This is a genomic window from Nitrosospira sp. TNL200 (genome assembly GCF_055386305.1).
This window is the reverse complement of record NZ_AP041003.1, coordinates 2,817,419-3,278,791: the sequence shown is the minus strand read 5'-3', so window position 1 is coordinate 3,278,791 and position 461,373 is coordinate 2,817,419. Positions and strand designations below refer to the sequence as shown.

General features: G+C 55.1%; 404 protein-coding genes, 6 tRNA genes, 3 rRNA genes, 8 pseudogenes and 1 riboswitch (2 of these 422 only partly in view). Of the genes and pseudogenes, 217 read left to right on the top strand and 204 right to left on the bottom strand.

The features are described from left to right. The 3 genes in view from ftsX to ftsY are tightly spaced (at most 54 nt apart) and all read right to left on the bottom strand, a layout consistent with a single transcriptional unit that may run on beyond the window. Positions 1–432: the 5' portion of a permease-like cell division protein FtsX gene (gene ftsX, locus ACZ5CE_RS14865; RefSeq protein WP_464575675.1), read on the bottom strand. The gene continues 477 nt to the left of window position 1, outside the view; the window shows 432 of its 909 coding nt (coding positions 1–432); the start codon lies at positions 430–432; the stop codon falls past the left edge of the window. After that, on the bottom strand, positions 429–1,082 hold the full coding sequence (gene ftsE, locus ACZ5CE_RS14860) for a cell division ATP-binding protein FtsE (protein WP_464575674.1): 654 nt from the start codon (positions 1,080–1,082) through the stop codon (positions 429–431). The genes ftsX and ftsE overlap by 4 nt, the downstream gene beginning before the upstream one ends. Positions 1,083–1,136: 54 nt before the next feature. Continuing rightward, entirely contained in the window at positions 1,137–2,132 is a 996-nt protein-coding gene (ftsY, locus tag ACZ5CE_RS14855) for a signal recognition particle-docking protein FtsY (RefSeq protein ID WP_464575672.1), read from the bottom strand. 334 nt (positions 2,133–2,466) lie between these two features. On the opposite strand from ftsY, the gene ACZ5CE_RS14850 reads away from it, so the two are divergent. The 5 genes from ACZ5CE_RS14850 (at position 2,467) to ACZ5CE_RS14830 (ending at position 6,761) form a co-directional block, all read left to right on the top strand. Further along, positions 2,467–3,879 (top strand): M16 family metallopeptidase, encoded by a 1,413-nt coding sequence (locus ACZ5CE_RS14850; RefSeq protein WP_464575671.1) that lies wholly within the window; start codon positions 2,467–2,469, stop codon positions 3,877–3,879. 138 nt (positions 3,880–4,017) lie between these two features. After that, a complete protein-coding gene (locus ACZ5CE_RS14845; protein WP_464575670.1) occupies positions 4,018–5,376 on the top strand; it encodes a M16 family metallopeptidase in 1,359 nt (452 codons plus the stop codon). Positions 5,377–5,454: 78 nt separating this feature from the next. Next, positions 5,455–6,003 (top strand): 16S rRNA (guanine(966)-N(2))-methyltransferase RsmD, encoded by a 549-nt coding sequence (gene rsmD, locus ACZ5CE_RS14840; RefSeq protein ID WP_464575669.1) that lies wholly within the window; start codon positions 5,455–5,457, stop codon positions 6,001–6,003. After that, complete coding sequence (gene coaD / locus ACZ5CE_RS14835) at positions 5,996–6,499, top strand: pantetheine-phosphate adenylyltransferase (RefSeq protein ID WP_464575667.1); 504 nt, start codon at positions 5,996–5,998, stop codon at positions 6,497–6,499. Before rsmD ends, coaD begins: the two co-directional genes overlap by 8 nt. Positions 6,500–6,509: 10 nt before the next feature. After that, positions 6,510–6,761 (top strand): YfhL family 4Fe-4S dicluster ferredoxin, encoded by a 252-nt coding sequence (locus ACZ5CE_RS14830; protein WP_464575666.1) that lies wholly within the window; start codon positions 6,510–6,512, stop codon positions 6,759–6,761. Between the two features lie 36 nt (positions 6,762–6,797). Here the strand turns inward: ACZ5CE_RS14830 and ACZ5CE_RS14825 are convergent, their stop codons facing one another. The 4 genes from ACZ5CE_RS14825 to ACZ5CE_RS14810 form a co-directional block, all read right to left on the bottom strand. Then, complete coding sequence (locus ACZ5CE_RS14825; protein ID WP_464575665.1) at positions 6,798–7,553, bottom strand: YggS family pyridoxal phosphate-dependent enzyme; 756 nt, start codon at positions 7,551–7,553, stop codon at positions 6,798–6,800. Between the two features lie 118 nt (positions 7,554–7,671). Beyond that, the gene (dnaE, locus tag ACZ5CE_RS14820; protein ID WP_464575664.1) at positions 7,672–11,220 is read right to left on the bottom strand and encodes a DNA polymerase III subunit alpha; all 3,549 of its coding nucleotides are present in this window, start codon (positions 11,218–11,220) and stop codon (positions 7,672–7,674) included. 257 nt (positions 11,221–11,477) lie between these two features. Further along, positions 11,478–13,004 (bottom strand): YifB family Mg chelatase-like AAA ATPase, encoded by a 1,527-nt coding sequence (locus ACZ5CE_RS14815; RefSeq protein WP_464575663.1) that lies wholly within the window; start codon positions 13,002–13,004, stop codon positions 11,478–11,480. A gap of 121 nt (positions 13,005–13,125) precedes the next feature. Further along, entirely contained in the window at positions 13,126–13,482 is a 357-nt protein-coding gene (locus ACZ5CE_RS14810) for an accessory factor UbiK family protein (RefSeq protein ID WP_464575662.1), read from the bottom strand. 127 nt (positions 13,483–13,609) lie between these two features. Between ACZ5CE_RS14810 and ACZ5CE_RS14805 the strand changes: the two genes are divergently transcribed. The 11 genes from ACZ5CE_RS14805 (at position 13,610) to ACZ5CE_RS14755 (ending at position 24,807) form a co-directional block, all read left to right on the top strand. Further along, on the top strand, positions 13,610–14,611 hold the full coding sequence (locus ACZ5CE_RS14805) for an aminoglycoside phosphotransferase family protein (protein ID WP_464575661.1): 1,002 nt from the start codon (positions 13,610–13,612) through the stop codon (positions 14,609–14,611). After that, entirely contained in the window at positions 14,595–15,356 is a 762-nt protein-coding gene (murU, locus tag ACZ5CE_RS14800) for an N-acetylmuramate alpha-1-phosphate uridylyltransferase MurU (protein WP_464575660.1), read from the top strand. Before ACZ5CE_RS14805 ends, murU begins: the two co-directional genes overlap by 17 nt. Before the next feature lie 200 nt (positions 15,357–15,556). Then, positions 15,557–16,876: an aminopeptidase P N-terminal domain-containing protein gene (locus ACZ5CE_RS14795; protein WP_464575659.1), complete on the top strand. Its 1,320-nt coding sequence runs from the start codon at positions 15,557–15,559 to the stop codon at positions 16,874–16,876. Positions 16,877–16,880: 4 nt separating this feature from the next. Further along, a complete protein-coding gene (locus ACZ5CE_RS14790) occupies positions 16,881–17,288 on the top strand; it encodes a hypothetical protein (protein WP_464575658.1) in 408 nt (135 codons plus the stop codon). Positions 17,289–17,405: 117 nt separating this feature from the next. Next, a complete protein-coding gene (locus ACZ5CE_RS14785; protein ID WP_464575657.1) occupies positions 17,406–18,719 on the top strand; it encodes an FAD-dependent monooxygenase in 1,314 nt (437 codons plus the stop codon). A 518-nt stretch (positions 18,720–19,237) separates the two neighbouring features. Further along, complete coding sequence (dusB, locus tag ACZ5CE_RS14780; protein ID WP_464575656.1) at positions 19,238–20,251, top strand: tRNA dihydrouridine synthase DusB; 1,014 nt, start codon at positions 19,238–19,240, stop codon at positions 20,249–20,251. Beyond that, positions 20,248–20,490, top strand: coding sequence for a helix-turn-helix domain-containing protein (locus tag ACZ5CE_RS14775; RefSeq protein WP_464575655.1), 243 nt, complete (start codon positions 20,248–20,250; stop codon positions 20,488–20,490). Before dusB ends, ACZ5CE_RS14775 begins: the two co-directional genes overlap by 4 nt. Positions 20,491–20,594: 104 nt before the next feature. Then, on the top strand, positions 20,595–22,184 hold the full coding sequence (gene purH, locus ACZ5CE_RS14770) for a bifunctional phosphoribosylaminoimidazolecarboxamide formyltransferase/IMP cyclohydrolase (protein ID WP_464575654.1): 1,590 nt from the start codon (positions 20,595–20,597) through the stop codon (positions 22,182–22,184). A gap of 189 nt (positions 22,185–22,373) precedes the next feature. Continuing rightward, positions 22,374–23,687, top strand: coding sequence for a phosphoribosylamine--glycine ligase (gene purD, locus ACZ5CE_RS14765; protein ID WP_464575653.1), 1,314 nt, complete (start codon positions 22,374–22,376; stop codon positions 23,685–23,687). A gap of 25 nt (positions 23,688–23,712) precedes the next feature. Next, positions 23,713–24,612 (top strand): oxygen-dependent coproporphyrinogen oxidase, encoded by a 900-nt coding sequence (gene hemF, locus ACZ5CE_RS14760; protein WP_464575652.1) that lies wholly within the window; start codon positions 23,713–23,715, stop codon positions 24,610–24,612. A 119-nt stretch (positions 24,613–24,731) separates the two neighbouring features. After that, positions 24,732–24,807: transfer RNA gene (locus tag ACZ5CE_RS14755), tRNA-Ala, on the top strand. Between the two features lie 675 nt (positions 24,808–25,482). On the opposite strand, the gene ACZ5CE_RS14750 is transcribed toward ACZ5CE_RS14755, so the two are convergent. Then, the gene (locus ACZ5CE_RS14750; protein WP_464575651.1) at positions 25,483–25,719 is read right to left on the bottom strand and encodes a hypothetical protein; all 237 of its coding nucleotides are present in this window, start codon (positions 25,717–25,719) and stop codon (positions 25,483–25,485) included. An 850-nt stretch (positions 25,720–26,569) separates the two neighbouring features. Here ACZ5CE_RS14750 and ACZ5CE_RS14745 point away from each other — a divergent pair. The 6 genes and pseudogenes from ACZ5CE_RS14745 to ACZ5CE_RS14720 form a co-directional block, all read left to right on the top strand. After that, positions 26,570–26,716 (top strand): hypothetical protein, encoded by a 147-nt coding sequence (locus ACZ5CE_RS14745; protein WP_464575650.1) that lies wholly within the window; start codon positions 26,570–26,572, stop codon positions 26,714–26,716. A gap of 195 nt (positions 26,717–26,911) precedes the next feature. After that, on the top strand, positions 26,912–27,175 hold the full coding sequence (locus ACZ5CE_RS14740) for a hypothetical protein (RefSeq protein WP_464575649.1): 264 nt from the start codon (positions 26,912–26,914) through the stop codon (positions 27,173–27,175). A 636-nt stretch (positions 27,176–27,811) separates the two neighbouring features. Next, a complete protein-coding gene (locus tag ACZ5CE_RS14735; RefSeq protein WP_464575648.1) occupies positions 27,812–28,039 on the top strand; it encodes a hypothetical protein in 228 nt (75 codons plus the stop codon). A 636-nt stretch (positions 28,040–28,675) separates the two neighbouring features. After that, positions 28,676–28,783, top strand: a pseudogene (locus tag ACZ5CE_RS14730) (HPP family protein); the annotation flags it as partial. Positions 28,784–28,793: 10 nt separating this feature from the next. Next, positions 28,794–29,189 carry an HPP family protein gene (locus ACZ5CE_RS14725; RefSeq protein WP_464575647.1) on the top strand — a complete coding sequence of 132 codons (396 nt, stop codon included), beginning with the start codon at positions 28,794–28,796 and terminating at the stop codon, positions 29,187–29,189. 191 nt (positions 29,190–29,380) lie between these two features. Then, a pseudogene (locus ACZ5CE_RS14720) lies at positions 29,381–30,085 on the top strand (IS256 family transposase); the annotation flags it as partial. On the opposite strand, the gene ACZ5CE_RS14715 reads toward ACZ5CE_RS14720, so the two are convergent. From ACZ5CE_RS14715 to ACZ5CE_RS14705, 3 genes are read right to left on the bottom strand one after another with little or no spacing between them, the layout of a single operon-like run. Beyond that, positions 30,057–30,299 carry a hypothetical protein gene (locus ACZ5CE_RS14715; RefSeq protein ID WP_464575646.1) on the bottom strand — a complete coding sequence of 81 codons (243 nt, stop codon included), beginning with the start codon at positions 30,297–30,299 and terminating at the stop codon, positions 30,057–30,059. The pseudogene ACZ5CE_RS14720 and the gene ACZ5CE_RS14715 overlap by 29 nt on opposite strands. Further along, positions 30,296–30,937, bottom strand: coding sequence for an IS21 family transposase (istA, locus tag ACZ5CE_RS14710; protein WP_464575645.1), 642 nt, complete (start codon positions 30,935–30,937; stop codon positions 30,296–30,298). Before istA ends, ACZ5CE_RS14715 begins: the two co-directional genes overlap by 4 nt. Continuing rightward, positions 30,831–31,301: a helix-turn-helix domain-containing protein gene (locus ACZ5CE_RS14705; protein ID WP_464575644.1), complete on the bottom strand. Its 471-nt coding sequence runs from the start codon at positions 31,299–31,301 to the stop codon at positions 30,831–30,833. Before ACZ5CE_RS14705 ends, istA begins: the two co-directional genes overlap by 107 nt. 298 nt (positions 31,302–31,599) lie before the next feature. On the opposite strand from ACZ5CE_RS14705, the gene ACZ5CE_RS14700 reads away from it, so the two are divergent. The 6 genes from ACZ5CE_RS14700 to ACZ5CE_RS14675 all read left to right on the top strand — a co-directional run bounded on the left by ACZ5CE_RS14700 (position 31,600) and on the right by ACZ5CE_RS14675 (position 36,199). Beyond that, positions 31,600–32,652 carry an IS630 family transposase gene (locus ACZ5CE_RS14700; protein ID WP_464575643.1) on the top strand — a complete coding sequence of 351 codons (1,053 nt, stop codon included), beginning with the start codon at positions 31,600–31,602 and terminating at the stop codon, positions 32,650–32,652. A 14-nt stretch (positions 32,653–32,666) separates the two neighbouring features. Then, positions 32,667–32,927 (top strand): hypothetical protein, encoded by a 261-nt coding sequence (locus tag ACZ5CE_RS14695; protein ID WP_464575642.1) that lies wholly within the window; start codon positions 32,667–32,669, stop codon positions 32,925–32,927. A 583-nt stretch (positions 32,928–33,510) separates the two neighbouring features. Next, positions 33,511–33,693 (top strand): hypothetical protein, encoded by a 183-nt coding sequence (locus tag ACZ5CE_RS14690; protein WP_464575641.1) that lies wholly within the window; start codon positions 33,511–33,513, stop codon positions 33,691–33,693. A 527-nt stretch (positions 33,694–34,220) separates the two neighbouring features. Continuing rightward, positions 34,221–34,811 (top strand): Lcl C-terminal domain-containing protein, encoded by a 591-nt coding sequence (locus ACZ5CE_RS14685; RefSeq protein ID WP_464575640.1) that lies wholly within the window; start codon positions 34,221–34,223, stop codon positions 34,809–34,811. A gap of 380 nt (positions 34,812–35,191) precedes the next feature. Then, a complete protein-coding gene (trbK, locus tag ACZ5CE_RS14680; protein WP_464575639.1) occupies positions 35,192–35,389 on the top strand; it encodes an entry exclusion lipoprotein TrbK in 198 nt (65 codons plus the stop codon). 618 nt (positions 35,390–36,007) lie between these two features. Then, positions 36,008–36,199, top strand: a complete 192-nt coding sequence (locus ACZ5CE_RS14675) for a hypothetical protein (RefSeq protein ID WP_464575638.1) — start codon at positions 36,008–36,010, stop codon at positions 36,197–36,199. A gap of 110 nt (positions 36,200–36,309) precedes the next feature. Here the strand turns inward: ACZ5CE_RS14675 and ACZ5CE_RS14670 are convergent, their stop codons facing one another. The 4 genes from ACZ5CE_RS14670 to ACZ5CE_RS14655 all read right to left on the bottom strand — a co-directional run bounded on the left by ACZ5CE_RS14670 (position 36,310) and on the right by ACZ5CE_RS14655 (position 40,294). Continuing rightward, positions 36,310–36,858 carry a TlpA family protein disulfide reductase gene (locus ACZ5CE_RS14670; protein ID WP_464575636.1) on the bottom strand — a complete coding sequence of 183 codons (549 nt, stop codon included), beginning with the start codon at positions 36,856–36,858 and terminating at the stop codon, positions 36,310–36,312. A 109-nt stretch (positions 36,859–36,967) separates the two neighbouring features. Then, positions 36,968–38,968, bottom strand: coding sequence for a protein-disulfide reductase DsbD (dsbD, locus tag ACZ5CE_RS14665; protein ID WP_464575635.1), 2,001 nt, complete (start codon positions 38,966–38,968; stop codon positions 36,968–36,970). Continuing rightward, complete coding sequence (gene cutA / locus ACZ5CE_RS14660) at positions 38,961–39,302, bottom strand: divalent-cation tolerance protein CutA (protein WP_464577546.1); 342 nt, start codon at positions 39,300–39,302, stop codon at positions 38,961–38,963. Before cutA ends, dsbD begins: the two co-directional genes overlap by 8 nt. Positions 39,303–39,346: 44 nt before the next feature. Further along, positions 39,347–40,294, bottom strand: a complete 948-nt coding sequence (locus ACZ5CE_RS14655; RefSeq protein ID WP_464575634.1) for an NAD-dependent epimerase/dehydratase family protein — start codon at positions 40,292–40,294, stop codon at positions 39,347–39,349. 33 nt (positions 40,295–40,327) lie between these two features. Here ACZ5CE_RS14655 and ACZ5CE_RS14650 point away from each other — a divergent pair, with 33 nt between their 5' ends. Then, the gene (locus tag ACZ5CE_RS14650) at positions 40,328–41,413 is read left to right on the top strand and encodes a CDP-6-deoxy-delta-3,4-glucoseen reductase (protein WP_464575633.1); all 1,086 of its coding nucleotides are present in this window, start codon (positions 40,328–40,330) and stop codon (positions 41,411–41,413) included. A 49-nt stretch (positions 41,414–41,462) separates the two neighbouring features. Here ACZ5CE_RS14650 and ACZ5CE_RS14645 read toward each other — a convergent pair whose 3' ends face one another. From ACZ5CE_RS14645 to hemC, 4 genes are read right to left on the bottom strand one after another with little or no spacing between them, the layout of a single operon-like run. Then, positions 41,463–42,683, bottom strand: a complete 1,221-nt coding sequence (locus ACZ5CE_RS14645) for a heme biosynthesis HemY N-terminal domain-containing protein (protein ID WP_464575632.1) — start codon at positions 42,681–42,683, stop codon at positions 41,463–41,465. Between the two features lies 1 nt (position 42,684). Further along, on the bottom strand, positions 42,685–43,734 hold the full coding sequence (locus tag ACZ5CE_RS14640; RefSeq protein ID WP_464575630.1) for a uroporphyrinogen-III C-methyltransferase: 1,050 nt from the start codon (positions 43,732–43,734) through the stop codon (positions 42,685–42,687). Continuing rightward, complete coding sequence (locus tag ACZ5CE_RS14635) at positions 43,727–44,548, bottom strand: uroporphyrinogen-III synthase (protein WP_464575629.1); 822 nt, start codon at positions 44,546–44,548, stop codon at positions 43,727–43,729. Before ACZ5CE_RS14635 ends, ACZ5CE_RS14640 begins: the two co-directional genes overlap by 8 nt. Continuing rightward, positions 44,545–45,510: a hydroxymethylbilane synthase gene (gene hemC, locus ACZ5CE_RS14630; RefSeq protein ID WP_464575628.1), complete on the bottom strand. Its 966-nt coding sequence runs from the start codon at positions 45,508–45,510 to the stop codon at positions 44,545–44,547. Before hemC ends, ACZ5CE_RS14635 begins: the two co-directional genes overlap by 4 nt. Before the next feature lie 122 nt (positions 45,511–45,632). On the opposite strand from hemC, the gene ppc reads away from it, so the two are divergent. The 9 genes from ppc (at position 45,633) to ACZ5CE_RS14585 (ending at position 56,093) form a co-directional block, all read left to right on the top strand. Further along, on the top strand, positions 45,633–48,464 hold the full coding sequence (gene ppc, locus ACZ5CE_RS14625) for a phosphoenolpyruvate carboxylase (protein WP_464575627.1): 2,832 nt from the start codon (positions 45,633–45,635) through the stop codon (positions 48,462–48,464). Between the two features lie 57 nt (positions 48,465–48,521). After that, on the top strand, positions 48,522–49,901 hold the full coding sequence (gene miaB, locus ACZ5CE_RS14620; RefSeq protein WP_464575626.1) for a tRNA (N6-isopentenyl adenosine(37)-C2)-methylthiotransferase MiaB: 1,380 nt from the start codon (positions 48,522–48,524) through the stop codon (positions 49,899–49,901). 141 nt (positions 49,902–50,042) lie between these two features. Continuing rightward, complete coding sequence (locus tag ACZ5CE_RS14615; RefSeq protein ID WP_464575625.1) at positions 50,043–51,089, top strand: PhoH family protein; 1,047 nt, start codon at positions 50,043–50,045, stop codon at positions 51,087–51,089. Further along, positions 51,064–51,609 carry an rRNA maturation RNase YbeY gene (ybeY, locus tag ACZ5CE_RS14610; protein ID WP_464575624.1) on the top strand — a complete coding sequence of 182 codons (546 nt, stop codon included), beginning with the start codon at positions 51,064–51,066 and terminating at the stop codon, positions 51,607–51,609. Before ACZ5CE_RS14615 ends, ybeY begins: the two co-directional genes overlap by 26 nt. A gap of 278 nt (positions 51,610–51,887) precedes the next feature. After that, entirely contained in the window at positions 51,888–52,748 is an 861-nt protein-coding gene (locus ACZ5CE_RS14605) for an HlyC/CorC family transporter (RefSeq protein WP_464575623.1), read from the top strand. Between the two features lie 90 nt (positions 52,749–52,838). Continuing rightward, the gene (locus ACZ5CE_RS14600) at positions 52,839–53,294 is read left to right on the top strand and encodes an inorganic diphosphatase (RefSeq protein WP_464575622.1); all 456 of its coding nucleotides are present in this window, start codon (positions 52,839–52,841) and stop codon (positions 53,292–53,294) included. A 149-nt stretch (positions 53,295–53,443) separates the two neighbouring features. Further along, entirely contained in the window at positions 53,444–55,336 is a 1,893-nt protein-coding gene (locus ACZ5CE_RS14595) for an ATP-binding cassette domain-containing protein (RefSeq protein ID WP_464577544.1), read from the top strand. 77 nt (positions 55,337–55,413) lie between these two features. Beyond that, on the top strand, positions 55,414–55,740 hold the full coding sequence (locus ACZ5CE_RS14590) for a c-type cytochrome (RefSeq protein WP_464575621.1): 327 nt from the start codon (positions 55,414–55,416) through the stop codon (positions 55,738–55,740). 26 nt (positions 55,741–55,766) lie between these two features. Further along, positions 55,767–56,093 (top strand): c-type cytochrome, encoded by a 327-nt coding sequence (locus tag ACZ5CE_RS14585; RefSeq protein WP_464575620.1) that lies wholly within the window; start codon positions 55,767–55,769, stop codon positions 56,091–56,093. Between the two features lie 110 nt (positions 56,094–56,203). Here ACZ5CE_RS14585 and ACZ5CE_RS14580 read toward each other — a convergent pair whose 3' ends face one another. Genes ACZ5CE_RS14580 through ACZ5CE_RS14565 form a run of 4 tightly spaced genes read right to left on the bottom strand, consistent with a single transcriptional unit; the run spans position 56,204 to position 59,135 of the window. Further along, the gene (locus ACZ5CE_RS14580) at positions 56,204–56,638 is read right to left on the bottom strand and encodes a DUF1841 family protein (protein ID WP_464575619.1); all 435 of its coding nucleotides are present in this window, start codon (positions 56,636–56,638) and stop codon (positions 56,204–56,206) included. Further along, positions 56,639–57,310, bottom strand: coding sequence for an endonuclease III (nth, locus tag ACZ5CE_RS14575; protein WP_464575618.1), 672 nt, complete (start codon positions 57,308–57,310; stop codon positions 56,639–56,641). It lies immediately after the preceding gene. Between the two features lie 29 nt (positions 57,311–57,339). Continuing rightward, positions 57,340–58,083: an RnfABCDGE type electron transport complex subunit B gene (locus ACZ5CE_RS14570; RefSeq protein WP_464575617.1), complete on the bottom strand. Its 744-nt coding sequence runs from the start codon at positions 58,081–58,083 to the stop codon at positions 57,340–57,342. Then, positions 58,080–59,135, bottom strand: coding sequence for a quinone-dependent dihydroorotate dehydrogenase (locus ACZ5CE_RS14565; protein ID WP_464575616.1), 1,056 nt, complete (start codon positions 59,133–59,135; stop codon positions 58,080–58,082). Before ACZ5CE_RS14565 ends, ACZ5CE_RS14570 begins: the two co-directional genes overlap by 4 nt. 141 nt (positions 59,136–59,276) lie before the next feature. Between ACZ5CE_RS14565 and ACZ5CE_RS14560 the strand changes: the two genes are divergently transcribed. Next, positions 59,277–60,212 (top strand): tetratricopeptide repeat protein, encoded by a 936-nt coding sequence (locus ACZ5CE_RS14560; protein WP_464575615.1) that lies wholly within the window; start codon positions 59,277–59,279, stop codon positions 60,210–60,212. Positions 60,213–60,267: 55 nt separating this feature from the next. Here the strand turns inward: ACZ5CE_RS14560 and ACZ5CE_RS14555 are convergent, their stop codons facing one another. The 16 genes from ACZ5CE_RS14555 to thiO form a co-directional block, all read right to left on the bottom strand. Next, positions 60,268–61,020 (bottom strand): arginyltransferase, encoded by a 753-nt coding sequence (locus ACZ5CE_RS14555; RefSeq protein ID WP_464575614.1) that lies wholly within the window; start codon positions 61,018–61,020, stop codon positions 60,268–60,270. Continuing rightward, complete coding sequence (aat, locus tag ACZ5CE_RS14550; protein ID WP_464575613.1) at positions 61,004–61,702, bottom strand: leucyl/phenylalanyl-tRNA--protein transferase; 699 nt, start codon at positions 61,700–61,702, stop codon at positions 61,004–61,006. The genes ACZ5CE_RS14555 and aat overlap by 17 nt, the downstream gene beginning before the upstream one ends. Before the next feature lie 13 nt (positions 61,703–61,715). Beyond that, the gene (gene queC, locus ACZ5CE_RS14545; RefSeq protein WP_464575612.1) at positions 61,716–62,390 is read right to left on the bottom strand and encodes a 7-cyano-7-deazaguanine synthase QueC; all 675 of its coding nucleotides are present in this window, start codon (positions 62,388–62,390) and stop codon (positions 61,716–61,718) included. A 77-nt stretch (positions 62,391–62,467) separates the two neighbouring features. Continuing rightward, the gene (gene queE / locus ACZ5CE_RS14540; protein ID WP_464575611.1) at positions 62,468–63,124 is read right to left on the bottom strand and encodes a 7-carboxy-7-deazaguanine synthase QueE; all 657 of its coding nucleotides are present in this window, start codon (positions 63,122–63,124) and stop codon (positions 62,468–62,470) included. Between the two features lie 102 nt (positions 63,125–63,226). Beyond that, a complete protein-coding gene (ybgF, locus tag ACZ5CE_RS14535; RefSeq protein WP_464575609.1) occupies positions 63,227–64,093 on the bottom strand; it encodes a tol-pal system protein YbgF in 867 nt (288 codons plus the stop codon). Positions 64,094–64,096: 3 nt separating this feature from the next. Continuing rightward, positions 64,097–64,615: a peptidoglycan-associated lipoprotein Pal gene (gene pal / locus ACZ5CE_RS14530; RefSeq protein ID WP_464575608.1), complete on the bottom strand. Its 519-nt coding sequence runs from the start codon at positions 64,613–64,615 to the stop codon at positions 64,097–64,099. Between the two features lie 40 nt (positions 64,616–64,655). Further along, positions 64,656–65,954, bottom strand: coding sequence for a Tol-Pal system beta propeller repeat protein TolB (gene tolB / locus ACZ5CE_RS14525; RefSeq protein ID WP_464575607.1), 1,299 nt, complete (start codon positions 65,952–65,954; stop codon positions 64,656–64,658). A 49-nt stretch (positions 65,955–66,003) separates the two neighbouring features. Further along, on the bottom strand, positions 66,004–66,876 hold the full coding sequence (locus tag ACZ5CE_RS14520) for an energy transducer TonB (protein ID WP_464575605.1): 873 nt from the start codon (positions 66,874–66,876) through the stop codon (positions 66,004–66,006). 26 nt (positions 66,877–66,902) lie between these two features. After that, positions 66,903–67,319, bottom strand: coding sequence for a protein TolR (gene tolR / locus ACZ5CE_RS14515; protein ID WP_464577543.1), 417 nt, complete (start codon positions 67,317–67,319; stop codon positions 66,903–66,905). 69 nt (positions 67,320–67,388) lie between these two features. Further along, positions 67,389–68,075 (bottom strand): protein TolQ, encoded by a 687-nt coding sequence (gene tolQ / locus ACZ5CE_RS14510; RefSeq protein ID WP_464575604.1) that lies wholly within the window; start codon positions 68,073–68,075, stop codon positions 67,389–67,391. Next, positions 68,072–68,512, bottom strand: a complete 441-nt coding sequence (gene ybgC, locus ACZ5CE_RS14505; RefSeq protein ID WP_464575603.1) for a tol-pal system-associated acyl-CoA thioesterase — start codon at positions 68,510–68,512, stop codon at positions 68,072–68,074. Before ybgC ends, tolQ begins: the two co-directional genes overlap by 4 nt. Before the next feature lie 91 nt (positions 68,513–68,603). Continuing rightward, positions 68,604–69,668 carry a Holliday junction branch migration DNA helicase RuvB gene (gene ruvB / locus ACZ5CE_RS14500; RefSeq protein WP_464575602.1) on the bottom strand — a complete coding sequence of 355 codons (1,065 nt, stop codon included), beginning with the start codon at positions 69,666–69,668 and terminating at the stop codon, positions 68,604–68,606. 149 nt (positions 69,669–69,817) lie between these two features. Further along, a complete protein-coding gene (gene ruvA, locus ACZ5CE_RS14495; protein ID WP_464575601.1) occupies positions 69,818–70,420 on the bottom strand; it encodes a Holliday junction branch migration protein RuvA in 603 nt (200 codons plus the stop codon). Continuing rightward, entirely contained in the window at positions 70,417–70,935 is a 519-nt protein-coding gene (ruvC, locus tag ACZ5CE_RS14490; protein ID WP_464577541.1) for a crossover junction endodeoxyribonuclease RuvC, read from the bottom strand. Before ruvC ends, ruvA begins: the two co-directional genes overlap by 4 nt. A gap of 54 nt (positions 70,936–70,989) precedes the next feature. Next, a complete protein-coding gene (locus ACZ5CE_RS14485; protein WP_464575600.1) occupies positions 70,990–71,715 on the bottom strand; it encodes a YebC/PmpR family DNA-binding transcriptional regulator in 726 nt (241 codons plus the stop codon). A gap of 142 nt (positions 71,716–71,857) precedes the next feature. After that, entirely contained in the window at positions 71,858–72,979 is a 1,122-nt protein-coding gene (gene thiO, locus ACZ5CE_RS14480; protein WP_464575599.1) for a glycine oxidase ThiO, read from the bottom strand. 148 nt (positions 72,980–73,127) lie between these two features. Between thiO and ACZ5CE_RS14475 the strand changes: the two genes are divergently transcribed. The 7 genes and pseudogenes from ACZ5CE_RS14475 (at position 73,128) to ACZ5CE_RS14445 (ending at position 80,038) form a co-directional block, all read left to right on the top strand. Next, positions 73,128–73,203: transfer RNA gene (locus tag ACZ5CE_RS14475), tRNA-Lys, on the top strand. 222 nt (positions 73,204–73,425) lie between these two features. Further along, positions 73,426–73,722, top strand: coding sequence for a type I restriction-modification system subunit M N-terminal domain-containing protein (locus ACZ5CE_RS14470; protein ID WP_464575598.1), 297 nt, complete (start codon positions 73,426–73,428; stop codon positions 73,720–73,722). After that, positions 73,710–73,805 (top strand): annotated as a pseudogene (locus ACZ5CE_RS14465) (hypothetical protein); the annotation flags it as partial. The gene ACZ5CE_RS14470 and the pseudogene ACZ5CE_RS14465, both read left to right, overlap by 13 nt. Further along, entirely contained in the window at positions 73,806–75,059 is a 1,254-nt protein-coding gene (locus tag ACZ5CE_RS14460) for an HsdM family class I SAM-dependent methyltransferase (RefSeq protein ID WP_464577539.1), read from the top strand. After that, positions 75,056–76,252: a restriction endonuclease subunit S gene (locus ACZ5CE_RS14455; RefSeq protein WP_464575597.1), complete on the top strand. Its 1,197-nt coding sequence runs from the start codon at positions 75,056–75,058 to the stop codon at positions 76,250–76,252. Before ACZ5CE_RS14460 ends, ACZ5CE_RS14455 begins: the two co-directional genes overlap by 4 nt. Positions 76,253–76,255: 3 nt before the next feature. Continuing rightward, a complete protein-coding gene (locus tag ACZ5CE_RS14450) occupies positions 76,256–79,474 on the top strand; it encodes a type I restriction endonuclease subunit R (protein WP_464575596.1) in 3,219 nt (1,072 codons plus the stop codon). A gap of 99 nt (positions 79,475–79,573) precedes the next feature. Beyond that, positions 79,574–80,038 carry a hypothetical protein gene (locus tag ACZ5CE_RS14445; RefSeq protein WP_464575595.1) on the top strand — a complete coding sequence of 155 codons (465 nt, stop codon included), beginning with the start codon at positions 79,574–79,576 and terminating at the stop codon, positions 80,036–80,038. A gap of 219 nt (positions 80,039–80,257) precedes the next feature. Here the strand turns inward: ACZ5CE_RS14445 and ACZ5CE_RS14440 are convergent, their stop codons facing one another. The 3 genes from ACZ5CE_RS14440 to ACZ5CE_RS14430 all read right to left on the bottom strand — a co-directional run bounded on the left by ACZ5CE_RS14440 (position 80,258) and on the right by ACZ5CE_RS14430 (position 82,366). Then, positions 80,258–80,611, bottom strand: coding sequence for an HVO_A0114 family putative DNA-binding protein (locus ACZ5CE_RS14440; RefSeq protein ID WP_464575594.1), 354 nt, complete (start codon positions 80,609–80,611; stop codon positions 80,258–80,260). A gap of 106 nt (positions 80,612–80,717) precedes the next feature. Beyond that, on the bottom strand, positions 80,718–81,176 hold the full coding sequence (locus tag ACZ5CE_RS14435) for a hypothetical protein (RefSeq protein WP_464575593.1): 459 nt from the start codon (positions 81,174–81,176) through the stop codon (positions 80,718–80,720). A gap of 212 nt (positions 81,177–81,388) precedes the next feature. Continuing rightward, a complete protein-coding gene (locus ACZ5CE_RS14430; protein WP_464575592.1) occupies positions 81,389–82,366 on the bottom strand; it encodes a sulfite exporter TauE/SafE family protein in 978 nt (325 codons plus the stop codon). Positions 82,367–82,598: 232 nt separating this feature from the next. Between ACZ5CE_RS14430 and ACZ5CE_RS14425 the strand changes: the two genes are divergently transcribed. Both ACZ5CE_RS14425 and ACZ5CE_RS14420 read left to right on the top strand, forming a co-directional pair. Further along, positions 82,599–82,976: a DUF2784 domain-containing protein gene (locus ACZ5CE_RS14425; protein ID WP_464575591.1), complete on the top strand. Its 378-nt coding sequence runs from the start codon at positions 82,599–82,601 to the stop codon at positions 82,974–82,976. Between the two features lie 165 nt (positions 82,977–83,141). Next, entirely contained in the window at positions 83,142–86,312 is a 3,171-nt protein-coding gene (locus ACZ5CE_RS14420; protein WP_464575590.1) for a DUF748 domain-containing protein, read from the top strand. A gap of 421 nt (positions 86,313–86,733) precedes the next feature. Here the strand turns inward: ACZ5CE_RS14420 and ACZ5CE_RS14415 are convergent, their stop codons facing one another. After that, on the bottom strand, positions 86,734–88,455 hold the full coding sequence (locus tag ACZ5CE_RS14415) for an OprO/OprP family phosphate-selective porin (RefSeq protein ID WP_464575589.1): 1,722 nt from the start codon (positions 88,453–88,455) through the stop codon (positions 86,734–86,736). A 319-nt stretch (positions 88,456–88,774) separates the two neighbouring features. On the opposite strand from ACZ5CE_RS14415, the gene ACZ5CE_RS14410 reads away from it, so the two are divergent. From ACZ5CE_RS14410 to ACZ5CE_RS14320, 19 genes are all read left to right on the top strand, one after another. Continuing rightward, complete coding sequence (locus ACZ5CE_RS14410; protein ID WP_464575588.1) at positions 88,775–89,032, top strand: DUF2024 family protein; 258 nt, start codon at positions 88,775–88,777, stop codon at positions 89,030–89,032. Positions 89,033–89,310: 278 nt separating this feature from the next. After that, a complete protein-coding gene (locus ACZ5CE_RS14405) occupies positions 89,311–89,967 on the top strand; it encodes a S1 family peptidase (RefSeq protein ID WP_464575587.1) in 657 nt (218 codons plus the stop codon). A gap of 250 nt (positions 89,968–90,217) precedes the next feature. Continuing rightward, a complete protein-coding gene (locus tag ACZ5CE_RS14400; protein WP_464575585.1) occupies positions 90,218–90,700 on the top strand; it encodes a response regulator in 483 nt (160 codons plus the stop codon). A 39-nt stretch (positions 90,701–90,739) separates the two neighbouring features. Continuing rightward, positions 90,740–91,405, top strand: a complete 666-nt coding sequence (locus tag ACZ5CE_RS14395; protein ID WP_464575584.1) for a response regulator transcription factor — start codon at positions 90,740–90,742, stop codon at positions 91,403–91,405. Positions 91,406–92,171: 766 nt separating this feature from the next. After that, positions 92,172–93,569, top strand: a complete 1,398-nt coding sequence (locus tag ACZ5CE_RS14390) for a TIGR03013 family XrtA/PEP-CTERM system glycosyltransferase (protein WP_464575583.1) — start codon at positions 92,172–92,174, stop codon at positions 93,567–93,569. A gap of 16 nt (positions 93,570–93,585) precedes the next feature. Beyond that, the gene (gene prsK, locus ACZ5CE_RS14385) at positions 93,586–95,673 is read left to right on the top strand and encodes an XrtA/PEP-CTERM system histidine kinase PrsK (RefSeq protein ID WP_464575582.1); all 2,088 of its coding nucleotides are present in this window, start codon (positions 93,586–93,588) and stop codon (positions 95,671–95,673) included. Positions 95,674–96,025: 352 nt separating this feature from the next. Continuing rightward, positions 96,026–97,378, top strand: coding sequence for a PEP-CTERM-box response regulator transcription factor (gene prsR, locus ACZ5CE_RS14380; RefSeq protein WP_464575581.1), 1,353 nt, complete (start codon positions 96,026–96,028; stop codon positions 97,376–97,378). 58 nt (positions 97,379–97,436) lie between these two features. Beyond that, positions 97,437–99,020: an acyl-CoA ligase (AMP-forming), exosortase A system-associated gene (locus ACZ5CE_RS14375; RefSeq protein ID WP_464575580.1), complete on the top strand. Its 1,584-nt coding sequence runs from the start codon at positions 97,437–97,439 to the stop codon at positions 99,018–99,020. Then, entirely contained in the window at positions 99,017–100,252 is a 1,236-nt protein-coding gene (locus ACZ5CE_RS14370) for a pyridoxal-dependent decarboxylase, exosortase A system-associated (protein ID WP_464575579.1), read from the top strand. The genes ACZ5CE_RS14375 and ACZ5CE_RS14370 overlap by 4 nt, the downstream gene beginning before the upstream one ends. A gap of 138 nt (positions 100,253–100,390) precedes the next feature. Then, complete coding sequence (locus ACZ5CE_RS14365; protein ID WP_464575578.1) at positions 100,391–102,256, top strand: asparagine synthetase B family protein; 1,866 nt, start codon at positions 100,391–100,393, stop codon at positions 102,254–102,256. Positions 102,257–102,403: 147 nt separating this feature from the next. Then, positions 102,404–103,087, top strand: coding sequence for a TVP38/TMEM64 family protein (locus ACZ5CE_RS14360; protein ID WP_464575577.1), 684 nt, complete (start codon positions 102,404–102,406; stop codon positions 103,085–103,087). 459 nt (positions 103,088–103,546) lie between these two features. Next, the gene (nirK, locus tag ACZ5CE_RS14355; protein WP_464575576.1) at positions 103,547–104,647 is read left to right on the top strand and encodes a copper-containing nitrite reductase; all 1,101 of its coding nucleotides are present in this window, start codon (positions 103,547–103,549) and stop codon (positions 104,645–104,647) included. A 438-nt stretch (positions 104,648–105,085) separates the two neighbouring features. Continuing rightward, complete coding sequence (locus tag ACZ5CE_RS14350; RefSeq protein ID WP_464574883.1) at positions 105,086–106,810, top strand: multiheme c-type cytochrome; 1,725 nt, start codon at positions 105,086–105,088, stop codon at positions 106,808–106,810. A gap of 3 nt (positions 106,811–106,813) precedes the next feature. Then, positions 106,814–107,917: a hydroxylamine oxidation protein HaoB gene (gene haoB / locus ACZ5CE_RS14345; protein ID WP_464574882.1), complete on the top strand. Its 1,104-nt coding sequence runs from the start codon at positions 106,814–106,816 to the stop codon at positions 107,915–107,917. A gap of 388 nt (positions 107,918–108,305) precedes the next feature. Then, a complete protein-coding gene (gene cycA, locus ACZ5CE_RS14340) occupies positions 108,306–109,013 on the top strand; it encodes a cytochrome c-550 CycA (protein ID WP_464574881.1) in 708 nt (235 codons plus the stop codon). Further along, positions 109,013–109,609: a NapC/NirT family cytochrome c gene (locus ACZ5CE_RS14335; RefSeq protein ID WP_464574880.1), complete on the top strand. Its 597-nt coding sequence runs from the start codon at positions 109,013–109,015 to the stop codon at positions 109,607–109,609. The genes cycA and ACZ5CE_RS14335 overlap by 1 nt, the downstream gene beginning before the upstream one ends. A gap of 237 nt (positions 109,610–109,846) precedes the next feature. Beyond that, positions 109,847–110,647, top strand: coding sequence for a hypothetical protein (locus ACZ5CE_RS14330; RefSeq protein WP_464575575.1), 801 nt, complete (start codon positions 109,847–109,849; stop codon positions 110,645–110,647). 280 nt (positions 110,648–110,927) lie between these two features. After that, positions 110,928–112,481 (top strand): DEAD/DEAH box helicase, encoded by a 1,554-nt coding sequence (locus tag ACZ5CE_RS14325; protein ID WP_464575574.1) that lies wholly within the window; start codon positions 110,928–110,930, stop codon positions 112,479–112,481. A 55-nt stretch (positions 112,482–112,536) separates the two neighbouring features. Next, complete coding sequence (locus ACZ5CE_RS14320) at positions 112,537–113,103, top strand: cob(I)yrinic acid a,c-diamide adenosyltransferase (protein ID WP_464575573.1); 567 nt, start codon at positions 112,537–112,539, stop codon at positions 113,101–113,103. 10 nt (positions 113,104–113,113) lie between these two features. Here ACZ5CE_RS14320 and lspA read toward each other — a convergent pair whose 3' ends face one another. From lspA to ACZ5CE_RS14305, 3 genes are read right to left on the bottom strand one after another with little or no spacing between them, the layout of a single operon-like run. Further along, a complete protein-coding gene (lspA, locus tag ACZ5CE_RS14315; RefSeq protein WP_464575572.1) occupies positions 113,114–113,605 on the bottom strand; it encodes a signal peptidase II in 492 nt (163 codons plus the stop codon). A 33-nt stretch (positions 113,606–113,638) separates the two neighbouring features. Next, the gene (gene ileS, locus ACZ5CE_RS14310; protein WP_464575571.1) at positions 113,639–116,479 is read right to left on the bottom strand and encodes an isoleucine--tRNA ligase; all 2,841 of its coding nucleotides are present in this window, start codon (positions 116,477–116,479) and stop codon (positions 113,639–113,641) included. A 14-nt stretch (positions 116,480–116,493) separates the two neighbouring features. Further along, positions 116,494–117,480: a bifunctional riboflavin kinase/FAD synthetase gene (locus ACZ5CE_RS14305; RefSeq protein WP_464575570.1), complete on the bottom strand. Its 987-nt coding sequence runs from the start codon at positions 117,478–117,480 to the stop codon at positions 116,494–116,496. A gap of 480 nt (positions 117,481–117,960) precedes the next feature. Between ACZ5CE_RS14305 and ACZ5CE_RS14300 the strand changes: the two genes are divergently transcribed. The 3 genes from ACZ5CE_RS14300 to ACZ5CE_RS14290 all read left to right on the top strand — a co-directional run bounded on the left by ACZ5CE_RS14300 (position 117,961) and on the right by ACZ5CE_RS14290 (position 119,365). Next, positions 117,961–118,036, top strand: a tRNA-Phe gene (locus ACZ5CE_RS14300). A gap of 194 nt (positions 118,037–118,230) precedes the next feature. Beyond that, on the top strand, positions 118,231–119,145 hold the full coding sequence (locus ACZ5CE_RS14295; protein ID WP_464575569.1) for an NAD(P)/FAD-dependent oxidoreductase: 915 nt from the start codon (positions 118,231–118,233) through the stop codon (positions 119,143–119,145). 16 nt (positions 119,146–119,161) lie between these two features. Then, on the top strand, positions 119,162–119,365 hold the full coding sequence (locus ACZ5CE_RS14290) for a winged helix-turn-helix transcriptional regulator (protein WP_464575568.1): 204 nt from the start codon (positions 119,162–119,164) through the stop codon (positions 119,363–119,365). Positions 119,366–119,386: 21 nt separating this feature from the next. On the opposite strand, the gene ACZ5CE_RS14285 is transcribed toward ACZ5CE_RS14290, so the two are convergent. From ACZ5CE_RS14285 to ACZ5CE_RS14245, 9 genes and pseudogenes are all read right to left on the bottom strand, one after another. Next, on the bottom strand, positions 119,387–119,806 hold the full coding sequence (locus ACZ5CE_RS14285) for a nuclear transport factor 2 family protein (protein ID WP_464575567.1): 420 nt from the start codon (positions 119,804–119,806) through the stop codon (positions 119,387–119,389). 166 nt (positions 119,807–119,972) lie between these two features. Then, complete coding sequence (locus ACZ5CE_RS14280) at positions 119,973–120,473, bottom strand: sensor histidine kinase (RefSeq protein WP_464575566.1); 501 nt, start codon at positions 120,471–120,473, stop codon at positions 119,973–119,975. Then, a pseudogene (locus ACZ5CE_RS14275) lies at positions 120,427–121,254 on the bottom strand (IS3 family transposase); the annotation flags it as partial. The pseudogene ACZ5CE_RS14275 and the gene ACZ5CE_RS14280, both read right to left, overlap by 47 nt. After that, positions 121,255–121,515 (bottom strand): hypothetical protein, encoded by a 261-nt coding sequence (locus ACZ5CE_RS14270; protein WP_464577566.1) that lies wholly within the window; start codon positions 121,513–121,515, stop codon positions 121,255–121,257. 18 nt (positions 121,516–121,533) lie between these two features. Further along, positions 121,534–121,608 (bottom strand): annotated as a pseudogene (locus ACZ5CE_RS14265) (hypothetical protein); the annotation flags it as partial. Beyond that, positions 121,580–122,545, bottom strand: a complete 966-nt coding sequence (locus ACZ5CE_RS14260; protein ID WP_464575565.1) for an IS110 family transposase — start codon at positions 122,543–122,545, stop codon at positions 121,580–121,582. The pseudogene ACZ5CE_RS14265 and the gene ACZ5CE_RS14260, both read right to left, overlap by 29 nt. 239 nt (positions 122,546–122,784) lie before the next feature. Next, positions 122,785–123,045, bottom strand: a pseudogene (locus ACZ5CE_RS14255) (transposase); the annotation flags it as partial. 184 nt (positions 123,046–123,229) lie between these two features. Further along, positions 123,230–125,233, bottom strand: coding sequence for a bifunctional metallophosphatase/5'-nucleotidase (locus tag ACZ5CE_RS14250; protein WP_464575564.1), 2,004 nt, complete (start codon positions 125,231–125,233; stop codon positions 123,230–123,232). A 142-nt stretch (positions 125,234–125,375) separates the two neighbouring features. Continuing rightward, complete coding sequence (locus tag ACZ5CE_RS14245; RefSeq protein ID WP_464575563.1) at positions 125,376–126,734, bottom strand: esterase-like activity of phytase family protein; 1,359 nt, start codon at positions 126,732–126,734, stop codon at positions 125,376–125,378. Between ACZ5CE_RS14245 and ACZ5CE_RS14240 the strand changes: the two genes are divergently transcribed. From ACZ5CE_RS14240 to yut, 10 genes are all read left to right on the top strand, one after another. After that, a complete protein-coding gene (locus tag ACZ5CE_RS14240; RefSeq protein ID WP_464575562.1) occupies positions 126,733–126,921 on the top strand; it encodes a hypothetical protein in 189 nt (62 codons plus the stop codon). The genes ACZ5CE_RS14245 and ACZ5CE_RS14240 overlap by 2 nt on opposite strands. A 341-nt stretch (positions 126,922–127,262) precedes the next feature. Then, entirely contained in the window at positions 127,263–128,567 is a 1,305-nt protein-coding gene (locus ACZ5CE_RS14235; protein ID WP_464575561.1) for a hypothetical protein, read from the top strand. 224 nt (positions 128,568–128,791) lie between these two features. Further along, the gene (locus ACZ5CE_RS14230) at positions 128,792–129,646 is read left to right on the top strand and encodes an urease accessory protein UreD (RefSeq protein ID WP_464575560.1); all 855 of its coding nucleotides are present in this window, start codon (positions 128,792–128,794) and stop codon (positions 129,644–129,646) included. A 107-nt stretch (positions 129,647–129,753) separates the two neighbouring features. Further along, positions 129,754–130,056, top strand: coding sequence for an urease subunit gamma (ureA, locus tag ACZ5CE_RS14225; protein ID WP_464575559.1), 303 nt, complete (start codon positions 129,754–129,756; stop codon positions 130,054–130,056). 14 nt (positions 130,057–130,070) lie between these two features. After that, positions 130,071–130,394, top strand: a complete 324-nt coding sequence (locus ACZ5CE_RS14220; RefSeq protein ID WP_464575558.1) for an urease subunit beta — start codon at positions 130,071–130,073, stop codon at positions 130,392–130,394. Between the two features lie 39 nt (positions 130,395–130,433). Continuing rightward, a complete protein-coding gene (gene ureC / locus ACZ5CE_RS14215) occupies positions 130,434–132,140 on the top strand; it encodes an urease subunit alpha (RefSeq protein ID WP_464575557.1) in 1,707 nt (568 codons plus the stop codon). Positions 132,141–132,149: 9 nt separating this feature from the next. Further along, a complete protein-coding gene (ureE, locus tag ACZ5CE_RS14210) occupies positions 132,150–132,680 on the top strand; it encodes an urease accessory protein UreE (RefSeq protein WP_464575556.1) in 531 nt (176 codons plus the stop codon). Positions 132,681–132,697: 17 nt separating this feature from the next. Further along, the gene (locus ACZ5CE_RS14205) at positions 132,698–133,375 is read left to right on the top strand and encodes an urease accessory protein UreF (protein ID WP_464575555.1); all 678 of its coding nucleotides are present in this window, start codon (positions 132,698–132,700) and stop codon (positions 133,373–133,375) included. 35 nt (positions 133,376–133,410) lie between these two features. Next, complete coding sequence (gene ureG / locus ACZ5CE_RS14200) at positions 133,411–134,055, top strand: urease accessory protein UreG (RefSeq protein ID WP_464575554.1); 645 nt, start codon at positions 133,411–133,413, stop codon at positions 134,053–134,055. Positions 134,056–134,175: 120 nt separating this feature from the next. Beyond that, positions 134,176–135,132 (top strand): urea transporter, encoded by a 957-nt coding sequence (gene yut / locus ACZ5CE_RS14195; RefSeq protein WP_464575553.1) that lies wholly within the window; start codon positions 134,176–134,178, stop codon positions 135,130–135,132. 94 nt (positions 135,133–135,226) lie between these two features. On the opposite strand, the gene ACZ5CE_RS14190 is transcribed toward yut, so the two are convergent. Then, a complete protein-coding gene (locus ACZ5CE_RS14190; RefSeq protein WP_464575552.1) occupies positions 135,227–135,940 on the bottom strand; it encodes a response regulator in 714 nt (237 codons plus the stop codon). A 48-nt stretch (positions 135,941–135,988) separates the two neighbouring features. Then, a complete protein-coding gene (locus tag ACZ5CE_RS14185) occupies positions 135,989–137,995 on the bottom strand; it encodes a HAMP domain-containing protein (RefSeq protein WP_464575551.1) in 2,007 nt (668 codons plus the stop codon). A gap of 193 nt (positions 137,996–138,188) precedes the next feature. Here ACZ5CE_RS14185 and ACZ5CE_RS14180 point away from each other — a divergent pair, with 193 nt between their 5' ends. The 5 genes from ACZ5CE_RS14180 to grxD all read left to right on the top strand — a co-directional run bounded on the left by ACZ5CE_RS14180 (position 138,189) and on the right by grxD (position 142,681). Continuing rightward, a complete protein-coding gene (locus ACZ5CE_RS14180; protein ID WP_464575550.1) occupies positions 138,189–138,653 on the top strand; it encodes an NUDIX hydrolase in 465 nt (154 codons plus the stop codon). A 282-nt stretch (positions 138,654–138,935) separates the two neighbouring features. Then, a complete protein-coding gene (gene hemA, locus ACZ5CE_RS14175) occupies positions 138,936–140,189 on the top strand; it encodes a glutamyl-tRNA reductase (protein WP_464575549.1) in 1,254 nt (417 codons plus the stop codon). Next, positions 140,186–141,262 (top strand): peptide chain release factor 1, encoded by a 1,077-nt coding sequence (prfA, locus tag ACZ5CE_RS14170; protein ID WP_464575548.1) that lies wholly within the window; start codon positions 140,186–140,188, stop codon positions 141,260–141,262. Before hemA ends, prfA begins: the two co-directional genes overlap by 4 nt. Before the next feature lie 122 nt (positions 141,263–141,384). Then, entirely contained in the window at positions 141,385–142,260 is an 876-nt protein-coding gene (gene prmC / locus ACZ5CE_RS14165; RefSeq protein ID WP_464575547.1) for a peptide chain release factor N(5)-glutamine methyltransferase, read from the top strand. Between the two features lie 112 nt (positions 142,261–142,372). Then, positions 142,373–142,681, top strand: a complete 309-nt coding sequence (grxD, locus tag ACZ5CE_RS14160) for a Grx4 family monothiol glutaredoxin (protein WP_464575546.1) — start codon at positions 142,373–142,375, stop codon at positions 142,679–142,681. A gap of 114 nt (positions 142,682–142,795) precedes the next feature. On the opposite strand, the gene ACZ5CE_RS14155 is transcribed toward grxD, so the two are convergent. After that, positions 142,796–143,218 (bottom strand): YqaA family protein, encoded by a 423-nt coding sequence (locus ACZ5CE_RS14155; protein WP_464575545.1) that lies wholly within the window; start codon positions 143,216–143,218, stop codon positions 142,796–142,798. 189 nt (positions 143,219–143,407) lie between these two features. On the opposite strand from ACZ5CE_RS14155, the gene ACZ5CE_RS14150 reads away from it, so the two are divergent. After that, positions 143,408–144,151 (top strand): 4-aminobenzoate synthase, encoded by a 744-nt coding sequence (locus ACZ5CE_RS14150; protein WP_464575544.1) that lies wholly within the window; start codon positions 143,408–143,410, stop codon positions 144,149–144,151. A 91-nt stretch (positions 144,152–144,242) separates the two neighbouring features. Here the strand turns inward: ACZ5CE_RS14150 and ACZ5CE_RS14145 are convergent, their stop codons facing one another. Further along, complete coding sequence (locus tag ACZ5CE_RS14145) at positions 144,243–145,157, bottom strand: LysR family transcriptional regulator (RefSeq protein WP_464575543.1); 915 nt, start codon at positions 145,155–145,157, stop codon at positions 144,243–144,245. Between the two features lie 116 nt (positions 145,158–145,273). On the opposite strand from ACZ5CE_RS14145, the gene metE reads away from it, so the two are divergent. Next, positions 145,274–147,613: a 5-methyltetrahydropteroyltriglutamate--homocysteine S-methyltransferase gene (gene metE, locus ACZ5CE_RS14140; protein ID WP_464575542.1), complete on the top strand. Its 2,340-nt coding sequence runs from the start codon at positions 145,274–145,276 to the stop codon at positions 147,611–147,613. Here the strand turns inward: metE and ACZ5CE_RS14135 are convergent. The 3 genes from ACZ5CE_RS14135 to ACZ5CE_RS14125 form a co-directional block, all read right to left on the bottom strand. After that, positions 147,599–150,208 (bottom strand): [protein-PII] uridylyltransferase, encoded by a 2,610-nt coding sequence (locus ACZ5CE_RS14135; RefSeq protein ID WP_464575541.1) that lies wholly within the window; start codon positions 150,206–150,208, stop codon positions 147,599–147,601. The two genes, metE and ACZ5CE_RS14135, sit on opposite strands and share 15 nt — an antisense overlap. Positions 150,209–150,295: 87 nt before the next feature. Next, positions 150,296–151,096, bottom strand: coding sequence for a type I methionyl aminopeptidase (map, locus tag ACZ5CE_RS14130; protein WP_464575540.1), 801 nt, complete (start codon positions 151,094–151,096; stop codon positions 150,296–150,298). A gap of 356 nt (positions 151,097–151,452) precedes the next feature. Next, on the bottom strand, positions 151,453–152,070 hold the full coding sequence (locus tag ACZ5CE_RS14125; protein ID WP_464575539.1) for a hypothetical protein: 618 nt from the start codon (positions 152,068–152,070) through the stop codon (positions 151,453–151,455). Between the two features lie 89 nt (positions 152,071–152,159). On the opposite strand from ACZ5CE_RS14125, the gene ACZ5CE_RS14120 reads away from it, so the two are divergent. Continuing rightward, positions 152,160–152,819: a c-type cytochrome gene (locus ACZ5CE_RS14120; protein ID WP_464575538.1), complete on the top strand. Its 660-nt coding sequence runs from the start codon at positions 152,160–152,162 to the stop codon at positions 152,817–152,819. 294 nt (positions 152,820–153,113) lie between these two features. Here the strand turns inward: ACZ5CE_RS14120 and hemL are convergent, their stop codons facing one another. The 3 genes from hemL to thiD are packed head-to-tail and all read right to left on the bottom strand — an operon-like array spanning position 153,114 to position 155,891. Beyond that, on the bottom strand, positions 153,114–154,397 hold the full coding sequence (gene hemL, locus ACZ5CE_RS14115) for a glutamate-1-semialdehyde 2,1-aminomutase (RefSeq protein ID WP_464577538.1): 1,284 nt from the start codon (positions 154,395–154,397) through the stop codon (positions 153,114–153,116). Between the two features lies 1 nt (position 154,398). Further along, the gene (gene thiE / locus ACZ5CE_RS14110; protein ID WP_464575537.1) at positions 154,399–155,052 is read right to left on the bottom strand and encodes a thiamine phosphate synthase; all 654 of its coding nucleotides are present in this window, start codon (positions 155,050–155,052) and stop codon (positions 154,399–154,401) included. Continuing rightward, positions 155,049–155,891 carry a bifunctional hydroxymethylpyrimidine kinase/phosphomethylpyrimidine kinase gene (thiD, locus tag ACZ5CE_RS14105; protein WP_464575536.1) on the bottom strand — a complete coding sequence of 281 codons (843 nt, stop codon included), beginning with the start codon at positions 155,889–155,891 and terminating at the stop codon, positions 155,049–155,051. The genes thiE and thiD overlap by 4 nt, the downstream gene beginning before the upstream one ends. 44 nt (positions 155,892–155,935) lie before the next feature. On the opposite strand from thiD, the gene ACZ5CE_RS14100 reads away from it, so the two are divergent. Both ACZ5CE_RS14100 and gloA read left to right on the top strand, forming a co-directional pair. Next, a complete protein-coding gene (locus tag ACZ5CE_RS14100) occupies positions 155,936–156,124 on the top strand; it encodes a rubredoxin (protein WP_464575535.1) in 189 nt (62 codons plus the stop codon). Next, on the top strand, positions 156,125–156,514 hold the full coding sequence (gene gloA, locus ACZ5CE_RS14095) for a lactoylglutathione lyase (RefSeq protein ID WP_464575534.1): 390 nt from the start codon (positions 156,125–156,127) through the stop codon (positions 156,512–156,514). On the opposite strand, the gene ACZ5CE_RS14090 is transcribed toward gloA, so the two are convergent. From ACZ5CE_RS14090 to purM, 4 genes are all read right to left on the bottom strand, one after another. After that, positions 156,511–157,770 carry an RsmB/NOP family class I SAM-dependent RNA methyltransferase gene (locus tag ACZ5CE_RS14090; RefSeq protein ID WP_464575533.1) on the bottom strand — a complete coding sequence of 420 codons (1,260 nt, stop codon included), beginning with the start codon at positions 157,768–157,770 and terminating at the stop codon, positions 156,511–156,513. The two genes, gloA and ACZ5CE_RS14090, sit on opposite strands and share 4 nt — an antisense overlap. A gap of 245 nt (positions 157,771–158,015) precedes the next feature. Further along, complete coding sequence (locus ACZ5CE_RS14085; RefSeq protein WP_464575532.1) at positions 158,016–158,771, bottom strand: DUF3108 domain-containing protein; 756 nt, start codon at positions 158,769–158,771, stop codon at positions 158,016–158,018. After that, a complete protein-coding gene (gene purN, locus ACZ5CE_RS14080; protein ID WP_464577536.1) occupies positions 158,768–159,406 on the bottom strand; it encodes a phosphoribosylglycinamide formyltransferase in 639 nt (212 codons plus the stop codon). Before purN ends, ACZ5CE_RS14085 begins: the two co-directional genes overlap by 4 nt. Positions 159,407–159,435: 29 nt before the next feature. Continuing rightward, complete coding sequence (gene purM, locus ACZ5CE_RS14075) at positions 159,436–160,494, bottom strand: phosphoribosylformylglycinamidine cyclo-ligase (protein WP_464575531.1); 1,059 nt, start codon at positions 160,492–160,494, stop codon at positions 159,436–159,438. Between the two features lie 138 nt (positions 160,495–160,632). Here purM and hda point away from each other — a divergent pair, with 138 nt between their 5' ends. The 4 genes from hda to ACZ5CE_RS14055 all read left to right on the top strand — a co-directional run bounded on the left by hda (position 160,633) and on the right by ACZ5CE_RS14055 (position 164,407). After that, on the top strand, positions 160,633–161,310 hold the full coding sequence (hda, locus tag ACZ5CE_RS14070) for a DnaA regulatory inactivator Hda (protein WP_464575530.1): 678 nt from the start codon (positions 160,633–160,635) through the stop codon (positions 161,308–161,310). Further along, a complete protein-coding gene (locus tag ACZ5CE_RS14065) occupies positions 161,307–161,969 on the top strand; it encodes a histidinol-phosphatase (protein WP_464575529.1) in 663 nt (220 codons plus the stop codon). The genes hda and ACZ5CE_RS14065 overlap by 4 nt, the downstream gene beginning before the upstream one ends. A gap of 161 nt (positions 161,970–162,130) precedes the next feature. After that, positions 162,131–163,093: a FecCD family ABC transporter permease gene (locus tag ACZ5CE_RS14060; RefSeq protein WP_464575528.1), complete on the top strand. Its 963-nt coding sequence runs from the start codon at positions 162,131–162,133 to the stop codon at positions 163,091–163,093. Between the two features lie 108 nt (positions 163,094–163,201). Continuing rightward, positions 163,202–164,407: a BaiN/RdsA family NAD(P)/FAD-dependent oxidoreductase gene (locus tag ACZ5CE_RS14055; protein WP_464575527.1), complete on the top strand. Its 1,206-nt coding sequence runs from the start codon at positions 163,202–163,204 to the stop codon at positions 164,405–164,407. Positions 164,408–164,434: 27 nt separating this feature from the next. Here the strand turns inward: ACZ5CE_RS14055 and hslU are convergent, their stop codons facing one another. The 6 genes from hslU to dapF all read right to left on the bottom strand — a co-directional run bounded on the left by hslU (position 164,435) and on the right by dapF (position 170,585). Continuing rightward, positions 164,435–165,766: an ATP-dependent protease ATPase subunit HslU gene (hslU, locus tag ACZ5CE_RS14050; RefSeq protein ID WP_464575526.1), complete on the bottom strand. Its 1,332-nt coding sequence runs from the start codon at positions 165,764–165,766 to the stop codon at positions 164,435–164,437. Between the two features lie 765 nt (positions 165,767–166,531). After that, positions 166,532–167,158 carry a small metal-binding protein SmbP gene (smbP, locus tag ACZ5CE_RS14045; protein ID WP_464575525.1) on the bottom strand — a complete coding sequence of 209 codons (627 nt, stop codon included), beginning with the start codon at positions 167,156–167,158 and terminating at the stop codon, positions 166,532–166,534. A 335-nt stretch (positions 167,159–167,493) separates the two neighbouring features. Then, complete coding sequence (gene hslV / locus ACZ5CE_RS14040; RefSeq protein ID WP_464575524.1) at positions 167,494–168,027, bottom strand: ATP-dependent protease subunit HslV; 534 nt, start codon at positions 168,025–168,027, stop codon at positions 167,494–167,496. Positions 168,028–168,134: 107 nt separating this feature from the next. Beyond that, the gene (xerC, locus tag ACZ5CE_RS14035; protein WP_464575523.1) at positions 168,135–169,064 is read right to left on the bottom strand and encodes a tyrosine recombinase XerC; all 930 of its coding nucleotides are present in this window, start codon (positions 169,062–169,064) and stop codon (positions 168,135–168,137) included. Between the two features lie 37 nt (positions 169,065–169,101). Continuing rightward, on the bottom strand, positions 169,102–169,761 hold the full coding sequence (locus ACZ5CE_RS14030) for a DUF484 family protein (protein ID WP_464575522.1): 660 nt from the start codon (positions 169,759–169,761) through the stop codon (positions 169,102–169,104). Next, positions 169,758–170,585: a diaminopimelate epimerase gene (gene dapF, locus ACZ5CE_RS14025; RefSeq protein WP_464575521.1), complete on the bottom strand. Its 828-nt coding sequence runs from the start codon at positions 170,583–170,585 to the stop codon at positions 169,758–169,760. Before dapF ends, ACZ5CE_RS14030 begins: the two co-directional genes overlap by 4 nt. A gap of 332 nt (positions 170,586–170,917) precedes the next feature. Between dapF and metK the strand changes: the two genes are divergently transcribed. The 3 genes from metK to metF all read left to right on the top strand — a co-directional run bounded on the left by metK (position 170,918) and on the right by metF (position 174,678). Then, positions 170,918–172,102, top strand: a complete 1,185-nt coding sequence (gene metK, locus ACZ5CE_RS14020; RefSeq protein ID WP_464575520.1) for a methionine adenosyltransferase — start codon at positions 170,918–170,920, stop codon at positions 172,100–172,102. A 40-nt stretch (positions 172,103–172,142) separates the two neighbouring features. Then, positions 172,143–172,221, top strand: a riboswitch (S-adenosyl-L-homocysteine riboswitch). Positions 172,222–172,236: 15 nt separating this feature from the next. Further along, positions 172,237–173,694 carry an adenosylhomocysteinase gene (gene ahcY / locus ACZ5CE_RS14015; protein ID WP_464575519.1) on the top strand — a complete coding sequence of 486 codons (1,458 nt, stop codon included), beginning with the start codon at positions 172,237–172,239 and terminating at the stop codon, positions 173,692–173,694. A 138-nt stretch (positions 173,695–173,832) separates the two neighbouring features. Then, on the top strand, positions 173,833–174,678 hold the full coding sequence (gene metF / locus ACZ5CE_RS14010; RefSeq protein WP_464575518.1) for a methylenetetrahydrofolate reductase [NAD(P)H]: 846 nt from the start codon (positions 173,833–173,835) through the stop codon (positions 174,676–174,678). A 122-nt stretch (positions 174,679–174,800) separates the two neighbouring features. Here the strand turns inward: metF and ACZ5CE_RS14005 are convergent, their stop codons facing one another. The 7 genes from ACZ5CE_RS14005 to ACZ5CE_RS13975 all read right to left on the bottom strand — a co-directional run bounded on the left by ACZ5CE_RS14005 (position 174,801) and on the right by ACZ5CE_RS13975 (position 182,808). Next, positions 174,801–176,045, bottom strand: coding sequence for a pyridoxal-phosphate-dependent aminotransferase family protein (locus ACZ5CE_RS14005; RefSeq protein ID WP_464575517.1), 1,245 nt, complete (start codon positions 176,043–176,045; stop codon positions 174,801–174,803). A gap of 150 nt (positions 176,046–176,195) precedes the next feature. Then, on the bottom strand, positions 176,196–177,206 hold the full coding sequence (locus ACZ5CE_RS14000) for a septal ring lytic transglycosylase RlpA family protein (RefSeq protein WP_464575516.1): 1,011 nt from the start codon (positions 177,204–177,206) through the stop codon (positions 176,196–176,198). Then, positions 177,203–178,303, bottom strand: a complete 1,101-nt coding sequence (rodA, locus tag ACZ5CE_RS13995; RefSeq protein WP_464575515.1) for a rod shape-determining protein RodA — start codon at positions 178,301–178,303, stop codon at positions 177,203–177,205. The genes ACZ5CE_RS14000 and rodA overlap by 4 nt, the downstream gene beginning before the upstream one ends. After that, positions 178,296–180,212, bottom strand: coding sequence for a penicillin-binding protein 2 (gene mrdA, locus ACZ5CE_RS13990; RefSeq protein ID WP_464575514.1), 1,917 nt, complete (start codon positions 180,210–180,212; stop codon positions 178,296–178,298). The genes rodA and mrdA overlap by 8 nt, the downstream gene beginning before the upstream one ends. Next, positions 180,209–180,733: a rod shape-determining protein MreD gene (gene mreD / locus ACZ5CE_RS13985; protein ID WP_464575513.1), complete on the bottom strand. Its 525-nt coding sequence runs from the start codon at positions 180,731–180,733 to the stop codon at positions 180,209–180,211. Before mreD ends, mrdA begins: the two co-directional genes overlap by 4 nt. Continuing rightward, positions 180,720–181,622: a rod shape-determining protein MreC gene (mreC, locus tag ACZ5CE_RS13980; RefSeq protein WP_464575512.1), complete on the bottom strand. Its 903-nt coding sequence runs from the start codon at positions 181,620–181,622 to the stop codon at positions 180,720–180,722. The genes mreD and mreC overlap by 14 nt, the downstream gene beginning before the upstream one ends. A 127-nt stretch (positions 181,623–181,749) precedes the next feature. Further along, positions 181,750–182,808 carry a rod shape-determining protein gene (locus ACZ5CE_RS13975; RefSeq protein ID WP_464575511.1) on the bottom strand — a complete coding sequence of 353 codons (1,059 nt, stop codon included), beginning with the start codon at positions 182,806–182,808 and terminating at the stop codon, positions 181,750–181,752. Positions 182,809–182,926: 118 nt separating this feature from the next. Here ACZ5CE_RS13975 and gatC point away from each other — a divergent pair, with 118 nt between their 5' ends. From gatC to gatB, 3 genes are all read left to right on the top strand, one after another. Next, positions 182,927–183,214 (top strand): Asp-tRNA(Asn)/Glu-tRNA(Gln) amidotransferase subunit GatC, encoded by a 288-nt coding sequence (gene gatC / locus ACZ5CE_RS13970; RefSeq protein ID WP_464575510.1) that lies wholly within the window; start codon positions 182,927–182,929, stop codon positions 183,212–183,214. A gap of 59 nt (positions 183,215–183,273) precedes the next feature. Continuing rightward, on the top strand, positions 183,274–184,728 hold the full coding sequence (gene gatA / locus ACZ5CE_RS13965; protein WP_464575509.1) for an Asp-tRNA(Asn)/Glu-tRNA(Gln) amidotransferase subunit GatA: 1,455 nt from the start codon (positions 183,274–183,276) through the stop codon (positions 184,726–184,728). Positions 184,729–184,811: 83 nt separating this feature from the next. Continuing rightward, the gene (gene gatB, locus ACZ5CE_RS13960; RefSeq protein WP_464575508.1) at positions 184,812–186,326 is read left to right on the top strand and encodes an Asp-tRNA(Asn)/Glu-tRNA(Gln) amidotransferase subunit GatB; all 1,515 of its coding nucleotides are present in this window, start codon (positions 184,812–184,814) and stop codon (positions 186,324–186,326) included. Positions 186,327–186,340: 14 nt separating this feature from the next. On the opposite strand, the gene ACZ5CE_RS13955 is transcribed toward gatB, so the two are convergent. Next, positions 186,341–186,514, bottom strand: a complete 174-nt coding sequence (locus tag ACZ5CE_RS13955; RefSeq protein WP_464575507.1) for a hypothetical protein — start codon at positions 186,512–186,514, stop codon at positions 186,341–186,343. A gap of 190 nt (positions 186,515–186,704) precedes the next feature. Continuing rightward, the gene (locus ACZ5CE_RS13950; protein ID WP_464575506.1) at positions 186,705–187,448 is read right to left on the bottom strand and encodes a pteridine reductase; all 744 of its coding nucleotides are present in this window, start codon (positions 187,446–187,448) and stop codon (positions 186,705–186,707) included. 54 nt (positions 187,449–187,502) lie between these two features. Between ACZ5CE_RS13950 and ACZ5CE_RS13945 the strand changes: the two genes are divergently transcribed. The 4 genes from ACZ5CE_RS13945 to ACZ5CE_RS13930 all read left to right on the top strand — a co-directional run bounded on the left by ACZ5CE_RS13945 (position 187,503) and on the right by ACZ5CE_RS13930 (position 190,464). Then, positions 187,503–188,687, top strand: coding sequence for a class I SAM-dependent methyltransferase (locus ACZ5CE_RS13945; protein WP_464575505.1), 1,185 nt, complete (start codon positions 187,503–187,505; stop codon positions 188,685–188,687). A gap of 431 nt (positions 188,688–189,118) precedes the next feature. Then, positions 189,119–189,472: a hypothetical protein gene (locus tag ACZ5CE_RS13940; protein ID WP_464575504.1), complete on the top strand. Its 354-nt coding sequence runs from the start codon at positions 189,119–189,121 to the stop codon at positions 189,470–189,472. Between the two features lie 2 nt (positions 189,473–189,474). Further along, positions 189,475–189,885, top strand: coding sequence for a hypothetical protein (locus ACZ5CE_RS13935; RefSeq protein ID WP_464575503.1), 411 nt, complete (start codon positions 189,475–189,477; stop codon positions 189,883–189,885). A gap of 144 nt (positions 189,886–190,029) precedes the next feature. Beyond that, positions 190,030–190,464, top strand: a complete 435-nt coding sequence (locus tag ACZ5CE_RS13930) for a CBS domain-containing protein (RefSeq protein WP_464575502.1) — start codon at positions 190,030–190,032, stop codon at positions 190,462–190,464. A 48-nt stretch (positions 190,465–190,512) separates the two neighbouring features. On the opposite strand, the gene ACZ5CE_RS13925 is transcribed toward ACZ5CE_RS13930, so the two are convergent. Continuing rightward, positions 190,513–191,079, bottom strand: a complete 567-nt coding sequence (locus ACZ5CE_RS13925) for a TMEM165/GDT1 family protein (RefSeq protein ID WP_464575501.1) — start codon at positions 191,077–191,079, stop codon at positions 190,513–190,515. A 297-nt stretch (positions 191,080–191,376) separates the two neighbouring features. Between ACZ5CE_RS13925 and ACZ5CE_RS13920 the strand changes: the two genes are divergently transcribed. Further along, on the top strand, positions 191,377–192,753 hold the full coding sequence (locus ACZ5CE_RS13920) for a (Fe-S)-binding protein (protein ID WP_464575500.1): 1,377 nt from the start codon (positions 191,377–191,379) through the stop codon (positions 192,751–192,753). Positions 192,754–192,893: 140 nt separating this feature from the next. Next, positions 192,894–193,520 carry a 2-polyprenyl-3-methyl-6-methoxy-1,4-benzoquinone monooxygenase gene (gene coq7 / locus ACZ5CE_RS13915; protein WP_464577535.1) on the top strand — a complete coding sequence of 209 codons (627 nt, stop codon included), beginning with the start codon at positions 192,894–192,896 and terminating at the stop codon, positions 193,518–193,520. On the opposite strand, the gene ACZ5CE_RS13910 is transcribed toward coq7, so the two are convergent. The 5 genes from ACZ5CE_RS13910 to ilvD form a co-directional block, all read right to left on the bottom strand. Further along, positions 193,508–193,966, bottom strand: a complete 459-nt coding sequence (locus tag ACZ5CE_RS13910; RefSeq protein ID WP_464575499.1) for an OsmC family protein — start codon at positions 193,964–193,966, stop codon at positions 193,508–193,510. The genes coq7 and ACZ5CE_RS13910 overlap by 13 nt on opposite strands. 357 nt (positions 193,967–194,323) lie before the next feature. Next, a complete protein-coding gene (locus ACZ5CE_RS13905; protein ID WP_464575498.1) occupies positions 194,324–195,109 on the bottom strand; it encodes a YdcF family protein in 786 nt (261 codons plus the stop codon). Between the two features lie 164 nt (positions 195,110–195,273). After that, the gene (locus tag ACZ5CE_RS13900; protein WP_464575497.1) at positions 195,274–195,585 is read right to left on the bottom strand and encodes a c-type cytochrome; all 312 of its coding nucleotides are present in this window, start codon (positions 195,583–195,585) and stop codon (positions 195,274–195,276) included. A gap of 17 nt (positions 195,586–195,602) precedes the next feature. Further along, entirely contained in the window at positions 195,603–197,708 is a 2,106-nt protein-coding gene (locus ACZ5CE_RS13895) for a thioredoxin domain-containing protein (protein ID WP_464575496.1), read from the bottom strand. Between the two features lie 3 nt (positions 197,709–197,711). Further along, on the bottom strand, positions 197,712–199,412 hold the full coding sequence (ilvD, locus tag ACZ5CE_RS13890; protein ID WP_464575495.1) for a dihydroxy-acid dehydratase: 1,701 nt from the start codon (positions 199,410–199,412) through the stop codon (positions 197,712–197,714). A 177-nt stretch (positions 199,413–199,589) separates the two neighbouring features. Between ilvD and lgt the strand changes: the two genes are divergently transcribed. From lgt to ACZ5CE_RS13860, 6 genes are all read left to right on the top strand, one after another. After that, positions 199,590–200,471, top strand: a complete 882-nt coding sequence (gene lgt, locus ACZ5CE_RS13885) for a prolipoprotein diacylglyceryl transferase (RefSeq protein ID WP_464575494.1) — start codon at positions 199,590–199,592, stop codon at positions 200,469–200,471. 13 nt (positions 200,472–200,484) lie between these two features. After that, positions 200,485–201,093, top strand: a complete 609-nt coding sequence (locus tag ACZ5CE_RS13880) for a class I SAM-dependent methyltransferase (protein WP_464575493.1) — start codon at positions 200,485–200,487, stop codon at positions 201,091–201,093. 80 nt (positions 201,094–201,173) lie between these two features. Continuing rightward, positions 201,174–201,866, top strand: a complete 693-nt coding sequence (locus ACZ5CE_RS13875; RefSeq protein WP_464575492.1) for an SRPBCC family protein — start codon at positions 201,174–201,176, stop codon at positions 201,864–201,866. A gap of 399 nt (positions 201,867–202,265) precedes the next feature. After that, positions 202,266–202,601, top strand: a complete 336-nt coding sequence (locus ACZ5CE_RS13870; protein WP_464575491.1) for a YnfA family protein — start codon at positions 202,266–202,268, stop codon at positions 202,599–202,601. 153 nt (positions 202,602–202,754) lie between these two features. Beyond that, positions 202,755–203,108, top strand: a complete 354-nt coding sequence (locus ACZ5CE_RS13865; RefSeq protein WP_464575490.1) for a DUF4156 domain-containing protein — start codon at positions 202,755–202,757, stop codon at positions 203,106–203,108. A gap of 557 nt (positions 203,109–203,665) precedes the next feature. Next, a complete protein-coding gene (locus ACZ5CE_RS13860; protein ID WP_464575489.1) occupies positions 203,666–204,034 on the top strand; it encodes a thiol-disulfide oxidoreductase DCC family protein in 369 nt (122 codons plus the stop codon). Positions 204,035–204,127: 93 nt separating this feature from the next. Here the strand turns inward: ACZ5CE_RS13860 and pyrC are convergent, their stop codons facing one another. Further along, a complete protein-coding gene (pyrC, locus tag ACZ5CE_RS13855) occupies positions 204,128–205,165 on the bottom strand; it encodes a dihydroorotase (RefSeq protein ID WP_464575488.1) in 1,038 nt (345 codons plus the stop codon). Between the two features lie 10 nt (positions 205,166–205,175). Next, a complete protein-coding gene (locus ACZ5CE_RS13850) occupies positions 205,176–206,354 on the bottom strand; it encodes an NAD(P)/FAD-dependent oxidoreductase (RefSeq protein WP_464575487.1) in 1,179 nt (392 codons plus the stop codon). Between the two features lie 293 nt (positions 206,355–206,647). Between ACZ5CE_RS13850 and ACZ5CE_RS13845 the strand changes: the two genes are divergently transcribed. The 9 genes from ACZ5CE_RS13845 to rng all read left to right on the top strand — a co-directional run bounded on the left by ACZ5CE_RS13845 (position 206,648) and on the right by rng (position 216,336). Continuing rightward, positions 206,648–207,313 carry a hypothetical protein gene (locus tag ACZ5CE_RS13845; RefSeq protein ID WP_464575486.1) on the top strand — a complete coding sequence of 222 codons (666 nt, stop codon included), beginning with the start codon at positions 206,648–206,650 and terminating at the stop codon, positions 207,311–207,313. 13 nt (positions 207,314–207,326) lie between these two features. Continuing rightward, a complete protein-coding gene (gene folD, locus ACZ5CE_RS13840; RefSeq protein ID WP_464575485.1) occupies positions 207,327–208,193 on the top strand; it encodes a bifunctional methylenetetrahydrofolate dehydrogenase/methenyltetrahydrofolate cyclohydrolase FolD in 867 nt (288 codons plus the stop codon). A 42-nt stretch (positions 208,194–208,235) separates the two neighbouring features. Continuing rightward, positions 208,236–210,905, top strand: coding sequence for a pyruvate dehydrogenase (acetyl-transferring), homodimeric type (gene aceE, locus ACZ5CE_RS13835; protein ID WP_464575484.1), 2,670 nt, complete (start codon positions 208,236–208,238; stop codon positions 210,903–210,905). A 158-nt stretch (positions 210,906–211,063) separates the two neighbouring features. Beyond that, positions 211,064–212,482, top strand: coding sequence for a dihydrolipoyllysine-residue acetyltransferase (locus ACZ5CE_RS13830; protein WP_464575483.1), 1,419 nt, complete (start codon positions 211,064–211,066; stop codon positions 212,480–212,482). Between the two features lie 96 nt (positions 212,483–212,578). Beyond that, entirely contained in the window at positions 212,579–213,253 is a 675-nt protein-coding gene (gene nadD / locus ACZ5CE_RS13825) for a nicotinate-nucleotide adenylyltransferase (RefSeq protein ID WP_464575482.1), read from the top strand. After that, entirely contained in the window at positions 213,250–213,723 is a 474-nt protein-coding gene (gene rsfS, locus ACZ5CE_RS13820; protein ID WP_464575481.1) for a ribosome silencing factor, read from the top strand. The genes nadD and rsfS overlap by 4 nt, the downstream gene beginning before the upstream one ends. A gap of 4 nt (positions 213,724–213,727) precedes the next feature. Continuing rightward, complete coding sequence (rlmH, locus tag ACZ5CE_RS13815; protein ID WP_464575480.1) at positions 213,728–214,195, top strand: 23S rRNA (pseudouridine(1915)-N(3))-methyltransferase RlmH; 468 nt, start codon at positions 213,728–213,730, stop codon at positions 214,193–214,195. Positions 214,196–214,219: 24 nt separating this feature from the next. After that, positions 214,220–214,843 (top strand): Maf family protein, encoded by a 624-nt coding sequence (locus ACZ5CE_RS13810; protein ID WP_464575479.1) that lies wholly within the window; start codon positions 214,220–214,222, stop codon positions 214,841–214,843. Positions 214,844–214,884: 41 nt separating this feature from the next. Continuing rightward, positions 214,885–216,336, top strand: coding sequence for a ribonuclease G (gene rng, locus ACZ5CE_RS13805; protein WP_464575478.1), 1,452 nt, complete (start codon positions 214,885–214,887; stop codon positions 216,334–216,336). 26 nt (positions 216,337–216,362) lie between these two features. On the opposite strand, the gene ACZ5CE_RS13800 is transcribed toward rng, so the two are convergent. The 3 genes from ACZ5CE_RS13800 to ACZ5CE_RS13790 all read right to left on the bottom strand — a co-directional run bounded on the left by ACZ5CE_RS13800 (position 216,363) and on the right by ACZ5CE_RS13790 (position 220,316). Continuing rightward, complete coding sequence (locus ACZ5CE_RS13800; RefSeq protein WP_464575477.1) at positions 216,363–217,574, bottom strand: ammonium transporter; 1,212 nt, start codon at positions 217,572–217,574, stop codon at positions 216,363–216,365. 565 nt (positions 217,575–218,139) lie between these two features. Continuing rightward, positions 218,140–218,874, bottom strand: a complete 735-nt coding sequence (locus tag ACZ5CE_RS13795) for a PEP-CTERM/exosortase system-associated acyltransferase (protein ID WP_464575476.1) — start codon at positions 218,872–218,874, stop codon at positions 218,140–218,142. 689 nt (positions 218,875–219,563) lie between these two features. Continuing rightward, the gene (locus ACZ5CE_RS13790; RefSeq protein WP_464575475.1) at positions 219,564–220,316 is read right to left on the bottom strand and encodes an outer membrane lipoprotein-sorting protein; all 753 of its coding nucleotides are present in this window, start codon (positions 220,314–220,316) and stop codon (positions 219,564–219,566) included. A 55-nt stretch (positions 220,317–220,371) separates the two neighbouring features. Here ACZ5CE_RS13790 and ACZ5CE_RS13785 point away from each other — a divergent pair, with 55 nt between their 5' ends. Further along, positions 220,372–221,100, top strand: a complete 729-nt coding sequence (locus ACZ5CE_RS13785) for an ABC transporter ATP-binding protein (protein WP_464575474.1) — start codon at positions 220,372–220,374, stop codon at positions 221,098–221,100. A 244-nt stretch (positions 221,101–221,344) separates the two neighbouring features. Next, complete coding sequence (locus ACZ5CE_RS13780) at positions 221,345–222,745, top strand: DUF1302 family protein (RefSeq protein ID WP_464575473.1); 1,401 nt, start codon at positions 221,345–221,347, stop codon at positions 222,743–222,745. Between the two features lie 55 nt (positions 222,746–222,800). Here the strand turns inward: ACZ5CE_RS13780 and ACZ5CE_RS13775 are convergent, their stop codons facing one another. Both ACZ5CE_RS13775 and ACZ5CE_RS13770 read right to left on the bottom strand, forming a co-directional pair. After that, entirely contained in the window at positions 222,801–224,012 is a 1,212-nt protein-coding gene (locus ACZ5CE_RS13775) for an ABC transporter permease (RefSeq protein ID WP_464575472.1), read from the bottom strand. Positions 224,013–224,024: 12 nt separating this feature from the next. After that, complete coding sequence (locus ACZ5CE_RS13770) at positions 224,025–225,251, bottom strand: ABC transporter permease (protein ID WP_464575471.1); 1,227 nt, start codon at positions 225,249–225,251, stop codon at positions 224,025–224,027. A gap of 300 nt (positions 225,252–225,551) precedes the next feature. On the opposite strand from ACZ5CE_RS13770, the gene ACZ5CE_RS13765 reads away from it, so the two are divergent. The 6 genes from ACZ5CE_RS13765 to ACZ5CE_RS13740 all read left to right on the top strand — a co-directional run bounded on the left by ACZ5CE_RS13765 (position 225,552) and on the right by ACZ5CE_RS13740 (position 233,129). After that, complete coding sequence (locus ACZ5CE_RS13765; RefSeq protein ID WP_464575470.1) at positions 225,552–226,622, top strand: adenine nucleotide alpha hydrolase family protein; 1,071 nt, start codon at positions 225,552–225,554, stop codon at positions 226,620–226,622. Positions 226,623–226,672: 50 nt separating this feature from the next. Beyond that, positions 226,673–228,508, top strand: coding sequence for an AMP-dependent synthetase/ligase (locus ACZ5CE_RS13760; protein ID WP_464575469.1), 1,836 nt, complete (start codon positions 226,673–226,675; stop codon positions 228,506–228,508). Beyond that, complete coding sequence (locus ACZ5CE_RS13755) at positions 228,505–229,626, top strand: SDR family oxidoreductase (RefSeq protein WP_464575468.1); 1,122 nt, start codon at positions 228,505–228,507, stop codon at positions 229,624–229,626. The genes ACZ5CE_RS13760 and ACZ5CE_RS13755 overlap by 4 nt, the downstream gene beginning before the upstream one ends. A 242-nt stretch (positions 229,627–229,868) precedes the next feature. Beyond that, entirely contained in the window at positions 229,869–230,708 is an 840-nt protein-coding gene (locus ACZ5CE_RS13750) for a PEP-CTERM sorting domain-containing protein (protein ID WP_464575467.1), read from the top strand. A gap of 285 nt (positions 230,709–230,993) precedes the next feature. Next, the gene (locus ACZ5CE_RS13745) at positions 230,994–231,842 is read left to right on the top strand and encodes a PEP-CTERM sorting domain-containing protein (protein WP_464575466.1); all 849 of its coding nucleotides are present in this window, start codon (positions 230,994–230,996) and stop codon (positions 231,840–231,842) included. A 408-nt stretch (positions 231,843–232,250) separates the two neighbouring features. Further along, complete coding sequence (locus ACZ5CE_RS13740; protein WP_464575465.1) at positions 232,251–233,129, top strand: class I SAM-dependent methyltransferase; 879 nt, start codon at positions 232,251–232,253, stop codon at positions 233,127–233,129. Between the two features lie 137 nt (positions 233,130–233,266). Here the strand turns inward: ACZ5CE_RS13740 and ACZ5CE_RS13735 are convergent, their stop codons facing one another. Next, entirely contained in the window at positions 233,267–234,067 is an 801-nt protein-coding gene (locus tag ACZ5CE_RS13735) for an N-acyl amino acid synthase FeeM domain-containing protein (protein ID WP_464575464.1), read from the bottom strand. Positions 234,068–234,737: 670 nt separating this feature from the next. On the opposite strand from ACZ5CE_RS13735, the gene ACZ5CE_RS13730 reads away from it, so the two are divergent. Next, positions 234,738–234,926: a hypothetical protein gene (locus ACZ5CE_RS13730; RefSeq protein ID WP_464575463.1), complete on the top strand. Its 189-nt coding sequence runs from the start codon at positions 234,738–234,740 to the stop codon at positions 234,924–234,926. A gap of 67 nt (positions 234,927–234,993) precedes the next feature. Beyond that, positions 234,994–235,248, top strand: a complete 255-nt coding sequence (locus tag ACZ5CE_RS13725) for a hypothetical protein (RefSeq protein WP_464575462.1) — start codon at positions 234,994–234,996, stop codon at positions 235,246–235,248. Here ACZ5CE_RS13725 and prsT read toward each other — a convergent pair. The 3 genes from prsT to ACZ5CE_RS13710 form a co-directional block, all read right to left on the bottom strand. Beyond that, positions 235,232–238,099 (bottom strand): XrtA/PEP-CTERM system TPR-repeat protein PrsT, encoded by a 2,868-nt coding sequence (gene prsT / locus ACZ5CE_RS13720; RefSeq protein WP_464575461.1) that lies wholly within the window; start codon positions 238,097–238,099, stop codon positions 235,232–235,234. The two genes, ACZ5CE_RS13725 and prsT, sit on opposite strands and share 17 nt — an antisense overlap. Positions 238,100–238,314: 215 nt before the next feature. Continuing rightward, positions 238,315–239,097: an inositol monophosphatase family protein gene (locus ACZ5CE_RS13715; protein ID WP_464575460.1), complete on the bottom strand. Its 783-nt coding sequence runs from the start codon at positions 239,095–239,097 to the stop codon at positions 238,315–238,317. Between the two features lie 3 nt (positions 239,098–239,100). Beyond that, a complete protein-coding gene (locus ACZ5CE_RS13710; RefSeq protein ID WP_464575459.1) occupies positions 239,101–239,658 on the bottom strand; it encodes a thioredoxin family protein in 558 nt (185 codons plus the stop codon). 182 nt (positions 239,659–239,840) lie between these two features. Here ACZ5CE_RS13710 and ACZ5CE_RS13705 point away from each other — a divergent pair, with 182 nt between their 5' ends. The 6 genes from ACZ5CE_RS13705 (at position 239,841) to ACZ5CE_RS13680 (ending at position 247,708) form a co-directional block, all read left to right on the top strand. Next, positions 239,841–240,641, top strand: coding sequence for a 16S rRNA (uracil(1498)-N(3))-methyltransferase (locus tag ACZ5CE_RS13705; protein WP_464577534.1), 801 nt, complete (start codon positions 239,841–239,843; stop codon positions 240,639–240,641). 93 nt (positions 240,642–240,734) lie between these two features. Then, entirely contained in the window at positions 240,735–242,075 is a 1,341-nt protein-coding gene (gene argA / locus ACZ5CE_RS13700) for an amino-acid N-acetyltransferase (RefSeq protein WP_464575458.1), read from the top strand. A 130-nt stretch (positions 242,076–242,205) separates the two neighbouring features. Continuing rightward, positions 242,206–242,478, top strand: coding sequence for an oxidative damage protection protein (locus ACZ5CE_RS13695; protein ID WP_464575457.1), 273 nt, complete (start codon positions 242,206–242,208; stop codon positions 242,476–242,478). Positions 242,479–242,577: 99 nt separating this feature from the next. Continuing rightward, positions 242,578–244,659, top strand: a complete 2,082-nt coding sequence (ppk1, locus tag ACZ5CE_RS13690; protein WP_464575456.1) for a polyphosphate kinase 1 — start codon at positions 242,578–242,580, stop codon at positions 244,657–244,659. Positions 244,660–244,985: 326 nt separating this feature from the next. Then, positions 244,986–245,969, top strand: a complete 984-nt coding sequence (locus ACZ5CE_RS13685) for an IS5 family transposase (protein WP_464574943.1) — start codon at positions 244,986–244,988, stop codon at positions 245,967–245,969. 188 nt (positions 245,970–246,157) lie between these two features. Then, positions 246,158–247,708, top strand: coding sequence for a CYTH and CHAD domain-containing protein (locus ACZ5CE_RS13680; protein ID WP_464575455.1), 1,551 nt, complete (start codon positions 246,158–246,160; stop codon positions 247,706–247,708). A 117-nt stretch (positions 247,709–247,825) separates the two neighbouring features. Here the strand turns inward: ACZ5CE_RS13680 and fba are convergent, their stop codons facing one another. From fba to def, 11 genes are all read right to left on the bottom strand, one after another. Then, positions 247,826–248,890, bottom strand: coding sequence for a class II fructose-bisphosphate aldolase (gene fba / locus ACZ5CE_RS13675; RefSeq protein WP_464575454.1), 1,065 nt, complete (start codon positions 248,888–248,890; stop codon positions 247,826–247,828). A gap of 90 nt (positions 248,891–248,980) precedes the next feature. Further along, positions 248,981–250,435: a pyruvate kinase gene (pyk, locus tag ACZ5CE_RS13670; protein WP_464577533.1), complete on the bottom strand. Its 1,455-nt coding sequence runs from the start codon at positions 250,433–250,435 to the stop codon at positions 248,981–248,983. A 44-nt stretch (positions 250,436–250,479) separates the two neighbouring features. Further along, positions 250,480–251,658: a phosphoglycerate kinase gene (locus ACZ5CE_RS13665; protein ID WP_464575453.1), complete on the bottom strand. Its 1,179-nt coding sequence runs from the start codon at positions 251,656–251,658 to the stop codon at positions 250,480–250,482. 136 nt (positions 251,659–251,794) lie between these two features. Then, positions 251,795–252,793: a type I glyceraldehyde-3-phosphate dehydrogenase gene (gene gap, locus ACZ5CE_RS13660; protein WP_464575452.1), complete on the bottom strand. Its 999-nt coding sequence runs from the start codon at positions 252,791–252,793 to the stop codon at positions 251,795–251,797. Between the two features lie 69 nt (positions 252,794–252,862). Continuing rightward, complete coding sequence (gene tkt, locus ACZ5CE_RS13655; RefSeq protein ID WP_464575451.1) at positions 252,863–254,878, bottom strand: transketolase; 2,016 nt, start codon at positions 254,876–254,878, stop codon at positions 252,863–252,865. A 298-nt stretch (positions 254,879–255,176) separates the two neighbouring features. Beyond that, positions 255,177–256,427: a sigma-54-dependent transcriptional regulator gene (locus tag ACZ5CE_RS13650; RefSeq protein WP_464575450.1), complete on the bottom strand. Its 1,251-nt coding sequence runs from the start codon at positions 256,425–256,427 to the stop codon at positions 255,177–255,179. Positions 256,428–256,541: 114 nt separating this feature from the next. After that, the gene (locus ACZ5CE_RS13645) at positions 256,542–258,710 is read right to left on the bottom strand and encodes a sensor histidine kinase (protein WP_464575449.1); all 2,169 of its coding nucleotides are present in this window, start codon (positions 258,708–258,710) and stop codon (positions 256,542–256,544) included. Continuing rightward, positions 258,707–259,243 carry a DUF4390 domain-containing protein gene (locus tag ACZ5CE_RS13640; protein WP_464575448.1) on the bottom strand — a complete coding sequence of 179 codons (537 nt, stop codon included), beginning with the start codon at positions 259,241–259,243 and terminating at the stop codon, positions 258,707–258,709. The genes ACZ5CE_RS13645 and ACZ5CE_RS13640 overlap by 4 nt, the downstream gene beginning before the upstream one ends. 61 nt (positions 259,244–259,304) lie before the next feature. Then, positions 259,305–260,591: a 16S rRNA (cytosine(967)-C(5))-methyltransferase RsmB gene (rsmB, locus tag ACZ5CE_RS13635; RefSeq protein WP_464575447.1), complete on the bottom strand. Its 1,287-nt coding sequence runs from the start codon at positions 260,589–260,591 to the stop codon at positions 259,305–259,307. Further along, complete coding sequence (gene fmt / locus ACZ5CE_RS13630; RefSeq protein ID WP_464575446.1) at positions 260,570–261,535, bottom strand: methionyl-tRNA formyltransferase; 966 nt, start codon at positions 261,533–261,535, stop codon at positions 260,570–260,572. Before fmt ends, rsmB begins: the two co-directional genes overlap by 22 nt. A gap of 120 nt (positions 261,536–261,655) precedes the next feature. After that, a complete protein-coding gene (gene def / locus ACZ5CE_RS13625) occupies positions 261,656–262,159 on the bottom strand; it encodes a peptide deformylase (protein ID WP_464575445.1) in 504 nt (167 codons plus the stop codon). Positions 262,160–262,763: 604 nt separating this feature from the next. Here def and dprA point away from each other — a divergent pair. Both dprA and ACZ5CE_RS13615 read left to right on the top strand, forming a co-directional pair. After that, positions 262,764–263,855: a DNA-processing protein DprA gene (dprA, locus tag ACZ5CE_RS13620; protein WP_464575444.1), complete on the top strand. Its 1,092-nt coding sequence runs from the start codon at positions 262,764–262,766 to the stop codon at positions 263,853–263,855. A gap of 228 nt (positions 263,856–264,083) precedes the next feature. Continuing rightward, positions 264,084–266,615: a DNA topoisomerase III gene (locus tag ACZ5CE_RS13615; RefSeq protein ID WP_464575443.1), complete on the top strand. Its 2,532-nt coding sequence runs from the start codon at positions 264,084–264,086 to the stop codon at positions 266,613–266,615. Between the two features lie 96 nt (positions 266,616–266,711). On the opposite strand, the gene ACZ5CE_RS13610 is transcribed toward ACZ5CE_RS13615, so the two are convergent. From ACZ5CE_RS13610 to ACZ5CE_RS13600, 3 genes are all read right to left on the bottom strand, one after another. After that, complete coding sequence (locus tag ACZ5CE_RS13610; protein WP_464575442.1) at positions 266,712–266,966, bottom strand: acyl carrier protein; 255 nt, start codon at positions 266,964–266,966, stop codon at positions 266,712–266,714. A gap of 15 nt (positions 266,967–266,981) precedes the next feature. Beyond that, a complete protein-coding gene (gene fabF / locus ACZ5CE_RS13605; RefSeq protein WP_464575441.1) occupies positions 266,982–268,202 on the bottom strand; it encodes a beta-ketoacyl-ACP synthase II in 1,221 nt (406 codons plus the stop codon). A 179-nt stretch (positions 268,203–268,381) separates the two neighbouring features. Continuing rightward, a complete protein-coding gene (locus ACZ5CE_RS13600; protein WP_464575440.1) occupies positions 268,382–268,636 on the bottom strand; it encodes a hypothetical protein in 255 nt (84 codons plus the stop codon). Positions 268,637–269,207: 571 nt separating this feature from the next. On the opposite strand from ACZ5CE_RS13600, the gene ACZ5CE_RS13595 reads away from it, so the two are divergent. The 6 genes from ACZ5CE_RS13595 (at position 269,208) to ACZ5CE_RS13570 (ending at position 275,567) form a co-directional block, all read left to right on the top strand. Beyond that, entirely contained in the window at positions 269,208–270,365 is a 1,158-nt protein-coding gene (locus ACZ5CE_RS13595) for an N-acetyltransferase (protein WP_464575439.1), read from the top strand. A gap of 19 nt (positions 270,366–270,384) precedes the next feature. Next, complete coding sequence (locus tag ACZ5CE_RS13590; protein ID WP_464575438.1) at positions 270,385–271,227, top strand: nucleotidyltransferase family protein; 843 nt, start codon at positions 270,385–270,387, stop codon at positions 271,225–271,227. Continuing rightward, the gene (gene lptG, locus ACZ5CE_RS13585) at positions 271,214–272,278 is read left to right on the top strand and encodes an LPS export ABC transporter permease LptG (protein WP_464575437.1); all 1,065 of its coding nucleotides are present in this window, start codon (positions 271,214–271,216) and stop codon (positions 272,276–272,278) included. The genes ACZ5CE_RS13590 and lptG overlap by 14 nt, the downstream gene beginning before the upstream one ends. Positions 272,279–272,359: 81 nt before the next feature. Further along, entirely contained in the window at positions 272,360–273,571 is a 1,212-nt protein-coding gene (locus ACZ5CE_RS13580; RefSeq protein WP_464575436.1) for a CDP-alcohol phosphatidyltransferase family protein, read from the top strand. A 58-nt stretch (positions 273,572–273,629) separates the two neighbouring features. Further along, positions 273,630–274,580 carry a diacylglycerol kinase family protein gene (locus ACZ5CE_RS13575; protein ID WP_464575435.1) on the top strand — a complete coding sequence of 317 codons (951 nt, stop codon included), beginning with the start codon at positions 273,630–273,632 and terminating at the stop codon, positions 274,578–274,580. Between the two features lie 3 nt (positions 274,581–274,583). Beyond that, the gene (locus tag ACZ5CE_RS13570; RefSeq protein ID WP_464575434.1) at positions 274,584–275,567 is read left to right on the top strand and encodes a hypothetical protein; all 984 of its coding nucleotides are present in this window, start codon (positions 274,584–274,586) and stop codon (positions 275,565–275,567) included. Between the two features lie 18 nt (positions 275,568–275,585). On the opposite strand, the gene ACZ5CE_RS13565 is transcribed toward ACZ5CE_RS13570, so the two are convergent. The 11 genes from ACZ5CE_RS13565 to ACZ5CE_RS13515 all read right to left on the bottom strand — a co-directional run bounded on the left by ACZ5CE_RS13565 (position 275,586) and on the right by ACZ5CE_RS13515 (position 285,870). After that, a complete protein-coding gene (locus tag ACZ5CE_RS13565; protein ID WP_464575433.1) occupies positions 275,586–276,719 on the bottom strand; it encodes an HAD-IIIA family hydrolase in 1,134 nt (377 codons plus the stop codon). Continuing rightward, positions 276,719–276,952, bottom strand: a complete 234-nt coding sequence (locus ACZ5CE_RS13560; RefSeq protein ID WP_464575432.1) for a hypothetical protein — start codon at positions 276,950–276,952, stop codon at positions 276,719–276,721. The genes ACZ5CE_RS13565 and ACZ5CE_RS13560 overlap by 1 nt, the downstream gene beginning before the upstream one ends. After that, positions 276,949–278,058, bottom strand: a complete 1,110-nt coding sequence (locus ACZ5CE_RS13555) for a phospholipase D-like domain-containing protein (RefSeq protein WP_464575431.1) — start codon at positions 278,056–278,058, stop codon at positions 276,949–276,951. Before ACZ5CE_RS13555 ends, ACZ5CE_RS13560 begins: the two co-directional genes overlap by 4 nt. Beyond that, a complete protein-coding gene (locus ACZ5CE_RS13550) occupies positions 278,037–279,386 on the bottom strand; it encodes a hypothetical protein (protein WP_464575430.1) in 1,350 nt (449 codons plus the stop codon). Before ACZ5CE_RS13550 ends, ACZ5CE_RS13555 begins: the two co-directional genes overlap by 22 nt. 523 nt (positions 279,387–279,909) lie before the next feature. Then, positions 279,910–280,629: a 2,3-bisphosphoglycerate-dependent phosphoglycerate mutase gene (locus tag ACZ5CE_RS13545; protein ID WP_464575429.1), complete on the bottom strand. Its 720-nt coding sequence runs from the start codon at positions 280,627–280,629 to the stop codon at positions 279,910–279,912. A gap of 266 nt (positions 280,630–280,895) precedes the next feature. Continuing rightward, positions 280,896–281,255, bottom strand: coding sequence for an HIT family protein (locus tag ACZ5CE_RS13540; RefSeq protein WP_464575428.1), 360 nt, complete (start codon positions 281,253–281,255; stop codon positions 280,896–280,898). Between the two features lie 161 nt (positions 281,256–281,416). Then, positions 281,417–282,310 carry an N-acetylneuraminate synthase family protein gene (locus ACZ5CE_RS13535; protein WP_464575427.1) on the bottom strand — a complete coding sequence of 298 codons (894 nt, stop codon included), beginning with the start codon at positions 282,308–282,310 and terminating at the stop codon, positions 281,417–281,419. Then, positions 282,307–283,143 carry an SDR family oxidoreductase gene (locus ACZ5CE_RS13530; protein WP_464575426.1) on the bottom strand — a complete coding sequence of 279 codons (837 nt, stop codon included), beginning with the start codon at positions 283,141–283,143 and terminating at the stop codon, positions 282,307–282,309. The genes ACZ5CE_RS13535 and ACZ5CE_RS13530 overlap by 4 nt, the downstream gene beginning before the upstream one ends. Next, positions 283,140–284,156 carry a Gfo/Idh/MocA family protein gene (locus ACZ5CE_RS13525; RefSeq protein WP_464575425.1) on the bottom strand — a complete coding sequence of 339 codons (1,017 nt, stop codon included), beginning with the start codon at positions 284,154–284,156 and terminating at the stop codon, positions 283,140–283,142. The genes ACZ5CE_RS13530 and ACZ5CE_RS13525 overlap by 4 nt, the downstream gene beginning before the upstream one ends. Then, positions 284,123–284,839: an acylneuraminate cytidylyltransferase family protein gene (locus tag ACZ5CE_RS13520; RefSeq protein WP_464575424.1), complete on the bottom strand. Its 717-nt coding sequence runs from the start codon at positions 284,837–284,839 to the stop codon at positions 284,123–284,125. The genes ACZ5CE_RS13525 and ACZ5CE_RS13520 overlap by 34 nt, the downstream gene beginning before the upstream one ends. A 236-nt stretch (positions 284,840–285,075) precedes the next feature. Next, positions 285,076–285,870 carry a phosphocholine cytidylyltransferase family protein gene (locus tag ACZ5CE_RS13515; protein ID WP_464577532.1) on the bottom strand — a complete coding sequence of 265 codons (795 nt, stop codon included), beginning with the start codon at positions 285,868–285,870 and terminating at the stop codon, positions 285,076–285,078. Positions 285,871–286,745: 875 nt separating this feature from the next. On the opposite strand from ACZ5CE_RS13515, the gene ACZ5CE_RS13510 reads away from it, so the two are divergent. Continuing rightward, the gene (locus tag ACZ5CE_RS13510) at positions 286,746–287,699 is read left to right on the top strand and encodes a Kdo hydroxylase family protein (protein ID WP_464575423.1); all 954 of its coding nucleotides are present in this window, start codon (positions 286,746–286,748) and stop codon (positions 287,697–287,699) included. Positions 287,700–287,842: 143 nt separating this feature from the next. Here ACZ5CE_RS13510 and ACZ5CE_RS13505 read toward each other — a convergent pair whose 3' ends face one another. Continuing rightward, entirely contained in the window at positions 287,843–290,446 is a 2,604-nt protein-coding gene (locus ACZ5CE_RS13505; protein ID WP_464575422.1) for a glycosyltransferase family 39 protein, read from the bottom strand. A gap of 422 nt (positions 290,447–290,868) precedes the next feature. Between ACZ5CE_RS13505 and ACZ5CE_RS13500 the strand changes: the two genes are divergently transcribed. Continuing rightward, positions 290,869–292,197 carry a sugar-transfer associated ATP-grasp domain-containing protein gene (locus ACZ5CE_RS13500; RefSeq protein ID WP_464575421.1) on the top strand — a complete coding sequence of 443 codons (1,329 nt, stop codon included), beginning with the start codon at positions 290,869–290,871 and terminating at the stop codon, positions 292,195–292,197. Between the two features lie 174 nt (positions 292,198–292,371). Here ACZ5CE_RS13500 and ACZ5CE_RS13495 read toward each other — a convergent pair whose 3' ends face one another. The 5 genes from ACZ5CE_RS13495 to ACZ5CE_RS13475 all read right to left on the bottom strand — a co-directional run bounded on the left by ACZ5CE_RS13495 (position 292,372) and on the right by ACZ5CE_RS13475 (position 296,564). Next, positions 292,372–293,010 carry an HAD family hydrolase gene (locus ACZ5CE_RS13495; protein WP_464575420.1) on the bottom strand — a complete coding sequence of 213 codons (639 nt, stop codon included), beginning with the start codon at positions 293,008–293,010 and terminating at the stop codon, positions 292,372–292,374. Further along, a complete protein-coding gene (locus tag ACZ5CE_RS13490) occupies positions 293,007–293,936 on the bottom strand; it encodes an NAD-dependent epimerase/dehydratase family protein (RefSeq protein ID WP_464575419.1) in 930 nt (309 codons plus the stop codon). Before ACZ5CE_RS13490 ends, ACZ5CE_RS13495 begins: the two co-directional genes overlap by 4 nt. Positions 293,937–294,055: 119 nt before the next feature. Next, a complete protein-coding gene (locus ACZ5CE_RS13485; RefSeq protein WP_464575418.1) occupies positions 294,056–294,994 on the bottom strand; it encodes a phosphoglycerate dehydrogenase in 939 nt (312 codons plus the stop codon). Continuing rightward, entirely contained in the window at positions 294,991–295,752 is a 762-nt protein-coding gene (locus ACZ5CE_RS13480) for an HpcH/HpaI aldolase family protein (protein WP_464575417.1), read from the bottom strand. Before ACZ5CE_RS13480 ends, ACZ5CE_RS13485 begins: the two co-directional genes overlap by 4 nt. A 53-nt stretch (positions 295,753–295,805) precedes the next feature. After that, positions 295,806–296,564, bottom strand: a complete 759-nt coding sequence (locus ACZ5CE_RS13475) for a 3-deoxy-manno-octulosonate cytidylyltransferase (protein ID WP_464575416.1) — start codon at positions 296,562–296,564, stop codon at positions 295,806–295,808. 342 nt (positions 296,565–296,906) lie between these two features. On the opposite strand from ACZ5CE_RS13475, the gene ACZ5CE_RS13470 reads away from it, so the two are divergent. From ACZ5CE_RS13470 to ACZ5CE_RS13460, 3 genes are all read left to right on the top strand, one after another. Continuing rightward, positions 296,907–298,226, top strand: coding sequence for a hypothetical protein (locus tag ACZ5CE_RS13470; protein WP_464575415.1), 1,320 nt, complete (start codon positions 296,907–296,909; stop codon positions 298,224–298,226). Positions 298,227–298,268: 42 nt separating this feature from the next. Then, entirely contained in the window at positions 298,269–299,282 is a 1,014-nt protein-coding gene (locus ACZ5CE_RS13465) for a glycosyltransferase family 2 protein (protein WP_464575414.1), read from the top strand. Between the two features lie 72 nt (positions 299,283–299,354). Beyond that, positions 299,355–300,119, top strand: coding sequence for a 3',5'-cyclic-nucleotide phosphodiesterase (locus tag ACZ5CE_RS13460; protein WP_464575413.1), 765 nt, complete (start codon positions 299,355–299,357; stop codon positions 300,117–300,119). Between the two features lie 183 nt (positions 300,120–300,302). On the opposite strand, the gene corA is transcribed toward ACZ5CE_RS13460, so the two are convergent. The 4 genes from corA to rpiA form a co-directional block, all read right to left on the bottom strand. Continuing rightward, complete coding sequence (gene corA / locus ACZ5CE_RS13455) at positions 300,303–301,373, bottom strand: magnesium/cobalt transporter CorA (RefSeq protein ID WP_464575412.1); 1,071 nt, start codon at positions 301,371–301,373, stop codon at positions 300,303–300,305. A 4-nt stretch (positions 301,374–301,377) separates the two neighbouring features. Continuing rightward, complete coding sequence (gene ppx, locus ACZ5CE_RS13450) at positions 301,378–302,934, bottom strand: exopolyphosphatase (protein ID WP_464575411.1); 1,557 nt, start codon at positions 302,932–302,934, stop codon at positions 301,378–301,380. Positions 302,935–302,970: 36 nt separating this feature from the next. Then, the gene (phoU, locus tag ACZ5CE_RS13445) at positions 302,971–303,678 is read right to left on the bottom strand and encodes a phosphate signaling complex protein PhoU (protein WP_464575410.1); all 708 of its coding nucleotides are present in this window, start codon (positions 303,676–303,678) and stop codon (positions 302,971–302,973) included. Between the two features lie 78 nt (positions 303,679–303,756). Further along, the gene (gene rpiA, locus ACZ5CE_RS13440; protein ID WP_464575409.1) at positions 303,757–304,416 is read right to left on the bottom strand and encodes a ribose-5-phosphate isomerase RpiA; all 660 of its coding nucleotides are present in this window, start codon (positions 304,414–304,416) and stop codon (positions 303,757–303,759) included. 127 nt (positions 304,417–304,543) lie between these two features. On the opposite strand from rpiA, the gene ilvA reads away from it, so the two are divergent. From ilvA to ACZ5CE_RS13415, 5 genes are all read left to right on the top strand, one after another. Next, a complete protein-coding gene (gene ilvA, locus ACZ5CE_RS13435; RefSeq protein ID WP_464575408.1) occupies positions 304,544–306,055 on the top strand; it encodes a threonine ammonia-lyase, biosynthetic in 1,512 nt (503 codons plus the stop codon). 58 nt (positions 306,056–306,113) lie between these two features. Then, positions 306,114–307,439: a porin gene (locus ACZ5CE_RS13430; RefSeq protein WP_464575407.1), complete on the top strand. Its 1,326-nt coding sequence runs from the start codon at positions 306,114–306,116 to the stop codon at positions 307,437–307,439. Between the two features lie 177 nt (positions 307,440–307,616). After that, the gene (locus ACZ5CE_RS13425; protein ID WP_464575406.1) at positions 307,617–308,954 is read left to right on the top strand and encodes a porin; all 1,338 of its coding nucleotides are present in this window, start codon (positions 307,617–307,619) and stop codon (positions 308,952–308,954) included. Positions 308,955–309,224: 270 nt separating this feature from the next. Continuing rightward, entirely contained in the window at positions 309,225–309,854 is a 630-nt protein-coding gene (locus tag ACZ5CE_RS13420) for a helix-turn-helix transcriptional regulator (RefSeq protein ID WP_464575405.1), read from the top strand. Positions 309,855–310,354: 500 nt separating this feature from the next. Then, a complete protein-coding gene (locus tag ACZ5CE_RS13415; RefSeq protein WP_464575404.1) occupies positions 310,355–311,668 on the top strand; it encodes a porin in 1,314 nt (437 codons plus the stop codon). 37 nt (positions 311,669–311,705) lie between these two features. On the opposite strand, the gene ACZ5CE_RS13410 is transcribed toward ACZ5CE_RS13415, so the two are convergent. The 10 genes from ACZ5CE_RS13410 to ACZ5CE_RS13365 form a co-directional block, all read right to left on the bottom strand. Continuing rightward, positions 311,706–312,155 (bottom strand): GNAT family N-acetyltransferase, encoded by a 450-nt coding sequence (locus tag ACZ5CE_RS13410; RefSeq protein WP_464575403.1) that lies wholly within the window; start codon positions 312,153–312,155, stop codon positions 311,706–311,708. A gap of 7 nt (positions 312,156–312,162) precedes the next feature. Continuing rightward, a complete protein-coding gene (locus ACZ5CE_RS13405) occupies positions 312,163–313,470 on the bottom strand; it encodes an adenylosuccinate synthase (RefSeq protein ID WP_464575402.1) in 1,308 nt (435 codons plus the stop codon). Positions 313,471–313,843: 373 nt separating this feature from the next. After that, positions 313,844–315,010, bottom strand: coding sequence for an ATP phosphoribosyltransferase regulatory subunit (locus tag ACZ5CE_RS13400; RefSeq protein WP_464575401.1), 1,167 nt, complete (start codon positions 315,008–315,010; stop codon positions 313,844–313,846). Between the two features lie 44 nt (positions 315,011–315,054). After that, entirely contained in the window at positions 315,055–315,222 is a 168-nt protein-coding gene (locus tag ACZ5CE_RS13395; RefSeq protein ID WP_464575400.1) for a DUF2065 domain-containing protein, read from the bottom strand. Between the two features lie 119 nt (positions 315,223–315,341). Further along, entirely contained in the window at positions 315,342–316,220 is an 879-nt protein-coding gene (gene hflC, locus ACZ5CE_RS13390; protein WP_464575399.1) for a protease modulator HflC, read from the bottom strand. Then, positions 316,221–317,414: an FtsH protease activity modulator HflK gene (gene hflK, locus ACZ5CE_RS13385; protein WP_464575398.1), complete on the bottom strand. Its 1,194-nt coding sequence runs from the start codon at positions 317,412–317,414 to the stop codon at positions 316,221–316,223. 130 nt (positions 317,415–317,544) lie between these two features. After that, a complete protein-coding gene (gene hflX / locus ACZ5CE_RS13380) occupies positions 317,545–318,690 on the bottom strand; it encodes a GTPase HflX (RefSeq protein ID WP_464575397.1) in 1,146 nt (381 codons plus the stop codon). After that, positions 318,683–318,928 carry an RNA chaperone Hfq gene (hfq, locus tag ACZ5CE_RS13375; RefSeq protein ID WP_464575396.1) on the bottom strand — a complete coding sequence of 82 codons (246 nt, stop codon included), beginning with the start codon at positions 318,926–318,928 and terminating at the stop codon, positions 318,683–318,685. The genes hflX and hfq overlap by 8 nt, the downstream gene beginning before the upstream one ends. Positions 318,929–319,215: 287 nt before the next feature. After that, the gene (locus tag ACZ5CE_RS13370; protein ID WP_464575395.1) at positions 319,216–320,211 is read right to left on the bottom strand and encodes a cytochrome-c peroxidase; all 996 of its coding nucleotides are present in this window, start codon (positions 320,209–320,211) and stop codon (positions 319,216–319,218) included. A 316-nt stretch (positions 320,212–320,527) separates the two neighbouring features. Then, complete coding sequence (locus tag ACZ5CE_RS13365; RefSeq protein WP_464575394.1) at positions 320,528–321,085, bottom strand: RNA pyrophosphohydrolase; 558 nt, start codon at positions 321,083–321,085, stop codon at positions 320,528–320,530. A 764-nt stretch (positions 321,086–321,849) separates the two neighbouring features. On the opposite strand from ACZ5CE_RS13365, the gene ACZ5CE_RS13360 reads away from it, so the two are divergent. Further along, positions 321,850–323,556, top strand: coding sequence for a proline--tRNA ligase (locus tag ACZ5CE_RS13360; RefSeq protein ID WP_464575393.1), 1,707 nt, complete (start codon positions 321,850–321,852; stop codon positions 323,554–323,556). A 61-nt stretch (positions 323,557–323,617) separates the two neighbouring features. Here ACZ5CE_RS13360 and ACZ5CE_RS13355 read toward each other — a convergent pair whose 3' ends face one another. The 3 genes from ACZ5CE_RS13355 to ACZ5CE_RS13345 form a co-directional block, all read right to left on the bottom strand. Then, positions 323,618–324,127, bottom strand: coding sequence for a TlpA family protein disulfide reductase (locus ACZ5CE_RS13355; protein ID WP_464575392.1), 510 nt, complete (start codon positions 324,125–324,127; stop codon positions 323,618–323,620). Positions 324,128–324,132: 5 nt separating this feature from the next. Beyond that, positions 324,133–325,437 (bottom strand): YihY family inner membrane protein, encoded by a 1,305-nt coding sequence (locus tag ACZ5CE_RS13350; protein WP_464575391.1) that lies wholly within the window; start codon positions 325,435–325,437, stop codon positions 324,133–324,135. Between the two features lie 209 nt (positions 325,438–325,646). Next, positions 325,647–327,179: a 2-isopropylmalate synthase gene (locus ACZ5CE_RS13345; protein WP_464575390.1), complete on the bottom strand. Its 1,533-nt coding sequence runs from the start codon at positions 327,177–327,179 to the stop codon at positions 325,647–325,649. A 388-nt stretch (positions 327,180–327,567) separates the two neighbouring features. Here ACZ5CE_RS13345 and ACZ5CE_RS13340 point away from each other — a divergent pair, with 388 nt between their 5' ends. Further along, positions 327,568–328,128, top strand: coding sequence for an SCO family protein (locus tag ACZ5CE_RS13340; protein WP_464575389.1), 561 nt, complete (start codon positions 327,568–327,570; stop codon positions 328,126–328,128). A 64-nt stretch (positions 328,129–328,192) separates the two neighbouring features. Further along, positions 328,193–329,014 (top strand): cytochrome c oxidase assembly protein, encoded by an 822-nt coding sequence (locus tag ACZ5CE_RS13335; RefSeq protein WP_464575388.1) that lies wholly within the window; start codon positions 328,193–328,195, stop codon positions 329,012–329,014. Between the two features lie 64 nt (positions 329,015–329,078). Here the strand turns inward: ACZ5CE_RS13335 and ACZ5CE_RS13330 are convergent, their stop codons facing one another. The 19 genes from ACZ5CE_RS13330 to fur form a co-directional block, all read right to left on the bottom strand. Beyond that, positions 329,079–330,365, bottom strand: coding sequence for a c-type cytochrome (locus ACZ5CE_RS13330; RefSeq protein ID WP_464575387.1), 1,287 nt, complete (start codon positions 330,363–330,365; stop codon positions 329,079–329,081). Positions 330,366–330,389: 24 nt separating this feature from the next. Then, complete coding sequence (locus tag ACZ5CE_RS13325; protein ID WP_464575386.1) at positions 330,390–330,773, bottom strand: hypothetical protein; 384 nt, start codon at positions 330,771–330,773, stop codon at positions 330,390–330,392. A 70-nt stretch (positions 330,774–330,843) separates the two neighbouring features. Further along, entirely contained in the window at positions 330,844–331,443 is a 600-nt protein-coding gene (locus ACZ5CE_RS13320) for a cytochrome c oxidase subunit 3 (RefSeq protein WP_464575385.1), read from the bottom strand. Then, positions 331,436–333,430 (bottom strand): cytochrome c oxidase subunit I, encoded by a 1,995-nt coding sequence (gene ctaD, locus ACZ5CE_RS13315; RefSeq protein WP_464575384.1) that lies wholly within the window; start codon positions 333,428–333,430, stop codon positions 331,436–331,438. The genes ACZ5CE_RS13320 and ctaD overlap by 8 nt, the downstream gene beginning before the upstream one ends. A gap of 10 nt (positions 333,431–333,440) precedes the next feature. Further along, positions 333,441–334,508: a cytochrome c oxidase subunit II gene (gene coxB, locus ACZ5CE_RS13310; protein ID WP_464575383.1), complete on the bottom strand. Its 1,068-nt coding sequence runs from the start codon at positions 334,506–334,508 to the stop codon at positions 333,441–333,443. Positions 334,509–334,542: 34 nt separating this feature from the next. After that, positions 334,543–336,309 (bottom strand): thiamine pyrophosphate-requiring protein, encoded by a 1,767-nt coding sequence (locus ACZ5CE_RS13305; RefSeq protein WP_464575382.1) that lies wholly within the window; start codon positions 336,307–336,309, stop codon positions 334,543–334,545. Between the two features lie 495 nt (positions 336,310–336,804). Beyond that, positions 336,805–338,442, bottom strand: coding sequence for a hypothetical protein (locus ACZ5CE_RS13300; protein ID WP_464575381.1), 1,638 nt, complete (start codon positions 338,440–338,442; stop codon positions 336,805–336,807). A gap of 548 nt (positions 338,443–338,990) precedes the next feature. Next, entirely contained in the window at positions 338,991–339,389 is a 399-nt protein-coding gene (locus ACZ5CE_RS13295) for a hypothetical protein (protein ID WP_464575380.1), read from the bottom strand. A gap of 15 nt (positions 339,390–339,404) precedes the next feature. Then, positions 339,405–339,791 carry a hypothetical protein gene (locus tag ACZ5CE_RS13290; RefSeq protein WP_464575379.1) on the bottom strand — a complete coding sequence of 129 codons (387 nt, stop codon included), beginning with the start codon at positions 339,789–339,791 and terminating at the stop codon, positions 339,405–339,407. A gap of 409 nt (positions 339,792–340,200) precedes the next feature. Then, the gene (locus ACZ5CE_RS13285; protein WP_464575378.1) at positions 340,201–341,079 is read right to left on the bottom strand and encodes a carbonic anhydrase family protein; all 879 of its coding nucleotides are present in this window, start codon (positions 341,077–341,079) and stop codon (positions 340,201–340,203) included. 273 nt (positions 341,080–341,352) lie between these two features. After that, on the bottom strand, positions 341,353–342,759 hold the full coding sequence (gene zwf / locus ACZ5CE_RS13280) for a glucose-6-phosphate dehydrogenase (RefSeq protein WP_464575377.1): 1,407 nt from the start codon (positions 342,757–342,759) through the stop codon (positions 341,353–341,355). Beyond that, a complete protein-coding gene (gnd, locus tag ACZ5CE_RS13275; protein WP_464575376.1) occupies positions 342,759–343,775 on the bottom strand; it encodes a phosphogluconate dehydrogenase (NAD(+)-dependent, decarboxylating) in 1,017 nt (338 codons plus the stop codon). Before gnd ends, zwf begins: the two co-directional genes overlap by 1 nt. Before the next feature lie 138 nt (positions 343,776–343,913). Further along, on the bottom strand, positions 343,914–345,593 hold the full coding sequence (pgm, locus tag ACZ5CE_RS13270) for a phosphoglucomutase (alpha-D-glucose-1,6-bisphosphate-dependent) (RefSeq protein ID WP_464575375.1): 1,680 nt from the start codon (positions 345,591–345,593) through the stop codon (positions 343,914–343,916). Between the two features lie 173 nt (positions 345,594–345,766). Continuing rightward, on the bottom strand, positions 345,767–347,443 hold the full coding sequence (gene pgi / locus ACZ5CE_RS13265; protein ID WP_464575374.1) for a glucose-6-phosphate isomerase: 1,677 nt from the start codon (positions 347,441–347,443) through the stop codon (positions 345,767–345,769). Positions 347,444–347,803: 360 nt separating this feature from the next. Further along, positions 347,804–348,571 carry a CDP-diacylglycerol--serine O-phosphatidyltransferase gene (gene pssA / locus ACZ5CE_RS13260; protein WP_464575373.1) on the bottom strand — a complete coding sequence of 256 codons (768 nt, stop codon included), beginning with the start codon at positions 348,569–348,571 and terminating at the stop codon, positions 347,804–347,806. Positions 348,572–348,750: 179 nt separating this feature from the next. Further along, positions 348,751–349,767, bottom strand: coding sequence for a ketol-acid reductoisomerase (gene ilvC / locus ACZ5CE_RS13255; protein WP_464575372.1), 1,017 nt, complete (start codon positions 349,765–349,767; stop codon positions 348,751–348,753). Positions 349,768–349,850: 83 nt separating this feature from the next. Beyond that, entirely contained in the window at positions 349,851–350,342 is a 492-nt protein-coding gene (gene ilvN, locus ACZ5CE_RS13250) for an acetolactate synthase small subunit (protein ID WP_464575371.1), read from the bottom strand. Positions 350,343–350,344: 2 nt separating this feature from the next. Further along, positions 350,345–352,048, bottom strand: a complete 1,704-nt coding sequence (locus tag ACZ5CE_RS13245) for an acetolactate synthase 3 catalytic subunit (protein WP_464575370.1) — start codon at positions 352,046–352,048, stop codon at positions 350,345–350,347. 333 nt (positions 352,049–352,381) lie between these two features. After that, positions 352,382–352,837: a ferric iron uptake transcriptional regulator gene (fur, locus tag ACZ5CE_RS13240; protein ID WP_464575369.1), complete on the bottom strand. Its 456-nt coding sequence runs from the start codon at positions 352,835–352,837 to the stop codon at positions 352,382–352,384. Positions 352,838–353,360: 523 nt separating this feature from the next. Here fur and ACZ5CE_RS13235 point away from each other — a divergent pair. The 5 genes from ACZ5CE_RS13235 to greA all read left to right on the top strand — a co-directional run bounded on the left by ACZ5CE_RS13235 (position 353,361) and on the right by greA (position 360,120). Continuing rightward, the gene (locus ACZ5CE_RS13235; RefSeq protein ID WP_464575368.1) at positions 353,361–354,068 is read left to right on the top strand and encodes an outer membrane protein assembly factor BamE; all 708 of its coding nucleotides are present in this window, start codon (positions 353,361–353,363) and stop codon (positions 354,066–354,068) included. A gap of 53 nt (positions 354,069–354,121) precedes the next feature. Continuing rightward, positions 354,122–354,928 carry a 4-hydroxy-tetrahydrodipicolinate reductase gene (gene dapB, locus ACZ5CE_RS13230; RefSeq protein ID WP_464577531.1) on the top strand — a complete coding sequence of 269 codons (807 nt, stop codon included), beginning with the start codon at positions 354,122–354,124 and terminating at the stop codon, positions 354,926–354,928. A gap of 158 nt (positions 354,929–355,086) precedes the next feature. Next, complete coding sequence (gene carA, locus ACZ5CE_RS13225) at positions 355,087–356,232, top strand: glutamine-hydrolyzing carbamoyl-phosphate synthase small subunit (protein ID WP_464575367.1); 1,146 nt, start codon at positions 355,087–355,089, stop codon at positions 356,230–356,232. A 46-nt stretch (positions 356,233–356,278) separates the two neighbouring features. Beyond that, the gene (carB, locus tag ACZ5CE_RS13220; RefSeq protein ID WP_464575366.1) at positions 356,279–359,617 is read left to right on the top strand and encodes a carbamoyl-phosphate synthase large subunit; all 3,339 of its coding nucleotides are present in this window, start codon (positions 356,279–356,281) and stop codon (positions 359,615–359,617) included. A gap of 26 nt (positions 359,618–359,643) precedes the next feature. Beyond that, positions 359,644–360,120, top strand: coding sequence for a transcription elongation factor GreA (greA, locus tag ACZ5CE_RS13215; RefSeq protein WP_464575365.1), 477 nt, complete (start codon positions 359,644–359,646; stop codon positions 360,118–360,120). On the opposite strand, the gene ACZ5CE_RS13210 is transcribed toward greA, so the two are convergent. After that, complete coding sequence (locus ACZ5CE_RS13210) at positions 360,107–360,481, bottom strand: YhbY family RNA-binding protein (protein WP_464575364.1); 375 nt, start codon at positions 360,479–360,481, stop codon at positions 360,107–360,109. The genes greA and ACZ5CE_RS13210 overlap by 14 nt on opposite strands. A 30-nt stretch (positions 360,482–360,511) precedes the next feature. Between ACZ5CE_RS13210 and ACZ5CE_RS13205 the strand changes: the two genes are divergently transcribed. From ACZ5CE_RS13205 to ACZ5CE_RS13075, 27 genes are all read left to right on the top strand, one after another. Beyond that, positions 360,512–361,132 (top strand): RlmE family RNA methyltransferase, encoded by a 621-nt coding sequence (locus tag ACZ5CE_RS13205; protein ID WP_464575363.1) that lies wholly within the window; start codon positions 360,512–360,514, stop codon positions 361,130–361,132. 154 nt (positions 361,133–361,286) lie between these two features. Continuing rightward, positions 361,287–363,182 (top strand): ATP-dependent zinc metalloprotease FtsH, encoded by a 1,896-nt coding sequence (ftsH, locus tag ACZ5CE_RS13200; RefSeq protein ID WP_464575362.1) that lies wholly within the window; start codon positions 361,287–361,289, stop codon positions 363,180–363,182. A gap of 155 nt (positions 363,183–363,337) precedes the next feature. Then, positions 363,338–364,120 carry a dihydropteroate synthase gene (gene folP / locus ACZ5CE_RS13195; RefSeq protein WP_464575361.1) on the top strand — a complete coding sequence of 261 codons (783 nt, stop codon included), beginning with the start codon at positions 363,338–363,340 and terminating at the stop codon, positions 364,118–364,120. A gap of 502 nt (positions 364,121–364,622) precedes the next feature. Next, on the top strand, positions 364,623–366,005 hold the full coding sequence (gene glmM, locus ACZ5CE_RS13190; RefSeq protein WP_464575360.1) for a phosphoglucosamine mutase: 1,383 nt from the start codon (positions 364,623–364,625) through the stop codon (positions 366,003–366,005). A gap of 206 nt (positions 366,006–366,211) precedes the next feature. Then, positions 366,212–367,213 (top strand): PstS family phosphate ABC transporter substrate-binding protein, encoded by a 1,002-nt coding sequence (locus tag ACZ5CE_RS13185; RefSeq protein WP_464575359.1) that lies wholly within the window; start codon positions 366,212–366,214, stop codon positions 367,211–367,213. A 524-nt stretch (positions 367,214–367,737) separates the two neighbouring features. Next, positions 367,738–369,654 (top strand): threonine--tRNA ligase, encoded by a 1,917-nt coding sequence (thrS, locus tag ACZ5CE_RS13180; protein ID WP_464575358.1) that lies wholly within the window; start codon positions 367,738–367,740, stop codon positions 369,652–369,654. Beyond that, the gene (infC, locus tag ACZ5CE_RS13175; RefSeq protein WP_464577529.1) at positions 369,630–370,274 is read left to right on the top strand and encodes a translation initiation factor IF-3; all 645 of its coding nucleotides are present in this window, start codon (positions 369,630–369,632) and stop codon (positions 370,272–370,274) included. The genes thrS and infC overlap by 25 nt, the downstream gene beginning before the upstream one ends. A 243-nt stretch (positions 370,275–370,517) precedes the next feature. Further along, positions 370,518–370,715 (top strand): 50S ribosomal protein L35, encoded by a 198-nt coding sequence (gene rpmI, locus ACZ5CE_RS13170; RefSeq protein WP_464575357.1) that lies wholly within the window; start codon positions 370,518–370,520, stop codon positions 370,713–370,715. Positions 370,716–370,727: 12 nt separating this feature from the next. Further along, on the top strand, positions 370,728–371,087 hold the full coding sequence (gene rplT / locus ACZ5CE_RS13165; RefSeq protein WP_464575356.1) for a 50S ribosomal protein L20: 360 nt from the start codon (positions 370,728–370,730) through the stop codon (positions 371,085–371,087). 99 nt (positions 371,088–371,186) lie between these two features. Beyond that, positions 371,187–372,215, top strand: a complete 1,029-nt coding sequence (pheS, locus tag ACZ5CE_RS13160) for a phenylalanine--tRNA ligase subunit alpha (protein ID WP_464575355.1) — start codon at positions 371,187–371,189, stop codon at positions 372,213–372,215. Between the two features lie 150 nt (positions 372,216–372,365). Next, entirely contained in the window at positions 372,366–374,747 is a 2,382-nt protein-coding gene (gene pheT / locus ACZ5CE_RS13155; RefSeq protein WP_464575354.1) for a phenylalanine--tRNA ligase subunit beta, read from the top strand. A gap of 119 nt (positions 374,748–374,866) precedes the next feature. Continuing rightward, positions 374,867–375,172: an integration host factor subunit alpha gene (locus tag ACZ5CE_RS13150; RefSeq protein ID WP_464575353.1), complete on the top strand. Its 306-nt coding sequence runs from the start codon at positions 374,867–374,869 to the stop codon at positions 375,170–375,172. Beyond that, entirely contained in the window at positions 375,153–375,530 is a 378-nt protein-coding gene (locus tag ACZ5CE_RS13145) for a MerR family transcriptional regulator (RefSeq protein WP_464575352.1), read from the top strand. The genes ACZ5CE_RS13150 and ACZ5CE_RS13145 overlap by 20 nt, the downstream gene beginning before the upstream one ends. Before the next feature lie 214 nt (positions 375,531–375,744). Then, positions 375,745–375,821 (top strand) — tRNA-Pro (locus ACZ5CE_RS13140). Positions 375,822–375,936: 115 nt separating this feature from the next. Then, entirely contained in the window at positions 375,937–376,677 is a 741-nt protein-coding gene (gene surE, locus ACZ5CE_RS13135) for a 5'/3'-nucleotidase SurE (protein WP_464575351.1), read from the top strand. Positions 376,678–376,733: 56 nt separating this feature from the next. Beyond that, the gene (locus tag ACZ5CE_RS13130) at positions 376,734–377,396 is read left to right on the top strand and encodes a protein-L-isoaspartate(D-aspartate) O-methyltransferase (protein WP_464575350.1); all 663 of its coding nucleotides are present in this window, start codon (positions 376,734–376,736) and stop codon (positions 377,394–377,396) included. An 87-nt stretch (positions 377,397–377,483) separates the two neighbouring features. After that, positions 377,484–378,599, top strand: a complete 1,116-nt coding sequence (locus ACZ5CE_RS13125) for a peptidoglycan DD-metalloendopeptidase family protein (protein ID WP_464575349.1) — start codon at positions 377,484–377,486, stop codon at positions 378,597–378,599. Next, positions 378,596–379,564 carry an RNA polymerase sigma factor RpoS gene (gene rpoS / locus ACZ5CE_RS13120; RefSeq protein WP_464575348.1) on the top strand — a complete coding sequence of 323 codons (969 nt, stop codon included), beginning with the start codon at positions 378,596–378,598 and terminating at the stop codon, positions 379,562–379,564. The genes ACZ5CE_RS13125 and rpoS overlap by 4 nt, the downstream gene beginning before the upstream one ends. 204 nt (positions 379,565–379,768) lie before the next feature. Beyond that, the gene (locus ACZ5CE_RS13115; protein ID WP_464577528.1) at positions 379,769–380,194 is read left to right on the top strand and encodes a group III truncated hemoglobin; all 426 of its coding nucleotides are present in this window, start codon (positions 379,769–379,771) and stop codon (positions 380,192–380,194) included. 568 nt (positions 380,195–380,762) lie between these two features. Further along, on the top strand, positions 380,763–381,380 hold the full coding sequence (locus ACZ5CE_RS13110) for a superoxide dismutase (protein WP_464575347.1): 618 nt from the start codon (positions 380,763–380,765) through the stop codon (positions 381,378–381,380). A gap of 31 nt (positions 381,381–381,411) precedes the next feature. Further along, entirely contained in the window at positions 381,412–382,617 is a 1,206-nt protein-coding gene (gene tyrS / locus ACZ5CE_RS13105; RefSeq protein WP_464575346.1) for a tyrosine--tRNA ligase, read from the top strand. Positions 382,618–382,893: 276 nt separating this feature from the next. Continuing rightward, positions 382,894–384,429: ribosomal RNA gene (locus ACZ5CE_RS13100) — 16S ribosomal RNA — on the top strand. Positions 384,430–384,558: 129 nt separating this feature from the next. Next, positions 384,559–384,635 (top strand) — tRNA-Ile (locus ACZ5CE_RS13095). Between the two features lie 6 nt (positions 384,636–384,641). Further along, positions 384,642–384,717: transfer RNA gene (locus ACZ5CE_RS13090), tRNA-Ala, on the top strand. A 388-nt stretch (positions 384,718–385,105) separates the two neighbouring features. Further along, positions 385,106–387,995, top strand: a 23S ribosomal RNA gene (locus tag ACZ5CE_RS13085). Between the two features lie 129 nt (positions 387,996–388,124). Continuing rightward, positions 388,125–388,237, top strand: a 5S ribosomal RNA gene (gene rrf, locus ACZ5CE_RS13080). The 16S, 23S and 5S rRNA genes sit together here with 2 tRNA genes alongside, the layout of an rRNA operon. Before the next feature lie 219 nt (positions 388,238–388,456). Further along, positions 388,457–388,927: a quinol oxidase gene (locus ACZ5CE_RS13075; RefSeq protein ID WP_464575345.1), complete on the top strand. Its 471-nt coding sequence runs from the start codon at positions 388,457–388,459 to the stop codon at positions 388,925–388,927. 21 nt (positions 388,928–388,948) lie between these two features. Here the strand turns inward: ACZ5CE_RS13075 and ACZ5CE_RS13070 are convergent, their stop codons facing one another. From ACZ5CE_RS13070 to ACZ5CE_RS13040, 7 genes are all read right to left on the bottom strand, one after another. Beyond that, positions 388,949–390,022, bottom strand: a complete 1,074-nt coding sequence (locus ACZ5CE_RS13070; protein ID WP_464575344.1) for a sulfate/molybdate ABC transporter ATP-binding protein — start codon at positions 390,020–390,022, stop codon at positions 388,949–388,951. Continuing rightward, positions 390,012–390,887: a sulfate ABC transporter permease subunit CysW gene (gene cysW, locus ACZ5CE_RS13065; protein WP_464575343.1), complete on the bottom strand. Its 876-nt coding sequence runs from the start codon at positions 390,885–390,887 to the stop codon at positions 390,012–390,014. Before cysW ends, ACZ5CE_RS13070 begins: the two co-directional genes overlap by 11 nt. A 19-nt stretch (positions 390,888–390,906) precedes the next feature. Then, positions 390,907–391,737: a sulfate ABC transporter permease subunit CysT gene (gene cysT, locus ACZ5CE_RS13060; RefSeq protein WP_464575342.1), complete on the bottom strand. Its 831-nt coding sequence runs from the start codon at positions 391,735–391,737 to the stop codon at positions 390,907–390,909. Then, a complete protein-coding gene (locus ACZ5CE_RS13055) occupies positions 391,734–392,618 on the bottom strand; it encodes an EAL domain-containing protein (protein ID WP_464575341.1) in 885 nt (294 codons plus the stop codon). Before ACZ5CE_RS13055 ends, cysT begins: the two co-directional genes overlap by 4 nt. A gap of 54 nt (positions 392,619–392,672) precedes the next feature. Beyond that, on the bottom strand, positions 392,673–393,671 hold the full coding sequence (locus ACZ5CE_RS13050; protein WP_464575340.1) for a sulfate ABC transporter substrate-binding protein: 999 nt from the start codon (positions 393,669–393,671) through the stop codon (positions 392,673–392,675). Between the two features lie 45 nt (positions 393,672–393,716). After that, positions 393,717–395,408, bottom strand: a complete 1,692-nt coding sequence (locus ACZ5CE_RS13045; protein ID WP_464575339.1) for an alginate export family protein — start codon at positions 395,406–395,408, stop codon at positions 393,717–393,719. A gap of 164 nt (positions 395,409–395,572) precedes the next feature. Then, the gene (locus tag ACZ5CE_RS13040; RefSeq protein ID WP_464575338.1) at positions 395,573–395,800 is read right to left on the bottom strand and encodes a YezD family protein; all 228 of its coding nucleotides are present in this window, start codon (positions 395,798–395,800) and stop codon (positions 395,573–395,575) included. Positions 395,801–396,117: 317 nt separating this feature from the next. Between ACZ5CE_RS13040 and ttcA the strand changes: the two genes are divergently transcribed. The 11 genes from ttcA to lpdA all read left to right on the top strand — a co-directional run bounded on the left by ttcA (position 396,118) and on the right by lpdA (position 412,973). Next, positions 396,118–396,996 (top strand): tRNA 2-thiocytidine(32) synthetase TtcA, encoded by an 879-nt coding sequence (gene ttcA / locus ACZ5CE_RS13035; protein WP_464577526.1) that lies wholly within the window; start codon positions 396,118–396,120, stop codon positions 396,994–396,996. Between the two features lie 244 nt (positions 396,997–397,240). Next, entirely contained in the window at positions 397,241–398,602 is a 1,362-nt protein-coding gene (locus tag ACZ5CE_RS13030) for a DegQ family serine endoprotease (RefSeq protein ID WP_464575337.1), read from the top strand. A 246-nt stretch (positions 398,603–398,848) separates the two neighbouring features. After that, complete coding sequence (leuS, locus tag ACZ5CE_RS13025) at positions 398,849–401,464, top strand: leucine--tRNA ligase (protein WP_464575336.1); 2,616 nt, start codon at positions 398,849–398,851, stop codon at positions 401,462–401,464. Between the two features lie 37 nt (positions 401,465–401,501). Beyond that, entirely contained in the window at positions 401,502–401,990 is a 489-nt protein-coding gene (locus ACZ5CE_RS13020) for an LPS-assembly lipoprotein LptE (protein ID WP_464575335.1), read from the top strand. 266 nt (positions 401,991–402,256) lie between these two features. Continuing rightward, positions 402,257–403,267, top strand: coding sequence for a DNA polymerase III subunit delta (gene holA, locus ACZ5CE_RS13015; RefSeq protein ID WP_464575334.1), 1,011 nt, complete (start codon positions 402,257–402,259; stop codon positions 403,265–403,267). A gap of 228 nt (positions 403,268–403,495) precedes the next feature. Then, positions 403,496–404,761 carry a glutamate-5-semialdehyde dehydrogenase gene (locus tag ACZ5CE_RS13010; protein ID WP_464575333.1) on the top strand — a complete coding sequence of 422 codons (1,266 nt, stop codon included), beginning with the start codon at positions 403,496–403,498 and terminating at the stop codon, positions 404,759–404,761. 256 nt (positions 404,762–405,017) lie between these two features. Further along, entirely contained in the window at positions 405,018–406,319 is a 1,302-nt protein-coding gene (locus tag ACZ5CE_RS13005; RefSeq protein WP_464575332.1) for a hypothetical protein, read from the top strand. A gap of 17 nt (positions 406,320–406,336) precedes the next feature. After that, complete coding sequence (locus ACZ5CE_RS13000) at positions 406,337–407,056, top strand: hypothetical protein (protein ID WP_464575331.1); 720 nt, start codon at positions 406,337–406,339, stop codon at positions 407,054–407,056. Continuing rightward, positions 407,056–409,857, top strand: coding sequence for an ATP-binding protein (locus tag ACZ5CE_RS12995; protein ID WP_464575330.1), 2,802 nt, complete (start codon positions 407,056–407,058; stop codon positions 409,855–409,857). The genes ACZ5CE_RS13000 and ACZ5CE_RS12995 overlap by 1 nt, the downstream gene beginning before the upstream one ends. Beyond that, positions 409,850–411,082, top strand: a complete 1,233-nt coding sequence (locus tag ACZ5CE_RS12990) for a toprim domain-containing protein (protein ID WP_464575329.1) — start codon at positions 409,850–409,852, stop codon at positions 411,080–411,082. Before ACZ5CE_RS12995 ends, ACZ5CE_RS12990 begins: the two co-directional genes overlap by 8 nt. A gap of 43 nt (positions 411,083–411,125) precedes the next feature. Beyond that, complete coding sequence (gene lpdA, locus ACZ5CE_RS12985) at positions 411,126–412,973, top strand: dihydrolipoyl dehydrogenase (RefSeq protein ID WP_464575328.1); 1,848 nt, start codon at positions 411,126–411,128, stop codon at positions 412,971–412,973. 65 nt (positions 412,974–413,038) lie between these two features. On the opposite strand, the gene ACZ5CE_RS12980 is transcribed toward lpdA, so the two are convergent. The 6 genes from ACZ5CE_RS12980 to ACZ5CE_RS12955 form a co-directional block, all read right to left on the bottom strand. Beyond that, a complete protein-coding gene (locus ACZ5CE_RS12980; protein ID WP_464575327.1) occupies positions 413,039–413,689 on the bottom strand; it encodes a lytic transglycosylase domain-containing protein in 651 nt (216 codons plus the stop codon). Between the two features lie 146 nt (positions 413,690–413,835). Next, a complete protein-coding gene (locus tag ACZ5CE_RS12975) occupies positions 413,836–414,393 on the bottom strand; it encodes a c-type cytochrome (RefSeq protein ID WP_464575326.1) in 558 nt (185 codons plus the stop codon). 318 nt (positions 414,394–414,711) lie between these two features. Further along, positions 414,712–415,485, bottom strand: a complete 774-nt coding sequence (rsmA, locus tag ACZ5CE_RS12970; protein ID WP_464577524.1) for a 16S rRNA (adenine(1518)-N(6)/adenine(1519)-N(6))-dimethyltransferase RsmA — start codon at positions 415,483–415,485, stop codon at positions 414,712–414,714. 45 nt (positions 415,486–415,530) lie between these two features. Continuing rightward, complete coding sequence (gene pdxA, locus ACZ5CE_RS12965) at positions 415,531–416,511, bottom strand: 4-hydroxythreonine-4-phosphate dehydrogenase PdxA (RefSeq protein WP_464575325.1); 981 nt, start codon at positions 416,509–416,511, stop codon at positions 415,531–415,533. Positions 416,512–416,618: 107 nt separating this feature from the next. Next, a complete protein-coding gene (locus ACZ5CE_RS12960) occupies positions 416,619–417,941 on the bottom strand; it encodes a peptidylprolyl isomerase (protein WP_464577522.1) in 1,323 nt (440 codons plus the stop codon). Between the two features lie 81 nt (positions 417,942–418,022). After that, complete coding sequence (locus tag ACZ5CE_RS12955; protein ID WP_464575324.1) at positions 418,023–420,668, bottom strand: LPS-assembly protein LptD; 2,646 nt, start codon at positions 420,666–420,668, stop codon at positions 418,023–418,025. A gap of 760 nt (positions 420,669–421,428) precedes the next feature. Here ACZ5CE_RS12955 and mpl point away from each other — a divergent pair. Then, positions 421,429–422,790 carry a UDP-N-acetylmuramate:L-alanyl-gamma-D-glutamyl-meso-diaminopimelate ligase gene (gene mpl, locus ACZ5CE_RS12950; protein WP_464575323.1) on the top strand — a complete coding sequence of 454 codons (1,362 nt, stop codon included), beginning with the start codon at positions 421,429–421,431 and terminating at the stop codon, positions 422,788–422,790. A gap of 87 nt (positions 422,791–422,877) precedes the next feature. Here the strand turns inward: mpl and ACZ5CE_RS12945 are convergent, their stop codons facing one another. After that, entirely contained in the window at positions 422,878–423,399 is a 522-nt protein-coding gene (locus tag ACZ5CE_RS12945) for a DUF3617 domain-containing protein (protein ID WP_464575322.1), read from the bottom strand. Positions 423,400–423,588: 189 nt separating this feature from the next. On the opposite strand from ACZ5CE_RS12945, the gene ACZ5CE_RS12940 reads away from it, so the two are divergent. Next, the gene (locus tag ACZ5CE_RS12940) at positions 423,589–424,263 is read left to right on the top strand and encodes an ankyrin repeat domain-containing protein (RefSeq protein WP_464575321.1); all 675 of its coding nucleotides are present in this window, start codon (positions 423,589–423,591) and stop codon (positions 424,261–424,263) included. A 146-nt stretch (positions 424,264–424,409) separates the two neighbouring features. On the opposite strand, the gene ACZ5CE_RS12935 is transcribed toward ACZ5CE_RS12940, so the two are convergent. Continuing rightward, a complete protein-coding gene (locus ACZ5CE_RS12935; protein WP_464575320.1) occupies positions 424,410–425,681 on the bottom strand; it encodes a cytochrome P450 in 1,272 nt (423 codons plus the stop codon). A gap of 63 nt (positions 425,682–425,744) precedes the next feature. Further along, positions 425,745–427,895 carry a di-heme-cytochrome C peroxidase gene (locus ACZ5CE_RS12930; protein ID WP_464575319.1) on the bottom strand — a complete coding sequence of 717 codons (2,151 nt, stop codon included), beginning with the start codon at positions 427,893–427,895 and terminating at the stop codon, positions 425,745–425,747. A 175-nt stretch (positions 427,896–428,070) separates the two neighbouring features. Between ACZ5CE_RS12930 and ACZ5CE_RS12925 the strand changes: the two genes are divergently transcribed. From ACZ5CE_RS12925 to mgtE, 5 genes are all read left to right on the top strand, one after another. Next, a complete protein-coding gene (locus tag ACZ5CE_RS12925; RefSeq protein ID WP_464575318.1) occupies positions 428,071–429,924 on the top strand; it encodes a ribonuclease catalytic domain-containing protein in 1,854 nt (617 codons plus the stop codon). Positions 429,925–430,054: 130 nt separating this feature from the next. Then, on the top strand, positions 430,055–430,942 hold the full coding sequence (locus ACZ5CE_RS12920) for an energy transducer TonB (protein ID WP_464575317.1): 888 nt from the start codon (positions 430,055–430,057) through the stop codon (positions 430,940–430,942). Between the two features lie 29 nt (positions 430,943–430,971). After that, positions 430,972–431,811 (top strand): shikimate dehydrogenase, encoded by an 840-nt coding sequence (gene aroE / locus ACZ5CE_RS12915; RefSeq protein WP_464575316.1) that lies wholly within the window; start codon positions 430,972–430,974, stop codon positions 431,809–431,811. 3 nt (positions 431,812–431,814) lie between these two features. Next, on the top strand, positions 431,815–432,513 hold the full coding sequence (mtgA, locus tag ACZ5CE_RS12910) for a monofunctional biosynthetic peptidoglycan transglycosylase (protein WP_464575315.1): 699 nt from the start codon (positions 431,815–431,817) through the stop codon (positions 432,511–432,513). A gap of 134 nt (positions 432,514–432,647) precedes the next feature. Then, entirely contained in the window at positions 432,648–434,090 is a 1,443-nt protein-coding gene (mgtE, locus tag ACZ5CE_RS12905; RefSeq protein ID WP_464575314.1) for a magnesium transporter, read from the top strand. Between the two features lie 70 nt (positions 434,091–434,160). Here mgtE and lysA read toward each other — a convergent pair whose 3' ends face one another. The 9 genes from lysA to ACZ5CE_RS12860 all read right to left on the bottom strand — a co-directional run bounded on the left by lysA (position 434,161) and on the right by ACZ5CE_RS12860 (position 444,041). Further along, on the bottom strand, positions 434,161–435,414 hold the full coding sequence (gene lysA, locus ACZ5CE_RS12900) for a diaminopimelate decarboxylase (RefSeq protein WP_464575313.1): 1,254 nt from the start codon (positions 435,412–435,414) through the stop codon (positions 434,161–434,163). Further along, positions 435,411–435,530, bottom strand: a complete 120-nt coding sequence (gene lptM, locus ACZ5CE_RS12895; RefSeq protein ID WP_464575312.1) for an LPS translocon maturation chaperone LptM — start codon at positions 435,528–435,530, stop codon at positions 435,411–435,413. Before lptM ends, lysA begins: the two co-directional genes overlap by 4 nt. Positions 435,531–435,661: 131 nt before the next feature. Continuing rightward, positions 435,662–436,378: a M48 family metallopeptidase gene (locus tag ACZ5CE_RS12890; protein WP_464575311.1), complete on the bottom strand. Its 717-nt coding sequence runs from the start codon at positions 436,376–436,378 to the stop codon at positions 435,662–435,664. Positions 436,379–436,414: 36 nt separating this feature from the next. After that, positions 436,415–437,152, bottom strand: coding sequence for a lysophospholipid acyltransferase family protein (locus tag ACZ5CE_RS12885; RefSeq protein WP_464575310.1), 738 nt, complete (start codon positions 437,150–437,152; stop codon positions 436,415–436,417). Between the two features lie 276 nt (positions 437,153–437,428). Then, complete coding sequence (gmhB, locus tag ACZ5CE_RS12880) at positions 437,429–437,962, bottom strand: D-glycero-beta-D-manno-heptose 1,7-bisphosphate 7-phosphatase (RefSeq protein WP_464575309.1); 534 nt, start codon at positions 437,960–437,962, stop codon at positions 437,429–437,431. A gap of 1 nt (position 437,963) precedes the next feature. After that, positions 437,964–440,150: a glycine--tRNA ligase subunit beta gene (gene glyS / locus ACZ5CE_RS12875; protein WP_464575308.1), complete on the bottom strand. Its 2,187-nt coding sequence runs from the start codon at positions 440,148–440,150 to the stop codon at positions 437,964–437,966. Beyond that, positions 440,147–441,052, bottom strand: coding sequence for a glycine--tRNA ligase subunit alpha (gene glyQ / locus ACZ5CE_RS12870; protein WP_464577520.1), 906 nt, complete (start codon positions 441,050–441,052; stop codon positions 440,147–440,149). The genes glyS and glyQ overlap by 4 nt, the downstream gene beginning before the upstream one ends. A gap of 40 nt (positions 441,053–441,092) precedes the next feature. Continuing rightward, positions 441,093–442,586 (bottom strand): apolipoprotein N-acyltransferase, encoded by a 1,494-nt coding sequence (gene lnt, locus ACZ5CE_RS12865; RefSeq protein ID WP_464577519.1) that lies wholly within the window; start codon positions 442,584–442,586, stop codon positions 441,093–441,095. 294 nt (positions 442,587–442,880) lie between these two features. Further along, entirely contained in the window at positions 442,881–444,041 is a 1,161-nt protein-coding gene (locus ACZ5CE_RS12860; RefSeq protein ID WP_464575307.1) for a sensor histidine kinase, read from the bottom strand. 276 nt (positions 444,042–444,317) lie between these two features. Between ACZ5CE_RS12860 and ACZ5CE_RS12855 the strand changes: the two genes are divergently transcribed. Beyond that, positions 444,318–445,634 (top strand): peptidoglycan DD-metalloendopeptidase family protein, encoded by a 1,317-nt coding sequence (locus ACZ5CE_RS12855; protein WP_464575306.1) that lies wholly within the window; start codon positions 444,318–444,320, stop codon positions 445,632–445,634. Positions 445,635–445,775: 141 nt separating this feature from the next. After that, positions 445,776–446,879, top strand: coding sequence for an anhydro-N-acetylmuramic acid kinase (locus tag ACZ5CE_RS12850; RefSeq protein WP_464575305.1), 1,104 nt, complete (start codon positions 445,776–445,778; stop codon positions 446,877–446,879). A gap of 60 nt (positions 446,880–446,939) precedes the next feature. Here the strand turns inward: ACZ5CE_RS12850 and erpA are convergent, their stop codons facing one another. Genes erpA through ACZ5CE_RS12835 form a run of 3 tightly spaced genes read right to left on the bottom strand, consistent with a single transcriptional unit; the run spans position 446,940 to position 448,530 of the window. Beyond that, positions 446,940–447,308: an iron-sulfur cluster insertion protein ErpA gene (gene erpA / locus ACZ5CE_RS12845; protein ID WP_464575304.1), complete on the bottom strand. Its 369-nt coding sequence runs from the start codon at positions 447,306–447,308 to the stop codon at positions 446,940–446,942. Positions 447,309–447,354: 46 nt separating this feature from the next. After that, the gene (locus ACZ5CE_RS12840; protein ID WP_464575303.1) at positions 447,355–447,768 is read right to left on the bottom strand and encodes a bactofilin family protein; all 414 of its coding nucleotides are present in this window, start codon (positions 447,766–447,768) and stop codon (positions 447,355–447,357) included. A 12-nt stretch (positions 447,769–447,780) separates the two neighbouring features. Next, positions 447,781–448,530: a DUF6776 family protein gene (locus tag ACZ5CE_RS12835; RefSeq protein ID WP_464575302.1), complete on the bottom strand. Its 750-nt coding sequence runs from the start codon at positions 448,528–448,530 to the stop codon at positions 447,781–447,783. A gap of 289 nt (positions 448,531–448,819) precedes the next feature. Here ACZ5CE_RS12835 and ACZ5CE_RS12830 point away from each other — a divergent pair. Together ACZ5CE_RS12830 and ACZ5CE_RS12825 are read left to right on the top strand one after the other, a co-directional pair. Next, positions 448,820–449,095, top strand: a pseudogene (locus ACZ5CE_RS12830) (leucine zipper domain-containing protein); the annotation flags it as partial. A 6-nt stretch (positions 449,096–449,101) separates the two neighbouring features. Beyond that, positions 449,102–449,359 (top strand): annotated as a pseudogene (locus ACZ5CE_RS12825) (integrase core domain-containing protein); the annotation flags it as partial. On the opposite strand, the gene argC reads toward ACZ5CE_RS12825, so the two are convergent. The 3 genes from argC to rplM form a co-directional block, all read right to left on the bottom strand. Continuing rightward, positions 449,356–450,384 (bottom strand): N-acetyl-gamma-glutamyl-phosphate reductase, encoded by a 1,029-nt coding sequence (gene argC / locus ACZ5CE_RS12820; protein ID WP_464575301.1) that lies wholly within the window; start codon positions 450,382–450,384, stop codon positions 449,356–449,358. The pseudogene ACZ5CE_RS12825 and the gene argC overlap by 4 nt on opposite strands. Before the next feature lie 139 nt (positions 450,385–450,523). After that, the gene (rpsI, locus tag ACZ5CE_RS12815) at positions 450,524–450,916 is read right to left on the bottom strand and encodes a 30S ribosomal protein S9 (protein ID WP_464575300.1); all 393 of its coding nucleotides are present in this window, start codon (positions 450,914–450,916) and stop codon (positions 450,524–450,526) included. 3 nt (positions 450,917–450,919) lie between these two features. Next, positions 450,920–451,354 carry a 50S ribosomal protein L13 gene (gene rplM / locus ACZ5CE_RS12810; RefSeq protein WP_464575299.1) on the bottom strand — a complete coding sequence of 145 codons (435 nt, stop codon included), beginning with the start codon at positions 451,352–451,354 and terminating at the stop codon, positions 450,920–450,922. A 376-nt stretch (positions 451,355–451,730) separates the two neighbouring features. Between rplM and ACZ5CE_RS12805 the strand changes: the two genes are divergently transcribed. Beyond that, positions 451,731–452,603 (top strand): phosphoribulokinase, encoded by an 873-nt coding sequence (locus tag ACZ5CE_RS12805; protein ID WP_464575298.1) that lies wholly within the window; start codon positions 451,731–451,733, stop codon positions 452,601–452,603. 149 nt (positions 452,604–452,752) lie between these two features. Further along, positions 452,753–454,999 (top strand): UvrD-helicase domain-containing protein, encoded by a 2,247-nt coding sequence (locus ACZ5CE_RS12800; protein WP_464575297.1) that lies wholly within the window; start codon positions 452,753–452,755, stop codon positions 454,997–454,999. A 35-nt stretch (positions 455,000–455,034) separates the two neighbouring features. Here ACZ5CE_RS12800 and ACZ5CE_RS12795 read toward each other — a convergent pair whose 3' ends face one another. From ACZ5CE_RS12795 to ACZ5CE_RS12780, 4 genes are all read right to left on the bottom strand, one after another. Then, the gene (locus tag ACZ5CE_RS12795; RefSeq protein WP_464575296.1) at positions 455,035–455,757 is read right to left on the bottom strand and encodes a BPSS1780 family membrane protein; all 723 of its coding nucleotides are present in this window, start codon (positions 455,755–455,757) and stop codon (positions 455,035–455,037) included. Between the two features lie 54 nt (positions 455,758–455,811). Then, the gene (locus ACZ5CE_RS12790) at positions 455,812–456,762 is read right to left on the bottom strand and encodes a homoserine kinase (protein ID WP_464575294.1); all 951 of its coding nucleotides are present in this window, start codon (positions 456,760–456,762) and stop codon (positions 455,812–455,814) included. Between the two features lie 76 nt (positions 456,763–456,838). Next, positions 456,839–457,237 (bottom strand): DUF2782 domain-containing protein, encoded by a 399-nt coding sequence (locus ACZ5CE_RS12785; RefSeq protein WP_464575293.1) that lies wholly within the window; start codon positions 457,235–457,237, stop codon positions 456,839–456,841. Between the two features lie 21 nt (positions 457,238–457,258). Beyond that, entirely contained in the window at positions 457,259–457,987 is a 729-nt protein-coding gene (locus tag ACZ5CE_RS12780; RefSeq protein WP_464575292.1) for an LOG family protein, read from the bottom strand. 18 nt (positions 457,988–458,005) lie between these two features. Here ACZ5CE_RS12780 and polA point away from each other — a divergent pair, with 18 nt between their 5' ends. The 3 genes from polA to rimM all read left to right on the top strand — a co-directional run. Further along, positions 458,006–460,738 carry a DNA polymerase I gene (polA, locus tag ACZ5CE_RS12775; protein WP_464575290.1) on the top strand — a complete coding sequence of 911 codons (2,733 nt, stop codon included), beginning with the start codon at positions 458,006–458,008 and terminating at the stop codon, positions 460,736–460,738. 165 nt (positions 460,739–460,903) lie between these two features. Further along, the gene (gene rpsP, locus ACZ5CE_RS12770; RefSeq protein ID WP_464575289.1) at positions 460,904–461,167 is read left to right on the top strand and encodes a 30S ribosomal protein S16; all 264 of its coding nucleotides are present in this window, start codon (positions 460,904–460,906) and stop codon (positions 461,165–461,167) included. A gap of 31 nt (positions 461,168–461,198) precedes the next feature. After that, positions 461,199–461,373, top strand: the beginning of a protein-coding gene (gene rimM, locus ACZ5CE_RS12765) for a ribosome maturation factor RimM (protein ID WP_464575288.1). 341 nt of this gene lie beyond the right edge of the window; only the first 175 of its 516 coding nucleotides appear in the window; it begins with the start codon at positions 461,199–461,201; its stop codon lies beyond the right edge, outside the window.

Here is a 461,373-nt window from a genome sequence, read left to right as displayed (position 1 = left end):
CTCCGCTTGCAACTCGTCCAGCTGATAGGATGGAACGCTGCTTGCCGTAATCACGAAAGCATCCGGCAGCGGATTCTGTTCAAAGCTTTTCGCAATATCCGCCAACCCAGTGCTCTGTCCAAACTCCTGTAGCGCATTTTCCTTCGAAATGAACTGGATGGTAGTGATGCCTGCATGGTGTTCCAGTCGCGATTTCACGTCCATTACCGCTTCTTCGCTTGTATTCAGTTTCAGGAAAAGACTCAGCTGGGGGGTGGTCGAAAATTGGCCGGCCACTGCCTCAAGATTCTCCAGCATCCCATAAATACCGGCGGGTAAGCTGAAGGCGATTCCTATGACGCTGATGCTGAGCAGGCTGCCTAGCGGCGACATCAGCAAGCGTTTCAGCGCCAGCACGAAGGCCTCGAAATGATGAGAAAGCCAGACGCTCACGTCGCCAGCTCGCCTTGGCGAAGCGTAAAAACCCGTTGCTGGGCGTTCCCGAGCAATTCGCTGTCATGAGTGGCGATCAACACCGTCACTCCCACTTGGTTGAATGATTTGAACATATCCATTATGTCTCTCGCATAATCGGCATCCAGGTTGCTGGTAGGCTCGTCGGCTATCAGGATGGAGGGCCGGCTGACGATGGCGCGGGCCACGCACAGCCGTTGCTGTTCTCCCCCGGAAAGCGTGATCGGGCGCGCCTTCTCCTTGTCCAGCAACCGGACTTTGTCGAGTGCGGCGCGCACTCGTGCGGCCGATGAGCGGGCATCAAACCCGCTTATCTGCAAGGGCAGCAAAACATTGTCGAATACGCTGCGGTCGAACAGAATCTTCTGGTCTTGAAAGACCAGGCCGAGATTACGCCTGAGGAACGGAATTGCCCCGCTTCGCAGCGTGCCGACATTCTGGCCGTTGACGATGATACTGCCGGAAGTAGGGCGTTCGATAGCTGCAATGAGCTTCAGCAGCGTTGTTTTTCCCGCCCCGGAATGTCCGGTTATCAGTGCCATTTCTCCAGACTCGAGCGCAAAGCTTATATTCTTGAGTGCGTCGAAACCGTTGGGGTAGCGCTTATGAACCTGGCTAAAGCTAATCATCGAGTGTTACCGTCTCGAACAGTCTCATTTCAAGCGCCTGGCCCGTTCCACAGTTCAATCGAACAATGCCTGGACAAATTCAGTTGCCACAAACGGCCTCAGGTCATCCATGTCTTCGCCCACGCCGATGAAGCGAATCGGCAACAGGCTCTTCTGCTCGCGTTGTTTCGCGATGGCGGCGATGACGCCCCCCCTGGCCGTGCCATCGAGCTTGGTGATGACGAGGCCGGTAAGATCGAGTGCATCATCGAAAGCCTGAACCTGGTTAACTGCATTTTGACCCGTGTTGGCGTCGAGCACCAGCAGCACCTCGTGCGGCGCGCCCGGGCAGGCTTTGCCGATCACGCGTTTTACTTTTTTGATTTCTTCCATGAGATGAAGCTGGGTTGCGAGCCGCCCAGCGGTATCCGCCAGCACGATATCTACCCCGCGCGCCTTTGCCGCATTGATAGCGTCGAAGATGACCGCTGCCGGATCTCCCTTCTGCTGGCCGCTGTTTTCCTGGGCGATCACGGCAATATCGTTGCGCTCGCCCCAGGCTATCAGTTGTTCGCGCGCAGCGGCGCGAAAAGTGTCTCCCGCTGCCAGCAGCACGGATTTTCCCTGCGCCCGGAAATAGTGGGCGAGCTTGCCGATGGAAGTCGTTTTTCCTGCTCCGTTCACGCCTGTGAGCATGATGATGAAGGGCTTGGCTGTGCTGGTATCAAGCGGCTGGGCCAGAGGCTCGATCAGATTGACCAGCGCCTGCTGCAACGCGGATCTGAGTTGTGCGGCATCGGTCAGCCCATCGCGCCTGACCTGTCTCTTCAAGTCCTCGAGCAGCCAGCTGGTGGCATTCACGCCGACATCCGATACGAGCAATATCGTTTCCAGCTCCTCATAAAGCGCCTCATCTATCCTGCCGCTGCCAAACAGAGCGGTAACCTGCTTGCCAAACTGGTTCCGGGTCCGGGAAAGCCCCTGCCTGACACGTGCAGCCCAGCCGCCTGTGCCTGCTTCGACAGGTGGGGCGGAACCGGTGTTATTTTTGGATTTAAAGAAACTCGGCATTCTGGTAGGCTGTCGACAATTGGGGATTTCTGGATAATCCTGCTCTGCGAAACAATGATTTTGTTGATTTTGCCGGAGGGATGCGTCAAGGGATGACACGAACGACCGGCTCTCTTTCCCAGGAACCCGGCAAGACCGTTACCCGCAAAACCTTGTCCCTTTGTCCCTTTGCCCCTCGGGTTGCTGATAAAATCAGACTCGCTCCGATTTTACCAGCAAGACGCTCTGCCGAGGACGTATTCAGAATTCCTTGGCTGGTGGCCATGGGAGATTCATGCAGAAGATGCGGTTGATCCGAATTTTATGCCGTTTGCCCCGATTCAGGTTATTTAAAATGCCAAACTATTTATTCGCCATTTCGCTTTCTCCCGTCATTCGAACAGTTGCGGCGGGCGCCGTTTTTCTCGGCTGCCTGGCTGCGCCCGACGCATTTGCCACGACTCATGAGTACATGCTCGGCAATGGGCTCAAGCTGATCGTAAAGGAAGATCACCGTTCGCCCGTGGTAATTTCCCAGATCTGGTACAAGGCGGGCAGCGTCGACGAGTTGAATGGTACTACTGGCGTGGCCCATGTGCTGGAGCATATGATGTTCAAGGGAACGCGCAAAGTCCCGGGCGGGGAATTCTCGAAACGCATTGCCGCGGCGGGCGGCCGGGACAATGCGTTCACCAGCCGCGACTACACGGCCTATTTCCAGCAACTGCAGAAATCCCGATTGCCGCTGGCGATGGAACTGGAGTCGGACCGGATGCGTAACCTGGTTCTGACGAAGGAAGAATTCTCGAAGGAGATCCGGGTAGTGATGGAGGAGCGCAGATTGCGGACCGACGATCAGCCGCGTGCCCTGGTGCATGAAAAAATGGCCGCGACTTCTTTCCAGGCTCATCCGTATCGCCGTCCCGTAATCGGCTGGATGGATGATCTGGAAAATATGACAGTTCGCGACGCCAGGGAATGGTATGACCGCTGGTATTCTCCGAATAACGCCGTACTGGTGGTGGTGGGCGACGTGAGTGGGAAAGAGGTTTTCAGACTGGCGCAAAAATACTACGGCCATATCAAGTCACATCCGGTATCGTCCTTGAAAGAACGCAAACCGCAAAAGGAGCCGCCGCAGATCGGGATAAAGCGGCTTACGGTAAAGGCTCCCGCCAAGCTACCCTATATCGCGATGGGTTATCACGCGCCCGTATTGCGGGATCCGGCTGCCGACTGGGAGCCTTATGCGCTGGAAATGCTGGCAGGTGTGCTGGATGGCAATGAATCTGCCCGGCTTAATAAGGAACTGGTGCGCGAGCGGCAGGTCGCGAACTCGGCAGGAGCAGGTTACGACTCTACGGCGCGCGGCCCCGGCATGTTTTATCTCGACGGGACGCCCAGCGAGGGCAAAACGGTTGGTGATCTGGAAACAGCCTTGCGCGGGGAGGTGGAAAAACTCATCCGCGAAGGGGTGACTGAAGAAGAACTCGCCCGAGTGAAAGCGCAGGTCGTGGCTGGTCATGTATTTCAGCTCGACTCCATGTTTTACCAGGCCATGCAGATCGGCCAGCTGGAGAGCATAGGCATGTCCCACCGGGATGTGGATACCATGCTGAAAAAGTTGCAGGCCGTAACCGCCGAACAGGTGCGTGAGGTCGCAAAAAAGTACCTTAAGGATGACAGTCTGACAGTCGCCGTACTGGATCCTCAGCCGCTGGATCAGAAAGCGCCGTTTGCTGTTCCGCCCGGCGGCTTGCGGCATTGAGCCACGCGGTTCACCATTCCATATTGCTTCAAGCCTCTTTCCATGTGCCGCAGGCGCAGGCCTGCCTGGCGGAGATTTATTCAGCTCTTTCTTGCAAGCGTTTTTCATCGACTTGCCCAGTCATCCGGAGAAGTTTCAATGCATAGGCTACGCTACCTGTTTGTTCTCTTGTCAGGAATCTGCTTTCAATCGGCATTCGCAGCCCTGCCTATTCAGCACTGGCAGGCGGCTTCCGGCGCCCAGGTCTATTTCGTGGAAAGCCGGGACCTGCCAATACTGGATGTCAGCGTGGATTTCAATGCGGGTAGCAGCACCGACAGTGTGGACAAATCGGGCCGGGCGGGTTTGACGCTATACCTGCTCAGTCTCGGAGCGGGAGGCTTGTCTGAAGACCAGATTGCCAAGGCGGCGGCCGATGTCGGCGCCCAGCTTGGGGCGCATTTCGACCAGGACAGGGCTGGCATAACCCTGCGTACCCTGAGTAGCGCCCGCGAACGCACCCAAGCGCTGGATATATTGGGGCGTGTCGTCCAGAAGCCGGAATTCGTGCCGGACATTTTGCAACGGGAAAAAGCAAGAATCATTGCGGGGCTGCAAGAATCTGATACCAAGCCGGAGGTCATTGCAGACCGTGCCCTGATGAAAATGCTCTACGGTGACCATCCGTACGGGTTGCGCGGCTCGGGAGAGGTGGAGACTGTCAGTCAGATACAGCGCGAGGATCTGCTCGACTTTTACCGTTCCCATTACCTGGCGTCCGGAGCGGTAGTTTCGATAATGGGTGATGTAAGTCGTGCGGAGGCCATCGCCATTGCCGAATCACTGACAGATCAACTGCCCCAGGGTATCCAGGGCAGGTCGGTAAATGAAGTGCCGCCGGTGCAGAATCCGGTACCAGGGGCCAAAATGATTGCCCATCCTGCGACGCAAAGCCATATTCTCCTTGGCTATCCGGGCCTTCGCCGCCACGATCCGGACTATTTTCCATTGCTCGTCGGCAATCACATATTGGGAGGCGGAGGGTTCACATCCCGGCTGATGGAAGAGATCCGCCAGAAGCGTGGACTGGCGTATAGTGTCCATAGTCATTTCTCGCCACTCAGGGAAAGGGGACCGTTTGAAATTGGCTTGCAAACCAGGAAAGAGCAATCCGAAGACGCGCTGGCGCTGACACGGAAGGTGCTGGCCGATTTCGTGGCGAACGGCCCGACACAAAAGGAGCTTGCCGAGGCCAAGCAGAATATCATCGGCAGTTTTCCCTTACGCATTGACAGTAACAAGAAAATAATAGGATATCTCGCATTGATCGGGTTTTATGACCTGCCCCTGACCTACCTCGACGATTATCTTAAAGCCGTGAGCGCAGTGACTGCCGGGCAGGTCAAGGATGCCTTCCAGCGCCGCATCGATCCCAAAGGGATGGTCAGTGTTGTCGTGGGAGCGCCGGAGAAGAAACAGCAGGAGTCTCTCAAGACAGACAGAAGCGATGCAAAATGAGGTTTTGAGAAATGCATAACTGCGCGCAGATATACCGGCGGCGGCTTTCGCTATCTATTTTTTAAAATTACATCGTTTTTGATAAAAAACAGAGTTCGTATCATTGGCGGCATATGGCGCAGCCGCATCATCACTTTTGCGGACAAGCCCCATTTGCGCCCTACGCCCGACCGTGTACGCGAGACCGTATTCAACTGGCTGGGGCAGGACCTGAGCGGAATGCATTGCCTCGATCTTTTCGCGGGAAGCGGCGCCATGGGCGTGGAAGCAGCATCGCGCGGCGCGGAATGCGTAACACTGGTGGAACCGGATCCTGCGGTACTGAAAATGCTCAGGGCCAACCTCGACAAATTGGGAGCGGATCAGATACGGCTGGTGCCCATGGATGCGCTAGGTTTTCTCAAATCCAATCGGGAACGGTTCGATATTGTTTTTGTCGATCCCCCTTACCAGCTTGGGCTGGTGCCCGAACTGATGGCCCAACTTCCCCTGCATCTTTCGAGGGAAGGAGTGGTCTATGCGGAAAGCGCTCAATTCATCGAACCACCATTGAACTGGACAGTTTGGCGCAAGGGCCGCGCGGGCAAGGTGTGCTATCAATTATTGAAACTCGAAAGAAATGGATAAAGCGATCTATCCCGGCACGTTTGATCCCATTACCCGAGGGCATGAGGATCTGATACGCCGGGCTTCCCGTTTATTCGACCCGGTGGTGGTCGCGGTGGCGACGAGCAGCGACAAGAAGCCTTTTTTCAGCCAGGAAGATCGCGTGCGCATGGTGCAGCAAGTCGTGGCGGATTGCCCTAATGTGGAAGTAGTAGGTTTTTCCGGTTTGTTGATGGAATTTTCCCGGCGGCAGAATGCGAAGGTCATCTTGCGGGGGCTGCGAGCGGTGTCGGACTTTGAATATGAATTTCAGATGGCCGGGATGAATCGCAGCATGTATCCGGATGTGGAAACCGTATTCCTGACTCCATCCGAGCAGTACATGTTCATTTCGGCGAGCATCGTGCGCGAAATTTCCTTCCTGGGAGGGAATGTGGACAAGTTCGTGCACCCGCTCATAGCGGCGGAGCTGCGTTCAAAAATGGAAGTCCACGGATTTCCCCGGGATCGGGGTTGACGGATTTGATATGGCGCTGATCATCACCGACGAATGTATCAACTGCGACGTTTGCGAGCAGGAATGCCCTAACGGCGCCATTTCGCAGGGCGAGGAGATTTATGTGATCGCACCCGCACTGTGTACTGAATGCGTGGGTCATCATGAGACATCCCAGTGCGTGGAGGTGTGTCCGGTGGACTGCATCATCCTTGACCGGGGCAATATCGAAACCAGAGAGGAGTTGTATCAGAAATACCTAAGCTTGACGACTATCGATTGACGATGGACGAATCGACCGATAGTCGGGCCTTGGGGATCAGCCAGGAGTTCCCTTGTCGAAATTTTGCTGCTGTGCGGCGAGTTCTTCCGGAATAGGATAACGCCTGGGTCCGAAAATAGCGGTACCCACGCGAACCGTGGTTGCCCCCTCCTCGATGGCGATATCCAGGTCTTCCGACATGCCCATCGAGATCGTATCGAGATCATAGCCTTCCCGCTTCAGTTGGTCATACGCTTCCCGGAGCATGCGAAACTGGTTCCGCTGCAGGGCAGTGGCTTTGGTGAGTTCGGGGATCGCCATCACGCCTCGCAGTTTGAGGTGGGGCAGCTTCACGATGTATGCGGCCAGATCCGAAACATCCTCGGGCGCCACACCGCTTTTGCTGTCCTCGCCGCTTACATTTACCTGGAGGCATACCTGAAGCGGCGGCAGCGATTCGGGTCTGTCTTTCGACAAGCGGTCGGCGATTTTTTTCCTGTCCACGCTATGGACCCAGGCGAAATTCTCCGAGATACGTTTTGTTTTATTGCTCTGTATGGGGCCGATGAAATGCCATTCGATAGGCAGGTCGCGCAGCGCCTCGATTTTCACCAACGCTTCCTGGAGATAGTTTTCGCCAAAAATGGTTTGTCCTGCTGCAAAGGCTTCCCGCAGACACTCCGCGGGATTCGTTTTGCTCGCGGCTAAAAGCGTGATCGTCTCCGGCCGCCTGCCTGCTTTTCCCGCGATGCTTTCGATGCGCGCCCTGACTTTCTGCAGGCCCAACGCTATAGTTGTCGTGTTTGGTTCCATATTGACTTCAGTTCAAGGTTTCGCTCCCCTTCCCGAGATAACAATGGCATATAAGGGAAACAAGCATAGTAGAGCTACTTGCCTTTATGGTCAAGAAAAGGCGGTTTTTAAATCCGGTTTAGTAATTTATCTCGATATTTCCGGCAGTGAAGTGAGCCTCGAGCGATTGAATCAGGCTCTCCTCCAGGATCACGCACCATGCCTCGCCCAATTCCAGTTCGCATCGGGCATGGTGGTTGCGATAAGCTACCCATACCGGGCAGTATTGTTCAGTAGTGTTGCCGTGGCCGCCGGGGACGGCCCGGCGGGTGTTGCCGCCTCTGCGATACGGTGCAAGTATTTCTTTCAGCGCAGCTCCGCTGGATGAGCCATTGCAGTATAGCTTTATATTTTTAGCATAACGGGAACGGGCAGTATCGAAATCATACAACCGTTCCGCGGAAATGCGAAGTTCTCCGCTTTCGTCGTCGCCCATCCTGTTGCTCACCTTCGCCTCTACCAGCAGCAATTGGTCCTCCTTTACCCAATTGCGCGCAGACTCGAATAATTCACTATACGCCACTACCTCGATACGTGCGCTGCCGTCGTCCAGTACGATCACGCCCATTCTGCCGCGCCGCGTCATCTGGGTACGGACGGAATAGACAATGCCTGCAAGAAGCTGCGGCTCCCGCTGGGGATTCAGCCGATCCAGCCGCGTACGCACGAAATTTTTCAATTCCTCGGCATGGGCGGTGAATGGATGCCCGCTCAAATAAAATCCCAGGGCCATTTTTTCGTTTTTGAGTTTTTCCTTCTCTGCCCAGGCGGGGACGTTTATCAGGTGCAGTTGTTCGGCCGAGTTGCCGCCACCGCCGAACAGGCTTACCTGGTTGGCCGCGCGGGCCACCTGCTCCGCGGCTTCGAGCGCAACTCCCACCGATGCCAGCAGTCCGGCGCGGTGCGGGTTCAAGGAGTCGAAGGCGCCTGCGCGAATGAGCGATTCCACTACTCTCCGATTGACGATACGCTTGTCCACCCGAAGACAGAAATCGAACAAATCGGTATAGAGCCCACTCTGTTCGCGTGCTTGCAGGATGGCCGCGATGGCCGATTCCCCCGTTCCTTTGACGGCTCCCAGACCATATCGTATGGTTTTTTCGTCCATGGGCAAAAAGCGGTAGCCGGATAAATTGATGTCCGGCGGAAGAATGATGAGCCCGTTCGCCAGGCTATCCTCGAAAAACGCGTGCACCTTGTCGGTGTCATCCATGTCGGCGGACAAGGTTGCAGCCATGAATTCCGACGGGTGATGGGTCTTGAGATAGGCTGTCTGGAAAGCAATCAATGCGTAGGCTGCCGCATGGGATTTGTTGAATCCATACCCCGCGAATTTCTCCATCAGATTGAACAGTTCTGCCGCATCATCGCGTGCCAGGCCATTTTTTATCGCACCCGCCACGAAAATGTCACGTTGCTGCGCCATCTCCTCGACCTTCTTTTTGCCCATTGCGCGGCGGAGCAGGTCGGCACTGCCGAGACTGTATCCGCCAATGACCTGCGCAATCTGCATCACTTGTTCCTGATAAATCATCACCCCATAGGTAGGCTCAAGTATGGGCCGCAAGCGCGGATCCATATACTCCACGCGCTTACCGTGTTTGCGTTCCACAAATTCTGGAATGAGCGCCATGGGTCCCGGACGATACAGCGCCACCAGGGCAATGATGTCCTCGAAACGGTCCGGCCTGGCCTTTTGCAGCAGATCCTTCATGCCGCGAGACTCGAACTGGAATATTCCCACGGCGTTGCCCTGGCGTAGCAGAGCATAGGTTGCCGGGTCATCCAGTGGCAGGTTTTCCAGGGAAAAACAAGCCCAGCCCCGGGCGTCCGGCTCGCTGGTTTGCTGGTTCTTTTCCCCGGCCGCCAGCACCGCCGATCCCGTTTTGCGCTGCCTGATATATCTGACCGCCCAGTCGAGTATGGTCAACGTTCGCAAACCGAGAAAATCAAATTTAACCAGGCCAATTTTCTCCACATCATCCTTGTCGAGCTGGCTTATCACCGAGTCGCCGGCATCGGTGCAGTAAACCGGGCAGAAATCGGTAATTTTTCCAGACGCGATCAGCACGCCACCCGCATGCATGCCCACGTTTCGCGTAAGCCCTTCCAGGCGCTCCGCGAGTTCGAGCAGATTGCGGACTTCTTCTTCCTCTTGCGCGCGCAGATTCAGTTGCGGTTCTTCGGCGCGCGCTTTTTTTAACGTCATGCCAAGCTCGAACGGGACCAGTTTCGCCAGTTGGTCCACAAAGTTGTATGGCAGGTCGAGCACTCTTCCGACATCGCGCACCACCGCTTTGGCAGCCATGGTGCCGAATGTCGCGATCTGGGAGACGCTTTCTGCGCCATATTTTTGTTTTACATATCCGATCACTTGCTCACGGCCATCCTGGCAGAAGTCGATATCGAAATCCGGCATGGAAATACGCTCGGGATTGAGAAAGCGCTCGAACAGCAAATCGTAGCGGAGCGGATCGAGATCCGTTATCCCCAGGGAAAAAGCGACGAGCGAGCCAGCGCCGGAGCCGCGGCCGGGACCCACGGGGACGCCATTTTTTTTAGCCCAGTTGATGAAATCCGCCACGATAAGAAAGTAGCCAGCGAAGCCCATCTGCACTATGGTGCTGGTTTCGAATTCCAGCCGCGCCCGATACTTGGGCATCTCCGCATAGCGCATGGCGCCATCTGGAAACAGCGCATTCATTCTTATTTCGAGTCCGGTCTCCGCCTGCTCGCGCAAATAATGCTCCAGGCTCTCCTGGTTGGGCGTGGGAAACAGCGGCAGGCGGTTGACGCCTAATTCAAGGGTGAGATTGCAACGTTTTGCAAGTTCGACAGTATTGACCAGCGCGGAGGGGATATCGGCAAACAGCTCTTCCATTTCCGCCTGCGTTTTGAAATACTGCTGCACCGTGCAGCTTTGGGGGCGGCGCCGATCGCCCAGGACATAACCCTCAGCGATGCATACCCGTGCTTCATGCGCCCTGTAATCTTCGGAATTCAAAAACTGTATCGGGTGGGTGGCAATTACCGGCAGGTCCAGCGTAGAAGCCAGCATGAGGGAGCGCTGCACGAGTGTTTCCGCATTCGCATTTCCTGCTCGCTGGATCTCCATGTAAAAACGATCGGGAAAAAGGCGTTCCCATTCTGTTGCAAGCATGCTTGCCTGGGCAGAGGCGTTCTGTATCAGCGACAGGCCGATATCTCCGGTATCTCCGCCCGATAACGCGATCAATCCACTCGTTCCCTCTTCGTTACCGTGGAACCACCCCTTTCTTATTTCCGCTCTTCCCCGATGCTGGTTTTCCCGGTAGGCTCGCGACAGAAGGCGGCATAATCGCAAATAGCCAGCATAGGATTGGCATAGCAGCAGGATGCGCGTCGGCTTGTCGCGATCCGCCTCATTGCTGATCCACGCGTCGCAGCCGATTATTGGCTTTACTCCCTCGGCGCGCGCCTCCTGGTAAAACTTTACCAGCCCGAAAAGATTGGAAAGATCGGTCAGTGCCAGCGCCGGCATGCCATCCGCAGCCGCTTTGGCGACGGCCTCCTCCACGCGCACGATTCCATCCGTGATGGAATACTCGCTATGCAACCGAAAATGAACGAATGTGGGAGATGCGGGCATGCTGCACAAATGCGGCGTCGATCGGGAGTTACATCGGAAACGGATTTACTGCTGCTTACCAGTCAATTCGCGGTATCCAGCTCATGGACATGGATGAAGCCAATTTTACATCAATCCCCGCCTTTCCTCTCCCCTGGTCCGATCAATTGAGAGGCTGCCGCACGCTGCCAAAGGTGGAAGGTGGGAGGAATGTGGCTGATATCCACGTGCCGCTTCGAGGCGTCCGGGATCGGTATTTCTCTTGCCCTCCAAGGGGTTCAATGCCGGTCCAGCTTGCGATATTGCACTGCTTCCGCGATGTGATTGCTCGTTATGTGGTCGCTCTCAGCCAGATCGGCAATTGTCCGGGCCAATTTCAGAATGCGATGGTAGGCGCGGCCAGACAAATTCAGGCGGCTGATGGCCAGCTTCAACAGGTTTTCGCCTGGCAAATCAGGAACGCAATATTTATCCATTTCTTTGACTGCCAGCCGCGAATTGGCCTTGCCTTGCCGTTCCAGTTGCTTTTGATAGCCTTTTTCGACACGCTGCCTTATCCGCGAGCTTGGTTCGCCATCCGATTGGCGCATGATGTCTTCCTGCGGCGCGGCTGGCACCTCGATCTGGATATCGATCCGATCCAGCAACGGGCCGGAAATTTTTCCGCGGTAGCGGGCCACCTGATCGGGAGTGCAACGGCATTTTCCGTTATGGTGTCCCAGATAACCGCAGGGACAAGGGTTCATGGCCGCGATCAACTGGAACCGTGCAGGAAAATCGGCTTGCCTTGCGGCACGCGATATCGTTATATGCCCTGATTCAAGCGGTTCCCGCAGCACTTCCAGAACCTTGCGATCGAATTCGGGCAGTTCATCGAGAAACAGCACGCCATTCATCGCTAGGGAAATCTCGCCCGGACGGGGATTGCTGCCGCCTCCCACCAATGCGACAGCGGATGCCGTGTGATGGGGTGAACGATAGGGACGGCGCCTCCAGGCTGCGATATCGAAGCTGCCGTTGCTCAACGATTGCATTGCGGCTGATTCCAGGGCTTCTTCTTCGGTCATCGATGGCAGGATGCCAGGAAGCCGCGCCGCCAGCATCGATTTTCCGGTACCGGGTGGCCCTATCATCAGCACGCTATGATTGCCTGCAGCCGCAATTTCCAATGCGCGCTTGGCATGCGGTTGACCCTTGACCTCCTCCATGTCGAGATAATGCGGCTCCTCCTGGCCGGCGATCGGCGCCCCTGCTGTTTCATCTCCAGAGGTGCTGCCATAACGCTCCAGTGGCGTGCGGCCAGCGAGATGGGTGCAAATCTGCAATAGCGATGTCGCGGGATATACTGCTGCTTCCCTGACAAGCGCCGCTTCCGCGGCATTTTGCCGAGGCAGCACAAAACTTCGGCCTGAGCGCGATGCGCCATATGTCATTGCCAGCGCGCCCCGGATTGCCCGCAATTCTCCTGTGAGAGCAAGCTCTCCCGCCCACTCGTATTCGCCCAGCTTATCGGAAGGAATCTGGCCGGTAGCCGCAAGAATCCCCAAGGCAATGGGAAGATCGAATCTCCCGCTTTCCTTTGGTAAATCGGCGGGAGCGAGATTGACCGTTATGCGCCGGGATGGAAACTCGAACTGTGCGTTCTGGATGGCTGCCCGCACCCTGTCCTTGCTTTCCTTCACTTCCGTTTCCGGCAGTCCGACGATGGTAAAGCCGGGCAGGCCGTTTGCGATATGCGCTTCCACCGTAACCAATGGCGAATCCATGCCCGAGATGGCGCGGCTATAAAGTATCGCTAGCGGCATTCAGGCAAATTCCCGCCAATCAGCGGCGGCATGCGGTTTCGCCTGGCGGTAAGCCGGGATGAAGCCGGGCCTGCGGTATTTTTCCGGCACCGTTAGAAACGATCCTTTGTGTCGAAGCCCACTATTCTGATTCTGAAAGGTCGTCCAGGTTTTCCGCCGAATTCGAGAACCCGGCTTTCTTTGCGGTTCTCCGTTGCCTCGCCGACGTCTCCGCCGGAGCTGTTTCTGAATGCAGCTTGTCAGAACGCGCTTCTGTCTCCAATTCCGTAACACGCGTTTCCAATTCGGTCAATTTTTCGCGGGTGCGTTTGAGCACTTCCTGCTGAACATCGAATTCCTCCCGCGTGACCAGGTCAAGTTTCATGAATATTCCCGAGAGCATCACGCGCAGGTTTTTTTCCGCATCCTTGACCGGGCTCTGCGCCAGGAATTCATTGACCTTGGTTACCACTTCGTCCAATACTTTTTGGTTTAGCATGATTTTCTCCATGATGTCACTCTGCCGCGCCTTCTGCCCGAGAGACTCTGCATCTGCAGCAGGATAAGAGGCGCTATCCGCGTGCTAAAATCTCATACTTCCCGCAATTAAGCAATCAGCCAACATTATGGACCGTTTGCATCTCCTGGAAAACTGGATCAGCCGGCAGTTCCCGGAAAAGCGCTTCACCCTTGCGACGGCCTCGGCGGATGCCAGCTTTCGCCGTTATTTTCGTGCCACCTTCGAGGATGGCACCCTGATTGCAATGGATGCCCCGCCTCAGCATGAGGACTGCGGCCCTTTCCTGCATGTGGCTGGACTGTTCTCCGCGGCGGGCTTGCATGTGCCGGAGATAGTGGCGCAGGATCCGGTCCAGGGTTTCCTGCTTCTCTCCGACCTGGGACGCCTTACTTATCTTCAGGCCATGGATGACCCGGATTCGGCAGATCGTTTGTACCGCGATGCCATTGCAGCGTTGCTGAAAATGCAAATGGCAAGCCGGCCCGGCGTGCTGCCGGAATATGATGAAGCGCTGCTGCTCAGGGAACTGCGCGTGTTCCCTGAGTGGTACATGACCAGGCATCTGAAGGCAACCCTCGATGCAAGCCAGAAAACCGGGCTTGACCAGGTTTTTGCGCAGATTGTGCAACGCTGCCTGGCCCAGCCGAAAGTCTTTGTGCACCGGGACTACCATTCGCGCAACCTGATGGTTGCCATCCCCAATCCCGGCGTTATCGATTTCCAGGACGCGGTTTACGGCCCCATTACCTACGATCTGGTATCCCTGTTCAAGGATGCCTATATCCGGTGGGAGGAGGAGCGCATCCTGGACTGGCTTATCCGTTATTGGGAACAAGCCAGGGCCATGAGCCTGCCCGTTCCCGCGGATTTTGCCGGGTTTTACCAGGACTTCGAGTGGATGGGAGTGCAACGCCACGTCAAGATCCTGGGAGTATTCGCACGCCTGTGGCATCGCGATGGCAAGGAAGGCTATCTCCGGGATATCCCCCTGGTGCTGGAATATCTGCGCAAGACCTGCAGCCGCTATCCGGAGCTCACCCCTTTGCTCGCGCTGCTGGACAGGCTGGAAGAAAATCCCCTTGAAGAAAGAATTGGCTATACTTTCTAAAGCCGCGCCATTCAGGGCCATGATCCTTGCTGCCGGACGTGGCGAACGGATGCGGCCCCTGACTGATGCCTTGCCCAAACCATTGCTGCGCGCGGGTTCCCGGCCGTTGATCGAATATCATGTGGAAAAACTTGCGCGAGCGGGCTTCGCCGGGATCATTATCAATCATGCCCATCTTGGCCACATGATAGAGGTGGCCCTGGGCAGCGGCGAGCGCTACGGCATCCCCATCCGTTATTCTCCCGAACCTGCAGCGCTTGAAACCGCCGGGGGTATCGCGCAGGCACTGCGGTTATTGGAAGACGGAATTCCAGATGACAGGAAAGGACAGCCGTTTCTGGCGGTCAATGCGGACATTTATTGTGAACTCGATTTCCTGGAGCTGCTGCCTGTCCTGCATCGGATGCAGGTCGAGCCGGAAGATGATCTTGCTTATCTGGTGTTGGTGGACAACCCTTCGCATCATCCGGACGGAGATTTTGCTCTCGATGCTGGCAGAGTTGTTCCACGGAGTAGCGAGGGCGGCGAAATGCTGACCTTCAGCGGCATAGGGATATATCGCCCGCAGTTTTTCAGGGAAGTGGCGCCCGGTTCGGTAGCAAAGCTGGCGCCGCTATTGCGAAAAGGCATAGCGGCGGGGAAAGTGGGGGGCAAGCACTATCGGGGAATCTGGGTCGATGTCGGCACGCCCGAACGCCTGCGTGCGCTCGATTTGAAGCTTGGCGCCGCTCCAGCGCAACTTTAGCGAACGCTTGCAGTATAGCGAGGCGAGCTTTCGATCCCCTGGAGTGCCGCTGAGATTGGGCTCTCCCTTCGTTGGGCCATGACGAAAACTCTTGAACTGATAGGCGGTCACAAACAGGGATAGGTATGAGCGAAAATAAGCAGATCTGGACGACTATGCGCGCTTTGCTTTATCCGTAAAATCCTGCAAAAATCATTATTATGATTCCGGTAAAAACTTTTGCCGCAAGACGCCGCAGCATCGCCTCCCGCATGCAGGGCGTTGCCATCCTTCCCACCGCGCGGGAACAGGTGCGAAATCGGGATGCCCACTTTCCCTATCGTTTCGACAGTTATTTTTACTATCTGACCGGCTTTCGCGAGCCGGAAGCCGTGCTGGTAATAGTGGCGGACCCTGGCAACGAGGATAAGACGAGGCATATCCTGTTTTGCCGCGACAAGGACCCGGAGCGCGAAATATGGGAAGGTTTTCGTTATGGCCCAGAGGCCGCAGGGGAAGCATTCGGGTTTGACGAGGCATACTCCATTATCAAGCTGGAAGAAATGATGCCGCGGCTGCTTGCCGACCAGCCTGCCGTGTATTGTACCCTGGGGCAGGATGCCTCCTGGGATACGAGGTTGACCGGATGGGTGAACAGGGTGCGCGAGCAGGCGCGAAGTGGCGTCACGGCGCCTGCCCAAATCCGCGACATCCGGCTTCTGCTGGACGAAATGCGCTTGTTCAAAGGTGCCGAAGAACTCGAAGTCATGCGCGGCGCTGCGGAAATATCCTGTGGCGCTCACCGCCGCGCCATGCTCAAAACCGGTCCTGGCATGGGTGAATATGAAATCGAAGCCGAGCTGCTTTACGAATTTCGACGCAGGGGCGCGCAATCCCCCGCATACACCTCCATCGTGGCGGGTGGCGCCAATGCCTGCGTACTGCACTATGTCGAGAATAATGCCCGCCTGAAGGATGGCGAACTCCTGTTGATCGATGCAGGGTGTGAGCTGGATGGCTACGCATCGGATATCACGCGCACCTTTCCCGTGAACGGAACATTCAGCGCGCCGCAAAGAGACCTGTATGAGGTGGTGCTGGCCGCGCAGGAGGCGGCGATAGCGGCGGTGCGTCCGGACAATCACTGGAATGTTCCGCACGAGGCGGCGCTGCAGATATTGGCGCAGGGATTCATCGATCTGGGTTTATGCCAGGGCAGCGTCGACGGTGTCATACAGTCGGAAGATTACAAGCGTTTCTATATGCACCGCACGGGCCATTGGCTGGGCCTGGACGTGCATGACGCGGGGGAATACAAGCAAAACGGAACGTGGCGCGCGTTGCAGCCGGGAATGACCTTGACCGTGGAGCCCGGTTGCTACGTTCGGCCTTCGGAGAATGTCCCTGCGCATTTCTGGAATATCGGTGTGCGCATCGAGGATGACGTCGCGGTAACAAGGACCGGATGCGAGGTATTGACCTCCGCCGCGCCCAAGAGCGTTGCGCAAATCGAGGAGTTGATGCGAAACCGGGAGGCATGATCCCATGGACGAGAAAAACAGGATAATCATCAGGCGCATATCTCGAAACGAACAGACAGGCATTCCTGAAGAGAAGATCATGCGGGTTGCCCCCGTGGGTTGGGCTGGCCGATGGGCACTGTATCTGGTCCTTATTCCGGTGTTCATCCTTCTGGCGATTTTAGGCGTTTTCTTTTTTACCGCGTTTTTTGCGTTGTTCGCGGTAGCGGCTGCCGGGCTTGCGCTGCGTCTATGGTGGCTGCGCCGCAAGCTGCGTGAATCCCTGGAGGGGCGAGAGGGCCGTGTATCGGAGAAAGGGATATCGGAGGGAGACTATGTCGTGATCGAGGATGCGCAAATTATCGAAGAAAGTAGTGGGACAGACAAGACATCGGGAGCAGCTGGTGGGAAGGATAGGGACGTTGGAAAATAATCGGATCAATACCTGCGCAGGAACAAGGAAGGGGAAGGGCAGGGAAGATCAACTGTCGGACGCATTGTTGATATCACCACCGGTGCGGGAGGTGTGCTGAAGCCGCCAGGAAATCAAATGACCATCGATATCACGGATACCAGCGATACCGGCGCTCGGCACGACTATGACTTGATCATCGTTGGCGGCGGCCCCGTCGGCATGGCGCTGGCCCTTGCCTTGCGGGGTAGCGGCGTGTCCGTGCTGTTGCTGGAAGCGCGGGGATTGTCCGGGAAAACCGAGGATTCCCGGCCATTGGCGCTATCCCATGGCAGCCGGCTCATCCTGCAGCGCCTGGGCGTATGGCAGGGATTGCCCGAAGTCACTCCTATCACCACCATTCATATTTCCAATCGCGGCGGTTTTGGACGAACCATACTTGCCGCCGCGGATATGGGCGTGCCTGCCCTGGGCTATGTCCTGAATCACCATGACGTCTTCCGCGCCATGCACAAGGCGCTTCGAAATTCCGGCACCACTTATCTGACAGGAGCGCAGGTGGTACGCCTGGAAACCCTTGCGGAAGTGGCATCGGTCGAATTCCAGCACGAAGGTCGCACAAAAAAGGCATCGGCAGGGTTGCTGGTCCTGGCGGATGGGGGCCGTCTTATCGAGCAAATAGAAGGCGTGACCCAACATGTGCATGATTATGGGCAATGGGCTGTAGTGGCTCGCGTCAAAAGCGAGCACCTTCCAGCGTTCGCCAATGCTTCTCCCGAGGATCCCGCCTATGCCGCAGCCGGGGACGAGCCCGGATTAGAGCGCGCCAAAGGCGCTCGCCGGCCTGGAAAGCGTATTCATCCCCATCCCCAGCCGGGCGTGGCTTACGAGCGCTTCACTCCCGATGGCCCGGTAGCGTTGCTGCCATCCGGCGAATATTTTGCATTGGTGTGGACAGTTTCTCCTTCCCTGGCGCAGGAAATCCTGGGCCTTGACGATGCGGCTTTCCTGATACGGCTGCACACCCATTTCGGGGATCGCCTCGGCAAATTCATTGAAACCGGGAAGCGAGCCGGTTTTCCTCTAGCGCTCAAGTATGCAAGCCCGGTCACGGCCTGCCGGAGCGTTCTCATAGGCAACGCCGCACAAACCTTGCACCCGGTCGCAGGGCAGGGGTTCAACCTGGGGTTGCGCGACGCCTGGGAACTGGCCGACGAAATCATTGCGGCTTCCCCCGAGGCCGGTACCCCCGCGATGCTGGCGAGATATCGGGAAAAGCGCCGTGTGGATAGCAATGTGGGCCGTATTTTTACCGATTCGCTGGTCAAGCTTTTCTCCAACGACGACCCTCTTCTGAGCAGCATGCGCAGCCTGGGGTTGAGCGCACTGGATTGCCTCCCTCAGGCCAAGCGCTTCGTCGCCAGGAGAATGATGTTCGGTGCGAGGGGTTAGGGAAACGCTGAGCAAATCTCCGCTCGCGCGGCGGCGGCTTCGCAGGATGGCATGCGCAAAAGGCAGCGGCGCGGCTGACTGGACTGCGATGGTTGGAGCAGTCTCTTCCAGAGGAAGATGCAGCCCTGCAGCGGGCGGTAAGCGCCCAACGATATCCTTGGTCTACATAAGGATATTTATGCTTTACGCATCTGCGCCAGCTTCTTCCTTTTTGTTTCCTGTTGAATTTTGTGCTGCTCCTTTGCTGTCCTGCTCCTGGCTTCTTGTGCCAAATCCCCTGGGTTGGCGCGACTTTCCGGCCGTAACGAATAGCCTTGTCGTCGCATTCATGGCGGCGATGGTTCACGCGCCTTCCGTCTTCCTGTAAAATGAAATAATGTCCTTGAGGTTTATAAGGATACTGCTTTACGCATCCGTGCCGGTTTCTTCTTCTCTGTTTCCTGTTAAACTTTAAGGCTTCTCCTTTGCTCCCGGCTCCTTGTGCTGGGGCTGGCGCAACTTTCCGGCGGCAACCCATCATGCAGATCGGTTCTCATATTCTCAAGAATAATCTTATCGTCGCACCCATGGCGGGGGTCACCGACCGCCCGTTTCGCCAGTTGTGCAAGAGCATGGGGGCGGGCATGGCCGTGTCGGAAATGGTATCCAGCAACTCCTTGTTGTGGGGTTCCGAAAAGACTCGTCGCCGCGCCAACCATGAGGGAGAGGTAGACCCGATCTCGGTGCAGATCGCTGGTGCTGATCCGGTGATGATGGCGGAAGCCGCCCGCTACAATGTCGCGCAGGGGGCGCAGATCATCGATATCAATATGGGATGCCCCGCCAAGAAGATTTGCAACGTGATGGCCGGATCCGCATTGTTGCAGGATGAGCCGCTGGTGGGAAAAATACTGGATGCCGTGGTCGGAGCGGTCGAGGTGCCGGTCACGCTCAAGATCCGCACCGGCTGGGACAAGCAGCATAAAAATGCGCTCGCCGTCGCACATATTGCCGAGAGCGCGGGAATCCAGGCGCTCGCCATACACGGACGCACGCGCGCTTGCGCCTATACCGGCCATGCCGAGTATGACACTATCGCCATGGTAAAAGCCGCCATCAACATACCAGTTGTCGCTAATGGCGACATCAATACGCCGGAGCAGGCGAGGCGGATACTTGACTATACGGGAGCCGACGCGGTGATGATCGGCCGGGCAGCGCAGGGGCGGCCCTGGATATTTCGCGAGATCAGCCACTATCTGGAGACCGGCAAACATATCCCGTTACCGGAAGTAGCCGAGATTCACCGTGTTCTCATCGATCATTTGCACGACCTGTATGAATTTTACGGTGAATACTCCGGAGTGCGGATCGCCCGCAAGCACATCTCCTGGTATACGAAGGGTCTGGTCGGCTCCGCCGTATTCCGCCATCAGATGAATCAGTTGCAAAGCGCGGAGCAGCAATTGGCGGCGGTTGACGAATTTTTCCACACGCTTGCCGCTTACGGACGCAGATTGGTCTATGCTGAGTCTGAGGAGCTGGTCGCATGAGCATAATCAATGAAAATAAAATCGCTCGCTGTGTGCGCAGCGCGGTGGAGGAGTATTTCAACGATCTGGATGGCGAAAAGCCCCATGCCATCCACGAGATGGTGATGTGCAGCGTGGAAAAACCGTTGATCGAGATGCTCATGCAGCAGGCCGGCGGCAACCAGACGCGCGCTGCGGAGTTGCTGGGCATTAACCGCAACACGCTTCGCAACAAGATAAAGCAGTACAAGATCAAATAGCAGGGCCGATAGCGGGCCGCGGCCGGACTTTTCAGCCCTGACGGCAGCGGTGGCCATTTCTGTTTACAATCGCTGCAATCCCAACTAAATAAAAAGAACATTCCATGAGCATCAAGCAGGCCCTGATAAGCGTTTCAGACAAAACCGGCATAGTTGAATTCGCGCATGCATTGCGCAAGCTGGGAATCGCCATTCTTTCGACTGGAGGAACGGCCGGATTGCTGAAAAACGCCGGCATCGAGGTTACCGAAGTCAGCAATTACACCGGTTTTCCCGAGATGCTTGACGGACGCGTAAAAACTCTCCACCCTAAAATACACGCCGGCATTCTTGCGCGAAAAGATGTGCCCGAGCACGAGGCAGCGATGGAGAAGGCGGGCATTCCCGCCATCGATCTCGTCATAGTGAACCTCTATCCCTTCAGCCAGACCGTGGCCCGGCCGGACTGCACCTTGCAAGAGGCAATCGAAAATATCGATATAGGGGGCCCGGCCATGGTGCGGGCCGCAGCAAAAAACTATGGAAGCGTTACGGTAGTGACCGATCCCCAGGATTATGCGCCGCTGCTCGTGGAAATAAAATTGGGAGGCGAGGTCAGCGAGGCCTTCCGCTTTCGCCTGGCCTGCAAGGCATTTTCGCATACCGCTGCCTACGATGGCGCGATCAGCAACTATCTCACTTCGCTTGGCGTATCCAGCCCGAAGGGCGGCGCGGATGGTCAGAGTCAAGCCATGCGCCAGACCTTCCCTGGACGGTTCAACCTCAATTTCGATATCGCGCAGCCCCTGCGTTACGGCGAGAATCCCCACCAGAAAGCGGCTTTTTACCGGGATCTGCAACCCGTGGCGGGTGGCCTCGCCAGCTATGCCCAGTTGCAGGGCAAGGAACTGTCATACAACAACATCGCCGATGCCGACGCAGCCTGGGAATGCGTCAAGACCTTCGACGAGCCCGCCTGCGTTATTATCAAGCACGCGAATCCCTGCGGCGTTGCAGTAGCGGATTCTCTCCTTGCAGCTTACAAGCGGGCTTTTGCCACCGATCCGACTTCCGCGTTTGGTGGCATCATCGCCTTCAATCGTCAACTGGATGGTGCCGCCGCCGAGGCCGTCGCGGCACAATTTGTCGAAGTGGTCATCGCCCCCGAATTAACCGATGGCGCGCGCGAGGTCTTCGCGCGCAAGACCAATGTCCGCGTACTGACGGTACCGTTCGAGACGGGCCATAACGCCTTTGACTTCAAGCGGGTGGGCGGAGGCATGCTGGTACAAACGCCAGACAGTCTCAATATCGATGCCGCCGAGCTGAAAGTGGCGACCAAGGCGCGGCCGACGCCGCAGCAGTTGCAGGATTTGCTGTTTGCCTGGCGGGTGGCGAAATTCGTCAAGTCCAATGCCATTGTGTTTTGTGCCAATGGCCGTACGCTCGGCGTGGGGGCGGGGCAAATGAGCCGGGTGGACAGCGCGCGCATTGCCTCGATCAAGGCCAGGAACGCGGGACTGGCTCTGGACGGTTCGACAGTGGCGTCGGATGCCTTTTTTCCGTTTCGTGACGGCCTGGATGTGGTCGTGGAAGCAGGGGCAAGGGCGGTGATCCAGCCTGGCGGCAGCGTGCGCGACGCGGAAGTGATCGCTGCCGCGGATGAGCAGGGCGTTGCCATGGTATTGACCGGCGTAAGGCATTTTCGGCATTGAATACCTGGCTGGCCGACTATTTCAGTCCAATGATTTCATCAACTCGCATTGCACGGCTTACGCATGAGTTATCATATCCCCGGCTTCATCAAGCCGAGGCTCATTGTACCCATCCGGGAATAAGACGCAAGATGGGAGACAAAGCTGATAGGGCAGGCGTAATCCGAATTCGAATCTCGATATCCTGATATGAAACTACTTGTAATTGGCGGCGGCGGCAGGGAGCATGCCTTGGCATGGAAGCTACTCCGCTCATCCCGCGGCCCCGCCCTTCCTACGGTCTTCGTGGCGCCCGGAAACGCGGGGACGGCGCTGGACGAAGACCTGGAAAATGTCCCGCTCACCGGAATTCCGGAACTGGTCGAGTTTGCCAGGAAAGAATCGGTCGCGTTTACTGTCGTCGGACCCGAAGCGCCCCTGGCGGATGGCATCGTGGATGCGTTTCACGCCGCCGGCCTCAAGATTTTCGGCCCTACCCGGCAGGCCGCGCAACTGGAAACATCCAAGGAGTTTGCCAAGGCCTTCATGCAGCGGCATGGCATTCCCACCGCGGCTTACGCGAGCTTCGATTCCCCTGATGAAGCGCATCGCTACGTGGATGAAAAAGGCGCACCCATCGTCGTCAAGGCGGATGGCCTGGCTGCAGGCAAGGGTGTGGTGGTGGCCATGACGCTGGAAGAGGCCCATGCCGCGGTGGACGCAATGCTCGTGAAAACATCGGCGGGAAAGGCGGCCGCCCGCATTGTGATCGAAGAGTTCCTGGAAGGCGAGGAGATCAGCTTTATCGTCATGGCCGATGGCCGGCATGTGCTGCCGCTGGCAACCAGCCAGGACCACAAACGCCTGAAAGAAGGCGACCAGGGGCCCAATACGGGCGGAATGGGCGCTTATTCTCCCGCGCCGGCGATAAGTCCCATGCTGCATGCCAAAATAATGCGGGAAGTCATTCATGCCGCCATGGCCGGCATGGAACAGGAAGGGATTCCCTTTACCGGTTTTCTGTACGCCGGGTTGATGATCCTGCCTGATGGCGGCATCCGGGTGCTCGAGTTCAATTGCCGCATGGGCGATCCGGAAGCCGAGGTCATCCTGCTGCGCCTGAAAAGCAACCTGATCACCCTGATGGAGCACGCGATAGGCGGCACGCTTGACAAAGTGGAAGCGGAGTGGGACCGGCGCACTGCTTTGGGCGTAGTCATGGCTGCGCACGACTATCCCGGCACGCCGCGCAGGGGCGACGTGATCCACGGCCTGCCCGATCTTCCCCAAATGCCCGTATCGGAGAAGGACTTCCACGTATTCCACGCGGGAACTGCCTTGGGTGGTGAAAACGGCAAGGAAATCGTCACTGCCGGCGGGCGGGTATTATGCATCACCGCGCTGGCGGATGGCGTCAGGATGGCGCAGCGCCGCGCATACGAAATCGCCGAGCATATCCATTTCGACGGCTGTCAGATGCGGCGCGATATCGGACACCGCGCTATCAATCAATCGCGCAAGTAATCGGACCAGGGGCGGACTGCAATCCATGAATGCAGCGGAACAGGCCAGGGAATTTTTTACTGGACTTCAGGCCCGGATCGTCCAGCGGCTGGAAGAAGTGGATGGAGCGCGGTTCCGCCGGGATGAATGGGAGCGGCCCGAAGGCGGTGGCGGATTGAGCTGCGTGATGGAAGAAGGCAACGTGCTGGAGCGCGGTGGGGTGAATTACTCCCATGTGTTCGGCGGCGGCCTGCCGGCTTCCGCTACCGCAGCCCGGCCCGAGTTATCCGGCCGCTCGTTCGAGGCGATGGGCGTATCGCTGGTGCTGCATCCGCGCAATCCCTACGCCCCCACAGTGCACTTGAACGTGCGCTTCCTGGAGGCGCGCAAGGAAGGCGCCGAGCCGGTATGGTGGTTTGGCGGCGGAATGGACCTGACTCCCTACTACGGCTTCGAAGAAGACGCCGTACATTTCCACCAGGCCTGCAAGGAGGCTCTGTCTCCTTTCGGGGAGGATTATCATCCGCGCTTCAAGAAGTGGTGCGACCAGTATTTTTACCTCAAGCACCGCAAGGAGCCGCGCGGCATTGGCGGCATTTTCTTCGATGATCTCAGCAAGCCGGATTTCGATACCTGCTTCAGCCTGACGAAAAGTGTCGGCGATCATTTCCTGGATGCCTACGTGCCTATCCTGGAACGGCGCCTGGTCATTCCTTATGGCGAGCGGGAACGCGACTTCCAGGCATACCGGCGCGGCCGCTATGTGGAATTCAATCTGGTGTGGGATCGGGGCACCTTATTTGGCCTGCAATCAGGAGGGCGCACCGAGTCCATCCTGATGTCCCTTCCCCCTATCGTGAAATGGCGCTACGACTGGAAGCCGGAACCGGGAAAGCCGGAAGAGAGACTTTATACGGACTTTCTGACAGGCAGAGACTGGGTGTGACGAGATTCGGTCTATTTCATGCGATGGTTAATCTTTGAGGCAGGAGTAAAAACCACCTGTTGCCTGCCGCGTCATATGATGGCATCGCTTTTTGATATAAAATACGCCAGAAATCAACCGGGGACGTAGCTCAGTTGGGAGAGCGTCGCGTTCGCAATGCGAAGGTCGGGAGTTCGATCCTCCTCGTCTCCACCAACTCACTGTTTCAAGAAGTTCCGAGGCGTCCAATCTCCTCTTCTTTCTTCAATAAAATCAAAGTAATTAACTGGCTTTTCGTCCCAGCAAGTCCTAAGCCGTCCCGTTGCAGCCTGCTCCCGATTGGGATATAAATCCGGGGTACATGGTGCACCCCTGAAGTCATAACGAACAGGAACGGCAAGACTGAATGGTCATTCAGCGTTCCATGAGAACGGGGGGTGGGCAAATCTTTGGGGAAGCGTGCTTGGACACCGTGCTGGGTCCCACGCAGACAAAAAATTCCCTATTTGAAAAGTTTCAGCAAATGGCAGCTGGGTAATCTCGGAATGAGCCCTGCAGATCGGTCTAAGGTGACCGTTATCAAGCGCGGTGGAGAGAATCCTTATATGAGTTTGGGTAGGACGTTCATAGACCCCCGGCATCATTGGAGGGCGGGATAAAGAATAGGTTGCTCCACCTCATTCACGTCTATGCGGGCCAAAAACTCATTCCTTTGATTACTCCCGCCCGTTTTCCCGACCGGTTGCAATCCTCTTCCTCGTTTCGCGCCATTCATCTTATGGGGTTTGCACATGAGGCACCCAGCCCTGGCATTCTTGGGTTTTCCGCGTTTATGGTTCATAAATGGTTCATGACCGTTCCTGCCTTGAAACCCGCCTAACCAGCGGATTTTTATTGAGCGCCCGGCTTCGCAATATCACTCGTTGAGTTTAGATTGCCACCGTAAGGCGCGACCCCGAGGCATGGCCCGGACTGCTTTGCCCAATAAACCTTGGGTTCAGGCCATCCCTTCAGTTGTTCTTCGAACAGATACGGATCAAGTTCTTTGCTTGAGGATTCATAAATACCGTCCGTGACGCGAACGAGCGATCCATCCGCGTTGCGGATGTAGGGTACTAATTGGCCCATGACGAATACCTCCAAAAAGATGGGAAAGGCACGTATTAGGGGGAGAAGGGAGCAAATATTATAAGCGAGGCTTTACAATATTTGTGTCAAGGGAGTGTAAAAGTTTTATCGATACCCTGCTTCAGAGCAGGATTTTTATTGCGTGTCAGAGGAAAAATTGACGAGCGCCAGGCCGGTACTGTCGCCATGTTCTTTTTCCCAGAAGACTTTAGTTTCTGGCCATCCGACTAGAGTTTGTTCGTAAACGTAGGGCTCAATCAAGGAGTAGTTACGGAGAATTATGCGGCTATTACGTGTAATCACGCCTTTGGCGCGAACGTAAAGAACGTATGAAGTCATATTCCCCCCTTTAAATTCTGAAAAAGCTTTTGTTATTTTATTTATTAAAAATTAAACATACTTATATTGGATATTTTTATCGGTGCGATAGCGCTCTTAGCCGCAGGTTTCAGCGGTGGCTGGGGCTCTAGTTATTAAGGATGTCCTTTAATATCCTTGTATCAGATTTATAGAAATCAGTAGCTTATAGCTAAATTGGTCGTTGGTATTTTTGTGCCGGATTAATAATTCACGGAAAGCTACCCTCGAATCGCGTAATTCCATCCTTGATACTGCCAACAGCAACAGCGCTACCGACATCGAAGGTGTGAAGTCCGCTGTCGGGGTAATCACACGGGCCGTAGAAGAGCGGGAAAAGGCAAGGCAGCAGATTACGACTACCTGGCCGTGCAAGCTGACCCCATTCCGTGTTCAGGCCGGCAATATGGAACACCTGGGATTCGGTGGATGGCGGTACGATGAATGACTGTGATGCGACGGTCTATGTTGCCACCACCAACGATGATCCGGCATGCTGGTATATGGCGAATGGATGTCTTTCATGGTTGCGAACCTGACCTGCAGGGCGATGAAGTTCAAGATCAGGCTGGAGAGCGGAAGCACCACCAATAACCTCGATGTGTCAGTGCTGATGGTGCATGTCAAGGAGGCGATGTAGTAACGCGCTCGTCCTCTGGGATGCCCAAGCGGCCTCTTGTCTCTCCCGCTCCATCTGCACCATAGAAGTACACTCCTATTAGGTACGGAAGCGAACCGCTTTTCGCGTACCATTGATGGCATGTATACCCTGGGCATCCAGGAAGAGTCATCGAAGGATTTGATACGGAGATTGGCATTGATAATCGGGGGATACATGAAACGGAATAAACGGAAGAGCGATACTCCATCCGACGAGCCGGAACGGAGGGAAAGTGAGCGGCGGGAAACATCCGATAGAAGAAAAACTCCCCGTAATTATGGTACACCCTGGACAGAGGAACAAATTCAGCTATTGAAGGATTTGCTTAGCCGGGAAGCCCCTCTAAGGCAGCTCGAGCAGATACTTGGCCGCACTCCATCCGATATAGAGGACAAGGCAAAAGAAATCGGTGACCATGATAAGAAAGTTGAGCACTGACGTGACCGAGCCCGAACCCTCCCTATTCAGAGCGCCGACCTAGATTGAACTGCTGGCGTGCAGCGGTTCAAAAGAGTGAAGGGAGCAAAGCGAGAGCGAAATAAAGGAAATCGAAGATTAACCTTATCTATCGTTTCTTCGATGTACTTTAGTCCAATGGGAATCTCATTAATGTCACGCGACAATTTCAGGGCGTACACGGCAGCGTTTGATGCCGCAGTCCTGGAATTGAAAGATGGGGAAGGAATACCGCAATCATGGCTCCCCTTGGACGGAGGAGCAGATTAAATTATTGATCAACCTACTCAGTCAAGGAATGCCTCTTCGACAGATTTCCCAAATACTGGGGCGAACGTCCTCTGCTGTTGGGACAAAGGCAAAACAGATCAAAAGTCCTCATAAGAAAGCTGGGTGATAATCCCATACTCTACCTTCCTTCCCAGATACCGATCCCCTTGGTACTCATCCCACCGCGGGAGATCTCTTTAAACCCGCTTCGGTGCGTTTTATAATAGTCCTATCGAGAGCTTTAACCGGATGCTATTGAGAAACGAAAACTAGAGACAACAAAGGTAGTTGCGAGGATATAAAATGCCTTTACATACGCTCTGAGAAGCATTCATTGGAGGTTTTTTAATGAATTCCCCGACTACTGACGATCTCATCAAAAGTTTTAATGAGATTCATGGCATTGCTAGAGAAATTCTTAAACTTAGAACATCGCCCAAAATGCGCGAGAAAGCTGCCAAGTTACAGGCGTTGACCGCTGTTGCAGAACAACTTACCGTACAGATTCGAAGAGATAATGCAGAGCTACAGAAACGGGTCAAGGAATTAGAAGCGGAATTAGAGCAGCTTCAATAAATTAGACATGGAATTATTCTAGTTTCTAATTAAAAACAAGTTAGCTGTCTTTTATATGCTACTATTGCTAACTTCTGTTTTAAAAATATATTTAGCTATTTCCTGATAGGAATCTGCTTGCAGACACGATGAAATTATCTTTTAAACAAAAACTGAAAAACTGGTATAAAGGAAACTCCGTTCCATATAAAAATTTACCCGACAGTCAAATCTTTTTGAGTGGTCTAACCCGTCAGAGGCATTGGACCGCTCGCAGCGCCAAATCGGTATTTTTGTTTTGTCGTGCAGACTGGAGGTGGATAACAATGTTTCTCCTTGGAACTTCTAGTCTTGTCCTTGCTAGATTCTTTTGAAAACCACCTATAAATTCCCTACTCAGTTAGCTTTTTAGCAGAATACTGACCTACCCCAGACTCAAAAGGCATAACCTTAGATCATCTCTGCTGTATCGCTCAACCAATATCCGATTGGTTCTGAAGGTCATTATCCCAGCGCCTGCTCACTAACGGCCAGCTTGCAGTAACCTCGAGATCAGCTCCAATATCACCGTCAAAAAATATACCCCTTACCTCCCCCGCCCTCGCCCGAGGGCTTTTTTTGCTTGCCAGGTTGCTTGGTTTCGATACCATAGACCTCATGCATCGTTCTCCTATAATTCGCTTATTATGGTGCGCGCTGGGCGCCGCGGTGGGCATTGGTTTGGCGCTATTTCTATCCTCTCCACCAGCCTCACCGCTTTTCTTCGCCTCACTCGGTGGTTCCGCAGTCTTCTTGTTCGGTCTTACCCGCGCTCCCGCAGCCGCAGCCCCGCGCCCTGCTCGGAGGGCACCTCGGTGGCGCTCTCATTGGCATTGCCTGCTATCAGCTCTTCGGCGATGCGCTGTGGGTTTACATATTGGCTCAGGTTTTAGTCTTGTGGTACATGCTTTTCACCGGAACTGTACATCCTCCCGCGGGAGCCAATCCCATTATCATGATCCACGGCCACTGCAACATTCTGGCGCTTTGGGAGCCCGTTCTCGTCGGCGTGCTGAGCCTTGCCTCGGTGGCAGCTATATGGAGCCGCCTCTATCCCGGCCTCTCGCATTATCCTGTTGCCTGGCTCGACCGATCTCCTCCCTCCTTGTTTTGGGGTGGATGGGATAAGTAAACACCAAGCCCCGCTTCGGCGGGTTTTTGTTGTCGATCCTTGATGTAAGCTCGACAGGAGTAGGATTTCGAATGTCCTACCAAAGAGCTAGATTGAGTCCGTAAACTGCTGTAAATAATTGGTGGGTGCCACCGCTTTGGCTTGGTAAATTGACGGTTCTGAGACGTTGATCAACCGAAGGGGAAGAAGCGATGGCTGGATACGATGTTAGCGTGGGCAAGGAATTGTTGCCAGGATTGTTGAGTGGGCAAGACGGACTGGCGAAGCTGGTGGAAGCGGTGCTCAATCAGATACTGGAGGCGCAGGTGACGGAGAGTCTGGGTGCGGACCGACACGAACGCTCGGAAGAGCGACAAGGTTATCGGAACGGGTATCGGCCGCGCACTCTCTTTACCCGTATTGGGCCGGTGACGCTGCAAGTACCGCAGACACGGGATGGAAGTTTTTCGACGGACATTTTCAAGCGCTACCAGAGGAGCGAGCAAGCTTTCGTATTGGCGTTGATGGAGATGGTGGTACAAGGCGTCTCCACCCGGAAGGTATCAGCCATCACAGAAGAATTGTGTGGTGCGAGTTTTTCCAAATCCACGGTCAGCGCTCTGTGTGCCGGGCTGGATGGACGGGTGCGCGCTTTCAACGAACGGCGCCTGGAAGGGGAATACCCGTTTGTCCTGGTTGATGCCTTGTTCATCAAGAGCCGGGAAGAGGATCGAGTGGTCCATCGGGCCGCACTGGTTGTTTCAGGCATCCGTGCTGATGGCCACCGCGAGATACTTGGCGTAAAGATTGGTGACACCGAGAACTTCGCCACCTGGGACGAGACCTTCCGCTGGCTCAAGAGCCGCGGGCTCCAAGGGGTGGTATTCGTCATCTCAGATAGTCATGGCGGGCTGACGTAAGCGATTGCCAGGCACTTTCAAGGCGCGAGCTGGCAACGCTGCCAGGTGCAAGGCGAGCATCGTTCTCAACGTTCAGGATCTTCTCCAGGAAATCTCCATGGCTGTTATCCTGAGCTGCCGCCCATTGCGCGATGGCCGGCCATTCGCTTCCCATGCGATCGAGCTTGAGTACGTTATACAACATGGCAATTCGTTCCTGCCGCAGGTTCATGCTTGAGCTTCCAGCAAGGTGTTATAAACCGACAGGGGATGCTGCAGGCTCTCAACGGGTATCGGCTGCGAATGCCTGGGGCTAACAGGGGCAATGGGTTGGTTTGGCTGAGGCAATGGCAGTAGAGCAGCGCGCTCAACAGTCATGCGCCGGTCCGGGCATTCTCCCGTGGTGCCATGGATGCGGCTGTTACCCCCGCTAACCAACGCCCGACATGCGCATTGGCCGCTTCTACATCCAGACGCAGCCCCATCTGTCGCAGCCAATGGCACACAGAAGCTGCCCTTCAGATAACCGTTGAAGCGTTCAACCTTGCCCTTGGTCCTGGCTCGATAGGGACGGCATAGGCGCGGGGTAAAACCATAGGTATCGGCCAGTGCCAGCATCTTTCCATGCCAGCGGTGTCGGCCTTCTCCATAAGCATCTCGCTCGATCACAACTGTTCCAGCATTATCAAACAAGACATGCTCGGGAACGCCACCAAAATATCCAAATGCCAGCTCAAGACAGGCGCACAGCGTATCGGCGCGTTCATTGCTGGTAAAGCAGACCCAACTGGCCCGGCTGTAACCCAATGTGGCGACAAATGCCAATAAGGGATCGCGGCCACGGCGAATGTGCGTGAAGTCGGCCTGCATCTGTTTGCCAGGCGCCGTCTCGAATCGAACCCACCGGCTCCGGCTCCGCGTGTCGATAGGGACTGAGAAAGTCCTTAAGCCCGGTTATTCCGCCAGGATAGCCACGCTCTCTTATCTCTCGAAGCAACACTACCGCCGGAATCCAGTGCGGCCGTGCCGCATGGATACGTTCCTGCAAATAATCCTTGTACGGATCAAGCTTGGTGAGACGCGCCAGCCTCGGTCCATACCGCACAGCAGCAGCCTCTCGAACATAACGCCGGACCGTATTGCGCGAGCAACCAAGCTCACGCGCCATCTCCCGAATTCCAGCACCTCGCCGCAGCAATACCTTGATTTCCACTGCTTCCTCCTGAGTCAACATAATCGGTAGCCAAAAAGCCACCATATTCGCCCAGGTGGGTCAGTTTTACTTCGGCTCAGTGGGTCAGTATTACACCGGCGCTAACATATACGGGCCAGAAACTCATTTTTCTGATTACTTGCTCCCGTTTTGCCGACAGGCTGCAGTCCCTTGTATCGTTTGGCGCCATTCATCTTATGCGGTTTGCATAATAGGCATCCCACTCTGACCGCTCCTTTTCTTGCTTCTTCTCGCGGGTGGTGGAGTAAGTCATTATTAATCAGGACCTTAAATAAGCTGGCTATGGTAACATTAAGGGATGGAAAAGATCGATGCACGGAAGTTGACAGTATCTGGTCGGGAAGTATTGAGGAGGATGGTTGTCCGGTTGCGCAAGCAGTCTGGAATGCCTGTGAAGGAATTGGCCGAGATAGCTGGCGTTCATTACCGGACGGTGGAAGACTGGCTTTTGCGAGCACGCCGAGAAGGCGAAGCCAGTTTTGGGGAGAAGGTGCGCGGGCGGCCTGTTGGGACCTGCCGCAAACTGAAGATGGCCGATGAGGTCTGGTTACGCGAGCAGATCATTGGGCAGACGCCGCTGCAAATGCAATTGCCTTTTGCGCTGTGGACCCGATTTGCGATCAAGACGCTGATTCAGGAGAGATTCGGAGTGCAGATGCAGGACAGATTGGTGGGGAAATACCTGAAACGCTGGGGATTCACGCCGCAGCACCCAGTCAAACGTGCCCTGGAGCAAGACCCGGCCAAGGTCGATATCTGGTTGAAACAGACCTATCCCAATCTCCTGGCGCGTGCCAGGGCACAAGGCGCGATCGTCCTCTGGGGCGATGAGACGGCGGTGAAGGAAGACGCCAACTGGGTTCGTGGTTACGCGCCACGAGGCCAGACGCCTGTTTTGAAGACACCGGCTCGCTGGCAGAAGCTCTCCATGATTTCGGCCATTTCGGCGCGTGGCGAAATGGCCTTCAGAATCATGGAAGGCACGATCAATACCGAGCGTTTCATTGAGTTTCTGGAGGCGTTGATTCAGGATGCCGCGAACAAGCACAAGATCTTCCTTGTCGTCGACAACTTGCGCGTACATCATGCCAGCAAAGTCAGGGAATGGCTTTGCGGGAAGGAAGCGCAGATCGAACTGGTCTTTCTGCCGCCTTACGCTCCGGAGTCGAACCCGGATGAATATCTCAACCGCGATTTCAAGACTGCGCTGCGCACCGGCCCGATCAGCCGCAACACCGATGAACTACTGGAGAAGGCCCTGTCTTTCATGAAGCGCATCGAAAGCTTGCCAAACCACGTCATGGCTTACTTCAGACATCCTGCCGCTGCTCATGCAGCCCATGGTATTTAAGGGCCGGGTTAATAATGAATAAACTCACCATTTTTTCCGTATCCATTTATCTCGCACTATCCAGCCCTATGGCCGCACAGTCAGCCGAAAAAGCAATGTATGTGGGCAACGGTCGATATGTTGGGGAAGGCAGGTCTGTTGAAGATGCGCAGTTGCGCCAGCGTAGCGGTGAGTATTCAGAGCGTGAAAGGGACAGACAGGAAAATGAGCGACGATATGAACACTCTGAACGTAGGGAGCGTGACTATGATTATCGGGATCGGCTTGATGAGTAGTAATAACCAAGCCTAGAAATGGCCTTTCAAATAATATAAAAGCCGTTTTTTAATAGATAGGAAATATTCTGGCTATAATGACTTATAAAAGTCTTCTTCGCCTTATCGGCCATTAACGCACGTTCGGGCGAAGTCGTATAAGCAACATGACAGCATGTTGCGGAACGTAGAAGGAAAACTGACAATAACGTTCACAGGCGGAGTTGACCCAAAAGGGTTGCTGTAGCCGGGCCAGCGAGGAATATAGTAATCGGCTGACCTTCAGGTTGCTATATGTCCGACACAAAATACGGCGGGCTGAAGGAGTTCCTGGAGAAAAGATTTCTTAGGACTGTTGGCAACTAACCCATTTTTTTAGATTGTTAGGGGTAGTTATGCCAGCTCCCTAAGAAAGTTATAAATTAAAACAATTATAAAGAATAACCATCAATCAAGCTCAATGAAGAGTCCTCAGCAATCTTTTAACCCTTAAAACGAAATCTACAAAATCCAAATAGTTATCAACCTTTTACCATTTTGATACCAAAAAAGTGAATTGCAAAACGAAACACACAATACGCTTCTGGCAAATCAGGGGAAATAAATGACGGTAAAAGAACTGATAGAAGAATTAGCCAAGTTTGATCAAAAACAAGATGTGTTTGTTTCTCACGGCGAGGTAACTGAAGTAATACTCGTTAATCATCCAGGACATCCGAAGAATGGATATGTTTTTCTTGTCACGGATAGTGAAGACGAAGCAGTAATGAGAAAACTTTATAGCTGAGACTCTATCCCTGTAGCTACTTCCTTCTAGGGATTCGAACTCACTTCAAGCCCATCGTTAGACAGTTTTTATGGAAGCCCTACCTAACGATCATGGTAGTTGCACCACCCCTGAAGATGAAAGAGACTTTGGGGTGGAAGGCTGGGGGTAGAGGTCGTGATAGTTTTTGGCGGCTTGACCCCGTACCTAACGTGACCCGCCGGGCTGATTCGCACCCCGCATTGCTTCCATAGAGAAGTGATCCGATTTGTTTGGACAGAAATTTGTGTTTGTTAAGTGGTGCTTTGCAAAAATAGGGTTATCCAACCCGCTTCGGCGGGTTTTTTATTGGCTCCTGTTCCCATCTCGTGGCAAGCAGCCGGCTATTTCTTCTTGAAGAGAGTGTATGGACTGTTAGTGCTACAGCAATCGGAATAATAGTGCGAGCTGGTTAGTCCGTATTGGTTCTTGTATTATTATACCGTGCGCGACTGGTTCTGATAGAGCTAGAGCGAGCACACCCTATCAATCAATTCAGGAGTAAAACAATGAATAAGCAAATTGTCTCCAGAAAACTTCTTGCCACCGTAATATTAGCTGCCGGATTTGTTTGTACTTCTACTGCACAAGCTGCCTTAGAAGATCTTGGCAATGGGGTCATCAAGGATACTGATCTTGGTATCGTTTGGCTCGCAGATGCAAATTATTCGAAAACATCCGGATACAATACCAACGGAGTTATGAATTGGAACGCAGCAAATACTTGGGTGGACCAACTGAATACAGGAGGGCATAGCGACTGGCGCCTTCCTACGACGAGTGAGTTTTCGCATTTGTTCTACGATGAGTTGGGCGGTGTAGTAAATAACAATATTTATGATACCCATACCAATGCGAGCTTCGCCCTGTTTAGCAATATCCAGGCTTCTGGAGGTTATTGGACTGCAACACCCACCGGCGATGCAACTACACGCTCCACGTTTTATTTTGATAGTGGATCTGGCTTCGATCAAAATATGAGTTTCGGCCATTATGCAATGGCAGTGGCAGTCATTCCTGAACCCGAAACCTACGCCATGCTGCTGGCCGGACTAGGTCTGGTTGGTCTTATTGCGCGCCGGAAAAAGCAAATGGCTTAATAAGCATTTAGTTGTATGGAATATTTGCCCGGAGCGGCTCGGTCGCTACCGGGCTATTTTATTATCTAAAAAACATGGATTTAAAGATCGGGGCGATGACTCTGCCTTCACGGCGGTGCGCCAGAACCACGACACCTGCGCATTGCCCGGCACCGCACAGTTCGCTGATGATCAAGTCGCGCAAGGCAGGCCCAAGCCGTACCAGATGCCGGGATGTGGGTGGCACAACAACATCAACCAGGCAAAGTGTCGTGACTGACAGCTCCTGATGAGGTATCCTTCGGGATATCGGTAAGTTACGCTAGGCTAGGCAACCACCCGTTGTTGCACTGGAACTTGAATCCACGCGCTATTGATAATTTGTAAAGAGGAAGAATTTAATGAGTTCCAAACATATTGTATTTATTGTTGCTCTTGGTGCCATTTTGACTGGTTGTGGCGGTGGCGGCGGCGGAGCTCCTGAAGCAAATGCAACGAATTGTTCTGGCGCGGGAATGCAGGCGGTGCTTCCAACTATCACTAACGAAGCCGAGCGGCAGGCATTTATTGATAAATGCCAATCCATTGCCGGAAAATAAAGCTGGGTAGCCGGGTACAACTGACCTGCGCTAATGTATAGCAGTCGCGATCTCATCTGACAGAGGTTCCCGTTTGATAGGTGCAGTTGTCAGATCAGATTCAACCTGAATCCGGCGGTTGTAGCGAACTCACCATATAGGTGAACGTCAAAATGAGTGGTCGACTGCCGGACTCCAGGCCTCCTTTGCGCCGTTCAATGTTTGTATAGGCATTCGGCCGCAACCCGTCTTTCCCTGATGGGTGCGGTCTTGCTCAGTTTCTTTCCCTTTCCACTCGACAACCTGATTGGGGTGCGCTCTCAAATTGCTGCCCCAGTTCGGCCAGAATCTTGTCTCCCGCCAAGGCCGCTAATGCAACCCGCGCTTTGAACGCCGCTGGGCGCGTCCGCCTCGTCATCCATCCCATCTTCCACTCCATATCAAAGCCCCCGCAGCGAATATCAAAAGGCGGCAGATCCTCCATTTATCCGGCACGTCCAAATTTCCGGGACCAGTTTCGTCGACACCCTCAATTGAAAATAAATTAAAGAAAAAGCCTATATTGCCGTAGATTTTCCTAAGGCAATAGACGTAATAGGCCAGCCCGAGGCACAGTCGAACGCTATCAAAGGAGGATGAATGGCAGCAATTACCGTTATGTATTACGACACCTATAGCAAAATAGCGGACGACATGATCAGGTCAAGAAGGCCCGCCACGTATGAGGCCATCATTGAACATGTCAAGGGAATCCCGATACCCGAAACAGAGCTGCAAGTGGATGATGCCTGGCTGGACCAGAATGGATTTCTTAAACAGGGCTATCTTTGAGAGGGATGCGCGCCAGTGCAATAACGGAAACGTCTATTGAGGCAGGATATATTTCCTGGTCTTGCGAGGCGTTTGTTCGTACGGTATTCAGTCCTATTCGATTGTCTTCGTCACAACAGCGGCCCCACGATGCCTTCCAGCTTGTCCTTGCTGAGGCGTCCCAGTTTTGTGCCGACGATGGTGCCGCTACGGTCGATGACGACAGTAAAAGGTAGCGCGCCCTGCTTGTTTCCCGCGGCATCCGCCAGGGACATGGCGTTCATATCCCCCACGAGCACCGGATAGTTGATCCCAATGTCCTTGCTGAATGCAGCCGCGCGTTCGGGCTGGTCGATGGCGATGCCGATGAACACCAGCCCGCGGTCCCTGAACTTGTTCTGAAGCTCAATGAATTCCGGAATTTCCGCCCGGCAAGGCTCGCACCAGCTCGCCCAGAAATTGACCACCATGACCTGGTCGCGCCATTGGGAGATGGCTTGGCTTTTTCCTTCGAGATCGGGCAACGTGGCCGAGATGATGGCCGCCGCGCCCTTGCTTGCGACATCCGCCGATACCGGCGGGACGCTGCTCTTGGAGAGATGGCCGCGCAATAAAAAGCCGGCAGTGATGGCAAGCAGCGCCGTTGCTATGAATAACGTTATCTGTTGCGATTTCGTCATTTCGTGCCCCTGAAAAAGTTACCCGGATCGACGATCGCCCACGCAGCCCATTTCAAGCGGGCATAACCTGCGATGCGGATGGGATTGTCAAACGAGGAATCGGGATTCTCTATATCAGCACGGCATTGAGTATGTTGATAAAACGCTCCGTGTTCTGGAACCCGATAAGCCGGATATTGGGAATGTCGCGCCCTGCCCGGTCGATGAAAAGAATGCCGGGCGGGCCGAACAGCTTGAAGCGCTTGAGCAACGCCAAATCGGCCGGCGTACCGGCAGTCACGTCCACCTGCAACAGCACCACGTCTTTCAACCGCGACTGCACCTTGGGATCGGTAAAGGTGAATCGCTCCATTTCCTTGCACGAAATGCACCAGTCCGCGTAAAAATCCACCATGACGTACTTATCGCGCGACTGGGCGATGCGCTGATCGAGCTCGGCCACCGTCCTGACTCTTTGAAATTCGAGGTGCTGGCCCTGCGCGGCGCGGGTTCCATCCACCTCGGCATTTATCCCGGCAATGCTTATTTTGGAAAGCGGCTGCAGGATATCCCGGCTGCCTGACAGCACACCGATCAGCAGCGCGACGCCGACCAGCAGTGCGATTATCCCGATGCCTTTCATGAATTTCCGGAATCCCGACGCGTCGAATTTCAGCGGATCGACGGCATGAAGATAAATCGCGGAAACGATCAGCAGGGCCGACCACAGCAGCATGTGCGCCACGGCGGGGATCACTGGCGAGATCAGCCAGATTGCGACTCCGAGCAGAAGCACTCCGAAGAACTGTTTCACCGCCTCCATCCAGGGCCCCGCCTTGGGCAGCAGCGCGCCGGCGGAAGCGCCGAGTAGAAGCAGCGGCACGCCCATGCCCAGCGCCATGACGAACAACGCCGAGCCTCCCAGCAGCACATCCCGCGTCTGGCTGATATAGAGCAGGGCTCCGGCCAGCGGGGCCGCGACGCACGGCCCGACGATCAGCGCCGACAAGGCGCCCATGCCGAATACCCCGGTCAAATGGCCGCCCCTCAGTTGCCCGGATTCAGCAGTAAGCTTGCTCTGGAAAAAAGTGGGAAGCTGCAGTTCATAGAAGCCGAACATCGAAAAAGCCAGGGTCACGAAGATCAGCGCAAATGCGCCCAGCACCCAGGCATTCTGCAATGCGGCGGCCAGCATCGCGCCGGAAAGGCCCGCCGCCACGCCCGCTATCGCATAGGTTATCGCCATCCCCATGACATAGGCCAGGGACAGGATGAATCCTCGGCCGCGGGTGATATGCTCGCCACGGTTGGCGATGATGCCGGACAAAATAGGGAACATCGGGAATACGCAGGGGGTGAACGAGAGCAGCAGGCCGATGCCGAAGAAGCCTGTCAGGATCATCCAGAAGTCACCGCTCTCGAACATGCGCTCGATCTTGAGCGATTCGGTCTCGATGGCGGGACCGGCGGGAGAAGTCTGGAACAGTTCGTCAGCGGAGCCCGGCTTGCCTGTCCCACCCGCCGGAAAAGTCCCAGGCGCGGCAACCGCATTGCCGCTGACCGCATTGGCCATCACCCCCGCCGCGGCTTTCGCCATGGGGAGCGTCAGCTCCACGACCTTGCTGATAGGCGCATAGCATACGCCTATCGGCTCGTTGCACCCCTGGTAAGTCGCCACCAGCGTCAATTTTTCCGCTGCCGGCGTCCCGCGCTTGAGCGCGATGCGCGCTTCGAAGGGCTTGTGGAAGACTTCGACCTGGCCGAATGTCACGTCGCTCTTCGGCGTGCCCGCGGGCATCGATATGTTTTCGACCGATGTTCCGGAAGCCGGATCTTCCGCGGATTCCCTGGGTTTGAACGCAACTTTGTCCCTGTACAGGTAATAGTCTTTCGCCGGCGTGAACTGGGCGACCAGCGTGTTGCCGTCCTGTACCCGCACCGTCATCTTGAACGCCTGGTCCGGAGGCAGCAGTTCCTGCTCGGTCTGGTCCAGGCTCGAACCGAGTTTCTGCAATTCGGACAGAAATCCGAACGAGCCCTTATCCCCGGGTTCGGCGAGCGCGTGCGGGGCCAAAAAAACGAGCAGCAGCAGGAAGTATCGAATCGGGCGCATGGAAATTGTGTCAGTCATCTTTGATAGGCGCTGCTGTTGCCGCCGTTTCGGCGGCTATCCATTTCAAATAGGCGGGCAAGCCACTGCTGATTGGGACAGCAATGACTTCGGGGAGTTCGTACGGGTGTTCCGACTTTATCAACTGCTCCACGGCCGCGTAATGCCGAGCCAGCGTTTTAATGAATAGCGGCACTTCGCTGGCGGTTTCGCTTTTGTCGTGCCACCAGTAAACCGATACGCAGTCCGCAAGCACATTGACGCAAGCCGCCAGCCGCGCTTCGACCAGCTTCTGCGCCAGCGCCAGGGCTTGAGTCCTGTCCGGAAGGTTGGTGATAACGAGTATATGCTCCACGGTATAAGCGCCTTCGCTAGCCCGGCTGGTAAAAATAGCGAATTTTACCCGCTTTCCGCGCCGGTTGCTGCGCACTCCGCAATACCGTCCTCCACCGTCGGATAGCGCAGGTTGACATGCAATTCGCGCTTCATGCGGTGATTCGCCAATCGCCGCGATTCCCGCATGAAGGAAAGCAGGCTCGGCGATATGCATTCCTCGGCCTGGGTGCGGGTGATGCGGGGCGGATGAGGCAAGCCGAATTTGTCCGCTATCAGGTCGAAATATTCGCCCATTTTCAGCTCAGAGTCATCGGAAGCGTGATAAACACGACCAGGGAGGGCATGGCGCAGCGCGGCAGCGAGAATCCGCGCGAGATCGTCGGCATGGATATGATTGGTATAGCTGTCCACTTCCGGCAGCAGCGCCGGCGTTCCGGCTCGCACCCGCTCCAGCGGGATGCGATCGCAGGCGTAGATCCCGGGCACGCGAAAGACCGAAACCTTCACCCCATTTCTTCGCCCCCAGTGGCGCAACTGCCTTTCCGCATCGACTCGTCGCAACGCGCGTCCGGTTTGTGGATTGGTTTCGCGGGTTTCCTCGATCAGCGCCCCGTGGCAGTCGCCGTACACACCGCTGGTACTGATGTAGACAAGCTGATGTGGTAACATTGCCGACTTTGCGTTCGCGCGGGTCGCATGTTCCCCATGCGCCGTCAGCGCTGCCAGCAGGTTGGCCGTGCGCGTGTCCCGCTTGCCGTGTGCGGGCGGAGGCGCCAGGTGCAAAACTGCACGAGCCACCCCTGCGAGTTTGCGCAGGCTTTGCCGCCGGTCCAGGTCTCCGGCCACCGGAATGATGCCGTGCGAACGCAACAAGGCGCGGTTGTCGGAGCGCCTGCACAGGCCGAGCAGTCTATAGCGCGCACGCAACAATGCGGCTGCGCGGAAAGCGATATCACCACAGCCGACGATCAGTAGCGTTGGTTTCGTTGCTCTCTTTTTATTTGTAGCCATTTTTGGTTGCTCAGCTTGTCGTATTGTCCTTCAATGCCATACCAAATTACCATCAATCCGAGCAATCACGTCTTTATTGCCGAGTCCGGAGAAACGGTCCTGCAGGCCGCACTTCGCGAAGGCTTTGCGCTTCCTTACGGCTGCCGTAATGGCGCATGCGGAACCTGCAAGGGGAAAATCATACAGGGAACGGTCGATTTCGGCAGCCACAATGAAGATACGCTTACGGAAATGGAAAAGCGGGCAGGAATGGCCTTGTTTTGCTGTGCTACGCCATTATCGGATCTGGTAATCGAAAGCCGTGAAATCGGTGCAATGAAGGATATCAAGATCAAGACCCTGCCTTGCCGCGTGCATAAGCTGGAGCGGGTGGCGCCCGGCGTGATGATTATTTCCCTGAAATTGCCGGCCAGCGAAAGGCTGCAATTTCTTCCGGGACAATACATTGACATCCTGATGAAGGATGGCAAGCGCAGGAGCTTCTCCCTGGCTAACGCGCCGCACGATGACGAGCTGCTGCAATTGCACGTGCGCAATTATCCTGGCGGCACGTTTGCCGAGCACGTATTCACCCGCATGAAGGAGAAGGATATCCTGCGTTTCGAAGGACCGCTCGGCACCTTTTTCCTGCACGAGGATTCCGACAAGCCCATCATTTTCGTAGCTAGCGGCACCGGGTTCGCACCAGTCAAAAGCATCCTCGATCATGCGTTCTACATAAGAAACATCCAGGGCAGCGAGCGGCAGATGGTTCTTTACTGGGGCAACCGCACCAGGGCGGACATGTACATGCCGGAGCTGCCAGGATTATGGCAGCAGGAGCACGACAATTTCACGTTTATCCCGGTGCTGTCCGAAGCGTTGCCCGCGGATGACTGGAACGGAAGGACAGGATTGGTGCACGCGGCGGTGATGCAGGATTTCGATTCCCTTGCCGGATACCAGGTTTATGCGTGCGGGGCGCCAGGAATGGTGGAAGCGGCCCACCGGGATTTCACCCGTCATCGGGGGCTGCCGGAAGAAGAGTTTTTTTCCGATGCGTTTACGGTATCTTCCGGTTCTACCACCCGTTCTTTCGATACATCCGGCGAACCCCCAGAAGTAGGGCTGCAAAAGTAGCGCTTCCCTAGCGTACCGGTACCGTCTCGCTGGCTGCCACCTTCGTCTGTTATTCACTGCCGCCTCCGCCGGCGACCTCGAGCCTGCGCAATGCAAGCTCCAGCCCTTTGCCATAATGATCCCTGGCGAGCTCGGACTGGCCGATTTTCTGGTTCAGTTGCGCCAGTGCCAGGTGGGCGGGGTGGCTGGGTTCGACTGACAGGCTCGCTTCCAGGTAGCTTTGCGCTTTGCCCCACAATTCGCTGTGCACGCACAACTTGCCAAGCGCGAGCAGCAGACTGGCGTCATTGGGATGGGATTTCAGCCAGCTCTCGGCGCGTTCGATCTGCCTGATCGCATCATTTCCCAGACATTCTGCATACAATCCCGCCAGTTCCGAATCCCATTGCCTGTCCAGGCTTTGCTCGATGATCTGATGCGCTGCTGCGCAATCTCCTATGGACAGGCAGGCACGGACAGCAGTGGCGGCCACCCGGACATCCTTCTTATCGGATGACGACATGTTTCTCCAATATTCCTTCAAGGTTTCCGGGTTCAGCACCTTGTTCCTGATATTTTCTATGTGGGCATGGCGCCGCAATTGCTCGATTACCGTCTTGTCCAGCGCATTGCGCTGCTCCAGCTGCTTGAGCAGGTCCAGCACGGCATACCAGTTTCCGGATAATTGCTGCGCCTTCAATTCCAGCCGCAAGGCGGCGGTATGCAGCGGTGCCCCCGTGGAGCGCAGCGAGTTCAGTATTTTCAATGCTTCCCCGGCGTGCTGTTCGTCCAGCAGCATCTCTGCCTGGGTTATCAGCCGCACGGTGACTTCCCTGGGTGCGAATCCTTCCGCTTTTGACAGAAACTCGTCGCGTTGCGGATATTTTCTCAGCTCGTGCGCGGAGCGGGCTCCCACCAGAGCATTGATCGTGCTGACGCGTGGCGATTCCTCCAGCTCGAGAGCCGCGGCGGCCGTTTTTTCGGCTTTGGCGTAGCGCCCTTCAAAAAAGGCCTTCAGGCCGTCCAGCATCATCCTGCGTGCCTTCTCCCGGCGCCGGCGCACGCGAAATTCACGCACTTCGGCGGGTATCCCCAGGATGATGGCGATGAGCCGCACGAAGAAATAGCCGATAAGAATGGTGGCGAGCAGCAGCACGACCATGAGATTGAGCGAGATTTCCACCCGGTAAGGCGGGGCTACCATCAGTACATAGCCGTTGTTGTACTTGGCGGCGATGGTAACGGCCACCGCCACGGCGGATAGCGCCAGCAGCCAGAGTACCGCCTTCATGCTACTTTCCCTTATCCCTGGCTAACCGGTATTTGCGGATGGCATCGAGGCTGGCCGAAATAAGAGGCAGCTCCACGCCCACGTCGCTGTCGCGCAATTCCCGCAATGTCTCGAGCATGCTGGAGACCGCCTCCGAACGGGTATCAAAATACCGGTCGGTCCAGTTGAGAGATGCTTCGATATCCGCCTTGAAGCTGGCCGGGTTGCGCGCCAGCAAGGCGTTCCGCGCCGATAGCAGGCGCAGCCGCAGATTTTCGCGGAGGAAGTACGCTTGCGAGGGCGGCAGAAGCGCAATATCGGGCTTGTTCATGTTCTGCACGCGAACCAGCTGTTTCATATCCTCCCATACTTCGCGGATCAATCGCAGCCATGTGCTTTCGGTGTCCGGTCTGTCCGGAGAAGGTTTTGGTTCCTCGGGCCGAAGCTCCAAGGCCAGCGGCAGCTTGTCGATTTCCCTTGCGAGGCTGTCCAGGCGCAGGCTGATCCCCACTGTATCGACGTACGGAGCGGTTTTCAAAAGATCCATGTCCAGAGACAGAATCTTGCGTACGGGGGTCAGTTGGGGGCGCTCGATGCGCTGCAGGCGGACATCGGCTTCCTGCAGGGCGATCAACGCCGCCTTGACGTTGTTCGCCAGTTGCAGTTGCTGGTTGGCTATGAGCAGCAGCTGCTCGACCTCTTCCAGAGTTACTTCGTCGCGGCTTTTCGTCAGTTCCTGATAGAGCGCTTCCAGGGCCAGTTGCTCGCTTTGAGATTCGGACAGCTTCGCGTCGAGCGCCCCTACTTTCGACTCCATCCTGCGTCCCGCTTCAGACGCCTCGCCCGCAAGGTAGCGCGATTCCTTGCTGAACGTCTCCGCCTCCGCCAGCCGTTTGGCGAGCTCATGCTGCAATTCGGAAATCTGGCTCCGGTTGTCATACCATTGCCAGGCCATGGCTGCAGCGAAGATCGCAGCCAGGATCAGTACTGGGACAATATCCTTGGGCCATTCCCTTCGCGATGCTGCTGTGGTTGTATCGCCTTTCTGGATATTCGCGCCCATGTCACTCATGCTTTTGCTGAAACGCAAGGCTTGCCTTGCCCTTTCCAGGGGACCGAAAATAGTCCAGCAAGCCCTGCAGCAGACCTTCATCACCCATTTCCGTGAGAATCACTTGCACAACTCCCAGCGTTCGCGCAGTCTGGGCTATGCGCTCGTGAGGCGCGAATAGCGGTGTTGCGGTCAACCAGGCTCTGCCGGATTCATCGAGCATCTCGAACAGGTTACGCAATCCTTCGCTGCTGGTGATGGTTATGCCGCCGATTTTCATTTTTTTCCAGCTTTTCAGCGACTGGACGACATCGGCATCAGGCCTGGCGCGACGGTAACAGGATACGTATTCGAGAATGGCGCCCCGCTTTTTCAGCGTTTCGCCCAGCAGCTCGCGGCCGCCCTCCCCACGAAAAATCACCACGCGCTTGCCTTCGACTTGCCGCAATTCTGCCATATCCAGCAAGGCTTCGCTGTCAAAACGCACTGTCGGCGCAATGACGGATTCCATGCCAAATTTTTTCAGCGCCTTCACCGTGCCCTGGCCAACCGCCGCTATCTTCAATGCCGGCGGCAAGGATTGCGGTGTTCCCTTTGCAACGATCAGGCTCATTGCCTTATCGACCGCGTTTGGGCTGACGAATACCGCGAGATGGAACTCATGCAGCCGGCCGATCAGGCTTAGCAATGGTTGCCGATCTTCCAGATCCTGGATCTCCAGGACAGGAAACAGAACAGGATTTCCTCCCTCGGCACGTATCTTTTCCGACAGCCTTGCCGCCTGGTGTTGCGGGCGCGTGACGAGGATATTGATTCCGGCGAGGGCATCCGTCACGGATGGCTCACGGATTCGGCTCTCCCAGGCCCGAGCGCGGCCAGAATCTCTTCTGCTCCGCGGACTTTCAGATTTCGGGCCAGTTGCGAACCGATAGCCGCGCCCAATTCAGGCTCGCCCCTTAATTCATCGCTGATCATGCATTTTCCGTCCTGGCTGCCAACAAACCCGCGCAGACGCAATATTCCATCGATTATTTCGGCAAAGCCCCCCAGCGGCACCTGGCAGCTTCCCCCCAGGGCGCGGCTCATGGATCGTTCCGCTTCCACGCATTGCGCCGTTTCGAGGTGATGCAGCGGCTGCACCAGGCTGATCAGGTCGGGCCGGTCTGTGCGGCATTCTATTCCCAATGCGCCCTGGCCTACCGCCGGCAAGCTTATTTCCGCATCGAGCAGGGCGGTTATGCGGTTCTCCAGTCCCAACCGCTTCAGCCCCGCCGCAGCCAGGATAATGGCGGCGAATTGTCCTTCATCCAGCTTGCGCAGCCGGGTTTGCACATTGCCACGCAGGGGCCGCACTTCCAGGCGCGGATACAGGGCTCGAAGCTGGCTTTCGCGGCGCAAGCTCGAAGTTCCCACCAGGCTGCCCGCGGGAAGCGCGTCGAGGCTCCGGTATTCGTTTGAAACGAATGCATCCCTGGGGTCTTCACGCTCATGGATGGCGGCCAGGGAAAACCCGTCCGGCATATCCATGGGAACATCCTTCATCGAATGCACCGCGATGTCGGCGCGCCTGTCTTCCAGCGCCTGCTCCAGTTCCTTGATGAACAGGCCCTTGCCTCCAATTTTGGAAAGCGACATGTCGAGTATCTGATCTCCGCGGGTGGTCATGCCCAATATGCTGAATTCCGTTTGCGGGTATAATTCCGATAGCCGCTCGCGGATAAAATTCGCCTGCCATAAGGCGAGCAGGCTTTCCCGCGTGGCGATAACCACTTTCGCTGGTATGGATGAATTGGGCATTATCATGAAGTCGAGAAATTTAAGGAATTACTTCTGATGTCGATTTTAGCATGGCAGACCCCAGCCCGGACTGAGGCGCATTTCGCGTCTGGCGGCGTGAGCCTTGCCAGGGAGCGTTCATTATGACGCTCCTTGCGCCCAGAAACACAGCTTTCGATAAAAATCACGTCGACGACAAGGATAAGGACAGACCGGTAAAGGATGATCCGCTGCGCGAGGATATCCGACTCCTGGGGCGCATGCTGGGCGATACTTTGCGCGAACAGGAGGGCGAGCCCACGTTCGACCTGGTTGAAACCATCCGCCAGACCGCGATCCGGTTCCGGCGCGAGCAGGATCCCAGGGCGCGGCAAGAACTGGACATGATACTGAACCAGTTGAGCAACAAGGCGACTGTCGCAGTGGTCCGCGCTTTCAGCCATTTCTCGCAACTTTCCAATATCGCCGAGGATATGCACCACAACCGGCGGCGCCGTACCCATCTGCGCGCCGGATCGCCGCCTCAGGCAGGCAGCATCGCCCTGGCATTCGACCAGGTATTCTCCAGCGGCGCCGGCGGCGCCGCCCTGGCCGGTTTCTTTGCAAAAGCGGTTGTGTCGCCGGTGCTGACAGCCCATCCCACCGAAGTGCAGCGTAAAAGCATTCTCGATTGCCAGTTGACCATCGCGCATCTGCTGAACGAACGAGATCGCATGGAGTTGACCCCGGACGAGTTGCGCAATAACGAAGAAGGTTTGCGCTGCGCCATCCAGATACTCTGGCAGACGCGCATGCTGCGGCCGGAGCGCCTCTCGGTATATGACGAAATCAAGAACGGGCTGGCGTACTACCGCTATACCTTTCTTTCAGAAGTGCCGCGGCTTTACGCCGAAATCGAAGACTTGCTCGAACGGCGGATGGGTGCGGCCGCGCCGTGTATCCCCGCATTTTTACGCATAGGGAGCTGGATAGGCGGCGACCGCGACGGCAATCCTTTTGTCACCCATGAAGTCATGCTGAATGCGGCGGAACGTCAATCCGCGCTCGCGTTGGACTTCTACATGGGCGAAGTACACCAGATTGGCCGAAGATTGAGCCTCACCGAACGTCTTGTCGATGTGGATGACCAGTTGGCCGTCATGGCTGAAGCATCGCCTGACCGCGCGCCCAGCCGCGCCGATGAACCCTACCGGCGCGCACTGATCGGCATCTATGCCCGTCTTGCCGCAACCAGCCAGGAACTGGGCCATGTAATCAGGCAGCGGCGCCCGGTAGGACCCTCGTTGCCCTATTCGGAAAGCGGCGAATTCATCCAGGAACTCGATATTCTTATCCGTTCGCTCACGCAACATAAATCGGAGTTGCTGGCTCGGGGTTATTTACGCCATCTGCGGCGCGCGGTGGAGGTGTTCGGCTTCCACCTGGCGCCGCTGGATATGCGCCAGCATAGCAACGTGCATGAGCAGGTTGTCTCGGAATTGTTCAGGTATGCCCTGCACCGGGATGATTATGGCGCATTGAGCGAAGCGGAACGGATGCAGTGGCTGCTGACCGAGATCAGCAGTATTCGTCCTCTGCGCTCGCCCTTCGTCGATTATTCCGCCATCGTGCAGAGCGAAATGAGCATATTGCAAACGGCGGCGGAAATACATCGCCGTTTTGGCCGGGCCGCGTTGCCAAATTACATCATCTCCAAGACCGACGGTATTTCGGACATGCTGGAGGTGGCGTTGCTGTTGAAGGAAGTGGGCCTCCTGCTGCCAGGCGATACGCCGCGTCTCCATGTCAACATCATCCCATTGTTCGAAACGATTGCGGACCTGCGCAAGTGTGGCCAGGTAATGGATGAGCTTTTTTCGATCCCTTATTACCGCCAGCTCCTGGATTCGCGCGGCAATGTCCAGGAAGTCATGCTGGGTTATTCCGACAGTAACAAGGATGGCGGCTTTCTTGCCGCGAACTGGGAGCTCTACAAAGCCGAAACCGAGTTGACCAAAGTTTTTGCAAAGCACAAGGTGGCGTTGCGGTTGTTCCATGGACGCGGCGGCACGGTGGGGCGTGGCGGCGGCCCAAGTTATCAGGGCATACTGGCCCAGCCTCCCGGCAGCGTCAACGGGCAGATACGCATCACTGAGCAGGGCGAAGTCATTGGCAGCAAATATGCGGACCCGGAGATCGGGCGGCGCAACCTGGAAACGCTTGTGGCGGCCACGGTCGAAGCCACCTTGTTGGGCCATGACCCACTCGGCGAGCGTGCCGCCGATTATCACCAGACCATGGAGACGCTGGCATGCGATGCCCTCTCGGCTTATCGCAATCTCGTCTATGAAACGCCTGGATTCAAGCAGTATTTTCAGGAGTCGACTCCCATAAGGGAAATCGCCGGCCTGAATATAGGCAGCCGGCCACCTTCACGCAAGCAGTCCGATGAGATAGAAGACCTCCGCGCCATTCCCTGGGTATTCAGCTGGAGCGTTAACCGCGCCATGATCCCAGGATGGTACGGTTTTGGCACGGCCGTGGAAAAATTTGTGGAGCAATCTGCGGAGTGCGAGGGCAAAAATGCGAGAGGCCTTGAATTTCTACAGGAAATGCACCGCAACTGGCCGTTCATGCAGACCTTGTTATCCAACATGGACATGGTTCTCGCAAAAACAGACATGGGAATTGCCTCGCGCTATGCCGAACTGGTTACCGATGTCCGGCTGCGCAACGATATTTTTGGGCGTATTCAGGCGGAGTGGGACCGCAGCGTGAAATGGTTATTCGCGGTGACAGGACACACCGAGCTGCTGCAGGATAATCCCACGCTGGCTCGCAGCATACGCAACCGCACGCCCTATATCGACCCGCTCAATCATTTGCAAGTCGAATTGCTGCGCCGCTATCGTTCCGGCGATACCGCCGATACCGTAAAACGCGCAATACAGCTCACCATCAACGGCGTGGCGGCGGGACTGAGAAACAGCGGGTAGCCGAAAGCATTGTCATCCAAATATCAATGCCACTTGCCAGGCGACAGGGACAGGATCGTGAGCAAGAAACTTTATATCAAGACTTTTGGCTGCCAGATGAACGAGTACGATTCCGCCAAGATGGCGGACGTGCTGCACGCGGCTCAGGGAATGGAAAAAACGGATGACCCGGCGAATGCGGACGTGATCCTGTTCAATACCTGCTCGGTACGGGACAAGGCGCAGGAAAAAGTATTCCACGACCTGGGGCGCATCAGGCATTTGAAAAAGCTCAATCCTGATCTGCTCATCGGCGTGGGTGGCTGTGTGGCCAGCCAGGAGGGCGCCGAAATCGTGAAGCGCGCGCCCTATGTCGATCTGGTATTCGGCCCCCAAACCCTGCACCGTCTGCCGCAACTGATTTCGGAACGCAGAATTTCCGGGCAGCCGCAAGTCGATATATCCTTTCCGGAAATCGAAAAATTCGACCATTTGCCTCCTGCCCGCGTCGAAGGCGTCACCGCTTTTGTGTCCATCATGGAAGGATGCAGCAAATATTGCAGCTTCTGCGTGGTGCCTTACACCCGTGGCGAGGAAATGTCGCGTTCGCTGGTGGACGTGCTGGAAGAAATAGCGGAACTGGCAAGCCAGGGCGTAAGAGAAGTGACCCTGCTGGGACAGAACGTCAATGCGTATCGCGGCGCCATGGAAGGCGTGGATGGAGCGGACGAAGGCACGGTTGCGGATCTGGCGCTCCTGCTCGAATGCATCCATGAGATGCCGGGAATCGAGCGCATCCGTTACACCACGTCTCACCCGAAGGAATTCACATCCCGGCTCATCGACACTTATGCCAGATTGCCGAAGCTGGTGAGCCACGTTCACCTGCCGGTCCAGTCAGGTTCCGACCGGATACTGGCCGCAATGAAGCGCGGCTATACGACGCTGGAATATAAGTCCATCATACGCCGTCTCCGGGCCGCACGGCCGGATATTTCCATTACTTCCGACTTCATTATCGGTTTTCCCGGGGAGACCGAGGCCGACTTTGAAGCAACCATGAAATTGATCGAGTCTGTCGGTTTCGATGGTTCTTTCAGTTTCATCTACAGTCCTCGTCCCGGAACCCCTGCGGCGGGCCTGCCCGATGACTGTCCGTACGAGGTGAAACTCGAGCGGCTGCATAAATTGCAGGAGCGTGTCGACAAGCAGGCCCAGGTCATCAGCCAGGCCATGGCTGGATCGATACAGCGCGTGATCGTGGAGGGTGTTTCCAGAAGAAATGCGGAGGAACTGACCGGGCGTACCGATAATAACCGCGTGGTCAATTTCGCTGGCTCCAAAGCCTGCGTCGGACATTTCATGGACGTGAAGATCACCGCTGCGCTTGCTCACACCCTGCGGGGCGAAATCGTGGATGGCGAAAACCGGCAGGTATCCGTATCGGCTGGCGGCTGATATCCCGCGATCCTGCCACTGGCCATGGTATCGACGCGCTACTCCCAACTCCTTCATGGCTCCCGCAGCTATATGGATTACCATGCCGCCGGTATTTTCATTGCTGTGCCGGCATGAAAGCACTTTCCTGGATGCGTTTCCTTGCAAAGTGATCCAGCCACTGCCAGAATTGAGAATCTTACCACCACTCCCAACGTTCCATTGAAATCCAGGCCAGTAGAACTTTCATTGACTCCCGTCGATAACCAGCGTCTTGCAAACCTGTGCGGGGTACTGGACGAAAACCTGAGGCAGATAGAAACGGTGCTGGATGTCACCATAGTAAGGCGAGGAGAGCATTTCAGCTTGCATGGCAAGATTGCCAACGCCTCTCTGGCGGCGGAAACACTGAAGAACTTTTATGATCAGGCTCAGCATCCGCTGGGCATCGAGGAAGTTCAATTGGGGCTCATCGAAGCCATGCGGCCTCATTCCGCGAAAGAGGGGGCTCGCATTGCGGTTCTTCCAGCAGAAGCGGCGCCGCTGCTCATCACTCGCCGCAGCGATCTGCGGGGCCGCACGCCGCTGCAAACTCAATATCTGCAGCAGATCCAGACTCACGACATCACATTTGCCGTCGGCCCGGCCGGCACGGGGAAGACATACCTTGCCGTTGCCAGTGCGGTCGATGCCTTGGAGCGCGACAATGTGGCGCGCATCGTGCTGGTGCGTCCGGCGGTAGAAGCGGGAGAGCGTCTCGGCTTTCTCCCGGGAGACATGGTGCAGAAAGTGGATCCCTATTTGCGCCCGCTATACGACGCCCTTTACGATTTGATGGGGTTCGATAAAACCAGCAAGCAGTTCGAACGCAGCGCGATCGAAATTGCCCCGCTCGCGTTCATGCGCGGCCGCACGCTGAACCAGTCTTTCATTATTCTCGATGAGGCGCAGAACACCACGCCAGAGCAGATGAAAATGTTCCTCACCCGTATCGGCTTCGGCTCCAAGGCCGTGGTGACAGGCGACATCACCCAGATCGATCTGGCGAAGCACCAGAAAAGCGGGCTGATAGAAGCCCGGCAGGTCCTGGAAAAAGTGCGTGGCATCGCTTTTACCCACTTCGGCGCGGAGGATGTGGTGCGGCATCCCCTGGTTCAACGGATTGTCAATGCCTACGAAACGTATGAAAAATCTTCCAGGGGGAATTGAGCCGGCCGGAAAAAGCAACGGCAGCACGGGAGGGGTCGAGCTCAACATACAACGCGCGACCCGCGCCCCTGGCATTCCCTCCAACGAGGAGTTTCGCAAATGGATCGGCGCAGTCCTGCCAAAGGATACAAGGGATGTGGAAATCGGGTTGCGGATAGTGAATGAATCCGAGGGCCGGCGGCTGAATCGTGAATTTCGCCATAAGGATTACGCGACCAACGTACTGACTTTCGTTTATGACGACTCACCGGCCCTGGCTGGCGACATCGTGCTTTGTGCCAGCGTGATAAAAAACGAGGCGGCTCGGCAATGCAAGGATCTTGCCGCGCACTATGCTCATCTTACGATCCATGGGATATTGCATCTTCAAGGTTTTGATCATGACGTCGATGAGAGGGCGGAGGTGATGGAGCGGCTGGAGATGGAGATTCTTGCCGGGCTGGGGTACAAAAATCCATATGAAACATCGATCTCCGCCGCAGATGAGGGTTCTGGCGGGAATGGAGCGTGTCAAGCATGATCCTGAATCCGGCAGTCGACCGCTCATTTCCAGTTTGGAATTATGATTCATAAAGATTTTCCGCGGTACTCGACATTGACCTGTATGGTGAGTTCGCTACAGGGCGGATTGTGCGATTTTTGGGGCACATGGCTGCGTTGCAACTTCCTGGAAGCCATTGCGTGTCGTTGCGCCTTGCCCCGCACTCCGGAAACCGTACTTCCATCCTGTCCAACCGCCGGATTCAGGATGATTCGCAGCAAACCTTTCTTTCTTGTAAACGGAACCAACTGACCTACATGGAAGAACCTCCCAAACCGGGCTGGCTGGAACGAGTCAGCACTTTGCTGCTTCGGGAACCCGGCGATCGTGAGCAACTTGTGGCGCTGCTGCACTCTGCTTTCGAACGCAACCTGTTTGATTCCGACGCGCTCAGCATGATAGAGGGGGTCATACAGGTATCCGAAATGCAAGCGCGCGATATCATGATCCCGCGCTCGCAAATGGATGTAATCGACATCAGCGAAACGCCGGACAAGTTCATTCCGTTCGTCATCGAGAAGGCGCACTCGCGCTTTCCGGTTACCGAAAATGACAGAAACAACGTCATAGGGATACTTCTGGCAAAAGACCTGCTGCGGTTTTATGCGGGGGAGGAAGAGTTCGATGTGCGGGAAATGCTGCGGCCTGTGGTATTCATCCCGGAGTCGAAGCGCCTCAATGTATTACTCAAGGATTTCCGCAGTAACCGCAATCACATCGCCATCGTGGTGGACGAGTATGGAGGCGTAGCCGGGCTGGTAACCATAGAAGACGTGCTGGAGCAGATAGTCGGCGATATTGAGGATGAACATGATTTCGACGAGATCGATGACAACATCGTCCAGGAACCGGGGGGCCAGTGCCGTATCAAGGCGGTTACGGAAATAGCGGATTTCAACGAAAAGCTCGGATCATCGTTGAGCGATGAAGATTACGATACGATCGGCGGCCTGGTGCTGCACAGCTTTGGGCGACTCCCCAAAAGGGGAGAGTCGGTCGTCGTGGGCTCATTCAAGTTCACCGTATTGCGAGCGGATAGCCGCAGGCTGTATACCTTGCAGGTAGAGCCGAACATGGAGCAGACGCCTGTCGAGCCGGACCTGAAACAGGAAGAGTGAGTGTGCAGGTCAATTTACGAAGTGCGTCCATGAATCGCAATGAATCCATATAGTTTCGCGCCCCTAAAAGAGTTCCCATTGGAACCTCCAATGGTAGAGGTGATAGTGGAGATTCCGCGAGGGAGCTTCCTGAAGCGCGGATCTTCAGGCAGAGTGGATTTTGTTTCACCCCTGCCCTGTCCTTTCAACTATGGATCGGTCCCGGACTATATCGGACTGGAAGGCGATCTGCTCGATGCGCTGATACTGGGCCCGCGGCTGCCTGCAGGTACGCGCAAGCGCGTCAGGGTATGGGGTGCCGTGACTTTCGTCGACCGCGGCATGGCCGATGACAAGCTCATCTGTTGCGATTATTTTCCCGATGCCGCGCAGCGGGAAGCCGTGCTGCGTTTTTTTCGCTTCTACGCAAAGTGCAAGGGCATGCTGAATATCTGGCGCGGACGGCCGGGGCGCAATGCCTGCGAAGGCTGGTGCGAGGCAGCCGAGGCACTGGGACGGGCAAAGCCGCGCGACCATTCATGGCGGGGACCGCCGCTCGATTATTAGCGGAAGGCGGCGGATTACCTGCATGATGAAAAAGGAGTCTTTCCAAGGAACGGGATGCGTGGCAGAATTGCGCCCCCTCATTACATCAAGTCAGCATTGCCATGCCTCTTCTCACTGCAGAAAAGATTTCCCTCTCCTTTGGGCATCACATGCTTCTGGATCAGCTCAGCCTGCAGCTCGACTCAGGCGAGCGCGTCGGTCTTATCGGCAGGAACGGCGGCGGAAAATCGAGCTTGCTGCGTATTCTGGCTGGCGAAATCCAGCCCGATGACGGCCGGGTCTGGCGTACTCCCGGTCTCAAGCTGGCATATGTGTCGCAAGAACCGGAGCTGGATGCGTCTCTTACCGTATTTCAGGAAGTCTCCAAAGGGTTGGGTGCCATCAGCCAGCTTCTGGTGGATTACCATGAAACTTCGCATCTGCTGAGTGATGGCGCAACGGATACGGAAGTGCTCCTTGCGCGGCTCGAGGACTTGCAGACCGGACTGGAAGCCCAGGATGGCTGGCGGATGCAGGCGATGGTCGAGACGGCGATCGACAAGCTGGCACTTTCCGCGGACGTCTTGGTGGGGCAGTTATCCGGTGGGTTGCGAAAACGGGTTGCCCTGGCCCGCGCGCTGGTGATGACCCCCCAGGTATTGCTGCTCGATGAGCCGACCAACCATCTTGATTTTTCATCCATAGAGTGGCTGGAGGCATTGCTCGGGGATTTTGTGGGAAGCGTCCTGTTCGTTACCCACGACCGGCGCTTCGTCAGCAACGTGGCTACGCGCATCGTTGAACTGGACCGGGGCAGATTAACCGGTTTTCCTGGAAACTTTGCCGAATACCAGCGCCGGAAAATGGAACTGTTGGAGATCGAGGCTGTACACAATCAAAAATTCGACAAAGTTCTGGCACAGGAAGAGGTGTGGATCAGAAAGGGCGTACAAGCCCGGTGTACTCGCAACGAGGGCAGGGTGCGAAGATTGGAAACGCTCCGGCTGGAGCGTGCGGCGCGGCGCGAGCGTTCGGGAACGGTCAATCTCAGCGTGGATGAGGGCGTGCGGTCGGGACAAATGGTAGCCGAACTGGCCCATGTCAGCAGGAATTACGGTACAAGGAAAGTGATAGAGAATTTTTCCTGCCGCATTCTCCGAGGGGATCGGGTCGGATTACTGGGACCGAATGGGGCTGGAAAATCCACGCTGCTCAAGCTGATACTGGGAGAGTTGCAGCCTGATTCCGGCGAAATCAAGCACGGCACCAAGCTCGCGGTAGCCTATTTTGACCAGATGCGGGAGCAATTGAACGAGGAATCGACGCTGGTGGATACCATAAGCCAGGGCTCGGATTTTATCGACATCGGCAAGACAAGAAAGCATGTCATAAGCTATCTGGAAGATTTTCTGTTCTCGCCGGAGCGCGCGCGTTCGCCCGTCAAGTCGCTGTCCGGCGGCGAGCGGAACCGGCTTCTGCTTGCGCGGCTGTTCACTCGTCCGGCCAATGTGCTCGTTCTGGACGAGCCGACCAACGACCTGGATGTGGAAACGCTGGAACTGCTCGAAGCGTTGTTGCAGACTTACTCCGGCACCTTGTTTCTGGTGAGTCACGATCGGGAGTTTCTCGACAACGTGGTCACCCAGGTGATCGCATTTGAAGGAGCCGGGGTATTGCGCGAATATGTGGGGGGTTATGAAGACTGGGTAAGGGCACGAGATCTTTCACGGGTTGCGGTGGCAGTTCCGCCAGAACAGGCCAGATTGTCTTCTTCCCCTGTCGACAGAAAGCGAAAATCCGAAACTCGCAGCAAGCTGGGTTACAGCGAAGCGCGCGAACTCGAGGAATTACCGGGCCGGATCGAGTTGCTTGAACGCGAGCAGGCCGAAGTAATGCGGCAATTGTGTTCCTCCGAAATTTACCGTGATCGCCCGGATGAGGCCCGGACGCTTCAGGCTCGAAGTGCCGCCATTGAAGAAGATCTCATGGGTTGCCTTTTGCGGTGGGAGGAATTGGGGGCAAAAAGCGCAGAGAGCGGCAGAAAGTGCAGCGATAAGTTCTAAAAACCCTACTCGTTTAATCGTTGACCCGGAATGACACATCGTTTAGAGTCGCTCTTTTTGAAAAGAGGGCACTAACGATGAAAAGACCAGCAATAATAAATTTATTTGTGTGGGGCCTGCTTCTGGCGATGGCCGGCGCCGCTCAAGCCGCTGGCGATGCGGCAGCGGGGAAGCAGAAAAATGCCATGTGTGTTGGCTGTCATGGTATCGAGGGATACCGGACATCCTACCCCAGCGTATACAAGGTTCCCAGACTTGGCGGCCAGCATGCCGAATATATCGTCAAGGCGCTGCAAGCATATAAAACCGACGCCCGCAGTCATCCGAGCATGAAAGGGATAGCTGCCTCCCTGTCTGAAAAAGACATGGAAGACCTGGCCGCTTATTACTCTGGCGGTAACTAATTTTATCTATTGCGCAAGGGACATCCATGAAAAATCTGTTGATCACCGCCGTGAGCGGTGCATTGTTGTTGATTTCCAGCCAGGGTATGGCAGGCAACATCGAAGCGGGGAAGAAAAAAGCGGCTGAAGTCTGCGCGGCTTGCCACGGCGCCGATGGCAATAGTCCCGCCCCGGCGTTTCCCAAGCTTGCCGGACAACATGCCAGCTATCTGGAAAAGACCTTGAACGAATATAAGTCGGGAGCGAGGAAAGACCCTGTGATGGCTGGAATGGCTGCTGCGTTGAGCAAGGAAGACATCGAAAATGTATCCGCCTATTTCGCCAGCCAGTCCGGTTTGAAAACCAAGTATTGATTGGCTAGGCGGCTGCAAAGCCTGCCCGGTCACATGCAGGATCGGTGCGGGATAACGCTGGATCGACTTACGGAACCTTCACTCATTCCGGTCGATCCGGTTTGCTCCCTTCACTGATCGAGCTTGCTGCGATCCAGGCAATCGAAATAAATCGAAGCATCCATTCCGGATGCGCTTCTCTGAGCTTGCCAGATCATTTCTGCCAGACATTCCATGATCTGGTGCGCCGTTGTATGCTCGTCTCCTGTTTTTCTCAACAGGTGTTCGAAACGCTCGCAGATTCCTGCCGGCTGGTCTATGGAAAGCTGCTCCTTGATCGCCATATGCATGCCCATGTGTAGAAAAGGATTGGTGTCGCCCATCTCGGGCAGGTAATCCTTGTGCTGATAACGCTCCGGATCATCGAGCATGGCATGATATTCCGGATGCATTAAAATGACCTGGAGCGCCACATCTTCCATGCCGGTGAGCATTTCGCGCCGCCGGTATTTTCGCCAGGAATCGAAGAAGAATTGACGCGCCTCTTCTCTTGATGGATTAAACATTCAGGCTGTCGAATGCTGGAGGGGGTTTTCTGGCGGAAGTGCGAAATTCTTTTCCTTGAATTCGCACAGATCATTGATGAAGCAAATGGCGCATTCCGGCTTCCTCGCCTTGCAGATATAACGCCCGTGCAAAATAAGCCAGTGATGCGCATCATGCCGGAACTGCATTGGAACATGCTTCAAGAGCTTCAATTCCACTTCCAGGACGGTTTTTCCCGGGGCGATCCCGGTGCGGTTCGAGACCCGGAAGATATGGGTGTCCACCGCGATGGTGGGTTCTCCAAACGCCGTGTTCAGGATGACATTTGCCGTTTTACGCCCAACTCCGGGAAGTCTTTCCAGTTCGTCTCTTTTCCGAGGTACCTGGCTCCCATGGTTTTCGATCAACAGCCGGCACGTGGCCAGGATATTTTTTGCCTTGGTTTTATATAGCCCTATAGTCTTGATGGCTTCCTGTAGATCCGCTTCGCCCAGCGCGAGTATTTTTTCCGGGGTATTGGCGCGCTTGAACAGCTTTCGCGTAGCGAGATTCACGCTCTTGTCGGTTGCTTGCGCTGAAAGGATTACCGCGATCAGGAGCTCGAAAGGCGAGCTATACTCCAGTTCCGTAGTGGGGTGAGGATTGGCTGCCTTGAACCGTGTAAAGATCTCGCGGCGTATGGTGGAGTTCATGAGGAAGCGATTATTCGAAGGGATGCTATTTATGATTGATTCTTTTCCACAGCCTGAATCCGGCATGCCTTCGCGCGCGCAAGCGCAGCCTCTATGGCTGCCCGTTTGATATCCGCGGCCGCTACAGCGATTTCCGGTGAGGAGGTATTGCCGGATTCTGGAGAGCCTGTCGTCATCGCCAGTTTTTCCTCCCGTTCCATTTTTTCACGTGTTAATCTTCGCAGCCTGGACCGGTAGCGCATCCGCGCGCGCTCCGAAGCTTTCATTTCTTCCTCTTGCAGAGCGGAAATGGAAGGAGCAGCGGCAGAAGAGAGCTGCCGCGCCGGATTCACGGCGTGAGTGTCGCCGGGATGGGGAATCGCGCTGGCAGGAATCATGCTGATGCAATTGACCGGGCACGGTGGGATACATAGCTCACAGCCAGTACATTCTGCCGAGATAACCGTATGGGCCAGCTTGGCGGCACCCACGATGGCATCGACCGGACACGCTGTCATGCACAGCGTGCAGCCTATGCATGCATCCTCGTCGATGAACGCGATTGCTTTCGGCTTGGTAATCCCATGCGCAGTGTTCAGCGGAAGCGGGCTTACTCCCAGCAATTGCGCCAGTTTACGGATACCCTGTTCGCCACCGGGAGGACACTGATTGATCGGGGCGCGTCCTTTCGCGATAGCGGCGGCATAGGGTTCGCAGCCATCGAAGCCGCACTGGCGGCACTGCGTTTGCGGCAGTATGGCGTCGATTTCCGCTATTAACAGATCCTGTTTCATGCTGATCTCTCGTGCAGATCCGCCCTTGGCTCATTCATATCCAGTGCGCGCAGCGAACACGCAATTTCGCTCACCAACCTTGGCCCTCTGTAAATAAGGCCGCTATAAATCTGTACCAGGCTTGCTCCCGCCTCGATTTTCTCATTCGCGTCTGCCGCACACATGATGCCTCCCGCGGCAATAATCGGCAGCGCATCCTGCAGCACCTCACGCAAGCGGTGGACAGTAGCGGTGGCCTGCTGCCGAAGGGGCGCCCCGCTCAGTCCGCCCGCCTCGCCCCCATGGGGCAGCGACTCCACGCCTCGCCGCGATAGTGTCGTGTTGGTGGCGATCACCCCGTCGATCTCGTGCTTCATCAATAACGCCCCCATGGCGTCTATCTGCCGCATTTCGAGGTCGGGGGCGATTTTGATCACGAGAGGAGTATACTTGCCGTGCTCGTCGGCCAGTCTTTGCTGGCTCGATTTCAACGCATGCAGAAGGCGATCCAGTTCCTCGCCGTTTTGCAGCTCCCGAAGGTGGGGCGTGTTGGGAGAGGAAATATTGACCGTGATGTAATTCGCATCGCGGTAAGCCTTGCGCAGGCAGATCAGATAGTCTTCCGCAGCCTGTGCTATCGGTGTATCGAAGTTTTTCCCAATATTAATGCCCAAGATGCCGGAATAATTCGCGCGCCTGGCATTCGCCAGAAGATTATCGATGCCCTGGTTATTGAAACCCATGCGGTTGATGATGGCCTTGGCCCGCGGGATGCGAAACAAGCGCGGTTTTGGATTCCCCGGCTGGGCGCGGGGAGTAACCGTCCCAATCTCGATGAACCCGAAGCCGAGCTCCCCAAGCGCTTCTATGTGTTCGCCGTCCTTGTCCAGTCCGGCGGCCATGCCTACCGGATTGGGAAAGACAAGGCCCATGAGATTTTGAGGGTGGTCTGGTATCCGGGAATAAGCAGGGAACCCCCGGCGATAAGCCTGCTCCAACAGCTGGAAAGTCACCCAATGGCTGGCTTCGGGTTCAAGAGCAAACAATAATGGGCGCAGGAGAGAGTAGAGCATGGCGTTATTTTAACTCCGGGCGTTCCTTGCGAGAACTCATTTGGAAATTTCCAGACGCCTGCTCCTTGCTTCCGGGTGGCACTTGTGCTGTTGTCGCAAGCCATTTACCATCGCTGCGTTGCTCGTAGAGAGAGATTTCTCATGAAGTTGGCCAGCTTTTCTTTCCTGCTGTTCCTTTTCTCGTGGGCCGGACACGTTCACGCATTGAATGAATGGGAGAAGCTCAATCAGAAAACCGAATCGCTCTATCAACAGGGCAACTATCCGGCAGCGGTGGAAGCAGCCTTGCAAGCCCTGCAAATAGCAGAGCAAACGCTTACTCCTGATCATGCCGATCTGGCCACCAGCCTGAATAGCCTGGGCATGTTATATAGCGCGCAAGGCAGGTATGGCCAGGCTGAGCCGCTCCTGACCCGGGCACTCGGTATTTTCGAGAAGTCTGCCGGCGAGGAAAGCCCCGAGATGGCGGCAACCCTGAATAATCTCGGAGCGCTGCACAAGAACCAGGGCCAGTACGCGAAGGCGGAAACGTTTTACAAGCGCGGGCTCGACATTGATGAAAAAGCGCTCGGGCCGGAGCATCCCGACGTAGCGATAAGCCTCAATAATCTGGCGCAGCTATACCAGGCGCAACAAAAATACGCGAATGCCGAGCCGCTGCTTCAGCGCGCGATGGGAATCATGGAAAAGACACTGGGTCCGGAGCATCTCAGCACCATCATGATCATGAATAATCTTGCTTTGCTGCATGGCGCGCAGAAACAGTATGACCAGGCCGAACCGTTGTTCAAGCGGGTTTTTGTGGTTTCCAAGAAGACTCTCGGGCCGGATCATCCCTACGTGGCCCTGAGCCTGAACAACCTGGCGGGGATATATAAGGACCAGGGTAAATATCCCTACGCCGAACCGCTTTTCAAGCGCGCGCTGATAATCTCCGAAAAATCCCTTGGTCCCGATCATCCCAGCGTTGCAACAGGACTCGAAAATCTGGCGCAGTTGTACCGCGAGATAGGTCACGCCAAAAAGGCGGAGCCCCTGGACAAGCGTGCTGCCGAGATACGGGCGATGAAGCGGTAACTATCCGCAGATAGCACGGATAGCCCGACCGGCGACATCGAGTTTCGCGTCCCGGCTAATCCGGCTCGTTCTTATAGCCGGTATCGTCCGGCAACGGCAGCCATTGCCCGTCCATCAAGCCTTGCAGCGGTCCGAATCTCGCCTTATATGCCATTTTCCGGCTGTTCTTGATCCAGTAGCCGAGATAAAGATAGGGCAGGCCCAGCGCACGGCACAAATTTACCTGCCAGAGGATGTTATAGGTCCCATAACTTGCCTGCGGCATGTCGGGATCAAAAAATGTATACACGGAGGATACGCCGTCCGACAATTTATCGATGATGCTGATCATGCGCAGGTGCCGGTTTTCGTGAAACTCGATCAGCTTCGAATCGACATTGCTCGGCAGCAGGAAGTGCCGGTATTGCTCGCGGCTGTCGCGATCCATGCCGCCGCCGCTATGCCGTTTGGCCTGGTAGCGCAGATAGAGCGCGTAATGCTCGGGGTGATAATACAGATCGTGCTGCGTGGCGGTCAAATACTGATGCCGATTCCAGGAGCGGCGTTGCGTACGCCTGAGAACCATCTCATCCACCACGAGCCGCACCGGTACGCAAGCGCGGCAATCGTCGCAATAAGGCCGGTAGGTAAATGCCCCGCTCCGGCGGAACCCGGCCTGGACCAGTTCACCATATACGCTGGTATCGATCAGATGGCTAGGCGTCGCCACCTGGGAACGCGCTAATCGCTCGGGCAAATAGCTGCACGGATAAGACGCCGTCGTATAAAACTGCAGCACCGATGAAGGAATATCATTCAGCTGGCTCATTATCGAAACACCATTTTTCCGCCCGGGCCGGATAGTTTACCAATTCTTTCAGCCGTTGACTAAATTCCTCTCGCGCTATTTCCGTCGCTCCAAGCGAGGCGAGATGGGCAGTTTTCATCTGGCAGTCGATCATGCCAAAGCCCCATCGTTGCAATTGTCGAGCCAGGTGCACCAGGGCTATCTTGGAGGTGTCTGGCACGCGGGAAAACATGGATTCCCCGAAAAATGCCCGTCCCTGCGCAATTCCGTACAGCCCTCCGGCAAGTTCGCCGCCGATCCAGATTTCAACAGAATGCGCACTCCCCATTTCATGCAGCGTGGAATACGCTGAAACCATCTCCGGGTGAATCCAGGTCCCCACCTGCTTCCGCCGGGGCGCGCCGCATGCCTCCATTACCTCCCTGAAGGCACTGTCGACACGAACTTCATATCCGCCTTTCGTCAAAATTTTTCGCAAAGACCGGGATATCTTGATTTGATCCGGAAACAGCACCATGCGCGGGTCAGGACTCCACCATAACACCGGTTCGCCACTGTTGAACCATGGGAAAATTCCCGAGCGATAAGCTTCGATCAACCGTTGGGGAGAAAGATCCCCGCCGGCGGCAAGAAGCCCGTTAGGCTCTCTCAATGCCGCGTGGAGCGGCGGAAAGCGGGATGCGGGATCGAGCCAGGGAATCATGTCGCGCGACAGGCTATGTCTTATAGCGTGTCACGTCCGGCACGCCAGCCGACTCGAAGCCTGCTCGGCGCAGCCTGCAGGAATCGCATACGCCGCACGCAAGCCCGGATTCATCCGCCTGGTAACAGGAAACGGTCATGCTGTAATCCAGGCCTAGCAGCATGCCTTGGCGAATAATCTCGGCTTTCGGCAGGTTGATCAGCGGAGCATGTATTTTCAACCTGGCGCCATCAATCGCTGCTTTCGTCGCCAGATTCGCCATTTGCTCGAAGGCTGCGATATATCCAGGACGGCAATCCGGGTAGCCCGAATAATCCACGGCGTTCACGCCGATGAAAATATCGTGGCTTTGCAGCGTTTCCGCCCAGGCCAGCGCAATAGACAACATGATGGTGTTGCGCGCGGGCACATAAGTGGCCGGAATGCCTGCATCCGCTCCTTCCACCGGTATGGCGGCCGACTTGTCGGTCAGCGCCGATCCGCCGAATGCGCTCAGATCCACCTTGATGATCTTGTGATCCCGAATCCCGATAGCTTGGGCAAGTTTACGGGCTGCCGCCAGTTCGGAATCGTGCCGCTGGCCGTAATCGATGCTCAATGCGTGGCATTCATAATTCCTGCCGCGAGCGATGGCCAGCGTCGTGGCGGAATCCAGCCCGCCGGATAGAAGCACCACCGCTTTCATCATGATGTCATTGCACTGATACATCAGTCAAGGAAGCGTTGAATCTGGAAAATGGAAAGATGGGTCTGCGCTGCTACTCATCAACGTCCCCGTGCTTCCCCCCATATCAATTTATGCAATTGCAACTGCATGCGCACCGGCAGCCGGTCGCGCAATATCCATCCCGCCAGCGCTTCGCGGGAGAGAACCTCATGCACGGGTGAAAACAGGACGGGACAAATCTGATCGAGCCGGCTGGTGCGCAATGTCTCGACCGCCCATAGATAATCCGCTTCATTGCACAATACAAATTTGACTTCGTCATGCGAAGTCAGATAATCGAGATTGGACCACCGGTTTTTTCCAGCCTCGCCCGACCCTGGGGTTTTTATGTCGAGAATTTTTGAAACACGCTTGTCCACGCCCGCTACATCGATCGCTCCGCTCGTTTCGAGCGATACCGAATAACCCGCATCGCACAATGCCCTGAGCAGATCCAGGCATTCCTTTTGCGCCAGAGGCTCCCCGCCGGTGACGGTGACATGGTGAGCTGCATAGCCGGCAACCTCCGTAATGATGGCTAAGATCGATAAGCGGCTGCCGCCGTGAAAAGCGTACTCGGTATCGCAATAGCCGCACCGCAAGGGGCACCCCGTAAGGCGGATGAACACCGTGGGCAACCCTACCCGGCTGGTTTCCCCTTGCAGGGAGAAGAAAATCTCGCTGATACGCAAAGTTCCTGAAACGGAAGATTGCATGGGTTCAAATGGCGGGGCTGAAGAAATGGCTGTTTGCTATTCTAGATCGGAGAACAAGGAATCCACACTCATTTTTCTGGAGGCTTGCCTCGATTATCTCGGCTATCTTCTGTTGGCTAGCCGCTGCCTGGCTCTTCCCGCCGCGTCGCTGCCCGGATATCGGGCAATGAGCGCATCCAGAGTTTTTTTTGCCCCCGCCTTGTTATTCATTTCCTGCTGGCTGCTGGCAATGTTGAGCATGGCATCCGGAGCCTTGGAGCTGTCGGGAAAGATTTTGATCAGTTTTTCCTGCGTGCTGATAGCGCTCCTGAAGTCACGCAGGGCATAATAGGAATTGCCGATCCAGTAATGGGCGCTGGGAGCGAAGCTGGACCCGGGATAGTTTTTTATAAACTGGTTGAAATGGGAAATGGCTTCCTTATATTTGCCTATCTTGAATAAATCATATGCAGCGTCATAGGCGCGGCTGTCACCGCCATCGGAAGCCGGGGGAATGGATATCGGCGCTGCCGCAGAAGGGGCGGGCGTCTGCGCCTCCGGAACCTCATCCGGTTCGGAAGTGCCGGCGGCTTCGCTTGCATAGTGAGGCGAAGCCGCAGATCCGGATGCCACAGGCTCCTCCCGACGCTCCATCCGCCTCAGCCGGGTATCCAGATCGATATAAAAATCCTTCTGCCGTTTCTGGATGGAATCGTTTTCATTGCTCAGCACTTCGATCTGGCCCTGCAGCCTGTTCAGATCGACGCGAAGGCCTTCAATCTGATTTTGCAGTTCCAGCGCGGGTTGGTCGGCGAGCGCGCCTTCCACTTTTACCGTGCGCGCTTCCAGGGCCTGCGCCTGGTTTCGCATTTCCGTGATCACCTGTTGCTGGGCGGCGATCAGTCTGCGCGCTTCCTCGTCATCGAACATGCCGGCGTAGCTTGCGCTACTGCCAACCACCAGCACCAACCAGAAAGCACGCAATTGCATGGCTTACTCGCCCTGATAGCGTATATCTGCACGCCGGTTTTCGGCCCAGGAAGACTCATCGTGGCCGGTTGCCCTGGGTTTTTCCTCGCCCAGGCTCACGGACTCGATCTGTGTTTCCCGCGCGCCGGACAACGTCAAGGCATGCTTCACGGCATCGGCCCGGCGCTGCCCCAGGGCGAGGTTATACTCGCGGCTGCCGCGTTCGTCGGTGTTGCCCTGCAATAGTACCCTGGCGTTGGAATTGTCGCGCAAATATTGGGCATGGGCCACAACCAGGGATCTGTATTCGTCTTTCACGACGTAGCTGTCGAAATCAAAATAAACGCTGCGCCTGGACAGGATATTATTCGGATCGGTCAGAGGATTGAGAGAGGGAGACGTTGTTGTTCCCGCACTGCTGCTGCCGCTTTCTGCGGGCGCGGCACCGACCGATTTGTCTTCTACCTCGGCGGATGGCTTGGTGGTCTGGCTGGCGCATGCCGACAATAAACTGATCAATAGCACGCCAAGGAATTTCTTCATGTTTGTTCCTTTAGAATGTTGGCAAAAAAAGTATCCGGATTTATCGCAGTTTTGGCAAAGGCCCCCACGCGGGTTCCCTTACATCGCCCGTCTGGGTAGAAAGTTGTTGTCTCGTTCTGCCGTCACTTGATACAGCTGATAATATACCACGGCCCCCTACTTCAGTTGCATAAAGGATCATTTTGCCGTTGGGGGCATAACTGGGCGATTCGTCAAATTGCGAATCGGTAAGCAGTTGCACCTGGTTGGTTGCCAGATCCTGTATCGCGACGTTGAATCTGCCGCCACTGCGATGGATGAAGGTGAAGCGTTTGCCGTCGGGGCTGTAATGCGGGCTCACGTTATAGCTGCCCTCGAAAGTGAGGCGCTCCGCCGTGCGGGAAGTCTGCCCGGATACCGGCATGCGATAGATCTGCGGCGTGCCGCCGCGGTCGGATGTAAAAATGATATGTTTCCCATCCGGAGAAAAACTGGGTTCCGTATCGATTCCGGGACTCTGGGTAAGTCTTTGCAGGCCTCCCCCGTCGCTATTGACGAGAAAGATCTGCGAACCTCCCATCAGAGAAAGCACGACAGCAAGTTTTTTCCCGTCGGGCGACCATGCGGGGGCGCTGTTGCTGCCCCTGAAGTTGGCAACTGCCTTGCGCGTGCGCGTGGCAAGTGTTTGCACATAGACCACGGGCTTCCTGTTCTCGAAAGATACATAGGCGAGTTGTGTTCCGTCCGGCGACCATGAGGGAGAGATGATCGGCTCGGTGTATTCGATTACGGACTGGGCATTGAAGCCATCCGCGTCTGCCACCTGAAGCGCATATTTCTTTCCCTGCTTCACAATATAGGCTATGCGGGTGCTGAACACGCCCACGTCGCCGGTCAGCTTTTCATAGATCATATCGGCGATGCGGTGGGCCGCCGCCCGCAATTGCCCGGCAGGCACCGTTTCGCTATAGCTGGCCAGTCGCGCCTGCCTTGCCACGTCCAGCAGGGTGATGCGTATGGCCACTTGTCCACCGGGAAGGGCGACAGTGCTGCCGATAACCAGCGCACCGGCACCGCGGCCGATCCAGTCCGGGTACGACACCTGGGTAGGCTCGTGCGGCGTCAGGCCGGTGGTATCGACCAGCCGGAACAGGCCGCTGCGCTGCAAATCGGCGGCCACAACCGGAGTAACGCCTTGCGCCAGCTTTTCTTCCGCGGCGAAAGGAACGATGGCGATAGGAATCTGCGTTGCGCCTCCTCCAAAAATCTCGATATCGAGCGCAGCCTGCAAGGGGGACGAACTGATCAGCCAGAAGAGCAGGGCAAGAGCTTGGGGAAAGCGGCGCGGATGAATCCACATGGACATAATTCTCGGCAAATTTCGCAGAATATACTGGAGATTATAACAGTCATTCACGATAATGCACCCTCAGGTTCAAGTTGCGGAATTTCGGAAACAACGCGGGATCGGGCGGTACGGGCAGGGGTTTGGACAAAAAAATCGCCCGCTCCACGGCCTCGTCGAAACCAGCATGGCCGCTGCTACTGCGTAATCTCGCATCGAGAATATCCCCGCCCGGAAGCAGGGTCACATCAAATTCCGCAACGGGATTCCCCGGCAGATCAGGCGGCATGATGATGTTTCTCTTGATCTTGGCGAGAATCCTGGCCTTGTATTCGGCTATCTCGCTGGACAGCCGCGACTGGGCGGCTGCCTGCGCCTGCAGCTTTTCCTCTGCTTCCTCTTCCCGCCTCAGCCGCTCTACCTCGGCGGCTACTCTTGCTTGCTGCTCCTTCGCTTTCAGCTCTTTCTCTTCCTTTTCCTTTTGCGCCCTGAGCTCCTTCTCTATCCGCTCCTTCTGATCTTTCTCCGCGAACTGCCTGGTTTCCGGGGACTTCTTTTCCACCGGCTTGGGTTTCTCGATTTTTTCCTCGACCGCGATCTCCGGTTTTGGAGGCGGCGGAGGCGGGGGAGCCTCTTTTACCTGGGGCGGCGGTTCAGCCGGCTTGGGCGCGGGCGGCGGCGGCACGGGTTTGGCAGGCGGCTGGACAGGCGGAACGGGCCGGGGAGGCGGAGCGGGCTGAGGGCGCGGAGCAGGCTGGGGGGGCGGAGGCAGGCTGCTCCATAAATCGACCATCATATTTTCGGGCGGATAAGTCCTCCAGTTAAAACCGAAGATCAGAAACCCCAGGAAAAGCAAATGCACCAGCACCGCCAGGATGCCAGCCGGCACCAATCCTGGTTCGACATGCGAAGGATCTCGCAGCGCAGCGGCTCTCATTTTGTCTTCATATGAGGCGTGCGCCTTTATTTTGGTCTGGCCAGCAGCCCTACCTTCTTCACCTGCTGCTGTTGCAGTACATCCATCACGTTTATTACTTCCTCATATTTCACATCCTTGTCCGCCGCAATGACGACCGGCTGTTCCGCATTTTGCGACTGTTTGCGCTTGATCGCCTCGACCAGCTCCTTGCGGTCGATCTTTTGTTCGCCCTCCGTGCCGGAACGGTCATGCAACGTGAGGCTGCCGTTTGCCTTGATCACGATTTCGAGCGGTGCTACCGGCGGCGCCAGGGACTTGCCGATCTGCGGCAATTCAATCTGGCCGGGGGTGATCAGCGGTGCGGTTATCATGAAGATCACGAGCAGCACCAGCATGACGTCGATATAGGGAACGACGTTGATTTCGTTTATCAGGCGGCGTTTGGCGCGTCGCTCAGCCATGGCGCCCTTCCCTGCTTTCATCGCTTTGACTATCCAGGGAATATCCTTCCAGTGAAATCATCTTCATTTTCATCCGGTCGCCTGGCGCTGCAGTACGTTGGACAATTCCTCCATGAAGCTTTCGAAGCGCGTGGCCAGGCGGTCTATGCTGTTGGCGTAGCGGTTATAGGCAATCACCGCCGGTATTGCCGCGAACAGCCCCATGGCGGTGGCGATCAACGCCTCGGCAATTCCCGGCGCGACGTGGGCAATGGTGGCCTGGTTCACGTTGGAGAGGCCGCGGAAAGAATTCATGATCCCCCATACGGTCCCGAACAACCCGATATAAGGACTGACCGACCCCACCGTGGCAAGAAAGGAAAGATGCGATTCGAGGTTGTCCATCTCGCGCTGGTATGTCGCGCGCATGGCCCGGCGGGTGCCGTCCATCACCGTGCTGATATCCATGCCCGGCTGGCGTTTGTGCTTGATGAATTCCCGGAAACCCGCTTCAAAAATTCGTTCCATGCTTCCCGCCGTATGGCGGGAAGCGGCAGCGCTTTGATACAGCGCGTTGAGATCCGGCCCCTTCCAGAAAATGTTTTCAAACTCGTCGCTCTGCCGTATCGCCTGCCTGATCACGAACAGCTTGCGAAAGATATACCACCACGACAGAAAGGATGTCAGCAGCAGCAGCAGCATCACCAGCTGCACCGGCAGGCTTGCGCTGCCGATGAGGTGGAACAGGGACAAGTCCTGTATGATGGTCGCGTTCATGGATGCTTTCCAATGGCATGGCCGATCTGGTGGCGCAGCGGCACGGGAAAGCTGGCGGGCTTGAGGCTTTCCGTCCCCACGCAAACTGCATGGACTGTTGCGCGGGCAAGTACGATGGAGTCCCGCAGCACTTGCTGCGCGAACGCTATCCGGCTTCTGCCCAATTCGACAGGCTGGACCGAGACATGCAGCAGATCGTCCAGCACGGCTGGTTTGAAGTATTCAATATCGAGCGAACGTATCATGAAAATTACCTTGTAAGTTTGAATCAGGGAATGAATATCAAACCCCAGCTCCCGCAACCACTCGTAGCGCGCACGCTCCAGGAAATCGAGATAGGTTGAATGATAAACCACTCCACCCGCATCGGTGTCCTGATAATACACCCGTACGGGCAGCGTAAAAATTGTGCCGGGGGGAGAGCTGGGCGAATCCATTTTTATTATTTTTAATGTTTTCGATTACGAAGGGCTAATCAGGGAAGCGCTTCCCTGGGTTGGCATGCCGGATATCGGAGTCTCAGTGGTTTCAGTGGCTTTCTTCCCATAATTCCCGGCTCAGGTCCGCGTTCAGTCCGCCGAGGCCGTTTTTTGGAAGCGGCAGGCCAAAATGCTGATAACTGACGGAGGTTGCCATTCGCCCGCGCGGCGTGCGTTTCAGGTAACCCTGCTGGATCAGGTAGGGTTCCAGCACGTCTTCGATGGTTCCTCGCTCCTCGCTGATGGCTGCGGCAAGATTATCCACGCCTACGGGGCCGCCGCCGAATTTTTCCAGTACCGCAAGCAGCAGCTTTCTGTCCATTACATCGAGGCCGAGTATATCCACATCCAGCATGATGAGTGCATCATCCGCTACAGGACGGGTGATGCGCCCATCGGCTTTGACTTCGGCGAAATCCCGCACCCGCCGCAGCAGGCGGTTGACTATGCGGGGAGTGCCGCGAGAGCGGCGGGCAATCTCCATTGCCCCGTCCGGGCTGATTTCCGCATTCAACAGGCCGGCGGATCGGGTAACGATCCGGGTCAGCTCTTCCACCGAATAGAATTCGAGCCGCGAGATGATGCCGAAGCGATCCCGCAACGGATTGGTGAGCATTCCCGCGCGCGTGGTAGCCCCCACCAGGGTGAACGGCGGCAGATCGAGCTTGACCGAGCGCGCAGCCGGGCCTTCGCCTATCATGATATCCAGCTGATAGTCCTCCAGCGCCGGGTAAAGAATCTCCTCCACCACGGGGGACAGGCGATGGATCTCGTCTATGAACAGGACATCGTTGGGTTCGAGGTTGGTCAGCAGCGCGGCCAGGTCGCCCGGGCGCTCCAATACCGGCCCGGAGGTATGGCGCAGGCTGACACCCATCTCGCGGGCTATGATGTGGGCGAGCGTCGTCTTGCCCAAACCGGGCGGACCGAACAGCAGCACATGATCCAGCGCTTCCCTTCGGCGCCGTGCGGCTTCAATGAAGATCTGCAGCTGGCCGCGAATTTTTTCCTGGCCGACATATTCGTCCAGGTGCTGGGGACGCAAGGCACGCTCCAGCTCTTCTTCCTTGAAAGAAACTGGCGTGGAGGTGATTAATCGATCGGTTTCAATCATTCAGTAATGCGCCACTCTCCTATGACAGCATGACGGTACGTGCCAATATGCAAACGTGCAAACGTACAAAAGCAAGGAGCGGCGGGTCGCAAGCAAATGAGCGGGAACTTTTGACTGTTTCTCAGCCTGTTTGCCTGTTTGCATGGTTCTTATTTGTCCACCTTGTCCCTGGACAGAAGCTTCAACGCCTGGCGGATGCCGTCGGATACCGCAATATCGGGGGCGAGTTGCCTGACAGCCCAGTTTGCCTCCCGGTCATTATACCCCAGGGACAACAGCGCATTCAGCACATCGCTGCCGCCTCTTGCATCCGGCGTGGCACCCGCAGCGTTCGCTATGCCGGTCAGCGGCAGGTTGAGCTTGTCGCGCAATTCCAGCAGCAGGCGCTCCGCTGTTTTTTTTCCTATGCCCGGGATTCTGACGAGGCGCGCGCTATCCTGGGAAGTCACCGCATGGTGCAGGTCCGAAACGCTCAAGCCGGACAATAGAGCAAGAGCGGTTCTTGCCCCTACTCCGGAGATTTTCACAAGTTGGCGAAAGGCCTGCCGCTCTGCATCGGTTGCAAACCCGAAAAGCAGATGCGCATCCTCGCGCACCACCAGATGGGTATGCAGCATCACCTGCGCACCGACGGCGGGCAGGTTGTAGAAGGTGCTCATCGGCACGTCCACCTCGTACCCCACCCCCTGCACGTCGATCAGGACCAGCGGCGGGAGTTTTTCCAGAAGCTTGCCGGTAATCCTGCCGATCATACCAGCCGTCCCCGCTTCATGCGGTAGCCAGCGGTGGAAATCCCGCCCAGCCCCAGTCCCCCGTGAGCGTGGCAGATGGCGCAGGCAAGCGCATCCGCGGCATCCGCGCTGGGGTTTCCGGCAAGCTGCAATAGCCTTCTGACCATTTCCTGCACCTGTTCCTTTCTTGCATGGCCCCTGCCCACCACCGCCTGCTTGATCTGCAGCGCCGTATATTCGGCGACAACGAGATTGTTCAGGACAGCGGTGCAAACCGCGGCGCCGCGCGCCTGCCCCAGCATGAGCGTGGATTTCGGATTGACATTGACGAATACCTGCTCCACGGCGACCTGGTCGGGGCGATGTTCGGTAATCACCTCGTTCAGGTGATCCATGATGGATTTCAGGCGCAGCGGCAACTCGCCATCCACGGTCTTGATGCATCCGCTGCTGATGTATGTCAGCTTGCCGCCGTTGATTTCGATGACTCCGAAGCCGGTGATGCGCAGGCCAGGGTCTATGCCAAGGATGCGGATTTTCCTGCCCTTCTCGTCTTTCCCATCTTTCCTGTTTCGGGTGTCCCGAAAAAGCTATTCATCGATTACCGCGGTAGTGTAAACCTCTTGCACATCGTCTATATTTTCCAGCGCATCCAGCAATTTTTGCATTTTTGCCGCTTCGTCTCCCGCGAGGAGCGTTTCGCTAGCCGGTTTCATTGTTACTTCGCCCAATTCCGCCTTGAAGCCGGCCTTGTCCAGCGCAGCCCTGATTTCGACAAACTCATATGGTGCCGTAATCACTTCAATGCTTTTGTCGTTATTGGTGACGATGTCCTCCGCGCCTGCTTCCAGCGCTGCCTCCATCAATTTGTTTTCATCCGTTCCCGGGGGAAACAGCAACTGGCCGCAATGCTTGAACAGGAAGGCCACCGAGCCATCGGTCCCCAGATTGCCGCCATACTTGGTGAATGCGTGGCGCACATCCGCGACCGTCCGCACCCGGTTGTCGGTCATGCAGTCGACCAGCACCGCCGCCCCGGCAATTCCGTAGCCCTCGTAGCGCACTTCCTCATAATTCACCCCTTCAAGGTCTCCGCTGCCCCGCTTGATCGCCCGTTCGACGTTGTCCTTGGGCATGTTTTGCTCGTAGGCCTTGTCCACCGCCAGCCGCAACCGGGGGTTGCTGTAGGGATCGCCGCCACCCATCCGGGCAGCCACGGTAATTTCCTTGATGAGCCGGGTGAAAATCTTCCCCCGTTTCGCATCCTGCGCCGCTTTTTTGTGCTTGATATTAGCCCACTTGCTATGACCAGCCATGATGCCTTTGTCCTTTACTTTGCTCTCTATTAAGGTAGTGCAATGGTATCATCCTGTCTCTGCAGGATAAAGCCGCAGGATGAAGCCTGCGGTGGTAGTGCTCGCTGCGGCCGCATCGAAATGATGCAGAGAGCAACGATGTTCACGCGGGCCATCTGTATGGCATGACATCCAGCGGCTGGGGCTGGCCAAGTATCATGTTGCCCAGAATAAGAGCGCTGCCGGGCGCCATGGTCACCCCATAGCGATAATGGCCGCTGTTGAGATAAAGGTTTCCGATATCCGGGTGGCGATCGATGACGGGAATATTACCGGGTGAGCCCGGACGCAATCCTGCCCAGTGACTTGCCAGCGTGTCCTCCGCCAGGGCGGCCAGAAGCGCATGCGCTTTTGCCAGCAGCGCCTCCCTGGCTTCACTGGTAGCCTCCCTGTTGAAGCCGGCCTCCTCCACTGTGCTGCCGGCGAGAATGTGACCGTCCCGGCGCGGTATCAGGTAAAAATCCTCCCGCTCCCGCAGCACGATAGGCGAAAGCATGCCGGGCGGCAGCTTGAACAGCAGAATCTGTCCGCGCACCGGCCGGATTTCGAGCTTCGATCCATATTCCCGCAGAAGCTGGCGGCTCCAGGCGCCAGCGGTGACGATGTAGCAGGCCGCGCTGTATTCATCGCCGCCGCTGGTGCGTATCGACCGAACCCGTCCACGCTCCACCTTCCAGTCCGTCACCTCCGTATTTTCGATGATGGCGGCGCCGTCCGAGCGCGTGATGGATGCGATGAGCGCTTGCAGCAGGCGGGGATTGCGCACCTGGCTGGTTTCGGGCAGCCAGAGCGCTTCTTCGTTGCACGCGAGCGCTGGCGCAATTTCATGAGAGCGCACCCTTTGCAGGGCAAGCGCGTGGCGCGCGCACCAGGCTTCAGCGCTGTCGCGCTGATAGCGGGCTTCGTCATGTTCTGGCGGCAGCGTGGAAGAATCGGGCAGCACCAGCATGCCACTGGCCTGGTATTCGGGATCGATCCCGGTCTGTTGCCGTAGCGTTTCGATGAATCCGGGATAGAGCTTGTTGCTTAACTGCGTGAGGCGGGTTACCGGTTCGGTATAATTCCAGGGCAGCAGCGGCGAGAGTATGCCGGCACCCGCCCATGACGCTTCGCGTCCGCAATGGCCGCGCTCCAGTATGGTTACCGCCATCTCCGATTGCAGCAGCCGGTGGGCCGCCGCCAGCCCGGCGATTCCTCCCCCTATCACAATGGCATCTGTATTCAAACTGAACGCCCATCAGCAGTCGATTAAATTCGGGATTCTGGGGCTAAACCTGCTTTGGAGCAATGCGATGGCGGGAAATACCTGATCGGAATGACTTTGATATCGGGGGATGAGCCGGTATAATGCGTGTCCCTCCGGGTATCCTCTTGGGCCGTTAGCTCAGCCGGTAGAGCAGCGGACTTTTAATCCGTTGGTCGGCAGTTCGAATCTGCCACGGCCTACCAGAAAATCAAGCAGTCAAGAGAGATATTCCTGTAACTCATTTTTGATAGCGGGAGAAATATAGCCGGTTTGTAACCGTGTAACCGCTATTTTAATAAAGACGGAAATAGCCTTGCGGCCGTCCCTACCCGCTTTATTTCCACCTTGCCGGCCTCGCTCTTCGGCCGCTTGATTAACCAGACCTCGCTCGGCTACCGGATCAACCGCAGCATGAGTGTTTGACGATGCGTTGGATAGCCCCTACCGAAAAGGACTCCGCTTCCATCTCGCTCGAAAAGCGCTTGTGGGATGCCGCGGACCAGTTCCGCGCCAATTCCGGTCTCAAGGCGCAGGAATATTCCGGCCCCATTCTCGGCCTCATCTTCCTGCGCTTTGCCGAAGTCCGCTTCACTCTCCAGCGCAGCAGGCTGAAGCTGCCGGCGCATCATCACGACGCGGCAACCGGGTCGATGAACCTGCCGCCTACCACGCCGAAGGCGTCCTCTACCTCGTCCCCGAAGCGCGCTTCGATTATCTGCTGACATTGCCCGAGACTGCCGATATCGGCGCCAGGGTCAATGGCGCGATGCGCGAGATCGAGAAGCACAACCCGCAGCTCGCCGGGGTGCTGCCCAAGACCTACAACCTGTTCACCAGCACCCTGCTCAAGGAGCTGCTGAAGAAGGTGTCCGAAATTCCGGCCAGCGTCGATTTCGACACCTTCGGCCGCATCTATGAATATTTCCTGGGCCAGTTCGCCCGTACCGAAGGGCAGAAGGGTGGCGAGTTCTATACGCCGGGCAGCATCGTCAGGCTGCTGACTGAGGTGGTCGAACCCTTCCACGGCCGTATTCTCGACCCCGCCTGCGGCTCCGGCGGCATGTTCGTGCAGTCGGCGCGCTTCGTCGCCGAGCACCAGAAGAATCCCGCTGCCGAACTCGCCATCTGCGGCGTGGAAAAGACCGACGAAACCGGCCGCCTGTGCCGCCTCAACCTCGCCGTGCATGGGCTGGAGGGCGACATCCGCCACGGCGGCAACGTCAACAGCTACTACGACGACCCGCACGCCGCCACCGGGCAGTTCGACTTCGTCCTCGCCAATCCGCCCTTCAACGTCAACGCGGTGGACAAGGAACGGTTGAAGGACATGGTCGGTCATGATATTTACGGTAATGCCCGTCGCTTTCCCTTCGGCCTGCCGCGCACCGGCAACGCCAACTACTTGTGGATTCAGCTCTTCTATTCGGCGCTCAACTCAACAGGCCGCGCCGGCTTCGTCATGGCCAATTCCGCGTCGGATGCCCGCTCCTCCGAGCAGGAACTGCGGCGGAAGCTGATCGAAGCGCGGGCGGTGGATGTGATGGTCGCCGTCGGCCCCAACATGTTCTACACCGTGACGCTGCCCTGCACGCTGTGGTTCCTCGACAAAGGCAAAGCCAAGACCAAGCGCGCCGACACCGTGCTTTTCATCGACGCCCGCCACATCTACCGGCAAATCGACCGCGCGCACCGCGACTGGACGCCGGCGCAGATCGGTTTCGTCGCCAACCTGGTGCGCCTCTATCGCGGCGAGGCGCTCGACACAAGAGTCGGTACTGGCGAGACGACAGCCAAGCTCAGGGAAGTCTTTGGTGACACGTCGGCCTATCGTGACGTGCCCGGATTATGCAAGGCCGCGACGCTCGCCGACATCGAAGCCCAGGGCTGGTCGCTCAACCCTGGACGCTACGTTGGCGTTGCGGCGGGTGAAGATGTCAGCGACGAGGACTTCAAGGAGCAGCTCGAAACCCTGAATGAGGAACTGGAGTCGCTGAACGCCCAGGCGCGGGAACTGGAGCAGACGATCGCCGTGAATGTGGCGGGGATTTTGAGCGCATGATGATGGGAAGCTGGAGAGAAACCACCCTTGGTGAAGTATGCGACGAAGTAAAGGGGATCATTCAAACCGGCCCGTTTGGATCGCAACTCCATCAGTCAGACTATTCGACGGTTGGAATTCCCGTCGTGATGCCGAAAGACATTATAGAAGGGCGAATAGCCGTTGACACTGTTGCACGCGTTTCGTCTGAGCACGTCGAACGCTTGTATCGGCACAAGCTGCGCAGTGGAGACATCGTCTATGGGCGACGTGGAGATATAGGTCGCCAAGCGCTCGTTAGACCGGAGCAGGCAGGCTGGATGTGCGGTACAGGTTGCCTACGTCTGAGCCTTGGTGACGAAATTCTTGATCCATTTTTTCTCCACTATTACCTCCGACAAGACGACGTGGTGGACTGGATAACAAATCAAGCGGTTGGTGCAACGATGCCCAATCTGAACACTGGAATTCTCCGCAGTGTGCCAGTGAGATTTCCCCCGCTCCCCGTCCAGCAACGCATCGCGGGCCTCCTGTCGGCCTACGATGAACTCATTGAGAACTGCCAGCGGCGGATCAAGATTCTGGAGTCGATGGCCCGCGCCCTCTACCGTGAGTGGTTCGTCCACTTCCGCTTCCCCGGCCACAAAAACCATCCCCGCGTCGCTTCCTCCCTAGGTGAGATTCCGCAGGGGTGGGAGGTGAAGACAGTTAAGGATATTCTCCTCAGGCGACCCGCCGGTACAATGTATCGTGAGGCCGATTTGAACCCGGAAGGCCTCGTTCCGGTTATCGACCAATCCACGAACGAGCTACTTGGCTTTCATGACAACGCACCAGACCATCAAGCGTCTCCAGCATTGCCAATGGCGATCTTTGGTGACCATACTTGCAAAATGCAGCTTCTAATCGAACCATTTTCCGTTGGGCCTAATGTCGTACCTTTCTTGGCGAGTCAAAAAATGCCGACTGCCTATGTTTTCTACGCCGTGTCCAGCCTGGTACAGACTCAGGAATACAAACGACATTGGATACCACTTACCGCCAAGGAAGTTGTTATCGCTGACCAAGTAACTGCGCAGCGATTCGCCTCACTAATTCAGCCAATGTTGGTAGCACAGGAGACGCACAGAAAAGCAATTCGAAACCTTCGCCGCACTCGCGACCTCCTGCTGCCGCGCCTGCTTTCTGGTCAGATCAAGGTCGAGGCTGCCTGAAGCATGAGCGCCCACGCCTACTCCGAAGACCAGCTCGTCGAGCAACCCGCCATCAACCTGCTTGCCTCGCTGGGTTGGAAGACGATGTCGACGCAGGAAGAAACTTTCGGAGTGGGCGGCAACTCAGTTGCCACACTCGGGCGCGAGACCAGGGGCGAGGTGGTGCTGGTGGAGCGCCTGCGTGCGGCGCTTTGCAAATTCAACCCCTCGCTGCCGCCGGAAGCGCTTAGTAATGCCGTTGATGAACTCGCCCGCGACCGCTCGGCGATGAGCCTGGAGGCCGCCAACCGCGAGGTCTATCGGCTGCTCAAGGAAGGCATCACGGTGTCGGTTCCCGACAGCAAACACGGCGGCCAGAAGATCGAACGCCTGCGCGTGGTGGATTGGGAGCACCCGGAGAACAACGACTTTCTGCTGATCAGCCAGTTGAGCATCGTCGGCAGCCTTTATACCTGTCGGCCCGACCTGGTCGGCTTCGTCAATGGCCTGCCCTGGGTGGTGATCGAACTCAAGAAGCCCGGCGTGCCGGCACGGGCCGCCTTTGACGAGAACCTCACGCACTACAGGCAGCAGATTCCGGCGCTGTTCTGGAGCAATGCGCTGCTCATTGCCAGCAACGGCACCGACAGCCGCGTCGGCTCGCTTACCGCCGACTGGGGGCGCTGGGTCGAATGGAAGCGCATCGAGCGCGAAGATGAGCCGCGCCGCGTGTCACTGGAAGTGATGCTGCGCGGCACTTGCGACCCCACCCGCCTGCTCGACCTGGTCGAGAACTTCACGCTGTTCTCTGAACACAAGGCGGATTTGGTCAAGATTCTCGGCCAGAATCACCAGTTCCTCGGCGTCAACAACGCCATCGCCTCGATGCTCGAAGCCCGCAAGCTGGGCCACGGGCGCGGCGGCGTGTTCTGGCAGACCCAGGGCAGCGGCAAGAGCTTTTCGATGGTGTTTTTCGCGCAGAAGGTGCTTCGCAAGCTTGCGGGCAACTGGACGTTTGTGATTGTCACCGACCGCGTCGAGCTGGATGATCAAATCGCCAGGACCTTCAAGGCCACAGGCGCGGTTTCGGAGGCTGAAGGCGATGACTGCCACGCCGCCAGCGGCGCGCACCTGCGCGAGCTGTTGCGGGGAAATCACCGCTATGTCTTTACGCTCGTGCACAAATTCCAGACGCAGGAACTACTCTCCGGCCGTTCGGATGTAATCGTGCTCACCGACGAAGCGCATCGCAGCCAGTACGATACGCTGGCACTGAACATGCGCGCCGCCTTGCCCAGGGCGCTGTTCCTGGCTTTTACCGGTACGCCATTGATTGCGGGGGAAGAACGCACCAGGGAAGTCTTCGGCGACTACGTCTCCATCTACGACTTTCAGCAGTCGGTCGAAGACGGGGCCACCGTGCCGCTATTCTATGAGAACCGCACGCCGGAATTGCAGCTCGTCAATCCCGACCTGAACGATGACATTTACCGCGTGATCGAGGATGCCGAACTCGACGCCGAGCAGGAAGCCAAGCTGGAGAAGGCACTGGGGCGGCAATACCACCTCATCACCCGCGACGACCGGCTGGAAACCGTGGCTCAGGATATTGTGCGTCACTTCCTGGGACGCGGATTTATCGGCAAGGCGATGGTAGTGTCGATCGACAAGGCCACCGCGCTGCGCATGCACGACAAGGTGAAAGCGCATTGGGCAGCGGAAACGGCGCGGGCGCAGAAGGAACTGGGCGAACTGCATTACCGGCCTCACCCGGCCGGACATGGCATGATGCCCGAGCAGGCGCGACGCGACCTGCGCATGGCCGAACTGAGACAGCGGCTGGAGGTGCTGACCAGCACTGACATGGCGGTGATCGTTTCGCCGGGGCAGAACGAGATCCAGCAGATGCAGAAGCTGGGCCTCGACATCGAGCCGCACCGCAAGCGCATGAATCTGTCGTTTTCCTCGGGGCAGCCGGGGCTGGACGAGAAATTCAAGGATGTGGATGACCCGCTGCGCCTGGTTTTTGTCTGCGCCATGTGGCTGACTGGTTTCGACGCGCCGAGCTGCTCGACGGTGTATCTCGACAAGCCGATGCGCAACCACACGCTGATGCAGACCATTGCCCGCGCCAACCGCGTCTTCCCCGGCAAGCACAGCGGCGTGATCGTCGATTACGCCAATGTCTTCGTCTCGCTGGAAAAGGCGCTGGCGATCTACGGGGCAGGCAAGGACGGGAAAAGCCCGGTCAGGAACAAGCAGCAACTGGTGGAGGAACTGCGCGAGTCGGTGGCGGATGCGACTGCCTTCTGCGCCGCTCATGGCGTGATATTGGCCGACATCGAGGCCACGCCAAACGGTGGTATGGAGCGCCTGTCGCGCATCGAGGACGGCATGAACGCACTGATCTCGCCGGACCCGCTGCGTCGCGACTTCTTTGCCCATGAGCGGCTGGTGAGCACACTCTACCGCGCCGTGAAGCCTGATCCTTCAGCATTGGAATTCGCGGGCAAAGTCGCCTGCCTCTCCGCGCTCGCCGATGCCATCCGCGCCAAACTGAACCCGAACCAGCCCAATATCTCCCAGGTGATGGGGCAGATCAACCGCCTGCTCGACGAGTCGATCACCGGCCACGAAATCCGCCAGCAGGGCCCGCCAGCGCTCGACCTTTCCAGGATCAACTTCGAGGCATTGGCCAGACGCTTCGAGAAATCCAGGCACAAAAACACCGACCTCGAAGTGCTCAAGGCAGCGATCCGTTCCCAACTGGAAAAGATGATCCAGTTGAACCGTACCCGTGCCGATTTCGCCGAGAAGTTCGAAGCATTGATCGAAGGCTACAATGCCGGCAGTGCGACCATCGAGGCGCTGTACAACGAACTGCTGAAGCTGAGCAATAGTCTGAACGACGAGCAGCAACGGCATGTGCGCGAAAATATGTCCGAAGAGGAGTTGGTCATTTTTGACATCCTGACTCGACCTGCACCTGAGCTGTCCGGCGAGGAACGCGCCGAGGTAAAGAAGGTCGCGCGGGACTTGTTGACGAAGCTGAAGGGGCTGCTCGTTCTCAACTGGCGGCAGAAATCAACGGCACGCTCGCAACTCAAGCTGACCATTGAAGATACACTCGACTCCGGCCTGCCGCGCGCCTATACCCCGGAATTGTACAACCAGAAGTGCTCGGCAGTGTTCGAGCATGTGTATGAAAGCTACCCTGAGCGGAATGCAGGGGTGTATACGTGATTCAGGTGCGCACCGCCGTGTCAGCAACGCTTTCCTTTATCCAAGCTGAGCCTCGGTCTTTAGTCGTACGAGGATTCGAATTGCAGACAGGAGTATCCAATGAAGCATCGCTATGTAGCCGCGCACCCGTTGGAAAACCCCGAAGTGGTTATCAATCTCTGGGCCTATTCCGATGAATACGGCACCATACTGCGCCTGGCCGGCAAGACCTATGTCATGCAGGGGACCGATAGCGAGAAGCTAGCATTGCTTCGCCAACTCGCGGTAACCGATTTTCTCTCTGCCAGTTGGCATAAAGTGCCTGCGAATTTCACCATCCAGCACGCCGAATTTGGCGAGATTAAGGAGGCGGCACAAGCATCGATGATCAGCGACCCGCATTACCACGAATACCTGTTCGGCCCGTTGATCGAAACGCTGGCGCAGTCGATTCCCGAACAGGCTCGCAACGTAAACGGCGAGTACCAGAAATTTCGGCTGGAACTGCCGGAAGCCCCGCTCTTCGTATCGACCATGGTAATGGAGTATGAAGACGGAACGCTGGTACCCATGGTATCAGCGTAACCCCTGGCCCAACTCATCGAAGACGTACTGCCTTCTGATCCAGGCGGTCGAGCCTCTCGGCCATGCGCGGCCATGACGTATTGATGGAAGCGTGATATTTGCCGTTCATTGCTGCGGTTCTACTCCAATCTGGGTGTACTGTGATGCAGTCACTTCCCTTCTTCATACTATGCTCGAGCAATTCTTCCAAGCAGACACACTGGACAATTAAGCTCCAATTTATTGAGCGGTCAATATTTGGAACTCGGTGGCGTTGACGATGGGGCGCACACGCCGGTTCTCGCGCCGCATTTCCACAATTCCATAATGGGACATGGTCTTCAGAGTACGGGAAAGATTGCCTGGCTTTCGTCCGGTAATCGCTGCAAGACCGGCAATCGATTCGGGTTGAGATTTTTGGATAACAGCAAGCAAGGCACGATTTTCATCACTCAAGACCTCGGCAAGCGATTTCATCGAGGCAAACCAAACCTTCGGTTCACCTGGCCTGGATTTGTACGCGCCTTTTGCTATCGCCAGCATGCGTTCCCGGATTTTTTCCTGAGGCATGATGCCAATCACAATTCTTTTCATAGCTTTATTTCCTAAAGACTCAACGGCAACCCATGCGGCCGCTGGTTTTGGGGATTAGGAATGGTCAGAGTTTTAGACTTGAAATCGACTTGTTCCCATGCGTGAATTATTTCACTCTATATCCGCACGCCTTCGTGATCTTCCACGAATATTCCCGCGTATGGTCGGACGGCAATAGCATGGAAAGCGAGCCCGTGCTGTTGGGCTTCACTGCCAGAGGCAAATCGTACTCGCGGCCGGTTTCGGAACTGGCAGGGATCAGCTTTCCTCCTCGCGTAACAAGCACGGTTACTTGCGTCACAGTATATTCGGCATTGGCATTATGAAGGGTCCCGCTGAAAATCCCGTACCCGAATCCGCCACGCGCATCAAGCCTGGCGAGTGCGCCAGGAGGCAGTGGCATGCTATCGGGCTCGTTCCCCGACAGTTTTTTGGGACAGGAATGTTTGCCGGTGTCGCCGGCGGAGTTATCCTGAGCAGGAAAACTGGCGGCATTTACATGGGTGGCTGTCAGCGATATGAGCAGCGGGGACGCCAGAAGGACGGGGAACATGATGACTTGCATAATGACCGATCCTGCTCCCGCTGGAGAAAGGGTTAAACCTGAAAAGGAATGTAAGGCTGAGAACCCATTTTCTCGCAATGGCTCGGCCATATCAAGGAATGGGAGGATTCAAACTTTGGACATACCGCCGGGCGTGAGGGAAACGCGATCCATGTGATGTGGAAAGGGTTTAATGCGGAAGGAATAAAACGGCGGAATAAATCAGAGGATATCTATGTGCCGATGGCGCGGTATAGATTGTAGAGGCTGATGAGGGTGATGAGGGTTCCTACCAGTATGAGCAAGGTTTTGGCATGCAATTTCTTGCACAGCACCGCGGCAAAGGGTGCCGCGAACAAACCGCCGAAGACCAGTCCCACGATGATGGGCCACGTATTGGTTTCCATCAGCAGGGTAAAAACCGTCGCGCCTGCAAGCGTCAGGAAGAACTCGGCGAAATTTACCGAGCCGATCGTGGTGCGGGGATCGTTACCCGAACCGACGAGGGTCGAAGTCACCACCGGTCCCCAGCCCCCGCCTCCTGCCGCATCGACGAATCCGCCAAACAGCGCGAGCTTTCCGACATGTTTGGGGGCATTTTTCCGAAGGCGCAGCGGGCGGAACGCTTTGCTGAGGATGTAAATTCCCAGCATTAAAAGATAAGCGGAGATATAGGGTTTGAATGCGGCGCCGTCGACCTGCGTCACCAGAATGGCGCCCAGTATGCCCCCCAGGATGCCCGGCACAAGCAACCTGACAAACAGATCCTTGTTGACGTTGCCGAACTTGGCGTGGGAGATGCCGGATACGCCTGTCGTGAAAATCTCCGCAATATGCACGCTGGCGCTGGCCACACCAGGGCTGGCGCCTGTTGCCAGCAAAAAGGTGGTAGCGGTGACCCCATAGGCCATACCCAGTGCGCCATCCACCACCTGGGCAAGAAATCCTACCAGAACTGCGCTCCAGAACACTTTTCCGCTGATCGTTTCCCCAATGATCTGCCAACTGCCAGACCAGTTATTCGATAGAAAGAAACGGGCGGCGAGAAACAGGACCAGGACAATCAGAACAAGGCCGGCAAACCACATTGCGGCATGCAGCAGCGGATGGGTTCCGGGGTGGGACACGGGTTCCTCGACAGGTGGAAGCCCCAGTTCCTGATGTTCCGCGTTGATCGGGTTTTGTGTCAGGTCCAGATTGCGAATTTTCATATATATTTACCCGCTCGTTGCGGGCAAACTATACCGGCAACTTGATGCATCCAGAAATAACTGAATAGAATATGGATATTCTTTTCCACTTTTTGCGGAAAAATCCCTTCCGTGAAAGCCGATTTCGGCTGAAAGGCGTTGTCGCCTTTTCCCTTATATCGGACTAATTCGCCGCAACTGGAGCCCGATTTTCCCTCCCCTGCGAATATAGGGGACGAGATCGTGTGACCTCATGCTTCTCGCCGATATCATACTCATCATCCATTTTCTGTTCGTGCTATTCGTCGTGGGAAGCGTGCCGGCTATCTGGATCGGGGCACGGCTGGGATGGCGCTTCGTGCGCAATATCCGGTTCAGGCTGGTTCATCTCGGCGCTATCCTGTTTGTATCTCTCGAATCGCTCGCCGGCATGGTATGCCCTCTCACCCTGCTGGAGGATTCGCTGCGGCGTACGCCGGCAGATACCAGCTTCATCCAGCGCTGGCTGCATCATATTCTTTTTTATGATGTTCCCGAAGGAGTACTGACCGTGCTTTATGTGATGTTTGCGATCCTGGTGGCCGTTACCTTCAAATTCGTTCCTCCGTCGCGCCATCGGCGCGCCGGCTGATTTACGGGAATCCCATCTCCATATTGACCAGCCCTGATGCTGAGCGTAGAGTCTGAAGTCAGAATGAAGTCATAAAAAGTCGCCGGCTATCGCGATAAAATCCTCGCCATGCGGCACTGAGTTGTAACATCATTTCGAAATCACGGCAGGAGTTAAATCGAGATCATGTCTCTGGCATCATTTTTCCGCCGAATGAATACCCGCCAGCGTCTGCTTGCCGCGCTCGGCATTCTTGCCATAGTCATTGCCCTGTTTGGCCTGCTTGGCTATTTCTGGCTGCCGGGATATGCAAAAGGCAAAGTGGAAACATTGCTGTCGGAGACGTTGCACCGGCCCGTCACCGTTCAGGCAATCGAAATTCAACCCTTTACCCTGGAACTGACCATCCGCGGGTTTCGCATAGGCGAAAGGCCAGACAGCGCGGATGCCGGCAAGGCATTGTTCTCCGTCGGCGAGCTGTATACTGATTTGAGCAGCGCATCCATTTTCAAGCGCGCACCGGTGATCAGCGTCCTGTCGATAAAAGAGCCGGCTATCCGCCTGGTACGCGAAGGCGAGCAGCGCTTCAACATCACCGATCTGGTGGAAGAACTCATGAACCGTCCCGAGAAACCGGACGACGGGACCAAATCCCTGTTTTCCGTGAGCAACATTACGATTTCCGGCGGCCGTTTCGAATTCCTCGACCGGCTCAAAAAGAGCCAACAGGAGATTTCCGACATTCGTCTCGGAGTGCCCTTCGTCGCCAACTTCGAAAATGACCAGGAAACCTGGGTGGAACCGCATTTCAGCGCCAAGGTGAACGGTGCGGCGCTTGATCTCAACGGCAAGGTGCGTCCCTTTACCCGGAATCGGGAAGCCACGCTCGAGCTCAAGTTAAACGATATCGACCTGATGCGGATAGACGAGTATTCGCCTATTCCCGTGGGCATCCGGCTGCGTTCCGGGCGCTTCGATAGCGACCTGTCCCTGGTCTTTACCCAGGCCGATGGGGAACCGCCTGGGATGGTTCTGACAGGCAGTACTGCATTACGTGGACTGCAAGTAGAAAACGGGGCGGTGGAAGTGCCTTATACCGCGAAACTCGATCGGCTCGACGTCAAGTTGACTGAAGTCAATTTGAGTAGCCAGAAGGCTTCGCGCGCGGGATTGACGCTGAGCGATCTCGCATTGGTACGCGAAACCGAATCGGAACCGGTGCTCCATTTGCCAAAGCTGGGGGTGGATGAAATCACGGTTGATCCGGGGCAGCGCAGCGCCACTATCGGTACGGTAACGCTCGATGGATTCAAGGCATCGATGCGCCGCGAAAAGGATGGACGGATCGACATTGCCAAACTTTTCGCGCCATCGCAGGCCAAGACTAAAACACCGGCAGAGCCGGAGGCCGCCCCCGCCAATACGGAGACGATTCCCGCAAAAGCGGAGGCCGGCAAGCCATGGACGACACGGCTCCACAGCGTGAAGCTGGCGGGGGCGGCTTTACGCTACGAGGATGCGACGTTGGCGGGGGTTGCTCCCATGGTGGTCGATCCGCTGGATCTAACCGTCAGCGATATCGACCTCGCTGGCGCCACCCCGCTCAACCTGATTCTAAAGGCAGCGGTGAATAAAAAAGGCAGTCTCGAAACAGAGGGTACGCTGGGTTGGGCGCCGCTGGCTGTCGATCTCGCCATCAACGCAAAGGAGCTCGAGCTTGTTTCGTTGCAAGGCTGGGCTGGCGATCGATTGAATGTCTTGCTGACGCGAGGGGCCGCCTCCTTCAAGGGCAAGGTCAAAGCGGATGGAACGCCTTTGAAGGTGGCGGTGAATGGCGAGAGCCGGTTTACCAATTTCAATGTCATCGACAAGGTTAGCGCATCGGATCTTCTGCGCTGGCGAAGTCTTGATGTCAGTGGCATCGAGTTTGTTAACGAGCCGCTGCGAGTGGATATCAATTCGGTCGCGATTGCCGATTTCTTTGCGTTTGTCGTCCTCACTCCCGAGGGGCAGCTCAACCTGAAAGATATCGTCAAGCAGGACAAGGATGCATCATCGCCAGGGACTGCATCGGCGGCGCCGGCGATGTCTGGGGAAAAAACCGCTGCTGCCACGCCACCTGTCGCCGCTGGGGCCTCTTCTCCGCCTCCCCCCCAGCAGGCGGGCAAACCCCAGCCGGTTCGCATAGGCCGCGTCGTGCTGCAGGGGGGCAATGTCAACTTCAATGATCGATTCATCAAGCCCAATTATCGGGCAAACCTGACCGGTCTTGCCGGACGTGTGGGTCCGCTGGATCCCAAAAAACCGGGGGAAATAGATATTCGCGGGATGGTGGACAAAACTGCTCCCCTGAAAATCGATGGCAAGGTCGATACCATGGGGAAAGAAGTCTATCTCGACATCACCGCATCGGCGAAGGGCATCGATATGCCTACCTTCAGTCCTTATTCCGGCAAGTACATCGGTTATGCCATCGAGAAAGGCAAGCTGTCGGTCGATATACATTACCACGTCGAAAAAGGAGAATTGACGGCTGAGAACAATGTTTTTCTCGACCAGTTGACCTTGGGGGAAAAGGTTGAAAGTCCGGATGCGCTATCGATTCCGGTAAACCTCGCCTTGTCATTGCTGACCAACCGACGGGGTGAAATCGACGTCCATTTACCGATCAGCGGCTCCATCAACGATCCCCAGTTCAGCATCGGGGGGCTGATTGTCAAAGTCCTGCTTAATCTGCTTACCAAGGCGGCGACTGCGCCCTTCGCCCTGCTTGGTTCATTGCTGGGTGGTGGTGAAGAGTTGTCGCAAGTAGATTTTTTGCCGGGCGATGCAAAGATCTCGCCCGAAGCCGAAAAACGCCTTCAGACGTTATCCAAGGCCTTGATAGACCGGCCGGCCCTCAAGCTCGAAATCACGGGAAGAGCCGATCCGGAGAATGACCCTGAAGCCTTGAAGCGCGCCATACTCGAGCGCAAGGTCAAAACCCAGAAACTGCTGGAAAGCGTGAAAAAGGGAGTGGAAACCGGTTCGGTGGATGATATCGAGCTCAAGCCTGAGGAATACGAAAAGTACCTGACGCTTGCCTATAAAGAAGAAAAGTTTGCCAAACCAAAAAACGTGGTGGGCCTGAACAAGAGCCTGCCCGTGCCGGAGATGGAGCAATTGATGCTGGCTAACATTAGTGCCGGCGACAGCGAGATGCGGGATCTTGCCGAGCGCCGGGCCGTCGCCGCGCGCGACTGGCTGGTCGGGCAGGGAGGTGTTCCAGGCGATCGCGTGTTTGTACTGGAACCAAAAGTCGAGGCGGAAGCGGACGGCAAGAAATCCGTCAGCTATGCGGAATTCTCGCTGAGGTGAACCGGGTATTATCCTAAATCCGGCAGTTGGACGGGGTGGAGTGTGCGGTTTTTGGAGTGCAGGGCAAGGTGCTGCGACGCGGAATGGCCATTCCATTCCAAGGAGTTGCAACGCAGCCATGTGCCGTAAAAACCGCACAATCTGCCCTGTAGCGAACTCACCATATAGGTGAACGTTGAGTATCGCGAAAAGTCTCGGTGAATCATGGTTCTAAACTAAAATGAGCGGTCAACTGCCGGATTTAGGATTATGGATCAATTCAGATTCCCGGCGCCATTCGGAACCCCGGGCTTGAATTGAGAACAATCAGGACTTGAAAATTTGATCCCGGCCTTAGGGAACCCCTGAACAAATGGCGTTGTGCTCCCTGGCATCGTAGTTCCGGCTACGATCTTCGTCGGCGCCTTATCCCATCTCGATTTTACCAATCCACCTGGACCTGTGTCAGGAAAGAGGCGAGGTCGGCGTTATTGAAGGCTGCGGTGCGAGGGATTGGCGACCCGCTCGTATCCACATTCAGAACATAGGTAATATTATTTTGTATTTTCACATGGGTATGGGGATACCAGTTCAGGGCAAACCTGACCATATCCATCTTTCCGCCTCTGATCACCCCGCTGTTCAAATTGAGGTAATCATAGCCGCCGGCGATTTCCCACGCTCCCCACCCTGGGCCGCTCCACTGGAAATTCTGCTTCGGTTTTATGCGGTTGGCCGCGCCATTCCTGACATGATACGCTTTGGATTCCCCGGTTAAGAAGTAGCTGGCAAAGCCGTAGTAGCCGGTAAAGTGTTCTCCATCATAGCCCTGGCCATTTATGTTGGTTCGCAGATACTCTGTCTGAACCGAAAATGGCCCATGCACCAGCCAGCCTTCCGCGCCAAAGCGGTCGTAGCTGTCTATCCGCCGGGAGCCCGGCGCGCCCCGGTTCCCAATGCTCAGGTTGCCGGTATTCAGCACATTGGTACGGTCGACGTTGGTTCCGGGGAAGGCGAAGAACGCCATACCGCCTCCTCCTCCCGTCTGGTTGGGTCCGACGTTGATCGTGCCATTGGCCTGGTATTGGGTATTGACAACGGTATGCCCGGCCGAAATCCCGATATGCGCAAACTTGGTTTCGCTTTCCATCCACGGTCTTCCCGTGATCCGGCCGATTCCCTCCCATCCGGAATCACCAGACCCATTATTGCGGGGATTGTTACCAGCGGCGTTAACCGAAGAGGAGGCGGCAGACCAGGGACCGACCGGCTCAGTTTGAAATGCAATGCCGAATTGAAAACGCGGCACTGCATAATTGGCTCCTATGCCCGTCTTGTATGTATTGGGGTTGTCAATAAAGGAAGCAACTGCCATGTGGCGTTCGATAAACGTGAGGAAGCGGTTGCTGGCAGCTTCCTCCAGGCTGAAAGGCTCCTTGAATGAGCCGATCTTTACGGAAAAAGGTTTGTTGAGGTTCATGCGTATGAAAGCGTCGGTAACCCCGGCCGCTACCGCGCCATTGCCTCGAGTAAAGTCATATTCGAATTTATAATCCCAGATCTTGAAAAAGGTACCTTCGACGCCAAGACGAGCTCGGCGTATAGACGCCCCGCTATTGAGTTCATTGGGTAGATTGCTGCCGGTGGCCGGCAATACATCATTGAGGAAATTGTATTGCGACGCAGCTTGAATTCTTCCATTCACTGCAAATGTGAAATTGCCGTCCTTGCTGGAAAAATGGGGAGCGCCTTCGGTAAAGTCAGTGTGGACCTTCTCAGCATCCTTGACCCGCTCGTCAAGCGAGGCGATCTCGCTGACGAGGCGCGCTTCCCGCATTTTGGCTTTTAGCTCCATATCCTTTCGCATCGCCGCCAGATCCACCCCCTCTGTTGGCTCGACAGCACTTTCCACTCCACCTTCAGCGGTGCCTGATTTCCTGTCCACCGCCACAACCGGGGCTCTGGAGGCTGCCCTGTCCGTGGTTTTGGCCGGGATGTCCTCTCTCACGAAGGAACCCATGTGTACGCGGCCAGGACCGGGTTTTGCATAGATTTGTTCGGTCTTCGTGTCGACGTACAGATCGATGGCGATTGCTGTGGATGATGCGCCGGCGCCCAGCGCGGCCGCCACTGCCAGGGCAATCCTGGATGCTCTAAAAACCATAATCGCCTCTCGTCTATTTGAAAATCCGTTCGAGAATACGGCGGTAAAATGTCTATTTCATTGCAGTTTTATGACCGTTGTGTGACAAACATAGTAAGGTTGGACTATTGAGTTTAACCGGCGCCGGGGCGGCTATCGGGACTGCACGAACCCCGATATTTTTCACTGGCTATCGCGGCCGCATCTTGTTCATGTCTTCGCATTTCACTTTTCTTGCCGCCGTGATAGTCTATGTGCTGAGCTGTCTCCGGTTGGAGACAATTGTTGATGCATCAAGGCAATTGGGGATTCCCCGGGCCGCTACTTAAGAGGAGCAGTGATGGAAATTCATGTATATGACACTTATGTTAAAGCCAAGGATGGTCACACGATGCACTTCGATGTATTCACTTCGGTCAGGGATGATAAAAAAGCGATCGAATACGCCAAACAGTGGCTTTCATCGATCGGAGAAGGGGATGCGGTCGTAACCAGCAGGGAATGTAATTTCTGTCACAGCCAGGGTGCGCCCAATAATGTTGCCGAAGCCATCAATAAGGACGGCTATTTCATCTACAAGATGGAAGGTTGCCGCTAACCCTGCACGAACCGGCGAACCGGCAAATGAAGAGAGAAAGCTAAAATAGAGAGACAGGAAGTTGATGCCGGGAGCAGGGACGTGCTCAGGCACAGTTGGACATCATGTCCTGCTATGGGAAACCGATGATGGGCACGTGTCGTACTTTTCGAATCTCGTTGTTTGGTTGTATCGCAAGTCTGGCCATTCCGGGGCTCATGTGCATTTCGCACGCTTGGTCAAGTGATCTTGTCAGGACCATCGAAAACGTAAAGCCTTCGATAGTCGGAATAGGAACGGTGCAAAAGACGCGTTCTCCGCCGGTCAACTTCCTTGGCACCGGTTTCGTGGTCGACGACGGGTTACATGTTGTCACCAATGCCCATGTTGTTCCCGAAGTGCTGGATATCGCCAACAACGAGTCATATACCGTAATTACGGGAAAGGGCAAGCAGGCGGAGTATCGGGTTGCGGCCATCGCGGCTATCGACAAGGAGCATGATCTTGCCCTGTTGAAAATTACCGGGCCTGCTTTGCCTTCCATGAAATTGGGAGACGCCGACAAGGTCCGGGAAGGGCAAATGCTGGCATTTACCGGGTTTCCTATCGGAATGATTTTGGGTCTATACCCTGTAACCCACCGCGCCATGGTCTCATCGATCACCCCGATTGTGCTGCCCGCGCGTAATTCGCGCCAGCTTGATGCAAAACTGATCAATCAATTGCAAAAATCGGCCTACGTGGTGTTTCAGCTTGACGGCACCGCCTATCCGGGAAATAGCGGAAGCCCGCTCTACGATTCCGAAACCGGGCTTGTGTATGGAGTGATCAATATGGTATTTGTAAAGGGAAAAAAGGAGGCTGCTCTCAGCAACCCGAGCGGCATCACCTATGCTATTCCCGGGAACTATATTCGCGAACTATTAGGGCGCAACCGGTTTGAGGAAGCGCGCTAAACTTCCGCTGAATGCATCTGCGGGGCGTGATGCCGAGGCAGGCCGAGCGTTAGCGGGATCAGTGGTCAGACAAAATCTGTTTTAAGATGTACCCGTTATTCCGCTATGCTGATAGCAGGGCGTAGACCTTGTGGTGAGGTCCTTGGTGGGGTATGAAACAATCAAGCCATCGAGCCGGATGGCGGTAAAGTGGACGAGTTGATTCATTGACAGGTTATGATTCCGGGATGTGCGACGGGGGAGGATAGCGATGGAAACAGTGACTGTGGCAATAGCCGATATGGACCCAGGCAGACGTACAAGATTGGAGCAATCCCTGCAAGGCGGGGAGGGCATCACCGTTCTGACCGATATCATGGCGCCCGGAGGCGATGCGCGAATCGATAGTGACTTTCAAGACTATGAAAATGGCTCGATGGAGGAAGTTGTCGCAAAAATCGCGCAATTGAAGCCTCGTATTCTTTTCATAAATCTCGACCAGTCCATAATCGGGGACTTTGCATTGCTGGATGCCCTGCACCGGGAATGTCCGGAAACGCTCGTGGTCTTGCTGACTGATAGATCTGCCCAGGACGAACAGATAATCCAGGCGCTGGCCTATGGCGCCCGAGGCTGTTTGAGTCACGAGGCGGATCCATGTTATTTTCTGAAGGCTGTGCATGTAATCGATCGTGGCGAGATCTGGGTCACTCGCAAAATGCTGAGTAAAATCATGGATAAAGTATTGCATTAATAAGATATTGAAATTCGACGAAACCATTGGGGAAATGCCTTGATCTTGCTCGCCAGTTCTTCTCAGGATAATTTGTCCCGCTGGGAACAGGGAATACGCGGCCTGGCTCCCATATTCTGCTCGACCAATCTTGACTCCTTGCGGGGTGAGTTGGTGCGGATCAAACCCATAATCCTTCTGCTCGATCTCGATTTGCCCAAACTGGACGGACCGAATGGAATCCTCGGGTTGATGAAATTGAATCCGGAAACCAGGGTAATCATTTTAAGCGGCACGCTTTCGGACGAGATCGAATGGAGTCTCTTCAGGACTGGCGTGAGAGGCTGTTGCAGGGGCGATATTGAGCCCGAGCAATTACAAAATGTCGTCCAGGCTGTTCAGCAGGGTGAATTGTGGATCCGGCGCACGCTGAGCTGGCACCTTCTGAATGAGCTCGTGATGATCACGCAGGAAAAGAACAAGATAAAGCAGGCCGTCGGAGAACTGCTCGCAAATCTCACTCGCAGAGAATATGAAATCGCCACGCTTGTTGGCAACGGAGAAAGCAACAAGCAAATTGCGCGCCGGCTGGACATAACAGAGCGAACGGTCAAAGCCCACCTGACCGAGGTTTTCCGGAAACTGGATGTTGCAGACAGGCTCAAGCTCGCATTGATTGTAAAGGGATCCATGCCTCCGCATGGTTCTACCAGCGTGGGGCACTAATCCGCCTGTCTTTCCTGGATAATCCCATCCAGTATCGGGACCTGCGGCTTTTCTGAGTTCGAGCCTATCCGGACAACTGCTCCATCCCATCATCGCCCGTGGAACTTTCGGCATTCGCAGGTCGAGTACCGCGGAAAGTCTTTGTGGATCATGGCTCTAAACTGGAAATAAGCGGTCAACTACCGGATTTTAAGTTCAAATCTTTCCTCCTTTCCGGTAATCCTTAATTTTCCCCATCCTGCTGTTCAGGCGCCCGCTGTATGGAAAAATGTTCGCTAAAATAAGCCTCGGCTTATTTGCGTACCAAGGTCCAATTGTTCTTGCCCACGAAGTTGCTATCATGTGATAAACAAACCCTGACAGTTTCCGGCTGACTGGACGACAGCTATTCACTGGAAGTCTCGTCCAATATGATATTTGTTTTAATAAATTAAAGAGTTACAAAAAGCTATGCGATATTGGTGCAAGCTGGAATCGTGCGGACTCCATGCGTAACGGGGACGATGGCCTGAGCAATAAGGATGAGCTTTTGTAATTTTCCGGTGCTGGCTTCCGGCAGCCGGGTGGTCTTCGCGAAGGCAGCGCAATAACGAAGTATTGTCGCGTTTAATCCTGCGTCACGACGATGGGGGTCGGCAATCCGCAGCGATAGCCGTGCGTATTGAGCGTATTGGCAGCGCGTAACAACAGTCAGGCAGATTGATATGTAATGCAGCCTTGTGAAGAGGAGATCGCCTTTTCACCGAGGTGCCGCGGAGGGGTCAAATTGCTTCGTATCTACAATCATTATATTTCCAGGACCACCGTCTTGCTCATCGGTACGGAGATTTTCGTATTGATGGCTATGGTTTATTTTGGAGCGGGCATCCGTTTTTTCGGTCAGGCCGAGCCGTTTCCTTTCTCCTTCTCTTCCCTGTTCCCGGAAGCGAGCACCTTTACCTTTGTCATGGTGCTGAGCATGGCTGCGATGGGAATGTATCAACTGGATTCCCGCGTGGATCTCAAAGATACGTTCTTTCGCCTGATGCCCTCCATGGCGCTGGGATTCGCGATCGTGACCCTGGTTTTTTATATTCTGCCGGATCTTTATCTGGGACGGGGGATTCTGGGGCTCGTGATGATGCTTGCTTTGGCGGCCATCCTGTTGACGCGCGCCGCTTTCCTGAAATGGTCCAGGCTGGGGATCCTGGAATCGCAGGCGATAGTTCTGGGTATCGGGGAAAAGGCAAAGGAATTCATCGAGCAGGTTAAAAATGATCCGCGCGGCAGAGGATTCAAAATTGTAGGATTTGTGCCGCTGGCGGACGAAGACCTGAAGGTTCCGTCCTCCGCCGTCCTCCCCAAGGGGTACTCGCTGATGACGCTCGTTAATCTGCACGGCGTCCGGGAAATCGTCATTGCCAAGCAGGAGCGTCGAGGCGGGTCATTTCCGATTCAGGATTTACTGGAATGCAAGCTGAACGGAATCAAGGTGACCGATGAAGCCGCGTTTTTCGAGCGCGAACGGGGGCAAATTCGCGTTAATTCCCTTTCCCCCAGCTGGCTGATCTTTGGCGGCGGATTCGATCAGAGTCTGCTGAGGTCCGGAATAAAGCGGGCTTTCGACCTGGCGGCCAGCGGAGTCCTCCTGATGGTCACGCTGCCCATAATGCTGATCACGGCCCTGTGTATTTTCTTTGAGGACCGGGGGCCTGTCTTCTACCGGCAGGAGCGGGTTGGAAAAGGTGGAAGAACGTTCATGGTTCTGAAGTTCCGCAGCATGGGAAACGATGCCGAGAAAAGCGGAAGACCGCAGTGGGCAACAACAGATGACCCACGAATAACGCGGGTAGGCCGAATCATCAGGAAATTGCGGATCGATGAGCTTCCCCAGATATTCAATGTCTTGAACGGCGAGATGAGTTTTGTCGGGCCTCGGCCGGAACGGCCCTATTTCGTAGATCAGCTTTGTGCTCAAATTCCCTATTACAATGTCAGGCATAGCATCAAGCCGGGAATAACCGGGTGGGCCCAGGTTCGCTATGGCTACGGGTCCTCGGTGGAGGATGCGGTCGAAAAGCTGCAGTATGACTTGTACTACGTCAAGAACCATAGCTTGTTTCTTGATGTCATCATTCTCATAGATACCGTTGAAGTGGTTGTGCTAGGCAAGGGCGGAAGATGATTTCCGGCGGCAAGCCATGCTGATCAGTATTGCGACGGCCAGTTACACCATAGCGGCAGTGGCATACTTGTTTCTGACGGTTTTGCTGCTGACAAGCTGGCGCGGCCGCCTGCATGGAATGGTGCTGCCAGTCGCATGTCTTCTTTCAGTAATATGGGCGGCTGCGCTTGCTTTCCAGGCTACCCAAACCGCCTCCCTCGGGGTTCTTCCGGATATTCTCGAAGTTCTCAGAAACGCTGGCTGGTCGGCTTTTCTTCTCGTGCTGCTAGGGCCCTACCATCAGTCGAGACCTGCCGACACCCGTAAGCTGAGGCCTGCTGTAGCCGCCATAGCAGTACTGTACGTTGCATGCCTGGCTCTGGCGATATACGCCAACTCGGGTTTTTACGCTCCGATACACCGGCCGGCCGAGGCGCTCAATAGCATTACCGGTAGTGTCGTGATGGCAATCCTGGGCATGATCCTCGTGGAGCAGTTGTACCGGAATACGCCAGCAAAACAGCGGTGGGGAATAAAGCTTGCATGCCTCGGCATAGGTGGTATTTTTGCATTCGATTTCTATTTATATAGCGAGGCGTTGCTGTTCAGATTCATCAATACTGAAATCTGGGCTGCGCGCGGCATAGTCAATGCGCTGGTGGTTCCGCTGGTAGCCGTGTCGGCCGCGCGAAATCCCCAGTGGTCTCTGGGCATTACGGTTTCGCGCCGCATCGTATTCTATTCCGTAGCGTTATTTGGCGCCGCTGCGTATCTGTTGGCGATGGCCGCCGCCGGCTACTACCTCCGTTTTTTCGGTGGAAGCTGGGGCACCGTCATGCAGGTGACGTTCCTGTTCGGAGCCCTGGTTTTGCTGCTGGCAGTTTTTTTTTCCGGAACGTTGCGTTCGTGGCTTAAGGTTTTCATCAGCAAGCACTTTTTCAGCTACAACTATGACTATAGGGAGGAATGGCTGCGTTTTACCCGTACCTTGTCGGAGGGAGAGCACGCACTGGGGGAGCGCGCCATCCAGGCTTTGGCGCAACTGGTCGAAAGTCCCGGCGGCGGTTTATGGATCAGGCAGGAGTCCGGCGATTTCGAACCCGTCACGCAATGGAACATGCCGGTTTCGGGCGGGCTTGAGCCAGCGGAAAGTGCGTTTTGTCAATTTTTGCGACAGAAGGAATGGGTCATCGAGTTACAGGAATACGCGACCATCCCCGAAAAGTACGATGGGCTTGTCCTGCCCTCCTGGCTGCAAGGTCTTTCCAAGGCCTGGCTGGTAATACCGCTGATTCAGCACCGGGACCTTTTTGGCTTCGTGGTCCTGGTGCAGCCGAGGAGCAAGGTGAAGCTGAACTGGGAAGTCAGTGATCTGCTCAAGGTTGCCGGCAACCAGGCAGCAAGTTACCTTGCCCAAAACGAAGCAGCCAATGCGCTCCTGGTGGCACGTCAGTTTGAATCCTTCAATCGCATGTCGACATTCGTGGTGCATGACTTGAAAAATCTGGTTTCCCAGTTGTCTCTCCTGTTGTCCAATGCGGAGAAGCATAAGAAAAATCCCGAATTCCAGGAAGATATGGTCGAGACCGTCTATCTTTCCGTTCAAAAAATGAAACGGATACTCGAGAAATTGCGGAGCGGCGGTTCGTCGGAGAAGCCCGCGCCGCTTCTTCTGGCGCCATTATTACGGGATGCGGTAAAGAGCAAATCCGTTACCGAACCGAAACCGGTGCTCGAAATAGAGGATACCGGCGTGACCGTATACGCCAACTCGGTGCGCCTGGAAAGAGTTGTGGGACACCTCATCCAGAATGCGATCGAGGCGACCGCCCGCACCGGCCAGGTAAGGGTTCTGTTGAAAAAAGAGAGGGACTTTGCGATGGTCGAAATAAAAGATACGGGTCATGGCATGAGTGAAGAATTTATTCGAGAGAGGCTCTTCAGGCCTTTCGAATCCACCAAATCGGCAGGCATGGGCATAGGTGTATTCGAAAGCAAGGAGTATGTATCCGAGCTGGGAGGCAAGCTGGAGGTTACCAGCAGCCTCCTGAGCGGTACGGTTTTTCGCGTGGCCCTGCCTCTTTATGCCGAGCAGCGTGCCGTAAAAGCAGTGCATATGAAATGAAAAGGTGTATCGGAGGAGTAACTATTCACAAGCTTTACAAATAACTGGAATTCTTGCGGCTTTTCCTGGCTTGGATGTTTAACCTAAGTCCGGCAGTTGACCGCTCATTTCCAGTTTAGAACTATGATCCACAAAGACTTTCCGAGGTACTTGACGTTCACCTGCATGGTGAATTTGCTACAGGTGGGTTGCGCGATTTTTGGGGCACATGGCTGTGTTGCAACTCCCTGGAATGGAATAGCCATTCCAGGGAGTTGCGTCTTGCCCTGCACTTCAAAAGCCGCATACTCCATCCAGTCCAACTGCCGGATTCAGGTTTGAAGGTATATAAAGGTATATGAGAGGAGTGGAAGTGAATCAGGAGAAAAGGAAGCTGTTGGTAATTGAAGACGATCCTGGGTTGCAAAAGCAATTGCGCTGGAGTTTCGACGCCTATGAAGTGCTGGTGGCGGCAGACCGCGAAAGTGCCCTTTCTCAAGTCAGGCGGCATGAGCCGGCCGTTATTACCATGGATCTCGGGCTTCCCCCCGATCCCGATGGGGCTTCCGAAGGGCTCGCAACACTGGAGCAAATACTCGAGCTTGCACCGGATACCAAGCTGATAGTTCTTACAGGGAATCAGGATCACGGGAACGCATTGAAGGCTATCGGTTTGGGCGCTTATGACTTTCATCAGAAGCCCTTTGACTCCGACATGCTGAGCCTGGTCGTGGAAAGGGCATTTTACGTTTATGCCTTGCAGCAGGAGAACCGCCGCTTATTGCAGACTCAGGCATACTCGCTCATTACGGGCATCATTACCCGGGACCCTGCATTGCTCAAGGTATGCCGCAGCGTCGAAAAGGTGGCGCCATCCGACGCAACCGTGATGCTGCTCGGGGAAAGCGGTACAGGCAAGGAAATTCTGGCTCGAGCGTTGCACCAGTCGAGTGCCAGGCAGGGAAAGCGTTTCATGGCCATCAATTGCGCCGCCATTCCCGAATCCTTGCTGGAAAGCGAACTGTTCGGGTATGAGAAGGGTGCGTATACCGGCGCGGCGAAGCAGACGCTGGGAAAAATCGAGCTTGCCGATGAAGGCACCTTTTTTCTTGATGAGGTGGGCGATCTGCCCATGGCATTACAGGCGAAATTGCTCCGATTCCTGCAGGAAAGAGTCATCGAGCGTATCGGAGGACGCAAGGAAATACCGGTGGATGTCCGTATCGTCTGTGCGACCCATCAGAACCTGAAGAAGTTGATTGAGGAGGGGCGCTTTCGCGAGGATCTCTATTATCGGCTCAGCGAGATCGTTATCACGATTCCCCCTTTGCGAGAACGGATCGGGGATGCTGCCTTGCTGGCGCATCACTTTAAAAACAAATTCTGTGCGCAGGAGAAACGCTCTTCCCTGAATTTCAGCCAGGAGGCAATTGCCGCGATCGAAGGCCATCCCTGGCCCGGCAACGTGCGGGAGATGGAGAACTGCATCAAGCGTGCGGTCATCATGGCGGATGGTCCCCTCATTACCGCCGAAGATCTCGGCTTGCAATCCGCCGCTACTCTGGCCGACCCCATCAACCTTAGGCAGATACGGGACAAGGCAGAGTACGACGCGCTCATGAAGGCACTGGCCCGAGTGGACGGAAATGTTGTCAAGGCGGCGGAGCTGCTCGGTGTGAGTCGGCCCACCATTTACGATTTGATGAACCGGCACGGGCTGAAATGAAGTTTCTTCCGGGCTATTTTTTCAGGACGACTAATTATTGCGTTGGAAGGCTACTTCAATGGTAAATCTTGTTCATGAGCTTATTTCCAGATCGGCGGAACGCTCTCCCGAAAAAGAAGCGCTGATATATCAGGGAAAACGGTTGACATACGAGGCATTGGCGTCAGAGGTGGAAAGCACGCGCGACGCCATGCTCGCGCTCGGGCTCGGTCGAGCGGAGCGTGTCGCCGTTTACCTGGAGAAACGACAGGAGGCGGTGATTTCGTTGTTTGCCGCGGCTGCCGCCGGAGGCGTTTTTGTTCCCGTCAATCCACTCCTGAAACCGGAGCAGGTGGTTTACATTCTCCGGGACTGCAATGTGAGAATCCTGGTAACCTCCCGTGAGCGGCTGCAGCTCCTGGCTCCCGTTTTGCCGCAATGCCATGATCTCCACGCAGTCATCGTGGTGAATTCCGAAGAAATAAGCCGCGGTCCTTCCGGACCGGACATCGTGTCGTGGGGGCAGGCACATGCGAGTGGGAAGGTCGAACCCCACCGCAGCATCGATAGCGATATGGCTGCCATTCTTTATACTTCGGGCAGCACTGGAAAACCAAAAGGTGTGATCCTTTCCCACCGCAACCTGGTGGCAGGAGCCATGAGCGTTGCCCAATACCTGAAGAATAGCCCCGATGATCGCATTCTTTCGGTATTGCCGCTCAGCTTCGACTACGGACTTAGCCAACTTACCACCGCCTTTCACGTGGGCGCCACCAACGTGCTGATGAACCATCTGCTTCCGCGAGACATCATCGCCGCCGTTGAAAAGGAAGGCATTACGGGGCTGGCTGCCGTGCCCCCGCTCTGGATTCAGCTTGCGCAGCTGAATTGGCCGGCTGGTCTTTCCTTGCGTTATATTACCAATTCAGGCGGAGCGATGCCTGGAGCAACCCTTGAATTGCTTCGCGCCAAGCTTTCGGCTACCGCGGTATTTCTCATGTACGGACTTACAGAGGCTTTTCGCTCGACCTATCTGCCTCCCGAAGAAGTGGCCAGGCGGCCAGATTCCATAGGCAAGGCGATTCCGAACGCGGAAGTGCTCGTGGTGCGCGAAGATGGCGTGCCTTGCGCGCCCGGCGAGCCAGGGGAACTGGTGCATCGGGGAGCGCTGGTTTCGATGGGATACTGGAATGACAGGGAAAAAACGCTGGCGCGCTTCAAGCCGGTTTCCTGTCTTCAACCAGGCTTGCCTCTTACCGAACTGGCGGTCTGGTCAGGCGATACTGTACGCATGGACGAAGAGGGTTTCCTGTATTTTATCGGCCGCCGGGATGAAATGATCAAGACTTCGGGCTATCGCGTCAGCCCAACCGAGGTCGAAGAGGTGATATATGCCACCGAATTGGTGGGCGAAGCCGCTGCAATCGGGATTCCTCATCCGGTGCTGGGGCAGGCGATTGTATTGGTCGTGACACCCAGAGCGGGAGCAACTCTTGATACCGAAGCGCTGATGGCCGCATGCAAACTCCAGCTTCCCGGATTCATGTTGCCAGGCCGGATCGACCTGCGCGAAGGAAGCTTGCCCAGGAATCCCAATGGCAAGATCGACCGCAAATCCCTTGCCCAGGAACTCGAGGGCGCTTTCATGGAAGTTGACGCATGAGTAATGTCCCTCCAAGGCACGCTCCGCTGGTCCAGTTTCCCGTTATTGACGACTGCCTCCAGGTCGGTGGCATTCCGCTCTCGCGCCTGGCTCAACGGATAGGCAGAACCCCGTTCTACGCTTACGACCGGGGAAAGATAACAGAACGAATTGCTTTGCTGCGCCGGCATCTGCCTGCCGAGATTCATCTTCACTATGCGATGAAGGCCAATCCCATGCCCGCAGTCGTTCAGCATATGGCAAGCCTGGTGGACGGCCTCGACGTGGCTTCCCTGGCCGAGATGAAGGTCGCTCTCGATACCCCTATGCCTCCCGGTCTTATCAGCTTTGCCGGACCGGGAAAGCGGGACGAGGAACTTTCCTGCGCCATCGCGGCGGGAATCGTCCTCAATATGGAATCGGAGCATGAAATGGAGCGGATCGCCGGGCTGGGAAATCTCCTCGGTATTTGTCCCAAGGTGGCGGTACGAGTAAATCCGGATTTCGAATTAAAATCCTCCAGTATGAAAATGGGGGGAGGCGCCAAGCAATTTGGCGTCGATGCAGAGCGCGTGCCTGCCCTGCTCGCCCGGATCGGCAGGCTTGGTCTCGATTTCCAGGGTTTCCATATTTTCAGCGGTTCACAAAATCTTAAAGTGACGGCTATCCAGGAGGCGCATGAAAAAACTCTGCAACTCGGCATGGAATTGGCCGAGCATGCGCCGGGGCCGGTTCGTTTGCTGAACATTGGCGGTGGTTTTGGCGTGCCTTATTTTCCCGGCGATCAAGCGCTGGACCTCGTTCCGGTAGGCGATAATCTGGGGCGCCTTATGGGCGAGGTAAATAGGCGCCTGCCGGAGGCTCGCGTGGTGATCGAGCTGGGACGCTATCTGGTGGCCGAGGCAGGCATCTATGTGTGCCGCGTATTGGAACGAAAGGAGTCGCGGGGCCAGATATTTCTGATTACGGATGGCGGGCTTCATCATCATCTGGCGGCATCGGGAAATTTTGGCCAGGTGATCCGCAAGAATTTTCCGGTTGCGGTTGGAAACAGGCTAAAAGGGCATGAACGCGAAACGGTTTCAGTGGTGGGACCGCTTTGCACGCCGCTTGATCTGCTGGCGGATCGAATGGAAATGGCCAGGGCGGAGGATGGTGATTTGATTGTCGTCTTTCAATCCGGTGCTTACGGACTTACAGCCAGCCCGACGGCGTTTCTGAGCCATCCCACGCCCGCAGAGGCGCTGGTCTGACATGGGAAGCGTTTAGCGAGGACTTGTTCAGGGTTTCCTTAGGAGCGGTTGGGACGCTTTTTTTGCGACGAGTTGTCATTTATTGTCATAAACAAGAATTAGAGTGAAGGTCATGGTTGAAAAAACAGGGAATTTATTTTGAGCGGGCTCTGCGGCTGGATAGGTTACGGGGATTCCGTCTCCGAAAACGGGGAGCTGATAAGGAAAATGGCTGCTCCCCTCGCCCGCTTCGACAAAAGCATTTTTCACGGCTCTGCAGGTAAAAATAGCGGTCTCGCAGTTTCTGCGAGCAGTGACCACGCCCATATTCATCAGGAAGAAGGAGTCTTTGTCGCGATCTGGGGAAAGCCGAGATTTCGCGAGCCTCGGCTGGCTGAGCTTTCCCGCGCCGTGGGATTGGCGAAAGCCCTGGAGGATCAATGGCGCGCAAAAGGCGAGCAGGTTTTTGAAGGCCTGGAAGGCGCTTTCGCATTATGCGTTTTGCGTGAGCGCGACGGTGGCAGCGAAGCGGTCCTGGCGACGGATAGGATGGGCACTTATCCGATTTCCTTCGATGCCGCCGATAAGCGGCTGATCTTTGGCTCGTCCGCCGATTCCATCCTCCTGCATCCAGCGGCCAACGGCCGGGTGTCTTCCCAGAGTCTGTACGACTATATCTATTTTCACATGGTTCCAGGCCCGGGATCGATCTATGAGGGGCAAAAGCGGCTTCTGCCGGGCGAATATCTCATCTATCGAAACGGACGGTCCGAGATACGCAGATACTGGGAAATGCATTTTCTGGAGAATGAGAAACGGCCCTTCCAGGAGCTCAAGCACGATTTTCTTGAGGTGTTGCACTCGAGCGTGCGTGAAGCCGTCGACGGCCAGCAGGTCGGCGCTTTTCTGAGCGGCGGTACGGACAGCTCGACTATCGCAGGTGTGCTGGGAGAGGTCACAGGCCAGCCGGCGCGTACTTACTCCATCGGTTTTGACGCATCCGGCTATGACGAAATGGAGTATGCCCGCATCGCGGCAAGGCACTTCTCCACTCGCCACCAGGAATATTACGTCACTCCTGATGACATCGTGGCCGCCATTCCCCAGGTTGCCGCGGTATTCGACCAGCCTTTCGGCAATTCCTCCGCGATTCCCACGTATTATTGTGCCCGTATGGCTCAGGCCGACGGCCTGAGCAGAATGCTTGGGGGTGATGGCGGAGACGAATTATTCGGTGGCAATGTCCGCTATGCCAAGCAGCATCTGTTTTCGCTATATGAACAAGCCCCTTCGCTCTTGCGAAGCGCGCTTATAGAGCCGCTTGTATTCGGTGTTCCCGGAGGCGGAGCTGTGCCGCTGATCCGCAAGGCGCGCAGCTACATCGAGCAGGCTTCCATTCCCATGCCTGCCCGCACGGAAACATATAATTTGCTGGATCACTATGGCCGTGAGGCCGTCTTCACCCCCGAATTTCTATCTGCCATAAACCTGAATTATCCGGCGAGCCTTCTCGATGAGACCTATCATCAGAACGGAGCTCGCAGCCTGATAAACAAGATGCTGGCCTTTGACAGAAAATTTACTCTTGCAGATAACGACCTGCCTAAAGTAGCCAAAGGTTGCGAATTGGCGGGAATCCAGGCAGTCTTTCCGCTTATCAGCGATGAAGTGGTGGCATTTTCCCTGCGCCTGGAGCCGCAGCTCAAGCTTAAGGGTACCAAGTTGCGTTATTTTTTCAAGGAAGCGCTGCGCGGGTTTCTTCCGGACGAAATCATCGCCAAGCAAAAACATGGCTTCGGGCTGCCTTTCGGAGTATGGTTGCGTCATCATAAGCCTTTGCAGGCGTTGGCCGCGGACAGCCTGAGCGATTTGCGCGCGCGAAATATCATACGCGGAGACTTCATAGAAAAGCTGCTGCGGCATCACCTGGACGAGCATGCGGGATATCACGGAACTATGGTGTGGGTATTGCTGATGCTGGAGCAATGGTTCAAGCAGCGTCAGGATTCCAGAAGCGCTACATAGCCTGCCTAGGCGTCATATCCTCGGCAAGCCCCCCTGCTGACACCGAAAAGAAAACCCGTCATGTGCATGGCATGGCCAACGGTTTGCCATGCTGTGAAAGCTGTTTCATCCTGAATCCGCTCTGTATTTCCTTCCAGAGACTTCCGCATGAAGCACTGGTGGCTGCTCATATTGCTGGTACTCCTGGTTGGCTTGTTTTTTGCGCTTGATCTCGAGCGTTTCCTCAGCCTGGATTCGCTCAAGGGCAGCCGAGACGAGTTGCAGCGCGCTTATGAGGCGCAGCCACTGCGCATGATCGGTTTTTATATGGCCACCTATATTCTGATCGCTGCACTTTCCCTGCCGGGATCAGCGGTCATGACCCTGGCAGGCGGGGCCGTTTTCGGGCTATGGGTCGGGGTTCCCGCCGCACTTTTCTCTGCCAGCATTGGCGCGATCCTGGCTTTCTGGCTGGCACGCTACGTGTTTCGGGATGCGGTGCAACGCCGCTTCGGCGATCGCATGGAAGTGATCAATGCCGGCATCGCGCGCGATGGAGCTATCTATCTTCTCACCTTGCGCCTCGTACCACTGTTTCCTTTTTTCATCATCAACCTGCTGATGGGGTTGACTGCCATTTCAACGGTCACGTTCTTCTGGACGAGTCTCTTCGGCATGCTGGCCGGCACCATGGTTTATGTGAATGCGGGCACTCAACTGGCGACGATTACCAGTATCTCCGATATTCTTTCCCCGGCAGTTATCGGATCGCTCGTCCTGCTTGCCGTATTTCCCTGGATAGCGCGAGGAACCGTGGGTCTGGCCAGAAGGAAGCGCACTGAGAGACGCTGACCAGGCCACGACGTTTTGATCGTAATCTGGTCGTCATAGACGCTGGTGGGCAGGGGTATCGAAAACCCCAAAGTTATCGTGGTTTTTCAATCGACTACATAAACAGATCGCCATGGACAGCATTAAAGTAAAGCTGTATAGTTGGCGGGCCTTTGCTCTGTGGAAGCTTTGTGGAGCATTCGGTTCTGCAAGGCATTCTTTAGGGCATCTCTAAGAATTCGAAATCGAAATCGCTCATCTTTCCTATGTTTTCCTTCCTGTTTCAAGATATGGCGCTGGCATGTCATGCGGCGGTGGGGAAGCGGGTATTGAACGGGATGGAGTGGGGCTGGGTTGATGGGCCGGGGTGAATTTTTAGAGATGCTCTTCAGAAAAGGGTGAGCAGTCGGCCATCGAACGCACGGGCGGATGGAGAGGCGCAGGCTATGCGCTGATGAATAAACATATATGGAGGGAAACATGAATAAAGTTGTTCAAGGGGCGCTCGGATTCGGGTTGCTATGCATGAGCGCGGTACCGGCAGTGGCGGCGACGAACGTATCCAAGTTGCCAGTGGTGACCCAGGAGCTGGTTGCGCCGCCTTTCGTGCCCAAGCACGACCAGGTTGCCAAGGGAGGCCCCAAGATAGTCAAGGTGCGCATGGAAACCATAGAAAAGCTGGTGCAGATTGCGCCGGACGGCACCAAGATGTGGGCCCTGACCTTCAATGGCACGGTACCTGGTCCGCTGATCGTGGTGCACGAGGGTGACTATGTGGAACTGACCCTGGTCAACCCCAAGACCAGCACCATGTCGCACAACGTGGACTTTCATGCATCGACTGGGGCGCTGGGCGGAGCCGGCCTGACCCTGGTGGCCCCGGGCGAGGACGTGGTGCTGCGCTGGAAGGCGGTCAAGGCGGGAGTGTTCGTGTACCACTGCGCTCCTGGCGGGACCATGATTCCGTTCCACGTCATCTCGGGCATGAACGGCGCCGTCATGGTGCTGCCGCGCGATGGCCTGAAGGATGCCAAGGGCAAGCCGGTGCGCTATGACCGTGCCTACTACATCGGCGAGCAGGACCTGTATCTGCCCAAGGGTGCCGATGGCAAGTACAAGACCTATGGCTCCCCAGCCGAGGGCATGCATGAGATGCTTGAACTGTCCAAGGGACTGATCCCCTCCCACGTGGTCTTCAATGGCGCGGTCGGCGCCTTGACCGGAGACAATGCGCTCAAGGCCAAGGTAGGCGAGAAGGTGCTGTTCATCCATAGCCAGGCCAACCGCGATACCCGCCCCCACCTGATTGGCGGCCATGGCGACCTGGTATGGCAAGGGGGTAAATTCAGCGATCCTCCCATACAAGGACAGGAAACCTGGTTCATCCCCGGTGGCGGTTCTGGCGTGGCCCTGTATGACTTCAAGCAGCCGGGACTCTATGTATACCTGAACCACAACCTGATCGATGCAGTGTTGCTGGGTGCTGCGGCCCACATGAACGTCGAGGGCAAATGGAATGACGATCTCATGATACAGCTCAAGAAACCCAACGAAAATTCCACCCCGGCCATGGATCACTAAAATCCACAAGCCTCAATAGCTCTACAACAAAGCGGCTTCAACATGGCGTTGAAGCCGCTTTTTTAAGCGTTGTTTAGCCGATAGCTCCTGTCAGGGCGATATTTGAGAGTGTTTTCCGCAATTTCCGGGCACCCGGCAGCAATTTTGGCAGCAATTTTATTCGTCAACATTCTTGACAGTCTGGGATGGAGAGGATAGGCTAGGCGGCGTTTTGAGGGTGGCCCTTGGAGCATTGGGGGTATAGCTGAAAAAAGGTGTATGTAGAAAGGTCTGTATGGAAAGGTGTATGTAGAAAGGCGTAAAAAGGCGGACCGGATGACGGGAGAGGAATGACGGCTAGGCGGGCATGGGGACAAGTCATGCGGCTGGAAGCGGCCAGGACTGATCATTCGAGTACAGAAGAGTACAAAAAAATTTCATGGAACAAAGGAGAGAGCGATGGGAGCCGAGTATTGGCTGAGGGTATGTAAGGGAGCGGTGGGGATAGGGGTAGGGTTGATGTTGGCGTCGGGAGCGCAGGCGAATTTTCCGAGCGTACCGAAGGAGACCTACAAAGCGCTGAATCTGGAACAGAGCGCATCGCCCAAGCAACTGCACGAAGCGGTGACCAAGCGCTACAAGGACCCTGAGCAAGGAGCGGGGAGAGGGACGCTGGCCAAATACTGGGAGCCGATACCCATGAGCATGTATTTTGACCCGGCCTCCTACTACAAGCCGCCGACCTCCATGAAAGAAGTGGCCGAGCGGCAGGAATGCGTCAAATGCCACACGGACGAATCGCCGATATGGGTGAATGCCTGGAAGAAGAGCACGCACGCCAACCTGGACAAGGTCAGGAACCTAAAGCCCAGCGACCCCACCTACTACAAGAAAGCCAAGCTGGAAGACGTTGAGAAGAACCTGCGCTCCATGGGGCGGCTGGGAGCCAATGAAAAGCTCAAGGAAGTTGGCTGCATCGACTGTCACGTCGACATCAACACCAAGAAGAAAGCCGACCACATGAAGGACCTGCGCATGCCCACGGCGGACGTATGCGGCACCTGCCACCTGCAGGAATTTGCCGAGCGCGAATCCGAGCGCGACACCCTCGTCTGGCCCAACAAGCAATGGCCGCAAGGGCGCCCCTCGCACGCACTGGACTGGAAAGCCAACGTTGAAGTTGCCGTATTTGCCGCCATGCCCCAGCGCGAGATCGCCGAAGGCTGCAGCATGTGCCACACCAACCAGAACAAATGCGACTCCTGCCACACCCGTCACGAATTCTCCGTAGCCGAATCGCGCAAACCCGAAGCGTGCGCCACCTGCCACAGCGGCGTGGACCACAACAACTGGGAAGCGTACTCCATGAGCAAGCACGGCAAGATCGTCTCCATGATGGGCGACAAATGGAACTGGGAAGCGCCGCTCAAGGACGCCTACAGCAAAGGCGGACAGACCGCCCCCACCTGTGCCGGCTGCCACTTTGAATACGAAGGCAAATACAGCCACAACGTCGTGAGGAAGATCCGCTGGGCCAACTACCCGGCTGTTCCTGGCATAGCCGAGAACATCAACAGCGAATGGTCCGAAGCCCGGCTGGACTCCTGGGTCAAGACCTGCACCCAGTGCCACAGCGAGCGTTTTGCCCGCTCCTACCTGGAATTCATGGACAAAGGCACCCTGCACGGCATCGCCAAATTCAAGGAAGCGCACGGTGTAGCCGAGAAGCTCTACAAGGAAGGACTGCTCACCGGACAGAAGACCAACCGGCCGCTGCCGCTGCCGCCTGACAAGGAAATGTTCGCAGGCTTCACCCAGCTCTACTGGTCCAAGGACAACAACCCTGCCGCCATCGAACTCAAGGTGCTGGAAATGGGAGAAAACGACCTGCCCAAGCTGCACGTAGGACTGGCGCACGTCAACCCGGGCGGCTGGACCTACACCGAAGGCTGGGGCCCCATGAACCGCGCCTACGTCGAAGTCATGGACGAGAACACCAAGATCCGTGAAATGGCCGCCCTGCAGGCCCGGGTAGCCAAGATGGAAAAAGGCCGCACCAGCTTCCTCGACCTCGATGGCAACAGCGAGAAGCTCTCCCTGGGCGGCCTGGGCGGGGGCATGCTGCTGGCTGGCACCCTGGCCCTGGCGGGATGGCGCCGGCGCGAAAGAAGCGAGCGCCAGTAAAGCTTGGCCATCTCCACCGGCACCCCCTCCCCGAGCGCTGACCGAAGCACGGCGCGCCCGGGGAACAAACTCCTCCCGTCACTGGGCATCCTCCTGGTGGCGGGAGGCGTGTTTTTGCTTGCCTGGTTTGCCTGGCTCTGGTTCAATCCCCCACCCGCCCCCTACCGCTACCAACTGGTGCAGGAAGGCAATGCCGACACCTTCAGCCAGCTGGGACTGGAAGCCTGGCCCGACCTTGCCATCGCCCAGTACGAAATCCGCACCGAAGGCGTGGACCAGCCTTTAGCCATCCTCCACACCGCGCGCCAGGGCGCCACCCCGCCTGTCATGCTCGACTGGGAAAACCGCACCAGCGAACTGCTCCTGTCCACCGACAGCAAGCTCTCCGAACTCATCACCCTGGCTGCCGCCATCGGCAAGCATGCCCCCAGGGACGCCCTCATCCTCGGCTGGTGGGACACCTCCCGCCAGATCCGCCTCCTGGCCGGGCGCGACACCCTGTTCACCTCCCACCTGGGCGAACCCCTCATCATTCCCGCCCACTGGCAAAACCGCGGCGACAGCATCCGCCAATACGAAGACAGCTTCTGGGGTGGCGCCCCCGACGCGCAACAGCAGCGCCAGTTCCAGCGCTTTGCCGACGCCCTGCTGGCCGCCCCCGAAAAAGGCGCCGCACAGCTGCGCGAGCTCGCGGGTGAACGCGAAGCCTACCTTGTCATCCACGTCACCGACCTCTACAAGCTGGGGCTGTTGCGGCCCCAGCAATTCGACATCACCTACAAGAACTTCCCCATGGAAGGCAACATGCACGGCCTCATCGGCTACCTCAAGAACTGGATGCAGGGCAACGGCTTTCACACCTACACCCTGCAATCCATCTCTGACAAGATGGTGCGCGGCTACTTCCTGCGCGACGACCAGAGCAGCCAGACCCTGATCGCCCAGATGCTGCCCTTCACCGAAACCATGCCCCTGGAACTGACCGCCCTGCAGCTCATCTACCAGCAAGGCGGTTACTGGGTCTACCAGATCCCCGGGGCCAGGCCTGCAGCTGATGCAGCCAGTGCAACCCCTGCAACCCCTGTCCCGGCTGCTCCTGAAAGCTGAACCCCTGGCAAGGTTTGATCCCTGGCAGACCTCCCCTGCTGCAAGATGCGTCCCCATGCAGCACCCCTTGTGCTCGACCGCAAGGCACGTGCTGCCGGGATGACAAGCGGCTTTGGGCTTTGCGCCCGATGCGTTCCTGCGCTGCCCGACCCCGCCATAGAGAGAGCCCCTCATGCCTGGCTACCGGCTTTGGCGGACGCGGTACCATGGTACCAGAAAGAGTGATGGTACTGGTGCTACCCGTTTGGATAAACCAGCGATACAGTATGGGAATAAAGGCAGGAATCCCGAAATGAAATCCCTGTGGGGATTGCTGGATATCCTGATAAGAGACGGATAATTCACGGATACGAACAGATCTTCATTCCCGAATAAAAAAGGAGAAACCATGCGCCCCCTGACATTTGCACTTGCCGCGGCAGCCATGCTGGCGGTATTCGCGGGCAGTGCCACCGCCCAATCATTCGAAGGCCGCAAGAAATGCAGTTCCTGTCACAAGAGCCAGGCGCAATCCTGGGGCGAGACCGCCCACGCCAAGGCCATGGACTCGCTCAAGCCCAACACCAAGGCTGAAGCCAAGAAGAAAGCCAAGCTCGATCCCAAGAAAGACTACACCAAGGACAAGGACTGCGTGGGCTGCCACGTGGACGGCTGGGGCAAGGAAGGCGGCTACACCATCGAGGACCCCAGCAAATTCACCACTGGCGTAGGCTGCGAATCCTGCCACGGCCCCGGCTCCAAGTATCGCGGCATGCACCGCAAGGCGGGGGCGGCGTATGAAAAATCCAAGAAGACCGCCCCGCGCCAGAGCCTGGCCGATGCCGGGCAGGACTTCAAGTTCGAGGAATCCTGCAACGCCTGCCACCTGAACTACAAGGGCTCGCCGTGGAAGGGGGCCAAGGAACCCTACACCCCGTTCACCCCTGAAGTGGACAAGAAATACACCTTCGACTTCGACAAATACGTCAAGGACACCAAGGCCATGCACGAGCACTACAAGCTGGACGGCACCTTCGAGGGCGATCCCAAGTTCAAGTACCATGACGACTTCCAGTCCAAGGCCAAAGTCGGCGAGAAATCGGGCACGGAAGACTGATGGCCGGGGCGCGCACAGGCACCCTGCTTGGGGGTGTATTACTGGGGATCGTCATGGTGGCGGTGGTATTCGGCGGCGAGGCCGCCGTCTCCACCACTGAATTCTGCACCAGCTGCCATTCGATGTCCTATCCGGCCGAAGAGCTCAAGAGCTCCTCCCACTATGGAGCGCTGGGTGCCAATCCCGGGTGCAAGGACTGCCACATCCCGCAGGGGTTCAAGAACTTCCACCTGGCTGTGGCCACGCACGTGGTCGATGGTGCGCGCGAGTTGTACCTGGAATATGCCAACGACTACTCCACCCTGGAGAAATTCAACGAGCGCAGGCTCATCATGGCGCACGATGCGCGCATGAACCTCAAGAAATGGGACAGCAGGACCTGCCGCGAATGCCACAAGAACCCGCAGCCGCCGGGGGGCGATGCCAAGGCGGCGCACAAGAAGATGGAGACCGAGGGGGCAACCTGCATCGACTGCCACCAGAACCTGGTGCACAAGGAAGTGGCCGAGACCGACCTCAATGCCAGCCTCAAGGAAGGCAAAATGGTCCTGAAACCCGAGAAAAAAGATAAGGACGACGAAGAGGAGGAGGAATAGAAGACGGCTCCGTCTTCATCCCCGAAGGCCCAATCTCTCAGGGCCCAATCTCTCAGCTTTGCATGCCGCTGTCCGGCAGCCCGCCGGAACAGCGGTTTTGTCATGTAGGAGGGAAGACCGCCATGGCATCTCGCGATAGCGAAAAAACGCGGTTCGCCATGCCTACCGGCTATCCGTTATAATGTTTCTTTCCTTCTGCCCTTGAAAGCAGGATAAAAGCAGAAAACAAACCAATCGATGCTGCGTCATTTCCCACCCGTCAACGCCACCGCTGCCCACCGATTGCGCGATTACTTTATCGCGTCCCTTACTTTTATTTGTGTCGCCATCAGTCTTAATATAGACGCTAGCGGAAGCCTGGAGCAGCAAAATACCATGGGGCTCATTGCGTGGACATTCCTCGTTGCGTTATTATATGGCGAAAATAAAGAAGTAAGGATGCAGGTAATCATTGCGGTGGCTTTCGCCACGCTCGGCGAGCATTTTGCCTCCATCTACATGGGTGGATATACTTACCGGTTTGGAAACGTCCCAGCCTATGTTCCGCCGGGCCACGGCATGGTTTATCTGACAGCTGTGGCTCTGGCTCGTTCCGGCCTATTTCAAAAATATGCTCGAAGTATCGCTTTTTTTGTCGTGCTGGTATGCGGAACGTGGTCTGCCTGGGGAATCAGCGGTTATCCTGAACAGGGTGATCAGGTCGGCGCGCTACTATTCTGCGTTTTCCTCATTTATCTATTCAAAGGCCGCTCGCCCATGGTTTATCTCGCGGCATTTTTTATCACTACGTGGCTGGAGCTGATAGGAACGGCGGCAGGAACCTGGAAATGGGCAACGATAGAGCCCGTAATGAGTTTGTCCCAGGGAAATCCGCCTAGCGGAGTTGCGGCATGGTACTGTCTCGTCGATGCGGTCGCGATCGGTGGCGCGGCACCGTTATTACGGCTTATGCAAAGAGGCGGCGACTGGATAAGGATCGATAAAATAGACAAAAAGATACACCAGAGAGAGATACATCAGAGAGTCAGAAATGACTAGGCAGCTTGCGAATAGCAATAGTATTACCGGCGTCGAATTAATCCGGAAAGCAGCCCGGCTGCCGAAATCTGAACCACGCTGAACTACAATATGGAACGCTGATTCCAAAAACCACTCTTACCTACTATATAATGTCCGATCATAGTTTGTACAAACGTATGGCTACAGCCGCAGCCGACCGCCATTCTTCTTGCAAATCCCTATTCCTTTCTCGTTAATCAATCAGCTATGCTACCCGGGCCGCTGTCCAATATACCGGTTGGTGGCATAGGGTAAGATCATGTCGTTCGCTCAACTCAATTTATCCACAGAAATTCTCAAAGCCGTTTCCGATCAAGGGTATACCGAGCCTACTCCGATACAGGCCCAGGCAATTCCACCAATACTCGCCGGAAAAGACCTGATGGGCGCTGCGCAAACAGGTACCGGAAAGACGGCCGGCTTCACCTTGCCAATGCTGGGCCGTTTGCAGCCATATGCCAACACGAGCATGTCGCCCGCCCGCCATCCCGTTCGCGCATTGATACTGGTGCCCACCCGTGAACTCGCGGTGCAGGTATATGAAAGTGTCAAAACCTACGGCAAGTATTTAGCTCTCAAATGCACGACCGTGTACGGCGGTGTCGACATGGCGCCACAGGTCAAGGACTTGCGTGCAGGGGTGGAGATTCTTGTGGCAACTCCAGGCCGCCTGCTGGATCATGTCGAGCAGAAAACGATGAGCCTTTCCAAAGTTGAAATATTGGTGCTGGATGAGGCCGACCGGATGCTGGACATGGGGTTTCTGCCTGATATCAAGCGCATCATAGCGATGATACCGCCACAACGGCAAAGCCTCCTGTTTTCCGCCACTTTTTCCGAGGACATCAAAAAACTCGCGAACAAGCTGTTGAAAGAGCCTGCGTTGATCGAGGTCGCGAGGCGCAACTCGATAACTGACCTGATCACCCATGTGGTGTATCAAGTCGCGCGTGATCGCAAGCGCGAGTTGCTGACGCACCTGATCAAATCCCATGATTTGAAGCAGGTTTTGATATTCGTCCGAACCAAGCATGGCGCAAGCCGTCTTGCCCAGCAGCTCGAAAAAGATCATATCAGCGCTACCGCCATCCATGGCGACAAGACGCAACCTCAACGTATCCAGGCACTGACCGATTTCAAGGAAGGCAGGGTACGCGCACTCGTGGCTACCGATGTTGCCGCACGCGGACTGGACATCGAAGATCTTCCGTATGTAGTGAATTTCGAACTGCCGACCACGCCCGAGGACTACATTCATCGTATTGGGCGAACTGGCAGAGCCGGCACGAAAGGAAACGCAATTTCCCTGGCATCAGAGGATGAAGGGGAGTTGCTTGAAGGTATCGAGAGGCTCCTGAAATTCAAGCTGAAAATGGAACGGATCACCGGATTCGAGCAAGAGGCCCCTCCGGATGGCGATGTTTCGCCGAGCAACCGCAGGCGCGGCGAACGCAGCGATGAAGTGCAAGAGTTTAAAAGTCGGCAGGCAAAATCGTCCGCGGAACGAGCTCCCGAGGCACTATCCGGCTCCCGCCGCAGCGAGTCGAAGAGTTACAAGGGTTCAAAGACTTTTTCTGACTCGGGACGGAGGCAGGGCGGGCGATCCAAAATTCCGGAAGACCCTCTCTTCAGCCAGCCTTATATTCCTTCAGGGCCGGTACCGGATAGCGCCACGACGCAGTCGCGGGAAACCGCAGCATCGGCGGCTTCCGCCCATAAGTCACCCGATCACTTACGCAACCAGCAGCAAAGCAAGGGGGTAGCCGCCCTGTTCATGCCACCCGCACGACTCAAGCACGGCAAGGACGCGTAACGATGACAGCGCTATCCATCTCCGGTACTATTTCCCGGAACCCAGGAAAGCATACATGGGAAATCGTCTGACCAGGATCTACACACGCACCGGAGACGACGGTACCACGGGGCTGGGGGATGGGAGCCGGTGCGGAAAGGAAAGCCCGCGCATCGAGGCTATCGGTGCCGTGGACGAGCTGAACAGCAGTATCGGCGTATTGCTTGCCGAGGATCTCGACGATGTGTTGCGCCGACGACTGGAAGATATACAGAACGACTTGTTCGATCTCGGAGGAGACCTTAGCATACCCAGCCGCCTGACCATGAGCGAGCCGCAAGTTGGGCGCCTGGAACAGCAACTGGATGAGTATAACAACAGCCTGAGCGCGTTAAGGGAATTCATACTCCCGGGCGGCGCTCGCCCGGCGGCCCTGTGCCATGCCGCACGGGCGGTGTGTCGCCGTGCAGAACGACGCCTCGTCAGCTTAGGCAGAGACGAAGCGGTACCTTCCACTCACCTGCGATATCTCAACCGTTTATCCGATCTGTTGTTCGTGCTGTGCAGGGTTCTGAATCGGCAACACGGCGTAGCGGATGTATTATGGCGGCCCGGAAAGACCAGGACCAGGGACTCGGCATAAAATTCAGCCGTTACTTTTTTTGCGGTTCGCTTCCCGGTGTAGCCTCGTTCTGGCGAAAGCTCTGCAGTATCAACAGCATCGCTCCAACAAAAATACCGGAATCCGCGACGTTGAAAGCGGGCCAATGATAGGTTCCGATATAAAAATCAAGGAAATCGACTACGTGTCCGAGCGTTATGCGATCCCACAAATTACCCAGCGCCCCGCCCAATATCAGGCTAAGCGCAATACAGAATAATCTATCCGCTTCATGCTTTCGAAGAAGATAAATGATCAGGATGGAAGCCCCGCCGGCGATACCGCTGAAGAACCAGCGTTGCCAGCCCGCGGCATCGCTCAGGAAGCTGAAAGCCGCGCCCGCGTTATACGTCAGCACCAGGTTGAAAAAAGATGTAACCGGAATCTGCTCTCCAAAAGACAGCCCGGATTCCACCCAGCGCTTGGTCACAAAATCCAGCGCCAGCACTGCCAGGGCCAGCATCAAGCTTACCCATAGTTTCATTGCGCTTCGCATGCCGGAATGGGAATGGCGAATTCAGGCATATCTTCGCGCCTCCCCGGCCCCAAAAAGATTGGCAACACAGCGGCCGCACAGGGTGGGATGGCCATGATCCTCGCCCACGTCCTCGCGATAATGCCAGCAACGCTCGCACTTGGGGGATGCGCTCGGCGTCACGCGGATGGTCATATTTTCGCCAGCGCCAGCGCGTGTCACGCATGCCTCCGATGTGACGAGTATCAGCCGCAGGTCGTCTCCCAGCGAATCAAGAAGATCAAGATCGTCGCCAGCAGCGCGTATCTCCACCCTGGCTGCAAGGGAGGATCCAATCTCTCCGGCGGCACGTACCTCTTCCAGCTTTCCTTGCACATCAGAGCGCAGTTCGCGCAGACGGGACCACCGGTGTATCAGCATGTCTTCGTCGTCCTGCGTGGGGAGCGCGTGCCACGTATGCACGAATATGCTGTCATCGCTGTTTCCCTCCAGATGCTGCCATACTTCTTCGGTCGTAAAACTGATGATCGGTGCAAATAACCGCACCAGGCTGTGAGCCAACTGGTAGAGTGCATTCTGCGCCGAGCGGCGGGGAAGGCCTTCAGCAGCGGAGGTATAAAGTCGATCCTTGAGGATATCAAGATAAAAACCGCCGAGATCTTCAGAACAGAAATTATGCAGCCGGTGAACGATCAAGTGAAATTCGTTGCGCTCATAGGCCTGGGTAACATCGTTTTGAAGTGACCGTGTGAACGCCAGTATGTAGCGATCGATTTCAAGCCATTCCTCTATCGCCACGGCATCATGCGCAGGATCGAAATCCGCGAGGTTGGCCAGAAGAAATCGCAGGGTGTTGCGAATGCGCCGATAGCTCTCCACCACCCGCTTCAGGATCTCGTCTGAAATCGAAAGCTCGCCGGAATAATCGGTCGAGGCCACCCATAGACGGAGAATATCCGCTCCGTAGGTATCCATCACCTTTTGCGGCGCGATGACATTCTCCCGGGATTTGCTCATCTTGTGTCCATGCCCATCCACCACGAATCCGTGCGTGAGCAATGCATGGTATGGGGCACGGCCATCAATTGCACAGCCGGTCAGCAGGGATGATTGAAACCAGCCTCGATGCTGGTCCGAGCCTTCCAGATAAAGATCCGCTGGATATTCAAGCCGTGGATCAGATTTGAGAACGGTATCATGCGTTGTACCAGAATCGAACCAGACATCGAGCGTATCCTGAAGCTTTTTATAGCTCGCTGCCTCGCTACCCAGCAGCTCCGATGCATCCAGGCTAAACCATGCTTCGATGCCTTCCTGCTCCACTCGCCGTGCCACTTGTTCCAGGAGGCCCATCGTATCGGGATGAGGTTCGTGGGTTTGTTTGTCAACGAAGAGCGCCATGGGTACTCCCCAGTTGCGCTGGCGGGAAATGCACCAGTCCGGTCGATTTCCCACCATGGCTTCCAGCCGTGCTTTTCCCCATGAAGGAAAAAAGGATGTATTGGCCACTGCGGTCATTGCCGTTTCCCGCAGCGTTTTCCCCATGTCATCCTGCCGTTCAGCTTCCACTACGTTATCCATGGAAATAAACCACTGAGGCGTCGCCCGGAAGATAATCGGCGTCCTGTGCCGCCAGCAATGCGGATAGCTGTGCCGAAGCTGCTCTGCTTTCAGCAACAGTTGCCGTTTCAGGAGCTCCTGCATTACCACATCGTTTGCTTGCCATACCGACAGACCCCCCACCAGCGGGATTCGGGAAAAAAACCGGCCGTCATCGTCCACCGGATTGTCTACCGGCAAACCGTACTTCTGGCCCACGATATAATCATCGACGCCGTGCGCCGGAGCGGTATGGACAGCCCCCGTGCCAGCGTCCATCGTCACATGGGCCCCAAGAATGATAGGGACTTGCCGCTCATAAAGCGGGTGCTGCAGCAGAAGATGCTCCAGTGCCCTGCCCTTTTGCCTCGCTACGATAATGGCTGAATTCACCCCATAGCGCTTCAGCGAGCCCTCCGCCAGGGATTCCGCAAGCAGCAGATATTCGGCGCCTACGTCCATCACTACATAGTCCTCATCCGGATTCAGGCTTACAGCCTGGTTGGCGGGAAGAGTCCACGGCGTGGTGGTCCAGATAACCACCGAAACCGGCTTATTGGCACGGGGCCGGGATGAAGGGGCATCGTCCGGCAAGCCATTGTCCGGCAGGCTCGTTACGCGCTTCCAGAATGAATCAGGATCGACTATTCTGAATTTCACGTCGATCGCGGGCGATGTTCTGTCCTCATATTCCACCTCCGCTTCCGCTAGGGCGGAGCGGCAATCCAGGCACCAATTCACAGGCTTCTGCCCTTGATACAGATAGCCCGCTTGGTAGATTTTTCCCAGCGCGCGAATGATCCCCGCCTCGGTAGCGTAGTTCATGGTCAGGTAAGGATGATCCCAATCGCCGAGCACCCCAAGACGAATGAAATCCGCCTTCTGGCGCTCCACCTGCTGCTGCGCAAAAGCACGGCACAACTTCCGAACCTTATCCGCCGCCAGGTTTTTGCCATGCTTCTTTTCGATCTGGTGTTCTATCGGCAAACCATGGCAATCCCAGCCCGGCACATAAGGGGCGTCGAATCCGGCGAGCGTCCTGGACTTCACGACAATATCCTTGAGGATCTTGTTGACGGCATGGCCGATATGTATATCCCCATTCGCATAGGGTGGTCCATCATGCAGTATGAATCTCGGGCGGCCTTTGCACACCTCGCGGATCTTCTGGTACAGCTTCCTGTCCTGCCATGCCTTGAGCATGAGAGGCTCGCGCCTGGCAAGGTCGCCGCGCATGGGAAAAGGCGTATCAGGAAGATTCAATGTTTTTTTATAGTCGGTCATGGAGAATAAAGGCGTCAGTTTGATCCGGCGGGAAATGGCACGGAAGCGTCAGGAAAATATGACGAGAAATAGATTCTCGCGCAAGTTACATCCTTTTTTATTTGCTGGACGAGTGTTTCCAGATCGGCATATTTCTGCTCGTCTCGCAGCTTGCGCAGAAAATGCACCCGTAAATGACGGCCGTAGATTTCCTGGTTGAAATCCAGCAGGTAAACTTCCAGCACCGGCTCACCTTGATCATGCACCGTAGGGCGGACGCCGAGGCTTGCCACGCCCTGAATACGCTTCTGCGAAACAAGCGGGGCAACGCCCTCCTCCAGTTCAGCCTCTACCACAAAAATGCCCGATAAAGGCGGCCGGTTATGCTTCAACTGAATGTTGGCAGTGGGGAAACCGATCTTCCTTCCCAGTTTATTGCCTGCCACGACACGGCCGCTGATACTATAGTAACGGCCCAGCAAATGCCTGACCAGATCCAGATCGCCCGCGGCAAGCGCGTCGCGAACCACGGTACTCGAAATTCTCATGCCATTCAAGGTGTAGCCCGGCATTTCCTCGACTTCGAAGCCGCATTTCAGGGAGAATGCCGACAGCATGGAAAAATCGCCAGCCCGCCGTGCGCCAAAGCGAAAGTCGTCCCCTACCAGAACCCAGCGCACCGCCAGCCCCTGTTGCAGAATGCGAACGATGAAATCTTTGGCGCTGATTCTGGCGAAGTCGAAATTGAAGCGGCATATCTGTACGCGTTCTATTCCAGCCGCCGCCAGCAATTCGAGCTTCTCCCGCAAGCTGGTAAGCCGTGTGGGCGCACGATCGGGAGCGAAAAACTCCCTCGGATGCGGCTCAAAAATCATAACGCAGGTGACAAGGCCATGCCGCTTCGCAGCCTCTTTCAGGCGTGCGATCATAGCCTGATGGCCCAGGTGCACCCCATCGAAATTTCCGATGGTCAGCGCTACAGGAACTTTTGCCTGAACCGGGATACCTCGACAAACGAGCATGGCGTGCCGCTAAAATACTGAATTGTAGCGCGTTTCAGGCTACCTGGTCTAGGGAGTGTGATCCGTCGTGGAAGCGCCGGTTAATCCTCTTTCATAAAGCAAAAAACTTCATCCCGCATTTAATCCCGTTTGCTATGACATTTCCATTCCGGTACGCTTTCCGCAGCATACGATAACGCATGTTGTCGCCATCGAAGGCGATAAATGCGCCGTATTCCAATGAGTTTGGCCCTGTGCTAGAATCTGGCACGCACAAGGTCCCGGTTTCCATGTGGTTGTATCGCAGCATGGTGAGTGCTTCAAAATGCCAGGTAGAGCAGAGGATTGGCAACGCGCCTCGACATGCATCATGGAGAGGCTTGTTGTAGTGAAGGCTAACATGGCCTGGGGGTTTTGGGCATGTTAAGCCCAGGCGCAAGCCGGGCGGCCGGAGCTAAAATCCTTGTGTCGCAATATTGTAGTGAATAGAATACTTCAAAAGGCCAAGTAGCTCAGTCGGTAGAGCAGAGGACTGAAAATCCTTGTGTCGGTGGTTCGATTCCGCCCTTGGCCACCAAATGACTGTTTTATCCCATTCAAAGAAGTCCACGAAACCCGCTTAAATCTTATCGATTAGCGGGTTTTTGTTTTACACCATCCATTGCAATCAACCTAATATTGTTGGTATATGTTGGTATATGTTGGTATATGTTGGTATATGTTGGTATATGTTGGTATATGTTGGTATATTTAAGCTGCTGATACCAACATTTGGAAATTGATACCAAAAAACATGCCATTGGTGGTCAAGCCGGATCATCGTCGCTGATCGAGAACTACATGGGTTTCCCTGGGGGGATACCCGGCGCCGAGTTGTGCGAACTTGGCCGGCAACAGGCAGTTAGTTTCGGTGTCGAGATCCTGATGATGCGCGAAGGTATCAAGGCCCAGTTTCAGAACGGCAAGATCATCGCCGACTTGGCCGATGGGTCGAAAATGATCGCGCGCACGAACATCTGCGCGACAGGAGTTGAATGGCGCCGACTGGGCCTCCCGAATGAGGCACGCTATCTCGGTCGAGGCTTCTACTATGGAGCAGGCATGAGCGAGGCGCCGCTCTGTCGAAACCAGCAAGTATTCGTCCTCGGCGGCGCCAATTCCGCCGGTCAGGCCGCGATGTACCTCTCGGAATATGCCGACAAAGTGACGATACTGGTGCGCGGACCCACCTTCAAAGGTGCCATGTCCAGTTATCTCTCTCACCGCATTCTCACGCATCCAAAGATCGAGGTGCGGTTCAAGACCAAAGTCACTGAACTGAAGGGCGATAATGGACTTGCGCGGATAGCGCTCACGGATGTCAATACGGAGGCGACGAAATGGGTTGACGCCTCACGGCTGTTCGTTTGCATCGGCGGTGCGCCAAACACAGAATGGGCCAGGGACACACCGATCATGCGAGATACGTCAGGTTTTCTGATCACTGGGGCAGATCTGCTGGAGAGCGGTCTGATGCCCAAATCCTGGCCGCTCAAACGGCAACCGTATCATCTCGAAACCTCGGTGCCGGGTTCCATCGCGGTCGGGGACGTGCGTGCGGGATCGGTCAAACGCCTGGCAACCGCAATCGGCGAGGGGAGCATGGCGATCACGTTCGTTCATAAGCATTTGCGGGAGGCAACCTGAAAGCCCGTTCCATGTCATGTCTAGGTGTAGTTTCTCACCACGCCTCCAGTCTTTGGACGCCGACTATCTAGCGCTCAGGATGCTCTATATCATGGGCGATAAGTGGACCCCAATCGTCCTCTACTGCCTGTCGAGCCGCATTCACCGCTTCAACGAGCTGCAGCACCAGATCCCAGACATCTCCAAGAAAATGCTGCTCCAGGTTCTTCGTTGGCTTTAAACCGACTATCGCCAGTTGTCCTCAGGATTCGATACCGAGAATCGGCGTATTCAGTGCCTTGGCCGCCTGCACAGGATCAAAATATTCGCGTAGAAATGTGATCTTCCCGCCCGCGGCCCGCAGAAATAGCACGTAATTCTGGACATAGACACGCCGTGTAGACTTGATGAGTCCTTCTGCCCTGAATTCAGCGACTGATGCTTCCGAATCGGCAAAAGCGTACACCTTGGCGTCGGAGAAGCGGAAATTTTCTACCGCTCCCAGGAACCAAGCGACATGATTCATCACTTCCTGTCGTCCCGCCAGCCGAACCGGATGGCCAAGGGAGGGCGCATAAGGTAACTCCCACAAGAGATCATCGGCGATCAGTGTCTGCCATCGCGCGTTGTCTCCGACAAACGTCTGAATATGTTGATGCAAGAGATTGGAAGCTATTGTCATCTAATTCTCCCGGTTGATTCGACTTCGACATGAACGCTAGATTGGCGTTGCTGTGATTGGAGTGCTGTGCCTACCTTGAACGCAGGCGCTTTATCAACGATTATCTGATCGTCGATTGACATTTTAGGATTAAAGTAATCCAAGTGGCTGCTTGTTCCACAGAGCCTTATTCAACAGGCAAAACCATTTCAATCAGAAGACCGCCTTCCGATCGGTTCCGCGCAATAATTGAGCCGCCATGGACTTCCACGGCTCGGCGGGCTATCGCCAAGCCGAGGCCGAAGCCGCTCTGATTATCCCCGCCCCCTTGGAAAAACAGTTCGAAGATCAATGTCAACTGCGTTTCGGGAACGCCGGGTCCCTGATCGAGAATCCTGAGATGCATACGGCCATCCGAGGCGGATTCGGTTTCGATGCAAACAGTCTCGCCAGGCGGGGTATGCTTGACCGCGTTGCGGAGGATGTTTTCGATGGCCCTGAGGATCAATTCGGCGTGGCCTTTGATCCGAATTTCCTCGGCTCCGGTGTATTCGACTGTAACGTCCTTGGCTGCGGCCTCGAATCGGGCATCCTCGATAATGGATTCAAGCAGTTTGGAGTTAACCCGTTTCGGTGGACGGTTATGGACTTGATTCCCAAGCTTCCGTTGAGGTGTGCTCGAGCTCATTACGTGGAACATCTAATTCAAGAATAGAAGTTGATCTCCTTTTGAAGTTAACAGGTGAGAGATATCCCAGCGCGCTGCGACGCCGCCTGGGGTTGTACCAGCCTTCGTTCCAGGTGAACACCGCCAGGCGGGGGCCTCGGTACGGGTTTTGAAGGTCTTGCGATCGATCAGTTCGCACTTCAGGCTGGCGAAGAAGCTCTCCGCCATGGCGTTATCAAATGCATCGCTCACTGTTCCCATGGAAGGGCGCACACCCATCTGGCGGCAGCGGTTGCCAAAGGCCAGGCTGGTATATTGGGCAAATTCAACCGGTCGTCGCAACACCTTGAATAAGGATGTTACGATGAAGGTTTATAAACGTCGTTCGAACCACTCTACCCGAAGCAAACTATATTCGCCTGGCAGGCCGCCAGTCCGGCAGCGTGGGACGCTATGTCGTTTCTGGCAAGCTGACGCCTTGCAGACCTCCCTTGCGCATCAAGCGGGCTATGCGCTTACAGCTGACTGCCGCACCCTGGTCGCGTAGCTCGGCCCGCACCCGCGGCATGCCGCAGGTCTCATCCGATTCGGCATGGATCTGCCGGATTCGCTCAGTCAAAACGGCATTATTGATGGCGCGTGGCGAGGGCGGCCGACAACGCCAAGCGTAAAATCCGCTGGCTGATACACCAAGGACATGACAAAGGGTGTGTACGGGATACAAGGCCTGGTTTGCCATTACGAGTTCGAAGACGATGTGGGCGTCACACCGCTTCTGCCGGCAAACCAGGCCGTAGCCTTCCTAAGAAACACCTTTGATGTTCTGTAATTGGAATCCCAACTCGCCGGCACGTCGGCGAAGCTGCTTGACGACACGCTCGCGGTATGCGGCTTCGTAGTAATCGGCACCTGGATCACGGTATCCGAGGCCAAACCGCAGCGTGTTGTAGAACAGCACTGCCAGTTTGCGCGCCGTCGCCGTCACTGCCTTGGCCTTGCCTACACGCGCCGACAGACGACGATAGAAGGCACCCAGCGCAGTATCCGTACGGCCAACTGTCACGGCCGCGAGCCGCAAATGTGCGGCTATTGGGTTGTTGGTCTTGCGTGACCTGGACGATAGTACCTTACCACCGCTGATCTTGCATCCGGGCAATAGCGCAAGCCACGAGGTGAAGTGCTTGGCGGTTGGCCATCGGCTGAGATCGGTTCCTTCCCAGGATCTGGTATAGCAGCGGTCTGACGTCGAATTCGATGGCGTTCGGTTGCTTGGTGCGATGCCGGGGCTTGGGAAGCGGTATCTCCGGATGCGGGTGATCTTGCACCACGCTCCGCAAGACGGCCTCGATCTCTCGATCACACTCGGTCACCTGGGTTTGATAGAAGTCATAGAGCGTCAGACTCTGGCGCAATGCGAACACATGCTCGGGCTGATAATTGCCGATGAGCGCCGCTTCAATGGTCTCGATACCGGATTTGCAACGGATATCGTGCATCTTTGCCAGAACCTTGGGATCTCGTTCGCCTGCGAGGATGGCGCGTACGATTCGCAAGCCAGTCGCACCAGTCACGTCGCTGACCACGTGATGCAACTGTAGATTTATCAAGGTCAGCGCCTTCTGTACGTGTTGGATATGCGACGCCGCATAGTCCAAGTGCCGCTCGCGAAGCCTCAGATACGCGCGCAGTCTGGCAATCTCGACAGAAGGCCGGAAGCTGGCGCGCAACAGTCCGCACGCGTGCAGGCGCTGCAGCCACTGCGCGTCGTTGACGTCGCTCTTGCGGCCGGGTACCGAGCGAGCCTCCCTGGCATTGGCAACGATGACCTCGATACCAAGTGCCTGGAGCACTTCGTAGATTGCAATCCAGTACACGCCAGTGGACTCCATCGCAACAGTTGTTATGCCCAGGGCGTTCAACCAGCTGCCCATACGTTGAAGATCGCCGGTGAATGCCTGGAACGTTTGAACCGGCTCGTGGCACATGCCTGGGGGCACTGCTACCACGTGGAATCGCGATCCAACATCAATAGCCGCTGCCGCTGGATTGATGACGGGTAAACCGTCTCCGGGTGAATTGCTTGACTTCGCCATCTGCACCTCCCGTCGTTCAAGAGTTGATAGAAGCGCCGTGCGGGGGAGACGGATTAGTTCACCTTCCTAACCGGGTCACAAGAGTGCCACCACACTTGGGTTCGCAGCTTCCCCTGGACCAAGTTTGCTCACGGGGTCGCGAGCCTCCGAAAGACTTGCGGCCTCGGCTTCGGCGCTTAGGAAGTCTAGACCCTGCGTGTTTCTGTGCCAACGGGGAGGCGCCATGCGCGTGGGCTGTTTGCCAGGATGTCGCGCTCCGTCTGCAATTGCCTGACCTGGCGGCGCAGCCTGACTAACTCCTCTCGCTCGGCTGTGCTCAGGCTTCCCTTGCCCGGCAAGGGTTGACCCGCATCACGAGCGACTCGGCCTGCCCAATTCTGGATGGTTTGTGCGGTAACCTGGAATTCCCAGGACAGTTCGGCTGGTGTTCTGTCAGCGCGAACCAGTTCTATTATCTGCTGGCGAAATTCAGCCGGATAGGGAGGATGTGTTTTGGGCATGTGGGCTCCTTAAAAGCAAAATATTAAGTGTCCACGAAAAAGAGTTAACTCCATAATCCGAAACACTCCGTAGCTCTTCCGACAAGCATCAATGGGATGTCAGCCAGGATTTGATCCATGGCCGAACTATTATCAGCCACGCATCGCCCCCCTTAGGGGGCGATGCTTCATTCGATACCATTGATCAATTACACGCACCGACGCTCTGAATCCGGTTCTGCGGTCCCGGCGCAACGCCGTCGGGGTTGGCATGGAAGTATGCTTCGAGCGCGTCCAGATCGACATCGCCGCCCAACTGGTTGGTGCCCAGGTTGAATACGCCGTAGTTGTCGCCGCCGCTAGCCAGGAACGAATTCATGGTCACCCGGTAACTTGCTGCTTTATCGATGGGAATGCCATTGAGTTTCAGTGATCCGTCGCAAACGTAGCTTGCGCCAAGCGGGCTCGCATTCGGCTGGAAAGTGTGCTGATAGGTGAAGCCATTGGAAATTTGCAGAGTACGGCCGCCATCGGCAAATTGACCAATGGCCCATTGCTGATTGAGCAAATCATAAAGTTGCTGGCCGGTGAGGGTTTTTACCGTCAGGCTGTTGCCGAAGGGCTGTACGGTAAATGCTTCGCCATACGTGACATTGCCGTCGCCCTCGTCGGCAGCACTCTCCGCGTAGGTCAGATTGGCGCGGATTCCACCGGTATTCATGAAAGCGATCACCGCGCCGCCCTTGTTTGCGGGAGCGGTAGCAGCAAGCTGGGAATCAGCGATGACGTCGCCCAATGCCGATTCGCCGGCCGCATTCCGGGAAGTGGTGATATCGGCGGTGATTTTACCGATGATGCGGTTGGCGATCGGCGCGGAGAGCGCATTGTAGTTGGCGACGATGGAGCTGATCTCCGCCACGGGCTGGATGGGGTCGCCGGCTTGCAGCACGTTGTCGCGATCTACCAGCTTGTTTAGGGCGTTGACAGCGACGACGTCCCTGGTGCGGGTATCCAGGGTCAGATCGATTTGGGTGAGCAGGCGGCTGAATGCGCCGGCGCTGGTGACCGGGATGGCGCGGCCATTGCTGTTTGGCAGAGCGCAATTGTATGCCTGATGGGTATGGCCGGAAATGACCAGGTCCACCGCATCGTCGAGCCGCTTGACGATGTCGACGATGGGCCCCGAAATGCCGTCGCAGCCGTTGATGCTGCCGGTTGCCAGTCCGCCTTCGTGGATCAGCACGACAACGGCGTGGATATCGTCATGTTTTAGCTTGCCGATCAACTGATTGACAGTGTCCGCTTCGTCCTTGAATGCCAAGCCGGCGACACCGGCAGGAGTAACGATGCTCGGTGTGCCTTCCAGGGTCATCCCGATGAAAGCGATGCGATTACCCTTGAAGTTTTTTACGCCATAAGCAGGAAACAGGGTTTTACCGCTGGCGACATCCACCACGTTGGCAGCAAGGAATTCAAACTTGGCGCCCTCGAACGGATAGGGGGTGCCGACGCTGTTGCCCTGGCAGCTATTGGCATCGGTAGGATGGCAGCCTCCGTTCTGCATGCGCAGCAGTTCTTCGCGGCCTTCGTCGAATTCATGGTTGCCAACGGCGTTGAACTCCAGGCCGAGGCGGTTCATGGTTTCGATCGTGGGCTCATCATGGAACAGCGCCGAATTGAGCGGACTGGCGCCGATCAGGTCCCCTGCGGACACCACCACGCTGTTGGGAGCGCCGGCCTTGAGCTGCCGCACCAGGCCAGCCATGTAATCCACGCCGCCAGCAGGCGTGCGGGCGGGAATGCCATCCACCACACTGGTGAAGTTCAGGTTGGCTCCATCGATGTTGCCATGGAAGTCGTTGAAGGCGATCATACGTACCTTCAGGGTCTTGCCGACGTCGGATCGCGCGCCGGCTGCCAGTAGCGCGCCGGCTTCTTTCGGGCTGAGCGCTCTTTGCAGAGTCCATTCGCCTGCCTGTTTCGAGAGGCGAGCGACGAATTCGCCATGATTGCCGTAGTTGGCGCCCTCTGCTTCGGTGTCGATGATCAGATCGTTCAGGCACGTTCCCCCGACGGCTTTGTTTGCTACCGAAGTAGCGATCTGCGAGGGGCCTTCCCCGATAACGACATTGCCAGTGCAATTTGCGGCGGCCGCACCAGCCAGGGCCAGCCCTGTCAGGGCAACCAGGGGCTTCAAGATGGAAATCATCGGGTTTGTCTCCAGTAGGGGGTTTATTTGGTGTATGGGAAGCATGACTGCATGGCTTTCAGCGGCGATCGCCCGGCCATTTCGGCCGAGCGGGTTCGCCCGGATACCGCCGGCGATGTCCGGAAAGCAGCGTTACCACTTATCAATGGCCGCGGCCGGGGTGTCCTTCGCGGACTTCACACCGATTGGCCGTAGCTTCGCTTTGCGAGTGGCGATGACGCTTGAAGCCGGGAATCGGCTTCGCGAGGCGGATCTTCAGCAGTTCGGTATTGTCTGATGCCAGTTCGCGGCCGCCGCCATAGGGGAAGTTGTTGTCATTGATCACCAGCAGGGTTTCGGAATCGAGGATCAACAAATCCTCAATCGTTACGTATGGGAAGGTGAATGTCGTCTTCCCGTCGCGATTCAGGTCGTCCGGGTCGGCGATATTCATCAGATCCACTACCTCGGTCTTTTCGAGCGTGCCGGCGCTGGTAACGTTTCTGAGGTCGATCATGAATATTTTCTTGAAGGGCGTTCCGCTGGTTGCGGTATCGCCATTACGTTCAATGATTAGAAAATGATGATCGTCGATGGCAGTCATGTCGCCTATGGCGTTGCGTTCCGAGTCCAGCGGATAGGCATAGCCGACCCCGGTATAGGCCTCGTCGTCGATATCGAACTCGTTGATGCGCAGCGTCCCGGCTGGATCGCCAGTAACGGTTTTTTCCAGCAGGGTATACAGCTTGTCGCCCCGCTCGTTGATCGCCATGCCTTCGAATCCGCCAGAGCTGCCAAGATTGGCAGTGGCAGTGCCAGCGACGACATCCTTGTGCTGGGGAGCGTAGACACCCGGCAGCGAAATCTCGTTGCGTAAAACAGTGCCGGACATATCGGTCTTGATAAGGTAAGGCCCAAACTCGTCACCAAACCAGAGATGGCAGTTTTTGTCGCGGCGGACCGACTCGGTGTCCAGATCGGCGCCAGTCAAAAGGCGCCCAAACCGGATGTCCGGATCGACAACCGGTTTGCCGGTATCGTTGTAGTAATTCTCCAGATCGGCTTGAATCGGGATTTCGAGCTTGCGATTGGTATCATTGAGCGTGATCCGGCTGGGGCTGGAAAAGCTGTGCAATTCCGTGCCCAGCGTGAAGTCTGCGGCGGAAACGGTGCCAGTGCCGCCGGATACGGTTCTGAAGTCCGGCTTCAAGGCGTACATGCGCAGCAACGTGTCGGCGGAATTGGCCTGGGCGCCAAATCCATTGTCAGTCATCACCAGGAAGGTATCCTTTCCAGGGCCCTCCAGGACGGCCGAAAAACCCTGAACCGGTTGCCGGTCGGCGTACGGGGGGAGATTGGTCCCGTAAGGATTGGCGCTGGCAAACTGACCCGAAGTCGGGCCATCGGCAAAGGCGGCTGCGGGAAGCATGGCCCAGCCGACCAGCTTGCTGTCGGCAGCCGTCGCCGGCATGGCAAGGATGATGGCAACGATAGCGAGAAGCGGTTTGATGGCGGTTTTCATGTCTGATCATCTCCATGGGGGTATGTCGCAGCCAAAGCGAGAGAAAACGGATCAGCAGTTATCTGGCAACTCCCTTTTTGAACGGGACATCCGGGATACCAGCCAGATCGATCTGGCCTGCTTCATTTCTTCCGCCCTTCTACTTCTGCTGCTTCTGCTGCTATCGGAAATCGGAAGCCGCGATTAGGGCTGGAAAAAAGCATAAAGGGCAAACATGACATGACGCCGAGCAGCTTGCGCATGGGTCTGGTTAGAAAAGACTATGAGCAGCATCTGCTCTATTTGCTCTTGTCCCCGCAGCAGTGTGGCGTGTTACATATTCCCAATACTTCATATCCTGTCAGCAATTCCCTACATATTTGCGCTTTTCTTTTTGATACGCTTTTTGATCATCAGAAAGATCGGATGGACAACAGGTGAACCCGGCCAAAGGATAGAGTGTTTCCCCGAACTCTCTGTTTGCGCCACCGGTTCGACGAGTACAAGAAAGCAACCTGCAAATGAAGGTTCCAGAAGGGAGATATCAAAGTGACCAGCTACAGATCAGCTCCGGTTTATAACGTTTCACAAAAAAGTGACAGCAAAAAGCAAAGAGGTCATGCCAGTGTCTGGATAGCGTTTCTGGCAGCTTTGATGATCGCTTGCCTGTCTTCAATACAGATGGCAAGCGCCGACGATTTCAAACTCCCGAGGGGACCGAAGTACCAGGTTGACGAGACCAAGTGGATGACTATTGGCATGGGGTTTCGCGGTTCGGGTGTGTGGGCGCAGAATCGCGACTACAATGGCTTCTTCAGCATAGACAATGCTCGTCTGTATTTAAACGGGCAGGTTCACGAGTATGTCAAGTTCGAGATCAATACCGAGTGTTTTTTCTGTAACAACCAGGGACCCAACGACAATCCGAAAATGTCCTACAACATTCTGGACGCCATTGGAAAAGTCGAGATCAACCGTTACGTGAATTTCTGGGGTGGCCGCATGCTGGTCCCCACGGAGCGTGGCGAGTTAAGCGGTCCTTTCTTCCAGGCGACGCATGACGCCTTCAAAACGCCATTTTTCTCCCAGGACTTCAGCACCAAGTTCGGCAGCGGCGGAGCAGGCCGCTATGGTCGTGACGATGGCGGCACCTTCTGGGGAAGCCTGGAGCCGGGGTTCATCAAGGGCACGCTGGGCTACGCCGTTGGCGTATATCGCGGCCTGCAGTCATCCACCACCATTGGCCCCAACCAGGGAAACGATGTATTGTGGGCAGGACGGTTTACCTATAACTTCCTGAACCCGGAAAAGAACCCGGGGTATTACACCAGCAGCACCTATTTTGGCAAGGCCGGCGATATCCTGGCGCTGGCGTTTGGCGCATCCTATCAAAGGAACGGCGCCGGATCGTTCGCCAACCGCAGCGACTTCCTGGGTCTGGTAGGGGACGCGCTTTTTGAAAAGGTGTTGCCCAGGAATCTGGGGGTTGTTACCTTCAACGGCGAATATAAGCAATTCTATGCCAATTACAATACCGCCGCATTCGCCGACCCGGGTTGTTTCTGCATGTTCGATGGCAAGTCATGGACAGTCACGGGCCTTTATCTGATTCCCGTCAAGGTGGGCATCGGAAAGTTCCAGCCGTATGGCAGATTCACCAGCATCCAGCCTAACCACAGCAGCAACCGAGAGGAGATCGAGGGCGGGGTCAACTACATCATAGACGGGTTCAACGCGCGTATCTCCGCCTATTACCAGCATGGCGACCTGTATACCAAAGGCTTGAACTACGCACCTGACGTGACAGGCAACAAAGTGGATGTTTTCAAATTGTCGTTTCAGCTACAGATGTAGTTTCCCCAGTTCCGGTGAGAATGCGTGAATGCCAGGCAGGTGTTTGCTTCTCGGAATGACATGAGCCATTGCTTGTACGTTAAGCGGCTGTTTGGAAATGTTTCCTGAACCGTTAAATAAAAAATTAAAAAATGCAATCTGGCAATAATCAGAAAGATGCTGAAAGCAGGCGGGACCGGAACGCTGGCGCTTCGGTTCATCGTTTACATCCCATGGCCCACTCCATGGGTCCCCGGTTACCGGAGCCCGACAAGCCGCTTCGGGCCCGGCTATCTCTCGATTTTCAGCACGATGCGGGTAAAACGCGTCTTGTCGGTAAAGATCATTTCGGTCCATTGCTGGTGCAGAAGCCTTTTTACCCGGATGGCCCGGATATGTGCCAGGCCGTGATCATCCACCCTCCCGGTGGAGTGGTCGGGGGAGACAATCTCGAAATAGCGGTGAAGGCCGGAAGGTCGGCAAACGCGCAAATCACGACGCCGGGAGCGGCAAAATGGTACAAGGCCAACGGTCATGTGTCGCAACAGGGTATAAAACTCGATATAGGAGCGGGCGGTGCGCTTGAGTGGGTGCCTCAGGAAACCATTTTTTTCGATAACGTTCATGTCGAGCTCGACCACCAGGTTTTACTGCAAAAGGACGCAAGCTATATCGGCTGCGAGATTCTCTGCTTTGGGCGCACTGCTTCGGGCGAATCCTTTACTGATGGGCAGATCGCACAGCGGACCAGCATACGTCGGGATGGAAAACTGATTTGGTTCGAGCAGATCCGGCTCCGGGGAGGAAGTCCTGCAATGAAAAACCCCTTGGGGCTGGGAGGGCATACCATATGCGCAACACTGATCGCGGTGGGGAAACCGGTACCCGCTGAACTGCTGAATGAAGCCCGTGAGAATGCGGTCGAAATCTCGGACCGCAGAGGGGATTTCGGTATCTCGCAGTTGACCTCGCTTGTTGTGGCTCGTTACCTTGGCAATTCCAGCGAAATCGCAAGACGGGTGATGCTCAACAGTTGGGGATTGATTCGACCGGCGATGCTCGGCCGTCAGGCGATGGTGCCGCGCATGTGGAACACATGATGGGCCCCCGAGGGCACTATCATTCTTGAAGCGGGCTCCGGGCAACCGTTAATGCGCAGCCAAGGCGTTGGGAGCTCAAAAAACATTAACTAACCGAGGAGGAAACAATGGACCTTACACCAAGAGAGAAAGACAAGCTGCTGATCTTCACAGCCGGCCTGCTGGCTGAACGGCGCAAGGCGCGAGGCCTCAAGCTGAACTATCCTGAAGCGGTGGCGCTGATCACCTGTGCGGTACTCGAGGGTGCGCGCGACGGCCACTCCGTGGCGGAACTCATGGCGGAAGGCACGCGCGTTCTGAGCCGAGGCGAAGTCATGGAAGGTGTTCCTGAAATGATTCCTGATATTCAGGTCGAGGCGACGTTCCCGGATGGCACCAAGCTGGTGACCGTACATAACCCCATTCCCTAGATCAGGAGACCAAGATGGCCAGACTACCATTAATTCCAGGCGAAATATTCGTACAAGCCGGCGATATCGAATTGAATGCCGGCAGAAAAACCAAGACACTCAAGGCCTCCAACGGCGGAGACCGGCCAATACAGATCGGATCACATTTTCATTTTTACGAAGTCAATTCCGCCATGCAGTTTGATCGCGAGGCAGCGTATGGCATGCGCCTGAATATCATGGCGGGCACCGCTGTGCGTTTCGAACCAGGCCAGGAACGGACCGTTGAGCTGGTGGAGCTATCCGGAGACCGCACGGTGTATGGATTCAACCAAAAAGTAATGGGAAAACTGAAATAACACTGCGCGCGAAGCCAATAACCTAGAGAGGAGCAGAAAATGACATTTAAAATTTCCCGTCAGACATATGTCGAAATGATGGGGCCTACTACCGGCGATCGCATTCGTCTCGCGGATACCGAGCTTTTTGTTGAAATCGAGAAGGATTTCACCACGTATGGTGAAGAAGTGAAGTTCGGCGGCGGAAAAGTGATCCGGGACGGCATGGGCCAGTCGCAGCGCAATCATGCGGATGTGATGGACACGGTTATCACCAATGCCGTCATCATCGACCACTGGGGGATCGTCAAGGCCGATGTCGGCCTGAAAGACGGCAGGATTGCGGGAATCGGCAAGGCCGGGAATCCGGATATTCAGCCCAATGTGACCATGGCCATCGGCGCTGCCACCGAGATCATCGCAGGCGAAGGATCTATCCTCACCGCGGGTGGCATCGATAGCCATATTCACTTCATCTGTCCTCAACAAGCTGAAGATGCCATGATGAATGGCATTACCACCATGCTGGGCGGCGGCACAGGTCCGGCGGTGGGCACAGCGGCGACCACCTGCACTCCCGGACCCTGGCACATCCACTCCATGCTGAGAGCATCCGACGGCATGGTAATGAATACGGGTTTTTTCGGAAAGGGAAATGTCAGTCTGCCAACACCGAATGAGGAGCAGGTCCTGGCGGGCGCATGCGGGCTGAAACTGCATGAAGACTGGGGCACCACTTATGCCGCCATCGACAATTGCCTGTCCGTGGCCGATAAATACGATATTCAGGTCGCCATCCACACGGATACGATCAATGAAGGCGGCTACCTCGAGAACACCGTTGCCGCCATGAAGGATCGCACCATCCACACCTTCCATACCGAAGGCGCGGGCGGCGGCCATGCTCCGGATATCATCGCGGTGGTAGGGCTGGATAATGTCCTGCCGTCATCCACCAATCCGACCCGGCCCTATACCGTCAATACCCTGGACGAGCATCTGGATATGTTGATGGTGTGCCACCACCTGCACGCCAATATTCCCGAAGATCTTGCCTTCGCCGAATCCCGCATCCGGAAAGAGACCATCGCAGCGGAGGATATTCTGCACGATATGGGCGCCATCTCCATGATGTCATCGGACTCCCAGGCAATGGGGCGCATCGGTGAGGTGGTGCTGCGGACCTGGCAAACGGCGCATAAGATGAAAATCCAGCGCGGCACCCTGCAGGAGGACAAGGCCAAGCACGACAACTTCCGCGTGAAGCGCTACATCGCCAAATACACCATCAATCCCGCCATTACGCATGGGGTCTCGCACGTGATCGGCTCGGTCGAAGTGAGCAAGTATGCGGATCTTGTCCTTTGGAGGCCTGCCTTCTTTGGCATCAAGCCATCCATGATACTGAAAGGTGGCATGATTACCGCAGCATTGATGGGTGATCCGAACGCGTCAATTCCGACGCCTCAACCGGTGCACTACCGCTATATGTTCGGGGGATACGGGGGCGGCATCAAGACCTCCTGTTTCACGTTTACCTCGCAGGCTGCGCTCGACGCAGGTTTGGTGGATCAACTGAAGCTGGACAAGAATCTGATCGCAGTCAAGAACACGCGCAACCTGCGCAAGAAGGACATGATCCACAACGATGCCACGCCCAAGATGGAAGTGGATCCGGAAACCTATGAAGTTCGTGCGGATGGGCAACTCCTCACCTGTGGGGCAGAGGATGTTCTCCCCATGGCGCAGCGCTACTTCCTGTTCTGAGATCCTCAAATGCTCATATTGAACTCAAAAATAGAGCATGCGGACGCGGTTTTCGCGCGGCTCGTACTTCCCTACGAGCTTCGCGAAAACAGCCGGCTGCGGACGGCGCTTCCCTCGGGAGAAGAGGTGGCCATTTTTACGGCCCGGGGTACTGTACTGCGCCATAATGACTTGCTCAAGGGAGATGACGGCCGGATAGTCCAGATCGTGGCGGCGGAAGAACCGACATACCGGGTGGTTTGCGATACGCCGCACAACCTGCTTCGGTGCGCGTTTCATCTTGGCAACCGCCATACCCAGACCGAGGTAGGCGATGGTTTTCTGCGCATTTACCAGGACAGCGTGCTGAAGGAAATGCTGGAAGGCCTTGGCGCCACCGTGGTGGAGGAAAGTGCGCGGTTCGAACCGGAAGCGGGTGCATATAGTGGCGGCGGTCACCATCATCACCATGATGGGGATAGCCATAGCCATGCCCATGGTCCACTGGCGCCGATCCCGAAGCACCAGAAAATCCACCGGCCCTCGGATCAGCATTCCTGAAGCAGGATATGACCGCGATGCACGATACATCACTGCTACGTCTGCTGCAACTCGCGAGCCCATCGCTGCCGATCGGGGCGTACACCTATTCCCAGGGGCTGGAAGCAGCTATCGAGGCGGGAACAATTACCGGCGAAAGCTCTGCGCGCGACTGGATCATCGAGTCGCTGGGAATAGTTGGAGATTTCGAGGCTCCCATTCTATGGCGCCTGCTGGAGGGATTCGCTGCTCGCGACGCGGAAACGGTCACGTTCTGGACAGAGCGTTTCGTGGCTGCCCGGGATACCGCCGAATTCCGGGCGGAAACCATCCAGATGGGATATTCGCTCAGTAAGCTGATAGTGGAGCTCAGGATTGCCGATCCTGAACTGCTTGAAATCCTGGAATGCCAGCCGGAGATACCTCTGCCAACCGCTTTTGCCTGCGCTGCCGAGGCTCTCGGCGTTCCGCACGAAGCCGCGTTGCTGGGAATGCTGTTTTCAATGATCGAGAACCAGGTGCTGGCATGCGTGAAGTCCGTACCGCTTGGCCAAGTTTCCGGCCAGCGTTTGCTGCTTTCACTGCACCCCGTAATTGAAGAGACGATGCGGCATGCGCAGCGCCTTGGCGATGATGAGTTGTCCAACTGGGCTCCGGGATTATCGGTTCTATCCATGCAGCACGAAGTGCAGTACAGCCGTATTTTCCGATCCTGACGGGATCGTCCAACAGAACAATTTGGAATATAAAGATGAAAAAGACTTCAAATCCTTTACGTGTCGGAATAGGCGGCCCCGTGGGATCGGGGAAAACCGCTTTGTGCGAAGCGCTGAGCAAGAAAATGCGTGATCGCTACGAAATGGCCGTCATCACCAATGATATCTATACCAAGGAGGATATGGAGATTTTGTTGCGCGCCCATGCATTGCCGCCGGAGCGCCTGATGGGTGTGGAAACAGGCGGCTGCCCGCATACCGCAATCAGGGAAGATGCATCGATCAATCTCGAAGCCATTGCCCGCATGACTGCAGATTTTCCTGATCTCGATCTGATCCTGGTCGAATCCGGCGGTGATAACCTCGCATCGACCTTCAGTCCGGAGCTTTCCGATTTGACCATATACGTCATAGATGTTGCTGCCGGAGAAAAGATACCCCGCAAAGGCGGCCCTGGCATTACGCGCTCCGCCCTGCTCGTCATCAACAAGATCGATCTGGCGCCTCATGTCGGCGCCAGTCTGGAGGTAATGGACCGGGATGCGAAAAGAATGCGGGGCGATCGGCCGTTTGTTTTCACCAATCTCCGTACTGGGGAAGGTGTCGATCAAATCGTCGATTTCATCATTAAAAAAGGACTGCTGGACGAAGTGAGGGCACAAAAGGCTGCGCAGCATTGACAATTTGCGGGCGAAACAGAGGGCGGGTCGATATCGGACCGGCACCTCGGGTTTCGCGGGTTTCAGGCATGACCTGCCTACCACCATAAAAAACGTCAGAGAAAAAAATTGGAGTCAATCATGGACTGGTCATTAAAAATCGACAGCGCTCTTCCCCGCCCTCTACGCGTCATTCTCCGGGGAGTCGGCCAGGTATTCTTCTGTTGCAATGCGGTTACTGGCTTCATTTTTCTGATCGCGCTTTTCATTGGAGGAGTAACAGCCGGACTGGCTGCAACCGTGGGTGTAATAAGCAGTACCACTGCCGCCTATCTCATGGGATTCTCCGAAGACGATATCGACGCGGGGCTATATGGATTCAATGGAACGCTGGTAGGACCCTGCCTTTTTTTGTTTCTGGAGCACTCGCCGCAACTGTGGTTGTATGTCGTGCTTGCATCGATACTTTCGACTGTCGTGCTGGCGGCGTTGATGCGGATACTTCATCCTTATAATGTTCCCGCTTCCACCTCACCTTTCGTTCTTACATCCTGGATGTTTCTCGTCGCGGTATATGCTTTCGAAAGCTTTTCGCGCGGACCGGTATTGCCGTCACCCAACATTCCGTCAGCCATAACGGATGCAGGCACGCTGCCGGCAGACATGTGGTTCACGGCCCTGACAAAAGGCGTTGCCGAAGTCATGTTTGCGGACAGCGTTATCGTTGGCATACTATTTTTGATTGGGATCGCGATAGTTTCCCTGCGCGGAGCCATCATGGCCGCATGCGGCACCCTCGTAGGCATCATTGTTCCCTTATTGTTTGGGGCCAGTTCGGGCGCCATCGAAATGGGCCTGTATTCCTTCAATCCCGTTCTTACGATGATGGCGGTAGGTTGGGTATTTCTCAAACCTACAGCCAGAAGCGCCATGCTGGCGCTTCTGGCTGGTATCCTGACCGTGGTTTGTCAAGCGGGTCTTGCCAGTTTTCTGACACCGCTGGGCCTGCCCACGCTCACGTTTCCCTTCGTGCTCGTGATGTGGATGTTCCTGTTCGCCGCGGGGAAGTCCAAGTATTGGTCGGGTTCCGAAGCGTAGCAGGCGGAGATTCAACACATCGATATCGCCTCCGGGATCAACAACCCCGGAGGAACGGTTCCGGTACAGTTCACTGCAACCTGCAAAAACCAGGCTATTCCAGCAATTTGTTTTCGGCCGCATAGCGCACCAGTTGCGCATTATTCTGCATATCCATCTTTTCGAGAATGCGGGCGCGATAAGTACTTACCGTTTTTCCACTTAACATCATTTTCTGTGAGATCTCTGTCAGGGATACTCCCGCGACGATGAGTTTGAGCACATCCAGTTCTCTATCCGAAAGTATCGAATGCAATGGCCTTTCTGACGCCGAGCCAAAGTTGAATTGCAGTTTTTCCGCCAGCTTCGAGTCTATGTATTTTCTGCCGTTTGCGAGGCGCCGGATTACCGATATCAGCAGATCGGTCGGGCTGTTCTTGGTAAGATAGGCGGATGCGCCTGCCCGTATCGTCCTGATGGCATATTCGTCTTCCTGGTATGTGCTCAGCATCAGCACACGGTGCTTTGCGCCATCAGTCATTATCTGCTTCAATACTTCGAGTCCATTCAACCCCGGCATATTGACGTCCAGGACTGCCACGTCCCATCCGCCGTTGCGCATTTTTTCCAGAGCGTCCAGCCCGTCAGTTGCTTCGCCCACGACCATGATATCGGCTGTGTCCGCGAGTATCCTCTTCAATCCATCCCTGAACAGTCTATGGTCATCGGCGAGAAAAACCTTGATTATCATGGCAACCCCATCGTATTGATCGATATTCGAGGGCCTGTTCGAGAGGATACGCCGCGCGAGAATGAACCGGATTGGCAAAGAAAAAGCGTATCAGTATATCGAAATACCCAAAGCTGAATTCTGATTCTATATTTTCCGGATTGGAAGGCCAAGCGCGTGGGTTTTTAGGAATACCGTTCGTTGCACCGGTATGCGCAGGCTGACCACGGTGCCCTGATGCGGTACGCTGGCGATATCAATACTGCCGCCGAGCATGCTCGCCCGCTCGCGCATCCCAAGGAGGCCAAATGACTTTTGCATTGCAGCATAAGCGGGATCGAACCCCTTGCCGTCGTCGCGTATCTCGACCAGAAGTTCGCCGGGGTTCCGTGAAAGAACGATTTTCACCCGGCTTGCTTGCGCATGCCGGGTAACGTTGGTCAGGGATTCCTGCACAATCCGGAATATCGTTACTGTCTGGTCTTCATCCAAGTCGATCGGTTCTTCCGTCAGTTGCAACAAGCAGGTGGCCCTGCCATGTTTTCTGAATTCATCGGCCAGTTTTTTTATCGCCGGTATGATCCCCAGCTCCAGCGTCGCCGGACGCAAATGCTCCGCGATATTGCGCACGCTTTGTCCCGCCATGTCCACGAGTTCCGACACGTTGCGTCGGATAATCTCGACCCTTTCGCTTCTATTGCCTCCTCCACTTTTCAGCAACGAGATTTCCAGGCGTAATGCTGCCAGAAGCTGGCCCAGTTCATCATGAATTTCCCGCGCAATATATTTGCGATCTTCCTCCCGCATCCGCTCCACATGTGCCGCAAATTCCCTTATGGCCGCATCCCGCGCCCGAAGCTCCCGCTCTACGACAACTTGCGCCTCCGCCTGCTTATGCTCTAGCCACTTCCCCAAGTCATCCCCGATGACATCGATCAGATTTTGTTCCTCCGGCAACAGGAACGGCTGGTCGTCACTGTAGAAAACAACGATCCAGCCGCAAGGTTCGCCGCAGACCCTGACCTGCTTCCGCAATTCACGGGCATGATCCTTTTCGTACTTATCCGAAAAAAACTGCTTGCCGTCCAGCTCGATCTTGATTGCAGTAATGTGCGGGAACTGCATGGCGGTAATGAGTTCCGCAAAAATGACTTTGCAAACTTCTTCCAGTGAACCGGATTCCATCCCGCGGCGAATGGCGTAGAAGCAATTGATTTCCTTCAGTCTTTCGCGTAACGATTCCTCAACCTGCCGGAGTTTGTTGATTTCGTGCTCGATGGCTTCCGCCATCCTGTTGAAGCCCGCACCCAGCTCGGCGATTTCGTTATGGGTGGAGATATCGCAACGGGAAGAATAGCTGCCATGGGCAATGCTGCTCGCCTGACGGCTGAGATCCGCCAGCGGGCGCAGGATTTTGCGGCGCATATAGAATGTGGCGATCGCGACGATCACTAGCGAAGTACAAAGCGCTGCCAGTATCAGCAGGATTTGTTGCTGAAATTTGAGTTGCAGGTTGCTCAAGGTGGTTTGAGTGCGATGATCCAGTTCCAGCATGAATTGCTGGATGGGTGCCATGATCTTGGCTTTCTCAGCCGTGTAGTGCTGGCCGAACAGCAAATCGATGGCTGCTCTCCGATCAGGCGCGCAAGGCACGGTGAAATTTCCGGACGTGTCCTTGCACAATCCTTTGGTTGCGGCGAAGGCTTGCTTTTCCAGATTTACGAGATTGTCCGAGTTTCTCTGGGATTGCTGCAGCAGGGCGAGCTCACGTTCGCTAAAACCTTCGCCTCGCATCAATTCGATCAGGGAGACTGTGTTTCCCGTGGCCTTTGGGCTTGGGTCCCCGTTCAAGTCCCAGTAACTGATGGAATGATCCTTGTCTCGCGGGCGCTTTCCGTTGCGGATGTCGAGGATCTCGAAAAAGAAACGCTCATAGACAGGATCGCCGGTAATGACATAGCTGCGTGCGGCCTTGGTGAGATCTTCCGAACTGAGGAACAGCTCATTGGCAAGCTGCAGGGATCGGTGTTTCTGCCGCTCAGCCCGGGTGATATCGTCCAGCGTTCCCAATACCTGGGAAGAAAGCAGTATCAACAGGCTGAGCCCCAGCATGATGGCGATAAGTCCAAAATTGGTAAAAACACTGATCCTCAAAGATCTTCCCTTCTTTTCCGTTTAAAATGAGGAGCGGTTTGCTCACTGGCGATCGAATCCCGTGACACGCCATCCTGACTCCTGTCTTTTATGCGCCTTTATCGCCAATCATTCTGTATAACTGCGGTATATGTCAACCATACGGAAAGGTAATATAGGGCCTGTTTAAACTTGTTTCGCATTCGTAATCACCATGCCCAAAACAAGCGCAGGTATCTTGCTGTATCGAAGACCAGGCAGCAAACTGGAAGTATTGCTTGTCCATCCTGGCGGGCCGTTCTGGGCAAGAAAAAACCTGGGGGCCTGGTCGCTGGCAAAGGGCGAATATCAGGAAGGCGAAGACCCATTGTGCGCCGCATTGCGTGAATTCTTTGAAGAGACAGGCCATAGGCCTGCCGGACCATTCCTGCCCTTGGGACAGAGAAAGCAGCCAAGTGGAAAACATATCCTCGCATGGGCTGCCGAAGGTGACTGGGATCCTTCGAGTCTGGTTTCAAATACCTTCAGCATGGAATGGCCCAAGGGCTCGGGAGCAATCCGGGAATTCCCCGAGGTGGATCGTGCCGAATGGTTCGATATGGCGGAAGCACAGCGCCGCATCCTTTCCGGGCAGCGAGGCTTCCTCGATGAACTGTATCAAAAGCTAATGGGAGGATAGCTTCGGGCGCCAGGAATGGACGCATGAGTTACCTTGGATCCTCGGCATAGGCAACGGAAGTAAGACGTGCTTTCATTCATGGCATGAAACAACCGCGACTCCAGCCAGCCAGTCTGGGTTGCTTGGCCGGCTCCGCCCATCCCCGCATAGACACCCGGCATGTTTTTGAACACAGCCGAAACTCCTCCATGCATAAACCCGTCTAAGATTATGGTATTCAAACGCTTGTAATACTATAATCAGCGAATTTTCGAATTCTTCCTGGTGGCCAATTTGTCCTCCATGCAGCTATTTGCTTTTGGCATCAACCATCAAACCGCGCCGCTGGATGTGCGGGAGCAGGTATCGTTTCCGGAAGATGCGATGGAGCATGCATTGCATGACCTCGTGCGTCACCATCCGGTGAAAGAGGCCGCAATTATTTCAACCTGCAACCGCACCGAAGTTTATTGCAGTACCGAGAAGCCGGATGAAGCAACCCACTGGCTGGCAAATTTCCACCAGCTGCAAGAACGGGAGCTGGATCCCTATCTCTATAAATTGCCCCGGGAGAGAGCGGTCAAGCACGCTTTCCGGGTCGCCAGCGGACTGGATTCCATGGTGCTGGGGGAACCGCAGATACTTGGCCAACTGAAGAATGCGGTAAAGTCGGCCGAACATGCCGGCACACTGGGGATGCTGCTGCACAAGCTGTTCCAGCGTACATTCTTTGTGGCCAAGGAAGTTCGCAGTTCCACCGAGATCGGCGCCAACTCGGTTTCGATGGCGGCAGCCGCCACAAGGCTGGCGGAGCGCATCTTCGGCGATCTCGGCGACCAGCGCGTCCTGTTTATCGGTGCAGGCGAAATGATCGAGCTATGCGCCAGCCATTTCGCTGCGCGGCATCCAAAGCGCATCACGGTTGCCAATCGCACCAGCGAACGCGCGCAGGCTCTGGCCCATCGCTTCAATGCCCAGGCGATCAGCCTGAACGAACTTCCCGAGCAGCTGGCGCTTAATGACATCGTGGTCACTTGTACCGCGAGCACTCTGCCTATACTCGGAAAAGGCATGGTTGAACGCGCCATCAAGACGCGGAAGCATCGTCCCATTTTCATGGTGGATCTGGCCGTTCCTCGAGATGTCGAGGCCGAAGTGGCGGAACTGGATGACGTATTTCTTTATTCCGTCGACGATCTCGCCGAAATCGTCCGGGAAGGGCTTGATTCACGCCAGGGGGCAGTGGCACAGGCAGAGGCGATCATCGATTCGAATGTAATCAATTTCATGCACTGGCTGGAATCGCGTGAAGTGGTTCCCACGATTCGCGCGCTGCGCGACCAGGCCGAGCGCTATCGGCGTCATGAAACCGAGCGTGCGAAAAAACTCCTGGCAAGGGGGGAGGATCCGCAAAAGATCATCGAATCGCTGAGCAATGGCCTTACCAACAAGTTCCTGCATCTGCCTTCCTACGCTCTTAATCACGCTGTAGCAGACGAGCGCGATGACCTGGTTGAACTGATCAACCGACTGTACCACCTCCACCGTCCGGAATGAACAAGAGTATTGCCGCAAAGCTCACGCAACTGAGCGTGCGCCTGGAAGAATTGAATCGTATGCTGAGCAGTGAGAGTGCTACGGCTAACCTCGACAACTATCGCAAGCTGACGCGTGAGCGTGCCGAGATTGCGCCGGTGGTCGAGCTTTATGAGGCGTATCTGCAAAGCGAGCGCGATATTCATACCGCGCAGGAAATGTGCGCCGATGCTGAAATGCGCGAGTTCGCCGATGCGGAAATAAGGGATGCAAAGGAAAAGATCACTCACCTCGGCGCCGAACTGCAGAAGCAGTTGTTGCCCAGGGATCCAAGCGACGAGCGCAATATTTTTCTGGAAATCCGTGCCGGAACGGGCGGAGATGAATCCGCGCTGTTTGCGGCTGACTTGTTTCGCATGTATGCGCGTTTTGCCGAGCGTCAGCGCTGGCAGGTCGAGATAATCTCGCAGAGTCCTTCCGAAGCTGGCGGCTACAAGGAGATTATCGCCAAAATTATCGGTAACGGAGCCTATTCCAAGCTTAAATTCGAGTCGGGCGGGCACCGGGTGCAGCGCGTGCCGGTAACGGAGACCCAGGGGCGCATTCACACTTCCGCCTGCACCGTTGCGGTAATGCCCGAGGCAGACGAGATCATGGACGTGGTGCTGAATCCAGCGGAATTGCGCGTCGATACCTTTCGCGCATCAGGGGCCGGTGGCCAGCATATCAACAAGACCGATTCCGCCGTGCGTATAACCCATCTGCCTACGGGAATCGTCGTCGAATGCCAGGATGGACGCTCCCAGCATAAAAACAAGGCGCAAGCGATGAGCGTTCTGGCGGCGCGAATACGCGACAGGCAAACGCAGGAGCAGCAAAGCAAGCAGGCGGCTACCCGCAAGTCTCTCATTGGGACTGGCGACAGGTCAGGGCGAATCCGTACCTATAACTTTCCGCAAGGGCGGATAACCGATCACCGCATCAACCTCACGCTGTACAAGATGGAGCAGATCATGGATGGGGATTTGAACGAGCTATGCTCCGCGCTTGTGTCCGAGCATCAGGCCGAGCAGTTGGCGGCGATGGGCGAGTAGCGGAAGCATGCCGCCATATCCCTTTCGAGGGCATTCCTTTTTACCTTCTCTTTTCTCGTCCTTTTTATCCCTTCCTGCACTTTTTTCCACGTCGCCGGCAAGCGCGCGTGCTGGCGGGAACCGTGGCTGATCGTTTGGCTGCTGGCGCCGATATCCGCGGAATTACAGTGCGGGAAGCGTTATGCCAGGCGGATCAGCACATCGGGGACGTGGATGCCCGGATGCTGATGCAGCGAGTGCTCGATGCGAGCCATGCATATCTTATCGTCCATTCGGATCAGGTATTGACGGCGGAGCAAGCGCAGAAGTTTCGGCAGTTCATCGAACGAAGAGTGGCTGGCGAACCGATAGCCTACATCACAGGCAAGCGCGAGTTTTACGGCATGGATTTTGTGGTATCCCCCTCGGTTCTCATTCCCCGCCCTGAAACGGAATTGCTGGTAGATCTGGCGTTGGAGCGTATTCCCTCAAATCGGACAGCCCGGATTCTTGATCTGGGTACCGGCAGCGGGGCCATCGCCATCGCGATAGCCAAATGCCGTCCGCTGGCTCTCGTTACCGCAGTGGATATTTCTCCTGGTGCTGCGGCTATCGCAAGGGCAAACATACGGCAACATGATGTGGATAACCTATCCATAGTCGAAGGCGACTGGTTCGGAGGAGTGGCGGGAGAGATTTTTGATCTGATCGTGGCAAATCCGCCTTACGTGGCTCGTGCTGATCCTCATCTGAGCCAGGGAGATTTGCGTTTTGAGCCTCCCATAGCGCTGTCGGGAGGTGAAGACGGACTTGACTGCCTACGCCAAATCATCGCTGCTGCACCGGCTCATCTCGCGGAAAGTGGATCCCTGCTGGTCGAGCATGGATATGATCAAGCGGAAATATGCCGCGAATTGCTGGATATCGCAGATTATGACGCCGTTTTCACCTGCCCTGATCTTGCCGGAATCATGCGGGTCAGCGGCGGGTTTTGTCCAGGTTCCATCGTGCGGCAATAGGCCGGGAATCGCGGGCATTCCGGCAGGTGCTGATCAAACCTCTTGAAAATGTAATAGCTTTGCCCTATGCTGATTTGCCGGTAGGTTTTACTTATTTGAAGGAGAAATTGGCATGACTACACAGGAAACCATCAAGCAGCAGCTCAGCGCTCATCCGGTGGTGCTTTATATGAAAGGAACTCCCCAGGCGCCTCAATGCGGTTTTTCCGCTCACGCGGTAAAGGTGCTCAATGCGTGCGGCGTAAGCGACATCTTCGCGGTGGATGTGCTTGCGGAGCCTGAATTCAGGCAGGGCATCAAGGACTATTCGAACTGGCCGACCATCCCGCAGCTTTATATCAATGGCGAATTCGTCGGCGGCTCGGATATCGTAACCGAGATGTATCAAAGTGGCGAATTGCAGAAACTGCTTCAGAAATGAGGTTGAGCGGCTGATCTGAGGTATTCGCAGCGGAGGAGACACGCCGGCTCTGCCGGCTTTTTTGTCGGGTATTCCACTTGATCGATGGGCAGTCTTGGGTGGAAAGGGGATCGCTCATGTCGTGACCGCTGCGGCGATTGCCCAGTAACGAAAGAATTTTCCCGCAGCCATGAACAGCATGGTCGATATCCAGTTGACCCGAAGCCAGCCGGCGGCGACGCATATGAGATCCCCGATCAGCGGTACCCACGCAAGCAGGAGAACAGGGCTGCCATGCTTGCGCACCCATTCCAGTCCCCGCTTGTTGCCAGCCGATTTTCTCAGGAGCGCTTTCTCATCAGGCAGAAAGCGTCCGATAGCATATGAACTCATGCCCCCCAGGGTGTTGCCCAGCGATGCAATGCACAGGGCAGGCCAGTAAAGCTGAGGGTAGGCAGTAAGAACGCCGAACAGCACGGCTTCGGAGCCGCCGGGCAGCAATGTCGCAGCCAGGAAACTGCTCGTGAACAAGGCCAGCAGGCTTGATTGTTCATCCATGAATTTTCTGTGAGGGGATAAGCTCCGGTAAGCATCATTCCCGGCAATATGACGAATGATGGGGAAAGGCTTGCGCAGCCTATCACGGTCATGAAGCGGATGCCTAACCAATATTTGACTTAACGATATTATTTCGCGATGATATGCCCACCGCTTACCGATTACTTATCTCTGTTCAAGAGGAAAACCATGACAACCAATGTATCTCTGAAGCAAAAGGTCAATTCGATTATTTCCGCCAGACATCTGCTCAAGCATCCATTCTATATAGCCTGGACGGAAGGGAAACTGTCCAAGGAGCAGTTGCGCCACTACGCCGAACAGTATTTCCATAATGTCCTGGCCGAACCGACTTATTTGAGCGCAGTGCATTTCAATACGCCGCACTTTCATACCGAAACCAATAGCGGGGATATCAGCGTGCGCCAGGAAGTGCTGAAAAATCTTATCAGCGAAGAGCATGGTGAAAAGAATCACCCCGCTCTGTGGAAAACCTTTGCGCTTGCGCTGGGTTCGAGCGACAAGGATCTGGCGAATGCGAAAGCCTTGCCGGACACGGCCAACCTCGTTTCGACGTTCCGGGATATCTGCCTGAATCGGCCATTTTACGCGGGGCTGGCCGCGTTGCACGCATTTGAATCCCAGGTTCCTTCGATAGCAGCGGTAAAAATTGACGGACTGGCCAGGTTCTATGGCATGAACAACCCAGGCAGTTATGAGTTTTTTACGGTGCATCAAGAGGCGGATATATACCACTCGCAAGCCGAGTGGACATTGATCGAGCGTTTTGCGGATACCGCCGAAAAACAGGCTGAAGTATTGGCGGCAACCACCAGGGCATGTGACGCGCTATGGGGTTTCCTGGACGGAATTTATGAGAATTACTGCTCGGATCTTGCTTGCGAGGACGAAGCGGCAGCAACCATACACTGAAATCATTGATTGGAGAGCAGGCAGACAATGATTTGCTCTCCATTGCTTCTTGTTTGACAAAAGCTCGTGTTCTTCAGGTTCACGAGCTTTTTTATTCCAGGGGGACGATTCCCTCCAGCGTGGCAAAACAGGTATTTTTCGCGGTCGCAAGAAAATCGCGAAGATAAGGCCGTGCTGCCGTTTCCTTCAGCGTCGAAGCATACAGGTTGCTCCATAAACCGCTCGAACCGATACGGCGCGCTATCACATACTCATGCTCCACGTAATTTTTCAGGCCCCAGCTGGGAAGCGCCGCGATTCCACGCCGGCTGGCTACCAGTTGCAGAATGGCTACGGTCAGCTCCGCGGTACGCCGCTCAGGATGAATTCCAGCTGGCTTTAGCACATGATGGATCAGATCGATCCGATCTTCAGGTACCGGGTAGGTAATAAGCGTCATGCCGGAGAAATCCGGTGCTTGAAGTATCCGTTTTCTGCGCAATGCATGATCCGGCGGCAGCACCGCGAGAATTTCAAAACGAAACAGGGGATGGTGAGCAATATCGCGCCGCCGTTTATTTTCGGAACCGATCACCACGTCCGCCAGGCCCTCTTCCAGTAACCGGATGGGGTCGCTATGGAATCCCGAGACCAAGTCCAGTTCCACGTCCGGCCAATGCTGCCTGAATGCATCCATCAAAGGCATCAGCCAGTCGAAGCAGGTATGGCATTCCAGCGCGATGCGCAGGCTGCCCGATGCCTGTTCCGATATTTTTGCAAGGCCGCGTTCAGTCGCCTGAATCGCTTCCAGCACTGTCTCCGCAAGGGTGACCAGGTGTTTCCCTGCATCGGTAAGCTCAACCGACTGGCCGCGCCGCTGCACCATGGGGAGGCGATAATGGGTCTGGAGCGCCTTGATCTGGTGCGACAGGGCGGACTGCGTAAGGTGCACCCGCTTGGCCGCGCGCGATACACTGCCTGTTTCATGCAATGCCGCCAGGGTGCGCAGATGCCGCAGTTCAAGCATGATTATGAATAATATTCATGGGTGTTGAATAACATTTCATTTGATTCATAGTTTAGTCTGCCACACAATGGCTATTTCATGCAACTGTTCGCGATGAGCGATCGAGGAGTCAGGAAATGGCATTGACACATAACTTGGGTTTTCCCCGCATCGGGGCGCAAAGGGAATTGAAGCGGTCGCTTGAAGCCTATTGGAACGGCGATATCGATATCGGCCGGCTGCAGGCCTTCGCAGCGGAGCTCAGAAAGCAGCACTGGCTCCTGCAACGGGAAATCGGTATCGATCTGATTCCAGCGGGCGACTTCGCTTTTTATGACCATATGCTGAACATGACCACCCTGCTTGGCGCCGCGCCTGCCCGATTTAATCCAGGCAGCGGCGAAGCAGGGCTGGACCTGTATTTCGCCATGGCGCGCGGCACCGCAAGCCAGCCCGCGATGGAAATGACCAAGTGGTTCGACACCAATTATCATTATATCGTCCCGGAATTCGATGCCCAGACCTGCTTTCGTGTTGCGTCTACTCAGCTTTTCAAGGAAGTGGAGGAAGCCAGGGCCCTCGGCATTTCGCCAAAGGTAGTGCTGGTCGGGCCGCTCACCTACTTACACCTTGGCAAGGAGACCGAATCCGGCTTCAACCGCCTTGAACTGTTGCCTCGTCTCCTTCCGGTTTATGGTGAAATTCTGGCGCGGCTCCGGTCTTCGGGAGTGGAATGGGTGCAGATGGACGAGCCCTCTCTGGTGCTCGATCTGAGCGACGAGTGGCTCCGCGGCCTGGACCAGGCTTATGCCGTTCTGGGCAATTCCGGAACAAAGCTGTTGCTTGCCACGTATTTCGGGGCGATAGGCAATCATGCGCAGCGTTTGAAGCGTCTCCCGGTGGATGGCGTGCATATCGACCTGTGCCGTGCGCCCGATCAGCTTCGTATCTTTCTGGAAGATTACCCCAAGGATAAAGTGCTTTCGCTCGGCATCATAGACGGGCGCAATGTCTGGCGCGCCGATCTGGCGCAAGCATGGGAATGCTTGTCGCAAGCGCATTCGATACTGCGGGAGCAATTATGGATCGCTCCCAGTTGCTCACTGCTCCACTGTCCCGTGGATCTTGCGCTCGAGACCCGTCTGGATAGCGAAACCAAGTCCTGGCTGGCATTCTCGGTGCAAAAATTGAAGGAGATCGCCATTCTTGGGGAGGGGCTGAAAAAAGGAGAAAGCACGATCAGCGCGGAATTGGCTGCTTCTACCGAGGCGCGCCAGGAACGCCTGGCATCGAGCCGCATACATAATCCCATCGTGCAGGAACGTCTGCTACGCCTGACTCAGCGCGATAAAGCGCGAAAGAGCCCGTTTTCCGTCCGGCAAGCGCTGCAGCGACAACGTTTTCTATTGCCCATGCTTCCTACAACCACTATTGGATCATTTCCGCAGACACCGGAGATACGCCATGCGCGTGCCGCATACAAAAAAGGCGAACTGGGAAATTTGCAGTATCTCGAAGCGATGCGAAATGAGATCGGGACGGTGATCAAAAAGCAGGAAGAGATCGGCCTGGATGTGCTTGTCCATGGTGAAGCCGAACGCAATGATATGGTGGAGTATTTCGGCGAGCAACTGTCCGGATATGCTTTTACCGAAAACGGATGGGTGCAGAGCTACGGTTCCCGCTGTGTAAAGCCTCCAGTACTCTATGGGGATATCCACCGGCCCGAGCCGATGACGATAGACTGGATCAGATATGCGCAAAGCCAGACGGCAAAGCCGGTCAAAGGCATGCTGACAGGGCCGATAACCATGCTGATGTGGTCATTCGTGCGTGACGATCAACCGCGCCCCGTCACGGCATTGCAGCTGGCATTGGCTATCCGCGACGAAGTGGCCGACCTGGAAGCCGCCGGCATAGGAATCATACAGATCGACGAGCCTGCATTCCGGGAAGGGTTGCCGTTGAAAAAACGTGACTGGGCCGAATATCTGCGTTGGGCAGTAGAGGCGTTTTGCCTATCCAGTTCAGGGGTGGAAGATGACACTCAAATACATACCCACATGTGCTATTCCGAATTCAACGATATCCTTCCGGCTATCGCAAATATGGACGCGGATGTGATTACCATCGAAACATCGCGTTCAAGGATGGAATTGCTCGACGGATTCGGTGAATTCAAGTATCCCAATGAAATCGGCCCCGGCGTATACGATATCCACTCGCCACGAATTCCCCAAACCAGAGAAATGGTGGAACTGCTGGAAAAGGCCTGCCAGGTCATCAGTCCGCAGCAACTTTGGGTCAATCCGGATTGCGGCTTGAAAACACGCCGCTGGCCGGAAGTTGTCACCGCGCTGGAGCGAATGGTCGATGCTGCGCGTCTGCTGCGCTCGCGTTTTGACATCCCGGCAACGGATCCGGTTCCGATTCGGCCGGCAACACATCCTGCGAGGACTCGTTCAGAGGTTTCCTGACGGCTTTTCACTGAGTTGCAATGCTTTCAGAAGCCTTGTTTCGAGGTGAACCAGGCTTCTCGTGTCATTCAGTGCGTTTCCCGCAATAAGAAACGTATCCTCGGCACGCTCCCCCAGGGTATTGATCCGGGCACTGTGCACGCTTATGGCGAATTCCGCCAGCACCTGCGTGATGCGCGACAGCAGGCCCGGCTGATCGCCGGCGACGACGGAGAGAATATGATAGGCGCCCCTTTCATCCCGTTCGATATCGATTTCGGGCTTGATCGGGAAATGCTTGAGATGCCTGCTAAGACGCCCTTGCAGAGGGGGCTGCAATGGAGCCTGTTGCATCAATTGCCGTACCAGGTCATGCTCGATGTGGCGGATCGCCTCGCGGTGCGCTTCATCCGAATTGACGTGATCCAGTATCAGGAAACTGTCGAGAGCATAGCCATGGCGGCTGGTGTGAATTTGAGCCTGCGCAATGTTATAGCCGGTTCGATCAAAAAAGCCGCAGATGCGGGCAAATAGATCTTTCTGGTCCGCTGTATAGACTAATACCTGTATGCCGGTACCCGCTGGAGCAAGTCGTGCCTTCACCACTGGAACGGGCGACTTCATGCGCCGGTACAGATGGCCGGCATGCCAGGCAATTTCCTGCGGGTCATGCAGGAAGAGATAGGCAGGATCGAGCGCTGACAGGAATTGGTCATATGCTTCGGAAGGGATGCCCGCTATTCCTAGCAGTTCGAGCGCTTTGTCCCTGCGGCTCGCGGCGCCCTCGTCGAAATGGAACGACTCGCCGCTCAGATAGCTGCGAGTTGCGCGGAATAGATCTTCCAGCAGCTTGCCCTTCCATCCGTTCCAGACCTTGGGACTGGTGCCACGTATATCCGCCACCGTAAGGAGATAAAGCGCGACCAGGCGCCGCTTATTTTCCATGCGGCTGGCAAAGTCCGCGATAACCCGGGTGTCGGATAAATCTTTTTTCTGCGCGGTCAGCGACATAGACAAGTGATTTTCCACGAGCCAGACGACGAGTTCGGTATCTTCGAGTGGCAAACCGTGGCTTTCGCAAAAACCCCGTGCATCTTTCCTGCCCAGGATCGAATGGTCGCCATTGCGGCCCTTGGCGATATCATGAAACAAGGCAGCAAGATAAAGCACCTCTGGCCTGCTGAATTTGCTTATGAGCCGGCTGCACAGGGGATATTCGTGGGAATATTCCGCAGACATGAAGCGGCGCAGGTTTCTCACTACCATCAGGGTATGCTCATCCACCGTATAGACGTGAAACAGGTCATGTTGCATCTGCCCTACTATGCGGCCAAACGCGGGGATATAACGTCCCAGGATTCCACAGCGATTCATCAGGCGCAGCGTCCGGGTCAATCCGCGCGGCTGCCGCAGAATTTGCATGAACAGTTCCCGATTGCGAGGGCTGTGCCTGAATGCCTTGTTGATGAGAGGCGCGGCTCGCCACAGTGCTCGCAAGGTTTCTGCGCTATGCGCTTTTATCTCCGGGTGCTGTTGCAGCAACAGGATGCTTTCCAGGATCGCGCTCGTATCTTTCTCGAATAATTTCTCGTCGCGAATCTCCAGCAACTCGTCCCGTTTCTGGTACCGCTCATTGATGATGATGGGAGCATTTTCTGTATCGGAAAAAATCCTGGCGCGCAAGCTGAGCATCAGGATGGCATTAAGCTGCGATACGGACTTGGCGGCACGATAGTAGCGCTGCATCAGCACTTCGCCTGAGCGGCGGGGCTTTCTGGCCGCTATATGCAATTCCCCGGCAAGGGGAGTCTGATAGTCGAACAGCAAGCGATCTTCCCGCCTTCCGGCGAGATAATGCAGGTGGATTCGAAGATCCCGCAAAAGGGCATGGTGGCGCATTGCCAGGCGGACTTCCGAGGGTGTAACGAGCCCGTAGCGCCCCAATTCGGGCCAGGATTTTCCCAGGCCCGCCGCACGGCTGACCCAGAGCACGTTTTGCAGATCGCGCAGACCACCGGGGCTTTCCTTTATATTGGGCTCCAGGTTGTAAGTCGCATCGTGGTATCGCTCGTGGCGCTGCGCCTGCTCGAACAGCTTGGCGTCAAAGAATGCGCTCAGGTCTAGCCCGGCTGTGAGATTATGGGAAAATTCCTGGAATAGTATTTTATTTCCAGCCAGTTGACGGGCTTCCAGCAAACTGGTCTGGACCGTGATATCCTTCGCTGCCTCTTCCGCGCATTGGTCCAGGCTGCGTGCGCTGTGACCGACTTCCAGCCCGATGTCCCAGAGCAAGCTCACCCACCGTTCCAGCCCGCAGGCAATGCCATCGTCGGGTTTCTCCCTCCCCTGTTCAGGTGGGGGAAGCAGAACGAGCAGATCGATATCCGAATAAGGAAAAAGCTGCTGCCGGCCATAACCGCCAACTGCCAGCAAGGCAAGGGAATGATGCATGTCCATTTCGCGCCAGGCTTGGCGGAGGATGCTGTCCACCAGCCGGCAATGGCTTCGAAGCAGGGCAGCGCCATTCCCGGTTTCCTGATAACGCTGGCGCAGCAGTTCGCGCGCTTCATGCAGCGTGTTTTTGATCGCTTCTATATTTAAGACTGTTCTCGACAAGTCTCTCGAAGCGCGTTGCCGGAAAGAAGGGAGATGATCATGAGCGTCAGGACTTGTGCAGCATGGCTCGCAGCAATCCCCTCAATATCAAGCCCTGAATGCAGGTTTTGGCGGCGAGCCGGCGGATAAGGTCAACACCTCGTATCCGCTCCCGGTAACCAGGACAGTGTGTTCCCATTGCGCCGAGAGGCTGTGATCCTTGGTCACGATAGTCCATCCGTCCGCCATCTGGCGTATCGGGGCCTTGCCGGCATTGATCATCGGTTCTATCGTAAAGATCATCCCGGCTTTCAATTCCAGGCCGGTGCCGGTTCGCCCATAGTGAAGCACCTGCGGGTCCTCATGGAATTTTTTGCCTATCCCGTGCCCGCAAAATTCCCTTACCACGCTGCATCCATGGTCTTCCGCAAAACGCTGGATGGCATGGCCGATATCGCCTAGCTGTCTGCCTGGCTTCACTTCCTCGATTCCGCGCCACATTGCCTCATAGGTAATTTCGCACAGGCGCCGCGCCTGGACTCCCGGTTCGCCTATGTAGTACATTCGGCTGGTGTCGCCGTGATACCCATTCTTGATCACAGTCACATCTATATTGACGATATCGCCATTTTTCAGGACTTTTTCGCCGGGAACCCCATGGCATACCTGATGGTTGACCGAGGTGCAAATGGATTTGGGGTAGGGCGAATATCCCGGCGGTGCATAGTTGAGCGGGGCGGGAATCGTGTCCTGGACATTGATCATGTAGTCGTGGCATAGCGCGTCAAGCTCACCGGTGCGCACGCCCGGTTTGACGAAAGGCGCAATGTAATCCAGCACTTCCGATGCGAGCTTGCCTGCTACCCGCATTTTTTCTATTTCTTCAGGAGATTTGAGATTAACCGGCATAATCAATTCAACCTGAACCCGCCTTGCAGCCAATCCACCATATGGGTGAACATCGGATATCGTGTAAAGTCTTTGTGGATCATGGCTCTAAACTGGAAATGAGCGGTCATCTGCCGGATTCAGGTTCAATTCACGGATCATGATAAACATAAGATGGAGGCTGTGTGGGCCCGTTTCAATATCCGCGCAGCGGAATGGAATTCGGCTTTTGTAGCGTATGGAGGCGGCTTCGCGCAAGCAACATCAGAGCTTTCATGAGAATATCTATCCTGCCTCATCATTGATCCCATCGGTTCCATGATTTCGATGGGCTGCGCTCCGTTTCACTCATCCTGTAAATTCATCGTTAATTGAATTCACGGTGCGCATTTGCTGCTTTTCAGCTCGCTGCCCGGAAATCTCTTTTCGAGGATTCTCAGCTTTGCGGTATCTTCCCCCGAGGGGCTGCGCAGCACAAACGCTACCTGGTCAAGATTGCGCGCACCGATAACCGCTGATCTGACTCCCTTTGCTCTCAATGCCGTCAATGCGCTTTGAGCATCCTCGACTCTATGAAAAAATCCCAGCGAGATCGCGTTATTCCATTTATCGTCGTTCTGGACACGCGAATAGCCGCCTATCCCGAGCCTTCCAAGTTCGCCCATCTTCTTTTCCGCGAGAAAGGCATTTTTTAGCGGCGGTATGTGTATCCAGAAGACGGGGGTCTTGCCCCGTTGCTCGCGATCCAGCCTGGCATCGAGTTGTACCTGGGCAATCTCCGCCTCAACCGGTTCCATGTCGGCATCGAGAAAAATTCCCCATTCAAGACAGGCGACCGGTTCCCTGGATGGTTTGGACCGTTCCGTTTGGTCCTCCTCGCTTGAAGGTTGGGCATGGCCACGAGATGGGGCATGATCGCCTGAGGCCGGCTCCGACTGAATATAAACTGCGAAAGCAATATTGATGAACAACAACAGAAAGAATACTGTTCTCATATGTTGACGGTTTATTATTGTTAACTCGCCCTTTCGTTGTTAAAATACCACGTTAACAGTATGGCATATTCATTTTGCGGGAGTCAGGAATGCAGGGCATAAAGTTCGTCTCGAACATTGCAATCGTCGCCGCGCTGGCGTTATCCAGCCAGCTTTTGGCGGAAACCGCTCCTGAAGCCGGAAAAACGAAAGGAGATGCGGCGAAAGGCCAGCAAATCGCAACTCAGGTGTGCGCAGCGTGCCACAATGCGGACGGTAACAGTTCCATTCCTGCCAATCCCAGCCTGGCCGGTCAGCATGCCGAGTATATCACCAAGCAGCTGAATGATTTCAAGCCGAAGGAAGGCAAGCCCGCAGAACGCGAAAACGCGATAATGTCGGCAATGGTGGCGCCGCTCTCCCCGGAGGACATGAAGAATCTGGCCGCCTATTATTCCAGGCAGACGCCCAAGCCCGGAGAGGCCAGCGATAAAACTCTGGCGGAACAGGGTGAGAATATATATCGCGGCGGCAATCTCGAGAAAGGCGTGCCCGCTTGCGCGAGCTGCCATTCCCCCAATGGAGTAGGCATTCCTCCCAATTATCCTCGAATTGCCGGACAACATTCGGACTACCTTGTCGCGCAGCTACGGGCGTTCAGAACCGAAGAGCGTACCAGGGACCCGAATAATGTGATGCATATGATCGCCTCCCGGATGAGCGAGAGGGAAATACAGGCTGTATCGCAGTTCATATCCGGTCTGCGCTGAAGCGCTGCGCGCATTCCGGGTATCCGTTAAACATAAATCCGGCAGTTGGCCGCTCATTTCCAGTTTAGAGCCATTGGTTCATAAAGACTTCTCGCGGTATTCGCCGTTCATCCATATGGTGAGTTCGCTACAGGGCGGATTGCGCGGCACATGGCTGTGTTGCAACTCCTTGGAATGGAATGGCCATTGCGCGTCGTAGCACCTTGCCCTGCACTCCGGAAACCGCACACTCCACCCCGTCCAACTGCCGGATCTAGGTTAAAGGGGAGCGCTACGCTTCTTTTTGCGGTATTCTTATTTCCAGCTTCCAAATACGCGTTCTGCCGCAGCCAGCGTTTTGCCGATTTCGTCATCTCCGTGCGCTGCCGAAACAAAGCCCGCCTCAAATGCTGAAGGAGCGAAGTAGACGCCTTCCTGGAGCATTGCATGAAAAAACCGGTTGAAGGCATCCCTGTTGCAGTCCATTACTTCAGCATAGCTTGTCGGCAGATGTTCCCGGAAATAAAGGCCGAACATGCCTCCCACCTGCTGCGCACAAAAAACGATGCCATGTTTTTCCGCAGTTTTGGTAAGCCCTTCCATGAGTTTCCTTGTGCTGGCAGCAAGTTTTTCGTAAAACCCTGGAGCTTGTACCAGTCTTAGTGTCGCAAGTCCCGCCGCCACCGCAACGGGATTGCCAGACAGCGTACCGGCCTGATACACAGGCCCGATCGGGGCCAGGCATTGCATGATATCCCGCCTGCCGCCAAATGCCGCCATTGGCATTCCGCCTCCGATTACCTTGCCCAGGGTGGTCAGATCGGGCTTGATGCCATAAAGCCCCTGCGCGCACTCCAGCCCTACCCGAAAGCCTGACATCACTTCATCGAAAATTAGCATGGCGCCGTGCCGGGTACACAGGTTGCGCAATGTCGACAGGAAACCAGGCTTTGGCGTTATCAGATTCATGTTGCCTGCCACCGGTTCAACGATCACCGCTGCGATTTCCTGCCCAAAACGGCTGAAGGCCTGCTCCAGACTATCAAGACTATTGTAATCCAGGACCAGAGTGGCAGAGGTGGTTCCATCAGGGACGCCAGCAGAACTGGGGTGACCAAAAGTCAGCGCGCCAGATCCGGCCTTGACCAGCAGGGCGTCGTCATGCCCATGATAGCAACCTTCGAATTTGATGATGCGATTTCTCCCGGTGTAGCCCCTTGCCACCCGGATGGCGCTCATCGTCGCTTCCGTTCCCGAGCTGACCAGTCTCACCTGCTCGATCGACGGCAGTAGCCCGCACAGCATCTTTGCCATCTCCAGCTCCGCCTCCGTGGGCGCGCCGAAGGTCAGGCCGTTATGAGCCGCCGCCAGTACGGCGGCGATCACCTCAGGGTGGGCATGACCCAGGATGAGAGGACCCCAAGAGCCAACATAGTCGATATATGTTCTATCGTCTGCATCCCATACGTAAGCCCCTTGTCCGCGACGAAAAAAAACAGGCGTACCGCCAACTGATTTGAAAGCGCGAACAGGGGAATTTACTCCGCCGGGAATATATTTTTGCGAAAGCTCGAATAGTTGCTGGTTACGCGAGATCATTTCAAAACTCATGATGTAGGGTATGGGGCTTTCCCGGAAATAATCGGGAAATCTGTTCGGCGGCATATCGAACGCTCTGCGCAGCAAACAGGCCGTTGACCACGGCCAGCGCATCGGCGCCATGCCGTATCAGCTCGGCGGCATTGGCCAAAGTGATGCCGCCAATAGCGACAATGGGGATACGCAGCCTTCGTCTGGCGCGCTGCAGCAGATCAAGGTTCGCCCTTGCCGCATGGGGCTTCGTGCCGGAAACGAAAAAAGCGCCGAATGCGATATAGTCTGCGCCTTGCTGCTCGGCCTCAAGCGCCTGTTCCAGTTCGTTGTAGCAGGACACCCCGATTATTTTCCCTTCTCCCAGTTGCTGCCGGGCCTTGGATATGGAGACATCCTGCCTTCCCAGATGCACTCCATCGGCACCAAGCGCAGCGGCCAGGTGAGGATCATCATTGATAATGAATGGTGTGACTGCATCGCGGCACAGATCCGCCAGAAGCGCGGCCTGCTGGATGCGCAGCGCAGGGTCAGCCGCCTTGTTGCGGTATTGGACCAGTCGCGCGCCGCCTTCCAGCGCCTGCCGGGTTATGCGCAGAAGCGCCATCGTATCTGCCATATCCGGCGTAACCGCATACAAGCCCCCGATGGTCCCGCGCGTCATTTGGCCTCATCCCCGTTGACAGCTTCAGACTCGTCGCGAGCCCAAAACAGCCGATCCGGCAAATACTGCCCCATTCCGGGGCGAAAGCCCGCCTTCAGCGATTGCCAGGTGTATTCCTGGGCTTCGTATACACCCTCGATCATGGGCAGGCCGTTGGCAAGAGCGGCAGCAATGGCAGCGGCGAGCGTACAGCCCGATCCATGATAGGAGCCCGCTAGGCGATCCCAGGAATCAGATCGCATTTCGCCCCCGCTTCCATACAGCTTGTTGATCACCTGGAAAGTATTCTCATGCGTCCCGGTGATAAGCACGTATTCGCATCCCATATGCAGAAGCCGGTCGGCGCACCGGTTCAGGAGCTGGATATCCTCTTCCTCCTCGTCGTCATCCCGCGCGAGCCGGCGTGCTTCCATGCTGTTTGGAGTAATGATGGTCGCTTGCGGAAGCAGCAATTCACGCATTGCCACGACCATTTCATCGCTGGCCAGTTCATCGCCGCGGCCGGAGGCCAGCACCGGGTCCAGCACGAGCGGAATGTTGGGGTAGTCCGAAATCACCTCGGCAATTGCGGTGATGATTTCGACACTGCCCAGCATTCCCAGCTTGAAGACGTGGACCGGCATGTCTTCCAGAACCGCTCTTGCCTGATCGGCAACCCATTCCGGGTCCAGCGGAAGTATTTCTTCCACCCCGGCGGTATCCTGGACCACGATTGCCGTAACCACGGGCAGCGCATGACAACCCATGCTGGCAAGGGTGAGAATATCGGCCTGGATGCCAGCACCACCGCTGGAGTCGCTGCCAGCGAAAGAAAGTGCTATTGGGGGTGACTGGGGCATGAGCTATACCGTAAAATAATATTTTAACCTAAATCGCCTCTATCATGCCTCCTACCGAAACGCGCGTTTACCGTTGCTACATGTGTCTTATCTGCGGTTTCATATACGACGAAGCGGAAGGCTCGCCGGCCGAGGGAATTCCTCCCGGAACGCGGTGGGAAGATGTGCCGATGAACTGGACCTGTCCCGAGTGCGCAGCCCGCAAAGAAGACTTTGAGATGGTGGAAATCTAAATGCGTATTCTTCATGCCATGCTGAGAGTGGGAAATCTGGAAAAGTCCCTGGCCTTCTATACGGGTGTGCTGGGAATGAAGGAATTGCGCCGGAAAGATTATCCCGATGGAAGATTTACCCTCGCATTTGTTGGCTATCAGGATGAGGCAAGCGGACCCGTGCTGGAATTGACGCATAATTGGGATACGGAGCGATATGACTTGGGCTCCGGCTATGGGCATATTGCCATAGAAGTCGAAGACGCCTACCGTGCTTGCGAGGATGTCAAGACGCGTGGCGGCAAAATCGTCCGGGAAGCAGGGCCGATGAAACACGGTTTGACGGTCATAGCCTTCGTGGAGGACCCGGATGGCTACAAGATCGAATTCATCCAGAAAAAAACCGCTTAACTTTGCTTCAATTCCATTGCGGCGGCAAAGAAGCCGTCCGTTCCGTGAAGTCGGGGTGATAATTCCAGAAATATGCCGGTGTCCAGTGGAATTTTTTGCTGCCGCAAAATATCCGCGCAATTCATCAGCGTAAATGAGGAATGATCATTCAGAAAATGCTCCACGATATTCTGGTTTTCTTCCGGAAAGAAGCTGCAGGTGGCATAGACCAGCCTGCCCCCGGGTTTAAGAAGATTTGCCGCGGATGACAGAATCGCCGCCTGTTTATGCTTGAGTTCTTCGATGCTTTGGGGTGATTGCCGCCATTTCAAATCGGGATTGCGGCGCAAGGTTCCCATGCCGCTGCAGGGTGCATCCACCAGCACCCGATCTATTTTTCCGGCCAGCCGTTTGATCTTGATATCATTTTCATTGACGATATGCTGGGGATACAGGTTAGACAGGCCGGAGCGCTTGAGCCGGGGGCCGAGGTTCTTCAGGCGTTTGTCCGATGTATCGAAGGCGTAGATGCGCCCATGGGAGCGCATCAGCGCTCCCAGCATGAGAGTCTTGCCACCTGCTCCAGCACAGAAATCAACCACCATATCGCGGCGCCTGGGCGAGAGCAGGTAGCCCAGCAGTTGGCTGCCTTCATCCTGAACCTCGGCCTTTCCCGCGAGAAACAGCGGATGCCGGTTTATCGCCGGCTTGCCTGCAAGCCGTATGCCCAAAGGTGAATAGGGGGTTGGCGCAGCCTCGATCCCGTCCCCGGCCAGTGCAGCGATGATCTCATCGCGGCTGGCAAGAAGGGAGTTGACGCGCAGATCGAGAGGGGCGGCCCGTTGCAGGGATAGTCCCAGATCGAGTATCTCGTCCTCTCGCATGAAGCCCCGGAGCTTTTTTATCAACCATTCCGGAAATTCGGCCCGCACTCCTGGAGATAGCGTCTCCAGGGACAATCCCTTGACGTATCCCAGCCACTTTGCTTCCGCTTCGCTGACAAGCGGTGCCAGCTCGCGCAAATTGACGCCTTGGAACCTGGCCAGATGAGCAAGCAGCAGTGAACGGGGCGTAGGGATCTCTGCGACGGATTCAAGGAACAAGCGGTGGCGCAGGATGCCAAATATATTTTGGCCTATGAATGCCCGTTCTTGAGCCCCCAATTGCGGGTTCTGGCGAAAAAAAACACCTAGCGCGGAATCGGCGGGATGCTGGAGAGGAAGCACGGCGCGAAGCGCAGCGGTTGCGATGTCCAGGTGGGCAGGGGTGAGGCGCATTATCCTAAATCCGGCAGTTGACCGCTCACGTCCAGTTTAGAGCTATGATCCACAAAAACTTTCCGCGGCACTCGACGTTCACCTGTATAGTGAGTTCGCTATCGCACACTTCACCCCTGTCCAACTGCCGGATTTAGGATTATCCCGGATATCGCACGTGTAAGGGAAGCAAGTGCAGCAAGCGAGTGGTTTTAGAGCGTACGGGTGCAAAGCCCGAAAAAGGATTCGGATCCCTGTTCCGCTTCTTATTGCAGGCGTCCCTGCTTGAGCCTGTCCGATGACTCGCCGTAAGTTATTCGGGTGGCAATCTGGTCCGTGATGATCCCGAGTTTCTCGGTTGAAACTATCCGTACCGGAAGCATGTGGTGGTCGACCGCCAGCCAGATTTTCTTGTCGCGGCCCTCGCTATTATCCACCTGTTTGGTCAATACGATAGTTTCAAGCTTGCCCATAGGAGTATCCAGCGTTTCCTTTCCCACCGCATAACGGACCGGTTCGAGCCGGCGGCCGTCGGTTTCATGCAGAGTGACCATCTTGCCCGAAATAGGGGAAAACATGAAGCTGTAGGGCAAGCTCAGCTTGTCCTGCGCATCGGCCGGCAGAGGTTTCTGTTCTTCCCCCCGCTTATTCTGGAGCGTCAGGAGTTTATTGTTCCAGTCGAAAATTGCCACCTTGGGTGGCCTGTTTCCATGTTGATCTGAAAACCGGCTGGGGCGAAACGACCCTTGCGCCGTGATGATTCCCTCGCTATCCCGCACCACGCTATCGGGTTGGGTCAAGGCCAGCAGTCCTTTTGCGCGTCCTTCGCTGTTGATGGTATAGCTCCGGGCATGATGGCCTTTTTTAATCTCAACCGTATCGTTGACTTCGCCTTCCAGACCGCCGGAACTGATCGAATAACTGATATCGACTCGTGAAGGAATATCCGCTGCGTGAGCCGGGAACAGGGATATGGCAAAAAGGACCGATCCCGACAACAGTGCCATGAATGGAAATTTCATTTGCAGAACCCAGGTGAATATAAAGCTGTGTCGTCAGGCACCGCATGCGTCACGCTGACGTGGTTATCCGAAAGTCTCAGGCGTCCTTCCATGAACCAGCGAACGGCCTGGGGATAAATACGGTGCTCCTCACGCAGTACTCGTACTGCAAGAGAGTCCTCCGTATCATCCGGCATTACCGCCACCGCTGCCTGGACGATTATGGGGCCATGGTCCATCCGGGGTGTAACGAAATGCACGGTGCACCCATGTATTTTTACACCCTCCAGCAATGCTCTCCGGTGAGGATGCAGCCCAGGGAAAGCAGGCAGCAACGATGGATGGACATTCATCAGTCTGCCTGCATAGTGCTGAACAAAGTTTTCTTCCAGAAGGTGCATGAAACCGGCGAGTACGACCAGATCGGGCGCATAAGCGCTTACCGTCTCCATCAACGCGGCATCGAACGCCTTTCGATCAGGGTAGGACCGCTGATCGATCACTCTGGTTTCCAGACCGCTTCTTTTTGCCAAATCCAGCGCCGGTGCGCCGGGCCGATTACTGATGATCGTGATCGTCCTGACCGGCAGCCTGGCGTCGATCAGCGCCTGTAAATTGCTGCCGCGACCGGAAACCAGGATAACAAGGGAATTCATCATTTCTTGGCCACGGCTTTCCGCCGCGCTTACTCGACAATGGTTTTCAGCGATGCAGCCGTGGTGCGCCTGACATCCCCTATAGTCCAGGCAGTTTCGCCCATCGAATGAAGTATTTCCATGGCTGCACCGGCAATTTCTGGCGCCACGATGAGCACCATTCCAACACCGCAGTTGAATACGCGATGCATTTCGCCATCCGGCACGTTGCCCTGGCGCTGCAGCCAGCCAAAAATTTCAGGGAGGTTCCATCTGCTTCTTTGCAGTACCGCGGACATCCCTTTGGGTAGAATCCGGGGGATATTCTCCGTCAATCCACCTCCGGTGATATGCGCGATGCCTTTCACAGGCACATGCTTCATCAGTTCGAGTACAGGTTTTACATAAATTCGGGTAGGCGCCATGATTTCATCGATCAACGTTCTTCCATTGAAATCCGACGACAGGTCCACTCTATTTTTTTCCACTATCTTGCGAATCAGGGAATAACCATTCGAATGCGGACCGCTGGAAGCCAATCCCAGCACTGCGTCTCCCTCCGTAATCATCGATCCATCTATAATCCGGTCTTTCTCGACCACCCCTACCGCAAAACCCGCCAAGTCATACTCGCCGTGAGGATACATACCCGGCATCTCAGCTGTTTCCCCGCCGATAAGTGCGCATCCCGCCTGTTCGCAGCCCTCCGCAATCCCTTTGATGACCCGTGTCGCCGTATCGACATCCAGTTTTCCGCAGCCGAAATAATCCAGGAAAAACAGGGGTTCCGCACCTTGAGCCAGAATGTCGTTGACGCTCATGGCTACGAGATCTATTCCGACGGTATCGTGTTTTTCGTACTGGAACGCGAGCTTCAGCTTGGTTCCCACGCCATCGGTGCCGGATACCAGCACAGGGCTGCGGTAGTTTCGCGGCATGTCGAATAATGCTCCGAAACCGCCTATGCCCCCGAGCACCTCCGGGCGCATCGTGCGCCTGGCAAAAGGCTTGATGTTTTGAACCAGACGATCGCCCGCGTCGATATCGACGCCCGCATCCCGGTAAGAGATCGATCCGGTATCGGTATTCTCTGGATTATATGAAGTCAAGTTGAATTTTCGCTTTGTTGCGGATAGAGTGCGGGTTTTCAAAAAACGGCAATTCTACCGTAAATGCGCGTCGATCGAGATGCAAACGACGGAGCGTGGGTTTTCGGTAAAGCTGAGGATAACGATAGGAGAGCTCCAATGAAGCAATTGGCGTTGGACATTACGCCATCTCCGCTGCCCGCGCTCTCCAGATTCGTGCCCGGACGCAACACGGAACTGCTGCAAGCCCTGAATGCCATGCTTGCAAGACCGGTCAAGGAGCGCTTCATCTATATATGGGGCGTTCCGGGAAGCGGAAAAAGCCATTTGCTTCAGGCAATGGCTGCACTATCCATGCGTAACCAGGTGAATACCGCCTATTTCGCCTGTAATTCAAAAACCTGTTTTCGCGAGCGCAGCGAGGCGGACTGCACATTGGTGGATGACGTGGACCGTCTTGAGGACAATGCTCAAATCGGATTGTTCAACCTCTATAATCGCATACGTGAAAGAGATGATGCTGTTCTTCTCGTAAGCGGCTCGTCCGCGCCTGCTCAGCTCAAATTGCGGGAAGACCTCATGACGCGCCTGGGATGGGGCCTGGTATATCGTGTTCATGAGTTGACCGATCCGGAAAAAATAGAGGCGATGCAAAACCATGCGTTGAGCCGGGGACTCGAGCTATCCAGCGAGGTATGCGATTATCTGCTCAGGCACGAACGGCGCGATTTGACCACCTTGATGGCTACCATAGACGCTCTCGATAGTTATTCGATGTCCCATCGCCGCAAAGTCACCATTCCGCTGGTTCGCGAATTATTGCAGGAACTCTCATGAACCTGGTTCTGTTCGATCTCGATAATACGCTTTTAGCGGGCGACAGCGATTTTCAGTGGGCGCAATTCCTCATTGAGCAACGCGTGCTCGACCGCGAAGTCTACGAAGCGCGCAATATTGAATTCTATGAGCAGTACAAGGAGGGAACGCTCGATATACATGAATTTCTGGACTTTCAGCTAAAGCCGCTGTCCCGCCATCCCAGAAGCCAGCTCGATGCATGGCACCAGGAATTCATGCAGCAGAAGATCCTGCCGCTGATAACACCCCAGGCGCGAGAGCTGGTCAAGAGACATATGCTTGGCAATAATTTATGCGTCATCATAACCGCCACCAACCGGTTCGTGACCGGTCCCATTGCGCGGGCTCTGGGGATAAGCCATCTCATTGCCACCGAGCCTGAGCAGGTGAACGGCGAGTTTACCGGTCAGGTTTTCGGCCTGCCCTGTTTCAGGGAGGGCAAGATTGCCCGGCTGGAAAGCTGGCTGGATGAACACAATTTGACATGGATGTCTTTCCTCGAAAGCTGGTTTTACAGCGATTCGCTGAATGATCTGCCGCTGCTCAACAAGGTTACCCACCCTGTCGCGGTGGACCCCGACGCAACACTGAAGGCTCACGCAGAGGAAAATGGATGGCCCATCATCAGCCTGCGGTAATCGTCGGACTGGCACGTGTGCTGCGTATGCCAGCCCCTCCGCGTGGCTTTGCGGATGAGGGCCGCCTGGCCCTTTGGTGTCCTCGCCACATTCCTGATACGCGAATTCGCACCGAAGTACCCCTTGCCTGAAAGACGATGAGGGTGGCTGGAAGAGGCCCAGTGCTTCTGATCATCTTCATGATCCTCGTTGCCGCCAGCTTGCTTGCCGGGCTGTCGTTCGGCAGCGTAGACATCCCGGTTTTTACGGTCGCCAGAACCTTGCTATCCGTGGATGATGGAAGTGATCGAGTTGCGCACCATATCATCCGGGATTTGCGTCTGCCGCGCGTGTCGGCTGCCTTTGCCTGCGGCGGCTTGCTCGCCTTGGCCGGGCTGCTGCTCCAGGTTCTATTGCGCAATCCCCTGGCTGATCCTTACATTCTCGGCGTCTCGGGCGGCGCCGGTGTGGGGGCGCTGCTTGCCATGCTGCTCGGGTGGAGCCATATGCTGGCCGATGCAGCTGCGCTCGCCGGCGCACTGGCTGCGGTCGCCATTGTATTCAGCTTGAGCTTTCGCGCCGGGGATTGGAATCTATACCGTTTGCTGCTGACAGGCGTGGTGTTGTCCGCGGGTTTCGGCGCGCTCACCACCTTGATTCTTACCTTGGCACCTGCCAGCGATTTAAAAGGCATGCTGTTTTGGCTGATGGGTGATGTTTCCCGTGCGGAAGAGCAACTGCCTGCCTGGATAGCGCTCATTATCCTGTCCACCGTAAGCATGCTGTTTTCGAGAAGCCTCAATGTGCTGAGCCTTGGGCAAATGAAAGCAAGAACGCTGGGCATTGCCGTGCTGCCGTTGCAGGCCGGGCTTTATTTTTGCGCCTCGGCGGCGACGGTGGCCGCCCTGATGCTTGCGGGCGCGATCGGTTTTGTCGGCCTGATCGTGCCGCATGCCGTACGCTTGCTCGGCGTTAATGATTTTCGCTGGCTATTGCCCTTGTCCATACTTGCGGGGGGAAGTTTTCTGGTTTGCGCCGATACCATGGCGCGCACCCTGTGGGCCCCCCAGCAATTGCCCGTAGGCGTGTTGACCGCTCTTTTGGGAGTTCCCTTATTATTGCTGCTGCTTTCCCGCAGACACTGATGCGGATTCCAGCGTTGACCCATCCTGAAGGGTGTTTCATTCGTATTGCAGCGCGGGCTGTGGCTGAATTGGCATATTGTCCCCCGAGCCGCCGCGGATCGAAGTGAAATGGCGAAGTTCGGGAAAGACGTCGCGATCATAGGTGCGGGTGCGGCCGGGATGATGTGTGCCATGGAGGCGGGCAAGCGAGGACGGTCCGTACTGTTGCTCGACCATGCGGCGAAACTGGGAGAAAAAATTCGAATCTCGGGTGGCGGACGTTGCAATTTTACCAACCTGCATGCGAAGCCAGAAAATTTTCTGTCTCACAACCCCGATTTTTTCCGATCCGCGTTAGCGCGCTTTACCCCCGCGGATTTCATCTCTCTCGTGAAAAAGCACGGTATCCACTACCACGAGAAAACAGCCGGACAATTGTTTTGCAACGATAGCTCGCGGCAAATTATCGAGTTGCTGCGGGATGAATGCACCGTGGCCGGCGTGGAATGGCAAATGCCCTGCAGGGTATACAGGATAGATCGCGCTAGCAAAACCGCCGTCGAGAGTGGTGGTTTTGTGCTGGAAACCGATAAAGGCAGGTTTGCCTCAAATTCCCTCGTGATCGCGACCGGCGGATTATCCATTCCTCAAATTGGCGCAAGCCCTTTGGGATATAGAATCGCGGAGCAATTTGGCCTCAACGTCACGCCGCTGAGACCGGCTCTTGTTCCTTTGATGTTTGCGCCGGAACAAGCCGCGAGCTTTTCCCAGCTAACCGGAGTTGCGGTGGACGGCGAAGTCCGCTGCAACGGAGGTCGCTTTCGCGGCGGCATATTGCTGACCCACCGCGGGCTGAGCGGCCCGGCGATATTGCAGATTTCGTCATACTGGCGTCCTGGAATGGCCATTGATATCGACCTGCTTCCGGATATCGATGCGATAGCATGGTTGCTCGATCGGCGGCGTGGCAGCGCCACGCTGTCAAGCGTGCTGGCTGGCCAGCTTCCCAGGCGGCTGGCCCAGATCTGGTGCGAGGCAATGGTGCGCGAGAAGCCAGCCAAGCCGATGAGCGAGTACAGCGTCACGGAACTGAAGCGCATTGCCATGTACCTGCATAAATGGTCGATCACCCCCAGCGGTACCGCCGGATACAGGAAAGCGGAAGTGACCCTTGGCGGAGTCGATACCCGTGAATTATCTTCCCGGACGATGGAGGCCAAAAAGGTTCCCGGGCTTTACTTCATAGGTGAAGTCGTGGATGTGACGGGACATCTCGGGGGATTCAACTTCCAGTGGGCATGGGCGTCCGGATATGCGGCAGGGCAGGTAGTGTAGGCTCAACCTAAATCCGGCATCGAGGGATTAAAGTACATAGCGCGCCAGATCTTCGCTTTGAGACAGGCTGCCAAGCTTCGAATCGACGTAAGCGGAGTCGATGACAATTTTTTCGCCGTGATGCTTCTCCGCGGAAAATGATACCTCTTCCAGAAGCTTTTCCATGGCGGTATAGAGACGACGAGCGCCGATATTCTCGGTTTTTTCATTCACTGCAAAGGTAATTTGCGCCAAGCGCTTGACCGCATCCGGTGTGAATTCCAGTTCGATTCCCTCGGTTCCCAGCAATGCTTCATACTGCCGAGTCAGGCATGCGTCCGTATTTGTGAGAATCTGCACGAAATCCTCAGCGCTAAGGCTGGTCAACTCGACCCGCAGGGGGAACCGCCCCTGCAATTCCGGGATCAGGTCGGAGGGTTTGGCGAGATGGAACGCACCGCTTGCAATGAACAGGATATGGTCTGTCTTGATCATGCCGTACTTGGTTGAGACAGTCGTGCCCTCCACCAGCGGAAGCAGGTCACGCTGAACGCCCTGGCGCGAGACATCCGCGCCAGAGGTTTCAGAACGGCTGGTAATTTTGTCGATTTCATCCAGAAATACGATGCCGTTCTGCTCCACATTCTGGACCGCGCGCAGTTTCAGCTCCTCATCATTGATAAGCTTGGCCGCTTCCTCATCCGTGATGATCTTCATGGCTTCGCGTATCCGCAGCTTCCGCGTCTTTTTCTTCTCCATTCCCAGATTGTGAAACATGCCTTGTATCTGCGTGGTTAATTCCTCCATTCCAGGGGGAGCAAAGATTTCCATATGGGCGTGCGAGGCCGCCACTTCGATTTCGATCTCCTTGTCGTTGAGCTCGCCTTCTCGCAGTTTTTTGCGGAATTTTTGACGGGTAGCATTCTCGGTTTCGCTAACCTCGAAATGGGATCCCATTTCGCGCGCCGGCGGAAGCAGGACGTCCAGAATGCGCTCTTCGGCGTGGTCTTCCGCCCGGGCGCGCATTTTTTCGGTTTCCTGTTCCCGGGATTGCTTTACCGCGGATTCCACCAAGTCGCGGATGATGGAATCCACGTCGCGACCGACATATCCCACCTCGGTGAATTTCGTGGCTTCAACCTTGACGAATGGCGCATCCGCGAGCTTCGCCAGCCTGCGTGCGATCTCGGTCTTGCCGACTCCCGTCGGGCCGATCATCAAAATATTTTTTGGCGTAATCTCCTGCCGAAGGGGATCTTGAACCTGTTGCCTTCTCCAGCGGTTTCGAAGCGCGATGGCAACAGAGCGTTTGGCGGCATCCTGCCCGATGATGTGTTTATCCAGTTCGTGGACAATTTCCTGGGGAGTCAGTTGAGACATGATTTCAATTCCGTATTGTCCGGTTAAAACGGTGATGGATGTGCGAAGACCAGGCTCTGGCGCAGGTCAGCAAACAAAATATTCTGGTGCCGATTTGAAGTCGGTTCGCTCATATTCGAGTAATGTGATGTCCCGGTTTACACGTTGCCGGATTCCATAGTCGCTTCTTCCGGGATAGCTCGTTATCTGAATTGCATTTCCGGCTCATGGCGTCATCGTCGTGCATGAAGGGAAGTCTAGCATTTATCACCCATCCTGTGGGGCGGGGTCTGGACGCGTTTACCATCGCCAGCCATGCGGTTGTATCTATTTCCCACCGAATCTTCCTTTCTCAATGTGGTTCAGACCCTGAAAAATCCCGTTCAGGTATTCTTGATAAAAGAGCTGCCTGGATGGTCATCAAATGAGAGGCTCTGTTCCAGAGCCCGAAAGCCGGCCGGCGCTCGTCAGCGGCTTTGCTTTTGTCATGGAATGGATACAACGGCACTGCAAATGCGGCTGGCTGGTTTGAGCAATCCAAGGTTAAAAATAATGCTGGAGAGTTACCGGGTATTCCGAGTTCATATTCAGCGCTTCCTTAAGCACTTGACCTGTTGCCAATGACTGGGTAATGGTTGAGGATTTCGTTATGACGTGGAAGTGCAAAACCACGAGTGGTCAGGACGAGAATGTGCAAGACCGGTAAAATCGATGCTGGTTTTGATTCACAGAACCAAAACCAGCTTGCGTATATTACTTATGATTTCAAATCACTATTTATAACGATTAACTGGCAGCTTTTTTCAGGTTGACCAAAGCTTCGTCAACATGTTTGGTAGCCACTTCGGCATGATTTTCTTTTGCATGAGCGATGGCCTGGTTGAGATGTCTGATGGATTCAGTGATATTCACTCTCTGGTCGCCATCTTTCAGCTCAGGCAGCACCATTTTTGCATGCTTCAGGCTCGCTTCAGCGTGCATCGCCAACCCTTTGGCATTTCCTTTTTTCCCTTCCGCTTGTGCTTCCTTCGCATGTTCTATAGCTTCTACGATATGTTTGTTAAACACTTTTTTCAAGTGGGCTATTGCTTCATCGACATGTTTGGTAGCTTCTTTAGCATCGTTTTCTTTTGCACTAGCAATGGCTAGATCGAGATGTCTAATGGATTCAGTGATATGTACCCTTTGATCGCTATCTGACACTTCGGGTAGCGCCGCTTTTGCATGCTTCAAGCTTTCTTCGGCATGCCCTAGCAGTTCCTTGGCTTTACCGCTTTTCCCTTCTTTCTCCGCAGCTATCGCATGCTCTATCGCTTCTGAAGTATGCTTATCGACACTACTGCTGGCAAATAATGGAAAACTGGAAAAAAGTGTTACCGCCCCGATTGTCAAAATTGATTTGGCAAGTTTCATAGTAAGTCCTCTCGTTTATAGGTCATTTACTAAAACTAAAGTCACTATATCATGCATCAAAACCCCTTGGGAATCGCTCTATCCAAGCAGATCAGCTCCTTGAGCCGCTGCAAATGGATGAAGCGAGCCAACCACCACCTGGGTTCGATAAGATGGACGTTATCGAGACACTGATTATTACTGATTACTGAAGGGGCAAGCGATGGCTGATTATGATATTAGTATAGGATGGGAGTTGTTGCCAGAGTTATTGAGCGATCAGGACGCAAACCGGCAGCAAACTTAGGGTGAGCGCCATGGCGCACGCTAGTGGCTGCCCCCGCCTTGTTCGGTTATCACAGCACCTCGATCACATGATTCTGGTTGGTGTAGATGCACAAATCCCCTGCTATCGCGAGCGATTTCTTGACGATTTCCAGCGGCGCGAGATCCGTATTTTCGAGGAGCGCCCGGGCGGCGGAATGCGCATAAGAGCCGCCGCTGCCAATGGCAGCCAGGCCGAACTCCGGCTCGATCACATCTCCCGCTCCCGTAACGATGAGGGTGACGCTAGGGTCGGCGACCACCAGCATGGCTTCAAGCCGGCGCAGAATGCGGTCGGTACGCCAGTCCTTCGCCAGTTCCACAGCGGAGCGCATGAGATGGCCCTGGTGTTTTTCAAGTTTGCCTTCAAATCGCTCGAACAAGGTGAAGGCATCGGCCGTACCGCCTGCAAATCCCGCGAGGATTTTGTCATGATAGAGCCGTCGTACTTTTCGGGCGCTTGCCTTTGCCACTACTGCACCCAAAGTGACCTGGCCATCTCCGCCGAGCGCCACCTGCGCGCCGCGGCGTGCGGAAAGTATCGTAGTGCCACGAAATTCTTGCATTGGGAGCCCATGAGTTTATCGAGCAGAGAGGATTATAGCGCCGATTGGCGGATAACATGTAGAAGCAAACCTGTTGCAGCGGGTTCTTCCTGACCGCACGGCCAGGATCAGGTTCCCACCGTCTTTTTCCTGGCCCTGGGATGCGCGGCGTCGTAAGTTTTTGACAAATGCTGAAAATCCAGGTGGGTATAGATCTGTGTAGTGCTGATGCTCGAATGCCCCAGCATTTCCTGGACAGAGCGCAGGTCCCCGCTTGATTGCAGCACATGGGAGGCGAATGAATGCCGTAGCATGTGCGGGTGTACATTGGACGAGATTCCCTGGTGTGCAGCCCATATTTTTAGACGCTGGCTGATGGATCGCCGGCTCATGTTTTTTCCGTGCCGCGATATGAAAAGTGCGCTTGCCCCTGGCTGGATCAGGTTCTCCCGGTGTCTGATCCATTCGTGCAGAGCGTGCACGGCCTTGCTGCCGACGGGGACAATGCGGGTCTTGCCGCCTTTGCCCGTGATACGCACCGTGCCGTCCGCGAGGTCCAGATTATCGGGTTTGACGCCTGCGAGTTCCGCCAGCCGCAATCCCGAGGAGTAGCAAAGTTCGAACAGTGCCTTGTCCCGCAAGGCCATCACATCATCTGCGGCGGAGAAGTCCAGCAGTTTCGCGGCTTCGTCCGGCGAAAGCGCGTGGGGCAGTGATTTGGGGGCTTTTGGCGCTCTTATTCCGGCACAGGGATTGCCTTCATATCCGTGCCTTTTTGCTAGATATCGATAAAAGCCGCGCCAGGCTGAAAGCATTCTTGCGACGGTTTTTCCGGAACACTGCTTCCCGTGGCGTTGCGCCACGAAGCGGCGGATGTGGTGGGGTTGTAATTGCTCCAGTGGCGTCTCAGCCGCGAAGCCGAGTAATACATCGAGATCCCGCCGGTAGCCTTCACAGGTCAAGGGAGACAGGCGCCGCTCCTGGGAGAGGTGGTCAATATAGGAGGAAGCCGTTTTTCCGTTGGCCTTCCTGGTTATGCTGACTTCATATTCTTTCACTTCTTGCCTTCGTGTTGCCCGAACCTGTCCTTGTTTCTCAAGCCGACGCAAACCGGCGTATTGCGGCGCTTGCCAGCTCCCCCAGTTGCGCCAGGTAAATTGTTCCCATTTCCGGATAGAACCGTTGCGATTCCTCGCTTGCCAGCACCAGCAAGCCAATTGTCCTGTCGGTTCGCAGGGGCATCATGGCAAACGACCTCAAGCGTACGCCGTCTTCTCCAAACCAGTCCCGGATTTCTTCCAGCACGTACGGACCGCAATAAGGGTGCTGCAGGCTTTCGGCCAGGCTGGGAATATCAGGCCCCGTCTTATCCAGCTCCGGTGTCTGTTGCCCTTCGATGGTTATTCCCCAGATTCGCAGCGCCATATGGGGAATAAGGAAATCTTCCCGCAAATTGTAATTCAAACCCTGCAGAACATCGTTCAGACCGGTAAATTGGAGCAGCACGACCGCCAGCCGATGCATCTTTTCGGAGAGAGCGCTGTTTTCTTCGGCAAATCTGACCAGTTCGCTCAGCTTATCCTGCAGGACACGATTCCGCTCTCTCAAGTCCATGATCTGGCGTTCACTGATCGGGATCGCCCTATCGCCATGAGGATGGGGAATTTGTATATCTGCCAGTACACTCGCATACTCCGTAAAAAAATCCGGATGATCCTTCAGATACAGCGCAATTTCCTCGTCGCTGAATTTCATAACTCGATTTCTCCATCGAACACGGTTACGGCAGGGCCCGTCATCCAGACGGGCTGGGTTTCGCCTGCCCAACGCACGCGCAGCTTGCCGCCTCGCAGGCTGACTTCAACCGACGAGTCCAGCAAGCCGCGCCGGATTCCAGCGACCACCGCGGCGCAAGCGCCGGTGCCGCATGCAAGCGTTTCTCCCGCGCCTCGTTCATATACTCGCAGCCGTATGTGGCGGCGATCCAGGACCTGCATGTAGCCGGCATTCACCCGGCGAGGAAAGTGCGGATGGCGTTCGATCAGCGGGCCTTCGGTCGATACCGGCGCCTGGTCCACATCCTCCACCAATTGCACGGCGTGAGGGTTTCCCATCGACACGACGCTGATTTCGATCTTCCCACCGCCGATGTCGAGTGGATAAGTCATGGCGCGCTTTGCGGCAAGGAAAGGAATGCCCCCCGGTTCGAATCCCGGTTCGCCCATGTTGACCGTCACTTCGCCACCGGGCTCCAGCCGGGGGATGATGAGGCCGCCAAGCGTCTCCACGCGGATCTCATCCTTGCTCGTCATCCCATAATCGTGCACATAGCGCACGAAGCAGCGTGCGCCATTACCGCATTGCTCCACTTCCCCGCCGTCCGCGTTGAAGATGCGATAGCGAAAATCCGCATCGCCGCTTGCCGCCTCTATCAGCAGGATCTGATCGCAGCCCACGCCGAAATGCCGATCGGCGAGCCGCCGCATTTGTTCCGGGCCGAGCAAAACAGATTGATTGACGCCGTCGATAACGACGAAATCGTTCCCCAGCCCATGCATCTTCGTGAATTTCAGTTTCATGACGCCCAGTTCATATTGTCATTCTGCCATCCAGGCATCGTTCCGGCGTAGCCGCGGCGAATCTGCGGTCTGCGTACCGTGGTTGCCCAGCGTGAGTTTGTTACAGAAAGATGCCATTGTCAACCTGCGGCCGCCTGCCGGGCTACCGCCTCCAAGAGGCTTTGCATCCGGTCTATGAGCTGATGCCGGGAGTGGGAGCGCTATTTTACACCGGCAGCTATTCCAGCCGGGAAACCGGAAAAAGCGCAAGGGATAAATCATTCAGCTTCTTAATAGCGGCGTAATTTGATATCCTAGCTCCTTTTTGACTCCCCTATAGGCGGCTGGACGACATGAGCGACTATCTTTTTACTTCAGAATCCGTATCTGAAGGCCATCCGGACAAGGTGGCCGACCAGATTTCCGACTCGATCCTGGATGCCATTCTGGAACAGGATGCCAACGCGCGGGTTGCCTGCGAAACCTTGTGCAGTACCGGCCTGATCGTCATGTCGGGGGAGATCACCACCGAGGCAAACGTCGACTATATTCAGGTGGCTCGGGCAGCTGTCAAGCGCATAGGATATAACAGCTCGGAAATCGGCTTCGATTACCATACCTGCGCAGTGCTTACCGCGTTCAACAAGCAGTCTCCCGACATTGCGCAAGGTGTCAATCGCTCCAAGGAAGAGGAAATGGACCAGGGAGCGGGAGACCAGGGCCTCATGTTTGGCTATGCCTGCGATGAAACGCCGCAATTGATGCCTGCGCCGATCTATTATGCGCACCGCCTGATGGAGCGACAAGCGGAACTGAGGAAAGATGGCCGCCTGCCCTGGCTGCGCCCGGACGCCAAGTCCCAGGTTTCGATCCGCTACCTGAATGGCAAGCCGCAGCGCGTGGAAACCGTGGTGATCTCTACCCAGCATGATCCGGACATTTCGCATTCCGACCTGAGCGAAGCGGTTATCGAGGAAATCATCAAGCCGGTGCTGCCCAGGAATATGCTCGGTAGCGAGACGCGTTACCTGGTCAACCCTACTGGCCGCTTCGTCGTGGGCGGGCCCATGGGTGATTGCGGCTTGACGGGTCGAAAAATTATCGTGGATAGCTATGGAGGCACTGCCCATCACGGCGGCGGTGCATTCTCCGGCAAGGATCCCTCCAAGGTGGATCGTTCCGCCGCCTATGCCGGGCGATATGTGGCGAAGAACGTCGTCGCGGCGGGTCTGGCAACCCGGTGCGAGGTGCAGGTTGCGTATGCCATAGGGGTGGCGCGGCCTGTTTCCCTGATGATCGATACCTTTGGCACAGGCAAAATTTCTGACGAAAAGATCGCCAGGCTGGTTGAGCGTCATTTTGATCTGCGTCCGCGCGCCATCATCCATGCCCTTAACCTGCTACGCCCCATATACCAGAAGACCGCCGCCTATGGCCATTTTGGAAGGGACGAACCGGAATTCACCTGGGAAGTGACCGACAAGGCGGCGCGGCTTCGCGCCGATGCCGGAATCGAAGAAGTGGCGGTAGAGGCATAAGCCTAAGCCGCCAACCGGATTACATCGCTTCAACCACTCTCTCGCCGAGGAGCGCTGCAACGGGCACCGTCCCGCGAGGCTCGGCAGGGAGAGTATCGTATTAACGGCGCTCGTTCATTTTCAGGAGATTGTTCATGAACGCTGTGCTCAATACTGCGCCCCAATCCGGGAGCAGACAATTTACCGACTACAAGGTCGCCGACATGTCCCTGGCTGAATGGGGACGCAAGGAAATCGCGATCGCCGAAACTGAAATGCCGGGTCTGATGGCATTGAGGGAGGAATATGGCGACACCAAGCCATTGGCGGGGGCGCGTATCGCCGGCTCCCTGCACATGACCATCCAGACCGCGGTGCTGATAGAAAGCCTCACCAGGCTAGGGGCTGAAGTGCGCTGGGCATCCTGCAATATTTTTTCGACGCAGGACCACGCCGCTGCAGCCATCGCGGCCGCGGGCACCCCGGTCTTCGCTTACAAGGGCGAGTCGCTGGATGATTATTGGGAATATACTCATCGCATTTTCGAGTGGGGAGGCGATGACGCAGCAGCGGGTGCGGGCAGCGGCCCGAACATGATACTGGACGATGGCGGCGATGCCACTCTGCTGATCATCCTCGGCAGCAAGGCGGAAACCGATCCTTCAATCGTGGCGAACCCTGCCAACGAGGAAGAACAGGCCTTGTTCGCGGCCATCCGCAAGCGGTTGAGCAAACAACCCGGCTGGTATTCGGCCAAACGCGCCGGCATTCGCGGCGTGACCGAAGAAACCACCACGGGCGTTCACCGGTTGTATGAAATGCAGAAGAAAGGGGAACTGCCATTTCCGGCATTCAATGTCAACGACTCGGTCACCAAGTCGAAATTCGATAACCTTTACGGCTGCCGCGAGTCGCTGGTCGATGGAATCAAGCGGGCGACGGATGTCATGATCGCTGGAAAAATCGCGCTGGTGTGCGGGTATGGAGACGTGGGCAAGGGTTGCGCACAATCCTTGCGTGGCCTCGGGGCGACCGTATGGATCACCGAGATCGATCCGATCTGCGCGCTGCAGGCGGCAATGGAAGGATATCGTGTTGTCACCATGGACGATGTCTGCGATCAGGCCGACATTTTTGTTACCGCCACCGGCAATTTGCGCGTCATCACCCATGACCACATGCTGAAGATGAAAGACCAGGCGATCGTCTGCAACATCGGGCATTTCGATTCCGAGATAGACATCGCCTCGGTTCAGAAATACCAGTGGGAGAACATCAAGCCGCAGGTGGACCATGTCATTTTTCCGACTGGCCGCCGCATTATCGTGCTTGCCAAGGGGCGCCTGGTAAACCTGGGCTGTGCCACGGGCCATCCGTCATTTGTGATGTCCAGTTCTTTTACCAACCAGGTGCTGGCGCAGATGGAGCTTTGGCAAAACGGCGCGAATTACCAGAAAAACGTCTATGTGCTTCCCAAGCAACTCGATGAAAAGGTGGCCCGGCTGCACATCAGGAAGCTAGGTGTCAAACTCACGGAGCTGACCGACGAGCAGGCGCAATATTTGAATCTGGATAAGGGCGGTCCTTATAAGCCGGAGTTGTATCGCTACTGATGCAGCGACTCCCTGTGGATGGGGATAACCCTCCGTGAAGCGCTTCGCAGCAGGCAGGCATGGAGCGCTCGCGGAGAATAAGAGAACGGCCGATTCGATCCTTCTTTCCTCGGTCGCGCCGTTTCCAGAAGCCAGAAGATGGAATCCCAAAAAAAGTTCGCACCCACTTTCAGTTTCGAGTTCTTTCCGCCGCAGACCCCGGAGGGGACGGAAAAGCTGCGGGCTACCCGCCGGCAGTTGGCCCAGCTCGATCCGAAATTTTTTTCCGTCACCTTTGGCGCTGGCGGCTCCACACGCGACCGTACCCTCGAGACCGTGCTCGAAATTCAGGCGGAAGGCCATGTTGTCGCCCCCCATCTTTCCTGTATCGGCTCGACCGGCGAAAGCATTCGCAGCATGCTGCAAAAATATTACGATGCGGGCATCCGGCATATCGTCGCCTTGAGGGGTGATTTGCCCTCCGGCATGGCCCAGGCAGGCGAATTTCGCTATGCCAACGAGCTCGTGACCTTTATCCACCAGGAGTTCGGCGATACCTTCCACATCGAGGTGGCGGCGTATCCGGAATACCACCCCCAGGCCGTTTCCCCTGGGGAGGATTTGCGGAATTTCAAACGCAAGGTGGATGCCGGTGCGGATTCCGTCATTACCCAGTATTTCTACAATGCAGACGCCTATTTCAATTTCATTGACAGTTGCGAAGCGATAGGTGTCGATGTCCCCATCGTGCCGGGTATCATGCCGATCAACAAGTTTTCTCAACTGGCGAGATTTTCCGATGCCTGCGGGGCCGAAGTCCCGCGCTGGATCAGGAAAAGGCTGGAAGGATATGGTGACGATAGCGCATCGATCCGCGCTTTTGGACTGGATATCGTGACCGAGCTGTGCGACCGGCTACTTCGCGCCGGCGCACCGGGGCTGCATTTTTACACGCTCAACTCTGCAGGATTGACGGCAACCATCTGGCAGAGATTAGGACTGTAATTCCATTTCCATTTCAGACCATCGTTTTGCCGATCGCCACCGGCGTCGGCACATATTTCTCAGGACGAGATGGGTATATGGGTACAGGCAATAGCCGCAACCCATATACCCTTTTTCCGGAATTATGCCGCCTTTGCAGCGCTCTTGCTCTCCAGGGGCAAAGGATTGGCCGCGTAGGCATAATGTGCCGCTGCTTCCGCCGTTCCCGGCTTGATCTTCTTGCCCATATCGGCCAGCACGATTTCCAGCGCGCCCAGACATAGCATGACGTTTTCAATTTTGCTGGAATAACCCATCAGGCCGAAGCGCCAGATCTTGCCGGCGAAATCTCCCAATCCTGCACCGATTTCGAGATTGTAATCGGCGAGCAGCCTGCGGCGCACTTCTTTTTCATCAATGCCTTCAGGCACGTAGACCGAATTGAGCTGTGGCAGGCGAGACTTTTCTTCCACCAGGTATTCGATACCCAGGGTTTCCAGTCCCGCCTTCAGCGCTTCGTGGTTACGCTGATGGCGCGCCCAGGAATGCTCCAGTCCCTCCTCGTACAGCATGAACAACGCCTCATGCAGGGCGTAGAGCGCATTGGTCGGAGCGGTATGGTGATAAGTCCGGGTGGTTCCCCAATACCCCAGCAACAGGTTCAAGTCCATGAACCAGCTTTGCACTTTTTCCTTGCGGTTCTTGACGAGTTCCACCACGCGTTCCGAAAAGCTGATCGGTGAAAGGCCCGGCGGGCAGGACAGGCATTTCTGGCTTCCGGAATAAATCGCGTCGATCTTCCATTCGTCCACCTTGAGCGGAGAACCGCCCAGCGAAGTGACGGTATCGACGATGGTCAGGCAGTTATGGCGATGGGCAATCTCGCACAGCAGCTTCGCATCCGAGAGCGCGCCGGTGGAAGTTTCGGCATGGACAAAGGCGACCACCTTCGCGTCCGGATTCTGTTTCAAGGCATCTTCCACTTTCTGGGGATCGACCGGCGCACCCCACTTGTCCTCAACGACCACCGCCGTACCCCCGCAGCGCTGCACATTCTCGATCATGCGGCCGCCGAACACGCCATTGCGGCACACGATGACCTTGTCGCCATGGTTGACCATGTTGACGAAGCACATCTCCATGCCCACCGAGCCGGGGCCCGATACCGGAAAAGTCAGCAGGTTCGACGTCTGGAAAGCATACCGCAGCAGGCTTTTCAGCTCTTCCATCATATCCGTGAACACCGGGTCGAGGTGACCCAGGGTGGGCCGCGCCATTGCTGACAACACGCGCGGATGGGTATCGGAAGGTCCCGGTCCCATCAGGACGCGTTGCGGAGGATAAAACGTGCCGATTTGCCTGGTGGGGCCGTAGTGTTTGGTGGTCATGACGAGTCCTGAAAAAGTGTTGGGTGGAATAGCGTAAAACGCCGATTCTACCAAGCGAACGCAGATTTTGCTATGCGCGGAAGCGCCAAAGGCGAATTGCCCGCCTTTGTGCTCGCCTTTGGCGGGGAGAAACCGGCATTCGGGCAAGTCCTATCGCACCAGCAGCATGGGCTTGATATAGAGCGTTTGCGCGATCTTGTCGGCTGCCTGCCTGGCTACTGCCTGGTCGGGATAGGGGCCGGCGTGTACCTTGAACAGGCCATCCATTGCCACGATTCCGAGGCTGTTGGTCATCAGGGGCAGTTCGGTGCGCATGCGCGCCAGGAAATTATCGGCGTTATCGTAAGCGCTGAAGGCGCCGAGCTGAAGATAAATGCCATTTGCGTCGGTAGTAAAAGCCGCCCGGGTTGTTTGCCGGGCTTCGCCGGCTTGAACGCTTGCCGTGGGCGCGGAGGCCACGGCGAACAAAACGGGACCATCCGGTCCCTCAATCACGGCGGCGGCCCCTACAGGTGCGGAGGCTATCCTCATGGCGGGCTCGGCATCCATGAGTATCGTTTCCACCTCCACCAGCGAACTTCCCCCATCCAGCAGATCGAGCTTGTATGCCGCGGTATAGGAGAGATCGATCAGGCGATCGGAAAGAAACGGCCCGCGATCGTTGAGACGAATCACGACGGATCTGCCATTCCGGAGATTGGTTACGCGAACGTAGCTAGGCAGCGGCAGTATGGGGTGGGCGCCGGTCATCCCGTACATGTCGTAGATTTCGCCAGACGCTGTTTTCTGTCCATGGTAGCGGCGGCCATACCAGGACGCTATTCCGCGTTCACGATACGATTCCAGCCCGGTCATGGGCCTGTAGGATTTTCCAAGCGCGACATAGGGCCGCATATTGGCCTCACGCAGGGGCTCGTAGCGGGGAACGGCGTCGGGAATGGACGCAAGATCCACCGGGGGATTGTCCCCAGGGCCATCATCCAGATAGTATCCCCCCTTTTTTGAGAAAATGCTGGGTTTTGTGGTTTTTCCGGAGGAGGGTTTTTCCGGTTCGTCCTGCTTCAGGAAAGTGCCGCACCCCGCAACCAGGACCATGAGCGATAATGCCGCCATGCGGGCGGCCAGCAACGAACGGGATGTGCAGGTCGAGGGGGATTTCACGTCTTTACCAGTTTGGGATGCGTCTGAATGCTCATCAAAATACCAAATCCCAACAGCATTGTCACCATGGATGTGCCGCCGTAGCTGATCAGCGGCAATGGCACGCCGACTACAGGCAGAATGCCGATGACCATACCCATGTTCACAAAGATATAGGTGAAAAACGTCAACGTGATCGACCCTGCGATCAGGCGCGTGAACTGGGTCGGGGCATTGGCGGTGATGACCATGCCGCGGCCTATCACGACCACATATAGCAGCAGCAGCAACGAATTTCCCACCAAACCGAATTCCTCGGAAAACACGGCAAAGATGAAGTCAGTGCTTTTCTCGGGAAGAAAATCGAGATGAGTTTGCGTCCCATGCTGCCAGCCCTTGCCGAGCACGCCTCCGGATCCGATGGCAATAGTGGATTGTATGGTGTGGTAGCCTGCGCCGAGCGCGTCCTGTGTCGGATCGAGCAGGGTCATGACACGCCGCCGCTGATAGTCATGCATCATCGACCACAGGAATGGCACGCTGCCTGCTCCCACTATCGCCAGCCCGACCATGATGCGCCATGACAATCCGGTAAGGAAAAGCACATAAAAGCCGCTGGCGGCGATCAGCAGCGCCGTGCCAAGATCCGGCTGGCGCAGGATCAATACGACCGGCAGCAACAGCAGCAACGTCGCCACTCCGTAATCCCTCAGTCTTAACGTTGCTTCATGCATGTCGAAATACCATGCCATCATCAACGGCACCGCTATTTTCATCAGCTCGGATGGCTGGATACGCGTCACGCCAAGGTTCAGCCAGCGCCGCGCCCCATTGTTGATTTCTCCGAAGAGCATGACGCAGAGCAGCAACAGAAGTCCGGTCAGGTAAATTGGGAAAGCAATGCGCATGATGTGCTGCAACGGAATATTGGCGACGAGCCACATGATGCCGAGCGCAACCAGCATATTGATGCCCTGGTTGGTGACACGGCTGAGGTTGGCGTCGGTGGCGCTATAAAGCGTGATCAGCCCCGTTGTCATCAGCATCAACAGCCCGACCAGCAGGAAGCCGTCGATGTAGCGCGTCAGGTAGTGCCACAGCCGCAAGGGATCAGTCATGAACGGCTTCCTCGTCGTCTCCCGCCGGGTCGGCGGTCTTGGCCTCGCTTTCCTTGGGCAATATGCCCAGCAGGAAGTAGTCCATCACCAGTCTGGCGATAGGCGCTGCGGTGGCGCCGCCATGGCCGCCATTTTCCACCAGCACCGATAGCGCGATTTTTGGATTTTTCGCTGGAGCATAGGCAATGAACAATGCGTGGTCGCGATGGCGCTCCTGGACTTTGCTTTCCATGTATTTTTCGCCTTGCTTCACGCCCACCACTTGCGATGTCCCCGTCTTGCCGGCGAATACATAGGCCGCCCCCGCCGCCGCAACAGCCGCGGTGCCGCCGGGGCGAGTGACATCGATGAGCGCATTCTTTACCGCTTCAAGATGAGCCGGGTTGAGATCGAGCGTGTACAAGGGTTCCGTTGCGATCTCGCGCAATATCTCATTGCTATTATTCTTTATCCGTTTTACCAGGTGCGGACGGAAGGCTGTGCCCTTTCCCGCGAGGATGGCGGTAGCGAAGGCGAGCTGCAGGGGCGTGGCCAGGTTATAGCCCTGGCCGATTCCCACCGAGATGGTATCGCCGGCATACCATTTCTGTTTATGCCGTCTCATCTTCCATTCCTGAGTAGGCATCAAGCCCATGACCTCGCCTTCGATATCGATGCCGGTTTTCCTTCCAAGTCCGAACTTCCCGGTAAAGCTGGCAATATTATCGATGCCAAGATCGTTGGCCAGCGCGTAATAATAAGTGTCGCAGGAGACGACAAGCGACTGGTGGAGATCCACGTACCCGTGGCCTCCCGCTTTCCAGTCCCGGAATCGATGTGTGCTTCCGGGAAGGCTGAAGTATCCAGGGTCGCTGATGCCTTGCTGTGCGTTGCGTTTATTGAGTTCCAGGCCCGCCAGCGCCATGAACGGCTTGAATGTGGAACCTGGGGGATACATTCCGCGCAGTGCGCGGTTATTGAGCGGGCGGTCAATGGAGTTGTTCAGCAAGTCCCAGCTTTCGGAATCGATGCCATCGACAAACAGATTGGGATCGAAGCCCGGCTTGCTCACGAACGCCAGTATGTCTCCCGTGTCCGGCTCGATTGCCACCAGGGCGCCCCGGCGGTCCCCAAATGCTTTTTCCGCCACCTCCTGCAGCTTGGCATCGAGCGATAGCATCAGGTTGTTTCCAGGAATGGGAGGAGTACGGGATATGATGCGTATGACCCGGCCTGCGGCGTCTGTTTCCATTTCCTCGAAACCGGTGACGCCATGCAATTCCTTTTCGTAACTCTGCTCGATGCCGATTTTCCCCATGTACAGCGAGCCCCGGTAATTCGCCAGGTCATGACGGGCCTCAAGTTGTTCGAGGTCCTTGTCGTTGATGCGTCCGATGTAGCCCACCACGTGTGAGGCGCTTTCTCCTCGCGGGTATTGCCGGAACAGGCGGGCCTTGATTTCCACCCCGGGAAAGCGGTAGCGATTTGCAGCGAATCGCGCAACTTCCACATCGGTCAAGCGGGTGCGTATGGGCAGGCTCTCGAATCGCTTGCTCTCGTCCCTCAGCTTCTTGAATCGCTTGCGGTCCCTGGGCGCAATTTCAACGATGGTGGAGAGTTCATTGATGAGCGCCTCGAGGTCCGGCACCTTGCTTGGTATGATCTCCAGCGTGTAGGCCGAATAGTTGTGCGCCAGGACCTCCCCGTTGCGATCAAAGATCAGGCCGCGGTTGGGTACTATCGGTGCGATGGATATGCGGTTGGCTTCGGCTAAAGTATGGTAATGCTCGCGTTGCGATACCTGAAGGTAGAAGAAACGCGTGAACAGCAGAAGGAAAAGCAGCAGCATGAATCCGGCGCTGATCGCGAGCCTTATGCGGAAATAATGCAGTTCGCGCAGATGATTGCGAAGCTCTACCCTACGATTCATAGAGTATCAGAGGTTGACCTGCCGGGTTTTTGTGGCATTCTAAGCAACGAAAAAAGCAGCGGCCATAATATGATGCCTGTTATGGTTGCAAGAAAAAAACCCCATCCCGGAAAATGGGAACCACCGAGCAGCCCGGCAAGAAGTCTGGCGCATTGCCCGAGGAGCAGTATCAAGCCTATCTGGGGGGCCTGTGCGAGCGGGTTGAAAAAAAGGAGGCGGCGATGAAACAGCAGGGCGGAAAACGCCATGATGCTGTATGCGAGAGCATTCTCGCCCAGCGTGCTGGCGTTGCTGATATCCATGAGCAGACCCAGGAAGAAGGCGACGCTCATGCCGATTCGCTGAGGTTGGTTGATGCACCAGTAAAGCAATACCAGAGCAACGAAATCGGGGCGCGCGGCCAGGGCACCGGGCGATAGTGGCAACAGGTTGAGCAGCAAGGCCGCCACCAGGCTTAAAACGATGAATGAGCCTTTTACAGGGAGCAATATTTCCTGCTTGGGGTGATCAGCGAATGCCAACTTTTTCTCGCTTCCTTGTCTCAGGCTTGATTTCGAACGCATCGGCCGGGGTTTCGGCGGGTGGGTTCATCAGGGATAATATCAGCAACTGCCGGTGGTGGCCTACTCCTGCGGTAGGTGTGCAGGTGATGCGGGCGAAGACGAAAGCGGGACTGCGCTCGATCTTGGATACGCTTGCTACCGGAAGTCCCGGCGGATAAACGCCATCTATCCCCGAAGTCACCAGTACGTCCCCCGCCCGAATGTCCGTGTTTACCGCGACATAGCGCAATTCCAGCAGCCCATCCTTGCCGGTGCCGGAAACGACCGAACGCAGCCCGTTTCGCACAACCTGTACCGGGACGGAATGGTCCTTGTCCGTAATCAATGTCACTTCCGATACCCAGGGATAATTGCGGGTGACCTGCCCGACCACGCCCACGTCGTCTACAACCACCTGCCCCGTCTGTATCCCGCTCTGGCTGCCTTTGTCCAGCATGATCTTGCGGTTGAAGGGATCGCTGGGCACGCGGAGGATCTCCGCGATGACTGCCTTGCTTTCCACGCGCTGCGCTGCTTCCAGCAACTTGCGCAATTGGTCGTTTTCAGCCCGTAATGCCTGCAACTGCAGGAGTTGTCCCTTGTCGGCCAGATACTGCTGCTTCAGATAGGCATTTTCGTCCGCCAGATGATTAGTGACAAAAACCGCACCCATGGTGTCGGAGAGGGTCATAGGTACATTGGCAAGCTTTTGCAGCGGATAGAGCGCAATGGCAAATACTTGCCGAATTCCCGCCAGATATCTGAAATGGGTATCAGCGGCCATGAGTGTCAACGACAGGAGCACGAAGAAAAATAGCCGTGCCTGCAAGCTCGGGCCGTGTCTGAAAAACTGCGGGGCCATTTCCATCAAATTTGGGTGTTTGAATGTACCCTATCCGGAATTCAACACAAGGAAGGCCGGCAGAATGATGCCTGTCAGGCGTGCGGTCCAGGGCCTGTTAACCCCTGTTTCGCGCCCGCATTGTTAACAGGCCCTAGTCACTTGCAAATATGCTTACCAGCTGATCCATGTTTTCAAGTGCTATCCCCGACCCGCGAACGACACAGGTCAGCGGATCCTCCGCGATTATCACGGATAATCCGGTCTCTTCCATCATCAAGCGATCGATATCGCGCAGCAACGCGCCTCCGCCGGTCAGCACCATGCCTTTTTCCGCAATGTCCGCGCCCAGCTCGGGCAAAGTATGCTCCAGGGCGGATTTGACGGCGCTGACGATATTGTTGAGCGGCTCAGCCAAGGCTTCAAGAATCTCATTGCTGGAAATAGTAAAGCTTCTCGGAATCCCTTCCGCCAGATTGCGTCCCTTGACTTCCATTTCGCGTACTTCCGACCCTGGAAATGCAGAGCCGATTTCCTTCTTGATCAATTCGGCGGTGACCTCGCCGATCAGCATACCGTAGTTGCGGCGTATGTAATTTATGATGGCCTCGTCGAACTTGTCTCCCCCGACCCGTACAGAGTTCGAGTAAACGATTCCTCCCAACGATATCACGCCAACTTCCGTTGTGCCTCCGCCAATATCCACCACCATGGAGCCGGTAGCCTCTTCCACGGGCAGGTTTGCGCCAATAGCCGCAGCCATTGGCTCCTCGATCAATTCCACCTTGCGGGCCCCGGCGCCGTAGGCTGCTTCGCGAATGGCGCGGCGCTCGACCTGCGTGGAGCCGTAGGGAACGCAGATCACGATTCGTGGATTGGCGGCAAACAGTCGCGGGGGATTCACTTTTTTGATGAAGTGCTTCAGCATTTGCTCGGTAACGGTAAAGTCAGCGATTACGCCGTCCTTCATGGGGCGGATGGCGGTAATATTACCGGGAGTGCGCCCCAGCATCTGCTTCGCTGCCAGGCCTACCTGCTGGATCAGCTTCTTGCCATTAGGCCCACCATCCTGGCGAATCGCCACTACCGAGGGTTCGTTCAGCACGATGCCTTGCCCGCGCACATAGATCAAAGTATTGGCAGTCCCCAGGTCGATGGCCATATCGGTCGAGAAATAGCCTTTCAATATGTTATTGTTGATGAAATTAATCATGGTTACGGGATCCGTTGGAGACGACGATAAGGGCGCGTGAAAAGAATGCGTCATTCAGGTCGGCTATGATACTCTATTAGCTATTTGAATATAAGGGTTATAAGCCTTTGGAGGATGAATGTCGCTGTCTCTGGACGAGGTGAAACGCATTGCAAATCTTGCCCGCATTGAAGTTGTTGAGGAGGAGGGAAGCGCCATTCTCGCTCAGTTGACGGACATCTTCAGCTTGATCGAGCAGATGCAGGCAGTGGATACCTCAGCGGTGTCGCCCATGTCCCACTCGCAGGATGTCAGGCAGCGCCTGCGGGAAGATGCGGTAACCGAGATGGATCAGCATGAATTGTTCCAGTCGATTGCTCCGCAGGTGGAAATGGGGCTTTATCTGGTGCCGAAAGTTATCGAGTAACCGCATATGCGGCCCTCGAATTATCTTCGCCCCTTAACGAGTCCTGTTCCACAAATCCCATGTTGAATTTCAGCCTCAGGCAGCTTTCCGCGCTGCTCGCATCAAAAAAAATTTCCAGCGCCGAATTGACGGGTGAATTTCTCCAGCGTGCGCGCTCGCTGAATTCCGAATACAACGCTTTTATCACACTCGACGAGGAGGCGAGCCTGACCCAGGCCCGTGCCGCAGATGCCGCTATCGCAGCCGGCCGGGCGACTCCGCTCACAGGCATTCCTGTCGCGCAAAAGGACATCTTTTGCACCAAGGGATGGCGCACGACCTGTGGATCGAGGATGCTGGCAAACTTCATTTCTCCCTATGACGCCGATGTGATCGAACGGTTCAATGCGGCGGGTGCGGTAACCATCGGCAAGACCAACATGGATGAATTCGCCATGGGGTCGAGCAATGAGACGTCTTTTTATGGTCCTGTTAAAAATCCGTGGGACACGGCAGCCGTGCCCGGCGGGAGCTCGGGCGGCTCAGCCTGCGCGGTTGCAGCGCGCATGGCCCCTGGCGCAACGGGCACCGACACCGGCGGCTCCATTCGCCAACCCGCCGCGCTATGCGGTATTTCGGGACTCAAGCCCACCTATGGCCGGGTTTCACGTTATGGCATGATTGCCTTTGCTTCCAGCCTGGATCAGGGTGGGCCCATGGCCAAGTCGGCGGAAGACCTGGCATTGATGCTCAACGTCATGGCCGGGTTCGATGCGCGTGATTCGACCAGTTTACAGCGTGAAACGGAAGACTATACCCGTATTCTGGAGAAGCCGCTGGAGGGCTTGCGCATCGGCCTGCCAAGAGAATATTTCGTCAAGGAAATAAATGATGACGTAGCGCGTGCCGTGGATGACGCGCTGGCGGAATATCGCAAGCTGGGGGCAAAGACGGTGGAGGTATCCCTTCCCACTACAAAACTGTCCGTTCCGGTTTATTACGTGCTGGCTCCTGCGGAGGCATCGAGCAATCTTTCGCGCTTCGACGGGGTCCGGTATGGCTACCGCGCTCCGGATTATGCCGATCTCAATGACATGTACCGGAAAAGCCGTGCCCAGGGTTTTGGCGCGGAGGTGAAGCGCCGCATACTCATCGGCACTTATGTATTGTCGCATGGCTACTACGACGCGTATTACATCCAGGCACAGAAACTGCGCCGCCTCATTGCGCAGGATTTTACCGAGGCGTTCGCCCGGTGCGATATCATCATGGGACCAACCTCTCCCACGGTGGCTTTCGATCTCGGCGAGAAAAGCAGCGATCCGGTACAGATGTATCTGTCGGACACTTACACGATTGCCGTCAATCTTGCCGGATTGCCCGGCATGTCCATCCCTGTCGGGTTTGGATACAAGAACAGGCCGGTAGGACTGCATCTCGTCGGAAACTATTTTGCGGAGGCTCGGATGCTGAACGCGGCGCACCAGTATCAGCTGGTAACGGATTGGCATATGCGCACGCCCATCCGGGCCTGATCCGGAATTCGCGCCGCACTTCCGCCGGCCCCGGCTCTTGCAGGCATCGATGCACGTTTTTTCCCCGGAGCACCGGGTAAAGTTTGAAGGGAATCCAAATGCAGTGGGAAACGGTAATCGGGCTCGAGGTGCATGCCCAGCTCTCGACGCGATCGAAAATATTCTCCGGCGCATCGACCGCCTATGGTGCGTCCCCCAATGCGCAGGCGTGCACGGTGGATCTTGCCCTGCCGGGTGTATTGCCGGTACTGAACCATGGAGCGGTCGAACGCGCCATCAAGCTGGGCCTGGCGGTGGGCGGCAAAATCAATTCCCCTTCGATTTTTGCGCGGAAGAATTATTTTTATCCCGATTTACCCAAGGGTTATCAGATCAGCCAGTATGAGATGCCGGTGGTCGAAGGCGGCAGCATCAGGATTCGGGTTCCGGGAGCCAGCGGAGCCGATGGAGGCGAGAAAGTGGTGCGCCTTGTGCGGGCGCATCTGGAGGAAGATGCGGGAAAGTCGTTGCACGAAGATTTTCATGGAATGACTGGCATCGACCTGAACCGGGCTGGCACGCCCCTGCTCGAGATCGTGTCGGAACCAGACATGCGCAGCAGCACGGAGGCGGTGGCTTACGCGAAAACATTGCACTCGCTGGTGCGCTGGATCGGCATTTGCGATGGAAACATGCAGGAGGGCTCGTTCCGTTGCGACGCCAACGTTTCCGTGCGTCCCCGCGGCTCCGACAGGCTTGGCACGCGCTGCGAAATAAAAAACCTGAACTCGTTCCGCTTTCTCGAAAAGGCCATCGATTATGAAGCAAGGCGGCAGATCGAGCTCCTCGAGGACGGGGGAACCGTCCAGCAGCAAACTCGCCTCTATGATCCCGAACGGGATGAAACCCGCGCCATGCGCAGCAAGGAAGATGCACAGGATTACCGCTACTTCCCCGATCCCGATTTGCTGCCCCTCGAAATCTCGCAGAGCTGGATCGCCGAATTGAAGGGTGCGATGCCCGAGCTGCCGCAAGACATGCGGGTGCGGCTCGAGCGAGACTATGGACTTTCCGGCTATGACGCGGCGAACCTGACCACCGATCGGGAGACCGCCGAGTATTACGAAATGGTTGTGAGCCAGCTTCCTTCCGACCCGAAGCTTTGCGCCAACTGGGTGACCGGCGAGATTTTTGGCTATCTCAACGACGAAGGGAAAAGTTTCGGCGACTGCCCGCTTTCGCCGGCACAGTTTGCCCAGCTTCTGGTTCGTATCAAGGATGGAACTATATCGGGAAAAATCGCCAAGGAAGTATTCAGGCAAATGTGGGCGAAAGCGAGTGAGCCGGCATCAGGATCGGGCAGCAGAAGCCAACGGGGCGTTGAAAATCTGGCTGACGAAATCATCGAATCCCAGGGACTGAAACAGATCTCGGATTCGGGTGAACTGGAAAAGCTGATAACCAGGGTTATTGCCGAAAATTCCAGATCGGTGGATGAGTTCAGGGCTGGCAAGGAAAAAGCGTTCAACGCCCTGGTCGGTCAGCTGATGAAAGCTGCCAAAGGCAAGGCCAACCCGGCACAGGCAAATGAGATCTTGAAGAAAAAACTGATAGGGTAAGTGGTAGGGCGGGCTCAGGCATGAACCTTCGCATATTGATGAGCATTAAAAATAAATGCCGGAGCTTTTTCCTTATTCAACCCGCGGCTGCTCTTTTCCGGCAGCTGTCGCACGATGAAGCCATTTGCGATGTCAAGCTCATGTGAGCGAATAGAAGTGGTGTGAACGATTAGAACGTCAAATGACAATCCATCCCTCCGGTTTGAAGATCAGAAGCACGTATCGCCGCTAGTCTGTGCTTGTACGATCCCCGCGCCAAGACTTCTGTCGGGCTGCAGTTCATAGACTCGCATAATCTGGTCCTGCTACAGTTCCAAATCCGGCAGTCTGCCATTTTTTATTCCTACGATCCATAGAGAGTTCGCTACAAAGGGGAATTTAGGATAAATTAATGCTGCGCCCGCCATCTACATTGATGATCTGTCCGGTGACATAGGGAGCATGGGCGATAAGGAACAACACGGTTTTGGCGATATCTTCGGGTTCGCCCGTGCGTTTCAGGATAGTCCTCTCGATGATATGCCGGCGTGCTGCTTCCTCCTTCCACTCGCCGTCTTCAGGCCACAGGATCGGGCCTGGAGAAACGCCGTTCACGCGAATGTCCGGCCCCAGTTCCAGCGCCAGCGATCTCGTAAGCGCTGCGAGACCTCCCTTTCCGGCGGTATATACGGCATATCCTTTTAATGGCCATTCAGAGTGAATGTCGACGATATTCACGATGCAGCCCTGCTGCTTCCTCAGCAGCGGCGCAGCGGCTTGAGAAAGAAACAGGGGGGCCTTCAGGTTGCTGCCGATAAGGTCATTCCACATTGTTTCGGTAATTTCCCCTAGGGGCGTGGGGAAAAAGCTGGAAGCATTATTGACAAGCGCGTCGAGCTTTCCGAAATGGCTTGCCGACTCTTCCATCAGGCCCGGCAGCCGGCTGATATCGAGCAAATCAGCTTGGACCAGGGCTACCGAACCGGGACGAAGCCGGTTAAGCTCCCCCTGCAGGGCCTGTGCATTCTGGCCGGAGCTTCGGTAGTGCACGATCAGGCTGGCGCCGTGTGCATGCAATTCGCGGCAGATAGCCGCACCCACGCGCCTGGCGCCGCCCGTAACGAGTATCGCTTTCCCTTGCATCGTTATCTCCTCTACACTTGCGCGTCCTCCATCACTTACGGGTAGCATAGCGCCATGCGCAAACTCCCGCCACTACCTGAGCCGGGTCAAGCGGCTCTCGGCCATAGCCGCGCCCTCCAAAGGCTGATCCAGGCGGAAATTGCCGCTGCGGGCGGCTGGATTTCCTTCGCGCATTACATGCAACTGGCGTTATACGTGCCCGGCATGGGGTACTACAGCGGCGGCGCGGCGAAGTTCGGACAAGCGGGAGATTTTGTGACCGCCCCGGAAATTTCCTCGCTGTTCGGTCGAGCCTTGGCCCGGCAGGCGGCCCAGGTACTCCGTCTTATCGATGAAGAAGCGGATATTCTGGAGTTCGGCGCAGGCACGGCCAAACTGGCGCTCGATCTGCTGCTTGAGCTGGAAAAGCTGGGAAGCCTGCCGGCGCGCTATTTCATTCTTGAAGTGAGCGCGGAGTTGCGGCAAAGGCAGCGGCGTTTGCTGGAAGAGCATGCGCCGCATCTGTTGCCTCGCGTCGTCTGGCTGGAACGCCTTCCGAGCGAGTTCAAGGGATTGATGTTCGCCAATGAAGTGCTCGATGCTATGCCGGTGCACCTGGTCGCCTGGCGCGAAACCGGCCTGTTCGAGCGTGGCGTCATATGCCGGGATGGCGAGTTTCAATGGATGGAGCATCCTCTCGAAGAGGGAGAACTATTGGCTGCTGCAAAAGAGCTGAGGCCCCTGGTCGAGGCTGGCGAAGGTGCCGGGTATATCAGCGACCTCAACCTTTCCGCATGCCATTTTATTCGTGGCCTCGCGCCCATTTTACAAAAAGGCGCGATACTGCTCATCGATTACGGTTTTGGAAGGGGCGAGTATTATCACCCCCAGCGCAGCCGCGGAACGCTGATGTGCCACTATCGCCATCATGCCCATGATGATCCGTTTTATCTTCCAGGCTTGCAGGATATTACCGCTCATGTCGATTTCAGTGCTATCGCAAATGCGGGTACGAGTGCTGGCCTCGTTTTGCTCGGTTATAACACTCAGGCACATTTTCTCATCAATTGCGGCATAACCGACATTCTGGCGCAGATTCCTCCCGAAAATCCCCGGGATTACCTCCCGCTGGCGAGTCAGCTGCAAAAACTGGTGAGTCCCGCCGAAATGGGAGAATTATTCAAAGCCATCGCTTTCGGCAGAAGCATGCGCACTCCGCTTCTCGGGTTTACCAGTGGCGACAAGAGCCGTTTGCTATAGGTCCGTGCCACTGTTTAAGCGGACTGGGAACGAAGCCGATGAGGGTTTGCGGCCCTGGTGGCCCATCAGTTGTCATATACGATTGCGCGCTGAATCTAAATTTAGCCCGCTCGCGTAGTGGAATAACGATCTGAACGGCAGTTTTGCTTCACAGCAGCCGATATCTCACCGGCCAACATTCAGACTGGGAAGCACACTATAACAAATCGGATTTCTGTCGCCCCTTGCGGGAAGGCGTGATGATGGATTAAGGAGAATATTTTACTTTTCGAGAGGGGTGGGGTAATAATAAAAAAGCAATGCTTTGAAGGCAAAATTCAAGGCGTAGGGTTTGCATGAAGTCTATCGGCCTGTTTTTTTGTAATTGAACTGAATTACCGATTTCATGCTTTTTCTTACAATCATTCAAATTCACTATCTGGAGGAGAACAATGATGCGGATATCACATGTCCTGGCGGTTTCTCTTGTTTTTAGCTGCTATGTCCCGGGCGCACTTGCCGCCGATGCCTCAGTCGCGATCTCATCCCCTGTGAATGGCGCCAAATTCAATCCTAAGGAAGATATCAACATCGATTACGATGTGAGTCTCGGAGATAAAGGCGATCATACGCACCTTTACGTAGACAAAAATGAAGCGGTGACGTTGCGTGGATTAAAAGGTAAGCACGCATTGGGGAAACTCTCGTCGGGTGAGCACGAAATATGCATCAAGGTGGTCAATAAGGCGCATACCCCGATCGGTGCACAAAAATGCATTAACGTCAGCGTGGGGCCGGCCACATAATTGTGTTTGAAAACCTTAGCTATGCCATCATGCAGCTGGTGCACAATTTTGGCGCCGCTGCCGTGGTGGGTGTAGCCATTTTTGCCATATATCCAGCGGCGCAACCCATCCCGATCCAGCGCAAGTTTGCATGGCTGGTCGGTTTAAGCTGGACTGCTCAAGCATTAAGCGGAGTGGGTTTCGGTGCAGTCAGCTATTATTTTTATGAAAAACTGCCCGATTTACACGGGCTGGCCTTCGCTGCACTGTTGATCAAGATCATGTGCGCGGCGGGTGGCGTTAGTATTGCCATAATGTATCTACGCCAGGCCGCCGGCTGGACCACGGAACAACGCAGCGTCGCCTGGAAATTGCTCGCTGCGCTAGGTGTGACAGCACTGGCTGCAGCCGCTTTTTTGCGCTGGTTTGCCTGATTCAATGCTATCTCATTCTGCTTTCAGGATACTGGTGGCGAGCAGGCATCGGCAGCGTGGAGCAGGTATTGGGCTGCCAATGACGTGCTATCATTAATCACTGCTTTCCGAAAAAATGACACGGGGCAAGGAGGGGCACATACGATGGCAACCGTAAAGCAGCTATTGCAGGGCAAAGGGTTTGATGTTGCAAGCACCGGCCCGGATGACTCCGTGTATGATGCGATGCGATTGATGGCTGCTAAAAACATTGGCGCACTGCTGGTGCTTGAGGCGGGGGAACTGGCAGGCATCCTTACCGAAAGAGATTTTTCGCGCAAAGCGTATCTGCTGGATAAGAATGCGAAAGATATCCGGGTAAAAGAAATCATGACCACGCAGGTCGCATATGTCGATCCCGACTATACCAGCGAAGATTGCATGGCTCTGGTCACGCAGATGCGGGTACGCCATTTGCCGGTGCTGGAAAATAATAAAGTGATCGGCATCATTTCAATCGGCGACCTGGTAAAAGACGCGATCTCGGGCCGGGAGTTCATCATCGATCAGCTCGAGCGATACATTCAGGGAATTCGCTGACTCGGGTTGCACAGATAGGGGTGCGGCGCCTGTCTTCTGGCAGAGGCATCAATATGATGCTGCTCCGCTGGCTAGCGTCCATAAGCCCATCAGCACAAACGAAGCCGCCGCCAGCCATCGCACCAGTTTCATGTTGATCCGTTCAGCCAGCGCCTGTCCGATCCAGACCGCGGGCGTGTTGGCGAGCATCATGCCTAGAGTCGTCCCGAACACCACCGGTACCATTGCGTCATAGTGCGCTGCCAGCGCCACCGTCGCGAATTGTGTCTTGTCCCCCATTTCCGCCAGAAAAAATGCCACAAGAGTGGTCGCAAAAATGCCAGCGCCAAAAACGCGAGGCTGCGCATCCAGCGTGTCCGGCTTCAATGCCCACAAACCGCAGCCGATGAATGATAGTCCGACTATCCAGCTCAGGGATTCGGCGGTAATCAAGTCAGCCACCCAGGTTCCGAGCCAGGCCGCGAGCGCATGATTGAGCAACGTGGCGGCAAGAATACCAGCCATGATGGGATAGGGTCGGCGCAGTTTTGCGGCGAGTACAAACGAAAGAAGCTGTGTCTTGTCACCGATTTCCGCCAGGGCGACCAGCAGGGTTGAGGTAAAAAAAGCTTCCAAGATGGGAAAATTCCAATGAAAGGAAGGGGGGAATTGTAGCGTGGATCTCCTGTCTGATACCTTTCTCTGCCATGAGCCATATAAAACCAGGGTTCAGCGTCCAGGCATTCTTTTTTTGGTTTATGGCTGTAATCTGCAAAGATTTTTCGAGGGACGAATGGTCGATGCGAGTCACGTGCTGGCCGGAATTGTGTTGCACTCCTCCCTCATGGGCGGGCAGGCCGAAGGGTCTTTCCAATGTCAGAAGTCGGAAGTGCCAGCAGGAAACATCAGTGGATTTTTTTCAGCCGAACCATCATGACGCCTTCTGATCCACTGCCGGATTTTTCCGCCGATTCCCTGCTTGCAGAAGCCAACCGCTGTGTTTCATGCGGCCTTTGTCTTCCACATTGCCCCACCTACAAGTTGACGCAATCCGAGGCCGATTCGCCACGCGGCCGCATTGCATTGATAAGCGGCGCTGTCGAGGGCCGAATTCCAATGAATGCCCGCTTCGCGTTGCATATGGACCGCTGTCTTACATGTCGCGCATGCGAAGCGGTCTGTCCGAACCATGTAGGCTTTGGGCAATTGATGGATGGAAGCCGCGCAATGATGAAATCCGTACCCCTCGATCCAGGCAAGGAGCAGCCGGAGAGGAAAAAATCAGGATTAAGGCGGTGGGTGGAGAAAGAATTGATTGCCCGGCCTTCACGAATGGATTTATTGCGGCCGCTCCTACGCTTTTACCAGCAAAGCGGGTTGCAGCACGTATTGCGCAAATCCGGCTCGCTGGGAGAGACACGGTTTGCGCTGCTGGAGGCGCAGTTGCCGCATGTGGGGAGGCCAGAGGGCGGAGCCAGATCCTGGCGACCCGTTTATCCCTCGATAGGCAAGTACCGAGGGGAAGTAGGTTTATTCCTCGGTTGTGTCGCCCGGCTGACCGACGTTGAGACGATCAACGCCGCAATATTCGTGCTCAATCGATTGGGCTACACCGTCCGCGTGCCCCCGACGCAGACCTGTTGCGGCGCACTGCATCAGCACGGCGGCGACAAGCGGACGGCGGAGCAGTTGGCGCGTCAGAACATGGAAGCCTTCGATGAACCGGGACCCAGTGCGATTATCAGCACAGCATCGGGCTGTGGCGCACAACTGTCGGAATATGCTGCCATGTTCTCGTCGGCCTCATCAGGTCCCGCTCGATCGGGAAGCGCAGAATCTCCCATGGATGCATCCAAATGCCAGCACGACCGTTTCGTTGAAAAGGTGTTCGATATCAGCGAATTTTTGGTGACTGCAAAGGGATGGGACGGTGTCAGGCTTGCCCCATTGCCGCATGCCATTGCTGTGCATGAGCCATGCAGCCTGCGCAATGTGCTTCGGGCTTCCCGCCATGCCTATGCGTTGCTGACGCGCATTCCGGAAGCCCGGATCTTGCCGCTTGGCGGAAATGATCAATGCTGCGGCGCTGCCGGGACCTACTTTCTCGACCAGCCCGAAATGGCGCAGGCATTGCTCCACGATAAGCTGGCTGCGGTGGAGGCAAGCGGCGCACGGTATCTCGCTACGTCCAATATCGGCTGCGCCATGCATATCGCGGCTGGATTGCGCCGGGAGGCTCAGGAGCCAGGTTTCGAGATTGAAGTGTTGCACCCGGTTACATTATTAGCGCGCCAGATGAGTATAATCTGATTATCCTGAATCCGGCAGTTGTAGCGAACTCACCATATTGGGTGAACGTCGAGTACCGCGGAAAGTTTTTGTGGATCATGGCTCTAAACTGGAAACGAGTGGTCAATCGCCGGATTCAGGATCACATTACGGAGCTCGCCATGCCAAATCTGGATAAATTCATCATTGGTTTCGATCGTGCGTTGCGAACATTGCTGGCCCCGGCACAGACATTGAGGCCGGTTCCGGGTACCGAATTACCGGAAGCCGAGTTGAACGATTGGGAGAAACGCGAGGCAAGTGCTCTGATGCGGGTCAATCACGTGGGCGAGATTTGCGCGCAAGCGCTATATCAGGGGCAAGCACTGACCGCGCGCGAGACAGAAGTTCAGGATACTCTCACCCAGGCGGCGCGCGAGGAAACAGAGCATCTTGCATGGACCGAAAGGCGTATCTCCGAGCTGAACGGGCGCAAGAGCTTACTGAACCCCTTGTGGTACACGGGTTCGTTCGCCATTGGCGCATTTGCCGGCATGCTGGGCGACAAATGGAATCTCGGATTTCTCGCCGAAACGGAACGCCAGGTCGAAGTCCATCTGGCAGGTCATTTGAAGCGCCTGCCGCCTCATGACCGGAAAAGCCGCGCCATCGTTTCCCAGATGCAGATCGATGAGGCCGGGCACGCCACCTCGGCGATATCGCATGGCGGCGTGGAGTTGCCGGGGCCTGTGAAACTGGCGATGAAGCTGGGTTCGAAAGTCATGACCAAAACCGCTTATTGGGTCTGATCGATATCCTGAATGCCGCCGCCGGAATTTTCGGTCTCGATGATTTCGAAGTCGTGTGTCAATTCCGCGGTCTTGCTCAGCATGATCGAAGCCGAGCAGTATTTTTTGGCGGACAGGTTTATTGCGCGCTCGATCTGTTCCGGTTTCATCCTTTTCCCGCTCAGGATAAAGTGGAAGTGGATGCGTGTGAACACCTTGGGATCTTTGGCAGCCCGTTCCGCTTCGATTTCCACCACGCAATCGGAGATCTCCTGCCGGCTTTTTTTCAGGATCAATAGCACGTCCACCGCAGTGCAGCCCCCGGTCCCCATCAGGAGCATTTCCATGGGCCGGGGACCGAGATTCTGGCCGCCCGCTTCCGGCGGTCCGTCCATCAGGATTTCATGCCCACTGCCGGATTCGGCGAGGAAACTCATTCCGTTCCGCCATCTGATACGTGCTTTCATGTCAATTCCTGAACCTTTTTGTAAGCTATTTTAATCCCTTTCGGAAAAAAGCAGAATTTCCGCCGTACTAAGGAAGCGCTGAACAAATCCTCGCTGAGCGCGTTGCTGGTAAAATCGGGATAATCATAAGGCGCGCGACGCAGGTCGTAGCTTGGACTACGATGCCAAGGAGCGCAACGTCATGAGCGCCCGATTTTACCGCAACCCTTGTGGGACGGGGATTTGCCGGCGGTCTGCCTTGTCAGGCTCCTGGCGAAGGGGATCAACCATTCGCGTCGTCGCCTTTCGCGCATCCCATCCCGCAAAGCCACCGCCGCGCCAGCGGAGATTTATTCAGCGCTTCCCTAATTCAGAAGATCAGTTAGCAGTATGATCAGAACGTTCGTGAAGACGCCTGAGATCCCGGCTAACAGGAATCAGGCGATACCACAGTATTCCAAAGATCTCATGGAAATACAGCCAGCTTTTTTGCAGCGCGTTTGCCGTGGGGATAAATGACATCAGCCCTGTCCTGTATCGGGTGGTAAACGCAGTAGGGGCTGGGGTGACATTGAATCCGGCCTGCTCGAATTCGCGTATTGCTCTTGGCATATGCCAGGCGTGGGTAACGAGCGCGATGTGATCAATGCCATCTTTTTTCAATATCGCAAAGCTTTTGTATGCGTTTTCCCGTGTGTTTCTTGAAGTTTTTTCCACCCAACTCACCGGCACCCGAAATTCTTCTTCCAATACCGTTTTCATCTGTACGGCTTCCGAAAAGCCATTGCCCTGCTCCGTACCGCCTGTTGTCAGTATTGGCTTGCCTGTGCGCCGGTAGAGCCGCGCCGCATAGCGAACACGCTCCAGGCTCAAGCGCCCCACGGTGTGCGCATCGTATTCCGGTGGGCTGAAATAGGTATCGGCGCCCAGCACTACAATAGTCTGTACACTGGTATCGAAGGGATGGCGCTGGGGTAGTGTTTCCAGGCTGTGAAGCAGACCTTCGGCAACAATGGGAGTGGACAGCAGATAAAGCAGGGCCAATGCCAAGGTCACCAGTGCCTTGCCGAGTCCGGGGCGGTGTTTGAGAAGCGCGATTCCCGCCATGCCCAGCAGAATCAGATTCGATGGGGGAAGCAGAAGCGCGCTGAGCAGGTTTCTCACGAGCTGGTCTATAGGTGAATCTGCCGCAGGGGGGGGGCACTAATCAGAGCGGCATGGTCATTGCCATCGGTATTCGATTACATCATATTATTCGCTGGTTTTTGCGATGGCAAATAAAAAAGCCGACGCGTCGATGCGTCGGCTCTTTTGAAGGTCAGATTGCTTTATTTAAGAGACAGAACCCACTGCACCAGGGTTTTTGCCTCCGCGTCATTCACGTTAGTATTCGGCGGCATCGGAACCGGGCCCCAAACGCCTTGGCTTCCTTTCTTCACCTTGTCTTCCAGACGAGCTTGGGCGCCCGCGTCATCCTTGTACTTGGCTGCGATGTCTTTCAGCGCAGGTCCGACCAATTTTTTGTCAACCGTGTGACAGTTCGTGCAACCTTTGGCTTTCGCCAAGTCCGCGCTCGCTTGCGCGGTACCCACCATTAACAGGGCTGATGCTGCAACCATTCCCATCCAGACAGCTTTCATTCTCGCTCCTTTATCCGTTAATTATAGAAAGGGGATTCTATCTTACCTTGAATTTTGCAGACGCGCAGCAATTCCTGCATGTCAGTGATCGCCGGCAAGCAGTTAACGCCCTGGCAAACCCAGGCGTTGACAGCATCATCCGCTGCCAACGGTTTACTCAGACTCGGCGGGAGGTCAGCAAGCTCCGCCGGCAGGAAAAATAAGAGACCGCCTCCCCGACGCAGCCGCAACGCTTTTTTCCATTCCGCCAGCGAATGCGCTGGACCGCGAAGTATGACAATTTGCGGCGGCGCGAGAGATTGCTCGAGCGCTGCCAGCAAACTGCAGCAGGAACTGGCCTGGCGGGACATTGCCGGCCGGAACAGATCCAGAGCGCGTTCCGCGGACTGCAGATACTTGAATTGGCCCAGCAGATGCCCTAACCGCTGCAGTGAACAGGCCGCTACCCCGTTACCCGATGGCATGGCGTTGTCATAATGGGGCTTGGGCCGGTGAATCAGTTTTTCATGATCGTGACTGGTGAAGAAAAAGCCTCCGTCCTGCTTGTCTTCAAATTGCTCCAGCAATATATCGGCGAGTGTAACCGCGAATTCAAGATCCGGCTGCCGGAAGTCGGCCTGCATCAGTTCCATGAGGGCATCCAGCATGAATGCATAATCGTCGAGATATGCGTTGAGGTGCGCCTTGCCGTCCTTGCAGCTCGCCAGGAGCCGGCCCTCTTTCCACAGCGCGCGACGGATGAAATCTGCTGCCTGCGCGGCCGATCGTACCCATTCCGCTCGACCGAAAATACGCCCCGTGCGCGCCATCCCCCTGATCATCAATCCATTCCAGCTCGTAAGAATTTTTTCATCACGGCCCGGCCGTACGCGCCGCTCGCGCTCGCTCAGCATCTTCGCGCGGGCGGATGCAAGTCTCTGCTCCGCTTCTTCCCGCTCGATGCCGCATGCCGCTGCTACATCCGCCAGCGATGCGGCAACTTCGAGATTCCAGTACTTTCCCTCGAAATTGGGATCTTGCGTCAGGCCATAATAGGGTGCGGTTACCGCATATTCCTCACTCGTCAAAATTTTTGCTATCTCGTCACGATTCCATACGTAGAATTTTCCCTCCACGTTTTCGGAATCGGCATCAAGAGAAGAATAATATCCTCCACCCTTCGTTTCGTGATCTTCTCCGGCTGTGGTTTCATCCGCCTGCATCTCGCGCATCACCCAGCCCGCGATTTCTTCCACTATGTGCGCAAATCGTGGATTTCTCGTCGCCAGCCAGGCGTCGGCATAGAGGCACAGCAGGGGTCCGTTGTCATAGAGCATTTTTTCAAAATGCGGAATGCTCCAGTGCGGGTCTGTGCTGTAGCGGCAGAAACCGCCGCCAAGTTGATCATGGATTCCGCCCTCGGCCATTTTTTGCAGCGTAAGCTCTGCCATTCTCAGCGCTTCCCCACTATTGTCGGCCGAATAACGGCGCAGGCAGAATTCCAGTTCCGCGGGGTGAAGAAATTTTGGCGCTTCGCCAAAACCGCCATTCACCGTATCGAAACGATTCTGCAGCTCTGCCAGCGCTTGCTCCATCAGGTGGTATCCCGACGCATCCCCGGCAGTGGAATTTCTCGATGGAAGCGTCCGCTTGAAGGCCTCCAGCAGTGAGGCGCTCTGCCGTTCAATTTCCTCGCCGCGAGCATGGTACGCTTCCGCCACCCGGGGCAACAGGTCGGGAAAACCCGGGAGGCCGTGGCGCGGCGTCTTCGGGTAATAGGTGCCGCCAAAGAATGGCTTTTGTTCAGGGGTCAGGAACAAAGTCAGCGGCCATCCGCCATTGCGCTGGGTCAGCATGTAGAGCGCGGTTTGGTAAATCTGGTCTATGTCCGGGCGTTCTTCGCGATCTACCTTGATATTGATGAACAACTGGTTCATCAATGCGGCCACCCCTACATCTTCAAAGGATTCGTGCGCCATGACATGGCACCAGTGGCAGGCTGAATAACCGACTGAAAGCAGGATAGGCTTATCCTGTGCTCGCGCCAGCGCGAGCGCTTCCTCGCCCCACGGATACCAGTCCACAGGATTATCGCGATGCTGAAGCAGGTAGGGGCTAGTTTCGCTCGCGAGGTGGTTGGGCATTCTTCAGGATTCGGTATGCGAATGCTGCGATTGATCGGTTATGGCGCCGAGACTGGCGCTGGAAACCAGCCGGGCGTATTTGGCGAGCACGCCGCGCGTATACCGCGCCTTGGGGGGGTTCCATCCTGCCCGGCGTTTGGCGAGTTCCTCCTCGGAAACATTCAGGCGCAGCAACCTTTGCTCTGCGTCTATAGTGATGGAATCGCCTTCATGCACCAGTGCGATCGTTCCTCCGACATACGCTTCGGGCGCGACGTGGCCCACCACCATTCCATAAGTTCCGCCCGAAAATCGCCCGTCCGTGATAAGCCCGACCGAATCACCCAGCCCTTCTCCGATAAGGGCGGACGTGGGAGAAAGCATTTCCCGCATTCCCGGACCACCTTTAGGCCCTTCGTAGCGGATAACCACGATATCGCCCCCCTGGATTTGCCGCGCGAGTATCGCCGTCATACAGGTTTCTTCCGATTCAAACACTCGTGCCGGTCCCGTGATCTTGGACGTCTTGATGCCGGTAATCTTTGCCACGCAGCCTTCGGTTGCAAGATTTCCTTTGAGTATCGCGAGATGCCCCTGAGGATACATGGGATTCTCCCAGGGTCGAATGACGTCCTGACCAGGATGGGGCGCAGATGGGATATCCTTCAGTATTTCAGCGATCGTCTCGCCAGTGATCGTCATGCAATCTGCGTGCAGCAAGCCATGGTCGAGCAGCATCTTCATCACTTGCGGAATCCCTCCCGCTTTATGCAGGTCGGTTGCTACATACCGGCCAGACGGCTTGAGATCGCAAAGCACCGGGACCCGCGCCCGCATGCGTTCAAAATCGTCGATATCGAGCTCGACACCCGCCGCATGGGCAATGGCGAGAAAATGCAGTACCGCATTGGTGGATCCCCCTACCGCCATGATGACCGCGATTGCGTTTTCTATCGATTTGCGCGTGATGATATCGCGGGGACGGATCTGCTTCCTTACCGCGTCGACCAGGATTTCAGCCGAGCGTGCCGCGCTGGACCGCTTTTCCTGATCCTCTGCCGCCATGGTCGAGGAATAAGGCAGGCTCATTCCCATCGCTTCGAAAGCGGATGACATGGTATTGGCCGTAAACATGCCCCCACAGGAACCCGCGCCGGGACATGCGTGGCGCTCCACCTCCAGTAATTCCTTTTCGTCTATTTTATGCGAGGTGAATTGTCCTACCGCTTCGAAAGCGCTGACCACGGTGAGATCCCGTCCGTTGTAGTGCCCGGGCTTGATCGTGCCGCCATAGACGAAAATAGCCGGGACATTCATGCGCGCCATGGCGATCATGGCGCCGGGCATGTTTTTATCGCACCCGCCGATCGCGATGACCCCGTCCATGCTTTCGGCCTGGACCGCGGTCTCGATCGAATCCGCGATCACTTCCCGGGACACGAGCGAGTATTTCATGCCTTCCGTTCCCATGGAGATACCATCGGAAACGGTAATAGTTCCGAACATCTGGGGCATGGCGCCGGCCCCCCGCAGGGCGTGCTCGGCGTCCATCGCCAGCTCATTCAACCCCTTGTTGCAAGGCGTGATAGTCGAAAAACCGTTGGCCACCCCGATGATCGGCTTGTCAAAATCCCCATCCCTGAAACCCACGGCACGCAGCATGGCCCGGTTGGGTGTGCGTTGCGCACCCTGGGTAATGGCTCGGCTGCGCTGGTTATCTGGCATGAATGCTCCCCTTCAGTAAATGAGTAAACGAATAAATGAATGAATTGAACAGACGGGATGCGTCAGCTGCAGTGAACGGCAAGCGACGGTTCGAACTACTTTACCAAAAGGAGGCGGACTTGCTCAGCGCTTCCTTAACGTATAATCCCCCATTTTACAGCAAAATAACCGAGACCCATGCTCGTTCATCCGCAGTTCGACCCCATTGCCATCAACTTCGGGCCGCTCGCAGTGCGGTGGTATGGACTCATGTATCTTCTGGGTTTTGCGCTATTCATACTGCTGGGGCGTCTTCGCATCAAGAACAATCCTGGCGGGGCTTTCACAAACAGCATGCTCGATGACATGCTGTTCTACGGCGTGCTGGGCGTAATACTGGGAGGACGCCTGGGGCATATACTGTTTTATCAATTGGGATACTATCTTCAGCATCCCCTGGAGATATTTGCGGTCTGGCAGGGCGGCATGTCTTTTCACGGCGGTTTTTTGGGGGTGATAACAGCCATGGCGTTTCTGGCTCGAAAATACACATTGCCGTGGCTGGTGGTGACCGATTTTATCGCACCGCTGGTTCCATTGGGACTGGGCGCAGGCCGTATCGGCAATTTCATCAATGGCGAGTTATGGGGTCGTCCCGCCGATGTGCCCTGGGGCATGATTTTCCCTGATGTGGACAATATCCCCAGACATCCCTCCCAGTTGTATGAATTCGCCCTTGAAGGGGTGGCCTTTTTCCTGGTGTTATGGATTTATTCGGCTAGGCCGCGGCCGGTGGGGGCGGTTTCGGCCGTGTTTCTCATTGGTTACGGCGTATTTCGTTCGCTAGCCGAGTTTTTTCGCGAACCGGAGGATGGCTTCATGGGCGTCATGACCCTTGGCATCAGCATGGGCCAGTGGCTTTCGCTGCCGATGGTAATAGCAGGCGTAATAATGCTCTTGTGGGCCTATCGCCGCCAATCTCTTCCCCCGTCCGGGGGAGCGGATTATAGGGTGAAACGGCAACAGGCTCCCTCCGGGCCGGAGAAAAAGCCGGGCAGGCATAAATCACGGCAGCCGTGATCCGGATGGCCTGATGTCCCTGATATCCTTGCGCCGCTCGTACACGCTTATTGCGCCGCTTTACGATGCGGTGCTGGCTGGCGCAGGCGCTGGCCTGCGTGCGGCAAGCCTTGCTCAGCTTCCGCAAGAGGGCAGCCTGCGCATCCTCATCAGCGGCATCGGCACTGGGTTGGATCTGCCCCATCTTCCGGCCTGTCACCAGTACGCGGGTCTGGATCTCACAGCCGCAATGCTCGATCGCGCAAAATCCCGTGGCGGCAATCTTCAGCTGGAGCTAGTCCGGGGCGACAGCATGTCTCTACCGTTTCCGGACGAAAGTTTTGACTACGTGGTATTGCACCTGATTCTCGCCATCGTTCCCGATGCGCATGCCTGCTTGCGCGAATCCGCGCGAGTGCTGAAACCTGGTGGAAAGATCCTGGTGCTGGACAAGTTTCTCAGGCAGGGCGAGCCGGCCGGGTTCCGGCGCATGCTGAACAGGATTACGCAGCACCTCGTTACGCGGCTGGATGTGATATTCGAGGACGTGCTGGATGGCGTCCGGGGATTGCGTCTGGAAGAGGATGTTCCCATACTGGCGGGGGGCTGGTTTCGCCGTATCCGGCTGATAAAGACCGGATAGGCCTAAGGGTAGCCGAATGGCATTCCATTCATTCCGTGCGCTGGCATGTCTTAGCTTGCCGCTGGAATGGATTTGCCATCTTGAACAAGGATTCATCGAAGGTCATCATGAGCGCTCTCGTTATCCTGGTTTCTGCATTTGTCCTTGCCGCTTCGGCGCTCATCCCGGCCGCTGCCACCCCTGCCTGGGCGGGTGAAGTGGAAAGCCCGGGAGCTGACTGGACCGAAGCCTATCGCGACGCCGGGCTTGTCATTTTCACGAAAGATGTGGAGGAGGGCCGCAAGATCCTGGCGGTATCCGATATGGAAGCTCCGCCTGCAATTGTTTTCAAGGTGCTCAGCGACTTCGGGCACTACCAGGATTTCATGCCCTATGTAACGGAATCACGTATCCTCGAGCGCAAAAACACGGGTGAGACGATTACTTACGCGCGTATCGCGCCGCCCTTCGTAAGCGAGCGGGACTATCCGCTCTCCGTGCGGACAACCGGCGGGGCTGCTTCGAATGGCGGCGCATTCAGGATCGAGTGGGTCGCTGCTCCCGACATCAAGCCGGAGATTGAAGGGGTGGTGCGGGTCAGGCTCAATGAGGGGTCCTGGCGGGGGGAGCCCCTGGATGATGGAAAGCGCACGAGGCTCACCTATACCTTGCTCACGAACCCCGGAGGACTGATACCGGATTTCGTCCTGGGTTTATCGAATACGATAGCCATTCCCAAGCTCTTCGACTCGGTGAGAAAGCGCTCGATCGAGGAGATGGCGACGAGGAAATAACCGCCTGGCGGATATGCCGATCAGGTTCTGCTTTTATCTGCTCAGGGTAGAGTTGACGGGAGTGCGGATGCTGGCTGTTAAGGAAGCGCTGAATAAATCCTCGCTGAGCGCGTTGCTGGTAAAATCGGGATGATCATAAGACGCGCGACGCAGTCGTAGCGGGGACTACGATGCCAAGGAGCGCAACGCAGTGAGCGCCCGATTTTACCGCAACCCTTATGGGGTGGGGTTTTGCGAGCGGTCTGCCTTGTCAGGCTCCTGGCGAAGGGGCTCAACCATTCGCGTCGTTGCCTTTCGCACATCCCATCCCGCAAAGCCACCGCCGCGCCAGCGGAGATTTATTCAGCGCTTCCTTAATACTTGTTTCGCATATCCCGCCTTGGTGGAAGGGGTTTCCGTATGCCTGAGCTGAAAACCTTTGTGCTTTTCGTGGCGACTGCTATTGCCGAGATCGCTGGATGTTATTTGCCCTATCTATGGCTCAGGCAGGGGCAGAGCGCATGGCTGTTGATACCGGGGGCCATGAGCCTCGCATTGTTTGCCTGGCTTCTTACGCTTCATCCCACGGCTGCAGGGCGCACCTATGCTGCATATGGCGGCGTGTATATTTTCGTCGCATTGCTCTGGCTCTGGCTCGTGGAAGATATCCGGCCGACCGCGTGGGATATGACGGGTGCGCTCATCACGCTTGTGGGCATGGGCATCATTATGTTTGCTCCGAGAGAGGCAGGATGAAGCGGCGCCTCCATTGCCTTCGGCCTATTTTCGTCTTTTGGCGATAGAATGAGGCCGATAGCTGCTGCTGGCGCCGATAAAACGTTCCTGGAACAAAACGGACAGAACCGAGCTATTCTTCTTCGAAAGGCAAAACAGAAAAGGATAAAACAGATGTTTTCCAGACCAGGTATCAAATTGTCAGTTGTGATATCAACATTTCTAGTCATTGGCTGTTCCGCGACACCGGTGACGCCGGAAGGCAGCTCCGTTGAGCTTCTGACCGAAAAACCGACAGGAAACTGCAAACCGCTGGGAGACGCTGTCGGTTCCCAGGGAAACTGGTTGACCGGCGATTACACGTCAAACAAAAATCTGCTCATCGGCGCCAGAAACAACTTGCGCAACAAGGCGGCCAAAATGGGCGGAAACTATGTCTGGGTGCAGAATTCGGCCAATACCAACGCGTGGGAAAGCCGCGGAACCACGAACACGACTGTTCTTGGCGTAGTGTATCGCTGCGAGTAGGGATCACTGATCCGTGTCGAATAATTGCATATTTCGTGTACGCGGCATATCGTTCCGATGATTCGCTGATGCCGAGGTGAAAATCGAGTCGCAATCCATCCTATAGCGAACTCACCACGCCGATGAATGTCGAGTATCGCGAAAATCTTTGTGGATCAGGGTTCTAAACTAAGAGCGGTCAGCTACTGGATTTAGGGAAGCGCTGAATAAATCCTCGCTGAGCGCGTTGCTGGTAAAATCGGGATGATCATAAGGCGCGCGACGCAGGTCGTAGCTTGGACTACGATGCCAGGGAGCGCAACGCAGTGGCTCCCCAGAGCGTGGCCCGAGGGCCCCCGCGAAGCGGGGATCGGGCAGCAGCGGGGATGCCAGACCGCGCCAAGGTACTGTTGGGGTGCCAACAACCCGCTACGGGGTCGCATCTTCCTCTGGAAGAAACTGCTTCGCCCTGCGCGGCCGCACCATTCGCGTCGTCGCCTTTCGCGCATCCCATCCCGCAAACCCACCGCCGCGCCAGCGGAGATTTATTCAGCGCTTCCCTAGGTTCACACAGGAACATGTCCAGCAAGGTCTACTATAACAGCGCCTGCCCGGTATGCAATGCGGGAATCAAGGATCAGCGCAGGCGCATGGAAGCGTGCGGCATCGAGGATATCGAATGGATCGATGTGCATGCGAATCCCGAAGCGGCAGCGGAGGTGGGTGCTCCGCTGGAGGCGGTGAGGGAGCGGCTGCATGTCAGGGATTCCGATGGCGGGATCAAGGTGGGCGCGGATGCGTTCATACGACTCTGGTCGCAAACACCGGGGCAGCAATGGCTTGCAGGAATATTGCGGACGCCGGCGCTGAGGCGGTTGGCGCGATGGGCATATGATGCGTTTGCGCGCCAGCTATACCGCTGGAACCGCTCCCGCGGAAATTGGTGACGGATGGCCTTTCCGCAAGGCTCGTCCGATGCCTGTTCAGGGCCTGTTAACACCTGTTTCGCACCCGCGTTGCTGCCGGGCCTGCGCGCAGAATTATCCATCCACCATTTTCCAGCCGATATTCTCTCCCGCTCGCAGCGGGACCAGTACATCATCGGCGAAAGGAAGCGTTGCAGGCGACGTCCAATTTTCTCTTTTTAAAGTAATCTTGTCTTTGTTGCGCGGAAGCCGGTAAAAATCCGGCCCATGGAAGCTTGCAAACGCTTCCAGTTTATCCAGCGCGCCCGCGCGCTCGAAAGCTTCCGCATAAAGTTCGATCGCGGCATGCGCGGTGAAAATGCCAGCGCAACCGCAGGCAGTTTCCTTGTCCGGCCGGGAATGAGGCGCGCTATCGGTACCCAGGAAAAACCTGGGGTTGCCGCTGGTAGCAGCCTCAACGATAGCGCAGCGGTGGATTTCACGCTTCAGTATGGGAAGACAATAGTGGTGTGGCCTTATTCCTCCCCGAAACAGGGCGTTGCGGTTAAGCAGCATGTGATGGACGGTGATCGTGGCGGCAATGTTACCTGGCGCGTCCTTCACGAAATCCACCGCTTCCCGGGTGGTAATGTGCTCGAACACGATGCGCAATCCGGGGAAGCGATGCGAAATCGGGGCGAGCACCCGGTCTAAAAAAATTCTTTCCTTGTCGAATACATCCACTTCGAGATCGGTCACTTCGCCATGCACCAGAAGAGGCAGATCCACCTCCTCCATCACCTCGATGGTTCCGTAGCATCTGGCGATATCGGTTACGCCTGCAGCGGAATGGGTGGTGGCGCCAGCAGGATAATATTTCACGCCGTGTATGCCGTCGCTTTTTCTGGCTTCGCGGATTTCAGCCGGCGAAGTGGCATCGGTAAGATAGAGCGTCATGAGCGGCTCGAAGCGCATGCCTGCCGGCAGGGAGGCGAGAATGCGGTCGCGGTAAGCCAGGGCCATGCGGGTTGTCGCTACCGGCGGCTTGAGATTGGGCATGACGATAGCGCGGGCAAAGCGGCGAGCGGTGTGAACCAGCACTGCCCGCATTTGTCCGTCATCGCGTAGATGAAGATGCCAATCGTCCGGCCGGGTGATTGACAGCGTTTCCAAGGTGACGAGGCTAATCGGTTATTTTTCCTGCCAGCGTTTCGTGGGAGTGGGTTGCCTTTTCCGCGATCAAATCGGTAGCAGCGGCAACCTGGCCCCATGTGTTCCACAGCAGAACGCCGCGCACCTGCCCCTCCCGCAGATAATAAACGACGCCCTTGCGGAAAGGCTCTTTCCAGTCCTCGACGATATCGAGGCTCGCATCCAGCTCCCCCACCGCTTCGTACCCCAGGTCGAACAGGTCGGAATAAAAGAACGGCAGGTGGCGATATTCTTCCGATTGCCCGGCCATATTGCGGCCAGCCGTCTCACCCATGACGTTCGCATTGTCTTCGTGCTCCACGCGGGCCCGCTTCGCCAGCAGGACATTATAGAAATTTGCCACGTCCCCTGCCGCATAGATGTCCGGGTTGCTTGTGCGCAACTGTCCGTCCACCACGATGCCATTATCCACGGTGAGCCCCGACTCGACAGCCAGTTCGGTGTTTGGCAGAATACCCAGTCCGGCAATTACCCCATCTACTAGTATTTCGGTGCCACTCGAAGTCGTCACCGCGGTTTTCCCCCCGGCTGGCCGCACCGACCTGATCGTTTCTCCCGTAATCACCGTGACGCCCTTCTCTCGGTAATATGCATTCAGAAATTCTACCAGGGGCCCCGGGTAGATGCGCGCGCCGATGCCGTTTTCCGGAAATATCATGGTGACCCGTTTGCCGTTCATTGCGAGCGCAGCGGCGATTTCCGAGCCGATGAAGCCTCCTCCGACAACGACGAAATCCGACGCATGCTCGCTTACCTTGTGCAGCTTCCGGAAGTCGTCCACCGTCCTGAAATAGACGATATCGTCCCCAAAGTCGGGGAAACGACGCACCACACCACCAGTCGCGAGCAAGAGCTTCTCATAGGTATAGACGTTTCCTGCGTCATCGGTCGCGGTTTTCTTCTGGGTATCCAGCGACACGATTTTTTTGCCCAGGTGAATGGCGACATTGAGGCCGTGCTCGTTGCGCCAGATCGAATCCAGCGAGGCATCCTTCCACAATGACTTGGAGAGAGGCGGTCTGTCATATGGCGGATGGCGCTCCTCGCAAATCATCGCGATGGCTCCATCCTGATCAACCTTGCGAATGCCACGGATAGCGGAATCGGCTGCCATGCCGCCGCCGATGATGAGATATTTATGATGTTTCATGTTTTCCCCCATTTTTTGGATGCGATGTCTCCGCTTCAGGTGTTTTTAAACAAATATTGTTAATGTCTGTGATTGTTAATGTCTGTGCATGCCTGAACCCGAAAATTGACGAGATGCAAAAAGCTGCGAATTTTTCTTGCCCAACGGAACAAAAAAGACAACGGAACTCTAACATTCTTTTATCTTTGATGTTACGGATGCCAGAGGCAGACGCAGCGCTGGATACAGCCAGTATATAATGGGTTCCTCTATAAATTCAAAGTCTGGGCTGAGCTAGCCCTATGATCAAGACCATGAGTGAAACAAAAACTGACGCGCAGGCAATCATCACCGATATCTGCATACAACGAGCACGGGATATGCTTGCGTTGCAACTTCCAAAAATCAAGGAAAAAAAATACGACTTTGCTCCCGAGTTCAGGCAGATGACCATCCAGCTCTATCTGCTGGGAGTGATGTGGCGTTGCGGCGAAAACCTGGGTGTGTCCGAAGATCCCCGGGAGCATGCCTTTGCGGCCCTTCAATCGATGCTGATCAGCGACGGCATGAAAAAAAAGCAGGCTCAGCAACGCATCGCTTTTCTCAGGAACATGTCCCGCGTCCAGGAAAGTACAGATCTGCATGATGCCGACGCAATAGTGGCTGGTTACAAGGCGGAAGCGGACGATGACAGCCTCACCGGGATTTTTGACGAATATCGGGATGAGGCGAGAGTCTCGGGCGCTTTCTGGCGCCTTTACGACCGGGGTAAAAAAATCATGTTTATTGGCGGGGGAATAGCTGCCTTTGTTACAATCTGGGCGGTAACAATTTTTCTTCCCAAAACCGAAGGCATCGATGTGCTTGCGGCCGGGCTTGCAGCCGCCGCCCTGGTTGTGGTCCCGACATTCCTGATTGGGCTATTGATATACCGGCTCAAGATCAAGAAATCGAAGCCGTCGCCGTCCGCCCCGTCCTGATCCAGCCGAGAGAATGAGCGCGACAGTCATCGATGGCAAGGCGCTGGCGCAGGAAGTCAGGGCGGAATGGAAAGGTCGCGCCGAACGTCTGAAAAAGGCCGGGATGCAACCGGGGCTGGCGGTCATTATCGTCGGAAGCAATCCCGCGTCGAGCATCTATGTGCGCAACAAGGCCAGGGCTTCCCGTGAAATCGGGATTTATTCCGAAATTCACGAGTTCGGAGAAAACTCGAGCCAGGAGGAGGTGATACAGCGTATCCGGGAGCTGAATGGCAACCCCGCCATACACGGTATCCTGGTGCAGCTCCCGCTGCCGCCTCACTTCGAGAGCACCAGGGTCATTGAATCCATCGCTATTGAAAAAGACGCAGATGGGTTCCATCTCTACAATGTCGGCGCGCTGGTGGCCGGCAATACCGTGTTTCCCCCGTGCACGCCGTACGGGGTGATGAAAATGCTGGAAAAGTACGCCATAAAGGTGGAAGGCCAGCATGCTGTGGTGGTGGGACGGAGCAATATCGTCGGCAAGCCGATGGCACTCATGCTGTTGCAAAAAGGTGCAACCATCACCATCTGCACATCCAGGACGCGCGAACTGGCGGAACATACGGCGAGGGCGGATATTCTGGTGGTTGCGGTCGGAAAACCCCATATGATCACCGCGAGCATGGTAAAGCCAGGGGCGACGGTCATAGACGTGGGGATCAACCGCTTGCCCGACGGACGGCTTGCCGGTGACGTGGATTTCGAATCGGTGAAAGAAAGAGCGGGTTACATCACGCCTGTGCCAGGGGGAGTGGGGCCGATGACCATCACCATGCTGCTGTGCAATACCATAGAGGCTGCGGAACGGCAACAAGCCGTGCGAACACAGCTGTAGCCGTGGATACCCCGGCTACATTCACAACTTGCGAGATCAAAGATGGAACCCTTACCCGACGTCGATCCGACTGAAACACAGGAATGGCTTGAGGCGCTGGAGTCTGTGCTCGTCCACGAGGGAACGGAGCGGGCCCATTATCTGCTGGAGAGGCTGGTGGAGAAAGCCCGCCGGTCCGGGGCCTATCTTCCTTATAGCGCAACGACAGCCTATATCAACACCATTCCCCCGGGCAAGGAAGCGCGGTCTCCAGGCAATCACGCGCTGGAGCATCGCATACGGTCCTATGTGCGATGGAATTCCATGGCGATGGTATTGCGTGCCAACAAGAATTCCAACGTTGGGGGACACATCGCCAGCTTCGCGTCCGCAGCCACGCTGTACGACGTCGGCTACAATCACTTCTGGCATGCGCGTTCGCCCGCGCATGGAGGCGATCTCATATTTGCGCAAGGCCACTCCTCGCCCGGTCTTTATGCCTATGCTTTTCTGCTGGGTGAGTTGACGCAGGAGCAGCTCGATAACTTTCGGCGGGAGGTAGGGGGAAAAGGGTTGTCGTCCTATCCTCATCCCTGGCTGATGCCTGATTTCTGGCAGTTTCCCACTGTATCGATGGGGCTCGGGCCATTGATGGCCATTTACCAGGCGCGCTTCATGAAGTATCTCGGAAGCCGTGGATTGGTCGAGACCGAGGGACGAAAAGTCTGGGCTTTCATGGGCGATGGTGAAATGGATGAGCCCGAATCCATGGGCGCAATTTCGCTGGCTTCTCGCGAGAACCTGGATAACCTGATTTTCGTCGTCAATTGCAACCTTCAGCGCCTTGACGGCCCCGTCCGCGGGAATGGCAAGATCATCCAGGAACTGGAAGCCGCCTTTCGCGGCGCCGGCTGGAACGTCATCAAGGTAATCTGGGGATCGTATTGGGATCACCTGCTCGCCAAGGATACGAAAGGGTTGTTGAAGCAACGCATGATGGAATGCGTCGACGGAGAATATCAGACCTTCAAATCGCGAGACGGCGCCTATGTTAGGGAGCATTTTTTCGGCAAATACCCGGAGCTGCTGGAAATGGTCGCCAACATGTCCGATGACGACATCTGGCGTCTGAACCGGGGCGGCCATGATCCTCATAAAGTCTATGCGGCATACGCTGCGGCGGTTGCGCACGCTGGACAGCCCACCGTCATACTTGCCAAAACCATAAAGGGTTATGGCATGGGGGAGGCAGGCGAGGCGCAGAATATCACGCACCAGCAAAAGAAGATGGGGACCACGTCGCTGAAGGCGTTCCGCGACCGCTTCGGACTGCCGATTCCAGACGACACGATGGATGGAATACCGTATCTCCAGTTTGACAAGGACTCCCCCGAATCCATCTATATGCATAAGCGGCGCGAGGCGCTCGGCGGATTTATTCATCGGCGCCAGCGACAGGCCGACGCGCTGCAGATACCCGAGCTATCCGCTTTCGATACTTTGCTCAAGGCCAGCGGCGAAGGAAGGGAATCTTCCACCACCATGGCATTCGTCCGCATTCTCAATATCCTTGTGAAAGACAAGAATATCGGCAAACGCGTGGTTCCGATCGTCGCGGACGAGTCGCGCACTTTCGGCATGGAAGGCATGTTCCGCCAGCTGGGTATCTGGTCGTCGAGCGGACAACTCTACACCCCGCAGGACGCTGAGCAGCTGATGTATTACAAGGAGGATAAAAACGGGCAGATTCTGCAGGAAGGCATCAATGAAGCCGGCGCCATGTCTTCCTGGATGGCAGCAGCCACATCCTACAGCACTCATGGCGTCCAGATGATTCCCTTCTATATTTTTTACTCCATGTTTGGCTTCCAGCGGGTCGGTGATCTGGCATGGGCGGCGGGAGACATGCGGTGCCGCGGATTCCTGCTCGGCGGCACCGCAGGGCGTACCACGCTTAATGGAGAAGGGCTGCAGCATGAGGATGGACACAGCCATCTGGCCGCCTCCACCATTCCTAACTGCCTATCATATGATCCTGCGTTTGCCTACGAGCTCGCGGTGATCATTCAGGATGGCTTGCGCCGCATGGTTGAGGTGCAGGAAGATATCTACTACTACATCACCGTCATGAACGAAAATTATCCGCATCCGGAAATGCCCCCCGATGCGGCAAGCGGCATATTGAAGGGCATGTATCTGTTTAGCGAGGGGAAGGCTTCGGAAGGAGAGCATCCTGGATTGCGCGTGCAGTTGCTCGGCTCCGGCACGATCCTGCGGGAAGTGATCGCGGGGGGGAAAATACTCGAGCAGGAATTTGGCGTCGCCGCCGATATCTGGAGCGTGACCAGCTTTAATGAACTGCGGCGTGAGGCGCTTGGCGTAAGCCGATGGAACATGCTGCACCCCACTGAGCCTGGAAGGCTGCCATACGTGAGCGCATGTCTCAAGGACCGGAAGGGTCCGGTAGTGGCGGCTACGGACTATATGAAGGTTTTCGCGGATCAGATACGTGAATTTGTGCCGGCGCGTTACAGGGTTCTGGGAACGGATGGTTTTGGGCGTTCGGATACGCGTCAACAATTGCGTCATTTCTTTGAGGTGGACCGCCATTATGTCGTCATCGCGGCGCTGACGGCGCTGGCGGAAGATGGTGAAATGGCGCCTGAAAGGATTGCAGAGGCAATGGGCAGATTTGGCATCGATCCGGACAAGCCGAATCCTGCGACGGTCTAAAAGAGAGGCCGAACTGCGAGCAGTGCCATCCCCGGGGCGAGCAGGCTATTTCGCCGGCGTGGTCTCGCCACATGCCGAGCTTCTCGCCAATCCCGGCGCGTGCTGAATACCGTGGCAATTTCTTGAATGAAGGAACAAGAGGAATAAGGAAGGAAAGCGTGCCAGAAATCAAACAGGTGCTTGTCCCGGATATCGGGGACTTCAAGGACGTCCCGGTCATCGAAGTGCTGGTGATGGCTGGCGATTCCATCAAGGCGGAAGACCCTTTGGTTGTACTCGAATCCGATAAAGCAACAATCGAGGTGCCATCTCCCTTTGAGGGAGTGATCAGGAAAATGTCCGTAAAGGTCGGCGATAAGGTTTCCCAGGGCACGCTTCTTCTGGCTATGGAGGTCTCCGAGGCAGAAAAAGCGCCGGAAGCTCCACAATCAGCAGCACCTGGCGGATCGGCATCGGAGGCGGCCTCTGCTGCTCCGGCTGCTTCAGTCGCCCCAGCCGCGCCATATCCGCAGGCCGACCCCACCCCTTCCGCAAGCAGGCAAACCGTCGAAGAGCAAACCAACTCTGTATCGACGCCTGCCCATTCTTCCACCCTATCTTCTTCTCCGTCTTCACCTGGAGCCCAGCCTGCCGAAGCTGCGCGCACCATGGATGAGACAGCTTTTGCCAAAGCACATGCCAGTCCGTCGGTGCGGCGGTTTGCGCGCGAGCTCGGCGTAAATCTTGGCATGGTAAAAGGAACCGGGCCCAAGCAACGGATATTGAGGGAAGATCTCCTGGCTTATGCAAGGGCCCGGTTATCGTCGGCATCGATCAATCGCGCTGGAACGGAACTGGATCTGTTGCCTTGGCCGCGTGTCGATTTCACCAAATTTGGCCCAGTGGAATCGAAGCCGCTATCACGCATACAGAAATTGTCCGGGGCAAACTTGCATCGCAACTGGGTGATGATCCCGCATGTTACCCAATTCGATGAGGCCGATATCACCGAACTCGAATCCCTGCGCAAGGAATCCAATGAGTCTGTTGAAAAGGGCGGCGTCAAGGTAACGATACTGGCTTTCCTGATGAGGGCGTCCATCGCTGCCCTGAAAAAATTTCCCGAATTCAATGCGTCGCTTGACAGCGAAAGCGGGGAAATGAATCTGGTGATAAAGAAGTATTATCACCTTGGTTTTGCCGTAGATACGCCAAACGGACTCATGGTGCCGGTCATCCGGGATGTCGATCAAAAAGGGGTGCTTGCCATTGGGTCTGAAATGGCGGCTCTCGCGGCCCAGGCACGCGAAGGCAAGCTGAAAGCCACCGACATGCAAGGAGCGAGCTTTACGATTTCCAGCCTGGGAGGCATCGGCGGCATGGCATTCACGCCCATCATCAATGCGCCGGAAGTCGCCATCCTGGGCATATCCCGCGCGAGCATGAAACCTGTCTATCATGACGGCAAATTTGTTCCACGTCTGATGCTTCCACTGTCCCTGTCCTATGATCATCGCGTTATCGACGGCGCCACCGCGGCACGCTTTACTTCCATGCTGGGCGAGGTGCTGGCGGACATGCGCCGGGTATTGCTGTGAGAATGATTTGCCGCATCGCGGAAGCAAAAATAGACTTATCCCCGAGCAGCGGGTTCCCGCATGCTTTCATGTCTGCTCTTCAAACTTTTTGGGTTGATGAGTAATTCCGCGTTTCGTCTCACAGGAGTATTTGGAGGCACCTTTGATCCCATCCATTACGGCCATCTGAGAGTAGCTGAAGAAATCGCCGAGATGATCGGTTTGCAGGAAATGCGCTTCATTCCCGCGGGTAGGCCCCGTTTGCGCGAGGCGCCGGTTGCCCCATATTGCCATCGGGAAGCCATGGTGCACATAGCCATCGAGTGCAATCCAGCTTTTATCCTCGATGGGCGGGAAACCCGCAGTTCAGGCATCAGCTATAGCGTAGAAACGCTGCGCGAACTCAAACGGGAGCTGGGAGCCGACGCGATACTCTGCTTTATCGTTGGCGCCGATGCCTTCACAAGGTTCGCGCAGTGGCATGACTGGCTGGAGATTTTTGGCTTATGCCACCTGATAATCGTGCGCCGTGCGGGTGTCGAGGCAAACATGAATCGGGATAATTTGCCACCTGAACTGTGGGAAGCCTGCGCGCAGCGATGGGCCGCCAGCCCGGATGATCTCAGGAAAGCACGCAGCGGCCTGATTTTTCCTGCGCCAACAACCCTGCTGGATATTTCCGCAACCGCCATTCGCGCGCGCCTTGCTGCGGGGAAAAGCGTGCGTTATCTCCTTCCCGATGCTACGCTGGACTATATTTCAGCCCACCACTTGTATGTGGATAAAGTATGACACTTGCCAAGCTGGTAAAAACAGTCATTGCCGCGCTTGAGGAAATAAAGGCGCATGACATCGAAGTTTTCAATGTTGCCAAGTTGACCACGTTGTGCGACCGGATGATTATCGCCAGCGGCGATTCCTCCCGCCAGACCCTGGCTATCGCAAACAACGTGGTTGTGAAGGTAAAAGCCGCCGGGGGCACGGTATATGGCGTGGAAGGAGAACAGACTGGAGAATGGGTTCTGGTTGATCTGGGCGACGTGCTCGTGCATGTCATGCAAACCGCCGTGCGAGCCCACTACAATCTGGAAGAGCTATGGGCCGACACCGTAAAAATAAGCCGCAAGACCGCCTCTGCCCGGACAGGAACCGAAATCACTCCTTCCGTTGACTCCGCCTCCGCTATCGGGTTCGGCGGCATTCCTGCGAGCTCGGCTGCTTCGGAAAAAAGGAAATCTCCCAGACGCGGGGGGGCGGATTAGCTTCATGAAATTCATCATCTGCGCGGTTGGCCACAAAACGCCGGATTGGGTGGCGGCAGGTTTCCGGGAATACGCCAGACGCATGCCGCATGAGGCTGCCATCGAATTGGTGGAGATAAAACCGGAGAAGAGAACCGGCCTGAAAGTGGAGCAGTTGCTCGATGCCGAGGCGGATCGCATTCTTGCGGCGATGCCCTCCAGGCGCCGCGTGGTCGTAATGGATGAGCGTGGCAGGCAATGGTCTACCGCCAGGCTCGCCGAATCCGTGAGGAACTGGATGAGGGAGGGCGGCGACACTGTTTTTATCATCGGCGGCGCGGATGGACTGGCGGCAGCCATAAGGAATTCGGCTGACGAAGTATTGGCCTTATCCGCATTGACCATGCCGCATGCGCTGGCGAGAATCCTGCTTGCAGAGCAATTGTACCGGGCGGTATCGCTTATCAAAGGCCATCCGTATCACCGGGGGTAGCGTAGCATTCGCCATGACTCCGCCATGACTTCTCCGGGAAACAGCATCTACCTGGCATCCCGCAGTTCTCGCCGGCGGGAATTGCTCACGCAGATCGGGGTGAGCTTTGAAACGCTGCTTCTGCGCGAAGCGCCGCCGCGGGGGGCGGATATCGATGAAACGCCATTTTCCGGCGAATCGCCAGCGGACTATGTATCGCGAATCGCCTGTATCAAAGCGGAGTTATCCCGAAGATGGTTGATCGAGCGTGTCGGCCCGCTCCGGCCGGTGTTGGGAGCAGACACCGCGGTAGTTTTCAGGGGATGTATTTTCGGCAAGCCTGCAAGCCCGGCCCATGCCGGCGAGATGCTGGCGGCGCTTTCCGGACAGACCCATGAGGTGCTGACCGCGATAGCGGTGGCTGCCGAAAAAGAAACCCGGACGCGAACCTCTACCTCCATAGTACGGCTTCGCGATATCAGCGAGCGTGAGATTCTGCGCTACCTTGCGCTGGACGAAGCGCATGACAAGGCGGGCGGCTATGCGATTCAAGGGGTCGCGGCCATTTTCGTCACCGAGATCGTTGGCAGCTATAGCGGCATAATGGGACTACCCTTGTACGAGACGGCGCGGTTGCTTCAGGACTGCGGCATAGACATTTTTCCGTAAGCTTGCGCCTCATCCTGGCACATCCATACCAGCACATATTTATGAATTGCGAAATCCTCGTCAACGTTACCCCGCAGGAAACCCGGGTAGCCGTGGTTGAGCACGGCGCGGTGCAGGAATTGCATATCGAGCGCAACAGCAGTCGCGGGATTGTGGGAAATATATACAATGGCCGCGTCACGCGGGTGTTGCCCGGAATGCAGTCCGCATTCGTGGATATCGGGCTGGAGCGTGCTGCCTTTCTCCATCTTGCCGATATCTGGAGATTGCGCCAGAGCGAGGATGCGGAAAAACCCATTGAGAAATTGTTGCACGAAGGGAAGAGCGTTCTCGTCCAGGTCATCAAGGACACCATTGGCACAAAGGGCGCGCGGCTATCCACGCAGGTCAGCATTGCGGGGAGAATGCTGGTTTATCTGCCGCAGGTGTCCCATATAGGGATTTCACAGCGCATCGAGGATGAAACCGGGCGCAAGCTGTTGCGCGAAAAATTGAAGCACCTTCTGCCGCAGGGTGAAAAAGGCGGCTTCATCGTCCGAACGATGGCCGAGGCGGCGACTGAGCAGGATCTGCTATCGGATATCAAATATCTGCACAAGTTGTGGGACCATATCAAGGAAAAGTCCGCGAGCGGCGCGCCCGGATTGCTCTATCAGGACCTGACCCTGAGCTATCGTGTATTGCGCGACTTCGTCGATGACGATACTGCGCGGGTCCTGGTGGATTCCCGCGAGACCTTCCAGAAAATGAACGGTTTTGCCCGGGTTTACATGGCCAATGTCATCGGGCGCATACATCACTACGCCGGAGAGCGCCCGCTATTCGATTTATATGGGGTGGAGGATGAGATAGAAAAATCGCTCGCGAGGCGCGTGGAACTGAAGTCTGGCGGCTATCTGATCATCGATCAGACCGAGGCGCTGACCACCGTGGACGTGAATACCGGCGGGTTCATAGGCGTGCGTAGCTTCGACGATACGATTTTCAAGACCAATCTGGAGGCGGCGCAAGTCATCGCGCGCCAACTGCGTCTCCGGAATCTGGGCGGAATCATCATCATCGATTTCATCGATATGGAAAACGAGGAGCATAAAAACGCCGTATTGGGCGAATTCAGGAAGTCTCTCACACGGGATCGCACCCATATGACGATAAATGGCTTTACGACGCTTGGGCTGGTCGAAATGACGCGCAAGCGCATGCGCGAAAGCCTCGCTCATATTCTTTGCGAAACCTGTCCGACCTGCCAAGGCAGGAGCAAGATACGGACCGCCCAGACCATGTGTTATGAAATTCTTCGGGAAATCCTGCGAGAATCGCGTCAATTCGATGCGCGCGAATTTCGCATCCTCGCTTCGCAGCAAGTGATCGATCTATTTCTGGACGAAGAGTCGCAAAGCCTGGCTCAGCTTGGCGATTTCATCGCCAAGCCCATCAGTCTCCAGGTGGAGGCAAGCTATACCCAGGAACAATACGACGTTATCCTGATGTAGGGCCTGCCGTCGCCTCGCGCTTCGGCCTACGTATGCAGCTTGATCTGCAGCTCCGCGGTTGTTTCTTCGGGTGCTTCGACGTGAGTGAACTCCCCGCTGTCCTCATACGCCAGATGCGTTGTACCCGTCGCCTTGATCAATGCACCCGCGATGAGGCCGGTTATGAACGCAAGCGCCACGCTGAAGATGATGCCGATAAATTGCGCGCCCGCAATGCCCGGCACGATCATCATGGCAACGAGCGCCCCGAGCAACCCCGGCATGCCATGAAGATTATGCACCCCGCAGGTATCGACGAGCTTGAAACGCGACTCCAGCGCGGGCTGGATAAACACGTAGCCGATGACGCTGACCGCACCCGCCAGCAATCCGACTGCGAAAGCGCCCGTGGGGGAAATGATGTTGCAGGTCGACCCGATAGCGACTCCCCCGGCCAGGGCTGCGTTGGCCATATCCACCATGGATGTCTTTCCCTTATGGAAATACGTACTCAGGAAATAGGTGCTCAGGGTCGCTCCGCACAGTGCAAGCACCGTATTGACTACCGTCTGCGGCATCTCCTCGAAGGGGACGATGGCGGTGGCAAAACTCGGCCAGAAAAGCCACAGAACCATCGAGCCCAGCATGGCGAAACGATCCGAGGTGGCGTCCGACTCAATCGGCTGGCTTCGCTGGCTCGCGGTAGTCAGAATCAGGGATAGTCCAAGGCCAAAGTAAGCGCCGAATGCATGAATGATGATCGATCCGGCGGTATCCTGAAATCCTTCCGTCAGGCCCATGCCGTTATCCAGCACCAGCCATTCGTTCAACAGGTACGCGGGAACCAGAAAAAGCGCCAGCAGGGCATACTGGAACACGCGCAGGCGTCCGAGCACAGCCCCCATGGCAATCAATGCGGAAGCCACTGCGAATTCCGCGAAAAGCAGCGCCTTCACGGTATTGGGAGCAATTTCATGAGCAAACACGCCGTTCGCGCGCAGCAGCATGTAAAGCGGGAGGCCGACCGCCACAACCAGATAGGTTCCGGTCGTGGCTCCGAAGCCGTATCTTCTCACGAACACCATGAGGAAGCCGAAACCCACCAGCAGCATTGCCAGGATATGAATGACATAATTGTATTGCGCCACCTGTCGGGCCTCGTTGAGCTCCGGCCCCTCGCTTCCCCAGGCGGCAAGACTTGAAAACAGCAGAAACAGACTAACTGCACCAGACAGCGTCAAGCAGAGATTTTTTTTCATTTGATTCTCCCCATGTTTCGCGGTTATTCGGATTGCACCACGCATGAGTGTGAACCTGAAAAGCCTTGAATACAACAGGGATATAACGATAATCGCGTACGCCTCGTTGTTGTGAATATTGTTGTTTATGGATGTCTTGCCAATAACCATTCTCCACGCAGTATTAGTATTCAAAACTGTTTTCCCCCCCATTAAGACGGGTTTGTAGACTGCAACCCGATCATATAATGGCTAAAAACGTTGCGCACCAAAGGCGTCACAGGCGAATTATGCACACTGGCAATATCCGATGTATTAAAACTTAAATCCGGTAGTTGACCGTCTTTTTTAGTTTAGAATTATGGTCCACAAAGAATTTGGCGATACTCGACGTTCATTTGCGTGGTGAGTTCGCCACAGGGCGGATTGTGCAATTTTTTTACAGCACATGGCTGCGTTGCAACTCTCCAGATTTAAATGGCCATCGCGCGTCGTATGCCTTGCCCTGCACTTCAAAAGCCACACACTCCACCCTGTCCAAATCTGCCGGATTTAGGCTAAAGCGCTGGAACTGACGTGCTCATTTTTAGATATACTTCTTTATATCTGCCGCTATGGTGCGATATAATGGTCGAATGATATTGCGTATATCATTGATAATACCGCTGACACTCATCATGGAAGGGACGCGTTTGCCATGATGTTCAATGGAATCGCCGATGATCGAAAGGTTGACTCCCAGCTTGCGGAAGTGACTGGCCAACCGCTCTTCCGTTAAGACAAATAAGGTATCAATTTCTTTCAGACGAGCCAATTCCGTCGTGCCGAGATAGAGGCCAATTGGGATATAGGGGAAGCGCGGTAATTCGGGTGTTCCAAAATCTTCATCCGAGATGCCGACCGCGCTACTTGCCTCACCTTTGCGCCTGCGGTAACCCGCAATCACGGCCAGCCGCGATACTTCGCCAATTTTATGGCGAGGAAATTCCGCTGGATCGATGATCGATCTATTTAGGACGGTGGCGCAAGTTTTTTCGAAAGGCAATTCGTAATGTGGATCTTCCAGTCGAGGACGGACAATGCGAGTGCAGCCCACGAATTCACCTGTCTTTACGCTACGTATTAGAAGATGCAGCGAATTGGTGTCATGTTCATCGGTTTCTCGTTTGTCCAATCTCATCGGCTCAAATTTCAAATCTTCACAATAGACCTGATGCCGCACGCGATAGACCTCGTCTTTCAGCGTGTTCGAGAATGCGGGTACGATTTCAAAGTATTGCTTAAAGGTGTTACCCAGGTCGAGTCTGTCTGATGGAAGCAAGGTTATCTCCTCAGGTACTGTTTGTTCGTAAACGTGAGTAGATCCGCCTGCTAAATGCCGCAGGAAGTAGTTGATAATTAGCTGGATTAGTTTGCCACGGAGACTTCATCTTCAGTTCGTTGTGAAGTACTCATTGTAATCCTTGAACCTGAAGGGAGTAAAACAGTTGATGAAGCTTCTATCTCTAGTAATGGCGGCAATGGCGACGGTTTCCCCTCAGTATAACGCCACCATTGCCGATGAGCTATTCCCTTTGAGGGCTTTTATCGCTTCCGAAGTGCTGTCTTGGCGATCAAAAATCATCTGCTAGCTCTGCACGAACCGGCAAATGAAGAGAGCTGCCGGGAGGAGCATCATGGCTGATGATTTCACAATCACAGCCTAAGGTAAAGGCAGCTCGTAGCAGCAGCAAATCTCAAACACTCGTCCGAGTAAAAATGCTGGAGGAGCGAATGGTGTTTATTCTGGCTTCATGAGGCAGTACTTTTATCCGGCATGCTGTGTCAGCGACAGGGTACTTTAGCCCCATGATTCGATAACGTCGCCTCGCAAGAACTTAGCTGCAGTGATTTCATTTTTAGCAAAATATATCCTTGAAAGAGAAGAATTTGCATGAAAAGAGATAAACAAAGCTTATCTGTAAGACCGCTGTGGCGGGTATTTCCAGATCTCTTTTCCGATCAGTCCAGTTATTCAAGCTTCTTCAAATAATCCTTGGTAAAGACTTTTTCAGGAAGATCTTTCAGCTTCATTGTTGAATACTCCAGTACAGATTGCTCACCCTTGCGGAGCGCATCTTCCATGATTAGGCGGGTAGGCCGTTGCTTGCCGAGCATCATCTGGAAATTCTCGTAGCGGCTGGTTTTAAGGAGGCGATCGGACACCGAATAAAACTCTGCCCGGTATGGCCAGAAATTCGATTGCTGTACCCAATATAAGACTTTATGATAAGTGACACTCCGGTCCACCCCATTAAGTTCAAGTACCCAATAATTTTCGCCGTCAATAGTATCGGTTCGTAAAATTGTGGGATTGTAGTCACCGCTAAAGTTTGCTCGTGCCAGGTCGCCGTTTGCTACCTGACCTGTAAGCCGCTGGGACAATGAAAGGCGTACAGGCTGTGAAACACTGGGCACGAATATCCAGAGATCGCGTCCTTTCATCAGCAATATCTGCCCTCGTTCCGAAGCCGGCTCCGTGGTCATTACGATGCTATTTTCATTACCTCTGGATAGAACGCGATACTTGTGAACGTCCACGGGCTGATCAGGCGAGATCGTATCGATGGTGACATCTACCTGAAAGCTCTCGCGCGGAAAGCGTATCTGGTCTGATTTCTCCAATATGCTTCGTGCGAGCTCATTGTCATTTGACGCGAGCGACACAGCGGAACCCAATAGTAAAAATAATGCAGCTATATGTTGCAAAAAGGTTTTTTGCATTTTAGCTCCTGTGTATGCATGCGCTTTTCCAAAGTTGCGTTTTGAGTCCATCCCTATGAATATTGTACGCCTCGATCATGTTTTCAAAGACTACATCTTGGGTGAGCAGAAGGTCCAAGCACTCAAAGATATTTCATTGAATATTGAAGAGAGCGCTTTCGCTGCGATTGCTGGCCCATCCGGGAGCGGAAAATCTACATTACTCAATCTCATCGGGTGCATCGATACCCCATCGGCTGGAAAGATATTTATCAATGGGCAGGATACTGCTGGACGCACACCTGATGAACTTGCCGACCTCAGGGCGCGAACCATTGGTTTTATATTTCAAACATTCAATTTGTTTCCTGTCCTTTCAGCTGAGGAAAACGTGGAGTATCCACTGCTGCAGCTTAAGGAGATAGGTGCGACAGAGCGCCGAGAACGCATTTCTAAATATCTATCCATTGTAGGTCTGTCGAAATTTGCCCGGCATCGGCCTAACCAGCTCAGCGGCGGGCAGAGGCAGCGGGTGGCCATTGCACGCGCGCTTGCGACACACCCAAGAATTATACTGGCCGATGAGCCAACGGCGAATCTTGATCATAAGACGGGCGACGGCATCCTGCAATTGATGAAGGAGATCAATGGCAATTTCAAGACGACTTTTGTTTTTTCAACGCATGACGCCCGCGTTATGGAAATGGCCGACCGCCTGGTGCGTATCGAAGATGGGCAGATCACGGGAGAGAATGTGAGAGGTCACGAAAGATTGGCTGATCCGCGCGGAACAGGTAGTGCCTAGGCTCAAGTGGGGATGTCTTTCGTTTTTCACGGCATCGATGGTGTTGCCGGTAAGCGCCCTGGCCTTCGCCCAGGCTCGCCCAGATTCAGGGCGAGACGCTTCAGCTTTACTTCATACGCCGGCCCTCGGGGCCTCTATGGACCATGATCATGAGGCGCCTCTATTTTTGCCCTTGTCATTATCCCTGTCCGGTTTTCCAGATAAAAGTGGAACAAGACCATCGAAGCCTCTCGCCTCGCCGAATGTGAATGTAATTGATGGCGAACTGCTGTTTTTACCCTATTCATCTCTGTCTTTTTCCCTTTCGCCGCTCCCCGTCAGTTCCTTTATCAAGGAGGAGGAAGCTCCTGAAACCATAAAGGAAAGCGATGCCGCTTCTCTCGAATCGCTGTTCGGCGATATGGAACCGTCGGCTAAGATGTCGCCATCTACTCCCATATGGAAGCAGTTGATAACGGGATGGAGAGGTTTTTCGCAACTGGAACTTGCCGACAACTATAGTAGCCCCGAACATTTTTCCAAGGCAAAGCTTCGGACTGAGTTGTCGCGTACCGGCCAGATCAACGAACACATAAAATGGAAAGTCAGCGGGCGGTTTGACTATGACGCCGCCTATGACGTATCCAATTTTTATCCAGAGGCGGTTCGCCAGAATCAGCGCGCCCAGTTTTTTGTGAGGGAAAATTATCTGGATGTTTCCGCCGGAAATTTTGACTTCCGTCTTGGTCGTCAGCATGTCATCTGGGGGGAAATGGTCGGGCTGTTTTTTGCCGACGTTGTGTCGGCAAAGGATTTGCGCGAGTTTATCTTGCCGGCGTTCGACATATTGCGAATACCGCAATGGGCGATGCGCGCCGAGTATTCCAAAAATGATACGCATGCCGAGATATTATGGATACCGGTTCCAACCCTTGATGAGATTGGTAAGCCTGGTGCGGATTTTTATCCTGGTCCATTGCGAGGAACAGCCAGTTTCCTGGGTGAAGACCGCTCCGGGCGCAATATTGGTAATTCCAACTACGGATTTCGCTTATCTCAACTGAAGAGCGGCTGGGATATGACAGCATTCTATTACCACAGCCTGGACGCTTCCTCCACATTCTATCGGGTTAGCGGGCCGGCCGAACCGCTGGTTTTTCAGCCACGGCATGACAAGATCGATCAGGCTGGTGCAACTGTTACAAAGGATTTTGGTTCGATTGTGTTCAAGGGTGAACTGGTCTATACGGACGGGCGTAGTTTTAATGTCACGCGGCCCTCCGCGGCGAATGGGTTGGTCAGGCAAAACACTCTCGATTACGCGTTAGGGCTCGATTTTAGTTTGCCCGCCGAAACCCGCTTGAATGTGCAATTTTTTCAGCGGGTTTTTTTTTCATATGACCGGGATAGTTTTTCGGACGCGGTGGAGAGCGGAGGCAGTGTATTGCTAGCAGGCAAAGTCTGGCGGAATCTGGAAGCGCAATCCCTGCTCATCCATAGCTTCAATCGCAGCGACTGGATGTTCCGGCCACGGCTATCCTGGAATTTCCAGAGGAACTGGCGCTGGGCTGTGGGGGCAGACGTTTTTGGGGGAAAAACCCCGGGTTTGTTTGGCCGTTTCGACCACAATGACCGTGTTTATACAGAGTTGCGCTATTCGTTTTGAGTTCTTCAGAAAAACAGAAAAAGACTGAAATCCAGTCGTGATACGGCGCCGGCAATCAGAAATTCTGCCTGAGCGCCTCGATCACGGGCGTATGGGAAACGTGCCTTGCCGGAAGGATAGCCGCGAGAACTGACGCACCAAAACCAATAGCAAAGGATGTTAGCAGAGCGGAAGGCATGATTTGGATGTGGCCTATATATCCGAGGCTGGCTGTAGGGGGTGGCGGCATGGGAATACCAATGGCAGAGATGGCAAGCGCGAGTGCTATGCCGAGTCCGAGTCCGAGGCTACTGCCAATTATCCCAAGCAACGCGCTTTCGGTCATGATCAACCAGAATATCTGTTGACCGCGATTACCCAGCGCCATCATTGTACCAAATTCCCCCACCCGTTCAAAAACACCTGTATTTACGGTGCTCGCGACACTCAGCAGTACCATGACGAGAATGATCAATTGTAGAGCACCAAACTGGTGTCTATAGAGTTCGACGGTCTTTTCGTAGTAATCATTTAGCTCCACCCAAGTTTTTACCTCCAATCCCGCGGGCCGAAATTGCTCGTTTAGCTGGGCAGCAATGCCGTTCGTGCCATTGGTGTCTTTAAGCAAGACAACTAGCGCATTTGCGCCTTGGGTTCCAAGTAGTTCCTGGGCTGCAGCAAGGGGAATTCTTACGGCACGCGCATCGTAGTCGTTGAAGAAGCTCTGAAATACTCCGATTACCTCAAACTCCATGCTGTTCAGCGCGCCGTCGAGTGTGTTTGCCAGCAACATTACATGATCTCCGGGTTTTAATTGCAGCCCTTGAGCTACGCCATACCCCAATATAATACCGAAAGTATCCTTGTCGGTTAGCTGGCGTCCAGCTACGATTGAAACAAAGCTGCCCAGCTTGTTTTCTTGTCCAGGCTCCACTCCTTCACCGTTTATTGGCAGATCGCTACGTCCGTTATTGAGTAATCCTGCAAAATTGAGTCGTGCCATCACATTGTCGACCCCTGGAGTGCTTATAATTTGTTGTTCGATAGCGTTGGGCGCAGTGATCAGGTATTTCTCCGGTGTTCGTGACCCGGCAGCGTAGTAGCCTTTTTTGTAGATCTGCATATGACCGGACTGTGAATGAATCAGTGCTTCCGCAAGTTTAACGAAGATATCGTTTACCCAGCCACTCGCAAGGATCAATCCCGCTACACCGCATATAATGGCCCCCAAAGTCATGATGGTATGCGTCCTTTGGCGAAAAACATTGCGGAGAGCAAGTTTGAGCATGTTTCCCACCAGCTACCGATTATGGCGCAATGCTGCCACAATCGGCATTCTTGAGGCCTTCCAGGCAGGGTAAATACTTGCGAGCAAAGTCGTGGAGACTGCGAGCCCCAGAGATTCCAGCACTGTGTGCCAGGTGACCAGAATTTCTCCTGTATAACCTCGTGCCATTCCGGGGGGAGGGGGCATCGGAATGCCAATACTTGAAATCACGCCAGCCAATAGCAATCCCACTGCCAATCCAAGTAGTCCGCCAAAACAGCCGAGTAGAATACCCTCGCTCAGGAATAGGCGGACGATACTTCCGCGCTTCACGCCGAGCGCAAGAGAGGTTCCAATTTCTCCAATTCGCAACCTGACATTCGTTGTCATCGTATTGGAAATACTGAGAAGGATGATCAAAGCAATGATGAGTTTGATTCCATGGATCTGTTTGGTAAATAGAGCTACGGTCTTGTTGTAGAAGTCCGATAGCCTGTACCATGGCACAATCTCAAACTTGTCCATAGGCAGCATGTTTTGCAGTGCAGAGCGTACGATATCGGTTTGACCGGTGTCATCCAGAAGCACCACCCATATGTGAGAACCCTTGGTTCGCAACAATTGGCGAGCGGTTTCAATGGGGATTCGCAAAGCGGAATCATCATAAGATTTGGTGACCGTAGTAAAGAGGCCGCGAATCGTTACCTCGACCGCATTGATTCCTCTGGACGCAGTACTTGCCAGCAGTATTACGCTGTCTCCAACGTTTACGCCCAGATTGCGCGCAAGTCCCTCCCCCATTATGATTCCTGTCGAGTCATCGATTGAGAGATTCTGACCTTCCGAAATCTGCAAGGCATTTCCAAAAGCCAATTGTTCTTGGGGGCTAACGCCGTCACCTATAAAAGAAAGCGTCGATTCTTTATAACTGACCAGGCCGCTAAACGAAAGGCGAGGAGCAACTACTCTGATTTGCTCCAATTTGTCTGTTATTAGTTCGGGAACGATATCCGGCAACAGGAAGGCGAAGGGGTTGGCCTTCCCTGCATCATGATAACCGGGGCGCACGATTTGCAGATGACCAAGTTGGGATTTAATCGTGGTTTCCTGAAATTCTCTAAGCATCCATTCCATAAAGCCACTTGCGAGAAGCAGGGCAGCAATCCCAAACCCAACAGCGCAGGTCGCAATAGCGCTGCGACGTTTATTGCGTGTAATATTGCGAAACCCCAGAGAAAAAGGGAACCAGAAGGCTTTCACTCGTTAGCTCTTCCCTGTTGTCCACCATCCGCCTCCAAGCGCAGAAACGGAGTACATAGCATATCTAACCGAACGGACGCTCGCCTGCGAAAACAAGAACAGTTTACTGTTGCTATTTCTCGGATCGAGGTTACGTTTCATAAAGAATAATTCTGGTTTCGCGATAGAGTGTACTTTTCCCGATTTCAGAGTGGGATGTATATAATACCTTCATGATAATGTCGAAAAATTTTACAGTCTGCTGGACGTAGGTGTAAATTCCAACCTTTAAGGGTCTAGTAAACCCTGGGAAGATTCTTCATGCATCGCTGCAAGCTCTGCCTGCTCCCCGACAATGTGCCGGGCGCTGATCTGGACGCTACCGGTATTTGTGCTTTATGTAGGCAACATGTTCCCGAGGACGGGAACGAACTTGACAAACTGCGCTTGGATCGCCGGGAAGAGCTGGAAAAAATACTGAATGAATGCCGGGGGAAAGGCCCATACGATGCACTCGTCTGCCTGAGCGGAGGAAAAGACAGTTTATATCTGCTTTATCGCCTCAAGGTGGAATATGGTTTAAATGTACTCGCGTTCACGACAGATATCAATATACCGGACGTCGCATGGGCAAATATCCGCAGAACAATCGAAAAGCTTGACATCGATCATTTGGTATACCGCCCGTCAGCAAGATTTTATCGCAAACTCTTTAGATTCCTGCTGATGAATCAGGAGAAGCGCGGCGCAGTTTATACGGTTTCGTATGTTTACGCGCCGCTATTCGAAGGTGATGCATTAACCGTCGCAACTGAAAAGAGCATTCCTCTTGTCCTTGCCGGATATTCTCCTGGGCAGCCGGAACCGGAGCGCATGGAGTTTGAATTCTCGCGCCAGCTCATTTGCGAGGCCGACTGGACGCCACCGGGCCTGCGCGAGTCAAGTACCTTCAGCGAGGAGGAGCTGATTCGCTTCTGGAATCCCAAGCGTTATCCGGCCGGCACACCATTTCCCCGTTATGTCGCACCTCTGCATGCATGGGATTATGATCAGGATGCAATGATTCACCAGGTTCATGATTTAGGGCTTGTAAAGCGGCGCGCTCACGGGAATCCTATCCACAGCAATTATCCCATCAACTGGCTTCTGATGTACTCCGATATCAAGCACTTCGGCTATAACCCCTATACACCCGAATTTTCAGCTCTGATTCGGCATGGAAAAGCGAGTCGCTCATACTGGAACATTATGACGCCGATTATTAATTTTATCATTCGCCGCCGCTTGTTTCTTGGACGCAATGTTACCCATCAGATGCGATGGCTGGGATTGGAAGACAATGATCTTCAAATAACACAACCTCTTGGGGCCTACGATCCGAAGATCGGATAACGTAACGAGAAACACCTGAGAAGGGTGATGGCATAAACGATGATGTCACCATGAGCCAAAGGACAGTACCCGGTTTGCTGGAGGCGCGCTGCGCGGCGTCTCCAGCGGCATCTGCGTTTTTCATTCTTGATTCGGACAAGAATTGGCAACCTGTAAGCTGGCAGCAGTTTGCGCAGAAGGCAGGTAGGGTTGGCGCTGCTTTGATTGAAGCGGGTATCGGCAAAGGTGATCGCATTGGAATTCTGGCGCCCACTTCGCTCAATTGGGAATACGCGCAGATGGGGTCTTTTATTGCCGGCGCGGCGGTCGCAGGCATTGATCCGGGTTACCCGGCCGATCAGCTCGAGCAGGTCATCAATCACCTTGACCCTACCGCGTTATTTGTCCAGAACCTCGCTACGCTCGCAAGAATACCGCAGGAAATTCGCAGTCGAGTCAAGCTAATCGTCATTTTTGAGGAAAATCCACAGGACGCATCGGAACGCGGTATCCAGGATATTTTTGCGGCGAACCATGATACCGAATTCAGAAATACATTTCCGGGTTCTGATCCGGGGGATGCAGCGGCGATCGTTTTTTCATCTGGAACGACAGGGCCTCCCAAGGCAATAGTATTTTCCCATGAGCAGGTATGCACCGCAATCGATTCAATCCTCAGCGCTTTCGACGATATTGAGGAGGGCATCATTTTGCTCTGCTGGCTTCCCCTGGCAAATCTCTTCCAGCGGGTTATCAACTTCTTTGCCATCTCCCGAGGTGCAACCAGCTATATCTTGAGTGACCCACGGGAGCTCATGGATCATCTCGGTAATGTCCAGCCACACATTCTGATCGGAGTACCGCGGGTATTTGAACGCATGCAGGCCGGGATCGCCGGGCATATCGAGAAACGTGCACGGCCGATACCCCAGCTGATTCGCTGGGCTATACGCACGGGATATGAACACGCCCTAGCAAAAATTTCTGGAGAACAGAGAAGCATTGTTACCACGATCTCCTGGCAACTTGCTGACAAGCTGATATTGAGGAGGATGCGTGCAGTGTTTGGTGGACGATTGCGTTATTTCGTCAGTGGCTCTGCCGCAATGCCTATTTGGTTGCTTGAGTGGTTTGAAGGTATCGGGTTGCCTGTGCTTGAAGCTTACGGCGTAAGCGAGAATATTGTACCGATAGCAACCAATCGGATTTCGTCAAGAAAACCCGGTACCGTCGGCAGGCCGCTTTCTCCGAATCAGGTTCGTCTCGCGCCCGATGGCGAAATTCTGGTTAGCGGTCCAGGCGTGTTTAATGGGTACTGGCATGCGTCCGGGGCCGGACGATTCACGGCGGAAGGTTATTGGCCCACTGGAGATTTTGGTAGTCTCGATGAAGAAGGGTTTCTTTCGCTTGTGGGAAGAAAATCCGAGGCTTTTAAGACCTCCGGAGGGAAGTGGATATCTCCCATGCGTGTGGAGGAGCAGCTCCGGCGTGTTAGCTACATTATGCATAGTGTCGTCTTCCAGCTGGGCTCAGGCGAGATCGCGTCCATTCTTAGCATAGACAAATCAAGATTCATGCGCGCTGCGACAGGAAACGATTATTCGAGTGAGCATCTGGAAGATGAGGACTTTCAGAGGATATTCGAGGAGACATTACGCGCCGATCTCACCGCGGCTTTGTCTGCTCTTCCGGCTTATCAGCGCCCGGTCGGGGTGATCGCCACATGCAACCCCTTCTCAATTGAAGGTGGCGAGCTCACCGTCAATCTGAAACTTCGGCACGGGATAATTATTGAGCGTTTTTTCCCTCATTTCCAATGTCTTCAAATGGCAGTCGCTGAAACTCAAAAAAAACGCCGGTCAACCGGAACCCGTTCGGATCCCAGGTTCGTCATCATTATTGCATGAGCACATATTTCATTACTGGCGCTACCGGCGTTCTGGGTAGCGCAATCGTCCGGGAACTCCTGATGTTTTCCTCACATCGGCTTGTTCTGCTGATTCGTGCCGAGGACGCTGCCGCCCTTCAAAAGCGGGTCGAGCAGCTAATGACATACCTTGAGGTCGATTCGGGCATGGCGAGGTTGCGGATCGAACCCATTCGCGGCAATACCGAGATGCTGGAATTCGGACTCGACCCCGCGGATTACGCGAGGCTCGGAGCATCGGTGACTCATATCATCCATAGTGCGGCAATTGTCCGGATGAATCTTCCGCTCGACATTGCACGCCATGCCGCCGTGGGTGCGGCGGACAATGTCATGCAGCTTGCCCATCTATGCCGGAAAAATGGAATTCTTCAGAAAGTGGAAATGGTCAGTACGGTAGGAGTGGGTGGCCGCTGGGAGGGACCGCTTCCCGAGAGATGGATAAATGAGCCTCGGAGTTTTCATAATACTTATGAACAGGCAAAATCGGAAGCCGAGGCAGCCATGGAGCATCAGGCAAAGGCCTGCCTGCCTGTGACGGTTCATCGACCCAGTATGATAGTCGGTAATAGCCGCGATGGGCGCATTCCACATTTTCAAATCTTTTACCATCTGGTCGAATTTATCGCAGGCCGCCGTACCTGGGGGCTGCTTCCAGATCTTACTCATAATCATGTGGACCTTGTGCCTGCCGATTATGTGGCCAAGGCGATCATTTGGTCGAGTTCCAGTTCGCGCACCACTGGCCAGATCCTGCATCTTTGCGCAGGCTCTGATGGAGCAGTGCCCCTTGATCGGTTGAGATCAATAGCCCTGAAAAAATTTCGTGAATATGGTCTGTCTGCCCCTGCGCAGAAAACATTGCCAACTGCCTGGCTTGATATTATTACCCGGCTGGCCGCACCTATTGCTTCAAAGCGGTTAAAACGGGCCTTGGCTACCCTGCCCATCTTTCTTGATTATCTATCCGAAGATCAGATATTCGCAAACGAACGGACTCGTCAGTTGCTTGAACCCGCCGGCCTCTTCATTCCGCAAGCAGATGCTTTTCTGGATCCAGTATTGGACTATTACCTGAACCGAAGCTACAAGCGTTAAAAAATCCTCTCAAATACGACTCTACGGATACATGCCGGCGTTCTCCCGCTACGGTGACCTTTTGTCCTAAATCTTACACATGCGCCGAAGCTATCTAGCATGACTTGCGTAACATATTGATACTTAATAATATAATAATATGGCACGGTTTCTGCTTATGATTGAATCAAGGGAAAGGTTTTAATATTTCCCAAAGGGTTTAAATAACCATATGTTGGATATCAATCAAAGGGAAACTATTCGTGAAAAAGAATTTATTCGGTAATCTATATGCTGCCGCCGGGGCAGCCATGGTGGCGGGCACTTTGACAATGGCGTCTGTGCAGGTCCAGGCTACGTCTCTTAACTGGTCAGATCTCAGCGGCGGTGCAACCGGGCCGTTCATCCTCTTGGATAAACTGAACACAATTGCCAGTCCTCAATTATACTTTGCATCGACCAACCTTGGTGCGAATAACGTCCTCGACAATGGCGATAGCTTTACGGAAACACTCACATTGCTGACCAACAGCAGCAGTCTGGGGGCTGGCGGCACAGTATTCGGTCTGGGCGGAGATTATAGATTCGATGTCTCCATTCTGGGCCACGTCACTAATGCCATTGGAACTCCCATTACGCTTAATGCGGATAATTCGGTGAGCAGCGACGCCACATCTAAATTTGACGTCGTATTTGATTCAGCCACCATTGGTCTTTTCAATAATGCCACCAACGACCATATCGCAAATTTGACTTTCTTGAGCGGTGGCGCGTCTAACGTCCAACTGATCGCGGGCTCATTTATCGGTGACATAACATTGAACACCCTGTTGGGAGGCGTGGGATGTGTCAACTGCGATCCATATATCCGGAATAATGCCATGGGCAGCATTACCGGAGTTGAAAGCGAGTTTTTCGCAATTACCACTGGCTCGAGCCGTTTTCTAAGTTTCAATGGCTCTGACTTCGCAACGCATACCTTGATAGCTAATTTTCAGGACAATGGACAATCGACGACCTTTATACCCGAGCCTGGTTCGTTGGCGCTATTAGGGGTAGGTCTGCTGGGTTTCGGTGTATCCCGAAGAACGAGGCCCGATTAGCTGGAGCAACACAAGGACCAGAAGAACGTCTTCCGGTCCTGCTTTTTTGAAGCTTACTTTCGTTCCTATGTTTTATGTCGAAAATTCTTACAATGTGGTTTTTGTTATCTGACTTTAAAATATTAAGTCATTGAAATAGCGGTGGTTTATGAAACAGGCATGAATAGTGCTTAGATATAATCGTGGAGAGCAGCAGATAGCAGTAGATAGCAGTGGATAGCACAATAGTATTATTTCTATTATTAAAAGTTGGTTAATCAATTTTGAGTTAAGGGAGGTGGAATTATGGACAAATCACTTGCAAGAAAAAAATTATCATCGGTAGGCGTCGCAGCCGCGGTTGCCGGGCTTTTTGCAACGGCGCCCATGCACGCGCAGGCCGTCGCACTTCAATTTAAAGACCTGAATCCTACAGGTGCATTTATCAGCCTGGATAAATTGAACACGATTGGCAGCCCGCAGCTCTTCTCCGCAGATGCAAACCTGGCCATAGCTGGTGCCGCTAACACTCTTGATGTTGGGGACACATTTCACGAAACGCTTACATTGCTGACGCAAAGCAGCAGCCTGGGTGGCGGGGGGACGAATGTCGCTCTGGGTGGCGATTATCGATTTGAAGTTGATCTCAACGGTACAGTGACGGCCACTGACCCTAACCTTATCACTATTAACGGACCCAATAACGTGACTCCCGGTGGTCCGTTTGACATTCAATTTACTTCAGGTACCATCGCACTTTTTGATAACATTACCAATACTCATATCACGGATTTGCTATTCCAAAGCGGTGGCGCATCGGGGATACAGTTGGTAGCCAACTCGTTTATTGGCGACATTACGATAAATAGTCTGATTGGCGGCGCTAATTGTACTGCCGCCTCCTGTGATCCATATATCTTGAACAGTTCGGGGGGCAGCCTTGCCGGAGCTGGACTTGAATTTTTTACCATTACAACAGGTTCGACGCGTTTTCTCAACTTCGATGGTTCCTCGGGAAGCACATTGATGGTTAATTTTCAGGATAACGGACAATCGACGACTTTTAACCAAATTCCCGAACCTGCTTCACTGGCATTGATAGGAATGGGATTACTGGGTCTTGGCGCAACCCGTCGCTGGAAAAAATCCGTCTAGATATAAAGACGTCTCATAAACGTTTTATAAACATCTCGTCAGGGCCGGGAGGGAGATCTCTCCCGGCTCTTTCTTGTATATTGCATGAGTTGGCGCAACATCTGCATCAAATCTCAAAGTTCAATAGGCGGCAAGTAAGGCGAAATACCACAATGCCTTGATTTGCAGTAAGTCTCTTCTGATCCTTATTGATCGTAAGGCTCATGCTGTCAGGAAAGTATTACGCGATATCAACTTACCCTTGTGGTCTTATCTGTCATCGCTTAAGCTTCTCACTGGTTTAGAATTCACCCGGCTTGCCCGTTCCGCATCATAGTTGCTGTTACTTTACCCTGCCGCTGAATCCTGCGTTCTCCTTCGTATAGGATCAATAGCGGATATCGTTGGAAATTATATTTGGGTCTCTGCATGCCAGATACGCTCCGCCTGATGAAGATCATGATGAGGGAAGCCTTTACCTCTCGAAGGTTTCCGCGACAGCCGGAGCCCATGGTCATGGACGGGGCCCAACAGGTCACGGCATATGCCGATTCCGCAAGACGCGAAGATGGAATCATGGCTGTTTCCAGCCTGTTCCATGCCGCTCATGCGACGTTGGCAATACGCGGACGTCAGCAGGTTATCGATCTCGGGTGCGGACCCGCTACGCAGCTTGTGCCGATTGCGCTGTTGAATCCTGAAACCCACTTTGTCGGAGTGGAGCTTGCGGAAAAAATGATCCAGAGTGCCCACGAGTTGTTGCAGATAAGCAAGGTTTCAAATGTTGAAATCGTGCGAGGAGATATCACGCAACTGGATAGCTATGCGGACAAATTTGCTGACGGTGTTATCAGTACGATGACGTTGCATCATCTGCCGGATTTTGATCATCTACGCGCATGCTTCAAAGAGGTGCGGCGTATTCTAAAGCCGGGAGGCGGGCTCTATCTCGCCGACTTTGGCAGACTTAAATTACTTGAATCCGTGGGTTTTTTTGCGCACATGCATGAAGCTTCACTGCCACCGGAAGTGGTGCAGGACTATGAGTATTCTTTGCGAGCTGCGTTCAGTACGAAGGAGTATCAGAAACTGATCCAGGAAGAACTGGGCGGGCAGGCAAATTTTTACCAGACGTTTCTTGCCCCATTTATGATCATCGTCAAATCCCCTGATCGGGCTATCGACTTACAACTTCAATCCGATTTCCGGAATCGCCGCGAAAAATTATCAGCACCGTTTCGGCGGGACCTGGACGATTTGCGCCGCTTTTTTCGTTTGGGCGGCTTACGCGGCGATCCGTTTCAATGACGGTTCACTACCGTACTTATTCTTGTTCTTGGCGACAACAGCTGCTCACCGAGGAAAGGCAGGATCTCACTGGAGATCGGATAGTGTTTTATTTCTTAACTTTAAATTGTGGAGGTCAAGGTTTACAGCCACTTATTTCAGTTAAGGCAACGTTGGAATCTCCGCTGAATCTCTTTTTCCTTATGCCGGGGAAAAAAGTATGAATACAGCGATCTCTCCTTGAATCCGCACGATCCCGCAAACGACGATATCTGTGCATCCATATAATCCAGATCCAGGTGCAGCAGGACGGCCGGCGCGTCGACACGCGGGCAAGTGCGCTTCTCTCCAACTTGTTTAAACCCGAGCATGCGCTTGTAAAATGCTGCATGGCGGGGGTTAACTTCAATAAATGCGTCTTTTACCTTGTGAAGGGTGTAGGCATAGATGTAAAGGAGGTGGAACAGCGAAGCGAGCAACTCTTTTGAACCGAACTGTGGATCAATGGCGAGCTTTGACACTTCGCAGATTTTGTGGCCCTTTTTGCGAAAAATATTTATCTCATCTTTATAAAGCTCATCAGCCGCCAGACCTTTTTTGGAGTCAATACCGAGTGTTAAAGTCCCAAAAAGTTGCTGCTCCCTTGATGCCTCAAGCGTAAGGTGATGAGGGTTATGCGGAATAACTGCGGAGTCATCGGTAGTGTAGCCACGCCAGGAATACATTCGCTTGATTAGCAGGCCCGCTTTGCTCCGTTGCCTGGGTGAATCGACAAGGCGGATATTATAATCAGTACATTTCAAAAGATATTCCTCATCACTTAGTTCATCCAAGAGTCCCTTAAAAGCGATGTGAGACTTTGATTTTTGGGGCGACGTATAGTGAGTTTCAATTGTTTCAGCAGATGGGGGCACAGGAATTCTGCTAAGAGGAAGAGCCTTTTCGTGATTTAGTTGCATTGGATGTCCCGGAGAATTTGGTTAATAAAGTGTTCCAAATTGATTTGGGCGAGCAACTTTTTTAAACAGTGGCTTTTTGGAAGACAGCTTTATATGCATTTGCCCGGACTGATCAATTGAGTGGATGAATAAGACAGGATCTAGGTACAAAGGCTTGGAACTTGGTGAAATCAATTAAGCACGTTTCATGCCAAATTTTTAATGCCTTAAAACATATGGTTAATCGACAAAAGGATGGGAAGCTGTCGCCGAATAAAGCAATTGTTCTTCTATAAATATGTAACCTACTGTTATATAAAGATACCTTGGTGTTGCCTTTTGGCGACACCACAATCGTGGGAAAGGAGTCGTGATGTGAAGAGAAGCTTTATTCGTAGCGCATAGAGGCACATCTAGGAGATCCACAAGGTCTGTCGCAGAATGCCATTACAAGATACTTCTTCCAAAGATCTGCTGAATATTCCCTTCGAACTGATGAGAGCATCTAGCACATGTGTTCGCTCGCGATATTCCGCTATAATTTTTGGATTGATCTGGTGGTGGCTGCCAAGCGATTAAATTCTCTTCATCTTCATTATGTTACGTTGGACGAACTGCTCCGCTAGAAATTTTGTATCCAAGTACCAGCAAGGAGGCGAGTTTTTCGGCAAACTTGACCAAGGGGTTTGCCATGAAGAAGTGGTTTTTAACAGAGCAGATTGTGGTGGTATTGAAGCAGGCGAACTGGGAATGCCATGAGCAATCTGATCCGTCAGGTAGGGATCTCGGAACAGATGTTCTACCGGTTGGAAGAAGCAAGTACGCAGAGATCAGGTGCGAGCTGAAGCAGTTGCAGTTTCGCTCGAAACTACCCAAGTGAAGATGGTCGTAACACATCAAGCGAAGATCAAACCGACCAAACCCAATGAAGCATAGAGGATGGATTTGTGGCGGACCAGCTCGCTAACGGCATGAAGTTCCGTACACTGACGATTGTCGACGTCTTCAACAAGGAAGCATTAGCGATGGAATGGGTCAGTGCTTGCGAAGCGAGTATGTGGTGCTACATTAAACCAGTTCGCGGCCGGCCTGAGTTCTTCTCAGTATATTTTGTTGATAACGGCAGCGAATTCTCGGAGCAATTGCTCGATCTTTGGGCCTCCAATCATTGGAGACGAACGTTGCTTACTGTATTTGCTTAAGCAATAGCCGCGCCTCATTAACACTGGCAAACTGCTCCCCCTTACGCAGGAGTCGTTCAAGTTCTTTACGAGCTTGAGTTTTTTCCCCCGATTTAGCCAGTCCAGCGGCAAAATGATAACGAATTTCTGCCGTCTCCGGTGCCAACGAAATTGCCTTCTGCAAAAGTGGCAGACCTCGGGCAATGTCGCCCTGTTCCACTAATATCCATCCCAGCGTATCTAGTATAGAGGGGTTATCCGGCGCCAGGTGATAGGCTTTTTCTGCATACTCCAGGGCTAGAGGGTCTTTCTCCTGATGGTAAGCGGTAGCGAGATTGTTCAGTGCGGGAATATATTTGGAATCTTGCCGCAAAATAGCCTGATATTGTTCTATCGCAGGCTTGTTCTCCCGGTTTCCAAGATAGACTTGAGCAAGATACATTCGAATAGGCGTATCGGCAGGATGTTCCTTCAGCCACTGAAACAAACGCGAGTTTGCTTCCTTACCTTTTCCCGACTCAAGGAGTGCTCCATGCAACTTCACCAAGATTGATTGATTCTTATTGATAGCGAAAGCTCTTTCGTAAGCTGCGGCAGCAAGTGCTGGTTTTTTGTACATCATTAGCAGATCTCCTTCTGCTATGTATCCAACGGGCGACTTGCCTTGCTGTTCCTGAATCTGATGGGAAATCATAATGGCTTTGTCATAATTCCCCTGCTGTGACTCAAGCGCGATCTGCGCCAATTGTGCATCCAGGTAATCGGGTTTTATAGCCAGCGCTTTTTTCAACGCTTCCGATGCGGCCGAGCGGTTCTCCATTGCCATGTGCACGGAGGCGATATGCAACTGAGCGAGAGCAGACTCTGGCATTGCAACGGCAAGTTTATTATAACTCTCTAGGGCGGCAGCCCTGTTTCCGTTGGCAAATTCGGCTTGCGCCAAAAGCTCCAGCACACTGGTGTCGTGAGGGTGAATGCCCTGCAGTTTCTTGGCAAGTGCCAAAGCTTTTTGTTTTTCCCCTGAACGGAGGTAGTGAGACCCTAGCGCCAGAGCAGGCTGGAGCGAATCAGGGTTTTCGTTGCTGGCGCGTTCCAGCCACTGCGTGGCCTCCTTACTCTCTCCCTGACTGAGCGCAAGGGCGGACAGCGCTGTCATTGCCTGAATATTCTTTTTATCCTTTACTAAAATGCCTTTAAAGCGCTCTTTGGCGGCGTCCGGTTTTTTTTCCAGCAGGTCTAGCTCTGCAAGATTTACAATAGCCGGGAAATAAGCGGGATCAACCGACAACGCTTTTTCAAAACTTGCGCGTGCGCTGCGCATGTCTTTCTTGTTCAGGTAGATACCGCCTTTGAGATTATAGACCAGGGGATTGTCTGGCTGCTCCTTCTCAAGCCCCTGTGCCGCTATTAAGGCCTTGTCGTACTGTTTGTTTCGAAGATGAGTCATGATAAGCAGGATGCCTGCCTGGGATAATTTGGGGTTCAGCTTTGTTGCTATTTCCAGCTCAGCCACGGCCCGATCGTTCTCGCCTTGTCCCATTTTGCTCATGCTTAGGGCAGTATGCAGCAATGCGCTTTGGGGCGAGAGAGTGCTTCCCTTTTCAAAATATTCCGTTGCTTTTGCAAAATTCCTGGATTGCATATAAGCTTCACCCGCCAGAGCAAATAGCTGGGAATCCTGTTGCGTGTCTTTTAGTGCGGGGGTCAGTACTTCAATCGCTCGTCCCGGTTGGCGGTTTTTCAGCAGGGCGGAAGCTAGCAATTTGCGTGCATAAAGATTTTTGGGATCTTTCTCCAGATAATGTTTCAGATGCTGCTCTGCCTGGAGTGACGACCCAAGGGCCAATTGCACCGCGCCAGCAAGTAGTATGCTAGGCAGATGTTCCGGTGCTTTGCTTAATATCTGCTGTACAGGCTCCAATGCGGCAGAATAGTTGCCTTGCGTGTAATCGAGCAGGGCCTGGGCATAGAGGATCATCCCATTGCCGGGTGCCACTTTGCGGGCTGCTTCTATATTCGTTTTAGCGGAATCTAATTTTCCCGCGCCGATTTCTATGAAAGCCTTATTCAGATAGGCAAGAGAGCTATTCGGTTTAAGCTTCAAAACCTGATCATATGCGGCCAGGGCCGGATCGACTTCCCCTTTGATACGTAGCAGGTCGGCCTTAAAAAACCAGGTGTCCGGATTTTCAGGATTTCTGGCTACCGCCTGTTCCGAATATTGTGTCGCAGTTTGGAGATCGCTCTTTGAAAGTGAGTATCGTGCCAATCCGATCAATGCACCCCCAAAATCCGGTTTGACAGCAAGGGCCTGCTCAAACGAGTTCTTGGCGTCCTCAACCTTGCCCAGCCCCAATAACGCGTTCCCTCTCAGCGTGGAAATCTCTGCCGAATTCTGCTTATCTGAAAGTGTTTTTGTCTCATCGAGAACCTGCTGGAACTGACCTAAGCTCAGCAAAGTTAACCCCAGGTCGGGCAATACCTTATCAGGGCTCATTCCCAGGTTAAGGGCTTTGCGAAGCTCTTTCTCCGCTGATTGTAAATCGCCAATCTTGTTATAAGTCAAACCCAAAAGATAGCGGGCTTCAGGATTATTGGGATTTTCCTGAAGAGCATTTTTGAGTTGGATAACGGCTGCTTTATCGTCTCCCTTCTGTTGATAATTTTTTGCTTCTGAGATCAAAGTGTCGGCATCTTTCGGCTTGTTGCACCCGATAAGACCTCCACTAACCAATGCAGCAGAAACTATTAATATCGATAAATTTTTGGCCGTAGCTCGCATTAAAAAATCTCCCTCTGCCGCTAGAGATGGTAATTTAATCGAGAACTGCCTTTTCAAAAGTTGTTGCTTGCGAAGTTTTATAGTTCTCAATGGCCTAGCTCACCTATGCAGACGAAAAGTAGAACGAAATGGGGGTCATACCGTTATGTGGCTTTGGGTGTCTGTATTCAAGACCTCTTGCTCAAAGCACAATTTCTATCTCTATTACCCTCATTTTGCTGTGTTACGAGAAACTACAGCGACAGGATTTTAATATAACCTTAATATATCAGACTATCGCTCTATTTTTATCGAAGATAGTTGTTTCACCGATGAGCGCGAATCCAGTCGCGCCATTGTTCGAACAACCCCCTGTCAAGGGCGGCAATGGCGGAACGCTGCCAGAGTGGTTCCGCCCAGAAGTCATCCTCGTTGAAACCACACATGTGCCCTCCCGCTTCCTTCAGGATGAGGCAGCCAGCAGCGTAATCCCACAGCTTTTGCCCCCCATGGAGGTAGAGGTCAAAACGGCCGGCGGCGGTATAGCACCATTCAAGCGCGCAGGACCCATAATTTCGTTGAGAGGAGAAAGGCCGTTGCAGACAGATGTTCTGTGCGAGCTGGGGTCCCAGCCGCTTCAAGTCGACATTGGCGATGGCGTTGCGAAAGGGCGGCACATGTTCCTTGAGCGGTAATTTTTCGCCATTCAGGAATGCGCCGCTGCCTTGCTCGGCATAAAACATTTCATCTGCCACCGGGTTGTAAACGACGCCAAGCACGCTTTTGCCGTTTTGCATCAACGCTACCGAAACGGCAAAATAAGGCAATCCATTTACGAAATTCGACGTGCCGTCTATAGGATCCATGCACCACAACCCGGCTTCTCCCGCCCGCCATTGACTGATTTGCTCCTGTTCCGGCATTTCTTCCCCCACCACGGCGCCGGCGTGGATCTTTTGCAATTCACGCGATAGCGCTTCCTGGGTGGCAAGGTCGGCTTCGGTAAACAGGCTTCCATCCGCTTTGCGCTGGCGGGCAACCTTCAGATAGCGCGGTATGATTTCCTGTTGCGCCACTACCCTGACCGTCGAAATGACTTCATGGAGCACGTGCTATCCCGCCCGCCATTTGATGGAACAACCGATACTGGGAATCTGGTCTTTTGGCCCTTGTCCGGATTCAGCGATCTGGACCATGGCTTCAAAAAGATCGCGGCGGGCATCCGGGGGCGCGGCTTCCTTGCGGGATGCATCCAGCCGTCCCCGGTATTGCAGTTCAAGTTTGTCATTGAATCCGAAGAAATCGGGCGTGCACACGGCACCATAGGCTTTTGCGATCTCCTGGTCTTCATCCCAGACATAGGGGAAGGGAAAATCGTATTCCCTTGCGATTTTCACCATGTTTTCGAACGAGTCCTCGGGATAATCGGCGGGATCATTCGACATGATGGCGACAGCGCGGATGCCATATGGGCGCAGTTCCTTCACATCGCGGATGATGCGATCCCGAACCGCCTTCACATAAGGACAATGATTGCAGATGAACATGACCAGCAATCCTTTTTCCCCTCTCGCGGCTGAAAGGTCGTAGCGCTTGCCATCCACTCCCCGCAAATCGAAATCCACCGCTTCCCAGCCAAAGTTGCAAACTGGCGTTTCCAGGCTCGCCATACTTTCTCCTTATGGATAATTTAGATTAGAAGCGATTCCGCGCTCCGGAAGACACCGGCCGAAGCAAGCAACAAAAATGCGTAACGGATATAATCGAAGCAACAGGTTATCATTCAATCGAATCAAGTTCGCGTTTTCTCTCAAGTGGGGAAAGAAATACAAATAGTCTAACATGGGAGGCTATCATTTATCGCCATCCCGTTTCATCTGCAAAAACGGAAACGTACCCCCGGTTTTATTGCCCCGGAACTATTGTTGCGGGACACGCCCTCGCGTTGCCCAAGACCGTCGCACACCACGCGTTTCATGTGGTGAGGCTTAAAAAAGGAGATAAACTGACATTGTTCAATGGCGATGGAGGAGAATATCCAGCCGAAATTCTGGATACCAGCCCAAAAAGCGTCACCGTCATTCCAGAAGCGCATCTGGGTATTGAGCGTGAATCGCCGCTTGACATAACGCTCGTTCAGGCTTTGTGCAGCAACGAAAAAATGGACTGGATCGTGCAAAAGAGCGTGGAGCTGGGGGTTTCCCGCTTTCAGCCGGTTACGGCCCGGTTCGGCGTGGTCCAGCTTTCGAAGGAAAGGGCCGAGAAAAGGATGAGGCACTGGCAGGATGTTGTCATTTCTGCCTGCGAGCAGTGCGGTAGAAACCGCATTCCTCCCGTACTACCGTTGATGCCATTGTCAAGCTGGCTCGAAGGAGTGCCAGATGAATGCAAGGATATGGATAATCCGGATTCGCAAAAATGCTTCATGCTTTCGCCGACTGCTGCAGAAGGTTTGCGTGATTTTCCCAGGCTGCCTGGTCTGAGCCGAATAGATCTTCTCGTAGGGCCTGAAGGCGGTTTCGACACAGACGAGGAAGCTGCCGCTGTTATGGCGGGATGTACTCCGTTGCGTCTGGGAAAGCGGCTGCTTCGCACCGAGAGTGCGGGGTTGGCAGCATTGGCTGCCATGCAGGCGCTATGCGGCGACTACTGATTTGACGAAATAGGAGCCTGCAGGGCGGGCGCGGCCGAGTCGCTCCCCCGTTTCTATAAGAAACCCAATTTACACAGCATGTCATATTCAGACATGGAATTAAACAGCGATTTCGTAACCTGGTTCCGCTCGGTTGCCCCTTATATCAACGCCTTTCGCAACAAGGTTTTCGTTGTGGCGTTCGGTGGCGAGGTGGTTGCAGACGGTAAATTTGTCGAACTGGTTCATGATCTTAATATCCTTGCCAGCCTGGGAGTCAGACTCGTGCTTGTGCATGGAGCGCGGCCGCAAATCGAGGCCCGGCTCGCTGAACATGATTTGCAGACGACATATGTAAGGGATATGCGTGTAACTGATGCTGCTACTCTGCAATGCGTCAAGGAATCCATTGGACGCGTCCGGGTGGAGATCGAGGCATTGCTGTCGATGGGGCTGCCGAACTCGCCCATGGCCAACGCCGCAATCAGGGTGGCCAGTGGAAACTTTGTCGTTGCTCGTCCTATCGGAGTAATTGAAGGTATTGACCTGATGCATACGGGCGAAGTGCGAAAGGTCGATGCGGCGGGAATTCGTTCCCGCCTGGAACAGGGCGAGCTGGTGCTGCTCTCGCCGCTGGGCTACTCTCCTACCGGAGAAATATTCAATCTCACCCTGGAAAACGTCGCCGCTGAAGCGGCAATCGTGCTGAAGGCGGAAAAACTGATTTTCCTGATGGATAGCGCGGGCATACAGCAAGCGGACTGCAGCGATTCCGAGCCTTCATTGCTGCATGAACTGACGGTGGAAGAAGGCAAGGCGCTGCTCGCAAAATTATCCGATGGCACCAGCACGCTTTCGGACGACGCCCAATTGTATCTCCCGTTTGCAATTCATGCCTGTCAGGGGGGAGTATCACGTGTTCATCTCGTCAGCCGGCATGTGGATGGCGCTGTGCTGCAGGAATTGTTCACCCATAGCGGTATTGGAAGCATGATATCGGAAGGGCCGCTGCAGAATTTGCGCCAGGCAAGGATAGAGGATGTCGGCGCTATTTTACAACTGATAGGACCACTGGAAACCGATGGTACCCTGGTGAGGCGCAACCGTGAACTGTTGGAAATGGAGATAGAGAGGTTTGTCGTCGTAGAGCACGACCGCATGATAACAGGCTGCGCAGCGCTCTATCCCTTTGCCGATGACAACGCAACCGAGCTTGCGTGCCTTACCGTGCACCCGGAATACCGAAGCACGGGTTGCGGCGACGCGCTGCTGAAGAACATCGAGGCCAGGGCAAGGTCCCAAGGCAGCAAAAAGCTGTTCGTTCTTACTACCCGAACCGCGCATTGGTTCGTCGAACGGGGGTTTTACGAAACGGGGGTGGAGGAACTACCGAAGGTCAAGCGGGGCCTATACAATTATCAGCGGCGTTCCAAGGTATTCGTAAAACGCTTGTAGCTGTAATCCTTCATATGCCCGCCGATGGCCACAGTATCTGCGCCACGGTATCCGCGGATGTCCTGCTGTTCCCGGCCTTCGTACACGAACATGGGAATGCGGATTCATTTGTTTGTCAGGGGAGGAGTCGATGGGAAGAATGGTTAAGTGCGTCAAGCTGGGCCGTGAAGCAGAGGGACTGGAATTCCCGCCCTATCCTGGCGAGCTGGGCAGACGTATCTTTGACAGCGTGTCGAAGGACGCGTGGACTGGATGGATCAGGCATCAAACCATGCTGGTCAACGAAAACCGCTTGAATCTGGCGGACATCAAGGCTCGCAAATATCTGGCCGGGCAACTCGAAGCCTATTTTTTTGGGAGCGGGGCCGAGCAGCCCGCAGGTTACGTGCCCCCGGTGAAATAAGCTGCTGTAAGCATGAATGAGTTGTGACCTCTGGGGCCTGTTAACAGGCCTAGTTCGCCAACCCCCCCGGCTATCGGGACCAGACCTGAACCTGCTATCGTGACAGACCTACAACCGGGCAACCCGTTTCTTAACCGGGAACTTGGACAAATTGCGTTCAATCGGCGCGTCCTTGCTCAAGCCGAAGATCGAACCATTCCCCTATTGGAGCGACTGAAGTTTCTTTGCATAGTCAGCAGCAACCTGGACGAGTTTTTCGAAGTTCGTGTAGCCGGACTGAAAGAGCAGATCAAGATCGATACACCCGTCCTTGGCCCGGACGGGATATTGCCGCGCCAGGTATTCAGGCAGGTTTCCGAAGAGACTCATGCGCTGGTCGCACGGCAGTACCAGTTGTTGAATGAGGAAATTCTGCCTGGGCTTGCGCAGGAGGGGATTCGCTTCCTGCGCCGGGCCACCTGGAATGACGCCCAACGTGAATGGATCAGGGAATACTATTTTCGCGAACTGATGCCGGTGTTGACTCCGATAGGGCTCGACATATCGCATCCTTTCCCCCGCGTGCTCAACAAGAGCCTGAATTTTGCGGTGGAGCTGGAAGGCAAGGACGCGTTCGGCCGAAGTTCAGGAACGGCGATCGTACAGGCGCCACGTGTGCTGCCTAGGGTAATCCAGTTGCCGGAAGAAATTGGAGGCGGCGCATATAGTTTCGTGTTTCTATCCTCCATTCTTCACGCCCACGTGGGTGAGTTGTTTTCCGGCATGAATGTGCTGGGCTGTTATCAGTTCCGCGCCACCCGCAACAGCGAGTTGTTCGTGGATGAAGAAGAAGTCAAAAATTTGCGCATCGCCTTGCAGGGTGAATTGCCTCAGCGGCATTTGGGCAACGCCGTACGGCTGGAAGTGGCGGATAATTGTCCTCGACACATGGCGGATTTTCTGCTGGAACAGCTGGATCTGGCGCATGATGATTTTTACCAGGTGGAAGGACCAGTAAACCTTGTGCGGATCATGCAGGTTCCTGATCGTATCGAACGGCCGGATCTGAAGTATCCCGGATTCATGCCGGGCTTGCCGCAAACGCTGCAAAAGAGAAAGGCGATGGATATCTTCCACATGATACGGAATAACGATATTCTGCTGCATCATCCCTATCAATCCTTTCAGCCGGTCATTCATTTTCTCCAGCAGGCCTCGACGGACCCGGATGTCGTCGCGATCAAGCAGACGGTTTATCGCACTGGAGCAGACTCTCAGATTATGGCGGCCCTTATCGCCGCAGCCAGTAGTGGCAAGGAGGTCACCGTAGTGGTGGAGTTGCTGGCGCGGTTCGATGAGGAAGCCAATATCAATTGGGCCGGGCGGCTGGAAGAAGTGGGGGCGCACGTCGTTTACGGCGTGGTAGGTCATAAGACCCACGCAAAAATGGCAATGGTGGTGCGGCGCGAAGAAGGGAAGCTGCGCCGTTACGTCCATGTCGGGACGGGTAATTACCATGCGAGTACCGCCCGGCAGTACACAGACTTTGGCTTGTTTACCTGTAACGAAGAAGTGTGTGCGGATGTGAATGAGGTATTCATGCAGCTGACAGGTCTGGGCAAGGCTGGAAAACTAAGGCACTTATGGCAGTCCCCTTTCAGCTTTCATGCCGAAATGCTGAACGCTATTGGTCGCGAAGCCCAAAATGCCAAATCGGGAAAATCAGCGCGCATTATTGCTAAAATGAATGCTCTCCTTGAACCGGAAGTGATCAAGGCGCTTTATGCCGCTTCGGGAGCTGGAGTAAAAATCGACTTGATCGTCCGGGGAGTCTGCGCATTGCGTCCGGGAATTGCAGGATTGTCGGAGAGGATTACGGTGCGATCAATAGTAGGACGCTTTCTTGAGCATAGCCGGATTTTCTATTTCCATAACGGCGGAGAGCACTCGATATATCTTTCCAGCGCCGACTGGATGGATCGAAATTTTTTTCGCCGCATCGAAATATGCTTCCCCATCCTGGAGGCGAGACTCAAGAAGCGAGTACTTACTGAAGGCCTGAATGTCTATCTCAGGGACAACCAGCAGGCCTGGGAAATGGATGGCGAAGGTAATTACCGCAGGAGGTCCGTAAGGGGAAATAGGAAACTCTGCGCGCAAGAGGCGTTGCTGACGGAGCTGGCGGCGGCCAAACAGAGTTGAATTATCCTGAATCCGGCAATTGGACAGGGTGGAGTGTGCGGTTTTTGGGGTGCAGGGCAAGGCGCAACGACGCGGAATGGCCATTCCATTTCAGAGGGTTGCAACGCAGCCATGTGCTGCAAAAATTGCACAATTCGCCTTATAGCGAACTCACCACGCAGGTGCACGTCGAATATCGCGAAAATCTTTGTGGATCATGGTTGCAAACTAAAGAAGGGCGGTCAACTACCGGATTTAGGGAAACGCTGATTTAATGCATTTTGACGAACGGAGGCAGTGGATGACATGCGAGAATTGGTGCATTGAAAACAGATAGGCACTTGGCGATGCAAGGGAGTTTTTCTGACCTGGAATACGCGGCGAAGAAGAAGGTGACGCGACGCGACCGATTTCTCGGCCAGATCAATGCTGTGACACCGTGGTTGGCACTGGTGGCCGAGATTGAGCCATTCTACCCCAAGGGCACAGGCCGTGGTCGTCCACCGATTGGCGTGGAACGCATGCTGCGCATGTACATCGCCCAGCAATGCTTTGGTCTTTCGGATGAAGGCATTGAAGATGCCATTTACGACAGTCAGGCTCTCCGGTCCTTTGTCGGGATTGACCTGTTGCGTGAGTCGGCACCGGATGCCACCACCCTGCTCAAGTTCCGTCGCCTGCTTGAAGACAACAAGCTGACCGAGCGCATCTTTGCCGCCATCAATACCTTGCTGGCCGTGAAGGGGTTGATTCTCAAGGAGGGCACCGTCGTCGATGCGACGATCATCGCAGCCCCGTCCTCGACCAAAAACCAGAGTGGCGGGCGTGATCCAGAGATGCACCAAGCCAGGAAAGGCAACCAGTGGCACTTTGGCATGAAGGCCCACATTGGCGTCGATGTCGAGTCTGGCATTACCCATACGCTGGTTACCACGCCAGCCAATACCCATGACGTTACCCAAGCCCATGCGCTGTTGCATGGGAATGAGAAGGTTGTCTTTGGCGACGCTGGCTATCAGGGTGTCGAGAAACGGGAAGAGAACCTGAATACCGAAGTTCAATGGGAAGTAGCGATGCGCCCCGGCAAGCGCAAGACGTTGCCGGATACTCCAATTGGCCGCCTGAAGGAGCAGATCGAGCAGATCAAGGCGAGTGTGCGGGCCAAGGTCGAGCATCCCTTCCACATCGTCAAGAACCTCTTCGGCATGAAGAAGGTGCGCTATCGCGGACTGGCCAAAAACACGGCACAGCTTTATACCCTCTTCGGATTGGCGAATCTGCTGATCGCCAAGCGGCGACGGTTTGCACTCGACGCCCAAGGTGCGTCCTGAAATAGGCGAAACGATGAAATTCGCGGGAAAACAGGGCAAATGCCGCCCAAAAACAGGAGCAGAGCAGGCATTTCTTGCCCGCGTCGATGTAAATGATGAATGAGTGCCGCCTGCTCGTGCCATCTTCGATCAAATGATGATTTGTTCAGCGCTTCCTTAGGACTATGAAGGCAATGTAAGAATACACCGTGTTTACCGAGACCGAGTTGAAGCTGCAATTACCGCCTGATGGTGTTTCCCGCCTTCAGCGGCAGCCTTTGCTAAAATCCCTCAGCGTTTCCCGTTCCGTAACCCGCAGGTTTTACAGCATTTACTACGACACACCTGATATGGACCTCCGGCATGGAGGGCTGGCATTCCGGCTGCGCCGTATCGGCAGGCACTGGTTTCAAACCATAAAAGGGGGCGGCGCCGCGGCAGCAGGTCTACACCAGAGGAGTGAGTTTGAAGCACAGGTGCTAAAAGCACATCCGGATTTTACGAAGATCACCGACCCATCCTTAGCCCGGCTGTTCGCTCCGGGTACACTGCGCGAGCAGTTGCAACCTGTGTTTATCACTGATTTCCATCGTACCACCCGCCTGCTCAGATTTCCTGATGGCGGCGAGGTGGAGTTTTGTCTCGACCGCGGGAAAATTATTGCCGGCAGCAGGGATACCCCGGTATGCGAGATCGAACTGGAATTGCGAGCCGGCAGCATTTCGGCTTTGTTCCAGTTTGCCCTGGATTTGCTGTCCGATGTATCCTTCAGGCTGGAGAGCGTGAGCAAGGCCGAGCGAGGCTATGCGCTTGCGACGGGCAATTGGTCTCCGCCAGTGAAGGCCGTGCCGGTTCAGCTTCGTGCTGAAATGAGCGCAAGTGAAGCATTCCTGGCCATAGTGTGGAATTGCGTGAGCCATTTACATGGCAATGAAACAGGCATGCTGCAAGGGCGCGACATTGAACATCTGCATCAGATGCGAGTGGGATTGCGACGCCTGCGTTCCTCCATGGGCATGTTTTCACAGGTTTATCCCGAAATTTCATCCGGGCCGCTTGTCCACGAGCTGAAATGGTTGTCTGGAATGTTGAGTTCCGCGCGAGACTGGGATGTATTCGTTACAGAAGTACTGGCTCAGGTCGATGCCTGTTTTCCCGGTCATCCAGGGATGGAGGAACTGAAAGACAGATGCGAAAGGCGGCGCCGGCATTTTAACCGTGAAGCATGCTCTGCTGTGGAATCACAACGCTACACGGAGTTGATGCTGAGGCTGGGCAGGTGCGCATGTACCGGAGACTGGAGTGAATCATTTCCATCGGAAGCAGACCGTTCGACGAACCTGAAGCCGGAAACGCCGGTGAAGGAATTTGCCACAGCGCTACTGGAGCGTCGCCGGCGACAATTAGGAAAATATGGCAAGAAACTCGTGAGCCTGGACGAGACTGAACTCCATGCGCTACGGATTGTAATCAAGAAACATCGATATGCGGCGGAGTTCTTTGCCAGCGCCTATCCCCATAAGAATAAGAAAACGAAACAATACATCCAGTCATTATCGGAGATTCAGGATATTTTAGGCGCGATGAACGATGCGGCTAACGTGGAACGGCTTCTGGGCGAGGTATCTTCGGAAAACGATGGGAAAAATCTGTGCGAAGCAATTGGCATTATGCTGGGCTGGAGTGTGAGACCTCTTGGCGATAAAGAACACTTCATGAATGCCTGGAAAGGTTTTATTGAAGCCGAGCCATTCTGGTAGCCTGTTTCCGCGGAAACTCATCGAACTTGCGGTACATTCATATAAGAAAAAAGGCGGCCGGAATGGCCGCCTTTTTGCAGTGCGATTAGTAAATACGAACGAGGGCTACTTCTCCCGCTACTTGATTACAGCCTTCAGCTCGCCCTTGGCATATTTGTTCGCCATGGTTTCCAGCATGATGGGCTTGATCTTGTCAGCCTGACCGGCGCATCCGAAGGCCTCGAAGCGCGCCTTGCAAATATCCTTGGCCGCGGCAGTCGCATCCTTCAGGAACTTGCGGGGGTCGAATTCACTCTTGTTCTTTGCCAAATGGCGCCGAATCGCGCCTGTCATGGCAAGACGGATATCCGTATCGATATTTATCTTGCGTACCCCATGCTTGATTCCCTCCTGGATTTCCTCCACCGGAACACCATAGGTTTCCTTCATTTCCCCGCCATATTCGCGGATAACATCCAGCCATTCCTGAGGGACTGAACTGGAGCCGTGCATGACGAGGTGAGTATTGGGGATGCGCTGGTGGATTTCCTTCACGCGTTCGATGGCCAGAATATCTCCAGTGGGTTTGCGCGTGAATTTATAGGCTCCATGCGAAGTACCAATCGCGATAGCCAGAGCATCGACGCCAGTCTGCTTGACGAAATCAGCCGCTTGCTCGGGATCGGTCAACAATTGATCGTGTGACAGCTTGCCTTCCGCCCCGTGGCCATCTTCCGCTTCTCCCATTCCGGACTCAAGCGATCCCAGGCAACCCAGCTCCCCCTCCACAGACACGCCGACGGCATGCGCCATATCCACCACTTTTGCCGTGACCTCCACGTTATATTCATAAGAGGATGGGGTCTTGGCATCCGCCTCGAGCGAGCCATCCATCATGACGCTCGAAAAACCGCTGCGAATGGCATTAACGCATACAGCGGGCGATGCGCCATGGTCCTGGTGCATGACGATGGGAATATGAGGATAGGATTCCACCGCTGCTGCTATCAGGTGGCGCAAGAACGCTTCACCGGCGTACTTGCGCGCACCTGCGGATCCCTGCATGATCACGGGACTATTGCATTCGTCCGCCGCTTGCATGATGGCCTGGATTTGCTCCAGATTGTTTACATTGAAAGCAGGAAGCCCATAGCCATTCTCTGCCGCATGATCCAAAAGTTGACGCAATGATACGAGTGCCATTCAAGTCTCCTTCAAAGTTAAAATCCATCTATCGAATCGTACCAAGAAAGCCCGGTGGCATTGAAGAGCCAGGCTTCGATGCCACCCATGTCACGGTTCTGGTTTTGCGGAAGCTTTTCTGTACTCCCCCACCTTAACAATTTTCATGGTATTGGTTCCACCGGCTTTTCCTACTGGTTCACCAATAGTCATGAGGATCAAATCGCCATTACGGACAACGCCCCGCTTGAGCAGCTCATTTTCCGCATGATTCAGAATGACTTCGGGATCGTTCGATCCGCCCCCGAATTTTACTGGATAGACCCCGCGAAACAGCGCCATTTTCCGACGCGTATCTTCCTGCGGGCTTAATGCAAAGATAGGCACGTTCGAACTTCTGCGCGACATCAGCAGCACCGTCCGCCCGCTTTGCGTAAGCGCGGCGATAGCGTGGATTTTAAGCCCGCCGGCGGTAAACATGGTCGCCCGCGCAATGGCTTCTTCTATGGTATCGGGCAAGCCACCCTGCAAACGACGAAGCTCGCTGCCCACGAGGTATTCCTTTTCCGCCTCCAGGCACACACGCGCCATCGCGGCAACCGATTCGACGGGATACTGCCCCGTAGCAGATTCGGCGGACAGCATGACAGCATCCGTGCCATCCAGTACCGCGTTGGCGACATCCGATACTTCCGCTCGCGTGGGAATCGGACTGGCGACCATCGATTCCATCATCTGCGTCGCGGTGATAACCAGTTTGTTGTTGGCACGGGCAGTGCGTATCATTCGTTTTTGCAAAGCGGGCACCACCGCGTCGCCCACCTCTACCGCGAGATCTCCTCGCGCTACCATAATTGCATCGGATGCCTGCAGGATATCGTCCAATGCGAGAATGGCTTCGGAGCGCTCCACTTTTGCCATCAGCAGACTTTTACCACCTGCTTCCTGCATCACGGCGCGCGCCCATCGCATATCCTCTCCGGAACGAGGAAACGACACAGCGAGATAATCCGCCTTCAGCAGCGCGGCTGTTTTGATATCTTCGACGTCTTTATTGGTCAAAGCGGGAGCGCTCAGGCCGCCCCCCTTCCGGTTTATACCCTTGTTATTGGATAGCACTCCGCCCTGCTCGACCACGCAATGGATCTGGAGACCCTGAACACCGGAAACACCCAGCACGATGCGGCCATCGTCGAGTATCAAGGTGGCGCCGGTTTCCACGTCGTGGGGGAGTTCCTTGTAATCAAGGCCTACACGTTCCTCGTTGCCGAGCTCGCACTCGGCATCCAGTATGAATTTATCTCCTGTTTTAAGTGTGATCCGGCCTTTCTCGAACTTGCCGATCCGGATCTTGGGTCCCTGCAGGTCGGCCAGCACGCCTATCACATGCCCTGCGGTGCGTGCGAGCGAACGCGTCAATTCCACATATTCGATATGCTCTTGCCGGGTGCCGTGCGAGAAATTGATCCGCACCACATCCACTCCGGCATTAATCATGCGTTCCAGCACCTTGGGATCCCTGCATGCCGGACCAAGGGTTGCTACAATTTTGGTTCTTCGGATCATTCTAGGCAAAGACAAGAGGATACTGCTTCACAACCTGTTCAGGATTAACCTGCTCGCTGTTCAAGTATTTCAACCGCCGGCAATTTCTTACCTTCCAGAAACTCCAGAAAAGCGCCACCCGCCGTGGAGATGTAGGATACCTTGTCGTAAATGTCATATTTCTGGATGGCGGCGATGGTATCGCCGCCCCCTGCCAGGGTGAACGCTTTCGTGCTGGCAATGGCCATAGCTATAGTCCTGGTTCCCTCACCAAATTGATCGAATTCAAATACGCCGACCGGGCCATTCCAAACGACTGTACCTGCTTTCATGATGATATCCGCCAGTTCATTCGCGCTCCTGGGGCCGATATCAAAGATCATTTCGTCATCGCCAACCGAACCGGCATCTTTCAGGACCGCCGGTTCATTTGCGTCAAATTTCTTTCCAACCACGACGTCCACGGCGATGGGAATGGAAGCATTGCGTTTGGCCATTTCGTCCATCAGCGCTTTCGCGGTCGGGACCAGGTCATCTTCGCATAGCGATTTTCCGATATTTTTACCAGCTGCTTTCAGGAAGGTATTCGCTATCCCGCCGCCCACCACCAGCTGATCCACCTTTTGGGACAGGGATTCCAGCACCGTCAGTTTGGTTGAAACCTTGGAGCCACCGACTATGGCCACCATCGGGCGTGCCGGATCAAGCAATGCTTTGGTCAGCGCGTCCAGTTCTTCCGTCAGCAGTATGCCTGCACAGGCAACCGGTGCGTACCTGGCGATACCGTAAGTGGATGCTTCAGCCCGGTGGGCCGTCCCGAACGCGTCCATCACGAATACGTCGCACAGGCTCGCATATTTTCGGGCAGTTTCATCAGAGTTTTTCTTTTCTCCTTTATTGAAGCGACAATTTTCCAGAACAACCAGCTCGCCTTCCGCGATATCCACGCCGCTTTCCATCCAGTCCTTTATCAAGCGCACGGGCTTGCCTAGCCGCTCGGCGATGTTGTCGGCAACCGGTTTGAGAGAATTTTCCTCGGTCCATACTCCTTCTTCCGGACGGCCCAGATGGGAAGTGATCATCACCCGGGCGCCTTGTTTCAAGCAGTGATTGATGGTGGCCATCGAGGCGGTGATGCGCGCGTCGGATGTAACCTTGCCATCCTTGACGGGGACGTTGAGATCGGCACGGATGAATACGCGCTTGCCTTTGAGATCGAGATCGGCAACTTTGATGACAGACACGGGGAAACTCCAAGTTTATGGGCACAGGACAGCTTTTACGAAAACTTCTGTGCCCTAGTCGGGTGGGGATCAAAAACTACCAGAAGCGGATGCGTCAGGCTGAGAAGGCCAGACGCATTCGGTATATCTGCAAAAACTATTTACCAACGACCCGGGCCATTTCCAGAATCTTGCTGGAGTATCCCCATTCATTGTCGTACCACGAAACGACTTTGACAAAACTGTCGTCCAGAGCCATGCCAGCTTCCGCGTCAAAGATGGAAGTGCAGCTATCGCCACGAAAATCGGTGGAAACCACTTTTTCGTCCGTGTATCCCAGAATACCCTTCATCGATCCCTCAGACGCTTTCTTCATCGCATTGCAGATGTCCTCGTACGTGGCATCGCTGTTCAGTTCCACCGTCAAGTCCACTACGGAGACGTCGGAGGTCGGCACGCGAAACGCCATGCCGGTCAGTTTCTTGTTCAGCTCGGGAATGACCTTGCCAACCGCTTTCGCGGCGCCAGTCGAGGATGGGATTATATTTTCGAGAATACCGCGCCCGCCGCGCCAGTCCTTGTTGGAAGGTCCATCCACGGTTTTCTGCGTGGCGGTAGCCGCATGCACGGTTGTCATCAGGCCGCGCTTGATGCCGAAAGTATCATTCAATACTTTCGCAACGGGAGCAAGACAGTTGGTTGTGCATGAAGCATTGGAAATAATGGATTCCCCGGCATAGGTCTGGTCGTTCACGCCGAATACGAACATGGGTGTGTCATCCTTGGAAGGGGCCGACATAATGACTTTTTTGGCGCCGGCGGCGATATGCTTCTCGCAGCTTTCCTTCGTAAGGAAGAGACCGGTGGACTCGATGACGATATCGGCGCCAACCTCGCTCCATTTCAGTTCCGCAGGATCCTTGATTGCGGTCAGGCGGATCCTGTGCCCGTTGACGACCAGCGTATTGTCATCGATCGACACGTCGCCCTTGAAGCGTCCGTGCACCGAATCATGCTGCAGCATGTACGCCAGATAGTCTGGCTCAAGCAAATCGTTGATGGCGACAACCTCGATGTCCGGGAAATTTTGTATCGCTGCCCGGAACACCATACGGCCTATTCGGCCGAATCCATTGATACCCACTCTTATTGTCATATCAAAACTCCTCGGATTAAAAAGATCAGGGGATGAAAAAGCAGCGTGGCGTTTTCGTCCGCGACGGGACTATATGACGCTCTTCACCGCTTTCACCACGTTGTCCACGGTGAAGCCGAAATGTTTGAACAAATCGCTGGCTGGCGCCGACTCTCCGAATGTATCCATGCCCACCACCGCTCCTTCCAAACCGACATATTTGCGCCAAAAGTCAGTTATGCCGGCTTCGACCGCCACACGCCTGACTCCTTTCGGCAGGATGCTGTCTTTATAGTCCTGTTCCTGGCGGTCAAACAGGTTGGTGCAAGGCATTGAAACCACCCGCACGTGTATGCCTTCCTCCGCCAGCGCTTTTTGCGCCATCATGGCCAAAGATATTTCCGAGCCGGTTGCAATAATGACTGCACGAGGCTTTTTATCAGCTGCCTCCGAAAGCGTATAGCCTCCCCTGTCGATCGATTTGATGGTGGCTTCATCCCGCTTCTGAAAAGGGAGATTCTGGCGGCTGAAGATCAGGGTGGAAGGCCCATCCTTGCGCTCGATTGCCCTCGCCCACGCTATGGTTGACTCCATGGTGTCGCAGGGTCGCCAGACATCCATACGCGGGATGTAGCGCAATGTCGCAGTCTGTTCCACAGGTTGGTGGGTGGGTCCGTCTTCGCCAAGACCGATCGAATCGTGGGTAAAGACAAAGATGTTTCGAATTTTCATCAGCGCCGCCATGCGGAGGGCATTGCGGGCATACTCCGAAAACATCAGGAAGGTTCCGCCGTAGGGAATAATGCCCCCATGCAAAGAAAGTCCGTTCATGATCGCGCTCATGCCGAACTCGCGCACCCCATAGTAAACATAGTTGCCTCCGTTCTCACGGTTGCAGCCTTTCGAACCCGACCAGAGGGTAAGGTTCGATCCGGCCAGGTCGGCAGAGCCTCCAACCAGTTCCGGTAAGGCCGGAGCCAATCCTTCTATTGCGTTTTGCGACGCCTTGCGGCTGGCAATGGTTTCTTCCTTCGCCTGAACACGAGCAACCAGCGCATTCACGTGTTCCCGCCACCCGGCCGGAAGATCGCCGGACATCCGCCGCTTGAATTCCGCGGCTTCCACCGGATACTTCCCGGCATACTCGGCAAACTTCTGATTCCACTCGGTTTCCAGTTTTTGGCCTTTTTCGCGGGCATCCCACATCGCATAGACGTCGTCGGGAATCTCGAACGGCAAATGGTTCCAGCCGATGTGCGGTCGTGCAGCGGCGATTTCGAGGTCTCCGAGCGCGGCGCCATGAACTTCATGGGTGTCAGCCTTGTTGGGGGAACCCAGGCCTATTATGGTTTTGCAGCAGATCATCGAAGGTCTGTCCGTCGCCTTCTTCGCCGCCTCGATAGCTGCCTCGATCGCTACCGGATCATGGCCATTCACATTGGGAACCACATGCCAGCCATAAGCTTCGAAGCGTGCTGGCGTATCATCGGTGAACCAGCCTTCCACGTGACCATCGATGGAAATGCCGTTGTCGTCGTAAAAGCAGATCAGCTTGCCCAGTCCCAGCGTGCCGGCAAGCGAGCAGGCTTCATGGGAGATTCCTTCCATCAGACACCCGTCACCAAGAAATACGTAGGTGTAATGGTTGACGATATCGAAGCCTGGCCGGTTGAAATCGGAGGCAAGTATTTTTTCCGCCAAGGCCATTCCAACGGCATTGGCGAGGCCCTGGCCCAGCGGCCCGGTAGTCGTTTCCACGCCGGGCGTGTAACCGTATTCCGGGTGGCCAGGGGTCTTGGAATGAAGCTGCCTGAAGCGTTTTATTTCCTCCATCGGAAGGTCGTAGCCCGTGAGATGCAGCAAGGCATAGATCAGCATGGAGCCATGGCCATTGGACAGTATGAACCGGTCACGGTCGACCCACCCAGGATTGGCAGGATTGTGCCGAAGATGGTGGATCCATAATACCTCGGCTATTTCCGCCATGCCCATGGGCATGCCGGGGTGTCCCGAGTTGGCTTTCTGCACAGCGTCCATAGCAAGCGCACGAATGGCACTGGTCAGATTCTTGAACACCGGCGCTTCAAAATCTCTAAATGTTCCCATGGACACAAGCTCTCCCGTCTACGAATATATTGCACATAAAAACACCGCTTCCCCGGTCGAATTTCTGAATAAACCCCTCCTTCGCGAGGATTTGTTCAGAGATCCCCCGGGCCTGCGGTGCAGGGCCGGCAAAACTATTATTATCGCTTAAGTCGTGATATCAGACAACCATGAGGGCTGAATTACTTCTAATTGAAAATACACGCAAAAACAATCAAAAAACCTGCAAAACCCAGCGTTCGCCAATCCTATGCGACCCGGCTTCGCAGGAGGCGGCGATGGAAAAACCACCTGCAACTCAGTGGTTCCGTAGCTTGATTCCCAGCAGCTTGAGCTTTCGATACAGATGAGTGCGCTCCAACCCGGCGCGCTCCGCAACTCTCGTCATGTTGCCGCTTTCCTGATCGATGAGCTGTTCAAAATAAGTTTTCTCGAACATATCCCGCGCTTCGCGCAACGGCAGATCCAGGGGTATGCCCGCAACGGATTGAAGAGGGGATGACGACGCCAATATCTGCTTTACATCATCCGCCGTCAGTTCGTCGCCGGTACAGGTTAGCGCCAGAGAATGGATGACTCCGGTCAGTTGTGCCAGATTTCCCGGCCAGTCATGGTTCCGCAGCGCATTCAGCGCGGCCGTGCTGAACTGTTTCAGAGATACCTCTCCCGATTCAACGAAGCGGGAAAGTATCTGGGATGTGAGCTCCGGGATATCTTCGCGGTGTTCCCGCAATGCGGGGACATTGATGCATAGGCCATTCAATAATTCGTACAGTTTCGGGTCATAAGCGCCTTGCGCAGTCAGTGCGGCCAGAGGCATGGATGTGGCGCATACCAGCCTCACACCATATTTTTCCAGCTTGCCCAGCATCAGAAGCAATCCCTTTTGCGCCAACTTGTTGAGATCCCCTATCTCCTTGAGAAACAATACTCCGCCTTTCGCCTGCTCGAGTAAATCAAACGGAGCGCTTGCGAGCACGGCCAGATTATCCGGCTCCACCCAGGGGGTGGCGGGACGGTGAAGAAAACGTGCGCAAAGATCCACTCCGGTTCCGGGTTCGCTTGTAAGCAGTACCGGTGTTTTGAGGTTGAGCACCTGCTCCAGCCTTTTTTTAAGATCGGCGATCAACGGACCTCCGCCAAGATTGGCAAGCGGCAGTCCCATGCCCGACCTGATTTGCCCGCTGCGCAACGCCCGTCCCACGGTGCTGAGAAGTTTTTGCAGCGGTACGGGTTTTTCGAGATAGCCGGATGCGCCCATGCGTGTTGCTTCCACCGCGGTATCGATTGTGCCGTGCCCGGACATCATCACTACCGGCATGGTCAGAAGTCCCGTGCTGGCCCACTCTTTCAAGAGAGTAATGCCGTCCGTATCCGGCATCCAGATATCCAGCAGCACCAAATCGGGACGAGTCCGCTTGCGCCAATTGCGCGCCTCGCCAGCGTTTTCCGCGAGCGCAACGCGATACCCTTCATCCCTCAGGATTTCGGACAGCAGTTCGCGTATGCCAATCTCGTCGTCGACGACTAATATGGTATTGTTGCTCATGATTCCGGGAAAATGTATGTTGCAATGAGTTTGCGCTTTGGCACGAGTGAACCGGTCATCGATGGCAAAGCTGTGGCGGTACAGTGAAGAAAGCGAAACATGGTTGTGGCGGTCCTAGGATGCGATTTTCCGCTTGCTGCCAGCCATCTTTTCCGCGGCTGGCAGGGTTATGGAAATTCGGGCACCCCGGGGTTGGATATTTTCTACTCGAATCGCGCCGCGATGCTCCTCCACGATTTTTTTGACTATAGGCAGTCCTAGCCCGGTACCCTTGGGCTTGGTAGTAACGTAGGGTTCGAAAACCCTTGCTTTGACATGTTCCGCAAATCCTCCTCCGTTGTCGCTCACGCTGAGCCTTACTTCATCGGTCATGGCTTCCGTCTGTACTGTAATGATAGGTTCCGCGACACCTACAAGGGTATCCTGCGCATTTTGCAAGAGATTGTGTATAACCTGGCGCAAGCGGGCGGAATCTCCCCGCACCGCCGGTAAATCCGAAGCGAGCACGAGGCGGATATGCGGCTGTGATACTTCGGGCACTGCCCGCTCGGATGCTTCATATAGCGTCAGAACTTCTTTTACAAGCGCGTTGAGATCAAGCAGGTGAAATTCCAGTTCCGGCGCACGCGCATATTCGCTGAATTCGTTAACCATTTTTTTAAGTGCTTCCACCTGATTGACAATCGTTTCGGTGGACCGGAAAAGGATCTGCGCGTTTTGAGCATCAAGTTTTCCTGAAAGCTTATGCTGCATTCTTTCGGCCGATAGCTGTATCGGAGTCAGCGGGTTTTTGATCTCATGCGCAAGACGGCGCGCGACCTCTCCCCAGGCAGCTGTGCGTTGGGCTTGCAGCAGGCTTGTTATGTCATCGAACACGACTACGCCTCCTCCGCCAGGTACATGGGGCAAGCTTGTTCCGCGCAGCAGCAGAACCTGATTTGCGCCATCGCGCAGTCGATCCACCTGGCATTGCCATTCTTCCTTTTTCCCAGGGTGAAACGCCTCGAGAATACCGGTTTCAAAAAACCCCAGTCCAGGCTCGCGCGCGATGCACTCTTCGATGGTGGAACCTTCGAGCTCCGTAAGTGGAACTCCCAGAATTTCGACAGCGCTGAGATTAGTGGTTCCCAGGCGCAAGTTTTCGTCGAATACCAGAACGCCGGAGGAAAGATTGGCCAGAATATTTTCAAGATAAGCCCGGGCGCTTTCCACCTCCTGCTGATGGCGCTGGGCCAGTATCCGCGCTTCCTCGAGCTGATGGGTCATCAAATTGAAAGATTCGGTCAATACGCCTAGTTCGTCGCGGCTTTGCACGGGGTGGCGCCTGCTGAAGTCACCTTGAGCCACAGCGCGTGTTCCTTCCGCCAGCATGCCCAACGGTGCGCTCAGCCGTTCGCTGATGAGAAATGCCGCAGCAAGAGCGGAGAAAAGCGACAGCAGCAGTGCGAGGGTCAGTGTTACGCCATACAGGTTTTTGAGGCCCTCCCGTGATAACAGCAATTTCTGGTAGTCTCCATATGCTGCTTGCACTACTTCCGCATCCTGGGCCAGTTTTTGCGGAACGGGCTCCAATAGCTGGAGCATGAAACCGGAGTCTTCCGGGTTGGCTAGGTCGAGCGGCTCGATAACCCTCAGGTACAGCCCCTTGCCCGGTACGGATTCCACCGCGCTGTATGCCTTCTCCGCCTTTACCTGGGCCAGCACCTCCGGGTTCAGGGATTCCAGCAACGGCTCGATTTCATCCGTATGCGAAGAAGCTACCGCTATGCCCTCGCTATCGAAGAGTATTGCTTCCTGATCGAGTGACTCGTTCAGTAATTGTTTCAGCGTCAGCATGGTGATGGGTTGCCCGGTCAGGCCGGATATCGTTGCCCTGGTTTTTTTCTGCAGTTCATCCAGCAAGTTATCGAGTATCCCGCGCCCCAGGTTCAGCCCGCCCTCGAGTGCCCGATCGACTTTGATATCGAACCACGATTCAATACTCTTGCCAAGAAACTGCACCGACACCCCATAAACCAGCGCACCCGGCAAAATCGCCATGAGAGAAAAGATCAGCAGGAGCCGCACGGCCAGCCTGGACCCGAACACGCCGGCTTTGAGCCTGCGCCTGAGCCTCCATAGCAGATACCCGACCACTGCCATGAGAAATGCCACGAACCCGACGTTCAGGCGGATGAGCAGCCGATACCTTCGTTCAAAAAGTTCGGTATCAGCCCCCGCCGTGGCAAGCAGAAAAAGCATGACGAGGCCGAGTCCTATGCCAATTATCACGACATACTTCACGGCCGGGAGCTTTCCTGTGATTTCTGAAGGGGCAGCCTGGTATTCCAGAACAGGAAGCCGGTACTCAAGTCCCAATCTTTCGAGCCCAGTGTTTCGACCTGAAATGGTTTGGGCAGGGCGGAGATATCCAGCCGCATGCGTAATTCCACGGTATAGTCCGTGTCGGGCTTCAGTTCGGAAAGCGCGGCGATAGGGCGATTCCGAACACGCTCCAGCGCTTGCAGCGCCCCCTTGAGCGTGCTGAAATTTTGTGACAGCGTGCCTCGGGTCAACCGATATTGGCGGGTAAGAGGGTAGTAGCTCAAGCCTTCCCGCACGCGGCTGTGCCCGACTCTTTCGTCAAACCAGAACCGCCGCGAACTCATCAGGTTGAGCTCGGTCACGAAGTAAAGAACGATTCCTCTTTCCAGGGCATTTTCCACCTTGGAGTTGAGCGTGATCTCGAAATCCGCATCGAACTGATAACCCTCGTCGGAGGCTTCGATGGTTACGGTATCTAGCTGTATATGGCCTTCCGCATAGGCTGTTCGCACCAGTAATAGGCCTCCCGACAGGGAGGCCAGCACGACTAATCGCAAGAGGCGGGAAAAGAACTCAGACCTTGTGCAACAAGGCATAGTAGAAACCATCATTGTGGGGAGTCGGCAACAGCTGGCCATCCACCAGTTTCGTTTGTGAAATTCGTGAAATGGGCAGCAACCGCGCATCCGGGTGGTGGCCCAAAAAATGTCCTACCTGCAGTTTATTTTCCTCGGCAAATACGGAACAGGTGGCGTAAAGCAATTTACCACCGCGGTTGAGCATCTGCCACAGTCCGTGCAGTATTGCCGCCTGCTTCACCGCAAACTGGACAATATCGCTCTCGCGCCTCAACCATTTGATATCCGGATGACGGCGTGTAACCCCTGAAGCGGAGCAGGGGACGTCAGCCAGGATCCGATCAAAAGGTTTGCCGTCCCACCATGTCTCATAGTGTGCCGCATCGCCATGGAGAACCTGATAAGCATGGAGATGCAATCGAGCGAGGTTTTGCGTTATTCCATCTATCCGCAGTGTGTCATTATCGACAGCAGTCAATTCCACGTCCGCCAATTCCAATAAATGGGCGCTTTTTCCGCCTGGTGCCGCGCAGGCGTCCAGGACCCGCATCCCATCGCGCGCATCCAGCAAAGGCGCAGCCAGCTGGGCGCCGGCATCCTGCACCGAGGCCAGGCCTTGCGCAAAACCGGGCAGTTTTTCAACTGCGACCGGTTGTTCCAGCTCGAGTATATTATTCTTTCGCGCCCGTGATGCAATGCCGTTTCGGCTAAGGCAATCCTGATATTCCAACGAGGTGGTCTGGCGGGCATTGACTCTCAGCGTCATCGAGGGGCGCTGATTGCTCTCGAGCAGTATCGTCTGATAATCAGCGGGATACTGCGCTCGCAGTTTCCTGATCCACCAACTGGGGTAAGAATATCTTGCGGTTTCGGATTCGGCTGCTTTTTCCAGGAGAGTCGTCTTTTGGCGCAAGAAGTTTCGTAGTATCGCATTCACCAGTCCGCCTGCGCTCCTGCTTTCCTCGAGATACCGGGATGCAGACACTGCGTTGTCCACTATCGCGTAAGGGGAAGCCCTGCTGTATATGAGCTGATACAAGCCCACCAATAGCAGGCAACGAAGCGTGTCGTTCCAGATAGGCTTTTTCAGGAGAAGTCCCAGCAACGCATCAAGTTGACCATAAAAGCGCAGTACGCCGTAGCTGATATCCTGAATCGAACCTCTTTGCTGCGCGGACATATCTTTCTCCGTGTTCCACACTTTCTGCAAGGAGGAGGTCAGGCTCGCGCCGCTCAATACCCGGTTCACGGTGTCGGCGGCTACAAGCTGGGATTTGACCATTTCCCGCATTCAAAGAAGTCGCCTGGATATAACGGATGCCCTGCAACAAATTCCGCCGCATTCATCTTTTTTCCACCGGATTTCTGCACTACTTCGAGTATGACCGCTCCCTCGCCGCACCTCACGGTGATACCGTTGGAGCCTATCGCAGCAATTTCGCCCGGTGCCCGGTGATTAAGGCCATCGGTGTCTGTGCCGATGCGTGTGCGCCATATTTTTAATATATTGCCGTCCATTAGCGTATGGGCGCCTGGCCAGGGGTTGAATGCCCGTACTGCGCGGTGGATAAATTCCGCTCCCAGTTCCCAATTTATTCGTGCTTCATCCTTTTTCAATTTAAGCGCATAAGTTGCACCGGCTTCGCTTTGAGGAACCGGTGAAAGATTCCCTTGTTCCAGTTGCATCAAGGTTTCAATTATGCAATCTGCTCCAAGTAGCGAAAGTTTGTCATGCAGCATTTGAGCGGTATCATCGCGGCCGATACGAATGCTTCGCTGCAATAGCATATTGCCGGTATCCAGGCCTTTATCCATCTGCATGATGGTGATTCCCGTTTCCCGGTCGCCAGCCAGTATGGCGCGCTGTATCGGGGCAGCGCCCCGCCAGCGCGGCAGAAGCGACGCATGGATATTCAGGCAGCCATAGCGAGGGAGAGCCAGAACAGTTGACGGAAGGATGAGCCCATAGGCTGCCACTATCATCGCATCCGCATGAATGGCATCCAGTTGCGTATTTACTTCTGCCCCATTGAGCGAGTGCGGCTGCAATAGTGGAAGTCCATATTGCTTTGCCAGCACCTTGACTGCGCCCGGCATCGCTTTCATTCCCCGGCCGGCAGGCCGGTCAGGTTGAGTCAGCACCAGTGCGACGTCGTATCCAGCTGCTTTCAGGGCTTCCAGCGCAGTTGCAGAAAAAGCCGGGGTTCCTGCAAAAATGATCTTCATTTAACCTCAATCCGGCAGTGGGACAGGATGGAGTGTGCGGTTTCCGGAGTGCAGGGCAAGGCGCGATGACGCGGTTTCGCCCGAGCCAGATCTATCGTGCCGGCGGTTGCGCAGCCGGTGTCACATCACCTTGCGCCGCTGCTTTTTCAGTTTTGTGCGCAGGCGGGATTGCTTCATTTGTGACCAATACTCGATGAATACCTTACCGAGCAAATGATCCATTTCATGCTGAATACATACAGCCAGCACTCCATCCGCATCGAGCGTGAACGGCTGGCCGTCGGCATCGAGCGCGTTGACCGTAATTTGATAGGCACGAGATACTTTTCCGAAGACTCCCGGGACTGACAGACAGCCTTCTTCATAATCGGATTCGCCACTCCTCGCGACGATCTCGGGATTGATAAATACGTACAGCGTGTCATGGGTGTCGGAAACGTCGATAACGATCACGCGTTGATGCACATCGACCTGAGTAGCTGCCAGGCCGATGCCACGTGCGGAATACATTGTTTCCGCCATATCGCGTACGAGGAGCCTGGTTTCCTCGTTAACTTTCGATACCGGGTCCGCGACGGTATGCAGACGTTCGTCTGGATAGAGCAATATCTTCAGGAGTGCCATAAGGAAAACGAGGAAACTTGCACATTTGAGGAACTGAATGCAGAATCTTTACCACGAGGAACCTGTTTGACTCGGCATCCGTGTTTCACGGTGTTTATGGATCATGGACAAGCCCCATTATATCTGATCTGAACCAAGACTGGCTTTCGACGCCCCGGCGGGATTCACAACGTTTCAACCTAAATCCGGTAGTTGGACAGGGTGGAGTGTGCGGTTTTTGGAGTGCAGGGCAAGGTGCTGCGACGAGGAATGGCCATTCAATTCCAAGGAGTTGCAACGCAGCCATGTGCCGCAAAAATCGCGCGATCTGCCCTGTAGCGAACTCACCATACAGGTGAACGCCAAGTATCGTGGAAAGTCTTTGTGGATCATGGTTTTAAATTGGAAATGAGCGGTCAATTGCCGGATTTGGGTTCAATCCTGCTCAATCTGTTTCATTCGCGCCGTCGTCTTTCGCACACCCTATCCCGCAAAGACGCCGTCGCGCCAGCGAGGATTTGCTCAGCTCTTCCTTGACAGGCCTGATCCAGTTTCGAACGAGACGGGCCGATAATGGTTAGCTATCGAATTCAACCGGCACTTCGTGTCCGGCGAATCTACCGAGATGAAAATGACAAGTGACGTCGAGTCCTGGCTCGCTCTTTCGATGATTGATGGTCTTGGAGATGAATCAATCAGAAAATTGCTGGGCGCTTTCGATAACCCGGCTGAAATCCTTTCAGCTCCTGTTGCGGAGCTGGAGCGCGTGATAAAGCGGAAAGCGGCCGCCAGCCTGGCGCGAGGGGCAGATGCGGAGCAAGTGGCCGCAGCGCTTAAATGGCTCGAGAATCCGGCAAACTCCATCGTTACGCTGGCCGATGCCGATTACCCGCCACTACTGCTCAACATTGCCGATCCGCCGCCTCTTCTCTATCTCAAGGGCAGGCGTGAGCTGCTGACTTTTCCCATGCTTGCGATCGTGGGAAGCCGCAACGCCACGCCCCAAGGCCTGGCAAACGCAGAGGCTTTTGCCGAAGCTGCGAGTAACGCGGGATTTTGCGTCGTGAGCGGAATGGCACTGGGGGTGGATGCGGCGGCTCATGGCGGCGGTTTGCGCGGCACCGCAGCCAGTATAGGCGTGGTGGGAACGGGACTGGATATCGTATATCCGGGCAGGAACAGAAGTCTTGCCCACTTGTTGGCTGAACGTGGCGCATTGATTTCCGAGTTTCCCTTGGGTACTCCCGCAATCGGTAGTAATTTCCCGCGCCGCAACCGAATAATCAGCGGCATGAGCCGTGGTTGCCTGGTAGTGGAAGCCGCGCTGGAAAGCGGCTCACTCATCACTGCGCGCCAGGCTTTGGAGGAAGGGCGAGATGTGTTTGCTGTTCCCGGCTCCATTCACTCGCCTTTCTCCAAGGGATGCCACGCGCTCATCAAGCAAGGGGCGAAGCTCGTGGAAGCGATCGAGGATATCCTGGATGAGTTCGGGTATGAATGTCCGGCTCGCAGCACACGCGCAAGTGATGGCGCTAAGGAGCCTGTTGTTCAGGAATCGGTGCTTCTGAATCATCTTGGGCATGACATCAGCGATATCGATGCCTTGTGCGCTGGCACCGGCTTGACGGTTGAAACGGTATCGGCGATGCTATTGTCGTTAGAACTCGATGGCGTGGTCGCCAGTCTTCCAGGCGGGCGCTATCAGCGCCTGCGGTAGCCGGCCGGCGATCCTGTATTTGGGCTTCTCATGTTGGCGGATTTTGAAATGCAGAAAGCGGCGGTTGATATAAGAACGGAAAGGTGATGGAAAGAGACTGTTCCAGCTGGGGCATGCGTGCTCCGCCGAAACTTCAGAGGATCATGGGACACATGATTCGTCGAGCAAGGCGTTGGTCTTCATCGATGACGGAAGGTTCCGGATACTGCAGAAATTTACAGGAACTTCATGGGTAAAACCTTGATTATTACCGAGAAGCCCTCTGTTGCTTCCGATATCGCGCGAGCCCTGGGTGGGTTCGACAAGCACACCGACTACTTCGAGAGCGATCGGTATGTATTGTCGTCGGCGATCGGGCATTTGCTTGAGCTGGCGGTACCGGAAGAATATGAGGTCAAGCGCGGAAAATGGAGTTTCGCCAATTTGCCCGTTATTCCTCCACACTTCGATCTCAACCCTATCGAAAAAACTGAATCACGGCTGAAGCTTCTCGCGAGGCTTATCAAGCGCAAGGACGTGGAGGCGCTCATCAATGCGTGCGATGCCGGACGCGAGGGGGAGTTGATTTTTCATTATATCGTGCGCCATATTGGAACCGCCAAGCCGGTAAAGCGATTATGGCTGCAATCGATGACGCCTGCTTCGATTCGGGAGGGTTTTGCGAAGCTGCTCGATGCTTCTGCCGTTCACCCGCTGGCAGAAGCGGCGGTGAGTCGCTCCGAAGCGGATTGGCTGGTCGGCATCAATGGCACCCGCGCGATGACCGCCTTCAATTCGCAGGAGGGCGGGTTCCACAAGACTACGGTGGGGCGCGTTCAGACCCCCACGCTGGCTATTCTCATCGAACGGGAAGATGCTATCAAGAAGTTTATTCCCAGAAATTACTGGGAAGTGCATGCGACCTTTGCGGTCGAAGCTGGCACATACGTGGGCCGCTGGTTCGACGAGCGATTTTCCAAAGACAAAAAGGATGCCGAGCAGAGACCCGAGAGGTTATGGGATCAGAGCCGTGCGGAAAGCATTCGCGCAAAGTGCATAAATAAAACCGGGGTGGTGAGCGACGAGAGCAAGCCATCCAGTGAAATCTGCCCGATGCTTTATGACCTGACGAGTTTGCAACGAGACGCAAACGGCCGTTTCGGGTTTTCCGCCAAGGCAACGCTGGGACTGGCCCAGGCGTTATATGAAAAGCATAAAGTGTTGACTTATCCGCGCACCGACTCGCGCGCCCTCCCCGAGGATTACATTGCGACGGTCAAGGAAACACTGGGCTCGCTGGGAAAGACTTCATATGGAAAGCATGCGAAGGAGATACTTGAAGCCGGGTGGGTGAAGCCGAACAAGCGCATATTCAACAACGCAAAGATTTCGGACCATTTCGCCATCATCCCGACCTCGCTCGAGCCTAAGGGGTTGAACGAGGCTGAGGCCAAGCTTTACGATCTGGTGACAAAACGGTTTCTGGGAATTTTCTACCCAGCGGCCGAGTTCCTGGTAACCACCCGGATAACCCGGGTCGAGAATGAGCCATTCAAGACCGAAGGCCGGGTTATGGTGAACCCAGGCTGGCAGGTGGTCTATGGGAAGGAAGCCCAGTCCGGTACAGGCGGGAATGAAACCAATCTCATCAAAGTGGCGGCCGGCGAGTCGGCTTTTGCCGAAGATATCAAGGTGATGTCCAGCCAGACCAGGCCACCAGCCCGGTTCAATGAAGCCACTCTTCTCTCCGCAATGGAAAGTGCCGGAAAAATGGTGGAAGACGAAGAGTTGCGCGAGGCAATGAGTACCAAGGGTTTGGGTACTCCGGCCACCCGGGCCGCGATTATCGAAGGACTGGTATTTGAAAACTACATGCAGCGGGTTGGACGGGAATTGCACCCCACAGCCAAGGCATTTTCTCTTATTACGCTGTTGCGAGGGCTGAAAGTGCCTGAATTGACTTCCCCGGAACTGACCGGCGACTGGGAGTTCAAGCTGCGGCAGATAGAGCAGGGGAAGCTCGAGCGTGGAAAATTCATGGAAGAAATTGCCGGAATGACGAGCCACATGGTGGAGCAGGCGAAAAACCATCGCGGTGAAACCATCAGCGGTGATTTTTCCACCCTTGCCTCTCCTTGCCCTAAATGCGGCGGGGTGATGCAGGAGACGTACAAGAAATTTCAGTGCCAGCAGTGTGATTTCGCATTATGGAAGATCCTGGCGGGACGGCAATTTGAAACGGCGGAAATGGAGCAGCTGATCACTAAAAAGGAAGTAGGGCCGCTCCAGGGATTTCGTAGTAAAACAGGGCGCCTCTTCAATGCCAATGTCAGGCTTACCGATACGCTTGAGATGAAATTTGATTTTGGCAAGAACGATGAGGCAGGGGCAGAGGAAATCGATTTTTCTGGTCAGGCGGCAATCGGGAAGTGTCCCCGCTGTGGAGGGAATATATATGATCACGGCATGAGTTATATATGCGAGAAAGCCGTGGGTCCGACTCGCGGCTGCAACTTCCGGATCGGAAAGATCATTCTCGCGCGTGCTCTCGAACGGGAGCAGGTAGCCCAGCTTCTGCGAACCGGCAAAACTGATCTGCTTTCGAAGTTCATCTCCAAAAAAGGCAGACCCTTTTCAGCTTATCTCGTCATGGGTAAAGATGGCAAGGTGGAGTTCGAGTTCGAGGCGAAAGTAGCCAGGGAGAGCAAGGCGAGATCAGGAACGACCGAAACCGGGACAAAAGCCAGGCCAAAATCGTCAGGCAGAAAGAAGACCGCTTAAAAAACTTTGGACACCCGCGAAGATTCGTTCAGCGCTTTCGTGGCCCTCATATCGGTTTCCTGTGTTGTTTTTTCTGGCCTGCGCTCCACCCGTTTATTACGACGCAGCTTGTGCCTGGTGCTTTTCAATATAAGAAACAATATCCCCTACAGTCGTAAATCCTTTTGCCTCTTCACCATCAAAGTTGATGCCGAAACTATCCTCGGCGTCAAACAGGAGCTGGATGGTATCCATGGAATCGAGGCCAAGCTCCTCGAATTTGGATGAGCTGTTAATAGTGGAGGCATCCCTGTTCTCTACCTTGGTGGCGATGAACTGTACGACTTTTGTTTCAATCTCTGCTCTATCCATATCCGATTTATTCCTTCACTCAAGAGTTGTGAAAAGGATACTTGCATTATTTCCGCCGAACCCGAATGCGTTGCATAGCCCGGTTCGGGGATTTTTCTGCTGCGCTTGATTAGGGGTGTAATCGAGATCGCACTCCGGATCAGCCTCGTCGAGATTGATGGTGGGATGTACTGTTCCCGTATGCAAGGCCATGATCGTGGCGATGCTGCTCATTGCGGCCGAGGCGCCGATGGAGTGGCCTATCAGCGACTTGGTTGCGCTGATAGGAATGTTTTTCGCCCGTTCGCCAAAAAGATTCTTTACAGCACGGGTTTCGACGATGTCGCCCAGGGGCGTCGAGGTGGCGTGGGCATTGATGTGGTCGATATCTTCCGGCTCCAGCCCGGCGTCCACGATGGCTCCCCGCATCGCTGCCACCTGGCCGTTCATGTCTGGCATCACGATATGCGCGGCATCGCATGTCTGTCCAAATCCCGCGAGGCGCGCATATCCCCTGGCTCCTCGCTGTTTCGCCTTCTCTTCCCTTTCCAGGATGAGTATGCCTGCTCCCTCCGACATTACGAAACCGTCGCGGCCCTTCGCAAATGGACGGGAGGCGCGCTCAGGATCGGTATTGAAACCCGTGCTCAAGGCACGCAATATTTCGAAGCTCGTCATGGTCAGCGGCAACACGCAAGCTTCGGCGCCTCCGGCGACTACCACATCGGCGCGTCCTGATCGCAAAAGATCCAGCGCCATTCCTATCGCATTGGCTCCGGAAGAACAGGCCGTGCTGCATGTCAGGTTCACCCCTGTAAACCGGTGCTTGATCGCAACCCAGGCTGCGGCTGAGTTTGCCATGGTCCGGGGCACGGTGAAGGGGGGGACCGGCTGATTTCTAAATTTACGGATGGCTGAGGATTCAAACGTGCCGAATCCCCCCATTCCCGATCCGATGCTGACCGCGACACGTCCGGGATCGTACGAGTCGAGTCCGCCGGCATCCTCCAGCGCAAGCTTGGATGCAAGCAGTGCTAGCTGGGCAAACCTGTCTATCTGATCAAGAAGCTTTGGGGACAGAAAGTCCGAAGGATTGAAGGAAGGAACCTGGCCCGCAACCTGCGAACGCTGGTCGGAAGCGTCAAAGCCTTCGATTCTTTTTATGCCGCTGATTCCATTCACGGCGGCTGCCCAGAACTGGGCGGTGCCTATTCCAATGGGTGAAACAACCCCCATTCCAGTGACAACTACGCGCATACACAATCGGGTTTTATCATGGATCTTAGCAGCCGCCTTCGATAAAGAGCTTTTACAATTTTAGCAGTATCCGAAGCCGATAGGGAGCAAGGCTTTGCGGTACGTATTGATTCGCCGGCGGAACCATCACCAATCAAGGAAAAGGATGCAGAGCTACATCGTCCCTCGGGAACTCATGCTTATTTTGCATTGAATATGACCGGGAATAGATATCGCAATATGCCTCCCATGATCCAGATGATGAGTATCAAACTCGAAATTACCGCTCCGCCCTCTATGATTGCGGAAAGGAGTGTCGCACCCAAGCTGTCGAACTCCTGCTGGCCCGATTCGTTGCGACGCCGGCCGCGCCGCTTCCGCACCCAGACCTGCAGCCAGATGACGACCGGAATGAGCGCGAGGGAAATGATCAGGTTGGTTTCGCTACTTTCCATTAGTAATCAACCTCTGTTTAAAATGTTGCCACGGTAAATTTTGACTATCACCTTTCTCTTTTCTGCAATATCCCCGGCCCTCGACTTGTCCCCGTAAACTTGAACTATCCGGCAAAGCGGGCGGCCGCAGATCGCCCTGGCTTCAAGTCATATCGCTTTGGAACGACAGAAACCCGTCTGCTTTACACTGGCGAAAACATTACGTTTTACCCGTTTGACGGTTAAAATGGCTCGCTTTCCTTCATGACGCGCATTGCCATTCTGAACCGGGGCAGAAAAATCCCATTATAATATCATAGGTAGCCATCAAGGTATCGGGTTAACGCATCTTCCGGCAGTCCCGCGCAGGCGTCCCACTTCCTCCAGGGAAGCGGGTGCTGCACATCCCCCATTTCAATCCAGTGCGCATTTGATATGGTTTTTGTGCGAGTTTCAATGCTGCGCTTGTGGGGCAGGTGGCAAAGGGCGGAAGAGGATCAGGAAAGCCGAGGGACATGGTGAATAGCATCCCGTTTCCCTGTTGATCATGATTTGATTTTGTAAATATTTGCATGTTTCGTACAAAAATAAAATGCCGAGTCCATCCGTGGGGCCGGTAGTCGTCCGTCCCGTTGCCAGCTGGCGGGAGATGGGAACATTTATCGATGTTCCATGGCGCATATATGCCGATGACCCGCTATGGGTTCCGCCGCTGCGGCTGGAGCGGCGCCTGCATTTTTCGAAATTCAACCCATTTCTGAAGCATGCGGAATGGCAGGCGTGGGTCGCATATCGGAATAACGAACCAGTAGGCAGGATCAGCGCTCAGGTTGATCAACTCCATCGGGACCGTTATGGTCCGCGCACCGGCCATTTTGGTCTGCTTGAAATGATAGAGGATACAGAGGTGCTGGATGCGCTTCTATCCAGCGCGGAAGACTGGCTGGCCGCCCGCGGTACGATGCATGTCACGGGGCCGTTCAATTTATCCATCAATCAGGAATGCGGCATTCTGGTGGAAGGTTTTGATACGCCGCCGATGGTGATGATGCCCCATTCCCGGACGTGGTATGGCCTCCTTCTGGAACAGCACGGCTATCGGCCGGTGAAGGATATGCTTGCCTATTGGGTAAAGGTGGACGATTCGCCACCCCAATTGATGATCAACTTGAAAGAAAAGTTTTCGAAGCAGGTCGTATTGCGGCAATTGAGGAGGGATAGATTCGGCGAAGAAATGGAAACCCTGCGTGATATATTCAACGATGCATGGTCGGAAAACTGGGGTTTTGTGCCTTTTACCGAGGCCGAGTTTGCCGAACTGGGCACTAGCCTTCGCCTCCTTGTCCCGGACGATTTCGTCCAGATCGCGGAGGTCGATGGTATTCCCGCGGCCTTCATGGCGGGATTACCGAACCTGAATGAAATTTTTGCCGAATTGAATGGAAGTTTATTTCCTTTGGGCTGGATAGGGCTAATCCATCATCTTAAATCCAGGGGAGTTCGTACAGGCAGGATCCCGTTGATGGGGGTGCGCAGGCAGTTTCAGAATACGCCGCTTGGCATAGCGCTCGCCTTGATGGTGATCGATGCCCCGCGGCAGGCAGCGATTTCCAGGGGAATACAGGCGCTGGAACTGTCCTGGATACTCGAGGACAACAAGCCCATGCGCAGTATTCTCAAGTACATGGGCTGCAAGGAGTACAAGCGTTACCGGATCTACGGAAAGACGCTGGCGCATGATCGAAGCTGAATAGCCACCATGAAATCCGATGGATGAAAGAAAGCAATTTACGGCCGTAGTCCTTGCTGCGGATCGTGCTGCTGGCGATCCGGTCGCCGCCAGAACGGGTTCTGCCTGCAAGGCGATTGTTCCCGTTCGTGGAATACCGATGATCATCCGCGTGCTCGACGCACTGGAGGCGAGCGGCATGATCAAATCCATCATTATTTGCGGTCCGCCAAAGCACGCGATACAGACATGTCCGGAGCTGGATGATCGTATCGCAAGCGGCCGCGTTACCTGGCTTCCGAATCTCGATTCCCCGAGCCGCAGCGCTGATAGCTGCCTCGCGAAAATCGAGCGCGATGCGCCTGTTTTTTTGACAACCGCCGACCATGCATTGCTGACGCCCGCAATCGTTCAGTATTTCCTCACGGAGTCGCAAAAGCAGGAAGGTGATGCGGCAGTGGGAGCGGTTGCGTATGGCGATATCGCGGCGGCATTCCCGGGAGCAAGAAGGACGGTTATAAAATTGCGCGATGCGCAAGTGTGCGGATGTAATTTGTACGCTTTCCTTAATCCTCGGGGCCGCGGGCTGGTTTCGTTCTGGCGGCGAGCGGAAGAACTGCGGAAACGGCCCTGGCAATTGATTGCGCAGGTCTTCGGGCTGATTACCGTGCTGTTCTACGTGACGGGCTTGCTGACGGTCGACCGGGGATTGAAAACTGTTGCTGCAAGGACGGGCATCAAGGTTTCCCCGGTGTTCCTGCCCTATCCGGAGGCAGGAATCGACGTGGACAAGGTTGCCGATCTGTTGCTTGTCGAATCCATCCTGTCTGAACGACAATCGCATTCCAGCAACGATCTTCGTCATTCCGATGATAACGGTTGATCGTTACCTGGCATTGCAGGTCGCGATCGGCCTGGCAATCGCAGCCGCCGTCTTGCTGCCATTGTTCGGGTTTCTCGATCTGCTGGAGCAACTGGATGCCGTCGGGAAGGGGACTTTTGAGGCACAGGACGCATTCCTGCATATGGCATTCCTGCTGCCGCGCCGCTTTATCCAGCTTGCGCCTTTTGTTGCGCTGCTGGGCAACGTCATTGCCCTTGGCCGGCTGGCAGTTGCCTCCGAATTGACCGCGCTGCGAGCGGCCGGCATGTCTCCCATCAGAATCAGCATGGCCCCGCTGGGAATGGGACTGATCCTCCTGTTGTTTATCGCCTTGCTGGAACAGTTCATCGCTCCGCAGCTTCAGCAAAAAGCGATTTCCTGGAAGGCAGCCGCTCTCGACAAGAGCGCTTCGCTTGGCAAGAATCTCGGAATCTGGACGCGGGATGAAAGGAACATATTGCGCATCGGCGAAATGCTGCATGCTGGAAGAGCAGCGGATATCGAGATAATGAATTTTGACAAGGATGGTTTCTTACTGGTTCATATCCGCGCCAGGCATGCCGATTTCATTGACGGCGATATGTGGGAGCTGAGCGAAGTCACGACCCGGACATTTTCGGAAAACCGCATCGAGTCGGTCACTGCGGATTCCCTGAAATGGAAATCTTTCCTGAACCCGGATGATATTTTCACGCTGACCAAGGAGCCGGATAGTCTTTCACCCCTCGAATTGTTTCTGCATGTGCGCTTTTTGCGCGCCACCGGGCAGGAGGCGGAGGCTTATGCCCTAGCCTTGTGGCGAAAGGCCGGCGCGGTTCTGACCACCATTGCCATGCTGCTGCTCTCGATCCCTTTTGTTTTTGGGTCGGTACGGACGGGGCTGGGGAATCGGCTTGTGCTCGCAGCCATGCTGGGTATTTCCGTATACTTGCTCGATCAGGTTTTTTCGAATCTCGGATTATTGTGGCATCTGAATCCCGCGCTGACTGCACTACTTCCTGGCGCAATACTGATAGCTCTCGCAAACGTCTGGCTGCGACGTGTATTTTAGATGGCGAGCATTCTACTCGATGACCCAAATTTGATATCCGGCGCGAATTCGAGCCCGCATATAAGTATAAAAGAAGACTCTATGCCCATCACAATTTATGTTTATATCATTGGCGACAGTGAAATCGATATCTGGGGGTTGAGCGGCCGCGAGCGTCTCCGGCGTATGGTGGCGTCGCGGGCACAGGCCAAGCTGGTGGACAAGATCGCCCAAATCCCGGATCAGGCAGCGGTACTGCTATTGCGGGCAGATTATTTATTTGATGACAGAGTACTGGCAACGCTGATCAGCGCGAAAACGAACCTGACGCTTGTTACGAATGAAGGCCAGACTGCGGCAATGCGGGTTTCCATTATCGATGCAACCGCCGCGCTGGGGTATCTGATAAACGGGGCAGAAGAGCAGAGCTACTCCATTCCGCCGCGCTATACCACGGAGGATCTCGATGTACTGGGCCTGCAGCGAAATCTCAAGAAAAGAGACAAGCCCTACGTGTTGCCTATCAGCAAATGCAACCGCTTGCAGCTCGAGTCAGAGTTATTCGTGCGATCCTACAAAGGTGTAACCGATCTGGTCACCAAATGGCTCTGGCCCATGCCCGCCTTTTGGGTTACGCGTCTTTGTGTACGCTGGGGCTTGAGCCCCAACCAGGTTACCTTGCTTAGCCTGGTGCTTACCCTGGCAGCCGGAATCGGTTTTTGGCACGCCTATTTCGGCGCAGGGCTGATAATGGCGTGGCTGATGACCTTTTTCGATACCGTGGACGGGAAACTGGCTCGCGTTACGGTAACGTCCAGCCGCGTTGGGGATGCGCTGGATCATGGTCTGGATATCATTCATCCCCCGCTCTGGTATATGGCCTGGGCTATCGGGCTAATACCCGAATCGGTCCAGGTAGCCGACTTGACCATCTTGTTTTCACTGATACTTATCGGTTACATTGGTGGCCGGTTATGTGAAGGGGTTTTTCAGTTCTGGATTGCATCATTCGATATTTTCATATGGCGCCCGCTCGATTCCTTCAATCGGCTGATCACTGCGCGACGTAACCCCAACCTGATACTGTTGACGGCCGGGTGGCTTATGGGCAGGCCGGACGCCGGACTGTGGGCGGTAATCGTCTGGCATCTTCTTTCCACCCTGTTTCTTTTCGTCCGGGTAATGATGGCCTGGCAGATGCGCCGGTCCCATGGGCCGTTACGTTCCTGGTTCGAGGACATCGTGCTGGGTGAGAATGACGGAAAGTTTGTTGCCCGGATTTTTACCCCATTGAAAATTTATAAAAGTTTATAAAGGTTTTTAGTTGGAGCAGAGAATCAACAGATTGCGGTCTGGAGCTGCGAGAATCGGAGTGCTTTTAAATCCTCTCAGCGGACGTATCCGAAAGCGCAGGAATAGTGTGAGACAGGCTGTTTTCGGCATTCCAGGCGTAATCTGCATGGAAGTCACGAACGCATCCGAGATCAAGGAATCGGTAGAGACATTTCTGGTTGCCGACATCGATTTGCTGATCATCGTCGGGGGCGACGGCACGGTGCAGGGAACGCTATGTCACCTGTTTGCCATGCAGCCGCCAGAATGCTGGCCCCTGCTCACGATCGTTCCCGGAGGGACGACCAACATGACGGCAATGGATCTTGGAATGCATGGCAGGCCGGAGCTCATCCTTTATCACCTGAAGGAATATCTGCTGGAACGCACGTCGCCTTCAGTACTGCAAAGATATGTGCTTTGCGTTGAGCAGGCCGGGGCGGAAAAGGTGTATGGGATGTTTCTCGGCGCAGGACTTATTGCCCGGGCTGTGATATTCTCCCAAAGCAGGATAAAAAAATTGGGAATTACAGGGGAAATATATTCAGCTCTCATTACCCTTGGTTATCTTGCAGGCGTGGTTTTCGGGCGTCGCAATGGGGCATGGGCGCCAGTCAATATGTCGATCGCCAAACCCGGCAATAAGGTTCGAAGCGGAACCTACACCTTTTTTTTTGCCAGCTCCCTGGATCGCTTGCTGTTTGATATGCGCCCATACTGGGGGCAGGAACAGGGGCCGCTGCATATTACATTTGTCGAACAGTATCGAAAAAATCCCTGGCATTCACTGTTGTCGGTATTGAGGGGGCGCGGCCAGATCCTTAAAGAACGGGATGGTTATTTCAGCTGCAATACCCACGTGCTGGAAGTGCTCATGGATGACGAGTATATCGTTGACGGCGAATCCTACAAGGCTGCAAGCGACAGCGGTCCATTGCGCATCTCGGCGGCGGGCCCCATCACTTTTATGGCGCTGAAGACGCCTGAATAAGTCATGGCAATGATAGGCAGTCCAGCGGTTCTCGATGAAGAGCTACCCCATGGTCTCGTCGCCGAGATGGCACATCTCAGTTCCCTGCCGGTAGCTGCTGATTTTTCCTTTTTTGTCGAAGAATTGAGAGCGCGTTTTGGCGTTTCGCTGGATGCTGTGCTCCTTTACGGCTCCTGTCTGCGCGCCCGCGAAATTGCGGATGGGATCGCGGATTTCTATGTCGTGGTGAACAGCTACCATAGTGCTTACCGGCAGCGCCATCTCGCCTCTTTGAATGCGTGGCTACCGCCAAATGTCTTCTATCTCGAGATATCCGCTCAGGAGAAAATATTACGCGCAAAATATGCGGTTGTCTCGACCGAGGACTTCGAGCGTGGAACTCGGCGGTGGTTCCATCCCTATCTCTGGGCCCGGTTTGCTCAACCGGTGCGTTTGCTTTACGTGCGCGACGAAGTCGTGCGCCAGCGCATACACTTCTCGCTTGCCCATGCAGTTACCACGTTTCTGGATCAGGCCGTTTCCGCTTTTGAATCGGGAGAGGTAACGGTCGAAGAGATCTGGTCAAGAGGACTGAGCCTTACCTATGCCGCGGAATTGCGGCCTGAACGGGAAACGCGCGCACGCCTTCTTGCGCAACTCAACCTGGACGATTATGCGAGACTGACCGCGTATGCATGTACTGGACGCGTGTTCGAGGGCAGGCTCATCGCTTTGGCGAATGGCAACTATCGATGCGAAATCGGCGCTGATACTCGGCTTCGTTCATTGCGCCACTGGAAATTGCGGCGCTGGCAGGGACGCATTCTGTCTATTCTTCGGCTGGCAAAGGCGGCCTTCACGTTCCAGGACGGCATCAGTTATGCCGTATGGAAGATAGAGCGCCACACCGGCGTTCACGTCGAGGTTTCTCCGATGTTGCGGCGCCATCCGGTTCTATGGGGTTATAAGGTTTTCTGGAAATTGTTGCGGCGCGGATTGTTGCGCTGACAGTTGCGGAAGACTGTTTCAGCACTTTTTTAGAATAAGATCGCAAACTTCACGCACTGCGCCATGACCCCCTCGGCCTTTGCATACATAATGGACGTGTTCCAGGATTTTGGGAACGGAATCAGCGGGACAAAAAGCGACACCCACCCGGTTCAGGCATTCCAGATCGCCGAGGTCATCGCCGATATATGCCATATCTTCCAAAGCGATGTTCCATCGCCTTGCCAGCTCCAGAAGAAGAGGGAGCTTATTTCGCACCCCTGGATGGTATTCGTCGATATTCAGTTTTTTCATCCTCGCTTCCACAGCGGGACTTTTCTCAGTGCTAATGACCCCGATCCTGATTCCGTTCTCCCGCAGCAATTGCAGGCCATGAGCATCGCGGGTATTGAATTTTTTCAGAGCTTCGCCAGCAGGGCCATAATACATACCGCCATCTGTCATCGTTCCGTCTACATCAAGCACCAGCGCTTTAATCCGGGAAGCATTCGCGCTGGTTTTGGATAGCCGCTTCAACAAGAGCCGCTCCAGAGCTAGCCAGCCTGTTCCTGTATCCATTTCGGCGCCGGCAGGCATTTCATAAATTCCGGTCCGGCCGCCTACATGGCAGCCATAATTTTTAAGCAACATGCCCCGAGTCAGGTAAAACGCTTTATTTTCCATGAAATATGAGTACGCTTCGCGAGGCTGGGGCGGTGTTGCCAGATGATGAATGGCGGGTGCGCCTGACATGGTCCAGACGAAGCGCGTCGATTTCGTGACGGTGACAAGCGAGTCCAGGTCTTCCGCGAGAAATCTGCTTTTAGCTGCCCGGAAATCATCTGTGCTGGTCAGTGGAAATGTGGCATGAATCAGGCAAACGACATCGAAAGGGGCGACTCGTTGCTGAAACTCGATCAGGGCGGTTTCCGTGCTTACTTGCGGGTATGGGGAAGGGTGATTCAGAACTGTCACTGCTGACGAGAATTCGCTCGACACTTCCCTGCTGATTTCTGGCGAATCCACGGCTACATACACTTCGTCAAAGCATTTTGACGAAATGGCTTGCTCCAGGCTCCATGCGAATAACGGCCGTCCGCCTACGTAGCGCACTTTTTCTGGGGCGATTAATTGGGAACCGCCGCACAAGGGCACATAGGCTACCCATCGCATTATTCGAACTGAATCTCCTGGCTGGGTTTGGGGTTCTGTTCAGCTTCGGTTCCCGCTGGCTGAAAAACAAAAATGCCATGTGCGCAACGGAAAAACTGCGCATCCCTGATGCTTGGATCAGGCCTTTCGGCGAGTCTCCCGATATCGATGCGCAGGCCTCTTCCGGCAAAATCATGCAATGGAGAAGCCAGCAGATTATCGGGCAATTTCGTCATGATGACAAATAGGTTCAATCTCGCGTATTCCGTGCCGCCTGTGTGGCCGTCGAAGGGATGCTATTTTCCAGTGCATCCCACCGGTCGGAGAAAGCCTTGAAAAGCAAAGGGTTGCTTGATATCACGGCAATTTCGTAGTTTAGCCAGAACGATGGCTTTGTCCAGTTGAAGCTCCCGAAGATGGACCATGCCTTGCGGCCGTCATCGATCAGTACGAACTTGAGATGCATCGGTAGACCATCAGGGTCCTTGACCCGTTTGAACCGAATTTCGGTACGGGAAAGCCGCCTTTCCACCTTTTCGGTTACTCGCCTTGATGTCGAGTCTCCCAGTATATGCGTCTCTACGCCTCTTTGGGCTAATCCGGCCATGACCTTTATGGCACTTTCCGCTCTGATATGGGATGCAACGATGCGGAGGCGTGCGCTGTCGCTGATCTGATTCAGGAATCGTATTATCGGGTGAGGGCCCATGCGTGGCCAGAAGTACATAGCGGTTTCTCCGTTTTTGATTTCCCGGTTTGCCTCGGCCGAGAATCGATAAAGTGGTCCCGGCGGTGTTCGATGCAATCGGCGGGCATGTTTTACCAATTGCGCAACCAGGAGCGGATCCGTTATTCCGACGAGCACGTTATGGCCCCGGTCCTGATCGCCTATCTCTCTCAAGATATCCCGTTCCTCATGAGGCATGTTTCCCGAGGGATTGAAAGATCCGACGAAAGCAATCGGGGTGGGGTGGGAAAAGCAGTAGAGTTTCTCGTGCAACTGCGGCTTCCATGATTTTCCGCGCGGTGCGGGTATTCCCGGCAGAGTAATCACACGCATCCTGTTTTCCAGGCCATCATGTCCGGACAGCAACGCAATGACGGCATCATTAGCTTCAGGGACACGCGGTTTGCCAGCCAGGGTCACCGTGACATTGACTCCGCGCTTGTGGGCCTGAACAATGGCCTGGGCCAATCTTACGTCGCGAAAATAGTAGGTCACCCAATCGATTGATCCTCCTGGCGGGACTGCCGCGATGTGCTGTGCCAGAATATCGCGCAGGTAACCGGCCGGCTGGTCGGGTCCACCGAAATATATCTCGAAGGAAGACGAATTTCCTACAACTGATTCGACAGGCATTGATCCCTTTGGGTGTCCATGGAGAAATCATTGGAGGGATGGTAATGCGGGCTTGGTTGGGCTCCAGCCCGCGCCTGAGCTTCGAGCAATGATACATAGAGAGGCAGCACGTCCGGTCCGGCAGGATGCAGCATTTCCTTGATAAAGCGTTCCCGGTTATGCTCCACGTAGAACGCGCCATCGCTGCCTGAAACAAGGCTCTTGATTCTGCGGTATACGTCGTCGCGGCATTTCAATTCTGTCTCAGGCATATAATGGGCCAATGCAGAGCGGCCGGCGTGAAGGTAATCCGCCGCCAGCACGGGTTTTTTGGCCTTGACCGCTTCGAATACTACCGAGGTGGCCAGGTCGATGATGAGGTCGGCCCAATTCATGAGATGAATAGAATGAATATCGTCTGCTGCGATGCTCACGTTTCGCAGGCGGCGCACTGCGGCGTTTCCGGTAAGGGATTGCCGCCATCCGCCGCGTGTATGTGGCTTGATCACAAGCATGGTGTCAGGGAAGGCAGCAATCAGGCATACCACCTCAGTGACTTCTTCCCAGAATATCGTGAAGTCGTTTTTTCGTAAAAACATCACGACCCTGAACTGCCTGCCTGAGCGGCTGAGCGGGGAGGCAGGCGCGAATGTGGCCAATTTGGCCAACCATTCATCGCAGTAGCGCGGCGAGCCCAGCACCGCTATGGACCGATCGTCAAGAAACGGCCGAAAACGCCTTGCGCATAGATCATTGGGTACGACCAGCTTATCAAATATGCATGCGGCGGAAAAAGAAGCATCAGGAGCAAGATTCCACTCCCGATGCCTTATCAGCTGAGTCGAATGCGGGCTATCCCCATGCGGCAATGACACGGTACCCAGCCCCATGGCGTGTGCTCTGGACACGACCTGTTCAATCCACTCGATGCAGATGGGCGAGTTTTTCGTCAGCCAGTCAAATACCACGACGCCTTTGTCGCCTTCCTTGAAGCTTCTTTGCAGTATGCGGTCGGCGGTGCTCCGCCACACGGTTTCCCGCCGTTCGGCGTCGTAGAACCGGGTCGCCATGCGAACCAGCGGACCGATGAAAAGACGCTGCAAGCTGGTGGCCAGCAGAATTGTTTGCAGCCGCCATCTCAAGAATTCACGCGCTGGAATCAGATCCCGAATATGGGCAATCCGCACCCCATCCAGCTTTTTGAGAAATTCGATGCGGTAATCGCTAAGAAGCCTATGCTTGCCGATCAATACGATATCGCAACTATGCCCGGTCTCGATCCACTTGGAGATGACCGGCGTGATATGATCTATGTCGTTGTAGTGACGTAGAAAAAAAAGCGCTTTCATGGAAAGGTTCATCTATTTGCCATCCGGTTGCTCACAGTTTTTGCCGAGACCATTCAGCAGTTGCCCGGCGTGAAACGGAGGGTTGCTGGAAGCAGGCCAAGCGCAACGATGGAAATCGCCTGTCCGGCAATGCCTTTCATACAGCATGCGGAATTGACGGAAGCGGGATATCGCTGGCGTGCTGGCCGCGCGCCGCAGACCGTCGTGCCCCATCTCGCTTTATTGGGTAAGGCATCATCCGCATAGGGAAAATTGTTGCAGGAACATTTCGGGATTCAGTTCGGCACCCAACTCCTCCGCCTTGTCTTGCCCATGCATTGGACGAAGAAGGGTTTTGAACCTCTATCGTCTGCAATATTTCTCATTGCTTCCGTATGTCTCCAGAGGAGAAGGCAGGGCTTCATCTTAAATCCACCCTGTAGCGAACTCACCATACAGATGAACGTCGAATACCGCGGAAAGTCTTTGTGGCTCATAGCTCTATACTGGAAATGAGTGGTCAGATGCCGGATTCAGGTTCATATCATGAGGAATAGGTGTGGCTTTCCACCCGGCGGTCAATATAGTAGTGCCGGACAGGCTTCAGCTCGTCGTCGAGTTCATACACCAATGGGCGGCCGGTAGCAATGGACAAGGTCATCAGATGGATGGCGGAAAAACCGTCCAGCTCCATCATCAGCGTGCGTAGAACATGCTGGTGAGAGACGATGAGAAGCCGCTTTCCATCCCGGATCTCAGGCAGGATCGCTTTCTTCCAGTAAGGCACCACTCTCAGGAGTGTCTGGTTCATGCTTTCGGAAAGCGGCAATTCTTTCCTGTCGATCTCCGAATAACGTGATTGATTTCCGGGAAAACGCGAATCAGTGGGGTCGAGCGGAGGGGGGCAGCCATTAAAGCTCAATTGAGTGCCGATAATCGACCAGATGCCGAATTTCCTTACCGCGCTCAATCGGCTTATTCCTTCGAGCGCGCCATAGTGACGTTCGTTCAGATGCCAATTCTGCCTTACTTCCATTTCGCCGGCCTGCATCGTCGACAATACGATACGCAGGGTTTCCTTGGCGCGTCTGAGTTCGGAAGTAAAACACAGATCGAAGCGATATCCTGCCTCCTTGAGCAGAAGGCCGGCGTGCGTCGCTTCCTGTTCGCCCCGCTGGCTTAACGCTACATCATTCCAGCCGGTAAAATTCTTATCCCGGTTCGAAGTGCTTTCCCCGTGCCGTAACAGGACAAGTTGAATCATCTATTGTTCCGCCGGAGAATATCCAGTTGTAAACTGTCGAATTTCCACGGCTGACATGCCCGAGGATTTATTTGTGGAACAAATCATAGCGAGGCGTTGCGAAAAAGCCAGCTCATTCAGATAAATATCGGCGCATTGGCCCTCCGGGAACGGAGGTGCTCCGATGACCCCGGCATTCGTGTGTTTTTGGCATCAGGCGCGGCGACCGCAGTCTTCATTCTCGAGATTCCTCTCTTCTCCTTGTGACGCCTGGCGCTTCGCCTGGCTCATGCCCAGCAGGAAATAATGCGATCAATGATATGGTGGTTTGCTTCGGCGTCTGCTCCGTTTGGCCGGCTGAAGTCGGGCGGCCCGGGCCAGCCGGCATCTACATATTCCCCGCCATTAAAATGCCGCGGCGCAGCGTAACGGGGGATGACATGGAAGTGCACATCGGGATCAACCATCATCAGCATCAGGTAATTCAATTTGTCATAATCGAATGCTTTTGCCAAGGCAGGCTCCAGCTGTGCTGTGACTTCATGCAATTCGTTAAAGCTTGCTTTGCCGAGCTGGGAAAACGCATGGGCCGGTTCATGCGCCGCCAGGATTACCGAGCCAAGCGTTACCTGGACAGGGCGCAGCATGACACTCCAATATCGATATCTGTGAATGATAGTCTGAGGCGCGCCGAACTTTCGCATCGTTGCGTTAAAAATCAGCGTATCTCCATCTGATTTAACACTCATCCAGAACTCCGTGAGATTTTGCGCTCATCAATTTTTATGATCGTGGGCCTGTTTTTCCATTATTGCTTGTGCTCGGAGCCGCTTTTCCATTTGAGCTTTTTTCGTTGGGCGGATTCGATTTCCAGAATTTCCTGTTCCTTGTATCTCAGCGCCTTGTGAACATTCCGCAGGTCGCGCGCCAGCTTTCGCAATCCGTCGGGCTCCAGCGAGGCTGAGTGGTCGGTTCCCTTCCAGGTGCGATCGAGGGTGAAATGCCTCTCGACGATCTGCGCGCCCAACGTATAAGCAGCAACGTCAATACAAATTCCATTGTGATGGCCGGAAAATCCGATTCCGCCGATGCTGGACTGGTAGCTCTTGATCAGCCTCCGGATTTCCAGCAGGCAAACATCCTCTGGAGGAACAGGGTAGCCGGAGGTGCACGAGTACAGAATCAGGCTCCTGGCGCGGCCTTTCTCCTCGAACAGGGCCACAATGGCATTTTCTTCCTGGTTGGTCGTCATTCCCACGGAAATATGGACTTCGCCGGCGTAATGATCGCAAACATAGTTCAAAAGATCGAAGTTGGTGTTGGTTGCGGATGGAATTTTCAGGTAGGCGGGCTCCAGTGACAAAATTTCCCTTGCCGCCGTAATATCCCAGACCGAGCAGCCATAGCCAATCCCCATTTCATCGCAATAGCGCTTGAGTTCCCGATGCTGCTCAAGATTAAACTCCAGGATTTCCCGGTGCTCGCCGTAGGTCTTGCCGTAGGAATGCATGGGGTTGGGGTGAGGGGATTCGTATTCCTGGTGGGTGAGGAGCTCATTGACGGTCCGCTTCTGAAACTTGACGATGTCCACGTCGCAAAACTCCTTCGCCATCCTGATGAATGTCTTGGCAATTTCAAAATCACCTTTGTGATTGCATCCCACTTCGGCGACGACAACAGGTTTTTGGTAACGTAAACTCATAATGCTGTCCATCCTCCATCAATAACAAGATTCGCCCCCGTCATGTAACTGGAGGCATCCGAGACTAGAAAAATGACTGCTCCCTGGTATTCATTTTTTTTCGACATTCGCCCCAGGATAGTCCGGGACGAGTAATTTTGAACAAATTCCTCATCATGCTGATTCCGGACACCGCTGGGGGTGAGCAGGTTGACCCGGATGGATGTATTCATGTAATAGGCCGCCAGGAATTTCGTCAATCCGAGAAGGCCGGATTTGCAGGCGGAATAAACAGCGGGCTTGTAGGTCTGGCGTTCCTGGCCCGCTTTCCGGTAGATACGCTGATCGGGTCCCACCAGTCCGTAGTTGGATCCCAGAAAAACAATGGATCCTTTTCCGGCTTTTTCCATTACTCTGCATGTCGCCTGCGAGAGCAGAAAGGCGCCGGTCAGGTTGACGTCGATGGATGACCGCCAGAGCTCCAGCGGGAATTCGGTGAATCTTGAAAAGCCGGCGGTATCGGAAGATCCTTCAAATTTCGGATCAATGGCGGCGCTATGGATGACGGCGTCGATCCGTCCGAACTGCATTTCGCATAGCTCGGCAATGGATCGGCAGGAATTCGCATCGGTTACGTCCAGGATCTGGATCAACGTTCTTTTGAGTGGATGGAGGGAGGTGATTTCACTCGACAGCGATTCGAGCTGTTTCCTGTTCACGTCCCCCAGCACAAGGTGTGCCCCTGCCGATGCGGCTGCAAGTGCAAATTCCCTGCCTAGAAGGCCGGCAGCGCCACTGATGAGCACGACACGGCCCGTGAGGTCAAAGGGAGTGCCTTGGTAGGCTTGGCTCATATGCGTATCACCTGGCTGGTTTCGATGGATTTTTTTGCCGCCAGAGCAGTTACAAGCGTATCGATGCCATCCTGCAAAGTAACCCGCGGAGCAGATTCTCCGGAGAGATTCTCGAGAAACTCCCGCATCATCGATATGAACAACTCGTTCCGGTCCCAGGTCGGAGGCAGTTTCATCTCGTCCAGGATCTGTCCATCCTGCTTCAGGGTGGTAGCGCGGGTGTAATAATCCCAGTCGACGAGCGCTTTTTCGGCGACTATGCTCATGCGCCGGACAGGCGGCTTTCTCCAGTAATCCATCCGGAGTTGAATACCGACCCCCTGCCGGGTTTCAAAAGTAATGAGCGCCGTATCCTCCGCCGTGATTTCAAGCGAAGTTCGATGGCCCCCGATCGCATAGACGCTTTCAGGTTTTCCAAAAAGCCACTGCAGATAATCCAGCTCATGGATAAGCGTCAGAATGACACCCCCGCCCTGATCGGCCAGCGCGGCGTAGCTCTGCCGATAGTCCTCCCATGGGTGCCAGCCAGGGAGGTATTCTCCCAGATCCACCTGCACCGAGTAGATCTTCCCAAGTCTATTCTGGTTGATCCATTCACCTATTTTCATCAACCCCGGATGCATGCGGAGCTGGCATCCCACCAGAACCTTTGGTCCGCCGGGTATTAGGCGGGCGTTGAGTTCGGCCAGGCACTGCTCCACGTGAGCGACAGGTTTTTCGACATAAACATGGGCGCCGGCGTCGAGGGCTTTGACGAGTGTTTCCAAATGCAGCGATGTCGGATTGGCCACCACTACGAGATCAAATTTTTGGGCAAGGGCAAGATCCAGATCATGGAAAACAGCGAGTTCTCTTGCAGCAATTTTTCCGGGAGGAGAATGATTCCGGGTTCTTACCACGCCGAGCTCACGAACCCCGAGGGCATGCAGATTATTGACATGCCGGACTCCAATTGATCCCAGGCCTACCACCAGCGCTTTCACGGGTTGCCGCCTCGCTTTGTCAGTATCCATTCCGCCAGCTGAAATGAAGATTCGTCATCGATATCGATGGCCTCCGTGCTGTCGATGGGCAGGGGTAAAACACGTGTTCCGGTAAGCGAATTGTTTTCCAGAATGGTTCGGGTACGAATCAGGTCCAGATAGCCCGTTTGCCAGAAAACCCTCGGCAGGTTCTGCCGGGGTTCGTTGTATGGCTCCCGGATGCCAGGAATGGTCAATAGTGGCCGCATGAACCCATCCTCTTCCATGCGCCACATTTTGTACGGATTTTGCTCGGGCTCGACGACACCTCGAACCGAGTCGGCCTCAGGATTTCTTTTCAGCAATTCCACTGCTTCTTCAATCTTGGATACGCTTCGACAGGGAGAAGTGGGGCGAAGCTGCAGGACAGCATCGGGGAATGGAAGAGCGTTTTGCAACAGCCAATCCAGGAAATGTTGAAAAACCGGCAAATCCCGCGTGTCATCCTGGGCCAGCTCGCGCGGTCTCAAAAAAGGGATTTCGGCACCGGCATTCTTCGCGATATCGGCAATGCGCTCGGAATCGGTGCTGACAAAAGTCCTCTGAATGGACGGGCATTCAAGCGAAACTTCAATGGAATGCACAATGAGGGGTATTCCCCGCAACAGGCGAATATTTTTATGGGGAACGCCTTTCGAGCCTCCACGCGCCGGGATAAGGGAATAGATCAGCATTGCCGCGCCCAACGATGCCGCATCATGCCCGAAAAAGAACGAATGGCGGGATAAGAGCGCCTTGCCCAGGTTTTTTTCCGGAGCTTACGTCGCGGAGTGTGTTCAATTTTCCGTGAAAGGCACGCCTTGCATGCACGGCGGCAAGGCCTATCTTATTCTCGTGCATATGATTGGCGCCGGTTTGGGTTTTCTGCCGTTCGGGCATGAGTGGAGCATAGGATGAGCGCATGCTTGAGCTAGCGTTCGACGCCGCTAGCCTGATCAGTTTCGGCAGATTCGGTTACGAAGAGATACTTCTGTACGAGCTCGTCCTGATATCTTTCTTTCAGGAACGTTTCGGCTATCGGGATATCCGGCGGAAAATCAACTTCGCACCACAAGTGGTGGGGAATGGCGCACGCATCGACCAGCTCCCTGCCTGCCAGCTCATCGATGACTGACAGATACCAGGATTTCAGTCTGGCCTGATCCCGCAATGCCTCTTCGACCGCGCTGCGGAACAGTTGAGGCCCATGCTCGCGGAATGCGAGCAGGCCGATAGATTCGCAATCGACTTGATCGTGCCTTAAATTCTTGCTGACATGCTTGACCCATCCTCGCGCATCCAACTGGACCTTCATGTCGTCCTCGTCGTAGACGGGTTTATAACTCATACTGAGAGTAATGGGTGCGGAGCGGAAGCTCAACAGCTGCCTTGGCACCTCCTCATCGAATACCGTGTCTCCATTCAAGAGCAGAAACTCACTGCTCATGACGGATCGCGCAAGCCAGCAGCTCGCCAGATTATCCGAAACTTCGAAGAAGGGATTGAAGATGGTATCGATGCGCGCGCGGTTGGCGTAGCGCCGGCGCAGCAGCGCTTCAACCGAAACGGACTGAAAGCCGGTAACGATGGTGAAATGCTCGATCCCTACCGCGAGCAAGGTATCGATCTGCCATTCTATAATGGTCTTGCCTGAGATGGGTAAGAGGCATTTCGGGATATTCTCGGTTAAAGACTGCAATCGCTTGCCGCGGCCAGCGCTAAGGATGATAGCTTTGATAGCGGTTTCCTCTCGTCTCGTGCTTCATTCCGTGGGTTGCGTTCGCATTCAATCAGTGGCACCTGTCCGACTCCACGCAAGCAGAAGTGGCGGCGTGGGGATAAAGGATTGAATGGGATTCAAGGCAGCACAATTTGTTCAATAGCCTCTTTTGTCTCTACAAGATAACCCATCCATGGAATTTTGCCAGTAAAATAGCGGGGGGATCATAAATTCTTTTCGTGATTACATCAAGGAAAAGCTGAACAAATCCTCGCCGGACGCATCCAGGCCCTGTTCAACTTTTCCTGACATTGCCCTCGTTTTTGGAGAATATCGTGTGCAAGATTGACGAGTGGCAGAATACTAATGAGTGGTGGAGTACTATAATGAGATCGGTCTCCACCCTTTTTGTTACGGTAAGCCGCCCGGCCGGATCGAGTGTCTCAGGCAAGGGAAAAACGCTTTTTGCGGCAGGCCTCATGGGACAGGAGTTTTTAATTTAAGGAAGCGCTGAATAAATCTCCGCTGGCGCGACGGCGGCTTTGCGGGATGGGATGCGCGAAAGGCGACGACGCGAATGGTTGATCCCCTTCGCTAGGAGCCTGACAAGGCAGACCACCCGCAAAACCCCGCCCCATAAGAGTTGCGGTAAAATCGGGCTCTCATGGCGTTGCGCTCCTTGGCATCGTAGTCCCGGCTACGACCTGCGTCGCGCGCCTTATGATCATCCCGATTTTACCAGCAACGCGCTCAGCGAGGATTTATTCAGCGCTTCCTTAAGAGTCGATGCTCATTTGCAGCCAGATCCAGAAATGGCTCTGATGATGTGATTTGGGCATCTTGCAGCAACTTTTCAAGCTTCGATGGATCGAGGGCATATCATGGCAGGTGATGAACAAATTTCCGTGCGTGAAAAAGGTGAAACCGCAAAGGTGCTGACAATCGAGCCGGGCACCGATCTATCGGCGCCGGAGCTGCGGCGCATGGCCATCGAGACGCTGGAGGATGGTGGTGTCATTTATCTGCCCAGAAGCGGATTCGAGCTATCCGAGCGGGAGCGGGAGCTGGTGTCGGACACCGCGAAGATCCTGAGCCGGGAGCCCGATGTCGAAGACGGGCGTCCGACGATCATTTTCGACCCGGCGCGGGGCCGCATCAAGAAATACCATTATGCGCAGGTGCGCGGGAAGATGATGCGGGCCCAGGTCAAAGACACAGCACGTCCTGATATCCAGGCCATGATGTCCCGCTACGGCGAATGGGCCGAGAGTGTCATCCTCCAGTTATTTCCCAGTTATCAGGATAAGCTGGATCGCAAACGAGTCACTTATCGGCCTTTTGCGCGCAGCAATACCCAGTCGCTCCATATCGATTCCAGCTATGGATATCCCACGCAGGGACGCGCGATGCTGCGCATATTCTCCAATATCCATCCCGTCAGCCGGCCGCGTGTCTGGCAGCTTGGCGAACCATTCGAGCCCTTCGTGCGCCGCTTTCTGCCTTCCGTGCGCCTCAGCAAGCCAAGCTGGCTTTCCTCCATTCTGGTCAGGCTGGGCATCGTGGATGGCACCAAGACCAAGTATGATCAGTACATCGCGGCGCTAAGGGCCCTCGGCATGCGCGACAAGGAGTACCAGCGCACGGCGCCGCATAAGGTTGTCGAGTTCCCGCCCGGTTCGAGCTGGATTGCCATCACCGATCTGGTGTTGCATGGCGCGATGTCAGGGCAGCACAGCCTGGATCAGACATTCTACCTGCCGGTGGAAGCCATGAACGATCCGTCGCATTCGTCGCTGCGCATTCTGGAGAGGCTGACCGGCGAGGCTCTGGTTTGACCGGGTAAAGCCGGTAAACCGTATCATCCTGTCACGGCCCTGACATTCCGCACCGCTGCGGCATGCGAGCTGAATGACGGAATTCTCCCCGCTCCCTCCCGGAACAAACTCCGGCAGCGAAGAGTGGCGATCAAATCTGCCATTCAACAGCTACGATGGATTATGCCGCGATACCCCTTTGCGGTGCGGTAGTAAATCCATCGCAGCGGCTTATCCTCGCGCAATACCAGATGGCTTTGCACCGGTGCGGGCCGATCGAGCATTTGCGCGATATCGTTGCCCCATCGGTCGCATTCAAGATCTATCTCCTTGTTCCCGATCAATATGATCGGCCGGGTGACGGGGGGTTCCGATGGATACCAGAATTGATACATGGCGCCGCTGTCGCCAAACATATTGCGCGAGCGAATGTCCATCCCGCCCTTTCGGTCATAGAAGGTCAGGCTGCTTGCAATCGGCCATTTGCTCATGCCTACTACCAGCGGTTTCTGTCCAGACTGGCGGTATACCTCTTTGACAATTTTTTTAACCTCGTCCGTTGCTTCACGCCAGAAATAGTGCTGTTTCATGAACACCGGATAGGGGATGCCGGGTATTCCCAGCACTACATAATGAAGGGCGAATGCATAGGCCAATACGCAAATGGCAATGGTCGGCTTCCATGCAGGCAGTAAACGGCTTGTTGCACTGCTGACGCTGCCTGTTGATGATTTCATCATCCAGGCTATCGATGGCAGTACGGCAAGCCATAGCGGCGCGGTCCAATGGAAGCGCAAGGAATCGAACATGCTGAGTACAAAAAAAACCGCCAGCGGCACCCCGGTGAATATTCTTACGAACAGGCGGCGCCTGCGCGCCAACTCGCTGTCATCGTTACCGGCCTCTGACAGCAAGGCCGATGCGGCGGCGAGCAAACCCACGGGAGTCAGCAGTAACAGCAGGTTTGCGAATAGCAGGTGTGTCGAGAACTGATCGTCGCCGACTCCCTTGATCCGCGATGACTGGAACGTGATCGACGCCCACTGGTGCTCCATGTTCCAGATGATGACCGGCGAGAACAGCAACAGGGCAAGCCCCGCTGCCAGATAGGGGTGAGGCCGGCGAAGCCAGCGCCGGGCCTTCGGATCCAGTATGACGAACAAAAGCGCTGCGAGTCCCAGCAGGCCCAGCGTGTACTTGGACAGGATACCCAGGCCGAACGCGATTCCCATCCCCAGCCAGGCCGAGCTGCGATCTGCTATCAACGCTCGTTCCATATAATAGAGAGTGGCGGCCCAGGCAGCGATCAGCGGTGCATCTGCTGTCATCAGCAGGCCGGTAGCGAAGCTGAACGGCAATATCGCCAGCAGCAGCACAGTACGCATTCCGGTGGGTTTGTCATACAGGTTCCGCGCCAGAGCGTAAAGATATCCCATCGTCACCAGGCCGCTGAGGAACGCGCCGATGCGTACGCCGAATTCGGTATTGCCAAAGACCGCTGTACCCAGCCAGATCAGCCATGCAACCATGGGAGGATGGTCATAAAAACTCCAATCCATGTGCTGGGCGTAGTTCCAGTAATAGGCCTCGTCCGGGATCAATTGCCCTGCGCCCATATAGATCAGGCGCAGCAGCACGACAAAGGCCACGATTCCCAGCGAGGCGAGCCGCCATCGCGCCTCCGGGGCGAGCGCGTTCAGTTCGGGCCGGGAAACGTAGAAGACGTATCCCAGATAGCTGATCGCCGTGGACACGGCAATGGCCGGGAGAATGGCAAGAAAGGGGGATAACTGCCAATCATAGACCAGCAAGGCTAGAATTCCACCGCGCGTCAGCAAGGCAATGGCGCCGACCATCAACAGGCGGGCGAATTGGCGTGGCCCCGATGGACCGGGGCGCTGCAGGAGCGGATATTTTGCTTTAAGCGCATGATTCAGCGTGGCGGCAGCAAAAAAGCTCGCCATATGCGCCAGCGCGATTCCGGCTCCAGCGCTCATGAATAGCTGGAATAACACTGTGTCGGCAATCACACCGAACCATCCGGTCATTAAAAATCGGTTGTCCGTACCGGGCGCCGCAGAACCGCCAGCCGGCATCGCTAACCGCTGCAAGCCGCTGCGTGGATGGGAAAACGATGATTTGGAGGCAATTGGCACCGGATTGCGAAAACAGATTGGCACTTTTGCCACTTTAAGTTTTCCCTGTCCCGCCTTCGGCCACGCAGGCAGCATCCGGTGTCCCCGTGCATGCACGGCAATGGTCGACGCCAGTTCGCGGCGAAAAGCGAAAAATCCGGAAGGTACGCCATCGGCATCGTCGATGAAGCCTGTGATCCAGGCGTTGATAGGCGCCAGCCATTGCAGATGCGCCGGTCCACCCTCGATACGGTTACCTGCGGCACTGCGGCTGCCTACGGCGACATCGTAATTGCCGTCCAGCACCGGCCCGGCAATTGCGGGCAGTTGCTCTGGCGGACAGGCCAGGCTGGCATCCATTACCACGATGACATCGCTTCGGGCCACTGCCGCGCCAGCCAGAATCGAATCTGCCAGGTCGGGCATGGACGTGGATTCGACGAGCTGGATATTCTCCTGCCCTCGCCATCTGCCCATATTTTCAGAGGCGTTATCCAGGGGGCAGCCGACAAGAATCACTTCAAAGGTACCTTGCGGTACATCCGGTAAATCCAGTGTGCTCAGGGAAGTCAGTAATGAATCGATGCGGGCGGCATCATCGAGCGCAGGAATGACTACAGAAAATTTTATCAAAGATGATTCCTGAAAGTTTGTTGCTTGGATGTGTTCGGATCTGGTTAAAATCCGGTCAAAAGTTCACATAAACTTGATTAAAAGCTAACGTAAAAATCAAGTCATCCGATTATCATGAATTCCAAACCACGAGTTCAGTATTTTGCTCCTGAACGAGGATGAACCATCAGTCCGAAGTGGGTGCCGATACTGGTGATTCGGCAGCGGCAATGCTGGCTTGGGGTTCACCTTGACGTCGTCGCTCTCTGGTCAAAGAGCATATTGTCGGTTATTCTGGCGCTGCGCGGTGGAAATCTCCAAAAGAGATAATGACAAATTGCATAGCTTTTCGTTGTCACCTGTCTGCTGATGGCTGCCGCACGTATCCGGTATATATCCGTACATGACAGACAGGACATTTGTGCCGTGGATTTTGGAGGATCATGAAGAAGATCGTATTCGATTGGGGTATTGACAGGATTACACGCGAATTGAGCGGAGCGATGTGGACATTTTCCCGCCTGCGTGATGACAGTTCGGCAGCGACATTCGTCCACCGATGCTTCCAGCATGAGATCTGGGACGAGGTCAGGCTCCGGGAACGCATCATAATATGTCTGGCGCTGCCGCTCGCACCACTGGTAACCGTGGCGCTGACAGCAGTGTTCACCGCGGTCAATGGCCCGGCGATAAAGAAGCGGACCGGGAAGGGGATTATCAGGCAAGCTCGGGAGCAGATCGAGGTCGCGCTTCGGTGCGCGATCTTGCCTCCCTGGTATTATATTTTCGAACTTCACGACGATGACAAGCGGCGACATGCTTCGGAATACATGAACCGCTTCGAAATGAAATGTGGGCTCTATCGTTATCTGCGCGATTATAACGGCGGACTTCCCATCCCTGCCGAGCGTACCACCGCCTGCATCAAGGACAAGGCATGCTTCATGTCCCGCTGTCGCAAATTTGGCATTGCGACCGCGCCCATCCTTCTGCGTGCCGCGAATGGAGAGATCATCCCGGCAGACTGGAGCGGGCCCGGTTTGCCGGAAGTCGATCTTTTCGTGAAGCCATTGAATGGCCAGGGCGGCAGAAATATCACCCGCTGGGACTATCTGGGTTCGGGACAATATCGTCGCAACGATGGAAAACTCGCTACCCCGGAAGAGGTGCTGGAAGACTTGCGCCAGGCGTCGGAGCGCAGAGTTTTCCTGGTGCAGCCGCGACTTGTGAATCATAGGGAGATCGCTGATCTTGGCAATGGCACTCTGGCAACGGTCCGGGTGATGAGCTGCCGGAATGAGCAAGGGAATTTCGAAATCACCAATGCGGTTTTTCGCATGGCGCGAAGCAGCGCCGTCGTTGTCGATAACTACCATGCGGGGGGGATCGCAGCCAATGTCGACATTCATACCGGCGAACTGGGAAGGGCAGCCCGCGGAGCCTGGGGATCTACGGTGGACGGGTGGTACGAGCAGCACCCCGAAACGGGCGTGCAGATAGTGCATCGCAGACTCCCACGCTGGCAGGAGCTGCTAGACTTGGTATGTTATGCCCATGGCAGCGCCTTTTCCGATCAGGTGGTGATCGGCTGGGATGTCGCATTGCTCGATAACGGACCATGCCTGATCGAAATCAATAAGGCGCCGGACCTGGACATCATCCAGCGCATTGGCAGCGGTCCGGTGGGGAATGAGCGGCTCGGGAAACTTCTGGCGTTCAACCTGAAACGAACCATCGAGGCCAAGCATCGCTCTCCGGCATGGATGACATGATCGCTATCGGGTAATCATCAGGCAGCACCAACATTCCCTCGTGTCACGGGAGTCACGGGTGTTATGGGGAGTTACGGAATGCCAGCTCAATGTCGGGCCTGATATCCTGAAATTGACAGGCGATCCGGGATTACTTCGGGATTTTCGGGTACAAGGAGGTGTCGGTGGAGGTTGTCAGGCCAGCGGAATCAGATCGGGCACGACATCCACATCTTCCGGGAAAGGATTGTTATCGCCGTGACGCACGCGGCCCACGAACGCCACTTTGTTAAGCCGTGCGCTGTGCAGGTCGATAAGTGCATCGCCTATCATCAGCACCTGATCGGGCGGGAGCCCATGGGTGGCCAAAATATCTGCGATGAGAGTATGCTTTGGCGTCGGTGATCCGCGTACCGCAGTGAAGTAGGCCGCAAGCCCCCGGCGCTGGACGATCATGTTCAGTTCCGGTTCCGGCGTACCGGAAGCGACAAATAGGGGGATTCTCGAGAATTCCTTCCGGATCAATTCGGCAGCGCCCGGCACAGCCTCGCTGGCAATGACCGCTTCCATCACCAGTTCCGAGAAACGCCGGTCCAGCTCCCGTTCTTCTTCGCGGGTCAGCGGCGGCTTCATCAGGATGTGTTTCTGGAAGTAATGAAATTTATCGTAGCGGGACATGCCTCCGTGCAGCCGGTGATAGCGGGCCACCTCAGCCATGACTGTTTCCCCATAGGCCTGATAGAGATTGGCAAAGGCCTGGGTTTTGATATCCCCTGATTCCACCACCACGCCATCGAAATCGAAAATGATGGCTTGCCACTTCCGCGTCTTCATGCCTTGTTGTCCGATGCCAGGGGAGCAGTTTCATCATCCTTGCTGGAGTGATGTATCTTTTGATGAATATCGCGCAAGCAGTCCAGCAGTCCCTGCCCCAGATCCACATGCTCGTTCAGCACCAGTTTGTGGCCGATACGCGGTTGAAACGCATAAGGGGTTATTTCGTAGTGATGTACCGCATTGGCTTCGTCGAAATGGAGATCGACATGCCAGGGCATTATCTCGGAGATCATGGTCATTACTTCCCTGATACGCAGTCTTTCCTGGCCGGTCAAAATAAGATGGCGATTTGCGAACTCGGGCGCCAGTATTTGTACGCTCATGCGTGCCGCATCTTCTACATGGATATACTCTCTGATTGCCTCGCCGGTTCCATGATAAGTTATCGAATGGCGCTCCACCGCTTCATGCAGCATCCGGTAGATGCCATTGCGCGCATCTGCGCGCCGGCCATAAAGCGAGCCGTAGCGCAGGATGCTGTAATCCAGCCCATAGCGTTCATGATAGGTTTCTATAAAGCGCTCCGCTGCCTGTTTGCTTGCGCGATAGAAGGAGCCCGATTCGGAATAGACGTAAATCGTGCTGGCGAAGACGAAGCGCCGAACCCCTGCTATACGGGCAGCCTCCAGCGCATGCATGTTGCCCAGTACGTTGACGGTGGCTGTCGCCAGCGGCTTGTCATGGGCTTCGTCGATATCGGCGATGGCGGCGAAATTGTAGACCGCGTTGGTGCCTTTCGCCGCTTCGACCACCTGGGAAAGATCCATGATGTCGCCAATGATCATTTCCTGGTCGTCGCGCCTGTAGGGAGAAGCAGTGCGATCGAACAAGCGTACCCGATAGCCTGCGATAGACAGGGCGTCGGCCACATGGCTGCCAAGAAAGCCGCTCGCCCCAAACACTATCGCAGTCTCATTAAGCATGGTTTTTAGCCTAAATTCAGTAGCGAACTCACCATATAGGTGAATGCCAAGTATCGTGGGAAGTCTTTGTGGATCATGGCTCTAAACTGGAAATGAGCGGTCAACTGCCGGATTTGGATTTAATCTTCCTTGATCAAACCCGCGCTAACCAGTCCTCGCCGCAGGTTTTCCGCAGCTTCGATTTCCATGCGTTGGCGGGATTCCCTGGCAAGAGAGCCGACATGCGAGGTGAGGATGGCTTTGTCGCATTGGAGCAGCGGACCGTGATAAGGTTCCTGTTCGAATACGTCCAGCGCGGCAGCTCCCAGGCGCCCAGTGTTCAATGCCTCGGCCAAAGCAGCTTCGTCGATGAGTCCTCCTCGGGCCGTATTGACTACGACCGCGCCAGGCTTCATCCGCGAGAAAGCCTCCGCGTTCAGCAAATGGTGTGTCTGCGCATCATAGGTGAGATGAAGGCTGACAACGCTGGCTTCTGCCAGAAGCACCGGCAAAGTGGTCAACTTTACGCCAGGCAATGATTGCTCAACATAGGAATCGTGTGCGACGACCTGCGCGCCGAAAGCCTGGCACAACGCCGCGACCCTCTTGCCGACCCGCCCCAGGCCGACTATGCCCACGGTCTGTGCCGCAAGCAGTCCTCCTTGAATGCGCGGCCATTCGCCAGCCCGCAGCAGGCGATCGATCTCGCAGATGCGCCTTAGTGCTGCCAGTATCATGCACATGGCCAGTTCCGCGACCGCCTGCGCGGGCGCTTCCGGCGTATTGAAGACGCTGATTCCATAGCGCTTCGCCGCTGCGAGATCCACACTGTCAAGGCCGCTTCCGCAACGAGACACGACTTTCAAACCTCTGGCGCCTGCGAATACCCGCTCCGTCAAAGGCTCGATGCCTGCAATCATTCCGACGGTATCGCTGCCCAGCAGCGCGATTGTCTCGTCTTCCGTCAGCTTGCGTCCATGGCTGTTTTTGACGATATGCATTCCTTCCCTCAATAAATGCTTGAGAGGAGGGTTGCCGTCGATGTCGAACGATGAAGTGGAGATGGCGAGGTTGCTCATAGTGATGCCCTTATATGTTGCATATGGCTGCGGCACAGGGTGTCGAGTATGCGTATGTCCAGACCGTAGCCCAGGAATGTAAAGCCCGCATCGATGCTTTGCCGAAGCCGATCCAGGTCCGGCTCGACTATATGGATGCCGCCGGCTTTTTGCAGGCGCCGTCCGGCCTCCCGCACATGTTCTATGGCGGATTGAACCTCGGGATAATCGAGTTCGCCCGGTCGTCCCATGGAGCCCGATAGATCGTAAGGTCCGATAATATATGCATCGATGCCGGGGACCGAAAGAATGGAATCGATTGCGTTTACCGCGTCGATATGTTCGATCATTGCTATGATTACCGCATTGTCGTCCATCCAGTGGCGGTATTGCTGAAATCGGGCGCCATAGCCTTGCGCGCGAGCCAAGCCCACGCCGCGCCGGCCTCGAGGCGGATAATATACAGCCTGTACCGCCGCTTCAGCGTCGGAAGCCTTGTTGACCATGGGAACCATTACGCCTGTGGCGCCAGCGTCCATGACACGTTTGATCTGATCGGGATGATTCGAGGTGAGCCGTACGATAGCAGGGCATCGCAGACTGTCGAGCACCTGGATCAGCATCTGAACCTCGCTCAGTTCCAGAACGCTGTGCTCGGTATCCAGCACCAGCCAGTCGAAACCCGCGGAAGCCATGATCTCTGCGATTGCCGGATGTCCCAGCGTGATCCATGATCCGATGGTCAGTTCATTTGCCGCCAGTCTTGATTTCAATTCCATGGATATCCGAGGTGTCAGCAGGAAAGCGTCATTGCCCGGTCGGGGGGCATCGTTCAGTAAGAAGCCAGCAAGGGATCGGCCATCATCAGCCGGGCTACCTTTTCCAGGTCGGCCTGGGTATCCACTGCTTGAGTACTGAACTGCGTCTCCACCATTTTTATCCGGTACCCATGTTCCAGCAGTCGTAGCATGTCTACCGACTCCAGTTGTTCCAGCGGAGTGGATGGCAATCGCGCAAAATCAGCCAGTGTTTCCCGTCTGAATGGAATGATGCAAACCTGCTTATGGGCTGCGGGGTGGAAAAACTCCTGAGCATTCGATGGGGGGGCGGTCGGGATCGGTTGCCTCGACATGTAGATCGCATCCCCCTTTTGATTCATCACGACCTTGATCGTGTTTGGATCAAGGAACTCAGCTTTGCACTCGATGGTTTTTACCAGGTTGACGCACCCCAGTTGCGGATCGGATTGAAAAGGGGCTACTGCGGCATCGATCATTTTCGGATGTGTCATTGGTTCATCACCCTGCACCATCACGATGAGGTCGGCGTCAGTTCTGGCTACCGCTTCCGCTACCCGATCACTTGCTCTTTCATGGGTGTTGGCCGTCATGATTACCGGCGCACCAAACCCCTGCGCCGCCTTCTGGATTTCCTCATCGCATGTCGCAATATACGTCGCATGGAGAACCTTGCTCATGGCAACCCGTTTGTAGACATGCTCCAGCATGGTTCGGCCCAGCAGCATGGCGAGCGGTTTTCCGGGAAAGCGTGTCGAGCCCATGCGTGCCGGTATCACAGCAATTATTTTCATTTGAGAATCATATCCAGCGTATCGTCGTTACCGAATTCATGCGGCAGTTACCATTGGCCGCGCTCTGCATTACGCGGCGCCCGTTGCAGGCCGTGCAGGCCGACATATTACCACTATACCGCTGTGCTGGGAGCAGGCGAGGCGCGCCTTATGATCATCCCGATGAATCATCCCCGGTTTTTCCGCAACGCGCTCAACGAGAATTTGTTCATTGCTTCCCTAGTAAGCCGGGGTGCTACGATGTACAATCACACGCTTTTTCTGTCATAAATGGCGACCTGATATTGACAGAATGATGGATATGCTGATTTCAGGCAATGATCAAAGGCCAAGAGCCCGGGTATGAAAGCGCTTTTCTTCCTTCGTCATTACAACGACATAGATCATATCACCCCTGTCATATACAAATGGGTCGATGCAGGACATACCTGTGACGTCGTACTGATCGGCAATTCGCGATTTCGTGGGGACTATCGCATCCAGTTTCTGAAGAAACTGAAGGGGGTACGGCTGGATTACATCGGAGACGTGCTGCCGCCATTCGAGTTCTTCATGTGGTTTTTTCAAACGCTGATATTGATCCGGAGTTTGCGCCGTCCTTTCATCGGTCCCGTCATGGTATACCTGGCGGGAATTTTTGATGTCAAGCGGCGCGAGCCAGTCTGGCAGAGTACGGCCCGGCACTTGCTGACAAGAAGTTTTGGCCGCCATGACGAAGGGGTGGTCGTGTTCGACTGGATAGAAAGGAATTCGTCAATTTGCGTCGAATGGGTTTCGATCATGCTGGCCAACGCGCGGGAGATGGGTCTTGGCACGATATCGCTGCCTCATGGAGATAGTCCGCACGCGAGCCAGTTGATCCGGCGCAGGGAACTGCGGCTGGAACCCGACACGACGTTTGCGAACGCGGGCATTTTTGAGAAAGTGGTGGTGCCGAACGAGTTATGCTCCGTGCGGTTTCGTCCTTTCATGGACAATACCAAGCTGATGGTTCTGGGTTCGCCGCGATACTGTGACGAGTGGCTGGAAAAGCTGGCCACGTTCATGCCTCCGTCTCCCCTGGTTCGTTCCGACAGCCAGCTCAAGGTCGTGATGTTTTTGCGGAAGAGCAATTTTTCCACGTTCTGGGAAGAAGTGGGGGAAGTCGTGCGTGTTATCGCCAGCTTTCCTGGAGTGGAGCTCGTGATCAAGCCTCATACTCGTGGCGGCTGGCAACAATCCCTCACAAAGGATATCTCGCTTCGGCGCATGCCTAACGTGAGCGTGGCCGGGAACGTTCATTCGATTTATCTCATGAACTGGGCGGATGTCATAATCGATCTCGCTACTTCGGTCGTATTCGAGGCCGTCAAGGGCGGGAAGCCTGTCATGGCGGGGGATTATCTGCATGCAGGCCGTTCTGCCCTGGCTGAGTTTATGCCGGAGACAGAATTGCGTTGCCGGGATGATGTGTATAAGCATATACAGGGATTTCTCGATCATGGCTGCAATTCTTTCTATATAGAGGAGCACCGCCAGCGTTTCATCAGGGAAATGATCGATGTCGGAGGCAAGGACGTCTTGTCCCGATACGTTGCATTGCTCGAGGAACAGGTGCGACCCAAGTCCGGCGAGGTATCGGTCGATGAGCGGGATATCGTATCGGCTCCCGCATCGGCCTGATGAACCAAGCCGAAGGTTAGCATAGGGGCGCACCGGAGCCTCATGTCGGCTATACCCATTATTGATGCAGTCATTCCCGTATTCAATGCCCCTGCGTTAACCCGCCGGTGCGTTGATTCCGTTGTTGCGCACCTCGGCCGCTCCATAAGATATATCCATATCCAGGATGATGCGTCCGAGGCCGAAACCCGCGAAATGCTCGATCAGCTACCGTATGAGAGCGTACGTATCTTTCACGCGTCGAAAAATCAGGGATTCGGAAAATCGGTAAATGACGCTGTAGCGCGCTCGGATGCGGCCTATGTCCTGATCCTCAATTCGGATACCGTGGCCAGCGAGGATTTCCTGCCGGCGCTGTGTGCCGTATTCTCGGCCGATCCGCAACTTGCTGTCATTATTCCCGCGGGTAACGAATATACCAAATACGAATGGGAAAAATATCGGCGCCTGCCGGGAGGCTACGTGCAAACCCACCGGCTTCGCGGTTATGCGTTCCTGATCAGGAGAAATGTCTTCAGCGAAATCGGGGGGTTCGACTCTCTGTTCGGACGGGGCTATTACGAGGATGTGGATCTCGGCCGCAGGCTCGCCTTGCAAGGCTGGCGGCTCGGCGTATATCCTGAGGCCCGCATAGAACATAAGGGAGGAGGTTCATTTGGCCGCGGTCGCTCATTCAAGGAGCTGGCACGCCATAACCGGAACCTGTATCTTTCCCGTTATCCGGATGCTGGTCGCCACATACTGTTGATTTCGGGTACCTGTTCGCTTACGCAGCTTCCCCCCGAGTTATTGCATGCTGTCGATAATGTGTTCCAGCACGGGGGATATATGGATTGGCTTGCACCGCGGCGCTCATGGCCGCTTCTCTGTCTGCAGATGCGCGCTGGCTCCTTGCCTCTTGTTGACCTCGCAAGATTGTTCATATACAACCAGTATTCCCATAGATGCTTCAGGGAAATCTGGATCTTGCCGGATGCGCCGCGCTTGCTCACCGCCTTGTTTGCATTCTGCGCGCGCGCAAGGGGCGTGAAGATAGTGTCTTGGAAATGGAGTTAAGAGGTACGAAACGAAACTGGATGCGAGGTATGGAATGGATGGTGCAATCCGCGGTATTCGTCTGGAGACGCGATGCGATTAACCATACTGGGATGTACCGGCGGGATTGCGGCTGATCTAAGGACCACCTGCCTGATGCTCGATCATGACATACTTGTGGATGCCGGCACCGGTGTGGGCGACCTGACGATGGAACAGATGCTGCGCATCGACGCCGTGTTTCTCACTCATTCCCATCTCGACCATACGGCGCTTCTGCCCATGCTTGCGGATATGGTGGGACCGCGCCGCGACAAGCCTCTTACTGTTTATGCCTTGCCCGAAACCTGCGCTATTCTGAAACAGGACATGTTCAATTTCAGGCTCTGGCCGGATTACACTTCCTTGCCTACGCTCGCCAATCCTTACCTGGTCTTTCGAACAATCGCTGTCGACTGCACCGTGGACATATCGGGAAGAAGAATTACGCCGCTGCCGGTTCGACATGCCGTGCCAGGCGTGGCCTATCAGTTCGAAGGTCCGAAGGCGAGTTTCGTCTTCAGCGGGGATACAACGTATTACCCCCCATTCTGGCATGCCTTGAGAGCCATTACCAATCTGCGCTACCTGATGATCGAGGCGACATTTCTTGACTGCAATACCGCTGCAGCCAGAGTTGCCGGCCATATGCGCCCAAAACTGCTGGCGCTCGGATTAAAGCATCTGAACAAATCAGTCCACTTTTTAATCACCCATATGGAACCCGGCAATGAAGATGCCACGATGGCGGAAATCCGGAAGGCGGCTGAAGGTTTCCAGGTGGAGAGAGCGGTACGCGGACAAGTATTCGAATTCTAGGGAAGCGCTGAATAAAGCCCCGCCCCATAAGGGTTACGGTAAAATCGGGCGCTCCCGGCTACGACCTTCGTCGCGCGCCTTATGATCATCCTGATTTTACCAGCAACGCGTTCAGCGAGGATTTGTTCAGCGCTTCCCTAGCAGCCTGCCGGCAGGCTGCCAGCAATTCGGTTCACTGGCTCCCTACAGCCATTTTTTCCAGCGAAACAGTGCCAGCATTCCGATGCTGATAGTCAGCATCACGCCCAGCACCGCGAAAAATCCCCAATGCCAGTCAAGCCCGGGCAGGTATCTGAAATTCATGCCATAAAGGCTCGCTATCAGGCCCAAAGGCATGAATATGGTGGTGATGACGGTCAGTACTTTCATTACTGTGCTGATACGATAACTGACGCTCGACATATATATATCAAGCATCCCCGCCGTCAGGTCACGCAGCGACTCGACCGAGTCGATGATATGGATGGTATGGTCATACACATCCCTCATATAAAGCAGGGTATTGCTGGTGATGAGCGGAGAATTCCCCCTTTGCAGCGAATTGATGACTTCTCTTAGCGGCCAGAGTGATTTTCTCAGGAATACGCCTTCGCGCTTGAGGCGATAAATTGAATGCAGGGTGAAAGGTTGAGGACGCTCGATCAATTCCGCTTCCAGTGCTTCGGTTTTTTCATCAATCCGCTCCAGGATGACGAAGTAGCTGTCGACAATCGCATCGATCAAACTGTATATCAGGAAGTCCGCTCCCAGTTTCCTTATTTGCCCCTTGCCCAGATGCAGGCGCTCTCGAACCGAGTCGAATTGAGCGTCATCCCCTTCCAGAAAGGTGAGGACAAAATTTTTTCCCAGCACTAGGCTGACTTGATCCGAATCCAGCGCTTCTTCGGCTACCGTATTTTTATAAGCAAAGGTCTTCAGCACGAGGTAGAGATAATTCCCGTAATCCTCAAGCTTTGGCCGCTGGTTCGTATTGAGTATGTCCTCCAGAACGAGGGGGTGAAGGTTGAAGAGCGCTCCCATTTGCTCAAGTATGGTGATGTCATGCAAGCCATGCAGGTTGACCCAGATGGTTCCCCGCGCTGAGCAGATCTTGTGCGCCAGTTCGGAGGCGGGAACCACCGATTCCCGGATATCGCTTTCGTCATATTCCGTCAGCGTGATGAGGGGTGCGGTCGCCTTGGTCTTGCCGAGATGCACCAGAGTGCCGGGTGGCAATCCCGATTTTCTCGATCTCTTCCGGGAGTGGGCTGCCATCGCCTTACTGGATCCACGTTTCCTTCATGCTTCTGGCTATCCCGCTCACCGGATTGCCGTATACAGGCGTATCCCCGATACTGAGATCGAATCCAAGGCACGCCCATTGCTCTATTTCTGCCGACAGCGCGGTTTGTGTCAACGGGTTACGTTCCAGCCATTCGCTGTCGATGGCTAGTCCGATCTCCCTATCGTCGAGCCGAATTCCAATGTCGGGTAACGGAACATCGCTGCGGCTGCGATAGAACAGCGTGGCGAAACGCAGCGCCAGCAGCAGGGGAATATCATGTGCCTCGACCATGAACTCTTGCGCTTTGCTGCAGGTTCCTCTATGGACGCGCGCGAGCATGCTCATGCGCTGTTGTTCCATCGTGGAAAACCCTGGCATATCTGCGTTACCAAGAATGTATGCGGAGTGTTTATGATAGCCGGAATGGGCCACTGAAATGCCTACTTCGTGGAGGCGTGCCACCCATGAGAGGATTTGAAGCATTTCTTCGGTTTCGTCCGGGTTCACTGTAAGCAATTGCTTTCCCAGCGATAGCGCCAATGCTTCCACGCGCCCGGCCTGGGCAGCATCCACCCGGTAACGCTGCATGAACTGCTTTACTGTGACCTCTCTCATATCTTGCTTATGGAAACGCCCGAGCAAATCGTACAGCACGCCTTGCCGCAGGGCCCCCATGGCTTGCGACATCCTAGGAATACCCAGTTCGGAAAAGGCGGCCGACATGATGGCGAAGCCTCCCACGATTACAGGTGCGCGGTCAGGGCGCAGTCCGGGGATCTCCAGTTTTTTTATCTCTCCTGCCCGGAGCAGGTGTTCGCGAAAATTTTCCAGGCCATCCCTGGTGATGTCTCCATTAATCGCGGCAAGGTCGAAATTGTTCAGTTTGATTATTTCGCCCAGTGCCCGGGCAGTGCCGGATGAGCCGAACGCCTCTTCCCATTGATCCCGGGAAAACTCCGTGGCAATGGTTTGTATTTCACTGCCCGCCGCGAGCTCAGCCCGCTTCATCGCACCGCGCGTAATTTTACCTTCGGGAAAAAATCGCAGACTGTAACTGACGCACCCCATATAAAGGCTTTCCATCTTCACCGGCTTCAAACGACTGCCAATGATGAATTCGGTGGAGCCGCCACCGATATCCATCACCAGCCGATGACTTCCAGAATTAGGCAGGCCATGAGCCACGCCCAGGTAGATAAGCCGCGCCTCTTCGCGCCCGGCGATGATTTCGATGGGGAACCCTATGGCGGCTTCGGCTTTTTTGAGAAAAGTCGTGGCGTTGCGGGCCACGCGCAGTGAATTTGTTCCCACTGCGCGAACTGCGTGAGGCGAAAAGCCCCGCAAACGCTCGCCAAAGCGTTTTAAACAGTCCAGCGCGCGCGCCTGGGAATCCTCGTCCAGCCGCTTGTCCGCGCCAAGACCGGCAGCGAGCCGAACCATTTCACGCAAGCTGTCCAGCGGGTAAAGTTGCTTGCCTTCCACCCTTGCCACCTGCAAACGAAAGCTGTTCGAACCGAGATCTACTGCTGCAAGGGTGGAATATTCAAGCATGATCTTTCTGGCCGACTTTGGAGGTCGTCGCGGCGCTTACCCCCTTACTTCGCGCTCGATCTCTTCAACAGTGACGTGGCGCACATCCCTGCCTTTCACCATGTAGACCACATACTCCGCCATATTTTTTGCATGATCTCCTATACGCTCTATTGCTTTCGCAATAAAGAGTATTTCCAGTGCCGTGGAAATTTTTCGCGGATCTTCCATCATAAAGGTGATGAGCTGCCGCATGATGGAACGGAATTCTTCGTCCACCTGCTCGTCCTGGCGCACGACTTGTGCCGCAGATTCCAGATCCAGTCGCGCGAAGGCATCCAGCGATTTATGCAACATCTCCAGAGCGACATTGGCAACATGCCTGATTTCGACGAAGCGGGGCATATGCATACGATCCGTCGCATAGATCAGCTTTGCCATGCGGGCTATCTTTTCCGCCTCATCGCCGATGCGCTCCAGATCGGTAATCGTTTTAATGACTGTCATGATCATCCGCAAATCACTCGCTGCGGGCTGGCGGCGCGCAATGATCTGACTGCAGATTTCGTCGATGGACACTTCCATCGCATTGACGCGATGATCATCGGTAATGATGCTCTCGATCAGGTTTTCGTTACCGGAAGTAAGCGCTTCAATTGCTTTTTCGATCTGCTCTTCCACAAACCCGCCCATATGCAGCACGCGTGTACGCACAGCCTCGAGATCGGCGTCAAACTGTTTGGATATGTGCTCGCTGCTTATCATCGCGCATCTGCCAATAATGGGTCAAAATAAAAGATAATACATTGCCAGCATGACAATGATGTTGCACTTCCCATCAATTCAGCGGGAAATCGTCTCGACACCTTTATCGGTGCCGAGCAGCAGCACGTCGGCACCACGCTTCGCGAATAACCCGTTCGTCACGATTCCGGTGATTTCGTCGAGGCTTGCTTCCAGTTCTGCCGGATGATGAATCTGCAGCCCGCGCACATCCAGGATGATATTGCCGTTATCCGTGATGAAGCCCTCGCGGAGCGCAGGCTGGCCGCCCAGCCGCATGATCTGGCGTGCAACATGGCTGTGCGCCATCGGAATGACTTCTACCGGCAGGGGAAACTTTCCTAGAATCTGCACAATCTTGTTCTGGTCGGCAACACAAACAAATGTTTTTGCCACCGCCGCGACAATTTTTTCCCGGGTCAGCGCGCCGCCTCCCCCTTTAATCATCTGTAAGTCCCGGTTGATTTCATCCGCGCCGTCGATGTATACGGTAAGCGAGTCTATGTCATTCAGGTCGAATACCCTTATCCCGTGAGCCGCGAGCCGGCTGCTGGTTGCCTCTGAACTTGCTACCGCGCCTTCGATTTTATGCTTGATCCTGGCTAGCGCATCTATGAAATAGTTGGCGGTTGAGCCAGTTCCGACACCGACGATGCAATTCTCGGGAACATACTGAATAGCTGCTTCGGCGGCGGCGCGTTTTTGTTCGTCTTGCGTCATGTCGATAATTATGGGTGGAAAGTAGTGAGAATAATCCTATCCATCGATTTTAACAACGAAGTCGGGTATTTAGACCTCGCTCTGCCATGTTAAAATCACGTTCCGTTTCTGCCAATCCGGTCGGTGCATGAAAAATAATTATCTTGAACGAATACTCACTGCCCAGGTTTATGACGTGGCAAAGGAGAGTCCACTCGAGCTCGCTGCAAACCTGTCCGCACGGATAGGCAACCAGCTGTACCTGAAGCGTGAAGACGTGCAGGAAGTATTCTCATTCAAGGTGCGGGGCGCTTATAACAAGATGGTCAAGCTGGATTCCGCGGTTCTCGAGCGGGGTGTGATAACCGCTTCCGCAGGCAACCATGCGCAAGGGGTTGCTCTTGCTGCGCAGAAGCTGGGCTGCCGGGCAACCATCGTCATGCCTGTTACCACCCCGCAAATCAAAATGCGGGCGGTCGAAGCACGCGGCGCAACAGTGGTAATGCACGGGGACACTTATGATGACGCCTATGCCTTTGCGTTGAAACTGGCGTCGGAAGAGCGCGCAACATTCATTCATCCGTATGATGATCCCGACGTGATCGCGGGTCAGGGGACGATTGGAATGGAGATCTTGCGGCAGCATCCTGGCCCCATTCATGCAATATTTGCGCCCGTAGGGGGTGGGGGGCTCATTTCCGGCATCGCGGCCTACGTAAAAAGGCTTTATCCGGATATCAAGATGATCGGGGTCGAGCCCGTTGATGCGAACTCGATGTTTCAATCATTGCAGAAAGGCCGGCTGGTCAGGCTTCCTCAGGTCGGGTTGTTCGCCGATGGCGTTGCTGTCAAACAGGTGGGCGCAGAACCGCTGCGTTTGTGCCGTGAACTGGTCGATGAGATCATACTGGTCGATACAGACACGATCTGCGCGGCGATAAAAGACGTATTCGAGGATACACGCGCCATTCTGGAACCGTCTGGCGCCCTGTCTGTGGCCGGTGCGAAAATCTATGCCAGGCGAGAGAATATACGCGGCAAAAACTTTATTGCTGTTGCTTCAGGCGCCAATATGAATTTTGACCGGCTGCGCCACGTATCCGAACGAGCAGAACTGGGCGAGCAGCGGGAAGCGGTAATGGCGGTAACCATTCCCGAAGAGCCAGGCAGCTTCAAGAAATTTTGTTCGATGCTCGGAACAAAAAGCATCACGGAATTCAATTATCGTTATGCCGATCCGAAAGAGGCGCATGTATTTGTGGCCGTATCCGTCCGCGATCGGGACGAAGCGACCGCGCTGATTCATGGCCTGCAGCAAAGCGGTCTGCAGACGGTGGATCTGAGCGACAACGAAATGGCAAAACTTCATATACGCCACCTCGTCGGCGGGCGCGCGCGCGAGGTCAAGAACGAGCTCCTTTATCGCTTCGAATTCCCGGACCGGCCGGGGGCGCTGATGAAATTCCTCAACAGCATGAGCCATCACTGGAATATCAGTTTGTTCCACTACCGGAATCACGGCGCCGATTACGGCCGGGTACTGGTCGGCATGGAAGTTCCTCCGGAAGAGAAGGCCGAGTTCGATGAATTTCTCCACAAGCTCGATAACCATTATTGGGATGAGACCAAGAATCCCGCTTATAAATTATTCCTGGGATGAAATTGGATTAGTGGTTTCTTGCCATCCAAGAATGATAGATTCAAATGAAAGGTTACCAATGGAACGTATCTGCAGGCGGGCAAAAGCGATCATATCTAACGCCGGAACGGTCATTCTGATGGCGGTGCTGAATCCGGACGACGTATATGCCAGTAATCTAAGGAATCTATGGAAAGAAAGCGGAATGGAGGTTGGCGGCTGGATCAATGGAGGAATTACCTATAACGCTAACAATCCGGCCGATGGCTTTAATGGGACTGTCACCTTTGCCGACCGCGCCAACAGATTTCAGTTGAATCAATTCAATGTATTTATCCAGCGTGCGGTGCCTTCCGAAGGATCCGAGTGGGATATCGGCGGGAGATTCGATTTTCTGTTCGGGACTGATGCGATTTATGCCCAGGCATTTGGTATTTCCGCATTTGACGAAAATACCGGACAGCCTTCCCAAAGGGGCAACTGGGATCTTAACCTGTGCTGTAAGTCGACCAGGACCTATGGCATCGCGCTTCCACAGGCTTATCTTGAAGCCTATGTGCCTGTTGGCAACGGACTCAACGTCAAGGTGGGCCATTTTTATACCCCCCTGGGCTATGAGACGGTTCCCGCGCCCGATAACTTCTTTTATACACGCGCCTATATCCTGAATAGCGGCGAGCCGTTTACTCATACCGGTTTGCTCGGAAATTACACTGTCAACTCGAATTGGTCCGTTTTGGCCGCTGCCACCACCGGGAGCGCAACTGGTGGGTGGGATGGCGGTTTCGACAAGCAACTGAGGAATTGGGGAGGATTGGCCAGCATCATCTGGACCAGCGACGATAAAAGAACCTCGTTGAACATAGGGGGTACTTACGGCGAAACCGCGACCAATGAGCCGTGGATCATGTACAGCACCGTGCTGCAGCATAGGATTACCCCGAAAACCCATTTCGTCCTGCACCATACTCATGGCTGGGCCAGCAAGATTTTTTTCGAGGACGGAATCAGGAATGCGGAATGGTATAGCATCAATTCGCATTTGACCTATGATCTCTTGAAGGATTTGTCCATCGGCATTCGTCTCGAGCGCTTCCATGACCGGAATGGCTGGCGCGTCTTTTCTCCCTACCGAATATTGTCGGCGCTCAATAACAAGGGTGTCAGTTTCGCCGGCGATCCGGATCATCTTGTCAGCGCTCCTGCGAATTATTACGAGATTACGCTGGGAATGAACTGGAAACCTGCCAAGAGGCTCAAGATGGACTGGAAGCCGGTGCAGAAGCTCAATATACGTCCCAATATCCGGTATGACAGAGCGGAAGGCATCGATGTCGCATTTCGTCCTTTTGACGGCAAGAAGGATCAGTTCCTGTTTTCGCTGGACGCTACCATTCCATTTTGAAGCAATGAGTGCGAAGCTGGGCATAATGGGCAGGGGCTGTCCTGCCTGTATGGGGGCGAGGTTGTTTGGACAAACTGGAGATGCAGAAGGAATAGCGGCGAATCTGGGTCTTGTCTTTAGCCAGGAACCAGTGCATTACCCGGTTCTCATGCCTGTGGAACTTGAGGAAATGCACGAATGAAGTGGGTGCGGAAACGTGGAGGCGAGCTTGTTCTCGCCGTGGGTAGTTTTTTGCTGGTTATTCTGGGTTCCGGCAGCGTTAATGCAAGCGATATAGGAAATCGTATAGGAAATCTCTTCGAGGAAGGCGGCTTCAAGGTGGGGGGGTGGATAAATGCCGGTGCGACTTATAACCCAGGTAATCCCGGCAACGGCTATAACGGGCCGGTCACTTTCGCAGACCGCGCAAATAGGTTCCAGTTAAATCAATTCAATGTATTTTTGCAGCGCACCGTAGTAACGGAGGGCAAGTCCTGGGACATAGGCGGGCGCTTCGACTTCATGTTCGGCACCGATGCAATTTATACGCAGGCCTTTGGCATTCCTCCCTTTGATGTCAACTCCGGCCAGCCTCTAAAGCGGGGAGACTGGGATCTCAACATATGCTGTAAATCCACTCGCACCTATGGCATCGCGCTTCCGCAGGCGTATGTGGAAGCCTATGTGCCCATTGGCAACGGACTGAACATCAAGGCGGGTCATTTTTATTCGCCTACGGGATACGAGACGGTGGCCGCGCCCGATAATTTTTTCTATACCCATGCCTATTCTTTCATGAATGGCGAGCCGTTTACTCATATCGGCGTGGTGGGGAATTACGCATTGACCGGAAATTGGTCTTTGATGGGAGGGGCGGTCACTGGAAGCAGCACCGGTGGTTGGGATGGCACTTTTGATAGGCAGCTGGGAAACTGGGGTGGCCTGGGAGGTATTACATGGGTCAGCGACGACCGAAGAACTTCAGCCAATATCACGGGAACCTATAGTGCCACGTCCACGCGCAGCCACGAGCCCTGGGGCATGTACAGCCTTGTGCTGCAACACCGGATCACGTCCAGGACGCATCTGGTACTCCATCATGTGCACGGTTATGCAGGTGGCGTCTTATTGAATGGAGCGCCCAAGAATGCGGAATGGTATGGAATCAACACGCATGTTTATTACGATCTGTTGAACGATCTCACCATCGGTATCCGGGGTGAATGGTTCCGCGACAGGGATGGTTTCCGGGTTGTTTCTCCCTTTCGGGTACTCGCCGCGACCGATAACACGGGGGCCAGCTTCGCTGGCAATTTTCCCTTTATCAGTGCGCCTTCCGATTATTATGCGATTACCCTGGGCATGAACTGGAAGCCGGCAAAGCGGCTGAAAATGGATTGGAAACCTGTGCAGAAACTGAATATACGTCCCAATTTTCGTTACGATAGAGCGGATGGAATCGATCAGCCGTTCAGGCCCTTCAATAATCACAAGCATCAATTCCTTTTTTCCTTGGACGCAATTATTCCTTTCTAATCAGAATGAACGGGTTTCTGTGCCCTCCCATCGCCAAAATTTGACCCAAAACCGGGACACCCTGCGTTGATTTTTCCAGCCTATTTTTAAGAATTTGAACGTACGGGCAGTAAAAGTATAATATAATAGGGTGGAACACTTTGTCAAGTTATATATGTTATAACTTTAGATTATTTATAACTGATGGAGAAATAACTAAATTCCATTATTAACGAGCTATCATATTATCAGGTACGACTAGATGCCTGATACCTGGAAAGGCGGATAATCATGGGTGAGCGGCAGAAACAATTGCTCAAGTTACTGCGTAGCGGCAGAAATGGCCTCAGCGTGGAAGAGTTATCGAAAGGACTGGAGATCACACGGAACGCGGTGAGACAGCATCTTTCATCGCTGGAAGCGGCGGGATTGGTTGCCGCAGGATCCACGCGTCCGTCAGGGGGAGGCCGGCCGCAACAATTATATGTACTCACGGAATCGGGCATGGAGATGTCGCCCCGGCAGTATTCATGGCTTGCGCAATTAGTCTTGGCTTCCGTAAGGCAGGAGGAAGGCCTGGAGAATATGGGCAAGCGCATGAACGAGATCGGAGCCAATGTCGCCAGGCAGATAAGAAGCCAATATCCAGGATTGAGCACTCATGAGGAGAAGGTCGAGAAGTTGGCGGAAGTAATGGACCAGCTGGGATATAGTGCGCGAAAGGCAACTTATTCCCAGGGCGAAGCGGTAATAGAAGCGGACAACTGTGTTTTCCACAGCATGGCCAAAAGGGATCAGGAGATTTGCCACCTTGACCGGGGTTTGATGGAAACCTTTACAGATAGCAAGGTCGAGCAAAGCGAATGCATGGCCCGTGGCGGCAATGTTTGCCGCTTCAGGCTTAAGGCAAAAGAGGAATAATCCCGCCGCAGCCAATTTAATCCTGATCTGGATTCCATATCCAGATTTGCGCATAAGATAAAAATTCGTGCATGGACAATCACCTCGGGCACTTTCTTGCACAGAACCGCCGGTGCCAGCAGAATAATCCTCCTCCGGCATTCCCAAGCGCCGATCCCGTTTCCTTCCTTGATTTTTCCCTATTCCCGAATCATCTGTCAATCTCGCTTTCTTGCTTGCATCGAGAGGGGATGATTGTTCATTTCCTGCTGAATACCGCAGATTTTGAAAGCAGAATTTGTCTCGACCGGTATTCCGGAATCTATTTCAGGGGCGAGACACGTTTAGCGCCCGGCTCAGTTCACAAATTTCTCACAATTAACAAAATTTTCACATAAATTTCACATATATTTAATATATACCGTGATACGTTCGTGGACATAATACCATATCAATTGTAGTGTCTTTACCCGAGGGGGGAAAGGGATCATCCTATGGGCACGCAAAAATGCAGGAGCCTTATGACATTTGCCCTCGCGAGTGGCCTGCTGGTTGCGGCAGCCGGCGCAGCCGCCGACACCGATGACAACAGCGTAATGAAGCTGCTGAGGGATAGCGGAATAAAGGTAGGAGGGTGGATCAATGGCGGGGCAACTTTCAATCCCAGCCAGAGCGCGGGGTTCAACGGGCCGGTTACATTCGCTGATCGTTCTAACCGTGCACAGCTAAACCAGTTCAATATATTTGTGCAGCGTGCGGTTGTGGCGGAAGGCAGCACCTGGGATATCGGAGGCCGAATCGATTTCATGTTCGGCTCGGATGCCATATTTACCCAGGCCTACGGTGTCCCTTCCTTTGATGTGAATACCGGCCAGCCTTTGGCGAGAAGCAACTGGGATCTCGATGTGTGCTGCGCTTCAACCCGGTATTATGGCATTGCGTTTCCACAGGCCTACGCGGAGGCTTATGTTCCCGTTGGCAATGGCCTGAATGTCAAGATGGGCCATTTTTATACTCCTATCGGGTACGAATCGGTTCCCGCGCCGGACAACTTCTTCTATACCCATGCCTATACCATGCAATATGGCGAGCCCTTTACGCATACCGGCATATTGGGCAACTACAAGATCAACAAGAACTGGTCTCTCGTAGGGGCTACTACCACGGGTAGCGCGACCGGTGGCTGGGATGGCGGCTTTGACAAACAACTGGGTAACTGGGGCGGAATCGCTGGTATAACCTGGACGAGCGACGACATGGGAAGTTCAATCAATCTCAGCGGTACCTATGGCGAAACTTCCACGCGCAGCACTGAGCCCTGGGGAATGTACAGCTTGGTAATGAAGCACCAGGTTACGCCAAAGACTTTTTTTGTATTCCAGCACGACCACGGTTACGCTAGCGGAGTCTTGCTGAATGGCGTCAATAAAAATGCTCAGTGGTATGGCATCAACACGCATTTATACTATGACCTGACGCCTGAATTATCCGTGGGCATGCGTGCCGAATGGTTTCGGGATCAGGATGGCTTTCGCGTTTTTTCACCCGGGCGTGTCTCAGCGGCCACCAATAACCGGGGGTTCAGTTACGCGCTGGGATCCGGGCAACTCGGCAACAGCACTGCGGTCCCTGCAGATTATTATGCAATCACAGTAGGCATGAACTGGAAAGCGGCAAAGACACTCAAGCTGGACTGGAAACCGGCACAGCAGTTCAACGTTCGTCCGAACGTCCGGTACGATAACGTTGACGCGATGCATGGCGCTACATACCGGCCTTTCGGGGGCCGCAAGGACCAGGTTGTGTTGTCGCTCGATTTTACGTTGCCATTTTAGGTTGAGTTAACCCGCGCCTTTAATTTTGCGCAACAGCTCATTCAACTCTGCCGCAGAGCTTCAATATCATCCTGATATGAGGAATTCCCGCTTCCATGAATTCCTCTCCCCTGATTTCGAAGCCGAACTTTCGATAAAATTCCCTGGCGTGCAACTGTGCATGTAAGGCGACCTGCTGCAGGTGCTGCTTTCTTGCTTCTCCCGCCAGCCGGAGGAGGATCGCTCGCCCCACCCCCTTGCCGCGCCATGCCTTCAGCACCGCCATGCGGCCGATCGTCCCGTTCGCCAACAATCTTCCAGTGCCGATAGCGCCTTCCACCGCATTCGTTGCCAGCACGTGTATGCAATGCGTGTCAAATTCATCCCACTCCAGCTCGGGAGCGACATGCTGTTCCCGGATAAATACGGCTTCACGTACCGCATGCAACGCCATCCTATCGGTGTGCCAGCTGGCAATTCTCAGGTTCCACTGGCTCTGCTGGTGCATGGGAGACCTATTCAAAAGGATGCCGGAGTACGATCGTTTCTTCCCTGTCAGCCCCGGTGGATATCATATCCACCGGCACTTCGCATACCTCTTCTATACGTCTCAGGTAACTTTGCGCGGCTTGAGGCAGTTGCTTGAGATCCCTTACCCCCACGGTACTGCCTGTCCATCCAGGCATTTCCTCGTAAACAGGCTCGCAACCAGCCAACTCTTCCGCACCGAATGGGAGGATGCTGCTGTGCCTTTCTTCCCGGTTATTGCCCATCGATCGATAACCGATACCTAGCCTTAATGTTTCCACTCCATCCAGCACATCCAGCTTGGTAATGCAAAGTCCGGACACACCGTTGATCTGAATGGACCGTTTCAAAGCCGCTGCATCAAACCATCCGCAGCGCCGCGGGCGCCCGGTGGTTGAACCAAATTCATTCCCTCTCTTTGCAAGATGCCTTCCCACTTCATTGTCCAGCTCGGTGGGGAAGGGACCGGCCCCCACGCGGGTAGTATAGGCTTTTGTGATGCCCAGCACGTAATGCAGCATCTGGGGACCTATGCCACTGCCGGTTGTTGCCGCGCCCGCAACACAATTACTCGAGGTGACAAAGGGGTAGGTTCCATGGTCTATGTCCAGCAGCGTTCCCTGCGCACCTTCAAATAGCAGGTTGGTGCCGTTCCTGTTCGCCTCGAAAAGCAGGTGCGGCACATCGGCGACCATGGGCTTGATACGTTCCGCCAATGACAACGTGCTATCCATGGTCTCCTGAAAATCTACTGTGGGTGCCTGAAAGTAATGTTTCAGTACAAAGTTATGGTAGTCCAAGATTTCGCCCAGCTTGGCCGCAAACCGGTCGCGATGAAATAAATCCTGCAGCCGAACAGCCCGGCGCGCCACCTTGTCCTCATATGCGGGACCGATACCTCTGCCGGTCGTGCCGATTTTATCTGTCCCTCTGGCGGTTTCACGCGCATTGTCGAGCGCCACATGACAAGGAAGAATAAGCGGACAGGCCTCGCTTATGCTCATGCGGCGGCGCACATCGACCCCTGCCTGCTCCAGCATGTCAACCTCGTCCAGCAAAGACTGGGGAGAAACGACTACGCCATTTCCGATATAACATGCCACGTCGGCTCGCAGAATTCCGGAGGGGATAAGATGCAGCACCGTCTGCTTGCCACCGATAACCAGGGTATGGCCGGCATTATGGCCGCCCTGGAAACGCACTACCCCCCCGGCATGATCTGTCAGCCAGTCCACGATCTTACCCTTGCCTTCATCGCCCCATTGGGTTCCCACGACCACTACATTTTTAGCCATATCTGTCAATTCAAAAATGGATCAGCGCTGTTCCGGAAAACAATACCGGGAAAAACTTTCATCGTGAACTATCCCTCCTGCTAAGGAAGCGCTGAATAAATCTCCGCTGGCGCGACGGCGGCTTTGCGGGATGGGATGCGCGAAAGGCGACGACGCGAATGATTGATCCCCTTCGCTAGGAGCCTGACAAGGCAGACCACTCGCAAAGCCCCGCCCCATAAGGGTTGCAGCAAAATCGGGCGCTCATGGTGTTGCGCCCTTGGCATCGTAGTCCCAGCTACGACCTGCGTCGCGCGCCTTATGATCATCCCGATTTTACCAGCAACGCGCTCAGTGAGGATTTGTTCAGCGCTTCCCTAATCTTCATCGAGCGTTAAATCTCGGTTATTACCCACTCGCCGTCCCGCAATACCAGCCTTCTATCGCAGTTGAACGTCTCCTGCGTTTGCTCATGGCCGGGTAGTTCGACTATCACCACGCTCCCTTCACTCCGAAGCTGCTCGATTTTTCCCTCCAGCGCGCTGTTCCCCGCGGGATAGGGCGCCAGAATGCCTTTAGGGCAAAGTTCGCGCTGAACCAGCCCCGACAATTCCCGAAGATCCATGCTGAAGCCGGTCGCCGGCCGCGCCCTCCCAAACGCTTTACCCACCTCGTCATAACGTCCGCCCAAGGCGATGGCATTCGAGCAATTGCGAGTATATGCGGCAAATACGAGCCCGCTGTGATAGTGGTAACCACGCAAATCCGAAAGATCAAAAGCCAGCGTATCCACGATAGCTTTCAGTTGGGAACCCATCAACTGCAGCTCGTCGAGCGCCTTGATGATGTCGGGGTAGGGAGGCAGCGCTTTTTTTGCGAGTTCCAGTATCTTCTCATCGCCGTAGAGATCGGGCAAAATTAGCAGCCCTTGCCGCACCTGCATGTTGATGTTATCCAGGCGGCCGCAAAGGTTCCCGAGCGCATGGTGATCTTTCGCCCGCAACGCACGAAATAATTCAGCCTCTGATTCAGTCGGTATGCCCGCTCCCTTGACCAAGCCCCTGAATACCGCTACATGGCCGAGATCGAGATGAATTTTTCCCACGCCGGCAATAGCGAGAGACTCCAGCATGAGCCGCTGGATCTCCATATCGCTTTCAAGGCCACTGTGACCGTAAAGTTCCGCTCCAATTTGCAGTGGTTCCCGGGTTCGAGTTAGCCCCGAAGGCATGCTGTGGAGCACACTCCCTGCGTAGCAAAGGCGGGTAACACCCTTGCGGTTAAGCAGGTGCGCGTCGATGCGTGCCACCTGGGGGGTCATATCGGCGCGAAGTCCCATCATGCGGCCACTCGATTGATCCACCACCTTGAACATTTGCAAATCGCTATCGCCTCCACTGCCAGTGAGCAAGGATTCGACAAATTCCAGAAGCGGGGGGCCAACCAGTTCATAACCATGAACCAATAGGCAGTCCAGGACACGGCGGCGCATTTGCTCGATATGCAGCGCCTCAGCGGGGAGGATATCCTCTATGTATTCGGGAAGAATCCACTCACGCATATCGGGGTGTTTTGACTAAATCTGAGAGAAACGCGCGAGTGTGACTACTTGACAAGGTAAAGCAGCAACAGCCCCGCAAGCATGGAGGTCAGGCCAATGAAGCGTATATGGTTGTCGCCAATTTCGGTCAGTTTCTGGAAGGTGTCACGCCATACGCCCGGCATCAGGAAGGGAAGGAGTCCTTCCAATACGAGCATGAGTGCAAATGCCATGAAAAAAATGTCCCACATCAGATTCAATCTCGGCAGGCACTCGGCTTTGTTGTTTTTCTATGCAAGCTTTCCCCGCGTTGAACCGAGCGGCCGGACCAGCCAGAGCCCGCTCTTATGGGCTACTTTGATCCCCGGCCTGGGTTCTTCATATACTTGAAAAATTCCGAGTTGGGTTCGAGAACCATCATGTCACTCTTGTTCTTGAAACTCTGCTTGTAAGCTTCCATGCTGCGATAAAACGCATAGAATTCAGGATTAGGCTGGAAAGCGCCGGCATAGATCGCCGAAGCCTTGGCGTCGCCTTCCCCCTTTATCTCCTGTGCCTGCCGGTAGGCTTCCGCCAGGATAACCTCACGTTGCCGGTCCGCATCGGCTCGAATTTTCTCGGATTCCGCTGCGCCGGTGGAGCGTAGCTCATTTGCCACACGTTTGCGCTCTGCCTCCATGCGACGGTAAACCGACTCGCTCACTTCCTGCGGCAGGTCTACCCGCTTCAGCCGCACATCCACCACCTCCACGCCGATCTTGCGCGCGTCCGCATCCGCCTTCTGGCGCATGATCTCCATTATTTTGTCGCGTTCGCCAGATACGACATCATGTACTGTGCGATTACCAAACTCGTCTCTCAGGCTGGAATTTACCGTCTGCGAAAGACGTGTCTGCGCCAGCATCTCATCTCCACGCACGCTGATGTAGTATTGCTTCACGTCGACAATACGCCACTTCACGAAGAGATCTACCAGCACATTCTTCTTTTCAGAAGTGATGAATCGCTCCGGCTCGGCGGTATCCATTGTCAGGATACGGGAGTCAAAATAGCGCACGTTCTGGGCCAGGGGAATCTTGAAATACAGGCCTGGCGAGGTCTTTACATCGACGACCTCGCCGAGTTGAAACAGAATAGCCTGTTGCCGCTGATCGACGATGTAGAGGGATGAACTCGCGATAAGGAAAATTGCGACGAGAGCAACGAGTATCCCTGAAGTATAGTTTTTCACTTATCTTGTCTCCCGTTCACGGCCCCTGAATGCTTCTCGCGTGCGAGCCGCGGTGTCGGGCTGGGACTCCTGTGGGGGTGCAGATGGCATGTCAAGTGTCTGTGCGGACGACGATGAAGAGCCGCTCATGTGTATCAGCTTGTCCAGCGGCAGGTAGAGCAGATTGCTTCCGCTTTTCTGGTCCACAACGATTTTACTGGTGCTCGAAAATACCTGCTGCATCATGTCAAGATAGAGCCGGTCCCGTGTTACGCCGGGAGCCTTGTTATACTCGACAAGGACCTGCTTGAAACGGCTTGCATCACCCTCCGAGTTGGCTACCACCCTTTGTTTGTACCCTTCCGCCTCTTCCAGCAGGCGGGCCGCGTTACCCTTGGCCTTGGGAATGACGTCATTGGCATAGGCTTGCCCCTCGTTTTTCTGCCGCTCCCTGTCCTGCCCTGCTTTGACGGCATCATCGAATGCCGCTTGAACCTGTTCCGGGGGCTGGGCGTTTTGCATGGTTACTTTGCTGATGGCAATGCCGATCTTGTAGCGGTCGAGTATCTCCTGCATGAGTTGAGTTGCTTTTGCCGCTACCTGCTCGCGGCCTTCATAGAGCACGAAGTCCATTTTGCTTTTACCTATGATTTCACGTATGGCTGTCTCGGCTGCTTGAAGGACGGCGTTTTCCGGCTCCCGGTTGGTAAACAGGAATTCTTCCGGGTTCTTGAGGATATATTGGACGGCAAACTGGATATCGATGATATTTTCATCGTCAGTCAGCATCAGCGATTCCTTCAATACCTTGCTTCTCACATTATTGCGATAACCTATTTCAACCGTTCGCACCTGGCTGACATTGACGGTTTCCACCACTTCCACGGGATACGGCATATGCCAGCGCAGCCCCGCCTGGGTGGTTTCCACGTATTTTCCGAAACGGAGGACGATCCCCCGCTGGCCTTCGTTCACGATGTAAAATCCGCTCGAAATCCACATAAGCAGAAGCAGCCCGGCGAGCAGCCCGATGCTGCTTCCATAATGCCTGGGACTTCCGCTTTCGGGTCCGTCCGTGCCGCCCGGGCGGTTGCCGCCAATCTTGCGTTTAAAAAGATTGTTGAGTTTCTTGTTGAAGTTGCGCCACAATTGATCCAGATCAGGTGGACCGGAATTACCTTTTTTTCTTCCCCACTGGGGATCGTTTAAGCCCATGATAATCCCATTTTCTGTTTATATAGACACAGCCATCAGGCCGTGCAAATCATGAAAGTGGCGCAAGGAAACCTTATAGATCATCATTGAGACAGAATAAGGAATCGTAGAGAACCTGCTCAAGGCCAAGTCAGGAATATTCACCAACTGCTGCTAAGCGGTTCTTGCGCTGTTTCATGGTTTCCGACAGCGCGACCTTGACAAGCTCCAGTCCTTCGCCGGTTTTCGCACTTAGCCGAATTTGTACGATTCTACCATATTCATCCCGCCGATACCCCGCCCCTCCCGGTGATAAATTGCCCAGGTCGATCTTGTTAAATACCAGTATTTGCGGGATGTTATCAGCGCCGATTTCTCTTAAAACCTTGTTTACTTCCTCAATCTGCTGCTCACGGTCCGGATTTTCCGCATCGACCACGTGCAATAACACATCGGCTTGCACGGTTTCTTCCAGGGTGGCGCGAAAGGCGGCAACCAGCGTGTGGGGCAAGTCACGGATGAAGCCCACCGTATCCGATATGACTATTGGACCCTGATCGGGAATGAACAATTTGCGGCTTGTAGCATCGAGCGTTGCGAATAGCTGATCAGCCACATACGCCCGGGCACGGGTCAGGCTATTGAAGAGGGTCGACTTGCCCGCATTGGTGTAGCCGACGATGGAGACTGCCATGACATCCGCCCGCTGGCGGGAGCGGCGCTGCAGCCCACGCTGACGCTCGAATTTGGAAAGCTTCTCCTTGAGGAGCTTGACGCGTTTCCCCAGCAGCCTGCGGTCTGTTTCCAGTTGCGTCTCGCCCGGCCCCCTTAAGCCGATACCGCCTTTTTGACGTTCGAGGTGAGTCCATCCGCGCACCAGTCGGGTGGCGAGATGCTCGAGTTGCGCCAATTCGACCTGCAGCTTGCCTTCGTGGCTTTTGGCGCGTTGAGCAAAAATATCCAGGATCAGGCTGGTGCGATCAATCACCCGGCATTCAAGGCGCCGCTCCAGATTTCGCTGCTGCGCGGGAGAAAGATCATGATTAAAAATAACCAGCGACGCACCGGTTTGTTCCAGTGTCGAGGCTATTTCATCGATCTTGCCGGTTCCGGCAAATAGCGCCGGGTCAGGCCGGACCCGTTTACCGTGAACAACGGCGGAAATTTCGAGTGCATCGCTGGAGGCCAGTTGCCGCAACTCGTTCAGACTTTCAGCATGCCCACTACTGCTGAAATCGAGATTGACCAGTACGGCAGAGTTCGCGCTGGCCAGGTTGCCGGTGGGGTGATCAAGCATCAGTTGTGCCAGGCACCTCAAATGGAATCGAGACAGCTCTCGCGGGAACCACGGTAGAGATTGCGTGCTTGTATACCATCTGCGTGACGGTATTTTTCAGCAGTACCACATACTGATCAAAGGAATCGATATGACCCTGAAGCTTGATACCATTGACAAGGTAAATAGATACGGGAATATGTTCTTTCCTCAAAGTATTCAGAAACGGGTCTTGTAACAATTGCCCTTTTGCGCTCATAAGTGGCTCCGCATTGTAATTATTCAAAAGATAACTCTACTTGATTTTCAAGAGTAAATCCATATTCTCGGACTAAGGAACCTCTGAACAAATCCCTTGCTGGCGTGGGGGTTCAGAGGGAGTAAAAAACGCGATAGGGTATTGAAAGCAGGAGGGAAGCCATCCGATCCTTTCCCCCCTTAATGCTTGACGGAATGATGGCTGCGCCATTCAGACATAAACCTGCCCGGATTGCAAGGCAGGCAATCCGGGCAGAGATCAAGCCAGCAGGTGCGGCATGCTGATTATTATCCGAATGGCTTGGGTCTGGGCGTGTCTTTCACGGATGGAGGGAGAATTGGCAGCGTTATCTCAGGCTGCTTTCCCGTCAGCGTTTTCAGGAACGCGACGATCTTTGCATTCTCATCTTTCGTGAACTTGCGTCCCAACTGTAGACGGCCCATGGTGTCCACCGCTTCTTCCAGGGTTGCTGCGGCGCCATCATGAAAATACGGATAGGTCAGTTCTACGTTTCTAAGCGTGGGCACCTTGAACATGAAACGGTCTGCATCTTTCCCCGTGACGGCAAACCGGCCTTCCGCCTTGTTGGTAGTCTTGTATGGTTCATGGATGCCGAATTTCTGAAAGGAGCCGCCACCCACGGCCGCGCCGTTGTGGCAGCTTGTGCAGCCGCTTTCCTTGAACAATTTGTAGCCATCAAGCTCGGTCTGGTTTATGGCCTGCTTGTCACCTTTCAGCCATTTGTCGAAACGGGAATCCGGCGTGACGAGAGTTTCCTCGAAAGCCGCAATGGCGTCGGTTACCATGCCGATATCGATTTTATCCTTATTGAATAATTGTTTGAAGCGGGTGCGGTATTCCGGCATGGACTGCAGGACACCTACCGCGAGTTCATGCGTAAAGCCCATTTCTCCGGGGTTGGCGATCGGGCCGCCAGCCTGCTCTTTCAGGTCCTTGGCGCGGCCGTCCCAGAATTGCGCGAGATTCATGCTGGAATTCAAGACTGTCGGCGCATTGATGGGACCCTGATGCCAGTTGTGTCCAATGGAAGTTTGCAGATTATCCGTACCCCCCATGCTCAGGTTGTGGCATGAATTGCATGATATAAAACCTGATTTGGAAAGGCGTGGATCAAAAAAGAGCATCTTGCCGAGTTCCACCATCTTTTCATTCTTCGGCTTGGCGGCTGTGATGGGCTGAATGGGTTCTTCAGCAAATGCTGCGGTTGGAATGGCAACCGCTCCCACCGATAGCAGCGATACGATTAATGCCCGCATTATCATTGTTTATCCCCCAAAAACACGGCTGTAATGGCGCAGCCGATTACGCCTGATAACATCTGCATAAGGAAGCGGCGATCTGAAGGAGGGTACACGAGAAGGTTTCCCTTTGCCCGCGACCAAAACGAAAAAGCATCATCCGGTTCAGAACGCAGTTCCTGCCGCAGGAATCTGGTTTGGAATCGTAAAGCCGGACTTCAGGCGGAATACAGTGAGCGAACCGATCGCCCCCCATCCAGGATCTAGGCATGCCCATGGCATCTTGCCGGAAATGGGGGGATTTTCCACCAGCCGATAGGCGAAAAGAAGTTCGGCACCGCTATTCTCCCTGCTTGGTAGGAGTTGCTGCAATCCGTTCTTTGTCAGTGTGAGCAGTTTGGCCATAGCCATTCCTGCCGAAGGGCGGGCGGTTGAGCAAGCGCGCCAATTCCGTGAGAGCCTGTTTGTAGACCTGGCGCTTGAACTCCACCACGGATTCCAGCTCTACCCAGTACTGATTCCAGCGCCACGCATCAAATTCAGGCCGGACACTGGTTCGTAGCGACACGTCGCAATCGCGCCCGAGCAACCGCAGCAAATACCATATTTGCTTCTGGCCCTTGTAATTTCCTCGCCAGTCGCGCCTGATCCATTGATCGGGGACATCATAGCGCAACCAGTCCCTGGTGCGCCCGATGATTTCAACATGGTATGGGTGTAAGCCGACCTCTTCAGTCAATTCCCGATACATTGCCTGTTCAGGGCTCTCGCCAGGCTTGATGCCGCCTTGGGGAAACTGCCAGGAATCCTGTTTGATGCGCTTCCCCCAGAAGACCTCATTCTTCGAGTTCAGCAGGATGATGCCGACATTTGAGCGATATCCACTACGGTCAATCATGCGAATCACCCATTCAACCGATCTTATCTTACTTAATAAGCACAGGATAAATTTTTCCACATTTTATCCCAGATTGAAAGCTGACATGAGATTTTAGCGATGCGCGGGGAAGACCGTTTTCTGGCAGAACCATTGCCCGCAGTCCCCGGTTCGCAGCGGTGCAGGCGCATACTTGCGCGGGCAGACACGCGACTCGAGTGACGCTGAATGATTCGGGGCTGTTTTGATCTGGGGAAGCGCTGAATAGATCTCCGCTGGCGCGGCGGTGGCTTTGCGGGATGGGATGCGCGAAAGGCGACGACGCGAATGGCGCGACCGCGCAGGGCGGAGCAGTGTCTTCCGAAGGAAGATGCGACCCCGTAGCGGGATGCCTGCGCCCCATGTATATTTTGGCGCGCTCTGGCATCCCCGCCGCTGCCCGATCCCCGCTTCGCAGGGGTCCTCGTGCCACGCTCTGGGGAGCCATGGCGCAGCACTTCCTGGCATCGTAGGTCCAAGCTACGACCCGCGTCGCGCGTCTGTCTTATGATCATCCCGATTTTACCAGCAACGCGCTCAGCGAGGAGTTATTCAGCGCTTCCCTAGGGTACGGTGGATTTATAAGCGATAATATGACGGGAAGACACCGCAAGGCGCTACCAGCCGCCCCTTTATGGAAGCGGTTTTCTGTGCCGACGGATAAAATCATCTTTTCATGGAAAACAAGCCACCGCGTTTTCGAAGCAGCGGAGTATCGACAAGTACAGGACATAACAGGACACATCATGCTCGTATCAAAGTTCTTTATTTCCACCCTCAAGGAAGCGCCTGCCGAAGCGGAACTGGTCAGCCACAAGCTGATGCTGCGTGCCGGCCTTATCAAGCGGCTCGGCAGCGGGCTCTATACCTGGATGCCCCTGGGCTTGAGGGTCCTGCGCAAGGTGGAAAACATCATCAGAGAGGAGATGGACCGAAGTGGAGCCGTCGAGCTTCTGATGCCCGCCGTCCAGCCCGCGGAATTGTGGCAGGAAAGCGGCCGCTGGGATGTGTTTGGTCCGCAGATGCTGAAGATCAAGGACAGGCATGACCGGGATTTCTGTTTTGGCCCCACACATGAAGAGGTCATTACAGATATCGCTCGCAGGGAAATAAAGAGCTACCGGCAGTTGCCTTTGACTTTCTACCAGATACAAACCAAATTCCGCGATGAGATCCGGCCTCGTTTCGGCGTCATGCGCGCACGCGAATTTATCATGAAGGATGCTTACTCATTCCATGCCGATATTTCCAGCCTGGAGGCAACATACCTGGAAATGCACCGCGCCTATAGCGAGGTATTTAGCCGTCTGGGGCTGGGATTTCGTGCGGTCACTGCCGATACCGGGGCAATAGGCGGAACCGGTTCCCACGAGTTCCACGTACTGGCGGAATCGGGGGAAGATGCAATCGCCTTCTGCCCTGACTCGGATTACGCCGCCAATATCGAGATGGCCGAGGCGCAGCCACCCGCAGAGGCAAGGGATATGGCGGACGGCATGATGGAGAAGGTGGCAACGCCGGACGCCAGAACTTGCGAAGAAGTTGCGCATTTTCTCCGGGTTCCGCTAGAAAAAACCGTCAAGACCCTGGCTGTGATCGCGGATGGAAAAATGGTTCTCTTGCTGTTGCGGGGAGATCATTGCCTGAATGAAACGAAAACCCGCAAAATTTCGCTTCTTTCCGATTTCCGGTTGGCGAACGAACAGGAAATTCTCGCCAATTTCGGCTGTGTCCCTGGGTATATCGGTCCCGCGGGATTGCGGCTCCCTCTCGTTGCAGACCGCAGCGTGGCGCTGATGGGTAATTTCGTGTGTGGCGCGAATGAGGAAGGCTATCATCTCATCAACGTGAATTTCGGTCGTGATGTAAAAGAACCCAATCATGTTTTCGACATCCGGAACGTGATTCCAGGGGATATCTCGCCCGACGGCCGAGGGGAGCTGGAAATCTGCCGCGGCATCGAGGTGGGGCACATTTTTCAGCTTCGCAGAAAATATTCGGAAACAATGAAGGCAACCTTTCTCGATGAGTCCGGCCAGCCGCGAGCGATGGAAATGGGTTGCTACGGGATAGGCGTGTCACGCATCGTGGCAGCCGCCATCGAACAAAATCATGACGAGCGCGGCATTATTTTTCCCGCTGCAATGGCGCCGTTTCAGGTTGCGCTTATCCCGATAGGCATGAAGAAAAGCGCACTGGTGAGAAGCGAAGTGGAAAAATTGTACACGGATATTTCCGATGCAGGCATCGAGGTTTTGCTGGACGACCGTGATGATCGTCCCGGTGTCATGTTTGCCGATATGGAATTGATTGGCATTCCGCATCGCATCGTGGTTGGGGAGCGTGGCCTCAAGGAAGGCAACGTCGAATACCGGGGGCGCCGGGATAGCCAATCCCAGGCCGTTGCGGTTGAGGAGATCGTCGGATTCATAAAGGAAGTCCTGAGTAGCTGAATACGTTCAGCTTTTTCCGTTTCACCCGGGGATGCAGTGTACCCATCTGCGTAATCCACGCCTATTTCTGTTTTCCCTTTCCCTGCGGGGTTCCGTCCGGCCTGCCGTTCTGCGGCGAAGGCGAATACTCCCGCATGAAGTCCTCCAGGTCAGCGCGGGAAACAAGTCCCACCTTATAGGCTGCGGGCTGCCCGTGCGGGTCGAATAGATAGGTGGTGGGAAGCATCGATACGGGGCCGATCTGGGCAGCGACTCTCCTGTCGCCCAGTACGATCGGGTAGGAGATGGAGAGAGATTTGACAAACTTCATGACTGTTTTCGGATCTCGATAATCCATCGCTATTCCAATCACAACCACGTCTCTCCGGCTTTCATAAAGCGAGACCAGATCAGGTATTTCCTTGAGGCAGGGAGGGCACCAGGTAGCCCAGAAATTGATCAGCACCCATTTCCCCTTGTAGGCGGAAAGGGTGAGTTTTTTGCCGGAGGTATCGGTGAAAGCGAATCCCTGTGCCTGTGCACCAAAAGACAGCAATAGCAACAAGGATGATACAGCGAACAGGCGTAGCATTTGCTTTATCTATGGGCGGTCTCAGCAACTTCTGGAGTTTTGGCGGGTGGATTCAATTCTATCCCATCGGGTGGCGGAGGCGGCAATGGCGATTCCGGAGTATTGTTTTCGCTGAAAAGCTGCGACAGTGGCAAGTTCATTTTTTCATCGATTCCAGCCGCAATATCATCGAGCAGCAATTCGAGCTTCGCACTATCTTCGGCTGCCGTGCGCGCCGCAGCCGACCGGAAGGTGAACAGATGGAATATGTCGGCCACCGTGATCCTTGCTGGATCAAGTATCAGGACCCACCCTCCGCTCTTCACTTGCCTGACCAGATTGGCGCGACTCATCAGATCCAGCATCTGCTCCATGTCTTCGAAAGTCAGAGAGAGACGCTTATGCAAACTGCCATAGGTTTCCACGGCGCCATTCCGGAAGGCTTCCCCGAGGACTTCCAGCAGCCGCAGGGCGTCGATAAACTGCCTGCCCGGGCCTGTCGGGTCCGGTTGCCATTTTTGAAATCGCCAGCTCGATAGCGAGGCAGCGATTACCGCCCCCAGCAGAACCATGAGCCAGGAGAGATAGATCCATAACAGGAAGATCGGGATGGTGGCGAATGCCCCGTACACTGCCTGGTAGGTGGGAAAATGGGTAATATAAAATGCGAATCCACGTTTCATTGCTTCGAATCCCACTGCCGCGGTAACGCCTCCGGCTAGCGCGTGGCGCCAGGAAACCCGCCTGTTGGGTACGATAAGATAGGGAATCGAGAATGCGATGCTTGTCAGGACCAGAGGAGCCAGTTGCAGAAGCGCGCCATTTATCCCCGGAATGTCCTGGGTCAGCCCCATGGACATTCTCATCACCCATGAAGTGAGAGACAGGCTCGCGCCAATCAGCAGCGGTCCTATCGTGAGCGTAGCCCAGTAAATGAGCAAACGATGCAGCAACGGACGCAGCCGCGTTACTCTCCAGATGGCATTGAGGGACTTGTCGATGGTCAGCATCAAAGCCAGGGCAGTCACTCCCAGAAAGGCGGTTCCGATGGCGGTGAGGCGAATCGCGTTGTCGGCGAACTGCTGCATGTAGACCGCGATCACCTTATTAGCCGCTTCGGGCACCATGGTGTCGAGAATGAAGTTTTTGATCTGGGTGGAATAATCCGCGAATGCGGGAAACGCAGCTACGAAGGATAGCCCGATGGCGATCAATGGCACCAGCGAAAGCAGGGTGGTAAAGGTAAGACTGGCCGCGACCTCCGTGCAGTTGTGCTGAAGGAAGCGTGCGAGAAGATAACGCAGGAAATCAAGAGGTCGGGACGATTTCATGAGTCGCTACATTGTCAGTCGGCACGGGGCCGAGCGGCGCCGGGCAAACCAGATCGCGCCAAATATAGATGTGAGACACCATAGTCCGCTGCGGGATTGCATCTTCCTTCGGAAGAGACCGCTCCGCCCCCCGCGGTCGCAACATTCGCGCCGTCGTTTTTCGTGCACCCCCAGGATTCCCGTTCCCAGGGGATTGATTCCGAGGTTTCCTATACCTGAGGATGCGCTCGCTCCAGCTTGCTGTGCAGTTTGTTGAGCGCGCTGAGATAAGCTTTGGCGGAAGCCACCACGATATCGGTATCTGCGCCACTGCCATTCACGATCCGCCCGGATTTCTGTAATCGGACCGTGACTTCTCCTTGAGAATCGGTGCCGCTGGTAATGGCGTTGACCGAAAACAACTGCAACTCGGCCCCGCTGACCACGATTTTTTCAATGGCCCGGAACGCAGCATCCACCGGGCCGCTTCCCTCGGATTCCGCTCTGGACTCCCTGCCTTCCTCGGAAATGACTATTATTGCCTCAGGTGTTTCGCCTGTTTCGCTATGCGCCGTCAGCGAAACCAGCTTGTAGTGTTCATGCAGCGTTACTGCATCATCGGAAACCAGGGCGTGCAGATCTTCATCGAAAATATCGTGCTTCTTATCGGCCAGTTCCTTGAACCGTGCGAAGGTGACATTCAGCATTTCTTCCGAGTCCAGCTCGACGCCAAGCTCCGCCAGGCGGGTGCGAAACGCGTTGCGCCCGGAATGTTTTCCGAGCAATAGTTTGTTCGCTCCCCAGCCGACATCTTCTGCACGCATGATTTCATAGGTCTCGCGATGCTTCAGCACGCCGTCCTGGTGTATGCCGGACTCGTGGGCAAAGGCATTTGCGCCGACGATGGCTTTGTTCGGCTGCACGGGAAACCCGGTAATGCCCGATACGAGTTTGCTGGCGGGGACGATATGGACAGTATCGACCTTGCTGTCGCAATGGAAATAATCCTGGCGCGTCCGGACGGCCATCACGATTTCTTCCAGCGCAGCATTGCCTGCCCGCTCCCCAAGACCATTTATCGTGCATTCCACCTGCCGCGCGCCATTCATCACCGCGGACAGAGAATTGGCGACTGCCAGTCCCAGATCATTGTGGCAGTGCACCGAGAATACCACTTTGTCGGCATTCGGGATGCGCTCGCGCAAGGTATGGATAAGCCTGCCGAATTGCTCCGGCATGGTGTAGCCAACGGTGTCGGGTATATTCAGGGTGGTTGCGCCGGCATTAATGACTGCTTCCAGTACCTGGCATAGGAAGGCGATGTCCGAGCGGCCGGCATCCTCCGGTGAAAATTCCACATCATCCGTGTACTCACGAGCCCAGTTTACCGCCTTTACCGCTTGTTCTATTACCTGGCCGGGTGTCATGCGCAGCTTTTTTTCCATGTGTATGGGCGAGGTCGCGATAAAAGTATGGATCCTGGATGAAGGCGCGCCCAGCAGCGCCTCGCCCGCGCGCCTGATATCGGCTTCTGTCGCCCGCGCGAGGCCGCATACCGTGCTGTCCTTGATGACGTCGGCCACAGCTTTTACCGCTTCGAAATCGCCATTGGAAGCGGCGGGAAAACCGGCTTCGATGACATCGACGTGCATGCGCTCCAGCTGTCGCGCAATACGGACTTTTTCCTCCCTGGTCATGGATGCGCCCGGACTCTGCTCGCCATCGCGCAGGGTCGTATCGAAAATAATGAGATGGTCTTTCACTGGTTTCTCCGTTTGAGAAAGAATACTCGAACTGTGAGACTGAATACAGAATCTACGCAGATTCTGCGGAATAACAAGCGGAGGAGAAGGAAAAATGAGGTCGTTAGCGCGCGAAGCGCAGCAGCGGACGTGCCGAAAGCATGGGATTGCGTGAAACTCGCGAGGGGGAAATGCAGCTGGTCTGCTTCATGAAAGAAATATAATGCGTTTCCCCCATTTGTGCAATAGCCCCCGGTATTGCGTTCGCCCGGCTCATTTTTCTTCTCGCTGCGGCTTTTCGCAACCCGGGTGCAATCGAGATGTCTAAAAAACGGATTGCAAACGGACTATGTTCAAGCGCGAGCAGATGATCAGTGTAGCCTTCCACCTTCGCCGCTGCATTTGTGGGATGATGGCCGCATTCCTGATAAGCGGTTGCTTTTCGCATGGAGATTGGCGCGTGGAAGAGGTCGCCGGGCACCTGCCGGATCTGGAATTTACGTTGACCGCTGATGACGGGGGTGCCGCCACGGCGAAAACCTATGGCGGCTATACATTGCTCATGTATTTCGGATTCACGAGTTGCAAGACAGAATGCCCAGTCTCGATGGCGCGCCTTGCGCATGTAATGCAGCTTTTGGGAAAAAATGCCGATCGTGTTCGCATCCTGTTTGTCACCCTTGATCCTGAGCATGATGGTCCGCCGGTATTACGTCGTTACATAACGCAATTTGATGCGGAACGGACCGTCGGACTGACGGGTACGCCGGCCGATATCCAGGGCCTTACCAAGCGGTACCGGGCTGCTTATCGCCCCCGCTCGAAAGCGGGTAACGGAGGTGGTATTACTCATGGAGACGCTGTCTACATCTTCGATTCGCAAGGGCGTGCACGTCTGCTCGCCACATCATCTCATCCCGACGAGGACGTGGCCGAAGATATCCGGCGCCTGTTGAAGACCGAGCATTAACCGAAGTGTTGCCGTGGGCTTCCTGTGCAGTTTCAGGAGAGGCAAATCCTTATAAGGCATACCGATGGACTTGCTGCACTGGTTCATTCCCTGGGAAGAATCGCCCGCCCTCGTGGTGCTGATCAGTGCCGTGGCAGTGATATTTTCAAGAGGTTGTGCCAGAAACGAACCGGAATTTCGACGAAAAGCCGCCTTCTGGGCCGGGCTTGCCGCGATCTATCTGGCTTCTCATACCCAGCTCGATTATTACGCAGAGCATCAGTTCTTCATTCATCGGTTTCAGCATGTCGTATTGCATCATCTGGGGCCTTTTTTAATCGCATTGAGCCATCCCCTGCCTCTGCTTGCCAGTGGCATGCCCGAAAAGGAGAGGAAGTTCTTCGTGGCGGCATCCCGGTGGAAACCGGTTACCTTTGCTGCGGGGGTTTTATGCAATCCGTTTGTCGCAGTCGTGCTCTTCATCGGCGCTATCGGCTTCTGGCTCCTGCCGCCAGTTCATTTCACCGCGATGATCGACTGGCGGTTATATCGCCTCATGAACTGGAGCGTAATAGTAAGCGGCCTGGTTTTCTGGGGTCTCGTGTTGAACCGGCGCTCCCCGTATTCCCTGAATTTATCGCCGTGGACTCGAATTGCAATGATGCTGGCGGTTGTTCCGCCCCAGATTGTACTGGGGGCCATCATCTTTTTCGCCTCGCAGGAACTCTATACCGTCTATACGGTTTGCGGCCGGGCAATAGGTGGACTGAGCGCGGTTGGGGATCAGCAAATCGGCGGAATAATCCTCTGGATTCATGGCGCGATGATGAGCATGATGGGAATTCTGATCGTGGTGCGCAAGGAACTGGTATCCGAAAGACTGCTTGCGACGCGATCGCGCGGCTGAATCGCTTGTTGCAGATATAGGAGGAAATCCCCTGGAAATATTAGGGCGCCGTATTGCCGATGACTTATTGCCGTAGTTCTTCCCTGAGCAGGGATACATCGCGAGCCGTGATTGCCGACGCATTGTTACCCCAGTTGTTGCGAATGAACGTCAGTACGTCGGCAATCTCCCGATCAGTCAATTCTGCTGCATACCCCGGCATTTTTTTTGGTTTCGGCCCTAGCCTGGTTGCCGGTCCTTTTCCCCCTTCCAATACCAGACGGATGAGAGAGGTGCCATTTTCGGATAGCACCATCGGGCTGCCAGCCAGTCGTGGAATCCTGGGAGCCTTGCCCAAACCGCTCTTTTCATGGCATTTGGCGCAAAAACCGGAATAAAGTCCGGCGCCTGGTGGTTCAAACGGACCCGTCACGGTTCCCGCCAGAACTATATCGGTTTGCCGAGCCTGGGGCTTGTAGGATGCTTGTCCTTTTTTAGCGGGAAGCGATTTAAGATAGTGCGCGATAGCATTCAAATCCTCCTCGCTGAGATGCTGAGTACTGTTTCCGATCACTAAAACCATGCTGCCAAATGCCACTGTATGCTCATTGTGGCCCGTTTGGAGAAAGGCCGAGATTTCATTCTCAGTCCATCTTCCCAGGCCGGATGCCTGGTTGCCAGTCAGGTTCCCGGCGAACCAGTTATCAACGATCGCGCCGCTCAGGTAATCCAGAGAGGTTTCCGAGTAGGCTTTTTCCTGATAAGCCAGGCCGCGCGGAGTGTGGCAGGCTCCGCAGTGGCCCAGGGTTTGCACCAGGTAAGCACCGCGATTCCATCGATTGTTGCGGTCGGGCCGGGCTTTGAATGGTTCCTGCGTCGCAAACGCTGCCGTCCAGAACCAGAGTGTCCAGCGCTGGTTGAAAGGAAACGGCAGTTTCGTTTGCGGTGGAACGTGCCTTACAGGTTTTACCTCACTCATGAAATACGCGTATAGCGCCTCGATATCGCTTTCCAGCACCGCTGCAAACGATGCAAATGGCATGGCAGGGTAAAGGCGCCTTCCATCCCTGGCGATGCCCTGGCGTACCGCGCGACTGAAATCAGCATAACTATATTGGCCGATGCCAGTGACCGGGTCGGGTGTAATATTGGTGGAATAGATGACCCCAAAAGGGGAATTGATCGGCAGGCCGCCGGCAAAAGGCGGGTGGCCTGGTCCCGCTGTATGGCAGCCCGCGCAGTCTGCGGCCTTGGCCAGGTAGGCGCCGCGCGCTATTGTCTCCGGGTCTGCTGCCTGAGCTTGTGCAAAGGCTGAGGCGAGCGCCAGCGTAGCGACGAGCGGGCAGATAAAGGCCCGGTAAAACGAATTCATTGGCGGGCTGCATACTGTCATAAGCTAAACCCAGGGGCTGCAAGGCGATACCAGGATAACCGCGCAACTGGTAAACAGGATTGCAATAATGAAGACGAAACTCGATAGCAGCCCCAGTATCCCCAGGAATCGCCCCTGGCCGCCATCGAAGGAACCGCTCCCCGCGGCGACCGCATGCCCGGTGCCGGCCTGTTTCCATAAACCCCGTGCGATATATCCGGAAACCAAGCCGGCAGCCAGGCAGGCAAGGCTGATTGCAATCAGGATAGCCGGAAGACTGGCCCAGAGAGGAGCGGGAAGCGGAGCTTCGTGCGGATAGCATCCGTAGGCCGCGAGGGGCTCGCTCAGGGACATTTGGGCAACCCAGGCCGCTGGCGCGCCAAACAGGCTCACAATGGTTCTAAGCATGATTTTCCCCGGTTATAGGGGAAGTGTTTCGAGCATTCATTTCATGAATCCTGTCCATGCCGATCCGTGTCTACATATAGGGGAACAGGTATAGGGTTGTAAAAACGAACAGCCAGACCACGTCGACAAAGTGCCAGTAAATTCCGCCTATAGTGATGGCCGCATGGCGTTTCTCGTCAAAGTACCTGAACGAAATCCAGGCAAGCAGGAGCAAAAGAATGACGAGGCCGATCACGACATGGAGCATATGAAATCCCGTGATCGTGAAATAAAGCGAGCCGTAGAGATCGGAAGTCATGCCGTAGGTCTTGCTGCTCCATTCCTTAAGCTGAATTCCTACAAAAAGGGCGCCCAGCACGATTGCTACTAACATCGTCGCCACGCTTCCTCGGTTTCTTTTGCGTGCCAGGCAGTACTCGCTTGCCCAGACAAAAACACTGCTTGCTACTAAAATCGCCGTATTTATGCTGGGGAGAAGCAGGCTGGGCAGGCCTTCCGGTGGCCAATGGCGCTCGGCTTGCGAGGACAGATAAAAATAGCTGAACAGGAGATATCCGAAAAGCGATCCTTCGGTCACGATCAGCGCCACTATGCCCCACCATCCGCCGGCAAGCTTACCTTCGCTGCCTACCGGCAGCGGCTGATCCAGCAATTGCCTTGCTTCAGACATGGGCCCCTCGCGATGAATCCGTCGGGCTTCGTTGCGCCAGCGCTTTTTCCGGCCACATCCATACCATCAGCGCTATGATGCATGAAAGTATCATCAGCCCCGTAAAACTCCACCAGTGGAGCAACATGCCTGCGAACGCGAGTGAAAGAAATAGCCCGACGAAGAACGGAGTGGTGGAATCGCCGGGCATTTTCAGGATGATCTCCGGAGTGGCATCTATGGGGGAGGTGCCGATCGTTTCGCGTCCTTCCATCAGTAAGTATCCTTTTTCCAGACTGGACTGACCCGTTCCTTCACCTTCATTCAGTCGATCCTCCCAAAGAGGATGCCTGCTGGCGATATGGGGAATCACGGCAAAGTTGTAGGCTGGAGGTGGGGAAGGTACGGACCACTCCAAGGTAGCTGCATCCCAGGGATTGCTTCCCGCGCGGGCACCGCGCCGGAGGCTGACCGCGACATTGACCAGGAAGATCAGTACGCCGATGGCGAACACGAAGGAGCCGATTGATGTGATCAGATTTACCGTATCCCACCCCATCCGGGATGAATAGGTGTAGATCCTTCGCGGCATGCCCAGCAGGCCCGCCAGATGCATGGGAAAAAATCCGGCATTGAAGCCGATGAACATGACCCAGAAGCTCCACTTGCCTATTTTTTCATCCATCATGCGCCCGGTGAATTTGGGGAACCAGTAATAGATGCCCCCTACGACTGGAAATACATTGATCCCTAGCAAAACGTAGTGCAGGTGGGCGACGATGAAATAGGTTTCGTTAAGTTGCCAGTCGAGCGGTACGGCGGCGGTCATTACTCCCGACAGCCCCCCGATGACAAACAGGATGACAAATCCCGCAAAAAACAGAAAAGGTGTCTTGAAGACGGGCGTTCCGAGCCAGATCGTCGCGATCCAGGCGAACACTGCCACGGCGCTCGGGATGGAGATCACGAAACTGGCGGCGCCGAAGATCGACAGGGCAACCGCCGGCAGGCCGGTGGCGAACATGTGGTGGATCCAGACTTCGAAACCGACCAGCATGGTTGCCATGGTGGCGAGCGCTACCCATGCATAGCCTACCAGCGGACGGCGGCAGAAAGTCGGCAATGCGTCGGACACGATTCCCATCGCGGGGAGAACGATGGCATAAACCCAGGGATGGCCGAAAATCCAGAACAGGTGTTGCCACAACAATGGCTTGCCGCCGTTCGCCACATCAAAAAAGTGGGTCCCGACCTGGCGGTCCAGCCACAGCAGGAAGAATGCGAGGCTGACCGAGGGAATGACCAGCAGGTTGGCTACGGATGCGGTCAGGGTGCCCCAGACCAGGATCGGCACGCGGTTGATGGTCATTCCGGGTGCCCGCATCTTGAACAGGGTCACTACGAAATTCACCGATCCGACCGTCGTGGATACTCCAAGCAATACCATGCCGAGCGCAAAAACGTCGATATTCGGGCCCGTGTTATAGATCGGGCCCGAATAAGGTACATAATTGAACCATCCCGCATTCGGCGCCTGTCCCAACGGAAAGCTCGCATACATGAAAATGCCGGCAAACAAGAAAATCCAGTAGGAGAGCGCATTGAGGCGCGGGAAAGTCATATCGCGCGAGCCCAGCATCAGCGGCCAGAGATAATTCGAAAATCCGGATAATATGGGCAGTGCATACAGAAAGATCATGGTCACGCCGTGCATCGTGAAGAGCTGATTGTATTGCTCCGGAGTCAACAGCGTCAGATTGGGGCCGGCAAGTTGCAGACGCATGATCAATGCTTCCATTCCGCCGATCAGCAGGAAAACGAAAGCAGTGACGATATATCGCAGGCCGATGACCTTATGATCCACCGTCGAAAGCCAGCCCTTCCATCCGGGGAGCGATTCCCATATTTCGGCAAGCCGTATCTCCGCATCCGAGCCGACAGGAGCTTGCCCGATGTCCGGGGAACGCCGCAGCCGGCTATCACTGGGGGGACGTGTTATGGCAGACATGGGCGTGTTTTCAGTCAAGGGTTGAAAGATAAGTGGAAAGAGCCGATTTCTCGGTCTCCGATAATGCAATGCTCGGCATGCGCGACCCGGGCTTGAGCCGCTGCGCATTGACGATCCAGTTCATCAAATCTTCCGGCGTATTGAGAAGCAGTCCTGCTGCAAGCCAGCGGCGCGAATTGAGGTGGGTCAGATCCGGGGCATGCCGGCCCGCAGCATCGGTACCACGGACGGCATGGCAACCCCCACAGCGATCCATGAACAGCTTCTGTCCGAATTCGCTGGTTGAGTCTGGCCTGAAAGGGGATGAAACCGGGCGGCGCTGGGCGTTTCGCCATCTTTCGAAATCCTCGGCACTTTCTGCTACCACTTCGAGGCTCATGCGGGCATGGCCGGCACCGCAAAACTGCGCGCATTGGCCGGCGTATATGCCAGGGGAGTCGGCTTGAATCCATTGCTGGTTTATCAGCCCTGGGATCATCTGTGTTTTCCCCGCGAGAGTCGGCACCCAAAAAGCGTGGATGACATCGGCGCTTTTGAGCCTGATGAGGACAGGCTCGCCCACGGGAATATGCAGTTCGTTGGCAGTCGTGACAGTCTGCTCGGGATCATCATGCTCATACTCGATTCTCCACCACCAGTCGTACCCGGTTACCGTCACGGTGATGGCTGGGGTCGAAGGAGGTTTCGCGACCGCATCGAGTACGAGCAGAGAATAGATGACGAGCCCAAAGAGGATGAACGTTGAAATACCGGTACCGATATAAATCCATCTCAATCCTCCACTTTCGGGCCCGATCATTCGCATATCCATGGGAGGGCGATTGCGCAGCAAGGCCACTATCAGGAGCAATGAGATAATCAGCATAATGATCACTGACAGGCCAGCGAGCACCCACCCAAGATACATGGTTGGTTCGGACGCCGGACCATGGCTGCGCATGAAATAATTCAGGGGCGCTTCCGCTGCTTGCGCCGCATTCACCGGGCCTGGCAATGCCAGTGCCGCAGCAGGCTGGAAGACGGAAAGGCTTTGGCCCTTGCTTTCCGGGGCTGTGCCGAGATGAGATCGTTGTTCCATAAACAGGATGAATCCAGTTTGCCGTTTAGCGGGATCACGCAAAAATCTGTTTGATCGATTGCCTTATGATTCCTGCCGAATCGGGGTCGCCATGGAGCATCGCCGAAGCATAGGCTCGCGCCTGTTTGAAGGTGATGTGCGGCGGAAGCGGTGGAACGTCGGGGTCGGAAATGACCTCAAGCACCACCGGTCGGTCAGCATGGATCGCGTAGTCCCAGGCAGCGCCAATTTTTTCCGGCTCATCGATGCGCAATCCGCGAAGGCCGATCAGTTCCGCATATGCGGCATAGGGGAAATTAGGCACATCCTGCGAAGCCGAGAACTTCGGATCGCCTTCCATTGCCCGCTGTTCCCACGTCACCTGGTTCAAATCCCGATTGTTGAGAACCATGACGACGAGATTGGGATTACTCCAGCGCTGCCAGTATTTGCCGATGGTGATCAGTTCGTTCATCCCGTTCATCTGCATGGCGCCGTCACCCACCATCGCGATCGCCGTGCGATCGGGATGAGCAAATTTTGCCGCGATAGCATAGGGGACGCCGGGCCCCATGGTCGCAAGTCCTCCCGAGAGCGATGCCATCATGCCCTGGCGGGTCTTGAGATCGCGCGCATACCAGTTGGCTGACGAGCCCGAGTCGCAGGTGAGAATACAGTTATCCGGCAACCGCTGGGACAGTTCCCAGAAAACCCTTTGCGGGTTGATTGGATTAGCTGGCTCCATGGCGCGCGCCTCCATCGTTTTCCACCAGTGGCGGACATATTCTTCGATGTCGCTGCGCCAGCGGCGATTTTCTTTCCTTTTCAATAGCGGGATAAGCTGGTTCAGGGTTTCCGCGGCATCTCCGACGAGATTGACTTCCATCGGATAGCGGATACTCATCATGCGTCCGTTGATGTCGATCTGAACTCCGCGCGCTTGCCCTTCTTCCGGCAGGAATTCGGAATACGGGAAGCTCGAACCGACCATCAACAACGTATCGCATTCCATCATCATGTCATAGCTGGGCTCGGTACCCAGCAGACCAATGGAACCTGTCACATACGGCAGCTCGTCGGGAACGGCAGCTTTACCCAGCAATGCCTTGGCAATGCCGGCGCCAAGAAGGTCGGCAACCTCGAGAACCTGCCGGGTGGCGTTGAGCGCGCCTGCCCCGACCAGCATCGCCACCTTGGAGCCCGCATTCAATATATCGGCAGCATGGCGCAAATCCTCCGCTTTCGGCACGATCCGGGGAGCCTCGTAGCCGGTGCCGGAATGCGCCGTGCCGTGTTCGCGGCCTGGTTTTTCCGCTTCCATCTCTTGAATATCGTTCGGGATGATAATGCAGCACACGCTTCGCTCCGCCTGGGCAATGCGCATGGCGCGATCGACGATGTGGCGCATCTGCATGGGTGTCGTCACCATATGCACATATTCATGGGCTACATCCCTGAACAGTGAAATGAGATCGATTTCCTGTTGATAGTTGCCGCCGAGCGCTGCACGTTTTTGCTGGCCTACAATGGCAATGACCGGCTGGTGGTCGAGCTTTGCGTCGTACAAGCCATTGAGCAAATGAATGGCGCCGGGTCCCGAAGTTGCGAGGCAAACTCCTACTTCCCCGGTGAACTTGGCGTGCGCGCAGGCCATGAATGCGGCCATTTCCTCATGGCGTACCTGCACGAAATCCAGTTCTTGCGATTTGCGGTTAAGCGCGCCCATGATGCCGTTGATGCCATCCCCCGGATAACCAAATATCCGCCGGACTCCCCACTCCATCAGGCGCCGCAATAAAAAATCGCTGACATTCTGGCTCATCGCGTAATCTCCTGCCGGAGGGGCAATCGCCGGCTTACTTCACGTATCTCGTCCGCCGCTGGCGCAAAAAATCGTTGCGGCCTATGCTACGCTTTGCTTCAGCCGTTTCTGTTCGCAAGAGCACTCACATTTTTTTCACGCAAGGAAGATATCGGTGAAATAACTGTGAGATATGTGTGGAGGTTTGGGTAACAGTCTCGTGTGATAAGCTTGGCGCCATAAGTAGTGCCACTTTCCTTTTCGGTCGGCGAGGCAGAGATTATGGCCATTGGCCATGTTCGCATGTCAGTCTTTAGCGCGCGAAAATCATGCAAGGATAGGTGAGAATGGAGGAATAGCGACGCGAACGCAAAGGAAGTAAAGAGGAGATGCGGGAGAGAGGAAACAAGGTTCGTTGCGAATTCAAGCGGGAGGAGGAGTAAAAAGAACCTGACCCCGGCACGGCCAGGTCAGGCCATGCTCGGGGTCAGTGGAAGAGGATTGCTGGTCAGCTTTTTAGAAGGCGACTTGGTACTGGAGTACGAAACGTCCCCTGCTGGTGGTCTTGACGATGTCGCCCATCGGATCGACGGCGAAAATAGGCCTGTTCTGATAGTCGAAGGTGATCTTGCTGTTGTGGCCCCTCAGCAACCAGTTCACACCACCGTTGAAGACGTTCATCTGGTCGTGAAGCCGCTTATAGTTCGCGCTCAACAGAGAGGTATACAGTTGCAACTGGCCGTTGTTTCCGGGTATCAGGTCCTTGGGCAGCAGGTAGCCGAACTGGGCATACCACACTTCCCCCGTGCCAAACATCGGGAATGTGTTGCCGGCCCCATTGAAACTCGCTCCGGGGCCGACACCGTTGGCCGTGTTCGCGCCATTGCCGTTCATCCGGAGATAATTCTTGCCATAATCATAAACGAAATAACCGATATAGGCGGAGACTGCCGTTTCCTTCACCTTGTCCACTGCCGCGTCCAGGAACATGGCAACCGACCAGTGGGTCATGTCGTGGAATTGGGCGGTTGATGGACTGGTGCCGGTCCACATCGCATTTTTCTCGGTGATGAACCCGGCTTCGAGATTCAGTATGTCCTTCTTGCCCAGATAGGTTCCTTGCATGTAGTCATTGGTTATGGGCTCCGTATCCCAGAAGTTCCAGTAGAACATGCCGCCATACTGTTTCTTATGGCCGACTTGGGCAAAATCGGAAACCGTCGGCGAAATAGCAGGTTGCGCCAGTCCGTCGGTTGTAACGGGGAATGAATCCTGCGCGGCTATCCGGTAGCGGAACTTGCTGATCTGGCCGCGAAGCCAGACCCCCAGGTTTCTATTGAACAGCTGGGTCCTTTCCGTGGCGTACTGGGCTCCGACAGGAACATCCAGGGTCATGATGGTGCTGACGCTGGGAGAAGTGAAGCGCGACAGTCCATTGGCCATCGAGAGGCCGCCGCCGGCAATCATCTGATGCCCCTGCGTCAGGCGCAACTCGGTGAAGGCATCGTGAAAGTAGGGCATGGCCGCGATATGCCGGTTGTCATTCTGCTGCGCAATGAAGTTGAAATTATTGATCCCATATTGCGTGTAAAAGTACACTCTATCGGTGAGCTGCCCCTGCAATATGAGACGCGTCCGGCGCAGGCTGACCTCGGTTGTGTCGGTCACTGGCTGGTTCTGAATCATCGATCCCGGGTTGTTTTGCTCGTACGCCAACTGAACCTGGTTCAGCATGCCGAGTTTGATGTACTGGCTGCCGTCGCCGTTCAGGTTCAGCTTGAACGGATCTGCTTTCACCCAATCCGAGTATCCAAATCCACCGGGTTTTGGTGCACCAGGGGCAGTGCCCGCGGGAATTGCTGCTGCGGTGGCGGCGACCGCGCCCTCCCTGCCTGTGGGAGCGGGTGGGACAGCCCCAGCGGCGCTTGCGGGAGCTTTCGGCATATCCGATACTTTTTCAAAAGACCCCATGCGTACCCGCCCCTCTCCAGGTTCTGCATAGATCTGCTTGGTCTTGGTATCGACATAGAGGTCTATGGTATACCCCTTTGACGATGAAGCATCCGCGCCTCCCGCGGTTTGCTTGTCCTGCGCATATAAGGAAGTCGAAACAAGGCAACAAGCAGCAGCTATTAATGAAAGACTAGGTTTCATTAAATGATTCCCCCCACGTTGAAGATTGAAATTAAGTCAAGATTATTCTATTTGAATATCGGAAATCTTTGCCCAATGCTGTTTCCGTTATTTTTTCATTTTCTGATTGTAACTGAAGTTAGCACAACAGACGTCAACTAAATGTCAAGTGAAAGTGAAGATTTAGTTAATCTGGCGGTGCTGCCCAGGGATCGCAGCGTCTATCCCAAACCATGATAAAAGAATGGTTTTTGGTCTCCTGAAAGTGGTAGCCAGGAAGCTAATTATGACAGCGAATTTATTTCCGGGGCAAGGAATTTGCGCAAAGGCAGCAATGGGCGTTATGGCGATACAAAACCCCCGCGGGAATGGAGGCCGCCGAAAACACGTTTGAAATAGTGTATGCAGGAGCTCGCGTGGAACTTTTTTGAGAATTTGGGAAAAGGTGGCACCCACTTTTCCATACCTGATTCCGAAATGGGCTGGGCGGGTTAGAACAGCAGTGTTCCTTAATGAACAGACTTCAGCCATTCATCATTACCGCACCGGATTCTGTGCTGCCGGGAAGCCTATCCGCCTCCGGCCCCGCCTGCGGATATATTGGTATCCACATCCGGATCCGGTCCGGGCGGCCGGTCTGGTCCGTAAAAAAGCTTTATGAATCTGCGAAGCACGCTGTCTCCCTCCGCATGCTCCCACCAGGAGTTACCCGGTTGCACATCGTACGCTTCGGAAGATGTCGCGTTTGGCGGCGGGGAAGTATTCTGGTCCGGCTTGTCAGCTTTTTCTCCCTTGTCTTCTCCCTTGAACGAGGATGCCGTTTCCCCGGTCCTCGGCTTGGCAGGCTCCTTTTCCGCCATCGCAATGCCTGTATGGCTCAGGTAACCCAAGGCGGCGAGCACGCAACCGTATCTCGCCGCGCTGACAGGGATATGCCTGAGGCCAAATCTTTCATGCGGTTTTTTCATATCAAAGCCGTGATATCAGCCCCCGGCTCCTCCGGCGGAGAGATTTTCCTCCACATCGCGGTTGGGTCCGCGTGGCGTATCGGGACCGTAAAAGATCCGGATCATCTTGCAAAGAAAAGTCTCGTCTTCCGGGGTGGAGTAGGCGCATGACCCGGGATCTCTCTCAGAGGTCGCGCTGGGCTCGAAGCTGGCAGTCTGTGCCGGTGGTGGCGGGTTTTCCGCATTGGGCGCTGTATTTGTCTGATTGCTCCCCTGGCTGGCTCCTTGTTTTTTTGCAGCATCTCCCCATGGAGCGGAGTGTTGCCCTGAGTTCGACTGGGCGTGCGCAATGCCGTTCCCCAGAAAAAACAGGGCGATAAAAAATGCGCCAATTGATGTCAAGCTATTGAATGTGAATTTCATCGCGGTACGTTTCCTGTTGGAAAAGGTGAATGAAGGAAATGATACTACTCCATTTTTTTATCCATTCCGACAGAGAGACCCAAAAAACCTTTTTGTCCCGCACTTCCTTGGCAAAGAGCAACCGCCGTTGGTATTTTCGTTGCGGGAGCATGGAGGGAATGTAGAGAAGCGCCCGGAAAGCCTTTTTCAGGTGACAGGAACAGCAAGAATAAAAAGCCGGCGCCGCGGGCGGGGCAAGGCCCGCGGAACCGGCTGAGGTCAAGATCGCAGCAACAACCTCTGGGAACTTCTTCCTGCCTTCAACTGTGAGGTCGAGATAGCGGAATGCAGGAAGAAGGAAGCCTTCGCATATAGGACGTACACGAGCGGCCTCTAAAAATAATCTCTATGACCACCTAACTATAATAAGCTAGGCAATGGAACCCATCGATCCAAACGAACCCGTGGACCTGCTTCTCCGGGCGGCTACAAAGCCGATCAGCGCCAATCCGGCGAGCAGCATGGCATAGGTTTCGGGCTCCGGAACCGCGGAAGCAAATCCCGGCACATCCGTCAGCACGATACGCCCGTTGAGATCCTGGATCTCCCGCGCATCGCCATTCGGAAAGAGGGAGCTATATGCGTTGATGTCGGCCTGGGAGATATATAGTGGCTGTGCCAGGTCAACCCATTTTACCCCTTCCGAAAACGGCGGGGTTGTCAGCGAGCCGTCGTAGCGGAAGGATTCCAGGTTGCTTGGCAGGAGCGTATTCAGATCAAAGTGGTTGAAGACGTGCGTCTCTGTCGTGGTTTTGGGCAGATCCGAAAAAATGGGGTCCAGCGACGTCTGCGGGGGGTTATGCGCATCGGATGCGTCCACCCATCGGCCCACTACGAGCAGATTATTGCTGGCGTCGCTGAATACCAGATGCATTTCCATGGGGTAGGTATGGCCGTTTTCCAGGTTCTCGGCCGGCGTGTGAAAATGGAACTGCGCCAGATTATACGTGTCTCCGTTCAGCGTTACCGATCCTGCACCCGCGGGAACGATTGCCCTGGCCGCGGTCGCAAACACATTAGGCGAACCGTTATTGATCACGCTGAGTGTGGTATCCGAGCTCAGATTGAACTGCAGCGGCGGCAGCGCCTGGAACTTCGTATCTTGCGAAGTGATGTCTATCGGGCTTTGTTGCTCCATTGCAGCCAGATTTTCCGCCAAAGTGCCCGCTTGTGCCGCAGGCAGCGAGGCCAGGAAAAGGGCGGAGCCGAGCGTTGCAAGAGGCAGCAGTCGAAACAGTGATCTGTCCATAGTGACGTCCCTTATAAAAAATTATGACGAAAAAGTATGAAAGGTGGAAATCGCATTATGCAGCTTAAATCTAGCATGGCCTATGTGAAAAAAAAGTGTCTTAAACATAAAGAATTCGTTAAGTCGGAGGAATGGAGCCGAATGGCTTGTTGCTATTTTCCCTATTGTTTTTATCATTAATTTCATTGGGTTGTCTTGGTTTTCCACCTTCCGCGCTCCCCCGGGAGCCGCTCGGTGTCTCCAACGGGAGACACTGTTTCCGACCGCTTCGCATCACGTTTGTGGATTATGCCAGCAGCCATCAGGTTCGATCAGGGCGTCGGCGGCTCCCGGCCCCCAACTGCCGCGCTCATAGGGAAGCGCGGAATGGTGTCTGGTTAGCACGCCGTCCACCGCCGCCCAGGCGGCTTCGACTGCTTCTTCCCGGGCAAACAATGCGCCCTCGCCGATCATCGCATCATGCAACAGCCTTTCGTAGGGCAATTCCTGGCCAAAGTGTTCCTCCACCAGGCAGAGTTCCTCCTGGTCGCCAATGAACTCCTTCCCGCCGCGCTTGACTCGCGCAGCCAGCGCGATAGTGGAAACAGGAGAAAGGCGAAAGCGAAAATAGTTGGCGTCGCACGCCGCACGTGCGGAATCGGCAAACAACTTTTGCGGCGGCGATTTCAACTGAACGACAACTTCAGTGGCGGTATCCGCGAGAAACTTGCCGGAACGCAAGTACCACGGCACTCCCTCCCAGCGCCACGAGTCGATATGAAGACGCAAGGCGCAGAATGTTTCCACATCCGAATCCGGGTTCACACCCTTCTCCTCGCGGTAGCCTTTATACTGGCCGCGCACGACTTCGTCCGGATCGATTGGCCGCATGGCTTTGAAGACGCCGGCCTTTTCCTCCTGGACGGCTCGGAAGCCCTTGTAAGAGGGCGGTTCCATTGCAAGCAGAGCGACGATCTGAAACAGGTGATTCTGGATCACGTCGCGCAGACAACCCGCCGATTCGTAAAACGCCCCGCGTCCCTCCACGCCAAAATTCTCGGCAAGGGTGATCTGGACGCTGGCTATATAATTACGGTTCCATATCGGCTCGAGGAAGGAATTGGCGAAGCGGAAATAGAGGATATTCATGATCGCTTCCTTTCCGAGAAAATGATCGATGCGGAAGATCGATTCATCCGGGAACACGGAGCGGGCAACCCGATTGAGTTCCTGGGCAGAGGCGAGATCCCGCCCGAAGGGTTTTTCGACGATCACGCTCGCATCCTTCGCCAACCCGACGGAACCCAGCGCGGTGATGACGGTTTCGAAAAGCGAGGGGGGAATGGCGAGATAATAGGTGGGCCGCCCGATGTCCTTCAGCGCGCGCTTGAGCGCCTGGAAAGTATCCGGATTGTTGTAGTCTCCCGGCACATAGCGAAACAGCTTGAGAAGGCGATCGAGCGCATCCTGGTCGTCGATCTTTCCCCATTTTTTCAGTGATTCGATCACGCGTTCGCGGAGCTGGTCAAGATTCCAGCGGCTCGATGCGACGCCGATGACAGGCACATCGAGCGCTTTCTGCTTGATCAGGGCATAAAGTGCCGGAAAAATTTTTTTGTAGGCGAGATCTCCGGTGACGCCGAACAGTACCAGGGCGCCTGAGGCGAGAGAATTTGTGGATGTATCCGTTGTCCCGCTCATTAGCCTTCCTCCTTCTTTTCGTGATGTCCCCCGAATCGTTTTCTCATCGCCGAGAGCAGCCGGTCAGCGAATTCGGCATTGCCGCGCGACTCGAAGCGGCTGAAGAGTGCAGCGCTAATCACCGGGACCGGCACACCCTCATCCACCGCGGCCAGCGTGGTCCATCTTCCCTCGCCCGAGTCGGACACCCGGCCGGAAAACCCAGCCAGAGTGGCATCTTCCAGCAAGGCTTCCGCAGTCAGGTCTAGCAACCAGGAAGCAACGATGCTGCCCCGCCTCCAGACCTCGGCGATTTCGGGCAGATCCAGTTCGTACTGGTAGAATTCAGGGTTGCGCATCGGTGTCGTTTCCGCGTCCGCTTCCAGCACACGCTTGCCTGCATTCGCGCTGTGCAGGATATTCAGTCCTTCCGCATAGGCGGCCATCAGGCCATACTCAATCCCGTTATGCACCATCTTCACGAAATGGCCGGCTCCGTACGGACCACAGTGGAGGTACCCCTGCTCGGCCGTTCCCTTTTGCTTGCGTCCCGGTGTGCGCTGGGCCGCGCCAATGCCGGGCGCGAGTGCGGCAAAGATGGGATCCAGGCGCTGAACGACTTTCTCGTCCCCTCCTATCATCAGGCAGTACCCGCGTTCCCGTCCCGCTACGCCGCCGCTTGTTCCCACGTCGACATAATGTATGCCTTTGGACAGGAGATCCGCGCCGCGCCTGATATCGTCGTGATAGTAGGAGTTGCCGCCATCGATGATGATGTCGCCGGAATCGGCAAGGGCCATCAGCTTTGCAATAAGTCCGTCAACTACGGCCGCGGGGACCATTAGCCACATTGCGCGGGGCCTGGCCAATCCGTCAACGAATTCCTCCAGTGAACCCGTTCCGATCGCACCCTGCTGTTGAAGTTCGTTCACCGCCTCCGCCCGTTCATCGTAGACCACGCATTCGTGACCTGCTTTGAGCAGGCGGCCGACCATGTTGATTCCCATCCGTCCCAATCCGATCATTCCCAGTTGCATTTTGCACCTCCATCAATCAAGCGTATCAGGTAATCCGCCACGCCATATAGCCGGCGAACCTTGCAAATCAGGACTGTTTACGGCAAATCGGGTCGTGCCGGGTGAGCATCCCCCTGGCGCCGGGCGGGGTCCGAGCCGCTATACCGCTGGCTTGGCCCCAGCCAGGGCGGCGCTAACGATGGACTGGGCCTCATCGACAATGTGCTGCAGATGATCCGTGCCGTTAAAGCTTTCCGCGTAGATCTTATAGATATTTTCCGTGCCGGACGGACGTGCGGCAAACCATCCATTTTTTGCCATGACTTTGATGCCGCCTATGGAAGCGTCGTTGCCCGGCGCACGAGTAAGGATCGTCTCTATTTTCTCCCCAGCGAGCTCCTTGGAGAGCACCTGTTGCGGCGAGAGTCCGGCCAGGATTTTCTTCTGGTCGGGTGTTGCCGGAGCATCGACGCGTTCGAAGAAGAATCTGCCAAAATCCTGTTCCAGCCCGCGGTATATTTCTCCGGGGTCCTTTCCCATTCTCCCCGTTATTTCCGCTGACAGCAGTGCCGCCGTGATCCCATCCTTATCTGTTGTCCAGGCGGTGCCATCGATGCGAAGAAAGGAAGCCCCTGCACTTTCCTCCCCACAAAAACCCAGGGAGCTATCGAGCAGGCCATCTACAAACCATTTGAATCCAACTGGCGTCTCATATAGTTTCCTGCCGGCTCCGCCCGCAACCCGATCGATCATGTGGCTGCTTACTACCGTTTTCCCGATCGCCACATTGGCATTCCATTTCGGCCTGTTGGCAAAAAGATAGTGAATGGCAGCCGAGAGGTAATGATCGGCGGGCAGCAGGCCCGAGCTTCGGGTGACGATACCATGCCGGTCGTGATCGGTATCGCAGGCAAAGGCAATATCGAAGCTGTCTTTCAAGCCGATCAGCCCCTGCATGGCGTAGGATGAGGATGGATCCATGCGAACCTTCCCATCCCAATCCAGAGTCATAAAGCGGAAAGTGGGATCTACTGTCTTGTTTACAACTTCAAGGTCGATGCCGTAGCGTGCAGCAATGGCTTCCCAGTAATGGACTCCTGCGCCACCTAGCGGATCCACCCCCATGCGGATGCCCGATTCGCGAATCGAGGACATGTCGATTACAGCCCCGAGATCACCGACATAGCTATCGAGAAAACTGTGAACATGCGTGGTGGGAGCAGCTAATGCCTTTTCAAAGCCTGTCCTTCGAACCCCCGAAAGATTATTTTTTAGAAACTCATTGGAAAGGGATTCGATTATGGCGGTGGCTTCGACGCCGGCCGGCCCGCCATGATACGGGTTGTATTTGAATCCGCCGCTGTCCGGCGGGTTGTGCGATGGCGTGATCACGATGCCATCCGCAAGTTTTGCGCTTCGTCCCTGGTTGTATGTCAGTATGGCATGTGAAACTGCGGGGGTGGGGGTATATTCCCCCCCGCTTGCCAGCATTACGTCCACGCCGTTAGCGGCAAGCACTTCCAGCGCGCTGGCAAAGGCAGGTTCGGAAAGCGCATGGGTGTCGATGCCGAGAAACAGCGGCCCATCTATGTTCGTTTGCCTTCGGTATTGGCAGATGGCTTGCGTAACGGCGAGTACGTGCCATTCGTTGAAGCTGGTTTCCAGAGAGGAACCGCGGTGCCCCGAGGTTCCAAAGGCAACTCTTTGGGCCGGTACGGACCAGTCAGGGATTTTCGCATAGTAGGCGGTAACAAGCCGGGGTACATTCGTGAGCATATCCGCTGGGACCGCTTTACCGGCGAAGGGGTTGATTTTTGGAGCAGCCTTTTCGGTGGCCATAATAGTCTCGCTTCGAATAGTGGCGGTAAGAAACTGCAGCACAACATATCAAACTGATACGAGAAGAAACTGGCGGGCCCGCTGGCAAGGTTCGAAGATAGCCGGGCTACCATAACAGGAGGAGCCGGCGTGCCGGCATTCCCGGTTCCCGATGCCGTTATTTCAAGACGCGATCAGCCTGTTATCCCTCCCCCGTCTCTGCATCCGACATAACGCCTGATGAGCGCATTGGTCGAACTGTCATGCTTCAGATTCGGGTCGCCCATGGGTGCCATCTCCTTGACGATGCGCTTGGCGAGTTCCTTGCCAAGCTCGACACCCCATTGGTCGAAGGAATCGATATTCCAGATAGCTCCTTGCGTAAAGACGCTGTGCTCATAGAGGGCAACCAGTGTTCCGAGCGTATAAGGAGTGAGGCGTTCGGCGAGAATCGTGTTGGTCGGGCGATTGCCTGGAAAGGTCCGATGTGGACAAAGCCAGTCGGGCGTTCCTTCTGACTTGACCTCTTCGCTGGTTTTACCGAAAGCCAGGGCTTCCGTCTGGGCAAAAAGGTTGGCCATAAGCAGATCATGATGATTTCCAAGAGGATTAAGCGTCTGGCAAAATCCGATGAAGTCGCATGGGATCAGGCGAGTTCCCTGGTGTATCAACTGATAGAACGAGTGCTGTCCATTGGTGCCTGGCTCGCCCCAAACTATCTGGGACGTCTGGTAATTGACAGGAAAGCCATCCAGCCTCGTCTGCTTGCCATTGCTTTCCATTGCCAGTTGCTGCAGATAAGCCGGAAAGCGTTTGAGATACTGATCATAAGGCAGGACGGCAAGCGTCTCGCTGCCGAAAAAATTGTTGTACCAGATTGCCAGCAGCCCCATGATGACAGGCAGATTCCTGTCAAATGGCGTAGTGCGAAAGTGCTCATCCATCGCGCGAAAGCCTGCCAGCATGGAGCGAAAATTCTGGGGACCTATGGCAATCATGGTTGAAAGACCTATTGCCGAGTCCATCGAATAGCGGCCCCCCACCCAATCCCAGAAACCGAACATATTTGCCGGGTCGATTCCGAAATCCGAGACTTCCCCGGTGTTGGTGGAGACGGCAACGAAGTGCTTGCTCACGGCGCGCGCATCATCGAACGCATCCAGCATCCATTGGCGAGCGGCGTGGGCGTTGGCAAGCGTTTCCGTGGTCGTGAATGTTTTCGAGCAAACGATGAATAATGTTTCCTCGGGGCTGATATCCCTGGTGGCTTCCCTGAAATCGGTGCCATCCACATTCGAGACGAAGCGGAAGACCATGTCTCGCTGGCTGTATGCACGCAAGGCCTCATAGGCCATTACCGGCCCCAGGTCGGACCCGCCTATGCCGATATTGACGATGTTCCGGATTCGTTTGCCGGTATGGCCGCGCCATCCGCCGCTGCATAATTCATTGGCGAAGGTCGTCATTCGATCAAGCACTGCGTGTACTTCCGGCACCACATTGATTCCATCCGCCATGATTTGCGCATCCCTGGGTGCGCGCAAGGCGGTATGCAGGACGGCGCGCCGCTCCGTCGAGTTGATCGGCTCGCCTTCGAACATGGCGGTAATGCACTTTTGCAATCCGCATTCTTCCGCGAGCTGAACCAGCAACCGAAGCGTTTCGGCGGTAATGCGATTTTTCGAGTAGTCAAGGTAAAGGCCAGCAGCTTCAGCCGTGAAGCGTTCGCCCCTCCGGGCATCATCCGCAAAAAATTCGCGGAGATGCTTGTCACGGATTGCTTCGAAATGAGATGAGAGTGCTTTCCACGCGGGAAACTCCGTCAGGGATGGGGTGCTGGGTTGAATCGGGACCGGAGGTTCGACACTCATGTCAGCCTCACGCTTTGTGTATTCATGATCGCTCCCATTCGGCAGGATCTGCCAGTATCCAGCAGTCCGTTTGATAGGTTACACACGGCAGAGCAGGGCTTCACGTGGTTTCATTCGCCTGCCCCACGTCGGGCATTCGGTGCCTGGTATCAAAACCGGCTCGCCCCAGGCACTTATCTCCGGGAGCGGCCGATCCATGAAGTGTAGCAAGCCCAGCGTTCAGAAATCTAGCACAGAAGGCATCAAGAAAATGTTAAGGCGGTGTTCAACCTGAATCCGGCAGTCGTAGCGAACTCACCATACAGGAGAATATAGCGTGAGCGTCGAGTACCGCAAAAAGCCTTTGTGGGCGTGGACAATCTATTGCGGAGCACTCATCCTTTTTCTTTTCATCAGCCGCCAAAGCCGAAGACCATAGCCGGACAACGCGTAGAGAAGGAAAAGACAGAAGAGAACGACCGGTGGATGGCTGGGTATCAGCACAAAAAAGAACAGCGCCAGCAGCAACACGGTGATGAATGGCACGCTTTTGCGCAGATTGATCTCTTTTCCACTGTAATAGGGGAGATTGCTGACCATGGTCAGCCCAGCGAACAGCGTGATGCACCATGCAAGCCATCTGACATCGGAACCTGCGATATCGAAGTCCAGCATCACCCAGACCAGCCCCGCTATCAGCGCGGCAGCCGCGGGGGTGGGCAATCCCTGAAAAAAACGCTTGTCGATCACTTCTGCATTGGTGTTGAAACGTGCAAGGCGCAGCGCCGCGGATACGCAATAGATGAATGCTGCGATCCATCCGAGTTTACCCATGCCTTTCAGCGCCCACTCATATATGACCAGTGCTGGAGCAGCGCCAAACGAAACCATGTCCGCCAGACTGTCGTATTCCGCACCGAATTCGCTCTGGGTATGAGTAAGGCGTGCCACGCGGCCATCCAGCCCGTCCAGCACCATGGCAATGAAAATGGAAACTGCCGAGTGTTCGAACCGCCCATTCATCGCTTGCACGATCGCATAAAATCCAGCGAATAGTGCAGCAGTGGTGAACAGGTTCGGAAGGAGATAGATTCCGCGCCGCCTCAGCTTGGATCTGAGAACGAGGCGCGACTGCGGCTCATGCGTCATCTGCGCGAGCCGCTGGAAGGGCGGCGGGTGGCAAAACGGGCGATAACCCGCTTATGGGTGGCGGATGAATAGTACCTGTGCCGCAAAAAAGAATACGGAATGGATGGGACGGCATCTGGAAGACTGCGCATGATATAAAAAATGGCGTCACCCGCCGCCTCCCATCCACCTGTGCGATGCTAGTTTTTCGCCTGATCAACGAGTTTGTTCTTTCTGATCCATGGCATCATTTCGCGCAGCTTCGCGCCGACGGTTTCGATTTGATGAGTGGAGGCAAGACGGCGGCTCGCTTTAAGCATGGGGGCTCCCGCACGGTTTTCCAGGATAAACTCGCGTGCGTATTCCCCGGTTTGTATCTCGCGCAGGATCTTGCGCATTTCCGCGCGGGTATCCTCGGTGACGATGCGCGGGCCGCGTGAAATATCACCATATTCCGCGTTATTCGAGATCGAGTAACGCATATTGGCTATGCCTCCTTCATAGATCAGGTCGACGATCAGCTTGACTTCGTGCAGGCACTCGAAATAAGCCATCTCGGGAGCATATCCCGCTTCCACCAGGGTTTCGAAACCCGCCTGGATCAAAGCGGTGAGCCCGCCGCATAACACCACCTGCTCGCCGAAAAGGTCGGTCTCGGTTTCTTCGCGAAAGTTGGTCTCGATCACTCCGCCGCGGGTGCCTCCATTCGCTGCCGCATAGGAAAGCGCAAGATCGCGCGCCTTGCCGGATTTGTCCTGGTGCACTGCGATGAGGGAAGGCACGCCTCCTCCCTGTGTATAAGTCGAGCGGACCAGGTGGCCCGGACCTTTGGGTGCGATCATGATGACATCGAGATCGTCTCGTGGCGATACCTGGCCATAGTGTATGTTGAAACCGTGGGCGAAAGCGAGGACAGCGCCCTTCTTGAGATTGGGTTCGATCTCGGCTGTATAGACCGCTGCAATTTGCTCATCCGGCAGCAGCACCATGACCACGTCTGCCTCTCTTACTGCTTCTCCAACCTCCTTTACGGTAAGGCCGGCCTTTTCCGCCTTGCCCCAGGATGCGCCATCCTTGCGCAAGCCCACTGTCACTGCCACGCCGGAATCCCTCAGGTTATTGGCATGGGCGTGGCCTTGCGAGCCGTAGCCCACAATAGTCACCTTTTTCCCTTTTATGAGAGATAGATCGGCATCCTTATCGTAAAAAACATTCATGTTTCACCTTTAAAAATGGAAAAATGCCAAAAGGGTTGATGGGGATGGCATCGAGACACGCTCAAGGCTGCGGCAGGATGGTCTTAAACTTTCAGTATCCGCTCGCCCCGCCCGATGCCCGAAGCACCGGTACGCACCGTCTCCAGGATGGCGCTGCGGTTGACCCCATCGAGAAACGCATCGAGCTTTGACCCCGTACCCGTCAGCTCGATAGTGTAGGATTTATCCGTAACGTCAATGATGCGGCCGCGAAAGATATCGGCCATGCGTTTTATTTCCTGGCGATCTTCGCCCACCGCCCGCAGCTTTATCAGCATCATCTCGCGCTCGATATGATCGCCTTCGCTTAAATCCACAACTTTGACTACTTCGATCAGCTTGTTCAATTGCTTCGTGATCTGCTCGACCACGTCGTCTGACCCCGTGGTAACCACGGTCATGCGTGACAAGGTCGGGTCTTCCGTTGGCGCTACCGTAAGCGATTCGATGTTATAGGCTCGAGAGGAAAACAGCCCGGCGACGCGGGATAGGGCGCCCGCTTCATTTTCCATGAGCAATGAGATGATGTGGCGCATGTCTATACCAGAATCATTTCGGAGAGGCCTTTGCCCCCTGGCACCATGGGGAAGACGTTTTCCGTCTGGTCGGTGACAAAATCCATGAATACGAGCTTGTCTTTAAGCCCGAAAGCCTCTCGCAATGCGTCCTCGACATCGCCCGGCTGCTGGATTTTCATGCCGACATGGCCGTAGCTCTCGGCCAGCCTGACGAAGTCAGGAAGCGCATCCATATACGATTCGGCATAACGATTGCCATGAAAAAATTCCTGCCATTGCCGCACCATGCCCATGTAGCGATTGTTCAGGTTGATGATTTTGATCGGGAGATTGTATTGCTTGCAGGTGGATAATTCCTGGATGCACATCTGAATACTGGCTTCTCCGGTAACGCAGGCCACGGGACTCCCGGGATTGGCGAATTGCACGCCCATCGCTGCGGGAAGGCCGAAGCCCATGGTCCCCAGACCCCCGGAATTGATCCAGCGGCGCGGCTTGTCGAACTTGTAAAACTGCGCCGCCCACATCTGGTGCTGGCCTACATCCGAGGTGATGAAAGCATTTCCACCAGTGACCTTGTAGAGTTTCTCAATGACCATTTGCGGCTTGATGACCGGAGCCTCGCGATCATATTTGAGGCAGTCGCGGGAGCGCCACGACTCGATTTGTGCCCACCATGCATCGAGTGCGGCCTGGTCCGCCGTCTCTTTGCGGGATTTGAGCTGTTTTATCAACTCGACCAGTACATCGGAGACGCTGCCAACAATGGGAACATCCACCTTTACACGCTTGGAGATGGACGAGGGATCGATATCGATGTGTATGATCCTGCGTTCTTCATTGAAGAAATGCTTGGGATTGCCGATGACGCGATCATCGAAGCGGGCGCCTATTGCGACCAGTACATCACAATGCTGCATTGCCATGTTGGCTTCGTATGTTCCGTGCATGCCCAGCATACCCACGAACCGCGGATCGGTCGCGGGGTAGCCTCCCAGCCCCATCAAGGTGTTCGTGCACGGAAACCCCAGCATTTGCACGAGCTCCGTCAACTGCGGGGCGGCATCGCTCAGGATGACGCCTCCTCCCGCGTATATCATGGGGCGCCTCGCGCCGAGTATCAGCTGGACCGCCTTTTTTATCTGTCCGGAATGCCCTTTCGTGACGGGATTGTAGGATCGCATGGCGACACTTTCGGGGTACCTGAATACTGTCGTCTGCTGGCTCACGTCCTTTGGAATGTCAACCAGCACGGGGCCTGGGCGACCGGTGGATGCGATATAGAAGGCTTTTTTAATGGTTGCCGCCAGTTCCCCGATCTCCTTGACCAGAAAGTTATGTTTGACGCAGGGACGCGTGATGCCTACGGTATCGACTTCCTGAAACGCATCCAGCCCTATGGCGTGGGTAGGAACCTGCCCGCTGATGACCACCAGCGGAATCGAATCCATGTAGGCGGTGGCGATACCTGTTACCGCATTGGTTACGCCAGGTCCGGACGTGACCAGTGCCACCCCTACCTTGTTGCTGGAGCGCGCGTAGCCGTCGGCGGCATGTACGGCTGCCTGCTCATGCCGTACCAGGACATGCCTGACTTTGTCCTGCTTGAACAGTTCATCATAAATGAATAGCACGGCGCCGCCGGGGTAGCCAAAAATATAATCGACCCCTTCTTTCTGCAAACAACGCACTGTAATCTCAGCGCCCGTCAATTCCGTTTCCATGCTTTCCTGAATCCAAATAGGTGCTGCCAGAAATAATGAAAAAATACTGAACAGTAACGGTTAGTGAGCCGCTGGTCAACCCCTATCCAACGGCTGGCGGCGTGAAGAGACTCAGGGATAACAGCGATTTCCGGGGTATTCTTCCGAAGCAGGAGGGGACGCCGCGCCAGCGGGGATTTGTTCAGCGCTTCCTTAACCGACCTGGCGCCTCGGCGACCCGGAGAACGGAGGAGTTGCGCCGGTGTCCGAAGCTTCATTCAGGATTATGCAGGAGAAGTGTTCTTGCTGCCGCCGGCCAGGCTTCCATCGGAATCAAAAAAGGGAAAAGCAGGCTCAGCTTCTTTCGGCGATTCCCCGGTCCTCGGTTTTTCGATGCGGGCACGCGGGCTTGGTACAATCCGCATAAAGCGATAGCGAGTGTTCATGGATGATGAAACCACGATCTTTGGCAATCCTGGCTTGCCGTTTTTCGATTTCGGCATCGTAAAATTCTTCAACCCTTCCACATTGCAGGCATACCAGATGGTCGTGGTGGGTGGTGCTGGCAAGTTCAAAAACAGCTTTTCCCCCTTCAAAATGGTGGCGCTCCAGCAGGCCAGCTTGCTCGAACTGGGTGAGCACGCGATATACGGTTGCGAGACCGATGTCTTCTCCCTCACTGATGAGTGTCTTGTAGACATCTTCCGCGGACAGATGGCGCACGGGACTGCTTTCAAATAGGCTCAGGATGCGCAACCTCGGCAGGGTCGCCTTCAGGCCCATGGTTTTGAGGTCGTTCGATTTACTCATGACGTCCATCCATCGGGTTGTTTTGCTGTATCATATAACGTTAGGGAATCCCTGAACAAGTTTTCGCGGGTGCGACGGCAGCGTCGCTGAGTGGGATGGTATGCCGAAAGGCGGCGCGATTAGACCGCATGGCGGACTGTGGCTGCGCCAACCTTGCCGGCGGTCCGGGCATCCTTGCCGCTCCAACCTCCACCTTGTGGAGACTCCTCGAGCGGCGCCCCGGGGGAGTTTAGGTGCTCTTCTGCATCGTTGCCCAGGCTGCGGACTTCGTTGCGCCTTATGATCATCCGATTTTACCAGCAACGCGCGCAGCGAGAATCTGTTCAGCGCTTCCCTGGTATCCTGAACCGGAAATACGTTGAATAAATACTTGGGTCATTTCCGCGAAGGCTTGAATCCGGTAGCTTGAAAAAGCTCTGGATTCCGGCTCGCCGCTGGCACGGCGTCCGGAATGACGGGGGGGTTTATGCAATGAATTTACGATTCACCACACTAGTTTGTTTTGAAAACATACGCTGCCTCGATGCGCGCAAGAATACTTCCGCTGCTTGTATTGCTATCGCTTGCCGGATGTTCGTCTGTTCCATCCGTACTATACAAAATCGAGATTCAGCAGGGTAACGTCATTACCCAGGATATGGTGGATAAGCTAAAGCCCGGCATGTCCCGCTCGCAGGTGCGCTTTGTGCTTGGTTCGCCTTTGATCAGCGACCCGTTTCATGAAAACCGCTGGGATTATATTTATCGGCTTGAGCAAAGGGGGCGGCTGGTGGAGCAGCGGAAGCTGACCGTGTTTTTCGAGGGCGATAAGCTGGTGCGTATCGATGGCACGTTTTCGCCTTCGATTGCTTTCGCTCCAGCGCCCCCCGCTGAACCGGCCAGCCCGGCCGAGGAGCTTCGCAGCGCAGCCACGCAAGTAGGCGCTGCGTCTGCGATTGTGTCCGAACCGGAACGCGCTGCTTCAGGATTCGCCACGACGACCCCACAAGCAGCGGTTCTACCCCAGGTTCCAGCCGCGGGTTCGCCGGTCCCGCCTGGTTCCGGACAAATGCCGATGCAGGCCGCAGTCTTGCCTCAACCGGTGGAAGCCGCCCGGCCGGTTATCAAAGAGGACGGAGGCGCTGCCTTGACAAGTGCTCAGTCGGCCCACGCAATCGCCCGGAGCACCCGGCAGGCGCCGTCGCAAGCCCTGGATACTGGAGAAGGAGAGGCGGATCAGCCCAAGGAGTGACGGCAGCAGCCATGGGTAGGCAATCAACCGCTGACAACAGCGAAAGAGTGGAAATGACGACATTGAATATCGCAATCGCCGGAAGTTCAGGCCGAATGGGACGCGTGTTGCTGGAAGCCGTAATGCAGGCTGAGGGCATGCGATTATGCGCTGCCCTCGATCAGACCGGCAGCCCTTATCTGGGAAGGGATGCGGGCGAGTTGATCGGCACGGCTTGCGGCGTCCATATTACGGACGATGCCGCCTTTGCTCTTCCAGGCTGCGATGTGCTGATCGATTTTACCCGCCCTGAAGGCACGCTCATGCATCTCGATGTATGCCGGACAGAACGAGTAAAAATGGTTGTCGGCACCACCGGTTTTTCCGTGAAGCAAAAAGAAGAAATCCGCACTGCCTCGCAACATATTCCGATTGTGCTGGCTCCCAATATGAGCATTGGAGTAAACGTTACGCTCAAGCTGGTGGAATTGGCGGCGAGGGTGCTCAGAGAGGATTACGATATCGAGATCATGGAGGCGCATCATCGCCACAAGGTCGATGCTCCTTCCGGCACCGCCTTGCGCATGGGTGAAGTGGCGGCGGAGGCACGTGGAAAAAATCTCTCCGAAGTTGCGGTATACGGACGGGAGGGTATTACCGGTGAGCGGGTCCCTGGAGCGATCGGTTTTTCCACCGTGCGCGGAGGCGATATCATTGGCGACCACACGGTGTTGTTTGCGGGGCCGGGTGAGCGCATGGAAATTTCGCACAAGGCCGGGAGCCGCGCCACCTTTGCCGCAGGAGCCATGCGGGCTGCCCGCTTTCTGGCGCACAAGGAAAGCGGCCTGTTCGATATGCAGGACGTGCTGGCGCTGCGTTAGGCCATCTTCTGCGCTGGCGCTCGCTATTCTCTCCCCAGCCGGGCACGTGGCGGCTTCGTTGAGCAAGCATCCTTTTCAACGTATAATTCGCCTTCATCGACAGGGGCGACACTGCCTGCCCTGTTTTCATGCCTTGTCCTCATTCCAGGAGTTTTCCGTTGTTACAACGCCCGTTTGCCGTTCTCGCGCTTGCCGACGGCACAATTTTTCGTGGCATTTCCATCGGAGCGGATGGAGCCAGTGTCGGCGAGGTGGTGTTCAACACATCCATGACGGGTTATCAGGAAATTCTTACCGACCCCTCCTACTGCAGGCAGATCATCACGCTGACTTATCCTCATATCGGCAACACAGGAGCCAATTTCGAAGATATCGAATCCGGCAACGACGATCGGATATTTGCGGCAGGACTCATTATCCGAGATTTGCCGATACTTTCCAGCAATTGGCGGCAAACGCAGACCTTGCCTGAATATCTCAGGCAGCGGGAAGTGGTCGCGATTGCCGATATCGATACCCGCAAGCTCACGCGCATACTGCGCGAGAAAGGTGCGCAATCGGGATGCCTCATGGCTGGCTTCGTCAATGAAGCGGAAGCGCTGGAACGGGCGAGATCGTTTCCAGGGCTGGTGGGAATGGATCTCGCGAGGGAGGTGAGCTGCGATAAACCCTATGAGTGGATCGAAGGAGAATGGGAGCGGGGAAGGAGTCCTGTTCTTCGGCAAAACCCGCGCTTTCACGTTGCCGCGCTGGATTTTGGAATCAAGCGCAATCTGCTTCGAAAATTGGCTCAGCACAATTGCAGAGTCACCGTCTTGCCAGCCAGCACGCCCGCCGAAGAGATTCTGGCATTGCACCCCAATGGCGTGTTTCTTTCCAACGGCCCGGGCGATCCCGAGCCTTGCGATTACGCTATCGCCGCCACCAAAAAACTGCTGGATAATGACGTCCCTATTTTCGGAGTATGCATGGGGCATCAATTGCTGGGTCTGGCCAGCGGCGCCAGGACCATGAAAATGAAATTCGGACATCATGGAGCCAATCATCCGGTGCAGGATCTCGATAGCGGAAGAGTCATGATTACCAGCCAGAACCACGGCTTTGCGGTCGATATCGATAGTCTGCCACAGCATGCTCGTATTACGCATGTGTCATTGTTTGACGGCAGCCTCCAGGGGTTCGAGCTGACTGGCGCCCGCGCATTCTGCTTTCAGGGGCATCCTGAAGTCAGTCCTGGTCCGCACGATATGGATTATTTGTTCGAGAAATTCACGGGCCTGATGGAAACAGGACGCAAACCATGAGTATGACCGCGTAGAGACAACTGCCGGATTTGGGATCATTGCAGCAATGCCTAGACGAAACGACATACATACCATCCTCATCATCGGTGCCGGTCCGATAGTCATCGGCCAGGCATGCGAGTTCGATTATTCCGGCGCGCAGGCATGCAAGGCATTGCGCGAGGAAGGTTATCGCATCGTGCTGGTCAACTCCAATCCCGCCACCATCATGACGGACCCGGAAATGGCCGATGCGACGTATATCGAGCCCATCATCTGGCCGATGGTCGAGAAAATCATCGCGCGCGAGCGGCCAGACGCATTATTGCCGACGATGGGCGGCCAGACGGCGCTTAATTGCGCGCTCGATCTGGCGAAGAATGGTGTATTGGCAAAGTACGGCGTGGAACTGATCGGCGCTTCGCGCGAGGCGATCGATAAAGCCGAGGATCGTGAAAAATTCAAGCAGGCCATGACGAGGATCGGACTGGCATCGGCCCGGTCGGCAATAGCACACAGCCTGGAGGAAGCCCTGCAGGTTCAGGCAATGGTAGGTTATCCCGTTATCATCCGCCCATCATTTACCATGGGCGGGAGCGGCGGCGGCATCGCATACAACCGGGAGGAGTTCCTCAGTATTTGCGATCGGGGACTCGAGGCATCCCCTACGAAAGAATTGCTGATCGAAGAATCTGTCATAGGCTGGAAAGAGTTCGAGATGGAGGTCATCCGCGACAAAAAGGATAATTGCATCGTCGTATGCGCCATCGAAAACCTCGATCCAATGGGTATCCACACAGGGGATTCCATCACCGTTGCCCCCACGCAGACGCTTACCGACAAAGAGTATCAGATCATGCGGGATGCGGCGGTGGCCGTATTGCGCGAAATCGGCGTGGAAACCGGCGGCTCGAATGTCCAGTTTGCCATCAATCCGCAAGATGGCCGCATGCTGGTCATTGAGATGAACCCAAGAGTCTCCCGTTCCTCTGCGCTCGCTTCCAAGGCGACGGGTTTTCCCATTGCCAAAGTGGCTGCCAAACTGGCGGTGGGTTATACGCTGGATGAGCTCCGGAATGATATTACCGGCGGCGCCATGCCCGCATCGTTCGAGCCTTCCATCGATTATGTCGTTACCAAGATTCCCCGCTTCGCCTTTGAGAAGTTTCCCCAGGCCAACGACCGGCTTACCACGCAGATGAAGTCGGTCGGAGAGACCATGGCCATAGGGCGCACTTTCCAGGAATCATTCCAGAAAGCGTTGCGCGGGCTCGAGATCGGCGCTGATGGCCTCGACGAAAAGACGTCGGATATCGAAGCCATTGAGGTTGAGCTTGGTGATCCCGGTCCGGAGCGAATCTGGTATGTCGCCGATGCGTTTCGCTGCGGAATGCCGCGCGATGAAATTCATCAGCATACGCGTATCGACCATTGGTTTCTGGCGCAGATCGAAGACCTGGTCGAGCAGGAGCAGGTTCTTGCGGGGAAGTCCCTCGACGATCTTGATCTGCCGGCGTTGCGCAAACTGAAGCGCAGCGGTTTTTCGGACCGGCGTTTGGCTAAATTGTTGAATTCGACCCAAACGGAGATTCGTGTCCGGCGCCACCAGCTCAACCTGCGGCCCGTTTACAAGCGTGTTGATACGTGCGCTGCCGAGTTTGCCACGCGAACCGCTTACATGTACTCCACCTATGAGGAAGAATGCGAGGCTTTGCCCACTACCAGGGACAAGATCATGGTTCTGGGAGGCGGGCCCAACCGCATCGGCCAGGGCATCGAGTTCGACTACTGCTGCGTGCATGCTGCCCTGGCTCTCCGGGAGGATGGTTTCGAGACCATCATGGTCAACTGTAATCCTGAAACAGTTTCTACCGATTACGATACTTCGGATCGGCTCTATTTTGAGCCGTTGACGCTCGAGGACGTGCTTGAAATCGCGGCGGTGGAAAAACCTTCCGGTGTGGTCGTACAGTATGGCGGCCAGACTCCGCTGAAACTTGCACGCGATCTGGAGGACAACGGCGTGCCTATCATAGGCACCAGTCCCGATATGATCGACTGCGCCGAAGACCGTGAGCGTTTTCAGAAGATGCTGGAGCGGTTGAACCTCAGGCAGCCCGCCAATCGTACTGCGCGTACTGCGGAAGCGGCGCTCGCCGCGGCTGCCGAAATCGGATACCCGCTCGTGGTGCGGCCCAGCTACGTGCTGGGAGGCCGTGCCATGGAGATTGTTCATGAGCAGGCCCATCTCGAACGCTACATGCGGGAAGCCATAAAGGTTTCGCATGATTCGCCCGTGCTTCTGGATCATTTTCTCAATGATGCGGTTGAAGTGGACGTTGATGCGATCTGCGACGGCGAAGCGGTGCTGGTTGGCGGTATTATGGAACACATCGAACAAGCTGGCGTGCATTCTGGCGATTCGGCATGCTCGCTGCCTCCTTTCAGTTTGTCCGTTGCCATGCGCGACGAGTTGCGGCGCCAGACCACGGCGATGGCGCGGGCGCTCGAAGTGGTAGGGTTGATGAACGTGCAATTCGCCATCCAGCGCGACATCCTGTACGTACTGGAAGTCAATCCCCGCGCATCGCGCACGGTACCGTTCGTGTCCAAGGCAACTGGATTGCCGCTTGCAAAGATTGCGGCACGGAGCATGACCGGGCGAACGCTCGCGCATCAGAATATCGTTGGGGAACAAATCCCATCCTTCTATTCAGTGAAGGAGGCGGTATTTCCCTTTATCAAGTTTCCAGGCGTCGATACGATACTGGGGCCGGAAATGAAATCCACCGGCGAAGTAATGGGAGTGGGCAAAACTTTTGCCGAGGCATTTGTCAAGTCGCAACTCGCTGCGGGAGTCCGGGTTCCTTCGGCGGGCAAGGTGTTTATCAGCGTGCGGCAATCGGACAAGCCGCGCGTCGTGGAAATCGCTCGAAATCTTGCGCAACTAGGGTTCAGCCTTTATGCTACCCGCGGTACCGCTGCTGTACTGCTTGCTGCGGATCTGGGAGTAACGCCGGTGAATAAGGTTGCTGAAGGCCGTCCCCACATCGTCGATATGATAAAGAACGGGGAAATGGACCTGATAATCAATACAGTGGAGGACAAGCGGAGTGCGATCCAGGATTCCTATTCCATTCGTCACGCCGCGTTACAGGCAAAGGTGACGTACTACACCACTTTAGCCGGGGCGAGGGCCGCGTGCATTGGCATGGCGGGAATGGGGGAATTGCAGGCTTATAGCTTGCAGGAACTGCATGAGCAGCAGGAAAGCGTATCGCGGCTCTCCAGCGCTGAGTGCTCCGGGCCGGATTCTGCTGATTCTACTGCAACAAGTTCAACTGTCGAACCGCAGTGCGAGTCGAGCACGGATCTGAATATCGGATTTAACGGGAAGGTGGAATAGAGGAATAGAGGAAGGTAGCATAGATAATGAGCACAATCCCCTTGACAGTGGTAGGCGCAGGGAAGCTGCGCGCTGAATTGCACGAGATGAAAGCCGTCCAGAGGCCCGCAGTGATCGCGGCTCTGGCGGAAGCCCGCTCCCATGGCGATCTTTCTGAAAATGCCGAATACGAGGCCGCCAAGGAACGGCAGGGCTTCATCGAGGGCCGGATAGCAGAACTGGAAGCCAAGCTTTCCAACGCGCAGATCATCGATCCGGCGTTGCTCGATGCTGGTGGAGCATGCGTATTTGGTGCTACGATCGACCTCGAGGATATGAGCAGTTCCACGATGGTAACCTACCAGATCGTCGGCGACGATGAAGCCGATATCAAAGAGGGAAAGATTTCCATCAGTTCTCCGATTTCACGCGCACTCATAGGCAAATATCCCGGGGATGTGGCGGAAGTCATGGCGCCCGGTGGTATAAGGGAGTATGAGATCCTGGACGTCAAATACGTTTAGGAGGCGTTGAACTGATGCCGGGTTTCTCGGTATTTCTTCCATCCGATTTCTTCCTTTCGAATCGCGCCTTCGGCTCGGGTGCCGCGCGTTCCGGTTCCGGTCGATAGATAACCAGGATTTTTCCGATATGCTGAACGGGCGCGGCCGCAAGGCGCCGGCATATCTCGTCCAGCAAACCATTTCGAATTTTCCTCTCTCCAATGGAAACCTTGACTTTGATCAACTGATGGCTTTTAAGGCCCAGATCCAGTTCATGCATGACATTTTCGGAGAGTCTCGCCTCGCCAATCATCACTACCGGCCGCATGCCATGAGCCGTTGCGGCGAGTGCCCGCCGGAGTGCAGGTGTAAGTGTCAACATGGATTTTCCGAAAAAACCTCATTTTAAGTGATGAAGCGTGCCAAGACCAGTAAGGCCTGGATGAACGAGCATGTGAACGATTTCTTCGTGAAGCAGGCAAAAAAAGAAGGTTACCGTTCCCGTGCCGCCTATAAGCTGATTGAAATTGCGAAACATGATCGCCTTTTTCGCTCCGGCATGACGATAGTCGATCTCGGCGCCGCTCCCGGTGGGTGGTCCCAGGTGGCTGCGCCCAAGCTGGGTGAAAGAGGCAGGATCGTGGCGCTGGATCTGAACAAGATGGAACCATTGCCGGGAGTGACCTTCATACAAGGAGACTTCACGGAATCCGGGGTTCTGGCAGAACTCAAAAATGCGCTCGGAAAATCTCCTGTTGACCTTGTAATTTCGGATATGTCCCCTAATATAACGGGCATAGCGGCAAGTGATCAGGCCCGCAGCATGTATTTGGCGGAGTTGGCGCTCGAATTCAGCAGGGAGCGATTGAACTCCGACGGCGCGTTTCTCGTCAAAGTATTTCAAGGGGCGGGCTTCCAGGAGTTTTTGCGGTCGATGCGGCTGGATTTCAACAAGGTGGTAACGCGCAAGCCGGAAGCATCCCGGGATAGAAGCAGCGAACTTTATTTACTGGGGATTGGAAAACGCTATTAGATGCAGTGATCAAAACCGTCTGACGAGCATGAGGCTGGGCCTTTGGCGGTGAGGCGAACGCCTGTTGCAGCGGTATTCCACGCTGTTATAAATCTCAAAATGGGTTTAGAATGAAATATTCAAGGGCATTGACGGCGCGAGCCAAGGAGTTATCTTGAACAATCTCATTAAAAACATGGCCATCTGGCTGGTGATTGCTTTGGTGCTGATGACGGTGTTCAATCAGTTCAGCACGCGGCAATCGGCCCAGGCACCGATGGAGTATTCGCAATTCATCGATGAGGTGAAGCAGGGCAGGATCGCGAAAGTAACTATAGAAGGCCGCACCATCAAAGGCACCAAGTCCGATGGCAGGCGTTTCACTACCTATACGCCTTCCGATCCATGGATGGTGAGCGACCTTCTCAAAGCAGGCGTCGTCATTGACGCCAAGCCTGAAGAGGAACCGTCTCTGCTGATGAATATTTTCGTTTCATGGTTCCCGATGCTGCTTCTGATAGCCGTATGGATTTTCTTTATGCGCCAGATGCAGGGGGGAGGCAGAGGTGGCGGCGCGTTCTCGTTCGGGAAAAGCAAAGCGCGGATGCTGGATGAATCCACCAATCAGGTAACTTTTGCGGATGTGGCGGGTTGCGAGGAAGCCAAGGAGGAAGTCTCCGAACTGGTGGAATTTCTGCGTGATCCGAGCAAATTCCAGAAGCTGGGCGGGCGCATTCCGCGCGGCGTGCTGATGGTTGGCAATCCCGGCACTGGCAAGACGTTGCTCGCACGTGCGATTGCGGGCGAGGCCAAGGTTCCCTTTTTCAGCATATCAGGTTCCGATTTCGTTGAAATGTTTGTCGGCGTGGGTGCCGCCCGGGTACGCGATATGTTCGAGCAGGCCAAAAAGCATGCTCCCTGCATTATCTTCATTGATGAAATCGATGCCGTGGGGCGCCAGCGCGGAGCAGGGCTGGGTGGCGGAAATGACGAGCGCGAACAGACGCTGAACCAGTTGCTGGTGGAAATGGATGGCTTCGAGGGGACTGCAGGGGTCATTGTCATCGCGGCGACGAACCGTCCGGACGTGCTCGACCCGGCGCTGCTTCGTCCCGGACGTTTTGACAGGCAGGTTACGGTTCCGCTGCCCGATATCCGGGGGCGTGAGCAGATCCTGCATGTCCACATGCGCAAGGTACCCATTGCGCCCGACGTGCATGCCGAGATACTTGCCCGTGGCACGCCCGGAATGTCGGGCGCCGATCTGGCGAATCTGGTGAACGAAGCAGCACTCTTCGCGGCACGCAGCAACAAGCGGCTTGTGGACATGGAAGACTTCGAGCGTGCGAAGGACAAGATATTCATGGGCGCCGAGCGCCGCTCCGTCCTTATGCCCGAGCACGAGCGGCGCAATACGGCTTATCATGAGTCTGGACATGCCGTGGTGGCTCAACTGCTGCCAAAAACCGATCCTGTGCATAAGGTTTCGATAATCCCGCGGGGACGTGCGCTAGGCGTGACCATGCAGCTGCCTACCGAGGATCGGTTTAGCATGGATCGCGAAGAAATTCTGCAGAATATCGCAGTGCTATTCGGCGGACGCATTGCCGAAGAGATTTTCATGGGGCAGATGACCACGGGCGCCTCAAACGACTTTGAGCGTGCTACCGAGATGGCGCGACGCATGGTGACCCAATGGGGAATGTCGGATTCGCTGGGGCCTATGGTCTACGGTGAAAACGAGGGTGAGGTTTTTCTCGGCCGCTCCGTGACCACGCATAAAAACGTGAGTGAAGCCACTATGCAAAAAGTGGATATAGAGATCCGGCGCATCATCGATGCTCAATATGGATTATCCCGGAGGTTGATAGAAGAGAATCGCGACAAGATCGAAGTCATGGCCAAAGCCTTGCTGGAATGGGAGACCATAGACTCGGAACAGATCGGCGATATCATGGAAGGCCGTACACCGCGCCCGCCCAAACCTTCCAAGACTACCGCAACGCCGCCCAAGGACAACACGCCTCCTCCGGCGCCTGCGGCCTCTGCTACTCCGGCGCAGGAAGCGTAAGCCGCGATATTTGGTTCCACCCAATTAATTGCACGAAGCGTGATAAATAAGGCGGAATTTCCGCCTTATTTATTAGGTTCCTCCATTGCGGTTTCCTGTCTACCTTGCGTTCACGCGGGCAATTAATCTCATCTTTTTCCTCCCGTCCCCTGATAATGGGAGTGCTCAATATCACCCCCGATTCCTTTTCCGATGGCGGCTTATGGGTCTCGGCGGAAAATGCCATCCACCATGCCGAACACATGGTGGAACAGGGCGCGGATATAGTGGATATCGGCGGGGAATCCACGCGCCCCGGCAGCAAGCCGGTAGATGCTGCCGAAGAGATCGATCGTATCATGCCTGTGATAGAGGCATTGGTAGGTAGGAACATCTGCGTTTCCGTGGATACTTCTAAGCCGGAAGTGATGCGCGCGTCGATAGAAGCGGGTGTTGCGATGATCAATGACATAAAAGCGCTGCAAGCGCCGGATGCGCTACAGGCAGTTGCGGAAGGCGGCGTGGTCGCCTGCCTCATGCACATGCAGGGAGAACCGGGAAGCATGCAGGCCAATCCGTATTATGGGAATGTGGTTACAGAAGTGAAGGATTTCTTGCGGGATCGGGTGCATTCGGCTTGTGCCGCTGGTATTCCGCTGGAACATTTGGTGATAGACCCTGGTTTTGGTTTCGGGAAGACGCTGGAGCATAACATTGCGCTGTTGCGTCAACTCGACTCCTTTCTGGACATGGGGGTTCCTTTGATGGTGGGTCTGTCGCGCAAATCGATGCTGGGGAAAATTACCGGCGGCGAAGTGGGAGACAGGGTCCAGGCAAGCGTTGCGGCTGCGTTGCTGGCGATCATGAAAGGAGCAAAAATCGTCAGGGTGCATGATGTAAAGGCAACCAGCGATGCAATAGCTGTTTATAATGCGGTAAACGGTCAGCCAATGCGATAAAATTACGGCGTAATCCATGCTCGTCATCCGGTATTCCGAGCGTTTTTTCGCCTGATCGTCCGGCTGATCTTTTGTTCAGGTTTGCGAACGTGAGTTATTGGGTGGAATGTCTTAAGGAAGCGCTGAACAAATCTCCACTGGCGCGACGGCGGCTTTGCGGGATGGGATGCACGAAAGGCAACGATGCGAATAGTGCGACCGCGTAAGGCGGAGCAATGTCTTCCGGAGGAAGATGCGACCCCGTAGCGGGCTGCTGGCGCCCCAACAGTACTTTGGTGCGGTCTGGCATCCCCGGCGCTGCCATATCCCCGCTTCTCAGGCTCCTTGGGCCACGAGCTGGGGAGCCATGGCGCGGCGCTCTCTGGCATCGTAGTTCCGGCTACGACCTCGTCGCGCACCTTATGATCTCCTGATTTTACCAGCAATGCGCTCAGCGAGGATTTGTTCAGCGCTTCCTTAAGCAATAACCCCATCGCCGCCTTCTTCTTCTCCGAGACTTTAAATGACAAAAAAATATTTTGGTACCGACGGTATTCGCGGTCGCGTCGGAGAACTACCCATCACACCCGAGTTCGTCATGCATTTAGGGTATTCCGCGGGCAAGGTCCTGGTGTCGTCGGATTGGCATTTATCCAAAGGAGAACGCCCTGCGGTGCTTATCGGAAAGGATACCCGGATATCGGGTTATATGCTGGAATCGGCCTTGCAGGCAGGCCTGTCAGCGGCCGGTGTCGACGTGCTGCTGTCCGGTCCCATGCCGACGCCAGCCGTCGCCTACCTTACGCGGGCGTTGCGGCTGCAAGCGGGCATCGTGATCTCCGCCTCCCACAATCCATTCGAAGACAATGGCATCAAGTTTTTTTCCTCTGCCGGCAGCAAGCTTCCAGACGCAACCGAGCACGAGATAGAGGCGGGCTTGACTGCTCCGATCAGGTCGATGGATTCTGCACAGCTAGGCAAGGCCCGGCGCGTGAACGATGCCAGAGGCCGCTATATCGAATTTTGCAAGAGCACTTTTCCGAATTATTTCGATCTACGCGGGTTACGCATCGTGGTTGATTGTGCTCACGGCGCTACTTATCAAATCGCCGGACCAGTGCTGCATGAGTTGGGCGCCGACGTGGTGGCCGTGGGGGTGCAACCGGATGGTCTCAATATCAATCATGAATGCGGGGCCACGCATGGTACCGCCCTTCAGGAGGCCGTAAGAAGATACGGGGTTGATCTCGGTATCGCCCTCGACGGTGATGGCGACCGGGTGATCATGGCTGGCAGCGAAGGCGAGCTATACGATGGAGATCAGCTGATATATATTATCGCCAAGCACCGTAAGCAAAGGGATTTACTCAAGGGCGGCGTGGCGGGAACCCTGATGACCAATCTTGCGGTCGAAAACGGCCTGAAAGAACTCGATATCCCATTTGCCCGGGCGAAGGTGGGCGACCGCTATGTATTGGAACTTCTGCAGAAGGAAGGTTGGCAACTGGGAGGGGAAGGCTCGGGCCATATCATCTGCCTGGACAAGCATACGACGGGCGATGGAATTGTTTCTGCACTGCAGGTACTGCACGCCATGCGCGATAGCGGCAACACTCTGGCCGAGCTTGCGCGCGATATAACGCTTCATCCGCAGAAGCTCGTCAACGTCAAGGTCCGCAAAGGATTTGATTTAAGCGCGAGTGCCTTGGTTAAAGCCGTGCAGATGGAAGCTGAACGCGATCTTGCCAATGATGGCCGGGTATTGTTGCGGGCATCCGGGACGGAACCGCTGATACGGGTGATGGTGGAGGGTAAATCCTTGCAGAAGGTTACATACTGGGCCGAACGAATAGCGGATGCGGTGCGGGCAGGCGCACTGGATGAGAGTACCTCCCTTGTTCAATGAGGCAGATGAAGCATCCGTCGTGAACCCGGGTCCAGGGTTGTCCGGACATATGTGTTTCATGCCGCAAAGCCGCCGTCGCGCCGGAGCGGGGATTTGTTCAGAGGCTTCCTGACGATAACGCTCTGTCACAATACTGTAATATTGATGACCTAGCATGGACGAACGCGAGGAAGAATTGGTATATCAAGACATTGAGGGGTGAAATAGTGAAATTATCGAATACCCGCGCACTTGGAATTTTGGCCATATCATGGATATCGAGCGGCGCCATTGGTATTGCACAGGCCGCTGCGCTAGTAAAAATCGATGGCTCAAGCACTGTTTTTCCCATTACCGAAGCGGTTGCAGAAGATTTTCAAAAGGCAAAGCGCGGAGCTGTCAACGTCACGGTAGGTATTTCGGGCACCGGTGGCGGCTTCAAGAAATTCTGCCGTGGGCAAATCGATATCGCTAATGCCTCACGTCCTATTCTTAAAAAGGAAATGGACGAATGCAAGGCTTCAGGGGTGCAATACGTGGAAATGCCCGTCGCGTTCGATGCCTTGACCGTGGTAATCAATCCGAGGAACGACTGGAGCAAAAATATCACCGTCGAAGAGCTGAAGAAAATATGGGAACCTGCTGCTCAGGGGAAAATAACCAAGTGGAATCAGGTAAATGCCTCATGGCCGGATGAAACGTTCAAGCTTTACGGACCAGGCTCCGACTCAGGCACTTTCGATTATTTTACCGAAGCTGTCGTCGGTAAGGCTAAATCAAGCCGCGGCGATTTTACAGCCTCTGAGGATGACAACGTATTGGTCCAGGGAGTCGCGAGCGACAAGAACGGACTGGGGTTCTTTGGTTTTGCCTATTACATAGAGAATCAGAAGAAGCTTAAGGCTGTCGGCGTCGACGGAGGAAAGGGACCCGTTCTTCCTTCCATGAAAACGGTGGAGGACGGCAGTTATCAACCGTTATCCCGGCCCATTTTCATTTACGTCAATATAAAGTCGGCGGATAAGCCGGAAGTCAGGGAATTTATCGAGTTCTATATGAAAAATGCGATCTCGCTGGTAAAAGAAGTCAAATTCTTTTCGCTGCCCCCACAGGTTTACACCACAAATCTCGAGCATCTTAGCCAAAAGAAAACAGGAACGGTTTTCAATGGCCAGCCCGAGGTCGGTCTCCAGATCGAAGAAGTGTTGAAGCGCGAAACCAGTCAATGATTCCACATCAGTCATCCTGATCTGAAAATTGGAGCAACGGCAACGGTAAGAAAGGTTTGCAAATCGGTTTTGCATCTGTCGTTCTTCATTTCAGATCGGCGATCCTTCCGTCTATTGTTTCGGGGCCAGTTTTTTTTTGCCAGCTCAGTTGTAAGTTGTATAGAGCCCGGTCGCCGTGTCCTTCCGTGGCAACCTGCCGGACTTAAAGGAAATCGGCTGAAAAAGCGTCTGGCTGGTCTATATTCCGCCGCTTTTTTGACCAATAGAACGACTATTGGCCTTCAAAATCGTCAAAATCCCCCCTCACCCAGCCACATTTTCGCTTCGATTCTTCAAGTCCGACAGGCTGCTAGCCTATCGTTCGATTGGCTGTTATAGTTTGAGTCCTGCATCAGGCCGGTTTTTAGGCTGGTCAATCGGAATGGGTAGGCTCCGCCATCCGCTTTGTAAAACAGACATGGAACAAGTAGGTCATTTAGCGGGCCTGCGCGCTGGCAGGGTTTAACTTTGTAAAGGAACAGGTTGTGACTGTCATTCGTCTCCCGGATGGTTCTGAGCGGTGCTATGAGCAGCCGGTAACGGCTCGCGAGGTCGCGGAATCCATTGGTCCGCGCCTCGGTCGTGCTGCTCTGGCGGCAAAAATCAATGGTAAGCTGGTGGATCTGTCGAGTCCTATCAAGACCAGCGGCGACCTGGCGATAATCACGGAGAAGGATCCGGAGGGACTTGAAATCATCCGGCATTCGAGCGCCCATTTGCTGGCGCACGCGGTAAAAGAGCTTTTCCCTGATGCGCAGGTTACTATCGGGCCGGTCATCGAAGATGGTTTTTATTACGATTTTTCATACAAAAGACCTTTCACCCCGGAGGATCTCGCCGCGATAGAAAAGCGCATGGCCGAGATCAGTTCGCGCGATTTGAAGGTGGAACGCAAGATTTGGGACCGGTCCGAGGCGATTAATTTTTTCAAGAATCAGGGCGAACACTACAAAGCGCAAATCATCGAAGCAATACCGGGAGACGAGGATGTTTCCTTGTATTCCCAGGGGAATTTTACCGACCTCTGCCGCGGTCCCCACGTCCCAGCTACTTCGCGGCTGAAGGTTTTCAAGCTGATGAAGCTGGCAGGCGCCTATTGGCGTGGCGATTCACACAATGAAATGCTGCAGCGGATTTACGGTACCGCCTGGACAAAGAAAGAAGACCAGGAAGCTTATTTGCGTCGTCTCGAGGAAGCGGAGAAGCGCGACCATCGCAAGCTTGGAAAGCAGATGAACCTGTTCCACCTTCAGGAAGAAGCGCCGGGAATGGTGTTCTGGCATCCCAAAGGCTGGATTATCTGGCAGCAGGTGGAGCAATATATGCGGGAGGTGCTCCGCGATAACGGCTATCTGGAAATCCGTACACCGTCCATATTGGATAAAGGCCTATGGGAGCGGTCCGGACATTGGGAGAATTTCCGGGAGAACATGTTCGTTACCCAGTCGGAAGAACGAGAGTTTGCTGTCAAGCCGATGAACTGCCCTGGCCATGTGCAGGTATTCAGGCAGGGACTGAAGAGTTACCGGGATCTGCCATTGCGGCTGGCGGAGTTCGGTTCATGTCATCGTAACGAGCCTTCCGGTGCCCTGCATGGCATTATGCGGGTTCGTGCTTTTACCCAGGATGACGCTCATATTTTTTGCACGGAGTCCCAGGTTCAGGATGAGGCGGTGCGTTTTATCGACTTGTTGCAGCAAGTGTATGCAGATTTTGGTTTCAAGGAGATCCTGGTAAAGCTTTCGACGCGGCCGGCAAAACGCGTCGGTTCGGAAGAGCAGTGGGATAAAGCCGAACAGGCGTTACAATCGGCCCTGGGCCATAAAAAGCTCATCTGGGAGCTGCAGCCTGGGGAAGGCGCTTTTTATGGTCCGAAAATCGAATTTTCACTCAAGGACAGCATTGGCCGGGTCTGGCAATGCGGTACTTTGCAACTGGATTTTTCCATGCCAGAACGGCTGGGTGCGGAATACGTGGCAGAGGATAATACCCGCAAGGTGCCGGTAATGCTCCACAGGGCGATATTGGGATCTCTGGAACGTTTCATCGGCATTCTCATCGAAAACCATGCAGGCGCTCTTCCGCTATGGCTTGCTCCCGATCAGGCGGTAGTGTTGAACATCTCCGAAGGACAGGCGGATTATGCCAGCAAAATAGCCGTGGAGCTCAAGCACAATGGCATTCGAGCGTTCGCGGACTTGAGAAATGAGAAAATAACTTATAAAATACGGGAGCATAGTTTGCAAAAGTTGCCATACCAAATCATTGTGGGCGATAAGGAAGTGGCGTCGCAAACGGTTTCCGTAAGAACCCGGACGGGCGCCGATCTCGGCCAGTTTAACTTGACCGCGCTGATCGATCTTCTCAAAACAGAGACATCCATAGGGGTCGGCGCGAACTGACTCAATCATATACCTGGGGAATTACTATAGTTCAAGAGAAAGCAGCACGCATCAACCAAGAGATAAATTCACCGGAAGTGCGCTTGATTGGTGTCGGGGGAGAGCAGATAGGCATTGTTTCCCTGGCGGCGGCCAATTCGTTGGCGGAAGAGGCGGAGGTGGATCTCGTCGAGATCGCGCCTACGGCCAGGCCACCGGTCTGCCGCTTGATGGATTATGGTAAGTTCCGTTATCAGGAAAGCAAGAAAAAACACGAGGCGAAACTCAAGCAAAAGCAGATTCAGATCAAGGAAGTCAAGTTTCGTCCGAATACCGATGAGGGCGATTACAACATCAAGCTGCGCAATCTGATCAGCTTCCTTGAGGAAGGGGATAAAGCAAAAATTACCTTACGCTTTCGTGGGCGTGAGATGGCTCATCAGGAGTTTGGCGTTCGCCTGCTGGAGCGAGTTAGAGACGACCTGGAGGCGCATGCGATAGTAGAGCAATTTCCCCGGATGGAAGGGCGGCAGATGGTCATGGTGCTATCTCCGCGCAAGAAAGAAGTGAAATCGACCAAACCCAAGGCTGCGCCCAATGATGCGGCTGCCGGAACAAATAAAGGTGCGGTCCAATCCTAAGGACCGCCGCGCCAGCGGAGATTTATTCAGCGCTTCTCTAGGGATTTTAGAGGGTTTTAAAGAGTAAGACTGGTAGTATAAGTTGGAAAGTGTGAAAGTGTTTTTGCGCCGGGCCGGGTGGGTTCGGTGCGAACGGTGGTAGCAGGCGATCGGATAGAAAGCCATTCATAATAAGTGGTGACCAGGTTTGAAAGTGTTCCGGTGTGGAAACACCTGGCGTCATGCTAGAGCAGGAGCAGTGTAATGCCGAAAATGAAAACGAAGAGTGGTGCAGCGAAGCGCTTCAAGGTCAGAGCTGGTGGCAGCGTCAAGCGTTCACAAGCATTCAAGCGCCATATCCTTACCAAAAAGACGACGAAAAGCAAACGCCAGTTGCGCGGAACCGTCGGTGTTCATGCAAGCGATGTGGCGTCCGTTCGCGCCATGATGCCCTACGCGTAAAGAGAGACAACCATGCCAAGAGTGAAACGTGGGGTGACGGCTCACGCCCGTCATAAAAAAGTACTGGATCTGGCGAAAGGTTATCGCGGACGCCGCAAGAATGTCTATCGTATCGCGAAGGAGGCGGTGATGAAAGCGGGGCAGTATGCCTACCGCGATCGCCGCCAGAAAAAACGCCAGTTCAGGGCGCTGTGGATTACGCGCATCAATGCGGCCGCGCGTGAATGTGGCTTGTCTTACAGCGTATTCATGAACGGCTTGAAAAAAGCGGCGATCGAGGTGGATCGCAAGGTGTTATCTGACATTGCGATCTTCGATAAGCCTGCTTTCATGAAGTTGGCCGAACAGGCCAAGGCCAGTCTGGCGATATAGCAGATAAGCAGAGAAGTATGACGAGGAGGCTGGAGGCACTGCGCCTGGCCTCCTTTTTTCTTGTTTATGGAATTGATATCACCTCATCCCTGAATCCCTATGAATGATCTGGATCTTCTCATCAGTGAAGCCACCGGTCTTTTCAACGGCATAGATGATGCTATCGAGCTGGAGCAGGCCAAGGCGCGTTATCTCGGCCGAAACGGCAAGCTGACGGAGTTGCTGAGGGGATTGGGCAAGCTTCCTCCGGACGAGCGGCCGGAAATGGGAAGCCGTATCAACAAAGCCAAGGAAATGCTCGAAGCTGCGCTTGGCAGCCGCCGCGACGCGATACAGGAAAAGAAACTCGAGGCTCAGCTCATCGTTGAGGCGCTGGATGTCACTTTGCCGGGACGCGGCCAGGGAACGGGCGGCATACATCCCATCACCCGGACACTCGATCGCATCCAGTCCCTGTTTCATTCGCTTGGCTTTGCCGTCGCAACAGGGCCGGAGATCGAAACGGACTTCTACAATTTTACCGCACTCAATATTCCCGAGAATCATCCTGCCCGTGCGATGCACGATACCTTTTATATTGATGAGGAAAGCGGCGCTTATTTGTTGCGTACCCATACTTCACCGGTGCAAATCCGCTATATGCAGGAAAATGCTCCACCCCTGAAGGTGATTGCGCCAGGACGAGTTTACCGCTGCGACTCCGATTTGACTCACACCCCCATGTTTCACCAGGTGGAAGGTTTATGGGTTGATGAAACCGCCCATTTCTCGGCGCTAAAAGGCTTGCTGGCGGACTTCATGCAGCATTTTTTCGAACGCGACGACTTGCCGGTGCGCTTCCGTGCTTCTTTCTTCCCGTTTACTGAACCCTCGGCGGAAATGGATATTGGATGCGTAATGTGCGGGGGCAGCGGCTGCCGCGTATGCAGTCACACGGGCTGGCTCGAAGTACTGGGCTGCGGCATGGTACATCCCCACGTTCTCAAGCATGTACGCATCGACAGCGAAAAATACATCGGGTTTGCCTTTGGCATGGGTGTGGAAAGGCTGGCGATGCTGCGGTACGGAGTAAATGATTTGCGCCTGTTTTTCGAAAATGATCTTCGCTTCCTCAAGCAATTCAGCTAGGTGCAGTTTCTCCAGGTGTCATTTCTGAAAGTCCGGTCCGTACGACGGAAATGCGGAGACTGCGAATTCCGCGCAATCAAGCAGCGAACGCGATAGGTGCCGTAAAAAAATAGCTGCATTCGTTTTTAGAACAAGAGGGCGAGAAGAAACATGAAATTTTCCGAGAACTGGCTCCGGACCTTCGTCGACCCGCCATTATCCACGGATGAGCTAGCCCATGCGCTGACCATGGCAGGCCTGGAAGTGGAAACGATCGAGCCGCTTGTCCTCGCTTTTACCGGTGTTGTGGTGGCTGAGGTGCTGTCGGTCGAGAAGCACCCAGGAGGAGACCGTCTCCGTGTCTGTCAGGTAAATGCCGGTCCCATTCCCGGGGGCGGGCAATTGCAGATAGTTTGCGGCGCTCCCAATGTTCGGGCCGGAATGAAGGTTCCGTGCGCGCTGAGTGGTGCCAAACTTCCTGCAGTCACTATAAAGCCGACCAGCATAAGAGGGATTGAATCTCATGGCATGTTATGTTCTGCCACTGAACTGGGTCTAAGCGATGCCACGGAAGGCCTGCTCGCGCTTCCCGAGGATGCGCTTCCCGGTATCGATTTTCGCGATTATTATGAACTCGACGACAAGCTCCTTACCCTCAAGCTCACACCTAATCGCGGTGATTGCCTGGGCCTCGTTGGCATAGCGCGGGAAGCAGCCGCTGTAACTTCGGCGAGTCTTCGGCCTCTTGAGATCGAGCCGGTGGTTCCGGCGGTGGGTGGCATGTTGCGGGTCGAGGTGGGCGCGCCCGAGGCGTGCCCGCTTTATTGCGGTAGGGTAATACAGGGTGTATCGCTGGATAGGGCTACGCCTCACTGGATTGTGCGTCGCCTGGAGCGTAGCGGCATACGAACCATTAACCCCGTGGTGGATGTGACCAACTATGTCATGCTGGAGACTGGCCAGCCGCTGCATGCCTTCGACCTGGCGAAAATTTCGGGTGAACGAGCAGGTGTGATCCAGGTGCGCTTCGCTCAGGCGGGGGAGAAATTCGAGTTGCTCAATGGCGAAGAGCTCGCCCTGGAGCCTGACATGCTGATCATCGCCGATGTGGAAAAGCCGCTGGCGCTTGCAGGGATAATGGGTGGAAACGAAAGCGGTGTACGGCACGAGACGACCGATTTATTCCTGGAAAGCGCTTTCTTCAGCCCGGAGAGTATTTCAGGAAAATCATTCCGCCTGGGCTTCAGCTCGGATTCCGCGCATCGTTTTGAACGGGGTGTGGATTTTGCTGCTACCCGCATGGCTCTGGAACGCGCTACGAGACTGGTGCTGGAAATATGCGGCGGCAGCGCCGGCGCCGTCAACGAAGTCCGGGGTAGCTTGCCGCAACGCCACCCCATAAACCTGCGTTTACAAAGGGTGCGCCAGGTTCTCGGTATAGACTTCGATGAAGTCAGGGTTGCCGAATTATTGCGGCGACTGCAATTTGATTTCCTTCCCGGGGGCAATGGGACATTCCTGATAACACCGCCAACCTACCGCTTCGATCTCGGCATAGAGGAAGACCTGATCGAGGAACTGGCGCGGATTCACGGCTATAATCAGATTCCGGGCAGTTCGCCACATGCGGCATCGGAAATGCTGCCCGATTCCGAAACCATGCTCTCCCCGTCGCGACTAAGAGAAGTCCTGGCTTCGCGGGATTACCAGGAGGTTATCAATTATGCTTTTGTAGACGCGTCGTGGGAGCGGGAGATATTTGGCAATGAAATGCCGATAGCATTGAAGAATCCGCTATCCAGCCAGATGAACGCAATGCGCAGCACCCTGCTTGGCGGCCTGTTGTCCAACCTGCAATTCAATCTCAACCGCAAGCAAAGCCGGGTGCGTTTGTTCGAAATAGGGCGCTGCTTCCTGAGGGAGGGTGACAGTTATGCTCAGCCGGAAAAATTTGCCGGACTTTGCTACGGCGATGCTTATCCGGAACAATGGGGGATGCCTGCCCGGATTGCCGATTTTTATGATGTGAAGGCGGACATCGAAGCGCTTTTTTGGCCAACCAGGGTCCATTTCGAGCCCCAGCCGTATCCCGCCCTGCACCCGGGCAAGGCAGCGCGTATCCATGCGGGCAGCGGCGTGGCCGGTTGTATCGGAGAGCTTCACCCGCGCATCCAGAAAAAACTCGGCCTATCCCGGTCCCCGGTGTTGTTCGAGCTCGATCTCCATGCGCTTGTATCGCATTCCTTGCCCACGGTCGCGGAAATTTCCAAATACCCTACGATCAGGCGGGATATCGCATTGGTCGTACCGGAAAAAATCCGGGCACAGGCGATACTCGATCGTATGACATCGGAACAGTTATCCGTCATTTCCGAAATTTATCTATTCGATGTGTACCAGGGAGAAGGGATGGAAGACGGCAAAAAAAGTCTTGCATTCCGTGTGTTATTAAAAGATACTCAAAAGACATTAACCGATGCGGAAGCGGATCTGGCCGTTGCCCGGCTGACCAGAATTCTGGAAGTCGAGTTTGGTGCGAGACTTCGCAATTGAGGAAGCTCTGAACTAATCTGGATGACAAGAGGATTTGTTCAGAGCTTCCTGACACCCGGCAGGTGAAAATACCGAAGGCTGGCTGTATCCGGACAGGTATATAAACAGGCGAGGAGAGTATGACCTTAACGAAGGCTGAGTTGGCCGATTTGCTGTTTGAGAAAGTGGGGTTCAATAAACGCGAAGCTAAAGACATGGTTGAATCATTTTACGAGGAAGTCCGCATTGCGCTACAGAATGGGGATGGCGTGAAGCTTTCGGGATTTGGCAATTTTCAGTTGCGCGACAAACCCCAGCGTCCGGGCCGCAATCCCAAGACCGGTGAAGAGATTCCGATTACCGCCAGGCGGGTCGTGACCTTTCACGCAAGTCAGAAACTGAAGGCGATGGTGGAAAAAAACCAGCATGGGAAACGCAACGCCTAACGCCCAGCTTGGCCCCATTCCCGCAAAGCGTTACTTCACGATCGGCGAGGTGAGCGAGTTATGCGGGGTCAAGCCGCACGTATTGCGCTATTGGGAGCAGGAGTTCACGCAACTGAAGCCTCTCAAGCGCCGGGGAAATCGCAGGTATTATCAGCATCATGAAGTCCTCCTGGTGCGCCGGATACGAGAGCTCCTCTATGAAGAAGGATTTACAATACATGGAGCACGCAGTCGTCTGGGGTCTGCGGCGGCGGAAATGATGCCTGCGATCGCAGCGTCGGTTGAAGCCGGGCCGCCGCTCGACATATCCTTGTGGCGGAAGGAAATCAGGGACGTGGTAGCGCTCCTCCGATCCTGATCCTGCAAGAGTTCACATGAATCAGGAAGTCGGGAGCGGACGCTCTATCGTCTTTTCAGTGAAACCGCTGAGCAACCGGAGATTCTTGTTTTCTTCCTGCTTGCACGCCGATATATGCTCCTCCCCCGCATTGTCCCTCTATCTGCCTCTGCGGCTACTCTCCTTATAAAGCAATAGCGACTTTGAACCCGCCTTATTGTTATAATCCACCTCTCGGGGCGTAGCGCAGCCTGGTAGCGTACTTGCATGGGGTGCAAGTGGTCGGAGGTTCAAATCCTCTCGCCCCGACCAATGAATAAAATCAGACAACCAGACGTTCGGGCATGTACCGGCATGTGCCAACGTCTGTTAGCAGCCTTATTATTACTCTGTTCTCGATCGGGTTCATCGTTTCAGGTACCGTACTATGCGCATTTTGCTCAGCAATGACGATGGGTATTTTGCGCCAGGCCTTGAATCTCTTGCTACTGCTCTTTCCGCGATCGCGGATATCGTCGTGGTCGCGCCGGAGCGCGACCGAAGCGGCGCCAGCAATTCTCTTACGCTCGACCGGCCCCTCAGCTTGCACAGATCCCACCGGGGTTTTTTTTATGTCAACGGCACGCCTACCGACTGTGTGCATCTTGCGGTTACCGGCATGCTCGACACATTGCCCGACATGGTAGTGTCCGGCATAAACGACGGCGCGAACATGGGGGACGATACCATTTACTCTGGTACCGTGGCAGCCGCAACCGAAGGCTTCCTGCTCGGCATTCCCGCGATAGCCATTTCCCTTGCGCGCTTTTCCGAAGGAAATTTTTCCACCGCTGCGCGTATCGCGGCAGAACTGGTGCAGCGATACCAGCGCGACAAGCTCCACGGAACGGTGTTGCTCAACGTCAACGTGCCTGATGTGCCCTATGAGGAGTTGCAAGGCATGGAGGTCACCCGGCTGGGGCGCCGCCATAAGGCCGAGCCAGTGGTCAAATCCCAGAGCCCGCGTGGCGAGACGGTTTATTGGGTAGGGGCCGCGGGGCCCGTTCAGGATGCCGGAGAGGGAACCGATTTTTTTGCAATTCAGCGTAATCGAGTATCGGTGACTCCATTACAGATCGACCTGACCCGGTATGGACAGATGGATTCCGTAAAAATGTGGCTGAAATAGATAAAGCTTTTTATGGTCTTACGGGGCTTGGTCATGAGCTCTTGTCAGGATAGGCATTGAGCACTCATCATTCCGGTATCGGCATGACTTCGCAGCGTACCCGCACGCGCATGGTGGAGCGCCTGCGCGATATGGGTATTGCGGATGAGGCCGTCCTGGCTGCCATGAATTTCATTCCGCGCCATATCTTCGTTGAAGAGGTCCTGGCGAGCCGCGCTTACGACGACGTTTCCCTTCCCATCAATTTCGGCCAGACCATCTCGAGTCCGTTTATCGTGGCCCGCATGACTGAATTGCTGCGAGCCGGTTCAGATCTGGGCAAGGTGCTCGAGATCGGCTCCGGTTGCGGCTACCAAACCGCCATTCTGGCACGGCTGGCACGCGAGGTGTATTCTGTCGAGCGGATTGGACCATTGGTTACCCGTGCCCGAGCCCGGTTGCGGGGGCTTCGGCTCCCCAATATTTATCTGAAGCACGCCGATGGACTGCTGGGTCTTTCCGAGGCTGCGCCGTTTGATGCTATCATGCTGACAGCAGCCACGACCCATATCCCTTCTTCTCTGCTGGAGCAGTTGGCGATTGGCGGCAGGCTGGTTTTTCCCAAGGGCAGTCAGGAGCAACATCTGTGCATGCTCGAAAGGAGCTCCCAGGGGTATACTGAAACTACGCTGGGTGAAGTGAGGTTCGTGCCCATGGTGCCTGGCGTTCAGAAAGGCTGAACAATGTAATACGAATATCAGATGACGGTCAGTGGAATGAAATGCGAAGGTTCGAAATGGTTAGCATGCCGCTTTGCACGGTCTTGCATGGTTGAGATGGGGGCAGGGCGGCGAGTTCTCCCTGGCATTTTTTTTCCTTCAATACGTGGTCTGCTTCTCATTTTCGGCTTGTTTTTCGGCCTGTTGCTCGCCGGTTGCGAATCCACCCCGCGGCCTGCCCCGGTCGTCGATCGGGCCGGAGCGGGATCCACCACGGGTAACGCCCGCCAAACGCAAGGTCAGCCATCCAATACCTATGTCGTCCGTAAGGGAGACACGCTGTACAGCATTGCTCAAAGCAATGGCATTAGCCAGAAGGATCTTGCCGAATGGAATAATATCCAGGATCCGGCTGCGATTCAGGTCGGCCAGCAATTGCTGCTTTTGCCTCCTTCGCCCCCTGGGCAAATGGCCCAGCCGTCGCTCTATGCGCTTCCCGAGCCGCGGCTTTCTTCCCCGGGCCCTGTGGAGCTTCGCGGCGCAGGAGTTCCAGCCGAAGCCAGGCCGGTGGCGAGCAGCGACAAGCTGAAAACAGAACCAAAGGCCTTGAAGCTGCCATACTCGGAGCAGGCAGTGGCGCAGCTGAAAGCAGACATCATTCCAGCCCAGACAGCCGTCGCAAGGAGTGAGGCACCCGCCGAAAGAGAGCTTCCGCTGGTAGCAGGTGCCGTGCCTTCCGCAGCCGCAGCCGTGGTTCCGCTGCCCGCCGTGCCGCCTGCCCCGCCCGTAGCCGTGGTCCCGCTACCCGCCGTGCCGCCAGTGCCGGACGCAGCGGAAACTGTTCTCGCGCGCGATCAAGTCGAGTGGATCTGGCCTACAAAAGGCAAACTACTCGAGGGGTTTTCCGAAGGTACGAAAGGCATTGATATCTCGGGTACATCCGGCCAGGCGGTCAACGCCTCGGCAGCAGGCAAGGTAGTGTATAGCGGTGGCGGATTGCGGGGCTATGGCAAGCTTGTCATCATCAAGCATAACAACATCTACCTCAGCGCCTATGCGCACAATGACAAACTTTTGGTAAAAGAAGGACAAACAGTCAAAAAAGGGCAGAAAATCGCTGAGATGGGCAGCACCGACAGCGGTCTGGTAAAACTTCACTTCGAAATCCGCAAAAACGGAAAACCTGTGGATCCCCTAAAATACCTCCCCCCCACTTCCGGATGAGCTATCCAGACTATAACGGTGATGACGAGGATGAGGAAGCGCTGGATTCCGCGGATTCGCCCGAAACGGACGATGAGTCCGCGGCCATTTCTGAAAGCGGCGTCACGGTTGCTGGCAGTGACCCCAGTGATTTTCTTCTGACTGACGTAACGCAAATATATTTCAACGAAATCGGCCACAACGCATTACTGACGCCGAAAGAGGAAGTGGAGCTCACGCGCCTCGTCAGGCAGAATGACTTCAATGCCCGGCAAAGAATGATCGAGTGCAATTTGCGGTTGGTGGTGAATATCGCCAAGCACTATGCCAACCACGGCGTCGCGCTGCTGGATCTCATCGAGGAAGGCAACATGGGGATGATGCACGCGCTGGATAAATTCGATCCGGAGCGCGGTTTTCGTTTCTCCACTTACGCCACCTGGTGGATACGGCAGAATATCGAACGCTGCATCATGAATCAGTCGCGCACGATCCGCCTGCCTGTTCATGTCATCAAGGATCTGAATGTTGTCCTGCAGGCGGCCCGTCACCTTGAGGCTCATACTGGCAAGGAACCTAAACCGGAAGATGTGGCCCGTCTGCTGGGCCGCCCCGTCGAGCATGTGGAGCGCATGCTGTCCCTGAACATGAGCATGATGTCGCTGGACGCTCCGCTCGATGTCGATCCTCTCCTGTCCGTCGGCGATGTCATGGCCGACGAAAAATCAGCCGGCCCCGATGCGATGCTGGAGCAATCCGAGATCAAGGACCGGGTAAAGGAATGGCTCAGCCGTTTGAACGACAAGCAGCGCCATATCATCGAGCATCGCTATGGGCTGAATGCCTGTGAAATTCAAACCCTGGAGCAGCTGGCGTCAAGCCTTGGGCTTACTCGCGAACGGGTGCGCCAGATTCAGCTGGAAGCGCTGGAAACGCTGCGCGGCATATTGAAATGCGATGGGGTTTCGAAGGAAGGAATATTTTAGCCTTGCAGCAACCCGCCTGTCTGGCCGCTTCGATAGCGCGCCGCCCCAAATGCAGTGCGCTCAATAGTCTTTACTCCGGCCACTTTTATCAGTATTATATGTCTAAAGCCTGTTCCATCAAAGTGGGGAGTTTGAAGTATAATCGCGACCCGTCAGCGTTACTGTCGTATTGAAATTATTTGAATCGAGGCGTTATTTATGGATATGTCACAACCAGAGTTTACGGCACCTGATCCCACTCTCTGCACCGAAGAAGAAATTGCAAGGCTGGTTCACACTTTTTACGCAAGAGCCCGGCAAGACCCGGGACTGGGGCCCATCTTCGAGGCGCACGTTGATGATTGGGACGCCCATTTTGTACAAATGATCAATTTCTGGTCAATGAAATTGCGCGGGACCAGCCGATTCCGTGGTATGCCCATGCCGAAACATGTTGCGCTACCCGGGCTCAACCCGGCATTGTTCGAGCGGTGGTTGGAATTGTTTCGGCTGACTACCAGCGAAATGGAAAATCCAGGGCTGCAATTCAATGCCGATACACTGGCCTTCCACATCGGGAGCCGTTTGTGGCAGAGGTATCAAATGGAGCGGTTCCCGGATAGAGAGCTTGTCGGGTTGCGCGAGCCGTAGTTCTCCCTTCTTTATTCCTGGCGAGCCGGGCGCGAAAAGGCGCGCCCGGCTGTTTTGTTTCCGCCGATCTCTGCGGTGGATGTGCAATACCATTTCAATCTTTGTTCGCCAGCCTTGAAAAGATTGTAAGCGATCACTTTCCATTTTCACGTCGCTGATCTTGCCTGAGTTTCCTCCAGCTCTCCCCGGATCTGTTAACACTTGAACCTAAATCCGGCAGTTGATCGCTCATTTCTAGTTTGGATCTATGATTCACAACGACTTTCCGCCGTACTCGACGTTCACCTGTAGAGTGGGATCACTACAGGGCAGATTGTGGGATTTCTGCGGCACATGGCTGCGTTGCAACTCCTTGGAATGGAATAGCCATTCCTCGTTGCAGCACCTTGCCCTGCACTCCAAAAGCCGCACACTCCATCCTGTCCAACTGCCGGATTTAGGTTAGCGGGAGTATGTTGGTATAATGGCAAAGAGATCCCCGGTTCGGGTTCCGCCAGCAGTAGTGCTTGCCTGCATGCCCTCGATATAAGAAAGAGCAGAGATTTTTTAAACACAAAGGAGCGAAACGATGAGCAATCAAACGACTGGAAGTGCGCCTCATAGTCTGCCACCTCTCCCCTATGCGGAAAATGCGCTGGATCCTGTTATTTCGGCCAACACCTTGAGCTTCCATTATGGAAAGCATCACAAGGCCTATGTCGACAACCTCAATAAATTGATAAGCGGTACCGAACTTGCGGATTCATCCCTGGAGGAGATTATCGCGGCAACTGCCGGCAATGCGGAAAAGGCGGGAATATTCAACAACGCAGCACAAGTCTGGAACCATACATTCTACTGGAATAGCCTTTCGCCGCGCGGGGGAGGGAAACCGCCATCCGATCTGGGAGAGAAAATAGACTCATCTTTCGGGTCGCTGGATGCCTGCAAAAAAGAATTGGCAACCGCGGCAACGACTCAATTCGGCAGCGGATGGGCATGGCTGGTGCAGGACGGAGACAAGCTCAAGGTCGTCAAGACCGGGAATGCGGACTCGCCGCTGACCAAGGGAATGAAGCCACTGTTGACGATCGACGTGTGGGAGCATGCATATTACCTCGACTACCAGAACCGCCGTCCGGATTATGTCAATGCCGTGCTCGACAAGCTGATCAACTGGGATTTTGCTCTGCGTAACTGCAAATAACTGCAAGTAACCGCAAACAGGTCTTGCTTCAGTGGCGACCAGCGAAATTTTCGAGGAACTGGAAATCATCCGGCGCGGATGCGACGAGCTCCTGCTCGAAGAGGAGCTCGCGCGCAAGCTCGCAGCCGGGCGTCCGCTCAGGGTAAAAGCGGGATTCGATCCGACAGCACCCGACTTGCACCTGGGACATACGGTTCTGCTCAACAAGATGCGCCATCTGCAGGATCTCGGCCATCATGCCCTGTTCCTGATAGGTGATTTTACCGGCATGATCGGTGATCCCAGCGGCAAGAATACGACGCGTCCCGCCCTTACCCGCGACCAGGTGGTGGAAAACGCGAATTCTTATACCGATCAGGTTTTCAAGATCCTCAAACCCGGACAGACCGAGGTGGTCTTCAATTCCACCTGGATGGACAAGGTCGATGCGGCGGGGCTCATCAGGCTGGCAGCCACTCATACGGTTGCCCGCATGCTGGAGCGCGACGATTTCGGCAAGCGCTATCAGGCCAACAAGCCCATCGCACTCCATGAGTTTCTGTATCCGTTGATCCAAGGGTATGATTCCGTCGCGCTGCAAGCGGATATCGAACTTGGAGGCACTGATCAGAAATTCAACCTGCTCATGGGGCGAGAGCTGCAAAAGCATTTTGGACAGGCGGCACAGTGCGTTCTTACCATGCCCCTCCTCGAGGGATTGGATGGCATCAATAAAATGTCCAAGTCAGCGGGCAACTATATCGGCATTGCGGAGCATCCCGCGGAGATATTCGGCAAGCTGATGTCGATTTCAGATGAATTGATGTGGCGGTATATCGATCTGCTGTCTTTCGAGCCTTCTAGCGTCATCCGGCAGTGGCGGCAGGAGGTGGAGCAGGGTCGAAATCCGCGGGACATCAAGATATCGTTAGCACAGGAAATCGTTACCCGTTTTCACAGCAGGAAAGATGCTGAATTCGCCCTGGCGGATTTCGAAGCAAGATTCAGGCGGGGGGCCATCCCCAGCGATATTTGCGAGAAGGCGCTGCATGCCGGCCAGGAGGGTTTGCCCATCGCCCAATTGCTCAAGCAGGCCGGGCTCACTGCAAGCACCACTGAAGCCCTGCGCATGATAGAGCAAGGTGGTGTAAAATTGAATGGCGAAAAAATCAGCGATAAAGGCATCAGGCTATGCCGGGGCGAAATTGCAGTTGTGCAAGTGGGCAAGCGGAAATTCGCCAGGGTCGTTCTCTCCTGACAAATTCGGCAAAATCTCTTGACCCGCTGGCTGATGCCTGTATAATCCCGCCTTTCCCCGTGAAGCCCGAAAGGTTAAACGGATTGTTCTTTAAAAATATACAGCCGATAGGTGTGGGCGCTTGACTAGGCCACCCGTCATTTCGCCATCCGGCGCAGTGATGGGAAAAGCAAAGTTGAAGTGCTCGCACGATGGAAAGGTTCTGGTTACCATTCTGGGAATCCCGGATGGGAATCGGAGCCGCATAATACGTCAAGCGAGAGTTTTACCAGTATTGAACTGAAGAGTTTGATCCTGGCTCAGATTGAACGCTGGCGGCATGCTTTACACATGCAAGTCGAACGGCAGCACGGGGGCAACCCTGGTGGCGAGTGGCGAACGGGTGAGTAATGCATCGGAACGTATCCTTAAGTGGGGGATAACGCATCGAAAGATGCGCTAATACCGCATAATCTCCGAGGAGAAAAGCAGGGGATCGCAAGACCTTGCGCTTTTGGAGCGGCCGATGTCTGATTAGCTAGTTGGTGGGGTAATGGCTTACCAAGGCTTCGATCAGTAGCTGGTCTGAGAGGACGACCAGCCACACTGGGACTGAGACACGGCCCAGACTCCTACGGGAGGCAGCAGTGGGGAATTTTGGACAATGGGGGAAACCCTGATCCAGCCATGCCGCGTGAGTGAAGAAGGCCTTCGGGTTGTAAAGCTCTTTCAGCCGGAACGAAATGGTTACGGTTAATACCCGTGACAAATGACGGTACCGGAAGAAGAAGCACCGGCTAACTACGTGCCAGCAGCCGCGGTAATACGTAGGGTGCGAGCGTTAATCGGAATTACTGGGCGTAAAGCGTGCGCAGGCGGTTTTGTAAGTCAGATGTGAAATCCCCGGGCTTAACCTGGGAACTGCGTTTGAAACTACAAGGCTAGAGTGTGGCAGAGGGGGGTGGAATTCCACGTGTAGCAGTGAAATGCGTAGAGATGTGGAGGAACACCGATGGCGAAGGCAGCCCCCTGGGTTAACACTGACGCTCAGGCACGAAAGCGTGGGGAGCAAACAGGATTAGATACCCTGGTAGTCCACGCCCTAAACGATGTCAACTAGTTGTCGGGTCTTAACGGGCTTGGTAACGCAGCTAACGCGTGAAGTTGACCGCCTGGGGAGTACGGTCGCAAGATTAAAACTCAAAGGAATTGACGGGGACCCGCACAAGCGGTGGATTATGTGGATTAATTCGATGCAACGCGAAAAACCTTACCTACCCTTGACATGTACCGAAGCCCGCTGAGAGGTGGGTGTGCCCGAAAGGGAGCGGTAACACAGGTGCTGCATGGCTGTCGTCAGCTCGTGTCGTGAGATGTTGGGTTAAGTCCCGCAACGAGCGCAACCCTTGTCATTAATTGCCATCATTCAGTTGGGCACTTTAATGAAACTGCCGGTGACAAACCGGAGGAAGGTGGGGATGACGTCAAGTCCTCATGGCCCTTATGGGTAGGGCTTCACACGTAATACAATGGCGCGTACAGAGGGTTGCCAACCCGCGAGGGGGAGCTAATCTCAGAAAGCGCGTCGTAGTCCGGATCGGAGTCTGCAACTCGACTCCGTGAAGTCGGAATCGCTAGTAATCGCGGATCAGCATGTCGCGGTGAATACGTTCCCGGGTCTTGTACACACCGCCCGTCACACCATGGGAGTGGGTTTCACCAGAAGCAGGTAGTCTAACCGCAAGGAGGGCGCCTGCCACGGTGAGATTCATGACTGGGGTGAAGTCGTAACAAGGTAGCCGTAGGGGAACCTGCGGCTGGATCACCTCCTTTCAGAGAAAGCCTTTTTCAAGCGTCCACAACCTATCGGTTGTTAAAAAAGCAGGGCTAGGCGCCGAGGAGCCGCCGGAAGTGGAAGGCCGGAAAATTAAAAGGCCGGCCCTTTGTTTCTAGGTCTGATCGGGGTCTGTAGCTCAGTTGGTTAGAGCACACGCTTGATAAGCGTGGGGTCGGTGGTTCAAGTCCACCCAGACCCACCAACTAACGGGGGTGTAGCTCAGCTGGGAGAGCACCTGCTTTGCAAGCAGGGGGTCATCGGTTCGATCCCGTTCACCTCCACCAAATCCCAGGCCGGAATCGCCTCATTATTCCAGTTAGAAACCAGAGGTAAACGATGCGCGTTTACCTCTGGTTTTTTTACCAGCGGCTGTAGTCAGGAACAAGTTGTGGAGAAGCGGATCATATTTATATTATCCGGTCTTGCCTGTTCCGATGTTCTTTAAAAATTTGGAAGAAGTAAAACGTTCCATGTCAGGGAGCATGGCCTTGTTCAAGGTCCTGTATCCCGGATACGGAATAATGGGTTAGATTGTATCGACGCATGGCATTTTTAGTCGGATGCAATGCGTAGCAGACAACTATAGCCATTGGTTTGGAAGCCGTGATCGGGCGGAAATAGCTTTCGAGTGATTTACTCCCGATAACGGATTTTGAGCCCTTAAGGTTATAGGATCAAGCGAATAAGTGCATGTGGTGGATGCCTTGGCGATTACAGGCGATGAAGGGCGTGGTAGCCTGCGAAAAGCTCCGGGGAGCTGGCAAACAAGCTTTGATCCGGAGATGTCCGAATGGGGAAACCCGGCCCGCAAGGGTCAACCTTGGCTGAATACATAGGCCAAGCGTGGCGAACCTGGTGAACTGAAACATCTAAGTAGCCAGAGGAAAAGAAATCAACCGAGATTCCCAGAGTAGTGGCGAGCGAAATGGGAGCAGCCTCCAACTTTTAGCATTCGAATTAGCTGAACCGTCTGGAAAGTCGGGCCATAGCGGGTGATAGCCCCGTAGGCGAAAATTCGAGTGTGGAACTAGGGTTGGGACAAGTAGGGCGGGACACGTGAAATCCTGTCTGAACATGGGGGGACCATCCTCCAAGGCTAAATACTCGTAATCGACCGATAGTGAACCAGTACCGTGAGGGAAAGGCGAAAAGAACCCCGGGAGGGGAGTGAAATAGATCCTGAAACCGCATGCATACAAACAGTGGGAGCGGACTTGTTCCGTGACTGCGTACCTTTTGTATAATGGGTCAGCGACTTACATTCAGTAGCAAGCTTAACCGAATAGGGGAAGCGCAGCGAAAGCGAGTCTTAATAGGGCGTTTAGTTGCTGGGTGTAGACCCGAAACCAGATGATCTACTCATGGCCAGGATGAAGCGGGGGTAACACCTCGTGGAGGTCCGAACCCACTAATGTTGAAAAATTAGGGGATGAGCTGTGGGTAGGGGTGAAAGGCTAAACAAATCTGGAAATAGCTGGTTCTCTCCGAAAACTATTTAGGTAGTGCCTCACGTATCACCTTCGGGGGTAGAGCACTGTTATGGCTAGGGGGCCGTTTAGGCCTACCAAACCATGGCAAACTCCGAATACCGAAGAGTGCGAGCGTGGGAGACAGACATCGGGTGCTAACGTCCGGTGTCGAAAGGGAAACAACCCAGACCCTCAGCTAAGGTCCCAAAGACACAGTTAAGTGGCAAACGAAGTGGGAAGGCTAAAACAGTCAGGAGGTTGGCTTAGAAGCAGCCATCCTTTAAAGAAAGCGTAATAGCTCACTGATCGAGTCGTCCTGCGCGGAAGATGTAACGGGGCTCAAACTGTGCACCGAAGCTAGGGATTTACACGCAAGTGTAGATGGTAGGAGAGCGTTCCGTAGGCCTGCGAAGGTGGCTTGAGAAGGCTGCTGGAGGTATCGGAAGTGCGAATGCTGACATGAGTAGCGATAAAGGGAGTGAAAGGCTCCCTCGCCGTAAGCCCAAGGTTTCCTGCGCAACGTTCATCGGCGCAGGGTGAGTCGGCCCCTAAGGTGAGGCAGAAATGCGTAGCTGATGGGAAACTGGTTAATATTCCAGTACCTTTGTTCAATGCGATGTGGGGACGGAGAAGGTTAGCTCGGCCGGGTGTTGGATGTCCCGGTTGAAGCGTGTAGACGTGCTGCCCAGGCAAATCCGGGCGGCTTAGTTGAGGCGTGATAACGAAACGCCCTTCGGGGCGCCAAGTGAGTGATACCCTGCTTCCAGGAAAAGCCACTAAGCTTCAGTTGAATGAGGACCGTACCGCAAACCGACACAGGTGGGCGGGATGAAAATTCCAAGGCGCTTGAGAGAACTCAGGAGAAGGAACTCGGCAAATTGACACCGTAACTTCGGGATAAGGTGTGCCCCCGGTACGTGTAGCACCTCGCGTGTGAAGCGGATGGGGGTTGCAAAGAAATGGTGGCTGCGACTGTTTAATAAAAACACAGCACTCTGCAAACACGAAAGTGGACGTATAGAGTGTGACGCCTGCCCGGTGCCGGAAGGTTAAGTGATGGGGTGCAAGCTCTTGATCGAAGCCCCGGTAAACGGCGGCCGTAACTATAACGGTCCTAAGGTAGCGAAATTCCTTGTCGGGTAAGTTCCGACCTGCACGAATGGCGTAACGATGGCCACACTGTCTCCTCCTGAGACTCAGCGAAGTTGAAATGTTTGTGAAGATGCAATCTCCCCGCGGCTAGACGGAAAGACCCCGTGCACCTTTACTGTAGCTTTACATTGGACTTTGACAATATCTGTGTAGGATAGGTGGGAGGCATTGAAGTGGGCTCGCCAGAGCTCATGGAGCCGACGTTGAAATACCACCCTGATGTTGTTGAGGTTCTAACCTGGGTCCATTATCTGGATCGGGGACCGTGTATGGTAGGCAGTTTGACTGGGGCGGTCTCCTCCCAAAGTGTAACGGAGGAGTACGAAGGTACGCTAGGTACGGTCGGAAATCGTGCTGATAGTGCAATGGCAAAAGCGTGCTTGACTGCGAGACTGACAAGTCGAGCAGATGCGAAAGCAGGTCATAGTGATCCGGTGGTTCTGTATGGAAGGGCCATCGCTCAACGGATAAAAGGTACGCCGGGGATAACAGGCTGATTCCTCCCAAGAGTTCATATCGACGGGGGAGTTTGGCACCTCGATGTCGGCTCATCACATCCTGGGGCTGTAGCCGGTCCCAAGGGTATGGCTGTTCGCCATTTAAAGTGGTACGTGAGCTGGGTTTAAAACGTCGTGAGACAGTTTGGTCCCTATCTGCCGTGGGCGTTGGAAGTTTGAGGGGACCTGCTCCTAGTACGAGAGGACCGGAGTGGACGCACCTCTGGTGTACCGGTTATGACGCCAGTCGTATCGCCGGGTAGCTAAGTGCGGAAGAGATAACCGCTGAAAGCATCTAAGCGGGAAACTCGCCTCAAGATGAGACTTCCCGGGGGTTAAACCCCCCTAAAGGTTCGTCGAAGACCACGACGTTGATAGGTCGGGTGTGGAAGCGCAGTAATGCGTTAAGCTAACCGATACTAATTGACCGTGAGGCTTGATCCTATAACCTTAAGTGAACAAGTTGTTTGCAGGTACAATCAAACCCATTATTTAAAATTACTTCTTCCAGATCATGGCTGATCGTAAAGCGGGACAAATAATCGCGTTACGATCATTGCCATAACCGTTACGCTTGGCGGTCATAGCGCCTTGGACCCACCCCTTCCCATCCCGAACAGGGTCGTGAAACGAGGTCGCGCCGATGATAGTGTGTTTTCACATGCGAAAGTAGGTCACTGCCAGGCACCTATAGTAAAAAAGCCCCAATTCGCGAGAGTTGGGGCTTTTTTTATTGCGCGCCCAGCGTGGGCGCAACTCTTTTGGGTGAAAGTCCCATCGTAAGTTGATCACAGCGAACGAAGTGAAAACGCAACTGCATGAGAGCGACGGGGTGTGAGAGAAAGCGTGGAGCAAAACCGCGAGCTCTTGTGATCAAGGTGAAGTGGCGTAGACCCGGCGGTTGTATGGGGAAGGAGTGCGTTCTTACCCAGGGGGATCTCGCCTTGTGCCCGAAAGGTGATGGTGTTGATTTATTCCTCATAATACTGACGTTGACCGTCTGCTGCATCGCGGGGCGGCTGAGTGCACAGCCGGGCAATAAACCTTATCGGGCGGTGATGGACGCTGATGGCGTGCAACAGGTGAACATCCTGGCGGGCGATTATTTTTTCAGGCCCAGCCACATCATCGTCAAAGTCAACGTACCTGTAAGGTTGGTGGTTCGTGTGGAGCGGGGGATCGTTCCTCACGGCTTGGTGCTCAAGGCACTCGAAGCGAATATCTCGATCGATGAAGACCTGAGCCGGGAGTCTCAAACATTCACCTTCACCCCAAGCGCGCCCGGCAGGTATGCTTTCTATTGCCCAAAGAAGTTGCTCTTTTTCAAGAGCCACAGGGAACACGGGATGGAGGGTATTCTGGAAGTCGTTGAGTAGCTGGCATAAGTCTCGTGCGTCTCAATGTATCTGCGCCGGAAAAAGATCGAAGCGGGCAGGCCTAATGAAAACCTGATCGCCCCGCGCCAATTTCAGTTCACGAAAGCGCTCCTTGCTGATTTCGACCTGGATCAGTTCCTTGCTGTTGCTGTCGTCGCGCGTCAGTTCAAGACGCACTACCGGGCCAACCGAGAGAATGTGCGATACGCGCGCGCCAATTGCGCCATCGCCGTTAACCACACGGTCCACATGGATGTCGTGCGGACGCACATAGGCCACGGCTGAAAGTTCTTCTGCCTCGGTATGCTCGGGCGCATCGACTTCGATTCCGCCTATCCAGGCGCGTCCGCGATGAAGCCGGCCGTGGAATAGATTCACTTTGCCCAGGAATTCATATACGAAGGGACTTGCCGGGTGTTCGTATACTTCGTCCGGCGTGCCGATCTGCTCGATGCGGCCTTCGTTCATGACGACAACCCTGTCTGCCACTTCCAGCGCCTCCTCCTGGTCGTGAGTTACGAACACGCTGGTAATATGCATTTCGTCATGCAGCCGGCGCAACCATGAGCGGAGCTCCTTCCGTACTTTTGCATCGAGTGCTCCGAATGGCTCATCCAGCAATAATACTCTCGGTTCCACTGCCAACGCCCGCGCCAGGGCGATCCGCTGGCGCTGCCCTCCTGAAAGCTGGTGCGGATACCGGTCGGACAGCCAATCGAGCTGCACGAGTTTCAGTAGTTCATGAACACGGCGGCAAATCTCTGGTTCAGCCGGGCGAAACTTCCGCGGGCGTACACGCAGGCCAAACGCCACATTCTCAAAGATGGTCATGTTCCTGAATAGCGCGTAGTGCTGGAAGACAAAGCCCACCTGCCTCTCGCGCACATGCTGGTCCGTCGCATCCTCACCCTGGAATAGCACTTGCCCTGTATCGCCGGATTCCAGCCCGGCAATCACCCGCAACAGGGTGGTTTTTCCCGACCCGGAAGGACCGAGCAGCGCCAGCAGCTCACCCGACTTTACTTCCAGGCTAACGTTCCGTAGTGCGGAAAATTTCCCGAATTGCTTGGAAAGATTGCGTACTTCAATGCTCATTCATATTCTCCTGATGTCTGCCGCGCGATTCGACAAACGTTTTCAATGCGAGTGTTACCAGCGCAAGCAAGGCCAATAGTGACGCCACGGCGAACGCCGCGGCAAAGTTGTATTCGTTGTAGAGAATCTCGACGTGCAGCGGCAAGGTATTGGTACTGCCGCGAATATGCCCCGATACGACCGACACCGCTCCGAACTCGCCCATTGCGCGCGCGTTGCAAAGAATCACGCCATAGAGCAACCCCCACTTGATGTTTGGCAGGGTCACATGAAGAAAGGTCTGCCAGCCATTCGCGCCCAGCACCACCGCAGCTTCCTCTTCCTCGGTTCCCTGTGCCTGCATCAGCGGAATCAACTCCCGCGCGATAAAGGGAACAGTGACGAAAATCGTCGCGAGCACGATGCCCGGTACCGCAAAAATGATCTTGATGTCATGTTCTGCCAGCCATGGCCCCAGCCAACCCTGCAGGCCGAAGATGAGCACATAGATCAATCCGGAAACTACGGGAGAAACAGAAAATGGCAGATCGATAAGCGTGATGAGCACGCTTTTTCCGCGAAACTCAAACTTGGCAATCGCCCACGCAGCTGCGAAGCCGAATATCACATTGAGGGGGACGGCAATCGCCGCGGCAGTCAAGGTAAGCTGAATGGCGGATATCGCGTCGGGATCGGTGATCGCTGCAATGTAGACGTCCCACCCCTTCTTCAGTGCCTCATAAAATACCGAGATCAAGGGGATAAAGAGGAAAAAGGTCAGGAAAGCCAATGCGAGGCCGATCAGACTTCTCCTTATCCATATGGATTCCGTGGTAGCCCGCGCCTGATCCAGACTGACAGGTGCAGGAAGAAGTGTCGTACTCAATGTTGTACCTTCATAGGTTTCATATTGCGGCACCCCGGCGCCGGCTCCACCATTGCAGGAAGTTGATGATCAGGAGCATGACGAATGAAATGACCAGCATGACTACCGCCAGGGCGGTTGCACCCGCGTAATCATATTGCTCGAGCTTGGTAATGATCAGTAGCGGCGTGATTTCAGACACCATGGGCATGTTGCCGGCTATGAAGATTACCGAACCGTATTCGCCGATTGCGCGCGCAAATGCCAGTGCGAATCCCGTCATCAAGGCGGGCAGCACAGTGGGAAAAATGATGCGGGAAAAAGTCTGGAACCGATTAGCGCCCAGCGTCGCCGCCGCCTCCTCCAGTTCCGCCTCGATATCCTCGAGTACCGGTTGCACGGTTCGCACTACAAAGGGCAGACCGATGAACGTCAGGGCGACGAAAACACCCAGGGGCGTGAACGCGATCTTGATGCCGAGAGGCTCGAAAAACTGTCCGATCCAGCCATTTCCAGCATAGAGCGCTGTCAACGCAATACCAGCGACGGCGGTTGGCAGCGCAAACGGGAGATCAACCAACGCATCCACCAGCTTTTTTCCGGGAAAACGGTAACGCACCAATACCCATGCGACGAGGAGGCCGAATATGGCGTTGACAAGCGCCGCCGCAAAAGACGCGCCGAACGTCAGCCGGTATGACGCCAACACTCTCGGCGTAGTCACCATGCTCCAGAATTCCGGCCAGGTAAGGGCGGCCGTCCGGACAAAGGCGGCGGAAAGAGGGATCAGTACGATCAGGCTGAGGTACAGCAGCGTGAACCCGAGCGCAAGATTGAATCCCGGCAGGACGCTGTGCTGTTTGAATTTCATCGATCAGGAACCCCATTAAACGATGATTGCCGATAGCCTCTGGAGAGCACCGGATAGTGCTCCTCCATCATTGCTGGCACCGCGGTTTCAATCGCCCGAAGCGGCAATCCAAGCGCGCGACCTTGAAGGAGATCGGCCCCCGATTCCACGGCGACACGCTTTTGCTGTGCTGTTTCGATGTCATGCACCAGCACCGATGCGCCGAAGTGGTGCACCGCATTCACGAGTGATTCGGTGCCATAACGGCGCTCCAGCGCCGAAGCTTCCAGCCTGACGATATGTGGGAAAAGAGGATACAAACTGGCAAGTTCCGCGATCCAGTCCTCTGTTGTCACGCTGTGGTTGATCGCAATCCGGTAGCCGCGCGAACGATAATTGCTGATCACGTGCTTGAGCAATCTCGAGTCGCGATTGACCTCGGTCGGTATTTCGATCACGACCCTGGAAGTTTCGACTCCAATAATATGGAGTATTCTCTCGAAGGCACGGCCATGATCATCCTTGACGCTTTCCAGCAGCCGTGGCTGAACCGTTACAAAAAGATCTCCCTGAGAGGCATTGCCGAAATAGTTCAGGGCATGGATCACGCGGCAAAGCCGATCAAAACGTACCAGCAGTGCATCACCTTCAGTCAGGGCGAAAGTCTTCCAGGGAGACAGGACGCTTTTTCCCTCCGTCGTGGAGCGGATATACGCGGCATGCCCGGTTATCCTGTGCTCGCTCAGGCCGAATACAGGCTGGAAGACGCTGGATAGCCAGCTGTTGAAGAAGTGCCCGATCACCCACCCGTCTTCCGAACGTTGCACCGGGTAATCCGTGGCTGCCTGGATACGGGCCAGTCCATCTTTCATGCCTCTCGCATCTTTCATGTAAACGCTCATTTTGCTATTCCTTTTCGCAATCACATCGCTGCCTGGCTATGAGAACAAGGATGTCTATTTCTGATAGATCTGATCGAAAGTGCCGCCATCGGCGAAATGGGTTTTATAGGCATTTTTCCATCCACCAAACGCGTCATCAATCTTGAATAATTTGATGGGAGGAAACTTGTTTGCATATTTCGCGGCGATCTTCGCATTGGTGGGACGGTAGAAATTCCTGGCGGCGATTTCCTGCCCTTCTTCCGAATAGAGATGCTTCAAATAGTCTTCGGCCACCGCTCGCGTACCTTTCTTGTCTACCACTTTATCCACTACTGCGACCGAAGGTTCCGCAAGGATGCTGAGTGACGGCACCACGATCTCGAACTTGCCGGCCCCCAGCTCCTTGATCGCCAGGAAAGCTTCGTTTTCCCATGAAATGAAGACGTCCCCGACACCGCGTTCCACGAAAGTGGTGGTCGAGGCGCGCGCTCCGGAATCTAGCACGGGAACGTTCTTGTAGATGTCGGCGACGAATTCCTTTGCCCTGCCTTCCCCGAAATGCCGTTTCCCGAATTCCCAGGCCGCCAGGTAATTCCATTGTGCGCCCCCGGAGGTTTTCGGGTTGGGGGTGATCACCGATACGCCGGGCCGCGCAAGATCGTTCCAGTCCTTGATGCCCTTGGGATTTCCCTTGCGCACCAGGAAGATGATGGTCGAGGTATAGGGCGTGCTGTTGAGCTCCAGGCGCTTCTGCCAGTCGGCTGGAAGCAACCCGGCTTTTTCCGCTATAGCATTGATGTCATTGGCCAAAGCAAGCGTTACCACATCCGCTTCGAGGCCGTCGATAACGGAGCGCGCCTGCTTGCCCGAACCCCCATGGGATTGCTTTATGGCCACTTTCTCCCCTGTTTTTTGTTCCCAGTATTTTGCGAAGGCGGCATTGAACTCCTGGTACAGCTCCCGCGTCGGGTCATACGAGACGTTCAAGATGGTCTTGTCGGCCCATGCGCTGCCGCTGATCGTGAAGCTGGCTATGAGAAGGGTGGATGCCAGCCGGGCTTTGAATTTCATCGTTTTTCCTTTTATGAGTTAGCCATGTGAAAATTTGTTTCTCCGTCAAAACGCGCTGATGACCACCTCGACATAGAAAAAATCCGAGCTGCCAGGACTTTTGCCGAGGGCCGCAATCTGGCGGTTACGCGTGAAATCGCCGCTGGTGAAGTGCGAGTAGCCCACGGTCGTATCGATGTTTGCAGTGAGCTTATAGCGTGCGCGGATATCGAAGTTGTGCCCGATGAAATCGCCGCTTCTCCCGGTGGGATCACGATTGAACCCGGGGTTTTTGATGGCGCTGTTGTTTCCATCGAGCAGATTATTGAAGCGATCGGTACTGCTGGCGAGCCAATACCAGCTGTAGCCGCCATCGATGCGCAGGTCTTTGGCGGGCTGGAATTCGAGCTTGATTTTTGGCACCTTGACATTTTCGAACACGATATAGTCATCCGCCGACCAGGGTCGCGCAAAGCCAAAGAATCGCTCGAAACGGTTGTCCACGTTGTCGTTGGGATGGCGATCGCCCGAGGCATAGCCGTAAAAAGCGCTCAGGCGCGGCTTCCAGCTATGCTGGAAGGTATATCCAGTTTCGAGGGTATAGCCATGGGCTTCATGGCGTTGCCCTGCATTCTGGCCGAACTGGTAGATCAGGTTGAAGTCGTAGTCGAGTCGGGTAGTGGGGATTTTTCCGTAACCCCGCAGGGCAGGAGCGTGAATTTCCCGGTCTATCTGTCCTGGCACTTTGCTGCCGTCCTGTACCAGGCCCATGTAATACGGCTGTAACGTGATGATTTGCGACCATTCGCGCCAGTGGCCGATCACCCCGTAAAACCAGACATTCTCGATCCGCTGGTCAAACTCGGTGGGCAGCCGTTTCACTGGTTGATAAGCCCATGTGTCGATTTCCCAATTGTTGGCCTCCTGGCCGAGATTGATGCGGAAGCCTTCGAAAGTATTGGTCGTATTGCGCCATTCATTGCGGCCGATCAGGCGCCGATCCAGCGCCTCATAAGCCATGCGTCCCGCCCGGAGTCTGATTGGGCGCTGCTGCTCGCGCGCGTCCTCGCCCAATGCGCCCCTGAAGTACAGCTCTCCATACGCCTGGATCAACTCAAATTCGTTGAAATCGCGATCATCATGCGGAAAGTGTCCGTTGTAGCGGCGCGAATCCTGGAACTCCACGGTGCCGCGTAGCGGATCGAGAATTTCCTTCACGCCAAGATATCCGCGAGTGCGCAACAGAAAGGGCTCATCGATCAGGAACCGGGTACGCCGTATGTCGTTGCTGCGAAATTCGTAACGGGTCCGGTGGTCCAGGCCCACATCCAGCCACGTGATATCCTTGAAAGCTTCGATGCCCGTCTTGCTCAGGTTCCGTACATACCGTGGCGGGTCGGATTCCGGCTGGGTGGAATAGCTGCTGGATGGGACGAAATAGCTCGCCGGTTTTTTTCCAGAGTCTTTGGCGGAAGCGGCTGGCTTGTCCGGCCCTGTTTCTGGCTTATCCGAAGACGGAAGCGCCCATTTGTCATTTTCACTGGATGGCTGAATCGCCCACTTATAATTCTCGGGGGATCCGATCGACCATTTATATGGGGTGGATGCTTCGGCCTGGGTCATTTTTTGCATGCGTTGTGTGGTTGTGCCGTAATTCCCGGATTTTCCCGTTTGCTCGTTGTTCTCATCCGCCTGAAGCGGTTTGATAAATAATGCGCTGATTGCGAAGGCATAAGCGATTCGCCAAAACACTTCCATTTCTCTCTCCTGAGCCGCCCGTCCGTTATTTCGGTTGGGGCGGAGATTTGCAGTTTCTGTATCACCTCCAATCGTCTGGTCGGTGTATTATTTTTTTGCCTCTTTTCGCCTTCAATCCCCTTCAATCTGACTGGCCGCCTATCCGAGTTTCTCTGGTTGCCACCTCAGGTGATGGCCCCACGGCCAGGCTGGTGGCGTTCCACGCGAATCTTCTCTCGGCGCTCTATCTGCACAACCTTGCCGTCATGAACCATGACTTCCACCGAACCATATTCGATACTGGCGATTACCCCCAGGATGCGCTGCCTGATATCGCGGGGAATCCGTTTGCCAGTCTCGCCTGGCAAAAAAAAATCTTCTTCCGGCTCGGCAATTTTTATATTTCCCGGCATTTCATTTCCCGTGATCAAGGAGACACAACAGCAAGTTACCAGCGCGTGCTTATATTTGAAACTAATAACATTTCATTTGTTTATCTGTTTTTTGCATATGCACGCGGATGCTTGATCAAGGCAGGATTCCACGTGAATAGGGTCGCGGCGATCGAAGCGAGCCTTCGGCCGCTTTCGGCCATATCGCAGGTACTGTCCAAACCTCATCCGATCTGGGAAAATCCCTTGTTGCGGGATGGCTGAACCCGGATTTGCGTAAAACATATCCAGGCGACCCGATCGATTATCAATTTCAGGAGTTTTCTGCGATGAGCATAATGGAGGAGGCTTCCAGAAAGACCCAATACGACGCCAACAAACTGCGGAAGCGGTTGAGGCGTCTCGTTGGCACCGCAATTGCCGATTTCAATATGATCGAGGAAGGGGATCGCGTGATGGTATGTCTCTCGGGCGGCAAGGACAGTTATGCCCTGCTCGATATCCTGCGCAACCTCCAGGCTCATGCTGAAACCCGGTTTGAGCTCATTGCCGTAAACCTGGATCAGAAACAGCCGGGCTTTCCCGAGCATGTGCTGCCCGGCTACCTCTCCGCGATCGGCATGCCCTTTCGCATTGTCGAGCAGGATACCTACAGTGTGGTGAAGCGGCTGATTCCGGAAGGAAAGACCACCTGCAGCCTCTGTTCGCGCTTACGCCGGGGAGTGCTGTATCGCGTTGCGGGTGAGCTGGGCGCGACCAAGATCGCGCTGGGGCACCATCGCGACGACATACTGGAGACGCTGTTTCTAAACCTGTTTTATGGCGGCAAGCTCAAAACCATGCCACCCAAGCTGGTGAGCGACGATGGCCGCAATATCGTGATACGCCCGCTCGCATATTGCAAGGAAAAAGACCTGGCTGCTTATGCAGAGATGGAAAATTTTCCCATTATTCCATGCAACCTGTGCGGCTCGCAGAAAAACCTTCAGCGCCAGGTCGTGGGGGAAATGCTGCAACACTGGGACAGGAAGTATCCCGGCCGGCTGGAAACCATGTTTACCGCATTGCAGAATATCCAGCCCTCGCATTTGCTCGACCCGGAGCTTTATGATTTCAAGGGGCTCAAGACTGGAAACGAGCCGTTCCCTGATGGGGACAAGGCCTTCGATCCGGAGATCTTCGAGTCGCGTGTGGAAGAAATTTCCCGTACAACCTGATACCTGATCGGGTTCAACAGGCAGCCTGCACTCTGGGAAAGCGATTCCGCAAAAACCGGATGGATCGGATGATAGATTAAAATGAATAGCCCTATTTGAACTGGATGGAACCTGGCCATTTTTTGAGGGATTGAGTAGTCCCGGCCCAAGAGGTTATCAATAAGCCAGACCAAGGGGTTGTCACTGAGCCAAAAAAATCGAGCATATCCATGAAGCATAAATCCGAAAAAATTCGAACATACTCATGAAGCATAAATTCACCTGGCTTCCGGTCATTTTTATTGCGGGCTCCTTTCTGATATCGTCTGCCTATTCAGCCATGCCGGTCATGGACGGGAAAAATGGAGTGCCGACACTTGCTCCGCTGCTGCAGGAGGTTACGCCGGCAGTGGTCAATATTTCAGTTCAGACACGTTCCGCCATCGAGGACAATCCGCTATTCCGCGATCCTTTTTTCCGGCGGTTTTTCAATATTCCCGACCAGGCGGAGCGTCCTGAACAGAGCGCGGGATCAGGCGTGATTGTCGACGGAGCTCACGGCTATGTAGTGACCAATTTTCATGTAATCAAGGATGCCCTGCGGGTAACGGTGACACTGAAAGACCGGCGTCAGTTTCAGGCAAAGCTGGTAGGAACGGATCCCGGCACCGATATCGCCTTGCTGAAAATCGATGCAAAGAAATTGCAGGCGCTGCGCCTTGGCAATTCCGATTTGCTCAATGTCGGCGATTTCGTCGTGGCAATCGGCAATCCGTTTGGCCTGGGGCAGACTGTGACGTCCGGCATCGTCAGCGCGCTGGGCAGAAGCGGGCTCGACATCGAAGGATACGAGGATTTCATCCAGACCGACGCATCCATCAATCCCGGAAACTCCGGCGGTGCACTGGTCAACCTCAAGGGTGAACTGGTCGGAATCAATAGCGCGATTATCGGACCTTCCGGCGCCAATGTCGGGATTGGTTTTGCGGTGCCCAGTGTCATGGTCAAGGCGGTAGTGGATCAGATCGTGCGCTTCGGCGAGGTGCGGCGCGGCAGGCTGGGGGCAAGCAGCGAAGACATTACGCATGACCTGGCGGCGTCCCTTGGACTTGCTTCCACTGCAGGCGCCATTGTCAGTACAGTCGATGCCAACTCGCCAGCGGAAAAGGCGGGCCTGAAGGCAGGAGATGTCATCATCGCGGTCAATGGAAAAAATATCAGGAGCTCTCTCGATTTGCGCAACAGGATAGGGCTGATGCCGATTGGAGAGACAGTGACTCTGGAACTGATAAGGAACGGCAAGCCTCTCACGACCAAGGTCAAGATTGCCAAGCCGCTGGACGTGCCAGGTACCGAGGCCGAAACGGTGCCTCAGCTTGCCGGCGCAACGGTGGCAAATTTCAAGGCCGAGTCGGCACGCGGGCCGGAGGGAGTCGTGGTAACAAAAGTCGAGGGCAATAGCCCGGCCTGGATGCATGGCCTCAGGCCCGGGGATATCATTGTCGGGGTCAACAGGAAAAAAGTGCGCTCGGTGCAGGAATTCCTTGCGGCCGTGCAGGCAAGCCAGGATTCGATCATACTCAGCCTGTTGCGCGGCGATTTCAGGCTGAGGATCATGATACGCTGACGTTTATCCTTCGACCGATCCATCTGCCGGGAATAGCGGATTAATTTCGCTATGGGGCCTGTCTTTACGATCTCTCAGCGATCTCAGTTGTTTGCAGGTTTTTCATCCGGAGAGTTGTTCAGCTCTTCCTTTTCCAATCCTGTTTCCCTCGTTTCCTGGGTTATCCCCCAGGCGGTGAGATGCGGGAACATGAAGGACTTTTATTCGCAGTATAATTCATGGCTTTAACGCGGAAAGCGGAAGTTCATGCAGGAAAAATACCACCCCCAGCAAATCGAGTCGGAAGCCCAGCAGTATTGGCGGTCAACCTCTGCCTTCAAGGCGGTGGAAATTTCCGGCAAAAAAAAATACTACTGCCTGTCCATGTTTCCCTATCCCTCCGGCAAGCTGCACATGGGACATGTGCGTAACTACACCATAGGCGATGTGTTGTCGCGCTACCATCGCATGCAGGGCAGCAACGTGCTGCAACCGATGGGTTGGGATGCTTTCGGGTTGCCCGCTGAAAATGCAGCGATGCAAAACAATGTTCCCCCGGCGAGATGGACCTACGACAACATCGCTTACATGCGGCAACAGCTGCAGAGCCTGGGTTTTGCCATCGACTGGAGCCGCGAGGTGACGACCTGCAGTCCCGAATATTACCGCTGGAACCAGTGGTTGTTTCTGCGAATGCTGGAAAAAGGACTGGCCTACAAGACTACCGGAACCGTCAATTGGGATCCGGTCGATCAGACTGTGCTTGCCAATGAACAGGTGATAGACGGCTGCGGCTGGCGCACCGGCGCACCTGTCGAAAAGCGCGAAATACCCATGTATTACATGAGGATTACCGGCTATGCCGACGAATTGCTCGAGGATCTGGACAGTCTGCCTGATTGGCCGGAGCGGGTCAAAACCATGCAGGCGAACTGGATTGGAAAGAGTTTTGGCGTGGATATCGTCTTTCCACCCGATATTCCATCGGGAATGCCGCAGCCATTGAAGGTATTCACTACCCGCGCCGACACCCTGCTCGGTGCGACCTACGTGGCGATTGCCGCCGAGCACCCGGTTGCGCTCCATGCGGCTGAACATGACCCCGAGCTTGCGGAATTCCTGGATCAATGCAGGCACGGAGCCACCATGGAAGCGGAGATCGCCACTCAGGAAAAGAAGGGCATGGATACGGGCCTGCGCGCGACGCATCCGCTTACGGGGGAGAGCCTTCCCGTTTGGGTCGCGAATTACGTGCTTATGGGCTACGGCGAGGGCGCAGTCATGGCGGTTCCTGCCCACGATGAGCGTGATTTTGAGTTTGCGGCGAAATACGGGCTGCCGGTCAAGCCCGTCATCAAGCCGCACGAAGGGGATCTTGCCATTCCCCTGCGACAGGCCTACGTGGAACAGGGAGTTACTTTTGATTCGGGGAAATTCTCGGGCCTGGGATTCGATGCCGCGGTGGAAGCAATTGCGGCGGAGCTGGAAAAGAAGGGGCTGGGAGCGAAGCGCACGCACTACAGGTTGCGTGACTGGGGTATTTCCCGCCAGCGCTACTGGGGTTGTCCGATCCCCCTCATACATTGCGGTCGATGCGGAACAGTACCTGTGCCGGATGCGGATTTGCCGGTGGTACTCCCCGAAGACCTGGTGCCGGATGGTTCTGGCAATCCTTTGGCAAAAGAGCCGTCCTTTTACGAGTGCGCATGCCCCCGTTGCGGCGGCAGCGCGCGCCGGGAAACGGATACCATGGACACGTTCGTTGACTCCTCATGGTATTACACCCGTTTTGCCTGCGCAGATCAGGATAAATCCATGACGGACGGGCGCGTGGATTATTGGCTGCCGGTAGACCAGTATATCGGCGGCATCGAGCATGCGATATTGCACCTCCTCTATTCCCGCTTCTGGAGCAAAGTGATGCGCGACCTCGGCCTGGTAAATTTCGATGAACCATTCAGGAATCTGCTTACCCAAGGCATGGTGCTGAACGAAATCATGTTCCGGAAGACCGATAGCGGGCGTATTCACTATTTCAACCCGGCGGAGGTGGAGGTTCAAACCGATGAGCTAGGCAGGCACATCGGGGCAATCTTACGCACGGATGGCGAACCGGTTGAATTCGGCGGTATCGGCACCATGTCCAAATCCAAGAATAATGGCGTTGATCCGCAAAAACTGGTTGAGCAGTATGGCGCCGATACCGCGCGCCTGTTCATGATGTTTGCCAGCCCTCCCGAGCAGACGCTGGAATGGGCGGATACGGGAGTCGAGGGAGCGTTCCGTTTTTTGAAGCGCTTGTGGAAGCAGGTATACGAGCATATTCATGCTCAAGAGGAGGAAGGGAGAAAGGGGCCCGGCGATTTGGTGCAGCATGATGAGAATGCTGCCGAGATCAAAGCGTTGCGTTTCAGGCTGCATCAGACTATTGCCAAGGTCGGCGACGATCTGGGCAGGCGCCACACCTTCAATACCGCCATCGCGGCGGTGATGGAATTGATGAATACGCTGGGCAAGTTGCGGAACACGGACCCGGAAGCGCGCCAGCTCATGCAGGAGGCCCTGGAAAACATCGTGTTGCTGCTTTCGCCCATCGTTCCCCATGTTTGCCATGCATTGTGGCGCGAGTTGCGGCCAGGCACCGAGCTTCTGGATCAGCCGTGGCCCCGCGCAGACGATATGGCCCTGGTGCAGGATGAAATCGAGTTGATAGTCCAGGTCAATGGCAAACTGCGCGACAGGATAAGGGTTGCTCGGGACGCCGATCTGGCTGCTATCGAATGTCTGGCGTTTGAAAGTGATCAGGTGAAAAAATTTGTTGCTGGCGGAACGGTAAAAAAGGTTGTACTGGTGCCGGGCAGATTGGTTAATATCGTCGTATAAAGGTTCCTGGAGTAATGTTTAACGTGAGATTCATGCCATGAAGAGAATCATCCTGGTGCTATTTTGCGGTTTGCTCGCCGCCTGCGGCTTTCAATTGCGTGGCACGGCTAACCTTCCCTTTCAGACGATCTATGTCTCTTTCCCGACGGGACACCCCATCGGCACTGACGTAAAACGCTTCATCAAGGCGGGAACCAATACGCGCATCGTGGAGAAGCCCAAGGATGCGCAGGCCCTGCTGGAGATCATCAGCGTCGTAAACGACAAGCAGATCATGTCGGTTTCCGGAGGCGGCCGGGTGCGGGAGTTCGAATTGCGCTACCGCGTGTCGTTTCGCCTTCTCGATGCGAAAGGTATGGAGTTGATTCCTACCAACGAGATCGCCCTGCGGCGGATTCTTCCCTTTACCGATGCCCAGGTCGTGGCCAAGGAAGGGGAGGAGGCAATGCTTGTGCGGGAAATGCAGAATGATTCCGCGGCACAAATAGTGCGGCGGCTGGAATCCGTCAAGGTGGCTTCGCATTGAATCTCAAGTTTGCGGCGAACAGGCCGAATCGATTCCCGGGTTGATGCGCACCGTTGGCCGTGCGATACATTACGGCGTAGTCTTCCTTATTCCCCTATTCTTATGGAATCTTGTTTCCTGTCTTTCCGGACAGCGTCGTGCAAGCAATCGGCGGAATGGGCCGCTGCTCCGCTCTCGCTACCTGTCGCGTTCTGCGGCAGCGTTCTGTGCTATTTTCCGTGTGCAGGCTGATCAGCCTGTGACACGACGAACACGACAAGCACGCTATGCGCATTCATGCCGATGATCTTGCCCGGTATCTGCGAAAGCAGCTTGCTCCGCTTTATACAGTCTTTGGCGACGAACTGCTGCTGGCAATCGAGGCTGCCGACCTGATTCGTGCCACAGCACGCCAGGCTGGCTATGTTGAGCGCGAGGTTTTTAATATCGACCATCGCTTTAACTGGACGGAACTGCAGTATCGCAGCAGTAGCCTGTCGCTGTTCGGTGCCCGGCGCGTGATGGACATACGCATTCCTTCCGGTAAGCCGGGGAGCCAGGGCAGCGAGGCCATACAGGAATATTGCCGCGCGCTGCCGATGGATACCGTTACTCTGGTTACGCTGCCCAAAATGGACAAGCAGAGCTCCGCGGCCAAGTGGTTCAGAGCGCTCGAGGAGGCGGGAGAGACGGTGCCTATCGCTCCTGTCGAGCGCGGCCGGCTACCGGCATGGATCGGCCAGCGGCTCACCTTGCAGAAACAGAACGCGAGTCCGGATACCTTGCAATTTATCGCGGAGAAAGTGGAAGGAAATCTGCTTGCGGCCTATCAGGAAATACAGAAACTGGCATTGCTTTATCCCGAAGGCGCTTTGTCTTTCGACCAGGTGAAGCATGCCATACTGGATGTGGCGCGCTACGATGTATTCAAGTTATCCGGTGCGATGATGACGGGAGATATGGGTCGCTACACTCGCATATTGGAGGGATTGCAAGGAGAGGGAGCGGCGTTGCCGCATATCGTCGGTACCCTTTCCACGAGCATCCGCTCGCTCATCGCGGTTCGCAAGGGAGCGGATTCGGGCCAGTCTGTCACGCAGATAATGAAGCAGGTCGGAGCTTGGGGAAACCAGCAGAAAGCGATGGAAGGCGCGGCAGCGCGCCTCAGCTTCAGGCAGTTGATGAATGCATTGGTGCATTTGGCGGAAATAGACAGGATCAGCAAGGGTGTTGCCAGGGGGGATGCCTGGGATGAGTTGTTGCAGTTGGGGTTACGCTTTTCCCCTGCTCGGCGGTAGAATGAAACGCGTCCACATTCCACATGAGTGGGAACGGGAGTGCAGGCATAGTCGCATTGCCCGGCAGCGGCAATGCGAGGGAATCATAATCCTGAAATCCGCCCTGTAGCGAACTCACCATGTAGGTGAACGTCAAGCACTGCGGAAAGTCCTTGTGCATCATGGCTCTAAACTGAAAATGAGCGGTCAACTGCCGGATTTGGGATAATTGTTGAATGGAGCGGGGTTATGGACGTGATAGACGTAAAAACCTATATGCAGTCGGTAGGGCGCGAAGCGCGCTGTGCCGCACGCACGATTGCCAGGGCTGAGACCGCGACAAAGAATCGCGCGCTTGCCCACATGGCCATGGCCATCAGACGCGATGAACAGCCTTTGCTGGATGCCAACGCCAGGGATGTGGAGCAGGCGAGAAGCCGCGGGCTGGAACCCGCAATGATAGACCGCCTGACACTCACGCCCAGGAGTATTGCGGGAATGGCGGAGGGTCTGGCGCAAATAGCGGCGCTGGCAGACCCGGTTGGAGAAATCACCGATTTGAATTACCGGCCTTCGGGGATACAGGTTGGAAAAATGCGTGTCCCCCTGGGCGTAATCGGCATCATTTATGAAGCGCGTCCCAATGTCACGGCGGATGCCGCCGGGTTGTGCCTGAAATCGGGAAACGCGGCGATTCTTCGGGGCGGTTCTGAAGCCATGCACAGCAACCAGGCAATCGCGGCATGCGTGAAAGAAGGGTTGCGAGTGGCTGGATTGCCGGAAACCGGCATACAGGTGATCGAAACGACCGATCGCGCAGCAGTGGGCGAATTGATCACCATGCGGGAATTTGTCGATGTGATCGTTCCGCGCGGAGGCAAGGGCTTGATAGAACGGATCGCCAATGAAGCCCGCATTCCCGTCATCAAGCATCTGGACGGAGTATGCCATGTTTATATCGACGAGGGCGCCGATGTGGCGAAGGCCATACGCATTGCCGACAATGCCAAGACCCAGCGCTACGGCACCTGCAATACGATGGAGACCCTGCTGGTGCATGAGGGCATTGCCAGCGAGGTGTTGCCTCCGCTGTTCAGGATTTATCTCGACAAAGGGGTGGAGTTGCGCGGCGACGAGGCCACGCGCGCCATCCTTGCGCAGGCGAACGAGGCGACCGAAGAAGACTGGGGCATGGAATATCTGGCGCCGATTCTCAGCATTCGCATTGTAAGCGGGTTGGATCAGGCCATGGACCATATCGCCGCATATGGCTCGCAGCATACCGATACAATTGTTACCGAGGATTACAGCCGCGCTCGCCGTTTCCTGCGCGAAGTGGATTCCAGTTCGGTAATGGTGAATGCTTCCACGCGTTTCGCCGACGGATTCGAGTATGGGCTCGGCGCGGAAATCGGCATCTCCACAGACAAGATCCACGCGCGAGGCCCGGTCGGATTGGAAGGATTGACCAGCCAGAAATTCATCGTATTGGGAGACGGGCACATACGAACTTGAACGAACTTGACGATGAGGGAGAAAACAGGGATTACTCCCGAAGTCTTCTCATTGATCTGCAGGTCATTCAAGCCTGCTCCCCAGAAAATCTGGCTGTTTCCGACGCTTGGGCTAGCAGGAGCGGGAAGGAGCGGGCAGGAGTGACAAAGGCCCGACGCGCAGTCATTCGGTTCCTTTCATCCTGAATCCGGCAGCCTTTGTGGATCATGGTTCCAAACTAAAAAAGCGGTCAACTATCGGATTTAGGTTCATATTCATGACTTCTTTTTCTTCGCCCGAAACCGGCAATGCAAGCTCCTTATCGGCAGGATTAGGCGAATTTTTTGCGCAAGGAATCGAAGCGGCCGATCTGCCTGCGTTATTCCCGCTTCTCCGGGCTCGCGAGGCTCTCAACGCGCTCATCACGTTATTCCGGGGCGGCGAGGATGAAGTCCTGGTGCGTCTCATGGTGCTGCGGGAAATTGGAACACGGGCTGACGCGCCATGCTGGAGCCCACAGGAATTGCAGGCTCATTTTGGCTATCTCGATCCGGTGAAGCTCGATACCGTGCTCAAGCGCCTGCGTGAAAATGATTTGCTGGTCTGGGACCCGGAACAGCGCATCTACCAATTGAGTTCCATCGGCCGCCTCACTCTTTCGGCGCTGGCCACCTTGTTGAATTTCGCTGGAGAAAGCGATGCGGAACTTGGTTACATTACGGCCCAGGTGGCCGCGGGACAGGCAATCGGGAGAGTGTCGGCCGAAACGTTGCAGCACTTGCTCGGCAGGCTGAATGAATTGCAAAATGAATTCGATCAGGCCGTATTGGCGGGTTCCGAATTCCGGTTGCGGCGCTCCCAGGCGAAACTGGCCTCGGTGTGGCATTGGGTGGAAAAAGGTACCGAGATCATCCGTACCATGACGGGCGATGGCGATCTGGATACCGCTACTTATCGCGTCGCCCAATCCGTCGGCCAGGCACAGAGCCGCATGTTGCGCATGACCGGCGTCTTTCAGCGCGCGCTCAGCAGCCTCGAGCGGCAACGGGTGCATCTGGGACAAAGTGGCCTTTCCTCCTCGGATATCATGGCCTGGCTGCGCAATCAGTCGCAGGAGCAACTGGCTTCTGTTGCCGACCTTGCCTTATTCGCCTACCCGCAGCCCGTGTTTATTACCCCCCACGAAATGCTGGATACAGCGGAGTATGAGCTGATCGAGCGTGAGCGTGAAAAAGCCGCCCTCTCGGTCCTGCCGCCGCCCAATGCTGCTCCCGAAACGGCTCGTATCGAGGCCGAACGGCTGGTATTGCTGGAACAGTTTCTAGGAAATATGAATAGCATCGAAACCGAAGCAGACCTCGGAGATGTCGTGATAGGCGGCGCCTATCACCAGGCAGCCTACCGCATGTCGCTGCTGGCCATGCTTAACGATATCGATGGCGGCCTCCTGACTGGTTCCATGGCGGAATTGGCGGCTGCGCCGTTCAAACTGAAGGTATCGCCCGACACACGCAAGATTCAGCGTGATGGTGTCGAGGAAATCAGCGTGGGAATGCTGGAGCGCACCCGGTCTTCGTAACAGAGGTTGCCAAGCCCATGAATATGGAAATCCAGACTCTGATTGCGCGCTTGTTGGCGCATCGCTATGTCGAGCGCGAGGATAGCCTTGCCCGGCGTGCGTTGACTGACGAAGCATTCCGGGCCGAGCTCGACTTGCGGCTGGCCGCCTGCGGGCTGCATCTGCTGGAAAATCCTTATGCCGGCCATATTGCCGTGGGCCTTCAGCGCGAGATGGAAGACCCGGTATTCGGCCGGCAGGATAACTGGCTGAGTAACAATATGGGCCTGCAACGCGATGGCGTGGCGCTGCTGGTGGTATTGTGGGCGCTCATCATTTTGCCGAAGCGCGAGCGTCAGGTCGCCCGGCATGATAAGGAAGCGATGGATCAGGGTGACATGTTCGCTGCGGAGAAGCCTCTGCCGCGCGGCGAAGGGGTTTCCGCCGGTGTGGCTGAACGCACGCTGCTGGCCGATTTTGCTCCCAAACTGGGCGGCAAGATGCGGGTCAATGTGAATTTGGGAATACTCTCCCGGCTGGGTTTCATCCAGCGCCGCAACAAGATGATTTACGAGGGGCCGGCACTCGATTTGCTGATGGAATATCCGGTTCTGGAATCGCGCATTATCGATGGAGCGCTTTCGGACATGCTGTCCAATCGAGGCTGCCCGGACAAAATAGCGCCAGCAGACGACAGTATCGTGAACGCTGCTGATTCCGAATCCGGCGAAGAGGGACAACGGTTGATGGATGCCTGATGTTTCATATCAAATCCCTTGAACTCGTCCATTGGGACTACTGGCAGCGCTTCACGCTGCCGCTGGACGCCCAGATCGTTACCATCGTCGGGCCCAACGGCTCGGGCAAGACCACGCTCCTCGATGCCCTGAGAACGCTGCTTGCGCTGAAATGCTCCGGCAAACGCGAGTACAAGCGCTACGTTCGCCGTTCCAGCGAGGTTTTCGCCTGGCTGCGCGCGGTAGTGGACAACCGACGAATGGATAATCGGCGCCATCCTTTTTTTCCGTTGCTGGACGATGAAGTAACCCTGGCCTGCCGTATCCGTAAGCAGGGAGGCGAGTGGCAGCGTCAATACCTGATTGTTCCGGGCAACGTAACCATCGAAAATCTCGAATCTTCCAGCGATTGGCTGGGAGTCATCGAATACCAGCGGCGCATGGATAGCGCCGGCCTCACGAAGGCCATGGCAGAAGTGCTATCGCTGGAACAGGGTGATACCGACAAGCTTTGCGAATATTCTCCGAAGGCTTTGCTGGACCTGGTTTTTCAGGTATTCGGCGATAAACAGGTATTGGATGCCTATCTCGAAGCCAAGGGGCAGCAGCGCGAAATCGAACGTGAATTGCAGGAGATGAGCAATAACCTGGAAGCGCTCGATAACAAAGTTGAGAAAATGACTTTCAAGGTCAACAACTTTATCCAGTGGCGTGGCCTGAAGGAGGAGCAGGTCAGACTGCAGAGCGAGGTTCTGCCGCGCTTGCAGGTGCTCGATCTGAAGGAATCCATCAATGGGGCACGCAGCCAGATCCAGGGAAACAGGCGGCTGTCGCGTGAAAAGCAACGGCTGCTGGCCGCAGAAGACGCTGCCCTTGCCGCCCTCGGTGTTGTATTGCGAGCGGCGAAAGAACGGGAAGAGGCGCTGCAACTGGCGGAAAGATGTGCCACAGAGGATTTTCATGCGGCACGGGAGGCGGTGATCAAAACCGCCGCCTTGCTGGAGCAGCGCGATCACCTCGTTTCGTTGAGCCGGGCAGGGCACGGTGAAGATTTGGCTGCCCTGGCTGAAGCATTGGGTTGCGAGCGCCAGCGTCTGGCCTCATTGCAGAACGAATTGTCGGCAGCCCGTACTCGACTGGATGAGCTCAATGTCCTTGTGGATGCGCTCAAAAGCGGTAAGCAGGTTCCGCCCGAATATGTGAGGGAGTTTCGAGGCGCATTGAACCGGGAGGGGATCCCCCATCGCATGTTGACCGAAATCATCGAGGTCATCGATCCGGTTTGGCAAGCGGCGGTGGAAGCGCTGCTTGCGCCTTATCGCCAGCTGATTCTGCTGGAGAACGAAGCGGATCGGGTCGAGGCGTGGCGCATTGGTGAAAAACTGCGCTACCGGTATTTTGTGGCAGCCGGCCGGGTGGCCTCTTCCGTCCCCCAGTCCGGTTCGTTGCTTGAGATCGTGCGGTTCACGGCCGATGCTCCCGGCTGGCTGATTCAGCTATTGAATCAGGTGCAGCGTGTCCAGGACACGCAGGCAGGCGCCGAATTCCCGGCAGTGCAAAACTGGATCACTCGCGCCGGTTATCATCGAGAGCGGCGCGGCGGACGTTTTATCGGCGTTGACTCCGCCGATTATCATTTTGGCGAGGGGGGCAGAAAAAGCCGGCTGGACGCCTGGACGGGGGAAACGAAGATGTTATCCGCTCAAATCGGGAAATTGACTGGAGAAGAGGCGGATTTGCATGGCGGGATTGCCCGGAAACAGGCGCAGCTCGACGGTTTCGATGCTGCGCAAATGCTGGCGCTGCGGGCTGACGAATTTTCGCGTGCAGCAGATCTTGTCGGTGCATTGAGAGAAACGGCTCAGCGAGCGGCCGGCGAAGTGGCGGCTGTCTCGGGGAAGAGAGCGGAGGCGGTGGAATCACGCCACCAGATCGAAGTAAAACTGGAAACTACCCGTATTACGCATGCTCGGCTGGCGCAGGAAACAGCGGTGCTGATACCCCAACTGCAAAACCAGCGTATCGAAAACGTCAAGCGTATCCAGCGGTTGCGCCATGACCGCAAAGGCATGCCGCCCGCCTGGTATGTTCCTGCCGCACTACTCAAGTTACGCGAAGAGTTCGCTTCGGCGGAAGCAGTAAAACTGCATCTGCGCCAACTGGAAAACCGCCTGGATAACGAGGATTGGCAAACCGACGAAAGCATCATCGCGCTGCGTGATAAATTGCGAAGGGATCTGGAGGAAATGCAGGCGGACGTATCGAGGCGTCGTGCCGCGAATGAGCGTGCGCAGAGTCTTACCCACGAAGCCCGCGATGCCTATATCAACCGGCTTCGCGCCACGATCCGGCGTTACGGAAAAAATATCAGGGAGCTGGGTCAGCTTGCGGGAATCGAGGTGCAATGCGAGCCACCACATCTGGAAAATGACGACCTGGTGCTGGCGCAGGCGGGATTGGCGGTGCATTTCAATTTCGATCAGAAGGGACTGACCGGATTGAATGATGGCGAAGCTTCCGGCGGCCAGCAGGTAATGAAATCACTTATTTTGCTGGTTGGACTGATGATGGATGAAAGCCAGCCCGGCGGGTTCGTATTCATTGACGAACCTTTTGCGCATCTCGACATCTTCAATATCGATCGCGTCGGCAGTTTCCTCAAGGCCACGCGCGCTCAATACCTGATTACCACGCCCATTACCCATAATGTGAATGTCTATGATCCTGCGGAACTGACGCTGGTGACTTACAAGAAACGTCCGGGAGAGCCTTGGGCGCCTCCCCTTGCACAGGTCAGCCGGCAGAAGGTGCTGCATGCATGAGCTGGAAACCTGGGGAGGACCGGATGCGCTTGGGGTCCGTATCCGTAATCTCGACGTGGGAGCCAAAAGCACGCTGCGTGGAAAGCGCCTGCGTCGAGCCTTCCCCGGCACGGCATTTCCCGGTGTGGTGCGCACTATTGGCAGTTGGCCGATGGAGTGGCGGGAGCTGCTCATCGACTGGCTAAAGGCATCATCTCCAAAACGCAAATGGGATACCCTGTTGGTAGCGGCGGGAGGCCGTCGCGTGCATCTTGCGGATGAACTGCTGGACGCGCTGCTGCGCAATGGCTGGGTGGAGGTGGAGGAACGGTGGCAATCCGGGCGTTGGCTGCCGGTATGGGTGAATTTTCTTGAATCTTCTGCATTACGGCATCAATTGGGGTTGCCGGACAAGGATACACTGGACCGGTTGTTTCGCACCGAAGTGCTGCATCCCTTCAAGGACTCTCGCCTTGTGAACGCGCAGCAAAGCCTGAATGCGTCTCCCCCGCAATCGGCATTGCGCCGGCTGGCGTTACTGCGCGCGCTTGATGATTGGCTGGCTGGCGAGCGCTGCGGTACTCGCCGCGATTTTTCCCTGTTTGCGCGCGGCGCCACCAAAGCGGTCTCCAGCGCCGAGTGGGATTGGCTGGAGCGCCATCTGAACCTGGTCGAGCTGGGGATCGAGAAGCATACCCCGGCGATCTGGATACGGGGACCGGTCATATTGTTGCGCGGGGATCTCGGCCTCGATGTCGGGTTGGTCGATGATTGCATTGCGCTGACGCCGGATACGCTGCGCAATCTGACCAGCATTAAAGGGCATATCGGCTACTGGCGAATACTCGAAAACCGTACCAGTTTTGAGCGCGTCGCCCGCGGCCATGGGGACAGGGATTTTGTGGTGTGGCTGCCGGGCTTTGCGCCTTTATGGTGGCAACAAAGTGTCGCGCAACTCCTGGCATTGTGCCCGGCACCTGCGCTGCTTGCTTGCGATCCTGATCCTGCGGGAATCGAAATCGCATTGCAGACGGCCGGAATCTGGGAAGCAGCAGGGTTATCCTGGGAGCCCTGGGGCATGGATGTGGAAACCTTGTCCAATCTGCCCTGCTGCCTGCCATTGAGCGAAGACGATAAGGAACAGTTGCAGCGCTTGCTAAGGCGGCCGCTGCCAGCCGGTTTGCGTACGCTGGCCGACTGGATGCTCGTCCATGATAAAAAAGGCGAGCAGGAAGGGGCGATATAATCGGGAAGCATGGATAAATTTACTGAATTTACTGAAAGAGATCATGAATAATCTGGTGGAGATACGTATCCCCGATGTTGGCGATTTCAAGGATATTCCTGTCATCGAACTCCTGGTAAAACCGGGAGATACGGTCGAGAAGGAAACATCACTCATTACGCTGGAAACCGACAAGGCGACGATGGAGATTCCTTCTCCTCAAGCTGGGGTGGTAAATAAAATCCACGTCAAGATAGGCGACAAGGTCTCTCAAGGTTCCCTGATATTGACCCTGGAAGCAGAGGCGCCACCGGTAGAGGACGCAGCACAGGCGGCTCGATCCGCTGGAGCCACCGTAGCTGCAGAGTCGGCCGATCCGGTCAAAAGATTTGTTTCTGCTGCGCCAGAAAATGATTCGGTACAGGAACCGGGTGGTTCGGCCACCGCCACATCGTCCTCGACATCGGCTTTTGTGCCGAGCGGTGATATCCACGCGGAGGTGGTGGTGCTGGGTGCCGGTCCGGGCGGCTACACGGCGGCATTTCGTGCTGCCGACCTGGGCAAAAAAGTGGTATTGATCGAGCGCTATCCTGCGCTCGGCGGCGTATGCCTGAATGTCGGATGCATTCCCTCCAAGGCTTTGCTGCATATCGCCAAGGTCATCACCGATGCGGAGGAGGCTGGGCGCCAGGGTATCGGTTTTGCCAAGCCTGGCATAGAGCTGGACAGGCTGCGAAGCTGGAAGGAATCCGTCGTAGGTAAACTTACCAAGGGCTTGGGGGTTCTGGCGAAACAGCGCAAGGTGACGGTAGTGCAGGGGAAAGGCCGGTTCAGTTCGCCCCACATGATCGAGGTGGAAACATCGATCGGCCCGAAAACCGTATCGTTCGAACACTGCATCGTTGCCGCGGGCTCGAGCGCGGCGGGCATACCAGGCTTTCCCTACGGCGATCCTCGCCTCATGGATTCGACCGGCGCATTGAAACTGGAGGATATTCCGAAGCGGATGCTCATCATTGGCGGGGGCATCATCGGCCTGGAAATGGCAACGGTATACGATGCGCTCGGCAGCAGGGTGAGCGTGGTGGAATTGATGGATCAACTGATTCCCGGCGCGGACCCGGACCTCATCAAGCCGTTGCATCGGCGCATACAGAAACGCTACGAGGCCATCTATCTCAGGACCAGGGTTACCGGCATCGAGGTTTCCGGCAGTGGCCTGAAAGTGGCCTTCGAGAGTGCTTCGGATGCGCCGGCACCCGAGCCGCAGGTATACGACCGCATCCTGGTCGCTGTGGGCCGCAAGCCGAACGGACGCGATCTTGGGGCGGATAAGGCGGGCGTCAATGTCGATCCACGCGGATTCATCCCGGTGGATAAGCAGTTGCGCACCAATATCCCGCATATTTTTGCCATAGGGGATATTTGCGGCGAACCCATGCTGGCCCACAAGGCTTCCCATGAAGGCAAGCTTGCCGCGGAAATCATCGCAGGTGGGAAAGAAGCCCAGTCGGCAAGGTTCGATGCCCGCGCCATTCCTTCCGTCGCTTATACCGATCCCGAAATTGCCTGGATGGGCTTGACAGAAACGGAAGCCGGCAAGCAGGGAATCGAATTCGAAAAGGCGGTGTTCCCCTGGGCCGCAAGCGGCCGCGCAATCGCAATGGCGCGCGACGAAGGCATGACGAAGCTGCTGCTGGACAAGGAAACGCGGCGCATCCTTGGGGCGGGCGTGGTTGGTGTCAATGCGGGCGAGCTGATTGCCGAAACCGTGCTGGGACTGGAAATGGGTGCGGACATGGAAGATATCGGCCTCACCATCCATCCCCACCCGACGCTATCCGAAACGGTCTTCTTTGCTGCCGAAATCGCGGAGGGGACAATTACCGATCTTTATATGCCGAGGAAGTAGAATTCCGGCATTCAGGTTTTGATTTTCTGCTTTGTATCGACGTGCGTGCCTGGAAAATGAACGGATCAGCTTTCTCGTTTCGTTTGAGCGATCCCGGTGCTTTTCCGATACTGGTGATACAGCTCCAGCACTTTGGGCACGTAAGTCCTGGTTTCTGCATAGGGCGGGATTTGATAACCATGCTTGACGACGCTATTCTCCCCGGCGTTGTAGCCAGCCAGCGCCAGGCTTAGATTCCCATTAAACATTCTCAGCAGGTCGCGTAGGTAACGCGCGCCGCCGTGAAGATTCTGTACCGGATCTAACCGGTCCGTCACACCGTAGCGCTGCGCGGTTTCCGGCATGAGTTGCATCAAGCCAGCCGCCCCTTTTTTCGAAACCGCCGATGTGTCATAGGCTGATTCCGTAGATACGATTGCGTGGATCAGCGCGCTTTCAAGGGCATAAGCATCGGCGATCGCTTTGATGGTGGCCTCATACCGGGCCTTGGCCGGTGATCCGGCTCGCCTGGCGCTTCGCCTGGCGCCGGTCTTGTCGTCCACGGCACGATTGGGACCGGCAAATGGAATATAACGTTTATCTGTAGGCACATTGGAAAAGTGCATTACGCCTTCGCTGTCGGTGAACCAGTAGATTTCGGCGAAGGCTGGCTGCGGCGCAACGCACGCCAGCAAGGCTGACAGGATAAGAGCCTGCAGGATGGATTTTTTGCTCATGCCTTCAAGAACGCATCGCGATTATTCTTCATTGTGAGGCCAATCTTGACTTATGCCAGCATTTTGAATCGAAGAGAGTCCGGTATGGTTGTTTATGTATCCCGGAAGGACCGGGACATCAGGATCAACCAGATACCATACTTTCTTTACATTTCATCGTGATGATGTGGTTCGGCTCCCTCGCTGTCATGCTTGTGCCCGCTGCTGCTGGCGACGAGTCCCTCGTAGGCAGCAGGAGTGAGTTCCGAAAGCTTGCGCAAGAAGGCGACGATATTCCAGATGTGTTCATCGTTCATGCTCTTGCCCCAGGCTGGCATGCCGCTCATCTTGATGCCATGCTTGACTATCCAGAAAGCCTTGCTCGAATCGAGCATATCGAATTCGCGCCATTGCGGCGGCTTGGGATACAGGCCCAGGCGCAACTCGGATTCTTCCATGCCGGGCCGCAGGTGACAAGCAGTGCACATCGCGTCGTAGTTCCCGGCGCCCAGTTTGATGCGGGTCTCGTTGCTCAAATCGGGCGGTGGCGCCAGCGTGCCGGAACGCACCTCGACCGAGCGATCGCGTACCATGTTGAGGATCTTGAAGGTTGCAGGCCAGTGCGGCTCATCAGCGGCAATATTGAACGCACCGGAATAGATGAACACGGCGAGTCCGGAGATACCGATTCCTATGGCAATAATCAATCTCTTGAGCGTCTTCATAAATATCCTTAAATATTCAGAGGAGATGTGAAGAGAATGATCCTGAATCCGCCCTGTAGCGAACTCATCATACAGGTGAACGCCGAGTACCGTGGATAGTTTTTGTGGATCATAACTCCAAACTGGAAATGAGTGGTCAACTGCCGGATTCAGGATGATAGTGCCATTTCTCGTTCGGTTCGGGTAAAAACGGAAATCGGGAATTTATTTTAGCGGGCTGGAGGAACGGCGCTGGCCTCGTGCTGGGGATATGGAATCAAAATGTGGCTTCCCCATGGATACGAAAGCCACCGATAGTGCGATAGTATTACTACAATCTCATGGCCGGGTACCCGCATATTCCGTAACCGCAACGAATTGCGCTACCGACAGGTTCTCCGCCCGTGCCATCGGGTCGATTTCGAGCTTCTGATAATCGTCCGGCTTGAGATAATTTCGCAGCGTGTTGCGCAAGGTCTTGCGCCGTTGAGAAAATGCAGCGGAGACAATATCCGCGAACGCCTTTTCCCTGTCCGGTGCGATAGCGGCTGGCCGTAGCGGGATCATCCGGATCACGGCGGACTCGACCTTTGGAATGGGATGGAAACTTTCCGGCGGCACAACGAAAAGCTGTTCCATTTCAAAGCGGCATTGCAGCATGACCGAAAGCCGGCCGTAATCGGAAGTTGAGGGAGCGGCTATCATGCGATCGACGACCTCCTTTTGCAGCATGAAGTGCATATCCCGGATGCTGTCCGCGAATTGACCTAAATGAAACAGCAGGGGAGTGGAGATATTGTAGGGGAGGTTGCCGGCCACACGAAGATTCTGGCCGAGAGAGGCAAAATCGAATTCCAGCGCATCGCCCGTATGTATGGACAGCTTATCCGCAGGGAACTGGCGCTGCAGGCGTTCGACGATATCACGGTCGATTTCCACTACGTGCAGATGATCGAGCGATCGCAGCAGCGGTCGGGTCAGCGCGCCCAGCCCGGGACCAATTTCCATTAGGAGGTCGCCATTATTGGGATGGATCGCGGTAATGATTCCCGCTATGGCGGCTGGATCGATGAGGAAGTTCTGGCCGAAACGCTTGCGGGGAACGTGCTGCATTAACCGCTGTTGCATTTTACGCCCCGGATCATGATTGGAAGCAACTCAGGCTACCGGTTTTCGAGTTGCAGCCAGATCCGACGCCATCCTGATTGCCGCCACCAGGCTTCCAGGGTCGGCTTTGCCCGTCCCCGCCAGTTCCAGTGCCGTGCCATGATCCACCGACGTACGGATGAAGGGCAAGCCGAGAGTGATATTCACTCCGGCGCCGAAGCTCGCATATTTCAGCACTGGCAATCCCTGATCGTGATACATGGCGAATATGCAATCATAATTCCTTATCCTGTCGGGATGGAACAGGGTATCGGCCGGCAGCGGACCAGGCAGATTCATGCCCGCAGCACGCAGCTTTTCCAGGGAGGGAATAATGACGTCTATTTCCTCTCTTCCAAGATGGCCTGACTCTCCGGCATGAGGATTCAATCCCGCCACTGCGATGCACGGAACGGGAATGGCGAAGCGTCTCACCAGGTCATGCTGGATGATGTGCAGTTTTTTTTCCAGCATTTCCCTCGTGATGGCAGCGGCAACATCTTTCAATGCCAGATGCGTGGTCGCAAGCGCTACCCGCATTCCGCCTCCCACGAGCATCATGACCACGGGACTGTGGGCAAGCTCGGACAGGTATTCGGTATGCCCGGTGAAAGCGATGCCTGCATCATTGATGATGCCTTTATGAACCGGCGCAGTGACCAGCGCATCAAATTCGCTGGCATTGCAACCTTCTATCGCCCGCTGCAGAGTCTTTAGAACATAGCCCGAATTCGCGGGGTCAAGTGTGCCAGGAATGGCTGGCCGGGTAAGGGGCATATGCAACACCTGCAGGCTGCCCGCTTTGTGCGGCGCTCCCTCGATGCCATGGCTCGGGGTTATTTCCAGCGGAAGCCGCAACAAGTGAGCGCGTTCCTGCAACAGGCCGCGGTCAGCGATAACGACCAGCCGGCACGGCAGGTCAAGCTGCGCAATTTGCACGCACAAGTCCGGACCGATCCCCGCGGGCTCCCCGGCTGTGAGAACGAGTGTCATGGGGCGGGGGAGTGCGAGTTCAGGAGGCGTCACTGACCGATAGAGAGAGATTTTAAAGATGTTTCTGTTGCAGACTGGTATCCAGGCAATGGAACCCCGGAGGTTTTTCAGCCTTCCTCCAGCCGGTATTCAACATAAGCCCGGTCGCGCAATCGCTGTACCCATTCCTGAAAAGCCGCGTCCGCCTTGCGTGCCCGAATTGCCTGCCGAGCGGTCTGACGTTTTTTCTCATCGCTCATATCCTTGGAACGATGCTCCAGGACCTGGATCAAATGCCATCCAAAAGGAGATTGCACCGGCCCGCTGATTTCCCCATCTTTGAGTCTGTTCATCGCATGCTCGAATTCCGGTACCGTATCCCCAGGCGAAACCCAGCCCAGATCCCCTCCGGATGGCGCGCTTCCGTCTTCAGAGTGCAGTTTCGCCAGTTCATCAAACTTGGCTCCATGGTCCAGCCGCTCTTTGAGTTCGATTATCCTGCGCCGGGCATCGGCTTCGGACGTGAGCTCGCTTATTTTCACCAGGATATGCCGGGCGTGGGTTTGATTCACCAATGCTGCGTCCGCAGACTGCTGGCTGCGGCGATCGACCAGCTTGAGAATGTGGTAGCCGGTGGCGCTGGTGATGATGGGAGTCAGTTCACCCGGTTTCATGGAAGTCAGGACCTCGGCAAACTTCGCCGTAAGCTGGGCAGCCGGGCGCCAGTCGAGCAAACCCCCCTGCATGGCATCGCCGGCATCCGAAAACTCTGCCGCTATCTCGCTGAATTCCGCACCGTTTTTCAACTGGATCAATGCCGTCTCCGCCCGTTGCCGGCGTATGTTGCGCTGCAGCGGGTCCGCCTTTTCCGGCACCGATATCAGGATGTGGGCAATGCGATACTCATCGTTACGATCACCAGAGGTTTCCTGGCCATGCAGAAAATTATCCACTTCCCCTTCGGTGACGTTGACCCGATTGTTCACCTCGCGTTCCTTGAGGCGCACCAATATGATTTCATCGCGAATTTCATCGCGAAACTTGTTGAAGCTGATGCCATCCCGCTCTACCGCTGCATGAAACTCGGGCAAGGACATCCGGTTTTCCTGGGCGATGCGGCGCAGCGTCTGATCAAGCTCGGTGTCGCTTACCTTCAGGCCTGTTTCCTTGGCAAGCTGTAATTGTACCTGGTTCAATATCATGCGCTCCAGCAACTGCTTTTCCAGCACGGTGGGAGGAGGAGGCTGCACGCCTTGTTTCTGCAACTGCTTTATGGCAGTGCGCAGCGACTCGTTCAGTTCCTGGCGGGTGACTACGCTTTCATTCACGACAGCGACGATACGGTCTATGACCTCGATGGTCCCGGTCGCCTCGGCTTGCTGCGCAATAGCGCTGGTGGCGGCCAGCACCGGGACGAGGATAAGAGAGCGCAAGGCGAATCGGACACCCATTGGATGGAGCTTGAGAGAGAAGTTCAAAATGCGGTAACGGCTATCCACCAGAAAAATCGTATCCCCGGCCGGCCATATGCCTCATTGTACTCCTTCCACTACGCCACTTCCCTGGCTGCCGATCAGGGTATATCCAGGAATGCTTCGCTGCAGCACCTGTAGCGGGTTTGAACCTATTTGCATGAGGCCGTTCAGCTCAAGTTGCAAAAAAGCCGCCGTGGTCGTTCTCTGGGTTGCGAGGGTCAAGTGCTGAACCACAAAACGCAGCGACCAGCAGCAGGCATTATACTCAAGTCCCGCGAGTCCTTCCAGAATCCGGCTGTCCTGCAAGGAATAGTTCAACCGCGCTACGGTTTGCCATCTTTCCGACCACCGCCATTGCGACGAGGCATCAACCTGGTGCAACACGTCCCGAGTGAAGCGATAACCGAAATTCACCACCCTGCCGGGTTCCGGACGGTAGCTCAATCCAGAACGGACGACTTCCGCGGTAAAGTGCTTCTGGTCAAACTGAACGCTCGAGTCGGTACTGATCGTCGGAGTGATAAAGCCGGTAACCGCGCCTATGAAATCCGGTCTTCTGGGGACAGTGGAAGGGGTATCCAGGGTAATCCTTCGGTCTTTGAAGCTCAATTGCTGGCCAGCGGCAAGGCGAAAGCGCTCCTTGCCCGATCCGGGCTCTATGAAGCGCGAAGTGAGCGCGAAGGTAACCTGATTGGCATCGTTGATCCGGTCGCTGCCGCTGAAGCGGTTTTCAGTCAACATCTGGGCAAAACTGAAGTCAGTCTTGCCGGAGTCGAAATTCGGAAGATTATCCTGGTTGCGGTAGGGCACATATACGTAAAACAGGCGTGGCTCAAGCGTCTGGGTGAACCGCTCGCCTCCCAGTTGCATCTGCCTTTCGAACATCAGGCTGCTGTCGAGGCTAAGCAGGGGCAAGGTACGGGTCGGATTATCGGGACCTGCTCCTGCATCAAGATAATAGCGTGTGTGATGTATCCCCACCTTGGGCGTGATGTAGCCAAATGCACTGCGCATGGGATAACTGATGCTGGGGAAGAATACAACGCGATTGCCATTGATGAGCGTGGGATGGGAGAAATTGGTCCAGCTGCTGACAAGATTGAGATCCGCTCCCAGAATCTCGGGCTTGTTGACCGTTACCTGGACTTGGGGCAAGCGCTTGTAAGGAGCGGTAACTGGCGCAAGCGGATCCTGGATGGTCTGGAACTGCTGTCCCAGTGCCACGACGTTCAGCGTTCCATTATTTCCCAGGTTCCGGTTATATCCCAGGAGTGCCTGTTGCAACAGGTTCACCCGGGAAGTGACGTTAAGGTTATTGCCCAGATCGCGAAAATAGAAATCGTCTGAAACCCGGTTATAGTCCAGCCGGCTATAGAAGCCCTTGCCCAGGATCTGGTTCTGTCCGTACGACACGCGATAGCGGGTTTCCTCGGTTTGAAAATCGCGCGGCAATATATCAGCCAATAACGTGGCGTCTCCGGTTCGGCCCAAATAGCGAAATTCGCTGTTCAGCGCCACGCCGCGCTTGCTCATGGCTCGCGCCGAGATCGTCGCATCATAGTTGGGCGCAATATTCCAGTAAAATGGGAAAGTGATATCGATACCGGTGCGGACGTTATAGCCGTACAGCGGGGCCAGGAGACCGGTCTTGCGTTGCCCGCTGAACGAGAAGTTCAGCCATGGCGTATAAAGGATAGGCACATCCTTGAACGTGAGCTTGACTTTGCGTCCCGTACCCATTTTTTGCGTATTGTCGATTTCCATGTCATCCACCTGGAGCAGCCAGTCATCCTCTCCCGCGGGGCATGTCGTATAGGTTGCCTGCCTGAGGCGATACTGATTTTCCCCCTCGAACAGCACGGAACCGGCATACCCGCGGCTGCTGGTATCCCTCAGGCTGTAGCGGGGGTTATCCAATTCTCCCGTTTCAGTCGCCAAATTGAACTTGAGCCGTGATCCTTCCAGGATGTCTCCGCGCCGCTCCACCCGAACACCGCCCTCGGCCTCCGCATCTTCCGTATCCTGGTGATATTTCATGCGATCCGCCGAGATAAAACGGTCTTCGCTCGTCAGTTCGGCCCTTCCAATTGCCTCGATCTCCTTCTCGGTATGTCCTCGCAAGCTCTCGGCTGCGATAAATACCGGCTTGTCTTTCGCGGTTTCAGTGACTGGGGTCGCTTTTGCCAGATTTCCCGTCTCCGGTTCGATCTGGCCCCCGAGGCGCAACCTGGCGTCCCCTTGCTCAGCAAGATGTCCCTGGATATGTTCACCTTCAATCAAGGTCAAAGTATTTTTCGAGGGTGGAGCGGCATTGCGGACCACCGTTGTCCGGGTGCTGCGCAGCATGCCCTCGCCCTGTTCGGCAGCATGCCCAGGCATGGGCTCGGTGTCGGCACGCGTTCGTTTTTCTCCCCTGGTAGTTGCGGTACCGGTTTTTTGATGAGATCCTGCTGGTGCGGCGGAGGCAGCGGGAGCACTCCGAAGCCCCAGTTCATCCGTATCGCCCGGCTGATACTCATGTCCGCCGGGCAGGCGTTCCGCGTCGACAGCTGCGGGTTTGTTTCCACCGGGACCAGCCGGATCGCCTGTCGTTTTCCGCTCGTTGCTTCGTGAGCCGGTCTGCGGAGTGTCGGCAAGTGCCGTGCAGGCAACGCTGAGCAGCAGGACAGATGCCAGGAGAGGATGGCGCAAACGCGATTTCATTGGGGTGTATTCATCCTGAAGGCACACGGGAACACGGATGAATGACCGGTTTTAGATTGATAAGCCCAAAATTCCGGATACTTTCATGATGCGAAATGTCGCACGTTTCTGTCGGGTTTGTGATAATGGAAGATACGCTGCATTGAGCCGGTTGCGATGCTGCCGGTGAGCGAGTAAAAATAACCACAAGGCGGTAAGTGTAACAAAAAGAGCCGCCCAGCTAAACGCCGGTTTCGAATAATCTTGATATGATAGGGGAAAACGGCTTGCCCCTTGCCGTAAACGGCTTTACCGGATGAGTACGGCAGATAGTAAAGAAAGGCGATTTTATACCGTACCCCATGTGCCGGGGTACGGAACTTGGGGCTAGCTAGGGAAGCGCTGAATAAATCCTCGCTGAGCGCGCTGCTGGTAAAATCGGGATGATCATAAGACGCGCGACGCAGGTCGTAGCCGGGACTACGATGCCAAGGAGCGCAACGCAGTGAGCGCCCGATTTTACTGCAACCCTTATGGGGCGGGGCTTTGCGGGCGGTCTGCCTTGTCAGGCTCCTGGCGAAGGGGATCAACCATTCGCGTCGTCGCCTTTCGCGCATCCCATCCCGCAAAGCCACCGCCGCGCCAGCGGAGATTTATTCAGCGCTTCCCTAGGGTTGCGCCAATGAAAGCTTGTTCAGGGATCCCCTAACCGTTTTTGAAGATCGGCGCTTCAGCTGGAGATAATGGCTGCGGCTGCTGGCCAGTGATCAGGAGTAAAAGTTTGCATATCCACATTCTCGGCATTTGCGGTACCTTCATGGGAGGAATTGCGGCGATAGCGCGTGAGGCAGGCCACGAAGTCACCGGGTGCGACACCGCGGTTTACCCGCCCATGAGCACGCAATTGAAGTCTCAGGGGATAGGGCTGATAGAAGGCTTTTCTCCGGATCAGGCAAAATTGCGTCCCGATCTGTTCGTGATCGGCAACGTAGTGGCGCGCGGCAACCCATTGATGGAGGAAATACTCAATCGCAACCTGCCTTACATTTCGGGGCCGCAGTGGCTGGCGGAAAACATTTTGCGCGAGAAGTGGGTTTTGGCTGTCGCCGGTACGCATGGTAAAACCACGACCAGCTCCATGCTCGCGTGGATACTTGAATACGCAGGCATGGCTCCCGGTTTTCTCATAGGCGGAATACCCCAGAACTTCGGGTCGTCCGCGAGGCTCGGCAGTTCTTCATTCTTTGTGATTGAAGCGGATGAATACGATACCGCTTTTTTCGACAAGCGCTCCAAGTTTGTCCATTTTCGCCCAAGAACCGCTGTCCTGAACAACCTCGAGTTCGACCATGCCGATATCTTTCCCAACCTTGCGGCGATCGAACAGCAGTTTCACCATTTTATCCGGGTGGTTCCGGGCAACGGGCTTGTCGTAACCAATGGTCGGGACCCGAATCTCGAGCGGGTGCTCATGAAAGGATGCTGGACACCGGTGGAAAGGTTCGGGATGGACGATGGATGGCAGGCGCAGACTCTGCCGGACGGGGAAATCTCCATCGGGTTCATGGGAAGATTTCAAGGTCGATTATGTTGGGATCTCATGGGAGAGCATAATCGGATGAATGCGCTGGCCGCGCTCGCCGCCGCCCGTCACGCGGGAGTTTCCATCGATGCCGGTATTTCCGCCCTGGCGCAATTCAAAAATGTCAAACGCCGCATGGAGGTCCTCGGCATTGCCAGCAATATTACCGTGTATGATGACTTTGCCCATCACCCTACCGCGATTCGCACGACATTGGATGGACTGCGCCTGAAGATGGGGGCATCGCGCATTATTGCCGTACTGGAACCCCGCTCCAATACCATGAAAATGGGCGTCTGGAGGGATAGCCTGGCTGATAGCCTTGCAGCGGCTGACCTGGTATTTTGCTATGCTGCCAATCTAGGCTGGAATGCGGGTGAGGCATTGGCTCCCCTGGGACAAAAGGTCCAGACCCATGAAAGCCTTGAAGAGTTGATTGCAGCGGTTGCGGGAGCAGCGCAGGCCGGGGACCAGGTGTTGATCATGAGCAATGGAGGCTTTGGTGGCATTCATGAAAAGCTGCTTCAGGCGTTATCCCTGAAGCCGCTTCCCGTTGCCTGAGAATTTTTCGTACGCCCTTTCGGATCACAGTCCTGGCAGGACTGTCCGGCAGTTGACCGCATGAGAAAGGGAAATCAGGGTGGGATTTTACTGTCCGCAGCTGGCGTTGATCCAGCGGCCGCTCGTATCCGCGTTTTCGCTTACAGGGGTATTGTTGAGTCTGCCATTAAATATGGTCCAGCCAGAGAAGGTTTCCGGGGTGGCGAAGGTCCCCTCTGCTCTCCCGTTGCCTTTTAATGCGGAATCCGCGCATACAAGATCCATTTTGTAGCTGTTTTTTTCCCGGACTGCGTTTTTCACGCTGCATCCCAATTGAGGTGCATGAAAATAGGAGGGAATTTCCTGTTCCGCCATTTGCCTGGTGATGCAGATTCTGGATGTTACTGCGCCATCCTGGATTTGGGGAATGTCCAGTCCATATTGCTTCGCCAGATTCGTCAGGTTCAGCATCTGATCCGGCGGAATTTGAGGCACCAGGGCGAGCAGCGTGGATGTAGTGGTGATCTCCCATAGCCCTGGCCGAACGTGGGCCTCAGCGGAGTTCGCCTCTGGTACTTCCGGCAGCAGAAACAGCAATAGCAGCGATAATGGCGCAAGAAGCTTTTGCATCGGATCTCCGGGATGGATTGAGCCTTCAAAGTATCTGTTCAGACAGTGTCGGAGCACGGCGAGTTGCCCATGAAACGTCCATGCCCGAATTTGCAGTTTCATGAAATCGGCAGCAGGTGCCGGGAGGACGCCCCGGGCATTGATATACCTTGGATAGACTTGACGTATCGTAGAGAGAAATTGGAAAACATGGAAAGAATATCTGAAATCCGGGGATGGCGCAGCAGCGCACGTTTTTTGTGCCTGCTGATAAGCTTATCCTTTGCGGCGTACACGTCCGCTGCCGGGAATGAGAGTGAGCTTGTGGCCGCTGCCGCGGCAGGCGATCTTTCCCGGGTCAAATCCCTGCTTGTCTCGAAAGTCAATGTAAATGCCAGGGGAGCCGATGGCGAGACTGCGCTGATAGCCGCATCCCAAAACGGTTATGAAGAGGTTGTGCGATTGCTGCTCGACACCAGGGCGGATGCGAATGCAAAGACAAGTAATGGTACGACCGCATTGATGCGCTCAGCGCAGAAAGGCCATAGCCTGATCGCACGGGAATTGCTGGCGCGCGGCGCCGATGTGAATGCCAGGAGAGCCGACGGCGTCACGGTGCTGATGCAGGCTGCCCAGGAGGGTCGGGTCGAGATAGTGAATATGCTGCTTGCCGCGGGGGCCGATGCGAACGCCCGCCTGGACAATGGCGCCACCGCATTGATGCTGACATCGCAGATCGGGCACAAGGACGTTGCACAAGCGTTGCTCAGATGGGGAGCAGATGTGAACGCCAAGGCGGGCAATGGCGCTACCGCACTGATCCTGGCATCGAAGTACCGCCATCAGGATGTGGTTAAGCTTCTGAAGGAAGCGGGAGCGAAATGACAGCAGCCCGGATTTGCGTCGAATAAACCGGGGCGTACACTGCCTGAAAAAGCCCCGGATTCCGGCTCACCGCTGGCGCGGCGTCCGGAATGGCGGATATTTTTTATGCAACGGATTTACGATTCACCATACGACTGACTTCCTGGTTACGTGGCCCAGGCGAGATCATACTGTTCCGGGAAGGGGCCCGACTTATAGTCGATAGGCGCTTTCGCCGTGACATTCTGCCGTATCAACACCTGCCGGACCATTTCCGGGATCATTACCCCGGCGACATAGCGCCCCAGGCACTCATGACTTCCAAATCCGAAGTGGCAGTAGTTATACCAGTTTCGTCCCGGAATAAACTCGTCCGGCGACTCGAACGCCCGCTCGTCGAACATGGCCGAAAGCGTGACAGGCAGAACGTAAGTGCCTTTTCGGAGAACTGTTTCATGTTCCGTTCCCTTGGCCACGGTGTAATCGCTTGCCGTCGTTCTGAAAAGATAAGGGGTGATGGGCACGAAGCGTAGCGCTTCCCATACGATTCCGTCGAATTCCGTCAGTGATTCTTTCGTCGCTGCGGCTTCCGCCTTGGCCAGCCATTCAGCGTGCTGTATCAGGTACTGGATAACCTGGGCGACCGCCTGGGAAGTCGTTTCCACCGCCCCGATCAGCAAGCCGCCGGCGTTGATGCCCAATCGTTTGATATCGAATTCCAGTTGCTTCGGGTAGTCGGTACGCAGCATTCTCGTCACGATATCATCGTCCAGCCGCACGAGGGTCGATAATGTGATTTCTTCCGCTTTCACTTGAAGCGTGCGGCGGGCGATCAGCTCGAGGATAAACATTCCCAGCGCTTTCGACGTTTCGTTGTGACGGTCGATAATGGATTGGGATTTTTCGGGAGGGAGAAGGTCGAATGGCTGATTATGGAACGTGTCGTACTGATTCCAATAGGACCATTCAATCAGATCCTGGCGTTTTGCCCCGGTCAGCCCGAAGTATTCCCGTACCAGGGTGGCGGGAACCATGCGGCAATAGCTATTTACGATCTCGATATTTCCATTTGCGTCGTCGAGGATTTCCTTGCTGACCTTGCCCACCATCTCGCGCACTGCCGTGAGATCGTTACGATTCAGCATGCACTGCATGAGCGATTTTTCCCGCGTATGCAGGGCATCATCGTCATGCATCATCAGGTAGTCGCCCATTTTTGGCACGTAGGGCTCAACCGTAAATACCTTGGGCATATTCAGCACTTCCCTGCAATCGTCGAAACGGGTGAGCAGGGTAAATTTCGGTGTTACCAGAATAGGCCGCTTCTGGCGCAATTCCTTGAAAAATGGCAGAGGCTCCGTATCCATCCAGCGCCGGGCGAGATATGGCTTGTCTGCGTCTGATGCCGCATCGTACTGTTCCAGATAGCTTGCGCTCATCTTTGCTCCTTTATTAAAGTTGTAGGTTATCCCGAAGATGCCGGGCAGGCCGCGGGGTTCAAGTCATAACGTCTTCAAATATTCAAGCAAATCCAGCCGATCCTGTCTGGAAATGGGGTACAGGCACTTTTCCTTGACAGAGGGGTCCAGGTCGGCATCCTTGATTTTTGGATCTGCGCATAATTCCCTGGTTTTCTGGTCCACCCGTTCATCCGATTCGTCGGCAACGCGTCTGGCTCCATATTCGTGTCCAGCATTGCTGTTACCCTTGGTGTATCCTCCGGTGTCATCCCTGATGCCTTTGGTATTGAACAGGAAACCACCATAGCCGCTGCTTTTCAGACCGACTTTTTCCGGGTCGAATTCCCGCGACCCCACTTCGAATTCATCGGGCCGGTATTCGCCGCCTTCCGGATCACCCGGCGCTTTTTTAGGCAGCAGTAAATCATATAGCGTGGGTACGGAACCATTATGCAGGTAGGGGCCGGTTGCCCATATGCCATTCAATGGCCGCGCCTTGTAGGCGCTCAGTGAAGCTACCGGATTGTCAGTGGTGTCCGGGTCGTAGTCCCCCTGCTTCATCGACGCTTTGATCTTGTTGTCGCGAAACCCCGTTGCCAGGTTATATGCCCACTCGGCCCAGCGCTGCAGAAACCACTTGTCCGGTTCCGGCGTTGCAACAACGCCGATGGTTGCTTTCGTCAGCAGAGCTGCAACCGGCGCCTTGCGGTCAAGCAGGATGTCGCCAGGCCCGAAGTTGACGTACTCGTTACGCAGGATGCCCGAGAAGCCCTGGTAGGTGACGGCATTGTGCGCCATTTGCGGATCCGTCCTGGTGTCACTTGCTCTGGACATGTGCGCGATGACGCGGCGGTCCGGTTCATCGCGGACGATTCTCGAGTGACAGCTCGCGCAATGCCTGTTATAGAGCGATCGGCCGTTCGGCAGGCGACTGGTGTCGATGCGGCCCAGGATGTTTTCGGGCCACTGTGGAGACTGCAGATTCCACAAGCGCGCTTCGATACGACGCAGGTTCATGACGTTCACGGAAGAGTCGAAGCTGACATGCTTGCCAGAAAAGCCCTGTCCCGTGATCAACGAGGGTAGCGAAAATCCGTCCCGTTCCGTCCAATCGAGCGTGCCGAACACGCCAATCGCTTCCCCGGCATTACGCGCTATGGCCTTCAGCCCCGAGTTCTCGGTGAGGCCATTCCATTGGACGTAATCGTGACGGGGGGTGTCCCAGAGGAATGGATAGCTGACGGGCGCATTCGGTGGGTTGAATATCTTTTTACGAAGCTTTCCCAGTGCTTCCCATCCGTTGGTCTCATTCAACCGGGTGACGATACCGCGGACCATAAGGTCACGTTCATTGCCTGTAAGAACAGTGCCTGCATTTCCAGTAAGAGATTCCAGTTCCGTCCCGGTCAGGGCCCGGTCGCCCATTACCCTTGGATCGCGAAGAAGTTCCTGAAGCTCCCTCGTATTGATGATGTGCTCCAGAACCCTGTTGTAGATTCGGCCGAATGCGTCCAGGCGCCCATAGCCGTAGTGCGTGGTGCTGTAGTTGATGGTTATGTAACTCGACAGGCGATCGAGGTATGTATTGAGATCGGCAAGGACAGCCGCTTCCGTTCGGTACGAGCCCCTCGACAGTACGTTTTGAACAAAGCGCTTCTTGACTTCGTCATTATCTCGCGTCACGAGCAGCGCTTTGACGATATCCCGCATGAAGCTTTCCATATCCGCTATAGCCGGGCCGCCATCGATACGTATTCCCTTGCCTTTATAATTTATTTGGGCGGTATGGCATGCCGCGCATGTCAATCCAATGTAATCCCTGCCTTTATAAGTGTCCTTGACAAAGCCGACAGGCAGGCCATCCGGATTGCCGGAGGTCGCTTTCTGGGGAAGATACCGATAGAAATTCATATTTTCGTTCGACCGGAACAGCTCGTTACTTCCTTTTTTCTCCAGAACCATGAAGAAATCATAGGGCATCATGTTCGATCCCTGGGTCACGGTATAAAACCAGAGGCTGTCGGTGGCGCTCCAGTTTTGCGGAAGATACTCCACCGTAGCGAAACGATCGCCAAAAAAGTCCTGGTTGACCGTGGCCGCACCGCGGTCCGGATCGCCTTCATTCATGGAAGCGCAGGCAGAGAGGAATGCAATCAGGAGAGTCAATAAAAGTATTTGAAACCGGCGTTCCATTACAGCATATCCTTCTTTCACTGAAGATCCCCTTTCGAGAGTATGTGGTTCTTATTTCAAAATTATAGTTGATTCCTGGCAAATATCTGGTGGATCGGGCCGGCTTTCGGCGGACCAGGTATTTGCGTCTATAATAGTAGTGTTTCAGCAATCAAAACCCGTCCGCGACCCATCCATGAATGTTTTTTACGAAGAGGAAGGCACTTTTAAGGTAGGTGCCATCCTTGCCGACAATATGACATCGCTTCAAGTCGAGGCGCCGCACGGAAAGCGCGCAAAAATCAAGGCGGCTTCCGTCCTGCTGCGATTCGATGCCCCATCGCTGACGGAGTTCATGGACGTTGCTCACAAGGCGGCCGACAATCTGGATCCCAATTTTCTATGGGAATGCTGCGAAAACGAGGCCGAATTTTCCAGCGACACGTTGGCCGCCGACTATTTCGGCCATGCGGCCACACCGGAAGAAGCCGCGGCGGTATTGATCAGGCTGCATAGCGCGCCCATGTATTTTTATAAGAAAGGGCGTGGACGCTATAAGGCCGCGCCTTCGAAAGCGCTTGAAGCTGCGCTCGCCAGTCTGGAAAAAAAACGGCTTCAGGCAGAACGGCAGGGCCGATATATGAAGTTGCTGGAGGCACATACGCTACCGGAAGAATTCAAGCCCATCATTTCCAGCTTGCTCTACCGGCCCGACAGGAGTACCACGGAGTGGAAAGCGCTCGAAGCCGTTTGTACCGCCAGCCGGTTAAGCCCCGCCCGGCTTCTTGAGAAGTGCGGAGCCATTCCCTCCACACATGATTACCATGTCAATCGCTTTTTGCTGGAGCATTTCCCTGTTGGTACCGATTTCGGAGAACTCGAGACGGCTGAACTGAACGACCCGCCGGATTTGTCGGTATCAGACGTAATTGCCTTCAGCATAGACGATGCCGCCACCACCGAAATCGACGATGCATTTTCCGTAACCCCTCTTACCCTGGGAAGTTTCCGCATCGGAATCCATATTGCCGCCCCGATTCTGGGAATTACGCCCGGGTCCCCTCTGGATGCGATCGTGGCGGAGCGCCTTTCCACGGTTTACCTGCCGGGCCGCAAAATTACCATGCTGCCGGATGCGGTCATACATCATTACACTTTAGCGGAAAACCGGCTGTGTCCGGCACTCTCCATGTATCTGGACGTGGCGGACGATTTCACAGTCACTTCGGTAAGCAGCCGGATCGAGCAAGTGAAAGTAGCGGCCAATCTGAGACATGATACGCTGGAAGCGTATTTTAACGAAAACACCCTTTCTCAAGGAAACCTCAATCATCCTTTCGGCCGGGAACTGAAGGCGCTATGGAATTTTGCCTGCAAGATGGAAGCGCTCAGGGGTAAAACCAATGACAACAATAATGAAAGAATTGATTACAGCTTCAGCGTGGAGGGTGACCGCATTGCCATCACCCAGCGGAGACGGGGTTCTCCGATCGATAAGGTAGTGTCGGAACTGATGATTTTTGTCAATGCGGAATGGGGCAAGCAGCTTGCGGATAGGGGTGTTGCAGGAATTTATCGCAGCCAGGGAGGGGGTAAAGTCAGGATGAGCACCTCTCCCGCTCCACACCAGGGACTCGGAGTTTCGCAATATGCCTGGGCCAGTTCGCCGATGCGCCGCTATGTGGATTTTATCAATCAGCGCCAGGTAATAGCGGTACTGCGTGGAGAAACGCCTCCTTATACCCGGGAGAGCGAGAGCTTGCATCGGTCTGTGCAGAATTTCGAGGCAACCTATGAAGCATATGGAGAGTTTCAGCGCGGCATGGAACGCTACTGGTGCCTGCGTTGGATGCTGCAGGAAAATATCCAGACGATGACCGCGCAAGTCCTGAAAGAAAATCTGGTGAAACTCGATCGCCTGCCGTTGGTAACACGCGTTACCCCGCTGCCCGAGATGGCTCCGGAAACGAGCGTCGAAATCGAGATTTCGCAAATCGATCTGCTGGAGCTCACTTTCAACGCGCGGTTCCTGCATAAATTGCAGGCATGAGATTTTTATCACCCATGCCAGGGACAATGTTATTGTTATTTGCCCTGTAAATGTCTTAAAATTCCCACCGTTTCATTCGCGAATTCAGGCATTGAGCGCCACTTCCAACATATCTGAATCGGGTTCAGCCATGCTTCACGAATGGCTGTCCGGTGCCTCGTCGCGCTTGAATCTGGCTATTTTACTGTCAGTCATTCTTCATGCGGCTGTTCTGTTCGGCATAAGCTTCAAACCTTTCATTGAAGAAGTGCGCATTGCCAGTGCTCCCTTTGAGGTGGTGCTGGTAAACAGCAAGTCCGCATCCAGGCCTCATGGCGCAAGCGCTTTGGCGCAGGCAAACCTTGACGGTGGCGGAAACCCGGATAGGGACCGTAGAGCGAAAACATCCGCCCGGCCTTCCTCTCAGCCAGAAGATACAGCCGCAGGGATGGCGAGAGACGCTCTTGCCGACCAAACCGCGCATCTCGAGCAGGAAGCGCAGAAACTGACGGCCGTCCCCAGCAGCGACATGAATACAACCCAGCCGGATCTGCCGCAACAGCAATCTGAATCGAATCAGGGCGTTTTCGACGCTACCGACCTTGTTCAGCGAAGCTTCGAAATTGCCCGGCTGGAAGCGCAGGCCGTGCGGGATTTCGATGCTCACCAGAAGCACCTCAAGCGCAAGTTCATCGGTGCCCGTACGCAAGAATACCGCTTCGCCCGTTATGTCGAAGATTGGCGCATCAAGGTTGAGCGGATTGGAAATCTCAACTATCCCGAAGCGGCAAGACGCGAGGGGCTTTACGGAAATTTGCAGCTTACTGTCTGCATCAAGGCGGATGGCAGTCTGGAATCGATTGAAATAAACCGCCCATCAGGCAAAAGGATTCTGGATGAAGCGGCGGTACGCATCGTGAAGCTGGCGGGTCAAAACGGATTTTCTCCGTTTCCACCCGAGATCAGCCAGGATACGGATGTATTGTATATTACCCGTACCTGGGCATTTACCCATTCGGACGAGTTGAAGAGCCAGTAATCACATCTCCGGCTCAACAAGGTATCCCGATGTCCGATCACTATGCCGTCATCGGCAATCCGATTGCCCATAGCAAGTCTCCATGGATTCACGCCGAGTTTTCGCGGCAGACAGGCCAGGATATGCGCTATGAGGCCATGCTTGCCCCCCTCGATGGTTTCCACGTTGCGGTAACCCATTTTCGCCAGCGAGGCGGCAAAGGCATGAATGTCACCGTTCCGTTCAAGCCCGAAGCGTATGCGATTTCCCATCGCCTGACGGAACGGGCGCATGCTGCCCAGGCAGTCAATACACTGGCTTTCGCTGATGATGAGATTTTTGGCGATAATACGGATGGGGTGGGTTTGATGCAGGATATTCTCGTCAATCTCGGATTTTCCATCGCTGCCAAGCGGGTGCTGCTGATGGGAGCAGGAGGTGCGGCACGCGGCGTGGTGCTGCCTTTGCTTGAGCACGCTCCCTGCATACTGGTGGTCGCCAACCGTACGAGAAGGAAAGCGGATGAATTGCAGCAGCAGTTTTCCCATCGCGGCAATATCGCTTCGGGTGATTACGCGGATCTGCGCGGAGAAAAATTCGACCTCGTCATCAACGCGACCTCGGCTGGCCTGCATGGCCAGTTGCCAGTATTGCCTCCAGGTATTTTCTCCAGGGAATCCATGGCATACGACATGGTGTATGGCGACGGACACAGCATTTTTCTGCAATTTGCCCAGCAGCAAGGCGCGGGTTTTCTTGCGGACGGCATAGGCATGCTGGTGGAGCAGGCTGCCGAATCTTTTTTCCAGTGGCGCGGGGTAAGGCCAGTCACGGAACCGGTAATCGAAATGCTGCGTCCAGGGCGGAGGTCTTCGAGCGTACCTGCTTGATACATGGACAAGATTCTCAAGCGCTGGCTCTGGCGCCTGTTTCTGCTGCTCGTCGGCCTGGCATTGATGTATCATGCATGGATACTGGGCCAGATCACTTATTGGAACCATTACAACCCGTCCAGCAGCGCGTTCATGCGAGCCCGGCTGGATTTGTTGCGCGAAAAAGATCGTGCCGCCGTGCTGCGGATGCAATGGGTTTCGTACGAGCTGATTTCGCCCAATCTCAAGCGTGCCGTGATCGCGGCCGAGGATGGCAAGTTCCTCCAGCACGAAGGGTTCGATTTCGAGGCGATACAGAGGGCCTACGAAAAAAACCTTGAAAAAGGCAGGCTGGTGGCGGGAGGCTCAACTATCAGCCAGCAGCTTGCAAAGAACCTGTTTCTATCCGGGGAGAAAACACCATGGCGCAAGCTGCAGGAGGTCATCATCACGTTCATGCTGGAAAATGTGATGCCCAAGCGGCGCATTCTCGAAATCTACCTGAATGTGATTGAATGGGGAGATGGGGTATTTGGCGCTGAAGCGGCAATGAGGCATTACTACGGTGTTTCCGCCGCTTCCGCTACTACGGAACAGGCGGCACGTCTTGCCGCCATCGTTCCCAATCCCCGCTTCTATGACCGTAATCGCACCACCCCCGGGCTGAGAAAAAAAACCGCCATCATTTTGCGCCGGATGCCGTCGGCGCAAATTCCCTAGCCAGTTCGACTGGTGGCATTGTGACGGAAAGAGCGGTTCCCGCCCTTTCCGTCCATGCTCTCCGCTGTCATAATAGTTGCCCCAATTTTTCCTAAAATCCGGGTAATTTCGTCGCGCTTGCCAGAGCGATCACCATGACCAAAGCAAATAACCCAAGGGAATCCGAAGACCTGCAGGATCACACCAGGCGGGTGGTCAACTTATTGCATAAGCATAAGCTGGTGGAAGGTCTCGTGCATACGCAGCAAATGCCGCGCCAGGAGCTGGTTGAAGCGCTGGTGCACAAGCAGAATCTGGCGGAGCTTCAAAACCTTCTGGACAGGCTCCATCCCGCCGATGTGGCGCATATCCTCGAAGCCATGCCGCTGGAGGATCGCCTCATGATCTGGGACCTCGTCAAGGCGGAGCGCGATGGAGAAATTCTGCTGGAGGTTTCGGATGCGGTTAGGGAAACGCTGCTCGCCACCATGGATAGCGGCGAAATACGGGCGGCCGCCGGACAGCTCGATGCCGACGAGCTAGCCGATCTCGCGCCCGATCTGCCGCGGTCCGTTATCGATGATGTATTCCAGTCGCTGCCGATGGAAGAGCGTGAGAAACTACGCGCTGCCATGTCTTATCCGGAAGATGCGGTGGGAGCGCTGATGGATTTTGAGGTGGTTACCGTCCGGGAGGATGTAAGCGTGGAAGTGGTATTGCGTTATCTGCGCCGGCTGGATGAGCTGCCTGATCATACCGACCAATTGTTTGTAATCGATCGCAACGAATACCTGAGAGGGGTGTTGCCCGTCAACAAACTGCTTGTCAGTGATGACGACGCGAAAGTTGGCTCCGTGATGAGCACGGAAATGGTGATGCTTCACCCCAGCGACAAGGCCCACGAGGCGGCGCAAGCGTTCGAGCGGTACGATCTTGTTTCAGCACCGGTGGTCAACGCCGACGAGAAGCTGGTGGGCCGTGTCACCGTTAACGCGGTGATGGATTTCATCCGGGAGGAATCTGAAAGTGAAGTGCTGAATCAGGCCGGCCTGCGGCAGGAGGAAGATTTGTTTGCGCCGGTATGGAAGAGCCTGAAAAACAGATGGACCTGGCTGGCGATCAATCTGGTCACGGCCTTCATCGCATCGCGGGTAATCGGCGTGTTCGAGGATTCCATAGAAAAGCTGGTTGCGTTGGCGGCCCTGATGCCAATCGTTGCCGGCATTGGAGGCAATTCGGGCAATCAGACCATCACCATGATCGTTCGCGCGCTGGCGCTGGGGCAGCTCAATCCCAACAGTGCCAAAAAGCTGTTCACGAAAGAGATTGCCGTAGCCGCGGTGAACGGACTGGTCTGGGGTTCCGTAGTGGGACTATTCGCCTATATGATCTATCTCAGCGTTCCTCTCAGCCTGGTGATGACATTGGCGATGACGCTGAATTTGCTGCTGGCTTCGATAGTTGGCGTGCTGATTCCGCTAACCCTGGCGAAACTGGGGCGCGACCCTGCGGCCGGTTCCAGCGTGATGATCACAGCCGTAACCGACAGCGGCGGTTTTTTCATTTTCCTGGGGCTCGCCACGATTTTCCTGATGTAGCTGTCTCCAGCAGGATAAGGGATGGGGGATATAGAGGCGGATTGATATCGGTGGCTCCACAGGGGCTATTTTATGGCAGCAATCTCTCCCCGGCCATAAGCTGTTCCATGGATTCACGCTCACGGATGAGATGAACGCGAGCGCCATCGACCATCACCTCCGCGGGACGCGGACGGGTATTATAATTCGAGCTCATGCTCATGCCATAGGCTCCGGCGGACATGACAGCCAGCAGATCGCCCTGGGACAGCGCCAGGGTCCGGTCATGTCCCAGAAAATCGCCTGTTTCGCAAACAGGGCCGACGATCTGGTAGTTTTTCTCTTCCTCTCCGTGCTTCGCAACTGGAAGGATATGGTGATAGGCGCCATATAATGCCGGGCGCATGAGATCGTTCATCGCGGCATCCACGATGGCGAAATTTCGGTGAGGCGTATGCTTGAGGTACTCGATGCGCGTGAGCAGCAGGCCTGCGTTTCCCACCAGCGCACGGCCCGGTTCGATCAGGATGCGCTGATTGCGCCAGCCGATTGCGGTACACAGGGCCTGAACATAGTCCGGTATCGGAGGCGGATTTTCCTGTGAATAGCGGATCCCCAGTCCCCCCCCCAAATCCAGGTGGCTGAGACGCAAACCTTGTGTTTCCAGCCGGTCCAGCAAATGAAGGACCTTTTCGCTGGCTGCGACGAAAGGATCGAGTTCGGTCAGTTGCGAGCCGATATGGCAATCCAGTCCCTCCATGCGCAGGTTGGCAAATTTCCGTGCGGCCGCATAAAGCTTCTCCGCTTCGTCGAACGGCACACCAAACTTGTTTTCCTTCAGACCCGTCGAAATATAGGGATGGGTTTTCGCGTCCACGTCGGGATTGACGCGCAAGCTTACTGGCGCAACCCGGCCCGCTTCCTCCGCTACCTGGTTCAATATGGCTAGTTCCGCTTCCGATTCCACATTGAAGCACAATATGCCTGCATCAAGCGCGGCCCGCATTTCGTCCGGACGCTTCCCTACACCCGAAAAAACGATTTTTTGCGGCTCCCCGCCTGCTTTCAATACCCGCTGCAGTTCGCCACCGGAAACGATGTCGAAGCCGCTGCCGAGCCGGGCAAATAAATTGAGAATCGCCAGATTGGAATTCGCCTTTACCGCATAGCACACCAGATGGTCGCGTGCTCCAAAAGCATCATCAAATTCCTTGTAAGCGGAGGCAAGCGCCGCGCGCGAGTATACGTAGCAAGGCGTGCCATACCGTTCCGCGATATGGTCCAGAGGAACCGATTCAAGGCATAGAACCGAGTTGCGATAACTGGTGGAGGAGTAGCCGCTCACCGCTTTTTCTCTTTATTCTGTGCCGGCTGCGATTCCTGTGGGAGATAAAGCGGCCCTTTCAGCCCGCAGGCGGAGAGCAGCAGGACTATTAAAGCAGCGGCGCAAAACCTCTTCATGAGCAGATACCGAAATACCAAACCGGAAATATTAACATGCTCCCTGCCAGATCCGGCAAGTGCCACTTCCGGATGGATTGCCAACGATGCAAGTGAATATCCACCCGCCGAGAGAAAGGCGCTTGATATGCCTACCCCAGTTTTTTCAGTTTCTTTCTTGCCTCCCTGTATTCAGGGTAAATGCGCGCCACCGTTTGCCAGAACGCCGGCGAGTGATTCATCTCGATAAGGTGGCTCAACTCATGTGCAATCACATAATCGATCAGATCGAGGGGCATCTGAATGAGGCGCCAGTTGATGCTCACCACCCCACGCGCATTGCAACTGCCCCACAGGCTGTCGGCATAGGATAATCGCAGCGGAGGCAACGTAACGCCAAGCCTGTGCGCATACACCGCAATCCGCTCGCTGAAACACGACGTGGCCTGGCCGCGATACCACGCCATGACGGATTTTTCCACCTGCTGAGCGGTAAGAACGGGGGCGAGCGCTAATTCGAATTGCTTGCCCTCGTTATTCCGCGGCATTTTCGCGGGAACCATTTGTGTTTTCCCTGAAGCCGCCACCATGAGGCGCCATGGCTCGTCGAGCAGAGGAAAAATCCCGTTCTCTTCCCATGACAATTGCGTCGATTTCCGGTTTTTCCATTCGTCGAGCTTCGAGATGATCCAGTCCGCTTTATTTTCCAATGCCGATTCGACCTGGCGCAGGGATTCGCGTGAAGGAATCCGAACCGTCAATCCCCGGCCGTCTATTCTCATGCCTATGGTTCTGCGTCTGCACCGCATCAGCGTGTACGCCACTTCCTTGCCGTTCAAGCTGACGCGGTGCAATTCGCCGGCGTTCATCCCGTCCGTCCTGTTCATTCCGGACTGAGAGAGCGCTTATTCATAAGCTGCAGCCTTCTGCTTTCGTTCATCGATGCGGCTCATCTCGGTTTCTATCCATGCTTCGACCCTGGCGTTAAGGTCATCCGGTTCCATTCCAGTGGGATCTATCGGGGGACCGATGCTGACGGTAATCGTTCCTGGCCGCTTGATGAAGGCATTTCGCCCCCAGAACTTGCCTGCATTGTGCGCAACCGGGACAATCGGCACGCCGGCATGCGTACCGAGCCATGCGCCGCCAATGCGGTATTTCCCTTTTCTGCCTGGGGCAATGCGGGTGCCTTCCGGAAAGATGATTATCCAGAAGCCCTGCTTGAGCCGGTCTTTTCCCTGTTCGACAATCTGTTTCAGGGCGGCCTTTCCCGAGCTTCGGTCGATTGCAATCGGATTGGTCATGGCCAATCCCCAGCCAAAAAACGGGACAAATAGCAATTCCTTCTTCAGCACCCATACCTGCGGGGGAAAGATCTGCTGAAACGCGAGCGTCTCCCATGCGGACTGGTGCTTGGACAGCACGATGCTCGGTGTCTCGGGAATATGCTCCCGTCCCAGAACGCGGTAGCGAATCCCGCAGACGATGCGAAGCAAATACAGCATCATATGCGCCCATCCGGAAATGATGCGATAGCGATCGATGGGCGCAAGGGGAAAAGTGGCAAAAACGATCAACGCATAAACTGGCGTGATGACGATTTGCAACGCGATGTATAGCGCGGAGCGCAGTACAATTGTCATATTCGCCGGGTCAGCCGGGTAATTAAGTGAGGTAAACCCCCGGCTTTGCCGGGGGACTCCGAAAGGTTTGACCTTTGCGTCGGTCGGAGATGGTTTTGAATCGGTGCATGGAGCTGGAGAGGCCCTATGATCGAAGTAATGTTTGCAAGAGAGATCAACTTTGGAGCTGTACGCCTCACTGCGCCGCGAAGCGGCTCACGGTTTTGAGACCCCTTTGAGGGGTTCACCCAATAAACCACCGGCTTTGCCGGTGGTAATTTAATTCTGGATCGCCCGTCATTTCGCCAGAGCATCGGCAGCCGCGGCAAGATCTGGAAATATCATCGTATTTTGCGGCAGCGGCTCCATTGCCTGGGTTGCTTTACCCTTGCCCGTCAATACAAGAACCGGAATGGCCCCGACCCCGGCCGCGGCCTGCAGGTCGCGCAGCGAGTCGCCAATCGCCGGCACGCCTGCTAACCCCAGGCCGAAGCGCTCGGAAATTTCCCTGAACATTCCCGTAGCCGGTTTACGGCAATCGCACTGGTCCGAATTGGTGTGAGGACAAAAAAACATGGCGTCTATGCGGCCCCCGGCCTGTATTGCCGCTTTGTACATCTTGTCATTGATGGCGTTGAGGGCCACCATGTCGAGCAATCCCCTGCCAATGCCCGACTGGTTCGTTGCGACCACTACTCGATAGCCGGCCTGGGTAAAACGGGCAATCGCCTCGAGACTTCCCGGAATGGGCTTCCATTCTTCCGGGCTCTTTATGAAAGCCTCGCTGTCATAATTGATAACGCCATCGCGATCAAGGATGACGAGTTTCATGTCAGGCAGCCAGCCGGGAGATATCGGCCACGCGGTTCATGGCTTGTTCCAGCCGCGCTAGCAATGCCAGCCGGTTGTTGCGCAGAGCTTCCTCTTCGGTGTTGACCATAACGTTATCGAAGAAATCATCCACCGGCGTTTTCAGCGCAGCCAGAGCTTGTAGCGATGCGTGGTAGTCCCCTGCCGAAAATGCGTCATCGGCCAGAGGGACAATTTCGTTCAAAACCTGATGCAGCGCTTTTTCGGCATCCGTCTGGAATAGCCGGGGGTTGACCGCGGCTCCCACGGCGCTGTCGGTTTTCTTCAGGATATTCCGCACGCGCTTGTTGGTTGCGGCGAGACTTTCGGCTTCAGGCAACCGGGCGAAAGCACGCACCGCTTCCAGGCGTTTCTTCACATCGCTCAGGCGAGGGGGCCGCAAGGCCAGCACCGCATCTATTTGTTGTGGTGAGAAAGCTTGTATGGAAGCATCCGCTGCCCGTGCTTTATTCGGTTCTGTCAATGACTCGCGAGCCTGCTCATCCAGATACTTGATACTCAGGAAATAGCGAAGCCGTTCATAAATGAAGTCTGTTAGCGTATCGGATGGATCATTGATCCTTTCGCCAAAAACCGTTACGGCTTGTGCAATCAATTTATCCAGATGGAGCGGCAGTTCTTTATCAACCAGGATCCTGATCAATCCCAGCGCATGGCGCCGCAATGCAAATGGATCTTTGTCTCCCGTGGGAATTTGCCCGATGCCAAACATGCCCGCCAGTGATTCCAGCTTGTCGGCCAGCGCGACACAGATGCCCGGCATGTCCCGGGGCAGGTCGCCGCCGGCAAACCGGGGTTTATAGTGGTCTTCAATGGCATCGGCTACATCGTCGGCCAACCCGTCATGCTTTGCATAATAGCGTCCCATGATGCCTTGCAGCTCGGGGAATTCTCCCACCATGCCAGTCAGCAGGTCTGCCTTGGACAGCATTGCCGCTTCACCCGCTTTTGCCGCAAGCTCGGTGCCTCCCAACTGGAGGCCAATATCCTGCGCAATGGCCCATATTCGTTCCACACGCTCCGCCTGGGTTCCCAGTTTGTTGTGATAAACCACCCTGCGCAAGCCTTCCACGCGAGAGGCCAGCGTTTTCTTGCGATCCTGGTCGAAAAAAAATTTTGCATCCGCCAGACGCGAACGCAGGACACGTTCGTTGCCAGCGATTATCCGGCTGCTATCGGTAGGCCGGATATTTGAAACGATGCAGAATTTATTGGCGAGCTTTCCCGAACTTTCCAGCAGCGGAAAGTATTTTTGATTCGCCTTCATGGTCAGAATCAGGCATTCCTGCGGAACATCGAGGAAAGCTGCATCGAACTTTCCGGTCAGGACGCTGGGATACTCGACCAGTGCGGTTACTTCCTCCAGCAGGGCCGGATCGTCAACCGGTTTCAGGTGCATTTCGATGGAGGCGGCATCAAGCTGCTGCCTGATCCTGTCTTGCCGCTCATCGAAGCTGGCTATGACCGCTCCCTCGGTTTCCAGTTGTCCCTGGTAGCTATCGGCATCCGTCAGCATCAGTTTTTCTGTGCGCCCTGCGAAGCGATGCCCCCGTGTTTCGCGTCCCGCCGTCAGTCCCAGTGCCTCGACAGGCACAATATCGGTACCATGCAATGCGACCAGGCTATGCGCGGGGCGTACGAAGTTTACCGTGGTCCAGCCATCGCTGAGCTGATAGGTCATTATAGTGACAACCGGCAACCTCGCGAGCGCGCCGTTCAGCGCTTTCTGCAGCCCTTCGGCCAGCGTCGTTCCTTTTACGAGCCTGTCGAAAAACAATGTTTCCATTTTGCCTTCGTGTCTGCGCTGGAGTTGTGGGAGGGTGGAAGGTACCGCATTACCGCAGAGGCTGCTCAGCTTCTTGAGTAGCGCGGGCGTGGGTTGTCCATCGGGATCCAGGCCCACCGCGACCGGCATCAGTTTTTGCAAAACCGGTTTATCGGCTGCCTGCGCGGCCACATCTTCGATATGAACGGCGAGCCGCCGTGGCGAGGCGAAAGGAATGGCGGTAGCGTCATTCGCCGCCAAGCCTTGAGCCTTAAGACTTGCGGCTATTTCTTCAGCAAAACTGCCGCTCAGTTTTTTCAGGGATTTCGGTGGCAACTCCTCGACAAGCAACTCGACCAGCAGGCTTTTAGTCGCTTTAGTCAAGCTGTTTTCTCCGTCGCTTGCATTGTCCATTCGTGGGGCGCCATCGGAAACCCCAGCCGTTCCCGGCTCTGGTAGTAGGCTTGCGCCACATTGCGTGCGAGGTCGCGGATCCGGCTGATATAGGCAGCGCGTTCGGTAACCGAAATCGCACCGCGTGCATCGAGAAGATTGAAAGTGTGGGCTGTCTTCAATACCTGTTCGTACGCGGGTAATGCGAGTCCTTGTTCCATCAGGTGTTTTGCCTGCTTCTCGTGATTCGTGAAGGCGTCCAGCAAAAAATGGATATCGCTGTGCTCAAAGTTGTAGATCGATTGTTCCACTTCGTTCTGATGATATACATCCCCGTAGGAAAGCCCCTCTGTCCAGATGAGATCGAAAACGTTTTCCACGCCCTGCAGATACATTGCCAGACGCTCCAGCCCATAAGTTATCTCGCCGGTGATCGGCTTGCAATTCATGCCGCCAACCTGCTGAAAGTAGGTGAACTGGGTAACCTCCATTCCATTCAGCCATACTTCCCAGCCTAGTCCCCAGGCTCCAAGGGTCGGATTTTCCCAGTCATCCTCGACAAATCGGATGTCGTTTTGCTTCAAATCGAAGCCGAGCTCTTCCAATGATCCGAGGTAAAGATCCAGGATATTGCCGGGCGCAGGTTTCAGCACAACCTGAAACTGGTAATAATGCTGGAGACGGTTGGGGTTTTCGCCATATCGCCCATCCTTTGGGCGGCGAGCGGGCTGGACGTAAGCCGCTTTCCAGGGCTCGGGACCGAGAGCGCGAAGAAAAGTGGCGGTATGCGAAGTGCCGGCCCCAACTTCCATGTCATAGGGCTGGAGCAGCGCGCAACCCTTGCCACCCCAATAGTGCTGCAGGGCAAGAATTATTTCCTGAAAGGTAAGCATGAGAATGCCGTGGATGCGCTGGCCAGACATGAAAAGCGAGTCATTTTACAGTTTTTTCTTGCGCGCGCGAGACGCGTAGCAATCCGGCGAGCAATATGGTTCCGGCCAGTCCCAGCATCAGGCTATTGCCGAACAGGACATAGGGCGTCGCGCCGGTATATCCCTGCGCCGTCCCATTCAAGGCGGTTCTGGTGAAAATTTCGGCTTCCTGCCTCACCCTACCGCGTTCATCTATGATGGCGGTTAGGCCGGTATTGGTCGCGCGCAGCATGTAGCGGCCCGTTTCCAGCGCGCGCATTTGCGAGATCTGCAAATGTTGCCGGGGGCCGATGGATCGGCCGAACCAGGCGTCATTGCTCACGTTGGCAAGCAAGGTAGCCTGGGGCAGCTGGCGGATTATCTCCTCCCCGAACACGTCTTCATAGCAGATATTTACCGCTACTTTTTGCCCGGCCAGGGCCATGGGCTGCTGATCGAGACTGCCTCGCGAAAAGTCCGACAGGGGAATCTTGAGGATGTTGATGATCCAGCCGAATACCGGCTTCAAGGGGATGAATTCGCCAAATGGCACCAGATGATGCTTGCGGTAGCTTTGCTCGGGAGATGCGCCAAAACTAAACATGCTATTGTAGTATTCATCCCTGCCTTCCGGCGCTTCCACCATCCCGACCAGGATATCCCCGTCATTTTTTCTCGCATGCGCGCCAAGTCGTGCAAGATAGCTCGACGGGACATCATCCCGATATAGCGGCACGGAAATTTCAGGAGTGATGATCAGGCGGCTGGGGCTTTCCAGCGCGAGCCTGGCATAAGCCTCCATCGAGGTAATCAGCTGGTCCTCCCGCCATTTCAAATCCTGTGAAATATTCCCCTGCAGCAGGCTCACCGTTACAGGTTCGCCCCGCGCCTGGGTCCATTCGATGTGCTGCAAGCCAAAACCTATGCCCCAGATCGCCACTACAGGCAGGAGGTAGCGCCGGGTGCGATATTTTCTTTCAAGGAACAGGCAGGTCAGCGCAGCAGTGAAAACGAGAATGAGAGAAATGCCGTACACTCCCAGCACCGGCGCATAGCCAGCCAGCGGACTGGCCGGTGCCTGCGAATACCCCAGTGTCAGCCACGGGAACCCGGTAAACAGGACGCTGCGCAACCAATCAGAGAGACCCCATAATGCGCCGGCCGCGAGTGCCCATATGACTGGCTTCGCAATATCCATTTTTTTCAGCATCCAACCCACTACTGCGGGAAACGAGGCGAGATAGCTGCAAAGAAAAACCAGCGCAAGTATCGTTGCGGGTATCGGCATCGCTCCAAAATCGTGGAGGCTCACATAAAGCCAGGTTACTCCCGCGCTGAATAGTCCCATGCCAAAGAAAAAGCCCAGCAAAGCAGCATGCAGCGGACTTGCGCTCACGCGCCAGAAATGACACAGGACGGCCACCGTGAAGACCGGAATGGGGAAGAGATAAAACGGCGCGAAACCAGGAACGGTCGATGCCCCGATCAGAAAAGAGATGGCGAATTGCAAGCGAATACTGATTTGTGGCACCTGGTCGAGTAGGTCAATTGCCGGTCTCGATCGAAACGCGGCAACATGTGATACGTTTGAGAGATCCTTTATGCGGGAATTGCCGTGCCTTTTATCCGGAGCGCGGCTTGCCGCAGCCTGCCTTTCGGGGCCCCTGCGAAGGAACGCCTCGCAGAGCGTAGCCCCAGGACTTCTGCTAAGGGGAGTGGCCAGCGGCGGAGAACACTGGATCGCCACGGTACCGTTGGGTGTATTCCCGCTGGCGTCGCGGCCACCCGGAATAAGCAGAGTCTGAGGAGTTCAAGGTAGTCTTGGCAACATCAACCGGAACGTGGAACCCTTTCCTGTTTCCGATTCAACTTCCAGTTTACCGCCTAAAAGTCTCGTAGCCTCCGAAGCAATAGAGAGTCCTAATCCTACTCCTGGCTTTCCGAAAGTATCGCCGCGCTGGAAGGCGTTGAACAAGTGGCTGAGATTATCGGACGGAATGCCAGGACCCTGATCGCTCACGCTCAAAACCCAGCAGACATCGTCTCTGTCCGGGGCACTGCGGGCCGCCACCTGTATTTTACCCGTCGAACTATACTTCACCGCATTACCAAGCAGGTTATGCAGCACCAGGGTAAGCAGGCCAAGGTCGCTCATTGCCTGCGCATCTTCCGGCACGTCGACATCGAGCCCCAATCCTTTGGATCGGGCTTCATGCGCCCATTGGCTTGCCACTTCCGATAGTAGTGCTTCCAAATTCACTACCTCCGTCAAGTGGCGAGCAGGTTGCTTTCGAAGCTGCTCCGATTGCAGCAACCGCTCCATCCCGGAGGTGGTCTGGAGAATCGTGCGTTTTACAGATTCCAGTTCCGCAATGTTATCCGCATAGGCGGGAATGGGAGCGAGCCGCCTTGCAAGAAGCTGCACATGAAGCATGGCGTGATTGAGATGATTCAGGAGATCATGGGAAAGAAACGAGAGATATTTGGATTGGATTTCCGCTGAGGCTTTGACCTGCTGCTGCAGATTCTCGGTAAATATGACAATTCCGCTTTGCAAGGCTGTATCCACCGCCATGTTTAAAGCAACATTATGCCGAGTGTCGAGTCTTCCCTCCAGTTCCTCCGAGATCTGCTCGATGATCACCCGGCGCAGTAGCCGATACTCGACTACCAGTTCGCGGATATTGTAATTTTCCTGAAATCGCGCTTCGCCATGCATCTTGCTGCCTTCAATCAGGTTGCGCGTAACGAGCGGCTTGTCGGACTCGAATGCATCCTGGATTTCCTGCAGTATCAGGGGGATCGAGTCACGGAGATTTTGCAGGGTGAGCGCGTCGGCGGCAGGCAGCGTCTGTACCAGCGCGATTTCCCATTGCTGGATTATGGCCTCCTTTCGCGCCGCGAAAGCCGATACGAGCAGGGGAAAAGCGTGATGTGCCAACAGATCAAGCGTCAGGTCTTCCGTGGACATGAAACGCGCTCCAGAGGATCAGTGTGAGATTCAAAAAATGGAATAATGGTATCAACCGGGCGGGCCTTGCCGCGACGGGTTTCGCAAGCCGGTCGCAAGTGAACGACCGCATGGGAAACTGCCCTCAGGGAACCAATGATTGTTCCACTACAAGGTGATGCGTAAAGGCGCCGCGGGGATGAAATATAATTTTTCGGGGGATGGGCATATTAACCTTTACGTCGACGGGGTCGCAGTTACATGTTAAACTCCACCTTCCAATCTGACGGAGAAAGCATGCTGGGCGATAAGAACGGCATTTTAGCGCATAAACCGGCGGCGCTGACTAAAAAACGACTGCGCTGGCTGATTCTGTTATCCAGTTTTCCTCTCTTCGGCATGGTCGCAGCATTCGGCATTGCGCCCGACACTTCCGTGGAAGGACCCCCTGTCGAGGATATAGTTCTCAGTCTTGAACTTCCGGAAATAACTCCCATTCTCCCGGTCAATATGACCTTCTGGCGCCAGGAGAGTATCCAGAGCGGCGACACGATTGCCGCATTGCTGTCCCGGCTGGGCGTCAATAGCCAGGACTCGGTCAGTTTCCTTCGCGACGCCAGAGACGTCAAGGCCATACACCAGTTGGTCCCCGGCAGGATCGTCCATGCGGAAACCACGGCAAGAGGCGAGTTGCTTCTGCTCCGTTACTTTCCGGGTGGGAGTGAACAACTGGTTATGGAAAAACACGGCGGCAGCTTTAGAACAGGAAATCAGGTGCCCAGGCTGGAGACGCATATCCAGATGAAGACTGGCGTGATAAACAGCTCACTTTTTGCCGCGGTGGATGCTGCAGGGGTACCGGAAAGTGTGGCGACCCAGATCGTGGATATTCTGGCTTCCGACATCGATTTTCATCGGGATTTGCGGAGAGGGGACCGTTTTACCGTGGTTTATGATTCTCTTTACGGCAACGGGGAGCCGGCCAGGCCCGGGCGGGTGCTGGCAGTGGAATTCATCAACCAGGGAACACCTCATCGCGGAATATATTTTCAGGCGGAAAATGGAGAAAGCGGTTATTACGCACCCGACGGCAAGAACCTGAGGAAAGCGTTCCTGCGTTCTCCGCTGGAGTTTTCCCGTATCAGTTCCGGCTTCTCCAGCGCCCGGTTTCATCCCATTCTCAAAACGTGGCGCGCGCATAGCGGCATTGATTATGTGGCGCCCCCGGGTACGAGGGTGAAAGCGGCCGCGGAAGGCACGGTTACGTTTGCCGGCTGGCAGGGTGGTTACGGCAATGTCGTTATTCTGCAGCACCACGGCCAGTATTCCACCGTATATGGCCATTTATCGAGTTTCGCAAAGGGTCTGCGTTCCGGACACCGAATCAGTCAGGGCGAGATAATCGGCCATGTGGGTGCGACCGGAATGGCCACAGGCCCGCATCTTCACTATGAATTTCGCGAAAACGGAGTCCAGCGGGATCCGTTGCGTCTGGCCATGCCTAGCGCTACGCCTGTCGCTCCAAGATACGTGCCGGTGTTTTACGAATATACCAGGCCGCTGATGGCGCGGTTGGACATGTTGCGCGGCACCAGCGTATCGCTGCTGGATTAGCCAGGCATATCGCGCTATTTTCCATTGCTGGAACATAAGGAATAGTTCGGTGCTTGACGCCTTTTCACTATTTGCCTGGTAGAGACGGCGAGCAGACTGAACCTTTAGAAACATGATCCACAAAGACTTTCCGGATTTGGGTTGAAAGATGTTTCCTACTATATCGGCATCATGTCAGGCACGAGCCTGGACGGGATCGATGCCGTACTTGCTGACCTTGGTTCTGCTTTTCCATCAATTCTTCGCACTTTCTATCTTCCTTATACGAGCACGCTGCGTACCGGGCTGCTGGGGTTGAGCAAGACTGGCAGCGATGAGCTGCATCGGGCGGCCATGCTCGGAAATGAACTGGCGCAGCATTATTCCAGAGCAGTATCCGGACTGCTCGACGGAAGCGGTATATCGCCCGAAGAGGTGTCGGCAGTGGGCTGTCATGGCCAGACTGTGCGGCATTGCCCATCGATGGGGCAGGGGTACACTATCCAGTTATTCAATCCGGCGTTGCTTACCGAGTTGACCGGCATGACAGTGGTGGCGGACTTCAGGAGCCGGGATATCGCCGCAGGAGGACAGGGTGCGCCATTGGTCCCGGCGTTTCACCAGATTCTATTCAGCGATCCGCGAGTTCATCGGATCATTGTCAATATCGGGGGCATCAGCAATCTGACCAGTCTCGCGCCCGGCGGTCAGATCGCCGGATTTGACTGCGGCCCGGGAAATATTTTGATGGATGCCTGGTGTTTGAAGCATACCGGACAGACGTACGATAAGGACGGAGTCTGGGCCGGCTCAGGTCTCGTGATTCCATCGCTGCTCCGGGAACTAATTGCACTTCCATTTTTTTTGGCGTCCCCTCCAAAAAGCGCGGGCAGGGAAGTATTCAACCTGGACTGGCTGAAAGGCTATCTATCCGGGGATGAAAAACCGGAAGACGTGCAGGCCACCCTGCTGCAGTTGACTGTCCAGGGTATTGCAGCGTCCGTGCTGGCGTATTATCCCAACGCTTCTGAAATCTATCTTTGCGGAGGCGGGGCACGAAATGCCGAACTGGTGGCAAAGCTGCGGATGGCGCTATCGGCGAAAAGCGTGGAATTGACAGACAAGCTGGGTGTCGATGCCGACTGGCTCGAGGCATTCGCCTTTGCCTGGCTGGCCAAGCAGGCAATAAAAAAAATTCCGGCCAGTCTTCCAGCGGTAACAGGCGCGCGGGGCCCACGAATTCTTGGCGCAATCTATCCGAATTAGTGCGCCCGGCATGACTTCCCCGGCCTCATCCCCCCGCGGAGGAGCAGCCAAAACAGCGAACTATACCGAAAATGACGATCCGCAACCGCAGGTGCTCGAGGCGCCAGGATTCTTGATGACAAACTGGGCACCTTCAGCATTTTCCTGATAATCGATTTCCGCTCCGGCTAAGTACTGAAAACTCATGGCGTCTATAAGGAGCTTGACCCCATTCTTCTCCATTACGGTATCGTCTTCGCTGATCACCTCATCAAAGGTAAACCCGTATTTAAAACCGGAGCATCCTCCACCTGCAACGAATACTCTCAGTTTCAAGTCATCGTTTCCTTCTTCCTCGATGAGTTGCTTTACCTTGTTTGCCGCGCTATCGGTAAAGATCAATGGGAATTGCATTTCCATAACCATTTCCGCGCCTGTTGCCGCATTCATTCTGAATTCCAATAAAAAGTGGTAAAAATTTTCTGCTCACGCCAGGTCAATCGGAGTGCGTAGCAGGTATCAGAGGGATCACTTTATTTTGCACCTGGCTGGCATCATAGTGGTGCAACATACCGTCGATCGAGGAACCTAACTGAATCTCCATGGACTTGTAGTGAATATCACCGACGATCCTGGCTTTCGGTTGAAGTTCCACGTATTCGCTCGCATATATGGCACCAGTCACGGTGCCGTTCACGACGGCATGCGAAACCTCTATTTTTCCTTCAACCATAGCCTGCTCGCTCAATACCAGCGTGCTGGGCCTGTCGCCCGTCGCGATGATATTACCGCTAACCTGGCCATCCACCCGTAAGCCTCCACTGAAAAGGATGCTTCCTTCGATACGCGTGCCAACCCCGATGAGTGAATCGATGTGATTCTGGGGGTTATTCGGTTTTTTGCCAAACATTGATTATTTTCCTCAAGAAGGCGGATTTACTGTCTGCGTCAGCCTGGCTTGCGCCAGGCCGTTTTCGAATACTTTTACCTGCATGCTTTCCAAAACGCCGCCCGCGGGAAGACGGAAGCTCCGGTCTATGCGTTGATAAAATTTGAATTTGACGTCGAATTTCTGCGAGGGATTTTCACCAGCAAGAGAAATCATTTTCTTTTCTCCATTTTGACGAAAACTGACTTCAAATTCCAGGCTTCCCTGGAAATCCTTGATGGGACGTCCGCCCTGGACAAGCAATACGCTATACCGGTATTCTCCGGGTAACTGGCCTCGTTCCAGCTTCAAGCGGCCAATGGATACCCGGTGTTCCGCTTTTCCACCGACATTGCCAAGATTTTGAAAGAATGCAAGGTCCTCCGTCAAGCGCGTGTTTTCCTTTTCCAGGGTTTTCACCTGTTGTATTACGTTTTCATGAGTCGCCACGTCCATCTGCAGCTGGCGCTCGAGACCTGCAACCGTCATTCGCAATTCGTCATTATCCCGCTGCAAGCGCGCATTAGCCTGAGACAGCCGGGCCAATTCTTCACTTGCTTCACTAATTCCTTGCTTGTCGAAGTCGGCAAATTTGCGGCCCGCATCATACATTCCCCATGATAAAACCAGCGCCAGCACGGCAAGGATACCGATGATGAGCCAGCGGGAGTGCCAGGAAGTTTCCGGGCGTACGGCGACTCGTGGTGCGAATATTCCCGTTTTTCTCTTGAATTTCTTTTGCATCAAAGTCAGACTATGTTCCCTGGCATCGGTTCGCTACGTCCCTGTATCGGTTGTGGCCGCGCCCTGGTTTTCCACCGAGGGATCCCCCGCCGGAGGCAAGTGCAGCCCGCTACGAACGCTCTTGGGGAGCCCGCTGCGTTGCGCTCCTTGGCACCGTAGTCCAAGCTACGACCTTCGTCGCGCGCCTTATGATCATCCCGATTTTACCAGCAACGCGCTCAGCGAGGACTTGTTCAGAGGTCCCCTAGGTGTCATTTCTCAGTAGGTTGTTCACCCGAGACAGGAGAGAATGAGGGTTCACAAATCCTTTCAAATTTTCCAGGAGTCCCGGATGAACAGTCATAAGAATGCCCGATTAACCCGATCAGGTCGAGTCCATCTGATGCAACAAATTGCGCACATCGGTCTTGAGGCTGCAGCTTCTCAGGCCGGGATCAGCAAGCGGCGCGCGTATATATGGCACAGCCGCTGGAAGGAATCCGGCGAGCAGGGCCTGCATGACAGATCCTCCCGACCTATTGCGAGCCCGCGCCAGACGCAACCGGACAGATGTGAACGAATCATCCGCCTGCGCCGCCTGAAAATCAGGCATCTGCGCACCCGTCCTTATACGCCACGCACCCATGGCAAGGCAGAGCGCTTTATCCAGACGCTGCTGCGGAAATGGGCTTATGTTTATTGTTATCCCGATTCAGATGCCCGTACCCGCGAATTGCCCTTCTGGATCGAACACTATAATTCCCATCGCCCTCACTCGGCTATCGGTAAACAACCCCCAGCTTCACGTCTCGGTTTGACAGTGAACAACGTGGTGAGAAACTACACCTAGGGTACCAGGGGGGCACCATCAATAGCCATGGTTTCCGGGAAACCAAACATGAGATTCATATTCTGCACTGCTTGTCCCGCCGCTCCTTTGACAAGGTTGTCGGTGACGGAAAGTATGACGGCGGTTTCGCCATCCTGAGGTCGATGAACGGCGATGCGGCATGCGTTGGAACCTCGCACGCTCCGGGTTTCCGGATGAGATCCTTTGGGCAGGACATCCACGAATGGCTCACCGGCATATCGTTTTTCGTATAACGCCTGAAGGTCGATATCGGACGTAAGCCTGGCATAAAGCGTGGCATGAATACCCCGGATCATGGGAGTAAGATGTGGAACAAACGTCAAGCCGACCGGCTGCTTCGCCATCAGGGACAGCCCCTGCCGGATTTCCGGGAGGTGGCGATGTCCAGGGACTCCATAGGCTTTGAAGTTATCCGAAGCCTCGGCAAACAGGGTATGTATTTCGGCATTACGGCCCGCCCCGGAAACCCCGGATTTGGCATCCGCTATGAGATGTTCCAGATCGGCAATACCCGCTTCCACCAGCGGCAGGAACCCCAGCTGCACAGCAGTGGGATAGCAGCCGGGATTGGCTATGAGCCGCGCGCTTTTGATTCTGTCGCGGTTGATTTCAGGCAATCCATATACCGCCTCCTGGACCAGGTCGGGACAGGCATGAGGCATCCTGTACCATTTTTCCCATATGCTTACATCCTGAATACGAAAATCGGCTGCGAGATCGATTATCCGGACTCCTTGATCCAGCAACGGCCGGATCTGCTGCATGGCAATACCATTCGGCGTAGCAAAAAACACGATGTCACATTGACCGAGTTCCGCCTCCGCCGGATCGGAAAACTTGAGAGAGATACGCCCGCGGAGACTGGGAAAAAGATCTGTGACGGCCATGCCTGCTTCCTTGCGGGAAGTGATGGCCCTCAGGCTTGCCTCGGGATGCTGTGACAGGATACGCAGGAGCTCCACCCCGGTATAGCCTGTTCCCCCTACAATGCCAACTTTAATCATCAGGTATTTCTCAAAATGAGGTAAATGAGAATCTGTCTGCGGCCTGCCTGCTATCCACCTTTGATTATAAGCAACAAATAAAAAAGCCGCCAGAAACGGGCGGCTTTTGGTGTTTTTACTTTCAGAAAGAGAATGCAGCTTATCTCTTGGAAAATTGCTTGCGGCGGCGTGCTTTTCGCAATCCGACCTTCTTTCTTTCGACTTCACGCGCATCCCGCGTAACCAGGCCCGCATTGCTCAGTACCGGCTTGAGCGCTGGATCATAATCCATCAACGCGCGCGTAATGCCATGGCGGACAGCGCCAGCTTGTCCTGATTCTCCACCGCCGTGGATATTGACGATAATATCGAAAGTCGTCAGGTTCCCAGTCAGTTCGAGAGGCTGTCGCACTACCATGCGGCCTGTCTCGCGAGAAAAGAAGCTGTCCACGGGCTTGTCATTGACAGTTATCGAGCCTGTTCCCGGTTTGATAAACACGCGCGCCACCGCACTTTTCCGGCGGCCGGTGCCATAACTATAGCTTATACCCATATATCAACCCCTGACTTCAAGTTGCCGCGGTTGCTGCGCCGCGTGCGGATGTGCCGCCCCTGCATAGATCTTGAGTTTCTTTAACATCGCATATCCCAGCGGACCCTTTGGCAGCATTCCCTTTACCGCTTTTTCCAGCGGTCGGCCGGGAAAGCGTGCGTGCATTTTCGCGAAATTTGTCTCGTAAATGCCGCCGGGATATCCCGTGTGACGGTAATAATTCTTGGCTTCCGCTTTGTTTCCGGTGATACGCAACTTATCCACGTTCACCACGATAATGAAATCACCCGTGTCCACATGAGGCGTAAAGATGGGTTTATGTTTCCCGCGGAGACGATGGGCAATCTCCGCAGCGAGACGACCCAGCACCTTGTCGGCCGCGTCGATCACGAACCAGTCGCGATGCACTTCGTGTGGTTTGGCTGAAAAGGTTTTCACGAGCTAGCCCTGCTTATTCGGTAAAGCCGAGCATTTTATGCTGCACCGGGGCAAATGTCAAACCGCGCCTTTCCGGCGACCATACCTTCCCAGGCATTATCCTAAATCCGGCAGTCGACCGCGCTTTTTTTAGCTTAGAACCATGATCCACAAAGATTTTCGCGATACACGACGTTCACCTGCGTGGTGAGTTCGCTACAGGGCGGATTTAGGATTATGGACTGGACCCGATCACGCTAAAATCCCATGCGATACAAGCCCAAATCCGTGGAAAACAGGTATCATGTTTCACAAAAAAGCCGCTGCCCAGGTCGATCTCCGCCCATGAGGCCCTGGCTGCGATACTAATTATATTTATATCGAGGAGAATACCAGTATGTCGCAAAAGCACCCCGTTATCGCCGTTACCGGATCATCCGGCGCCGGGACATCGACCGTTAAAAATAGTTTCGAGCATATCTTTCGTCGCGAGAAGCTGGCTGTCGCGGTGGTGGAGGGCGACAGTTTCCACCGCTATGACCGGGACGCAATGAAAGCCGCAGTCGCGGAATCGGAGAAGGATGGCGGTCACCCCATCAGTCATTTTGGCCCGGAAGCGAATGAGTTCGAAAAGCTGGAGGCTCTGTTCAAGGAGTATGGAGAGAGCGGAGGAGGCGAGACCCGCTTATATCTGCATAACGACGAAGAAGCTGCGCCTCACAAGCGGAAGGCGGGCACTTTTACCCCATGGTCGGGGATCAAGCCTGGATCGGACATGCTCTTCTATGAAGGCTTGCATGGAGGGGTGAAAAGCGAAACAGCTGATGTGGCGCAATACGTGGATCTGCTGGTGGGTGTGGTACCTATCGTCAATCTGGAGTGGATTCAAAAAATCCATCGGGACATGAACGCGCGTGGCTATTCAGCCGAAGCGGTGACTCACACCATTCTTCGCCGCATGTACGACTACGTGCACTACATCACGCCCCAGTTTTCCCGGACGCATATCAATTTCCAGCGTGTGCCCACGGTCGATACGTCCAACCCTTTCATTGCCCGTGATATTCCTACCCTGGACGAAAGTTTCGTCGTGATCCGTTTTCGGGAACCCAAAGGAGTGGATTTTCCTTATCTTCTTGCGATGATTCACGATTCGTTCATGTCCCGGCCGAATTCGATTGTGGTTCCGGGCGGGAAGATGGGACTTGCAATCGAATTGATATTGACCCCGCTGATCCTGGATCTGGTATCGAAAAGCCGAAACAAATAGGCGGCATCTTCCTGATCTCAAGCCAAAACGGCGAGCCCGTCACGAAGCGATGCGGCTTGCCTTCCCCGTTTCATGGGCTGCAAGGCTATTCCAGACGGATGGCTCAACCACTCTGTTTCAGCCAGCGGCCTGCCGAGACGGTTTTTTGAATGTCTTCCATGCTTTCAGATCTGAATCCTGAACAACTTGAGGCGGTAACCCTGCCGCACCAGTCAGCACTGGTGCTGGCAGGCGCCGGCAGCGGCAAGACGCGTGTGCTTACCACAAGAATCGCGCATTTGATCCAGTCCGGGCAAGCAAGCCCCCATGGCGTGCTCGCCGTCACTTTTACCAACAAGGCAGCAAAGGAGATGCTCGTGCGTATTTCTTCCATGCTGCCGATCAATACGCGCGGCATGTGGATAGGCACGTTCCATGGGTTGTGCAATCGGTTGCTACGCGCCCATTACCACGATGCAGGCCTGCCGCAGGCTTTCCAGATCCTCGACTCCGCCGACCAGTTGGCGCTCATCAAGCGGATATTGAAGGGGTTGGGAGCGGACGAGGAAAAGTTTGCTCCGCGCCAGGTTCAATGGTTTATCAATAATGCGAAAGAGGAGGGGATGCGGGCTGCGGAGGTCGAAGCTTATGACGATTTCACCCGCAAGATGGTTGAGTTTTATTTGCCCTATGAGCAACAGTGCAACAAGGAAGGCGTGGCGGATTTCGCCGAACTGCTGCTTCGCAGTTACGAACTGCTGGTCCGAAACGAAATTATTCGTGAACATTACCGGTCGCGCTTTATTCATATCCTTGTGGACGAGTTTCAGGATACCAGCCGCTTGCAATACAAATGGCTGAGGCTGCTTGCGGGAAGCCGGACAGCGGTGTTCGCGGTTGGCGACGACGATCAGAGTATCTATGCTTTCCGCGGAGCGAATACGGGGAATATGAAAGAGTTCGAGCGTGACTTTCATATTTCAAAAATTATCAAGCTGGAACAAAATTATCGCTCTCACGGCAACATCCTGAGCGCGGCAAATACACTGATCCGCAACAATAGCGGCCGTCTCGGGAAGAATCTCTGGACTTCGGAAGGCCATGGCGAACTGATACGCGTATACAACGCGCTCACCGATCTCGATGAAGCGGCATTTGTCGTGGAAGAAGTGAAGTCGCTGCATTCGGAGGGCATAGCGCTTTCACAGATTGCGTTGCTCTACCGTTCCAACGCCCAGTCACGGGTGCTCGAACATGCGCTGTTCAATGCTGCCCTGGCCTATCGCGTCTATGGCGGCATGCGTTTTTTCGAGCGCCAGGAAATCAAGCATGCATTGGCTTACCTTCGCCTGATAGCCAATCCGAATGATGACAGCGCACTATTGCGGATCGTCAATTTCCCCACCCGCGGTATCGGAACGCGCAGCCTGGAGCAGATCCAGGACGACGCTTCCCGGCAGGGCGCAAGTTTGTGGTCAGCCATGCTGGAGCGCTGCGGGAGACTTGCACCCCCGCCGGCAAATACCCTGCCGGGTGCCTCTTCCGGCGCTGGCCGGACAGCCTCGGAGCAAACGAAGAAAGGCGTTGGCGGTTTTATAGCCTTGATCGAGTTTATGCGCCATGGGTGCGAGAAACTGCCGTTGCCCGAAGTCGTGGAGCATGTCGTGGAGCACAGCGGACTGGCGGCGCATTACCGTGCCGAGCGTGAGGGAGCAGATCGCCTGGAAAACTTGAATGAACTGGTCAACGCTGCCGCCAGTTTCGTGCATGAGGCCGAAGACGACAGCCTTGCGGCCTTTCTCAGCCATGCCTCACTGGAAGCAGGAGAGCATCAGGCCGGAGAAGGGCGGGACGCGCTGCAACTGATGACTGTGCATTCCGCGAAAGGACTGGAGTTCCATAGTGTTTTTCTGAGCGGATTGGAAGAGGGCCTGTTTCCTCACGATAACAGCCGCAACGAAACGGGGGGGCTGGAAGAAGAAAGACGTTTGATGTACGTGGCAGTGACCCGGGCCCGGCGCCGGCTCTACCTGAGTTTTTCTCAGAGCCGGATGCTGCATGGACAGACACGCTATAACATTCCTTCGCGTTTTCTGCAGGAAATTCCCGAAAATTTGCTCAAGTGGCTGAAGCCCCAGCAGAAAGGATCGACCAGGAGCGCGGAGGCCTGGAATTCACCGTTCGATCGGTCCTCGGGGCAGACGGCCGGCAGCATGCAGGGCACGGCGCCGGCGGCGACACAGAATGCTACATCCTCGCGTTGGAGGATAGGGCAGAATGTCATTCATCCCAAGTTTGGCGCGGGGGTTATCCTGAGTTGCGAAGGGAGGGGTGCGGATGCCCGTGTGGAAGTTCGATTCAACCGCACCGGGACGAAGTGGTTACTGCTGGAATACGCCAAGCTGACGCCGGCGTGACCCGGGATAACCCGCGTTACCAGTAAAGCCATGACTCAAGCCGGTTCCGGCGTTTGTGGAAAAATGTCCCTGTAGCTTGCATATATCGAGCCAAACAGCGTGGGCACCAGGACAAACAGCCCCAGGCCATAAGGCATCGCCGCAAGCACCATCAGCACCAGGGCGATTATGGCGTAAAGCTGAAATGCGACCACGTTCTTCAAGCAGGCGAAAAAACTCATCCGCATCGATTCCAGCGCGCCCATATCCTTGAATATCACCAGCAGGGGTGCAAACCAGGCCGACATCATCAATGGAATGGATAGGGTCAGCGCCACCAGGGAGGCGGATAGCATGTCGCCGGATACGGACTTCAATTCGTTCTCATCCACCCGCTTTCCTTCCATCAACAGACCCATCAGCACATCTCCTCCAACCAGCATGAAGATGCCCAGGATCAGTATTTGTCCTACCAGATAAATTCCCCCTATGGTAATCAAAGGCGTCGCGGCCCCATGAAACCCCGCCACCAGATGTGAAAGCTCCAGCTCCTTGCCTTGTTCCAGCGCTTTGCACCCGATCATCAATCCAGCCAGGAATACTGGCGAGAGCAGTGTGAAAATGAGCTGCCCCGCCACCGGAATAAGCGAGAGCGCCATAGCAATCATCAATAGCGTCGTGCATAAGATTATCCAGACCAGCGGAATTTTACGAAACAGGAAAAAGCCGGATACGATCCATTGCCATCCTTGCTTTGCATCAACCTGTCTAACTTCCATTTCTATCTCCGATAATGCAAAGTCCGCTATCCGGTTCAACCAGTGATCCATGGCTCAAACCCAAACTTCCCCCAGTTCGGAGTGGAAAGCCGAATGAGTCTTCAGAATGTGCATGAAGTGCGCAGGGTCCTTTACATGAGTAAGCTCACCCGCGCGAGGTAAATAATAATCATGGAGCCGCGATACCCAGAAACGCAAGGCTCCGGCGCGCAACATCACCGGCCACGCGTTGCGTTCGCCATCGGTGAGGGCGCGGGTTCGATGATAGGAGTCGAGCAAGGATAACGTCCGTTCTGCATCCAGTTGGCCGTTTTCGCCCAAACACCAGTCGTTTGCGGCTATGGCAAGATCATAGAGCAGCACGTCATTGCACGCAAAGTAGAAGTCGATTACACCTCCCATCGCATCACCGACAAATAACACATTATCACGAAAAAGATCTGCGTGGATGACGCCGCGTGGGAGGTTTTCCGAACGATACAGCGACTGGAAACGCAACTCCGACTGGAGAACTTCAGCTTCCTCCGGGGTAAGAAAAGGCATCAGGCTCGGAGCCGTGGCATTCCACCATTTCGGACCGCGGGAGTTTTCCATTTTTTCCGGGTACGAGCGTCCGGACAGATGCATATTGGCCAGTAGTTCACCCACCTCTGCGCAATGGCCGGAAGTCGGGCGTTCTTCCGATTTTCCGGGAAGGCAGGTAACGATGCTTGCAGGCTTGCCATTGAGTTCGCTCATCATATTGTTATCGAGGTCAGCTACTGGATTGGGGCAGGGAATGCCGTGGTGCGACAGGTGCGCCATCAGATTCAGGTAGTAGGGCAATTCCGGGAAGGTGAGTTTCTCAAAGAGCGTCAGTACATATCTGCCGTGGCTGGTCGTAACGAAATAATTCGTGTTTTCGATCCCCGATGAAATGCCCTTTAGATCTATCAACGTGCCGAGAGCATAATTTTTCAGCCAGGCCGAAAGCTGATTCTGGGTAACGGTAGTAAAAACTGACATGAATGAGAAAACGGGAACAGCGCCGCTACAGCAAATAGCTGGAACGGTCCTTCCGTCATTGTTGTGATTGTGGAATTTAAAACTGCTGTATGACCCACATCGGCGGCCGGATGCCCTGATCGAGGCCGCCGGTGCCCGTGGCAAATGTCCCGTCTCCGAAATTGTCTATCAGGTAATATGGCAGGCCTATGCGGGGAGTCACCTTGATCATGTAAAGCCTTCCGTTGATACGGTATTCCTCGATCTTGTCCTCTCCCCGCTTGGTAATGGTAACCTGCGGCTCAAGCGAGGCGTCATCCTCGGAGCCGGGCGAAGGCAGGGCGAGCTCCGGCGGTTCTGGTACTTCCGGCACCGGACGCAAACCTTTAGGCTCGCTGGATTGAGCTGCTACCGGTAGTGCGGAGCTCAATAACAATGCGAGTGTGAATCGACGCATGGCGCCTCCCGACGGAGTCATAAAGGTCAGTTTGCTCATTCTATCCCATAAGACCTGCCGCTACAGATTGAGTTGCACCTCGCGTTCGGCCGGGGAGGGTTCGAAGCCCCGTGTCTCATAGTACTGGAAAATGGCATCGACCACCTTGGCAGGCTCATCGATGATCTGTATCAGGTCCATATCTTCCGGAGCGATCATTCCTTCGCCTATAAGCGATTGCTTGAGCCAGTCCACCATACCACCCCAAAATTCCGAGCATACCAGGATGATGGGCATCTTCCGGGTCTTGCCGGTTTGCACGAGCGTAAGCGCTTCCATCAATTCATCGAGAGTGCCAAAGCCGCCGGGCAGCACGACGTAGGCCGTGGCGAATTTCACGAACATGTATTTCCGCGCGAAAAAATGATGGAAGGTCTGGCTCACGTCCTGGTAGACATTGCGATGCTGCTCATGCGGGAGCTGGATGTTCAAGCCGACGCTGGGAGATGTCCCGAAATAGGCTCCCTTGTTTGCTGCCTCCATGATGCCCGGACCACCGCCCGAAATGACGGAAAAACCCGCATCGGACAATTGCCGCGCAATCTGTTCGGTTAACTTGTAATATGGATGATCCGGAAGCGTGCGCGCACTGCCAAAAATGCTTACCGCAGGCCTGATTGAGTTCAAGCGTTCCGTTGCTTCGACAAATTCTGCCATAATTCCAAACACGCGCCACGATTCCCGTGCAGACCACGTTTTTTCGCGAAAGTCGTTTGTCATGGTACGGGCTAATTTGTCTTGCGCGCTCATCAGGAATCTCCGGGTTAAATGAAAACATTGCTGTTGGTTGACGGATCATCCTATTTATACCGCGCTTTTCATGCGCTTCCGGAATTGCGCAATCGGAACAATGAACCGACCGGGGCGATCTATGGCGTGTTGAATATGCTGCGCCGCTTGCACAAGGATTATAAAGCCCATTATAGCGCGTGCGTATTTGATGCAAAGGGCAGGACGTTCCGGGATGATTTGTATGCCCAGTACAAATCCAATCGCCCACCCATGCCTGATGAACTCGCCAGGCAGATCCAGCCGTTGCAGGAGTGCATCGACGCGATGGGCTGGCCGATGCTGGTCGTGGAGGGCGTGGAGGCGGACGATGTGATCGGTACGCTGGCCAGGCAGGCGGAGCGCGAAAACATGCGCTGCATAATATCCACCGGAGACAAGGATATCGCCCAGCTCGTCAATCTGCAAGTGACGCTGGTCAATACCATGAGCAATGAAACGCTCGACGAGGCGGGTGTGCTTGCGAAATTTGGCGTGGCGCCCGGTTGCATGCTGGATTATCTTGCGCTGGTGGGAGATGCCGCAGACAACATTCCGGGGGTGGAAAAAGTGGGTCCGAAAACGGCAGTGAAATGGCTCTCCCAGTATGGCAGCCTGGACAATCTCGTTGCCCATCGCGATGAGATCGGCGGCGTGGTGGGCGAGAACTTGCGCAAGGCCGTCGACTGGCTGAACCGGTCTCGCGAGATTCTGACCATCAAATGTGATGTCGAATTACCCATGGGCCTGCATGAACTTGGCCTGCAACCGCGAGACACGAAAAAATTAGCGGCGTTATTCGAGCAGCTGGATTTCAAGACGTGGTTGTGGGAGTTGCGGCAGGAGCCCAGCATGGATGGAGCGGAGGCGGCTTCTTCTCCGAGCGAAGGATCCCCATGCGCGGATCTTCCACCAGCCGGGATGCCTGCCATCGATTATGAAACCATTCTTCGCCAGCACCAGCTGGATGAATGGCTTGCGCGCATCAATGCCGCACCGCTGGTTTCCGTGGATACCGAAACGACAGCGCTGGACCCCATGAAAGCGCGGCTCGTCGGCATTGCGCTTTCAGTCGAGCCTGGTCGTGCCGCTTACCTGCCGCTTGCCCACCGGTATGCGGGCGTTGTGGAGCAGTTGCCAATCGACAACGTACTCGAGCAGCTCAAGCCCTGGCTTCAGGATCCTACCCGACTCAAGGCGGGGCAGAACCTCAAATATGACAAACACGTTTTTGCCAACCATGGAATCGAGTTGAACGGCATTGCGCATGACACGCTATTGCAGTCGTACGTGCTCGAGTCGCATCGTCCCCACGATATGGACAGTCTTGCGCTGCGGCATCTGGACGCGAAAACCATCAAATACGACGAGGTGACTGGTAAGGGAGCCGCGCGTATCGGTTTTGATCAGGTGGATATCGAACGCGCCGCCCGTTATGCCGCGGAGGACGCGGATATCACTCTGCAACTGCATCAGCATCTGTATCCACAGATTTCCGCAGATCCAAAGCTCGACTATATTTATCGCGCACTTGAAATGCCAGCGCTGAACGTGCTGTTTGAGATGGAGCGCAATGGCGTGTTGCTGGATCTCAAGCTGCTGGAATGCCAGAGTCATGAACTCGGGGAAAAGATGCTGGCGCTGGAGGGCCAGGCCCATGCGATTGCCGGACATCCTTTCAACCTCAATTCGACCACGCAATTGCGGGAAGTGCTGTTCAACCAGCTCAAGCTGCCTGCCATCAAAAAGACACCTGGTGGCGCGCCGTCGACCGACGAGGATGTGCTGCAGCGGCTTGCCCTGGATTATCCCCTGGCGAAAATTCTGCTTGAGTACCGTGGCCTTGCCAAACTTAAATCCACCTACACCGACAAGCTTCCCCGCATGGTGGATACGGCTACGGGGAGAGTTCACACGAATTATGCGCAGGCGGTAGCCATCACGGGGCGGCTGGCAAGCAACGAACCGAATTTACAGAATATTCCGGTGCGCACCGCGGAAGGCCGGCGCATCCGAGAAGCATTTATCGCCTCGCCCGGCCACAGCATCATCTCCGCCGACTATTCGCAAATCGAACTGCGCATCATGGCGCACATCTCGCAGGATGCGAGATTGCTGGAAGCTTTTTCCGCAGGCGAGGATATCCACCGCGCCACCGCGGCAGAGGTATTCGCGGTCACACTGGATGCGGTGGACAACGAACAGCGCCGTTATGCCAAAATTATAAATTTTGGCCTGATATACGGCATGTCGGAATTTGGCCTCTCGTCGCAGCTCGGTCTGGAGCGGGCGGCGGCGCGGGCATATATGGATCGCTACTTCGCCCGCTATCCCGGTGTGGCAAACTACATGCAGCGGACCAGGGAAACCGCCAGGGAGGCGGGATATGTGGAAACAGTGTTCGGGCGAAAGTTGTGGCTGGCGGAGATCAATAGCTCCAACGGCAACCGCAGGCAGGCCGCCGAGCGCGCCGCAATCAATGCACCCATGCAAGGCACGGCGGCGGACATTATCAAGCTTGCCATGATTGCCGTGCGGGACCGGCTGGCAGCGGCGAGCCTTCGCAGCAAACTGATCATGCAGGTTCACGATGAACTGGTGCTGGAAGTGCCGGACAATGAAATTGAAACCATGCGGCGCGCGCTTCCCGAACTGATGGGCAACGTGGCGAAGCTCGACGTGCCGTTGCTCGTCGAAGTGGGAATTGGCTCGAACTGGGAGCGCGCGCACTGACTCCGGTGTTTCACCTGAGGCGTCGATACCGCGGCGCTTTCCCGAAAAGCAGCGTTTATCGAATCGGATTTCCATCTGCGCAGGTATTTTTATACTTGCTAACAGGGCAAATTTTACCGTAAAATCACACCCTTTTCGGTTTCAGGCCCCCAAGGTACAATATTTATGGTCATAATTCGGCTGGCGCGAGGCGGCGCCAAGAAGCGCCCGTTTTTTAACATGGTGGTAGCGAATTCCCGCGATGCCCGTGACGGGAGATTCATCGAGCGCATCGGTTTTTATAATCCCAGGGCGATCGAGGGCGAAGAAGCCTTGCGCATTCAATTGGATCGTGTCAATCACTGGCGGTCTCAGGGTGCGCAATTGTCGGAAACCGTGACAAAGCTGGTCAAGCGATTTGGTGCGGAACAAAAGGCCGCAGAAAGCTGAACTGGAGGAAGCAGCCGAACCGATGGTGGTAATGGGCCGCATTACTGGTCCTTTCGGTGTATCAGGCGGAATCAAGGTTTTTCCCTATACCGAACATCCGGATGGATTGGCCCGGTACCGGGCCTGGTGGCTGGATGCGGATGGCGGCAAATGGCAGAAAGTCACGGTCAGCGGGTGCGAGGTTCATGGCGGTCTGTTGATTGCAT

Excerpts from the sequence above, each read along its gene's own strand:
- leuS (WP_464575336.1), top strand. The coding sequence starts at position 398,849 with ATGCAGGAAAAATACCACCCCCAGCAAATCGAGTCGGAAGCCCAGCAG.
- ACZ5CE_RS14155 (WP_464575545.1), bottom strand. The coding sequence starts at position 143,218 with ATGGATGAACAATCAAGCCTGCTGGCCTTGTTCACGAGCAGTTTCCTG.
- fabF (WP_464575441.1), bottom strand. The coding sequence starts at position 268,202 with ATGCGCGTAGTTGTCACTGGAATGGGGGTTGTTTCACCCATTGGAATA.
- ACZ5CE_RS14065 (WP_464575529.1), top strand. The coding sequence starts at position 161,307 with ATGAACCTGGTTCTGTTCGATCTCGATAATACGCTTTTAGCGGGCGAC.
- ACZ5CE_RS13430 (WP_464575407.1), top strand. The coding sequence starts at position 306,114 with ATGGAACGTATCTGCAGGCGGGCAAAAGCGATCATATCTAACGCCGGA.
- pal (WP_464575608.1), bottom strand. The coding sequence starts at position 64,615 with ATGAAGAAATTCCTTGGCGTGCTATTGATCAGTTTATTGTCGGCATGC.
- ACZ5CE_RS13945 (WP_464575505.1), top strand. The coding sequence starts at position 187,503 with ATGCGCAAACTCCCGCCACTACCTGAGCCGGGTCAAGCGGCTCTCGGC.
- purH (WP_464575654.1), top strand. The coding sequence starts at position 20,595 with ATGAGCATCAAGCAGGCCCTGATAAGCGTTTCAGACAAAACCGGCATA.
- ACZ5CE_RS13030 (WP_464575337.1), top strand. The coding sequence starts at position 397,241 with ATGAAGCATAAATTCACCTGGCTTCCGGTCATTTTTATTGCGGGCTCC.
- ilvC (WP_464575372.1), bottom strand. The coding sequence starts at position 349,767 with ATGAATGTTTTTTACGATAAGGATGCCGATCTATCTCTCATAAAAGGG.
- glmM (WP_464575360.1), top strand. The coding sequence starts at position 364,623 with ATGACAAAAAAATATTTTGGTACCGACGGTATTCGCGGTCGCGTCGGA.
- pssA (WP_464575373.1), bottom strand. The coding sequence starts at position 348,571 with ATGACGCATGAGCCGCAGTCGCGCCTCGTTCTCAGATCCAAGCTGAGG.
- ACZ5CE_RS13710 (WP_464575459.1), bottom strand. The coding sequence starts at position 239,658 with ATGGCGAGCCTGGAAACGCCAGTTTGCAACTTTGGCTGGGAAGCGGTG.
- ppc (WP_464575627.1), top strand. The coding sequence starts at position 45,633 with ATGACGCTCCTTGCGCCCAGAAACACAGCTTTCGATAAAAATCACGTC.
- queC (WP_464575612.1), bottom strand. The coding sequence starts at position 62,390 with ATGATGAAAGCGGTGGTGCTTCTATCCGGCGGGCTGGATTCCGCCACG.
- ACZ5CE_RS14785 (WP_464575657.1), top strand. The coding sequence starts at position 17,406 with ATGACCATCGATATCACGGATACCAGCGATACCGGCGCTCGGCACGAC.
- ACZ5CE_RS13115 (WP_464577528.1), top strand. The coding sequence starts at position 379,769 with ATGTCACAACCAGAGTTTACGGCACCTGATCCCACTCTCTGCACCGAA.
- ACZ5CE_RS14410 (WP_464575588.1), top strand. The coding sequence starts at position 88,775 with ATGGAAATTCATGTATATGACACTTATGTTAAAGCCAAGGATGGTCAC.
- rpsP (WP_464575289.1), top strand. The coding sequence starts at position 460,904 with ATGGTCATAATTCGGCTGGCGCGAGGCGGCGCCAAGAAGCGCCCGTTT.
- mtgA (WP_464575315.1), top strand. The coding sequence starts at position 431,815 with ATGGACAAGATTCTCAAGCGCTGGCTCTGGCGCCTGTTTCTGCTGCTC.
- ACZ5CE_RS13940 (WP_464575504.1), top strand. The coding sequence starts at position 189,119 with ATGATGCGGATATCACATGTCCTGGCGGTTTCTCTTGTTTTTAGCTGC.
- ACZ5CE_RS13370 (WP_464575395.1), bottom strand. The coding sequence starts at position 320,211 with ATGATAATGCGGGCATTAATCGTATCGCTGCTATCGGTGGGAGCGGTT.
- ACZ5CE_RS13570 (WP_464575434.1), top strand. The coding sequence starts at position 274,584 with ATGGCAATGATAGGCAGTCCAGCGGTTCTCGATGAAGAGCTACCCCAT.
- pdxA (WP_464575325.1), bottom strand. The coding sequence starts at position 416,511 with ATGACACTCGTTCTCACAGCCGGGGAGCCCGCGGGGATCGGTCCGGAC.
- ACZ5CE_RS12925 (WP_464575318.1), top strand. The coding sequence starts at position 428,071 with ATGAATGTTTTTTACGAAGAGGAAGGCACTTTTAAGGTAGGTGCCATC.
- ACZ5CE_RS14850 (WP_464575671.1), top strand. The coding sequence starts at position 2,467 with ATGCCAAACTATTTATTCGCCATTTCGCTTTCTCCCGTCATTCGAACA.
- ACZ5CE_RS13340 (WP_464575389.1), top strand. The coding sequence starts at position 327,568 with ATGATGGCCGCATTCCTGATAAGCGGTTGCTTTTCGCATGGAGATTGG.
- rng (WP_464575478.1), top strand. The coding sequence starts at position 214,885 with ATGAATTGCGAAATCCTCGTCAACGTTACCCCGCAGGAAACCCGGGTA.
- pheS (WP_464575355.1), top strand. The coding sequence starts at position 371,187 with ATGAATGATCTGGATCTTCTCATCAGTGAAGCCACCGGTCTTTTCAAC.
- ACZ5CE_RS14715 (WP_464575646.1), bottom strand. The coding sequence starts at position 30,299 with ATGAACCTGCGGCAGGAACGAATTGCCATGTTGTATAACGTACTCAAG.
- ACZ5CE_RS13755 (WP_464575468.1), top strand. The coding sequence starts at position 228,505 with ATGAGCACATATTTCATTACTGGCGCTACCGGCGTTCTGGGTAGCGCA.
- ACZ5CE_RS13420 (WP_464575405.1), top strand. The coding sequence starts at position 309,225 with ATGGGTGAGCGGCAGAAACAATTGCTCAAGTTACTGCGTAGCGGCAGA.
- ybgC (WP_464575603.1), bottom strand. The coding sequence starts at position 68,512 with ATGGATTCGCCCAGCTCTCCCCCCGGCACAATTTTTACGCTGCCCGTA.
- ureA (WP_464575559.1), top strand. The coding sequence starts at position 129,754 with ATGGACCTTACACCAAGAGAGAAAGACAAGCTGCTGATCTTCACAGCC.
- rlmH (WP_464575480.1), top strand. The coding sequence starts at position 213,728 with ATGAAATTCATCATCTGCGCGGTTGGCCACAAAACGCCGGATTGGGTG.
- ACZ5CE_RS13010 (WP_464575333.1), top strand. The coding sequence starts at position 403,496 with ATGGACGTGATAGACGTAAAAACCTATATGCAGTCGGTAGGGCGCGAA.
- tkt (WP_464575451.1), bottom strand. The coding sequence starts at position 254,878 with ATGGGAACATTTAGAGATTTTGAAGCGCCGGTGTTCAAGAATCTGACC.
- purN (WP_464577536.1), bottom strand. The coding sequence starts at position 159,406 with ATGAATTCCCTTGTTATCCTGGTTTCCGGTCGCGGCAGCAATTTACAG.
- hemA (WP_464575549.1), top strand. The coding sequence starts at position 138,936 with ATGCAGCTATTTGCTTTTGGCATCAACCATCAAACCGCGCCGCTGGAT.
- ACZ5CE_RS14675 (WP_464575638.1), top strand. The coding sequence starts at position 36,008 with ATGGCAGCAATTACCGTTATGTATTACGACACCTATAGCAAAATAGCG.
- ACZ5CE_RS13410 (WP_464575403.1), bottom strand. The coding sequence starts at position 312,155 with ATGCACCAGCAGAGCCAGTGGAACCTGAGAATTGCCAGCTGGCACACC.
- hslV (WP_464575524.1), bottom strand. The coding sequence starts at position 168,027 with ATGCAAGAATTTCGTGGCACTACGATACTTTCCGCACGCCGCGGCGCG.
- ACZ5CE_RS13895 (WP_464575496.1), bottom strand. The coding sequence starts at position 197,708 with ATGCCCAACCACCTCGCGAGCGAAACTAGCCCCTACCTGCTTCAGCAT.
- prfA (WP_464575548.1), top strand. The coding sequence starts at position 140,186 with ATGAACAAGAGTATTGCCGCAAAGCTCACGCAACTGAGCGTGCGCCTG.
- ACZ5CE_RS14815 (WP_464575663.1), bottom strand. The coding sequence starts at position 13,004 with ATGCCGCTAGCGATACTTTATAGCCGCGCCATCTCGGGCATGGATTCG.
- thiD (WP_464575536.1), bottom strand. The coding sequence starts at position 155,891 with ATGCCCCAGTCACCCCCAATAGCACTTTCTTTCGCTGGCAGCGACTCC.
- ACZ5CE_RS13525 (WP_464575425.1), bottom strand. The coding sequence starts at position 284,156 with ATGGATACTGACAAAGCGAGGCGGCAACCCGTGAAAGCGCTGGTGGTA.
- ACZ5CE_RS13695 (WP_464575457.1), top strand. The coding sequence starts at position 242,206 with ATGGGAAGAATGGTTAAGTGCGTCAAGCTGGGCCGTGAAGCAGAGGGA.
- dsbD (WP_464575635.1), bottom strand. The coding sequence starts at position 38,968 with ATGACTGACACAATTTCCATGCGCCCGATTCGATACTTCCTGCTGCTG.
- ACZ5CE_RS14705 (WP_464575644.1), bottom strand. The coding sequence starts at position 31,301 with ATGTTGACTCAGGAGGAAGCAGTGGAAATCAAGGTATTGCTGCGGCGA.
- ACZ5CE_RS13470 (WP_464575415.1), top strand. The coding sequence starts at position 296,907 with ATGAAAGCGCTTTTCTTCCTTCGTCATTACAACGACATAGATCATATC.
- ACZ5CE_RS13520 (WP_464575424.1), bottom strand. The coding sequence starts at position 284,839 with ATGCTGATCTATTCCCTTATCCCGGCGCGTGGAGGCTCGAAAGGCGTT.
- ACZ5CE_RS13950 (WP_464575506.1), bottom strand. The coding sequence starts at position 187,448 with ATGCAAGGGAAAGCGATACTCGTTACGGGCGGCGCCAGGCGCGTGGGT.
- hemL (WP_464577538.1), bottom strand. The coding sequence starts at position 154,397 with ATGATCTCGCGTAACCAGCAACTATTCGAGCTTTCGCAAAAATATATT.
- ACZ5CE_RS14415 (WP_464575589.1), bottom strand. The coding sequence starts at position 88,455 with ATGGTTTTTAGAGCATCCAGGATTGCCCTGGCAGTGGCGGCCGCGCTG.
- ACZ5CE_RS13490 (WP_464575419.1), bottom strand. The coding sequence starts at position 293,936 with ATGCTTAATGAGACTGCGATAGTGTTTGGGGCGAGCGGCTTTCTTGGC.
- ACZ5CE_RS14645 (WP_464575632.1), bottom strand. The coding sequence starts at position 42,683 with ATGAAGGCGGTACTCTGGCTGCTGGCGCTATCCGCCGTGGCGGTGGCC.
- ACZ5CE_RS14470 (WP_464575598.1), top strand. The coding sequence starts at position 73,426 with ATGCGTTGGATAGCCCCTACCGAAAAGGACTCCGCTTCCATCTCGCTC.
- aroE (WP_464575316.1), top strand. The coding sequence starts at position 430,972 with ATGTCCGATCACTATGCCGTCATCGGCAATCCGATTGCCCATAGCAAG.
- ACZ5CE_RS13050 (WP_464575340.1), bottom strand. The coding sequence starts at position 393,671 with ATGAAATTCAAAGCCCGGCTGGCATCCACCCTTCTCATAGCCAGCTTC.
- smbP (WP_464575525.1), bottom strand. The coding sequence starts at position 167,158 with ATGAAACTTGCCAAATCAATTTTGACAATCGGGGCGGTAACACTTTTT.
- zwf (WP_464575377.1), bottom strand. The coding sequence starts at position 342,759 with ATGAGCGGGACAACGGATACATCCACAAATTCTCTCGCCTCAGGCGCC.
- ACZ5CE_RS13405 (WP_464575402.1), bottom strand. The coding sequence starts at position 313,470 with ATGGCTAAAAATGTAGTGGTCGTGGGAACCCAATGGGGCGATGAAGGC.
- ACZ5CE_RS13325 (WP_464575386.1), bottom strand. The coding sequence starts at position 330,773 with ATGCTTAGAACCATTGTGAGCCTGTTTGGCGCGCCAGCGGCCTGGGTT.
- rpiA (WP_464575409.1), bottom strand. The coding sequence starts at position 304,416 with ATGACGCAAGACGAACAAAAACGCGCCGCCGCCGAAGCAGCTATTCAG.
- ACZ5CE_RS14560 (WP_464575615.1), top strand. The coding sequence starts at position 59,277 with ATGAAGTTGGCCAGCTTTTCTTTCCTGCTGTTCCTTTTCTCGTGGGCC.
- ACZ5CE_RS13790 (WP_464575475.1), bottom strand. The coding sequence starts at position 220,316 with ATGCAAAAAACCTTTTTGCAACATATAGCTGCATTATTTTTACTATTG.
- aceE (WP_464575484.1), top strand. The coding sequence starts at position 208,236 with ATGGAACCCTTACCCGACGTCGATCCGACTGAAACACAGGAATGGCTT.
- ACZ5CE_RS13685 (WP_464574943.1), top strand. The coding sequence starts at position 244,986 with ATGCAAGGGAGTTTTTCTGACCTGGAATACGCGGCGAAGAAGAAGGTG.
- mgtE (WP_464575314.1), top strand. The coding sequence starts at position 432,648 with ATGACCAAAGCAAATAACCCAAGGGAATCCGAAGACCTGCAGGATCAC.
- ACZ5CE_RS13365 (WP_464575394.1), bottom strand. The coding sequence starts at position 321,085 with ATGATTGACCGTAGTGGATATCGCTCAAATGTCGGCATCATCCTGCTG.
- ACZ5CE_RS13285 (WP_464575378.1), bottom strand. The coding sequence starts at position 341,079 with ATGGACAGATCACTGTTTCGACTGCTGCCTCTTGCAACGCTCGGCTCC.
- ACZ5CE_RS12955 (WP_464575324.1), bottom strand. The coding sequence starts at position 420,668 with ATGAAATCGCGTTTGCGCCATCCTCTCCTGGCATCTGTCCTGCTGCTC.
- istA (WP_464575645.1), bottom strand. The coding sequence starts at position 30,937 with ATGCAGGCCGACTTCACGCACATTCGCCGTGGCCGCGATCCCTTATTG.
- ACZ5CE_RS14435 (WP_464575593.1), bottom strand. The coding sequence starts at position 81,176 with ATGCAAGTCATCATGTTCCCCGTCCTTCTGGCGTCCCCGCTGCTCATA.
- ACZ5CE_RS14305 (WP_464575570.1), bottom strand. The coding sequence starts at position 117,480 with ATGCTCGTTTGTCGAGGTATCCCGGTTCAGGCAAAAGTTCCTGTAGCG.
- ACZ5CE_RS12930 (WP_464575319.1), bottom strand. The coding sequence starts at position 427,895 with ATGGAACGCCGGTTTCAAATACTTTTATTGACTCTCCTGATTGCATTC.
- ACZ5CE_RS13360 (WP_464575393.1), top strand. The coding sequence starts at position 321,850 with ATGCTCGTATCAAAGTTCTTTATTTCCACCCTCAAGGAAGCGCCTGCC.
- ACZ5CE_RS13730 (WP_464575463.1), top strand. The coding sequence starts at position 234,738 with ATGAAGAAGTGGTTTTTAACAGAGCAGATTGTGGTGGTATTGAAGCAG.
- ACZ5CE_RS14320 (WP_464575573.1), top strand. The coding sequence starts at position 112,537 with ATGGGAAATCGTCTGACCAGGATCTACACACGCACCGGAGACGACGGT.
- ACZ5CE_RS14330 (WP_464575575.1), top strand. The coding sequence starts at position 109,847 with ATGCTGCGTCATTTCCCACCCGTCAACGCCACCGCTGCCCACCGATTG.
- ACZ5CE_RS13850 (WP_464575487.1), bottom strand. The coding sequence starts at position 206,354 with ATGAAACATCATAAATATCTCATCATCGGCGGCGGCATGGCAGCCGAT.
- gatC (WP_464575510.1), top strand. The coding sequence starts at position 182,927 with ATGTCGCTGTCTCTGGACGAGGTGAAACGCATTGCAAATCTTGCCCGC.
- ACZ5CE_RS13540 (WP_464575428.1), bottom strand. The coding sequence starts at position 281,255 with ATGCTGCGCCCTGTCCAGGTAACGCTTGGCTCGGTAATCCTGGCGGCG.
- rplT (WP_464575356.1), top strand. The coding sequence starts at position 370,728 with ATGCCAAGAGTGAAACGTGGGGTGACGGCTCACGCCCGTCATAAAAAA.
- ACZ5CE_RS14580 (WP_464575619.1), bottom strand. The coding sequence starts at position 56,638 with ATGTTTAATCCATCAAGAGAAGAGGCGCGTCAATTCTTCTTCGATTCC.
- ACZ5CE_RS13290 (WP_464575379.1), bottom strand. The coding sequence starts at position 339,791 with ATGAAATTCACATTCAATAGCTTGACATCAATTGGCGCATTTTTTATC.
- ACZ5CE_RS14285 (WP_464575567.1), bottom strand. The coding sequence starts at position 119,806 with ATGACAATAGCTTCCAATCTCTTGCATCAACATATTCAGACGTTTGTC.
- ACZ5CE_RS14180 (WP_464575550.1), top strand. The coding sequence starts at position 138,189 with ATGCCCAAAACAAGCGCAGGTATCTTGCTGTATCGAAGACCAGGCAGC.
- ACZ5CE_RS14845 (WP_464575670.1), top strand. The coding sequence starts at position 4,018 with ATGCATAGGCTACGCTACCTGTTTGTTCTCTTGTCAGGAATCTGCTTT.
- ACZ5CE_RS13545 (WP_464575429.1), bottom strand. The coding sequence starts at position 280,629 with ATGATTCAACTTGTCCTGTTACGGCACGGGGAAAGCACTTCGAACCGG.
- ACZ5CE_RS13845 (WP_464575486.1), top strand. The coding sequence starts at position 206,648 with ATGAGTGAAACAAAAACTGACGCGCAGGCAATCATCACCGATATCTGC.
- ACZ5CE_RS14440 (WP_464575594.1), bottom strand. The coding sequence starts at position 80,611 with ATGAAAAGAATTGTGATTGGCATCATGCCTCAGGAAAAAATCCGGGAA.
- ACZ5CE_RS14100 (WP_464575535.1), top strand. The coding sequence starts at position 155,936 with ATGCCTCCTACCGAAACGCGCGTTTACCGTTGCTACATGTGTCTTATC.
- holA (WP_464575334.1), top strand. The coding sequence starts at position 402,257 with ATGCGCATTCATGCCGATGATCTTGCCCGGTATCTGCGAAAGCAGCTT.
- ACZ5CE_RS14685 (WP_464575640.1), top strand. The coding sequence starts at position 34,221 with ATGAATAAGCAAATTGTCTCCAGAAAACTTCTTGCCACCGTAATATTA.
- ACZ5CE_RS14695 (WP_464575642.1), top strand. The coding sequence starts at position 32,667 with ATGAATAAACTCACCATTTTTTCCGTATCCATTTATCTCGCACTATCC.
- hemF (WP_464575652.1), top strand. The coding sequence starts at position 23,713 with ATGAATGCAGCGGAACAGGCCAGGGAATTTTTTACTGGACTTCAGGCC.
- ACZ5CE_RS13745 (WP_464575466.1), top strand. The coding sequence starts at position 230,994 with ATGGACAAATCACTTGCAAGAAAAAAATTATCATCGGTAGGCGTCGCA.
- ACZ5CE_RS13020 (WP_464575335.1), top strand. The coding sequence starts at position 401,502 with ATGAAGAGAATCATCCTGGTGCTATTTTGCGGTTTGCTCGCCGCCTGC.
- ACZ5CE_RS13070 (WP_464575344.1), bottom strand. The coding sequence starts at position 390,022 with ATGAGCATTGAAGTACGCAATCTTTCCAAGCAATTCGGGAAATTTTCC.
- ACZ5CE_RS14750 (WP_464575651.1), bottom strand. The coding sequence starts at position 25,719 with ATGGGCCAATTAGTACCCTACATCCGCAACGCGGATGGATCGCTCGTT.
- cycA (WP_464574881.1), top strand. The coding sequence starts at position 108,306 with ATGCGCCCCCTGACATTTGCACTTGCCGCGGCAGCCATGCTGGCGGTA.
- ACZ5CE_RS14455 (WP_464575597.1), top strand. The coding sequence starts at position 75,056 with ATGATGATGGGAAGCTGGAGAGAAACCACCCTTGGTGAAGTATGCGAC.
- ACZ5CE_RS13355 (WP_464575392.1), bottom strand. The coding sequence starts at position 324,127 with ATGCTACGCCTGTTCGCTGTATCATCCTTGTTGCTATTGCTGTCTTTT.
- ACZ5CE_RS14590 (WP_464575621.1), top strand. The coding sequence starts at position 55,414 with ATGAAAAGACCAGCAATAATAAATTTATTTGTGTGGGGCCTGCTTCTG.
- ACZ5CE_RS14260 (WP_464575565.1), bottom strand. The coding sequence starts at position 122,545 with ATGGCGAAGTCAAGCAATTCACCCGGAGACGGTTTACCCGTCATCAAT.
- ACZ5CE_RS14690 (WP_464575641.1), top strand. The coding sequence starts at position 33,511 with ATGACGGTAAAAGAACTGATAGAAGAATTAGCCAAGTTTGATCAAAAA.
- ACZ5CE_RS14605 (WP_464575623.1), top strand. The coding sequence starts at position 51,888 with ATGGAAGAACCTCCCAAACCGGGCTGGCTGGAACGAGTCAGCACTTTG.
- ACZ5CE_RS13210 (WP_464575364.1), bottom strand. The coding sequence starts at position 360,481 with ATGTTGACACTTACACCTGCACTCCGGCGGGCACTCGCCGCAACGGCT.
- argC (WP_464575301.1), bottom strand. The coding sequence starts at position 450,384 with ATGATTAAAGTTGGCATTGTAGGGGGAACAGGCTATACCGGGGTGGAG.
- ACZ5CE_RS13880 (WP_464575493.1), top strand. The coding sequence starts at position 200,485 with ATGTCCCTGATATCCTTGCGCCGCTCGTACACGCTTATTGCGCCGCTT.
- ACZ5CE_RS13550 (WP_464575430.1), bottom strand. The coding sequence starts at position 279,386 with ATGAAAGCGCTTTTTTTTCTACGTCACTACAACGACATAGATCATATC.
- ACZ5CE_RS14430 (WP_464575592.1), bottom strand. The coding sequence starts at position 82,366 with ATGAAAATTCGCAATCTGGACCTGACACAAAACCCGATCAACGCGGAA.
- ACZ5CE_RS14595 (WP_464577544.1), top strand. The coding sequence starts at position 53,444 with ATGCTTCTGGATCAGCTCAGCCTGCAGCTCGACTCAGGCGAGCGCGTC.
- ACZ5CE_RS14565 (WP_464575616.1), bottom strand. The coding sequence starts at position 59,135 with ATGCTCTACTCTCTCCTGCGCCCATTATTGTTTGCTCTTGAACCCGAA.
- ACZ5CE_RS13110 (WP_464575347.1), top strand. The coding sequence starts at position 380,763 with ATGAGCAATCAAACGACTGGAAGTGCGCCTCATAGTCTGCCACCTCTC.
- ahcY (WP_464575519.1), top strand. The coding sequence starts at position 172,237 with ATGAACGCTGTGCTCAATACTGCGCCCCAATCCGGGAGCAGACAATTT.
- ACZ5CE_RS14570 (WP_464575617.1), bottom strand. The coding sequence starts at position 58,083 with ATGAAACAGGATCTGTTAATAGCGGAAATCGACGCCATACTGCCGCAA.
- ileS (WP_464575571.1), bottom strand. The coding sequence starts at position 116,479 with ATGACCGACTATAAAAAAACATTGAATCTTCCTGATACGCCTTTTCCC.
- ACZ5CE_RS12890 (WP_464575311.1), bottom strand. The coding sequence starts at position 436,378 with ATGAACGCCGGCGAATTGCACCGCGTCAGCTTGAACGGCAAGGAAGTG.
- tolR (WP_464577543.1), bottom strand. The coding sequence starts at position 67,319 with ATGGCTGAGCGACGCGCCAAACGCCGCCTGATAAACGAAATCAACGTC.
- nth (WP_464575618.1), bottom strand. The coding sequence starts at position 57,310 with ATGAACTCCACCATACGCCGCGAGATCTTTACACGGTTCAAGGCAGCC.
- gmhB (WP_464575309.1), bottom strand. The coding sequence starts at position 437,962 with ATGAAACTCGTCATCCTTGATCGCGATGGCGTTATCAATTATGACAGC.
- map (WP_464575540.1), bottom strand. The coding sequence starts at position 151,096 with ATGCCGGTTAATCTCAAATCTCCTGAAGAAATAGAAAAAATGCGGGTA.
- ftsY (WP_464575672.1), bottom strand. The coding sequence starts at position 2,132 with ATGCCGAGTTTCTTTAAATCCAAAAATAACACCGGTTCCGCCCCACCT.
- pheT (WP_464575354.1), top strand. The coding sequence starts at position 372,366 with ATGAAATTTTCCGAGAACTGGCTCCGGACCTTCGTCGACCCGCCATTA.
- hfq (WP_464575396.1), bottom strand. The coding sequence starts at position 318,928 with ATGAGCGCAAAAGGGCAATTGTTACAAGACCCGTTTCTGAATACTTTG.
- ACZ5CE_RS12790 (WP_464575294.1), bottom strand. The coding sequence starts at position 456,762 with ATGTCAGTTTTTACTACCGTTACCCAGAATCAGCTTTCGGCCTGGCTG.
- folD (WP_464575485.1), top strand. The coding sequence starts at position 207,327 with ATGAGCGCGACAGTCATCGATGGCAAGGCGCTGGCGCAGGAAGTCAGG.
- aat (WP_464575613.1), bottom strand. The coding sequence starts at position 61,702 with ATGATTCCCTGGCTCGATCCCGCATCCCGCTTTCCGCCGCTCCACGCG.
- ACZ5CE_RS13305 (WP_464575382.1), bottom strand. The coding sequence starts at position 336,309 with ATGAGCCAGAATGTCAGCGATTTTTTATTGCGGCGCCTGATGGAGTGG.
- ACZ5CE_RS14125 (WP_464575539.1), bottom strand. The coding sequence starts at position 152,070 with ATGAGAACAGTATTCTTTCTGTTGTTGTTCATCAATATTGCTTTCGCA.
- ACZ5CE_RS13300 (WP_464575381.1), bottom strand. The coding sequence starts at position 338,442 with ATGAAACCTAGTCTTTCATTAATAGCTGCTGCTTGTTGCCTTGTTTCG.
- ACZ5CE_RS13045 (WP_464575339.1), bottom strand. The coding sequence starts at position 395,408 with ATGGAAGTGTTTTGGCGAATCGCTTATGCCTTCGCAATCAGCGCATTA.
- ftsE (WP_464575674.1), bottom strand. The coding sequence starts at position 1,082 with ATGATTAGCTTTAGCCAGGTTCATAAGCGCTACCCCAACGGTTTCGAC.
- ACZ5CE_RS13510 (WP_464575423.1), top strand. The coding sequence starts at position 286,746 with ATGGCAGGTGATGAACAAATTTCCGTGCGTGAAAAAGGTGAAACCGCA.
- tolQ (WP_464575604.1), bottom strand. The coding sequence starts at position 68,075 with ATGAACGCGACCATCATACAGGACTTGTCCCTGTTCCACCTCATCGGC.
- ACZ5CE_RS13735 (WP_464575464.1), bottom strand. The coding sequence starts at position 234,067 with ATGCAACTAAATCACGAAAAGGCTCTTCCTCTTAGCAGAATTCCTGTG.
- ACZ5CE_RS14205 (WP_464575555.1), top strand. The coding sequence starts at position 132,698 with ATGCACGATACATCACTGCTACGTCTGCTGCAACTCGCGAGCCCATCG.
- erpA (WP_464575304.1), bottom strand. The coding sequence starts at position 447,308 with ATGAATGCGGCAACAGGCGCGGAAATGGTTATGGAAATGCAATTCCCA.
- ACZ5CE_RS13800 (WP_464575477.1), bottom strand. The coding sequence starts at position 217,574 with ATGAAAAAAAATCTCTGCTTGACGCTGTCTGGTGCAGTTAGTCTGTTT.
- ACZ5CE_RS14520 (WP_464575605.1), bottom strand. The coding sequence starts at position 66,876 with ATGAGAGCCGCTGCGCTGCGAGATCCTTCGCATGTCGAACCAGGATTG.
- coxB (WP_464575383.1), bottom strand. The coding sequence starts at position 334,508 with ATGGAACAACGATCTCATCTCGGCACAGCCCCGGAAAGCAAGGGCCAA.
- ttcA (WP_464577526.1), top strand. The coding sequence starts at position 396,118 with ATGGAGGAGGCTTCCAGAAAGACCCAATACGACGCCAACAAACTGCGG.
- surE (WP_464575351.1), top strand. The coding sequence starts at position 375,937 with ATGCGCATTTTGCTCAGCAATGACGATGGGTATTTTGCGCCAGGCCTT.
- ACZ5CE_RS14775 (WP_464575655.1), top strand. The coding sequence starts at position 20,248 with ATGAGCATAATCAATGAAAATAAAATCGCTCGCTGTGTGCGCAGCGCG.
- ACZ5CE_RS13055 (WP_464575341.1), bottom strand. The coding sequence starts at position 392,618 with ATGAGCGTTTACATGAAAGATGCGAGAGGCATGAAAGATGGACTGGCC.
- ACZ5CE_RS12780 (WP_464575292.1), bottom strand. The coding sequence starts at position 457,987 with ATGAGCGCGCAAGACAAATTAGCCCGTACCATGACAAACGACTTTCGC.
- ACZ5CE_RS12840 (WP_464575303.1), bottom strand. The coding sequence starts at position 447,768 with ATGTTTGGCAAAAAACCGAATAACCCCCAGAATCACATCGATTCACTC.
- lptM (WP_464575312.1), bottom strand. The coding sequence starts at position 435,530 with ATGAAGAGGTTTTGCGCCGCTGCTTTAATAGTCCTGCTGCTCTCCGCC.
- grxD (WP_464575546.1), top strand. The coding sequence starts at position 142,373 with ATGACTACACAGGAAACCATCAAGCAGCAGCTCAGCGCTCATCCGGTG.
- rsmA (WP_464577524.1), bottom strand. The coding sequence starts at position 415,485 with ATGCAGCACGTTCCCCGCAAGCGTTTCGGCCAGAACTTCCTCATCGAT.
- mrdA (WP_464575514.1), bottom strand. The coding sequence starts at position 180,212 with ATGAATCGTAGGGTAGAGCTTCGCAATCATCTGCGCGAACTGCATTAT.
- ACZ5CE_RS13335 (WP_464575388.1), top strand. The coding sequence starts at position 328,193 with ATGGACTTGCTGCACTGGTTCATTCCCTGGGAAGAATCGCCCGCCCTC.
- ACZ5CE_RS14805 (WP_464575661.1), top strand. The coding sequence starts at position 13,610 with ATGGACCGTTTGCATCTCCTGGAAAACTGGATCAGCCGGCAGTTCCCG.
- ACZ5CE_RS14700 (WP_464575643.1), top strand. The coding sequence starts at position 31,600 with ATGGAAAAGATCGATGCACGGAAGTTGACAGTATCTGGTCGGGAAGTA.
- ACZ5CE_RS12940 (WP_464575321.1), top strand. The coding sequence starts at position 423,589 with ATGGAAAGAATATCTGAAATCCGGGGATGGCGCAGCAGCGCACGTTTT.
- ACZ5CE_RS13485 (WP_464575418.1), bottom strand. The coding sequence starts at position 294,994 with ATGAGCAACCTCGCCATCTCCACTTCATCGTTCGACATCGACGGCAAC.
- rpmI (WP_464575357.1), top strand. The coding sequence starts at position 370,518 with ATGCCGAAAATGAAAACGAAGAGTGGTGCAGCGAAGCGCTTCAAGGTC.
- ACZ5CE_RS12885 (WP_464575310.1), bottom strand. The coding sequence starts at position 437,152 with ATGACAATTGTACTGCGCTCCGCGCTATACATCGCGTTGCAAATCGTC.
- ACZ5CE_RS13740 (WP_464575465.1), top strand. The coding sequence starts at position 232,251 with ATGCCAGATACGCTCCGCCTGATGAAGATCATGATGAGGGAAGCCTTT.
- gatA (WP_464575509.1), top strand. The coding sequence starts at position 183,274 with ATGTTGAATTTCAGCCTCAGGCAGCTTTCCGCGCTGCTCGCATCAAAA.
- ACZ5CE_RS13415 (WP_464575404.1), top strand. The coding sequence starts at position 310,355 with ATGACATTTGCCCTCGCGAGTGGCCTGCTGGTTGCGGCAGCCGGCGCA.
- ACZ5CE_RS14735 (WP_464575648.1), top strand. The coding sequence starts at position 27,812 with ATGAATTCCCCGACTACTGACGATCTCATCAAAAGTTTTAATGAGATT.
- fba (WP_464575454.1), bottom strand. The coding sequence starts at position 248,890 with ATGGCACTCGTATCATTGCGTCAACTTTTGGATCATGCGGCAGAGAAT.
- dprA (WP_464575444.1), top strand. The coding sequence starts at position 262,764 with ATGAAAATGACAAGTGACGTCGAGTCCTGGCTCGCTCTTTCGATGATT.
- ACZ5CE_RS14240 (WP_464575562.1), top strand. The coding sequence starts at position 126,733 with ATGTCTGATCATCTCCATGGGGGTATGTCGCAGCCAAAGCGAGAGAAA.
- queE (WP_464575611.1), bottom strand. The coding sequence starts at position 63,124 with ATGCAATCTTCCGTTTCAGGAACTTTGCGTATCAGCGAGATTTTCTTC.
- ACZ5CE_RS13930 (WP_464575502.1), top strand. The coding sequence starts at position 190,030 with ATGGCAACCGTAAAGCAGCTATTGCAGGGCAAAGGGTTTGATGTTGCA.
- ACZ5CE_RS13785 (WP_464575474.1), top strand. The coding sequence starts at position 220,372 with ATGAATATTGTACGCCTCGATCATGTTTTCAAAGACTACATCTTGGGT.
- phoU (WP_464575410.1), bottom strand. The coding sequence starts at position 303,678 with ATGATAAGCAGCGAGCACATATCCAAACAGTTTGACGCCGATCTCGAG.
- metE (WP_464575542.1), top strand. The coding sequence starts at position 145,274 with ATGGCATTGACACATAACTTGGGTTTTCCCCGCATCGGGGCGCAAAGG.
- ACZ5CE_RS13145 (WP_464575352.1), top strand. The coding sequence starts at position 375,153 with ATGGGAAACGCAACGCCTAACGCCCAGCTTGGCCCCATTCCCGCAAAG.
- rodA (WP_464575515.1), bottom strand. The coding sequence starts at position 178,303 with ATGACTGATCCCTTGCGGCTGTGGCACTACCTGACGCGCTACATCGAC.
- ACZ5CE_RS14450 (WP_464575596.1), top strand. The coding sequence starts at position 76,256 with ATGAGCGCCCACGCCTACTCCGAAGACCAGCTCGTCGAGCAACCCGCC.
- ilvN (WP_464575371.1), bottom strand. The coding sequence starts at position 350,342 with ATGCGCCACATCATCTCATTGCTCATGGAAAATGAAGCGGGCGCCCTA.
- ACZ5CE_RS14740 (WP_464575649.1), top strand. The coding sequence starts at position 26,912 with ATGAAACGGAATAAACGGAAGAGCGATACTCCATCCGACGAGCCGGAA.
- ACZ5CE_RS14090 (WP_464575533.1), bottom strand. The coding sequence starts at position 157,770 with ATGCGCCTCACCCCTGCCCACCTGGACATCGCAACCGCTGCGCTTCGC.
- ACZ5CE_RS14445 (WP_464575595.1), top strand. The coding sequence starts at position 79,574 with ATGAAGCATCGCTATGTAGCCGCGCACCCGTTGGAAAACCCCGAAGTG.
- ACZ5CE_RS13530 (WP_464575426.1), bottom strand. The coding sequence starts at position 283,143 with ATGAGCCAAGCCTACCAAGGCACTCCCTTTGACCTCACGGGCCGTGTC.
- ACZ5CE_RS13460 (WP_464575413.1), top strand. The coding sequence starts at position 299,355 with ATGCGATTAACCATACTGGGATGTACCGGCGGGATTGCGGCTGATCTA.
- polA (WP_464575290.1), top strand. The coding sequence starts at position 458,006 with ATGAAAACATTGCTGTTGGTTGACGGATCATCCTATTTATACCGCGCT.
- def (WP_464575445.1), bottom strand. The coding sequence starts at position 262,159 with ATGGCACTCCTGAAGATATTGCTCTATCCAGACGAACGTCTGCATACC.
- ACZ5CE_RS12945 (WP_464575322.1), bottom strand. The coding sequence starts at position 423,399 with ATGCAAAAGCTTCTTGCGCCATTATCGCTGCTATTGCTGTTTCTGCTG.
- ACZ5CE_RS12990 (WP_464575329.1), top strand. The coding sequence starts at position 409,850 with ATGCATGAGCTGGAAACCTGGGGAGGACCGGATGCGCTTGGGGTCCGT.
- ureG (WP_464575554.1), top strand. The coding sequence starts at position 133,411 with ATGAAAAAGACTTCAAATCCTTTACGTGTCGGAATAGGCGGCCCCGTG.
- ACZ5CE_RS14245 (WP_464575563.1), bottom strand. The coding sequence starts at position 126,734 with ATGAAAACCGCCATCAAACCGCTTCTCGCTATCGTTGCCATCATCCTT.
- ACZ5CE_RS14375 (WP_464575580.1), top strand. The coding sequence starts at position 97,437 with ATGGTAAATCTTGTTCATGAGCTTATTTCCAGATCGGCGGAACGCTCT.
- cysT (WP_464575342.1), bottom strand. The coding sequence starts at position 391,737 with ATGAAATTCAAACAGCACAGCGTCCTGCCGGGATTCAATCTTGCGCTC.
- ACZ5CE_RS14825 (WP_464575665.1), bottom strand. The coding sequence starts at position 7,553 with ATGGAACCAAACACGACAACTATAGCGTTGGGCCTGCAGAAAGTCAGG.
- ACZ5CE_RS13000 (WP_464575331.1), top strand. The coding sequence starts at position 406,337 with ATGAATATGGAAATCCAGACTCTGATTGCGCGCTTGTTGGCGCATCGC.
- ruvB (WP_464575602.1), bottom strand. The coding sequence starts at position 69,668 with ATGATTGAAACCGATCGATTAATCACCTCCACGCCAGTTTCTTTCAAG.
- ACZ5CE_RS13865 (WP_464575490.1), top strand. The coding sequence starts at position 202,755 with ATGTTTTCCAGACCAGGTATCAAATTGTCAGTTGTGATATCAACATTT.
- ACZ5CE_RS13765 (WP_464575470.1), top strand. The coding sequence starts at position 225,552 with ATGCATCGCTGCAAGCTCTGCCTGCTCCCCGACAATGTGCCGGGCGCT.
- ACZ5CE_RS13005 (WP_464575332.1), top strand. The coding sequence starts at position 405,018 with ATGACTTCTTTTTCTTCGCCCGAAACCGGCAATGCAAGCTCCTTATCG.
- ACZ5CE_RS13125 (WP_464575349.1), top strand. The coding sequence starts at position 377,484 with ATGGTTGAGATGGGGGCAGGGCGGCGAGTTCTCCCTGGCATTTTTTTT.
- ACZ5CE_RS13600 (WP_464575440.1), bottom strand. The coding sequence starts at position 268,636 with ATGGAAAGTAGCGAAACCAACCTGATCATTTCCCTCGCGCTCATTCCG.
- ACZ5CE_RS13810 (WP_464575479.1), top strand. The coding sequence starts at position 214,220 with ATGACTTCTCCGGGAAACAGCATCTACCTGGCATCCCGCAGTTCTCGC.
- ACZ5CE_RS13580 (WP_464575436.1), top strand. The coding sequence starts at position 272,360 with ATGCCCATCACAATTTATGTTTATATCATTGGCGACAGTGAAATCGAT.
- ctaD (WP_464575384.1), bottom strand. The coding sequence starts at position 333,430 with ATGTCTGCCATAACACGTCCCCCCAGTGATAGCCGGCTGCGGCGTTCC.
- ACZ5CE_RS14795 (WP_464575659.1), top strand. The coding sequence starts at position 15,557 with ATGATTCCGGTAAAAACTTTTGCCGCAAGACGCCGCAGCATCGCCTCC.
- ACZ5CE_RS14325 (WP_464575574.1), top strand. The coding sequence starts at position 110,928 with ATGTCGTTCGCTCAACTCAATTTATCCACAGAAATTCTCAAAGCCGTT.
- tolB (WP_464575607.1), bottom strand. The coding sequence starts at position 65,954 with ATGTGGATTCATCCGCGCCGCTTTCCCCAAGCTCTTGCCCTGCTCTTC.
- ACZ5CE_RS14145 (WP_464575543.1), bottom strand. The coding sequence starts at position 145,157 with ATGCTTGAACTGCGGCATCTGCGCACCCTGGCGGCATTGCATGAAACA.
- ACZ5CE_RS14055 (WP_464575527.1), top strand. The coding sequence starts at position 163,202 with ATGGCGAAGTTCGGGAAAGACGTCGCGATCATAGGTGCGGGTGCGGCC.
- ACZ5CE_RS14810 (WP_464575662.1), bottom strand. The coding sequence starts at position 13,482 with ATGCTAAACCAAAAAGTATTGGACGAAGTGGTAACCAAGGTCAATGAA.
- carB (WP_464575366.1), top strand. The coding sequence starts at position 356,279 with ATGCCTAGACGAAACGACATACATACCATCCTCATCATCGGTGCCGGT.
- ACZ5CE_RS12995 (WP_464575330.1), top strand. The coding sequence starts at position 407,056 with ATGTTTCATATCAAATCCCTTGAACTCGTCCATTGGGACTACTGGCAG.
- ACZ5CE_RS13650 (WP_464575450.1), bottom strand. The coding sequence starts at position 256,427 with ATGAGCAACAATACCATATTAGTCGTCGACGACGAGATTGGCATACGC.
- ACZ5CE_RS12785 (WP_464575293.1), bottom strand. The coding sequence starts at position 457,237 with ATGAGCAAACTGACCTTTATGACTCCGTCGGGAGGCGCCATGCGTCGA.
- ACZ5CE_RS14005 (WP_464575517.1), bottom strand. The coding sequence starts at position 176,045 with ATGACCACCAAACACTACGGCCCCACCAGGCAAATCGGCACGTTTTAT.
- ACZ5CE_RS12795 (WP_464575296.1), bottom strand. The coding sequence starts at position 455,757 with ATGGAAGTTAGACAGGTTGATGCAAAGCAAGGATGGCAATGGATCGTA.
- argA (WP_464575458.1), top strand. The coding sequence starts at position 240,735 with ATGGAATTAAACAGCGATTTCGTAACCTGGTTCCGCTCGGTTGCCCCT.
- ACZ5CE_RS13555 (WP_464575431.1), bottom strand. The coding sequence starts at position 278,058 with ATGCCTGTCGAATCAGTTGTAGGAAATTCGTCTTCCTTCGAGATATAT.
- ACZ5CE_RS12920 (WP_464575317.1), top strand. The coding sequence starts at position 430,055 with ATGCTTCACGAATGGCTGTCCGGTGCCTCGTCGCGCTTGAATCTGGCT.
- mreC (WP_464575512.1), bottom strand. The coding sequence starts at position 181,622 with ATGGAAATGGCCCCGCAGTTTTTCAGACACGGCCCGAGCTTGCAGGCA.
- nadD (WP_464575482.1), top strand. The coding sequence starts at position 212,579 with ATGAGTAATTCCGCGTTTCGTCTCACAGGAGTATTTGGAGGCACCTTT.
- ACZ5CE_RS14745 (WP_464575650.1), top strand. The coding sequence starts at position 26,570 with ATGCTGGTATATGGCGAATGGATGTCTTTCATGGTTGCGAACCTGACC.
- ACZ5CE_RS13860 (WP_464575489.1), top strand. The coding sequence starts at position 203,666 with ATGTCCAGCAAGGTCTACTATAACAGCGCCTGCCCGGTATGCAATGCG.
- ACZ5CE_RS12855 (WP_464575306.1), top strand. The coding sequence starts at position 444,318 with ATGCTGGGCGATAAGAACGGCATTTTAGCGCATAAACCGGCGGCGCTG.
- ACZ5CE_RS14790 (WP_464575658.1), top strand. The coding sequence starts at position 16,881 with ATGGACGAGAAAAACAGGATAATCATCAGGCGCATATCTCGAAACGAA.
- ACZ5CE_RS14650 (WP_464575633.1), top strand. The coding sequence starts at position 40,328 with ATGCCATACCAAATTACCATCAATCCGAGCAATCACGTCTTTATTGCC.
- coaD (WP_464575667.1), top strand. The coding sequence starts at position 5,996 with ATGGATAAAGCGATCTATCCCGGCACGTTTGATCCCATTACCCGAGGG.
- ACZ5CE_RS14640 (WP_464575630.1), bottom strand. The coding sequence starts at position 43,734 with ATGAGTGACATGGGCGCGAATATCCAGAAAGGCGATACAACCACAGCA.
- pyk (WP_464577533.1), bottom strand. The coding sequence starts at position 250,435 with ATGATCCGAAGAACCAAAATTGTAGCAACCCTTGGTCCGGCATGCAGG.
- ureC (WP_464575557.1), top strand. The coding sequence starts at position 130,434 with ATGACATTTAAAATTTCCCGTCAGACATATGTCGAAATGATGGGGCCT.
- ACZ5CE_RS13205 (WP_464575363.1), top strand. The coding sequence starts at position 360,512 with ATGAAGCGTGCCAAGACCAGTAAGGCCTGGATGAACGAGCATGTGAAC.
- coq7 (WP_464577535.1), top strand. The coding sequence starts at position 192,894 with ATGCCAAATCTGGATAAATTCATCATTGGTTTCGATCGTGCGTTGCGA.
- ACZ5CE_RS14425 (WP_464575591.1), top strand. The coding sequence starts at position 82,599 with ATGCTTCTCGCCGATATCATACTCATCATCCATTTTCTGTTCGTGCTA.
- ACZ5CE_RS13350 (WP_464575391.1), bottom strand. The coding sequence starts at position 325,437 with ATGAAATCGTCCCGACCTCTTGATTTCCTGCGTTATCTTCTCGCACGC.
- ACZ5CE_RS14350 (WP_464574883.1), top strand. The coding sequence starts at position 105,086 with ATGGGAGCCGAGTATTGGCTGAGGGTATGTAAGGGAGCGGTGGGGATA.
- ACZ5CE_RS14555 (WP_464575614.1), bottom strand. The coding sequence starts at position 61,020 with ATGAGCCAGCTGAATGATATTCCTTCATCGGTGCTGCAGTTTTATACG.
- ACZ5CE_RS12805 (WP_464575298.1), top strand. The coding sequence starts at position 451,731 with ATGTCGCAAAAGCACCCCGTTATCGCCGTTACCGGATCATCCGGCGCC.
- ACZ5CE_RS14830 (WP_464575666.1), top strand. The coding sequence starts at position 6,510 with ATGGCGCTGATCATCACCGACGAATGTATCAACTGCGACGTTTGCGAG.
- pgm (WP_464575375.1), bottom strand. The coding sequence starts at position 345,593 with ATGGCCACCGAAAAGGCTGCTCCAAAAATCAACCCCTTCGCCGGTAAA.
- ACZ5CE_RS13910 (WP_464575499.1), bottom strand. The coding sequence starts at position 193,966 with ATGAAAGCACGTATCAGATGGCGGAACGGAATGAGTTTCCTCGCCGAA.
- hda (WP_464575530.1), top strand. The coding sequence starts at position 160,633 with ATGAAGCAATTGGCGTTGGACATTACGCCATCTCCGCTGCCCGCGCTC.
- purD (WP_464575653.1), top strand. The coding sequence starts at position 22,374 with ATGAAACTACTTGTAATTGGCGGCGGCGGCAGGGAGCATGCCTTGGCA.
- ACZ5CE_RS13150 (WP_464575353.1), top strand. The coding sequence starts at position 374,867 with ATGACCTTAACGAAGGCTGAGTTGGCCGATTTGCTGTTTGAGAAAGTG.
- dapB (WP_464577531.1), top strand. The coding sequence starts at position 354,122 with ATGACGACATTGAATATCGCAATCGCCGGAAGTTCAGGCCGAATGGGA.
- rsmB (WP_464575447.1), bottom strand. The coding sequence starts at position 260,591 with ATGGTCAAATCCCAGCTTGTAGCCGCCGACACCGTGAACCGGGTATTG.
- ybgF (WP_464575609.1), bottom strand. The coding sequence starts at position 64,093 with ATGCAATTGCGTGCTTTCTGGTTGGTGCTGGTGGTTGGCAGTAGCGCA.
- nirK (WP_464575576.1), top strand. The coding sequence starts at position 103,547 with ATGAATAAAGTTGTTCAAGGGGCGCTCGGATTCGGGTTGCTATGCATG.
- dusB (WP_464575656.1), top strand. The coding sequence starts at position 19,238 with ATGCAGATCGGTTCTCATATTCTCAAGAATAATCTTATCGTCGCACCC.
- ACZ5CE_RS13565 (WP_464575433.1), bottom strand. The coding sequence starts at position 276,719 with ATGCGATGGGTAGCCTATGTGCCCTTGTGCGGCGGTTCCCAATTAATC.
- ACZ5CE_RS14250 (WP_464575564.1), bottom strand. The coding sequence starts at position 125,233 with ATGATTTCCATCTTGAAGCCCCTGGTTGCCCTGACAGGGCTGGCCCTG.
- folP (WP_464575361.1), top strand. The coding sequence starts at position 363,338 with ATGGGAGTGCTCAATATCACCCCCGATTCCTTTTCCGATGGCGGCTTA.
- ACZ5CE_RS14120 (WP_464575538.1), top strand. The coding sequence starts at position 152,160 with ATGCAGGGCATAAAGTTCGTCTCGAACATTGCAATCGTCGCCGCGCTG.
- ACZ5CE_RS14585 (WP_464575620.1), top strand. The coding sequence starts at position 55,767 with ATGAAAAATCTGTTGATCACCGCCGTGAGCGGTGCATTGTTGTTGATT.
- ACZ5CE_RS13475 (WP_464575416.1), bottom strand. The coding sequence starts at position 296,564 with ATGAAAATAATTGCTGTGATACCGGCACGCATGGGCTCGACACGCTTT.
- ACZ5CE_RS12835 (WP_464575302.1), bottom strand. The coding sequence starts at position 448,530 with ATGCAAAAGAAATTCAAGAGAAAAACGGGAATATTCGCACCACGAGTC.
- ilvD (WP_464575495.1), bottom strand. The coding sequence starts at position 199,412 with ATGCCAGATAACCAGCGCAGCCGAGCCATTACCCAGGGTGCGCAACGC.
- ACZ5CE_RS12800 (WP_464575297.1), top strand. The coding sequence starts at position 452,753 with ATGTCTTCCATGCTTTCAGATCTGAATCCTGAACAACTTGAGGCGGTA.
- dnaE (WP_464575664.1), bottom strand. The coding sequence starts at position 11,220 with ATGCCCGCATCTCCCACATTCGTTCATTTTCGGTTGCATAGCGAGTAT.
- ACZ5CE_RS14655 (WP_464575634.1), bottom strand. The coding sequence starts at position 40,294 with ATGGCTACAAATAAAAAGAGAGCAACGAAACCAACGCTACTGATCGTC.
- ACZ5CE_RS13535 (WP_464575427.1), bottom strand. The coding sequence starts at position 282,310 with ATGAGTTTACGTTACCAAAAACCTGTTGTCGTCGCCGAAGTGGGATGC.
- ACZ5CE_RS13075 (WP_464575345.1), top strand. The coding sequence starts at position 388,457 with ATGGGGAAGGAGTGCGTTCTTACCCAGGGGGATCTCGCCTTGTGCCCG.
- hflK (WP_464575398.1), bottom strand. The coding sequence starts at position 317,414 with ATGGGCTTAAACGATCCCCAGTGGGGAAGAAAAAAAGGTAATTCCGGT.
- rpoS (WP_464575348.1), top strand. The coding sequence starts at position 378,596 with ATGAGCTATCCAGACTATAACGGTGATGACGAGGATGAGGAAGCGCTG.
- gap (WP_464575452.1), bottom strand. The coding sequence starts at position 252,793 with ATGACAATAAGAGTGGGTATCAATGGATTCGGCCGAATAGGCCGTATG.
- corA (WP_464575412.1), bottom strand. The coding sequence starts at position 301,373 with ATGGCAGCCCACTCCCGGAAGAGATCGAGAAAATCGGGATTGCCACCC.
- hemC (WP_464575628.1), bottom strand. The coding sequence starts at position 45,510 with ATGCCCAATTCATCCATACCAGCGAAAGTGGTTATCGCCACGCGGGAA.
- hflX (WP_464575397.1), bottom strand. The coding sequence starts at position 318,690 with ATGCTTGATCACCCCACCGGCAACCTGGCCAGCGCGAACTCTGCCGTA.
- lptG (WP_464575437.1), top strand. The coding sequence starts at position 271,214 with ATGATAACGGTTGATCGTTACCTGGCATTGCAGGTCGCGATCGGCCTG.
- ACZ5CE_RS14360 (WP_464575577.1), top strand. The coding sequence starts at position 102,404 with ATGAAGCACTGGTGGCTGCTCATATTGCTGGTACTCCTGGTTGGCTTG.
- ACZ5CE_RS14670 (WP_464575636.1), bottom strand. The coding sequence starts at position 36,858 with ATGACGAAATCGCAACAGATAACGTTATTCATAGCAACGGCGCTGCTT.
- ACZ5CE_RS13330 (WP_464575387.1), bottom strand. The coding sequence starts at position 330,365 with ATGAATTCGTTTTACCGGGCCTTTATCTGCCCGCTCGTCGCTACGCTG.
- ruvA (WP_464575601.1), bottom strand. The coding sequence starts at position 70,420 with ATGATCGGCAGGATTACCGGCAAGCTTCTGGAAAAACTCCCGCCGCTG.
- glyQ (WP_464577520.1), bottom strand. The coding sequence starts at position 441,052 with ATGCTTACCTTTCAGGAAATAATTCTTGCCCTGCAGCACTATTGGGGT.
- ACZ5CE_RS13465 (WP_464575414.1), top strand. The coding sequence starts at position 298,269 with ATGTCGGCTATACCCATTATTGATGCAGTCATTCCCGTATTCAATGCC.
- fmt (WP_464575446.1), bottom strand. The coding sequence starts at position 261,535 with ATGAAGATCATTTTTGCAGGAACCCCGGCTTTTTCTGCAACTGCGCTG.
- rsfS (WP_464575481.1), top strand. The coding sequence starts at position 213,250 with ATGACACTTGCCAAGCTGGTAAAAACAGTCATTGCCGCGCTTGAGGAA.
- ACZ5CE_RS13495 (WP_464575420.1), bottom strand. The coding sequence starts at position 293,010 with ATGAAGACGCGGAAGTGGCAAGCCATCATTTTCGATTTCGATGGCGTG.
- ACZ5CE_RS13480 (WP_464575417.1), bottom strand. The coding sequence starts at position 295,752 with ATGGAATTGAAATCAAGACTGGCGGCAAATGAACTGACCATCGGATCA.
- ACZ5CE_RS14150 (WP_464575544.1), top strand. The coding sequence starts at position 143,408 with ATGACAACCAATGTATCTCTGAAGCAAAAGGTCAATTCGATTATTTCC.
- ybeY (WP_464575624.1), top strand. The coding sequence starts at position 51,064 with ATGAAAAATCTTCCAGGGGGAATTGAGCCGGCCGGAAAAAGCAACGGC.
- lpdA (WP_464575328.1), top strand. The coding sequence starts at position 411,126 with ATGAATAATCTGGTGGAGATACGTATCCCCGATGTTGGCGATTTCAAG.
- ACZ5CE_RS12960 (WP_464577522.1), bottom strand. The coding sequence starts at position 417,941 with ATGGGTGTCCGATTCGCCTTGCGCTCTCTTATCCTCGTCCCGGTGCTG.
- ACZ5CE_RS13590 (WP_464575438.1), top strand. The coding sequence starts at position 270,385 with ATGGATGAAAGAAAGCAATTTACGGCCGTAGTCCTTGCTGCGGATCGT.
- ACZ5CE_RS13395 (WP_464575400.1), bottom strand. The coding sequence starts at position 315,222 with ATGGCATTTGCACTCATGCTCGTATTGGAAGGACTCCTTCCCTTCCTG.
- ACZ5CE_RS12980 (WP_464575327.1), bottom strand. The coding sequence starts at position 413,689 with ATGAGCAAAAAATCCATCCTGCAGGCTCTTATCCTGTCAGCCTTGCTG.
- ACZ5CE_RS14370 (WP_464575579.1), top strand. The coding sequence starts at position 99,017 with ATGAGTAATGTCCCTCCAAGGCACGCTCCGCTGGTCCAGTTTCCCGTT.
- lspA (WP_464575572.1), bottom strand. The coding sequence starts at position 113,605 with ATGAAACTATGGGTAAGCTTGATGCTGGCCCTGGCAGTGCTGGCGCTG.
- ACZ5CE_RS13235 (WP_464575368.1), top strand. The coding sequence starts at position 353,361 with ATGCGCGCAAGAATACTTCCGCTGCTTGTATTGCTATCGCTTGCCGGA.
- ACZ5CE_RS13320 (WP_464575385.1), bottom strand. The coding sequence starts at position 331,443 with ATGTCTGAAGCAAGGCAATTGCTGGATCAGCCGCTGCCGGTAGGCAGC.
- ACZ5CE_RS14280 (WP_464575566.1), bottom strand. The coding sequence starts at position 120,473 with ATGAGCTCGAGCACACCTCAACGGAAGCTTGGGAATCAAGTCCATAAC.
- ACZ5CE_RS13920 (WP_464575500.1), top strand. The coding sequence starts at position 191,377 with ATGACGCCTTCTGATCCACTGCCGGATTTTTCCGCCGATTCCCTGCTT.
- lgt (WP_464575494.1), top strand. The coding sequence starts at position 199,590 with ATGCTCGTTCATCCGCAGTTCGACCCCATTGCCATCAACTTCGGGCCG.
- ACZ5CE_RS14335 (WP_464574880.1), top strand. The coding sequence starts at position 109,013 with ATGGCCGGGGCGCGCACAGGCACCCTGCTTGGGGGTGTATTACTGGGG.
- ACZ5CE_RS14420 (WP_464575590.1), top strand. The coding sequence starts at position 83,142 with ATGTCTCTGGCATCATTTTTCCGCCGAATGAATACCCGCCAGCGTCTG.
- ACZ5CE_RS13900 (WP_464575497.1), bottom strand. The coding sequence starts at position 195,585 with ATGAAAGCTGTCTGGATGGGAATGGTTGCAGCATCAGCCCTGTTAATG.
- ACZ5CE_RS12935 (WP_464575320.1), bottom strand. The coding sequence starts at position 425,681 with ATGAGCGCAAGCTATCTGGAACAGTACGATGCGGCATCAGACGCAGAC.
- ACZ5CE_RS13425 (WP_464575406.1), top strand. The coding sequence starts at position 307,617 with ATGAAGTGGGTGCGGAAACGTGGAGGCGAGCTTGTTCTCGCCGTGGGT.
- ACZ5CE_RS13295 (WP_464575380.1), bottom strand. The coding sequence starts at position 339,389 with ATGAAAAAACCGCATGAAAGATTTGGCCTCAGGCATATCCCTGTCAGC.
- ACZ5CE_RS13040 (WP_464575338.1), bottom strand. The coding sequence starts at position 395,800 with ATGCCGGGAAATATAAAAATTGCCGAGCCGGAAGAAGATTTTTTTTTG.
- ACZ5CE_RS13595 (WP_464575439.1), top strand. The coding sequence starts at position 269,208 with ATGCCGAGTCCATCCGTGGGGCCGGTAGTCGTCCGTCCCGTTGCCAGC.
- gloA (WP_464575534.1), top strand. The coding sequence starts at position 156,125 with ATGCGTATTCTTCATGCCATGCTGAGAGTGGGAAATCTGGAAAAGTCC.
- thiE (WP_464575537.1), bottom strand. The coding sequence starts at position 155,052 with ATGACGCGCGGGACCATCGGGGGCTTGTATGCGGTTACGCCGGATATG.
- ACZ5CE_RS14485 (WP_464575600.1), bottom strand. The coding sequence starts at position 71,715 with ATGGCTGGTCATAGCAAGTGGGCTAATATCAAGCACAAAAAAGCGGCG.
- ACZ5CE_RS14400 (WP_464575585.1), top strand. The coding sequence starts at position 90,218 with ATGGAAACAGTGACTGTGGCAATAGCCGATATGGACCCAGGCAGACGT.
- ACZ5CE_RS14230 (WP_464575560.1), top strand. The coding sequence starts at position 128,792 with ATGGGTCCCCGGTTACCGGAGCCCGACAAGCCGCTTCGGGCCCGGCTA.
- ACZ5CE_RS12860 (WP_464575307.1), bottom strand. The coding sequence starts at position 444,041 with ATGTCCACGGAAGACCTGACGCTTGATCTGTTGGCACATCACGCTTTT.
- ACZ5CE_RS13610 (WP_464575442.1), bottom strand. The coding sequence starts at position 266,966 with ATGGATAGAGCAGAGATTGAAACAAAAGTCGTACAGTTCATCGCCACC.
- pgi (WP_464575374.1), bottom strand. The coding sequence starts at position 347,443 with ATGAGTGTCGAACCTCCGGTCCCGATTCAACCCAGCACCCCATCCCTG.
- ACZ5CE_RS13615 (WP_464575443.1), top strand. The coding sequence starts at position 264,084 with ATGGGTAAAACCTTGATTATTACCGAGAAGCCCTCTGTTGCTTCCGAT.
- metK (WP_464575520.1), top strand. The coding sequence starts at position 170,918 with ATGAGCGACTATCTTTTTACTTCAGAATCCGTATCTGAAGGCCATCCG.
- ACZ5CE_RS14085 (WP_464575532.1), bottom strand. The coding sequence starts at position 158,771 with ATGAAATTTCCATTCATGGCACTGTTGTCGGGATCGGTCCTTTTTGCC.
- ACZ5CE_RS14290 (WP_464575568.1), top strand. The coding sequence starts at position 119,162 with ATGTCTAGGTGTAGTTTCTCACCACGCCTCCAGTCTTTGGACGCCGAC.
- prsK (WP_464575582.1), top strand. The coding sequence starts at position 93,586 with ATGCTGATCAGTATTGCGACGGCCAGTTACACCATAGCGGCAGTGGCA.
- ureE (WP_464575556.1), top strand. The coding sequence starts at position 132,150 with ATGCTCATATTGAACTCAAAAATAGAGCATGCGGACGCGGTTTTCGCG.
- ACZ5CE_RS13245 (WP_464575370.1), bottom strand. The coding sequence starts at position 352,048 with ATGGAAACGGAATTGACGGGCGCTGAGATTACAGTGCGTTGTTTGCAG.
- ACZ5CE_RS13400 (WP_464575401.1), bottom strand. The coding sequence starts at position 315,010 with ATGCGTGAGTGGATTCTTCCCGAATACATAGAGGATATCCTCCCCGCT.
- ACZ5CE_RS13760 (WP_464575469.1), top strand. The coding sequence starts at position 226,673 with ATGAGCCAAAGGACAGTACCCGGTTTGCTGGAGGCGCGCTGCGCGGCG.
- ACZ5CE_RS14600 (WP_464575622.1), top strand. The coding sequence starts at position 52,839 with ATGGTAGAGGTGATAGTGGAGATTCCGCGAGGGAGCTTCCTGAAGCGC.
- ACZ5CE_RS13870 (WP_464575491.1), top strand. The coding sequence starts at position 202,266 with ATGCCTGAGCTGAAAACCTTTGTGCTTTTCGTGGCGACTGCTATTGCC.
- yut (WP_464575553.1), top strand. The coding sequence starts at position 134,176 with ATGGACTGGTCATTAAAAATCGACAGCGCTCTTCCCCGCCCTCTACGC.
- gnd (WP_464575376.1), bottom strand. The coding sequence starts at position 343,775 with ATGCAACTGGGAATGATCGGATTGGGACGGATGGGAATCAACATGGTC.
- ACZ5CE_RS14030 (WP_464575522.1), bottom strand. The coding sequence starts at position 169,761 with ATGAAATTCAGCGACGAGGAAATTGCGCTGTATCTGAAGGATCATCCG.
- rpsI (WP_464575300.1), bottom strand. The coding sequence starts at position 450,916 with ATGGGTATAAGCTATAGTTATGGCACCGGCCGCCGGAAAAGTGCGGTG.
- ACZ5CE_RS13975 (WP_464575511.1), bottom strand. The coding sequence starts at position 182,808 with ATGATTAATTTCATCAACAATAACATATTGAAAGGCTATTTCTCGACC.
- metF (WP_464575518.1), top strand. The coding sequence starts at position 173,833 with ATGGAATCCCAAAAAAAGTTCGCACCCACTTTCAGTTTCGAGTTCTTT.
- hslU (WP_464575526.1), bottom strand. The coding sequence starts at position 165,766 with ATGTCTCAACTGACTCCCCAGGAAATTGTCCACGAACTGGATAAACAC.
- fur (WP_464575369.1), bottom strand. The coding sequence starts at position 352,837 with ATGAGTAAATCGAACGACCTCAAAACCATGGGCCTGAAGGCGACCCTG.
- ilvA (WP_464575408.1), top strand. The coding sequence starts at position 304,544 with ATGAAAAATAATTATCTTGAACGAATACTCACTGCCCAGGTTTATGAC.
- greA (WP_464575365.1), top strand. The coding sequence starts at position 359,644 with ATGAGCACAATCCCCTTGACAGTGGTAGGCGCAGGGAAGCTGCGCGCT.
- dapF (WP_464575521.1), bottom strand. The coding sequence starts at position 170,585 with ATGAAACTGAAATTCACGAAGATGCATGGGCTGGGGAACGATTTCGTC.
- ACZ5CE_RS14220 (WP_464575558.1), top strand. The coding sequence starts at position 130,071 with ATGGCCAGACTACCATTAATTCCAGGCGAAATATTCGTACAAGCCGGC.
- ACZ5CE_RS12975 (WP_464575326.1), bottom strand. The coding sequence starts at position 414,393 with ATGAAGACGCTCAAGAGATTGATTATTGCCATAGGAATCGGTATCTCC.
- ppx (WP_464575411.1), bottom strand. The coding sequence starts at position 302,934 with ATGCTTGAATATTCCACCCTTGCAGCAGTAGATCTCGGTTCGAACAGC.
- ACZ5CE_RS13775 (WP_464575472.1), bottom strand. The coding sequence starts at position 224,012 with ATGCTCAAACTTGCTCTCCGCAATGTTTTTCGCCAAAGGACGCATACC.
- ACZ5CE_RS13500 (WP_464575421.1), top strand. The coding sequence starts at position 290,869 with ATGAAGAAGATCGTATTCGATTGGGGTATTGACAGGATTACACGCGAA.
- trbK (WP_464575639.1), top strand. The coding sequence starts at position 35,192 with ATGAGTTCCAAACATATTGTATTTATTGTTGCTCTTGGTGCCATTTTG.